The organism is Stenotrophomonas sp. KH_052, assembly GCF_057838755.1.
On the sequence record NZ_CM174475.1, the window covers coordinates 1 to 355,000 of the forward strand.

At 66.7% G+C, this 355,000-nt stretch carries 304 protein-coding genes, 1 tRNA gene, 2 pseudogenes and 2 riboswitches (1 of these 309 cut by a window edge); of the genes and pseudogenes, 174 read left to right on the forward strand and 133 right to left on the reverse strand.

Features of this window, described 5'->3' with window-relative positions; all coding sequences use genetic code 11:
- The 15 genes from dnaA to AC3ITW_RS00075 all read left to right on the forward strand — a co-directional run bounded on the left by dnaA (nucleotide 1) and on the right by AC3ITW_RS00075 (nucleotide 16,965).
- On the forward strand, nucleotides 1-1,332 hold the full coding sequence (gene dnaA / locus AC3ITW_RS00005; protein ID WP_006404567.1) for a chromosomal replication initiator protein DnaA: 1,332 nt from the start codon (nucleotides 1-3) through the stop codon (nucleotides 1,330-1,332).
- A gap of 276 nt (nucleotides 1,333-1,608) precedes the next feature.
- Complete coding sequence (gene dnaN / locus AC3ITW_RS00010) at nucleotides 1,609-2,709, forward strand: DNA polymerase III subunit beta (protein ID WP_006404569.1); 1,101 nt, start codon at nucleotides 1,609-1,611, stop codon at nucleotides 2,707-2,709.
- 997 nt (nucleotides 2,710-3,706) lie between these two features.
- The gene (gene recF / locus AC3ITW_RS00015) at nucleotides 3,707-4,801 is read left to right on the forward strand and encodes a DNA replication/repair protein RecF (protein WP_100467675.1); all 1,095 of its coding nucleotides are present in this window, start codon (nucleotides 3,707-3,709) and stop codon (nucleotides 4,799-4,801) included.
- 112 nt (nucleotides 4,802-4,913) lie between these two features.
- Nucleotides 4,914-7,373: a DNA topoisomerase (ATP-hydrolyzing) subunit B gene (gene gyrB, locus AC3ITW_RS00020; protein ID WP_489389938.1), complete on the forward strand. Its 2,460-nt coding sequence runs from the start codon at nucleotides 4,914-4,916 to the stop codon at nucleotides 7,371-7,373.
- Nucleotides 7,374-7,440: 67 nt separating this feature from the next.
- The gene (locus AC3ITW_RS00025; RefSeq protein WP_489389939.1) at nucleotides 7,441-8,286 is read left to right on the forward strand and encodes a CPBP family intramembrane glutamic endopeptidase; all 846 of its coding nucleotides are present in this window, start codon (nucleotides 7,441-7,443) and stop codon (nucleotides 8,284-8,286) included.
- Between the two features lie 71 nt (nucleotides 8,287-8,357).
- Entirely contained in the window at nucleotides 8,358-9,164 is an 807-nt protein-coding gene (locus AC3ITW_RS00030) for a M48 family metallopeptidase (RefSeq protein ID WP_006404768.1), read from the forward strand.
- 132 nt (nucleotides 9,165-9,296) lie between these two features.
- Entirely contained in the window at nucleotides 9,297-10,484 is a 1,188-nt protein-coding gene (locus AC3ITW_RS00035) for a tetratricopeptide repeat protein (RefSeq protein ID WP_006404770.1), read from the forward strand.
- A gap of 143 nt (nucleotides 10,485-10,627) precedes the next feature.
- Nucleotides 10,628-11,296, forward strand: a complete 669-nt coding sequence (locus AC3ITW_RS00040; RefSeq protein ID WP_012509602.1) for an energy transducer TonB — start codon at nucleotides 10,628-10,630, stop codon at nucleotides 11,294-11,296.
- A gap of 95 nt (nucleotides 11,297-11,391) precedes the next feature.
- Nucleotides 11,392-12,153, forward strand: a complete 762-nt coding sequence (gene exbB, locus AC3ITW_RS00045; protein WP_004132614.1) for a TonB-system energizer ExbB — start codon at nucleotides 11,392-11,394, stop codon at nucleotides 12,151-12,153.
- A gap of 60 nt (nucleotides 12,154-12,213) precedes the next feature.
- A complete protein-coding gene (locus AC3ITW_RS00050) occupies nucleotides 12,214-12,639 on the forward strand; it encodes an ExbD/TolR family protein (protein WP_012509603.1) in 426 nt (141 codons plus the stop codon).
- 3 nt (nucleotides 12,640-12,642) lie between these two features.
- Entirely contained in the window at nucleotides 12,643-13,056 is a 414-nt protein-coding gene (locus tag AC3ITW_RS00055; RefSeq protein WP_004132666.1) for an ExbD/TolR family protein, read from the forward strand.
- 150 nt (nucleotides 13,057-13,206) lie between these two features.
- Entirely contained in the window at nucleotides 13,207-14,667 is a 1,461-nt protein-coding gene (cls, locus tag AC3ITW_RS00060; protein WP_489389940.1) for a cardiolipin synthase, read from the forward strand.
- A 40-nt stretch (nucleotides 14,668-14,707) separates the two neighbouring features.
- Nucleotides 14,708-14,977, forward strand: a complete 270-nt coding sequence (locus tag AC3ITW_RS00065) for a hypothetical protein (RefSeq protein ID WP_004132720.1) — start codon at nucleotides 14,708-14,710, stop codon at nucleotides 14,975-14,977.
- Nucleotides 14,978-14,986: 9 nt separating this feature from the next.
- Nucleotides 14,987-15,730: a pyridoxine 5'-phosphate synthase gene (locus tag AC3ITW_RS00070; protein ID WP_004132724.1), complete on the forward strand. Its 744-nt coding sequence runs from the start codon at nucleotides 14,987-14,989 to the stop codon at nucleotides 15,728-15,730.
- Between the two features lie 143 nt (nucleotides 15,731-15,873).
- Nucleotides 15,874-16,965: a PA0069 family radical SAM protein gene (locus AC3ITW_RS00075; RefSeq protein WP_012509604.1), complete on the forward strand. Its 1,092-nt coding sequence runs from the start codon at nucleotides 15,874-15,876 to the stop codon at nucleotides 16,963-16,965.
- A gap of 56 nt (nucleotides 16,966-17,021) precedes the next feature.
- Here the strand turns inward: AC3ITW_RS00075 and AC3ITW_RS00080 are convergent, their stop codons facing one another.
- From AC3ITW_RS00080 to AC3ITW_RS00090, 3 genes are all read right to left on the reverse strand, one after another.
- The gene (locus AC3ITW_RS00080; RefSeq protein WP_065724008.1) at nucleotides 17,022-17,729 is read right to left on the reverse strand and encodes a 2OG-Fe(II) oxygenase; all 708 of its coding nucleotides are present in this window, start codon (nucleotides 17,727-17,729) and stop codon (nucleotides 17,022-17,024) included.
- 107 nt (nucleotides 17,730-17,836) lie between these two features.
- Entirely contained in the window at nucleotides 17,837-18,853 is a 1,017-nt protein-coding gene (locus AC3ITW_RS00085) for a class 1 fructose-bisphosphatase (RefSeq protein ID WP_014035428.1), read from the reverse strand.
- Between the two features lie 332 nt (nucleotides 18,854-19,185).
- Nucleotides 19,186-20,388, reverse strand: coding sequence for an amino acid aminotransferase (locus tag AC3ITW_RS00090; RefSeq protein WP_065724218.1), 1,203 nt, complete (start codon nucleotides 20,386-20,388; stop codon nucleotides 19,186-19,188).
- A 171-nt stretch (nucleotides 20,389-20,559) separates the two neighbouring features.
- Here AC3ITW_RS00090 and AC3ITW_RS00095 point away from each other — a divergent pair, with 171 nt between their 5' ends.
- Nucleotides 20,560-22,653, forward strand: a complete 2,094-nt coding sequence (locus AC3ITW_RS00095) for a TonB-dependent receptor family protein (protein ID WP_489389941.1) — start codon at nucleotides 20,560-20,562, stop codon at nucleotides 22,651-22,653.
- 85 nt (nucleotides 22,654-22,738) lie between these two features.
- On the opposite strand, the gene AC3ITW_RS00100 is transcribed toward AC3ITW_RS00095, so the two are convergent.
- Nucleotides 22,739-23,083 (reverse strand): hypothetical protein, encoded by a 345-nt coding sequence (locus AC3ITW_RS00100; RefSeq protein ID WP_012509612.1) that lies wholly within the window; start codon nucleotides 23,081-23,083, stop codon nucleotides 22,739-22,741.
- Nucleotides 23,084-23,230: 147 nt separating this feature from the next.
- Here AC3ITW_RS00100 and AC3ITW_RS00105 point away from each other — a divergent pair, with 147 nt between their 5' ends.
- The 3 genes from AC3ITW_RS00105 to ligD all read left to right on the forward strand — a co-directional run bounded on the left by AC3ITW_RS00105 (nucleotide 23,231) and on the right by ligD (nucleotide 27,191).
- Entirely contained in the window at nucleotides 23,231-23,629 is a 399-nt protein-coding gene (locus tag AC3ITW_RS00105; RefSeq protein ID WP_004132921.1) for a hypothetical protein, read from the forward strand.
- A gap of 154 nt (nucleotides 23,630-23,783) precedes the next feature.
- Nucleotides 23,784-24,689, forward strand: coding sequence for a non-homologous end joining protein Ku (ku, locus tag AC3ITW_RS00110; protein WP_004132923.1), 906 nt, complete (start codon nucleotides 23,784-23,786; stop codon nucleotides 24,687-24,689).
- A gap of 3 nt (nucleotides 24,690-24,692) precedes the next feature.
- Nucleotides 24,693-27,191 (forward strand): DNA ligase D, encoded by a 2,499-nt coding sequence (gene ligD, locus AC3ITW_RS00115; protein ID WP_489389942.1) that lies wholly within the window; start codon nucleotides 24,693-24,695, stop codon nucleotides 27,189-27,191.
- A gap of 71 nt (nucleotides 27,192-27,262) precedes the next feature.
- Here ligD and AC3ITW_RS00120 read toward each other — a convergent pair whose 3' ends face one another.
- The 4 genes from AC3ITW_RS00120 to AC3ITW_RS00135 all read right to left on the reverse strand — a co-directional run bounded on the left by AC3ITW_RS00120 (nucleotide 27,263) and on the right by AC3ITW_RS00135 (nucleotide 30,281).
- Nucleotides 27,263-27,655 (reverse strand): hypothetical protein, encoded by a 393-nt coding sequence (locus AC3ITW_RS00120; RefSeq protein WP_004132929.1) that lies wholly within the window; start codon nucleotides 27,653-27,655, stop codon nucleotides 27,263-27,265.
- Nucleotides 27,656-27,812: 157 nt separating this feature from the next.
- Nucleotides 27,813-28,841 (reverse strand): alcohol dehydrogenase AdhP, encoded by a 1,029-nt coding sequence (adhP, locus tag AC3ITW_RS00125; protein WP_100435637.1) that lies wholly within the window; start codon nucleotides 28,839-28,841, stop codon nucleotides 27,813-27,815.
- Nucleotides 28,842-28,936: 95 nt separating this feature from the next.
- The gene (gene eda, locus AC3ITW_RS00130) at nucleotides 28,937-29,575 is read right to left on the reverse strand and encodes a bifunctional 4-hydroxy-2-oxoglutarate aldolase/2-dehydro-3-deoxy-phosphogluconate aldolase (protein ID WP_004132971.1); all 639 of its coding nucleotides are present in this window, start codon (nucleotides 29,573-29,575) and stop codon (nucleotides 28,937-28,939) included.
- A gap of 115 nt (nucleotides 29,576-29,690) precedes the next feature.
- Entirely contained in the window at nucleotides 29,691-30,281 is a 591-nt protein-coding gene (locus AC3ITW_RS00135; RefSeq protein WP_050767025.1) for a cysteine dioxygenase family protein, read from the reverse strand.
- A 239-nt stretch (nucleotides 30,282-30,520) separates the two neighbouring features.
- On the opposite strand from AC3ITW_RS00135, the gene AC3ITW_RS00140 reads away from it, so the two are divergent.
- Nucleotides 30,521-31,576: a LacI family DNA-binding transcriptional regulator gene (locus tag AC3ITW_RS00140; RefSeq protein WP_004133012.1), complete on the forward strand. Its 1,056-nt coding sequence runs from the start codon at nucleotides 30,521-30,523 to the stop codon at nucleotides 31,574-31,576.
- 98 nt (nucleotides 31,577-31,674) lie between these two features.
- On the opposite strand, the gene phhA is transcribed toward AC3ITW_RS00140, so the two are convergent.
- The gene (phhA, locus tag AC3ITW_RS00145; protein WP_100435636.1) at nucleotides 31,675-32,568 is read right to left on the reverse strand and encodes a phenylalanine 4-monooxygenase; all 894 of its coding nucleotides are present in this window, start codon (nucleotides 32,566-32,568) and stop codon (nucleotides 31,675-31,677) included.
- 125 nt (nucleotides 32,569-32,693) lie between these two features.
- On the opposite strand from phhA, the gene AC3ITW_RS00150 reads away from it, so the two are divergent.
- Together AC3ITW_RS00150 and AC3ITW_RS00155 are read left to right on the forward strand one after the other, a co-directional pair.
- Entirely contained in the window at nucleotides 32,694-33,179 is a 486-nt protein-coding gene (locus AC3ITW_RS00150; RefSeq protein ID WP_100435635.1) for an Lrp/AsnC family transcriptional regulator, read from the forward strand.
- Between the two features lie 147 nt (nucleotides 33,180-33,326).
- On the forward strand, nucleotides 33,327-34,070 hold the full coding sequence (locus tag AC3ITW_RS00155; RefSeq protein ID WP_100435634.1) for a hypothetical protein: 744 nt from the start codon (nucleotides 33,327-33,329) through the stop codon (nucleotides 34,068-34,070).
- Nucleotides 34,071-34,116: 46 nt separating this feature from the next.
- Here AC3ITW_RS00155 and AC3ITW_RS00160 read toward each other — a convergent pair whose 3' ends face one another.
- Together AC3ITW_RS00160 and AC3ITW_RS00165 are read right to left on the reverse strand one after the other, a co-directional pair.
- Entirely contained in the window at nucleotides 34,117-35,109 is a 993-nt protein-coding gene (locus AC3ITW_RS00160; RefSeq protein WP_012509619.1) for a patatin-like phospholipase family protein, read from the reverse strand.
- A gap of 140 nt (nucleotides 35,110-35,249) precedes the next feature.
- Entirely contained in the window at nucleotides 35,250-36,266 is a 1,017-nt protein-coding gene (locus AC3ITW_RS00165) for a TIGR00266 family protein (RefSeq protein ID WP_065724014.1), read from the reverse strand.
- A 159-nt stretch (nucleotides 36,267-36,425) separates the two neighbouring features.
- Here AC3ITW_RS00165 and AC3ITW_RS00170 point away from each other — a divergent pair, with 159 nt between their 5' ends.
- A complete protein-coding gene (locus AC3ITW_RS00170) occupies nucleotides 36,426-38,699 on the forward strand; it encodes a TonB-dependent receptor (protein ID WP_012509621.1) in 2,274 nt (757 codons plus the stop codon).
- Nucleotides 38,700-38,811: 112 nt separating this feature from the next.
- On the opposite strand, the gene AC3ITW_RS00175 is transcribed toward AC3ITW_RS00170, so the two are convergent.
- Nucleotides 38,812-39,651, reverse strand: a complete 840-nt coding sequence (locus AC3ITW_RS00175) for an acid phosphatase (protein ID WP_489389943.1) — start codon at nucleotides 39,649-39,651, stop codon at nucleotides 38,812-38,814.
- 262 nt (nucleotides 39,652-39,913) lie between these two features.
- On the opposite strand from AC3ITW_RS00175, the gene AC3ITW_RS00180 reads away from it, so the two are divergent.
- Nucleotides 39,914-40,792: a hypothetical protein gene (locus tag AC3ITW_RS00180; protein ID WP_489389944.1), complete on the forward strand. Its 879-nt coding sequence runs from the start codon at nucleotides 39,914-39,916 to the stop codon at nucleotides 40,790-40,792.
- Nucleotides 40,793-40,803: 11 nt separating this feature from the next.
- Nucleotides 40,804-42,006, forward strand: a complete 1,203-nt coding sequence (locus AC3ITW_RS00185; protein WP_489389945.1) for a DUF4785 domain-containing protein — start codon at nucleotides 40,804-40,806, stop codon at nucleotides 42,004-42,006.
- Between the two features lie 301 nt (nucleotides 42,007-42,307).
- Here AC3ITW_RS00185 and AC3ITW_RS00190 read toward each other — a convergent pair whose 3' ends face one another.
- Nucleotides 42,308-43,159 carry an ABC transporter ATP-binding protein gene (locus AC3ITW_RS00190; RefSeq protein ID WP_012509624.1) on the reverse strand — a complete coding sequence of 284 codons (852 nt, stop codon included), beginning with the start codon at nucleotides 43,157-43,159 and terminating at the stop codon, nucleotides 42,308-42,310.
- A gap of 121 nt (nucleotides 43,160-43,280) precedes the next feature.
- On the opposite strand from AC3ITW_RS00190, the gene AC3ITW_RS00195 reads away from it, so the two are divergent.
- From AC3ITW_RS00195 to AC3ITW_RS00215, 5 genes are all read left to right on the forward strand, one after another.
- A complete protein-coding gene (locus AC3ITW_RS00195) occupies nucleotides 43,281-44,483 on the forward strand; it encodes a DesA family fatty acid desaturase (protein WP_485617576.1) in 1,203 nt (400 codons plus the stop codon).
- Complete coding sequence (locus AC3ITW_RS00200; protein WP_004133313.1) at nucleotides 44,480-44,812, forward strand: EF-hand domain-containing protein; 333 nt, start codon at nucleotides 44,480-44,482, stop codon at nucleotides 44,810-44,812. Before AC3ITW_RS00195 ends, AC3ITW_RS00200 begins: the two co-directional genes overlap by 4 nt.
- A 230-nt stretch (nucleotides 44,813-45,042) precedes the next feature.
- The gene (locus AC3ITW_RS00205) at nucleotides 45,043-45,825 is read left to right on the forward strand and encodes a hypothetical protein (protein ID WP_004133314.1); all 783 of its coding nucleotides are present in this window, start codon (nucleotides 45,043-45,045) and stop codon (nucleotides 45,823-45,825) included.
- 70 nt (nucleotides 45,826-45,895) lie between these two features.
- Nucleotides 45,896-46,708 carry a bifunctional DNA-formamidopyrimidine glycosylase/DNA-(apurinic or apyrimidinic site) lyase gene (mutM, locus tag AC3ITW_RS00210; protein WP_012509626.1) on the forward strand — a complete coding sequence of 271 codons (813 nt, stop codon included), beginning with the start codon at nucleotides 45,896-45,898 and terminating at the stop codon, nucleotides 46,706-46,708.
- A 105-nt stretch (nucleotides 46,709-46,813) separates the two neighbouring features.
- Nucleotides 46,814-48,418, forward strand: a complete 1,605-nt coding sequence (locus AC3ITW_RS00215; protein WP_012509627.1) for an OpgD/OpgG family glucan biosynthesis protein — start codon at nucleotides 46,814-46,816, stop codon at nucleotides 48,416-48,418.
- A 530-nt stretch (nucleotides 48,419-48,948) separates the two neighbouring features.
- On the opposite strand, the gene AC3ITW_RS00220 is transcribed toward AC3ITW_RS00215, so the two are convergent.
- The 3 genes from AC3ITW_RS00220 to AC3ITW_RS00230 are packed head-to-tail and all read right to left on the reverse strand — an operon-like array spanning nucleotide 48,949 to nucleotide 51,071.
- Nucleotides 48,949-49,569 carry a thymidine kinase gene (locus AC3ITW_RS00220; RefSeq protein ID WP_065724022.1) on the reverse strand — a complete coding sequence of 207 codons (621 nt, stop codon included), beginning with the start codon at nucleotides 49,567-49,569 and terminating at the stop codon, nucleotides 48,949-48,951.
- A gap of 9 nt (nucleotides 49,570-49,578) precedes the next feature.
- Complete coding sequence (locus AC3ITW_RS00225; protein WP_153674886.1) at nucleotides 49,579-50,307, reverse strand: SEL1-like repeat protein; 729 nt, start codon at nucleotides 50,305-50,307, stop codon at nucleotides 49,579-49,581.
- A 35-nt stretch (nucleotides 50,308-50,342) separates the two neighbouring features.
- Entirely contained in the window at nucleotides 50,343-51,071 is a 729-nt protein-coding gene (locus AC3ITW_RS00230; RefSeq protein WP_012509629.1) for an SEL1-like repeat protein, read from the reverse strand.
- Between the two features lie 99 nt (nucleotides 51,072-51,170).
- On the opposite strand from AC3ITW_RS00230, the gene AC3ITW_RS00235 reads away from it, so the two are divergent.
- Both AC3ITW_RS00235 and AC3ITW_RS00240 read left to right on the forward strand, forming a co-directional pair.
- Nucleotides 51,171-53,147: a UvrD-helicase domain-containing protein gene (locus tag AC3ITW_RS00235; protein ID WP_012509630.1), complete on the forward strand. Its 1,977-nt coding sequence runs from the start codon at nucleotides 51,171-51,173 to the stop codon at nucleotides 53,145-53,147.
- Nucleotides 53,148-53,488: 341 nt separating this feature from the next.
- Nucleotides 53,489-54,016 (forward strand): GNAT family N-acetyltransferase, encoded by a 528-nt coding sequence (locus tag AC3ITW_RS00240; RefSeq protein WP_012509631.1) that lies wholly within the window; start codon nucleotides 53,489-53,491, stop codon nucleotides 54,014-54,016.
- Nucleotides 54,017-54,114: 98 nt separating this feature from the next.
- On the opposite strand, the gene AC3ITW_RS00245 is transcribed toward AC3ITW_RS00240, so the two are convergent.
- The gene (locus AC3ITW_RS00245; protein ID WP_100435629.1) at nucleotides 54,115-54,765 is read right to left on the reverse strand and encodes a YceH family protein; all 651 of its coding nucleotides are present in this window, start codon (nucleotides 54,763-54,765) and stop codon (nucleotides 54,115-54,117) included.
- A gap of 102 nt (nucleotides 54,766-54,867) precedes the next feature.
- Between AC3ITW_RS00245 and AC3ITW_RS00250 the strand changes: the two genes are divergently transcribed.
- The 4 genes from AC3ITW_RS00250 to plsB all read left to right on the forward strand — a co-directional run bounded on the left by AC3ITW_RS00250 (nucleotide 54,868) and on the right by plsB (nucleotide 60,501).
- On the forward strand, nucleotides 54,868-55,791 hold the full coding sequence (locus tag AC3ITW_RS00250; RefSeq protein ID WP_065724026.1) for a 5'-nucleotidase, lipoprotein e(P4) family: 924 nt from the start codon (nucleotides 54,868-54,870) through the stop codon (nucleotides 55,789-55,791).
- Nucleotides 55,788-56,513 (forward strand): orotidine-5'-phosphate decarboxylase, encoded by a 726-nt coding sequence (gene pyrF / locus AC3ITW_RS00255; protein ID WP_100435628.1) that lies wholly within the window; start codon nucleotides 55,788-55,790, stop codon nucleotides 56,511-56,513. Before AC3ITW_RS00250 ends, pyrF begins: the two co-directional genes overlap by 4 nt.
- A 398-nt stretch (nucleotides 56,514-56,911) precedes the next feature.
- Nucleotides 56,912-57,865, forward strand: coding sequence for a hypothetical protein (locus AC3ITW_RS00260; protein ID WP_012509635.1), 954 nt, complete (start codon nucleotides 56,912-56,914; stop codon nucleotides 57,863-57,865).
- Nucleotides 57,865-60,501, forward strand: coding sequence for a glycerol-3-phosphate 1-O-acyltransferase PlsB (gene plsB / locus AC3ITW_RS00265; RefSeq protein WP_012509636.1), 2,637 nt, complete (start codon nucleotides 57,865-57,867; stop codon nucleotides 60,499-60,501). The genes AC3ITW_RS00260 and plsB overlap by 1 nt, the downstream gene beginning before the upstream one ends.
- Before the next feature lie 158 nt (nucleotides 60,502-60,659).
- Here plsB and AC3ITW_RS00270 read toward each other — a convergent pair whose 3' ends face one another.
- Complete coding sequence (locus AC3ITW_RS00270; protein ID WP_012509637.1) at nucleotides 60,660-60,863, reverse strand: YdcH family protein; 204 nt, start codon at nucleotides 60,861-60,863, stop codon at nucleotides 60,660-60,662.
- 90 nt (nucleotides 60,864-60,953) lie between these two features.
- Here AC3ITW_RS00270 and ttcA point away from each other — a divergent pair, with 90 nt between their 5' ends.
- Genes ttcA through AC3ITW_RS00285 form a run of 3 tightly spaced genes read left to right on the forward strand, consistent with a single transcriptional unit; the run spans nucleotide 60,954 to nucleotide 63,631 of the window.
- Nucleotides 60,954-61,850, forward strand: a complete 897-nt coding sequence (gene ttcA / locus AC3ITW_RS00275) for a tRNA 2-thiocytidine(32) synthetase TtcA (RefSeq protein WP_100435627.1) — start codon at nucleotides 60,954-60,956, stop codon at nucleotides 61,848-61,850.
- Between the two features lie 36 nt (nucleotides 61,851-61,886).
- Complete coding sequence (locus AC3ITW_RS00280) at nucleotides 61,887-62,792, forward strand: recombination-associated protein RdgC (RefSeq protein WP_005411825.1); 906 nt, start codon at nucleotides 61,887-61,889, stop codon at nucleotides 62,790-62,792.
- Nucleotides 62,793-62,851: 59 nt separating this feature from the next.
- Nucleotides 62,852-63,631, forward strand: a complete 780-nt coding sequence (locus tag AC3ITW_RS00285; protein ID WP_153674887.1) for a M48 family metallopeptidase — start codon at nucleotides 62,852-62,854, stop codon at nucleotides 63,629-63,631.
- 292 nt (nucleotides 63,632-63,923) lie between these two features.
- Here the strand turns inward: AC3ITW_RS00285 and AC3ITW_RS00290 are convergent, their stop codons facing one another.
- Nucleotides 63,924-64,790, reverse strand: a complete 867-nt coding sequence (locus tag AC3ITW_RS00290; protein WP_012509640.1) for a methylglyoxal synthase — start codon at nucleotides 64,788-64,790, stop codon at nucleotides 63,924-63,926.
- 167 nt (nucleotides 64,791-64,957) lie between these two features.
- On the opposite strand from AC3ITW_RS00290, the gene AC3ITW_RS00295 reads away from it, so the two are divergent.
- Nucleotides 64,958-67,366, forward strand: a complete 2,409-nt coding sequence (locus tag AC3ITW_RS00295; RefSeq protein WP_041864452.1) for an ATP-binding protein — start codon at nucleotides 64,958-64,960, stop codon at nucleotides 67,364-67,366.
- On the opposite strand, the gene AC3ITW_RS00300 is transcribed toward AC3ITW_RS00295, so the two are convergent.
- From AC3ITW_RS00300 to AC3ITW_RS00310, 3 genes are all read right to left on the reverse strand, one after another.
- Entirely contained in the window at nucleotides 67,352-68,797 is a 1,446-nt protein-coding gene (locus AC3ITW_RS00300) for an FAD-dependent oxidoreductase (RefSeq protein WP_012509642.1), read from the reverse strand. The genes AC3ITW_RS00295 and AC3ITW_RS00300 overlap by 15 nt on opposite strands.
- Nucleotides 68,798-68,882: 85 nt before the next feature.
- Nucleotides 68,883-73,337 carry a glutamate synthase large subunit gene (gene gltB / locus AC3ITW_RS00305; RefSeq protein WP_489389946.1) on the reverse strand — a complete coding sequence of 1,485 codons (4,455 nt, stop codon included), beginning with the start codon at nucleotides 73,335-73,337 and terminating at the stop codon, nucleotides 68,883-68,885.
- Nucleotides 73,338-73,511: 174 nt separating this feature from the next.
- The gene (locus AC3ITW_RS00310) at nucleotides 73,512-73,901 is read right to left on the reverse strand and encodes an I78 family peptidase inhibitor (protein ID WP_012509644.1); all 390 of its coding nucleotides are present in this window, start codon (nucleotides 73,899-73,901) and stop codon (nucleotides 73,512-73,514) included.
- A gap of 111 nt (nucleotides 73,902-74,012) precedes the next feature.
- Between AC3ITW_RS00310 and AC3ITW_RS00315 the strand changes: the two genes are divergently transcribed.
- Nucleotides 74,013-75,068, forward strand: a complete 1,056-nt coding sequence (locus AC3ITW_RS00315) for a DNA topoisomerase IB (RefSeq protein ID WP_489389947.1) — start codon at nucleotides 74,013-74,015, stop codon at nucleotides 75,066-75,068.
- Here AC3ITW_RS00315 and AC3ITW_RS00320 read toward each other — a convergent pair.
- Entirely contained in the window at nucleotides 75,046-75,354 is a 309-nt protein-coding gene (locus AC3ITW_RS00320) for a hypothetical protein (RefSeq protein WP_004133804.1), read from the reverse strand. The two genes, AC3ITW_RS00315 and AC3ITW_RS00320, sit on opposite strands and share 23 nt — an antisense overlap.
- Before the next feature lie 196 nt (nucleotides 75,355-75,550).
- Here AC3ITW_RS00320 and AC3ITW_RS00325 point away from each other — a divergent pair, with 196 nt between their 5' ends.
- From AC3ITW_RS00325 to AC3ITW_RS00335, 3 genes are all read left to right on the forward strand, one after another.
- A complete protein-coding gene (locus AC3ITW_RS00325; protein ID WP_489389948.1) occupies nucleotides 75,551-76,657 on the forward strand; it encodes an SDR family oxidoreductase in 1,107 nt (368 codons plus the stop codon).
- Nucleotides 76,658-76,776: 119 nt separating this feature from the next.
- Complete coding sequence (locus tag AC3ITW_RS00330; RefSeq protein ID WP_004133832.1) at nucleotides 76,777-78,192, forward strand: XVIPCD domain-containing protein; 1,416 nt, start codon at nucleotides 76,777-76,779, stop codon at nucleotides 78,190-78,192.
- Nucleotides 78,193-78,195: 3 nt separating this feature from the next.
- Nucleotides 78,196-79,008, forward strand: coding sequence for a hypothetical protein (locus AC3ITW_RS00335; RefSeq protein WP_004133835.1), 813 nt, complete (start codon nucleotides 78,196-78,198; stop codon nucleotides 79,006-79,008).
- Here AC3ITW_RS00335 and AC3ITW_RS00340 read toward each other — a convergent pair.
- Nucleotides 78,943-80,064 carry a serine hydrolase domain-containing protein gene (locus tag AC3ITW_RS00340; RefSeq protein WP_100467690.1) on the reverse strand — a complete coding sequence of 374 codons (1,122 nt, stop codon included), beginning with the start codon at nucleotides 80,062-80,064 and terminating at the stop codon, nucleotides 78,943-78,945. The two genes, AC3ITW_RS00335 and AC3ITW_RS00340, sit on opposite strands and share 66 nt — an antisense overlap.
- A 219-nt stretch (nucleotides 80,065-80,283) precedes the next feature.
- Nucleotides 80,284-81,348 carry a DUF5694 domain-containing protein gene (locus AC3ITW_RS00345; RefSeq protein WP_004133920.1) on the reverse strand — a complete coding sequence of 355 codons (1,065 nt, stop codon included), beginning with the start codon at nucleotides 81,346-81,348 and terminating at the stop codon, nucleotides 80,284-80,286.
- Between the two features lie 539 nt (nucleotides 81,349-81,887).
- On the opposite strand from AC3ITW_RS00345, the gene AC3ITW_RS00350 reads away from it, so the two are divergent.
- Both AC3ITW_RS00350 and AC3ITW_RS00355 read left to right on the forward strand, forming a co-directional pair.
- Nucleotides 81,888-82,274 (forward strand): BlaI/MecI/CopY family transcriptional regulator, encoded by a 387-nt coding sequence (locus tag AC3ITW_RS00350; RefSeq protein ID WP_004133922.1) that lies wholly within the window; start codon nucleotides 81,888-81,890, stop codon nucleotides 82,272-82,274.
- A 3-nt stretch (nucleotides 82,275-82,277) separates the two neighbouring features.
- Complete coding sequence (locus tag AC3ITW_RS00355) at nucleotides 82,278-84,272, forward strand: M56 family metallopeptidase (RefSeq protein WP_489389949.1); 1,995 nt, start codon at nucleotides 82,278-82,280, stop codon at nucleotides 84,270-84,272.
- 93 nt (nucleotides 84,273-84,365) lie between these two features.
- Here AC3ITW_RS00355 and AC3ITW_RS00360 read toward each other — a convergent pair whose 3' ends face one another.
- The 3 genes from AC3ITW_RS00360 to AC3ITW_RS00370 all read right to left on the reverse strand — a co-directional run bounded on the left by AC3ITW_RS00360 (nucleotide 84,366) and on the right by AC3ITW_RS00370 (nucleotide 88,249).
- Nucleotides 84,366-84,680 carry an I78 family peptidase inhibitor gene (locus AC3ITW_RS00360; protein ID WP_032968013.1) on the reverse strand — a complete coding sequence of 105 codons (315 nt, stop codon included), beginning with the start codon at nucleotides 84,678-84,680 and terminating at the stop codon, nucleotides 84,366-84,368.
- A 66-nt stretch (nucleotides 84,681-84,746) separates the two neighbouring features.
- Nucleotides 84,747-85,763, reverse strand: a complete 1,017-nt coding sequence (locus AC3ITW_RS00365; protein ID WP_154354571.1) for a ribonuclease H-like domain-containing protein — start codon at nucleotides 85,761-85,763, stop codon at nucleotides 84,747-84,749.
- Nucleotides 85,760-88,249, reverse strand: coding sequence for a DEAD/DEAH box helicase (locus AC3ITW_RS00370; RefSeq protein WP_153674893.1), 2,490 nt, complete (start codon nucleotides 88,247-88,249; stop codon nucleotides 85,760-85,762). The genes AC3ITW_RS00365 and AC3ITW_RS00370 overlap by 4 nt, the downstream gene beginning before the upstream one ends.
- 212 nt (nucleotides 88,250-88,461) lie before the next feature.
- Between AC3ITW_RS00370 and AC3ITW_RS00375 the strand changes: the two genes are divergently transcribed.
- Nucleotides 88,462-88,980, forward strand: a complete 519-nt coding sequence (locus AC3ITW_RS00375; RefSeq protein WP_065724044.1) for a hypothetical protein — start codon at nucleotides 88,462-88,464, stop codon at nucleotides 88,978-88,980.
- Nucleotides 88,981-89,020: 40 nt separating this feature from the next.
- Nucleotides 89,021-89,695, forward strand: coding sequence for a hypothetical protein (locus AC3ITW_RS00380; RefSeq protein ID WP_153674894.1), 675 nt, complete (start codon nucleotides 89,021-89,023; stop codon nucleotides 89,693-89,695).
- 99 nt (nucleotides 89,696-89,794) lie between these two features.
- Here the strand turns inward: AC3ITW_RS00380 and AC3ITW_RS00385 are convergent, their stop codons facing one another.
- The 9 genes from AC3ITW_RS00385 to AC3ITW_RS00425 are packed head-to-tail and all read right to left on the reverse strand — an operon-like array spanning nucleotide 89,795 to nucleotide 102,152.
- Complete coding sequence (locus AC3ITW_RS00385) at nucleotides 89,795-91,603, reverse strand: hypothetical protein (RefSeq protein ID WP_153674895.1); 1,809 nt, start codon at nucleotides 91,601-91,603, stop codon at nucleotides 89,795-89,797.
- Nucleotides 91,600-93,774, reverse strand: a complete 2,175-nt coding sequence (locus AC3ITW_RS00390) for a hypothetical protein (protein WP_489389950.1) — start codon at nucleotides 93,772-93,774, stop codon at nucleotides 91,600-91,602. The genes AC3ITW_RS00385 and AC3ITW_RS00390 overlap by 4 nt, the downstream gene beginning before the upstream one ends.
- Nucleotides 93,771-94,892, reverse strand: a complete 1,122-nt coding sequence (locus tag AC3ITW_RS00395; protein ID WP_153674897.1) for a BatA domain-containing protein — start codon at nucleotides 94,890-94,892, stop codon at nucleotides 93,771-93,773. Before AC3ITW_RS00395 ends, AC3ITW_RS00390 begins: the two co-directional genes overlap by 4 nt.
- Nucleotides 94,889-95,785 carry a DUF58 domain-containing protein gene (locus tag AC3ITW_RS00400; RefSeq protein ID WP_153674898.1) on the reverse strand — a complete coding sequence of 299 codons (897 nt, stop codon included), beginning with the start codon at nucleotides 95,783-95,785 and terminating at the stop codon, nucleotides 94,889-94,891. Before AC3ITW_RS00400 ends, AC3ITW_RS00395 begins: the two co-directional genes overlap by 4 nt.
- A 7-nt stretch (nucleotides 95,786-95,792) precedes the next feature.
- The gene (locus tag AC3ITW_RS00405; RefSeq protein ID WP_004134018.1) at nucleotides 95,793-96,776 is read right to left on the reverse strand and encodes an AAA family ATPase; all 984 of its coding nucleotides are present in this window, start codon (nucleotides 96,774-96,776) and stop codon (nucleotides 95,793-95,795) included.
- Between the two features lie 16 nt (nucleotides 96,777-96,792).
- Nucleotides 96,793-97,500 carry a DUF4159 domain-containing protein gene (locus AC3ITW_RS00410; protein WP_012509667.1) on the reverse strand — a complete coding sequence of 236 codons (708 nt, stop codon included), beginning with the start codon at nucleotides 97,498-97,500 and terminating at the stop codon, nucleotides 96,793-96,795.
- On the reverse strand, nucleotides 97,500-98,834 hold the full coding sequence (locus AC3ITW_RS00415) for a TldD/PmbA family protein (RefSeq protein WP_489389951.1): 1,335 nt from the start codon (nucleotides 98,832-98,834) through the stop codon (nucleotides 97,500-97,502). Before AC3ITW_RS00415 ends, AC3ITW_RS00410 begins: the two co-directional genes overlap by 1 nt.
- 21 nt (nucleotides 98,835-98,855) lie before the next feature.
- Nucleotides 98,856-100,490 (reverse strand): TldD/PmbA family protein, encoded by a 1,635-nt coding sequence (locus tag AC3ITW_RS00420; protein WP_046984783.1) that lies wholly within the window; start codon nucleotides 100,488-100,490, stop codon nucleotides 98,856-98,858.
- Between the two features lie 30 nt (nucleotides 100,491-100,520).
- On the reverse strand, nucleotides 100,521-102,152 hold the full coding sequence (locus tag AC3ITW_RS00425; RefSeq protein ID WP_065724052.1) for a TldD/PmbA family protein: 1,632 nt from the start codon (nucleotides 102,150-102,152) through the stop codon (nucleotides 100,521-100,523).
- 692 nt (nucleotides 102,153-102,844) lie between these two features.
- Here AC3ITW_RS00425 and AC3ITW_RS00430 point away from each other — a divergent pair.
- The gene (locus AC3ITW_RS00430) at nucleotides 102,845-103,459 is read left to right on the forward strand and encodes a DUF938 domain-containing protein (protein WP_065724053.1); all 615 of its coding nucleotides are present in this window, start codon (nucleotides 102,845-102,847) and stop codon (nucleotides 103,457-103,459) included.
- Here AC3ITW_RS00430 and AC3ITW_RS00435 read toward each other — a convergent pair whose 3' ends face one another.
- The 3 genes from AC3ITW_RS00435 to AC3ITW_RS00445 all read right to left on the reverse strand — a co-directional run bounded on the left by AC3ITW_RS00435 (nucleotide 103,460) and on the right by AC3ITW_RS00445 (nucleotide 108,887).
- Nucleotides 103,460-104,782, reverse strand: coding sequence for a type II toxin-antitoxin system HipA family toxin (locus AC3ITW_RS00435; RefSeq protein WP_012509672.1), 1,323 nt, complete (start codon nucleotides 104,780-104,782; stop codon nucleotides 103,460-103,462). It abuts the gene before it with no gap.
- A 3-nt stretch (nucleotides 104,783-104,785) separates the two neighbouring features.
- Nucleotides 104,786-105,043, reverse strand: coding sequence for a helix-turn-helix domain-containing protein (locus AC3ITW_RS00440; RefSeq protein ID WP_004134030.1), 258 nt, complete (start codon nucleotides 105,041-105,043; stop codon nucleotides 104,786-104,788).
- A gap of 157 nt (nucleotides 105,044-105,200) precedes the next feature.
- Complete coding sequence (locus AC3ITW_RS00445) at nucleotides 105,201-108,887, reverse strand: indolepyruvate ferredoxin oxidoreductase family protein (RefSeq protein ID WP_197585121.1); 3,687 nt, start codon at nucleotides 108,885-108,887, stop codon at nucleotides 105,201-105,203.
- Between the two features lie 170 nt (nucleotides 108,888-109,057).
- Here AC3ITW_RS00445 and AC3ITW_RS00450 point away from each other — a divergent pair, with 170 nt between their 5' ends.
- Nucleotides 109,058-109,693: a tetratricopeptide repeat protein gene (locus tag AC3ITW_RS00450; RefSeq protein ID WP_489389952.1), complete on the forward strand. Its 636-nt coding sequence runs from the start codon at nucleotides 109,058-109,060 to the stop codon at nucleotides 109,691-109,693.
- A 592-nt stretch (nucleotides 109,694-110,285) separates the two neighbouring features.
- On the opposite strand, the gene AC3ITW_RS00455 is transcribed toward AC3ITW_RS00450, so the two are convergent.
- Nucleotides 110,286-111,716 (reverse strand): AAA family ATPase, encoded by a 1,431-nt coding sequence (locus tag AC3ITW_RS00455; protein ID WP_489389953.1) that lies wholly within the window; start codon nucleotides 111,714-111,716, stop codon nucleotides 110,286-110,288.
- Nucleotides 111,717-111,839: 123 nt separating this feature from the next.
- Here AC3ITW_RS00455 and AC3ITW_RS00460 point away from each other — a divergent pair, with 123 nt between their 5' ends.
- The 10 genes and pseudogenes from AC3ITW_RS00460 to AC3ITW_RS00505 form a co-directional block, all read left to right on the forward strand.
- Complete coding sequence (locus tag AC3ITW_RS00460; RefSeq protein WP_012509676.1) at nucleotides 111,840-112,469, forward strand: ParA family protein; 630 nt, start codon at nucleotides 111,840-111,842, stop codon at nucleotides 112,467-112,469.
- A 37-nt stretch (nucleotides 112,470-112,506) separates the two neighbouring features.
- The gene (locus AC3ITW_RS00465) at nucleotides 112,507-112,983 is read left to right on the forward strand and encodes a SixA phosphatase family protein (protein WP_004134282.1); all 477 of its coding nucleotides are present in this window, start codon (nucleotides 112,507-112,509) and stop codon (nucleotides 112,981-112,983) included.
- Nucleotides 112,984-112,987: 4 nt separating this feature from the next.
- On the forward strand, nucleotides 112,988-113,605 hold the full coding sequence (locus AC3ITW_RS00470; protein ID WP_004134285.1) for a YceI family protein: 618 nt from the start codon (nucleotides 112,988-112,990) through the stop codon (nucleotides 113,603-113,605).
- On the forward strand, nucleotides 113,602-115,653 hold the full coding sequence (locus tag AC3ITW_RS00475; RefSeq protein ID WP_004134289.1) for a phospholipase D family protein: 2,052 nt from the start codon (nucleotides 113,602-113,604) through the stop codon (nucleotides 115,651-115,653). The genes AC3ITW_RS00470 and AC3ITW_RS00475 overlap by 4 nt, the downstream gene beginning before the upstream one ends.
- Nucleotides 115,654-115,662: 9 nt before the next feature.
- Nucleotides 115,663-116,097: a hotdog fold thioesterase gene (locus AC3ITW_RS00480; RefSeq protein WP_004134292.1), complete on the forward strand. Its 435-nt coding sequence runs from the start codon at nucleotides 115,663-115,665 to the stop codon at nucleotides 116,095-116,097.
- A 120-nt stretch (nucleotides 116,098-116,217) separates the two neighbouring features.
- Nucleotides 116,218-117,009 (forward strand): lysophospholipid acyltransferase family protein, encoded by a 792-nt coding sequence (locus AC3ITW_RS00485; RefSeq protein ID WP_004134294.1) that lies wholly within the window; start codon nucleotides 116,218-116,220, stop codon nucleotides 117,007-117,009.
- A 52-nt stretch (nucleotides 117,010-117,061) separates the two neighbouring features.
- On the forward strand, nucleotides 117,062-118,051 hold the full coding sequence (locus AC3ITW_RS00490) for a YheT family hydrolase (protein WP_050559843.1): 990 nt from the start codon (nucleotides 117,062-117,064) through the stop codon (nucleotides 118,049-118,051).
- 56 nt (nucleotides 118,052-118,107) lie between these two features.
- Nucleotides 118,108-120,177: a tetratricopeptide repeat protein gene (locus tag AC3ITW_RS00495; protein ID WP_012509679.1), complete on the forward strand. Its 2,070-nt coding sequence runs from the start codon at nucleotides 118,108-118,110 to the stop codon at nucleotides 120,175-120,177.
- A gap of 10 nt (nucleotides 120,178-120,187) precedes the next feature.
- The gene (locus AC3ITW_RS00500) at nucleotides 120,188-120,799 is read left to right on the forward strand and encodes a YbhB/YbcL family Raf kinase inhibitor-like protein (protein ID WP_012509680.1); all 612 of its coding nucleotides are present in this window, start codon (nucleotides 120,188-120,190) and stop codon (nucleotides 120,797-120,799) included.
- A gap of 59 nt (nucleotides 120,800-120,858) precedes the next feature.
- A pseudogene (locus tag AC3ITW_RS00505) lies at nucleotides 120,859-121,023 on the forward strand (YbhB/YbcL family Raf kinase inhibitor-like protein); the annotation flags it as partial.
- 132 nt (nucleotides 121,024-121,155) lie between these two features.
- On the opposite strand, the gene AC3ITW_RS00510 reads toward AC3ITW_RS00505, so the two are convergent.
- Together AC3ITW_RS00510 and AC3ITW_RS00515 are read right to left on the reverse strand one after the other, a co-directional pair.
- Nucleotides 121,156-121,983, reverse strand: coding sequence for an META and DUF4377 domain-containing protein (locus AC3ITW_RS00510; RefSeq protein WP_153674904.1), 828 nt, complete (start codon nucleotides 121,981-121,983; stop codon nucleotides 121,156-121,158).
- Nucleotides 121,984-122,056: 73 nt separating this feature from the next.
- Complete coding sequence (locus AC3ITW_RS00515; RefSeq protein WP_032968051.1) at nucleotides 122,057-122,851, reverse strand: undecaprenyl-diphosphate phosphatase; 795 nt, start codon at nucleotides 122,849-122,851, stop codon at nucleotides 122,057-122,059.
- Between the two features lie 219 nt (nucleotides 122,852-123,070).
- Between AC3ITW_RS00515 and glnA the strand changes: the two genes are divergently transcribed.
- The 7 genes from glnA (at nucleotide 123,071) to AC3ITW_RS00550 (ending at nucleotide 144,794) form a co-directional block, all read left to right on the forward strand.
- Complete coding sequence (glnA, locus tag AC3ITW_RS00520) at nucleotides 123,071-124,480, forward strand: type I glutamate--ammonia ligase (RefSeq protein ID WP_004134320.1); 1,410 nt, start codon at nucleotides 123,071-123,073, stop codon at nucleotides 124,478-124,480.
- A 269-nt stretch (nucleotides 124,481-124,749) separates the two neighbouring features.
- Complete coding sequence (locus AC3ITW_RS00525; RefSeq protein ID WP_004134334.1) at nucleotides 124,750-125,088, forward strand: P-II family nitrogen regulator; 339 nt, start codon at nucleotides 124,750-124,752, stop codon at nucleotides 125,086-125,088.
- 21 nt (nucleotides 125,089-125,109) lie between these two features.
- A complete protein-coding gene (locus AC3ITW_RS00530) occupies nucleotides 125,110-126,540 on the forward strand; it encodes an ammonium transporter (RefSeq protein ID WP_153674905.1) in 1,431 nt (476 codons plus the stop codon).
- A gap of 295 nt (nucleotides 126,541-126,835) precedes the next feature.
- Nucleotides 126,836-128,560: a ShlB/FhaC/HecB family hemolysin secretion/activation protein gene (locus tag AC3ITW_RS00535; protein ID WP_004134386.1), complete on the forward strand. Its 1,725-nt coding sequence runs from the start codon at nucleotides 126,836-126,838 to the stop codon at nucleotides 128,558-128,560.
- 106 nt (nucleotides 128,561-128,666) lie between these two features.
- Nucleotides 128,667-143,567 carry a hemagglutinin repeat-containing protein gene (locus AC3ITW_RS00540; protein ID WP_489389954.1) on the forward strand — a complete coding sequence of 4,967 codons (14,901 nt, stop codon included), beginning with the start codon at nucleotides 128,667-128,669 and terminating at the stop codon, nucleotides 143,565-143,567.
- 38 nt (nucleotides 143,568-143,605) lie between these two features.
- Entirely contained in the window at nucleotides 143,606-143,911 is a 306-nt protein-coding gene (locus AC3ITW_RS00545) for a hypothetical protein (RefSeq protein ID WP_229298236.1), read from the forward strand.
- A gap of 142 nt (nucleotides 143,912-144,053) precedes the next feature.
- Entirely contained in the window at nucleotides 144,054-144,794 is a 741-nt protein-coding gene (locus tag AC3ITW_RS00550) for an N-acetylmuramoyl-L-alanine amidase (RefSeq protein WP_238378296.1), read from the forward strand.
- 130 nt (nucleotides 144,795-144,924) lie between these two features.
- On the opposite strand, the gene AC3ITW_RS00555 is transcribed toward AC3ITW_RS00550, so the two are convergent.
- Together AC3ITW_RS00555 and AC3ITW_RS00560 are read right to left on the reverse strand one after the other, a co-directional pair.
- Nucleotides 144,925-145,626 (reverse strand): LytR/AlgR family response regulator transcription factor, encoded by a 702-nt coding sequence (locus AC3ITW_RS00555; RefSeq protein WP_012509685.1) that lies wholly within the window; start codon nucleotides 145,624-145,626, stop codon nucleotides 144,925-144,927.
- On the reverse strand, nucleotides 145,614-147,323 hold the full coding sequence (locus AC3ITW_RS00560) for a histidine kinase (protein ID WP_100470172.1): 1,710 nt from the start codon (nucleotides 147,321-147,323) through the stop codon (nucleotides 145,614-145,616). The genes AC3ITW_RS00555 and AC3ITW_RS00560 overlap by 13 nt, the downstream gene beginning before the upstream one ends.
- A 127-nt stretch (nucleotides 147,324-147,450) precedes the next feature.
- On the opposite strand from AC3ITW_RS00560, the gene AC3ITW_RS00565 reads away from it, so the two are divergent.
- The 8 genes from AC3ITW_RS00565 (at nucleotide 147,451) to AC3ITW_RS00600 (ending at nucleotide 156,651) form a co-directional block, all read left to right on the forward strand.
- Nucleotides 147,451-148,962: an alpha/beta hydrolase gene (locus tag AC3ITW_RS00565; RefSeq protein WP_489389955.1), complete on the forward strand. Its 1,512-nt coding sequence runs from the start codon at nucleotides 147,451-147,453 to the stop codon at nucleotides 148,960-148,962.
- A 65-nt stretch (nucleotides 148,963-149,027) separates the two neighbouring features.
- On the forward strand, nucleotides 149,028-150,188 hold the full coding sequence (gene mltA / locus AC3ITW_RS00570) for a murein transglycosylase A (RefSeq protein ID WP_489389956.1): 1,161 nt from the start codon (nucleotides 149,028-149,030) through the stop codon (nucleotides 150,186-150,188).
- A gap of 108 nt (nucleotides 150,189-150,296) precedes the next feature.
- On the forward strand, nucleotides 150,297-150,599 hold the full coding sequence (locus tag AC3ITW_RS00575; RefSeq protein ID WP_012509687.1) for a hypothetical protein: 303 nt from the start codon (nucleotides 150,297-150,299) through the stop codon (nucleotides 150,597-150,599).
- A gap of 79 nt (nucleotides 150,600-150,678) precedes the next feature.
- On the forward strand, nucleotides 150,679-152,724 hold the full coding sequence (locus AC3ITW_RS00580; RefSeq protein ID WP_100435600.1) for a TonB-dependent receptor: 2,046 nt from the start codon (nucleotides 150,679-150,681) through the stop codon (nucleotides 152,722-152,724).
- A 115-nt stretch (nucleotides 152,725-152,839) separates the two neighbouring features.
- The gene (locus tag AC3ITW_RS00585) at nucleotides 152,840-153,901 is read left to right on the forward strand and encodes a two-component system sensor histidine kinase NtrB (RefSeq protein ID WP_100435682.1); all 1,062 of its coding nucleotides are present in this window, start codon (nucleotides 152,840-152,842) and stop codon (nucleotides 153,899-153,901) included.
- A complete protein-coding gene (gene ntrC / locus AC3ITW_RS00590; RefSeq protein WP_100435584.1) occupies nucleotides 153,894-155,342 on the forward strand; it encodes a nitrogen regulation protein NR(I) in 1,449 nt (482 codons plus the stop codon). The genes AC3ITW_RS00585 and ntrC overlap by 8 nt, the downstream gene beginning before the upstream one ends.
- 93 nt (nucleotides 155,343-155,435) lie before the next feature.
- On the forward strand, nucleotides 155,436-156,005 hold the full coding sequence (locus AC3ITW_RS00595; protein ID WP_100435583.1) for a superoxide dismutase family protein: 570 nt from the start codon (nucleotides 155,436-155,438) through the stop codon (nucleotides 156,003-156,005).
- A 31-nt stretch (nucleotides 156,006-156,036) separates the two neighbouring features.
- Nucleotides 156,037-156,651, forward strand: coding sequence for a superoxide dismutase family protein (locus AC3ITW_RS00600; protein WP_100435582.1), 615 nt, complete (start codon nucleotides 156,037-156,039; stop codon nucleotides 156,649-156,651).
- Between the two features lie 135 nt (nucleotides 156,652-156,786).
- Here AC3ITW_RS00600 and AC3ITW_RS00605 read toward each other — a convergent pair whose 3' ends face one another.
- Nucleotides 156,787-157,674 (reverse strand): hypothetical protein, encoded by an 888-nt coding sequence (locus tag AC3ITW_RS00605; RefSeq protein WP_012509694.1) that lies wholly within the window; start codon nucleotides 157,672-157,674, stop codon nucleotides 156,787-156,789.
- 93 nt (nucleotides 157,675-157,767) lie between these two features.
- Here AC3ITW_RS00605 and AC3ITW_RS00610 point away from each other — a divergent pair, with 93 nt between their 5' ends.
- Nucleotides 157,768-159,063, forward strand: a complete 1,296-nt coding sequence (locus AC3ITW_RS00610) for an acetyl-CoA C-acetyltransferase (protein WP_012509695.1) — start codon at nucleotides 157,768-157,770, stop codon at nucleotides 159,061-159,063.
- Nucleotides 159,064-159,191: 128 nt separating this feature from the next.
- On the opposite strand, the gene AC3ITW_RS00615 is transcribed toward AC3ITW_RS00610, so the two are convergent.
- The 3 genes from AC3ITW_RS00615 to AC3ITW_RS00625 form a co-directional block, all read right to left on the reverse strand.
- Nucleotides 159,192-160,487, reverse strand: coding sequence for a heme biosynthesis protein HemY (locus AC3ITW_RS00615; protein WP_012509696.1), 1,296 nt, complete (start codon nucleotides 160,485-160,487; stop codon nucleotides 159,192-159,194).
- A gap of 6 nt (nucleotides 160,488-160,493) precedes the next feature.
- Nucleotides 160,494-161,468, reverse strand: a complete 975-nt coding sequence (locus AC3ITW_RS00620; protein WP_012509697.1) for a uroporphyrinogen-III C-methyltransferase — start codon at nucleotides 161,466-161,468, stop codon at nucleotides 160,494-160,496.
- A 103-nt stretch (nucleotides 161,469-161,571) separates the two neighbouring features.
- On the reverse strand, nucleotides 161,572-162,381 hold the full coding sequence (locus AC3ITW_RS00625; RefSeq protein WP_012509698.1) for a uroporphyrinogen-III synthase: 810 nt from the start codon (nucleotides 162,379-162,381) through the stop codon (nucleotides 161,572-161,574).
- Between the two features lie 35 nt (nucleotides 162,382-162,416).
- On the opposite strand from AC3ITW_RS00625, the gene AC3ITW_RS00630 reads away from it, so the two are divergent.
- The 5 genes from AC3ITW_RS00630 (at nucleotide 162,417) to AC3ITW_RS00650 (ending at nucleotide 165,502) form a co-directional block, all read left to right on the forward strand.
- Nucleotides 162,417-162,884, forward strand: a complete 468-nt coding sequence (locus AC3ITW_RS00630; protein ID WP_004134669.1) for a YiiD C-terminal domain-containing protein — start codon at nucleotides 162,417-162,419, stop codon at nucleotides 162,882-162,884.
- Nucleotides 162,885-162,916: 32 nt separating this feature from the next.
- Nucleotides 162,917-163,342, forward strand: a complete 426-nt coding sequence (locus AC3ITW_RS00635) for a hypothetical protein (protein WP_004134670.1) — start codon at nucleotides 162,917-162,919, stop codon at nucleotides 163,340-163,342.
- A gap of 57 nt (nucleotides 163,343-163,399) precedes the next feature.
- Nucleotides 163,400-163,837, forward strand: coding sequence for a rhodanese-like domain-containing protein (locus AC3ITW_RS00640; RefSeq protein WP_004134671.1), 438 nt, complete (start codon nucleotides 163,400-163,402; stop codon nucleotides 163,835-163,837).
- A 100-nt stretch (nucleotides 163,838-163,937) separates the two neighbouring features.
- Complete coding sequence (gene secB / locus AC3ITW_RS00645; RefSeq protein WP_004134674.1) at nucleotides 163,938-164,456, forward strand: protein-export chaperone SecB; 519 nt, start codon at nucleotides 163,938-163,940, stop codon at nucleotides 164,454-164,456.
- 20 nt (nucleotides 164,457-164,476) lie between these two features.
- Nucleotides 164,477-165,502, forward strand: coding sequence for an NAD(P)H-dependent glycerol-3-phosphate dehydrogenase (locus AC3ITW_RS00650; protein WP_004134677.1), 1,026 nt, complete (start codon nucleotides 164,477-164,479; stop codon nucleotides 165,500-165,502).
- Nucleotides 165,503-165,641: 139 nt separating this feature from the next.
- On the opposite strand, the gene AC3ITW_RS00655 is transcribed toward AC3ITW_RS00650, so the two are convergent.
- Entirely contained in the window at nucleotides 165,642-166,118 is a 477-nt protein-coding gene (locus AC3ITW_RS00655) for a YybH family protein (protein WP_012509699.1), read from the reverse strand.
- Between the two features lie 116 nt (nucleotides 166,119-166,234).
- Here AC3ITW_RS00655 and AC3ITW_RS00660 point away from each other — a divergent pair, with 116 nt between their 5' ends.
- Entirely contained in the window at nucleotides 166,235-166,900 is a 666-nt protein-coding gene (locus tag AC3ITW_RS00660) for an Ivy family c-type lysozyme inhibitor (protein ID WP_100435580.1), read from the forward strand.
- A 36-nt stretch (nucleotides 166,901-166,936) separates the two neighbouring features.
- On the opposite strand, the gene AC3ITW_RS00665 is transcribed toward AC3ITW_RS00660, so the two are convergent.
- From AC3ITW_RS00665 to AC3ITW_RS00685, 5 genes are all read right to left on the reverse strand, one after another.
- Nucleotides 166,937-168,319 carry a HipA domain-containing protein gene (locus AC3ITW_RS00665; RefSeq protein WP_180889894.1) on the reverse strand — a complete coding sequence of 461 codons (1,383 nt, stop codon included), beginning with the start codon at nucleotides 168,317-168,319 and terminating at the stop codon, nucleotides 166,937-166,939.
- The gene (locus tag AC3ITW_RS00670) at nucleotides 168,316-168,579 is read right to left on the reverse strand and encodes a helix-turn-helix domain-containing protein (RefSeq protein ID WP_049398603.1); all 264 of its coding nucleotides are present in this window, start codon (nucleotides 168,577-168,579) and stop codon (nucleotides 168,316-168,318) included. The genes AC3ITW_RS00665 and AC3ITW_RS00670 overlap by 4 nt, the downstream gene beginning before the upstream one ends.
- A gap of 430 nt (nucleotides 168,580-169,009) precedes the next feature.
- Nucleotides 169,010-169,696, reverse strand: a complete 687-nt coding sequence (locus AC3ITW_RS00675; protein WP_485617219.1) for a L,D-transpeptidase family protein — start codon at nucleotides 169,694-169,696, stop codon at nucleotides 169,010-169,012.
- A gap of 156 nt (nucleotides 169,697-169,852) precedes the next feature.
- Nucleotides 169,853-170,125 carry a hypothetical protein gene (locus AC3ITW_RS00680; RefSeq protein ID WP_012509703.1) on the reverse strand — a complete coding sequence of 91 codons (273 nt, stop codon included), beginning with the start codon at nucleotides 170,123-170,125 and terminating at the stop codon, nucleotides 169,853-169,855.
- A gap of 212 nt (nucleotides 170,126-170,337) precedes the next feature.
- Nucleotides 170,338-171,288: a DUF2268 domain-containing putative Zn-dependent protease gene (locus tag AC3ITW_RS00685; RefSeq protein WP_174238292.1), complete on the reverse strand. Its 951-nt coding sequence runs from the start codon at nucleotides 171,286-171,288 to the stop codon at nucleotides 170,338-170,340.
- Nucleotides 171,289-171,494: 206 nt separating this feature from the next.
- On the opposite strand from AC3ITW_RS00685, the gene AC3ITW_RS00690 reads away from it, so the two are divergent.
- The 5 genes from AC3ITW_RS00690 (at nucleotide 171,495) to AC3ITW_RS00710 (ending at nucleotide 174,998) form a co-directional block, all read left to right on the forward strand.
- On the forward strand, nucleotides 171,495-172,070 hold the full coding sequence (locus tag AC3ITW_RS00690) for an OmpO family porin (RefSeq protein ID WP_004134798.1): 576 nt from the start codon (nucleotides 171,495-171,497) through the stop codon (nucleotides 172,068-172,070).
- Nucleotides 172,071-172,193: 123 nt separating this feature from the next.
- On the forward strand, nucleotides 172,194-172,961 hold the full coding sequence (locus AC3ITW_RS00695; RefSeq protein ID WP_489389957.1) for a helix-turn-helix transcriptional regulator: 768 nt from the start codon (nucleotides 172,194-172,196) through the stop codon (nucleotides 172,959-172,961).
- A gap of 68 nt (nucleotides 172,962-173,029) precedes the next feature.
- The gene (locus AC3ITW_RS00700) at nucleotides 173,030-173,398 is read left to right on the forward strand and encodes a VOC family protein (RefSeq protein ID WP_100435572.1); all 369 of its coding nucleotides are present in this window, start codon (nucleotides 173,030-173,032) and stop codon (nucleotides 173,396-173,398) included.
- Between the two features lie 123 nt (nucleotides 173,399-173,521).
- A complete protein-coding gene (locus tag AC3ITW_RS00705) occupies nucleotides 173,522-174,496 on the forward strand; it encodes a Dyp-type peroxidase (RefSeq protein ID WP_100470143.1) in 975 nt (324 codons plus the stop codon).
- Between the two features lie 85 nt (nucleotides 174,497-174,581).
- The gene (locus tag AC3ITW_RS00710; protein WP_180889893.1) at nucleotides 174,582-174,998 is read left to right on the forward strand and encodes a hypothetical protein; all 417 of its coding nucleotides are present in this window, start codon (nucleotides 174,582-174,584) and stop codon (nucleotides 174,996-174,998) included.
- Nucleotides 174,999-175,106: 108 nt separating this feature from the next.
- Here the strand turns inward: AC3ITW_RS00710 and pnuC are convergent, their stop codons facing one another.
- The 7 genes from pnuC to AC3ITW_RS00745 all read right to left on the reverse strand — a co-directional run bounded on the left by pnuC (nucleotide 175,107) and on the right by AC3ITW_RS00745 (nucleotide 183,946).
- Nucleotides 175,107-175,676, reverse strand: coding sequence for a nicotinamide riboside transporter PnuC (pnuC, locus tag AC3ITW_RS00715; RefSeq protein ID WP_065724093.1), 570 nt, complete (start codon nucleotides 175,674-175,676; stop codon nucleotides 175,107-175,109).
- A gap of 8 nt (nucleotides 175,677-175,684) precedes the next feature.
- Nucleotides 175,685-177,874 (reverse strand): TonB-dependent siderophore receptor, encoded by a 2,190-nt coding sequence (locus tag AC3ITW_RS00720; protein WP_489389958.1) that lies wholly within the window; start codon nucleotides 177,872-177,874, stop codon nucleotides 175,685-175,687.
- A gap of 70 nt (nucleotides 177,875-177,944) precedes the next feature.
- Nucleotides 177,945-178,040: riboswitch (TPP riboswitch) on the reverse strand.
- A 109-nt stretch (nucleotides 178,041-178,149) separates the two neighbouring features.
- A complete protein-coding gene (locus AC3ITW_RS00725) occupies nucleotides 178,150-179,274 on the reverse strand; it encodes a phosphotransferase enzyme family protein (RefSeq protein ID WP_489389959.1) in 1,125 nt (374 codons plus the stop codon).
- Nucleotides 179,275-179,399: 125 nt separating this feature from the next.
- Complete coding sequence (locus AC3ITW_RS00730) at nucleotides 179,400-179,807, reverse strand: glycine zipper 2TM domain-containing protein (protein ID WP_005411889.1); 408 nt, start codon at nucleotides 179,805-179,807, stop codon at nucleotides 179,400-179,402.
- Nucleotides 179,808-180,054: 247 nt separating this feature from the next.
- Nucleotides 180,055-182,046, reverse strand: a complete 1,992-nt coding sequence (locus AC3ITW_RS00735) for an XVIPCD domain-containing protein (protein ID WP_489389960.1) — start codon at nucleotides 182,044-182,046, stop codon at nucleotides 180,055-180,057.
- Nucleotides 182,047-182,157: 111 nt separating this feature from the next.
- Nucleotides 182,158-182,928 carry a hypothetical protein gene (locus AC3ITW_RS00740; RefSeq protein ID WP_041864454.1) on the reverse strand — a complete coding sequence of 257 codons (771 nt, stop codon included), beginning with the start codon at nucleotides 182,926-182,928 and terminating at the stop codon, nucleotides 182,158-182,160.
- A 379-nt stretch (nucleotides 182,929-183,307) separates the two neighbouring features.
- Nucleotides 183,308-183,946 (reverse strand): response regulator, encoded by a 639-nt coding sequence (locus tag AC3ITW_RS00745; RefSeq protein ID WP_004135047.1) that lies wholly within the window; start codon nucleotides 183,944-183,946, stop codon nucleotides 183,308-183,310.
- A 75-nt stretch (nucleotides 183,947-184,021) separates the two neighbouring features.
- Here AC3ITW_RS00745 and AC3ITW_RS00750 point away from each other — a divergent pair, with 75 nt between their 5' ends.
- On the forward strand, nucleotides 184,022-187,621 hold the full coding sequence (locus tag AC3ITW_RS00750; RefSeq protein WP_489389961.1) for an ATP-binding protein: 3,600 nt from the start codon (nucleotides 184,022-184,024) through the stop codon (nucleotides 187,619-187,621).
- Here AC3ITW_RS00750 and AC3ITW_RS00755 read toward each other — a convergent pair.
- Together AC3ITW_RS00755 and AC3ITW_RS00760 are read right to left on the reverse strand one after the other, a co-directional pair.
- Nucleotides 187,615-188,016 (reverse strand): c-type cytochrome, encoded by a 402-nt coding sequence (locus tag AC3ITW_RS00755; protein WP_100435565.1) that lies wholly within the window; start codon nucleotides 188,014-188,016, stop codon nucleotides 187,615-187,617. The genes AC3ITW_RS00750 and AC3ITW_RS00755 overlap by 7 nt on opposite strands.
- Before the next feature lie 65 nt (nucleotides 188,017-188,081).
- Nucleotides 188,082-189,758: an electron transfer flavoprotein-ubiquinone oxidoreductase gene (locus AC3ITW_RS00760; RefSeq protein WP_100435564.1), complete on the reverse strand. Its 1,677-nt coding sequence runs from the start codon at nucleotides 189,756-189,758 to the stop codon at nucleotides 188,082-188,084.
- A 316-nt stretch (nucleotides 189,759-190,074) separates the two neighbouring features.
- Between AC3ITW_RS00760 and AC3ITW_RS00765 the strand changes: the two genes are divergently transcribed.
- A complete protein-coding gene (locus AC3ITW_RS00765; protein ID WP_041864455.1) occupies nucleotides 190,075-191,238 on the forward strand; it encodes an acyl-CoA dehydrogenase family protein in 1,164 nt (387 codons plus the stop codon).
- Between the two features lie 151 nt (nucleotides 191,239-191,389).
- Here AC3ITW_RS00765 and AC3ITW_RS00770 read toward each other — a convergent pair whose 3' ends face one another.
- Nucleotides 191,390-192,265, reverse strand: a complete 876-nt coding sequence (locus tag AC3ITW_RS00770) for a LysR substrate-binding domain-containing protein (RefSeq protein ID WP_004135208.1) — start codon at nucleotides 192,263-192,265, stop codon at nucleotides 191,390-191,392.
- A gap of 103 nt (nucleotides 192,266-192,368) precedes the next feature.
- Between AC3ITW_RS00770 and AC3ITW_RS00775 the strand changes: the two genes are divergently transcribed.
- A complete protein-coding gene (locus AC3ITW_RS00775) occupies nucleotides 192,369-192,686 on the forward strand; it encodes a carboxymuconolactone decarboxylase family protein (RefSeq protein WP_004135210.1) in 318 nt (105 codons plus the stop codon).
- Nucleotides 192,687-192,697: 11 nt separating this feature from the next.
- A complete protein-coding gene (locus AC3ITW_RS00780) occupies nucleotides 192,698-193,090 on the forward strand; it encodes a tautomerase family protein (RefSeq protein WP_012509718.1) in 393 nt (130 codons plus the stop codon).
- 46 nt (nucleotides 193,091-193,136) lie between these two features.
- Here AC3ITW_RS00780 and AC3ITW_RS00785 read toward each other — a convergent pair whose 3' ends face one another.
- The gene (locus tag AC3ITW_RS00785) at nucleotides 193,137-193,616 is read right to left on the reverse strand and encodes a tRNA (cytidine(34)-2'-O)-methyltransferase (RefSeq protein WP_012509719.1); all 480 of its coding nucleotides are present in this window, start codon (nucleotides 193,614-193,616) and stop codon (nucleotides 193,137-193,139) included.
- Between the two features lie 69 nt (nucleotides 193,617-193,685).
- Nucleotides 193,686-194,162, reverse strand: coding sequence for an XAC0231 family protein (locus AC3ITW_RS00790; protein ID WP_004135276.1), 477 nt, complete (start codon nucleotides 194,160-194,162; stop codon nucleotides 193,686-193,688).
- A 415-nt stretch (nucleotides 194,163-194,577) separates the two neighbouring features.
- Between AC3ITW_RS00790 and AC3ITW_RS00795 the strand changes: the two genes are divergently transcribed.
- From AC3ITW_RS00795 to AC3ITW_RS00810, 4 genes are all read left to right on the forward strand, one after another.
- Nucleotides 194,578-197,427: a M16 family metallopeptidase gene (locus AC3ITW_RS00795; RefSeq protein ID WP_100435563.1), complete on the forward strand. Its 2,850-nt coding sequence runs from the start codon at nucleotides 194,578-194,580 to the stop codon at nucleotides 197,425-197,427.
- A gap of 204 nt (nucleotides 197,428-197,631) precedes the next feature.
- Nucleotides 197,632-197,949 (forward strand): DUF4156 domain-containing protein, encoded by a 318-nt coding sequence (locus AC3ITW_RS00800; protein ID WP_005407628.1) that lies wholly within the window; start codon nucleotides 197,632-197,634, stop codon nucleotides 197,947-197,949.
- A 103-nt stretch (nucleotides 197,950-198,052) separates the two neighbouring features.
- Nucleotides 198,053-199,069 (forward strand): 3-oxoacyl-ACP synthase III, encoded by a 1,017-nt coding sequence (locus tag AC3ITW_RS00805; protein ID WP_004135358.1) that lies wholly within the window; start codon nucleotides 198,053-198,055, stop codon nucleotides 199,067-199,069.
- Nucleotides 199,070-199,185: 116 nt separating this feature from the next.
- Entirely contained in the window at nucleotides 199,186-200,076 is an 891-nt protein-coding gene (locus AC3ITW_RS00810) for an alpha/beta fold hydrolase (RefSeq protein WP_033835519.1), read from the forward strand.
- 115 nt (nucleotides 200,077-200,191) lie between these two features.
- Here AC3ITW_RS00810 and AC3ITW_RS00815 read toward each other — a convergent pair whose 3' ends face one another.
- Nucleotides 200,192-200,617 carry a YkgJ family cysteine cluster protein gene (locus AC3ITW_RS00815; protein WP_004135417.1) on the reverse strand — a complete coding sequence of 142 codons (426 nt, stop codon included), beginning with the start codon at nucleotides 200,615-200,617 and terminating at the stop codon, nucleotides 200,192-200,194.
- Nucleotides 200,618-200,721: 104 nt separating this feature from the next.
- Here AC3ITW_RS00815 and oleC point away from each other — a divergent pair, with 104 nt between their 5' ends.
- From oleC to AC3ITW_RS00830, 3 genes are all read left to right on the forward strand, one after another.
- Nucleotides 200,722-202,380: an olefin beta-lactone synthetase gene (gene oleC / locus AC3ITW_RS00820; protein ID WP_489389962.1), complete on the forward strand. Its 1,659-nt coding sequence runs from the start codon at nucleotides 200,722-200,724 to the stop codon at nucleotides 202,378-202,380.
- The gene (oleD, locus tag AC3ITW_RS00825; RefSeq protein WP_485617225.1) at nucleotides 202,377-203,369 is read left to right on the forward strand and encodes a 2-alkyl-3-oxoalkanoate reductase; all 993 of its coding nucleotides are present in this window, start codon (nucleotides 202,377-202,379) and stop codon (nucleotides 203,367-203,369) included. Before oleC ends, oleD begins: the two co-directional genes overlap by 4 nt.
- A gap of 82 nt (nucleotides 203,370-203,451) precedes the next feature.
- Complete coding sequence (locus tag AC3ITW_RS00830; RefSeq protein WP_004153593.1) at nucleotides 203,452-203,607, forward strand: DUF1328 domain-containing protein; 156 nt, start codon at nucleotides 203,452-203,454, stop codon at nucleotides 203,605-203,607.
- A gap of 186 nt (nucleotides 203,608-203,793) precedes the next feature.
- Here AC3ITW_RS00830 and ddlA read toward each other — a convergent pair whose 3' ends face one another.
- Nucleotides 203,794-204,888 carry a D-alanine--D-alanine ligase gene (gene ddlA / locus AC3ITW_RS00835; RefSeq protein ID WP_489389963.1) on the reverse strand — a complete coding sequence of 365 codons (1,095 nt, stop codon included), beginning with the start codon at nucleotides 204,886-204,888 and terminating at the stop codon, nucleotides 203,794-203,796.
- 551 nt (nucleotides 204,889-205,439) lie between these two features.
- Between ddlA and AC3ITW_RS00840 the strand changes: the two genes are divergently transcribed.
- The 4 genes from AC3ITW_RS00840 to AC3ITW_RS00855 are packed head-to-tail and all read left to right on the forward strand — an operon-like array spanning nucleotide 205,440 to nucleotide 209,156.
- Entirely contained in the window at nucleotides 205,440-206,075 is a 636-nt protein-coding gene (locus AC3ITW_RS00840) for a ubiquinone biosynthesis accessory factor UbiJ (RefSeq protein ID WP_004135577.1), read from the forward strand.
- Nucleotides 206,072-207,727, forward strand: coding sequence for a ubiquinone biosynthesis regulatory protein kinase UbiB (gene ubiB, locus AC3ITW_RS00845; RefSeq protein ID WP_004135578.1), 1,656 nt, complete (start codon nucleotides 206,072-206,074; stop codon nucleotides 207,725-207,727). The genes AC3ITW_RS00840 and ubiB overlap by 4 nt, the downstream gene beginning before the upstream one ends.
- Nucleotides 207,728-207,732: 5 nt before the next feature.
- Nucleotides 207,733-208,311: an O-methyltransferase gene (locus AC3ITW_RS00850; protein ID WP_012509729.1), complete on the forward strand. Its 579-nt coding sequence runs from the start codon at nucleotides 207,733-207,735 to the stop codon at nucleotides 208,309-208,311.
- On the forward strand, nucleotides 208,308-209,156 hold the full coding sequence (locus tag AC3ITW_RS00855) for a pseudouridine synthase (RefSeq protein ID WP_489390345.1): 849 nt from the start codon (nucleotides 208,308-208,310) through the stop codon (nucleotides 209,154-209,156). Before AC3ITW_RS00850 ends, AC3ITW_RS00855 begins: the two co-directional genes overlap by 4 nt.
- Nucleotides 209,157-209,240: 84 nt before the next feature.
- On the opposite strand, the gene AC3ITW_RS00860 is transcribed toward AC3ITW_RS00855, so the two are convergent.
- Entirely contained in the window at nucleotides 209,241-209,768 is a 528-nt protein-coding gene (locus AC3ITW_RS00860) for a DUF2059 domain-containing protein (RefSeq protein WP_004135613.1), read from the reverse strand.
- Nucleotides 209,769-209,902: 134 nt separating this feature from the next.
- On the opposite strand from AC3ITW_RS00860, the gene arfB reads away from it, so the two are divergent.
- The 3 genes from arfB to dcp all read left to right on the forward strand — a co-directional run bounded on the left by arfB (nucleotide 209,903) and on the right by dcp (nucleotide 213,209).
- The gene (gene arfB, locus AC3ITW_RS00865; protein ID WP_004135621.1) at nucleotides 209,903-210,334 is read left to right on the forward strand and encodes an alternative ribosome rescue aminoacyl-tRNA hydrolase ArfB; all 432 of its coding nucleotides are present in this window, start codon (nucleotides 209,903-209,905) and stop codon (nucleotides 210,332-210,334) included.
- A 4-nt stretch (nucleotides 210,335-210,338) separates the two neighbouring features.
- The gene (locus AC3ITW_RS00870) at nucleotides 210,339-210,941 is read left to right on the forward strand and encodes a lysophospholipid acyltransferase family protein (protein ID WP_012509731.1); all 603 of its coding nucleotides are present in this window, start codon (nucleotides 210,339-210,341) and stop codon (nucleotides 210,939-210,941) included.
- 111 nt (nucleotides 210,942-211,052) lie between these two features.
- Nucleotides 211,053-213,209, forward strand: coding sequence for a peptidyl-dipeptidase Dcp (gene dcp, locus AC3ITW_RS00875; protein ID WP_489389964.1), 2,157 nt, complete (start codon nucleotides 211,053-211,055; stop codon nucleotides 213,207-213,209).
- A 117-nt stretch (nucleotides 213,210-213,326) separates the two neighbouring features.
- Here dcp and AC3ITW_RS00880 read toward each other — a convergent pair whose 3' ends face one another.
- A complete protein-coding gene (locus AC3ITW_RS00880) occupies nucleotides 213,327-214,589 on the reverse strand; it encodes a hypothetical protein (protein WP_489389965.1) in 1,263 nt (420 codons plus the stop codon).
- A 258-nt stretch (nucleotides 214,590-214,847) separates the two neighbouring features.
- Here AC3ITW_RS00880 and AC3ITW_RS00885 point away from each other — a divergent pair, with 258 nt between their 5' ends.
- From AC3ITW_RS00885 to AC3ITW_RS00900, 4 genes are all read left to right on the forward strand, one after another.
- Nucleotides 214,848-215,243: a hypothetical protein gene (locus AC3ITW_RS00885; protein WP_489389966.1), complete on the forward strand. Its 396-nt coding sequence runs from the start codon at nucleotides 214,848-214,850 to the stop codon at nucleotides 215,241-215,243.
- A gap of 3 nt (nucleotides 215,244-215,246) precedes the next feature.
- Nucleotides 215,247-215,693: a 3-dehydroquinate dehydratase gene (locus AC3ITW_RS00890; RefSeq protein WP_132808792.1), complete on the forward strand. Its 447-nt coding sequence runs from the start codon at nucleotides 215,247-215,249 to the stop codon at nucleotides 215,691-215,693.
- Between the two features lie 142 nt (nucleotides 215,694-215,835).
- Nucleotides 215,836-216,462: a signal peptidase I gene (gene lepB, locus AC3ITW_RS00895; RefSeq protein ID WP_004135671.1), complete on the forward strand. Its 627-nt coding sequence runs from the start codon at nucleotides 215,836-215,838 to the stop codon at nucleotides 216,460-216,462.
- A 123-nt stretch (nucleotides 216,463-216,585) separates the two neighbouring features.
- A complete protein-coding gene (locus tag AC3ITW_RS00900) occupies nucleotides 216,586-217,842 on the forward strand; it encodes an MFS transporter (RefSeq protein ID WP_485617226.1) in 1,257 nt (418 codons plus the stop codon).
- 83 nt (nucleotides 217,843-217,925) lie between these two features.
- On the opposite strand, the gene AC3ITW_RS00905 is transcribed toward AC3ITW_RS00900, so the two are convergent.
- A complete protein-coding gene (locus tag AC3ITW_RS00905) occupies nucleotides 217,926-218,834 on the reverse strand; it encodes a LysR family transcriptional regulator (RefSeq protein WP_485617227.1) in 909 nt (302 codons plus the stop codon).
- A 276-nt stretch (nucleotides 218,835-219,110) separates the two neighbouring features.
- Nucleotides 219,111-220,079, reverse strand: coding sequence for a LysR family transcriptional regulator (locus AC3ITW_RS00910; RefSeq protein ID WP_100470131.1), 969 nt, complete (start codon nucleotides 220,077-220,079; stop codon nucleotides 219,111-219,113).
- Between the two features lie 110 nt (nucleotides 220,080-220,189).
- On the opposite strand from AC3ITW_RS00910, the gene aceB reads away from it, so the two are divergent.
- From aceB to AC3ITW_RS00930, 4 genes are all read left to right on the forward strand, one after another.
- Complete coding sequence (gene aceB / locus AC3ITW_RS00915) at nucleotides 220,190-221,827, forward strand: malate synthase A (protein ID WP_485617228.1); 1,638 nt, start codon at nucleotides 220,190-220,192, stop codon at nucleotides 221,825-221,827.
- 64 nt (nucleotides 221,828-221,891) lie between these two features.
- Nucleotides 221,892-223,193: an isocitrate lyase gene (gene aceA, locus AC3ITW_RS00920; protein WP_004135729.1), complete on the forward strand. Its 1,302-nt coding sequence runs from the start codon at nucleotides 221,892-221,894 to the stop codon at nucleotides 223,191-223,193.
- Nucleotides 223,194-223,612: 419 nt separating this feature from the next.
- A complete protein-coding gene (locus tag AC3ITW_RS00925; RefSeq protein WP_012509739.1) occupies nucleotides 223,613-224,653 on the forward strand; it encodes a GGDEF domain-containing protein in 1,041 nt (346 codons plus the stop codon).
- A gap of 16 nt (nucleotides 224,654-224,669) precedes the next feature.
- Nucleotides 224,670-227,174, forward strand: coding sequence for a putative peptide modification system cyclase (locus tag AC3ITW_RS00930; protein WP_100435553.1), 2,505 nt, complete (start codon nucleotides 224,670-224,672; stop codon nucleotides 227,172-227,174).
- Between the two features lie 16 nt (nucleotides 227,175-227,190).
- Here AC3ITW_RS00930 and AC3ITW_RS00935 read toward each other — a convergent pair whose 3' ends face one another.
- The gene (locus tag AC3ITW_RS00935) at nucleotides 227,191-227,481 is read right to left on the reverse strand and encodes an NHLP-related RiPP peptide (RefSeq protein ID WP_012509741.1); all 291 of its coding nucleotides are present in this window, start codon (nucleotides 227,479-227,481) and stop codon (nucleotides 227,191-227,193) included.
- Between the two features lie 164 nt (nucleotides 227,482-227,645).
- Between AC3ITW_RS00935 and AC3ITW_RS00940 the strand changes: the two genes are divergently transcribed.
- Nucleotides 227,646-228,824 carry a putative peptide maturation dehydrogenase gene (locus AC3ITW_RS00940; RefSeq protein WP_012509742.1) on the forward strand — a complete coding sequence of 393 codons (1,179 nt, stop codon included), beginning with the start codon at nucleotides 227,646-227,648 and terminating at the stop codon, nucleotides 228,822-228,824.
- 48 nt (nucleotides 228,825-228,872) lie between these two features.
- Here the strand turns inward: AC3ITW_RS00940 and AC3ITW_RS00945 are convergent, their stop codons facing one another.
- Nucleotides 228,873-229,214: an NHLP-related RiPP peptide gene (locus AC3ITW_RS00945; protein ID WP_012509743.1), complete on the reverse strand. Its 342-nt coding sequence runs from the start codon at nucleotides 229,212-229,214 to the stop codon at nucleotides 228,873-228,875.
- A gap of 32 nt (nucleotides 229,215-229,246) precedes the next feature.
- Nucleotides 229,247-229,561: an NHLP-related RiPP peptide gene (locus tag AC3ITW_RS00950; protein ID WP_489389967.1), complete on the reverse strand. Its 315-nt coding sequence runs from the start codon at nucleotides 229,559-229,561 to the stop codon at nucleotides 229,247-229,249.
- Between the two features lie 238 nt (nucleotides 229,562-229,799).
- Between AC3ITW_RS00950 and AC3ITW_RS00955 the strand changes: the two are divergent.
- Nucleotides 229,800-229,940, forward strand: a pseudogene (locus AC3ITW_RS00955) (putative peptide maturation dehydrogenase); the annotation flags it as partial.
- 21 nt (nucleotides 229,941-229,961) lie between these two features.
- Here AC3ITW_RS00955 and AC3ITW_RS00960 read toward each other — a convergent pair.
- The 3 genes from AC3ITW_RS00960 to AC3ITW_RS00970 are packed head-to-tail and all read right to left on the reverse strand — an operon-like array spanning nucleotide 229,962 to nucleotide 234,770.
- Entirely contained in the window at nucleotides 229,962-231,977 is a 2,016-nt protein-coding gene (locus AC3ITW_RS00960; RefSeq protein ID WP_489389968.1) for an acetyl/propionyl/methylcrotonyl-CoA carboxylase subunit alpha, read from the reverse strand.
- Nucleotides 231,978-231,985: 8 nt separating this feature from the next.
- Nucleotides 231,986-233,596 (reverse strand): carboxyl transferase domain-containing protein, encoded by a 1,611-nt coding sequence (locus AC3ITW_RS00965; RefSeq protein WP_153674916.1) that lies wholly within the window; start codon nucleotides 233,594-233,596, stop codon nucleotides 231,986-231,988.
- A gap of 10 nt (nucleotides 233,597-233,606) precedes the next feature.
- A complete protein-coding gene (locus AC3ITW_RS00970) occupies nucleotides 233,607-234,770 on the reverse strand; it encodes an isovaleryl-CoA dehydrogenase (RefSeq protein WP_004135891.1) in 1,164 nt (387 codons plus the stop codon).
- A 160-nt stretch (nucleotides 234,771-234,930) separates the two neighbouring features.
- On the opposite strand from AC3ITW_RS00970, the gene AC3ITW_RS00975 reads away from it, so the two are divergent.
- From AC3ITW_RS00975 to AC3ITW_RS00985, 3 genes are all read left to right on the forward strand, one after another.
- The gene (locus AC3ITW_RS00975; protein WP_012509748.1) at nucleotides 234,931-235,539 is read left to right on the forward strand and encodes a TetR/AcrR family transcriptional regulator; all 609 of its coding nucleotides are present in this window, start codon (nucleotides 234,931-234,933) and stop codon (nucleotides 235,537-235,539) included.
- Nucleotides 235,540-235,744: 205 nt separating this feature from the next.
- Nucleotides 235,745-236,263, forward strand: a complete 519-nt coding sequence (locus AC3ITW_RS00980; protein ID WP_012509749.1) for a c-type cytochrome — start codon at nucleotides 235,745-235,747, stop codon at nucleotides 236,261-236,263.
- A 183-nt stretch (nucleotides 236,264-236,446) separates the two neighbouring features.
- Entirely contained in the window at nucleotides 236,447-237,892 is a 1,446-nt protein-coding gene (locus AC3ITW_RS00985; RefSeq protein ID WP_004136070.1) for an ExeM/NucH family extracellular endonuclease, read from the forward strand.
- 147 nt (nucleotides 237,893-238,039) lie between these two features.
- Here AC3ITW_RS00985 and AC3ITW_RS00990 read toward each other — a convergent pair whose 3' ends face one another.
- Nucleotides 238,040-238,897: an EamA family transporter gene (locus tag AC3ITW_RS00990; protein ID WP_004136071.1), complete on the reverse strand. Its 858-nt coding sequence runs from the start codon at nucleotides 238,895-238,897 to the stop codon at nucleotides 238,040-238,042.
- Nucleotides 238,898-238,940: 43 nt separating this feature from the next.
- Between AC3ITW_RS00990 and AC3ITW_RS00995 the strand changes: the two genes are divergently transcribed.
- The gene (locus AC3ITW_RS00995; protein ID WP_489389969.1) at nucleotides 238,941-239,612 is read left to right on the forward strand and encodes an alpha/beta hydrolase; all 672 of its coding nucleotides are present in this window, start codon (nucleotides 238,941-238,943) and stop codon (nucleotides 239,610-239,612) included.
- Complete coding sequence (zapE, locus tag AC3ITW_RS01000) at nucleotides 239,609-240,709, forward strand: cell division protein ZapE (RefSeq protein WP_489389970.1); 1,101 nt, start codon at nucleotides 239,609-239,611, stop codon at nucleotides 240,707-240,709. Before AC3ITW_RS00995 ends, zapE begins: the two co-directional genes overlap by 4 nt.
- 75 nt (nucleotides 240,710-240,784) lie before the next feature.
- Here the strand turns inward: zapE and AC3ITW_RS01005 are convergent, their stop codons facing one another.
- The gene (locus AC3ITW_RS01005; protein WP_489389971.1) at nucleotides 240,785-241,621 is read right to left on the reverse strand and encodes a DUF2884 family protein; all 837 of its coding nucleotides are present in this window, start codon (nucleotides 241,619-241,621) and stop codon (nucleotides 240,785-240,787) included.
- A gap of 575 nt (nucleotides 241,622-242,196) precedes the next feature.
- Here AC3ITW_RS01005 and AC3ITW_RS01010 point away from each other — a divergent pair.
- Both AC3ITW_RS01010 and AC3ITW_RS01015 read left to right on the forward strand, forming a co-directional pair.
- Nucleotides 242,197-244,608, forward strand: a complete 2,412-nt coding sequence (locus AC3ITW_RS01010) for a ribonucleoside-diphosphate reductase subunit alpha (RefSeq protein WP_004136104.1) — start codon at nucleotides 242,197-242,199, stop codon at nucleotides 244,606-244,608.
- Between the two features lie 166 nt (nucleotides 244,609-244,774).
- Entirely contained in the window at nucleotides 244,775-245,794 is a 1,020-nt protein-coding gene (locus AC3ITW_RS01015) for a ribonucleotide-diphosphate reductase subunit beta (RefSeq protein ID WP_012509755.1), read from the forward strand.
- A 157-nt stretch (nucleotides 245,795-245,951) separates the two neighbouring features.
- On the opposite strand, the gene AC3ITW_RS01020 is transcribed toward AC3ITW_RS01015, so the two are convergent.
- The gene (locus AC3ITW_RS01020) at nucleotides 245,952-246,587 is read right to left on the reverse strand and encodes a LysE family translocator (protein WP_065724126.1); all 636 of its coding nucleotides are present in this window, start codon (nucleotides 246,585-246,587) and stop codon (nucleotides 245,952-245,954) included.
- Nucleotides 246,588-246,739: 152 nt separating this feature from the next.
- On the opposite strand from AC3ITW_RS01020, the gene AC3ITW_RS01025 reads away from it, so the two are divergent.
- The 3 genes from AC3ITW_RS01025 (at nucleotide 246,740) to AC3ITW_RS01035 (ending at nucleotide 249,258) form a co-directional block, all read left to right on the forward strand.
- On the forward strand, nucleotides 246,740-247,141 hold the full coding sequence (locus AC3ITW_RS01025; RefSeq protein ID WP_004136204.1) for an acyl-CoA thioesterase: 402 nt from the start codon (nucleotides 246,740-246,742) through the stop codon (nucleotides 247,139-247,141).
- 55 nt (nucleotides 247,142-247,196) lie between these two features.
- Nucleotides 247,197-248,003 carry an NAD-dependent protein deacetylase gene (locus tag AC3ITW_RS01030; protein WP_012509757.1) on the forward strand — a complete coding sequence of 269 codons (807 nt, stop codon included), beginning with the start codon at nucleotides 247,197-247,199 and terminating at the stop codon, nucleotides 248,001-248,003.
- A 154-nt stretch (nucleotides 248,004-248,157) separates the two neighbouring features.
- A complete protein-coding gene (locus AC3ITW_RS01035; RefSeq protein ID WP_485617231.1) occupies nucleotides 248,158-249,258 on the forward strand; it encodes an NADH:flavin oxidoreductase/NADH oxidase in 1,101 nt (366 codons plus the stop codon).
- A gap of 3 nt (nucleotides 249,259-249,261) precedes the next feature.
- Here the strand turns inward: AC3ITW_RS01035 and AC3ITW_RS01040 are convergent, their stop codons facing one another.
- A complete protein-coding gene (locus AC3ITW_RS01040; protein ID WP_485617232.1) occupies nucleotides 249,262-250,173 on the reverse strand; it encodes a LysR family transcriptional regulator in 912 nt (303 codons plus the stop codon).
- A 114-nt stretch (nucleotides 250,174-250,287) separates the two neighbouring features.
- Between AC3ITW_RS01040 and purU the strand changes: the two genes are divergently transcribed.
- Nucleotides 250,288-251,139: a formyltetrahydrofolate deformylase gene (gene purU, locus AC3ITW_RS01045; protein ID WP_012509760.1), complete on the forward strand. Its 852-nt coding sequence runs from the start codon at nucleotides 250,288-250,290 to the stop codon at nucleotides 251,137-251,139.
- Between the two features lie 112 nt (nucleotides 251,140-251,251).
- On the opposite strand, the gene pncA is transcribed toward purU, so the two are convergent.
- Nucleotides 251,252-251,878 carry a bifunctional nicotinamidase/pyrazinamidase gene (pncA, locus tag AC3ITW_RS01050; RefSeq protein ID WP_489389972.1) on the reverse strand — a complete coding sequence of 209 codons (627 nt, stop codon included), beginning with the start codon at nucleotides 251,876-251,878 and terminating at the stop codon, nucleotides 251,252-251,254.
- 55 nt (nucleotides 251,879-251,933) lie between these two features.
- Nucleotides 251,934-252,620: an epoxyqueuosine reductase QueH gene (locus tag AC3ITW_RS01055; protein WP_428993292.1), complete on the reverse strand. Its 687-nt coding sequence runs from the start codon at nucleotides 252,618-252,620 to the stop codon at nucleotides 251,934-251,936.
- A gap of 161 nt (nucleotides 252,621-252,781) precedes the next feature.
- Nucleotides 252,782-252,996: riboswitch (cobalamin riboswitch) on the reverse strand.
- Nucleotides 252,997-253,150: 154 nt separating this feature from the next.
- On the opposite strand from AC3ITW_RS01055, the gene AC3ITW_RS01060 reads away from it, so the two are divergent.
- Nucleotides 253,151-254,998, forward strand: a complete 1,848-nt coding sequence (locus tag AC3ITW_RS01060; protein WP_174238293.1) for a patatin-like phospholipase family protein — start codon at nucleotides 253,151-253,153, stop codon at nucleotides 254,996-254,998.
- A 59-nt stretch (nucleotides 254,999-255,057) separates the two neighbouring features.
- Here the strand turns inward: AC3ITW_RS01060 and AC3ITW_RS01065 are convergent, their stop codons facing one another.
- Together AC3ITW_RS01065 and AC3ITW_RS01070 are read right to left on the reverse strand one after the other, a co-directional pair.
- Nucleotides 255,058-256,011 (reverse strand): DUF1028 domain-containing protein, encoded by a 954-nt coding sequence (locus AC3ITW_RS01065; protein WP_100435543.1) that lies wholly within the window; start codon nucleotides 256,009-256,011, stop codon nucleotides 255,058-255,060.
- Nucleotides 256,012-256,399: 388 nt separating this feature from the next.
- A complete protein-coding gene (locus AC3ITW_RS01070) occupies nucleotides 256,400-257,767 on the reverse strand; it encodes a helix-turn-helix domain-containing protein (RefSeq protein WP_012509765.1) in 1,368 nt (455 codons plus the stop codon).
- A 115-nt stretch (nucleotides 257,768-257,882) separates the two neighbouring features.
- Here AC3ITW_RS01070 and AC3ITW_RS01075 point away from each other — a divergent pair, with 115 nt between their 5' ends.
- Genes AC3ITW_RS01075 through mmsB form a run of 5 tightly spaced genes read left to right on the forward strand, consistent with a single transcriptional unit; the run spans nucleotide 257,883 to nucleotide 263,422 of the window.
- Entirely contained in the window at nucleotides 257,883-259,388 is a 1,506-nt protein-coding gene (locus AC3ITW_RS01075) for a CoA-acylating methylmalonate-semialdehyde dehydrogenase (protein WP_004136619.1), read from the forward strand.
- Nucleotides 259,389-259,402: 14 nt separating this feature from the next.
- Nucleotides 259,403-260,569 (forward strand): acyl-CoA dehydrogenase family protein, encoded by a 1,167-nt coding sequence (locus AC3ITW_RS01080; RefSeq protein ID WP_004136621.1) that lies wholly within the window; start codon nucleotides 259,403-259,405, stop codon nucleotides 260,567-260,569.
- On the forward strand, nucleotides 260,566-261,363 hold the full coding sequence (locus AC3ITW_RS01085) for an enoyl-CoA hydratase (RefSeq protein WP_100435540.1): 798 nt from the start codon (nucleotides 260,566-260,568) through the stop codon (nucleotides 261,361-261,363). Before AC3ITW_RS01080 ends, AC3ITW_RS01085 begins: the two co-directional genes overlap by 4 nt.
- Entirely contained in the window at nucleotides 261,360-262,535 is a 1,176-nt protein-coding gene (locus AC3ITW_RS01090; RefSeq protein WP_065724135.1) for an enoyl-CoA hydratase/isomerase family protein, read from the forward strand. Before AC3ITW_RS01085 ends, AC3ITW_RS01090 begins: the two co-directional genes overlap by 4 nt.
- Nucleotides 262,532-263,422 carry a 3-hydroxyisobutyrate dehydrogenase gene (gene mmsB, locus AC3ITW_RS01095; RefSeq protein ID WP_057500038.1) on the forward strand — a complete coding sequence of 297 codons (891 nt, stop codon included), beginning with the start codon at nucleotides 262,532-262,534 and terminating at the stop codon, nucleotides 263,420-263,422. Before AC3ITW_RS01090 ends, mmsB begins: the two co-directional genes overlap by 4 nt.
- Nucleotides 263,423-263,557: 135 nt before the next feature.
- Here mmsB and AC3ITW_RS01100 read toward each other — a convergent pair whose 3' ends face one another.
- Both AC3ITW_RS01100 and AC3ITW_RS01105 read right to left on the reverse strand, forming a co-directional pair.
- On the reverse strand, nucleotides 263,558-263,983 hold the full coding sequence (locus AC3ITW_RS01100; RefSeq protein ID WP_004136651.1) for an organic hydroperoxide resistance protein: 426 nt from the start codon (nucleotides 263,981-263,983) through the stop codon (nucleotides 263,558-263,560).
- Nucleotides 263,984-264,094: 111 nt separating this feature from the next.
- Entirely contained in the window at nucleotides 264,095-265,051 is a 957-nt protein-coding gene (locus tag AC3ITW_RS01105; RefSeq protein ID WP_100435539.1) for a cation diffusion facilitator family transporter, read from the reverse strand.
- Nucleotides 265,052-265,292: 241 nt separating this feature from the next.
- On the opposite strand from AC3ITW_RS01105, the gene AC3ITW_RS01110 reads away from it, so the two are divergent.
- The 6 genes from AC3ITW_RS01110 (at nucleotide 265,293) to AC3ITW_RS01135 (ending at nucleotide 271,319) form a co-directional block, all read left to right on the forward strand.
- A complete protein-coding gene (locus AC3ITW_RS01110) occupies nucleotides 265,293-266,747 on the forward strand; it encodes a SulP family inorganic anion transporter (RefSeq protein WP_100435538.1) in 1,455 nt (484 codons plus the stop codon).
- Between the two features lie 146 nt (nucleotides 266,748-266,893).
- Nucleotides 266,894-267,331 carry a hypothetical protein gene (locus AC3ITW_RS01115; protein WP_153674918.1) on the forward strand — a complete coding sequence of 146 codons (438 nt, stop codon included), beginning with the start codon at nucleotides 266,894-266,896 and terminating at the stop codon, nucleotides 267,329-267,331.
- Between the two features lie 162 nt (nucleotides 267,332-267,493).
- The gene (gene dusA, locus AC3ITW_RS01120) at nucleotides 267,494-268,525 is read left to right on the forward strand and encodes a tRNA dihydrouridine(20/20a) synthase DusA (RefSeq protein ID WP_161994209.1); all 1,032 of its coding nucleotides are present in this window, start codon (nucleotides 267,494-267,496) and stop codon (nucleotides 268,523-268,525) included.
- Nucleotides 268,526-268,737: 212 nt separating this feature from the next.
- Nucleotides 268,738-269,112: a hypothetical protein gene (locus AC3ITW_RS01125; RefSeq protein ID WP_032128191.1), complete on the forward strand. Its 375-nt coding sequence runs from the start codon at nucleotides 268,738-268,740 to the stop codon at nucleotides 269,110-269,112.
- Nucleotides 269,113-269,185: 73 nt separating this feature from the next.
- Nucleotides 269,186-269,869: a response regulator transcription factor gene (locus tag AC3ITW_RS01130; protein ID WP_004136763.1), complete on the forward strand. Its 684-nt coding sequence runs from the start codon at nucleotides 269,186-269,188 to the stop codon at nucleotides 269,867-269,869.
- Nucleotides 269,870-269,894: 25 nt separating this feature from the next.
- Nucleotides 269,895-271,319, forward strand: coding sequence for an ATP-binding protein (locus AC3ITW_RS01135; RefSeq protein ID WP_100435537.1), 1,425 nt, complete (start codon nucleotides 269,895-269,897; stop codon nucleotides 271,317-271,319).
- Nucleotides 271,320-271,412: 93 nt separating this feature from the next.
- Here the strand turns inward: AC3ITW_RS01135 and AC3ITW_RS01140 are convergent, their stop codons facing one another.
- Nucleotides 271,413-272,201, reverse strand: coding sequence for a M90 family metallopeptidase (locus tag AC3ITW_RS01140; protein ID WP_489389973.1), 789 nt, complete (start codon nucleotides 272,199-272,201; stop codon nucleotides 271,413-271,415).
- A complete protein-coding gene (locus AC3ITW_RS01145; protein ID WP_480982296.1) occupies nucleotides 272,168-272,452 on the reverse strand; it encodes a hypothetical protein in 285 nt (94 codons plus the stop codon). The genes AC3ITW_RS01140 and AC3ITW_RS01145 overlap by 34 nt, the downstream gene beginning before the upstream one ends.
- Nucleotides 272,453-272,596: 144 nt before the next feature.
- On the opposite strand from AC3ITW_RS01145, the gene birA reads away from it, so the two are divergent.
- The 4 genes from birA to AC3ITW_RS01165 all read left to right on the forward strand — a co-directional run bounded on the left by birA (nucleotide 272,597) and on the right by AC3ITW_RS01165 (nucleotide 275,267).
- Nucleotides 272,597-273,565 carry a bifunctional biotin--[acetyl-CoA-carboxylase] ligase/biotin operon repressor BirA gene (gene birA, locus AC3ITW_RS01150; RefSeq protein WP_180889655.1) on the forward strand — a complete coding sequence of 323 codons (969 nt, stop codon included), beginning with the start codon at nucleotides 272,597-272,599 and terminating at the stop codon, nucleotides 273,563-273,565.
- Nucleotides 273,562-274,293 (forward strand): type III pantothenate kinase, encoded by a 732-nt coding sequence (locus AC3ITW_RS01155; RefSeq protein WP_012509777.1) that lies wholly within the window; start codon nucleotides 273,562-273,564, stop codon nucleotides 274,291-274,293. The genes birA and AC3ITW_RS01155 overlap by 4 nt, the downstream gene beginning before the upstream one ends.
- 9 nt (nucleotides 274,294-274,302) lie before the next feature.
- Nucleotides 274,303-275,151: an SPOR domain-containing protein gene (locus AC3ITW_RS01160; RefSeq protein WP_012509778.1), complete on the forward strand. Its 849-nt coding sequence runs from the start codon at nucleotides 274,303-274,305 to the stop codon at nucleotides 275,149-275,151.
- Between the two features lie 40 nt (nucleotides 275,152-275,191).
- Nucleotides 275,192-275,267: transfer RNA gene (locus AC3ITW_RS01165), tRNA-Thr, on the forward strand.
- Nucleotides 275,268-275,638: 371 nt separating this feature from the next.
- On the opposite strand, the gene AC3ITW_RS01170 is transcribed toward AC3ITW_RS01165, so the two are convergent.
- Nucleotides 275,639-276,922 (reverse strand): DUF5623 domain-containing protein, encoded by a 1,284-nt coding sequence (locus AC3ITW_RS01170; protein WP_100435530.1) that lies wholly within the window; start codon nucleotides 276,920-276,922, stop codon nucleotides 275,639-275,641.
- Nucleotides 276,923-277,334: 412 nt separating this feature from the next.
- On the opposite strand from AC3ITW_RS01170, the gene AC3ITW_RS01175 reads away from it, so the two are divergent.
- From AC3ITW_RS01175 to AC3ITW_RS01190, 4 genes are all read left to right on the forward strand, one after another.
- On the forward strand, nucleotides 277,335-277,652 hold the full coding sequence (locus AC3ITW_RS01175) for a helix-turn-helix domain-containing protein (RefSeq protein WP_075076390.1): 318 nt from the start codon (nucleotides 277,335-277,337) through the stop codon (nucleotides 277,650-277,652).
- Between the two features lie 22 nt (nucleotides 277,653-277,674).
- Nucleotides 277,675-278,676: an AAA family ATPase gene (locus AC3ITW_RS01180; protein ID WP_232053992.1), complete on the forward strand. Its 1,002-nt coding sequence runs from the start codon at nucleotides 277,675-277,677 to the stop codon at nucleotides 278,674-278,676.
- Nucleotides 278,654-281,167, forward strand: coding sequence for a S8 family peptidase (locus AC3ITW_RS01185; RefSeq protein WP_100435529.1), 2,514 nt, complete (start codon nucleotides 278,654-278,656; stop codon nucleotides 281,165-281,167). Before AC3ITW_RS01180 ends, AC3ITW_RS01185 begins: the two co-directional genes overlap by 23 nt.
- Before the next feature lie 438 nt (nucleotides 281,168-281,605).
- The gene (locus AC3ITW_RS01190; protein ID WP_489389974.1) at nucleotides 281,606-281,854 is read left to right on the forward strand and encodes a hypothetical protein; all 249 of its coding nucleotides are present in this window, start codon (nucleotides 281,606-281,608) and stop codon (nucleotides 281,852-281,854) included.
- 121 nt (nucleotides 281,855-281,975) lie between these two features.
- Here AC3ITW_RS01190 and AC3ITW_RS01195 read toward each other — a convergent pair whose 3' ends face one another.
- The 4 genes from AC3ITW_RS01195 to AC3ITW_RS01210 all read right to left on the reverse strand — a co-directional run bounded on the left by AC3ITW_RS01195 (nucleotide 281,976) and on the right by AC3ITW_RS01210 (nucleotide 285,521).
- Nucleotides 281,976-283,289 (reverse strand): hypothetical protein, encoded by a 1,314-nt coding sequence (locus AC3ITW_RS01195; RefSeq protein WP_157806638.1) that lies wholly within the window; start codon nucleotides 283,287-283,289, stop codon nucleotides 281,976-281,978.
- Nucleotides 283,290-283,479: 190 nt separating this feature from the next.
- Complete coding sequence (locus AC3ITW_RS01200) at nucleotides 283,480-284,091, reverse strand: imm11 family protein (RefSeq protein ID WP_100435527.1); 612 nt, start codon at nucleotides 284,089-284,091, stop codon at nucleotides 283,480-283,482.
- 133 nt (nucleotides 284,092-284,224) lie between these two features.
- On the reverse strand, nucleotides 284,225-284,848 hold the full coding sequence (locus tag AC3ITW_RS01205; protein ID WP_100435526.1) for a hypothetical protein: 624 nt from the start codon (nucleotides 284,846-284,848) through the stop codon (nucleotides 284,225-284,227).
- Nucleotides 284,849-285,113: 265 nt separating this feature from the next.
- The gene (locus AC3ITW_RS01210) at nucleotides 285,114-285,521 is read right to left on the reverse strand and encodes a hypothetical protein (protein ID WP_100435524.1); all 408 of its coding nucleotides are present in this window, start codon (nucleotides 285,519-285,521) and stop codon (nucleotides 285,114-285,116) included.
- 583 nt (nucleotides 285,522-286,104) lie between these two features.
- Here AC3ITW_RS01210 and AC3ITW_RS01215 point away from each other — a divergent pair.
- The gene (locus tag AC3ITW_RS01215; protein WP_100435523.1) at nucleotides 286,105-287,049 is read left to right on the forward strand and encodes an ankyrin repeat domain-containing protein; all 945 of its coding nucleotides are present in this window, start codon (nucleotides 286,105-286,107) and stop codon (nucleotides 287,047-287,049) included.
- A 16-nt stretch (nucleotides 287,050-287,065) separates the two neighbouring features.
- Here the strand turns inward: AC3ITW_RS01215 and AC3ITW_RS01220 are convergent, their stop codons facing one another.
- Entirely contained in the window at nucleotides 287,066-287,413 is a 348-nt protein-coding gene (locus tag AC3ITW_RS01220; RefSeq protein WP_100470096.1) for a hypothetical protein, read from the reverse strand.
- A 132-nt stretch (nucleotides 287,414-287,545) separates the two neighbouring features.
- Here AC3ITW_RS01220 and rocF point away from each other — a divergent pair, with 132 nt between their 5' ends.
- The 3 genes from rocF to AC3ITW_RS01235 all read left to right on the forward strand — a co-directional run bounded on the left by rocF (nucleotide 287,546) and on the right by AC3ITW_RS01235 (nucleotide 289,191).
- Nucleotides 287,546-288,466 (forward strand): arginase, encoded by a 921-nt coding sequence (rocF, locus tag AC3ITW_RS01225; protein ID WP_094001609.1) that lies wholly within the window; start codon nucleotides 287,546-287,548, stop codon nucleotides 288,464-288,466.
- A gap of 162 nt (nucleotides 288,467-288,628) precedes the next feature.
- A complete protein-coding gene (locus tag AC3ITW_RS01230) occupies nucleotides 288,629-288,766 on the forward strand; it encodes an entericidin A/B family lipoprotein (RefSeq protein ID WP_008266021.1) in 138 nt (45 codons plus the stop codon).
- 203 nt (nucleotides 288,767-288,969) lie between these two features.
- The gene (locus tag AC3ITW_RS01235) at nucleotides 288,970-289,191 is read left to right on the forward strand and encodes a CsbD family protein (protein WP_004153772.1); all 222 of its coding nucleotides are present in this window, start codon (nucleotides 288,970-288,972) and stop codon (nucleotides 289,189-289,191) included.
- 73 nt (nucleotides 289,192-289,264) lie between these two features.
- Here the strand turns inward: AC3ITW_RS01235 and AC3ITW_RS01240 are convergent, their stop codons facing one another.
- Nucleotides 289,265-290,065, reverse strand: coding sequence for a hypothetical protein (locus tag AC3ITW_RS01240; RefSeq protein WP_448122461.1), 801 nt, complete (start codon nucleotides 290,063-290,065; stop codon nucleotides 289,265-289,267).
- Between the two features lie 108 nt (nucleotides 290,066-290,173).
- Here AC3ITW_RS01240 and AC3ITW_RS01245 point away from each other — a divergent pair, with 108 nt between their 5' ends.
- From AC3ITW_RS01245 to AC3ITW_RS01260, 4 genes are all read left to right on the forward strand, one after another.
- Nucleotides 290,174-291,466 (forward strand): tryptophan--tRNA ligase, encoded by a 1,293-nt coding sequence (locus tag AC3ITW_RS01245; protein ID WP_100470093.1) that lies wholly within the window; start codon nucleotides 290,174-290,176, stop codon nucleotides 291,464-291,466.
- A gap of 138 nt (nucleotides 291,467-291,604) precedes the next feature.
- Nucleotides 291,605-291,901 (forward strand): hypothetical protein, encoded by a 297-nt coding sequence (locus AC3ITW_RS01250; protein ID WP_100435676.1) that lies wholly within the window; start codon nucleotides 291,605-291,607, stop codon nucleotides 291,899-291,901.
- A 240-nt stretch (nucleotides 291,902-292,141) separates the two neighbouring features.
- On the forward strand, nucleotides 292,142-293,074 hold the full coding sequence (locus AC3ITW_RS01255) for an MBL fold metallo-hydrolase (RefSeq protein ID WP_100435520.1): 933 nt from the start codon (nucleotides 292,142-292,144) through the stop codon (nucleotides 293,072-293,074).
- 105 nt (nucleotides 293,075-293,179) lie between these two features.
- Nucleotides 293,180-294,832 (forward strand): M28 family metallopeptidase, encoded by a 1,653-nt coding sequence (locus AC3ITW_RS01260; RefSeq protein WP_100435519.1) that lies wholly within the window; start codon nucleotides 293,180-293,182, stop codon nucleotides 294,830-294,832.
- A 126-nt stretch (nucleotides 294,833-294,958) separates the two neighbouring features.
- Here the strand turns inward: AC3ITW_RS01260 and AC3ITW_RS01265 are convergent, their stop codons facing one another.
- Both AC3ITW_RS01265 and AC3ITW_RS01270 read right to left on the reverse strand, forming a co-directional pair.
- A complete protein-coding gene (locus AC3ITW_RS01265) occupies nucleotides 294,959-295,312 on the reverse strand; it encodes a hypothetical protein (protein WP_489389975.1) in 354 nt (117 codons plus the stop codon).
- Between the two features lie 10 nt (nucleotides 295,313-295,322).
- Nucleotides 295,323-296,657 (reverse strand): MFS transporter, encoded by a 1,335-nt coding sequence (locus tag AC3ITW_RS01270; protein WP_004137399.1) that lies wholly within the window; start codon nucleotides 296,655-296,657, stop codon nucleotides 295,323-295,325.
- A 312-nt stretch (nucleotides 296,658-296,969) separates the two neighbouring features.
- Between AC3ITW_RS01270 and yedA the strand changes: the two genes are divergently transcribed.
- On the forward strand, nucleotides 296,970-297,875 hold the full coding sequence (gene yedA / locus AC3ITW_RS01275) for a drug/metabolite exporter YedA (RefSeq protein WP_012509785.1): 906 nt from the start codon (nucleotides 296,970-296,972) through the stop codon (nucleotides 297,873-297,875).
- Nucleotides 297,872-298,768, forward strand: coding sequence for an EamA family transporter RarD (rarD, locus tag AC3ITW_RS01280; protein WP_012509786.1), 897 nt, complete (start codon nucleotides 297,872-297,874; stop codon nucleotides 298,766-298,768). Before yedA ends, rarD begins: the two co-directional genes overlap by 4 nt.
- Before the next feature lie 235 nt (nucleotides 298,769-299,003).
- On the opposite strand, the gene AC3ITW_RS01285 is transcribed toward rarD, so the two are convergent.
- The 5 genes from AC3ITW_RS01285 to AC3ITW_RS01305 all read right to left on the reverse strand — a co-directional run bounded on the left by AC3ITW_RS01285 (nucleotide 299,004) and on the right by AC3ITW_RS01305 (nucleotide 306,787).
- A complete protein-coding gene (locus AC3ITW_RS01285; RefSeq protein WP_153674924.1) occupies nucleotides 299,004-301,862 on the reverse strand; it encodes a TonB-dependent receptor plug domain-containing protein in 2,859 nt (952 codons plus the stop codon).
- A 371-nt stretch (nucleotides 301,863-302,233) separates the two neighbouring features.
- The gene (locus tag AC3ITW_RS01290) at nucleotides 302,234-303,556 is read right to left on the reverse strand and encodes an ABC transporter permease (RefSeq protein ID WP_004137563.1); all 1,323 of its coding nucleotides are present in this window, start codon (nucleotides 303,554-303,556) and stop codon (nucleotides 302,234-302,236) included.
- A 13-nt stretch (nucleotides 303,557-303,569) separates the two neighbouring features.
- Nucleotides 303,570-304,727 carry an ABC transporter permease gene (locus tag AC3ITW_RS01295; protein WP_180889848.1) on the reverse strand — a complete coding sequence of 386 codons (1,158 nt, stop codon included), beginning with the start codon at nucleotides 304,725-304,727 and terminating at the stop codon, nucleotides 303,570-303,572.
- Nucleotides 304,728-304,741: 14 nt separating this feature from the next.
- The gene (locus AC3ITW_RS01300; RefSeq protein WP_004137569.1) at nucleotides 304,742-305,431 is read right to left on the reverse strand and encodes an ABC transporter ATP-binding protein; all 690 of its coding nucleotides are present in this window, start codon (nucleotides 305,429-305,431) and stop codon (nucleotides 304,742-304,744) included.
- Between the two features lie 102 nt (nucleotides 305,432-305,533).
- Nucleotides 305,534-306,787, reverse strand: a complete 1,254-nt coding sequence (locus AC3ITW_RS01305) for an efflux RND transporter periplasmic adaptor subunit (protein ID WP_100435514.1) — start codon at nucleotides 306,785-306,787, stop codon at nucleotides 305,534-305,536.
- Between the two features lie 202 nt (nucleotides 306,788-306,989).
- Here AC3ITW_RS01305 and AC3ITW_RS01310 point away from each other — a divergent pair, with 202 nt between their 5' ends.
- From AC3ITW_RS01310 to AC3ITW_RS01325, 4 genes are read left to right on the forward strand one after another with little or no spacing between them, the layout of a single operon-like run.
- Nucleotides 306,990-307,886 carry an ABC transporter ATP-binding protein gene (locus tag AC3ITW_RS01310; protein ID WP_153674926.1) on the forward strand — a complete coding sequence of 299 codons (897 nt, stop codon included), beginning with the start codon at nucleotides 306,990-306,992 and terminating at the stop codon, nucleotides 307,884-307,886.
- Nucleotides 307,883-308,659 (forward strand): ABC transporter permease, encoded by a 777-nt coding sequence (locus tag AC3ITW_RS01315; RefSeq protein WP_012509793.1) that lies wholly within the window; start codon nucleotides 307,883-307,885, stop codon nucleotides 308,657-308,659. The genes AC3ITW_RS01310 and AC3ITW_RS01315 overlap by 4 nt, the downstream gene beginning before the upstream one ends.
- 6 nt (nucleotides 308,660-308,665) lie before the next feature.
- Nucleotides 308,666-309,880: a sensor histidine kinase gene (locus AC3ITW_RS01320; protein ID WP_012509794.1), complete on the forward strand. Its 1,215-nt coding sequence runs from the start codon at nucleotides 308,666-308,668 to the stop codon at nucleotides 309,878-309,880.
- The gene (locus AC3ITW_RS01325; protein WP_489389976.1) at nucleotides 309,877-310,479 is read left to right on the forward strand and encodes a response regulator transcription factor; all 603 of its coding nucleotides are present in this window, start codon (nucleotides 309,877-309,879) and stop codon (nucleotides 310,477-310,479) included. Before AC3ITW_RS01320 ends, AC3ITW_RS01325 begins: the two co-directional genes overlap by 4 nt.
- A gap of 715 nt (nucleotides 310,480-311,194) precedes the next feature.
- Here the strand turns inward: AC3ITW_RS01325 and AC3ITW_RS01330 are convergent.
- The 9 genes from AC3ITW_RS01330 to AC3ITW_RS01370 all read right to left on the reverse strand — a co-directional run bounded on the left by AC3ITW_RS01330 (nucleotide 311,195) and on the right by AC3ITW_RS01370 (nucleotide 319,109).
- Nucleotides 311,195-311,731 carry a cytochrome b gene (locus tag AC3ITW_RS01330; RefSeq protein WP_012509795.1) on the reverse strand — a complete coding sequence of 179 codons (537 nt, stop codon included), beginning with the start codon at nucleotides 311,729-311,731 and terminating at the stop codon, nucleotides 311,195-311,197.
- Entirely contained in the window at nucleotides 311,728-312,831 is a 1,104-nt protein-coding gene (locus AC3ITW_RS01335) for a catalase family peroxidase (RefSeq protein WP_100470075.1), read from the reverse strand. Before AC3ITW_RS01335 ends, AC3ITW_RS01330 begins: the two co-directional genes overlap by 4 nt.
- A gap of 135 nt (nucleotides 312,832-312,966) precedes the next feature.
- Nucleotides 312,967-314,334, reverse strand: coding sequence for a leucyl aminopeptidase family protein (locus tag AC3ITW_RS01340; protein ID WP_004137823.1), 1,368 nt, complete (start codon nucleotides 314,332-314,334; stop codon nucleotides 312,967-312,969).
- A gap of 3 nt (nucleotides 314,335-314,337) precedes the next feature.
- Nucleotides 314,338-315,057, reverse strand: coding sequence for an HAD family hydrolase (locus AC3ITW_RS01345; protein ID WP_004137824.1), 720 nt, complete (start codon nucleotides 315,055-315,057; stop codon nucleotides 314,338-314,340).
- A gap of 31 nt (nucleotides 315,058-315,088) precedes the next feature.
- Nucleotides 315,089-316,198: an AI-2E family transporter gene (locus AC3ITW_RS01350; RefSeq protein ID WP_012509798.1), complete on the reverse strand. Its 1,110-nt coding sequence runs from the start codon at nucleotides 316,196-316,198 to the stop codon at nucleotides 315,089-315,091.
- Nucleotides 316,199-316,265: 67 nt separating this feature from the next.
- Complete coding sequence (locus AC3ITW_RS01355) at nucleotides 316,266-316,733, reverse strand: hypothetical protein (RefSeq protein WP_012509799.1); 468 nt, start codon at nucleotides 316,731-316,733, stop codon at nucleotides 316,266-316,268.
- The gene (locus tag AC3ITW_RS01360; protein ID WP_004137827.1) at nucleotides 316,730-317,200 is read right to left on the reverse strand and encodes a phage holin family protein; all 471 of its coding nucleotides are present in this window, start codon (nucleotides 317,198-317,200) and stop codon (nucleotides 316,730-316,732) included. The genes AC3ITW_RS01355 and AC3ITW_RS01360 overlap by 4 nt, the downstream gene beginning before the upstream one ends.
- A gap of 8 nt (nucleotides 317,201-317,208) precedes the next feature.
- On the reverse strand, nucleotides 317,209-317,574 hold the full coding sequence (locus AC3ITW_RS01365; protein ID WP_004137828.1) for a hypothetical protein: 366 nt from the start codon (nucleotides 317,572-317,574) through the stop codon (nucleotides 317,209-317,211).
- 101 nt (nucleotides 317,575-317,675) lie between these two features.
- Nucleotides 317,676-319,109 carry a Do family serine endopeptidase gene (locus AC3ITW_RS01370; RefSeq protein ID WP_012509800.1) on the reverse strand — a complete coding sequence of 478 codons (1,434 nt, stop codon included), beginning with the start codon at nucleotides 319,107-319,109 and terminating at the stop codon, nucleotides 317,676-317,678.
- 491 nt (nucleotides 319,110-319,600) lie between these two features.
- On the opposite strand from AC3ITW_RS01370, the gene AC3ITW_RS01375 reads away from it, so the two are divergent.
- Nucleotides 319,601-320,524 carry a histone gene (locus AC3ITW_RS01375; RefSeq protein ID WP_489389977.1) on the forward strand — a complete coding sequence of 308 codons (924 nt, stop codon included), beginning with the start codon at nucleotides 319,601-319,603 and terminating at the stop codon, nucleotides 320,522-320,524.
- 107 nt (nucleotides 320,525-320,631) lie between these two features.
- A complete protein-coding gene (locus AC3ITW_RS01380) occupies nucleotides 320,632-321,321 on the forward strand; it encodes a hypothetical protein (protein WP_012509802.1) in 690 nt (229 codons plus the stop codon).
- 15 nt (nucleotides 321,322-321,336) lie between these two features.
- Here the strand turns inward: AC3ITW_RS01380 and AC3ITW_RS01385 are convergent, their stop codons facing one another.
- Both AC3ITW_RS01385 and AC3ITW_RS01390 read right to left on the reverse strand, forming a co-directional pair.
- Entirely contained in the window at nucleotides 321,337-321,696 is a 360-nt protein-coding gene (locus tag AC3ITW_RS01385; protein ID WP_489389978.1) for a DUF1428 domain-containing protein, read from the reverse strand.
- 91 nt (nucleotides 321,697-321,787) lie between these two features.
- Entirely contained in the window at nucleotides 321,788-324,190 is a 2,403-nt protein-coding gene (locus AC3ITW_RS01390) for a S9 family peptidase (protein ID WP_489389979.1), read from the reverse strand.
- A gap of 210 nt (nucleotides 324,191-324,400) precedes the next feature.
- On the opposite strand from AC3ITW_RS01390, the gene AC3ITW_RS01395 reads away from it, so the two are divergent.
- Both AC3ITW_RS01395 and AC3ITW_RS01400 read left to right on the forward strand, forming a co-directional pair.
- Nucleotides 324,401-324,973, forward strand: coding sequence for an OmpO family porin (locus AC3ITW_RS01395; RefSeq protein ID WP_012509803.1), 573 nt, complete (start codon nucleotides 324,401-324,403; stop codon nucleotides 324,971-324,973).
- A gap of 190 nt (nucleotides 324,974-325,163) precedes the next feature.
- Entirely contained in the window at nucleotides 325,164-325,898 is a 735-nt protein-coding gene (locus tag AC3ITW_RS01400; RefSeq protein WP_004137916.1) for a response regulator transcription factor, read from the forward strand.
- On the opposite strand, the gene AC3ITW_RS01405 is transcribed toward AC3ITW_RS01400, so the two are convergent.
- On the reverse strand, nucleotides 325,843-326,232 hold the full coding sequence (locus tag AC3ITW_RS01405) for a DUF6165 family protein (RefSeq protein WP_012509804.1): 390 nt from the start codon (nucleotides 326,230-326,232) through the stop codon (nucleotides 325,843-325,845). The genes AC3ITW_RS01400 and AC3ITW_RS01405 overlap by 56 nt on opposite strands.
- Nucleotides 326,233-326,410: 178 nt before the next feature.
- Between AC3ITW_RS01405 and AC3ITW_RS01410 the strand changes: the two genes are divergently transcribed.
- Entirely contained in the window at nucleotides 326,411-327,109 is a 699-nt protein-coding gene (locus AC3ITW_RS01410; protein WP_012509805.1) for a TorF family putative porin, read from the forward strand.
- Here AC3ITW_RS01410 and AC3ITW_RS01415 read toward each other — a convergent pair.
- On the reverse strand, nucleotides 327,106-328,254 hold the full coding sequence (locus AC3ITW_RS01415; protein ID WP_332250438.1) for an MFS transporter: 1,149 nt from the start codon (nucleotides 328,252-328,254) through the stop codon (nucleotides 327,106-327,108). The two genes, AC3ITW_RS01410 and AC3ITW_RS01415, sit on opposite strands and share 4 nt — an antisense overlap.
- 143 nt (nucleotides 328,255-328,397) lie before the next feature.
- Here AC3ITW_RS01415 and AC3ITW_RS01420 point away from each other — a divergent pair, with 143 nt between their 5' ends.
- Nucleotides 328,398-329,285 carry a LysR family transcriptional regulator gene (locus AC3ITW_RS01420; protein ID WP_065724201.1) on the forward strand — a complete coding sequence of 296 codons (888 nt, stop codon included), beginning with the start codon at nucleotides 328,398-328,400 and terminating at the stop codon, nucleotides 329,283-329,285.
- On the opposite strand, the gene AC3ITW_RS01425 is transcribed toward AC3ITW_RS01420, so the two are convergent.
- Nucleotides 329,254-329,721: a YehS family protein gene (locus tag AC3ITW_RS01425; protein WP_012509808.1), complete on the reverse strand. Its 468-nt coding sequence runs from the start codon at nucleotides 329,719-329,721 to the stop codon at nucleotides 329,254-329,256. The genes AC3ITW_RS01420 and AC3ITW_RS01425 overlap by 32 nt on opposite strands.
- A gap of 162 nt (nucleotides 329,722-329,883) precedes the next feature.
- Between AC3ITW_RS01425 and AC3ITW_RS01430 the strand changes: the two genes are divergently transcribed.
- Nucleotides 329,884-330,636 carry an SDR family NAD(P)-dependent oxidoreductase gene (locus tag AC3ITW_RS01430; protein ID WP_012509809.1) on the forward strand — a complete coding sequence of 251 codons (753 nt, stop codon included), beginning with the start codon at nucleotides 329,884-329,886 and terminating at the stop codon, nucleotides 330,634-330,636.
- Nucleotides 330,637-330,795: 159 nt separating this feature from the next.
- Here AC3ITW_RS01430 and AC3ITW_RS01435 read toward each other — a convergent pair whose 3' ends face one another.
- The 3 genes from AC3ITW_RS01435 to radC form a co-directional block, all read right to left on the reverse strand.
- Nucleotides 330,796-331,707, reverse strand: coding sequence for an SPOR domain-containing protein (locus AC3ITW_RS01435; RefSeq protein ID WP_489389980.1), 912 nt, complete (start codon nucleotides 331,705-331,707; stop codon nucleotides 330,796-330,798).
- Nucleotides 331,708-331,728: 21 nt separating this feature from the next.
- Nucleotides 331,729-333,417 carry an arginine--tRNA ligase gene (argS, locus tag AC3ITW_RS01440; RefSeq protein WP_489389981.1) on the reverse strand — a complete coding sequence of 563 codons (1,689 nt, stop codon included), beginning with the start codon at nucleotides 333,415-333,417 and terminating at the stop codon, nucleotides 331,729-331,731.
- 114 nt (nucleotides 333,418-333,531) lie between these two features.
- Complete coding sequence (gene radC, locus AC3ITW_RS01445; protein WP_012509812.1) at nucleotides 333,532-334,236, reverse strand: RadC family protein; 705 nt, start codon at nucleotides 334,234-334,236, stop codon at nucleotides 333,532-333,534.
- 151 nt (nucleotides 334,237-334,387) lie between these two features.
- Here radC and AC3ITW_RS01450 point away from each other — a divergent pair, with 151 nt between their 5' ends.
- Complete coding sequence (locus AC3ITW_RS01450; RefSeq protein ID WP_489389982.1) at nucleotides 334,388-335,443, forward strand: hypothetical protein; 1,056 nt, start codon at nucleotides 334,388-334,390, stop codon at nucleotides 335,441-335,443.
- Nucleotides 335,444-335,454: 11 nt separating this feature from the next.
- On the opposite strand, the gene AC3ITW_RS01455 is transcribed toward AC3ITW_RS01450, so the two are convergent.
- The gene (locus AC3ITW_RS01455; RefSeq protein ID WP_006387709.1) at nucleotides 335,455-336,081 is read right to left on the reverse strand and encodes a response regulator; all 627 of its coding nucleotides are present in this window, start codon (nucleotides 336,079-336,081) and stop codon (nucleotides 335,455-335,457) included.
- 228 nt (nucleotides 336,082-336,309) lie between these two features.
- On the opposite strand from AC3ITW_RS01455, the gene coaBC reads away from it, so the two are divergent.
- The 3 genes from coaBC to AC3ITW_RS01470 are packed head-to-tail and all read left to right on the forward strand — an operon-like array spanning nucleotide 336,310 to nucleotide 340,400.
- Entirely contained in the window at nucleotides 336,310-337,572 is a 1,263-nt protein-coding gene (gene coaBC, locus AC3ITW_RS01460) for a bifunctional phosphopantothenoylcysteine decarboxylase/phosphopantothenate--cysteine ligase CoaBC (protein ID WP_012509815.1), read from the forward strand.
- A complete protein-coding gene (gene dut / locus AC3ITW_RS01465) occupies nucleotides 337,569-338,042 on the forward strand; it encodes a dUTP diphosphatase (RefSeq protein ID WP_065724207.1) in 474 nt (157 codons plus the stop codon). Before coaBC ends, dut begins: the two co-directional genes overlap by 4 nt.
- A gap of 12 nt (nucleotides 338,043-338,054) precedes the next feature.
- Nucleotides 338,055-340,400 (forward strand): phosphomannomutase/phosphoglucomutase, encoded by a 2,346-nt coding sequence (locus AC3ITW_RS01470; RefSeq protein ID WP_489389983.1) that lies wholly within the window; start codon nucleotides 338,055-338,057, stop codon nucleotides 340,398-340,400.
- 95 nt (nucleotides 340,401-340,495) lie between these two features.
- Here AC3ITW_RS01470 and AC3ITW_RS01475 read toward each other — a convergent pair whose 3' ends face one another.
- The 8 genes from AC3ITW_RS01475 to pyrE form a co-directional block, all read right to left on the reverse strand.
- Nucleotides 340,496-341,209, reverse strand: coding sequence for a response regulator transcription factor (locus AC3ITW_RS01475; protein WP_006387966.1), 714 nt, complete (start codon nucleotides 341,207-341,209; stop codon nucleotides 340,496-340,498).
- Complete coding sequence (locus AC3ITW_RS01480; protein ID WP_489389984.1) at nucleotides 341,190-343,850, reverse strand: ATP-binding protein; 2,661 nt, start codon at nucleotides 343,848-343,850, stop codon at nucleotides 341,190-341,192. Before AC3ITW_RS01480 ends, AC3ITW_RS01475 begins: the two co-directional genes overlap by 20 nt.
- Before the next feature lie 51 nt (nucleotides 343,851-343,901).
- Nucleotides 343,902-344,552 carry a potassium-transporting ATPase subunit KdpC gene (kdpC, locus tag AC3ITW_RS01485; RefSeq protein WP_065724210.1) on the reverse strand — a complete coding sequence of 217 codons (651 nt, stop codon included), beginning with the start codon at nucleotides 344,550-344,552 and terminating at the stop codon, nucleotides 343,902-343,904.
- Nucleotides 344,549-346,606 (reverse strand): potassium-transporting ATPase subunit KdpB, encoded by a 2,058-nt coding sequence (gene kdpB, locus AC3ITW_RS01490; RefSeq protein ID WP_180889943.1) that lies wholly within the window; start codon nucleotides 346,604-346,606, stop codon nucleotides 344,549-344,551. Before kdpB ends, kdpC begins: the two co-directional genes overlap by 4 nt.
- Before the next feature lie 10 nt (nucleotides 346,607-346,616).
- Entirely contained in the window at nucleotides 346,617-348,326 is a 1,710-nt protein-coding gene (gene kdpA, locus AC3ITW_RS01495) for a potassium-transporting ATPase subunit KdpA (RefSeq protein ID WP_489389985.1), read from the reverse strand.
- 12 nt (nucleotides 348,327-348,338) lie between these two features.
- A complete protein-coding gene (locus AC3ITW_RS01500; protein WP_012509821.1) occupies nucleotides 348,339-348,431 on the reverse strand; it encodes a potassium-transporting ATPase subunit F in 93 nt (30 codons plus the stop codon).
- A 219-nt stretch (nucleotides 348,432-348,650) separates the two neighbouring features.
- Entirely contained in the window at nucleotides 348,651-349,313 is a 663-nt protein-coding gene (locus AC3ITW_RS01505) for a hypothetical protein (protein ID WP_489389986.1), read from the reverse strand.
- Between the two features lie 19 nt (nucleotides 349,314-349,332).
- Complete coding sequence (gene pyrE / locus AC3ITW_RS01510; RefSeq protein WP_032972564.1) at nucleotides 349,333-349,992, reverse strand: orotate phosphoribosyltransferase; 660 nt, start codon at nucleotides 349,990-349,992, stop codon at nucleotides 349,333-349,335.
- A 162-nt stretch (nucleotides 349,993-350,154) separates the two neighbouring features.
- Here pyrE and AC3ITW_RS01515 point away from each other — a divergent pair, with 162 nt between their 5' ends.
- From AC3ITW_RS01515 to AC3ITW_RS01525, 3 genes are all read left to right on the forward strand, one after another.
- Nucleotides 350,155-350,955, forward strand: coding sequence for an exodeoxyribonuclease III (locus AC3ITW_RS01515; RefSeq protein WP_006388246.1), 801 nt, complete (start codon nucleotides 350,155-350,157; stop codon nucleotides 350,953-350,955).
- Nucleotides 350,952-352,256: an AmpG family muropeptide MFS transporter gene (locus tag AC3ITW_RS01520; protein ID WP_006388247.1), complete on the forward strand. Its 1,305-nt coding sequence runs from the start codon at nucleotides 350,952-350,954 to the stop codon at nucleotides 352,254-352,256. Before AC3ITW_RS01515 ends, AC3ITW_RS01520 begins: the two co-directional genes overlap by 4 nt.
- 78 nt (nucleotides 352,257-352,334) lie before the next feature.
- Nucleotides 352,335-352,565, forward strand: coding sequence for a hypothetical protein (locus AC3ITW_RS01525; RefSeq protein WP_032972567.1), 231 nt, complete (start codon nucleotides 352,335-352,337; stop codon nucleotides 352,563-352,565).
- A gap of 106 nt (nucleotides 352,566-352,671) precedes the next feature.
- On the opposite strand, the gene AC3ITW_RS01530 is transcribed toward AC3ITW_RS01525, so the two are convergent.
- Together AC3ITW_RS01530 and AC3ITW_RS01535 are read right to left on the reverse strand one after the other, a co-directional pair.
- Complete coding sequence (locus AC3ITW_RS01530) at nucleotides 352,672-353,799, reverse strand: anhydro-N-acetylmuramic acid kinase (protein WP_100435673.1); 1,128 nt, start codon at nucleotides 353,797-353,799, stop codon at nucleotides 352,672-352,674.
- Nucleotides 353,800-353,863: 64 nt separating this feature from the next.
- Nucleotides 353,864-355,000 carry the 3' portion of a M23 family metallopeptidase gene (locus AC3ITW_RS01535; protein WP_006388279.1) on the reverse strand. Its footprint extends 336 nt past the window's final position, so only the last 1,137 of its 1,473 coding nucleotides appear in the window; its start codon lies beyond the right edge, outside the window; its stop codon occupies nucleotides 353,864-353,866.

Sequence of the window (355,000 nt, forward strand, 5' to 3'; positions counted from 1 at the left end):
ATGGATGCCTGGTCCCGTAGTCTCGAGCGCCTCGAAGCGGAGTTCCCGCCGGAAGACGTTCACACCTGGTTGAAGCCACTGCAGGCCGATCTGCGCGTGGACAGCCTGGTGCTGTATGCACCGAATGCCTTCATCGTCGACCAGGTACGCGAACTGTACCTGGCCCGGATCCGCGAACTGCTGGCCCACTTCGCCGGTTTCAGCGACGTTTTTCTTGAAATCGGCTCGCGCCCGCGGCCCGTGGAGGCGCAGAACGCGCCGGTTTCCACGCCGTCGGCACATGTTTCCAGCGAACCGCAGGTACCGTTCGCCGGCAACCTGGACAATCACTACACCTTCGCCAACTTCGTCGAAGGCCGCAGCAACCAGCTGGGCCTGGCCGCTGCCTTCCAGGCGGCGCAGAAGCCGGGCGACCGTGCGCACAATCCGCTGCTGCTGTACGGAGGCACCGGCCTGGGCAAGACCCACCTGATGTTCGCCGCCGGCAACGCCATGCGCCAGGCCAACCCGGGGGCGAAGGTGCTGTACCTGCGCTCGGAACAGTTCTTCAGCGCGATGATCCGGGCCTTGCAGGAAAAGACCATGGATCAGTTCAAGCGCCAGTTCCAGCAGGTGGACGCGCTGCTGATCGATGACATCCAGTTCTTCGCCGGCAAGGACCGCACCCAGGAAGAGTTCTTCCACACCTTCAACGCGTTGTTCGATGGCAAGCAGCAGATCATCCTGACCTGCGACCGCTATCCGCGCGAAGTTGAAGGCCTGGAAGCGCGCCTGAAGTCGCGGCTTGCCTGGGGCCTGTCGGTCGCGATCGAACCGCCGGACTTCGAGACCCGTGCGGCGATCGTGCTGGCCAAGGCCCGCGAGCGCGGTGCCGAGATTCCCGATGATGTTGCGTTCCTGATCGCCAAGAAGATGCGCTCCAACGTGCGCGACCTCGAGGGCGCGCTGAATACCCTGACCGCTCGTGCCAATTTCACCGGCCGTGCGATCACCACTGAATTCGCCCAGGAAACTCTGCGCGATCTGCTGCGCGCCCAGCAGCAGGCGATCAGCATTCCCAACATCCAGAAAACGGTTGCCGACTACTACGGCCTGCAGATCAAGGATCTGCTGTCCAAGCGCCGGACCCGTTCGCTGGCTCGTCCGCGCCAGGTCGCCATGGCCCTGACCAAGGAGCTGACCGAGCACAGCCTGCCTGAGATCGGCGACGCCTTCGCCGGTCGCGACCACACCACGGTGCTGCATGCCTGCCGTCAGATCCGCACCCTGATGGAGGCCGACGGCAAGCTCCGCGAGGACTGGGACAAGCTGATCCGGAAGCTGAGCGAATGATGCACGTCCGCCGATAAGGCGTCATCGCATAAAACGGTGCAAAATCCGGTAGCAAGCGCGGGACAGGGTGTGGATAAAAAAGCCGTTCGATTTCGCGGTAAATTTATCCACAGCTTTCCCCACCCCTTGGGGGCTGGTAGTGCAGAGGGTTTCGAGGCCTGAAACTTCTTTTATTACAAAGACTTAGCTGTGTTTTCCAGCGATTCTGGCTCTACCATCACCACCAAGCTTTTGATTTATTCCACATCTTTTTAAAGCATAGGGGCACGGAACCACATGCGTTTCACACTGCAGCGCGAAGCCTTTCTCAAGCCGTTGGCACAGGTCGTCAACGTGGTCGAACGCCGCCAGACCCTTCCGGTTCTGGCCAATTTCCTGGTCCAGGTGCAGAACGGCCAGCTGTCGCTGACCGGTACCGATCTGGAAGTGGAAATGGTGTCGCGGATCGCGGTTGAAGATGCGCAGGACGGCGAAACCACGATCCCCGCCCGCAAGCTGTTTGAGATCATCCGCGCCCTGCCCGATGGCAGCCGGATCACCGTCTCGCAGACCGGTGACAAGATCACCGTGCAGGCAGGCCGCAGCCGCTTCACCCTGGCAACCCTGCCCTCCAACGACTTCCCGTCGGTGGACGAAGTGGAAGCCACCGAGCGCGTTGCGATCGGCGAAGCGACCCTGAAGGAGCTGATCGAACGCACTGCGTTCGCGATGGCCCAGCAGGACGTGCGCTACTACCTCAACGGCCTGCTGTTCGACCTGCGTGGTGATGCGCTGCGTACGGTCGCCACTGACGGTCATCGTCTGGCCCTGTGCGAAACCGATCTGGCCAAGCCCAGCGGTTCCAAGCGCCAGATCATCGTGCCGCGCAAGGGCGTGACCGAGTTGCAGCGCCTGCTGGAAAGCGGCGACCGCGAGATCGAGCTGGAAGTCGGCCGTAGCCACGTGCGCGTCAAGCGCGACGATGTCACCTTCACCTCGAAGTTGATCGATGGCCGCTTCCCGGACTACGAAGCAGTGATCCCGATCGGCGCCGATCGCGAGGTCAAGGTGAACCGTGAGTCGCTGCGTGCGTCGTTGCAGCGTGCGGCGATCCTGTCCAACGAGAAGTACCGCGGTATCCGCGTGGAAGTCTCGCCGGGCAACCTCAAGATCAGCGCGCACAACCCGGAGCAGGAAGAGGCCCAGGAAGAGATCGAGGCGGACACCACCGTCAGCGACCTGGCCATCGGCTTCAACGTGAACTACCTGCTGGATGCCCTGTCCGCCCTGCGCGACGAGGAAGTCATCATCCAGCTGCGCGATTCCAACTCCTCGGCGCTGGTGCGTGAATCCAGCAGCGAGAAGTCGCGCCACGTGGTGATGCCGCTGCGTCTCTGACATCTGCGCTGTTCCACGTGGAACCGAACAACGCCCGGGATCTTCCCGGGCGTTTTTTTTGTTCCACGTGGAGCATCGTCATCGAGGGATTTGCGGAACTGAGTCCTGCCTGCCGGTTCTTTCGGATGCTCCGCTTATCTTCGATCACTTGTGGCATGAAGTGCTGCCTCCGTTGACGAAGAGCGCCCCCAATTCGATGGCTGCTTCCAACGTCATCGCGACGTTGCCGAGAACGAGTTGTGCCGGTGAATCCGCAGAGCGAGGGAGTGCTTCCAGGAAAGCTGAAGTTGAGACGATTTGCGGGGGCTCAGCGATCGATCTGCAGCGCCTGCTGACGCCACTGTCCACAGGGCTGGTGGCGGATGATTCGGGTCCTGCAAAGCTTTTAAATCTGGGTATAAATCTAAAGCATGGTGGTGATGGTAGGGCCAGATTTCGTGGAAAAATAGCTTATCTATATGATTTAAAAGAGATTTGTTGGTCTGAAACCCCCTGTATAGCGGGCCCTGGGGCTGGGGGGGAACCTGTGGATAGTTTCAGACGGAGCGCTGAACGCCTTTTTTATCCACAGATTGCCCATACCTTGTGTATAAGTCATACAGTCCTGCTGTGGATAGCGTGAAACGGCAGTGCGAATTTCTTTGAAATCTGTGGAACCTCGCGGGCTGGGGCTTCCCGGATTTCAAGGAATCTGCAGGTGTAGATCCGGTGGCGGCTGGTGCTCGCTGCTGAAGATCCTGGAAGTGGCACTGAAATCGTTGAAATCTGCGGGTCAGCCCCCTGCCAGGGCGCACAGATTTGAAGGATTTTGCGCCGAGTGCGGGCCCTGGCATCGCCATTGCGGCAACCGTTGTCCACGTGGAACCCAGCATCAGGTCAGCGCCGGCGGTGTCGTGCGTGGCAAGGACCCCGCTGCACCCGCCGGGCTTGACCGATGCAGTAAGCTGATGGATTCCCCGCTCATCTACCGCCCTGTGCGGATGGTCCTTCGCGCCCCATGCAGATCCGCCGCCTTGCCTTGCACCAACTGCGTCGCTTCAATGCGGTGGAGCTCTCTCCGCAGCCGGGCTTGAACCTGCTGACCGGAGACAACGGCGCCGGCAAGACCAGCATTCTTGAGGCCCTGCACCTGATGGCCTATGGGCGCAGCTTCCGCGGCCGGGTACGTGATGGTCTGGTCCGTCAGGGCCAGGAAGCGTTGGAGATCTTCGTGGAATGGGATGAACAGCGCGCCAGCCACCCTCCTCATCGGCGAAAGGCCGGTCTGCGCCACAGTGGCCAGGACTGGAAGGGACGATTGGATGGCGAAGACGTTGCCCAGCTCGGCAACCTCTGTGCTGCCTTGGCGGTGGTGACCTTTGAACCAGGCAGCCACGCACTGGTCAGCGGGGGCGGCGAACCCCGCCGCCGATTCCTCGATTGGGGCTTGTTCCACGTGGAACCGGATTTTCTATCCTTGTGGCGCCGCTACTCCCGGGCGCTCAAGCAACGCAATGCACTGCTCAAGCAGGGCGGGCCTTCGCGGATGCTGGATACCTGGGACCACGAGCTGGCCGAGGCAGGCGAACCGCTGACCAGCCGCCGCCAGCACTATCTGGAACGGCTGCAGCAACGAACCGTAGCCCTGGCGGCAGAACTGGCTCCCCAGCTGGGTATCCAGGCCATGGAACTGAGTCCGGGGTGGCGTCGCCACGAGCTGCCGCTGGCTGATGCCCTGCTGCTGGCCCGCGATCGCGACCGGCAAGCGGGCTACACCTCCGTCGGGCCGCACCGGGCGGACTGGAGTGTGGACTTCCACAACATTCCTGGCCGCGATGCGCTGTCCCGTGGCCAAGCCAAGCTGACAGCCCTGGCCTGCCTGCTGGCCCAGGCCGAAGACTATGCGGAACAGCGCGGGGAATGGCCGGTCATCGCCCTGGATGACCTGGCCTCGGAGCTGGATCGTACCCACCAGGCACGGGTACTGGAGCGCCTGCTCGGCGGGCCGGCCCAGATATTCGTCACCGCCACCGAAACCCCGGCGGCGCTGCAGGAGCTGACCCATATCGCCCGGTTCCACGTGGAACATGCACAGATCGTGGCTGTGCCATAGTGGGCACAACAGGGCCGCTCGACCCCGGCTGGTATAATTCGGGTTGGAATCCTTTCATTCTCGGCGCATCGCCCCAAGCGGTGCCCGACCTGCGGAGCCTACGGCAAGCGCAATGAGCGACGAACAGAACACCCCGGCAAACAACGGCAACTACGACGCCAACAGCATTACGGCCCTGGAAGGCCTGGAGGCTGTCCGCAAGCGCCCAGGCATGTACATCGGTGACGTCCATGACGGCACCGGCCTGCACCACATGGTGTTCGAGGTGGTCGACAACTCCATCGACGAAGCCCTCGCCGGCCATGCTGACTACGTGGCGGTGACGATCCACGCCGACGGCTCGGTTTCGGTGTCCGACAACGGTCGCGGCATTCCGACGGGCAAGCACGAGCAGATGAGCGCCAAGCTCGGCCGCGAAGTGTCCGCTGCCGAAGTGGTGATGACCGTCCTGCACGCAGGCGGCAAGTTCGACGACAACAGCTACAAGGTTTCCGGTGGCCTGCATGGCGTCGGCGTCAGCGTGGTCAACGCGCTCTCGCAGAAGCTGCTGGTGGACGTGTTCCAGGGTGGTTTCCACTACCAGCAGGAATTCAGCAACGGCGCCGCGGTCACCCCGCTGGCAAAGCTGGAGAGCACCACCAAGCGCGGTACCACGGTGCGCTTCTGGCCGTCGACCGTGGCGTTCCACGACAACGTGGAATACCACTACGACATCCTGGCCCGTCGCCTGCGTGAGCTGTCGTTCCTGAATTCCGGCGTCAAGATCGTGCTGGCCGACGAGCGTGGTGATGGCCGCCGCGATGACTTCCACTACGAAGGCGGTATTCGCAGCTTCGTCGAGCATCTGGCCCAGCTGAAGACCCCGCTGCACCCGAACGTCATCTCGGTCACCGGCGAGCACAACAACATCGTGGTGGATGTGGCGCTGCAGTGGACCGACTCCTATCAGGAGACGATGTACTGCTTCACCAACAACATCCCGCAGAAGGACGGTGGTACCCACCTCGCCGGCTTCCGCGGCGCGCTGACCCGCGTGCTCAACAACTACATCGAGCAGAACGGCATCGCCAAGCAGGCCAAGATCAACCTGACCGGCGACGACATGCGTGAAGGCATGATCGCGGTGCTGTCGGTGAAGGTGCCCGATCCCAGTTTCTCCAGCCAGACCAAGGAAAAGCTGGTCAGCTCCGACGTGCGCCCCGCCGTGGAAAACGCCTTCGGTGCGCGGCTGGAAGAGTTCCTGCAGGAAAACCCGAACGAAGCCAAGGCGATCGCCGGCAAGATCGTCGACGCCGCGCGTGCCCGTGAAGCCGCGCGCAAGGCCCGCGACCTGACCCGCCGCAAGGGTGCGCTGGACATCGCCGGCCTGCCGGGCAAGCTGGCCGACTGCCAGGAAAAGGATCCGGCGCTGTCCGAACTGTTCATCGTCGAGGGTGACTCGGCAGGTGGCTCGGCCAAGCAGGGCCGCAACCGCAAGAACCAGGCGGTGCTGCCGCTGCGCGGCAAGATCCTCAACGTGGAACGCGCGCGCTTCGACCGCATGCTGGCCTCCGACCAGGTCGGTACGCTGATCACCGCGCTGGGCACCGGCATTGGCCGCGACGAGTACAACCCGGACAAGCTGCGCTACCACAAGATCATCATCATGACCGACGCCGACGTCGACGGCGCCCACATCCGCACGCTGCTGCTGACGTTCTTCTACCGTCAGATGCCGGAGCTGATCGAGCGCGGTTACGTCTACATCGGCCTGCCGCCGCTGTACAAGATCAAGCAGGGCAAGCAGGAGCTGTACCTGAAGGACGACCCGGCGCTGGACAGCTACCTGGCCAGCAGTGCGGTGGAAAACGCTGCGCTGGTGCCGGCCACCGGTGAACCGGGCATCGAAGGCCTGGCGCTGGAAAAGCTGCTGCTGACCTACGCCGCCGCGCAGGATTCGATCGAGCGCAACGCACACCGCTACGACCGCAACGTGCTCGAAGCGCTGGTCGACTTCGTGCCGATGGACATGGACAGCCTGCGCAATGCCGGCGAAGGCGAAGGCCTGGATGCATTGGCCAAGCGCCTCAACCAGGGCAGCCTGGGCAGCCCGCGCTTCACCCTGGAGCTGCAGGAAGCCAACGAGCAGCGCCCGGCAGCCGTGCTGGTGACCCGCCGCCACATGGGCGAAGAGCTGATCCAGGTGCTGCCGCTGTCGGCCTTCGAAAGCGGTGAACTGCGTGCGATCCGCCAGGCGTCCTCGCTGCTGCATGGCTTGGTCCGCGAAGGCGCGATCATTTCACGTGGCGCCAAGTCGATCGAAGTGGACACGTTCGCCAAGGCGCAGAACTGGCTGCTCGAGGAGGCCAAGCGCGGCCGCCAGATCCAGCGATTCAAGGGTCTGGGTGAAATGAATCCGGAGCAGTTGTGGGACACCACGGTGAACCCGGAGACCCGCCGACTGCTGCAGGTGCGTATCGAAGATGCCGTCGCAGCTGACCAGATCTTCAGCACCTTGATGGGTGATGTCGTCGAACCGCGTCGCGATTTCATCGAAGACAACGCGCTGAAGGTCGCAAACCTGGATATCTGACACAATCGGATCATGGCCGGTGCGCGGGGAGGCGCACCGGCTTTCGACCCTTGAACGCAGGTACCTGATGTCCGCTTCCGCCCCGGTTTCCGCCCCGCCTCCGGTTCCGCCGGCGTCCACCGCGCCGCGTGCGGGTTCCCCGTTGGCAGGCTTCTTCATCGACCTGGGCATTGCTGCCGTCACCCTGTTCGGCCTGAGCATGGTCACCGGCCTGCTCTGGGGCTTCTATCGCGCCATCGTGGTTGGCTACGCCAATGCACAGGCCAACGGCGGCGCCCTGTCGCCGGCAGAAACAACGGCGGCCGTCGGCCAGCCGGGGGCCCTGGCGCAGATCCTGATGGCCCTGATCGCCACCGGTGGAGCCGCCCTGCTGCTGTACTTCTGGCGGCGCCCGGCCAATGCGGCCGAACGCCTGGCTTCACGACAGGCGCTGCGGCAGCCCTCGACCTGGGGCTGGACCGTGCTGGTGGCCTTGCTGATCGTGCTGGGCAGCAACGGCATCGCCTTCCTGGCCAAACAGTTCGGCATCACGCCGGTGCCCACCAACGTGGAACTGATGCAGAACGCGATCGCGCGTTTCCCGCTGTTCCTGGTGCTGTTCGCGGTCGTGCTGGCGCCTGCCTATGAGGAGCTGCTGTTCCGCCGCGTGCTGTTCGGCCGCCTGTGGCAGGCTGGCCGTCCCTGGTTGGGGGTGATCCTCAGCAGCCTGGCCTTCGCGCTGGTCCACGAAGTACCGGGGGTGAGCAGGAATTCACTGTTGGGCATGGCCCAGCTGTGGCTGGTCTACGGTGGCATGGGCGCCGCGTTCTGCTGGTTGTACCAGCGCACCGGCACGCTGTGGGCGGCGATTACAGCCCATGCACTGAACAACGCTGTCGCACTTGCCGCGATGGTGTTCCTGGGATCAACGTAACGCCGTGTCCGCTTGACGAAAGATTAAGCCGTTACGCTACACACTGCGCATATGAACACGGGGGTGCACCCATGAAACACCTGCTGTTGGCCCTTGTCATCACCACGTTGGTCAGCGCCTGTGCGACCACAACCTCACCCACCGGCCGTCGGCAGATGGTCGGTGGCGTGTCGCAGGCGCAGCTGGACCAGCTCGGTGCGCAGGCGTTCGCCGAGACCAAGCAGAAGGAAAAGATCAGCACCGATGGCCGCCAGAACGGCTATGTACAGTGCGTGGTCAACGCCCTGGTCGCGCAGCTCCCGCCTCAATACCGTGGCGTACGGTGGGAGACGGCGGTGTTCGTCGACAAGGAGCCCAACGCATTCGCCCTGCCCGGGGGCAAGGTCGGTGTGAACACCGGCATCTTCACCGTGGCCAAGAACCAGGACCAGTTGGCTGCCGTAATCGGCCATGAAATCGGCCACGTCATCGCCCGCCATCACGAAGAACGCATCACCCGCCAGATGGGCGCACAGACCGGCCTCGCCGTGCTCGGTGCGCTGGCCGGTGCCGCCTATGGAGAAGGCGCCGCCAGTACCGTCAATCAGCTCGGCGGCATGGGCGCGCAGACCGCTTTCCTGCTGCCGGGTTCGCGCACCCAGGAAAGCGAAGCCGACGTAATCGGCCAACGGCTGATGGCGCAGGCAGGGTTCAACCCCGCGCAGGCCGTCGATCTGTGGCAGAACATGATGGCCGCCAGCGGCGGTCGTAGCCCACAATGGCTCTCCACCCACCCTGATCCGGCCAACCGGATCCAGGAACTGCGACGCGATGCGCCGGGCCTGACCCCGGTCTATCAGCAGGCGCAGGCGGCTGGGCTGCGGCCAAAGTGCGGATGAGTGCGCAGTTTCATGCTGTATTGCAGCACATAAAACGATTTCTCACGCCATCTGTTTCTGATACGTTTGGCGGCTCAGATTTTTCTGACAGTCCGACTTTGCCGCTAACCGGCGGTTCGATCGAGGTGAACGATGATTTTCCGTAACCACAAAGCTGTGCTTTCCGTCCTCGTCGCGACCGCCCTGACCGGCGCCGTGGTCACCGATGCCTTCGCGCAGTCCTCGCGCTCCTCCGAGCGTGGCAACCGCGGCGGCAAGCAGGCCAAGGCCGAGGCGCTGTACCCGAACGCGACCCGCCAGGAGCCGACGGTCAAGGCCTCTGCCAAGATGGGCAGCAAGCTGCAGAAAATGATCGACAGCTACAACAAGGAAAAGTTCCCGGAGACCCGTACCCAGGCCGACGCGATCCTGGCTGACAGCGCCGCGAACGAGTACGACAAGTCGCTGGCCGCGCAGCTGGCTTCGCAGGCTGCCTACCAGACCGAGGACACCCCGGCGGCCGTGGCCTACCTGAAGCAGGTCCTGCAGTTCAACGGCCTGGACAACAACGGCCACTTCCAGTCGATGCTGATGCTGGGCCAGCTGGAGCTGCAGGAAGACAAGACCGCCGAAGGCCTGGCGACCCTGGACAAGTACTTCGCCGAGAGCAAGTCGACCAAGCCGGAAGAACTGATCGCCAAGGGCCAGGCGCTGTACCAGCTGGAGCGCTACCAGGAAGCGATCCCGGTGCTGAAGCAGGCCATCGCCGGCTCCGCCGAACCGAAGGACAACTGGAACCAGCTGCTGATGGCGGCCCTGTCCGAAGCCGGCCAGTCCGGTGAAGCGGTCAAGGAAGCCGAGGCGCTGGCCGCCAAGAACCCCAGCGACAAGAAGGCCCAGCTGAACCTGGCCAGCATGTACATGCAGGCCGACCAGATGGACAAGGCTGCCACGGTGATGGACAAGCTGCGCAGCAGCGGCCAGCTCACCGAAGAGCGCGAGTACAAGCAGCTGTACTCGATCTATGCCAATACCGAGCACAAGGAAAAGGACGTCATCGCGGTCATCAACGAAGGGTTGCAGAAGGGCATCCTGAAGCCGGACTACCAGGTCTACCTGGCGCTGGCCCAGTCCTACTACTACTCCGACCAGGTGCCGCAGGCGATCGATGCGTGGCAGAAGGCCGCCCCGCTTTCCAAGGACGGTGAGACCTACCTGAACCTGGCACGCGTCCTGCATGCCGAAGGTCGCGTCCCCGAGGCCAAGCAGGCCGCCCAGCAGGCGCTGGCGAAGGGCGTGAAGAACCAGGCTGATGCCAAGAAAATCATCAACCTGAAGTAAGTAGGAATAACGCCTGAATGCCTGCTCAGTTGATGCGCAGGCGCTCAGGATTGGTATAAGCTTGGAGGTTCCTGCGGTGTCATGCACCGCTGATCAGGGATTCCGCCCCCGGCATCCCGGCCCCACTATTGAGCTCTTGGCGCATGACGGAACAACTAGTCGTTCACCGGTACGAACAACCCGATGACAAGGGGCTGAGCTGGCCTCGCATCGTCGGCATCGCGTTTGTAATTGCCCTGCATCTGGCCGCCTTCATGATGCTCCTCATCCCCGCCGTGGCTCCCAAGGCCGTGGCTGAGAAGGAGCGCAACGTCATGGTGACCATCGTAGACGCGCCGCCGCCGCCACCCCCGCCGCCGCCGCCGCCGCCGCCGACGGATACTCCGCCGCCGCCGGTGAAGAATCTGTCGCCGCCGAAGCCGTCGCCGGTTCCGCCGCCGCCGCAGGCGCCGGTCGTGGACGTGCCGGAGCCGCGCCCGAGCGACATCGTCACCCCGCCGTCGCCGCCGTCGCCGCCGGCCCCGCCGACCTCGATCGAGGCCAGCGTGGACATCTCGTCGAAGGCCATGAATCCGCCGCGCTACCCGCCGGCAGCCTTCCGCGCTGGTATCCAGGGCGAAGTGATCCTGATCATTGATGTCGATGCCAGTGGCAACGTCACCAATGTCACGGTGGAAAAGTCCAGCCGTAACCGCGACCTGGACCGTGCTGCGATGGAAGCTGCCCGGAAGTGGCGTTTCAACGCCGCCGAAGCTGGCGGTAAGAAGGCTGCTGGCCGCGTCCGCGTCCCGGTCAACTTTGCACTGAACTGATTCGGCCCGGGTGGCCTCCTGGCCACCCTCGCCCGCAGTTCGATTGTTTAGCTTAGCTACACCCTTTATCACCACACACAACAAAGGTAAGCGTCATGCTGCAGGAAATTTTCATCGCCGCTGCTGCCGGGGGCAATCCGTCCAACGCCCTGTCGCAGATGGGCTTCGAGCATCTGATCCACGAAATGACCACCAAGCCGGGTGATTTCGCGGTCTCCTGGGTCGTGCTGCTGACCCTGGTCGTGATGTCGGCCATGTCCTGGTACTGGACCGTCATCAACATCTTCCGTGCTACCCGCCTGAAGAGCGCCGCTGATCGCGTCGTCAGCCTGTTCTGGGACACCCCGAACGCGCAGGACGCCATCCGTGCGATGGAAGAGCAGCCGGCTTCGGAGCCGTTCTCGAAGATCGCTCTGGACGCTGCCCAGGCAGCTGCCCACCACCAGCGCGCTGAAGGCGGCGCCACCGGTGGCGTGGGTGAGAACCTGAGCCGTTCGGAGTTCGTCGACCGCGCTCTGCGCCAGGCCGTGACCCGCGAAAGCAACAAGCTGCAGTCGGGCATGACCCTGCTGGCCACCGTCGGCGCGACCGCTCCGTTCGTCGGTCTGCTGGGTACCGTGTGGGGCATCTACGGCGCGCTGATCAAGATCGGTGCCACCGGCTCCGCTTCGATCGACGCCGTTGCCGGCCCGGTGGGTGAAGCGCTGATCATGACCGCGATCGGTCTGTTCGTCGCGATCCCGGCCGTGTTCGCCTTCAACTTCTTCAGCAAGATCAACAGCGCGACCATCAGCAAGTTCGATACCTTCGCGCACGACCTGCACGACTTCTTCGCCACCGGTTCGCGCGTCCGCTGATTGCGACGCGCTGTACCTGCGACGAAGTAAGTAGTCACCAAGATCTAGACGGAGCCCGTTATGGCTTTCAGTAGTGGTAACAGCGGCGGCCCCATGGCCGACATCAACGTTACGCCCCTCGTGGACGTGATGCTGGTGCTGCTGATCATCTTCATCATCACGGCGCCCCTGATGTCCCACAAGGTCAAGGTGGATCTGCCGGAGGCCAACCTGGTCCAGAAGCCGGACGACACCAACGATCGCAAGGGTCCCATCACCCTGGCAGTCAAGGAAGATGGCTCGATCTACTGGAACGACGAAGAAATCAACAAGCAGACTCTCGAGTCGCGCTTGGCGACCGCCGCCCAGCAGACCCCGCAGCCGCCGTTGAACCTGCGTGGTGACCGCACCACCAAGATGCGCGTCATCAACGAGATGACCAAGATCGCGCAGGAACAGGGCATGCTGGACGTCGGCTTCGTTGCGACCAAAGAAAAGGGGCAATAAGCCATGGCATTCAGTAGTGGTGGTGGCAAGGGCCCCATGGCCGACATCAACGTCACGCCCCTCGTGGACGTGATGCTGGTGCTGCTGATCATCTTCATCGTGACCGCGCCGATCATGACGTACCCGATCGCCGTGGACCTGCCGCAGCGCGTGCTCAACCCACCGCCGCAGCTGGTCGAACCGCCGCCGCCGATCGAGTTGAAGATCGACGCCAGCAACCAGGTCTCGTGGAACAACAGCCCGATCAATGCGAGCGAGCTGCAGCAGCGGATGGAGCAGGAGGTCCAGCGTGACCCGACCAACCAGCCGGAACTGCGCATCGACGCCAGCCCGGATTCCGAGTACGACGTGATGGCCAAGGTCCTGGCCGCCGCGAAGAACGCTCAGATGAAGAAGATCGGTTTTGTGCAGCAGTAAACGTAATACCGCAATACAACAGTCATGACGCGACTGCAGACGCCCCTGGAAACAGGGGCGTCTTTTTTCTGCCTGTCGTGGTCAGATCCCTTTTTTACAGGAAGAGGGATCTGACCCCATCAGGCTGCACGCGCCCGTTATGATCGGCGGATGCTCGCCCTCTTCGACTCCCTGCGCCACTGGCTGGATGGCATCGCCCACCTCGGCACGATCCTGGCGGTGGCCTATCTGCTGTACCTGTTCGCGCTGGCGGGCTGGATCATGCTGCAGAAGCGCGAGCCGGTCGCCACCCTGAGCTGGATCCTGTCGCTGGCGCTGCTGCCCTATCTCGGCCTCTTCATCTATTACCTGCTGGGCCCGCAGAAGGTGAAGCGGCAGCGCCTGCGTCGTGGGCGTGCGCGCTCGGGCATGGAGCACTACAGCGACGTGTGCCCGCCCGATGCCGACTGCACCGAGCTGGCCAAGATCGCGCAGGCCACCACCGGGCTGGCACCGAGCAGTGCCACCGAAGTGACCTGGCTGGTGGATGGTGCAGCCACCTACGCCGCGCTGCTTGAAGCTGTCGCGCAGGCACGCGATCACGTGCATCTGGAGTACTACATCTTCAACCCGGACCATGCCGGCACCGCCCTGCGCGACGCGCTGGTGGAACGTGCGCGGGCCGGCGTGCAGGTGCGCCTGCTGCTCGATGCGGTGGGCTCATCCGCCCTGCCGCGGCGCTTCCTGCAACCTCTGCTCGATGCCGGTGGCGAAGCGATCTGGTTCCACCCACGGCAGCTGTTGAAGCCGTTCAAGCGCCCATGGTTGAACCTGCGTACCCATCGCAAGCTGGTGATTGTCGATGGTCGCCTGGCCTTCACCGGTGGCATCAACATCACCGACGACGAGGACGAAAGCCGCAGGACCGACGCCTACCGTGATCTGCACATGCGCATCCGTGGTCACGTGGTGCGAAGCCTGCAGCTGGTGTTCGCCGAGGACTGGCTGTACGCCAGTGGACAGGACCCCTCGCGGATGAATATCGCGCGTCTGTGGCCAGCCGACATGCCCCTGCGGGGCGATGGCCCGATCAATGCCCAGGTACTGGTGTCCGGCCCGGATTCGGGCTGGGAGACCATCCATCGCCTGCACGTAGCAGCGATCCAGGAAGCGCACGAGCGGGTCTGGCTGGTCACGCCCTACTTCGTCCCGGGCGAAGCGGCGCGGATGGCACTGACCTCGGCCGCGCTGGGCGGGTTGGACGTCCGCCTGCTGGTGCCGAAGATGAGCGATTCCTGGTTCGTCACCCAGGCCGCCCGCTCCTACTTTGACGAGCTGCTGCATGCCGGGGTGAAGATCTACGAGTACGGCCCTCGCATGCTGCATACCAAGGCCTTCATCGCCGATGACGACGTCTGCATCGTCGGCAGCGCCAACTTCGACCACCGCAGCTTCCGGCTGAACTTCGAACTATCGATGATGATCAGCGATCGAGGTCGTGTTGCCGCCCTGGCCGAACTGCTGGAGGGCGAGTTTGAAAGGGCCACCCGGGTGAATGACCAGGCCGGCCGTTCGCTGTGGCTGCACCGCCTGCCCGAGGCCTTCGCACGGCTGGCCTCGCCGCTGCTCTGACGCAGCGCTACACTGCGGCGATCATCCGGGGAGCCCGACTATGTACTGGTTGTACCTGCTGTTGGCGCTGGGCTGTTTCGCCTTCGCCCTGAAGACGCCCAATGCCGGGTTGATGACCCTGTGCCTGCTGGCCGCCCTCGCCTTCCTGCTGGCCTGGGTACGCGGCCGCTACGTGGCACGCTTCGGCGACCTGCAGCGCGATCCCGCTACCCTGGTCGACGCCGAGGAACTGCGCCGCCTGCGCGAACAGGCCCAGGCCCGTCGTAGTGCCGCCCCCGACGAACACGATCCGTCCCCTCTTTCCAAGTAGTTCCGTTCCATGACCCAGCTCAGCGTCAACGTCAACAAGATCGCCGTCCTGCGCAACTCGCGCGGCGGTGCCGAACCGGACGTGGTGCGTGCGGCCCAGGCCTGCCTGGATGCCGGCGCGCATGGCATCACCGTGCACCCGCGGCCGGACCGCCGCCACATCACCGCCGAGGACGTGCTGGCCCTGTCCACGCTGACCCGTGCGCGTGGGGTGGAGTTCAACATCGAAGGCAATCCGTTCGCACCACCGCGCGAGGGTTATCCGGGGCTGCTGCCGCTGTGTGCACAGACCCGTCCGGCGCAGGCTACCCTGGTGCCGGACAGCGACGGCCAGATCACCTCCGATCATGGCTTCGACTTCGAGCGCGATGCCGAGCGCCTGCGCCCGCTGATCGCCGAACTGAAGGCGATGGGTTGCCGGGTCAGTCTGTTCGTCGACGCCGGCAACCCGTTGCTGGAGCAGGCGGCCGAGGTCGGTGCCGACCGCATCGAGCTGTACACCGGCCCCTACGCCGAAGCGCATGCGGCGGGCGATGCCGGCGCGATGCTGACGCTCTTTGCCACTGCTGCCCGTCGAGCGCAGGCCGTCGGACTGGGCGTCAACGCCGGACACGACCTGTCGCAGGACAACCTGCGCGATTTCCTGGCCAACGTGCCGGACGTGCTGGAGGTGTCGATCGGCCACGCGCTGATCGGTGAGGCCCTGTACGACGGGCTGGATGCCACGGTGCGCGGGTACCTGGCGCTGCTCTGACCCCTTCCCTGTAGCGTCGCGCCATGCTCGACTTCAGTCTTGGCCACCCTGCGGGAGTCGAGCATGGCGCGACTCTACAAGAGGGCTGAACCCTTCAGGCGCCCGTCGCAGCCGCTGAGACGACTGCGACGTAATCTGCCGCCATGGGTATTGCGATCAAGGGCCGAGGTTCCACGTCCCACCTTGCCGGGCGCTTTGAAAGCACCGTCAGCGAGGCGGTGGACGATGGCTGGGCGGTCGACGAGAGCGAGGAGTTCCTTGCCCCTCGCCTGCGCACCGAAGTGCGCGCCGAAACCGCGCGCAGCATCATCACCCGCAACAACTCGCCCGACGTCGGCTTCAGTCAATCGGTGAATCCCTACCGCGGTTGCGAGCACGGCTGCTCCTACTGCTTCGCGCGCCCCTCGCATGCCTATCTGAACCTGTCGCCAGGCTTGGACTTCGAGACCAAGCTGTTCGCCAAGACCAATGCGCCCCAGCTGCTGCGCAAGGAACTGTCGAAACCGGGCTACGTGCCGCAACCGATCGCGCTGGGCATCAACACCGATGCGTACCAACCGATCGAGCGCAAGTTCAAACTGACCCGCCAGCTGATTGAAGTGATGCTGGAGACCAAGCATCCCTTCTCGCTGATCACCAAGAACGCGCTGGTCGAGCGCGATATCGATCTGCTTGCGCCGCTGGCCGCGGAGAACCTGGTCAGCGTGCATTTCTCGGTGACCTCGCTGGACCCGCATCTCTCCGCGAAGCTGGAACCGCGCGCGTCGGCGCCACACGCACGGCTGCGCGCGATGAAGCGTCTGCATGAGGTCGGCATTCCGGTGGGCGTGATGGTGGCGCCGGTGATTCCGTGGATCAACGACAGCGAACTGGAAGCGGTGTTGGAGGCCGCACACGACGCAGGTGCGAGCACCGCCGGTTATGTGCTGCTGCGCCTGCCGCTTGAAGTGGCGCCGCTGTTCCGCGAGTGGCTGGACACCCATCATCCAGATCGCGCCGCACATGTGATGAGTACCATCCAGCAGCTGCGCGGCGGCAAGGACTACGACAGCCAGTTCGGCACGCGCATGCGGGGCCAAGGCGTGTATGCCGATCTGTTGAACAACCGCTTCAAGCTGGCGCGCAAACGTCTGGGCTTCAATGCGCAGAACAGCCATTGGCCGAAGCTGGATTGCAGCCGGTTCCAGAAACCGTTGCCGCCGAGGAAGGATTCGCCGCAGGGGTCGTTGTTCTGAGTCCATCAGTCGAGCATGGCTCGACTCTACATCCGAAGCCGACGAGCAGCTCGGCGTCACCCCCCAAACAACTTCTGCGCACTCTGGAACAGAATCCAGCTGGTCGCGATGAACTTGTCCCCGCCCTGCGGCCTGTTGCCACGATGGGTGTGGGTGAACGCAGTCGGCGCGATCAGCAGGCTGCCGGTACGAGGTGCGATCTTCCGCCCCTGGAACAGGAACTCGGTTTCGCCCTCTTCGAAGTCGTCGTTGAGGTACAGCGTCCACAGCACATGCCGGTGCAGGGTCTCGGCCTGCGCATCCTTCGGGTACAGCTCGCAGTGCCAGTACGGGTAGCCGCCCTCGCCCGCCGCATACCACTGCAGGTTGATCGCGCCCGGGCGCAGGCAGGTGCGGGCCAGATCGGCCAGCTGCTGCTGCGGCATGTCGGGGAAGTCCTCGGCAGACAGGCGTCGCGGTTGGCCGTTGCTGTCCTGGATCTGCAACATCAGCGGCGCAATCAACGCCTGTGGATAACGGCGTAGATAAGTCAGCAGGCCATTGAACACCGCGATCTGCAGCTGCTGATCGACATCCTGCCAGCCGTCCAGGCCGCTGATGCGCAGATCCTTGCTGTGCTTGAGTTCCGGGAACACGCCACTGCCTACGGCACCGGGTTGCAGGCCACGCGTGGCGCGCAGGCGCTCAACGATCGCCGCGCAGACCTCGCTGGGGACGGCGTTGTGGATGACTTCGATGAAATCGACCGGGCCCTGCTCGTGCATGCGTGCATTCCTTAGGCGGCAATGGCTTGATGGTGCCGTTTGCCGACCTCGGTGTCACCCTACGGTCATGTCATCGTTCTGCCATGACCGTTGTCGGGAGACTTGCATCAGCCCTGCGCGTCGTCGTGCGCGTGGTGGTAGCGCACGGCCTCGGCCACTTCCTCGCGCGAGCCGAGGAACACCGGCACGCGCTGGTGCAGCTGGTCGGGCTGGATGTCGAGGATGCGCTCGCGACCGGTCCAGGCAGCGCCACCGGCCTGCTCGACCAGCAGGCCCATCGGGTTGGCTTCGTACATCAGGCGCAGCTTGCCGGCCTTGGACGGATCCTTTTTGTCCCACGGGTAGATGAAGATGCCGCCGCGGGTCAGGATGCGATGCACGTCGGCGACCATGCTGGCGATCCAGCGCATGTTGAAGTTCTTGCCGCGCGCGCCTTCCTTGCCCGCCAGCAGATCGCCGACGTACGCCTGCATCGGCGCTTCCCAGTGACGCTGGTTGGACATGTTGATGGCGAATTCCTGGGTGGCCGCCGGAATCTGCATGTTCTCGGTGGTCAGCACGAACTCACCCTTCTCGCGATCCAGGGTGAAGGCGTGGGTACCGTGGCCGACGGTCAGCACCAGCTGCGTGCTGGGCCCGTAGATGCAGTAGCCGGCGGCGATCTGCTTGCTGCCCGGCTGCAGGAAGGCGTCATCGCCCGGCAGTTCGACATTGGTCGGGCAGCGCAGCACCGAGAAGATGGTGCCGACGGAGACGTTGACGTCGATGTTGGAGCTGCCATCGAGGGGATCGAACAGCAGCAGGAAGTCACCACGCGGATAGATGTCCGGCACCGGCTGGCTGTGGTCCATTTCTTCCGAAGCACAAGCGGCGAGATGGCCGCCCCAGGCGTTGGCTTCGAGCAGGATCTCGTTGCTGATCACATCCAGCTTCTTCTGCGCTTCGCCCTGCACGTTGCCGGTACCGGCGTCGCCGAGCACGCCACCGAGGGCGCCCTTGCTGACGGCAATGGAGATGCTGGTGCAGGCGCGGGCGACGACCGCGATCAGCTGGCGCAGGTCGGCATTGATGCGGCCGGCGTGCTGTTCCTGGATCAGGAAGCGGGTCAACGAAGTACGGGACATGAGCGGGCAGGTCTCGGCAGCGGGAAAACGCCTATTGTCGCCCGTATGGCGGGGCCGTGCGTGAGCGCGGGAAGGCGTAATCGTTTCCAGATGCGTTGCGCTCGTGGCGCCTTCCTTTTGTCGAGGCTCACGGGAGGGGGAGGCGATGCAGGACACGCTGCAAGTACGTCCATGTAAGCTCGATGGCGCCATCCATGGCGCCAACGGTCCTGCATCGCCTCCCCCTCCCGCGCGCTTCAGGGTTCGCCGCGAGCGCGGTGGGATGGCAAGAGCAAGAGCAAAAACAAAGGCGCCTTTCGGCGCCTTTGTCTTCAAGCTACTGGAGCGTTGTTTCAGCTCTTGGCGACGGTGGCCACGGCCTTGGCGACGTATTCCAGGTTGTTCTGGTTCAGCGCGGCCACGCAGATGCGGCCGGTGCCGACGGCGTAGATGCCGAACTCGTCGCGCAGGCGCTCGACCTGCTCACGGCTCAGGCCGGAGTAGGAGAACATGCCGGCCTGTTCGTTGATGAAGGCGAACTGCGGGGCACCGGCAGCGGCCAGCTTCTCGACCAGGCCCTGGCGCAGTGCGTGGATGCGCTCGCGCATCTCGGTCAGCTCCTGCTCCCACATCGCGCGCAGTTCCGGGTTGGTCAGCACGCCTGCCACCAGCGCGGCACCATGGGTGGACGGGCTGGAGTAGATGGTGCGGATCACGCGCTTGACCTGCGACTGCACGGCCTTGGCGTCAGCAGCGGTCGGCGCCACCATCGACAGCGCACCCACGCGCTCGCCGTACAGCGAGAACGACTTGGAGTACGAGTTGGCGACGATGAAGCTGTCGATGCCGGCTTCGGCGATGATGCGCACGGCGGCGCCGTCCTGCTCGATGCCCTTGTCGAAGCCCTGGTAGGCCATGTCGATGAAGGGGAACAGTTGCTTGTCCTTCAGCAGCTGCGCGACCTGCTTCCACTGCGTGACCGTGAGGTCGGCGCCGGTGGGGTTGTGGCAGCAGGCGTGCAGCAGCACCACGGTGCCGGCTTCCAGCTTGCCGAGGTCGGCCAGCAGGCCATCGAAGTTGACGCCATGGGTGGTCGGGTCGAAGTAGGTGTAATCCACCACCTCGAAGCCGGCGGCGCTGAACACCGCTCGGTGGTTTTCCCAGCTCGGGTTGCTCAGTGCAACGGTGGCGTGCGGCAGCAGCTTCTTCAGCACATCGGCGCCGACACGCAGCGCACCGCTGCCACCGACGGTCTGTGCGGTGGTGACGCGGCCGGCGGCCAGCAGCGGCGAGTCCTTGCCGAACACCAGCTCACGCGTTGCCTGCGTGTACGCCGGCAGGCCATCGATCGGCAGGTAGCCGCGCGGTTTGGCCTCGTTGGCGAGCTGCTGCTCGATCTGCTTGACGGCGCGCAACAGCGGAATGCGGCCGCTCTCGTCGTAGTAGATGCCCACACCCAGGTTGACCTTGGTCGGGCGGCTGTCGGCGTTGTACGCCTCGGTCAGGCCCAGGATCGGGTCGCCTGGGACCAGTTCCACGTTTGCAAAGAAGGACACGGCGGTACTCGTTCGGTAGACGGAAAGGGGGAGGAATTGCGCCACGCGGTCTGCGGCTTTTCGGCCGGAAACAGCCCATCGTAACAAAGCCTGCCGGGGCTGGCCGCCGCCATCGTCATCCGCAGCCCCGTACCATGGCGTGCGTTGCCGCCCGATCCATCAACCTGAATCATGAATCCCGCCGCACGACGCCACTGCCTGCCGTTGTCCGCCCTGCTGCTGTCGCCACTGGCGGCCATGGCCGAGCCTGCGCCCATCGCCCTGCCCGCCGTGCAGGTGCAGGCGGCGCGGGTGCCGGGCATCGACCCGTTCGCGCTGCCGGCCAGCCAGGACACGGTCTGGATCGACGCCGGCCGGGCCGGCAACAGCGTGCAGTTGTCCGAGGCACTGGCCGGGGTGCCGGGACTGCTGGCGCGCGATCGGCAGAACTTCGCCCAGGACACGCAGCTGTCGGTCCGTGGCTTTGGCGCGCGCTCGACCTTCGGTGTGCGCGGCGTGCGGGTGTTGATCGACGGGGTGCCCGCGACCATGCCCGATGGCCAGGGCCAGCTGTCGCATGCCAGCCTGCTGGGTGCCGAACGCATCGAGGTGCTGCGCGGGCCGTTCTCGGCGCTGTACGGCAACTCCTCCGGCGGCGTGCTGCAGGTGTGGAGCGCGCAGGGCCAGGCCGGCGACCCGTGGCGGTTGCGCCTCAACGCAGGTGCCGACAACACGCTCAGCGTCGGCGCGCAGCTGAAGGGAGCCAGCCACGGGCTGGACTACAACATCGCCGCCAATCACTTCCGCACCGATGGCTGGCGCGAACACAGCCGCGCGCGCCGCGAATCGCTCACTGCGCGCATCGGCGGCGATCTGGGCGGTGGGCGACTGGAGCTGCTACTCAACGCGCTGGATGCGCCGGACGCACAGGATCCACTGGGCCTGACCCGCGCGCAGGTCGCTGCGGATCCACGCCAGGCCACGGCGGTGGCGCACCAGTACAACACCCGCAAATCGGTGCGCCAGCAGCAGGCGGGTCTGCGCTGGACCCGCGAAACTGACACCCAGCGCTGGCAACTGATGGGCTATGCCGGCCAGCGCGCGGTGCGCCAGTACCTGCCGATTCCGCCGGCAGCCCAGACCAACAGCCCGCTGCATGCCGGCGGGGTGATCGATCTGGAGGGCGGCTACGGCGGACTGGACGCGCGCTGGGGCTGGCACGGCGACCTCGCCGGTCGACCGCTGGATCTGGTGGCCGGGCTCAGCGCCGACCGCCAGCGTCAGCACCGTACTGGCTACGAGAACTTCATCGGCAGCACCCTGGGCGCGCGTGGGCGCCTGCGCCGAGACCAGATCGACACCGTGCAGAACGTCGACCAGTTCGCCCAGGCCTGGTGGCAGTGGAGCCCGCGCTGGTCGCTGCTGGCCGGCCTGCGCCACAGCGCAGTGCGTTTCGAGTCCGATGACCGCTACATCACCGGGCGCAATCCGGACGACAGCGGCCGCCGCCACTACCAGGCAACCACGCCGGTGGCAGGCGTCAGCTTCGAAGCCAGCCCGCAGTGGCGGCTGCACGCCGCCGTGGGCCGGGGCTTCGAGACGCCTACCTTCAATGAGCTGGGTTATCGCGCCGACGCCCAGGCGGGATTGGCGCTGGATCTGGCGGCTGCGCGCAGCCGCAATCTGGAGCTCGGCAGCAAGTGGCACGCACAGGATGGAACCCAGCTCGATGTCAGCCTGTTCCGTGCAGATACCGACGATGAGCTGGCCGTTGCCAGCAATATCGGAGGACGCAGCACCTATCGCAACATCGGCCGCACCCGTCGCCAGGGCGTGGAGCTGCAGTACCGACAGCCGTTGGCCGAACAGCTGGAACTGCAGCTGGCCTGGACCTGGCTGCAGGCGCAGGTGCGCTCGCCGTACCTGACCTCGAACAACGTGGTCGCCGCCGGCAGCCGTCTGCCTGGTGTGCCACGCCAGCAGGCCTTCGCCCGCCTGCAGTGGAGCCCCGCCGACTGGCAGTGGGCGCTGGAGGCGTCCGCCAGCAGCGATACCGTGGTCAATGACGTGGCTACGGCGCGCGCGCCCGGTTTCGCTCTGCTGCACCTGGAGGGTGGACGCCGCTGGACCCTGCCGGGCGGCGAGCTGCGTGCCTTCGCGCGGTTGGAGAACGTGCTGGACCAGGCCTACATTGGCTCGGTGATCGTCAATGACGGCAATGGCCGCTTCTACGAGCCGGGACCGGGACGACGGGCCAGCCTCGGGCTGCAGTGGTCGTGGCGCTGACGCCGTTCCCACGGTAGCGCCGGGCCATGCCCGGTGGATCCCGCGCTGCGCTATGCGCTCGCCGGGCATGGCCCGGCGCTACCCGTCAGTCGGGGGCCTTGGCCGGTACGAACGGCGAGGTCGGGTCGCTGGCCGGGAAGGTCTCCTCCAGCGCCTCGTCCTGGTTGTCGCTGGCATGCTGCTTGCGCTCGCGGCGTTTCAGCGGGCTTTCCTGGCCCCCACGATGGCGGTCGCCGCCATCCTTGCGGTCCAGCGCGGCCTGTTCAGACTCGTGCTTCACCGGCAGATGCTCGCCACCATGCTCGGCGTCAAAGAACGGTGCGCCGGTGCCGCGGTAGTCGGCGTTGTCGGCATCGCGCTTACCGCGCTGCTCGCCGGGAATGGGCGGGTGGTTTTCCCGCAGCGGGTCACGGGAGGTCTCTCGGCTCATGGTCTGGCTACCTGCGCTCGGGGGCTCCCACTACACCGCTCGCAAGGTAAAGCCGCCGCGAACCTGGCGTCATGAACATCTCGCTCACCCCCCGGTAACGGGACCGCGCGTATTCCTGCCCACCCGCCCCCGCTGCAGGAGCCGGCCATGCCCCGTCTTGAACGACCCGCACCGTCCGTGTTCAACGCCCTGCTCGATCCGCTCGGCCAGCGCACAGCTCAGCGCCGCACGCGTCGCCACGAGGACCCGCAGGCGGTGGCGCAGGACTACCTGCAGTACATGCTGAGCGATTACGAAGAGCGCCGTGGCCAGAGCCATCGCAATTGGCGTGACCTCTGCCCGGTCTACGCCTTTGCGCTGACCACGCATGCCGCCGACTGGCCGCGCGGTGACGCCGCCGATACCTGCGAGGAGCTGGCCGAGCACTGGGAACAGATGCGTGGGCACTCGCGCTTGAGCTGGTCGCAGGCGCGGCCGGTGGTGGAAGATGCGTGGCGCGCACTGGACCATATCCCGGCGGCAGCGGTGAGGCCGTTGCTGCAGTAGCGCTGGGGTTCTGCGTACAGGCTCAGGTGTGCTGTGGTTGCCGGCCAGCGGCCGGCACTACCGTGTTCCGTAGAACCCACGTGCACGGCACGGACACGGCTGGTTTACGCCCTCCGGCCCACTCTGGGCACCCTGCCCCGCCAAAGGTGCACCCATGGCTCGCCCGATCTGGACCGGCACGCTGTCGTTTGGCCTGCTCAACGTGCCGGTGTCTCTGATGTCCGGCGAACGCAAAGTCGATCTGCAGTTCCGCATGCTCGACTCCCGTGACCGCAAGCCGATCCGCTTCGAGCGGGTCAACGCCGATACCGGCGAGGAGGTGCCGTGGAAGGACATCGTCAAAGCCTACGAGTACGACAAGGGCAGCTACGTCGTGCTGGAGGAAGGCGATATCCGTTCGGCCGCGCCGGAAAGCCACGAAGCGGTGGAAGTGGAATCGTTCGTGGACGCGGCGCAGATCGACCCGCGTTACTACGAGAAACCGTATCTGCTGGTACCCGGAAAGAAGGCCGAAAAGGGCTACGTGCTGCTGCGCGAGACATTGCGCAGTACCGGCAAGGTGGGCATCGCGCGGGTGGTGGTGCGCACGCGCGAATACCTGTGCGCGGTGATGCCGCATGAGGACGCGCTGGTGCTGATGATCCTGCGCTATCCGCAGGAGCTGGTGGATCCCGAGGACTACAAGCTGCCCACCGGAAAACTGTCCGACTACCGCATCACCAGCAAGGAAACAGCGATGGCCGAACAGCTGATCGAGTCAATGGCCGGTGACTGGGATCCTTCGCAGTATCACGATGAGTTCCGCGAGCGTCTGCAGCTGGTATTGAACAAGCGCATCAAATCCAAGGGCGGCACTACCCGGGTGGAAGACGAGCCCTCACCGCGTGAAGATGCCACCACCAATGTGGTGGATTTCATGGCGTTGCTGCAGAAGAGCCTGGACGCCAATAAGCGCACGCCCGCGAAGAAGACGGCAACGCGCAAGGCACCGGCGAAGAAGGCTGCGAAGAAGGCCGCCAAAAAGGCCGTAAAGAAGACCACCCGGCGCAAGGCAGGTTGAGCCATGTCGCTGCACCAGTACCGGCGCAAGCGCAGACTGGGTGGTGGCGCCGGACAGACGCCGGAGCCTGACGACACGCCCGCACGCGGCGATCCGAAGCGGCGGCCGACCTTCGTCATCCAGCTGCATCACGCAAGCTCGCGTCACTATGACTTCCGCCTGGAAATGGACGGCGTACTGAAGAGCTGGGCCGTGCCCAAGGGACCTTCGCTGCGCGTCGGTGAGAAGCGGCTGGCCGTGGAGGTGGAAGATCACCCGTTGTCCTACGCCGGTTTCGAAGGAGACATTCCTGAAGGCCACTATGGCGCTGGCCACGTGGATGTCTTCGATCACGGCACCTGGGCCTGTGAAGGTGATCCACTGCAGGCGCTGGCGGCTGGAAAGATCGACTTCGTGCTGCACGGGCAACGCCTGGCCGGTGGCTGGAAGCTGGTGCGTACGGCAATGAAAGGGCGTCAGGTGCAGTGGCTGCTGATCAAGCGCGACGATGGCGAAGCGCGCGACGCCGAGGCGGATGACCTGCTGACGGCACCGATGCCGAAACGAGCGCCTGCGGCGAAGAAGCGTTCCGTAGAGAAGGCGACGCGTGCTGCAGCTGCCGCACGCACGACCACACGCACGACCACACGCAAGGCTGATGCGCGCTGGCATGCGCGCGCGCTGAAACTGGACGGTGCACGCGATACGCCCTATCCACGCGCGTTCAAACCGCAGTTGACCGATCATCGCGACAGCGCGCCGGACGGCGCGCGCTGGCTGCACGAGATCAAGTGGGATGGTTATCGCCTGCTGGCCGATCTGCACGATGGCGAGGTGAAGCTCCGCTCCCGCAACGGCCTGGATTGGACTGATGATTTTCCCGAGCTGGTACAGGCCGTGCTGGCACTGCCGGTGCGTGATGCGCGGCTTGACGGCGAACTGGTGGTGCTGGATCCGGATGGACGCAGCGACTTCGCAGCGCTGCAGCGGGTGATCGACGGTAGTTCGAAGCAACCGCTGCGCTACATCGTGTTCGATCTTCCGGGGGTGGCCGGCGTGGACATCAGTCGTGTGCCGTTGCTGGAACGCAAGGCGCTGCTGAAGGATCTGATCGGGCCGGCGCCCGGCACTCTGGCCTTCAGCGAACACGTGATCGACCATGGACCGCAGGTGTTCGACGCCAGCGGTGGGGCCGGCTTCGAAGGCATCGTCAGCAAGCAGGTGGATGCGCCGTATGTGAACACCCGCGCGCGCAGCTGGGTCAAAGTGAAGCACGAAGACACCGACGAGTTCGTGATTGTCGGCCACACGGCACCCAAGGGTTCCCGGGTGGGATTTGGTTCGCTGCTTCTGGCCACGCCGGACAAGGCTGGCCTGCGCTATGTGGGCCGCGTTGGCACCGGCTTCGACGACGATAGCCTGCGCGCGCTGCTCAAGGCACTGCAGCCGTTGGCAGTGAATGCACCGGTGCTGCAGCTGCCAGCGCATGTGCCGTTCCGTGCCGCCAGCGTGCGCTGGGTGAAACCGGTGACGGTGGCGGAGGTGGCATTCCGTGGCTGGGGCAAGGAAGGCCTGCTGCGCCAGGCCAGTTTCAAGCGCCTGCGCAGCGACAAGCAGAAAGAGGATCTGGGTATGAGCACAGCCGATACCGAAGCCGGAGGCGAGGTCCAGATCACTCATCCAGAGCGGGTGGTGTTTCCAAAGGAGAAGCTGAGCAAGGGCGACGTGGCCGACTACTACCAGCGCGTGGCGCGTTGGATCCTGCCCGAACTTGCCGGACGTCCGCTGTCACTGCTCCGGTGCCCGGACGGCGTGGGCAGGGCCTGCTTCTTCCAGAAGCACCACGGTCCCGGCCTGGGCGATGCCGTGCACGCGGTTCCGCTGCAACAGAAGAGCGGCCGCGAGGATTATGTCTATATCGACGATGCACGGGGCCTGTTGCAGCTGGTGCAGATGAACACCCTGGAGCTGCATCCTTGGGGCGCGACCGTGATCGATCCAGAGCATCCGGATCGCCTGGTGTTCGATCTCGATCCCGGCGAAGGCGTCAGCTGGGCACAGGTGAAAGCCGGTGCACGCGATGTGCGTGACCGCCTGCAGCAGGTGGGCCTGAAGAGCTTCGTACGCCTGTCCGGTGGCAAGGGCGTGCACGTGGTGGTGCCGATGCAGCCCAAGGCAGGCTGGGACGAGGCGAAGGCGTTCTGCGAGGCGTTCGCGCAGGCAATGGCGCTGGAGCAGCCTGATCGCTACGTGGCGACGATGAGCAAGGCAAAGCGCAATGGCGTCATCTTCATCGACTGGCTGCGCAATACGCGGGGGGCCACCAGCGTCTGTTCGTGGTCGCTGCGCGCGCGCGATGGTGCGGGCGTGGCGGTGCCGCTGCGCTGGGAAGAGCTGGCCCGGGTGAGCGCGGCTGACGCGTTTCCGATGGCCAAGGCGCTGGCGCGTGCCAAGCGGCTGAAGGGTGACCCATGGCAGGGCATTGAACGGTTGAAGCAGACGCTGCCGTCGCTGAAGCGGTAGTGCCGGCCGCTGGCCGGCACCTGTAGCATGGCCGAGGTTGCCGGCCAGCGGCCGGCACTACCTGGATGCGCTCAGCGCGGATCGCGCGACGCGCGGCGACCGAACCACCAGCCGGCCAGCAGCTGCAGCGGCAGTGACGCCAGCAGCGAAATGACGAACCACAACGGGAAATCCGCACCGGCCGTCCACACTGCGTAACCACAGCCCAGCGCGATCAGTGACCAGATCGAAAAACCATGCGAACGCGGCCAGCACGGTGCGTAGTAGGTGGCGAAGGAAATGCCGGCGACGCCGCCGAGCACGCTGAAGGCCAGGTCCCACCCCAGTTGCACGCTGTTATCGCCCGGCGACAGGCCCACCAGCGGGGGCAGCCAGCTGGCGACGCTGCTGACCAGCGCAAGCGACAGCACGCCGCCGATCAGGGCGACGATGGACAGGAACAGGGTTTTGAGCAGGCCGGGCATGCGCGCATTGTACGGCTGCGCGAAGCAGTCAGGCCGTCGGGTTGCAACAGGTCAGAGCCCATCCGTCAGGGACGGATGGGATCCGACCCGATGGATAGGCATGGCCGCCGCGTCCGTGGGAGAGGGGGACGGAGCGACGACGGCCATGCACAGACGGTCAGGCGGCGAAGTCGAGCACTACGCGGCCTTCGATGGTGCCCGCGTGCATGCGCGCGAACACGTCGTTGATGTTCTCCAGGCGGTCGGTGCTGACCGTGGCCGCGACCTTGCCTTCGGCGGCGAACTGCAGCGATTCCTGCAGGTCCAGCCGGGTGCCGACGATCGAGCCACGCACGGTGATGCCGTTGAGCACCATGCCGAAGATGTCCAGTGGGAAATTGCCGGGTGGCAGGCCATTGAGCGAGACGGTGCCGCCACGGCGGACCATGCCCAGTGCCTGCTCGAACGCCTTCGGCGAAACCGCGGTGACCAGCGCACCGTGCGCGCCACCGATTTCCTTCTTCAGGAAGGCGGCGGGGTCGGTGGTGAGCGCGTTGACAGTGATCTGCGCGCCGAGCTGCCGGGCCAATGCCAGCTTGCCGTCGTCCACATCCACCGCAGCCACGTTCAGGCCCATCGCGCGGGCGTACTGCACCGCCATGTGGCCGAGGCCGCCGATGCCGGAAATCACCACCCAGTCCCCGGGCTTGGTATCGGTGACTTTCAGGCCCTTGTAGACGGTCACGCCGGCGCACAGCACCGGCGCGATCTCGACGAAGCCCACGTCCTTCGGAAGCAGGCCGACATAGTTGGCATCGGCCAGTGCGTACTCGGCGAAGCCGCCGTTGACCGAGTAACCGGTGTTGCGCTGTGTCTCGCACAGCGTTTCCCAGCCACCCAGGCAGTGTTCGCAATGGCCACACGCCGAGTACAACCAGGGGATGCCGACCCTGTCGCCTTCCTTGACGTGCCCTACCCCGCCTCCCACGGCCACGACGTGCCCCACGCCCTCGTGGCCGGGGATGAACGGCGGGTTCGGTTTCACCGGCCAGTCGCCCTCGGCGGCGTGCAGGTCGGTGTGGCAGACGCCACAGGCCTCGATCTTGACCAGTACCTCGCCCGCCCCCGGGCGCGGTACCGAGACTTCCTCGATCACCAGTGGCTTGCCGAACTCACGCACGACGGCGGCCTTCATGGTCGAATTCATGTTCGGATCTCCGTAGTGCGCTTGCCCACAGAATGACGCCGGCTCGAGGCCGGCGCTTTGATCACGATCAAACCTTTGACGATTCGTGCAGCGGTTCAGCCGGCCAGTACCGAGGCCTCGCGGGCCAGACGCTCGATCGCATCCCAGTCGCGGGTCTGCAGCAGCGCCGGGGTGGTCAGCCACGAGCCGCCCACGCACAGCACGTTGGGCAGGTGCAGGAACTGCGGCGCGGTCTGCGTGCTGATGCCGCCGGTCGGGCAGAAGCGCACATCGGCGAACGGACCGTGCCAGGCCGCCAGCAGTGCGGCGCCACCGGCCTGCACCGCCGGGAAGAACTTGAAGGTGTCCTGGCCGTGCTCCAGGCCCAGGATCAGGTCCGAGGCGGTGGCGGCACCGGGCAGGTACGGCAGGTCGGCATCGCGCGCGGCCGCATACAGCGCCGGCGTGGCACCGGGGGAAACGGCAAAACGCGCACCGGCCTGCTTTGCCGCCTGCATTTGTGCGGCGTTGAGCACGGTGCCGGCGCCGATCACGGCATCGGGCACGGCCTCGACCATGGCCTTGATCGCATCCAGTGCCTGCGGCGTGCGCAGCGTTACTTCGATCACCGGCAGGCCGCCGCGGAACAGCGCCTGGGCCACTTCGACCGCTTCATTCACGTCTTCGGGGGTGTACACCGGAATCACCGGTGCCAGCTTCAACAGCGCGCGCAGGCGCGGATCAGCGCTGGACATCGTCTTGCTCCTTGCCCGACCGGGCATCGCGGATCGCTGCCGGGCCCGGCAGCGCAGCGGCGCATGATGCCACGTGGACCACCAGGACGCTGGCGGTGCCCTGCCCCGGCGTGACTCAGGCCGGGTCGGCCTGCAATGCCTGGATGCGTCGCTGGTACCAGTCACCGCCCAGCGGATCGAACACCGCGGCGCGCTCCATCGGTGCCTCATACACATGCACCGAGATCGCCAGGGCCGCGTCGCTGGCGTTGCGCAGGGTATGGTACTCGTGCGGCGGAATCAGGCTGCCGGCACTGCCGCAGCCCCCGCGCAGCGCGGCATGGCGACGGAAGCGGCAGCGCTCACCGTTGCGCTCCAGCAGTTCATAGCGGGTGATCTCCAGTTCGCCCAACCACACTCCCTCCACACACCACATGGCATCGTGGTCGTGCAGCGGCGTGCCCTGCCCTGGGCCCCAGCTCATGGCAATCACGCTGTAGCCGTGTTCGCGGCTGTGGTAGAGCGGGCGTCGCGCGTAATGATCACCGACCGGACGGTGCACGCACTCGGGAAGTTCGATGCGGCTGTCTGCGATGGCGTCCTGCAGTGCCAACTGCAGGTCGGCGGTGATGCGCCCGGCATCACCGGAGGTCATCGCCGCGTCGACGGCGGCGATCAACCGATCGCGACCACGGAACGGCGGAAACGGAGAAGTCTGCAGGTCCATGCCCCGACTGTAGCGGAGCATGGTTAAAGGAATGTTGGCGTTCGCGCGCGTCGCGCCCGCATTCATGGTGAACACGCGCGGAAGAACGGTTCAGATGCGAACGAAGTAGAGCGATCACAATGGAACCCCGCGCAGCGGAGCGTGTCGAATGCGACTCACTCCGAGCGAACTGCGACATTCCGCAACTTCGCGCCCCACGGGCGCAAGGCTAGAATTCTCCGACTTACCTGGTTCTATACATGTCAGTGCGAATTATTAGCGATGCCGCGTTGCCGGCATCGAAGGGCAAGGCTGCCACGATCAACGACATCGCACGACTGTCGGGAGTTTCCAAGAAAACGGTTTCAAGAATCATCAACAACTCGCCGCTGGTGCGCAAAGACACCCGCGACAAGGTCGAGGCGTTGATGCGCGAGGTCGGTTACGTGCCCGACCCGCTGGCGCGCGGGCTCGCGTTCCGCCGCTCCTTCCTGATCGGCCTGGTGTATGACGACCCGGGCGCCCAATGCATCGTCGACCTGCAGCAGGGCGCACTGGAAGCGCTGCGCGGCACCGGCTATGAGCTGGTGGTGCATCCCTGCGACAGCCAGTCCGCGGACTGCGCGCAGGGCGTGCGGCGCTTCGTGCAGCAGCAGAAACTGCATGGCGTGATCCTTGGCCCGCGCGCCTCCGAGTCGGTGGCGCTGACTGGAATGCTCGACGAGATCGAATGCCGCTACATCCGCATCAACGCGCATGCCTCGGACGACGAAGCACAGGCGGTGGTCACCCACGATCGCGACGGTGCAGCCGCGGCTGCGGGCTACCTGCTCTCGCTCGGCCACCGCGACATCGCGGTGATTACCGGTCCGGGCGACCGCCGTACCGCACGCGAGCGCACCCATGGCTTCCTCGACCGGTTGGCCCAGGTGGGCCTGACCCTGCCGGGTGAGCGCGTGCTGGAAGCAGGCGATACGTTCGAGTCGGGCGTGCATGCCGCCGAGCGCCTGCTGATGGGCGAAGGACGGCCCAGTGCGATCTTCGCCGGCAACGATGAAATGGCGGCCGGCGTGTACCAGGTGGCGTTGCGTGCGGGCATCGCTGTGCCGCAGCAGTTGTCGATCGTCAGCTACGACGACAGCCCGCTGGCGTCGCGGTTGTGGCCGCCGCTGACCTCGGTGCGCCGCCACGTCTCCGACATCGGCCGCATGGCCGCCGCGATGCTGGTGCAGACCGACGTACCGGAGGCGCCGACTGCGGCCAGCGTGCATCCGCAGCTGATGGTGCGTGGTTCCTGCCGGGCTGTGGAAGGCTGACTGCCCTGCCTTCGCCTGCACCGCTGCGGCAGTGCAGGCAGGCTTCAACGAAAACGGCGCACCGGAGTGCGCCGTTTTCATTGGCAGATTGCGCGTGCTTACACGTCGCCGCCGTCGGCCCAGCCTTCGCCGGTGCCGGCCTGGAACACGCGGTCATCGCCCTGCACATCGCCCGCCGGCAGATGCGACTGATCGGCCAGCGCCGCGTAGATCGGGGTGAAGTCCGGCGAGGTCGCCTGCATCAGCTGTTCGAAACTGTCGATGACGAAGTAGGTCTTCTGGAAGGTGTCGATGCGGTACTTGGTACGCATGATCCGCTGCAGGTCGAAGCCGATGCGGTTGGGCGCGGCCGATTCTAGCGAGTACAGCGATTCGCCCTTCGACGACACGATGCCGGCGCCGTAGATGCGCAGGCCGTCGGGCGTATCGATCAGGCCGAACTCCACCGTGTACCAGTACAGGCGGGTCAGGTTCTGCAGCGCGTCCGGGCCGATCGCGTGTGCTTTGACGCCGCCACGGCCGTACGCCTCCATGTAATTGGCGAACACCGGATTCATCAGCAGCGGCACGTGGCCGAACAGGTCGTGGAACAGGTCCGGTTCGGCGATGTAGTCGATCTGGTCCGGACGACGGATCCACCAGGTCACCGGGAAACGACGGTTGGCCAGGTGGTCGAAGAAATCCAGTTCCGGCAACAGGCCTTCGACACCCACCAGCGTCCAGCCGGTGGCGGCACCGAGCACTTCATTGAGTTGATCGAAGCGCGGAATCATGTGCGCGCTCATGCCCATCTCGTCCTGCGCATCCAGGAATTCCTGGCAGGCACGGCCGACCAGCAGCTCGCGCTGGCGCTGGTACAGCGTGCTCCAGGTGGCGTGGTCGTCGGCGGTATAGGTGTCCCACGGCTGCTCGACGAGCGCGGTGGTATACACCGGCACGTAGCCCTTGTCGGTCTGCTGGTGTTCGACGCGGCGGGGCTGGGCGAGGTCCATGGGGCACTCCTTGACGGGATACCCACGATGCTAGGGCAGGGCGCGCGCAACAGGGTTGCAAAAGTTGCGCCGATTGGCCTTGTTGGCGCAATATCCTTGCGTACTCACCATGTTGCGGGGCAACAATGGCCGGAGAAGTCCAGTTCGATCGCACGGATATACGTCTGCTGGCTGAAATCCAGCGGGATGGACGCGCCACCAACGCCGAGCTGGCAACACGGGTGAACCTCTCGCCCTCGGCCTGCCTGCGGCGCCTGCAGCGGCTGGAAAGCGAGGGCGTGATCGTCGGCTATGGCGCGCGGCTGGAGCCACGGCAGCTGCGGCTGGGCCTGCAGGCCTTCGTGCGCGTGCAGCTGGAAAAGCACGACCAGGCCGCGATCGGCCACTTCGTCGACAGCGTGCAGGCCTGGGATGAAGTAGTGGCCTGCCATGCACTGACCGGCGACATGGACTACCTGCTGCACGTCTACGTGCGCGACCTGGAGCACTTCTCGCGCTTCCTGCTGGACCGGCTGCTCAATGCCGGCGGCGTTGCCGATGCCAATTCCAGCTTCGTGCTGCGCACGGTAAAGGGTTTCCAGGCGTTGCCGTTGTCGCAGCTGGAGTCGTGATCATCTGGCGGATGTGGGAGAGCGTGACTTGCTTTGCATCCTGGATGACACGAGGCATTTTCCTACGATGAGACGGATTAACCTCTGACAGAGTGACGCAATCGGCCTTCCTAGAATCACTGGACAACCCTGTCCGGAGAGATCGACATGAAAGTCTGCCTTGCTCCTGTCATTGCCCTGCTTGCTGCTGCCCTGATGCCGGCCGCTGCAGGAGCTTCCCCCCAGACCGCCGACGCCCAACCTTTGGCGTTGAGTTGCGGCGCCACCGAATTCGTCGGCATGACCAGCAACTCGTCAACGCTGGCCAAGCGCCAATGCAACGGTGGCTATGTCTATGGGATCGGTGTTTCAGTCAACGAAGCCGTGGAGAATCTCAACGGCTTCATGGCAGTGCTGCAGGCCGGCGTGAGCTGCAGTGCGAATGCCAGCAGCATCGTCAGTGGTGCTTACGGCAAAGGTGTTTTCGCCCAGTTCGTCTGCAACGGCTGGCCGATAGCCGGTGTAGGCAACTCACCCACCACTGCGGCGCGCAACTCGCTGGCCATCGCTACGGAAATGGCGGCCACGGGTACCCATTGCGCCGCGCCACTGAATGGTTCGTACTATCCAGAAGCCTGGGGATTCCGTTTCCGCTACGACTGCGGCAACACACAGACCCTGAAGAGCTGGTCCATCGCTGGGCTCGGCGCCAGCGTCGATGACGCCAACGTCATCGCCATGCGCCTGATGCGCTATACGACAGCTGCGGGCCAGAGCTGCGACTTCGAGAGGGCTGAAATCAATGGCGTCATTCTGAAGGCCACGCTGGTCTGCAATGGCTCATACATCCAGGGCTACGGCAGTTCGGTCACCGCCGCGGCCAACGATGCACTGGCCCAGATCGGTGCCTGATCTGTTGTGAGGCCATCGAGGGCGACCCGCTTCGTGCGGGTCGCCTTCAGCACTTGTCCTTGCGGCCCATCAGCTTGCCCAGGCGCGAGGCTTCCTCGCACTTCGGCGCGGCCACCGGTGCCGGTGCGGCCGCCGCGGCGCGTGCGCGCTGCAGCTGCTGGATCTTCGCGCGGATCTGCGGCATGGCTGCCATCGCGGCCTTTTCGCCTTCCAGGATCGCGGTGCCACGCTGGCTGAAATCGGCGGCACCGATGTCCAGTACCTTCGGGCGGATGACGATGTCGGCGCGCGCCAGTTCCTGCTCGCCCAGCCGCTGGCCCATGATCGAGATGGACTGGTTGACGATGCCCAGCATGTCCGTCGGCGCCTTGCCGCTGGCTTTGCTGGAGATGTCCACGGCAATCACGAAGTCGGCGCCTAGCTGGCGCGCGGCGTCCACCGGCACCGGACTGACCACGCCGCCATCGATGTAGTTGCGGCCACCGATCTTCACCGGTTCGAACACACCGGGGATGCTGCTCGACGCGCGTACCGCCTGGCCGACGTTGCCGCGCACGAAGATCGCGCGCTCACCGGTTTCCAGCTGGGTGGCGACGGCGGCGAACGGCTTCTTCAGGCGCTCGGCCGAACGGTTGGCCACCTGTTCGTTGACGTAGTCCTGCAGCTTCTGGCCCTGCACCAGACCACCGGAGAACAGGCGCACGTCGCGGATGCTGGCTTCGTCCAGCGCCACCGCCTTGCTCTGCATCTGGAACGCGTCCATGCCGCTGGCGTACAGCGCGCCAACCACGCTGCCGGCGCTGGTGCCGGACACCACGGCCGGTTCGAAGCCGTTGGCCTCCAGCATCTTGATCACGCCGATGTGGGCAAAGCCCTTGGCTGCGCCACCACCGAGCGCGATACCGATCTTCACCGGCTTGGCCTGCGGCACCACGGTTGGTGCCGGCGGCGGTGTGGGGCGGACCGGATCGCCACCGCAGCCGGCCAGCAGGCCGACCAGGGCGACGGACAGCAGCATGCGGGGGCGGAACAGGCTCATCGGCAGTGCGCTCGCGGCGCCGGATTCAGGAAAGGGCGCCAGCATACCGAAGCCGTGGCGGGCCGGGCAGGGTGGGGGAATTCCCTATTCATAGAACACCACGGGTAGCGCCGGGCCATGCCCGGCGAGCGCAGCGGTGGTCAGAACCGGTTGTCGCCGTCCAGCATCCGGCCCAGGCCGCCCAGCACCGAGCCTTCGCCGCGGTTCTGGCCACCGCCCTGCGGCGCGGCCATCCACATGCGGCCGGCCAGACGCGAGAACGGCAGCGACTGCAGCCAGACCTTGCCCGGACCGGTCAGCGTGGCCAGGAACACGCCTTCGCCGCCGAACAGCATGCTCTTGATGCCGGCCACCCGGCGCACGTCCATGTCCACGGTCGGGTGGTAGGCCACCACGCAGCCGGTATCCACATCCAGGCGCTCGCCGGCTGCCAGCTCGCGCTCGACCACGCAGCCACCGGCGTGGATGAACACCCAGCCGTCGCCCTCGAGCTTCTGCATGATGAAGCCCTCGCCGCCGAACAGGCCGGTCATGATCTTGCGCTGGAACTGCACGCCGATCTGCACGCCGCGTGCGCCGGCCAGGAAGCTGTCCTTCTGGCAGATCAGGCGGCCGCCATGCTGGTCCAGCTTCATTGCCAGCACGGTGCCGGGGTAGGGCGCGGCGAAGGCGACCTTGCCCTTGCCGTGGCCGCTCTGGGTGTAGACGGTGGCGAACAGGCTCTCGCCGGTCAGCACGCGCTTGCCGGCGGCCATCACCTTGCCCATCAAGCCGCCGCCCTGGTCGCCGGTGGCGGCACCGAATACGGTGTCCATCTGCACCGTTGCGTCCTTGAACATCAGTGCGCCGGCCTCGGCAATGGCGCTCTCGCCGGGATCAAGCTCGATCTCCACGAACTGCATTTCATGGCCGACGATGCGGAACTCGATGTCGTCGGCGCGGCCGCTGGCCGTGGCGGGGACCGGCGGAGGGGTGTTCGGCATGCCCGGGGCCGCGGACTGCAGTTCGGGCACCTCGGCAATCGAGGTCCACCCGCTCATGCCCTGGCACCAGGCCAGGGCGCGCGGGTTGGCCTGCGCATAACGGCGCGCGGCCTCGTCATCAAGCGGGCCGATACGCTCGGCCTGGGCGGAGGCATGGAAGTACCACTGGGTCATCGCGGCGGCTCTGCAGGGCTGGAAAACCCCGAGTCTAGCGAGGGCGCGGGGGCCGGGGCGACGCGGCCATGAACGGCCGGCATTTGCGGGGCAGGTGCTGTATTGCAACAATTATCTGGTAGCGCCGTTTTACCACCCCTCCAAACACAGCCTACCGCCATGTCTCCGACCCGCACTTCCCGTGGCCGCCTTCCGGTCGCGCGCCCCCTCGTTGCCGCTCTTTCCGCCCTGTTGCCGCTGGTAGCAGCCGCCCAGGAAACTCCCGCCGCCAAGGATCCGGTTGCCCTCGACGCCCTGCAGGTGACCGCGCAGCGCCGTGTCGAGAACGCCAAGGACGTGCCGGTTGCGATCAGCGCGATCCAGGGCGAGAAGCTCGATGTGCTGGGTTCGGCGGGCGACGACATCCGCTTCCTGGCCGCGCGCGTGCCCAGCCTCAACATCGAGTCGTCCTACGGCCGTGCCTTCCCGCGCTTCTACATCCGTGGCCTTGGCAACACCGATTTCGACCTCAATGCGTCGCAGCCGGTGTCGCTGGTGTACGACGACGTGGTGCAGGAAAGCCCGCTGCTGAAGGGCTTCCCGCTGTTCGACCTGGCCAATGTGGAAGTGCTGCGCGGCCCGCAGGGCACGCTGTTCGGCCGCAACACTCCGGCCGGCGTGGTCAAGTTCGATTCGGCGCGCCCGTCGCAGGATGCCGACGGCTACGTGCGCGTGGGCTATGGCAGCTACAACAGCTGGAACGTTCAGGGCGCCTACGGCGGCCCATTGACCGATCGCTGGTCGGCGCGCGTGTCGGCCATCTACCAGCGCCGTGACGACTGGGTCGACAACACCCGTGCCGGCGCGCCCAACAGCGGTTTCGAAGGCTATGACGAAGCCGCCGGCCGCGTGCAGTTCCTGTACGAAGGCGACGACTTCGAAGCGCTGTTCAACCTGCACAAGCGCAAGCTCAACGGCACCGCTCGCCTGTTCCGCGCCAACATCATCGAAAAGGGTGGCAATTCGCTGGTCGAGAACTTCGACCGCGACAAGGTCGCCAACGACGGCGTCAACTTCTCCGACCTGAAGACCTGGGGCGGCAGCGCACGCCTGCAGTGGAACCTCGGTTCGGTGACCCTGCATTCGATCACCGGTTATGAAACCGCCGAATCGCTCAATCGTGGTGACATCGACGGTGGCTACGGCGACGCATCGCTGGGCGCTGGCAACTATGGGCCGGGCTTCATCCCGTTCTCATCGGAGTCGGCCGACGGCCTGCCGCACCATCGCCAGTGGACCCAGGAGTTCCGCGTCGAATCCAACGAATGGGGCCGCTTCGACTGGCAGGCCGGCGTCTTCTATTTCGACGAAGACGTGACCATCAACAACTTCAACTACAACTCGCTGAAGCCGGGCAACCCGCAGACCGGCCACGTGGTGCAGAACCAGCGCAACAAGGCCTGGGCGGTGTTTGCCTCGGGTGACTTCGATGTCACCGACCGTTTCAAGCTGCGTGCCGGCGTGCGCTACACCCAGGACAAGAAGGACTTCAACGCCAGCGTGCTGCAGGCCGTCCTTCCGTTCGGCACCCCGGTCAGTGGCCCGTACCTGGCCAACACCGACGTCAACGACGTCAGCTGGGATGTCAGCGGCGTGTACAAGCTGACCGACAACGTGAATGCCTACGCCCGCGTGGCCAAGGGCTTCCGCGCGCCGTCGATCCAGGGCCGCCTGGCCTTCGCGCCGGGCCTGTCGCAGGCCGATTCGGAGAAGGTGATCTCGTATGAGGCCGGCATCAAGGCCGACCTGTTCGAGCGCCGCGCGCGCCTGGGCCTGAGCGTCTTCCGCTACAACGTTGACGGCCAGCAGTTGATCGCCGTGGGCGGCACCAACAACACCGCCACCCTGCTCAACGCCGACAAGACCATCGGCCAGGGCGTGGAGCTGGACCTGGAAGCCTATCTGGCCGACAACGTGCTGCTGACCTTCGGCAGCAGCTACAACGACACCGAGATCAAGGACAAGGATCTGGCGGTAGCGATCTGCGGCGGTGGCTGCACCATCAACGACCCGACCACCGTCATCAACGGTGGCACCTACGCACTGGTCAACGGCAACCCGCTGCCGCAGGCGCCGAAGTGGATCCACAACGCGACCCTGCGCGTCGGCTTCCCGCTCAGCGATGGCAGCGAGCTGTATGCCTACACCGATTGGGCCTACCGCAGCGCGGTGAACTTCTTCATCTACGAGTCGCCGGAATTCCGCGGCCGTAGTTCGCTGGAAGGCGGCCTGCGCCTGGGCTACAACTGGGATTACGGTCAGTACGATGTGGCGGTGTTCGGCCGCAACCTGACCAACCAGACCCGCGTGGTCGGCGCGATCGACTTCAACAACCTGACCGGCTTCCTCAACGAGCCGCGTACCTGGGGCGTGGAGTTCACCGCGAAGTTCTGACGCGGTTGATGGCGTGATGCAATGAAGAAGGGCCGGCGCAATGCCGGCCCTTCTGTTTCACACCCACCGGTAGTGCCGGCCGCTGGCCGGCAACAATTGAACCGCCAGGCGCTTACAGCGCGCTCTGCGGGCGCACCTTCAGCACCGCGTTCTCGGTGGCGCAGTTGTGGCTGGAATGCAGGCCGGCCTTGCGCGCGGCAGCAATCTCCTTGCGTGCGGCCAGCAGGTCCTTGTTGAACGCGGCGTTGTCGTGCAGGCGGGCCACGGCGGCGGCACCCATGAAGCGGCCTTCGAGGATGTCGCTCTGCCAGTGCACGTTGCACACCAGGCGGCTCTCGCCGTAGTTGCGGCCGCGCGCCTGGATGGCATCGGCGCGGTCCGGTGCGATCTCCGACAGAATCAGGGCCCAGGCCCAGCCGATCGAGGTGTGGCCGGACGGGTACGAGCCGTTCTTGCGCAGGCCTTCTTCGTCCTTCGGCGCGCAGGTCGGTTCACCGTTGACCATGAACGGGCGCGGGCGCTGGTAGTGGTTCTTGGCGGCCTTGGTGGCGGCGCTGGCGTCGATCCGGCTGCGCTCCAGCAGGCGGTACAGCGCCGGGGTCTTCACCGCATCGACGTCGATGTCGGCGGCGCAGGAGAAGTGGTTGGCGCCTTCCGGGAAGCCGAGTTCCGCATCGACACCGGCCTGGGCGAAGCGCGGGCTGCCACGCAGCGCGCGGGCTTCACGGCTGACCTGTTCGTCGAGGGCGAGGGCGGCCGAACCGGCCACCGGCGGCGCCGGCACCAGGTCGAGGCTGCCCGGTACCGCGCTCTTGTCCAGATAGCCCACCGCCTTGGTGGTGATGTTGGCTTCGACGGCAGTCGGCTTGGCGGCGGTGGCGGCACAACCAGCCAGGGCCGCAACGACGGCGAGGCCGAGCAGCGGGCGGGCAGGGTGGGAAATCAGCGACATGGATGGGCTCCGGAGAAAAAACATCGCGCCATGATCGCAGCCCGTATACGACACCGCAGTGGCCATCGGTCATACGGCCAGACCCGGCATGGTCATCCCGGCGATATGAAAAGCGTCATCGAGTGACGTCAGTCTCCTGAATCCGGGCGCAGCGCACGGACTTTCACGCGGCCGCGCCGCGAGCATCGGCACAACGGCAAGCATCAGGGGCCGTCCAGTTCCAGCCGGGTCGGGGGGATCCGTTGACAGAGGGAGAGAAGCGATGCGTAGCACCGCAACAGGAAGTACCGTCCTGGCCCTGCTCCTCGGGCTGGCAGCCGCGCCGGCACAGGCTGCCGACGTGGTCGGCGTGGCCTTCGTGCATGGCACCGGCGCACAGACCAACGCCACCCAGGACTACTGGCAGCCGGCGATCATCGACACCGTGCGCCAGGGCCTGCCGAACAGCAGCAACTACGTCGTCATCAACTGCGACTTCACCCAGTACATGTGGAAGCCGGAAGCCGCCGGCTGCCTGGCCAACCAGCTGACCGGCTTCATCGACAGCCGTGGCATCACCCAGCTGGTGGTGATCACCCACTCCAACGGCGGCAACGTGATGCGCTGGATCCTGTCCAACCCGACCTATGACAGCCGCTATCCGAAGATCATCCGCACGGTGCGCAAGGTCAACGCGCTGGCGCCGTCTTCGGCCGGCACGCCGCTGGCCGATGCGGTGCTCAACGGCAACACCTTCGAAACCTCGCTCGGCTGGTTGCTGGGCTACAAGAACGACGCGGTGCGCCAGCAGCAGGTGGCGAGCATGGCCACCTACAACGCGCTGAACCTGTACGGCACCGCCGGCCGTCCCGCCCTGCCCAAGCCGTTCCGCGCGGTGGTCGGCAGCGACGTGGAGTCGGCGGTGTGGGACAGCAACAGCTACTGCGGTGGCTATGCCGCCAACGTCGGCCTGGAGTTCACCCAGAACTGGCTGTCCTCCTGCTCCGATGGCTTCCTGGAGTGCAGCAGCCAGAAGGCTGCCGGCACTACCTGGTTCACCGACAAGGCGCGTACCCAGGGGGCAGAGCCGCTCAGCCACAACCAGAGCCGCCGCGAGTGCTTCGGCCTCGGCACCCTGCTGCGCAACGACCTGACCCAGTGAGGGAGACGACCATGACGATCCATTCCACCTTGCTGGCCAGCGCTGTGCTGGCAGTGCTGTCCCTGTCCACAGCGCACGCCGCGCAGCCGCTGCAGGCCGCCCGTGCGGGCGATCAGGTGCCCGTCGCCCTAGTGGCCGCGCCGCTTCCCGCCGATGAGAGCGAACACGCGCCACTGGCCTTTGCCTGGGCGCTGGACCCGGCACAGCCGCTGCAGGCGGCCACGCCGTATGCCTCTGTCAGTCGCAGCTACTGGCAGCAGGTTGATGGCACGCAGCTGCAACGCGGCCTGGACCTGCCACTGACGGCGCCCGATGCGGTGATCCAGCTGAGCCCGGCCGCAGGTGCCCGCGCGCTGCCGGCCAACACTTTGCAGGTGCGCGACCCGGCCGGCCGCAGCAGCGTGGCGCGCAGTGTCGATGCGCGCGCGCTGCAGGATGCCGGCATGCCGGTGAGCGATGGCAGCAGCATGCTGCGTACCGGCGCGACCAGTGCAGTCGGTGCGTACACGCTGCAGAGCGCGCAGGCCCAAGGCCGCTACGTGGTGCAGGTGCTGGAGCCGAACAGCCCGCTGCGCCTGGAGGTGCAGGCCAACCAGGCGCAGGTGCTGGCCGGCGGCAACGTGCAGCTGCAGGCACGCCTGCTGGAAGACGGCGCCACCACCGCGCAGCTGGCATCGCGTCGTGGTGGGCTGGGCGGTGAAGCCCTGCTGGTCGCACCGGATGGCCGCAGCTGGCCGCAGCGGTTGCTGCGCACCACCGATGGTGCGCTGCGCGCGCAGGTAAGTATCCCGGCCGATGTCGGAACCGTGCAGGGGCTGTGGGAATTGCAGGTGTTCGCCCAGGCCGACGGTGTGCTGCGCGATGGCAAGGTGGCCTTTGCGGTGGCACGGGCGACTGCCCGTTTCAGTGGCCAAGCCGCACCGGATCCGGCCAGCCGCCAGGTGGCGCTGCCGCTGCAGGTGGCCGCCGCCGGCCGCTATGAGGCGCGAGGCACGCTGTACGCCACGGCCCGCGATGGCCAGCTGAAGCCGGTGGCACAGGCACATGCGGCCGCGTGGTTCGATGGCCCGGGCGCAGGCCAGCTGGTGCTGCCGTTCGACCAGGCGGCGTTGCCGGCCGGATTCGGTGCGCCGTATGAACTGCGCGACCTGCAGCTGCAGGACCAGAGCCGGATGGCACCGATCGAGTCGCGCGCGCTGGCATTGCGGTTCTGAGCAAAGCGGTGGCGGGCCGGAACATCCGGCCCGCTGCACCGGCATGGCGACGGCATGGCATCACGACGGGAATGACACCACGACGGGGTAGAGTCGACTGTTAGTCGACTGCCTTTCGCCTGGCTCGCAAAGATCCCGCGCTGCGCGCGATAGTCGACTAACAGTCGACTCTACCGCCGTCGGTCTCCCAGGCCTGTCGGTCTCCCAGGCCTGTCGGTCTCCCAGACCTGTCGGTTTCCGAGGCCGCAGGTTTGCGAGCCCGCCGGTTTCCAAGCCCCTTGTTTCCCCCGAGGGCTCCGCCTCACCCCGCGTACGCGGTCAGCCGGCCTTCCTGCTCGACCACCGTAATCGCGCCGCCGAACACTGCCGACAACGGTTCGTTGCGCAGCAATTCGGCGCGGGTGCCATCGGCCAGTACGCGGCCATCGCGCAGCAGCACCACCCGCTCGATCTCGGGAATGATCTCTTCGATGTGGTGGGTCACCAGCACCAGGGTGATGCCCTGCTGCGCCAGTACCCGCATGGTGGCCACCAGCTGCTCGCGGGCGACCAGATCCAGGCCGGTGGAGGGTTCGTCCAGCAGCAGTGCCTGCGGCCGGTTGACCAGCGCGCGGGCGATCAGCACGCGGCGGGTCTCGCCGGCGGACAGCTCGGCGTAGGCACGCTCACGCAGCGACAGCGCGCCGGTCATTGCCAGCGTCTCGCCAACGCGCGCGCGCATGTCGGCGGTCACTTCGCGGAAGGCCGGCACCACGTAACTGGCGAAGAAGCCGGACAGCACCGCCTGTTCCACGGTCAGCCCGGGCATGTCGGACAGGTTGCTGCTGAGGTCGCCGGTGACGATGCCCAGCTGTGAGCGCAGCCGATCTACCTGCCAGCGGTTCTGGCCCAGCACCTTCACCGCCACCGTGCCGTCGCCCTGGGCCAGCGGGTACAGCTCGCGGGTGATCAGCTTGATGAAGGTGGACTTGCCGCAGCCATTGGGGCCGAGCAGGGCGGTGTGCTGGCCCTGTGCGATGCGCAGGCTGAGCCCGTGCAGCACCTTCACCTGGCCGCGCACCACGGTGGCGCGGTCCAGTTCGATCAACGGCGGCAGTTCCCCGGCGGACGGGGCAACGGTAACGGCGCAGGCGCGCGGATCAAGGCTCGACAACTCAGCTCCCCAACTGTGAACGGTGCCACGGAAGGCAGTGGAAATCGCCGCCGCAGGGATGCAGTTTGCAACGCAAGCGCCCATGATGTCTGCCATCGCCGCGTCGATCCGGAGAGCCGTCATGCCAGATGCCCTGATGTCACTGTTGACCGGTGGTGTGCTCGGCCTGGGCTGGTGGGCCATGCTGGCGGTGCTGCTGGTCTTCACCCAGATCACCATCTTCTCGGTGACCTTGTACCTGCACCGCAGCCAGGCTCATCGCGGGGTCGATTTCCACCCGGCGCTGGCCCATGTGTTCCGCTTCTGGCTGTGGCTGACCACCTCGATGATTACCCGCGAGTGGGTGGCCATCCACCGCAAGCACCATGCGAAGGTGGAAACCGAGGACGACCCGCACAGCCCGGTCACCCGTGGCATCGGCACGGTGTTCTGGCACGGCGTGGAGCTGTACCGCGAAGCCCGCGGCCAGCGCGCGGACATCGAGCAGTACGGGCGCGGCACCCCGGATGATGCGATCGAGCGCCGTCTGTATACCCCGCATGCCACGTTGGGGCCGGTGCTGCTGTTCGCGATCAACACGGTGTTGTTTGGCCTGCCGGGCGTGGCCCTGTGGGCGATCCAGATGGCGTGGATCCCGTTCTGGGCGGCCGGCGTGGTCAATGGCCTGGGCCACTGGTGGGGCTACCGCAACTACGAGTCGGCCGATACCTCCACCAACCTCACGCCGTGGGGGTTCTGGATCGGTGGCGAGGAGCTGCACAACAATCACCACGCCTTCCCCAGCTCGGCGCGCTTCGCGATGCGGCGCTGGGAGTTCGATATCGGCTGGAGTGCGATCCGCCTGCTGCAGGCGCTGCGCCTGGCCAAGGTGCTGCGGGTGGCGCCGGCCATGGACGTGCGCCCGAACATCGCGGTGCCCGATGCCGAAACCCTGAAGGCGCTGCTGTCGCACCGCTTCCAGGCGATGACCGATTACCAGCGCAATGTGTTCATGCCGGCTCTGCGCGAGGAAGCCGTGCAGGCTGGGGCCAAGCTGCGCCGCCTGCTGCCGCGCCGGCTGCGCCGTGGCCTGGTCAACGATGGCCGCTGGCTGAAGCCGGACAGTCGTGCCCAGCTCAGCGAATGGGTGGCGCAGCGCCCGCGCATCCGCACACTGGTCGAGTACCGCGGGCGCCTGGCCGCATTGCTGGAAGCCCGCGGCCACGATGCGGCCGAGCGGCTGCACCAGCTGCAGGCGTGGTGCCGCGAGGCCGAGGAAAGCGGTATCGCCGCGCTGCAGGCGTATGCCGCGCGATTGAAGGGCTACAGCCTGGTGGGCGCGTGAGGGCAGGGTACGGGGTTCTGCTTGCGGTGCTGCTGCCGGGCGTGGCGCTGGCCCAGGTCACCGACACAACCAGCTACCTGCAGCGGATGGACAGCGATGGCGACGGCCGGGTCAGCGAGTCCGAGTACGTGCAGTGGATGCTGTATGCCTTCGATCGCATGGACCGCAATGGCGATGGCGTGCTGAGCGCCGACGAACTGCCCGGCGGCAAGGGCAGGGTGATCACCCGTGAGCAGCAGCGGCAGGTGATCGTGCAGCGCTTCCACAAGCAGGATGCCAACGGTGATGGCTTCCTGGATGCGCGCGAGCTGTCGGCACCGCCGCGCTGAAGCGCGGGCGGCCGCGCTTCAGCCAAGGCTAAAGTTCCTGCCCGCGCGGCCGATGCTGTGCACGACCCGATCCCGACGCGCCGGTCGATCAGCAGAGACAGTGCGGGCTTGGCATGTCGACCGTGAGGGAGCGCGGTCGTGGGGACATGGAGGTTGAGGCAGTGCCGTTGCGATGATCGATGCCTGTTGGGGTCGCCCGTGCTGGCCTGACCGATATCCAAGGATCCCCCGTGAAAGCAAACCCTGTCCTTCTCACCGCCACCCTGCTTGGTGGCCTCGCGTTCGGTGCACCGGTACTGGCCGACGAACCGCCCGCCGCATCCGAGCCGCAGCAGGATGCGGACGCCGCCGCAGTGGCACCGGCGCCCGCCTGGGAACATCGGGTTCCGACCAGCACCAAGCTGGAGACCAATGCCGACGGCCAGCCGATCGGTGACCGCGCGCTGCGCCTGGTGCAACGCTCCACCACGGGCAAGGTCGTGGCGGCACAGGCGGCCGTATCGCTGTTTGCCGGCGTCATCGGTGGCCGCGGCTTCAGCAAGGATCAGTTGAAGGGTACCCGCGTGGATACCGTGCCGAACCCGGCGTTCAGTTCGATGGAACAGCAGGCACGCGCGGCCCTGGCGACGTACTTCAGCGCCCATCCCGGCGCCATCCCCGAGCAGTCGCGGCCGGTGCAGGTCACCGTGGGTGACTTCACCCTGATCTACAAGGAACTGGGCAATGCCGAGACCGAGTACGAACTGCGCCAGAACGTGGATCTGGGCTTCCCGTACCGGCGCAAGCTGCCGACCATGCGCCTGACCGGTGGCGAAGGTGCACATTGCCGCATTGCCGAGCCGGTGTCGGCGTCGCTGGAAGCGTGGCAGGCCGATGACTACGCCCTGGTCAGGCAGACCGCTGAGCGCTACGCCGAGGCCTGCGTGGCCAGCTTCGTGCAGACGCTCCCCACGCTGTTTCCCGACACTGCTCCGGTAGCCATCCAGGCACCGGTTGAAGGCCAGGAGGTCTGATACCCCCGTCACCGCGGCCAGGTCGGCTGCGGTGACGTCTGCGTCTGCGGCGGAGCGCTAGAATCACCGCATGCCCGAGCTGCCCGAAGTCGAAACCACCCGCCGCGGCCTGGCGCCGCATCTGCAGGGCCGCCGCGTGCACGGGGTGATCCTGCGCCGCGCCGACCTGCGCTGGCCCATCCCGCCGGAGGTGGCCGGGCAGTTGCCGGGCCAGCGCATCGACGCGGTGCGTCGCCGTGCCAAGTACCTGTTGCTGGATACCGCCGCAGGCAGTGCCGTGCTGCACCTGGGCATGTCCGGCAGCTTGCGCGTGCTGCCGGGTGACACGCCGTTGCGCGCGCACGACCATGTGGACATCAGCCTGGACAACGGCCGCCTGCTGCGCTTCAACGACCCGCGCCGCTTTGGCAGCCTGCTCTGGCAGCCGGCCGGCGAGGTGCACCCTCTGCTGCAGGGGCTGGGACCGGAACCGCTGGACGACGCCTTCGACGGCAACTACCTGTTCGCCCGCAGCCGTGGCCGCAGCGCGCCGGTGAAGACCTTCCTGATGGACCAGGCGGTGGTGGTGGGCGTGGGCAACATCTACGCCGCCGAGAGCCTGTTCAAGGCCGGCATCAGTCCGCTGCGCGAGGCAGGAAAGATCTCGCGCGAACGCTACCAGCGGCTGGCCGACGCGGTGAAGGAAATCCTCGGCTACGCCATCACCCGTGGCGGCACCACCCTGCGCGATTTCATCAGCCCTGACGGCGCACCGGGCTACTTCGAGCAGGAACTGCTGGTGTACGGCCGCGACGGGCTGCCCTGCCCGAACTGTGGCCGCGCGCTGAAGCACGCCACCATCGGCCAGCGCGCCAGCGTCTGGTGCAGCCACTGCCAGCGCTGAGGCGGGCGGCCAGCGGCAGCTGAACGGGCAGGGCACGTCTCCGCTGCCCGTTAACGTTTGTCTGCCTATGATGGCCGACCTTCCCTCTGTGCCTGACGCGCCTGCATGCAACGACGCGACTTCATCCGCAATGCCTCCCTCGCCCTGGCTGCATTCGGCCTGCCGTCCCTGCCCGCGTGCGCGGCCAGCAAGAGCGGCCAGATGGGCCTGCGCCGCCTCGGCCAGCCGCAGCCGTTCGACTTCGCCACCCTGAAGGGCCAGGCGCGCGCGCTGGCACAGGCACCCTACAAGAGCCACAAGCGGGTGCTGCCGGGCCGCCTGGAAGGCCTGGACTGGGACCAGTACCAGTCGATCGGCTACCGCCAGGACCATGCGCTGTGGGCTGACCAGCCTGGCAAGTTCCAGGCCAAGTTCTTCCACCTGGGCCTGTACTTCCACTCGCCGGTGCGCATGTTCGACGTGGTCGACGGCAAGGCGCAGGAGCTGGCCTATGACGGCGCGGCGTTCAACTACGGCAAGAGCGGCATCAAGGACGGCGAGCTGCCGGCCGATCTGGGCTTCGCCGGCTTCCGCCTGAACACCCGCAAGGACACCGACCGCGACTTCGCCGCCTTCCTCGGCGCCAGCTACTTCCGCGCGGTCGGCAAGGAAGGCCAGTACGGCCAGTCCGCGCGCGGCCTGGCGATCGACACCGGCATGGGCAAGCCGGAGGAATTCCCGGACTTCATCGCCTACTACCTGGAGCAGCCATCGGCCGATTCGGAGACGATCGTGGTCTACGGCCTGCTGGATTCGCCCAGCGTGGCCGGTGCCTACCGCTTCGCCATCACCAATGGTGATGTGCTGCTGATGGACATCGACAGCGCGCTGTACCCGCGCAAGGCGATCGAGCGGCTGGGCATCGCCCCGTGCACCAGCATGTACCAGGTGGGCGAGAACGACCGCCGCATGGCATGGGACTGGCGCCCGGAGATCCACGACACCGATGGCCTGTCGCTGTGGACCGGTGCCGGCGAATGGATCTGGCGACCGCTGCTGAATCCGCGCAACCTGCGCTTCAACATGTTCGTCGACCGCAACCCGCGTGGTTTCGGCCTGCTGCAGCGCGACCGCAACTTCGACCACTACCAGGACGACGGCGTGTTCTACGAGAAGCGCCCCTGCCTGTGGGTGGAGCCGAAGGGCGAATGGGGCGAGGGCTCGGTGCAGCTGGTGGAGATTCCCACCGTGGACGAGACCTTCGACAACATCGTGGCGTTCTGGAACCCGAAGGAAAAGCCGCAGCCGGGCCAGGAGCTGCTGGTCGGCTACCGCCTGTACTGGGGCGCCGAACCGCCGGCACGGCCGCCGCTGGCGCACTGCGTGGCCAGCCGCACCGGCCTGGGCGGCGTGGTCGGCAAGAAGCGCGAGTATTTCAGCTGGCGCTTCGCGGTGGACTTCGAAGGCGGCGAACTGGCGAGGCTGATCGACAAGGGCGAGGTCGAGGCCGTGGTGGAAGCCAGCCGCGGCCGGGTCGAGATCGTGTCGGCGCGCCCGCTGCGCGAGATCAACGGCTACCGCGCGATGTTCGACCTGGTGCCGCCGGAGGGCAGCACCGAGCAGATCGACATCCGCCTGTTCCTGCGCAGTGGCGGCAAGACCCTTACCGAGACCTGGCTGTACCAGTACACCCCGCCGCCGGCGGGTGCGCCGGAGCGCACGCTTTACTAAGAGGGGTGGTGGGTTTGCAGGGCTTGCAGCCCTGCACCTGCCGAGGCCAGAGCCGAAGCAACGGCAGAAGCAGGTTTCCTGTAGGGAGGCGGGGTGGGTCCGGTTGAGGGGGACGGCGTAAATACGTCCATGTAGCCTCGGTCGCGCCATCCATGGCGCTCACGCCCCCTCAACCGGACCCACCCCGCCTTCGACAGATTTCCGCGATCTGTCGGAATTGCTCTTGGGGTCAGATCCGTCTTCCGATGGAAAACGGGTCTGACCCAGAGTTTCATTCGATGCCTGACAGATGTGTCGACCAAGGTCGACACCTACCAACAGCCGTGGGGATCTTTCAGAGGTGGGGCGGTGTGGGTGGGCAGGACCGTTGGCGCCATGGATGGCGCCATCGAGCCCCCATGGACGGGTTTACGGCGTGTCCTGACCACCCACACCGCCCCACCATCCCACGGATTGCCCGCTTTTGCCGTTGCCCTGGATCTGGCTCCGGCCTCGGCAGGTGCAGGGCGCAGCCCTGCAAAAGAACCCCTTTACAGCGGCAGGGGCGCCTGCGCCGGATCGATCCGGCCTTCGCCGCGGGTGATCTTCTTGAACTCCGCACGGCTGACCGACACGTAGCGGTCGTTGCCGCCGATCTCCACCTGCGGGCCGTCCTGCACGGCGTGGCCATGCTCGTCCACGCGCACCGTCATCGTCGCCTTCTTTCCGCTGTGGCAGATGGTCTTGATCTCTTGCATCTCGTCGGCCCAGGCCAGCAGGTACTGGCTGCCTTCGAACAGCTCACCGCGGAAGTCGGTGCGCAGGCCGTAGCACAGCACCGGAATGCGCAGCTGATCCACGATTTCGCTGAGCTGCCAGACCTGGGCACGGGTGAGGAACTGCGCCTCGTCCACCAGCACGCAGCCCATCGGTCCGTTCGTCGCCAGATCCTGCTCCACCCAGCGTTGCAGGTCGGTATCGCGGTCGAAGGCCATTCCATCGGCACGCAGGCCGATCCGCGAAGCGACCACGCCGGCGCCGGCACGATCATCCAGGCGCGGGGTCAGGATCGCCACCCGCATGCCGCGCTCGCGGTAGTTGTGGGCGCTCTGCAGCAGGGTCGTGGTCTTGCCGGCGTTCATCGCCGAGTAGTAGAAGTAGAGCTTGGCCATCAGCCAATTCTAGTCGCCCACCGCCTTGTCGTCGCGGACCGTGTCCGGCCGTCCTATCTCGACGCTGGGCGTCAGCGCGGGGCGCCAGTAGTTGTCCTGCAGGCACCAGTAGTCGGCCGCTCGCCAGTAATCGTTGTCGTAGACGATGCTGCCCGGGGTCGCGATGCCCTGCTCGTTGCCGCGGCGCTGGACGACGATCAGTCCGGAGCTCACGTACCCAAGGCGGCTGCCGGTGATCTGCTGGCGACCGTCCCTGAGGGCGCGCTCCATGCGAGGCTTGGCCACGCGGTCGCCGTAGTCGGCATACACCTGCTGGCCGCGCTCGATCGCCTGTGCCTGCTGGAGTGCGTCCAAGCGTGCCCAATAGTGCTCCCGCAGCACCAGGAAGTCGTGATACATGCGCTCGGCGGCCAGGTCCATCCAGATGTAGGCCATCACCGGATCGGCCCGGGTGCCGATGCCCTCCTGATACAGCCGCGCCACCATGGCCTGGGAAAACTTGTCGGCGTAGCGCGCCGAACGCTTGTAGTAGTCCAGCGCCCTGGTGGGCTGTTTGTCCCGTTCGGCCCGCTGGGCCATGCTGCGCCAGAACAGGTCCGGATGGGCATCGAAGAAGCCTCCGGTCAGGACGGTTGGCGGGATCTGCCGCGGGGCCTCCACCGGACATTCCCTGGCGGTCACGGCAGCGGCCATCGACAGGCCCAGCAGCAGGCAGAGTGGAGCGTGCTTCGCTTTCATATGATCGCCCTCCTGGCAATGGCCAAATACGAACGTCAGCGCCCCGCGCCTTCAACGGGGCTGAGCGGGCCGACCTCTACGTTCCCGCTGCGATGCTCCTGCTGCCAGATCTGGTCCTGCATGCACCAGTACGCGGTGGGTTCCCAGTACGCCTCGCGGTAATAGTCGTCACCGCTGATCGGCCAACCGGCCTCGGGACCGCTGGACAGTTCCACATGCAGCATCGAACTGACCCAGCCGGTACGGCTGCCGGTCATGCGGCTGCGCTCCAACCGCATGGCGGTCTCCATTCGTGGCTTGGCCACCACATCTCCATACTTCGCGTACAGCGCCGGTCCCTCGGCAAGCACCCGCTGGCGCTGCCCGGCGTCGAGGCGGTTCCAGTAACGCTCGCGCTCGAGCAGTAGCTCGCGATATCCGCGTTCGGCCGCCAGATCCATCCAGATGTAAGCCATAACTGGATCGGCGTCGGTACCTACCCCCTCCTGGTACATGCGTGCGACCAGCGACTGTGAAACCTTGTCGGCGTGGGCTGCCGCCCGCTTGAAGCGCACCAGTGCGTGGTCGGACCTGCCCTGGCGCCAGGACTGCAGGCCCAGTTCGCGCCAATGCAGGTCCGGATGCGCCTGAAGGAAGCCCTGGGTCATCACTGCTGGCAGGATCGACGTGCCCGAGCCGGGTGCGCAGCCTGCGCCGCGGGCGGACAGGGGGACCACCAGCAGCAGGACGCTGCCCAGGAGGGCGGAAGAGACAATCGGGGACATGCACCCTGCTCCAGGGCTCCGGTGCCGAATCAATAGCTTAGGAACGGGGCACGTGCAAGTCAGGTCCGCCCGTCGTCGCCCCGCTACAATCCCCATCCAATGCACGGTCTCAATCCCCCCCAAGCCGCCGCCGTCCTGCACATCGAAGGTCCGTTGCTGGTACTCGCCGGCGCTGGCAGCGGCAAGACGCGCGTGATCGTGGAAAAGATCGCCCACCTGATCGGCTGCGGCCGTTATCCGGCCCGGCGCATCGCGGCGATCACCTTCACCAACAAGTCGGCCAAGGAAATGCGCGAGCGCGTGGCCAAGCGACTGCGCGAGCAGGACGCCGACGAGGTGACCATCTGCACCTTCCACGCACTGGGGTTGAAGTTCCTGCAGATCGAGCACGCGGCGGTGGGCCTGAAGCGCGGTTTCTCGATCTTCGATGCCGACGATGCCGCTGCACAGATCAAGGACCTGATGTACGGGGCCAAGCCCGACGACATCGAGGACATGAAGAACCTGGTGTCACGCGCGAAGAATGCCGGGCTGTCGCCCGAACAGGCGATGGCGGCCGCTCGCAGCAACCGCGAGAAGGAAGCGGCCAGCGTCTACGAGCGCTACCAGCTGCGCCTGACGGCGTTCAACGCGGTCGACTTCGACGACCTGATCCGGCTGCCGGTGCAGGTGCTGGAAGAGAACCCGGACATCGCCGTGGCCTGGCGCGAGCGCATCGGCTACCTGCTGGTGGACGAATGCCAGGACACCAACGATGCACAGTACCGACTGCTGAAGCAGCTGGCTGGCGACAAGGGCAACTTCACCTGCGTGGGCGACGACGACCAGTCGATTTACGCCTGGCGAGGTGCCAATCCGGAAAACCTGCAGCAGATGGGGCGCGATTACCCGGCGCTGGAAATCATCAAGCTGGAACAGAACTACCGCTGTTCCAACCGCGTGCTGCGCGCGGCCAACGCGCTGATCGCCAACAACCCGCATGAGCACCTGAAGAAGCTGTGGAGCGACCAGGCTGACGGCGAGCGCATCCGCGTATGGGAATGCCGCAACAGCGAACACGAAGCGGAAAAGGTCGCCGCCGAGATCGCCTTCGTGGCGCAGTCGCGCAAGGTGCCGTGGAGCGATTTCTGCATCCTGTTCCGCGGCAACTTCCAGTCACGTCCGTTGGAAAAGGCGATGCAGCTGCTGCGCATCCCGTATCACCTGACCGGCGGCACCATGTTCCTGGAACGCCAGGAAGTGAAGGACACGCTGGCCTGGCTGCGGTTGCTGGTAAACCCGGACGACGACACCGCGTTCATGCGTGCGGTGCAGTCGCCCAAGCGCGATGTGGGCGCTGGCACGTTGGCCAAGCTGGCCGAGCTGGCGCAGGAAAAGGACATGCCGATGGCGCAGGCTGCAGAGGCGATCGGTGCCCTGCAGCAGCTGCCGCCGCGCGCAGCCAACAGCCTGGCGCGCTTCACCGACATCCTGCGTGACCTGCGTGCGCAGACCCGCCAGATCAGCTCCGGCGACATGATCCGCAAGGTGGCCAAGGAGTCGGGCCTGCTCAGCGAGCTGCGCCAGCAGGCCAAGGAAGAGGCCAGCTACCAGCGCCGTGCCAACAACATCGAGGAACTGGCGCAGTGGTTCGAGGGCGGCCCGCGCGGTGCCACCGCCGCCGACCTTGCCGGCCAGCTGGCGCTGCTGTCGCGCAGTGACAAGGACGAGGGCGGCAACCAGGTCCGGATGATGACCATGCACGCCTCCAAGGGCCTGGAGTTCCCGTATGTGTTCATCGTCGGCTGCGAGGACGGCGTGCTGCCGCACCAGGTGAGCCTGGACGAGGGCAACCTGCAGGAAGAGCGTCGCCTGCTGTACGTGGGCATCACCCGCGCCAAGATCCAGCTGTGGATGAGTTACAGCAAGCTGACCCGCAAATTCGGCGAGCACGTGCGGCTGAAGCCGAGCCGGTTCTTCGAGGAGATTCCGGCCGAGGAGATCCAGCGTGATGGCGCTGACCCGGTGGCGGATGCGGCGCGTAAGAAGGAGCGGGCGAGTGCCGGGTTGGCGGCGATCGAGGCGCTGTTCGATTGATCGGCGAACGGCGCAGCCCCTCGTGGCTGGCGTCGTTCGCAGCGCATTCGTGGTGGGCCGGGCGGGTGGGCTGGTCGGGACACGCCGTAAACCCGTCCATGGGGGCTCGGCCGCGGCTTGCTCGTGTGCGCTGTCCTGCGCACACGGCAAGACCGGGGTTGGGCGTCCTGCCCAACCCGCCCGAGGCATGCCTCGGGCCCATGCCGCGGACGGTCCCGCCCAGCCCACCCGCCCGGCCTCTGACAGGTTCCGTGCGCGCCAGCCACGGAAAAGAAAAAAGAAAATCAAAAGCAACAGCCGGGCGTTGAGGCAGAATCGGGGTTTCGGTTGGAGGTCTGCGCATGCATCCCATTGAAAGCGAACGCCTGCGCCTGCGTGCGATAGAACCCGACCGCGATGCGGCGCCGATGCTGGCGCTGTTGAATGATCCGGGCTTCGTGCGCTTCATCGGTGACCGCAACGTGCGCAGTGAAGAACAGGCACGTGAGTACATCGCGCTGCGGGTGCTGCACAGCTACGCGTTGAATGGGTTCGGCATGTATGCGATCGAGCGCTTGTCCGATGGGGCGTGGCTGGGCAATGCCGGTCTGGTGCGGCGCGATGGCCTGCCAGCGCCGGACATCGGTTACGCCGTGCTGTCGGACTTCGCCGGGCAGGGCTACGCCGGTGAGGCGGCGCGGGCGGTGTTCAACCATGCGCGCACCGTGCTGGGCGTGCAGGACCTGTATGGCATTACCGATCTGGACAACGTGGTGTCCGGAAAGATCCTGCTTGGGTTGGGCATGCAGGAACGCGGGGTCATCCAGTTGCCGGGCATCGATACGCCCAGTCGGCTGTACGCCACCTTGGGTGCGGCTGACGTCGGGTAGTGCCGGCCGCTGGCCGGCGCAGTAGCAGCTGACGGTGGGTGCCGACCGTTGGTCGGCACGATTCAGATGCAGTGCCGACCAACGGTCGGCACCCACCATCAACCGCGCAGTTCGGCCAGCTGCGCCTGCAGCTCGGCCACGGCTGCTTCCAGCTGCGCCACGCGCTCGGCCAGGCCGGGATCGGCTGCTTCGCTGCCACCGCCGCTGCTGGCGTACTTCGCAGCCAATGCAGCGCCGTCCACTTCACCGCACAGCAGGTGCATGTAGCGGTCTTCGCGCTGGCCGCTGGCGCGCGGCAGCACTACCAGCAGGGCGCGCTGCTGCAGGCGCTCGATGGCGTGGCGGGCTTCGTCGGCGTCGGCGAAGCGGTGCAGGCGTTCGCTGCGGGTGACCAGCTCGCCCAGGGTCTGCGGCCCGCGCAGCAGCAGCTGCGCCAGCAGCACGGTCTGCTGCCGGGTCAGGTCCAGCGCGGCCTGCAGGCGGTGCTCGTAGCGGTCGGCGCGCGAGGAGAAGTGCTGGCGAGCCAGCCCCAGCGTCTCCAGCTGGCGCAGTGCGTGCTGCACGCCGCCAGCGTCGATGTTCATCACCGGCTCGCGGGCGGTCTTCTGGTTGGCGGCTGATTGGGCGGCATTGACCGTCAGCGGATAGGTGTCCGGGGTGGTCGCTTCCTTCTCTACCAGGCAACCCAGCAGGCGGGCCTGCACGGCGTCGAGCAGGGGGACGTCGGGGGTCTGGGTGGAATCGGTCATGGCGGCCTCCGGAAGGGCAACGGGTCAACCGCCAAGCATAGCCGTCCCGGGACCGGCTTTGCCGGTAAAATGCGCTGGTATATCTGATTGCCGGTGATCTTCATGCGTCGTCCCGTTTCCCTGTCCCTGACCCTGCTCGCCACCGCGGCGCTGGGCCTGTCCGCCTGCAAGCGCGTGGACGCGCCTGCCGCCGACGCCGCTGCGCCGGAGGCTCCGGCTGCCGCTGCCAAGGCTGAAGGCACGCCCGATGTGACCGCCAACGACAACCTCAACGCAGTGCTGTGGATGCAGCGCGCGCAGGAGTACAAGGCGATCACCGAGCAGACCTACCGTGCTGCCGCCGACCACCTCGATGTGGCGCTGAAGGAAGCCCATTGGGATGCGCTGGTGCCGGAAGAACGCGGCAACGAGGCCAAGGGTCTGAAGCCAGCGGTGGTGCTGGACGTGGACGAGACCGTGCTGGACAACTCGCCCTACCAGGCGCGCCTGGTGCGCGACGGCAAGGAATACGACGAACTGAGCTGGGACCAGTGGGTGGCCGAAAAGAAGGCCAAGGCGATCCCGGGCGTGGTTGATTTCGCCAAGGCCGCCAACGCCAAGGGCGTGACCCTGCTGTACATCTCCAACCGCGCCGTGCACCTGAAGGACGCGACCCTGGCCAACCTGCGCGAGCAGGGCCTGCCGGTGGCCGACGACAGCGTGTTCCTCGGCCTGGGCACCGTGGTTGAAGGCTGCGAGCAGGCCGGCAGCGAGAAGAACTGCCGCCGCCGCCTGGCCGGGCAGAAGTACCGCGTGCTGATGCAGTTCGGCGACCAGCTGGGTGACTTCGTCGAAGTGACCGCCAACACCAACGACGGCCGCGACGCCCTGCTGCAGCAGTACCACGACTGGTTCGGCGAGCGCTGGTGGATGCTGCCGAACCCGACCTACGGCGGCTTCGAGCCGGCGCAGTTCAACAACGACTACAGCCAGTCGCGCCAGGCCCGCCATGATGCCAAGCGCGCCGCGCTGGACTACGCACCGTGAGCCGCGCGCCGCTGCCGCTGCGCGATGACGAGCGCCTGATCTTCGCGCTGGACGTGCCTGACCGCGTGCAGGCACTCGAGTGGGTCGAGCGCCTCGGCGACAGCGTGGCGTTCTACAAGATCGGCATGGAACTGCTGGCCTCCGGCGAGTACTTCCAGGTGCTCGATGAACTGGCCCGGCGCGACAAGCGCGTGTTCGTCGACCTGAAGTTCTTCGACATTCCTGCAACGGCTGCGGCGGTGATCAAGCGGCTGTCGCAGTGGCCGGTCAGCTACGCCACCATCCATGGCTGGCACCCGGCGATGATGGAAGCCTGCGCGGCCGCCAACAGCAGCGACATGCGTTTGCTGGCGGTGACCGTGCTGACCTCGATGGGGCGCCCGGACCTGGCGCAGATGGGTATCGACCGCGAGCCGGTGGACGTCGTTGTCGAACGCGCGCTGGCCGCCCAGGCCGCCGGTATTGATGGCGTCATCGCCTCGGGCCAGGAGGCTGGCCCGATCCGCGCCGCCACCGGCGCCGGGTTCTCGATCGTCTGCCCGGGCATTCGTCCCGGTGGCCCGGTCGGTGATGACCAGAAGCGCACGGTAGGCGTAGCCCAGGCCTTCGCCGATGGCGCCGACGCCATCGTGGTCGGCCGCCCGATCCGTCTGGCTGCTGATCCGCAGGCCGCGGCGCGGGCGATCCAGCAGGAAATCGCGTCGGCACTGGCTGCGCGCTGAGGCTGTCGCCGATCTTGCTCCACGCAGGTGTTGTGCCCGAATCGGCAGGAATCACGCCGGAGAATTCCTCTGGCCTCACTTGTGACTTTCGATTTTGAACAAAATCAATAAGTTGAACGGCATTACATCATGTGTTGCCTTAACTTGCGGGGCAGCGTAGGATCGCCGCCATCCGGTCCTCGGACCGGACATGTGCCACAACACTGTCCACCGGCCTCGTGCCGGCTTGAAGAGCCTGTGATCCTCGTGATCCGGGCTCTTTTTTTTCGCGCGGGGCCAGAGCCCCCTGCCGCTGGCGGCGGGATCCGACCCCTCTGTTGACGGAACCGTGACCGGGCGGCTTGCCGCTGTCACGTCGCAGGCCGCAAGATGCGGACCGGTCCGGGGAGTCCGATTGCATGAGCGTGGCGGTGCGAGGAAGGTCTGCGCGTGGATGGGGGCTGGCAGCCATGCTGCTGCTGGCCGTGGCCGCGTGCCGTGAATCGGCCGACGATCCGGCCAAGCCGGCGGCCGAACCGGTGGCGGCGGTGCAGGCGATGGCCCTGCGCCTGGCCGAGGACGATCTGGTCGGCTACGCGAAGCTGTCGGTTCCACCCAGCCAGTACCAGCGCCTGCAGCAGGCCTGGACCGACGGCTACAGCCAATGGCCGCTGACCGAGCTGCCGTTGGGCGACCAGCTGCTGCCGATGCTGGCCGCACTGCGCAAGCCCAACGCCAGTGCCGAACTGCAGCGCAGTTTCGACCGCCAGCTGGCAGGCCAGGCCAGCGCGGTACGCCAGGCGGCGCAGTCGATGGGTAACTTCGGCGTGCAGTACCTGCGCCACCAGAAGGGCTACACGCCTGGCCAGCAGGCCCATTACGTCGCCCTGGTGCAAACCCTCGCCGAGTGGGCGCAGGGAGCACCGATCAGCGACCGCGCCCGTGCGCGCAACACCATCGCCGCGCTGGTCGGCGCGGCGGGCAAGGTCGGTTTCGACGATGAGGCCGGCCTGCAGGCCGCGGGCATGGAAGGCAGCCTGCAGCAGCTGGCACCGTTCATCCACACGCTCAAGGCCGTGCTCGGCAGTTACGGGCTGGGCGTGGACGAAGCGCTGCGCAGTGTGCGTGGCGAACTGCTGTCGGTGGAGGGTGACAACGCGCTGGTGCGCCTGCGCTACGACCTGGCCGGCCGCGAGATGACCCTGCAGCTGCCGCTGAGCCGGCGCGAAGGTCACTGGTACCTGACGCGCACCCTGGCTGATACCGATGCCCTGCTGCGCCAGGCCGATGCCGCCCGGGCGGCGGTGGCTCCGGCACCTGTGGAAGCCCCCACCGAGGGTGGGGAAGCGGCAACGCCGCCGCCTAAGCCATAATGGCGCCGATGTCGAAACAGAACCCGCTGCCGTTCCCCGGCGAAGAATCCCAGTCGACGCCCGCCGATACGGCGCCGGCGTCCCCCTCGACCGGTACCGGCCCGAATCCGGTACCGCCGCCGGCGCATGCGCGGCCGGCCGGCCGTCGGCCGCTGTGGGCGCGCCTGCTCGGCCGCCTGGTCGAGCCGTGGCTGTCGCTGAAGATCGAGCCGGAGGATCCGGGCCAGTACAACGATGGCCGCCCGGTGATGTACGTGCTGGAAGACTACGGCCTGTCCAATGCGCTGATCCTGGACAAGGCCTGCCGCCAGGCCGGACTGCCGTCGCCGCTCGTGCCGCTGGCCGGTGACCCGACCGGGCGCAAGCGCGCCTATCTGGCGCTGTCGCGGCGCAGTTCCAGCAATTCGCTGATCCCCGAGCAGCGCGGCGCCAAGACCCATTCCGATTCGCTGGCCAAGGTCCTGCAGGCGCATCGCGTGCGCGATGACCTGGACGTGCACCTGGTGCCGGTGTCGATCTTCGTCGGCCGCGCGCCGGACAAGCAGAGCGGCTGGTTCGCCGTGCTGTTCTCGGAAAACTGGGCGCTGGTGGGTCGCTTCCGCCGCCTGCTGGCGGTGCTGCTCAACGGCCGCAGCACCATCGTCCGCTTCGCCCCGCCGATCTCGCTGCGCAGCACCGTGGACGAAGGCCTGGAGCCGGAGCGTACGGTGCGCAAGCTGCAGCGCGTGCTGCGTACCCATTTCCGCCGCATCCGTGAATCGGTGATCGGCCCCGACCTGTCTACCCGGCGCCTGCTGGTCGATCAGGTACTGGCCGCCGAACCGGTGCGCGAAGCGATCGCCGCGCAGGCCAAGCGCGACAATTCGAAGCCGGCCGATGCCTGGAAGAAGGCGCATGCCTACGCCTGGGAAATCGCCGCGGACTATTCCAGCCCGGTAGTGCGCTCGGCCAGCTTCATGCTCAGCCATGTGTGGAACCGCATCTATGCGGGCGTGCTGGTGCACCACCTGGACAAGTTCAAGGCCGCCGCGCCGGGCCACGAAGTGGTCTACGTGCCCAGCCACCGCAGCCACATGGACTACCTGCTGCTGTCCTACCTGCTGTACGACCGTGGCATCGTGCCGCCGCACATCGTGGCCGGCATCAACCTGAACCTGCCGGTGGTCGGCACCCTGCTGCGCAAGGGCGGCGCGTTCTTCATCCGTCGCTCGATCCGTGGCAACGCACTATACTCGGCGGTGCTCAGCGAGTACGTCGCGCAGCTGGTGGCCGGCGGCTACTCGCTGGAGTACTTCGTCGAGGGCGGCCGTTCGCGTACCGGCCGCCTGCTGCAGCCCAAGGGCGGCATGATCTCGATGACGCTGCGCGCGTTCCTGCGCCAGCCACGCAAGCCGGTGCTGTTCCAGCCCATCTACATCGGCTATGAGAAGCTGATGGAAGGCGGCAGCTACCTGGATGAACTGTCCGGGCGGCCGAAGGAAAAGGAATCGATCTGGTCGCTGCTGTGGGGCATCCCCAAGGTGCTCAAGCAGAACTACGGCCAGGTGGTGGTGAACTTCGGTGAGCCGATCGCGCTGAACGACGTGCTGGCCGAGAAGGCCCCGGAGTGGGGCGGCGAAGCGGTGTCCGAGGATGAGAAGCCGTCCTGGCTGTCGACCACCGTCGATACGCTGGCCGAGCGCATCCAGGTACGCATCAATGGTGCCGCCGACGTCAATCCGATCAACCTGCTGGCGCTGGCTCTGCTGTCCACGCCGAAGCACGCGATGGGCGAGGCCGACCTGATCGCACAGATCGAGCTGTGCAAGACCCTGCTGGTGGAAATGCCGTACTCGGGCCGGGTGACGGTGACCCCGCATTCGCCGGAGCGGATCATCGCCCACGCTGAGGAAATCAACGTCCTCACCCGCATCAAGCACCCGCTGGGCGACGTGCTCAGCGTCAGTGGCGACACCGCGGTGCTGCTCAGCTACTTCCGCAACAACGTGGTGCACCTGTTCACCGCATCGTCGTGGGTGGCCTGCTGCTTCCAGAACAACCGCCGCATGAGCCGCACCGGCCTGGTCCAGCTGGGCCGCACGGTGTACCCGTTCCTGCAGGCCGAACTGTTCCTGCCATGGACCGAGGACGAGTTCGCCCAGCGCATCGACCAGACCATCGACGTGTTCGTGCGCGAAGGGTTGCTGCAGAACGTCAACGAAGACGACGGCGGCATCCTTGCCCGCAACACCGGGCAGACCGATGAAGTGTTCCGCCTGCGGGCCATCGGCCACTCGCTGCAGCAGGCCTTCGAGCGCTATTACATCGCCATCTCGGTGCTGGTGAAGAACGGCCCCGGCGTGCTGGGTGCGGCCGAACTGGAAAGCCTGTGCCAGCAGGCCGCGCAGCGGCTCAGCCTGCTCTACGCACCGGCGGCGCCGGAGTTCTTCGACAAGTCGCTGTTCCGCGGCTTCATCCAGAAGCTGCGCGAGCTGCGCCTGGTATGGCCGGACGAGAACAGCAAGCTGCTGTTCGACGAACGCCTGGATGCCTGGGCCAAGGATGCCAAGTTCATCCTCGGCCGCGAGCTGCGCCACACCATCGAACGGGTCAGCCCGGAAGCGGCACGCCCGGACGAGCCTGCGCCGCAGGATTGAGGGTAGCGCTGGGCCATGCGGTGGGTGTGGACCTTGGTCCACACACCTTCCAGCCGTGCCAACCAAGGTTGGCACCTACCAGAGCAGGAGGCCAACCAAGGTTGGCAGCTACCGCAAGCAAAGGTACCAACCAGGGTTGGCACCCATCAGGGCCGTCTTTAGGCCGGTTCGTCGGGAATCTGCAGGCTTTCCAGCTTGGCGATGCAGTCCTTCAGCTGCAGCTTCCGCCGCTTCAGGCGCTTGGACTCCAGCTCGTCTTCACCGTTGGCGGCCATGCGGGTGATCTGTTCATCCAGCAGGCGGTGCTCGGCGCGCAGGGCGGCGAGGTGTTCGACGATCTCGGCGGGGCTGTAGGTGTCCACAGCCTCCGAGCATACACAGCGATGATGACTGCCGGGAGAGGGGAATCCCGACACGGGGTCCAGGCTGCCGCAAGCCGTTAGAATGGGCCGATGACCGCCGTGATTTCCCTTCCCGATCCCCCGCAGCGCGCTTCGCGCGATCCGCGCGTGGCCGGGCCCGGGGCGGACAAGCTGGGCAAGCGCCTGCGCCGCCAGGTCGGCCAGGCCATCGCCGACTTCGGCATGATCGAAGCGGGCGACAAGGTCATGGTCTGCCTGTCCGGTGGCAAGGACAGCTACACCCTGCTGGACCTGCTGCTGCAGCTGCAGAAGAGGGCGCCGGTGCCGTTCGAACTGGTCGCGGTGAACCTTGACCAGAAGCAGCCCGGCTTCCCCGAGCATGTCCTGCCGGAGTACCTGGCCGCGCTGGGCGTGCCGTACCAGATCATCGAGCAGGACACCTACTCGGTGGTCAGCCGGGTCATCCCGGAAGGCCGGACGATGTGTTCGCTGTGCTCGCGCCTGCGCCGCGGCGCGCTGTACAACCACGCCAAGGCGCACGGTTTCACCCGGATCGCGCTGGGCCATCATTGCGACGACATGGTGGCTACGTTGTTCATGAACCTGTTCCACCATGCCAAGCTGGCGGCCATGCCACCGAAGCTGCTCAGCGACGATGGCCAGCACGTGGTGATCCGCCCGTTGGCCTACGTGCGCGAGCACGACATCGCCGAGTATGCGCAGGCCCGCCGTTTCCCGATCATTCCCTGCACCCTGTGTGGCAGCCAGGAAAACCTGCAGCGTCGGCAGGTCGGCCTGATGCTCAAGCAGTGGGACCAGGACCATCCGGGCCGTATCGAACAGATCGCACGCGCCATGGCCGATGTACGGCCAGCACAACTGGCCGATGCCACCCTGTTCGATTTCAGGGCCCTGGGCCACAGCGGGCATGCCGCGCATGCCGATGCCTGGCTGGCCGACGCAGTCCCCGAGACGCCTGCCGACTAAGGTCGGGCGCCCTTCTCCTTCAGACACCGGAATTCCATGTTCTTTCGCAACCTGACGTTCTTCCGCTTCCCGACCACCACCGATTTTTCCGAAGTCGACACGCTGCTGCCGCACGCCCTGCTGAAGCCGGTCGGCGCACTGGAAATGAATTCGCGCGGCTTCATCTCGCCGTTCGGCCGCGAGGAGAAGGAACTGCTCTCCCACCGCATCGCCGAGCACCTGTGGCTGACCGTGGGCGGCGAGGACAAGATCCTGCCGGCAGCGGTGGTCAACGACCTGCTCGAGCGCAAGCTGGAGGAGATCGAGGAGAAGGAAGGCCGCCGCCCCGGTGGCCGCGAGCGCAAGCGCATGAAGGACGACCTGCTGCATGAACTGCTGCCGCGCGCCTTCGTGAAGTCCTCGCGCAACGACGCCTTCATCGACCTGCAGCACGGCTACGTCGCGGTGGATACCTCCAGCCGCAAGACCGGCGAGTACTTCATGTCCGACATCCGTGGCCTGCTCGGCAGCTTCCCGGCGATGCCGCTGAACGCCGAAGTCGCGCCGCGCTCGATCCTGACCGGCTGGATCGCCGGCGAGCCGCTGCCGACCGGGCTGAGCCTGGGCGAAGAGTGCGAGATGAAGGACCCGGTGGAGGGTGGCGCGGTGGTCAAGTGCCAGCACCAGGAACTGCGCTGCGACGAGATCGACAAGCACCTGGACGCCGGCAAGCAGGTGACCAAGCTGGCGCTGATCTTCGAAGACAACCTGTCCTTCGTCATCGGCGACGACCTGATCGTGCGCAAGCTGAAGTTCCTCGACGGCGCGCTGGACCAGCTGGAGCATGCCGACGAAGATGGCCGCCGCGCCGAGTTCGATGCCCGCTTCGCCCTGCAGAGTGCCGAGATCCGCCGCCTGTTCCTGTTGCTGGAAGAAGCCTTCAAGCTCAGCAAGGCTGACTGAACAGGCAGCCCGACGGCCGCCGGTCATCCGGCGGCCCGAAGCGGCGCTATGCTGGGTACATGAGCCGTCTGCTGCGCCGCCTGATCAGCCCGACCCCGCCCGCCACCGTGCAGCGCGACACCGTTCGCCTGCGCCTGGAGGATGCCGAGATCGAGGTGCTGCGCGTGCGTGATCCGCGTGCGCGCCGGATCAAGCTGAGCGTGGACGAGCGTGGCGCGCGGTTGACCTTGCCGCCGCGGGCAAGCCTGGTGATGGGCGAACGCTTCCTGGAACAACACCGCGACTGGTTGGCGCTGCAGCTGCGCCAGTACCAGGGCCAGGAACTGCCAGCACCCCTGCAGCCGGGCGAAGCCGGCGTGCTGCCGCTGCGCGGTGAACTGCTGCCGCTGCGCTGGCAGGAAGGCCGTTATGCACGGTTGGAGCTCGACGACCACGGTGCCTGCGTGCAATGGCCGACCCGTGCCGGCGACGCCACTCTGCGCCGCCTGCTGCGTGAGTTCTACGAAGCACAGACCCGCGCCGACGTTGGCCGCTGGCTGCCGAAGTACCTGCCGGACCTGCCGCGCGCACCCAGCCGTCTGCGCCTGAAGGTGATGTCTTCGCAGTGGGGTTCACTGGCACCTGATGGCAGCATGGCGCTGGACCTGGCGCTGGTGCTGGGCCGGCCGGAAGCCTTCGAGTACGTGCTGGTGCATGAACTCTGCCACCTGATCCAGGCCAACCACTCGCCCGCGTTCTGGCACGAAGTGGAACAACGCTTCCCCGCCTGGCGCGAACAGCGCGACTACTTCCAGCTGGAAGGGCGCCGCTTGAAAGCCATGCTTCGCCAGCTTCTGTAACTGTAGAGCCGAGCCCACGCTCGGCTGCCGTTGAATGCAACCGAGCATGGGCCAGGAGCGTGCGCAGCGCGCGACCCGCTCCTGCTCTTCTTTCTTTCTTCCGTGGTGGGCACACCGGAAACTGTCGAAGGACGGGATGGGTGGGATTGCGGGGGTGTCCGCGGCATGGATGCCGCGGCCAAGCCCCCATGGATGGGTTCACGGCGTCCCCCGCAATTCCACCCATCCCGGCCAACCTCATGACCGCGCAGGCCCCACCCACCACGAGGGGCTCAGCCGTTGGCCGAAACCCTCAACCCGCCCGCAACGCCGCCGCCGTCGCCCAACGCGCCGCCACCCGTGGCGCCGTAATGCACACCGCCTGGTCGGTCACCGTCGTCACCGCACGCTCCAGCAGCTGGATATCCGCCTCGTGCTGGCGCGCCACATGCGGATCCTCGAAGAAGATCGCGCGTTGGCAGCGGCCTTCCAGCACCCGGTCAGCAATCTGCGCATCCCCGCCCATCGGGCCACTCTGGTAGCGCGTCACCCACGGCGTATCGCTGGGCCAACCGCGGCTCCAGGCCAGCTCGTTCAAGCGCTGGCCGGTGGTGCCGGTTGCCACGCGCTCGCCAAAGCGCGCCAGTACCTCGAAGTGCTCATCGGCGAAGGCCAGCATCGCCGGCTTCATCGCATCGTGCGCGATCAGCGCCAGCGTCTGGTCTTCGAACGCATGCAGATCGTCGGCGCCGGCATCGGCCGCCAGCCCAGCGTGGATGCGTTCGACCTCGACCCAGTCGCGCGCCGTCGCCACCGTTGAAATGAACGGCTTGCCGTGGATCACGCACTGTCGCTTCAGCGCGGTCGCTTCCGGGAACACCGAGGATGGATCGACCGGGTCGATCAGATAGATCGCGCCATCCAGCGTCCGATCCGGACCCATGCCGACCACCTCGGCGACCAGCTTCATCAACCCGCCTTCGCGGCCATAGGGATAACGGTGCAGGCCGCCGTATCCGGCCAGGAAGCCGTGCCGTTCGATCGCGTCATGGGTGCGCCCGACCGCGTGCAGCGACACACCGAGTTCGCGCAGGCCAGCCTCACTGGCACGCAGCCAACGAAACAGGGCGGCGCGCACGTCGTGGTGGTGGAGACGGTTGGCAGCCAGGCCGATACGCATCAAGAGCTCCGCAGGTACGGGTGAAGGCGGCAGTGTATGTCGCCATTTGCACTTCTGGATGCTTTTGCAACTTTCTTCATTGCCGCCCGCCCGCACGTCGATAGCGTGTCAGGCAGCGGTACCGCTGCGCGGCCGTTTCTTCCGCCTGCGAGATGAGGACGTCCACCGTGAATGCCGCCGGCCTCCCTGCAGCTGTTGCTGTCATGGCCTGCCTGATGCTGCCCGCAACCGCGTCCGCCGCTGGCTGCGAGACACCGCTGCGCATTGCCTGGCCTTCCGATCGGGCGCCATTGTCGTCCGCGATCGAGGGGCAGGCCGAAGGGGTCAGCGCGGCCTACCTGAACCTGCTGGGCGAACAACGGCCGCTGCAGGCGCAACCGCTGCCGGCCACGGCGGTCGTCGAAGGCCTGTTGCCGCCCGCCACCCAGGCGTTGCTGGGCTGGCCGCGCTCGCAGCTGCCTTCCGGCTGGGTGGCCAGTGCACCGTACCTGCAGCTGCCGCAGGTGATCGTGCGCCGCGCCGATGCGCGGCCGGTGCTGGGCCTGGAAGACCTGCGCGAGCGCGCGGTGGCCAGTCCCGACCGGCTGCCGTTGGCCGCGCTGCTGGCCGAGCAGGCTCCGGGTGCACAGCTGCTGCCGCCGGCGCCGTTGGATGATGCGCTGTCGCTGCTGGGCACCGGTCTGGTCGACGCGGTGATCGCCAACCTCGGCGAGGTCGAGGCCGGGCTGCGCCGGTACCAGGGCGATCGGCTGGTGATTGCCGCGCCAGCCGGGTTCGACGATGCGCTTGTGCTGGCCACCGTACCGGCCTGTGCCGGCGTCATTCCCGGCTTCGAGCAGGCCGTGTCGCAGCTGACCGACACGCAGCGCGACGTGATCCGCACGGGATGGCTGCCGGACCAGCCACGCAACCCGCCGTCCTCATCGCCCCTGCGTTGGCTGGTACCGGCCTCGCTGATCCTGCTGGCGCTGGCGCTGGTCTACGCCTTCGGCTATTGGCGCGTGCACCGCGAAAGCGCAAGGCGTCGCGTGGCCGCGCAGCGCCTGCAGGAAGTGACCGCGAACCTGCCGGCGGTGGTCTACCAGGCGCGCCGCACCGCTACCGGGGACTACAGCTTTCCGCAGATTGCCGGCGATGTGCAGGCGCTGTTCGGGGTGAGCGTGGAGACCGCGCGGATCGACCACCCGCGGCTGCTGGCCGCGGTCCATCCCGATGACCGGACTCTGGTGATGGACTGTGTCGAAGCGGCCGCATTGGCCCGTGGACCGATCGACGTCACCTTCCGTACGCGCTCGCCACAGGGCTGGCGCTGGGTGCATTCGCAGGGCCGCACGCTGGCGTGCGATGACAGCAACGTTGAGTGGAGCGGCTACTGGATGGATGTCAGCGAGGTACACACACGTACCCAGGCGCTTGCAGATGCAAGGCGCGAGGCCGAGCAGGCCGCGCTGGCCAAGACCCACTTCCTGGCGACGATGAGTCACGAGATCCGCACGCCGATGAGCACGCTGCTGGGCATGCTCGAACGATTGGCCGCCAGCGATCTGGACCACCGCCAGCAACAGGTGCTGGCCACCATCGGCGACGCCGCGCAGATGCTGCGGCAGATCCTTGACGATGTGCTGCACAGCCAGCGCCTGCAGCCTGCGCCACTGCAGCGGCAGCCTACCGACCTGGCCGCGCTGCTGCGGGCAGTGCAGCAGCTGCTGCTGCCGGTGGCTGCCAGCCGTGGCCTGTACCTGCAGATCCATCTCGATCCTGCACTGCAGGCCGGGTCGCTGGCCGACAGCCTGCGGCTGCGCCAGATCCTGTTCAACCTGGTCGGCAATGCGCTCAAGTTCACCCTGCATGGCGGGGTGGAACTACGGGTGCAGGTGCTGCAGCAGCACGCACAGGGGCAGCGGTTGCGCCTGCAGGTAAGCGATAGCGGTGTGGGCATCAGTGCGGAACGGCAGCAGGCGGTGTTTGGCGCCTACACCCAGGCCGAGGCTTCGACCACGCGCCGCTTCGGCGGCAGTGGACTGGGCCTGGCAATCTGCCGTGAGCTGGCCGTGTCGATGGGGGGAGACCTGCAGCTGCACAGTGCGACCGGCGAGGGCACCACGGTGTGGCTGGAGCTGGACCTGAGTGCCTGCGAGTTGCCTGCTGGCGCGCCGTCACCTGCGATCGCCGAGGAACAGCCACTGCCACCGGCACGGGTGCTGGTGGCCGAAGACCATCCCACCAACCTGCAGCTGTTGGAGCAGCGCCTGCACGACCTGGGGCTGCAGGTGCATGCCTGCGCCGATGGAGCGCAGGCCCTGCAGGCCTGGCAGTCGCAGCCATTTGAACTGGTGATCACCGACTGCCACATGCCGGGCATGAATGGCTTCGCGCTGGCACGGGCGATCCGTGCAGACACCTGCCAGCACCGCGCGCGGGTACCGATCATCGCGCTCACCGCCAGCGTGCTGGAACGCACCCGCGAGGCTTGCCGCGACGCCGGCATCGATCACTTCCTGGCCAAGCCGGTGGAGCCGCGCGAACTGCGTGCATTGCTGGCGGTGCTGCTGGCGCCGGATTCAGTGCGCCAGTAGCCGGACGATACTGGCGGCGGCGTCGCGGCCTTCAGCCACGGCGGTCACCACCAGGTCGGCCCCACGTACCGCATCACCGCCGGCGAACAGGCGCGGATGCGCGGTCTGGAACGGCAGTCTGTCCTTGCCACCAGCCACGATGCGGCCGTTGGTCTGGCCCTCCACGCCGTGCTCGGCCAGCCACGCCGGAACGGTGGGCGAGAAACCGAACGCGATGATCACCACGTCCGCTTCCAGGAGCGATTCGCTGCCCTCGATCGGCACCGCGTTCTGGCGGCCATTGGCATCGGGCTCGCCGAGGCGGGTCTCGACCACGGTCACGCCGATCACTTCGTCATCGGCACCGGCTTCAATCGACAGCGGCTGGCGGTTGAACAGGAAACGCACGCCCTCCTCGCGCGCGTTGGCCACTTCGCGCGCGCTGCCGGGCATGTTCGCCTCGTCGCGGCGGTAGGCGCAGGTCACCTTGGCCGCGCCCAGGCGCACCGCGCTGCGCACGCAGTCCATGCCGGTGTCGCCGCCGCCGAGCACCACCACGCGCTTGCCGTTGAGGTCGGGCAGGGCGATGGTGTCTTCCCAGCCGGCAATCGGCCGGCCGTGCGGATCATCGCCACCGACGATGCGGCTGTTCTGCACCAGGAACGGCAACGCCGGCAGCACGCCCTTCAGGTCCTGGCCGTCGAGGCCGCCATCGGTGTAGCGGTAGGCGCCGGTGCCCAGGAACACCGCGTCATGCGTGTCCAGCAACTGCTGCAGGCTGACGTCACGGCCGACCTCCACGCCCAGGCGGAACTGCACGCCCATGCCTTCGAGCACCTCGCGGCGGCGACGGATCACGTCCTTGTCCAGCTTGAAGCTGGGAATGCCAAACTGCAGCAGGCCACCAACCTGCTCGTAGCGGTCGTAGACCACGGCAGTGATGCCGGCATGCGCGAGGCGGTCGGCACAGGCCAGGCCGGCCGGGCCGGCACCGATCACCGCCACCGTGTGGCCGGTGGCCTGCACGGCGGCCATGTCCGGCCGCCAGCCGGTGGCCAGCGCGGTATCGACGATGTACTTCTCTACCGCGCCGATGGTCACTGCGCCGAACTCCTCCAGCGTGCAGCTGCCTTCGCACAGCCGGTCCTGCGGGCAGACCCGGCCGCACACTTCCGGCAACGGGTTGGTGCTGTGGCACAGGGTGGCCGCTTCATGGATGCGGTTTTCCTGCACCAGCTGCAGCCACTGCGGAATGGCGTTGTGCACCGGGCACTTCCAGCTGCAGTACGGGTTGCCGCAATCCAGGCAGCGGCCGGCCTGGTACTGGGCGTCTTCCTTGCCGAACTTGCCGTACAGCTCACCCCAGTCGCCGGAGGTGCGCAGTTCGACCGGGATGCGCTGCGGCATGGTGCGGGGCAGGTCGAGGAACTGGAAGGCGTGCTTGCGGCTCATGGCGGGCTCTTTGATGTTTTCCGGTTGCCGGCCAGCGGCCGGCACTACGTGATCCTGGGTTGCCGGCCAGCGGCCGGCACTGCCGTTAGGCGGCGCGTCGCAGGGTTTCGGTCAGGGATTCGATGCTGGCGGCCTTGGGTTTGACCAGCCAGAACTTGCCGATGTAATCGCGGAACTCGTCCAGGATCTGCTGCGCCCAGATGCTGCCGGTCAGCTCGCGGTGGCGGCCGATCAGGCGGTGCAGGTGCTGGCGGTAGTTCTCGAACCCTTCGGCCGACACGCGATGGATGTCGATCAGCTCGTGGTTGTAGCGGTCGACAAAATCGCGGTCGACATCCAGCACGTAGGCCAGGCCACCGGTGAAGCCGGCACCGAAGTTCAGGCCGACCTTGCCCAGCACCAGCACCACACCGTCGGTCATGTACTCGCAGCAGTGGTCACCGGCGCCTTCCACCACCGCCAGCGCGCCGGAATTGCGCACCGCAAAACGTTCGCCAGCGCGACCGGCAGCGAACAACTCGCCACCGGTGGCGCCGTACAGGCAGGTGTTGCCAATGATCGCGGTGCTACGTGCCTCGAAGCGCGCGCCGCGCGGCGGACGCACCACCAGGCGGCCGCCGGCCATGCCCTTGCCGACGTAGTCGTTGGCTTCGCCTTCCACTTCCAGATGCAGGCCGCCGACGTTGAACGCGCCGAAGCTCTGCCCGGCACTGCCGCGGAAGCGCAGTTCCAGCGGTGATTCGGCCATGCCCTGGTTGCCATGCGCGCGTGCCACCGCACCGGCCAGGCGGGTGCCGATGCTGCGGTCGGTGTTGTGGATCAGGAAGCGATGTTCGCCGCCGCGCTTGTGCTCGATGGCATCGGCCAGCAGGCCATCCATCTGCGTGGCCAGGCTGTCTGGCGATTCGTACAGGCGCTGCGCGGCACAGTGGCTGCCTTCGTAGCGGCTGTCGGCCAGCAGGCGCGACAGGTCCACGCGCACGCCGTCGCGCGGCGCCGCCTCGATCTGCCGCAGCAGGTCGGTGCGGCCGACGATCTCTTCCAGCGAACGCGCGCCCAGGTAGGACAGCCAGCCGCGCACTTCCTCGGCCAGCAGGCGGAAGAAGTTCTCCACGCGCTCAGGCTGGCCGGTGAAGTGGTTCTCGCGCAGGCGCTCATCCTGGGTGGCCACGCCGGTGGCGCAGTTGTTGAGGTGGCAGATGCGCAGGTACTTGCAGCCCAGCACGATCATCGGCGCGGTGCCGAAGCCGAAGCTGTCCGCGCCCAGCAGCGCGGCCTTGACCACGTCCAGGCCGGTCTTCAGGCCGCCATCGGTCTGCAGCAACGTGCGCCCGCGCAGGTCGTTGGCCAGCAGCGCCTGGTGTGCTTCGGCAATGCCCAACTCCCACGGCACGCCGGCATAACGGATCGAGCTGACCGGCGACGCACCGGTACCACCATCGTGACCGGAGATGGTGATCAGGTCCGCACCGGCCTTGACCACGCCGGCGGCGATCGTGCCCACACCGGCATGGCTGACCAGCTTCACCGACACCAGCGCGGTCGGGTTGACCTGCTTGAGGTCGTAGATCAGCTGCGCGAGGTCTTCGATCGAATAGATGTCATGATGCGGCGGCGGCGAGATCAGGCCGATGCCCGGCCTGGCATAGCGCAGCCGCGCAATCAGTTCGTTGACCTTGTGGCCAGGCAGCTGGCCGCCTTCTCCGGGCTTGGCGCCCTGCGCGACCTTGATCTGCAGCACTTCGGCGTTGACCAGGTATTCGGCAGTGACGCCGAAGCGGCCCGAGGCCACCTGCTTGATCTTGCTGCGCTTGGCGGTGCCATAGCGTGCGGGATCTTCGCCGCCTTCGCCGGAATTGCTGCGGCCGCCCAGGCGATTCATGGCGATGGCCAGCGCTTCATGCGCTTCCGGAGAGAGGGCGCCGAGACTGATGGCGGCGGTATCGAAGCGCGGGAACAGTTCGCTGGCCGGAGCCACGTCATCCAGCGCTGTCGGCGCAGCGGCCGGCACCAGTTCCAGCAGGTCGCGCAGTGCCGACGGCGGCCGTGCATGCACCGCATCGCAGTACTGCTGCCAGGCACGCGGGTCACCGCTGCGCGCGGCGCGCTGCAGGGTGGTCACCACGTCCGGGTTGTACATGTGGTATTCGCCGCCGTGCACGTACTTCAGCAGGCCGCCGACATCCACGCCCTGCTGTGCATCCCAGGCCTGTACGCACAGTTCGCGTGCATCGGCATCCAGCCGCGCAAAGCCGGCGCCACCGATGCGCGAGGCGGTATCGGGGAAGCACAGGTCCACGACTTCCGGTTCCAGGCCGATGATCTCGAACAGCTGCGCGCCGCGGTAGCTGGCCACGGTACAGATGCCCATCTTCGAGATGATCTTCGACAGGCCCTTGTAGACGCCCTTGCGGTAGCGACGGCCGATCTGCGACTGCTCACCGCCCTTGCTGAGCTTGAGGATGCCGCGGCGGCCGAGGTCGAACAGGGTCTGGTAGGCCAGGTACGGATACACCGCGGTGGCGCCGAAGCCGAGCAGGCAGGCCATGTGGTGCGGGTCGCGCGCGGTGCCGGTCTCGACGATGAGATTCACGTCGCAGCGCAGGCCCAGCCGCGACAGGTGGTGGTGGATGGCGCTGGTGGCGAGCAGGGCATGCACCATCGGACGCCCGGCCACCGGGTAGCGGTCGGACAACAGCAGCATCACCATGCCATCGCGCGCGGCCTGCTCGGCCTCGGCACAGATGCGCTCGATGCCGGCACGCAGGCCCTCGTCTTCGCTGTAGGACAGGTCCAGCAGGCGGTTGGCCTGCACGTACTGGTCCATCTTCAGCAGCTGGCGAAGCTTGCGCTGGCTGAGCACCGGCGAGTTGAGGATGACGTGGTTCACCGTCTCCGGGCCGGCGTGGAAGATGTTGGTCTCCTTGCCGAGCTGGGTGGACAGCGACATCGCGCAGTCTTCGCGCAGCGGGTCGATCGGCGGGTTGGTGACCTGCGCGAAGGCCTGGCGGAAATAGTCGTACAGCGGACGACTGCGCTGGCTCAGCACCGCCATCGGCGTGTCGTCGCCCATCGAGCCGGTGGCTTCCTGCTCGGTCTCGGCCAAGGGCCGCAGCACCTGCTCCACTTCCTCGCTGCTGAGCTGGTACAGCTTGTGGTAGCTGCGCAGGGTGCCTTCGTCGAAGGGCTCTTCCACCAGCGAGGGGTCGATCAGTTCGGTCTGCAGGTAGGTCACGCCCTGCTGCAGCCATTGCTTGTACGGCGCACGACCGCGGTTGATGCGGTCCACCGCATCGGAATCGAGCAGGTCGCCGCGCTTGAGGTCGATGGCGATCATCTCGCCCGGGCCGAGCTTGCCCTTGCGCACCACGCGCTCGGTCGGCACTTCCCATACGCCCGCTTCGGAGGCGACCAGGAAATGGCGGTCGGCAGTCAGCATCCAGCGCGCCGGGCGCAGGCCGTTGCGGTCGAGGGTACATACGGCGTAGCGGCTGTCACAGGCAACGATGCCGGCCGGGCCGTCCCACGGCTCGCTGTTGAGGCCGTGGAATTCGTAGAACGCGGCCAGGTCCGGGTCCTTGAATTCCAGCGACTGCGTAGCCGGCGGCACCAGGATGCGCAGGGCCTGGATCAGCTCCATGCCACCGGCGACCATCAGTTCCAGCATGTTGTCCAGGCTCTGCGAATCGGAGCCATGCATGGAGATGACCGGGTCGAATTCACCGATATCGAAGCGTGGTGTCTTCCACACCTTGCTGCGCGCCTGCGCCCAGCGCCGGTTGCCTTCGATGGTGTTGATCTCGCCGTTGTGGGCGAGCATGCGGAACGGGTGCGCCAGCGGCCAGCGCGGCAGCGTGTTGGTGGAGAAGCGCTGGTGGAACACGATCGCGCTGGAGGCCAGCTCGCGGCGCTGCAGGTCCGGGAAGAAGCGGCTGAGCTTGTCCGGCAGCACCATGCCCTTGTAGCTGATCGCATCCGGGGTGAGGGTGGTGACGTAGAAGTCGGCGTGTGCGCGCAGCTGCTGTTCGCTGCGGCGACGGGCCAGGAACAGCGCCAGTGCGAAACCGGCATCATCCTGGCCGACGCCGGCATCGACGAACACCTGCTCGATGCGCGGCAGCGTGTCGCGCGCCAATTGGCCGCAGACGCTGTCATCGGTGGGCACCTCGCGCCAGCCGGCGACCTTGCAGCCCACCGCTTCCAGCTGCGCCTGCAGCTGCGTGCGGCACGCCTGCGCGGCATCGGCATCGTGTGGCAGGAACACCAGGCCGGCGGCGAAGCGTGCGGAGACCGCGATGCCGGCTTCGCTGGCCAGCAGTTTCAGGAACGCATCGGGGCGGCGCAGCAGCAGGCCGCAGCCATCGCCGGTCAGGCCATCGGCGGCGACACCGCCACGGTGGGTCATGCGCGAAAGCGCGGCGATGGCGGTATCAACCAACAGGCGCGATGGTTGATCGTCGAGCTGGGCGACCATGCCAAATCCACAGGCATCGCGCTCGGAGCGCGGGTCGTAAAGCCCTTGGCGGTTGCGGGGGGCCATCTCTACCTCGATGCGTATAGGGTTGGCGGCGACACTCGTCCCCGCCCAATCCCTGGAGCGCATCGTGAGGCCACCGGATGCCTCGACTAGATCACAGGTTGCTGCAGCGCCGCAATACACGGTTGCAGGTGCAACAGAACGCGCCGGCAACCCAGTGCCGGCGCGGGGCCCGACTCAGCCGCAGCGCGCGCCGCTGACTGCGCCCTTGTCGTCCACTTCGATGTTCAGGCGGTCGCCGAGGAACTCCATCGTGGCCACGTCGTTGGGCTTGAGCACGCGCACCTGGCTGGCGCCGGCGTCTTCCTGCGCCTGCTTGCCGAGCGCGTCGGTGTAGGCCTGGCCGACCAGGCTCTGCACCTGGCTGGCGTCGCAGGTGCCGACCGGCGGGGCCTCGGTGGCCTTGCCGGCGTCGTCGGCCGGTGCCTTGGCGGCTTCTGCGGCCTGCTGGGCATGGGCGGTGGCCGAATCCTGTTCGTCCAGCGCCGGTGCCTGGCAGGCGGTCAGGGCCAGCACGGCCGGCAGCAACAGGGCGGAGAGCGAACGGGCGCGAATCGGAAACGACATCATGACTCCGGAAGGGGTTGTGAAGACCCGAGCATAGCGGCGAACCGGCCCTCACGTGTTTGTCTTGTGTTATCGACAGGATCGGGGCATCGCGACGGCGACACTGCGGGCATGTCAGCCCCCTCAACCCCTGAACGCCAAGCCGCGCGCGCTGCCGGCCTGCGCTATGTCGATGACACCCAGCCGGGCATCAGCCGGCGCCGCGCCGGCAAGGGCTTCAGCTACCGCGATGCTGATGGCCACGCGCTGCGTGATGCCACCACCCTGCAGCGCATCCGTGCGCTGGCGATTCCGCCGGCCTACACCGCGGTGTGGATCTGTGCCCACGCCAATGGCCACCTGCAGGCCACCGGCCGTGATGCGCGCGGGCGCAAGCAGTACCGCTACCACGCCGACTGGGCCAGGGAGCGCGACGCCGGCAAGTTCGACCGCATCATCGCCTTTGGCGAGGCCTTGCCTACGCTGCGGCGGCGGTTGTCGCGGGATCTCAAGCGACCTGGGTTTCCGCAGGAAAAGGTGCTGGCCATGGTGGTGGCGCTGTTGGCGGACACCCTGGTGCGGGTCGGCAATGAAACCTATGCACAACAGAACCGTTCGTTCGGACTGACCACACTGCGCAACCGCCATCTGGAACTGCTGCGCGGCGGCCGGGTGCGCATGCGCTTCCGCGGCAAGTCCGGGCAGCTGCAGGAGGTGACCGTGGGCGACCGCAAGCTGGGGCTGCTGGTGCGGCGCCTACAGCAGTTGCCCGGGCAGGCGCTGTTCCAGTACCGCGATGACGACGGTGCGCTGCAGCCGGCGGATTCCGGCGCGGTGAACGACTACCTGCGCGAGGTGATGGGCGAGGACTTCACTGCCAAGGATTTCCGCACCTGGGGTGGCACGGTGGCGGCGGTGCAGGCGTTTGCCGCCACCGAACTGCCGGAACCGGCCAGTCAGCGCGCGCTGGCGCAGGCGCAGCGCGCGGTGGTGTGCGAAGTGGCATCGCTGCTGGGCAACACTCCGGCGGTGTGCCGCAAGGCCTACATCGACCCGTGCGTGTTCGCCGGCTGGGAGCGCGGTGAACTGGCGAAGCTGGCCGGCCTGCGTGGGCCGCGCCAGTGGGAACAGGCCACCCTGCGCGTGCTGCGCAGGGCGCGCAGGCTCAGCCGCAGTAGATCGCGGTGATGTTGTTGGTGCGGCCCTTTTCGATGGTCAGGCGGTCGCCGCCTTCGCTGGCCGGCGGTACCCGCGGACCGTCATGGCGCAGCACCCGCACATGCAGGCTGTCGCTGTCCACGCGTGCGCGGGCCACGGTGGCATCCGAAGCGGCCAAGCCCAGTGCGCCGCGCACCATGTCGCTGTGGCACTGGCCGGAAATCACGCCGTCGATCGGCTGCACCTGGGCCATCGGCGTGCTGCTGCAGGCGGCGAGGGCAAGACAGACGGCGGCGGTGGCGATGGCATGTTTCATGGAAGGATTCCTTGGTGTGGTTGGGTGCAGCGTGCGACGCCGCACGTGGTGGCGGAATGAATACCGTGCACATCGTGGACACGGCGCGCTCACCGCCGCCGACAGCCTGGGTGGAGACACTGCAGGCGCGGCGGATGCCGCCCCGGGTAGTGCCGGCCGCTGGCCGGCAACCCCCTTCCCTCCCGAGGAGACCTGCATGGCCACCACCAAGAAGACCCCGACCCGCCGCAAAGCCTCGCCCAAGGTGCGCAAAGGCAGCACCGCGACGAAGACTGCTGCCGACCCCGATCGCCCGCGCGTGGTGAAGACCGCAACCCGCAAGGCGGCCGCCAGCGATCCACGGGCGGCGCGCGTCGCGGCCCGACAGCGACGCCTGCAGGACCAGGAAAAGGCCAAGGACGTGCGCGCGGCAAAGAAAGCCACGAAGAAGACCGCAACCCAGGCCGGCACACGCCGACAACCGGAGGCGATGCCGGCGCAGCAGCTGGCCAAGCCAGGGCACGAACACGAACTGGAGCTGGCGCCGCGTTTCCTTGCACCGGACTACATCGGCAGCGGCAAGCTGCAGGGGATGCGTGCGATCGTCACCGGTGGCGATTCCGGCATTGGCCGTGCAGTGGCGGTGCTGTTCGCACGCGAAGGCGCCGATGTGGCGGTACTGCACCTGGACGAGGCTGCAGACGCCGACATCACCCGCCAGCACGTGGAGCGCGAAGGCGGCCGCTGCGTGGTGATCGCCGGCGACGTGCGCGATCCGCGCTTCTGCAACAAGGCGGTCAAGCAGGTGGCCAAGGCGTTCGGCGGCATCGACATCCTGGTCAACAATGCCGCGTTCCAGCTGCATTGCGCGCGGCTGGAAGACCTGGAAGACGCGCATCTGCAGGAAACCCTGCAGACCAACATCGGCGGTTACATACAGATGGCGCGCGCGGTACTGCCGCATCTGGGCGAGGGCGCCAGCATCATCAACACCGGTTCGGAAACGGGAATCTTCGGCAGCAAGGCGCTGATCGATTACTCGGCCACCAAGGGCGCGATCCATGCGTTCACCAAATCGCTGGCGAGCCAATTGCTACCACGTGGCATCCGGGTCAACTGCGTGGCGCCGGGACCGGTGTGGACGCCACTGAACCCGGCCGACAAGGCGGCAGAGGACGTTGCCGAATTCGGCAAGGACAGTGACATGGGCCGGCCCGCACAGCCCGAAGAACTGTCGCCCGCCTATGTGTTCCTGGCTTCGCCGGTCTGTGCCAGTTACATCAGCGGAGTGATCCTGCCGGTGATGGGCGGGCCGCGGGGGTGAGGCCGGGCGCGGCATGTGCCGCCTGAATGGGGCAGGTGCTGGGGTGTGCGCTGTGTCAAAAGCTCCGTCGGGCAGCTGGGGTAGGCTGACTCCCAACCGATCACGTTCAAGGACCGACCATGCCCGAGATGGATATCAATGCGGCGGCCAACGAAGTCGTCGCCCTGTTGCGGCAGAACGACGTGCGCGGTGCCGCCGCCCGCCTGGAGGCCCTGCACGACGGCCAGAGTGTTGTGGTGCAGGAATCGCTGGATCGCTACATCTCGGCGCGTGCCGCCACCGAGCTTGAGGCGTTGCGCCGGAATGGTGGTGTTGCCGCAGCGGATGCGGCCACAGTGAACCCGATGCTGGATCGCCTGGGTGAGGCGACGCGCCCACCGAGGATGCCCGAGGCGGCAGAGACCGCGGGCTTGAGCCAGGCCCAGCAGTACGACGTCTACGGCAGCATCGTGGCCCAGCGCGGCAACACGGCAGCGAACGAAGCAATGGCGACGCAGGACCGCGTGGTGCTGGGGCTGCGCGACGAGAACCGCACCACGGAGGCGCGCGGGCGTGGTGTCTACGACGACCGCATCGTGGTGCTGTGGAAGGATGCGCAGGGCCAAGGCCATGTGCGCGAGTTCAACCAGGCCACGACCGAGCCGACCGCGCAGTACGACGGCCATGCCAAGACCACGCCGCGTAGCCCGGGCTTCGGCAACGTGGCACCGCGTACCAAGACCGAGGGCGAGGACGTCAATGGCGACCGGGTCAAGGATCTGGGGCGACTGGGCGAAGGCACCACCGAAATGCGCGCGACCACCCACCCGCGCCACGGCCACGCCGATGAGTTCGCGCTGCGTCCCTCGCAGGACGCGGTAACCGCCGGTGCCGGCCGGGTGGAGCGGGACAGCAATGGCGATGGCTGGTTCGACGCGCGCGATACCCAGGGCGTGCAGGACCTCAACGACACCTTCAAGATCCACCGCGGCAGCCGGGCAAACACCGATTCGGCAGGTTGCCAGACCATCGGTGGCGGCGAGTACGACGACTTCGTGGCGACGGTGCGCGGCACGCCCGGGCAGAACCGCTGGCAGTACGTGCTGACCTCGGTCGCACCGGGGCAGGCGCGTGAGCTGGGGCAGGACGCCCCGCTTGCTGCCAATGACGACCCCCGCCAGCCCCAGCATCGCGACCATGCCCTGCAGCAGCAGATCAGTACGCGCCTGCAGGCGTTGGGCGGACGCTACGCCGAGCATGCCGATGCCTACAGCCTGGTGATGCTGCGCGAAGCGAAGGCCGCAGGCATCACCCAGGTCGACCAGATCGTGGCCAGCAACCCCAGCGCGGGTCGTGCAGCCGGTGAGACGCTGTTTCTGGTGCAGGGCAGTCCGGGCGATCCTGCGGCGCTGCGCGCAGGGGTCAATGCAGCCGAGGCGCGCGAAACTTCGGTGGAATCCAGCCTGCGCCAGCTGCAGCAGCAATCGCGCGAACAGGCGGCACCCACACCCGGGCCTGCACACCTGCAGGAAGCGCCGGCGATGGGAGGGCGTTGAGCGATGATCCGATCACACCTGATGCCGAGCGTTTCGTTGATGCTGTTGCTGGTCTGCAGCGCCTGCGCGCCCGCTGGAGAGCGCGTCGCGCCGGTAGCACCCACCGCCAGCTCGTCGGCGAAACCGGAGACCTTGCCTGCGCAGACCCTGCCCACTGATCGAGGATTGCCCGCACTGCCGGATGCCTCCGGCAGCGCCCATCCCGGCGGTCGCTACGCTGCGCTGCCCGAACCTGCCAGGCAGGTGCTGGCGCAGTTGAAGTGCAACGTGGAGGGCGCCAGCAAGGTGCAGGTGCTTTCCACTCCCGCGCAGGATGGCCAGCAGGATTTCATGGTCACCGATCGCAGCGGGCCGCGTTTCCGCTACTGGATGCGGTCGTTCTCCGGCCGTGGCGGTACCACCGGGTATCTGGTGCAGCTGCAGGACTGCCCGGCAACCACCACGGGCATGCGCGCCTACATCGCACAGGGAGCCGCACCGCTGCAGGATGTCACCGCGTCGTTGCTGGCGCAGGCCGAGCTGCCCGACGCGGCGACCATGACGGCTTACCAGGACAAGGGCGCGGGTGATCTGTTCGCCTTCATCGGGGCGCTGGACAAGGTGCCGGTGCTGCGCTGGGTGGCCGAAGCAGACCCCGAACAGCCACTGGCCGTCGATGCGCGCAGCTTCGACCATGGCAATGCCATCCACGGCGGTTTCCTGCGCTGGAACCAGGATCACTTCGAAGTGGCCAGGACCGTACCCGCCGCGCTATGGCCCTGCGATGACAGCCCGTTGCTGCCGTGCAAGGGCGACCCGTTCGTGAGCGGGCGTTGAGGCCGCGCGCGCATAGAAATCGGCGATGCGCGGGATGAACTGCTGGGGGTTGGCGCCGACCAGGTTGGTCAGCACCACCACCGCCACGCCGCGCTCGGGATACACCACGAAGGCCGAGCGTGCCCCGCCGATGCCGGCCACCTGCAGATCGGGGCTGGCCTGCAGCACCGGCCAGCCGCCCGCCCATGGGCCGGCACGGCCATCGGTGAGGCGCTCTGCGGTCCACATCCTCTTCCGAGGTGCATCCTGAAGCAGGCGCCCGTCGGTCAACGCGACCAGCCAGCGTGCGGTGTCATCGGCGGTGGTGAGGATGCCACCACCGGGCCACAGTGAAGGCGGAATGTCGTAGAACCAGTGCGACAGGCGCGGCGGTGCATCGGCTGCGTCGGTGGCACGCGGGGCCAGGCTGTACATCGTCGCCACATCCGGGATCAGGTCGTAGCTGTCACCGAAGGTGGTGCGCGCCATGCGCGCGCTGCTGAACTGGCGGGTCGCAAGGAAACGTTCGTAGGGCATGCCCGATTGCTGCGCGATGATCCGCGCCAGCAGCACATAGTTGGTCTGGTTGTAGGCGAAGCGCTGCCCGGAGGCCGCCTCCATCGGCAGCGCGGTGACCGCCGCCCACGCTTGGGCTTCGGTACCACCGCCCAGCAGCCCGCTCGCATCGAGGATGTCGGGCAGTCCCGAGGTATGTGCCAGCAGCTGGCGCACACGCACGTCCTGCCAGGTGGCCGGAAGATCATCCAGATAGCGCGATGCTGGGGCATCCAGATCCAATCGCCCCTGCTGTGCCAACTGCGCGATGGCCACGCCGGTGAACGCCTTGGTGGCCGAATTGAGCGGAAAGCGGGTGTCGCGCGAGGCAAGCACACCGTTCTCGACATTGGCCAGGCCGTAGGCCTCGGACAACACGATCTGCCCGTCCTTGACCACCGCAATCTGCAATCCCGGAATGCGCTGTTCCAGCATGATCTGGCGGATCAGCCGGCGGGTCTGGTCGTTGGCCTGATCCTGGCTGGCAGAGATGGCGGCGAAGGGCAGGGCGCTGATGAGCATGAGCACGACTCGAAGCGTTGGGCGGAACATGCGGGATTCCGGCGGGGCGTCGAGGATCGGATGCAGGGAACGTGGAGAAGGTTTAAGTAGAACTCGCGTTGCTAGATCCACGCATCGAGCCGGCAGGTTGCGCACGCACAATTCGGGGCGGCAACGGCGAGGTTCAGCTTAGGCAACTCATCCAACGAAATTTTGGCGTTTCTTGCTGCATCCCGTTGGTCAACGGAGAATTTCCTCAACATTTTCTATATTTATGAGGAGTCCGCTTCTCATGAACATATCTAGCCAAGACTTGTGTGAAGCGCCTACCACCACCAGTACTCTGGCATCCGGCTTGTCAACGAATGATGCCCGAATATTTCCCGCCATTCTAAGGTTTCGAGCTTCCCAACCTGCAATATAGACCGCGCCAAACCCAGCGGCAGATTTGTTCCTGAGCACGGCGCCCATGTCTGCATCGACCAATTCATGTTGAACTAGGTCGTTGTTGACATATCGGTACAAGGAAACAAATTCACGTTGCTGCGCCAGTGCCTTTTGCTTACCTAGCAGGCTGTCGATGCGAGGTCGATCTTGCTCCCAAGCCCTGCGAACGGCATCTGCGTACTCATCCGACCGGGCGATTGCACTGCTGTCTCCGGTGTGGTCGTCAATTGAGTGAACCATGACCAACCCCAGGGCCGCAGCTAAGCGCGCACCAACTTGGTAGCGTTCGTCAGGCGACACGGAGGCCTTTTCCAGCCACCCCATCAGTTCCTTGGTCAATACGCCATCTGCTTGCCGTTCCTTGGGCGGCAACTGGAGCCATTGCGCGACCGCTGAGACGGGTTCACCAACTGCGAGAAAATGAACGATCAACTCGCGGCGTTGCGTTGCAGCCTTAAACCCAGTCCAGTCATGCATTAGTACCTGCAATCGAGCTTTCGCTCTCTGATAGTCAAGTCCCAATGCATGCAAAGCGGCTGTGTTGTCATAGCAGAACCGCTTGATGTCATTAGAGTTAAAGATGTCTGGAGCCAATCGCATGCTGGTGCATTCTTCACCCGATATCGACTCAACCGCAATGACATCAGGTGAGAATTTTCTCAGGGCGATCAGGAGTGGGTCCATCGCGGAAAGAGAAAATCCAGCGGCAATGCCAAGTTGATCCAAGTGCGGGCTTCCTAACACCAAGACAGATGCCCGGCTGTTTATTGGCGGCACGTTTGGATCGGCAACGAATTGCTCTGCCCATGCAGGGAAAGTCACCCAAAAAATAATCAAGATAAAGTGTTTTGTTTTCATATACTAAATCAACAGTCAATCTCTGCTGGTGCCTGCAGGCGAGATGCATCGCCGAGGCGAGCGGAACTTTCCACGTCCTCGCAGCTTAGCTTAAGCCGACTGCCCATCTACTTCATGCTTCCATTGCACGGGCGGCTGAAAACGATTCATTGAAATTTTTAGTAAATTTTAAAGCAGCAAGGTTCGGCATCAGATCCCGAGATCAATGATCTACCTGGAATGAATCTAGCGAGCCTAGACATCCAACTTTTTGCTGCCTATGAGGATATTTTCAAATTTGAAAAATCGGGAAGCTTCAAAGTTCTGGATCCATAGTCAACGTGAGTAGCGAGCGCTTCACTTGCGAAGCATTTCGACCCGCAATTCGGGGCTTGTCTATTGCGATACAGCCGCACTCAGTCGCTGCCGTGAAGACCCTTCACGTGCATCTGCCAGTGGTAGACACCGCCCACCGTTCGTCGGCCCATGACTTCCGGGGGGTTGACTACAGTTGTCGTCGCGCAGAAAGTGGCGACACGTGTAGTCAAGGGAGTGGTGTCATGCGTGGCAAGACGATCGGGGACCAGGAACTGGCCCTGCTGCAGTACATCGATGAACATGCGCCGGCCAGCGTCGGCGAGGTCGCCAGTGGCTACGGCGAGGCCCGTGGCCTGGCCCGGTCCACCGTGCTGACGATGATGGAGCGGCTGCGGGCGAAGGGGTATCTTCGTCGCCAGCAGCAGGACGGCGTCTACCGCTACCAGGCCACGCGTGGCCCGGAAAGCGTGCTGCAGGGTGCAGTGGCCCAGTTTGTCGACAACACCCTGCAGGGCTCGGTGTCGCCGTTCGTGGCCTACCTGTCGCAGCGCCAGCAGGTCAGCGACAACGAGCTGGCCGAGCTGGAAGCGCTGGTCGCCGAACTCCAATCGCGCCGCCACGAGGGCTGAGCCATGGACACCACGATGCTGATTCCGATGCTGGAACGGTTGGGCTGGACCAGCCTGCAGACCGTGCTGCTGGTGGCGCTGGTGTACGGCCTGTGCCGCGCGCTGCCGTCGCTGTCGGCGGCGACCCGCTGCCGCCTGTGGTGGCTGGTCTCGCTGCAGGCCGTGCTCGGCCTGTTCTGGAGCCAGCCGCTGCAGCTGGCCTGGTTGCCCGCACCGCAGGCGGTGGCGATGACCGCCACCGACGTTGCCGCAGATCTGGTCTACCCGCTGGCACCGGAAGCCTCGGCACAGCTGCTGGCGGCGATGCCGGTGCCTGCAGCGGACGTGCCGGCAGTGGCGTGGTGGGCCGTTGCATTGGCTGCGCTGTGGGCATCCGGCGTGCTGCTGATGGCGCTGCGTACCTTTGGTGAATGGCGCCGCTGCCGCGCGCTGCTGGCCGCCGCCTATCCCTGCGAGGACGAAGCGCTGGTGCAGGCCCTGCAACTGGCCTCCGATGCGCACGGCGTGCGTCCTGCGCCGCGGTTGTGGATGAGCACGCAGGTGGATGCACCGCAGCTGGTCGGGCCGTTCCGCCCGGTGCTGCTGCTGCCGGCCGGCGACAATGCCCTGCAGGGTGACGCGCTGGATCTGGCACTGACGCATGAACTGCAGCACCTGCAGCGGCGTGACCTGCAGTGGGGCCTGCTGCCCGCACTGGCCCAGCACCTGTTCTTCTTCCACCCGCTGTTGCGCCTGTCGGTGCGCGAATACGCACAGGCCCGCGAAGAAGCGGTGGATGCGGCCGTGGTTGGCCAGCACGGCGCCAGCCGCCAGGCCTACGGTCGCCTGCTGTTGCAGCTTGGCGTGGCACCGCAGCCACACCTGGGCGTGGCCAGCGCCGCGCCGAACACCACCAGCCTCAAGCGTCGCCTGCTCTCGCTGCAGCCGCGCCGGGCCTGCCCGCGCATCCTGGCGATGGCGTTGACCGCTGTCGTCGTTGTGGTGGGCGTGGCACCGATGCGGCTGGTGGCGGCGCCAGTGCCGCCGGCCCCGCCCGCGCCTCCTACGGCGCCGAAGGCCGTGGTGCCGCCGCCGCCGAAGGCTCCGAACGCGCCGCCCGCACCTCCGTCGTCCGCGCGCGTTCCGGCCGTGCCGGTGGCGCCCGCGCCGCCTGCCGAGCCGGCCGATGTCGAGGCGCTGTCAGGCCCGGACGATGCCGATGTGGCGGTCGACGTGGATGTCGATGTGGATACCGACATGCACAGTGAGCATTCGACTTCCCACACCACCTCCATCACCACCTACGGGCGCCTGGATCTCGGCAAGTCGCCGTTGCAGGCCTACGTGCTGGTCGATGGTGATTCGACCTTCGCCAATGGCGGCATCGACGATGTAACGGTGGCCCGCAGGCAGCTCGGCAAGGGGCCGGCGCTGTGGTTCCGCCAGGGCGACAAGCGCTATGTGGTGCGCGACCCGATGCTGATCCAGACCCTGCAGCGCGCCTACAGCGGCGCCGCAGACCTGGGTCGCCAGCAGAGCGAACTGGGCCGCCAGCAGAGTGCGCTGGGTCGCGAGCAGGGCGAACTCGGCAGGCAGATGGGTGAGATGGGCCGCCTGCAGGGTGAGGAGTCACGCCGCCTTGCGCTGGCCGCCGCTGAGGTAGCGCGCAGCGCGATGGCTGCCCACGACATCAACCGTGAGGCCGCCGCAGAAGCCGCGAAGGCGGCGCGTGGTGCGACCAGCGATATGGCCGTTGCACGTGAGGCTGCACGCGAGGCCGCCGTTGAGGCACGTCGTGCAATGCAGGAAGCCCGCAGCGAGGCCGCGCAATCCGGCCGCACCCGTGACATGCAGCGCCTGGCCAGCCAGCAGTCTGAACTGGCCAGCCGACAGGCGGCACTGGGCAGCCAACAGGCCGCGTTGGGCGAGCGTCAGGCGCGCGTACATGCGCAGGCATCGCAGCAGGCGCAGCAGGTGATCGCGCGCGTACTGGCCAGCGGCAAAGCCGAGCGCCTCTGAAACGGCGGTAGCGCCGGGCCATGCCCGGCGAGCGCAGCGGCACGCCTGGAGAGGGAAGGCGCCGGGCATGGCCCGGCGCTACCCACCGGGCGATCAACCGCAGCTGGCGCGTTCGATCCGGTTCTGCGCATCCACCTGCACGGTCACGCGGTCCTGGCGGAAGTCCATGGTCACCGCCATGCCGGGTTTGACTACCCGTGCACCGCGCGCGCCGCTGTCAGCCACCAGTTTCTTGATCGTGGCTTCGTCGGCGGTCTTGCCGGTGAAGGCATCCAGCGCCTCCGGCCTGCATTCGTGCGCGGCATCGGCCACGGGCGCTGGCGCGGGATCGTGGGTGGTGGTGCTGCCGGCGTGACTGCAGGCGGCCAACGGCAGGATGGCGAGCAGGACCAGGGGATTGAGGCGCATCGTCGGGCTCCAGGCATGGATGGTGGCGGCAGTGTCACCGCTGCCACCGTCAGGCTGCGTCAACGCCTACTGCCCGACCAGCGCCAGGGTTTCGCGCTCACGTTGTTCTTCCCGTACCAGCCGCTGCAGCAGCAGGGCCAGGGTCACCACGTCCTGGTGGTTGTGGTCGGCCACCCGGCGCAGGTTCACCGCGTCGCCGCCGCGCAGGAAGCGCAGCCATGCGCCCGGCGCTTCAGAACCGGGCAGGTCGTCCTCGCGCACCACGCGCAGCAGCTGGCGTTCGATGGTGGACAGCTTGCAGTTCTCCCACGTGCCGCGATAGCGGCGGCGGGTGGGATAGAGCAGGTCGACGTGATCCAGCGCGCTGATCGGGCAGCGCTGGCGGGCCAGCCGGTAGCGCGCCTTCAGCAGCGGCGCATCGTAGCTGCGGCCGTTGTAGCTGCAGAACACGGTGGACGGCTGCAGCCAGCGGGCGAAGGTGGCCAGCATCGCATCCTCGGCGGCCATCGTCGCCATCAGCAGCTGGCGGATGCGCAGGCCTTCGCCGCGTTGCGGGCACACATGCCAGTCGGCGGCACCGATCATGAAGGCACGCGTGCCGGTGCCGCCGGCCAGGCCGGTGGTCTCGGTATCGAAGAACAGCAGATCGCGTGGGGCCACGTGTTCGCCTTCGCGACGGGCGAAATCCAGTGACAGCGGCTGCGACGGAATGGGCTGCGGCTGCAGCGATTCGATCAGGAACAGGCCCGGTGCGATTTCCTCACCGGGCAGCTGGCGATCCTGCGCACTGGCGCGTGCCGGTGCGGCTCCACCACGTGAGCGCAGGCCGAGCAGGCGGTGCAGGCTGCCCACTTCCGGCCGACGCAGCGGTGTGGCGGCCGTCACGGGCGCGGCAGCGCCGGTCGGCTTGTGGCGGATCTCCTGCTCGACCCAGGCGAACACCGAACGCTCGGCCGGCGGCTGCTGTGCATCGTTGGCGGCTACCGGGACCGTCGCTGGCGGCTCGGGCGCCACCGGCGTGACTGCTTTCGGGTCACCGGCCTGCTTCCGCAGCAGGCGCAGCTTGTCCAGGCTCAGGCTCACGGGGCCAGCAGCTCCATCGGATCGCGCGTGGTCATCACCACGTCGGGCACGTGCTGGCAGGCCTCGCCATCGAACAGGTCCAGCACACGCAGCGCCAGCGCGCGCGGCGAGGTGTCATCCTCTTCCTGCGCGGCCAGTACCGGGCCCACGCAGGCCGGGCAGCCGGCCTTGCAGTCGCAGCGCTGCACCAGTTCGCGCGCGCGCTGCACCAGCTCGGCCTGGCGCTGCCACAGCGGTTCGCTGAGACCGACGCCGCCGGGAAAGTTGTCGTATAGGTATACGGTGGGCACGAACTCCTGCAGCAGTTCCACCACACCAGGATCACCTTCGCTGCCGCGCAGTTGACCACGGCCGCTCTGGTCGGCGATCGCGAACCAGGAACCATCGCCGTTGCCGACCGACTTCTGCAGGTCGCGCGCATCGGCCATCACCGCCACGGTGGCGACGATGTGCAGCGCATACGCGGCGCCGAGGAAGCCATCCAGCGCATCCTGCTTGCTGGCGAACGCGCGCAGCAGCAGCGCCTGCGGCAGCTGCCACCACACCGCAGTGGTGTGCAGTTCCTGGTCGGGCAGGTTCACCGGGCCGTAGCCGATGTTCTCGTGGGTGTAGTAGCGGATCTTCTTGTAGCCGGCCACGCGGCGCACCACGTGCACTTCGCCATGATGCGAATCGCCACGCCCGGCCACGCCGCCGTCGAAGCGGTCCAGCACCTTGAGCTTGGTGAAGTCGATGCTGTCGGTGTAGTAATCCACATGCGTGCGGGTGACGTAGGCCTTGCGGCCGTCCCAGTCGAGCGTCTCCACCTGGTAGGGCGTGGACTGCACCATGTGGATGGCGCCTTCGTACAGGGTGAGTGCGGCAGCGGAATAATCGACCTCGGCGATGATCTGCTGGCGGCCATCGCTGCGGTCGACCACCACGAAGTTGCCGTCGGCCACCGCGCGCAGGCTGACCGCGTTGGCCGGATAGCTGTCGGCGATCCACTCCCAGCGTTCGCCTTCGCGGTGAATCACCTCGGTTTCGGCCAGTGCTTCCAGGAACACTTCCGGGTCGATCGGGCCGAAGCCATCGCCGACCCGGAACGGCAGCTCGAACGCCGCGCAGCGGATGTGGTCGAACAGGATCAGCGGCTGGTCCGGCGCGATGCGCGCGTGCTCGGGCGAGGCCTCGGCGAAGAAGTCCGGATGCCGCACCACGTACTGGTCCAGCGGCTGCGAACTGGCCACCATCACCCCAAGCGCCGGTTGCTGGCGGCGGCCGGCACGGCCGAAGCGCTGCCAGGTGGCGGCCACGCTGCCGGGGTAGCCGTTGAGGATGACCACGTCCAGGCTGCCGATATCCACGCCCAGCTCCAGTGCCGAGGTGCTGACGATGCCGTCGATGTTGCCCGCGCGCATCGCACGCTCGGTCTCGCGGCGTTCGGTGGGCAGGTAGCCGCCACGGTAGGCGCGGATGCGCGGCGGCTTGCGCGGGTCGTGGTCGAAGATGTCCTTCAGGTACTTGGTCAGCACCTCGACCATCAAGCGGGTCTGCGCGAACACCAGGGTCTTCAGCCCGGACTTGATCGCGATGCGCGCGATGCGGTTGCTCTGCGAGCGTGCCGAGGCGCGCAGGCCCAGGTCCGGATTGATCACCGGCGGGTTCCACAGCAGCACCTGCTTGGGCCCGCTGGGCGCGCCGGATTCGGTGATGGCGGTGACCGGTGCCTCGATCAGCGCCTCGGCATGCGCCTGCGGGTTGCCGATGGTGGCCGAGCACAGGATGAACTGCGGTTGCACGCCGTAGAACGCGCAGATGCGCTTGAGCCGGCGCAGTACGTTGGTGACGTGGCTGCCGAACACGCCGCGGTAGGTGTGTACCTCGTCGATGACGATGTAGCGCAGGTTCTCGAAGAACTGCGCCCACTTGGTGTGATGCGGCAGGATCGCCTGGTGCAGCATGTCCGGGTTGGACACCACGATGTCGCCATGCAGGCGGATGGCCTGCCGCGCATCGCCGGGGGTGTCGCCGTCAAAGGTGAAGGCCTTTACGCCCAGATCGCCGGCACGGTTGAGTTCCAGCAGCTCGGCCACCTGGTCCTGAGCCAGCGCCTTGGTCGGAAACAGGTACAGCGCCTTGGCCTTGTCCTGCATTGCCGCGCTGACCACCGGCAGGGTGTAGCACAGCGACTTGCCGCTGGCAGTGGGGGTGACGATGGCCACATGCTCGCTGCGCTGGCTGGCCTCCCAGGCTTCGGACTGGTGGCTGTAGAGCTGTTCGATGCCTCGCGCTTTAAGGGCGGCGGCCAGGGCCGGCGGTACCGAATCGGGAATGGGCGCATAGCGGCCTTCGCGGCCGGGAATGGCGAAGCTGCCGGTGATGCGGTCCTGGTAGCGGCGCTGCAGGCGCGCACTGAGCAGGGCGCCGTCGCGGGCCGGCAGGCCATCACGGGTGGCGAGCTTCTGCTCGGCATCGGCGGTGCGCTTGGCGAGTTCGTAAGCCATGGAAGATGGAGCCGGGACGTTTTTCGAGGGGTCACATGGCACCACATTCACGTCTCAGGATGTGAGACATCGCACGCGAAGGGCGTGAACCGTTCAGTGCTCGCGTCCCGTGGTGTCGCCGCATCTCCCCTGGCTGAACAGCTGCCAGTGCAGCAACGAAATCTGAAGCCCGTATCCGTATCCTTGGGTGCTGGACGCAACCAACAGGGTGGATGGCTGTGGCACGACGTGGAACGCAGGGAGCACTCCTGGCCAGCATGCTGCTGGCCGGTATCGCGCAGGCGCAGCAGGCCACGCCGGTAGCGGTGCCCAACCCAGCGCCCGAACCTCCTGCAGATGCGCTGGCGGCAACCACCGCGCCGATCTCCACCACCCTGCCGCAGGACAACGTCACCACCCTTGGCGAAGTGCGTGCGCTCAAGCCCGAAGACGAGCCGCTGGATCTGTACCGTTTCAAGAATCCGGTGAAGTTCGGCGACAACCGCTTCAGTCGCGACTGGAGCGAGCCGCCGTCGCCGGAGCAGGTCAGCATGGGCGGTGGCTACATCATGATGGGCGTGGTCAAGGGCGTGCTGGCGGCTGGCAGGGGCTTGAACAAGCTCACCGGAGGGCCGGACCAGATCCAGGCCGCGACCGCACGGCCACCGCCGGAACTCAGTGCCGAACAGCGGCAGCGTGCGCTGCGGTTCTCCCAGGAGCACGATGCCGGTGATGCATCGCCGGTGAAGTAGGCCGGTATATCCTGCCGGCTCCCCCACCAGTAGTGCTGCCATGTTCCTGCGTTCGATCTGCCTGATGGCGGCATTGCTGCCGGCGTCCGCCTTCGCGGATGGCATCGCCGGTGATGGCGCCTGCCGCAATGGCGCGTTTCCCTCTGAACAGAGCCGGTTCGCCCTGGCGCGGGTGGTCGATGCGCCCCGTCTGTACCTGCTTGGCGACATGGACGGCTGCCCGGCGAAGGGCGAACCGGCCTGCCGACAGCGCAGCTATGTGGTCAATGGCGATACCGTGGTGACCGGGCGTGATCTTGGCCGCTACCGCTGCGCGTTCTTCCCGAACAAGGTGGGTGGCAGTGCTGGCTGGGTGGACCGCAGCAAGCTGCAGGCGTTGCCGGTGGTCGTGCCGTCGCTGCAGGATTGGGCGGGCAACTGGAAGGACGGCGACAACGGCCTGCGCATCACCGTGCAGGGCGGGCAACTGCATGTGGAGGGTGATGCCTACTGGCCCTCCGCCAACCCCACGCCGGAGCAGCGTCCCTACGGGCCGAACATGGGCCAGATGGAAGCGCGCGCGGCGCCGCATGGTGCCGATGTCGAGTTTGTAGAGGACACCTGCAAGGTGCGCGTGCATTCGCTGAGGGAGGTGCTGATCGTGGCCGACAACAGCGAATGCGGTGGCATGAACGTGCGCTTCAATGGCGTGTACCGGCGCGCGGGCACGCGTTGACCTCGCGGAAAGGCGCCAACCAAGGTTGGCATCTACCAGGGCAACCGGCCAGTAGATCCACGCCATGCGTGGATGCTGTACGCGATCCAATCGATGGGCTCAGCGCCGCCGTTCCAGCCACCACAGCAGCGATGCGCACAACACGAACGCCAGCCACCACGGCCAGCGTGGGCCTGCCACGGGTTGCATCACTGACGCGTTTGCCGGCGTGCTGGCCGCCAGTGCACGCGTGGTCGCATCGATCATCGCCTGCCGATGCAGCGTCGGTGCATCCTTCGGATCGAACACATAGCGCCAGACGGTGCTGTCGCCATGCTGCAGGCGCTGCCAGCCTGCCTCACGGGGCCACCAGCCGACGCAGCGCAGCGCCGACGTCGCGCCATCGACGATCAGGGGTACATCGTCGCCACGCTTGTTGAAGACCTGCAGCGGCGCCTGCACGCCGCACAGCGCCTGTCGTTCGCCTGCCCAGCCGATCGGTTGCGGTGACCACAGCGCATCAGCGCTGCCCTGTGCACGTGCCAGCGTGGCCACCACGCCGCTCCACAGTTCGCCGTGGCGGTCGTCGCGCCCGGCCAGTACCCAGCGCCAGCTGTCGGTGATTGGCAGCAGGCCGATGCGGCCCTTGCCGGCAGCGCGCCAGCCACCGACAGCCTTGCCCGTGCCATCCTGCAGCAGGGCGGTGCTGCCCGGTGCCTGCAGCGCGAGTGCTTCCAGCACAGGCAGGGGAGCATTGTGCGAGCTGCGGTCAGCCTCTTCGCCGTAGCCGGTCGGCAGCGTACCCGCGGCGAGCGGGCCACGCCGTGCGGCGAGGACCGCGCTGTCGCCGTCGCCGGGAAGTTCGAGGGCGTGGTTGCTGCCATCGCCTTGCACCGGCAGGCCCAGATCGCGGAGGCGCTGGCGCGCGCTGGCCGAAGGTGCGCCCGCACTGCGTACCAGCACGCCCAGTCCCTCGCGCAACGCCTGCCGCACGGCAGCCAGCTGGCCGGCACTCAATGCGGCCAGGCTGCGCTCGTCCAGCAACAGCAGATCGCTGCGCGCGAGTGACGCCGCATCCAGCGCGACCGCGCCATCTCCCACGCTGACACCCGCCCCGGTATCGGCCTGCACCTGCACGCGGATGCCGGCATCGGCCGCCCAACGCCGCAGGTACTTCAGCTCTGGACCCGGCGCACTGGCGCGCACCAGCAGGCGCAGCGGTGCGGCCGGCAGGGTCTGCTGCGGTACCGGTACGCTGTCCACCACATGGCCGTCGGCATCGAGCAGGCGCAGCTGGAACACGCTGCGGCCCTCGGCGCGGGCGATGCCGCTGAGCTTCACGCGCCCGTCCTCGGCAACGTCCGTGCGATCAACCACGCTGTCGGCGGGGTCAAGCAGCTCTGCTTTCGCTTTGGCCGCGCCACGCGCCTGTGCCTGGACGTCAAAACGAGCACCGGGAGCGACATCGGCCGGTGGTTGCAGTGCGATCCAGCCGCGCGGCTCCGGTGCGGCCTGCCAACGTACATCCGGTGGCAGCAGCGCGTCACGGTCACGTGCGGCCAGGCCCGCACCGACCAGTGTCAGTGTGGACGCCGGATGCTGGCGCAGCGCGGTGGCCAGGTCGGGAACGCGCTGTGCGCCGGGAATATCGGCAGCTTCCGGCAACAGCAACAGCGGGCCTTCGCTGGCCGGGAGCGCGCTGGCCTTGTCGGCATCGGTTCCGAGCACCACCAGCCCGCCTGCGGGTTGCTGGCGGGTGGGCGGCACCAGGCAGAAATACAGCAGCGCGGCGACGATGATCTGCAGTGCGATCACGATCCACCGGCGGCCGGGGTGCGCGGTGTTTCCACGCAGCTGGCGCACGCTGGCGATGACCACGATCAGGGCGAGTGCCAGTGCAATCCACAGGTTCACAGCGGAGGCGTTCATGGCTGCGCCTCCAGCGCATCAAGGTACCGCTGGCCCATCGCATCGGCGGCACTGCGCCGCATCGCCTGCGGCAGCGGACGCTGCAGCGCCCGCCACAACTGTGCACGCAGGCGCTGGCGACAGTCGTGGCAACCGGGCTCGATGCGCAGCTGCTCGATGGCCGCAGCCAGATCGAGTGCATCGGGCAGGTAGGCCGCGTTGCGCTGCTGCCAGGTCGCGAGCGCATCCAGATCCGGCGCGCCGGTGTCGTCGCCGAGACGCTGCCAGGCTTCTACGATGGCCGGATCGGGCGGGGTGCGGGCGGCCAGCGGCAGTTCACGACTGGCCAGCCCGGCACGGTCACCGCCGAGGCGGCGGCCTTCATCGATCGGTGGCAGCTCCGGTCCGACACGGGCCAGATAGATGCGCTCGGCCTGCTGCACCTGCTTGATGAAGCCCAATGCCTTGTAGGCGAAGGGCAATGCCTGCTCCGGTCGGCCCTGGCGCAGCTCGCCTTCGGCCGACCACATCTGGTCCAGCGCGGCCTTCAGCGTGGCGCGGGTCTGTGGGTCGAGCAGGGTCGCAGCTTCGGCGTGGTCATGGGTGTGGCCGTATTCGGAGAGCACATCGGTGGCGCTGCCGAACACCGGCGGCGTATCGGCGTTGGCTGGCTTGCCGCCGTGATCGTGGCCATGCGCGTCGTGCGCGCCAGCCTCGGCGTCATGGTCGTGATCGTGATCGTCGTCGTGATCGTGGTCGTCTGCGGCGGGCGTATCGCTGGTGGGCAGGTCGCTGGTCGGCGGTGGCTTCGGCGCACCTTCGCTTTCCTCACCCAGGAACTGGCCGTAGCGCAGGCGCAGGATGCGCTGGTCGACACCGATCGCATCGCTGCGCTTCACGAAGTCCTCGGCGGCAAGAGTGCGGCGCTGTCGGATCAGCGCTTCGGCATCGATGATGATCTGCCGCTGGCTGCGGAAGTAGGCAGGCAGGGTCTTCTTGATGCGGCCTTCCAGCTCTGCACCGAGTGCGACTTCGGCGCTGGGCAGGCGCAGGATCACGCTGCTGCTGCGTCCGGTCTGCGGCGTGGGCGCATGGTTGTCGCGCACTTCCAGCTGGGCGATGACATCGTTGTCGGGCTGTGCGCCCAGCGCAGCAAGATCAAGGATATGGGCGAAACGCCGCGCGGTGGCTTCGCCGCTGCCGGCAAGCGTGACGCTGCGCTTCACGAAGGTGATGTTCTCGCCGCTGCCCTGGGTGGTGGTGATCGACAGCGTTGCCTGCGCCGCGACACCGTAATCGTCGCTGGCCTCGAAGCGCAGCGCCCACTGGCGTTGCCCCGGCGTGCCCAGCACCAGGCTGGCGGCCGGCTCCAGCACGCGCACGCTGGGCGCGCGGTCGGCCACAACATCCAGCCGGTACAGGCGGGTTTCGGCCAGCGCCGGTTCGCTCACCACGCGGTACAGCACCGGCGTGCGCGCCACATCCTGTGCCTGCCACTGCCCATCGCGCTCGCTCAGCGGCAGCCGTCGACCATCGTGGAACTGCAGCCATGCCTTGGCCGGTGCGTGGTCGAAGCGCAACGACCACGACAGCTGGCTGTCGGCGGCGACCTTTGCATCCAGCGTGCTCTGCGTCAGCGTGGCTTGCCCGGTGTAAGCCGGTGCGTCGATGCGCAGGCGACTGGACTGCAGTTGCAGCGGGCCTGCGGACGCCGTGCTGCCTGGCGCCGACGTGCGAGCAGGCGCGGAACCGGGATTCGAACGCGGCCAGCCGAGTGCCAGCGCAACGATGGCCAGGCCTGCGATCCAGCACAGCGCCAATGCCCCACGCGGCCAGCGCGGACGCAGTTCCGGCATCGCGCGTTCCAGCGTGGCCAGCACGCGCGCGCGCTGGCGCTGCTGCAGCGGATTGAGGGTGAGCGTATCGGCGAACAGCAGATCGGCACTGTCCTCGCTGGCACCACTGCCATCGAGTTGGCGCTGCAGCCACTGCGGGTCCAGCTGGCGGGAACGTGCCGTGGCGAGCGCTGCGCAGGCGAGCAGGCTGACCGTGGCGACCACGCAGGCGATATCGAAACCGGACAGCCGCAGTGCGAGCGCCGTCGCAGCCAGCGCCCACGGCAGGCCCAGCAGCAGGGTGATGGCGGCGCGGCGACGACGCGCACGTTGCCAGGCATGCTGCAGCGTCTTCATGCGATCGCCCTGCGCCGCGCGCTGCTGGCCATCCAGCGTTCCAGTGCGAACAGCAGCACGATTGCCAGCAGAAGCCACGCCGTGGGCTCACGCACCGGCGACGCTGCGGCGGGCAGTGCAATCTGGCGCGGCGCCTGGTCCTGTGCATCGCCCACGCGTGGCGACGGCGGCGGCTGCAGGGCCAGCAGCAGGGAACGCGGCAGCTGTGGATCGCGCAGCGCGGTGTTGCTGGCGGCATCCCAATCACCCGGTAGTGACAGCAGGCGGCCAAGGCCGACACGTTGCTGCCACAACAGCGGCACGCCTTCGGCGCTGCGCAGCAGGACCTGGGCTTCCGTGGCGGGCTTGGCGGCGATCAGCACACGACCGCCGTCGCGCAGCCACGCCTGCCAGTTCGCCGGCAGTGCATCGTTGCGGCTCCATACGCCGATCTCGCCGCGTTCGGGCAGGGTATCCGCCACCAGAGGAGCGAGCGGCGCCTGCACACCCCACGCGCGCTGCAGTGCATTCAACCAGTGCTGGGCAGCGGCCGAAGCATCGCTGTGCACGCGCAGGCGCGGCGACGTTGCGGCACGCGGTTGCGCAGTGACCGGCATCGGCTGCGGGCGCCACTGCACCTCGCGCGACAGCTGCAGGCGTGCGCCGTCCAGGCCGGGCAGGGGATCGGGAACGTGCACGGTCAATGCGGTGCCAACGGGCAGCTGCGCGTCCAGTTCGCGCAGCAGGCTGGGCAGGGATGCACTGGCTGCAGGTGGCGCCTGATCAATGGCCGGGAAGCCGGGCGCCAGCCAGTGCCAGTTGCGATCCGCAGCGGTACCGCGCAGTGCGGCGGCATCCAGTCCCGGGGCCACCACCGTCCATGCACTGGAGGCCGGCACGGGCCCGGTCAACGCAGGCCGTGCCAGCAGCAAAGCCAGCGCGGCAAGCAACAGCAGGCGCACCAGCAGCAATGGCCAGTCATCGAAGCGGATGCGCTGGCGTGGCCGGATCTGTGCGCGCAGCCAGCGCAGCGCGGCGAAATCCAGCGGTGTGTACGGATGGCGGCGGGCGAGGTGGATCAACAACGGCAACAGCCCTGCGGCGAGCGCGGCCAGGCCCAACGGGAACAGCAGGATCATGCACCGCCCCCACGCCCGAACAGCGCCTGCAGTGGTTGATCCAGCGGCTGGTCGAGCCAGCCGGTGGCACTGGCGATGCCACTGGCCTGCAGGCGCGACTGCAATGCGTTGCGTGCGCCAGCGAAGCGCTGCAGGTAGTCGCTGCGGATCGCCGCGCCATCGCCCAGCAGTTCCTCGCCGGTCTCCGGATCGCGGAAGCGATGGCCGGCGTCGAACGGGAAGTCGCGTTCGTCGGCAGTCAGGATCTGCAGCAGGGCCACTTCGCGGCGCGCGCTGGCCAGTTGTTCCAGCAGCACGATGCCGGCCTCGTCGAAGCCATCACCGATCGCCAGCAGCAGGTCGCCCGGACGCACGCGCTCCCACAGCGGGCGCAGGCGATCGGCCGCAGGCCAGCCGCCGCGTGCCTGCAGGGCATGCAGTTGCAGATGCACGCGGTCACGCTGGCGTGCGCCGTTCGCTGCGGGTACCAGCTGCAGGCCATCGCCATTGATCGCCAGCAGGCCGAAACGGTCGCCCTGCTGCAGGGCCAGCTCCACCACGCACGCGGCCACGCCGCGCATGTGGTCCAAGCGCGTGCGTTCCGGCGCCGCGCGGTCGGCCTGACCGGCCGAAGCGGTGGCATCGAGCAGCAGCCAGACCGTGATCGGGCTTTCGCGTTCGGATTCGCGCACGAAGAAGCGGTCCGAGCGCGCATACAGCTTCCAGTCGATCTGGCGCAGTTCGTCGCCCGGCTCGTAGGCCCGGTACTGGGCGAACTCCAGGCCGGCACCACGGCTGCGGCTGGCGTGCTGGCCAATGCCGCTCGCACCGCTGGCCAGGCGCGGCCGCAACCGCAGCAGGCGCAGGCGCGCGCGCAGTTCGGGTGGCAGGGTCAACGACGTACCAGCGTTCACGCGTGGCTCAACCCGGGAACGGCACGGCCTGCAGCAGGGCGGCGACCACGTCGTCGGCACGCTTCTGCTCGGCCTCGGCGGCGAACGACAACAGCAGGCGATGACGCATCACCGGCGCGGCCAAGGCCTGCACATCCTCACGGGTGGCGGCGAAGCGGCCCTGCAGCAATGCGCGTGCTTTCGCCGCCAGCACCAGCGATTGCCCGGCGCGTGGGCCAGCGCCCCATTTCACCCATTGGTTGATTGCCGCCGGTGCGCCTTCGCCGGGACGGCTGGCGCGCACCAGGCGGGTGATCCAGGCCAGCACATCGGGGCTGACATGCACCTGGCGCACCGCGGCCTGCAGGGCAATCACCGCTTCGGCATCCATCACCTTCGGCACCGCGTCGGTGGCACCGCCGGTGGTCTGTTCCAGGATCTGCCGCTCTTCGTCCTCGCTCGGGTAATCCACCAGCACGTGCAGCAGGAAACGATCCAGCTGTGCTTCCGGCAGCGGGTAGGTGCCGGCCTGCTCGATCGGGTTCTGCGTGGCCAGCACGAAGAACGGTGCAGGCAGTGCATACGTGGTGCCTGCGTAGCTGACGGTACGCTCCTGCATCGCTTCCAGCAGCGCGGCCTGGGTCTTGGGCGGGGTACGGTTGAGTTCGTCGGCCAGCAGCAGGTTGGTGAAGATCGGGCCCTGCTGGAAGCGGAAATGGCGATGGCCGGTGCCGTGATCTTCCTCCAGCAACTCGGTACCGAGGATGTCGCTGGGCATCAGGTCGGGGGTGAACTGCACGCGCCGGAACTGCAGCTCCAGCGCCTGCCCGAGCGAGCGCACCAGCAGGGTCTTGCCCAGCCCCGGGGCGCCTTCCAGCAGGCAGTGGCCGCCGGCCAGCAGGCCGATCAGCAGCTGTTCGACCACGGTGTTCTGGCCCACCACCGCGCGTGCGAGCGCAGCGCGCAGATCGTGCAGGCGCGGCAGCAGGGAGTCGAGGTCAGCGGTGGTCATGGGCGTGCAGGTCCTATCAATTGTTCAACGCGTACATCACGATGTTGACGCCGAAGCGGGTGTTGTCTTCGGCCAGGAAGCGCTTGTTGCGCCAGTCGTAGTCCCACTCGCAGCCGTAGTCCTTGTTGCTGTAGAGCAGGCCCAGGCGGCCGTCGACCTCGATGCCTTTCAGGTAGTCGTGTACCAGGTCATCGCCCCAGCCATTGAGCTCGAAACTGGTGGCCGGTGGCCCGTCGGGGAAGCGGAAGAAGCTGCGGTACAGCGCGTGGCTGTTGGGCAGCTTCTGCAATGCCTTCGGTCCAAACAGGCGACCCATCTGCGCCTCGAACGAGGTGGCGAACAGGCCGTCGATATCATGGTTGCAGTCGTCGACGAAGACGAAGCCGCCATTGCGCACGTAGCGCACGAAGTTCTGCCGCTCGGCGGCATTGAACTCCACCAGTGTGTGGCCGGCCAGGTAGCAGAACGGCGCTTCCAGCATGCGCGGGTCGGCCAGCGCCACCACGTGCTCCTGCGGATCCACGCGCAGCGAGGTGTAGTCGATCAGCGAGGTGATCAGGTTGGACGGCATGCGCGCGTCCACGTCCCAGTCGCCGGAGTCGTACTGCAGGCGGGTGAACCAGAAGTCGTAGCGGGAACTGCGCGGGCCTGCCTGCGCGAAAGCCGGCAGCGCCGCCGCCGAAGCGGCAGCGGCCAACCAGCGCAGGCAGGCCCGGCGATCCATCAGACGGCGTCGGACAGCGAGGTGAAGGTGAAATCGCGCAGCTTCATCGGCGGGATCATCATCACGTAGCTGGATTCATCGCCGGCCACGCGCACCGGCTTGCCCAGCTCTTCGATGTTGTTGAGCATGATCACCGGCGACTCGTTGAAGCGGAAGTTCTTCACCGGGTGCTTGATCTGGCCGTTCTCGATGTAGAAGGTGCCGTCGCGGGTCAGGCCGGTCAGCAGCACGGTCTGCGGATCAACCATGCGGATGTACCAGGTACGGGTGACCAGGATGCCCTTCTGGGTGCCGCGCACCAGCTCGGCGGTGCTCTTGTCGCCACCGCTCATCAGCAGGTTGCCCGGCGAGGCCTTGGCGGTCTTGCCCTGCTTCTGGGCCCAGAAGCGCGAGTAGTCCAGGTTGGCGATCCTGCCGTTTTCGATGATGGCGATGCGCTCGCGTGGCATGCCCTCGTTGTCCCACGGCAGCACCGGTGCGTCCGGGTGCCACGGGTCGGCGAACATGGTCACGCGCGGATCGTAGACCTGCTCGCCCAGTTTGTTGCCGCCGCCCTTCTTCGACAGGAAGCTGCGGCCTTCATCGGCCGAGCGTGCGCTGAAGAAGTTCATCATGAAGCTGATCAGGCCCGCGGCTGCGGCCGGTTCCAGGATCACCGTGTACTTGCCCGGCTCCAGCGCCTTGGCTTCGGCCGACTCGGTGGCCTTGCGCATGGCGATGCGGATGTCCTGGTCGGCCTTGAAGTCCGCTGCGTCCTTCAGGTTGCGGCCGACCCAGCCCGAACCGCGGCCGTCTTCGGTACGCACGGTGCAGGTGTAGTCGAAGTTGGTGGTGCGCTGGTAGGCGAAGTTGCCGTTGCTGTTGGCGGTGGCCTGGAAGCCCTGGCCGTCTTCGAGGAAGCCGGCGGCGATCAGGCCGTGGCCACGGCACGGGGCGATCGAATCGGCGGCGACCTTGGCGCGGAAGGCCGGATCGATCGCTGCAGTGGATTCGCTGAAGGTCGGGCTGGCGCGATAGCTCTGCTTGCCGATGGCCGGCATGAACTCCGGGTTCTCCGGCGCCAGGCGCGCCAGGTCTTCGGCGCGGCGTACCACGCGTTCCAGCGCGGCATCGTCGAACTCGTTGATCGAGGCGGTGCCGACGCGCTTGCCGAAGGCGACGGTCACCGCCAGTTCGGTGTTGTCGACGATGCCGCTGGTGGAGACATTGTTCAGCGCGAAACGGATGTTGCCGTTGATCGCACCGGCCAGTACGGCGGTGCACTCATCGGCCTTGGACAGGGCGATGACCTTGTCGAGGATGGCCTTGGCCTGGGCTTCGGTGAAGATACTCATGGTGTAAGGGCTCCTGACCGATCAGCCGAGGCTGCGTGCGGTGTTGATGACATTGATGCCGTTGAAGCGTGCGGTCGACGAACCGTGCGAGACCGCCGAGACCTGGCCCGGCTGGCCCTTGCCGTCGAAGAACGAACCGCCCAGGCGGTAGTCGCGCTCGTCGGCCACGGCGGTGCAGGCGTTCCAGAACTCCGGTGTGCGGATCTGGTAGGCCACGTCTTCCAGCATGCGGGTGATCTGGCCGTTCTTGATCTCGTAGAACAGCTGGCCACCGAACTGCGCGTTGTAGCGCTGCTGGTCGATCGAGAACGAGCCGTCACCGATGATGTAGATGCCGTTCTCCACGTCCTTGATCAGGTCGGGCACGCTCAGCGGCTTCTTGCCCGGCGCCATCGACACGTTGGCCATGCGCTGGAACTGCACGCTGGACCACGAGTCGGCATAGCAGCAGCCATCGGACTCGGTCTTGCCGAGGATGTGGGCCTGGTCGCGGATGGTCTGGTAGTCCACCAGCTTGCCGTTGCTGATCAGGTCCCAGCGCTTGCACTTCACGCCTTCGTCGTCGTACGCCACCGCACCGAGGCTGCCCTGCTGGGTCTTGTCGGCGAAGATGTTGACCAGCTCGCTGCCGTACTGGAAATGCTGTTCGCGCTTGTCCAGGGTGGCGAAGCTGGTACCGGCGTAGTTGGCTTCGTAACCGAGCACGCGGTCCAGTTCCAGCGGGTGGCCGATCGATTCGTGGATGGTCAGCCAGGTGTGCGACGGGTCGAGCACCAGATCGTACTTGCCCGGCTTCACCGACGGTGCCTTCAGCTTCTCCTGCGCCTGCTTGGCGGCCGCGATGGCGTCTTCCTTCATGTCGTAGGAGGAGCTGTAGTTGACCACGCCATTGGGGCTGACCACCTTGCCGGCGGCGGCACCGTCCAGGTACTCGTAGCCCAGGCCCATCGGCGAGGACAGGCCCGAACGGGTGCGGAACTTGCCGCTGGTCTTGTCGATGGCGGTGACCGTCATCGGCGCCCAGATGCGGTGTACGTCCTGGTCGATGTAGGAGCCATCGGTGGAGGCGAAGTATTTCTGTTCGTTGACCAGGAACAGCATCGAATTGACGAAGCTGGCACCAGCGCCCATCGCCGCAGCGTTGACGTCCAGCAGCAGGCCGACCTTGTCCTTGATCGGCACTTCCATCGCATTCTTGCGGATCGGCGTGCGCCAGCTCACCTCACCCACGCCCGGCGCCTTGGCCAGCTGTACCGGAGCAGTCTGCACGCCGGCATTGGCCTTGGCGATCGCCGCGGCCTGCTGCGCGGCCCTGGCCACGTCGGCGGTGCCCAGCGCATTGGTGGCGGCGAAGCCCCAGGCCCCGTTGACGATCACGCGGATGCCCACACCGGTGGACTCGGTGTTCACTACGTTCTGCACCTTGTCCTCGCGGGTGATCACGAACTGCCGCAGGTAGCGGCCGATGCGCACGTCGCAGTAGGTGGCGCCGGCGCTGCGCGCAGCCTGCAGTGCGGCGTCGGCCAGGCGCTTCTTCAACGCCGGGTCGAGGCTGGACTGCAGCTGTTCGGCGGCGATCACCTTGCCGAAGAAGGAGGGCACGATCAGCCCGCCCGCGGTAAGCCCGGTCAGGGCCAGGAAGTCACGTCTTTGCAAGGCTGCTCTCCATGTCGAACGATGGGTGGCTCAAGCGCCGAGACTGCGCGCGGTGTTGATGATGTTGATGCCGTTGAAGCGGGTGGTGGACGAACCGTGCGAGACCGCCGAGACCTGGCCGGGCTGGCCCTTGCCGTCGAAGAACGAACCGCCGAGGCGGAAATCGCGCTCGTCGCAGATCGCGGCGCAGGCATTCCAGAATTCCGGCGTACGGATCTGGTAGGCCGCATCCTCGACCATGCCGGTGATCTTTCCGTCCTTGATCTGGTAGTACAGCTGGCCGCCGAACTGCGCGTTGTAGCGCTGCTGATCGATCGAATACGACCCGCGGCCGTGGATGTAGATGCCGTTCTCCACGTCCTTGATCATGTCCTCGACGCTGAGCGGCTTCCTGCCCGGCGCCAGCGAGACGTTGGCCATGCGCTGGAACTGCACGCTGGACCAGGAGTCGGCATAGCTGCAGCCGTGCGAGGCATTGCGGCCGAGGATATGGGCCTCATCGCGCGTGGCCTGGTAGTCGACCAGGATGCCGTCGCGCACCAGATCCCAGCGCTGGGTCTTCACGCCTTCGTCGTCGTAGCCGACCGCGCCAAGGCTGCCCGGCTGGGTCTTGTCGGCGAAGAAGGAGACGATGTCACTGCCCCAGCGGAAGCCTGCATCGCGCTTGTCCAGCGTGGCGAAGCTGGTGCCGGCGTAGTTGGCTTCGTAGCCGAGCACGCGGTCCAGTTCCAGCGGGTGGCCGACGTTCTCGTGGATGGTCAGGAACAGGTTGGATGGGTCCAGCACCAGGTCGTACTTGCCGGGCTTCACCGACGGCGCCTTCAGTTTCTCGCGCGCGTGGCGGGCGGCCGCAATGGCGTCCTCGACCGGGTCATAGGAATCGCGGTAGGCGGTGATGCCGCCGGGCAGCTGCACCTTGCCGCGCGCATCGCCATCGAGGAACTCGTAGCCCATGCCCATCGGCGAGGACAGGCCTGCGCGGGTGCGGAACTTGCCGCTGGCCTTGTCGATGGCGGTGGCGGTGAACGGCAGCCAGATGCGGTGGATGTCCTGGTCGATGAACGAGCCATCGCTGGAAGCGAAGTACTTCTGTTCGTTGACCAGGAACAACGTGGAATTGATGTAGTCGGCGCCCGCATTCAGCGCGGCGGCGTTGAGCGCCAGCAGCAGCTCGACCTTGTCCTGGATCGGTACTTCCATGGCATTACGGCGGATCGGCGTCTGCCAGCGCACGTCACCCACCGACGGCGTTGGTGCCAGTTGCACCGGCCGGGTCTGGATGCTGGCATTGGCACGGGCGATGGCCGTGGCCTGCTCGACCGCAGCGCGTACGGCGGCCTCGGTCTGCTGATGGGTAGCGGCAAAGCCCCAGGCACCGTTGACGATCACCCGCACGCCCACGCCGGACGATTCGCGGTTGGTCACGTTGCCGACCTGGTGCTCGCGGGTGATGACCGACTGGTTGAGGTAGCGGCCGATGCGGACGTCGCAATAGCTGGCCTTGGCCGCGCGCGCGGCTGCGAGGGCGACCTCGGCCAGGCGCCTGCGCAGCGCGGTGTCGACCGGGGCGAGCAGCTGCTCGGCGGCGATGGCACGGGAATGCGGCAGCAGCAGGCCCGCCAGGCCCAGACCGGAAAAAGCCAGGAACTCACGTCGTTGCACAGCGTTTCTCTCTCTCGCTTGCGTGCAGCCGGCAACAGGCCGAGCCGATCACGTCAACTCCTCGACTTTCGCCAGCGCGGCGCCTCCGGGCAAGTGACTGCAGTCATGGTTGGGGAGGGTTTCGGCAGGGCTGCGCCCTGCACCCGCAGAGGCTACAAGCCAAGGCAACGTCAAGGTCAACGTCAAAAGCTGGCTATCCGTGGGTTGGCGGGGTGGGTCCGGTTGCGGGGGACGCCGTAAATCCGTCCATGGAGGCTCGGTCGCGCCATCCATGGCGCTCACGCCCCCGCAACCGGACCCACCCCGCCTTCGACGGTTTCCTGCGAGCTGTTGGAACCTGCTGCTGTTGGTGGGTGCCGACCGTTGGTCGGCACGCGGTCGGATCACGTCTTAAAAATTGATATCTGACAGATGTGTCGACCAACGGTCGACACCTACCAACAGCACACGAAATCTGTCAGAGGCGGGGCGGTGTGGGTGGGCAGGACCGTTGGCGCCATGGATGGCGCCATCGAGCCCCCATGGATGGGTTTACGGCGTGTCCTGACCACCCACACCGCCCCGCCATCCCACGGAATGCCCGCTTCTGACGTTGACGTTGTCCTGGCCTGAAGCAGGTGCAGGGCTGCAAGCCCTGCCGAGCAACACCCCCTCGTGCACAATGGGGACGACCCCGCCTGGACACCGTCCTGATGTCGAGCAAGCCGTATTCAGAAGCCTGCGAGCGCAACCGCGAACCCATCGCCACTGCACTCGACCCGTGGATGGGCGACCGTCATCGGGTGCTGGAGATCGGCAGTGGCACCGGCCAGCACGCGGCCTTCTTCGCCGAACGCTGGCCGTGGCTGCGCTGGCAGCCCAGCGATCATCCGGACCATCTGCCCGGCATCGAGGCCTGGCGTGCGGAGGCCGCGCTGCTCAATCTGCTGCCGCCGGTGGCGCTGCAGGTGGAACTGCCCCCGGCGCCGGGCCTGTCGTTGCCCGAGGGCAGCACGTTCGATGCCGCATTCAGCGCCAACACGTTGCACATCATGAGCTGGGAGCACGTGCAGGCGCTGTTCGCCGCGCTGCCATCGGTGATGCGCCACGGCGCGCTGCTGGCGGTGTACGGCCCGTTCAACTACGGCGGTCGCTACACCAGCGACAGCAACGCGCAGTTCGATGCGTGGCTGAGGACGCGCGATCCTCGTAGCGGCATCCGCGATAGCGAAGCGGTGCAGGCGCTGGCGGCCGACAATGGCTTCACCCGCCTGGGTGACGTGGCGATGCCGGCCAACAACCGCCTGCTGCTGTGGCGGCTGGGCTGATCAGGCGTCCGGCGACATGCTGGAAAGGCGTGCCGCTGCAGCGCGCAGCCCGTTGAAAATGGGTTCGGACACGTTTACGGGGAAATCACTTGGGAGCTGACGCGTGACCTGCTCGATGGCGGGTTCGACGGCTGCGATCAGCGCTTCGATCCACGGCTCTGCACCATCAGCGACACCACAGGCGCGTGCGGTTTCGTTCCAGTGGCGTCGTCGCACAAGGTGCAGCTTCCGGTGGTGGTTCTTGCCCTGGACGGACATGGCGAGCTGTGCATTCCGCGGGTCGAGCTGGTTTGGCCCCCTGCCCAGGATGGGATGCACCGACAATACGTCGTAGACGGGCGTCAGGCGGAAGCGTCCATCGGCTTCGAGGTAGACACTGAAGTTCTTGGCATGTCCATCGGTTGCAGCCAACATCCAGAAAAGAATCTGCGTCTTGAAGAAGGTCTCGCGATCCTTGAAATGCTCGGATTGTCGAAGCAGATCCATGATGGTCACGATGCCTGGGCCGCCATCGGATTCATACTTCCTGGCGGCGGGCAGACCGAAGACCTGGCACATGTCTTCCTGCGGCAGCCGCAGCCACCACCGGCGATCCGCAGAAAGGCGGCGGTCGAATCGCTCCACAATGAGCGCGCGTTCGTCCTTGAAGCGTCCCATCTGCGTATTCGCAACGGGGATTCCAAAGGCGGAAAGCAGCTGCATGCACAGCCATTCGTTCTCGACGGATTGGTGCATGTCCGCCCGCATGTTGCCCACAATGCCAAGCGGCAGCTTGAAGATATGGGTGGATGGGGTACTGCCGGTAGGAATGCACCACTGGCCAGCATGCAGCAGAAGTCCCGTCTTCTCCTGCGCACCGGCGATGGATATGCGGAACGCATCATCACTGGTGGGTGCGCCAGGCAGGTTCCCTGTCGTCACCTGACGCAGGATCGCAGCGACGCCTGATTCGTCCAACGCTTCGCACGTAATCTGCTGGATGTCCCCCGGTGTATGCGAAAGCGGCAGCAGTTGCGCTGCGCCGACGCAATCCCGGCCAATGGCTTCGAGAAGATCGAATGTGTCGCTGCTGCGCGTGGAGAACCTGTCGCGGATCCGGTTGCGGATGACACCGTTGTCGGGAAGAAGGTTGTCGAAGTAGTTGTTGACGACATTGCCCCGATGGCTCTCGCCCTCCGGGAGCAGGGGCAGTGAGAGTGACAACGGCCGGGACTGGGCGGAGCTGATCCACGAGTCGACGTACGAAAGCCGGGAAGAGCCGCTCCGGACATCATCCCAGAGCGCGACCTCGACACCATTCATCCAGACCCGCAGCGTACCCATGGCTCACCACTCCAACGTTGACGTTGTCTCCGGGGGACTTCGCTGCTGCAATCTGACTTCCAGACCCAGCACTGCCCAGACCCGCATCAGCCGTTCGAAGCTTGCCGATGCCGGGTCGCGCTCCAATGCGCCTACTGCCTGGCGGCTTATGCCGAGCTGTGCCGCCAACTGCGCTTGGCTCAGGCCCGCCTGGCGCCTGAACGCACGCATCAGCGGTGCCAGTTGTTGAGGTGTCCTCACCGTGTGCAGCGGCCTGTCCATATCGGCAGTCCCCGAGAAAGTGACCGTACGCGAGCGTGTACGCAAAGGATAGGTTGCATTACGACAAGCAACCTATCTCTTTCCTTCGCTGGAGGCAACCTATCGATTGCTATTTCAGTATGCAATCAATAGGTTGCTTTTGCGCCGTCAGCGGCGCTCAAGCCACCTGCACGATATGCAGCGCCTTCGGGTTTCGCCACTGCGCCAGCAGGGCGGCTTCGCGCGCCTTGGCCTGCTCGAAATGCGCTTCCTTGACGTGGCCGAAGCCTCGGATGTGCTCGGGCACGCTGGCGATTTCCACCGCCAGTGCCAGGCGGCCGTCTTCCAGGCCGTCCAGCAGCAGCTGCACGGTGGCCTCGTAGTCACCGATCAGCTTGCGCTCCATGCGGCGTTCCTCGGTGCGGCCGAACACATCAAGTCGGCCGCCACGCAGGAACTTCAGCTTGGCCAGCAGGCCGAAGGCCTTGAACATCCAAGGGCCATATTCCTTCTTCAGCAACCGGCCCTGCTCGTCCTTCTTGGCGAACAGCGGCGGTGCCAGGTGGAAGCGCAGCTGGTAATCGCCCTCGAACTGCTGCTGCAGGCGGCGCTGGAAGTCACCGCTGGTGTACAGGCGGGCCACTTCGTACTCGTCCTTGTAGGCCATCAGCTTGAACAGGTAGCGGGCCACGGTCTCGGTCAGTGCAGTGGAACCGCCGATGCGGTCGGCTTCGGCGGCGCGCACGCGCTCGACCAGGCTGCGATAGCGGTTGGCGTAGGCGTCGTCCTGGTACTCGACCAGGAAGGCCGCGCGGCGCTCGATCATTTCGTCCAGCGAGCGCGACAGGCGGGCGTCGTCCAGCGGCAGGAACGCCACGTCGCCACCGTGCGAGGGCAGGCCACGCAGTTCGCGCTCGTCGCCGGTATTGCGCGGTGCCGCGGTGGCACCCCATTCGTTGCCTTCCCACTCACCCGGCGGCAGCGGATGCAGCGGCCCTGGGGTGGTTTCGGTATCGGTGTGGCGGTTGCGCACCAGGCCAGCAGCCTGCTGCACGGCCTGCGGATCGACCACGGCCAGGCGGCCCCAGGCGAAGGCCTGCTGGTTCATCGCTACGGCCGCGCCGTTGAGTTCGATGGCGCGCATCAGCGACTCGAACGACAGCGGCACCAGGCCCTGCTGCCACGCATAGCCGAGGATGAACAGGTTGGCGGCGATCGCATCGCCGAGCAGCGCGGTGGCCAGCTGGGTGGCATCCAGCAGCAGCGGTTCCTCGCCACCCAGCGCCACGCGCACACCGGCCACGATGTCGGCGGCGGGGAACTGCATGTCCGGGCGGGTGGTGAAGGTGCCGGGCATCGCTTCGTAGGTATTGAGCACCACCTGCGAACGGCCGGCGCGCACCTTCGACAGCGCCCAGTAATCGTTCACCACCACCATGTCACAGCCCACCACCAGGTCGGCTTCGCCGGCGGCGATGCGCACGGCGTGGATGTCTTCGGGACGACGGGCGATGCGGATGTGGGTGGTCACCGCGCCGCCCTTCTGTGCCAGGCCGGTCTGGTCGAGCACGGTCGCACCCTTGCCTTCCAGGTGGCCGGCCATGCCCAACAGCGCGCCGATGGTCACCACGCCGGTACCGCCGACGCCGGTGATCAGGATGTTCCAGGGTTGTTCCAGTGTGCTGCGGATGGTCGGTGCCGGCAGGTTGTCCAGCAGGGTGGAGGCATCGCGCTTGCTGCCCTTGCGCGGCTGGCCACCGTGCACGGTGACGAAGCTCGGGCAGAAACCATTCACGCAGGAATAGTCCTTGTTGCAGTTGGACTGATCGATCTCGCGCTTGCGCCCGAACTCGGTTTCCTTCGGCAGCACCGACACGCAGAAGCTCTTCTTGCCGCAGTCACCGCAGCCTTCGCAGACCAGCGAATTGATCAGCACGCGCTTCTGCGGATCTTCCAGCTTGCCGCGCTTGCGGCGACGGCGCTTTTCGGTGGCACAGGTCTGTTCGTAGATCAGGATCGAAACGCCCTTCACTTCGCGCAGGCGTTTCTGCACCGCATCCAGTTCGCTGCGATCATGGAACTCGACGTCGCTGGGGAAGTGCTCGCGCTGGCCGGTCCACTTGCCGATGTTGTCCGACAGCACCACGATGGTGTGGATGCCCTCGGCACGCATCTGCTTTGCGATGTCCGGCACGCTCAGCGGGCCGTCCACCGGCTGCCCGCCGGTCATCGCCACCGCATCGTTGTAGAGGATCTTGTAGGTGATGTTGACGCCGGCCGCGACCGCCTGGCGGATCGCCAGCGAGCCGCTGTGGAAATAGGTGCCGTCGCCCAGGTTCTGGAACACGTGGGGCGTATCGGTGAACGGCGCCTGCCCGGCCCAGGTCACACCTTCGCCGCCCATGTGGGTGAAGGTATCGGTGCTGCGGTCCATCCAGGTCACCATGTAATGGCAACCGATGCCGGCCAGCGCCCGCGAGCCTTCCGGCACCTGGGTGGAGGTGTTGTGCGGGCAGCCCGAGCAGTAGTGCGGTACGCGTGGGAAGCTGGCGCGAGGCAGCGCAAGCTCGGCTTCCTTTTCCTGCATCCACTGCAGGCGCTGCTCGATCGACTCGTTGTTGAAGAACTTCTGGATGCGGCGGCCGATCACGCCGGCGATGGTGGCCGGCGTCAGCTCACCGGTGGACGGCAGGATCCACTCACCGCTCTCGTCGTACTTGCCGACAATGGACGGGCGCTGGCCCCAGCTGGCCGGCCAGTTGAAGAACTGCTCCTTCATCTGGCGCTCGATGAAGGCACGCTTCTCCTCCACCACGATGATGTCTTCCAGGCCCTGCGCGAAGCGCGCGATGCCCTCCGGCTCCAGCGGCCAGGTCATGCCGACCTTGTACACGCGGATGCCGATGTCGGCGCAGGCGGCTTCATCCAGGCCCAGGTACTCCAGCGCCTGCAGCACGTCCAGGTAGCTCTTGCCGGTGGTGACGATGCCCAGCCGCGCGCGCGGCGCGTCCATCACCACCTTGTCGATGCCGTTGGCACGGGCGAACGCTTGTGCAGCCTTCACCGCATAGCGGTGCAGGCGCATCTCCTGGTCCAGCGGCGGGTCCGGCCAGCGGATGTTGAGGCCAGCCGACGGCATCTCGAAATCTTCCGGCAGCACGATGCGGCGCGCCATCGGATCGACCTCCACCGAGGCCGACGATTCCACCGTCTCGGCGATCGTCTTGAAGCCGACCCAGCGCCCGGTATAGCGGCTCATTGCCCAGCCGAGCAGGCCCATGTCGAGGATGTCCTGCACGCCGGCCGGGTTCAGCACCGGCATCATCGCGCTGACGAACTCGTCTTCGCTGCCGTGCGGCAGGGTCGAGCTGCGGCAGGCATGGTCGTCGGCCGCCAGTGCCAGCACGCCACCATAACGCGAGGTGCCGGCTGCATTGGCGTGCTTGAACACGTCGCCGCAACGGTCCACACCCGGGCCCTTGCCGTACCACATGCCGAACACGCCCTGCACGTTGGCACCGGGGAACAGGTTGGTCTGCTGCGTGCCCCACACCATGGTCGCGCCCAGGTCCTCGTTGAGGCCGGGGGTGAACTTCACCTTGGCTGCGTCCAGATGCTTGCGCGCGCGCCACAGTTCCAGGTCGAAACCACCCAGTGGGCTGCCGCGGTAGCCGCTGACGAAACCGGCGCTGTCGATGCCTTCGGCGGCGTCGCGCAGGCGCTGCATCAACGGCAGCCGTACCAGCGCCTGCACGCCACTCAGGTAGATCCGCCCCTCGTTGCGTGTGTACTTGTGGTCGAGCGTGTAATCACGGTCGAGCAGGTCGGCGGAAGAGGGCGAAGTGAGTTGCGCGGTACTGGTCATGGCTGGCCCGGTGAGGATCGGCTGGCACCGGCCGCGTGCAGGCACGCGGCGGGAAAGGCGCGAATTGTAGCAGCGGGGCCGCGAGACCCCGGCACTCGCGCCAGTGGCGGCGCCGGGGTTAGGATCGGGGGGGAGAGAGGGAGGCTGCGCTTGCGGCCTGGGGAGAAGGGATGTCAGTTTCAGGAAAGATCCTGGCCAGCGTGCTGCTGGCTTCGGGAGCGGCCACTGCGTGGGCCGCGCCGGCCCTGCCGGCACCACAGGAGTTCTACTTCGACAGCGACCTGGCCGCCACGCCGATGGTGGCGATACAGGGCGAGGGCGATGAGCTGGTCACCCAGCTGGTCAAGCTGCGTGAACGCGGCCGGCGCGCGGTTGAGGCGACGGTGCAGCTGGCGTCAGTGGCTGGCGCCCAGGGCCGCGGCGAGCTGGCCGAGCAGCTGTATGGCGAAGCCTTGAAGGAGGCATCGGCACAGAGCAGCAGTGGCCGCAGCGTGCGCTGGAACTACGGATGGGGTCTGTTGCGCCAGGGCAGGGTGGAGGCGGCGCTGGAACAGTGGCTTTCATCGGCCGGCAACGCCCGTACCAAGCCCAGCTGGGTGCCACCGACCTACGCGCTGGCGCTGTGGCGGCTGGGGCAGAAGCAGGAGGCAGTGCAGTGGTACGCCGCTGCGGTGCGTACCGAGCCGTCGCAGTGGAATACCACGGCCAACTATGGGCAGCTGCTGCCGCAGTGGCGTGAGGATGAGCGCGCGACGCTGGCTGAGGTGCAGCAGGCCTGGGCGGCCGCACCACCTGTCTGGCCCTGAGGGAAGGGGTTCGGCCGGGTTGCACCCGGCACCCGCAGAGGCAAGGGCTGAAGCAACAGCAACAGCCGAAGCAACAGCGGGCTTCCTGCGGGATGGCGGGGCACTGTGGGTTTGCGGGGCCGCCGTGAACCCGTCCATGGGGGCTTGGTCGCCGCATCCATGCGGCTCACACCCCGCAAACCCACAGTGCCCCGCCTTCGACAGATTCCGGCAGCTGTTGGTAGGTGCCGACCTTGGTCGACACGGTAGATCCACGCCATGCGTGGATGAATCTGTATCGGAATCGATTTTTCGATATCTGATCGAAGAGCAGCCGAGCGTGGGCTCGGCTCTACAGAAGGCGGCCAACCAACTGGCTTTTGCTTTTGATTCTGCTTTTCTTTTTTCTTTTCCGTGGCGGACGCACTCGGAAATTGTCAGAGGCCGGGCGGGGTGGGTTCACGGCGTCCCCCGCGAATCCATCCCGCCCGGCCAAGCGCGGCTTTTGATGTTCACAGTCAACCAGCCGCCACGAGGGGCTGCGCCGTTCGCTGGAAACTCAGTCGTCCGCGGAAACCGTCCGCCCCGACGCCCACGCCCGCAGTGCTTCCACCTACTCGGCCATCAGCACCGACAGCGGGCGCGTGGCGCGGATCTCGTTCATCAGCAGCTCGGTGTCCAGCGGCCGGCCCTCGGCATGTGCCGCATACAGGCCGGCCACGATCGCCTGCTCGATCTCGGCGCCGGAAAAACCATTGGCGGCCGCCGCCAGCGCGGGCAGTGCGAAATCATCGGCGTTGAGCTGGCGCCGGCCCAGGTGCAGCCGCAGCAGTTCCACGCGGACCTCCGGCGAGGGCAGGTCGACGAAGAAGATCTCGTCGAAGCGCCCCTTGCGCAGCAGCTCGGCCGGCAGTTCGTGTACCTGGTTGGCGGTGGCGACGATGAACACCGGCGCTTTGCGTTCGGCCATCCAGGTCAGCAGGTAACCGAGCACGCGGCGTGACACGCCGCCGTCCTCGCCTCCGCTGGCCAGGCCCTTTTCGATCTCGTCCATCCACAGCACGCAGGGCGCCAGCTGCTCGGCCGAGGCCAGTGCCTGACGCAGGTTGGCTTCGGTCTCGCCGTGGTACTTGTTGTACAGCGCGCCTACGTCCAGGCGCAGCAGCGGCACGCCGAAGCCGGCGGCGGTTGCCTTGGCCAGCATCGACTTGCCGCAGCCCTGCACGCCCAGCAACAGCATGCCGCGCGGCGGGTCCAGCCCGGCCGGCGCCGAGCCGGCGATGAATGCGACCCGGCGCTGGTTGATCCAGCGCTTGAGCCGGTTCGCTCCGGCCACGTCGCCGAAGCGCGCGCTGTCATGTTCGAAGAACAGGTGGCCGCTGCGGTTGAGCAGCTCGAACTTCAGCCGCGCCAGCTGCGGCAGGTCGTCGTCGCGCAGTGCGCCGTCGGCGTAGATCAGCTGGCGCGCGATGCGCCGGGCATCGACCAGGCTCAGGCCCTGCAGGTTCTTCAGGATCTTTTTGACCGCTTCGCTGTCGACTTCAACCCGCCGACCGCCATGCTCGCGTGCATAGGCATCGGCCTCCTCGCGCAGCATCTTCAACAGGGCGTTGGCATCGGGCAGGCGCGGGTTGAAGCGCACCGCCAGCGCTTCCAGCTCGGCCGGCAGTTCGACCTTGGCACCGATCAGCACCAGCACGTGCGGCTCGCTGTGGCGGCGCTGGATCAGGTCGCGCAGGGCGCGCTGGTGGCTGGCATAGCCCAGGTAGGGGTGGAAATCGAGCAGCAGGTAGACCCCGCGCTGGTCGGCCTGGCGGATCATCTGCAGGGCCGCGCTGGCATCGGGCGGCCCGATCGCCGGGTCCTCGCTGTCCAGGTCGATGCGGCGCAGGCCCTCGGTGATCGACCAGCGGTGCAGGGCCCGCCAGACGTGCATCAGCGTCTGCCGGAACAGTTCGACGATGCGACCCTCATCCTGGGTCTCGATCACGATCAGGGGGGTATTGGCGCGGATCAGTGCGCTCAGGTCCTGCAGTTCGCTCATGCCGGTTCGATCCTTCGGGGGCGCCACGATAGCAAAGGCGATGGCCGCAGGTTCAGCGCGGTGCTACCTCCCGTCACCACCGCCGGTGTACGCTCGGGGCACGTACCCGGAAGCGAGGCTGGCATGAAGACGATCCTGGTGGCCGGTTCCAAGGGCGGGGTGGGCAAGACCACCGTCGCCACCCACCTGGCCGCGTACGCGGCATTGCAGGGCAAGGCCACGGTGATCGCCGATGCCGACCCGCAGGGCTCCAGCACCCGCTGGGCGCAACGGCGTGCCGGGCTGGAAAGCGCGGTGCTCCCCATCGACGTGTATCGGAAGAAGCAGTGGGCGCAGAAACTGCCCGACGGCACCGAAACCGTCATCATCGATGCCCCGGCCGGGGCGTTGGCCGACGATATCCCCCATTTCCTTGACGCTGCCGACGCGGTGGTGGTGCCGGTGCTGCCCTCGGCGCTGGACATCGAAGCCATCGTCGGCTTCCTCAACAGCCTGGCCCAGAACCCGCGCGTGCACAGCCGCAAGCTGCCGGTGGGGCTGGTGCTGAACCGCACCAAGCCCTGGACCCAGACCTCGCAGCAGGCGCTGCAGATGCTGTCCGAATGGCCGTACCCGGTGGTCGCGCAGCTGCGCGACAGCCAGAGCTACGTGGTCATGACCGGCCTGGGCCGCAGTCTGTTCGATTACCGCTCCGCCCAGGTGCGCGAGCACCAGGCCGACTGGGAACCCCTGTTGTCCTGGTTGAAGCTGTAAGAGTCGTAGGTACCCACCCCTTTATTGGAATCCCGCAATGCGCGAACTGATCCTGCTCCGTCACGCCCATGCCGAACCGGCCGTTTCCGGCCAGGCTGATCTCGACCGGCCGTTGTCGCCGGTGGGGCTCGCCGAAGCCGAAGCCGCCGGCAAGTGGCTGAAGGAGAACAAGCTGCTGCCGGACTGCGTGCTGTGTTCCCCTTCGCGACGGACCCGCGAGACCCTGGAAGCGGTGATGGCGGCCATCGGCTATGTCGAAAAGCGCCTGGAAGACCGTATCTACGAAGCGACCCCGGGCACCCTGGCCGCGCTGGTGGATGAGCGGCGTGACCTGGACAGGGTGCTGATCGTCGGCCACAACCCGGGCCTGGAGCAGCTGGTGGCGCTGATGACCGACGGCACCAGCAGTGACTACCGTGGCATGCCGCCGGGTGGCGTGGCTGTGCTCGGTTTCCCACGCGAGGCCTCGATCGAGCCGGGCGTGGCCAGCCTGAATGCGTTCTGGTGGCCGTGATCCGATGAGCCTGGCGCGGCGCAGCCGCTTCCTGCTGCCCGTGCTGCTGGTATCCGGCCCGGCCTGGGCTGCCGCACCACCGCCCACGACATTGCCACCGGTGGTCGCCGAGGCGCACCGCGTGTTGCGCCTGGATACGCAGCGTTCGCAGATCGGTTTCGAGGTGCGCACCCGCTTCGGGCAGCGCATCGAGGGCGTGTTTCCGCACTTCGAGGGACGCATCGAGATCCTCTCCGACGGCCGCCACCAGGTGCACCTGAAGATGTTCACGCGCTCGGTCGAGATTCCCGGCAAGCCGCGCTACACCGGTTGGATGCGCGGTGAGGAGTTCTTCGATGCCGGCCGCCATCCGGTGGTCGAGTTCGACTCCCTGCCGTACTGGCCGGAGACCGTGGAGGACGGGGGCGACATCAACGGCAGGTTGACCCTGCGTGGGATCAGCCACCCGGAGTCGCTCAAGGTCGAGAAGGCGGACTGCGCCCGACCCGGCTATGATTGCGACGTCGTCAGCCGCGGTACCGTGCAACGAGGCCGGTATGGCATGGAAAGCTGGCAGCTTGCCTTGAGTGACCGAGTGACTTTCGTATTGCGTGCGCGCCTGAGCGAGGCGCCTAAACCGTGAACCACCTGCTGCGTGTACTGGCGCTGGCAACCGTGTTGCTGGGCAGTGGTTGTGCATCGCTGTCGCATGCCGAGCGCGACCGGGCCGAGGCCATCGCCGTGCAGGCGCGCTCGACCCAGGTCGATTGCCAGCGTGCCGACCGTTGTGCGCTGGATTCGCCACTGCGGGCCCTGGCCGGCCGGGCGTTCACCGAATCCACCCCGGAACGGCCGCAGCATTACGCCACCCTGCTGGATGAGGGCGAGGGCGCCCTGGTCGCGCGGCTCAACCTGCTGCGCAGCGCCACCCGCAGCATCGACCTGCAGACCTACATCTTCGACAAGGACGACAGCGCCCGCCTGGTCATCGACGAGCTGCTGGCCGCATCCCGGCGCGGGGTCAAGGTGCGGGTGCTGATCGACCAGCTCTCGGCGATCTCCGACCTGGAGATCCTCGGCGCGCTGTCCGGTGCCCACCAGAATTTCCAGCTGAGGGTCTACAACCCGACCTTCGGCAAGGCGCGCCTGAACTATTTCGACTACGCCGGCAGCGTGCTGTGCTGCTTCCGTCGCTTCAACCAGCGCATGCACAACAAGCTGCTGGTGATCGACGATGCGATCGGCGTGGTCGGTGGCCGCAACTACCAGGACGACTATTACGACTGGGACCGCGAGTACAACTTCCGCGACCGCGATGTGCTGATCGCCGGGCCGGAAGCGCGGGCGATGGCGGCCAACTTCGATGCGTTCTGGCGCGCGCAGCGCAGCGTGCCGGCCGAACGCCTGAACGACGTGGGCCGTACCCTGCTGCGCCAGGGGGTGCCCACATTGCCCCCGGCCACCTTCCGCCGTCCCGAGCGGGTGCAGCGGGTCAGCGCCGAAGCCAATGACATGGACTTCGTCACCCGTTCCTTCGTGGATACCGCGCTGCCGGTGGCCTCGGTGCGCTACGTCGCCGACCTGCCGCGCAAGCACCGCCGGGAGAAGGCCGATGCCCCGCTGGCGGGCCAGCACGTGACCGAGCCGCAGCTGGACGCACTCATTGCCGGTGCGCAGAAGGAAGTGATCCTGCAGACGCCGTACCTGGTGCTGTCCAAGCCGGCGCAGAAGCTGTTCCGCGAGCTGCGCAAGCGCCCGCAGCCGCCGCGCGTGGTGGTGTCCAGCAACAGCCTGGCCGCCACTGACAATCCGATCGTTTATGCGCTGTCGTACAAGTACAAGCGGCGCAACATGCGCGAACTGGGCTTCAACATCTTCGAATACAAGCCGTTCCCGCTGGACGCACCGGTCGACTACCGCAATCTGCTGCCCGACCCGATCGCCGCGCCTGATGGCGTGGATGACAGTGGTCGCAATCCGTTGATCGGTGGCAGCGCGGCGGGCAGCAATGCGGGTGGTGGCCGCGATGGCGGCTCCAGCGGGACCGGCAAGCAGGGTCCGGTGAACCACCGCCACAGCGACGGTGCCTATGACAACGCGCGCGCGCGCCGCCGTGCCGCGGGCAGCGAGGTCGAAACGCGGCTGTTGCGCACCGAGACCCGGCCGTCGTTCCTTGGCAGCAAGGCAGTCAACAAGCCACTGCCGGTCACCCGCAAGGGCGCGCGCATGGGGTTGCACGCCAAGTCGCTGGTGGTCGATCGCCGCATCGGCGTGGTCGGCACCCACAACTTCGATCCGCGCAGCGAGAACTACAACACCGAAGGCGCGGTGATCATCGACGACCCGGCCTTTGCCGAGGAACTCGCCCAGAGCATCCTGCGCGACATCCACCCGCAGAACTCGTGGACGGTGGCGCCGCGGGCGAAGCCGCCAGTGCTGTCGGGGCTGAACTACAGCGTCGGCAAGGCCTCCGAAGCGCTGCCGATCCTCGACTTCTGGCCGTGGCGCTACGCCACCGACTATGAATTCAAGCCCGGCCCGGACTGCCCACGGCCGCTGCCGAGGCAGGACCCGGATTTCCATCGCTGCTACAGCGCCGTCGGTGACTTCCCCGAAGTCAACGTGGGGCCGAAGTGGCTGCTGGTGCGCATGCTGACCGCATTCGGTGCCGGCCTCGTTCCCATTCTTTGAAGGTGCCGCATGACCCAGGTATTCCGCGAAGCCGTTTCCATCGAGCAGCTCAACGCGCTCAGTCGCAACACGGCCATTGAATCGCTGGGCATCATCTTCAGTGCGGTCGGCGACGACTGGCTGCAGGCCACCATGCCGGTGGACGAGCGCACCCGCCAGCCCTACGGCATCCTGCATGGCGGTGCCTCGGTGGTGCTGGCCGAAACCCTGGGCAGCAGCGCCGGCAACCTGTGCGTGGATACCGCAAAGCAGATCTGCGTGGGCCTGGAGATCAATGCCAACCACGTGCGTGCCGTGCGTTCGGGTACGGTCACCGGCACCGCCCGCGCGCTGCACGTGGGCCGCAGCACCCAGCTGTGGGAGATCCGCATCGAGGATGAGCAGGGGCGGCTGGTGTGCATCTCGCGGTTGACCCTGGCAGTGGTGGCCGCCGGTCACGGTTGAGCCCCCGGAGGGCGCGTTGACGGCAGCGGAACCCAGCGTTCCCCGCCGATTGCCCCGGTCAATGGCGGTTATGGCCTAAATCGGCTGGCAGCTGCTGCGGCGCTCCGGTATCGTGCGCGGATGACTTCCCCCACTCCGGCCCCCCGTGGCGGCGTGGCGCGTGTGTGCCGTTACCTGTACCGCGTACCGCTGCTGTTGGTCCACATCACCGTGTTCCTGCCGCTGATCCTGATCGGCATGCTGCCGCCGTGGGGCGAGCTACGCGTGGGCGAGGATACGTTCGGGGCCAAAGTGGTGAACTGGTGGCAGGGCGGGTTGATGTGGATCTTCGGCTTCCGCCTGTCGCAGGTCGGCAGGCCGCTGCCGGGCGCGGTGCTGTTCGTCGCCAACCACGTCAGCTGGGTCGACATCTCCATCCTGCACAGCCAGCGCATGATGGGCTTCGTTGCCAAGCGCGAGATCGCCAGCTGGCCGCTGGTCGGTTGGCTGGCCGCGCGCGGGCAGACCATCTTCCACCAGCGGGGCAACACCGAATCGCTCGGTGGGGTGATGCAGGTGATGGCCGACCGGTTGCGTGCCGGCAAGGCGGTGGGCGTGTTCCCGGAAGGGCGCACCCGTGGCGGCCACGAAGTGGGTCCGTTCCATGCCCGCATCTTCCAGGCCGCGGTTGAAACCGGCGTGCCGGTGCAGCCGGTTGCGCTGGTGTACGGGGCGAAGGGCGACGCACAGACCATCGTCGCGTTTGGTCCAGGCGAGAGTTTCGCCGCCAATTTCCTGCGCCTGCTCGGTGAGCCGGCGCGGCATACCGAAGTGCATTTCCTGGAGCCGATCGGTACCCAGGACCTGGAAGGCCGTCGGCGCATCGCGGAAACCTCGCGCGCGCGCATCGTGGCGGCCATGAGCACGCAGTGAGGATGCGGTGGCCCTGATCCCGCCACCCGTCCTGGACGCCGGTACGCCGACGCTGCATGCGTCCGACTACCAGCCGCCACGCTGGCTGCGCAATCCGCACCTGCAGTCGATGCTCAGCTCCAGCCGCATGCGCCTGCAGCGCGGCCTGCTGCTGCTGGCGGCCACCGGCGCGGTCAGCGAAGAGCTGATCCTGGATGGCGGCGACGGCGTGCGCCTGCAGGGCTGGCACAGCCATGTCGAAGGTCGCGAGCCCAAGGGCATCGCCCTGCTGCTGCACGGCTGGGAGGGCAGTGCCGAATCCAGCTACATGCGCATGGCGGCCGCGCGCATGATCGAACAGGGCTTCGATGTGGTGCGCCTGAACTTCCGCGACCACGGCAACACCCATCATCTGAACCCCGGCATCTTCCACTCCAACCTGATCGACGAAGTGGTACATGCCGCGGGTGACATCGCCCAGCGCTGGCCGCAGCTGCCGCTGGTGGCCGCCGGGTACTCGCTGGGTGGCAACTTCGTGCTGCGCCTGGCCCTGCGTGCGCCGGCGGCCGGCGTGCCGCTGCTGCGCGTGGCCTCGGTGTGCCCGGTGCTGGACCCGGCGCTGACCATGGACAGCATCGAGAACGGCCCGGCAATGTACGACTGGTACTTCCGGCGCAAATGGGCCGGTTCGCTGCGGCGCAAGCGTGACCTGTTCCCCGAGCTGAGCGACTGCGACGACCGCGTGCTGAAGCTGGACATCCGCGCGCTGACCGCATGGCTGGTCGAACGGCACACCAGCTTCGGCTCGCTGCAGGCCTACTTCGACGGCTACTCGATTGCCGGTGACCGCTTGTCCACCCTGCAGGTGCCGGCCGACATCCTGATGGCCCAGGATGACCCGGTGATCCCGTATGTGACCTTCAGCGACTGGCAGCTGCCGCGCCAGGCACACCTGGAAACGGCCTGCTGGGGAGGCCACTGCGGCTTCCTCGAAAACTGGCGGGGTGATGGCTTCTCCGAGCGCTGGGTGGCACAGCGCCTGCAGCGGGTGCTGCAGGGCTGAACCGGCACCGGCGTGCGGGCCGCTACAATGCGGGTTTGCACTTGAAGCGGACTGCCATGCAAGACCAGATCATCCAAGCGCTGCGCCAGAACCAGGCCGACCAGGCCGTGCAGCTGGCCCAGGCGTGGACCCGTGATGAACCCGGCCTGGCCGAAGCCCACCGCTGGCTGGCGCTTGCGCTGCAGCAGCAGGGCAACGCCGAGCACGCGATGGACGCCCTGCAGGAGGCGCTGCGCCTGGCCCCGGACGATGCCCAGCTGCACCTGCAGCAGGCCGGCCTGCTGCTGGCCCTGCGCCAGTTCGAAGGTGCTGACGAGGCGTTGGCGCGCACCACCGGCCTCGATCCGAATTCCTTCTCCGCCTACCTGATGCAGGCGCACCTGGCGATCGGCCGCAACGACTTCGACGAAGCGGCGCGCGTGTCGACGTTGGCGTCGCGCGTCGAGCCGGATCACCCGGAGCTGCTGACCATCGACGGCATGGTTGCCCTGCGCCGCGGCGATGCGGATCGCGCGCTGTCGCTGCTGTCGGCCGCCAGCAAGGCGTTGCCGGACGATCCCCGCGTGTTGTATGCACTGGGTTTTGCCTATCTGGGCAAGGACATGCTGGCGTTCGCCGAGCAGTCGTTCCGTCGCGTGCTGGAACTGAACCCGTCGCTTTCCTCGTTGCACGGCCTGGTGGTGCAGCTGGCGCTGCGCCAGGGCAATGTGCCGGCTGCGGCCGAAGCGATGCAGGTGGCCCTGCAGCAGCCGCAGATGGACGTGCCGGCGATGCGTCGCCTGGCCGGCGAGCTGTCGCTGCGCAGCGGCCAGCCGCTGCAGGCGCTGGAGTACCTGCTGCCGCTGCTGGAAACGCAGCCGGATGACCGCCAGATGCTGCAGCTGCTGCTGATGTCATGGCAGCGCCTGGGGCGTGAGGATGAAGCACGTGCTCGACTGGACGCGGTGCTGGAAAACAATGACCAGCTGCACGACGTGTGGCTGGCGCGGCTGGCGATCGAGCAGGTGGGCAGCGAAAGTGCGGTGACCGCTGTCGAGCGCTGGATGGCAGCGATGCCCGAGCATCTGCCGGCACTTGAGGCACGCCTGCGCCTGCACGACATGGCCGGTGAACATGCGCAGGCCGAAGCGATTGCCGAGCGTATCGTCAGCCAGGAGCCGGGTCGTGTCAGTGGCGAAACCCGCCTGGTTGAAGGCCTGCTGCAACGGGATCCGGCCGCTGCCGTGGCTCGCGTGCAGGCACTGATCGACCTGGCGCCGGAAGGCCATCGCGCCGATCTGCGGACGTGGATGGGCGAGATCCAGGACCGTGCCGCGCAGCCGCAGGAAGCGCTGCGTACGTGGATGGCGCTGCAGGCCGACCAGGCGCCGCAGCGCCTGCCGCTGCCGCCGCAGGCCAAGGCCCCGCCGAGCTGGCCGGACAAGGGCGATATCGACGGTGATGCCACCTCCGCGCCGATCTTCCTGTGGGGCGCACCGGGTTCGGGCGTGGAGCGCGTGGCGACCGGCCTGGCCGCCGCCAGCCCGGTGCTGCGCAGTGACCGCTACACCAACACGCCGCCCGATGATGCGTTCCAGAACTACCACACGCTGCAGGATCTGGCCTCGGGCGTGCTGACCCCGGAGCGGCTGGTGGAACGCTGGCGCGAACAGCTGCCGGCACGTGGCCTGCAGAACGACACCGTGATCGACTGGTTGCTGTGGTGGGACAACGCCCTGCTGTGGGCGCTGCGCCCGCAGCTGCCGCAGGGCCGCCTGCTGCTGGTGCTGCGTGACCCGCGCGACATGCTGCTGGACTGGGTGGCCTACGGCGCCGCCGCGCCGCTGGCGATGACCTCGCTGGCCGAAGCCGGTGAGTGGCTGGCGCGTGCGTTGACCCAGGTCGCCACGTTGCATGAGGAAGACCTGTACCCACATGTACTGCTGCGCATCGACCATATCGGCAACGATCCGCAGGCAATGGCTGAACTGCTCGGCCGCCTGTTCGAGCGGCCGATGCCGCCGGCGGCGCAGCTGGGTGCACCGCGCCTGCCGCCTGGCCATTGGCGCAACTACCGCGACGTGATGAGCGCCGCTTTCGCCCTGCTCACCCCGATTGCGGTGCGCCTGGGTTACCCGGAAGAGTGAGGAGCGTCCGATGCAATTGAGCAGTCACAGCCTGACCAACGGTGCACCGATCGACCGCGAGTTCGCCGCCGGCGATGCCGCCGGCTTCGCCCCGGACCGCAATCCGCACCTGGCCTGGAACGGCGCGCCGGAAGGCACGCGTTCGTTCCTGCTGGTGTGCGTGGACCCGGACGTGCCGACCGTGCCTGAAACGGTCGGCCGTACGGACATGACCGTGCCGCGCGATCAGCCGCGCTGCGATTTCGTGCATTGGGTGATGGCTGATATCCCGGCCTCGGTGCAGGAGATCGCAGCAGGCAGCTGCAGCGACGGCTTCGTGGTCAAGGGCAGGACCGCACCGGCTGGCCCGGCGGGCAGCCGCCAGGGCCTGAACGACTTCACCGGCTGGTTCGCCGGCAACCCGGACATGGCCGGCGATTACCTGGGCTATGACGGCCCGTATCCGCCGTTCAACGACGAACGCGTGCACCGCTATTTCTTCCGCGTATTTGCGCTGGACGTGGCCTCGCTCGATCTGCCGGCGCGCTTCACCGCCGCCGATGCCTACCGCGCCATGCATGGCCACGTGCTGGCCGAAGCCGCACTGCATGGCACCTACACGTTGAACCCGGCGCTGGGCTGAGGCTGTATATCGGGTAGTGCCGGCCGCTGGCCGGCATGTCCCATGTCCGCCGGAGGTGCCTGCGCGTGCACCGCTATTTCTTCCGCGTATTTGCGCTGGACGTGGCCTCGCTCGATCTGCCGGCGCGCTTCACCGCCGCCGATGCCTACCGCGCCATGCATGGCCACGTGCTGGCCGAAGCCGCACTGCATGGCACCTACACGTTGAACCCGGCGCTGGGCTGAGGCTGTATATCGGGTAGTGCCGGCCGCTGGCCGGCATGTCCCATGTCCGCCGGAGGTGCCTGTGGCAGCCGGCCAGCGGCCGGCTCTACCGCCAACGAAGAAGGGCGGCCTTGCGGCCGCCATTCCATCGTTTTACTTCTTCTCGATGGCCGACTCGACCACCATGTCCAGCACGTACGCCTGCGACGGCGCATCGGCCGGCGGGTTCTTCACTTCGTAGCGCTTCACGCGCACCACGTTGCGCACGCCGTCTTCGTGGGTGTAGCCCTCGATGCTGCCGTAGAAGTTCTCGAACTTGCCCGGCTCGCCCTGCTTCAGGCCCTTGTCGTCGAACTTGACCTCACGCACCTGCAGGCACTGGTAGTCCGGGATCAGCGGGTGCGAGCACTTCTGGGTCTTGGCGGCCACTTCCAGGAACACGGTTTCGCCGGCGCCGCCGTAGCGGGTTTCAGCGGTCGGCTCCGGGTTGAACACCAGCACATCGCCCTTGGCGGTGGTCAGGGTCAGCTTGCCGTCGGCGTCCTGTTCGGCCTTCAGCTCGCCCTGCAGGCGGCTCGACACGGCCTCGTCCAGCGCCATCAGCGCCTTGTCGGTGCAGGCCATCAGGGTCGAGGCCATCGCGCTGACGCTCAGCTTGCCGTCGGCCAGGGTGTAGCCGCCACCCATGTGGTTGCAGGCGTTGCTGACCGACAGGCGGCCATCAGCGAAGTCCAGGGTGACCGGCTTGTCTTCGCGTGCGAACAGCGCGTCGATGCGCTTGCCGTCGGCTGCGGTGGCCTGCTGCAGCAGCCAGTGCTGGCTCTGCAGGCGCTGCGCGTCCAGGTGCGCCAGCGTCTGCTGGTCTGCTGCCTTGGCGGCGGCCGGGGCAACGTCGTCGCCGCCGGTGCCGGCCGGGGCCGGGGTCTGGCTGCAGGCGGCCAGCAGGGCCAGCGGGAGGAGCAGGGTGAGCTTGCGGTTCATGGTGATTCTCCTTGGGGAACCGTGGGGGAAACGGGGTGGGGTCGGCAACGGGGTTACCGCGCCCCGGCGCTGTTCAGCTGCCGGAGGGCAACCACAGCAGCAGCGCGGCGCCCAGCGCGATGCGGTAGAGCGCGAACGCGGTGAACGTGTGCGACTTGATGTAACCCATCAGCCACTTCACTACGACGAAGCCGGTGATGGCCGCGGCAACGAAGGCCACACCCACCTCGGTCCAGTTCTCGCTGGCCAGGTTTCCTTCCTTGGCCAGTTCCAGGAAGGTGTACGCACTGGCGGCGAACATGGTGGGAATGCCGACCAGGAACACGAACTCGGCAGCCGCCGCGCGGCGGCTCAGGCCCAGCAGCATGGCCAGGAAGATGGCCGAGGCCGAACGCGAAGTGCCGGGAAACACACCGGCCACCACCTGTGCCAGGCCAACACCAATGGCCACCGTCCAGGTCACCTGGTCGCGGTCGGGCAGGCGTGCGGTGTAGGCCTCCACCAGCAGCATCCAGATGCCGCCGATGATCAGCGCCCAGGCCACCGGGCTGACCGTTTCCGGCAGCGACCAGCCGGCCTTGCGCACCACCAGGCCGACCACCGCGGTTACCAGGAAGGCGGCACCGAGCTTGAACACGTAGTCGCGGTTCTCACGCTGCCCGAAGCCCGTGGCCAGCTGCAGCAGGCGCTGGCGGAACACCAGCACCACCGCCAGGATCGCGCCGGCCTGGATGATGATGTTGAAGAAGTCCGATCGCGCGCCCAGCCAGTGCTGGGCGATCAGCAGGTGGCCCGTGCTGGAGATCGGCAGGAATTCGGTCAAGCCTTCGAGGATGCCCAGCAGCAGGGCAGAGAGCAGATCGGACATGGACAGGGCGGGTGCGGGCGGCGATAGAAGGTCGAAAGAATAGACGATCCATGCCGCACCAAACGGGTGCGTCTGGTCCTTGGTGCACCCGTTTGGTGCGCGCTGTTCTGCACCGATCCGGGGCGGCCTTTTTGAAATCAATGACTTGCAGGTGACCAAAAGTTGGCACGGTCGTTGCTGTACCTCAGCAGGCATTCATCCCCATCCGAGGTCGTACCGATGTCCGTGGAAAACGTAGAAAAGCTGATCAAGGACAACCAGATCGAGTTCGTCGACCTGCGTTTTGTCGACATGCGCGGTGTCGAGCAGCACGTGACCTTCCCGGTCAGCATCGTCGAGCCGTCGCTGTTTGAAGAAGGCAAGATGTTCGATGGCAGCTCGATCGCCGGCTGGAAGGGCATCGCCGAATCGGACATGGTGCTGCTGCCGGATACCGCCAGCGCCTACGTCGACCCGTTCTACGCCGATCCGACCATCGTGATCAGCTGCGACATCCTCGATCCGGCCACCATGCAGCCGTATGGCCGTTGCCCGCGCGGCATCGCCAAGCGCGCAGAGTCGTACCTGAAGTCCTCGGGCATCGCCGAAACCGCGTTCTTCGGCCCGGAGCCGGAATTCTTCATCTTCGATTCGGTCCGCTTCGCCAATGAAATGGGCCACACCTTCTTCCAGGTCGATTCGGAAGAAGCGGCATGGAACAGCGGCGCCAAGTACGACGGCGCCAACAGCGGTTACCGTCCGGGCGTGAAGGGCGGCTACTTCCCCGTTCCGCCGACCGACACCCTGCACGACCTTCGCGCTGAAATGTGCAAGACCCTGGAACAGGTCGGCATCGAAGTGGAAGTGCAGCACCACGAAGTGGCCACCGCCGGCCAGTGCGAGATCGGCACCAAGTTCAGCACCCTGGTGCAGAAGGCCGACGAACTGCTGCGCATGAAGTACGTCATCAAGAACGTGGCGCACCGCAACGGCAAGACCGTCACCTTCATGCCCAAGCCGATCGTCGGCGACAACGGCAGCGGCATGCACGTGCACCAGTCGCTGTCCAAGGGCGGCACCAACCTGTTCTCCGGTGACGGCTACGGCGGCCTGAGCCAGATGGCGCTGTGGTACATCGGCGGCATCTTCAAGCACGCCAAGGCCATCAACGCCTTCGCCAACTCGGGCACCAACAGCTACAAGCGCCTGGTGCCGGGCTACGAAGCACCGGTGATGCTGGCCTACTCGGCCCGCAACCGTTCGGCTTCGTGCCGCATCCCGTGGGTGTCCAACCCGAAGGCACGCCGCATCGAAATGCGCTTCCCGGATCCGATCCAGTCCGGCTACCTGACCTTCACCGCGCTGATGATGGCCGGCCTGGACGGCATCAAGAACCAGATCGACCCGGGCGCACCGAGCGACAAGGACCTGTACGACCTGCCGCCGGAAGAAGAGAAGCTGATTCCGCAGGTCTGCTCCTCGCTGGACCAGGCGCTGGAAGCGCTGGACAAGGACCGCGAGTTCCTGAAGGCCGGCGGCGTGATGAGCGATGACTTCATCGACGGCTACATCGCGCTGAAGATGCAGGAAGTGACCAAGTTCCGCGCGGCCACCCACCCGCTGGAATACCAGCTGTACTACGCCAGCTGATCGGGCGGCTGGGGAGCCGTCGTTGCACGGGGTCGGATCCTTTTCGCACCGCGAAAGGGTTCTGACCCCAACCCAGGGGCAAGAGAGAGACCGGATACGCGACCAGGGCCGCCCTCCCTCCCGCGTCGGTCGTGCAAGGAGAGAGGCACGGCCGTCCCGGCCCAGTACGTGTCCGGTGCAACAGCCACGGCCATCGCCACGATGGCCCGTGGTTGCCTGATGCCATCGCGCGCTGGCGCGCTGGCCCCATCCACCATCGGGACATGCGCATGAAACTGATCTCCGCCATCATCCGACCGTTCAAGCTCGACGAGGTCCGCGAGGCCTTGTCCGATGCCGGCGTGTCGGGCATCACCGTGACCGAAGTGAAAGGCTTCGGTCGCCAGAAGGGCCACACCGAGCTGTATCGCGGTGCCGAGTACGTGGTCGATTTCCTGCCCAAGATCAAGATCGAAACCGTGGTCACCGACGAGCGTGCCGATGCGGTGATCGAAGCGATCCAGTCGTCGGCAGGCACCGGCAAGATCGGTGACGGCAAGATCTTCGTCACCGCCGTCGAACAGGTCATCCGCATCCGCACCGGCGAAATCGGTGCCGACGCGCTGTAACCCCCTTCCGGAGACTCCCCCATGAAGATGCGCCTTCTCACCGGGTGGCAAGCCCGGTTCCATCTGGTGTGCCTGTTGATGCTGCTCAGTGCGCTGGCTGCCGGCGCCTGGCCGGGAACTGCCCATGCGCAGGCCCAGGTGTCGCCGCTGCCCAGCGAAACCGTAGCGGTCGAACCGCTGCAGGATCCGGTCGCCGCGGCGGCCGCACCTGCCGTCGCCGAAGCCGCCGCTGCCTACGACCATGGCGACGTGGCCTGGATGCTGACCTCTACCCTGCTGGTACTGCTGATGGTGGTGCCGGGCCTGGCGTTGTTCTATGGCGGCCTGGTGCGTTCGAAGAACGTGCTGTCGGTGCTCAGCCAGATCCTGGTGGTGTTCTCGCTGGTACTGCTGCTGTGGGTGGCCTATGGCTACAGCGCGGTGTTCAGCGCCGGCAATCCGTTCTTCGGCTCGTTCACCGAATTCGCCTTCCTCAAGGGCTTCACCCCCGACTCGGTCGGCAACACGCCGATCAAGGGCCTGCCGGACTACCTGTTCGTCGCCTTCCAGTCGACCTTCGCCGGCATCACCACCGCGCTGATCGTCGGCGCCTTTGCCGAACGCATCAAGTTCCGCGCGGTGCTGCTGTTCTCGGCGCTGTGGTTCACCCTCAGCTACATCCCGATGGCGCACATCGTGTGGGGTGGCGGTTACCTCGGTGAAATGGGCGCGATCGACTTCGCCGGCGGCACCGTGGTCCACATCAATGCCGGTGTTGCCGGCCTGGTCGCCGCGTGGTTCGTCGGCAAGCGGCTGGGCTACGGGCAGACCGCGCTGAAGCCGCACAACGTGCCGTTCACCTACATCGGCGCGATGCTGCTGTGGGTCGGCTGGTTCGGCTTCAATGCCGGCTCCGCTGCTGCGGCCGATACCGTCGCCTCGCTGGCGTTCCTCAACACCGTGCTGGCCACCGCCGCTGCGGTGCTTGGCTGGACGCTGGTGGAAGCGATCAGCAAGGGCAAGCCGTCGGCACTGGGCGCCGCCTCGGGTGCGGTGGCCGGTCTGGTCGGCATCACCCCGGCCTGCGGCACCGTCGGCCCGCTCGGCGCGATCATCATCGGCTTCGTCGCCGGCGTGGTCTGCGTGTGGGGCGTGACCGGTTTGAAGCGCCTGCTGAAGGTGGACGACACCGCCGACGTGTTCGGTGTGCATGGTGTCGGCGGCATCGTCGGCGCGATTCTCACCGGCGTGTTCAGTGCACAGTCGCTGGGCGGCACCAAGGCCGATCTGGATATCGCGCATCAGGTGTGGGTGCAGGTGGTCAGTGTTGGCCTGACGGTGGTCTGGTCGGCAGTGGTGACCACGCTGATCCTGCTGGTGGTGCGCAGCGTGGTCGGCCTGCGCGTGACCGAGGAAGCCGAGCGCACCGGCCTGGATGTGACTTCGCACGGCGAGTCGGCCTACGAGGCCTGATCGGGTTCACGGTTTCGCGGACGTCCCGCCACTGCTGCGCCGCACGCAGTGGCGGGCGGCCACCACCGGCGGCCCCAGTGCTGCCAGCGTTGGCCGGCACGCTGGCAGACCCGGGACAGATTCCGGGCGCTGCCAGCCAGCGGAAGGCTCTCCGTCGGACATCACACTTTGCCTGGGAAGCCCGGGCCCGCGCGGCGTGCCGGCCCTGTCGCCTGCCCTGCGATTCCCTTAAAGTGCTGCCTCTTCCAGCCGAATATTGGTCGGACTGGCAGCCATCCGCAGGGAAGAAAGCATCGTGGAACAGGGACGTAATGTACGCAGCCGCGCGTTGCAGTGGCGGTTGTCCGTGGCTGTGGCACTGGCCATGACCGGTTTCCAGGCACCGGCCTGGGCGCAGGTGGTGTCACCGGAGCAGGAGTTGCTGCGGCAGCAGGAGCGCGAGCGCGCGCTGCGGGAACAACAGGAATCCACGCCGGATGTCCGGCTGCAGCCGGCCACCGAAGACCTCGGCCATCTGCCGGCTGACGAATCACCCTGCTTCACCATCAACAGCATCGTGCTGCAGGGCGATCTGGCCGAACGCTTCCGTTGGGCACTGGCGGCAGCCGATCCGCGCAGCGACCCCGCAACCGGGCGCTGTCTGGGTACTGCCGGCGTGGACATCGTGATGAAGCGCGTGCAGAACGCGATCATCGAACGCGGTTACGTCACCACGCGCATTCTCGCCGCGCCGCAGGACCTGAAGACCGGCATCCTGACGCTCACGGTCGTGCCGGGACGCGTCAATGCCATCCGTTTCGCCGACGGCGAAGGCCGTACCCCCGCCCTCTGGAACGCGGTGCGGGTGGCACGCGGCGAAGTACTGAACCTGCGTGACATCGAGCAGGCGCTGGAAAACCTGCAGCGCGTGCCGACCGCGACAGTGGACATCCAGATCGCGCCCCCGGCCGACGGCGCGGCGGCCAAGCCGGGCGAGAGCGACCTGGTGATCAGCTGGCAGCAGGCGCGCCTGGTACGGGTCAACCTGACACTGGACGATGCCGGGAGCCAGTCCACCGGCAAGATGCAGGCGGGTACCACAGTGTCGGTGGACAACGCGGCCGGTCTCAGCGATCTGTTCTACATCAACGTGGGCAAATCGGTACTCAACGGCAGTGAGCGTGGCACCGACAGCTGGGCGGTGCATTACAGCGTGCCGCTGGGCGGATGGTTGCTGGGCGCCAACGCCAGCAACTTCGACTATGAGCAGACCGTTGCCGGCGCATTCGAGAACTACGTCTACAGTGGCTCCAGCCGCAACGCCGAGCTGCGCCTGACGCGCATGTTGTTCCGCAACGCGCGCGCCAAAACCAGCATGTACGCGCGCGGCTGGTACCGCGAATCGGACAACTTCATCAACGATACCGAGATCGAAGTGCAGCGCCGCCGCATGGCGGGCTGGGAGCTGGGCCTGGGCCACCGTCACTTCATCGGCAAGGCGACCCTGGATGTGAACCTGGCGTACCGCAAGGGTACCGGCGCCTTCAACGCGCTGCGTGCGCCGGAAGAGGCCTTTGGCGAAGGTACGGCGCATGGCCGCATCTATACCGCGGATGCACAGTTGGTGCTGCCCTTGCAGTGGGGCAAGCAGAGCCTGCGCTACGTCGGCAGCTGGCGCGCGCAGTGGAACCGCTCTCCGCTGGTGCCGCAGGATCGGTTCTCGATTGGTGGCCGCTACACCGTGCGGGGCTTTGATGGCGAAATGTCGCTGACCGGTGAACGTGGCTGGTTGCTGCGCAATGAAGTGGGCGTGCCCCTGGGCAGTGGCGTGGAAGCCTACGTCGCCGTTGATCACGGGCGTGTCGCCGGCCCGTCCACGGCCCGGCTGCTGGGTGACCGGCTTACTGGTACCGCACTCGGACTTCGCGGCGGCACCCGCCATGTCAACTGGGACGCCTTTGTCGGCAGCCCGTTGTCCAGGCCGCGCGGTTTCCAGACCGCCTACACCACGTTTGGAATGAACCTGGGCATCTCGTTCTGACGCCTGCATACAGCTGGCCCGCGCTGTTCCCGGCGCGGCCAGCACGATGCGGTAACGCGCAGACCGCTGCGCGCACAACCCAACAGCACCGAAAGGAATCAGCGCCGTGAACAAAGTCTACCGTCTGGTCTTCAACCGTACGCTCGGGGTCATGCAGGTGGCGTCCGAGCTGGTCAACGCCGCCCGCGGTGGTGCCGACAGTCGAGAGGGCCATGCGGTCGGCACCCTGCGTCCGATCAGTTTCGCGCTGTGGCTGGTGCTGGGATGGGTGGGGCTGGTGCAGCCGTTGTCGGCGCAGCAGGCGCCGGCCGACCCGGGCCGTATTGCCGCCGATCCCGGCGCACCGGCAAACCAGCGCCCGACGGTGATCACCTCGGCCAATGGCACGCCGCAGGTGAATATCACCACGCCCAGCGCTGGCGGCGTGTCGCGCAATTCCTACCAGCAGTTCGATGTCGGCCAGCAGGGCGTCATCCTCAACAACTCGCGCGGCGACGTGCAGACCCAGCTGGGCGGCTGGGTACAGGGCAATCCGTGGCTGGCCACCGGCACCGCCCGCGTCATCCTCAACGAGGTCAACAGCAGCAATCCCAGCCATCTCAATGGCTACGTGGAAGTTGCCGGTACCCGCGCGCAGGTGGTCATCGCCAACCCGGCCGGGATCCAGGTCAATGGCGCGGGCTTCCTCAACGCCAGCCGGGTGACCCTGACCACCGGCACGCCGATCGTCAGCAATGGCGTGCTGGAAGGCTATCGCGTGGAAGGCGGCAGCATCGGCGTCGGTGGCACGGGCCTGGATACCAGCCGCGCCGACTACACCGACATCATCACCCGCTCGCTGCAGGTCAATGCCGGCATCTGGGCCAACCAGCTGCAGGCCAGCCTGGGCAGCAACGTGGTCAGTGCCGACCACAGCAGCGTGCAGCAGCAGAAGCCCACGTCCGCCGCGCCCACCTTCGCGCTGGATGTGGGCGCGCTGGGCGGCATGTATGCCAACCGCATCTGGCTGGTCGGCAACGAACATGGCGTGGGCGTAAGCAATGCCGGCAAGATCGGTGCCCAGGCCGGCGAGCTGGTGGTCACCGCCGACGGCCGGCTGCAGAACACCGGCGCGATGCATGCGCAGCAGGACCTGCGTATCGACGCCAGCGCGGGCATCGCCAATGCCGGCACGCTCAGTGCCGAGCGCGAGCTGCGCGTGCAGACCCCGGCAGATGTCGACAATAGTGGCGGCACGCTCAATGCGCGACGCATCGAAGTGAATGCCGATGCGCTGCGCAACCGCGGCGGCAGCATCGAACAGCTTGGAACGCAAGCGCTGCAGCTGCAGGCCGCCGACCTCAGCAACCTGCAGGGCCGTATCGGCACCGTGTCCAGTGTTTCGCCAGGCACCGGCACCGGCGGCACCGGCACCCCGCCGGGTACGGGTACGCCAGGCACGGGTACGCCAGGTACCGGCAATCCGGGCACGGGTACCCCGGGCACTGGCACTCCCGGCACCGGCGGCGGCACCCTGCCGGTCACACCACTTCCGCCGCTGGCGGCCGGCGTGCTCAACATCGCAGGAACGCTGGGCAACGATGGCGGCCGCATCGAAGCCAGTGGCGACCTGCAGCTCAGCGCCCGCAACAGCCTGGACAACAGCGACGGCACGCTGGGGGTAAGCACCCTGCTGGTGCAGGGACAGGCGCTGCGCAACATGCGCGGCACCTTGCAGGTCCAGGGCGCGGCCAGCGCACAGGTGCAGCAGCTGGACAACAGTGGCGGCCGCATGACCTTCGCCCGTGGCTTCGAGCTGCAGGCGCAATCGGCAATCAATCGTGGCGGCAGCCTCGCCCACGGTGGCAGTGCCGGCACGATCTGGACGATCGGCCAGCTCGACAACAGCGAGGGCAGCATCTCCAGCAATGCCACGCGGCTCGGCCTCGACATCGGCACCCTGGTCAACACCCGGGGCAGCATCAACCACGCCGGCAGCGAGGGCCTGCTGCTGCGTGCGGAGGTACTGGATGGCGTGCAGGGCAGCATTGCCACCGCCGGCGCGGCAGACCTGCTGCTGGGCCGCGCCGACCACCGCGGTGCGCAGCTGATCGCCCGCCAGCTCGGCCTGAGCGCACAGGACTTCGACAACCGCGGCGGCCGCGTGCTGTCCACGGGGCTGCAGGCCAGCACGCTCAACGTCCGCAATCACCTGGACAACAGCGACGGTGGCCTGCTGGCCAGCAATGCCGACCTGCAGATCGATGCAGCGTCCTTCGGCAATGCCGGCGGCACCGTGCAGCAGGCGGGCACCGGCAACCTGCGCGTCACCACCGCCAACCTGCAGGGCCAGGGCGGCACCGTTCTCAGCAACGGCACGCTGCAGCTGCACGGCGACACCCTGAATCTGCGCAATGGCACCACCGCCGCGCAGCGCATCGATGTGCGCGCCGGAGACCTGACCACCGCCGGCGGCACGCTGACCTCGACCGGCGGCGATGCGCTGCAGCTGCAGGTATCGCGCACCCTGGACAACAGCGGCGGCACCGTGGGCGCCAATGGTGCGCTGGACATCAACAGCGGCATCCTCATCAACGACGGCGGCAAGCTGATCGCCGCAGGCACCGGCACCAGCCGCATCCACGCCAGCCAGCGGCTGCAGAACCAGCGCGGCCTGCTGTCCGGCAATGGCGATCTGGATATCAAGACCGATGGCCTGCTGAACGAGAGCGGCAGCATCGACCATGCCGGCACCGGCACGCTGCAGATCGACGCGACCACCGTGCAGGGAGCTGCTGGCAGCATCGCCAGCAATGGCCTGCTGCAGTTGAGCGGGCAGCAGCTGGACCTGCAGAAGGGCACCACCCGCGCCCGCGAGGTGCAGATCACGGCCACCGGCCTGGACACCAGCGGCGGCAGCCTGTTGTCACTGGGCAACAACGCGATGCAGCTGCAGGTGCAGGGCCTGCTGCGCAACGACGGCGGCAGCATCAGCGCCAATGGCGCGCAGCAGATCCAGGCGGGTGCGCTGTCCAACCGCGGCGGTGCGCTCAATTCGGCGGGAACGGCGGCTTCGCAGATCCGGGTCGACGGCACGCTCGACAACAGTGGCGGCAGCATCGCCAGCAATGCCGCCCACCTGCAGCTGAAGAGCGGCGCGCTGGTCAATGCCGGCGGTACGCTCAGCCATGCGGGCAGCGACGGCCTGATCATCGACAGCGGGCGTCTGGACGGAGCAAAGGGGCAGATCGCCACTGCCGGCGCCCTGCAGCTCACTGCGGCCGAGGTCGATCACCAGGGAGCGTCGCTGGCTGCCGCGCAGCTGGACATCACGGCGACCGGGTTCGACAACCGCGGCGGGCGCATCATCGCCACCGGTACCGGCGGCAATACGCTGCGCGTGCAGGGCACGCTGGACAACGGCAATGGCGGCACCCTCGCCAGCAATGGCAACCTGGATATCCACGCGCGTACCTTCGGCAATGCCGGCGGAACCGTGCAGCAGGCCGGGTCCGGCAGCCTGGTCATCACCACGCAGGACCTGACCGGCGCCGGTGGAACCCTGCTCAGCAACGGTTCGCTGGAGCTGCAGGGCGACACCCTCGATCTGCGCAACGGCACCACCACCGCGCAGCGCATCAGCATCGACGGCGACACCGTGATCACCGCCGGTGGCCAGCTGAGTGCGCTTGGCACCCAGGCGCTCCAGCTGCAGGCCCGCAGCCTGCTCGACAATACCGGCGGAACGCTGGGCAGCAATGGGGCCATCGATGTGCACGCAGGCCGCTTCGTCAACGACCATGGCAAGTTGATTGCCGCCGGTGATGCTGCATCCGCAATCCGCGCCGCGCAGCTGGAGAACCGCAGCGGCTCGATCTCCGCCAACGGCAACCTGCGCATCGAGGCGCAAACGCTGTCGGGCCAGGGCGGCAGCATCGGTGCCGCCCGCGCGCTGTCACTGCAGGGCGGGTCATTGGATCTCCGCGGCGGCAGCGTGGCGGCCGAGCAGCTCGATATCGTGGCCGACAGCCTGGACAACAGCGCAGGCGCGCTGCGCGCAACCGGCAGCGGGACGCTGGCACTGCAGGTGAGCGGCCGCTTGGCCAATGACGCGGGCACCATCGCCAGCAACGGTGCGCAGCGCATCGAAGCCGGCGAACTCTCCAACCGTGGTGGCACGCTCAGTTCGGCGGGCAGCGCCACGACCGAGCTGCACGTAGCGGGCCTGTTCGACAACAGCAACGGCGTGCTCGCCAGCAACGGCACCGCGCTGAAGATCGATGCCGGTCACATGGCCAACGTGAAGGGCACGCTCAGCCACGCCGGCACCCAGGGCCTGCTGCTGCGCACCGGGCAACTGGACGGCCAGGGCGGCAGCATCGCCAGCGCAGGCGGCATCACCCTGCAGGCGGGCAGCGTGGACCATCGCGGTGCCACCCTGCAGGCCGAGCGCATCGCGCTGGACGCACAGTCCTTCGACAACCGCGCCGGCAAGGTCATCGCGACCGGTGCCGAGGGCAGCACGATCAACGTGGTCGGCACGCTGGACAACGGCGAGGGCGGCCTGCTGGCCAGCAATGGCGACCTCAGCATCCAGGCGGCGGTGTTCGGCAATGCCGGCGGCACCGTGCAGCACGCCGGTGAAGGCGTGCTGTCGATCGACGCCGGAACGCTCAACGGCACCGGCGGCACGCTGGTCAGCAATGGCAGCCTGTTGCTCAAGGGCACCACCACCGACCTGCGCGCGGGTATCACCTCCGCCAAGCGGATCGAGATAGACACCGGCTCCCTGATCACCGCCGGCGGCACGCTCACCGCCACCGGCAATGACATGCTGCGGCTGAGCGCGCGCGAACGGATCGACAACAGTGGCGGTACCGTGTCCAGCAATGGCGCGCTGGACCTGCGCAGTGCCGCGCTGGTCAACGCGGGCGGCACGCTGCAGTCGGCGGGTACAGCGGCGAGCCAGCTGATCATCGGCCAGGACATCAACAACCGCGGCGGCCGCATCCTGGCCAACGGCGGGCTTGGCATCAGCTCCGGCAGCATCGACAACCAGGGCGGCACGCTGCACAGCGCTGCCCGGCTGGTGGTCAAGGCCGATGGCCTGCTCGACAACAGCAACAAGGGCGTCATCGCCAGCGGCGCGGGCATGCAGGTGGCGGCAACTTCGCTGGACAACCGCAGCGGCAGCATCGAGCAGGCCGGTGACGGCCTGCTGCAGATCGATGCCACCACGCTGCAGGGCCACGCCGGTCGCATCGTCAGCAACGGCGAGCTGCAGCTGAAGGGCGAGACCCTGGATCTCAGCGCAGGCACCACTGCCGCGCAGCAGGTCAGCATCGAGGCCGGCCAGCTGGACAACACGGCCGGTACGCTGAACGCCACCGGCAGCCAGGCGATGTCGCTGCAGGTGCGTGGTGCGCTCGGCAATGACGGCGGCACCATCGCCGCCAACGGCGCACAGCAGATCAACGCCGGTTCGCTGTCGAACGCAGGCGGCACCTTGAGTTCGGCAGGGACCTCCGACAGCCGGATCACGGTCACGGGCCGCTTCAACAACGGCGGTGGCACCCTCGCCAGCAATGCCGGCAACCTGCGCCTGGACGCCGGGCAGCTGGTCAATGCCGCAGGCAGCATCGTCCATGCCGGGAAGGGCATGCTGACCGTGAAGGCCACCCAGCTGGACGGGGCCGGCGGCAGCATCGCCACGGCAGGCGCACTGCAGCTGGATGCGGTGAGCGTGGACCACCGCGGTGCCACGCTCAATGCCGATCACTTCACCGTCAACGCCGACCGCTTCGACAATCAGAACGGCAAGCTGCTGGCGACGGGCACGCAGGCCAGCACCGTGCAGGCCACCACCTCGCTGGACAACGGCGGCAACGGCCTGATCGCCAGCAATGGCGACCTGACCCTGACCAGCGCATTGTTCGGCAATGCCGGCGGTACCGTGCAGCAGGCCGGTACCGGCACGCTGGCGATCAACGCGCACACCTTGAATGGCCAGGGCGGCAAGCTGCTCAGCAATGGCGCCCTGCAGTTGACCGGTGAAACCACCGACCTGCGTGATGGCACGCTGTCCGCTGCCCGCATCGCTGTGGATACCGGCACGCTGCTCAACGCGGGCGGTTCGATCATCGCCTCCGGCACTGATGCGTTGAAGGTGTCTGCGCGCGACCGGCTGGACAACAGCGGTGGCACGCTTGCCGGCAATGGCGCGCTGGATCTGCGCAGCGCGCAACTGCTCAACAACCTGGGTACGATCCAGGCCGCCGGCAGCGGCAGCAGCACCTTGGCGATCACCCATGCGCTGGAGAATCGCGGTGGTCGCATCCTGACCACGGGCGATGCAGGCATCAGCGCGGGCACGCTCGACAATCGCGGCGGCACCGTGCACAGCGATGGCAACAGCGCGCTGACCGTGCGCGTTGACGGCCTGCTCGACAACAGCGACAAGGGCACCCTGTCTGCGGGGGGCGCGTTGCTGGCCGAGGCACAGGCCATCAACAACAGCAGCGGTACCGTGGCGGCAGGGCAGAACCTGCAGCTGACCAGTGCCGATCTGCTGCGCAACGAAGGCGGCCTGGTCCAGGCCGGCAAGCACCTGCAGGTCTCGGCCAGCGGCGTGAACAACAACAGTGGCCGGATCATCGCCAACGACCTGCAGCTGGATACCCGCGGCCAGGCGCTGGACAACCGCAGCGGCATCATTGCCAGCCTTTCCGGAAATGCAGCGCTGCGCAGTGGTGCGCTGGACAACACCGGTGGCCTGCTGCAGTCGGCGGCAGCGCTCAGCATCGACACCTCCGGACAGCGGCTGACCAATGCCGCTTCCAATGGCAACGGCATCGTCAGCAGTGGCACGCTGCAGATCCGCAGTGGCGATCTGGACAATCGAGGCGGCTCGGTGTTCGCCAAGGCCGGCGTCGACGTGCAGGCCGTCAACATCGACAACAGTGGCGGCGGCTCGCTGGTGAGTGCAGCCGACCTGCTGCTGCGCGCGCAGCAGCTGGCCAACAGCGGTGGCAGCGTGACCGCCGGTGGCAATGCCGACATCGGTTTGCAGGGCGCCCTGCTCAACAGTGGCGGGCTGGTGGCGGCGACCGGCCGCCTCGACCTGCAGGCCGGTTACATCGACAACCGCAATACGCTCAGCCAGGCCAATGGCCCTGCGCTGGGCTTGCAGGGCAAGAACCTGCAGGTGACCACCGGCAACCTGGACAACCAGAACGGCCAGGTGATTGCCGACAACCTGCTGCTGCAGGTGAACCAGCGCCTGGACAACAGCGGTGGCCAGGTGTCGGCGGCGCTGACCTCCGATGTCCGCGCCGATACCTTGGTCAACAGCGGCGGCACCCTGGTGGCCGGCAGGCAGCAGACCCTCCGCACCCGCGAAATCATCGGTGATGGCCGGCTGATGTCGCAGGGTGACATGACCCTGGAGCTGGGCCAGAGCCACACCAACCGTGGCGAGATGGTGGCCAACGGCACGCTGAGCCTGTCCATCCACGGCAACCTGGACAACAGCGGCAAGCTGGCGGGTGCCAACGTCAACATCAATGCCGGCAACATCACCAACGCCTCCACCGGCGAGATCAGCAGCATCGGCCTGACCCGCCTGGCAGCGGGCGGCGCACTGGTCAACTACGGCCTGCTGGACGGCAACGTCACCCACATCACCGCCGCGAGCGTCGACAACATCGGCAGCGGCCGCATCTACGGTGACCGTGTCGCCATCCAGGCGGGCTCGCTCAACAACCTCGCCGCCAACATCGGCGGCGTGGACCGTGCAGGCACCATCGCCGCGCGCCAGCGTCTGGACCTGGGCGTCGGCACGCTGACCAACAGCGGCAAGAGCCTGATCTTCAGTGATGGCGACGCCGCGATCGGCGGCGCCCTGAACGGCCTGGGCGCGGTAGGCAGTGCCCAGAAGGTGGACAACATCGGTTCCACCATCGAGGTCAGCGGCAATCTGGACCTGTCCGCGCTGGCGGTGAACAACATCCGCGAGAACGTGGTCGTGGAGAAGGTCACCACCGTGCATGCACCGGTCCGGCTGGAGCAGCCCGGCTGGTTCAAGAACGCCACCAACAACAACCGTGATTTCCGCGCGACGTCGAACTACCAGCCGTACGAGATCTACTACCTCGATCCGTCGGACATCCTTGAAGACACCCCCTATGTCACCCCGGATGGCCAGCAGATCCGCAAGGCGGTTATCCGGCTGACCAGCAACACCAGTGCCTACGCCTTCGCCCGCGGTGGCGCGTACGGTGCGCGCGCGTCGCGCGAGCGCCTGAACGTGCAGGACGGCACCGTCACGGTCTACTACGTCGGCCGTGCAGACAACCGCAGCAACCCCGATCAGCTCGGCGCTGGTGCGGAAGATCCCTTCCGCGACCTGTCCACCCGCGGTCCCGGTTCGCCGCCGATCGAGTACGTGACCGATACCCTCAGGTACAACAACGCCTACGGTACCTGCACCACCACCTGCGTGCAGATCATCACCTATCCGGACTATGACAATCCGGAATCGATGCTGATCAACATGCAGCGTCATACCCAGGACACCAGCGGCAACGAGAAGACCCGCGTTGCCACCCGCACCACCGTGGAAGATGTGGTGGTTTCGGCAGGCAACAACGCGGTGATCAATGCAGGCGGCAACATGCGGATCAGCACCGATCGGCTGGAGAACCGGTTCGCCAACATCGCCGCGGGTCGCGACCTGGCCATTGTCGGCCTGAACCGTGACCAGTCCGAGGTGATCAACGCAGCCGAGCAGCTGACCCGCACCAGCACGTTCGACAACGTGTCCATCACCTACGGTGGCTCCTCCAGCCGCTGGAAGGCGGCCCCCATCACCGAGAAGACCGGTGCGCTGGGTTCGTCGATAACGGCGGGCGGCAAGCTCACCATTGATGTCGGCAACCTGCGCAACGACAACACCGGTGGCAGCAACCCCAACGCCGGTGGTGGCAAGGGCACGGCACAGCTGGATACCGGCGGCCGCGGTGCGGGTGCGGTCGGTCCGGGCGCGGGCAGCGTGCAGGGGCCTGGCCAGAGCACCGGCCAGGGTGCGGGCAGCGTGGACGCGCAGGGGCCGGGCACGGCCGGCGCGGCGCAGGGCGCCAATGGCGGCCACCAGCAGGCGGTAGCCCAGGCCGACGGTGTCCGCGCGGATGCAGCCGGTGCACAGGGCCCCGGCCAGGCCGGCAATGCCGGCAGCGGTGCCGGCACGGCGCAGGACATCAGTGCGGCACAGGCCGGGCAGGCCAATGCCAATGGCCCGGCGGCGGTCCGCGCCGGGGAGCATGCCGGCAGTGGTGGCAACACCGCCGTGGAGGGCAAGCAGGCTACAACGACAACCGGGACCGACCCGCGCGTGGTGGTGACCACCAGCCCGAATGCCAGTGCACCCACCGCCAGCCTGTTCAACGTGGACGCCAACCGTGGCAATCACATCGTGGAAACCGATCCGCGCTTTGCCAGCTACCGTGATTGGCTCAGCTCGGATTACCTGCTGCAGCGCGCAGGCTTTGATCCCGCGCAGACGCAGAAGCGCCTGGGTGACGGCTTTTATGAGCAGAAGCTGGTACGCGAGCAGATCGGCGAGCTCACCGGCCGCCGCTTCCTTACCGGCCACGGCAGCGACGAAGAGCAGTACCGCGCGTTGCTGGAGGCAGGTGCCACTGTCGCGAGCGAATGGGGCCTGCGACCCGGCGTGGCGCTCACGGCCGAGCAGATGGCACGCCTGACCAGCGACATCGTCTGGCTGGTGGAGAAGGACGTCACCCTGGCTGATGGCTCGGTGGTCCGCGCGCTGGTCCCGCAGGTCTACCTGCGGGTGATGCCGGGCGACCTTGGCAACGACGGCGCACTGCTGGCCGGTGCCGAAGTGGACATCAAGCTGCGCGGCGACCTGGTCAACAGCGGCACGATTGCCGGCCGCCAGCTGGTCAGCATCGATGCCGGCAACATCCGCAACCTGTCCGGTGGCCAGATCAGCGGTGCCCAGGTGGGCCTGTCGGCGCGGCAGGACATCGACATCATCGGCAGTACCGTCAAGGCCACCGATGCCCTCGCATTGAAGGCCGGCGGCAACATCACCGTGGCCTCGACCACTACGGAATGGAAGGACCAGGGCGATCGCCTGTCGCAGCAGAAGACCACGCTCGATCGGGTGGCTGGCCTGTATGTCACCAATCCCGGTGGCGATGGCGTGCTGTCGGTGGTGGCTGGCGGCGACATCGGCCTCAAGGCAGCGGAGATCCGCAATGCCGGCACCCATGGCATCACCCAGCTGGCTGCCGGTGGCAATCTGGACCTGGGCGCGCAGACGCTGGGCCAGAGCAGCGCGCTGAACCACGACAGCCGCAACTACACCAGCAACAGCCAGACCACGCACGCGGTGTCTTCGATTGAAGGCGCTGGCGATGTGCTGCTGGTCGCAGGCAAGGACATCAACCTGGCCGCAACCCGTATCAAGACCGGCGGTGGCATGGCTCTGCAGGCTGGCGGCGACATCAACAGCCAGGTACTGGTGGACAGCAGCAGCAGCGATTTCAATGCCGGTGGCAAGCGCAGTTCACTGCAGATCAGCCAGAGTGATGAGATCGTACGTGGCAGCCAGTTGTCTGCTGGTGACAATGTTGTGCTGAAAGCGACTCGCGATATCAATCTGACCGCGACCCAGGTCGCCAGTTCGGATGGCACGCTGAGCGTGGTGGCCGGTCGCGACGTCAACCTGCTCTCGGCCAGCGAGACGCATGACTTCAGCCTGGACAGCTACGACAAGAAAAAGAAGACCCTGTCGAGTACCACCACCACCCGCCACGCCGAGAGCAGCGACAGCTACGCCATTGGCACCGCTTTGCAGGGCAAGGCGGTCAATGTCAACGCGGGCCATGACCTGACCGCAGTCGGCACGGTGATCGACGCCACCGGCAACGTCACCCTGGGTGCTGGCAACAACGTGCTGATCGCCTCCGCGGAAGACCATCACAGCAGCGAGTCCAGCCAGAGCAAGAAGAAGTCCGGCTTCACCGGTGGCTTCGCCAATGGCACTGCATCGATCGGCTATGGCAGCTCGAAGAACAGCAGCAGCACCGCCGAACAGTCGACCACCCAGGTTGGTTCGGCCATCGCCTCGCGCGAAGGCAACGTGCTGATCAATGCGGGCAACCAGCTGACGATCGCGGCGTCCGACGTGGCCGCCGGCAGGGACCTGACTCTGGTTGGCAGGGACATCAACCTGATTGCCCGCCAGGACACGGTGGATACCCAGGCCAGCCAGTCGAGCAAGTCCAGCGGGTTCTCGGTGGGCGTCACCTACGACCCGGCCAAGGCGTACCGCACCGCACGCGACAACGCTACCGAAGGCATGGCCGACAGCGGCACGATGATGGGCCGGATTACGCGTACCGCCGAAGGCGTGGCGGCCGGCGTGTCGGCGGCCGTGCTACCGGCGATCACGGCCGGCAGCCAGAGGTCCAACAGCAACCAGAGCCACTCCAGCAGTGATGCACGGGTCAGTAACCTCAACGCGGGAGGCAATCTCACATTGATCGCCAATGGCGGCTCGATCACCAGCCAGGGCGCGCAGATGTCGGCCGAGGGTGATGCCGCGCTGCTGGCCACCAAGGACATCGTGTTCGACGTGGCGCACAACACGGAGCGCAGCAGCAGTGACAGCCGTGGCAAGGGCTGGGGTATTTCCACCAACTCGGCCGGCCTGCCATTTGGCACCAACAACTCGCGCAGCGATGGTGCCGGACAGAGCGACACCATCACCGGTACCCAGCTGTCGGTGGGCGGTGGCGTGCGCATGGCCACCACCGAGGGTGATATCCGCCTGACCGCCGCCAACATCGCGGCCGAGAAGGACGTCAACATCCGTGCCGCAGGCGATCTCACGATCCGTAGTGGCCAGGATACGGTCGGCAATGCCAACCGTTCGGATAGCAAGGCGATCGGCACTGTCCAGATTTCCGACACCGAGAAATTCTCCGGTTGGCATCGCGAGCAGCACCGTGACGACAGCGCGCAAGTCTCGCAGGTGGCCAGCACCGTCGGCAGCCTCGGCGGCAGCGTCAACCTTACCGCGGGCGGAAAATACACGCAGACAGCGAGCAATGTGGTCGCGGCCCAGGACGTGAACATCACCGCCGCCCAGATCGAACTGCTGACCGCCGATGAAAGCGGGCACTACTCGCAGAGCGACAAGGACCTGAAGATCGGTGCGTTCGCACGAGTGAAATCGCCGTTGATCGATCTGCTCAACAACGTCGATGCCGCACGCAAATCCGACGGTCGCCTGCAGGCGATGCAGGGCCTGGCGGCTAGCGCAAACGCCTACCAGTCGGCGAGTGCGATCGCAGACATGGCCAAGGGCGCTGGCGGCGGCTCCCTGCTCAGTGCGGAAGCGGGAGTGGGCTTCAAGACCTCAAGCCGCAGCGCTGATGGCAGCAGCCAGGTCTCGCGCGGTTCGACCATCCAGGGCGGCGGCAACGTCAACCTGACCAGCACCCAAGGCGACATCCACGTGGTGCAGGGCAGCCTGAGCGCGGGCAGTACGCTGGCGCTGGACTCGGCGCGCGACATCCTTCTTGAAGCGGGGCAGGCCAACCTGCAGAGCAAGAGCAAAGGCAGCAACGCCGGGGCCGAAGTGGGTGTCGGCGTGTCGGTCGGCGCGCAGACCGGCGTCTATGTCTACGCCGAGGCCAGCGTGGGCAGCAGCAAGTCGAATGCGGAAAGCAGCACCTGGCAGAACACCACGCTGGCCGGTAGCACCATCTCGCTGAAGGCGGAAGGAGATACCACCCTGCGTGGTGCCACCGCCACCGCGGACCGCATCGACGTCAAGACCGGTGGCACGCTGACCATCGAATCGCTGCAGGACATCGCCGAAAGCATGTCCAAGGACAACCAGGTAGGGGGCCGCGTGCAGGTATCTTTCGGCACTGCCTGGAACGTGAACGGCTATGCCAGTGCCGGCAAAGCCAACGGCAGCTACCAGGGCGTCGGTCAGCAGAGTGGCCTGTTTGCCGGTGATGGTGGCTACCACGTGGATGCCGGCCATGTGAATCTGATTGGCGGCGCCATTGCCAGCACCCAGACGGGCAACAGTGAGTTGACTGCACAGACGTTGACTTTCACCGATCTGAAGAACGAGATGGATTACCGCGCAAGTTCGGTTGGCATCAGCGGAGGTTTCGGGTCGACCGGCAAGGTGGCCACCGATGCGGACGGCAATCCGATAGCGGCACCGAATGCCGCAGGCCAGTTGAAGGACATCGGCAACACCATCACCACCGGCGGGTACGGCAAAGCCAACACGACGACCTTCAGCCCGGGCATCCCGATGACCGAGAGCGGCCATGACAGTTCCACCACTTACGCCACCCTGACCGGCGGCAACATCACCATCGGTGGCAAGAAGGTCGATGCGGCCGATCTTGGGATCAACACCGACGCCAGTACCGCACACAAAGCGCTCGATACGCTGCCGGACCTGCAGCAGATGCTGCAGCAGCAGCGCGCGATGGCTCAGGCGACCGGCACCGTGGTGAGTGTAGGGATGCAGATCCGCTCCGATATCAATGCGTCGATCGACGCAGCAACGGACCGCCGGGAAGCCGTCAAGGCCATTCTGAACGACCCGGAACAGCGCGCCGCATTGACGCCGGAACGCGAGGCCCAGCTAATTGCAGTTGGCGTGGCGGCCAGCGGTGAGATTGATCGCCTGCAGAGGGCCGGTGTGCTGGTTGGGGCGATCACCGGGGGTCTCGCGGCTTCGTCGGGCAGTGCGGGAAGCATTGTGGCGGGCACGTTGGCACCTGCGATTTCCTATCAGATCGGTCAGTACTTCAAAGAGAACGCCGACAGGAACATGGCTGATGGAGGAAGCCGCAGTGAAGAGGGAAGCGCCACGCATCTGCTGGCCCACGCCTTGCTCGGTGCTGCGGTGGCGTCAGCCGGCGGAGACAATGCGCTGATAGGTGCGTTGGCGGCCGGGAGTGCCGAAGCGGCAGCCCCTTCCATCGCCAGGTTCATGTTCGGCAAGGACAGCAAGGACCTGACCGCCAGCGAGAAAGAAGCGGTCAGCACCGTTGCCGGAATCGGCGGGGCAATGCTTGGCACGTTCCAGGACGGCATGCTGGGCGCTGCTGCCGGCAACAACGCCGCAAAGAACGCGGTCGAAAACAACTGGGGAGAGGTGGGGCACTACTCCACAACGGCGACGATTCTTTACCTGAGTGGTTTCACGGAAAGCGACGCAAAGGGCATTGCGGCTGCAACGTGGGCGCCTGACACGGATCGACGAAACGCCATCACGCCTTTCAACGTTGCCTGGGCAAAATTCAAGGGCACGCCACAGCAACACAACCATGCCTTGGGTGGCGAAATGGACCCGGAAGCAGTCAGGGCCATCCAGGCGGAACTGGGGGAAAAGGTTGCTGTGATCCTGGCCGATATCAAGAGGAACGAGAACAATCCCGAGGCCAAGAGGGCCATTCTCGACAATGTTGAGACGCAACGGGTGTTGCACCTCTTTGGCGATTCGTTTGCCCACGTTCAACGCGATGGCACGCAGTTCAAGCCGGTCCTGGGGCATGCCAAAGCATCGACACAGGATGAAGGCATCAACGATCCGGACAACCCGTACACGCATCGGGATGCCTATCTGGCCTATAGTCTCGCCCTTTACAAGGCAGCGACGGGAGCGTCCAAGGGCAAGGCGCTGGGCGATGCCAACTACATCGCCGACCTGGCTTCCCGGGTTTCTGCAGTCAATGGGGAGGCGGCGCAGAAGGGTGTGCTGGATGCTGCGGCGTCGTTCTTCATGCCAACCAGGACATCAGGGTTGGTCGATGCTCCGATGTCAGATTGCGGGTGGTACTGCACATACGTGCCTGCAGGGTGGATGGCGAGGCCAGAGCTTGAAAAAATCTATCGAAAGCCAGTCGAGGTTCCGCAGACTCCGGTGATCGACTGGACGAAGTTCTCCCAAGGGCGATGGTGAGCGTGATGATGAGAACATGGGGGAGCCGATTGTTGCGTGTGGTCGCCAAGGCCGGCGACTGGCTGCACCTGCTTCTGTGGGCCGCTTCAATCACCTATCTAATGCTTTCGTTCCTGAGTTGGACGGTGTTCCACGACTACACTTTTATGGGGCTGACCGCCAACAGCTTCTATGTACGCTATCGCGATTTCATCTTCTGGTATTCGTATGCTGCGGTGCCTGTGCTCACCGCTGTGGTGATAGCCCTGATCTGGATCAGGCGCCGGGTGGCCCCAGCGGAGATGCTGATAGCCTTCGTTGGCTGGGGCCTGCTACTTTTCCATCTGTCTCTCGTACGCTCCTAGCGGACGGCGGCTGAAGGCCGCTGCGTTGACCTGCAGGTGTGCCTTCAGGCCCTGATGAAGGCGGGACAGCAGTCCACAGGCTGGACGTGCCTGTAGCCTGGTGCCTGAAGCAGGCGAGTGCGGAATGGCGCACAATCACCGCATGGGCCCATTTCGCATTCCGCTCCTGCTGCTTGCCGCCGTCCTGTTTGCCGGCTGCGCGAGCACCGATGTGCACAACCCGCTCGCCACTTGGGTGCCGTCACCCAACCAGAACGCGCGCACGCCGGTCATCATCGTCATCCACCACACCGAGCAGAAGTCGGTGCAGCAGAGCCTGCATACGCTGCGCACCGCCAACAGCGGTGGACCGGTCAGCGCGCACTACCTGATCGGCGCCGATGGCCATCGCTACCAGCTGGTGGCCGATGAGCGCCGTGCCTGGCATGCCGGTGCCGGACGCTGGGGCACCATCACCGATCTCAACTCGGCCTCGATCGGCATCGAGCTCGACAACGACGGCCGCAGCCCCTTCAGCCCGGTGCAGATCGAGTCATTGATCGTGCTGCTGCGCGATCTCACTGAACGCCTGAACATCCCGCCGCGTCAGGTGATCGGCCATGCCGACCTCGCGCCGACGCGTAAGCAGGATCCGAGCCGCTTCTTCCCCTGGCAGCAGCTGGCCGAGGCCGGTTTCGGCGTCTGGCCGCGCGCGGCCGACGGTGCTGCACCAGAAGGCTTCGACGCGTGGAATGCGCTGGCGCGCTTCGGCTATCCGCTGGACAACCGCGAAGCCACCATCGCCGCCTTCCACCGCCGCTTCCGTGGCCGCGACGACCTGCCGAAGACGCTGGATGCCGAAGACGCCCGTATCCTGCATTCTTTGCTGCTGCAGACCCCGTAGACGCTCGCGTGGGGCTGAAGACCCCACCGAAGCGGGTAGCGCCGGGCCATGCCCGGCGAGCGTGCAGCGCGGCCACCCCGCGTGGTTCCCGCCCCCAGCAGTGCCAGGTCATGCCGGGTAACCCCGGCAATCACCCCGATCCCAGCGCATCGCGCAGTGCCGCCACATGCGCGCGGCCCACGGCCAGCTCGCTGCCATCGCTTAACACCAGCCAGTAACGGCTGCCCGATCCTGCATGCAGCATGCGCACATGCTGCAGATTGACCAGATAGGAACGATGGCAGCGCACGAAGTCGCCAGGCAGTACGCTGCCCAACCCGGCCAGGGACTTGTCGTGCAGCTCGCTACGGCCATCGCGCATGCGCACCTGGCTGTAGTCGCCGTCGGCGCGGATCCAGAGCACGTCAGCAAGTTCTACGGTCGCCGTGCCCTGCGCCCGCCAGACACCCAGATAACGCGCGCGGCCAGGGCGGGAACCGCTGGTGTCGAGCAGGCGTTCCAGTGCCTGGCCAAGGCGCTCACGCGAGAACGGCTTGGGTACGAAGTCGAGCACGCCATGCTCGAATGCCTGCAGCGCGCGGTCGCGATGGGCCGACACCACCACGCACTGGTAGCGGCCAGCTACCGCACGCCGAAGCAGCTCGAAACCATCGTCGCCGCCCAGGTTGAGGTCCAGCAGCAGGCCATCGTAGACGCTGCATTGCAGTCGATCTCCGGCCGACTCCAGATCAGCAACGGCGTCGAAGCGCGCGCGCGTGCCTGCCTGTTCACTGCACAGGCGCAGCAAGCGCTGGCGTACCAGCGGCTCGTCTTCGACGATCAGGATGCGCATGTCAGTTCGATCCGGCTGCGCCAGTGGTCGCCTTCGGCGCCCTGCACGAAGGTCCATCCGCCAGGACAGGCGGCGGCCAGGCTGGCCTCGATATAGCGCGTGCCGGTGCCGCGACCACGGTGTGGGGCGGAACCCCGTGCACTGCGCAGCTCCAGAATCCAGCGCGCGTTGGTGCGTTGCACGCGCAGGTGGAACGGATGCTTTGCGCAGGCCAGCGCACCTGCGTGGGTCAATGCATTCTCCACCTGGGCATGCAGGATGCCGGGTGGCAACGACAGCATCGCGTCTTCGCCATCGACCTCCAGCCGCATGCGCTGGTCCAGTGCCATGCCAACGATATCCAGATGGCTGCGACAGAGCGCCAGTTCGTCCTGCAGGGAAACGCTGCGCCGGTCGCTGCTGTCGCGCAGGCGATCGAACTGGTCGGCCAGTGATTCCACCAGGCGGCTGGCACGCGCTGGTGCCTGTTCGATCAGTTCCTGCAGGCAGGTCAGGGTATTCATCAGCCAATGTGGCTGGATGCCTCGCTGCAGCAGCTGCAGCGAAAGCCGCGCGCGTTCTTCGCTCAGCCAGGCGTTGTGCCGGTCCAATGCCTGCAACTGGGCAGCGTGGCGCAGCAGCAGGAACACCATCAGCACCGCCAGCAGCAGGAAATAGGGCCCATCGAGGAAGGCGCCGCCTGCGACCAGCAGCGCCAGCAGCCCGGCCAACAGCAAGGCCAGGATCGGCCAGCGGTCCTCGGACTCGCAATGCGCGCGTAACAGTGCCCCCGCCGAGGCGAGCAGGCTCGACAGCAGCACTGCCGCTGATCGTGTATCGAAGCCGGGCAGCGCGACAGCGGCGGCAATGATCACGGCCAGATAGCCAAGGTAAACGGCCCGCGGCATCGCTACCGCGAAGCGGCGCGCAAGATAGGCCGGCAGCAACGCCGCTGCCGCCACATGCAGGCACAACAGTGCCACCAGGCGTGGGCCATGCCATGGATAGGGATACCCAAGCAGGGAGCGCCACGCCTCGACCACCGGCAGTGCCAGCCCCACTGCGCCCAGTGCCAGCAGCAGGCGGGCCCCGGGTGCCTGCGTCTGGCCGCGCAGTACGGTGAGGAAGTACAGGCAGGCCGCCGCCAGTGCACCGGTGGCGAAGGCGGCGATCAACCACGGCAGGATGATCTGGCCGTACAGCACGGTCGCGGGTGCGATCAGCACCATCGCATCGGCACCATGCAGATGGAAGTGCTGCCGCTGGCTCGACGCAAGCACGATCAGTTCGTCGCTGCGGTTGCCCGAAGCAGGAGGCAGCACACGCACAAGGTCGATGCGTCCTGGACGCTCTTCTGCAGCGCTGCGGCCGACCACGCCATTGCTGACCCACGGGTTGCCGTTCCAGTACAGCTGGCTGGCGGCACGCAGCGACAGCCGCATCGTGCGGCCATGCACGTCCGCGGTGGTCGGCGCCGGCACCTGCCAGCGCAGCCAGTAGGGGCCGCGCCAAGCTGCCAGCTCGCGCTGGTCCAGTGGCTGCCAGTCCAGATCCTGCGGCGGTCGCGCGGGCACGGCGCCGGCGGCCCCGATATTCGCAAGCGCCATCTGCGCGCCCGGCACCTGCACCAGCCCGGGTGGTGGCGTCGACACGAGCAGCCAGACGGCCACCGCCGCAAGCAGCACAGCAAGAACAGCCAGGGTACGTGGGATCTGCATGGCGGCCATCGTATCGGTTGCGTGGAGCCATTGGACCGCCTTTTGGAGACGTTCGGCAGGCGCGCACGCCCCGTGAGCTGCGGAAGGGCAGACGCTGGTGGCGCACGTCCTTCCATCGGAGCCCGACATGACCCGCAGCGCCCGCACGCTTTCCTGCAGTTCCCATCGTTGCCGCACCACCATCGCCACCGCGCTGGCTGCAATCGGTCTGGCGCTGGCCGTGGCCGCCCCCGCACAGGCCAGCCCGGCCGCACTGGCGTTCGAGCCCTACACGCTGCAGACCAAAGCACATGGCAGCATCCCTGCCGAAATCGCCGTGCTTGCGGTGCCACGCCGGCACAGCGAGCCGGATGGGCCACGGATGCAGTTGAAAGTGGTACGCCTGCGTGCAACCGGCGGTAATGGCCGCAGCGCTCCCGTGGTCTACCTGGCCGGTGGCCCGGGTGGCTCCGGCATCGACACCGCGCGCGGCCCACGCTGGCCGGTGTTCGACCAGGTCCGCCGCGAGGCGGATGTGCTGCTGCTCGACCAGCGTGGCGCCGGCCTGTCCGAACCACCACCGGAATGCCCGCACCAGACCCGATTCGATGATGCGCAGCCACTGCAGCGCGATACGGCGCTGGTCGCGCTGCAGGCAACGGCAGCGAAGTGCGTGGCGTTCTGGCGGCAGGCTGGCGTCGACCTGGGCGCCTACACCACGGCCGAGAGCGCTGCCGATCTCGATGACCTGCGCCGCGCGCTGGGCGTGCCGAAGATCAGCCTGTGGGGCATGAGCTACGGCACGCATCTGGCCCTGGCTGCGGTGCGCCTGCACGGTGAAGGTCTCGAGCGCGTGGTGTTGATGGGCACCGAAGGTCCGGATGACACACTGAAGCTGCCATTGAGCAGCGATGCCGTGCTGCAGGCGCTGGCACAACTGGCGCGCAAGGATGGCTTTGACGATCTCGCAGGATCGGCCACCCGCGTGCTGCAGGCGCTGCGCGAGCAGCCCCGGCAGGGCCGCAGCGGCATGCATGAGAGCCGCCAGGTGACCATCGGCCTGTACGACGCACAGATCGTCATCGCCAACATGCTGGGGCAACGCATCACCCAGCAATGGCTGCCGCTGGTGCTGCGCGAGGCCGAGCGCGGCAACTACGATCCGCTGGCCGACCTGGTGCTGATCGGGCGGGCCCGGTTCGCGCAGTTCCCGGCGATGGGGCTGGCAATGGACATCGCCTCAGGACAGAGCCCGCAGCGCCGGGTGCTGGCCGAAGCACAGGCGCGCGAGAGTCTGTTCGGTGATGGATTGAACTTCCCGTTCCCCGCCATCGGCAACGGCCTGGGCCTGGCCGATCTGGGCGACTCCTTCCGTGGCCCGTTGCGCAGCGAGGTGCCTGTGCTGTTCATCAGCGGCACGCTGGATGGACGCACGCCACCAGCCAACGCCGATGCACTTCGTCCAGGCTTCCGCAACGGCCGCTCGCTGCTGGTACGCAACGCCAGCCATCACCACGAGCTGTGGACCGGCAATCCTGCCATCGCCCGCAGCATCGTCGCGTTCCTGGCCGGTCGCACCGTGAGCGATGCCGTGCTGGACGTGCCGCCGCCGGTGTTCGCCACCACCAACAGTGACCTGCTGGGTAGCGGCGGACGCTGAAGGGAGAGCGCGGCGCCGGGCACCCGACGGGTCCGGTGCCGTGCTATTTCCTCTACATTGGGGCAATGAAAGACATCATCGCCCCCCTGAGCCGCACGAGCTTGAGCCTTCTTGCGCTGGCCGTGCTCGCTGGCTGCAGCACCACCGGCACCCGTCCCGAAGCACCGCCAGCAGCAATCAAGCCTGCCGCTACCTACGCCAAGGTTGAATGGAGTGCGCTGCCGCCGGTTTCCGATACCGATCTACAGGCCGGCTTCGTTGCCTGGCGCAGCAGCTGCACCCGCCTGAAGAACGACGCGGTCTGGGCCAAGCCGTGCACCACGGCTGCAGCAGTGAACGACAAGGACCCTGCCGCGATCCGCCAGTTCCTGCAGCGCGACCTCGATGTCTACGCGCTGCGTGCCGGGGGGCACCAGGCCGATGGGCTGATCACCGGCTACTACGAGCCGATCTACCCCGGCAGCCTGACCCGAACCGACAAGGCCGCCGTGCCGGTGTACGGCACGCCGGACGACCTGATCGTGGTGCAGCTGGACAGCGTCTACCCGGAACTGAAGGGCAAGCGCCTGCGCGGGCGCGTCGAAGGCAAGGTGCTCAAGCCCTATGACGACGCCGGTACCATCGCGGCCAAGGGCGCCAAGGCCCCGGTGCTGGCCTGGCTGACCGATCCGATGGACCTGCAGTTGCTGCAGATCCAGGGCTCGGGCCGGGTGCGCCTGGCCGATGGCAAGCAGGTGCGGCTGGCCTATGCCGAACAGAACGGCCATCCCTATCGCGCGATCGGCCGTTGGCTGGTGGACCAGGGCCAGCTGAAGAAGGAAGACGTGACCATGGATGCGATCCGCGCATGGGCCAGGGCCAACCCTTCCCGCGTGCCGGAACTGCTGCGCAGCAATCCCAGCTACGTGTTCTTCGTGCGCAACCCGGACAGCCCGGAAGGCCCCCGCGGTTCACTGAACGTGCCGCTCACCGCCGGCTACAGCGTGGCGGTGGACCGTACCGTGGTGCCGCTGGGCAGCCTGTTGTGGCTGTCCACCACGCGTCCGGATGGCAGCCCGGTGGTACGCCCGGTGGCCGCGCAGGACACCGGCGGTGCCATTGCCGGCGAAGTGCGCGCGGACCTGTACTGGGGCAGCGGCGACGCCGCCGGCAAGCTGGCCGGTGACATGAAGCAGAAGGGCAACATCTGGATGCTGTGGCCGAAGGGCTCCCCCTTGCCGAAGTAGGTTGGCAGGGGTCAGACCCCTTCCCGCAGGAAAGGGATCTGACCCCGAATGCCTGATAATGGCGCCATTCCGAACTTTCCGGTCGCATCTGCGGCCAGGACCAATGCAATGAAATACGCAAAACCCAACGCAAAGACCAACAGCAAAAAGTACTACAAGCACTGGGCCGAATCGAGCCTGGGCAAGGGCAACGTGCTGATGGAAGCCCGTGGTGAAAAGATCGTGCGCCAGGTGGAGATCTACGGGGCCAAGGTGGTCTGGGCCGATGAAACCGGGCAGAGCGATGACCGCTTCGTGCTGGCGGACCAGCCGGTGTCGTTCATGGATTTTGATGAAGACGACGAAATCAGCGCGCGCGAATTCGAAAGCGCCTGGAAGAAGGCCCGCGAGGCGACCGGCTACCCGGTGTAACGAAGGGCGGGTCCCGCTGGATGGTTGGCAGATTTGAAATGTTATAAAGTTTCATTTTCTGCCTCCTGCCGTCCTCCCCATGAAGACCTCCACGCTGGTGGCCGCCCTCGCGGCCGCGCCGTTCGCCCCTGAAGCACTCGCACAGTCGGCGGATGCCGCGCTCACCTTGGGCAAGGTCGATGTGCACCAGCACGGCGAAGGCCAGCTGAGCGCGCACCAGGTACTGACTTCGGTGGACGTGCTGGGCGCAGACCAGATCGAAGACCGCAACGTCTCCCACAGCTGGGAGCTGCTGGGGCAGATGCCGGGCATCCAGCTGACCGAAACCCGGCAGGGTGCCGAATCGGGCAAGGTCAGCTTCCGGGCTTTCAACGGCGAGGGCTACCTCAATGCCATCAAGACGCTGATCGATGGCATCCCCAGCAACGTCAACAGCGGCAACCAGCGCTACATCGACATGCTGTTCCCGCTGGAAATCAGCTACATCGAAGTGGTACGTGGTACCAACGACCCGCGCTACGGCCTGCACAACATCGGCGGCAACGTGAACTTCGGTACGCGCCAGGGTGGCAACTACACCGATGCACGGCTGGCCTACGGCAGCTACAACACCCGTGATGCGCAGCTGGCGGTGGGCCGCGAAGCCAATGGCGTCGCGCAGAACTACTTCGTTGGTACCCAGGCCAGCGATGGCTATCGCGACCATGACACCTCCAGGAAGTACTCGCTGGGCGGCAAATGGTTCCTCGGCACGCTGGACGATGGGCTGCGCGTGGGCCTGACCGCGCGCGCCTACCACCACGAAGCCGACGAGCCCGGCTTCATGACCGTCGAGGAAATGCGTACGCATCGACGTGGCAGCGACCTGCGCAACGGCAACGATGGTGATGACCGCGACATGCGCCAGATTGCCGCGCACCTGGATATGAAACTGTCCGAGAGGCTCACCTTCGGCACGCGGCTCTATTACAACCGCTACGAAGACGACCGCCGCGTGACCTTCAGCGACCTGCCCACCGGCAACCTGCCGCGCCAGCGCCGCGTGTGGGATGAGCGGCAGAATGGCCTGCTCAGCACGCTCACCTGGCAGGCCAGCCCCGCGCTTACTGTCGAGGGCGGCCTGAACTACGAGCAGCAGGACAACAGCTACATCCGCGAGCGCTACGCCTACGCCGAACCCACCGACTTCAGCCGTGCCCCGGCACGGGTGCAGAACAACGACCGCCACAGCTTCGACAATTGGGGCGCCTACGTGCAGGCCATCTACCAGCCCGTCGAGGCGTGGAAGGTCGTGCCGGCCTACCGTGTGGACCGCTTCAGTGGCCGTACCCACCTGATGAACGGCCTCAGCGCTCGGCTGCAGGATTACGGCAGCATCGGCCAGCCCAAACTGAGCGTCATCCACAGCCTGGGCGAGAACACCCACGTATACGCAAACTGGGGCCGCACTTTCCAGGTGCTCACTGGATCCACCGCGCCGGCTTACCTCGCCCCGGGCCAGGCGCGGATGCGTCCGTCCACCAACACCGGCATGGAGCTGGGCCTGAAGTTCCAGCCGTTCGCGGGCAGCCAGGCGCGCCTGGCGGTGTGGCAGCAGGACGCGGAAAACGAGGTATCCAACATGCCGGCCACCGGTACGACGGTCACCTTGGGCAAGACCCGTCGACGCGGCGTGGATGCGCAGTTGAGCCTGAAGCTGGGCGACGACTGGACGGTCTGGGCGTCGCACGCCTACCAGGAAGCGAAGATCACCCGCGACGACCGCGATGCCAGCATGTCCCTGCGGGGCCGCGAAGTGGCCGCCACCCCGCGCCACATCAGCAACCTGGGTGTGGACTACCACGCCAGCGATGCCTTGCGCCTGGGCCTGCAGGCGCGTGCACAGGGCGATTACTACCTGGAAGAGCGCAACGTGGCCGGCAAGTTCGGTGGTTTCGCCGTGCTCGACCTGAGCGCCGCCTACCAGATCACCCCGCGCTGGAGCGTGGACCTGCAGCTGAAGAACGTTACCGGACGCCAGTACGCCTACGCCTGGTACGACAGCTTCTTCTGGGACAGCGCCCGCCCGATGTTTTCGCCGGCCCCGGGCCGTAGCGTGTTCGTCGGCCTCAACATGAAGCTGTGACCCGCCCACGTATCCGGTAGTGGGCGAACTTGCTCGCCCTGCGGCAGGGGTCAGGCCCCTTTCCTGATAGAAAGAGCCGCGACCCCAAACCCGCGTTTTGCACTACATTGGTGCAATGTCCGACCCCGCACCGCCGCCATCCCTCGACGCCCTGGGCACGCCGCTGGCCTGGGCCGGGGCTGATGGCCGCATCATCGGCTGCAACCCGGCCTTCGCGCGTTGGCTGGGTGTCAGCATCCGCCGCCTGCTTGGCCAGCCGCTGGCCGCGCTGGAAGTGCAGGGCGAGGCGCTGGCCCATTTCCTGGCCCGCGATGAGCGCGACAGTCTGCGCCTGAACCGGCTGGCCCTGGCGGTGCCGGGCGAGGCACCACGCTTCGCCGAAGGCTGGATGAGCCGCCGCGACGATGGTGGCTGGTTGCTGGAGGCGCACCCGGTCGATGAGTTCCCCGGGCTGGACCCGACCCAGGCCCTGCCCAGCGCGCTCAGCGCGGCGCTGAAGGGACTGGCCCATGAACTGCGCAATCCGTTGGCTGGCTTGAAGGGCGCGGCCCAGCTGCTGGCCCGCCGCGCGGCCCAGCGCGACGCCAGCGAACGCGAGCTGATCGAGCTGATCGGTTCGGAGATCGAGCGCCTCAACGGCCTGCTCGACCAGCTGCTGTCACCGGCCCCGGCCGCGCCGCACGCCGAACTGAACATCCACGCCGCGCTGGAACGCGTGCTGCGCCTGGCCGAGAACGAGGCCGGCTGGGCGGTACGCCTGCAGCGCGACTACGACCCCAGTATTCCCGAATTCCATGGCGACGCCGACCGCCTCACCCAGGCAGTGTGGAACCTGGTGCGCAACGCGATCCAGGCCGGCGCCGGCAACATCACCCTGCGTACCCGCGTAGAACACGGCGTACGCATCGCCGAGCAGTTGCATACGCTGGCGCTTCGCCTCGAAATCGCCGACGACGGCCGTGGTGTGCCAGAGGAACTGGCCGAGCATCTGTTTCTGCCGCTGGTCAGTGGTCGCGCCGAAGGTACTGGCCTGGGCCTGGCGCTGGCGCAGCAGGTCGCGCGCGAACATCGCGGCACACTGACCTACCGCTCGCGCCCGGGCCATACCGTGTTCACCCTGCTGCTGCCGATCGGCAACGGTGCCGCCCCGGCCGAGGAGGCCTCGCGCGATGTCTGAATCTTCAATCCCCCCGCAGCGCATCTGGGTGGTCGATGACGATCGGGCCGTGCGCTTCGTGCTGTGCACCGCGCTGCGCGAAGCCGGCTACCAGGTCGTCGATTTCGACAGCGCCGCACCCGCCCTGCAGGCGTTGAGCGAAGGCCCGCCGCCGGCCCTGCTGTTCACCGATGTGCGCATGCCTGGTGACGATGGCCTGGTGCTGTTGGACAAGCTCAAGGCCGTGCTGCCGCAGCTGCCGGTGGTGGTGATGTCGGCCTATACCGATGTCGCCAGTACCGCCGGTGCGTTCCGCGGCGGCGCGCATGAATTCCTGTCCAAACCGTTTGATCTGGACGATGCGGTGGCACTGGCACAGCGCGTGCTGCCGGCGGTGGCACCGGCCATGGCCGCAGCGGCGCCGACCACCGCAACCTCCAGCGACCAGCCGCCGCAACTGGTGGGTGATACACCGCCGATGCGCGCGCTGTTCCGCGCCATCGGCCGCCTGGCGCAGGCACCACTGGCGGTGCTGATCACCGGCGAGACCGGCACCGGCAAGGAGCTGGTGGCGCATGCCCTGCACCGCGAATCGCCGCGCGCACAGGCGCCCTTCGTCGCGCTCAATACCGCCGCCATCCCGGCCGAGCTGCTGGAGAGCGAACTGTTCGGCCACGAAGCCGGCGCATTCACCGGTGCGCAGCGCCGCCATATCGGTCGCTTCGAGCAGGCCAACGGCGGCACCCTGTTCCTGGATGAGATCGGCGACATGCCGTTGCCGCTGCAGACCCGGCTGCTGCGCGTGCTGGCACAAGGTGAGTTCTTCCGTGTCGGGGGACGCGAGTTGATCCGCGTCGATGTGCGTGTGGTGGCCGCCACCCACCAGGATCTGGAAGGCCTGGTCGCGCAGGGGAAGTTCCGCGCCGATCTGCTGCACCGGCTGGACGTGGTGCGCCTGCAGCTGCCGCCGCTGCGCGAGCGTCGCGAGGACATCGCACAACTGGCCAACACCTTCCTGGCCGCCGCCGCACGCAAGCTGGACACGCCACCGAAGCGCCTCACCGCCGCGGCGCTGCAGGCGCTGCGCGAGCACGACTGGCCGGGCAACGTGCGCGAGCTGGAGAACGTGTGCTGGCGGATGGCGGCGCTGGCCGCTGCCGACACCATCGGTGTAGCCGACGTCGATACCGCGCTCAACCGTACGCGGGGCCGTCGCGGCAGCGTCAGCGGTGCCGATCCAGGCCAGTGGGAAGCGCTGCTGGCCGAATGGGCGCGCCGTCAGCTGGCCGAAGGCGTGGAAGGGCTGCACGCGCAGGTGCGCGAGCGGGTCGACCATGCCCTGTTGGAGGCCGCGCTGCAGATCACCCATGGCCGCCGTGCCGAAGCCGCGGCCCGCCTGGGCCTTGGCCGCAATACCCTTACCCGCAAGCTGGGCGCCGGGCGCCGCCGCGGGGGCCATTGAACGGTTCCTGCACGCGATCCTCGCGCCCGCTTGCCGAACCGTTGATCGTTCATGGACGATGCCGTCCGTAGTGTCACCTGCAAGGAGTCTTCGATGCGTCTGTCCTTTGCCATCCTGCCGTTGTCCGCCGCCGTGCTGCTGTCTGCCTGTGGCAGTGCGCCGAAGAAGCCGCAGCCCACACCGCCGCCGCCGACCGTAGTCAGCACCGCCAAACAGGCCGAGGCCAATCTCTCGCCGGCCTCGGCCAGCATCGTCAGTGGCCGCATCGCGCTGATGGTGGAGCCCGGTGGCATCCACATCACCGGGCTGATCGGTGGCCTGCAGCCGATGCAGCAGGCCGGCTTCCACATCCACGAGCGCGGCGACTGCAGCGCGGTGGATGCCAGCAGTGCCGGCAACCATTTCAACCCCGGTGGCACCGCGCATGGCCGCGCAGGCACCGGCAAGCACCACCTGGGCGACATGGACAATCTGCGTGCCGACACCCAGGGCCGCGCCAACGTCGATATCCACCTCAAGGGCGTTACCCTTGGCGGAGGCGCCGCCACCGATATCGCCGGACGTGCACTGGTCGTGCATGCCAACGCCGACGACTATCGCAGCCAGCCCGCCGGCAATGCCGGCGTCCGCATCGCCTGTGGCGTGATCCGGGTTGTCCGCTGATCACTGCAGGCATCATCCAGGGAGAGATTCCATGCGTTTGATCCACACTTCGCTGTTCGTGGCCATTGCTGCACTGGGCCTGGCGGCCTGCAACCAGCAGCCCGCCGCGCCGCAGACTGAAACCGCGCCGGCCGCTCCGGCCGACGGCGCCACCGCCGAACCGGCCGCCGCACCTGCACCGGCTGCCGATGCCTCGGCCACGGCCGAGCTGGCTCCGACCCAGGGCAACGAGACCAAGGGCAGCGTCACCTTCAAGGTGGTCGACGGCAAGGTCCACGTGACCGGCCAGATCAGCGGCCTGAAGCCGGGCAGCGAGCACGGCTTCCACATCCACGAGAAGGGCGACTGCAGCGCCCCGGACGGCATGAGCGCCGGTGGCCACTTCAACCCGGGCAAGCAGGATCACGGCAGCGTGTCCGCCGATCCGCACCACGGCGGCGACATGCCCAACATCAAGGCCGACGACAAGGGCGTGGCCACCATCGACGGCCCGGTGTCGAGCAACGTCAACATCGGCAAGGGTGATGACTTCGACATCATTGGACGTGGCCTGATCGTCCATGCCGATGCGGATGACTACAAGACCCAGCCGACCGGCAATGCCGGCGCGCGCCTGGCCTGTGCGGTGATCCAGAAGGCCCCGTAAGGACGGCCCTGCCGGGAATGGAAAACGCCGGCGAAAGCCGGCGTTTTTCTTGATCGGTAGTGCCGGCCGCTGGCCGGCAATCGCAGATCCGGAGGTTGCCGGCCGGCGGCCGGCACTACCAACAGGCCACCCGAGTCAGCGCGCCAGCAGCTCGCGCGCATCCTGCCCGGCTTCGCAGTGCACGAACAGCACCGGCACGCCGTGCGCTTCCAGCACCGCCGCCATCTGCCGCTGGCGCATCAGGAACTGCTCGTAGATGCCCTTCAGGCGGTCGCAGTCGTTGTTGCCGTGGTCGTAATGCGCACACCAGCCGGCCGGATCGAACAGCGCCATGCGTGCCTCGCCATGGGTGTAGCGCAGCAGCGGCTCGGGTGCGGCGTTGAGCCACTCGTCTTCGCCGGGCGCCATGATCGCGGTCTCGATCAGCGGCCACAGTGCGGCCAGGCCCTGGTTGTCGTACTGCATCGACATCATCGCGGCCAGGTCGTTCACGGTGAAGTAGCGCGCGTGCTCGATGCGCGCACCAAAAGTGTTCTGCGCCATCAGCGCGGTGTCGGCATGGGCCATGCCATTGGCCAGCAGCGTGTCTTCCAGCGCTTCGGCCACCGCATTGGTGGTGGCCACGTCGCTGCCGGTCAGCAGGAACGGCACCACGCGCAGGCCACCGCCCACCAGGCTGGCATCGGCCTGGAACGGCAGCGGCACATCACCAGTGGCGTCGGTACCGAAGGCCAGCAGGCGCGGCCCCTGGTTGCGGCCCGGTGCGCGCATCTGCAGTTCTTCCAGGCGGCGGTGGATCGGCCAGCCCGGGCGCAGCACTTCGGCCGGGTCGAAATGGGCGGCGGCGAACACCAGGTCCAGCTCGGCCACCTGCGGCACTTGCTTGGCCAGGTCACGGCCGACGCGTTCGGCCAGTTCACCGGCCTGTTCGGCGCTGAGCACCGCCTGGCGGGGGATTTCGCCGCCGGCCAGTTCCAGGGCCAGCACGCCAAGGGCATTCATCGCGGGGTCGGGTTTGCTCATGGTTCCACGGTTGGCCCATCACAGGGCGGCAGCTACACTTGGCTCCATTATGCCTGCTCCGTCGTGCAGGCCATGTTGCAGACACCCTCATCCATGCCAGGTATCTCCATGCCCAACGCTCGTCCCGTCGCCATCCTCGGTGGCGTCCGCATTCCGTTCTGCCGCCAGAACACCGCGTATTCGGATGTCGGCAACCTCGGCATGTCGGTCCGTACGCTGGGCGCGCTGGTCGAACGTTTCGGCCTGCATGGCCAGCAGCTGGGCGAAGTGGCGATGGGTGCGGTGATCAAGCACTCCAGCGACTGGAACCTCGGCCGCGAAGCCACGCTTTCCTCCGGCCTGTCGCCCTTGACCCCCGGCATCACCCTGCAGCGTGCCTGCGGCACCTCGCTGGACAGCATCATCACGGTCGCCAACAAGATCGCGCTGGGCCAGATCGAATCGGGCATCGGCGGCGGCTCGGACACCACCTCCGACGTGCCGATCGTGTACGGCAAGAAGCTGCGCGCGCGCCTGCTGGCTGCCAACCGTGCCAAGAGCACCGGCGACAAGATCCGCGCGCTCACCGCCGGCTTCAAGTTCTCCGAGCTCAAGCCCGAGTTCCCGGGCGTGGCCGAGCCACGCACCGGCAAGAGCATGGGCGACCACTGCGAGGACATGGCCAAGGAATGGAACATCTCGCGTGACTCGCAGGACGAGTGGGCGGTGTCGTCGCACAAGAAGCTGGCCGCGGCCTATGAGCGCGGTTTCTTCAGCGACCTGATCGCACCGTTCCGCGGCGTCGAGCGCGACAACATCCTGCGCGCCGACACCTCGCTGGAAAAGCTGGCGACGTTGAAGCCAGCCTTCGACAAGGTCTCCGGCCGTGGCACGCTGACCGCCGCCAATTCCACTCCGCTCACCGATGGTGCCGCCGCGGTGCTGCTGGCCAGCGAGGAATGGGCCCGCGCCCACGGCCACGAACCGCAGGCCTACCTGCGTGATGCCCACGTGTCGGCGGTGGATTTCGTGCACGGCGAAGGCCTGCTGATGGCACCGACCGTGGCCGTGCCGGAGATGCTCAAGCGCAACGGCCTGACCCTGCAGGACTTCGACATCTACGAGATCCACGAGGCCTTCGCTGCACAGGTGCTGTGCACCCTGCGTGCGTGGGAGAGCGAGGATTACTGCCGCAACCGCCTGGGCCTGGATGCACCGATGGGCCGCATCGACCCGGACAAGATCAACCTGCTGGGCTCGTCGCTGGCCACCGGCCACCCGTTCGCCGCTACCGGCGCACGCGTGATCGCCACGGCCGCCAAGCAGCTGGCCGAACGCGGCGGTGGCCGCGCGCTGGTGTCGATCTGCACCGCCGGCGGCATGGGCGTGGTCGCGATCGTCGAGCGCTGATTGCTGCGACCGCGCGCCAACCAAGGTTGGCGACTACCGGGTTCCACAGATGAAAACGCCGCCCGATGGGCGGCGTTTTCTCTTGCTCCGGTGGGTGCCGACCGTTGGTCGGCACACTTCAGCAGGGATCACGGCAACCGCGGGTTGCCGAATTCGTCGCGCTCTTCGTTGGCGTCATACACCGGCGGCTGCACCGTAACCGGCTGCTCCTCCACCGTGGCACGCAGCGGCGCCTCGGTGCCGCGCACCAGTTCCACGCTGTCTTCGCCACGCTGCAGGCGCAGCGCATTGGCCAGGCACTGCGCGGCCAGCGCGTGGTCGCCACGCTGTGCGAACAGTTCACCCAGTGCTTCCCAGGCCGGGGCACCGGCACCGGCGGCGATCGCCTCGTGCAGGAACGCATCAGCGGCATCCCACTGCTGCTGGCCCAGCGCCACGCGACCCTGCGCCAGGCGCAGCGCGGCCGAGCTGTCATGCACGTTGCGCCAGCGCGCCAGATTGGCCTGGCGGGTGGCCAGGCGCTCGGCCGGCAGGCGGCCGTACAGCGCCACCAGCTCATCGTCCCAGCGCTGGTCCAGGGCGTGTTCCAACGCCAGCAGCGCCGGTTCGTCCCAGCTCAACGCAACCGCACGGCTGGCATACGCTCCGACCACGTCCGGGGTCGGTCGCAGGGCCTTCGGCGTGGCTTCCCACTGCGCGGCCAATGCATTGACGTCGGCCGCTTCCAGCAGCGCTTGTGCGGCCAGGCGTGCTTCCAGTTCGCTGTTCGCGTCGGCCGGCAGCACCTTGCTCTGGCGCAGTGCACCCAGCTGGCCATATGCCTCGTGCGCGCGACCGGCCTGTGCCAGCGCTTCGGTACGCAGCCACAGACCACGCGGCGGCAGCGGCTGGATCGCCGCCACATCCAACGCGTTGATCGCATCCACCGGCAGGTCGCGCGCCAGCAGCTGCTCGGCGCGCAGCAGCGCCTGCAGGGTGGCATCGCTTTCGCCCAGGCGCTGCAGCAGCGCTTCACCGGCAGCACCATCGGCACGCGCCTGCGCACTGCGCACGGCATTGGCCAGCGCCACCGCGCTCACTTCCGGATCCTTCGCCGCGCCATCCAGCAGCTTCTCCGCGCGCTGCCACTGGCCATGCTCATAGGCCTGCAGGCCGTCGATCAGGCGCACCCGGCCCTGCTTGCGGCGGTAGCGGCCCCAGGCACGGAACGGTGCGGCGATCAGGCTCCACAGCAGCCACAGCACCAGCACGGCGACCACGGACAGCAGGGCCACCTTCGGCAGGTTGCTGTGATAGTCGTAGCCGCCATAGCGCAGGGTCACTTCGCCGAAGCGGTTGAGGTCATCGGCGCCGAGCCATTGCGCGGCGACCACGCCGATGGCCACGGCCAGCAACAGCACGACCAGGGATTGCAGGGGTTTCATGCGGGATTACCTCCGGTCGGTCTGGGTGCGCAGTTGCTGCAGGGTGCTGCCAAGAACGGTGTTGCTGGCCTGCAGCGGAAGCTCGCGCAAGGCCTTCAGTTCAGCACGTTGCGCGCGCAGGGCCGGTGAATCCGGCCAACGCCGCTGTGCCCAGTGCTCCACGCGCTGCAGCGCGGTATCGCGTCCGCTGCGGTCGCCACGTTCAATGGCTGCACGCGCCAGGGTCAGTTCCAGCTGCAGCGCATCGTCGGCGTTGTGGCGCTCGGCGGCGGTCAGGGGGCCGTTCTGGCGGCTCGGGGTGATATCCACGAACGGCGCCAGCGTGGCCTGCCACCAGGGCCTGGCGTTAGCGGTGGCGCTGCCCGTCACCTGCGAAGGCAGGCCCTGCAATGCCTTGGCCAATGCATCCAGGCGCTGCAGCGACTGCACGCGCGGGCCAGCACCGAGCGCGTCCAGCGCCTCGCGCTCCTGCACCAGTGCCTGGCGCAGGTTCAGGCCATCACTGTCGGGCAGATCGGCCAGCGCGGTGGCAGCCTGCGCGTACAGACGACGCGCACCTTCCACATCGTCAGAGTAGTTCAGGCGCTGCGCAGCCTGGGTCAGCAGCAGCTCGGCCTCGTCGCGCTGCACTGCCTGCCGGCCCTGGTTGGCGCTGTCGGCCAGCTTGGCCAGGTTTTCTTCCAGCAGCGCACTACGCTGCGAAAGGCCCAGCATCTCGTCGCGCAGCACGCGGTTGGTGGCGGCGGCATCCTGCAGGCGTTGGCTGGTCGCGCGCTGGTCGCGGCGCAGGGCATCCAGTGTGGCTTCCAGGCCCTGCAGCTGCACGGCGGTGGTCTGTGCCTGTGCGTCCTGTGCGTCCTGTTGCTCATGCCAGAAGCGCCAGCCGGCATAGCCACCCACGCCAAGCACGACCACGCCGGCCAGCGGCAGCAGCCAGCGCACCGGTCGGCGGGGCGGGGAAACGGGCGGGGTCTCGTTCATCGGGCTTCCTTGTCGGCAAGTCGCCGGTGGGGTTCCGGCAGGCCGCGTTGTGCACAGCATCACTGTTGCCGACGACAGCGGCAAGCGTGACCCACGTCCCTGTTCAGGTCGCTGCCGGGACGGTGAGCGTGGCGTGTGCAGCGCTCACCAGCTGTGCACCGGCAGGGCCGGCGCTACGGCTGATGCGCTGCAGGCCCAGTGCCTGCGCCTGCTCGCGAAGCCGATCACTGGCGACCACCACGCTGGCATGCGCCTGCAGGCGTTGTTGCAAGGCATGTGGAAGCTGGCGCCAGAAATGCTGCAGCGCTTCGCCACTGCTGACTGCCAGCACCCACGGATACGCTGAATGCGCCAATCGAGCCAGCGTGCGTGGCGACAGGCGCAGCGGGCGACGCTGGTAGACGTCGGCACGTTCGATGCTGGCGCCGGCCGCCTGCAACTGCGCAGCGATCAGGCCGCGCCCGCCGGGGGCCGTCACCAGCCCGATGCGCCGGCCGCGTACGTCCGCCAGCACCGGCAGTGCCAGCAGGCCCTCGCTGTCCATCCGCTGCGGCGCATGTACCTCGTGGACCCCCTGCGCCCGCAGCGCGCGCGCGGTGCCTTCGCCCACGGTCAGCCACGGGCTGCGCTGCGCGTCGGCCAGCGGCAGCAGGGACGCGGCCGCTGCTACAGCGGCCGGGCTGGTGAACACCACCCGATCGCAGTTCAGCGCGCGTTGCAGCTGGCGCACCACTGGCGTGCCATGCAGGCGCTGCAGCCGCCAGGGCGACAGCGCCAGCAGATGCCCGTCCAGCCCAGCAACGGCGCGGCGCAGCGCCGCATGCTGGCCCTGCGGCCGCAGCGAAATGAAGGTCCAGTCCGCGTCGGAACCGGCGGCGCCAGTGGGTATCGTATGGTCGGCCATTGCCTGCATTATGCGGGCCCTTCGTTGTCGTGGTCTCTGCTCCGATGTCCGTTGATGCTCTGACTTCCTCGTTGGCTGCCCTGCAGGACGTGCTGGACTGCATGCCGGCGGTCCGCGCCATGCAGATCCAGCTCGACGGCTATGCCGATGGCGTGCTGCGCATCACCGCACCGCTGGCCGCCAACGTCAACGACAAGGGCAATGCCTTCGGCGGCAGCCTGGCCTCGGTGCTGACCCTGTCCGGCTGGGCGCTGGTCAGCTTGCGCCTGCGCCTGGCCGGCCACGACGCCGAGGTCTACGTGGCCGACAGCAACCTGCGCTACCTGGCGCCGGTCTACGAAGACCTGCACGCCCATGCCGAAGCGGCCGAGGCCACCGGCTGGGACGCCTTCCTGAACACCTTCCGCCAGCGCCGCAAGGCCCGTATCAGCATCGTCGCCACCCAGCCCGGTGCTGATGGCAAGCCCGCCGCCGAGTTCAGCGGCCGCTTCGTGGCCTTCGCCAAAGGGTAGGATGGCAGGCTGACGTTCTGGGGAAACCACCGATGCGCCGCCTCATCCAGTTCCTGATGTTCTCCCTGCTGCTGGTCAGCGCCGTGGCCTCGGCCGATGACCTGACCCGCAAGCAGCGCAAGCTGCTGGAAGAGACCCAGATCGCCTACGGTGCGACCATCCGCTGGGGCAGCATGGACGATGCCATCGGCTATCTGGACCCCAAGCTGCGCAAGGAAAAGCCGCCCACCGAGTTCGAGCTCAACCGCTACGCGCAGCTGCGCGTGTCGTCCTACCGCGAGCGCAGCAGCGCCGCGCTGGAAGGGGGCCTGGTCGAGCGCCGGGTCGAAATCGGGGTGATCAACCAGAACACCCAGGCCGAGCGCACCGTGGTGGTGGTCGAACGCTGGCGCTGGGACGCCGAGGCCAAGCGCTGGTGGCAGACCGCCGGCCTGCCGGACCTGTGGAAGGGGCAGTGACGGGCCGCGTCCGGCTTGTGCGACAATCGGCGCCCGCTTAATCGACCCGTGACCTGAGTGAATTACGAAGAGTTGCTGGCCTTTGCAGGCCGAAACCCGATGCTGTCCGCGGCCCTGGTCGGCCTGACCGTGGCCATCATCGTCACCGAGATCCGCCGCCTGTTCCGGGGCTTCAAGGGCATCAAGCCCGCCGAACTGACCCAGCTGATCAATGCAGGTGGCACGGTGGTGGTCGACCTGTCGGCCAGCGGTGACTTCGAGAAGGGCCACATCGCCGGCAGTCGCAATGCCCAGGCCAGTGCCTTCGGCCCGGACAACAAGCTGGTGGCCAACGCCAAGCAGTCGCCGGTGGTGCTGGTGTGCCGCAGTGGCAACGCCTCGGAAACCGCCGCCAAGGCGCTGAAGAAGGCCGGCTTCGAGAAGGTCTACGTGCTCGACGGCGGCATTCCTGCCTGGCAGCAGGCCGAGCTGCCGCTGGTCAAGGGCCGCAACTGATTGTCGCAGGCGGCGGATCCGGCCTTGTATGGGCCTGGAACCGCCCCCATCGCAGTAGTTCGACCATCGTTTTCATTGCATTCACCTGGAGTTACTGGAAATGTCCGAAGAGACCACCAACGGCGCGGTTGCGCCGGCCGATGCCGCCACCGGCCCCGCTTTCACCGTCGAGAAGATCTACGTCAAGGACGTTTCCTTCGAGTCGCCGAATGCTCCGACCATCTTCAATGACCAGGTGCAGCCGGAACTGCAGCTCAACCTGAACCAGCAGGTGCAGCGCCTGGGCGAGAACGCCTTCGAAGTGGTGCTGGCCGTGACCCTGACCTGCCAGGCCGGTGAGCGCACCGCCTACGTGGCTGAAGTGAAGCAGGCCGGCGTGTTCGGCCTGGTCGGCTTGGACCCGCAGTCGATCGACGTGCTGCTCGGGACCCAGTGCCCGAACATCCTGTTCCCGTACGTGCGCCAGCTGATCAGCGACCTGATCCAGGCCGGTGGCTTCCCGCCGTTCTTCCTGCAGCCGATCAACTTCGAAGGCCTGTACGCAGAAACCCTGCGCCAGCGCCAGGAGCAGGGCGACGCACCGTCGCTGGCTGACTCCGAGCCGGCTGGCAACGCCTGATTCCTGCCGCGACGTCACGGATGAGCACTACCGCTGACAAGATCGCCGTGCTGGGCGCCGGTTCCTGGGGAACCGCGCTGGCCAGCCTGCTCGCACGGCACGGTCACCCGACCGTGCTGTGGGGGCGCGACGCTGCCATGGTCGAGGCCATCGACCAGCGCCACGAGAACCCGCGCTACCTGCCGGGCATCCCGCTGCCGGACAGTCTGCGTGCCACCACCGACCTGGCGTCGGCGGTGGAAGGCGCGGCCTGGATCCTGGTGGTGACCCCTTCGCACGCGTTCGGCGAAACCGTGCGTGCGCTGGCGCCGCTGCGTCCGGCCGGTGCCGGCGTGGCCTGGGCCACCAAGGGCTTCGAACCCGGTTCGGGCCGCTTCCTGCATGAAGTGGCGCGCGAAGTGCTGGGCGAGGACGTGCCGCTGGCCGTCGTCACCGGCCCGTCGTTCGCCAAGGAAGTGACCCAGGGCCTGCCGACTGCGATCACCGTGCATGGCGACGTGCCCGAGTTTGCGCAGACGGTGGCTGAGGCGATGCACGGCCCTGCGTTCCGCGCTTACACCGGCGACGACATGGTCGGTGCCGAGCTGGGTGGCGCGATGAAGAACGTACTGGCCGTGGCCACCGGCGTGGCCGATGGCATGCAGCTGGGCCTCAACGCCCGTGCCGGCCTGATCACGCGCGGCCTCAACGAGATGCTGCGCTTGGCCGCTGCGATCGGCGCCAAGCCGGAAACGCTGATGGGCCTGGCCGGCCTCGGCGATCTGGTGCTGACCTGCACCGGCGACCTGTCGCGCAACCGTCGCCTGGGCCTGGCCCTGGGCCGTGGCCAGACGCTGCAGGATGCCGTGCGCGAAATCGGCCAGGTGGTCGAGTCGGTGCAGACCGCCGACGAAGTGATGCGACAGGCACGCCGTCATGGCATCGACCTGCCGATCTCCGACCGCGTGCGTGCCGTGCTGCACGGCGAGCAGACGCCTGAGGAAGGCCTGCGCGCGCTGCTGGCGCGGGAACAGAAACCGGAATATCCGGACACGCTGTTCAAGTGAATCGAAAAATCCCGGCCACGCGCCGGGTTTTTTTTTCGCGCCGTCCAGGCATGGCGTAGATCTACTCCGGAACCCGCTTCCGGTAGCCGCCAACCTTGGTTGGCGCCCGGTAGCGCCGGGCCATGCCCGGCGGAATCCATCACCGCGCCCGTGGCGGCGCGTTGCCGTTGTCCATGTCCGAGAAGATCAACCACGGTCCATCGCCCACGCGCTTCAGCGTCAGCGTGAATTTGCCGGTGTCCCCCATGTTGTTGCCGTAGCGGTAGGCACCAATGATGTAGCCCGTGTTCCCGTCCACCGAGTACGCCAACGCACGCAGCCGCAACGGGCTGCCACCCTGGCCGGAATACGCGGCTTCGATTGCACTGCGCCCACGCACGGGTAGCTGGCTGCTCTGCAGCACAAAGCCATCCTCGGCGAACAGCGCAGCCAGTGCCTTGGCATCACCGCTGCGCCAGGCCTGCTCGTAGTCGCGCAGTACGCGATCCAGTGTCGCGGGCAAGGCCGCATCGGGAAGCGGCTGTGCCGCCTTCGTGCTTTCGGCATCGTGGGCGATTGCCGGAATTGCCAGCAGCAGGGCACTGCAGAAAATCACGGCGAGTCGTGTGCGGCGCATGCGTCCAGGCCCTTGGGATGACAGGAAGTCGACGAACGCATCCTAGCGCGCTGCTGGTTAGAATCACGCAGGCGCCCGCGCGGCGGCATGCACCGCAGATCAGACAAGGACAAGGAATGAAGATTCGAATCACAGGGATGGCACTGACGGTCGCACTGCTGGCCGCCTGCGGACAGGCACCAGCGCCGGATGCAGCACCGACCGCACCGGCACCGGCCACCGAAGCACCGGCCGCCACGGCAACGGTGGTCGAGAAGGAACCGTCCATCGAAGACGGCGTGGACCCCTCGGTGTGGGACAACGAAGGCGAACCGGAAGACCCGGGTGCTGGCGGCGAACTCACCTGCGCGGACAATCCGCTGGCGACCCACTTCTTCACCCTGGTCGGCGGCAACACCGTGGACGACTGCGGCCGCAAGGACCCGAAGGTGCTGGCCGCGTTCAACGCCCTGATGAAGAACACGGCGGCGGCCGAATCCGCCGACAAGGACATCCCATCCCTGCGCGAACGCCTGCTGAGCGGGCCCAGCGGGCCCGGCGAGCTGGTGGTGCTGCAGGGCGAGCCATGGTGGTTCTACACCGCCTGCCAGGCCCACGACTGCCCCGGCACCGCATTGGCGATGCTGTACTCGCCCGATCAGTCGAAGATGGTCGGCCGCCTTACCGCGCGCTGCAGAATCTGGTGGCTGGGTGAACCCAGCGACGAGCAGCGCGCGCTGATCGAGCGCGAGCAGCCGGTGGACAAAGCGATGCTGAAGGAAGAAGGCGAGTCCTGCGAGTAATCGGTGGTGACGCCGGATGATGTTCCGGCGGCCGCATCATGCCGGTGAAAGCTGCCTCACCATGTCGGCGATGATCACGTGGACCAGTGTTCTCAGGAAATGCACTTCGCCTTCCAGGCTTGGGCCGATGTCGAAACGGGTCGACCATTGCTGGTTTTCCTGCAGCACCAGCGCGTAAAGCGCCTGGGCTTCGCTCGTGATGCGGTCGATCTGATGGCGCAGCTGCCGGGTGGCAGCCGGCCTTCCCAGGCCCAGCGCTTCACCGGCAGAAACCAGATGCTCGAAACGAAGGTCGTGGAAGCGCGCGACACCGAGAATGGGCCACGACAGTTCCGAGCGTTCTGGCCAACGTGCGCCCTCGTCGGCATACGCGCGGGTCTCGTAACATGCGGTGGACAGCAGGTCGTAGTGGGGGGCCAGTTCGATGCCCCTGCTGTCGACCAGGAAGCTCAGGTTCTTCAGGTGCGCATCGTTGTTGCCGGTGAGTACATTGAAGATCAACCAGTCGAACAGGCGGACGCGCGTCTTGAGCTTGCTTCTGCATTGCTCGACGATGACCTTCAGGGTGTCGATGCTGCCGAGCGTGTACTTGAACTGCCGGTCGAGGTTGAGCAGCTGGCAGGCGTCGATGGCATGACGGCGATGGATGGCATCGGCGGTGATTTCGCGATCAAAGCGCTCGATGATGAAGACCGGCTCCGGTACGTAGCGGCGCTCGATCTTCGGCACCTGCAGCCCCATGCGCTGTGCAAGGCGCATCACGAACCACTCGTTGGCCACGCTGTGGGGATAACTGCTGCTGGTGCTGTCAGGCTTGAGGATGTGGGTCGAGGGCTCGGCGCCCAGAGGTTGGTAGAGTTCTCCCCCTGTCTCGATGATTGCCAGCTTGTGCTGGGCACCTGCCAGTGACATGCGCTTGGCGGCACCCGCCGCAAGCGACGTGCGTGGCAGGCCTTGGATACGCGTGGAGAGTTCCGCATCGGGCAGTGGTTTTCTGCCGCCGGGTGGCAGGCGCTGGCCTGGAGGCAGCAGCGTCAACGAGCCTGCCGATTCCGCGCCATAGGCGGCCAGCAATGCGAATGCGTCCGCGCCATCCACCCTGGCATCGGTTGCCATCAGCGTGCGTTGCTGCTCTTCCGGCAGCAGATTGTCGAAGTACCACTGCACGGGGCGTTGGCTGGAGCCATCGAGGATGGCGGTGTCTTGCAGTGGCAACGCAGGCGCCAGTGGAAACCGATGTGCGCTGCCGAGCCACTCCGGCGCATAGGTGAAGCGCCACAGGTTCGCTGCTTCGGTCAGGCGGCCCACCGGCGCTTCGTCGATGCTGACCTGCAGTTCGCGTGGTGGAAGCGGATAGTGCAGTCCAGACAGGACGGTCGTTGTAATGACGTCCTTGAGATCGATACGGGGGGCGCTCATGGCACCTTCCCGTTGGCACGTTTGGCCAGCAGGGCCATCGCTTCGTCCGGCACGTCGATTTCGACATGCAGCCCCAGCTCGTCAAGCACGGTGAACAACTTGCCCCATTGCACCGTGGTACCGCCGCGTTCGACCTTGGCCAGGAAATTTTCGCTGACCCCGATGCCTTCGGCGGTTGCATCCTGGCGCAGTCCCTGATGCTTGCGGGCGGCTCTCACCAGTGGTCCCAAGGCCTCAGCCTTCTCAAGCCTGATCTTCAATGGGAACTCCCCCAGCAGAGCCTGACGCTCTGGATTCGACCCATCGTCTATACCATATAATCCTCACTGCAGTGAGGATTATTCGCGCAAAACCCAGGATTCCTTAGAATCCTTTCGATTTTGAGGATTTCTTGGCAAAAGAGCTGGATGCAAGAAAATCCTCATTGAAATAAGGATTTATTTGCAAAGGTGTCCAGCCCCCCCCAAAATCCTCATGAACTCAAGGATTCTTTGACGTCGTGGGAGCGCGATGCCTCATCCGGTCCATATGGGCAGCGCCACGGGGGGGGGACGTCCGCGATGAGTGGGGTCCAGGTGGGGCCTGCCAGGAGCGTGCCCGGGAACCTCTGCCTGCAGCGCAGGCTCGCAACCTCAACAGGCCTGGCCGCACCCCGGCCACAACCAGCGATGGCCGCAGGCAAAGCGTCTGTTACTTGCTCGCGCGCCGCGCGCCCTTCTCGTCTTCGTCCTTTGCATCGCCCCGGCTGTGCGCGAACTCCGGGAACGTCTTCGCGATCGAATCCTTGTCCGGAAGGATGTAGAACACACCGCCCTTCTCGAACGTGGATTGCACGATCTGCTCGTAGAACGCAGGCGTGACGTTGATGCAGCCGTGCGTAACGCGGTTGTCGTCCGGCGAAGGTGATGCCAGCCGTTGGGCGCGCTTCTCTTTCGGGGTGCCTGGCGGCAGCGGGTGCATCGAAACGGCGGAATCGTAGTCCACCCACAGCACGCGACCGGCATCGTCGGAGGGGCCATAGCCACCAATGAAACGGCCCGCCGGGGTAGTGCGGTCATGGCCTGGAATCGCACTCAGCGCGAGCTTGGCAACGCCGGGTGCGGAGTGATCGCCGATGGCCGAACCGAACAGCGCCGGTGCGGCACCGCGCAGCTTGCCGTCGCCGCTGAAGACCAGCACCTGCGCCGCGGCCTTGTCCATGATCGCGAACGGATAGCCCTGGTTGTCCTTGCTGGCGACCACCCAGCCGGCCAGTTCGATCACCGTCTCGGAGACGCTCTGGTCAGCGGGAAGTTCATCGACTGTGGCCACCGGGGGTGCAGGTGCGTCCTTGTCCCTGGCGTTGGCTACGCCGCTGCACGCAACGGCCAGTGCCATGGCCAATGCGGCATGGAGGGCGCGGCGTGCAGGGGAGGAGGAGGTACGAATGGGACGGCTCCTTGCAATGAAATCTTGGTGGAAGGATGCCAGTGGCCGGCGAAGGCCACTGGTTCCCAATACAGAGGTGGATCAATTCAAACGGTGAGGGAGCGATCAGCCGCGCGGCTTGCGGCCGGCAGGTGCCCTTTCAAGCTGCTGCACGCGACCTTCGATCTGGTCCAGACGCTGGTTGGCCTGCTGCGCCGACTGGTTGGCGGACTCGGCACTCTGGGCGGCGCCCTGCACCTTTACATCGAGCTGGTCGAGACGCGAGTTGATCGTTGCAAACTCGTTCTTGTAAGAGGCGCAAGCGCCAAGGCTCACGGTGGCGATGAGCGCCACGCTGAGTGCACGGGCCATCTTCATGTGTTGCGAGGTCAGTTTCATTCCACTCCCTCCTTCGTCTGGGGAAGCTGGAATATAGCGGCGTTTGTTCCCGGCGCTACCAAGCGCTTTCAGCTGGAATTTGAGTACGTGGATGGGCTGTGAAGGCCTGTAAATCAACGAACCTTAACAAGCGGGATCAAGCGAGCTGATCTGCACCGGCGTATCGCCTTGTGCCTGTTCAATATCACCCATTCACCTGCATGAAGCCTGCATCACGGCATGTGCGTCTGCGTGCTTTCGCCTGCTCCGCACGCAGGTTGCCATCCACTTGCTTCCAGCAGCGCTGCAGCGTTTCCAGGCTGGACAGCCAGCAGTTCGGCGATGGCGTTGGGCGTGTCGGGCGCGCGCGCAACATAGGCATGGGCGATGCGGTAGCCGATCCAGTAGCCCAGATCTCCGCGGCGCGTATCGTCGCCGGGGCCGTTGTACAGCCACCTCGAAAGATCGGTACCCATGCTGTCCTGCAGGAACGCGCGCTCCAGCGCACACTCGCGACCCTGCGCCCAATGCTGCAGATGCGCGTTGGCCGGTTGCCCGGAGATCCGTTCGGCCACGTATTCGGCGCCGCCTTCCAGCAGCGTCTGATAGAGCAGGGTGGGCTGCTCGACATCAACGCGCGCGCCGGGCTGTTGCACGTGCACGTACTCATGGGCGATCAGGTGCACGAAGCGATCGCTTGCATCGGCCTGCATCCAGTCAGCGTTGCACAGCGCTTCCAGTCCAATGACCACACCTGCTTCGGTGGTAACGCCACCACTGTTGCCGCGGCCCACCAGTACGGTGACCGGGGGAAAGCGCGCAGATGGCAACAAGGCGCCGAGCTGATCGACGGCAGCGGCGACGCGCGTGCGGATCGATGGCAATGCGGTCGCGCAGGCTCTCGCTTTCGCAAACAATGCCGGCTTGTCCTGGATGGCCCTGGCCAGCCGCTCCATCGAGCCGATACGGCTGTCGGTGAAGCTGCGCAGGGCATCCGTACCCGCATCCAGATAGCCGTGCTGCAGATCATCGGCGCTTGGGCGCCCATGGTTGGCGTCCAGCACCTTGAAGAAGCGCGTGACATCGTCTGTCTGTACGACGATGTGCCCGGCAGGACCGACATGCTCAGCCGCCTGTGCCTGCAGCAGCGCGATCGGTGAGGCGATCAGGATCAGTGCCCGCATCAAGCATCGAGCGTGATGCGCGTAAGAAGCCGACAGCAATGCCATGCGGAGTTCCCTGAACGCCAGCCTTATTTATACACCAGTCAGTTCAATATTCAGGGTTGATTAGACCCCCTAACGGATAATTCACACCTGTCGACCGCCTCCTCTCTCTCCCCCTCCCGGGAGGCGGTCGACGAAACCAAAATAATTAAAGGTGTGTCCCGATGAACAAGAATTCGCTGCTTGCCCTGGGTCTTCTGGCTGCTCTGCCGTTCGCTGCATCGGCAACCGATGGCCTGTCGTACAACTACGTTGAAGGCGGCTACGTGAACACCGATGCCAAGGGCGGCGACGCCGATGGCTGGAAGGTGAAGGGTTCCGTTGCGGTGCACCCGAACTTCCACGTCTTTGGCGACTACAGCGCCCAGGAGACCGACAAGTTCAAGAATGACGTCGACCAGTGGCGCCTGGGTGTCGGCTACAACTACGGCATCGCACCGAACACCGACCTGGTGGCTCGCGTTGCCTACCAGAAGTACGACGAGAAGCGCGGCCTGGACTTCAACGGCTACTCCACCGAAGTGGGCGTGCGCACCGCGTTCAACCCGTACGTGGAAGGCTACGTGATGGCCGGCTACGAAGATTTCAGCAAGAAGCACGGCTACAACCCGGACGGCGAGTTCTACGGCCGCGTCGGCGCCACCGCCAAGTTCAACCAGAACTGGGGCCTGAGTGGCGAAGTGAAGCTGGCCAAGGCCGGCGACCGCGAGTGGTTCGTGGGCCCGCGCTTCACCTGGTAACAAACGCCTGTCGTTAGTGCGTGTTGTGCTGGCGTGTGACTCTCTCTCTCTCCCACACGCCAACCGAAGCCCGGCCTCGCGCTGGGCTTCACTTTTATGGGCCCTGTGGCGCCACAATGCGGCATGGGCGACCCTTCCTCCCTCGAAGGTACTGGCACGGCCTACCAGGAGCATCTGGCGCCTGCGCCGCTGCGTGGCCACTTCGGCCAGCTGTGGCAGAGCCAGCTTCCTGCCGGTGCCGATCGGCACATCACCGTATTGCCCGATGGCTGCGTGGACATTCTCTGGCGCGACGGCGCGCTGTTCGTGGTCGGCCCGGATCGGGTGGCTGCACATCCGGCACTGGCACCCGGTGCACAGGTACTGGGGGCACGCTTCCGACCTGGCCAGGCATTGGCCGCGCTTGGCCTGCCCTTGGCCGAGATCATCGGCCAGGCGGTGCCACTGGTCGATCTGAAGGGCGCGTGGGCGAAGAAGGCTGCAGCCTCCATCGGCGATACCGCGCCAGCGCAGCGCCTGCAGCGGATGGCGTACTGCCTGCAGCGGCATATGGGCGCTGCCGCACTCGACACCCCGGCGCAGCGTGCACATGTCCTGTTCCAGACGCTCGCCGCGGGTCACGCCACGCTGGATACGCTGGCGGCGCACTTGAGTCTGAGCCCGCGCAGCCTGCGGCGTTTCAGCCAGTCGCAGTTCGGCTACGGCGCCAAGACGCTGGAGCGGATCCTGCGCCTGCAACGCTTTCTTCGCCATAGCCGCGCGCTGCCGCAGCACTCGTTGGCGATGCTGGCCGCTGATGCCGGCTATGCCGACCAGGCCCACCTAAGCCGCGAGGCGCGCGAGCTTGCCAGCATGACCGCACGGCAGCTGCGCCTGGAATGGGGCCGATGATGGCCGTTTTCTTCAAGACCGCCGTGCCGCGCTGACCGAAGCTGGGGCTCCCACCCAGGAGTCACGCCATGAGCCACGCCGCCCCCCCCGATGCCGAACGCCGCATCGACAACATCGAATTCAACGTCGCCGACATCGCCCGCAGCAAACGCTTCTACGGCGAGGTGTTCGGCTGGAATTTCACGGACTACGGCCCGGCCTACACCGAGTTCGACGACGGCCGCCTGAAAGGCGGCTTGGTGTCCGACACACCGGTACGTGCGCAGGGCGGCCCACTGGTGATTCTCTACTGCGCGGACCTTGCAGACGCCCAGCAGCGCGTGATCGCCGCCGGTGGCGAGGTGGTGCAGGCGGTGTTCGCCTTCCCCGGTGGCCGTCGCTTCCACTTCCGCGATCTGGATGGCTACGAGCTGGCGGTCTGGAGTGATGTGGATTGAGGTCTTCGTGCCTTCGCCAGTGGACGGAACGAGAACCGCTCCGTCCCCGGTCAGGCGGTTCCGCTATGATCGCCCGCACATCGCTACATGCGATGCGCCCGCCTCAAGCCAGCAGGAACCGCCGTGAACTCCCAGCCCGCACCGATCACCGCCCTCAACCACACGCTCGAAAACGAGCCGCAGCAGATCACCGCGCCGCTCACCCATTCGGCGGCGTTCCTGGTGCTGAAGGTGAAGGGTGACGAGGCGTCGATCGCCAAGGCACGCGAGGTGCTGGCCAGCACCGATGACCTGATCAAGAACACCGCCATCCGCGAGATCGAGCGCACCTTCACCTGCAACGTGGCCATTGGTCACCGCGTGTGGCAGCCGCTGGTGGGCACCACGCCGCCGCGTGAGCTGCAGCCGTTCCGCGAGATCAAAGGCGCTACCCACACGGCAGTGTCCACACCCGGAGACCTGCTGTATCACATCCGCGCACGCACCATGGATCTGATCGTGGCGTTCGAGCGCAACCTGTTGATGGCGTTCGGCGATGCGGTGGAAACGGTCGATGACGTGGCGGGCTTCCGCTACTTCGATGGCCGTGATCTGCTCGACTTCGTCGACGGCACCGCCAATCCGGAAGGGCTGTCGCTTCCGGAAGCCACCATCGTGGGCGATGAAGACCCGGAGCATGCCGGTGGCAGCTACGTGGTGGTGCAGAAGTACCTGCACAATCTTGATGCCTGGCGCGCGCAGAAGACCGAGGCGCAGGAAGCGATCATCGGCCGCACCAAGCACGACAACATCGAACTGGACGATGCGCCGGCCGATGCACAGAAATCGCACAAGACGCTGTGCACCATCGAAGACGCCGACGGCGAGCACGAGATCCTGCGCGACAACATGCCGTTCGCCAACCCGGGCCGTGGCGAGTACGGCACCTACTTCATCGGCTACACGCGCCGCCTGTGGGTGATCGAGAAGATGCTCGAGCGCATGTTCATCGGCAATCCCGCGCCGCTGCACGACCGCATCCTCGACTTCTCCACCGCCACCACCGGCGTGACCTTCTTCGCGCCCTCGCGCAAGGTGCTGGCCGACCTGGGCGACTGATCGCGCCGGGCAGTGCCGCCCGCCATCTGCCTGTCATCTACCGCGCCGACCATCAGACGTTGGATGGAAGTGCAGGAGGCTGGCGATGGCCATGGCAGGAAACAGGACCGGCGTACGCCGCTGGTGGCGGCCATTGGCCGCGTTGTTCGGTGCGCTCGCACTTGGAAGTGCCAGCGTTTCCGCGCAGGAGGCTCCCGCACACTGGATGGCCTATGCCGCCGCCGTGGGCGGCCAGTTGCAGCAGCGCCTGCAGCAGGAGCAGAACCCGCAGGCGCAGCGCGTGCTGGAATGGATGCAGGCACATCCGGACGCACCGACGCCGCTGCCGGTGAGCGTGTGGATCGCGGCGGATGGCCGCATCTCGAAACTCGAATTCGATAGCCTGGGTGACGCCCAGGTCGACGCCGACCTGCGCGCGACCCTGCAGGCCGCGCCCTTGCAGGCAGCCCCACCGGCCGATATGCGCCAGCCGCTGCGGCTGGGCCTGCTGCTTACCCAGTAGATTCAGGCCCTGCGTGGATGTGTTGGGTAGATGCCGACCTTGGTCGGCAGGTGTGCGCCAACCAAGGTTGGCGACTACCGGTAGGCCCCGGCCACGCATGGCGTGGCTCTACTGGGTTGCCACCTGCGGTTCACGCGCGGCCGCGCTCCATGCGCGCAGCCCGAACACGGCCAGGCCGAGGAAGAACACGTACAGCGCGGCGGTCACGTGCAGCGACTTGAACAGGTACGCGCCCACGTAGACCACGTCCACCGCGATCCATATCCACCAGCAGGCCACGTGGCGGCGTGCCTGCCACCACTGGCCGACCAGGCTCAGCGCGGTCAGCATCGCGTCCAGCCACGGCAGGGCGGCATCGGTGAAGCTGTGCATGGCCGCACCCAGTGCCACGCCGCCACAGAGGCCGATGGCCAGGTCGCGCAGCAGCTTGCCGCGCGCCAGTGGCACGATGCGGACGCTGCCCTCGTCGGCGGCGTGCTGCCGCCAGTTGAGCCAGCCATAGACCAGGAAACCACCGAAGGCGACCTGCAGCAGCGTGTCCGAATACAGCTTGGCCTCGGCGAAGACCAGCCCGTACAGCGTCACCGACAGCAGGCCCACCGGCCAAGCCACCAGCCGGCGCTTGGCCATCAGCCATACACCAAGGATGCTGCACAGCGCGGCGGTCCACTCGAGCATGACGCCGCTCACAGTGCGAACGTCACCGACAGGCGGGCCTGTCGCGGTGCGCCGGGGAACAGGTAGTAGTCACCACCACTGCTGCCGGTATCGCGCCAGTAGAAGCGGTTGAACACGTTATCCACCGACAGGTTCCAGGTCACCGCACGTTCGTGCAGGCGGTGCTGGAAGCGCAGGCCGGCATCGAACACCGAGTAGTCCGGTGCGCGTACACCACCGTCGGCGCGTGCCACGTTGGCACCGGCATAGCGCCAGCCGCCGGTCACATCCAGGCCCTGCACGAACGGGAGCGCATAGGCCACGTGCACGCTGGCGCGCACCTTTGGCACATTCACCAACTGATGGCCTTCATAGGCCGGGGTGCCGGTGTCGCGCGCGCGCGCCTGCAGCACGCTGGCGCTGGCCACGATCTGCAGCGCGTCTGTCAGCTGCCCGTTGGCAGTCAGCTCCAGGCCGGTGTGGGTCTGCGTGCCTTCCTCGACGAAGGTGTAGCCGACGTCGCTGCTGTCCGGCTTGGCGTACTGGTACGGCTGCGAGATGCGGAACACGGCTGCGCCCAGCGTCAGCGCCTCGACCGGCACGTACTTCACGCCCACTTCCAGCTGGCGCGACTGCACCGATGGCAGGAAGGTGTCGGCATTGCTGGTCCAGAACGGCGCTTCCTGGCCCAGCGAGATGCCGCGCACATAGCTGGCATAGGCATTGAGCTGATCGGTGGCCTTCCACACCACGGCGGTCTGCGGCAGGAAACGCGACAGGCGGCTGTGCCGCTGCGGGGTACCACGCTTGTCGTAGGCACGCTCGTCCAGGCGCACGAAGCGGCCGCCGGCCAGCCACTGCCAGTCATCACCGAAGCTCATCCGGTCCAGCGCGAAGAACGCGGTCTGGCGGCTGTCCAGGCGTCGTGCGGAGGGGCCGGGCATCTTCGGCGACGGTTCGAACACCGGCACCTGCGCATCGTGGATGTTGCTGGTGCCGACGTACTCGTTGACGCTCGGGCGCTTGTCCACGGTGCGGCGGAAGTAATCGGCACCGAGGGTCAGCTGGTGGCCGACGCTGCCGGTCTCGAAGCGGCCACGCAGCTCGGCACGGGCCTGCTGGTTGCGGCGGGTGTCGTCCGGGCTGCGGTAGTCGTAGACGTCGTAGTCGCCATTGGGCGCGAAGTAGTTGCCCGGCACGCTGCCATCGGCGCACTGCGTGGCGTAGTAGCAGCCATAGGCGAAGGCGACGTTGTCATCGATCACCGAGCGGCTGTGGCCGACCGAGACGCGCGACTGCCAGGCATCGTTGAAGTCGTAGGTGTGCAACGCGGTGATGTTGGTGCTGGCGATATCCACCGGGCGCTGCCACGGCTGGTAGCCGAGCAGGAATTCGCGATCCACGCCGTGCGGCAGCTCGCGCGCGCCCAGCAGCTGGTAGCCCGACACCGAGCGCTGCGAACTGGTCTGGTAGTTGGCATCCACTTCCAGCTTGCCGCGTTCGCCGATCAGCCAGTCGGCGGCCAGCGAATAGAAGTTGCGACGGCCATCGGCGTGCTCGACATAGGAATTGCTGGCATCCCATGCGGCATTCAGGCGCAGGCCGAAACGCGGGGTGATCCAGTGGCCGACATCGACGGCGGCGTAGCGCGAGCCTTCCGAATCGGTGCCGAGGGTGACCGTGCGCACTTCGGCCGGTCGCTTGCCGATGTAGTTGATGATGCCGCCGGGTGCCATCACGCCTGCAGCCAGGCCAGCTTCACCCTTGAGGATCTCAACCGACTGCACGTTCTCCAGCGCCAGGCGCTGTTCGCCGGCGATGGACAGGCCGTTGAAGCGGTAGCCGGTGGCGGCGTCCAGTGCGAAGCCGCGGATGGCGATGTTCTGGTAGTAGCCGACCGGCGCGTACGCATCGCCCAGCGAGGCATCGTTGCTGGCCAGCTCGGACAGCGAACGCAGCTGGCGGCGGTCGAGGTAGTCGCGCTCAAGCACGTTCACCGACGCCGGCATCTCCTTCCAGGAACCACCACCGAAGGCGTTCACGCGCGAGGTATCGGCCTTCGGCTTGCCGGCCTGCACGCGCACTGCCGCCAGTTCGGTCGGCGAGCGTTCGGCACCAGTGGCAGCCGCATCGGGAGATGCATCGGCCTCGCTGGCATGCAGCGGCAGCGCGGCGCAGAGGGCGAGGGAGAGCAGGGTGGGGCGCAGGCAGCGGTTCATTCGGTTCGTCTTCGGACAACAAGGGAGACGAAGCGACGGCGCGCAGGTGCACCGGCCCATGACGGGGGTGTGGCTGCGGCTCAAAGCTCCCTACGCCGGTGCAAACCGGATCAGGTTCCAAGGGACTCTCTCAGCCTGGCAGATCCAGGCACCCCCGCTTCAGGTGACCATTTCACTACAAATGGTACGGATTTGCGAGTGGGTGCTCTTCAGGCTGCGGGGTCAGATCCCTTTCCGCAGGAAAGGGATCTGACCCGGACGGTGCGCCACCCGGGTCACGCCGCTGCGCGCAACGCCTGCAGCAGTGCCTGTCCCGGCGCGCTGTGGAACCACGCCGGGTGCCCCAGCATGAACGGCTGCCAGGCCACATCCGCGTTTGCGGTGGAGCCGGTGATGCCTTCGAAATACTCCACTTCGGATAGTGCGAAGTCGAAATGCACCATCGGCAGCAGGTCGGCCAGCAGCTGCACGCGTGCTGCCGACAATGGCAGCACCTTGCGGTAGCCGTCGATCAGGGCCAGCGCGACATCGATGCGCACCGCCTCCATGCCGCGCTCCAGTTCCAGCCACGCCACTGCGTTGCGCTCGATCGCGGTGGCGAGGTCGAACAGGGCGCTGGTGGGCGAGGCCAGGCCGAAATCCAGCACGGTGCTGACCTGTCCGTTGCGCCACAGCAGGTTGGAGACATGCCAGTCGTTGTGCGCCCATAGTCGCGGTTCGTCGCGCAGGCGTTCGGCCAGGCCGGTGTGCCACGGCAGCACGTCGCGCTGCAGCTGCGCTTCCCAGGGAATGCGCGCGAGATAGCGGGCCAGCCCGGGGCGCTCGTGCAGCCCCGCCTTGATGGCCGCGATCGGATCGTTGGCGCGGATGAGGTCGTCGCGTGCAACCAGCAGATGGGTACTGCGCTGTGGCGCGTGATAGCTGGCGGCGGCACGGTGCAGCTCGGCCAGCATGCGGCCGGCTTCGCGGGCCTGCGCGACATCGGTCAGCAACGACCACGACGCGGCATCGCGGTACAGGTCCTCGCCCACGCCCACGGCATGCAGCTCGAAGGTCCATTCGCCGTGCTCGACCGCGGTGTGGCCATCGGTTGCCGCCAGCACCTGCACAACCGGTACGCCGGCGGCAGCGAGATGGGCGATGAAGTGGTGTTCTTCTTCCAGGCAGGCGGCGCTGCGCACGCTGTGGTGGTGGCGCTTGATGAACACCGGTCCGCGCGTGCCATTGACGATGGCAGCGGCCGACAGTGGCCGAGGACTGTGCCAGTGCGGGTGGCTGTCCGCATCCAGCTGCGGAAAGCGCTGGCGCAGCCACGCGAGGTCTGCGGCGCTGATCGGCGGCCAGTCGGCAGCAACCTCGTCGTTGTTGAGGCCCTGCACGCGGTGGGAGGAAGAAGTCATGCCGCAGCCCCAGTGGGGAAAGTCACATCCAAGGCTGCGCATTCAACGCCATGGCCGCCCGCAACGCAAACGGGCGGATCATCGACCCGCCCGTCCGTGCATCGGCATGGGGGATGCCGCGCTGCTTACCAGCCGCGATGGCGACCGCGGTCGTGGTAGTAGCGGTTGTCGTAGTAGCGCTCGCGCTGCCAGCGACGGTCGTCGCCACGGTCGTAGTAGCCGCTGCGGTAGTAACCACGGTCGTAACGGCGATCGTAGCGGTCGTCGTAACGGCGATTGTCGTAGTAGCGACGGTCGCGGCGGTCGGAGGTGGTCAGGTTGCCGATCGCGCCGCCGGCCACGGCACCGCCGACAGTGGCAGCGGGATCACCGTTGGAGAGCAGGTTGCCGGCCACGCCACCGACCACGGCGCCGACCAGGGTGCGCTTGTCCTTCCTCGACATCGCGCTGGCATCGCTGACCACGGCGACACCGGCCACCAGTGCCAGGGCCATCGCCAGACCACGGAAGCTGAGTGCGGAAGTACTGAGCATGTTCGTTCTCCTGTGAGGTGCATGCCACGCTGGGCAGGGAGAGCGCGGGGCGCCCCGGCTGCCGTGATGTCCACGCTGGCGTTCCAACATTGCCGGAACATTGCCTGGTCCACCGTGCGGCTTGCGCATTCATCTAGCGGCAGGCGGCATGAAGCAAGGCTGAAAGCGGCCCCGGCCGCTCAGCTGGCAGATAAGGAAAGGGCCACGCATGGCGTGGCCCTTTCCCGGTCTGCAAGGCGCTGCGGGCCTAGACGCCCATCGCTTTCTGCGCCTGCCGGGCCTGCTCCTGCTGCGTCTCCTGCTGCTGGTGCAGCACGTTCGGCGCGCCCTGCACGGCACCGCTGCTGAGAGCCAGGCTCTGCTCGCTGGCAGCACGGGTCTCCACCGCCACGCGGTTGGCGGCGGGGTCGCCGATGGTGCCCTGCACGGCGAACAGGCGCTCACCGTTCGGGCTGGGCACCACCGAGTCGATGCGCTGCAGGCCGGCGGCATGCGCCTCCTTGGTCAGTGCCGCGGCGGCGCTTTCCAGCGCGTGGCGGTCCTTGAAGGTGCCGGCCGGCATCAGCTCCAAGCCCTTGCTGGCCTGGATGAACAGCGGATTGCGCGGGTGCCGTTCGTCGTTCAGCAGCGGTCGCTCGCGGGCGTCCCTGATCGCGTCCAGCGTCTTTGCCCCGACAATGCCGTCGGCGACCAGGCCGTTGTCCTTCTGCAGCTGGCGCACCGCCGCGTCGGTGTTGCGGCCGAAGCGGCCATCCTCGACCAGCGGCTTGCCGTCGGCACCGACGTAGCCGAGATGGCCCAGCTGCTCCTGCACCTTGCGCACGCCCTCGCTGTGCGCGCCCTGCTTGTACAGTTCGGCGTGCGGCGTGGCAGCGGCCTTGTGCTCGGCCGCAGGCTTGCCCTGGGTCTGCTCGTGCGACGGGGTGCGGTTTTCCAGCAGGTCGCGCGCCTTGGACAGCGGGTCGGAGGCGTACAGCTTCCAGTTCGGGTGGTCCTTCACCTGCTTGAGGTAGTCCTCGACCGGCATGGTGTGCACACCCTTGCTGCCGGTGGACTGGCTGATCAGCAGCTTGTCGGTGTTGGGATCGCGCACGACCATCACGATGTGGTCGATGCCGTTCCAGTGCTCATGGCGGGTCTTGGCCGTATCCAGGCCGATGATCATGCCTTCCTTCAACGCATCGGGCTTGAGGATCGCGTCGCGGTCAAGCAGCACGCCGGACTGGTCGAACGCCTTGCGCACGATGCCGCCGGAACCGAGGTTGCCCAGGTCGATGCGATCAGCTTTGCCGAACACCGCGTGCCCGGCCTTCTGGTTGATCTCGTCCATGGTCCGGTTCTGCAGGGTGCCGACCCAGCCGGAACAGTCGATGTAACCCTGCTCGACGTTCTTGCCGGTCTTGCCCGGTACGTACAGCGCGTGGCCCGGAATGTTGATGGCGTACTTGACGTCGTCGTACTTCACGCCGGCCTCGTAGGCGGCCTGCAGTTCAATGCCCGGCTTCGGCGTGGCAGCCGCCGTTGCGGTTGCCGCCAGCGTGGCTGCACCCGCCGCCACGGCTGCGCTGGCCTGTGCAGGCGCTGCCGGGGTCTGGCCCTGGCCCTGCGCCACCGCCTGCGGTTCGATGTTCTTTTCCGGAATGCTGATCGCCGCGTACTTGTGGATGTAGTAGCTGGAGAACGTCCGCGCCAGGTCGCCATCGTTCATGCCGCGCATCTCGGCCAGCGTGTGGCCGGTCAGCGCCTTCGCGTCGGAGCCGATCTGGTTGAGTACGTTGCGGCGCATGTTGATTTCTTCGCCGTGGCTGTTGCGGACCACGCCGAAGGTGCCGGTGGCAATCGCGGTCTGTACCGAGCCATAGCCGGCGCTGCCCTGCTGGTGGGCCAGGTACAGGTCCAGGCCGGTCGGGGCCTCACCGCCGGACAGGTAGGGATTACCGGTGCGCTCGTTGCGGCGTGCCATCGAGTCCAGGTTGTCCTGGTACATCTGTGCGGCCGCTTCGGTGTTGCGGGTCGGATCGAACTCGTGGCCGGTCAGGTGGTACTGGCGCGCGGAGCCGGGCACGAACTGGAACAGGCCCTTGGCGCCGGATGAGGTGTTATGGGCGCGCTCGTTGAAGGTGCCACCGGTCTCGATGTGCGCGAAGCGCATGAAGTCATCCACGGGGATGCCCTTCTGCCTGGCGACCTGCTCGACGATGTCCAGGACTTCCTTTCTGCTGTAGTCATGCTGTGCCATGACGTTTTCCTCGGGGTTGATGGAGCGGCGGATGCCGCGAATCGCCAACCGGACTCATCCGTGAGTCAAGAACATGTCGGTCAACAGGTAACCCGCGTGTGCGGGTGGGAATCAGCGCGCCAGGTACTGCTGGGTCGCGCTGTCGAAGCGGTAGTGCACGGCGTCGCCGGCACCCAGTGCGCGGGTCTTGCCCGGGCTTTCGATGGTGGTGCCCTTGAAGCTCACGGTCAGCTGCGGCAGGCCGTTGCCGTCGGCAATGAAGGCCAGGTCGCCATCGCTGTCGGTGCACGGCATCACGTTGCCGTCGTCGCAGGCGGCGCTGTTGTCTTCGCCGGTGCGCACCGAACCCACATAGCGCCAGACCTTGCTGTCCACGTCGTCTTCGCTGCGCTTCGGGTTGAACAGCAGCAGGGCGTAGCCGCTGCCGCTGATGCCGCGGTCGAAGCTGCTGGTCGGCACTGCCAGCAGCAGGCGGCCATCGGCCGTGCGATGTTCGAGCGGCTTGCGCCGGGTATCGATGTCGTCGGCCTTGTCGTAGGCGCCGAGCGCGCCGATGGTCCATTCCTGGCCACGGAACTTCCACGGCTTCTTCGCATCGCCGCCGGCCAGCACGAAGGTGGCCTCGGCGAGGTTGGCGCGGTCATCCGGGCCGGCCGGCTGCTGCTCGCCGGGCTTGCCGTAGTGCTCGCGGGTATCCCAGGAGAACCCGGTGTAGTAGGTGGTGCCGTCGAGCGTGAACTGATGGCCGAACCAGAAGGTCGCCACGCTGCCGTTCTGGACCTCATAGGAGGTCGCGCCATCGCCGTCCTGCTGGTAGGTGAAATACATCACGGTCGGCGCGTCGGGCGGGGTGACGGCGGTATCGGGGGAAGTGTTCTGCATCGGGGCAACATCCTGTCGGGGCGCATTGGCAGCCTGCGCGTGCGCGCCGGGCTGGGAGGACGAGGGAGCCGGGTCGGCGGCGCTGCAGGCGGCAGCGGAAAGAGAGACGAGCAGGCACGCCGCGAATGCGCGCAGGGGCGGCAACGGCAGGGTCCAACGTAGTTTTGGGGGGTGATGCATGCGCCTCTCCATGGTCAGCGTTGCCGGGCCAGACGGCCGGCAGGAAACCGCACCCCATCCACCGGGGGACAGGAGCGAGGACATGAGCCGGTCGATTCCTTCGACCTCGCATTGAGAACTCATGCCAGACCATCTTGGCACAGATCGGCGGCCGGTCAAAGAGGGCGGTGGCAGATGCCCTTCTTGTGCGATCTGGCTCTCAGATCTTGCCGTCGCGCAGGTAGTCGAACAGCTCGGCGTCGCCCTTCAGGCCCAGTTTGAGCATGGCGTCACCCTTCTGCCGGCTGATGGTGCTGACGCTCTTGTGCAGCTGCAGCGAGATCTCCTTCACCGTCATGCCAGTGCCCAGCAGCCGCAGCACCTCCACCTCGCGCGGCGACAGTGGCTTGCCGTCGCCCTCGCGCATGCGCCAGCTGCCGGCGGCCTCGACCCGTTCGCGCAGGCTGCGGCTGATATAGGGCTGGCCGCGATAGACCGCCTGGATGGCCTGCGGCAGTTCGTCCATCGACGAGCTCTTGTCGACCAGGCCGAGCACGCCGCTGTCGAGCACCATGCGCAGGATCGCCAGGTTGTTGGAGACGCTGAGCATGAGTACCGGCAGGTCGGGATGGCGGCGGCGGATCATGCCGATCATGGCGAAGCCGTCGGCCTGGGGACTGCCCGGCATCGAGTAGTCGGTGACCAGCAGGTCGCAGGGTTGGCTGCCGAGCAGGGTCATCAGCGCCTGCGCGCTGTCGGCTTCGCCGACCACGCGGCCCACCCCGCTCGATTCGATGACGGCACGGGTACCGATACGGACCACCGGGTGGTCGTCTGCGATGATGATGCGCAAGCTCATGCTCTAGTATGGCCACCGGGCACGCCGGACCGCGACCATCGCGGTTCCTGGCAGGATTCTAGGAGATCGACGCCGATGCGTAGCTGGGCTGTTCGCGGGCTGGTCCTGCTGCTGGCCGTGCTGGTGCTGCCTGCCGCACCGGTACAGGCCGTGCCAGGACTGCTGCCGCTCACTCCCCTGCAGCGCGAGTACCTGGCCGCGCATCCAAGCATCGTCGTGGGCCAGTATGACAGCGGCTGGCCGCCGTTCGAGTCCCTCCGTGATGGCCAGCAGGTCGGCCTGGGGCCGGATTATCTGTCGCTTCTCGCCCGTCAGCTGGGCGTGAAGGTCGAGGCACGGCGCTATCCAGACTGGACATCCGTGCTGGATGCGGCATGTCGTGGCGAGATCGATGTAGTGATGAATGTCGGTCTCAGTGCCGACCGCACCCGCTGCATGGTCTACACCGCCGCCTATGGCGAGGCACCGCTGGCCCTGGTGGGACGCCCGGATGACCTGCGTGCCTCCGACATCCCCGACCTGGATGGGCTGCGGGTGGTGATCGAGCAGGACTTCCTGACCGGCCCGCAGGTGCGGGCGCGCTTTCCCCGGGCACGACAGCTTGTCGCAAACAGCTCGCTTACGGCGCTGCAGATGGTCAGAGACGACAAAGCTGACGTTTACATCGGCAATGCCTATGTCGCCACCGAGCTGATCGCCAGCCAGCGCCTGCAGGGCGTGGTGCTGCTGCGCCCCAGTGACCTGCCGCCCGAGCAACTGCACTTCGGCATACCCAACAGCAAGCAGCCACTGGCCGAAGCACTGGATCTGGCTCTGGCTGCGACCAGCCAGGCGCAGCGTGATGCGCTGGTGCAACGCTGGCTGCCGTTGCCACAGTGGTCGGCATCGGCACGGCTGGCGCTGAGTCAGGCCGAGAAGCGGGTGCTGGAGCAGCCGCTGAAGATCGGCTTCGCGCCGAACGCGGCGCCGTTGTCGTTCGCCGACAAGGAAGGCAAGCCCAGTGGCCTGGCCAGCGAGTATCTGCGACGGCTGCTGCAGGCCGGTGCCAATCTTCAGCCGGAGAACAGCCACGACTGGTATGAGGTGCGCGAGAAGGCGCGCCGCGGCGAGCTGCAGGCGGTGATGGGCATTCCTGCCGATTCGCGCTATCTGGGGCCGGACTGGGTGTTCAGCCAGCCCTTCATCAGCGTGCCGAACGTGATCGTCAGCCGCGTCGACAGCCCGGCGCTGCTGGGCCTGTCGGACCTGCAGGGCAAGCGCGTGCTGCTGTCCGATCCCGAGCGCATACGCGGCTACGTGCTGCAGCAGGCCCCCAGCGCACGGATCATCGCCGCGCGCAGTGCCGAGCAGGCGCTGCAGCGTCTTGCCGCTGGTGAAGCCGATGCCTACGTGGGCAACCTGGCACTGGTCGATCACCTGCTGCGCAGCAGCTTCCCGGGGCGCCTGCAGGTGGCCGCCCCGGCCGGCTTCAACGACCAGCTGGTGCTGGCCGTGGAACGCCGCCATGCGGCCCTGGCCACCACCTTCGACCGCCTGCTGCTGCAGATGACGCCGCGCAAGCGTGAAGCGTTGCGTGGCGACTGGCTGGCGGTGGAGTACCGCAATGGCATCGACTGGAGGCACGCGCTGCGCTGGGGCCTGCCACTACTGCTGGTATTGCTGACTGCCCTGCTGGTGCACGGCATCGGGTACTGGCGCCTGCGTCGCGAGGTGGCCGGGCGGCGTCATCTGGAGCAGCGCCTGGCCGAGGTCACCGACAACCTTCCCGCCGTGGTCTACCAGGCACGGCGCGATGCCGATGGCACTCTCGGTTTTCCGTTCATTGCCGGCGACCTGCAGGCGCTGTTCGGCATCACCCGGCAGCAGGCCGAGCAGGACGCGAAACTGCTGCTGGAACGCATCGAGGAGGAGGATCGCGAACGCATCCTGCAGGCGGTCGAGCAGGCCGCACGCCAGTTCGCGCCGCTGATCCTCGAGTTCCGACTGCGTGCCGATGCGGGCGGTGCGCGCTGGGTGCGCAGCCAGGCCCAACCCTATGCGGCAGAGGCAGGGGCGGTGACCTGGAGTGGCTACTGGGTGGACGTCAGCGAGGCACGTGCGCAGGCCGAGGCCCTGACCGCGGCCAAAGCCGAGGCCGAGCAGGCGGCGGAAGCGAAGTCACGCTTCCTGGCCACGATGAGCCATGAGATCCGTACACCGATGAGTGGAGTGCTGGGCATGCTGGAAGTACTGGCGCATTCGCCGCTGGATGCCGAGCAGCAGCGCATCCTCGGCGTGATCGAGGATTCGGCGCAGATGCTGCGGCAGATCCTGGATGACATTCTTGATTACTCGCGGTTGGAGGCCGGTGCGCTGCGCCTGGAGCCGGTACCGCAACCGCTGCGGCCGCTGCTGGAAAGCGTATGCCGGTTGTTGTCGGCGCAGGCCAGTGCACGCGGGCTGGCGTTGCTGGTGGAGATCGATCCACAGCTGGCACCGGCACACGAAGTGGATGGCGTGCGCCTGCGCCAGATCGTGTTCAACCTGCTCAGCAACGCCATCAAGTTCACGGCGCGCGGCGAAGTGCGGCTGCAGCTGGAGGTGCTGGGGCCTACCGCCGAGGATGGCAGCCAGCCGCTGTGCCTGAGCGTGACCGACACCGGCATGGGCATCGCACCGGAGCAGCTGCAGCATCTGTTCGCGCCGTTCACCCAGGCCGGTGCCTACATCCAGCGCGACCATGGTGGCACCGGCCTTGGCCTGAGCATCAGCCAGCGCCTGGTGCAGATGATGGACGGCGAACTGGCCCTGCACAGCACGCTGGGCGAAGGCACCCGCGCCGAAGTGCGGTTGTCGCTGGTGGAGGCCGGCAGCGGTGATGTTGAAGCGCTGGTGGCCGAGCAGGAACAGGCCTCGCTGCTGCCCCCGGCGCTGCGCCAGGCGCGGGTGCTGGTGATCGAGGACCACCCGACCAACCAGGCGATGATGGCCTGGCGCCTGCAGCAGCTGGGCGTGCCGCACGTGATGGTCGGTGATGGCCAGCAGGGGCTGGATCGGCTGTTGTCGGAAAGCTTCGACCTGGTGATCACCGATTGCCGGATGCCGGTGCTCGATGGCTTCGGCTTCACCCGGCTGCTGCGCGAGCGCGAGGGCCGCAATGGCCAGCCGCGCCTGACCGTGCTGGCGCTGACCGCCAGCGTGCTGGACGACGATGCGCGCCGTTGCCGCGAGGCCGGCATGGACGAGGTACTGGCCAAGCCGCTGTCACTGGCCACGTTGCGCGCGGCGCTGCTGCGTTGGTTGCCGCAGGCACAGGGCCAGTCGTTCGCCGAACCGGTGACGGAGGTGGTTGCCGACGACGGCATGGCGCTGCCGGATCTGTCCACGTTGCAGCAGCGCTTCGGCTCACGCGCGGTGGCGATCCAGCTGCGCGACAGCCTGCTGCAGGCCAGCGAAGGCGATCTTGCCGCCGTGCAGCGCGCGCTGCAGGCCGGAGATCGAGAGGCGGCCGCGCTGCACCTGCACCGGCAGGCCGGTGGCCTGGGCGCAATAGGTGCGACGGTGCTGGCCGGGCAGGCCAATACGCTGGTGGAGCGCCTGCAGGATGCGGCCGAGACCGATCCGGCGGCGGTGTTCGCAAGCGTGGCCGAATTCGTGGCGCGGCTGCAGCAGCAACTGCAGCGCCTGGCTCACTGAGTCGACTGCTGCTGCAGGTAGGCGATCACCAGCGCACGGCGTTCGGCACTGGGGAAGGCGTTGTACATGCGCGTACCCGGCACCACGTGGGTGGGCGACTGCAGGAAGGCATCCAGGGTCTGCGCGCTCCAGGTGATGTCGGCGCGGCGCATGCCGTCGGAGTAGCCGTAATCGGGCAGGCTGCCGGCACGGCGACCGAGCACTCCATGCAGGTTCGGCCCGAAGCGATGGATGCCGCCGGGTTGTACGGTGTGGCAGCCCGCACAAAGTTCAAACGCGCGCTGCATGGCCTGCTGGCGCGCCTGTTCGGGCGTGGCGGGGGCTGACGGCGGGCGCTGACAGGCCGTGGCCGCAAGGGCCACGACGACGGCGATGAGCAGGCAGGCAGCACGCATGGGCGGGCAGGATAGCGATGCAACGGGGCAGGTGGGCTGCGACACGCAGTCGCAGCCCGTGGCGATCACATGCCCGAGTAGTTCGGGCCGCCACCGCCCTGCGGGGTCACCCAGACGATGTTCTGGGTGGGGTCCTTGATGTCGCAGGTCTTGCAGTGCACGCAGTTCTGCGCATTGATCTGCAGCCGCGCGTCGTTGCCTTCACCGACGAATTCGTACACGCCGGCCGGGCAGTAGCGCGCTTCCGGGCCGGCATACTCGGTCAGGTTCACCTTCACCGGAATGCTGGCGTCCTTCAGCGTCAGGTGACTGGGCTGGTCTTCGGCATGGTTGGTGCTGCTCAGGAACACCGAGCTGAGGCGATCGAAGGTCAGCACGCCATCGGGCTTGGGGTAGGCGATGCGGGTGTGCTTGGATGCCGGCTCCAGGCAGGCGTGGTCCGGGATGCTGTGGCGCAGCGTCCACGGCGGGTTGCGCACGCCCAGCTTCGGCAGCAGCCACTGCTCGATGCCGGTCATCAGCGTGGCCACGGTCTGGCCCTTCTTGAACCACTGCTTGAAGTTCTTCGACAGCTTCAGCTCGTCATGCAGCCAGCTGGTTTCAAAGGCAGCCGGATAGGCGCTCAGTTCATCGTGCTGGCGATCGGCGGCCAGCGCGTCGAAGGCGGCATCGGCGCACAGCATGCCGGTCTTGATCGCGGCGTGGCTGCCCTTGATGCGGCTGACGTTGAGGAAGCCCGCCTCGCAGCCGACCAGCGCGCCACCCGGGAACACCGTCTTCGGCAGCGACATCAGGCCGCCGGCGGTGATCGCGCGCGCGCCGTAACCGATGCGAGTGCCGCCTTCCAGATGCTTGCGGATGGACGGGTGGGTCTTGAAGCGCTGGAACTCTTCGAACGGGCTCAGCCACGGGTTCTTGTAGTCCAGGCCGACCACGTAGCCGATGGCGACCTTGCCGCCGTCGGCGTGGTACAGGAAGGCACCGCCGTAGGTGTCGCTGTCCAGCGGCCAGCCAGCGGCGTGCACGACCAGGCCCGGCTCATGCTTGGCCGGATCGATCTGCCACAGTTCCTTGATGCCGATGCCGTAGGCCTGCGGGTCCTTGCCGTCATCCAGCTTGAAACGGCCGATCAGCTGGCGGCCGAGATGACCGCGCGCGCCTTCGGCGAACACGGTGTACTTTGCCTGCAGGGCCATGCCGCGTTCGAACGCGGGGCCGCGCGTGCCGTCCTTCTCGATGCCCATGTCGCCGGTGGCCACGCCGATGACAGCGCCGTCGTCGCCGTACAGCACCTCGGCGGCGGCGAAGCCGGGGAAGATCGCCACTTCCAGCGCCTCGGCCTGCTGGGCCAGCCAGCGGGTGACCTCACCCAGGCTGATGATGTAGTTGCCTTCGTTGTGGAAGCACTCGGGCAGCAGCGCGTTGGGCGTGCTGCGTGCGCCGGTTTCGCTGAGGAACAGGAATTCGTCGCGGGTGACCTTCTGCTTCAGCGGTGCGCCGCGCTCGGCCCAGTCCGGGAACAGTTCGGTCAGCGCGCGCGGGTCCATCACCGCACCGGACAGCACGTGCGCGCCCGGCTCGGAGCCTTTCTCCAGCACGCACACCGACAGCTCGCGACCGGCTTCGATCGCGCGCTGGCGCAGGCGGATCGCGGTGGCCAGGCCGGCGGGGCCGGCGCCGACGATCACCACGTCGAATTCCATTACTTCACGCGGGGGCAGGGCGTTGGCTTCAGCGCTCATCGATTGCATGACTCGTGGGTAGTGCCGGCATCGGGGCCACCGGCGGTTGCCTGGGAATCGCGCGTGCGGCCACGGCGAAACGGTTGTTTGAATGTTGTCAGGGTACCGGGCTGCGCCGGATCCAGCTAGATCGCCGATGTTCACGCCATGATTGTTGCAGTGCAGCGTAATGCGCGTGTCCGGGTAGGTGCCAACCTTGGTTGGCACAGTGTTTCACCGCCCGGACCCGCTTCCGTGTGGACCAAGGTCCACACCTGCCAGACGTGATGCTTGCGGATGACCGACAATGTCCGGGTCCCGACTGCGTGTGAGTGCCATGGCTTTGGATCCGTACGACCTGTTCGATGTCCGTTCCCTGCTCAGCGAGGAAGAGCGCGCGGTGCAGGAGAGCGTGGCCCGCTTCACCGACGAGCGCGTGCTGCCGATCATCGGCGATGCCTTCGACCAGGCGCGCTTCCCGTCGGAACTGGTGCCTGAGATCGCCTCCTTGGGCCTGCTCGGTGCGACCCTGCCCGGCGAATACGGCGGTGGCGACCTCGGCGCGGTCAGTTACGGCCTGATCTGCCAGGAGCTGGAACGCGGCGACTCAGGCCTGCGTAGTTTCGTGTCGGTGCAGAGCTCACTGTGCATGTACCCGATCTACGCCTACGGCAGTGAAGAACAGCGCCGGCAGTGGCTGCCGGCGATGGCGCGCGGTGAGCTGATCGGCTGCTTCGGCCTGACCGAGGCGCATGGCGGTTCCGATCCGGCCAGCATGAAGACCCGCGCGGTGCGCGATGGCGACGACTGGCGCATCAACGGCAGCAAGATGTGGATCACCAGCGGCCCGGTGGCCGACCTGGCCATCGTCTGGGCGCAGACCGAGGACGGCATCCAGGGCTTCGTGCTGGAAAAGGGCATGCCGGGGTTCACCACGCAGGAGATCAAGCACAAGATGAGCCTGCGTGCGTCGCTGACCGGTGCGCTGTTCTTCGACGACGTGCGCGTGCCCGACAGCCATCGCCTGCCCAACGTGAAGGGCCTGAAGGGACCGCTGGGTTGCCTGACCCAGGCGCGTTTCGGCATCAGCTGGGGGCCGATCGGTTCGGCCATTGCCTGCCTGGACGAAGCGCTGGGCTATGCCAAGGAGCGCGTGTTGTTCGGCCGCCCGCTGGCCGCCACGCAGAGCGCACAGATCAAGCTGGCCGAGATGGCACGCCGCATCACCATGGCGCAGCTGCTGGCGTTGCAGCTCGGACGCCTGAAGGAAGCCGGCCAGCTGCAGCCACAGCAGGTGAGCCTGGCCAAGTGGAACAACTGCCGCATGGCGATCGACATCGCCCGCGAATGTCGCGATCTGCTGGGCGGCGCCGGCATCACCACCGAGCATGTAGCGATCCGGCATGCGCTGAACCTGGAATCGGTGATCACCTATGAAGGCACCGAGACCGTGCACCAGCTGGTGATCGGCCGCGAGCTGACCGGCATCAACGCGTTCTGACAGCTATCCACGCATGGCGTGGACCTGCCGGCATGGCGGTAGTCGCCACCCCTGGTTGGCGCTCCCGTGCCGACCACGGTCGGCATCTGCCAGGCGATCATCGACGCGTGGCGTGGATCCACGGGCACAGGGTGCGTAGATCCACCTGTGGTCAGGCGGATCGAGCCATCCCCGGCACCGAGGTGTGCACGGCGTTTTCGATGATCGCGGCCAGCTGCTGCACGGCGGTGCCGGGGCGTGCCTGGTTCCAGCACAGCAACAGATTGATCGCCGGCAATGTCGGCAGGTCATGGCGGATCCGCAGGTGGTCCGGCATTCCGGCAGCGGTGCGTACCGTGACCCCAAGCCCGGCAGCCACCGCTGCCCAGATCGCCGCCAGGCTGCTGCTCGAGAAGCTTTCCCGCCATTCCAGACCGGCATGGTCGAGGGCGTCGCAGGCGCGTTGGCGCATCAGGCACGGGGCTTCAAGCGTGGCCAGGCACACCGGCCCGCCAGCGGGGGCCGGGTCGGCGCTGCCGATCCAGTGCAGCGGCAGGCGGCACAGATGCTGGGAATAGGGCCAGTCATGGTCATCGCCCCAGACCAGTGCCAGATCCAGCGTGTCGCGGGCCAATGCCTCCATCAAGGTCGCCGTGCGACAGACCCTCGCATCGATGCGCAGCTGCGGGTGCGCCTGTGCGAAGCGCGACAGGATGCCGGGCAGCAGCGATGCTCCGAAATCCTCGGCGAGTCCGACCCGGATGGCGCCCTGCAACGGAGCGCCGCGTACGGCCTGGATGGCTTCGTCGTTCAATTCCAGCAGTCGACGCGCATAGCTGAGCAGGGCTTCGCCCTGCGCGGTGGGCGTCAGGCCGCGGCCGGTTTTCTCCAGCAGTGGCGTGCCGATCTGCGCCTGCAATCGCTTGAGCTGGGCGCTGATGGCCGACGTGGAGAGATGCAACTGCTGTGCGGCCAGAGCGAAGCTGCCCAGCTCCACGCCGGTCACGAAGCTGCGCAGGACTTCCAGATCCAGATGTAATCGCGACATGCCGGGAATGTCCACATATATGGGATCGACACTCAATAATATTCCAATTTATTGGAATGATAGCGGCTGCTAGGGTGGCCCTTCCTCTTCTTCGGCCGGCCCCATGCAAGACACACCCACTACGCTCCGGTCCCTGTCCGGCGTGGTTCCCAAGCTGGTCGATCTGACCGAACAGGTGCTGTTTGCCGACGTCTGGCAACGACCGGGCCTGTCCCCGCGCGAACGCAGCCTGGTGACCGTCGCTGCACTGGTGGCGCTGTACCGCCCCGAACAGCTGCCGGGGCATCTGCAGCGTGCCGTTGGCAATGGACTCGACCGCGACGCTCTGGCCGAGGTCATCACCCATCTCGCGTTCTATGTGGGCTGGCCGGCGGCATTCTCGGCCGCGACCGTGCTCGCCGCGCTCGACCCTTCCCCCTGAGGAGCACCTCAATGCCGTACGCACGCATCAGCCTGCACAAGGGCCGTTCCCGTGATTGGCTGGCCGCGTTCTCGCGCAGCCTGCAGCAGTCCCTGGAAGAGGCATTCGATGTTCCGCCGCACGATTGCTTCCAGGTGTTCCATCAATGCGATCCAGGCGAACTGGTGTTCGACCCTGATTACGCGGGCGGACCGCGCAGCGAGGGATTCGTGCTGATCCACCTCACCGCCGGGCGCGTCCGCAGTGCGGCGCGCAAGCAGTCGTTCTACGCACGGCTGGTGCAGCGATTGGCAGCCAGTCCCGGCATACGCCCGGAGGACGTGATGATCGTCATCGGAACCACCAGCGAGGAGGACTGGTCGTTCTCGCAGGGGCGCGCGCAGCTGCTGGAGGCGGTGGACTGAGCGGCTTCGACGCTGCGCGCGAAGAACATCCGCGCGGGGCGTGGATCTACTGGCCGCCGGCAAACCCATGCTGCCGCCAGGCCTCGTACATCACCACTGCAACGGTGTTGGAAAGATTGAGGCTGCGGTTGTCCGGCCGCATCGGCAGGCGCAGGCGGTGGCCATCCGGCAATGCATCGAGCACGTCCTGCGGCAGGCCGCGGCTTTCCGGGCCGAACAGGAACGCATCTCCGTCATCGAAGGCCACGCTGTCATAGCGGACGCTGGCCCGGGTACTGAGTGCGAACAATCGTTTGGGTGCGATACGCGCCAGCGCCGTGTCCAGGTCAGGATGCACCTGCAGGCGTGAGTACTCGTGGTAGTCCAGGCCGGCGCGCTTGAGCTGCTTGTCTTCCAGTGCGAAGCCGAGTGGCTCGACCAGGTGCAGCTGCGCGCCGGTGTTGGCGCAGAGCCGGATCACATTGCCCGTGTTGGGCGGGATTTCCGGTTGGAACAGGATCACATGGAACTGGGGCGCGGCATTCATCGGCGCAGTGTACCTGCGACGACCGCCGCCTTTACGGCGCACGCCCTGCACGGGGCAGGGCGGCACCGGTTACGGGCGCAGCAGGACCTGGGCGGTTTCGGTGGCCAGGGCCTGCAGGTCGGCGGCGCTCGGGCGAACCTGCATTGCCGGCAGGTTGGTGATGACCTGGTTGGCGACGCTGGTGGCAGCAGCAGCCAGGGTGGCGGCATAGCGCTGGGCTTCCTGCTCGGCGACCAGGGCGACACGCTGCTCCAGGCTCGGGCGAACTTCCACCGAGGCCAGGGTGGTGATCGGCATCGCGGCAGCAACCGGGGCGGCGACGTAGCCGTTGCGCTCGGCCAGCTGGTCGCTGCTCGGGCGAACTTCCACCGTGGCCAGGGTCGGGATGCCGCTGGCCTGTTCCCAGGCCTGCTGGGCCAGCTGGTCGGCGGCCGGGCGAACCTGCACGGTGGACAGGGTCTTGATGGATTCGGAGGCCTGCACCGACGAAACAACCGCGGTGCCGGCGATCAGGGCGATGGCGATGGCAATGGTCTTGGCGTTCATGACGGGGCCTGTTTGGTGTTGGTGAGCAGTGGTGTGGTAGTAAGGTAGTACACCGATTCTGGGCTTGCAAGGAAAATTTTCGCTTTCCTTCTTTTGTTCAGTCTTCAGTCAGCTTTCGTCTGAAGCCCTTCCTGGCGCAGGGAATGCCAAGCAATCCCCGTGCCAACTTTTAATCATTGATTTGAAAGGGTTTTTGCCGGTCAGAAAGTGTCCGCTGGGCGGACACCTGTCCATTCGACGCGCTGCGGACACTGTCCGGACGATGGCTGCCGGTGCATGTGACCGCCCAGGACACGGCCGTGAGGGGCCGCGGATGGCGCACAGGGGCAAACACCCCCAGTGACTGGCGACCGATTCCTGCCGCTGCGTGCGCAGGCTAGGATCGGGGTTCACCTATGTGACCAAGGATCTGGATATGTCTCTCGCCCTTCGCCCGCGCGCTGCACTGCTGGCCGTCGCCCTCAGCACCGCCCTGGGCACGCTTGCGCCCACCTCCGCGCTTGCCGCCAAGCCGGCGGCACCGGCCAAGGTCGATATCCCGTTTGAGCAGTTCACCCTGCCCAATGGCCTGCGCGTGATCGTGCATACCGATCGCAAGGCGCCGATCGTCGCGGTCAACGTCTGGTACCACGTCGGCAGCAAGGACGAGCCGGCCGGCCGCACCGGCTTCGCGCACCTGTTCGAACATTTGATGTTCCAGAGCAGCGAAAACCACGACGGCGAGTACTTCGAGCCCTTCAAGCAGGTGGGTGCCACCGGCCAGAACGGCACCACCAACACCGACCGCACCAACTACTTCGAGAACGTGCCGACCACCGCGCTGGACATGGCGCTGTGGATGGAGTCGGACCGCATGGGCCACCTGGTCGGTGCGATCGACCAGGCCGCGCTGGACGAGCAGCGTGGCGTGGTGCAGAACGAGAAGCGCCAGGGCGAGAACCAGCCCTATGGCCAGGCCTGGGATCAGCTCAACAAGGCGCTGTACCCGGTCGGCCATCCGTACCACCACGGTGTGATCGGTTCGATGAACGATCTCAACGCCGCTTCGCTGGACGACGTGAAGACCTGGTTCCGCACCTGGTACGGCCCGAACAACGCGGTGCTGGTGCTGGCCGGTGACATCGACCTGGCCACCGCCAAGGAAAAGGCCGCCAGGTACTTCGGCAGCATCCCGGCCGGCCCGAGCATGGCGCAGCCGGCGGTGAACGTGGCCAAGCGCAGCGCCGATACCCGCGAGACGATGACCGACAAGGTGCCGCAGGCGCGCATCTACCGTGCCTGGAACGTGCCGCAGGTCGGCACCACCGACATCGATCAGCTGCAGCTGTTCGCCGAAGTGCTGGGCGGTGCCAAGTCCTCGCGCCTGAGCCAGCGCCTGCAGCACCAGGACAAGCTGGTGGACAGCATCGGCTCGGGCCTGTCGGCCTCGCAGCTGGGCTCCAACTTCGTGATCGTGGCGACCGTGAAGCAGGGCCAGGACCCGGCCAAGGTCGAGAAGATCATCGACGAGGAACTGGATCGCCTGATCAAGCAGGGCCCGACCGCGGCCGAGCTGGAGCGCGCCAAGACCGGTGCCCGCGCCGGCTTCATCCGTGGCATCGAGCGCATTGGTGGCTTCGGCGGCAAGGCCGATGCGCTGGCCGAGTGCGCGGTGTTCACCGGCGACCCGGGCTGCTTCCGTACCTCGCTGGCCAACATCGACAAGGCCAGTGCCGCCGACCTCAGCCGCCTGGGCGCACAGTGGCTGGACAAGGGCAGCCACACCCTGGTGATCGCACCGGGTGAGCGCGTGGCGCTGAAGGAAGATCCCAGCCAGGCACCGAAGCCGTTCAACGTACCGGCGGTGGACCCGAAGTACAGCACCCTGCCCGAACAGGTGGACCGCAAGGCCGGTGTGCCGCAGACCCGCGAATTCCCGCAGCTGAAGTTCCCGGCGTTGCAGCGCGCCACGCTGAAGAATGGCACCCAGGTGATCCTGGCCGAACGCCATGAGATTCCGGTGGTGCAGTTCAGCTACCAGTTCCCGGGCGGCTTCAGCGCCGACCAGGGCCGCAAGCCGGGTACCGCCAACTTCACCATGAGCCTGATGACCGAAGGTGCCGGCAAGCTCGGCTCGCTGGCCTTCGCCGATGCTGCCGATGCGCTGGGCGCCAGCCTGGATGCCTCGGCCGGCCTGGACTCGATGAGCGTGGACCTGTCGGCACTGAAGGAAAACCTGGCACCGTCGCTGGCGCTGTACCGCGACCTGCTGCGTGAGCCGCGCTTCGAGCAGGGCGAGATCGACCGGGTCAAGGCGACCTGGATCGCCGGCATCCAGCAGGAGAAGGTCAACCCGGGTGCGGTGGCGATGCGCGTGCTGCCGCCGCTGCTGTACGGCAAGGGCCACCCGTATGCCATTCCGTTTACCGGCAGCGGTGACGAGGCGGCGATCAATGGCCTGACCCGCGAAGACCTGGTCGACTTCCACCAGGATTGGCTGCGCCCGCAGAACGGCACCCTGATCGTGGTCGGTGACACCACCCTGGCCGAGATCGTGCCGCTGCTGGACAAGCAGCTGGCCGACTGGAAGGCGACCGGCGAAGCGCCGCAGGTGAAGGCGGCCACGGATGTGGCGCTGCCGAAGGGCCCGCGCGTGTTCCTGATCGACCAGCCGGGTGCAGTGCAGGCCAATCTGTTCGCCGGCCAAGTGGTGCCGCCGTCCAGCGCCGCCAGCTCGACCCGCTTCGATATCGCCAACGGCGTGATCGGTGGCGACTTCACCTCGCGCCTGAACATGAACCTGCGCGAGGACAAGCACTGGTCATACGGTGCGCGCAGCAGTGCGAGCAACTCGGTGGGCCAGCGGCCGTGGATGGCCAGCGCACCGGTGCAGATCGACAAGACCGGCCCGGCGCTGGCGGAAATGCGCAAGGAAATCGCCGCGTTCGCCGATGGCAGCAAGCCGGCCACCGCCGGCGAGGTCAACCGCATCCGCAACATCCAGACCCTGAGCCTGCCTGGTGCCTACGAGACCGCCAGCGCGGTGGCCGCAAGCATCGGCTCGATCGTGCAGTTCAAGCGTCCGGATGACTACGTGCTGCGTCGCAAGGCCGAGATCGAGGCAATGACTCCGGCGCAGGTGCAGCAGGCCGCCGCCGAGATCAAGCCGCAGGCACTGACCTGGGTGGTGGTGGGTGACCTCAAGCAGACTGAAGCGGCGGTGCGTGCGCTGAATCTGGGTGAGGTGACGGTGATCGACGCCGAAGGCAACCCGGTCAAGAAATAAGGGATGCGCCTGCCCGCCTCGGCGGGCAGGCCTCCGGTGATAGCGCCGGGCCATGCCCGGCGGTTTTTTTGGCGGCCAGCAATGCCGCGCTGCGCGCTCGCCGGGCATGGCCCGGCGCTACCGGGGGATCTGACCCCACCCACCGGCTACCCCCGATTCAGACGGTTCAGGCAGAATCCCCCCATACCCTTCCAGGATCTGCCCATGCGCGTTCTGCTGCTTTCCTCCCTGCTGCTCACCGTCACCGCCTGTACCTGGGTGCCGATCGAACCGGCCGGCAAGGCGACCCGCGTGCTGCCGGCAGGCCCGGTTCCCGCTGGCTGCATCGCCAAGGGCGAGGTGGTGGTCACGGTGAAGAGCAAGGTTGGTTTCTACAACCGCAACCCGCTGCGCGTGCAGGAAGAGCTGGAAACCCTGGCCCGCAACGAGGCCCCAAGCGCCGGTGCCAATGCCGTGCAGGCCGCTGCCGCACCGGCCGATGGCAGCCAGCGCTTTGCCGCATTCCAGTGCCCGCCGCGCTGAATGCTTCACCATACGGCCAAGCCTGAATTCGTAAAGATGCGGTGAAGGCCCCGGGAGTTATAGAATAGCGCCCCCTTTTGCCTGAGCCTTGGCGCTAACCTCGATGCTCTTCAAGAATGTCTCGATCGCCGGCCTGGCACACGTTGATGCGCCGCATACGCTGACGACCAAGGAAATCAACGAGCGGCTGCAGCCGACGCTCGATCGCCTTGGTATCCGCACCGACGTGCTCGGCGATATCGCCGGCATCCATGCCCGCCGCCTGTGGGACAACGGCGTGCTGGCCTCCGACGCCGCCACCATGGCCGGCCGCAAGGCGCTGGAAGACGCAGGCATCAATGCGACGCAGGTCGGCCTGCTGGTCAACACCTCGGTCAGCCGCGACTACCTGGAGCCGTCCACCGCGTCGATCGTCTCCGGCAACCTCGGCGTCAGCGACGAGTGCATGACCTTCGACGTCGCCAATGCCTGCCTGGCCTTCATCAACGGCATGGATATCGCGGCGCGCATGATCGAGCGCGGTGACATCGACTACGCGCTGGTGGTGGACGGCGAGACCGCCAACCTGGTGTACGAGAAGACCCTGGAGCGGATGACCGCGCCGGACGTCACCGCCGACGACTTCCGCAACGAACTGGCGGCGCTGACCACCGGTTCGGGTGCCGCTGCCATGGTCATGGCGCGCTCGGAGCTGGTGCCGGACGCCCCGCGCTACAAGGGCGGCGTGACCCGCTCGGCCACCGAGTGGAACCAGCTGTGCCTGGGCAACCTGGACCGCATGGTCACCGACACCCGCCTGCTGCTGATCGAAGGCATCAAGCTGGCGCAGAAGACCTTCACTGCCGCCAAGATCGCACTCGGCTGGGCCGTGGAAGAGCTGGACCAGTTCGTGATCCACCAGGTCAGCCAGCCGCACACCGCTGCGTTCATCAAGAACTTCGGCATCGACCCGAAGAAGGTCATGACCATCTTCGGCGAGCACGGCAACATCGGCCCGGCCTCGGTGCCGATCGTGCTGAGCAAGCTCAAGCAGCTGGGCAAGCTGAAGAAGGGCGATCGCATCGCGCTTCTGGGCATCGGCTCGGGCCTGAACTGCTCGATGGCTGAAGTGGTCTGGTAAAAAAGTCACCGCTGACCTGCTGCGCGATTGCCTCGCCAATCGCTCGCGACGGACAGCGATGATCTTCCAAGTGTCCAAGGGCCGGTTCTACCGGCCCTTTCTACAGGTGCGATCCGATGTCCCAGCTTCCCGGTTACCCCGCCCACCCGCAGCGCTTCGAGGTCCGCCCCGGCCTGTCGATGAACTATCTCGACGAAGGCCCGCGCGATGGCGAGGTGGTGGTGATGGTGCACGGCAACCCGTCGTGGAGCTATTACTGGCGCACGCTGGTGGCCGGCCTGTCGGACACGTACCGCTGCATCGTGCCGGACCACATCGGCATGGGCCTGTCGGACAAACCCGATGACAGCCGCTACGAATACACGCTGCAGTCGCGCGTGGACGATCTCGACGCGCTGCTGAAGCACCTGGGCATCACCGGTCCAGTGACCCTGGCCGTGCATGACTGGGGCGGCATGATCGGTTTCGGCTGGGCGCTGTCGCACCACGACCAGGTGAAGCGCCTGGTGGTGCTCAACACCGCTGCGTTCCCGATGCCGGCGGCGAAGAAGATGCCGTGGCAGATCGCGCTGGGCCGCCACTGGAAGATCGGCGAGTGGATCATCCGCACCTTCAACGCCTTCTCGTCCGGTGCCTCGTGGCTGGGCGTGGAGCGGAAGATGCCGGCCGACGTGCGCCGCGCCTACGTGTCGCCGTACAACAGCTACGCCAACCGCATCAGCACCATCCGCTTCATGCAGGACATTCCGCTGTCGCCGGCCGACAAGGCCTGGTCGCTGCTGGAGCGTGCCGGCAAGGCGCTGCCGTCGTTCGCCGACCGCCCGGCCTTCCTCGGCTGGGGCCTGCGCGACTTCGTCTTCGACCATCACTTCCTGAAGGGTTTCCAGGCCGCGCTGCCGCAGGCCCAGGTGCATGCCTTCGAGGACGCCGGGCATTACGTGCTGGAAGACAAGCACGAAGTGCTGGTGCCGGAAATCCGCGCGTTCCTGGACAAGAACCCGATCTGAGAGGTGTGCCGACCAACGGTCGGCACCCACCGGAAGAGGAAATGGGTAGGTGCCGACCGTTGGTCGGCACACCCGAAGGGTTCATGAGGTTGCCGGCCAGCGGCCGGCACTATCACTACGCCGCGATCGGCGCCTGCGGTGACGGGCTGTTGCCGTTGTCGTCCGGGTGGTCGTCGTCGTTGCCCGCTTCGTCGCGCCAGCGCCAGTCGGCCAGGGTCAACGGATCCAGGCCATAGGCGATGCGCGCCTTGTCGCACTGCGGGCTGGCCTTGCCGTACTCCCACGATGCATCCACTTCGCGGCACACGCTGGGCCGGTTGGGGTGGATGGTGCAGCGTGAATACACGCCGATCTGCGCATCCAGCGCCACGCAGCGCACCGGCTTGGAGTGGGTGCCGCGCATGCACAGGCGATGCGGATCGAGCACCTCGGTCAGCTGGTGGGGGACGCCGCCGGGCGTGACCTCGTCCGATTCCATCCAGTGGAAGGCCACGCGGTATTGAGTGCAGCAGGCGCCGCAGGTCATGCAGGGATGTTGCATGGGCAAGCCGCCTCGGGCGGCAGTCGGAATCAGGAACGAGGGTGCGGATTTTCCACGAAGTGGGCCGCCGCGCAAGAAATTCCGTAAGCGGCGACAATGAACGGATGAACCGACCCTGCAATATTGCGGCCCGTTTGCCTGAACTGGCGCGTGAACGGCCCGACCAGATCGCCATCCGCTGCCCGGGCCGCCGTGGTGCCGGCAACGGCATGGCCGCCTACGACGTGACCCTGGATTACCGCCAGCTGGACGCCCGCAGCGACGCCATGGCGGCTGGCCTGGCCGGCTACGGGATCGGCCGCGGGGTGCGCACGGTGGTGATGGTGCGGCCGTCGCCGGAGTTCTTCCTGTTGATGTTTGCCCTGTTCAAACTGGGCGCGGTGCCGGTGCTGGTCGACCCGGGCATCGACAAGCGCGCGCTGAAGCAGTGCCTGGACGAGGCGCAGCCGGAAGCCTTCATCGGCATTCCGCTGGCCCATGTGGCGCGGCTGGTGCTGCGCTGGGCACCGTCGGCAACCCGTCTGGTCACCGTCGGTCGGCGCCTGGGCTGGGGCGGAACCACTCTGGCCGCGCTGGAACGCGCTGGCGCCAACGGGGGGCCGATGCTGGCCGCTACCGATGGCGAGGACATGGCCGCGATCCTGTTCACCAGCGGCTCCACCGGCGTGCCCAAGGGCGTGGTTTACCGCCACCGCCACTTTGTCGGCCAGATCCAGCTGCTGGGCAGCGCCTTCGGCATGGAAGCGGGCGGCGTGGACCTGCCGACCTTCCCGCCGTTCGCGCTGTTCGACCCGGCACTGGGCCTGACCTCGGTGATTCCGGACATGGACCCGACCCGGCCGGCACAGGCCGACCCGGCACGCCTGCATGACGCCATCCAGCGCTTCGGCGTGACCCAGCTGTTTGGCTCGCCTGCGTTGATGCGGGTGCTGGCCCGCCACGGCCGGCCGTTGCCGACGGTCACCCGGGTGACCTCGGCCGGCGCCCCCGTGCCGCCGGATGTGGTCGCCACCATCCGCAGCCTGCTGCCCGCCGACGCGCAGTTCTGGACCCCGTACGGCGCCACCGAGTGCCTGCCGGTGGCGGTGGTGGAAGGCCGCGAGCTGGAGCGCACCCGCGCGGCCACCGAGGCCGGTGCCGGTACCTGCGTGGGCAGCGTGGTTGAACCGAATGAGGTGCGCATCATCGCCATCGATGACGCACCGTTGGCCGACTGGTCGCAGGCGCGCGTGCTGGCCACCGGCGAGGTGGGCGAGATCACCGTGGCCGGACCGACCGCTACCGACAGTTACTTCAACCGCCCGCAGGCCACCGCGGCGGCGAAGATCCGCGAGACGCTGGCCGATGGCAGCACGCGCGTGGTGCACCGCATGGGTGACGTGGGCTACTTCGATGCGCAGGGCCGCCTGTGGTTCTGCGGCCGCAAGACCCATCGCGTGGAAACCGCACAGGGGCCGCTGTACACCGAACAGGTGGAGCCGGTGTTCAATACCGTGCCCGGGGTTGCGCGCACGGCGCTGGTCGGTGTTGGTCCGGCCGGTGCGCAGGTGCCGGTGCTGTGCGTGGAGCTGCAACGTGGTCAGTCAGACAGCCCGGCGCTGCAGGAAGCGCTGCGTGCGCACGCAGCAGCCCGCGCGCCAGAAGCCGGCCTGCAGCACTTCCTGGTGCATCCGGCGTTCCCCGTTGATATCCGTCACAACGCCAAGATCGGCCGCGAGAAGCTCGCCGTCTGGGCCAGCGCCGAACTGGAGAAGCGCGCATGAAGATCCTGGTCACCGGTGGTGGTGGTTTCCTTGGCCAGGCGCTGTGCCGCGGTCTGGTCGAACGTGGTCACCAGGTGCTGGCGTTCAACCGCAGCCACTACCCGGAACTGCAGGCCATGGGCGTGGGCCAGATCCGCGGCGATCTGGCCGATGCGCAGGCGGTGCTGCATGCAGTGGCCGGCGTCGATGCGGTATTCCACAATGGCGCCAAGGCCGGCGCCTGGGGCAGCTATGACAGCTACCACCAGGCCAACGTAGTCGGCACCGACAACGTCATCGCGGCCTGTCGTGCACATGACATCAGCCGCTTGGTCTACACCTCCACGCCCAGCGTGACCCACCGCGCCACCCATCCGGTGGAAGGCCTTGGTGCCGACGACGTGCCATACGGCGAGGACTTCCAGGCGCCGTATGCGGCGACCAAGGCGATCGCCGAACAGCGCGTGCTGGCCGCCAACGATGCAACGCTGGCCACGGTGGCGCTGCGCCCGCGCCTGATCTGGGGCCCGGGCGACCAGCAGCTGGTGCCCCGCCTGGCCGAACGCGCACGGCAGGGCCGCCTGCGCCTGGTCGGCGATGGCAACAACAAGGTGGATACCACTTACATCGACAACGCCGCGCTCGCGCACTTCCTCGCTTTCGAGGCATTGGCGCCGGGTGCCGCGTGTGCGGGCAAGGCCTACTTCATTTCCAACGGCGAACCGCTGCCGATGCGCGAGCTGGTCAACAAGCTGCTGGCCGCTGTGGGTGCGCCGACGGTGGACAAGGCGATCAGCTTCAAGACCGCTTATCGCATTGGTGCGGTCTGCGAACGGCTGTGGCCGCTGTTGCGCCTGCGCGGCGAGCCGCCGTTGACCCGCTTCCTGGCCGAGCAGCTGTGCACGCCGCACTGGTACAGCATGGAGCCGGCACGCCGGGACTTCGGTTACGTGCCGCAGGTCAGCATTGAAGAAGGGCTGCGCAGGCTGAAGGCTTCATCTGCCGCATAGATCGCCGTCACTGGCTGCACACCGCCAGATCGGGAGTATGGACCCACGCCATCCAACGGCCCGGACATCTGCGAGGAGCGCCATGCTGCATTACGCCGTCATCTTTTTCGTCATCGCCATCATCGCCGCCGTGCTCGGCTTCTCCGGCATCGCCGGTGCTGCCAGCAACATTGCCTGGATCCTGTTCGTTGTGTTCCTGGTACTGGCAGTGATTTCGATGTTCCGCAAGCGCGGCTAGAAGACCGCAAGGTAGTGCCGGCCGCTGGCCGGCACTGCTCTTTCCGGTGGGTGCCGACCGTTGGTCGGCACGCCATCGTCTGGTAGGTGCCCACCTTGGTCGGCACGCCATTTGTAGAGTCGAGCCCTGCTCGACTGCTCTTCATGAGTCGAACATGGCTCGACTCTACAGAGACACAGAGCGCCCCTACACGGCGCTGTGCAATCCGCGATCGGCTTCATGGCGCTCCAGCGCCAGTTCGATCAGGCGCGTAATCAGCGTGGTGTAGTCCACACCGCTGGCGCCCCACAGCTTCGGGTACATGCTGATGCGGGTGAAGCCCGGCAGCGTGTTGACCTCGTTGATGACGATCTCACCGTCTGCGGTGAGGAACACGTCCACACGCGCCATGCCTGCACACTCCAGCGCCTGGTAGGCCTGCAGCGCGATCTGCTGGATGCGTGCCTGGGTTGCGGCATCGATATCCGCCGGCACCACCACTTCGGCGCCATCCTCGTTGATGTACTTGGTGTCGTAGGCGTAGAACTCGTCGTGCACCACCACCTCGCCGCACAGGCTGGCCTGCGGCTGTTCGTTGCCCAGCACCGCGCACTCGATCTCGCGACCGACCACCGCCGATTCGACCAGCACCTTGTGGTCGTAGCGCAGCGCCAGTTCCAGTGCCCCGGCGAAACCCGCCGCGTCCTTCACCTTGCTCACGCCCACCGACGAACCCTGGTTGGCCGGCTTCACGAACAACGGCAGGCCCAGCTGTGCAACCACCGCATCGACATCGACCGCCGCCGCCTGATGGCGACGGATGCACAGCCACGGCGCTACCTGCAGCCCGGCGTCGCGCAGCAGGCGCTTGGTCACGTCCTTGTCCATCGCCACCGCCGAGCCCAGCACCGGCGAACCGACGAAGGGCAGGTTGGCCATGCGCAGCAGGCCCTGCAGTGCACCGTCCTCGCCCAGCGGCCCGTGCACGATCGGCAGCACCACATCGATCTGTCCCAGCGCGCTGGCCGCATCGGACGGCTGCAGCTGTGCCTGCTCAGCACCCGGGCGTACCGCCAGCGACGTGCCGGACCGATGCAGCGCGATGCGCGACGGATCATCGGCATTGATCAGGAAGGTATCCGGCTGGCTCAGATGCCACTGGCCCTGCTTGTCGATGCCGACCAGCACCGGCTCGAAGCGCTCGCGATCAAGCGCATCGAGGATGTTCTTCGCCGACTGCAGCGAAACTTCGTGCTCGGAGGATTTGCCCCCGAAGATGATGCCGACCCGGGTCCGTGCCATGGGAAATGCGATGTCCTGTGCGTTGCGTGGCCGTACAGCATGAACCTTCCATTGCCGCTCAGGTGAGGCACAGATAAATCGCCTGGCGGCCGGCTCGAGTAGCGGCCAACTTTGGTTGGCACCCCCGGAAATCCAGCGCCGACCAAGGTCGGCATCTACCAACGCGAGATGCCATCAGCATTGGGGTCAGAGCCCGTTGCGCAGCAACGGGATCCGACCCCGGATAGTCCGACAGATCGCAGGAACCTGTCGAAGGCGGGGTGGGTCCGGTTGCGGGGGTGTCCGCGGCATGGGCCCGAGGCATGCCTCGGGCGGGTTGGGCAGGACGCCCAACCCCGGTCTTGCCGTGTGCGCAGGACAGCGCACATGAGCAAGCCGCGGCCAAGCCCCCAGGGACGGGTTTACGGCGTCCCCCGTAACCGGACCCACCCCGCCATCCCACGGAATGCACGCTGTTGCTTCGGCTGTTGCTGTTGCCGTTGCCGTTGCCTCTGCGGGTGCCGGGCGGCAGCCCGGCCCAAGCCCCCCACCCACGCAGGTAGAATGCGCACATGGCTCTCTCCCTGCTCAAGTCCCTCAAGCCGGTCGCCGGCCGCGCCCTGCAGATCGCCCTGAACCGCGCGCTGGCGCTGGATCCGGATACCCGCCACGCGCTGGCCAGTCTGGATGGTCGGCATATCGACCTGACCCTGGAAGCGCCGTCGCTGGCGATGCGCATCAGCGTCGATGGCGACCAGCTGCGGGTTGGCCCGGTGGACGCACAGGAAGCCGACCTGGCCGTGCGCAGCAGCCTGGCCGGCGTGCTCGCGCAGCTGCCGTTGCTGGCCAACGCAGGGCGCGCCGACAACAACGGCAAGGGTCGCGTGCGCGTGGCCGGCGACGCCGAGCTGGCGCGCCGCCTGCAGCAGCTGGCCAAGGGCTTCGATCCGGACTGGCAGCAGCCCTTCGTCAGCGTGTTCGGCGAGGTGCTGGGCGTGCAGGTTGCCAACACCCTGCGCAGCGCTCTGCAGCACGCGCGCCAGGGCGCGATCGACCTGGCCCACAGCGCCGCCGAATTCATCACCGAGGAATCGCGCGACGTGGTGCCGCGCGCCGAGCTCGATGCCTTCCACGATGACGTGGACGTGTTGCGCGACGATGTCGAGCGCCTCGGTGCACGCGTGCAGCGTCTGCGGGGTGCCGCATGAAGGCCGTGCTGCGTGCCAGCCGCATCGGCCGGGTGATCCTGCGCTACCGCCTCGACGACCTGCTGCAGGGCACGCCGGCAGAGCGCTGGCTGCGCCTGGCCAAGCCGTTCGTGCCGCGCGCCTCGGCCGACATCGCCGCACAGTCGCGCGGTGCGCGCCTGCGCTTGGCGCTGCAGGATCTGGGCCCGATCTTCGTCAAGTTCGGCCAGATCCTGTCCACCCGCCGCGACCTGGTGCCGCCGGATGTGGCCAATGAACTGACCTTGCTGCAGGACCGGGTCAAGCCGTTCGATGGCGAGACCGCGCGTCGCATCGTCGAGGAAGCGCTGGGCCTGCCGGTCAGCGAAGCCTTCGCCAGCTTCGACACCGAACCGCTGGCCTCGGCGTCGATCGCACAGGTGCACGCGGCCACGCTGGCCGATGGCCGCCAGGTCGTGGTCAAAGTGTTGCGTCCGGGCATCGAGAAGCAGATCGACGCGGATATCGCCCTGCTCAATTCGCTGGCTGCCCTGGTCGAGCGCACCCACCCGCGCGCCGACAAGATCCGCCCGCGCGAAGTGGTGGCCGAGGTCGAAAACACCCTGGCCGCCGAGCTGGACCTGCAGCGCGAAGGCGCCAATGCCAGCGTGTTGCGCCGCTTCTGGGAAAACAGCGACGACCTGTACGTGCCGGAAGTGATCTGGAGCCACACCGCCGAGCGCGCGCTGACCCTGGAGCGTGTATGGGGCATCCCGTCCGATGACATCGCCGCGCTGGACGAGGCCGGCATCGACCGCAAGGCGCTGGCCGCCAAGGGCGTGCGGGTGTTCTACACCCAGGTGTTCCGCGACAACTTCTTCCATGCCGATGCGCACGCCGGCAACATCTGGGTCGACACCGATCCGGCGCGCCGCGCCAACCCGCGCTTCATCGCGCTGGACTTCGGCATCATGGGCCAGCTTTCGCAGGAAGATCAGTACTACCTGGCCGAGAATTTCATGGCCATCTTCAACCGCGATTACCGCCGCATCGCCGAACTGCACGTGCAGGCGCGCTGGATGCCCGACAACGTGCGCATCGATGATCTCGAGGCCGCCGTGCGTTCGGTGTGCGAGCCGTACTTCACCCGGCCGCTGTCGCAGATCTCGCTGGCCGAAGTGCTGATGAAGCTGTTCCGCGTGGCCCAGCGTTACCAGCTGACCCTGCAGCCGCAGCTGATCCTGCTGCAGAAGACCCTACTGAACATCGAAGGTGTCGGCCGCCAGCTTGACCCGCAGATCGACATCTGGGCGGTGGCCAAGCCGGTGCTGGCGAAGATCCTGCGCGAACGCTACAGCCCGCGCAGGGTGGTACGCGAGATCGGCAAGCGGCTGCCGGAAATCATGACCCATGCGCCGGACATGCCGCGCCTGGTGCACGCTTGGCTGACCCAGCAGGTGGAAGGCCGGCATGAGCTGGCGATGCGTTCGCGCGACCTGGCCGCACTGGATGCCAGCGTGCAGCGCCTGCAGAAGCATGCGGTCGGCGCGATCACCGGTGTCGGCCTGCTGGCCATCGCCGCACTGATGTATGTGCTGCAGCCGCCAGGCTGGTACTGGGGCGACGTGCCGGCGTGGAGCTGGCTGTCCGGTGCGGTCGGCGTAGTGGCGCTGCTGCGTGCTTGGTGGAAGTAGGCCCCATGCTGCAGGCACTCAAGGACGAACTGGTCCGCTTCGGCGCGGACAACGACGCACGCGAAAGCGAGCGCGGCCGGCGCATGCTCAACATCACGCCCGACACCGGCGAATTCCTGTCGGTGCTGGTACGTTTCGGCACTGCGCGCCGGGTACTGGAAATCGGCACCTCCAATGGCTATTCCACGCTGTGGCTGGCCGAAGCGGCAGCCGCCATCGACGGCCACGTGACCACGCTGGAGTACGCCGAGGACAAGGTGGCGATGGCGCGTGACACCTTCGCGCGCAGTGGCCTGGCCGATCGCATCACGCTGGTCCATGGCGATGCCGGGCTCTGGCTGGCGCAGGCTGCCGATGCCTGCATCGACCTGCTGTTCCTCGATTCGGACCGCGGGCAGTACGCCGGCTGGTGGCCGCAGCTGCGCCGCGTGCTGCGTCCCGGTGGCCTGCTGGTGGTGGACAACGCCACTTCGCATGCAGGACAGATGGAGCCGCTGCGTGCGCTGCTGGACGCTGACGAAGACTTCAGCACCAGCCTGGTGCCGGTGGGCAATGGCGAGTTGCTGGCCGTGCGCAACGCCTGACTGCTCTACAGATAGGTGCCAACCTTGGTTGGCACGCTGTTGCCGGTCGCACAGCGCAGCCGAGCATGGGCTCGGCTCTACAGAAGGCAGGCCCTTATAATCCCGCGGTGAGCACCGAACCCGATACCCTCGCCGCGGTCGAGACCGACACCGCGCCCCTGCAGCTGCTGCACCTGGACGAGCGCCTGGCCGTGGTCAACAAGCCTGCCGGGCTGATGGTCCACGACAGCAAGCTGGCCCGCGGCGAAGACGATTTCCTGGCCGACCGCCTTCGCGAGCAGCTGGGTCGCCCGATCTTCCTCGTGCATCGCCTGGACCGGGCCACCAGTGGCTGCCTGCTGCTGGCTTTCGACCGTGACACCGCCAGCCTGCTGGGCAAGGCGCTGATGGGCGGCGAAGTGCTGAAGGACTACCTGACGGTCTGCCGTGGCTGGCCGGCCGAGTTGTCCTGGCGGGTCGACCACGACCTGGACGGTGGCCCGGGCAAGCCGGTGAAGAAGCCGGCAGTGACCGACTTCCAGCGCCTGGCCACCGGCGAGCTGTCAGTGCCGATTGGTGAGTTCACCAGTTCGCGCTATGCGTTGCTGCGCTGCCAGCCGCAGACTGGGCGTTTCCGGCAGATCCGCCGGCACCTCAAGCACCTGTCGCACCACATGATCGGCGACACCAGCCACGGTGATGGCCGGCACAACCGCATCTTCCGCATGCAGGGCGTACACCGCATGCTGCTGCACGCCGAGCGCCTGCGCTTTCCGCATCCGGAGGGCGGCACCGTGGACGTGCGCGCGCCGTTGGACGGCGGGTTCCAGAAGGCGCTGGACCTGTTCGGTTGGCAGGTGGACTGAAGGTGGCGCCGGACCATGTCCGGCGGCTTCTGCGATGCAACGACCGCGCTTTGCGCTCGCCGGGCATGGCCCGGCGCTACCGCCTCATTTCTTTTCCGGCTCGTTGACGATCGCTTCCAGGTCCTTCTGCAGGTCCGCGAACAGCGGCTGCATGCGGGCCTGGATCGCCACCATCACGTTCTGCATCAGCGCCGGGGTCTTGTCCAGCAGGCTCTGGCCGGCGGCGCTCTCGTAGAACTCGGCCATCGCCAGCACGTCTTCCTTGCTGAACGTCTTCTTGTACAGGTCCACGTACATCGGGCGCAGCTGCTGCCACGACAGGGCCTGGCGCAGGGTCTGGCTGGTCCGCGCCTGGATCCGCTTCAGCTGCTCCTGCTGCTGGGCGTTGAGCTGGCGCTGCGCGGCCACCTGCTGGAACTGCTGCTGCTGCATCGCCTCGATCTGCGGCAGCATGGTGTCGATCATGCTCTGCGCGCGCGAGGCTGACAGCAGGCGGTTGATGTCGCCATCGGTCGGCGGGGCGGCCAGCGCGGGGGTGCTGGCCACGGCCAGTGCCAGCAGCAGCGCCAGGCGGCGCAGCAGGGACGGCAGGGCGGGTGCGGTGCGGGTCATGCGGGGCTTCCTGCAGTACATGGGACGGCCAGCATACCGGCAGCCAAGGCGAAGGCGGCGTGTTCGGTACCTGATCGGCGGCATACGGTGCGCAATGACGTACTCCATCGCGTGGCTGCCGCTACAATGCGCGGATGGGCAGTGGACCGGTCACCATCAGCGCGCAGCTTGAAATCCCCGACGGCGAGATCGTCGAGCGGTTCGTGCGTGCCAGTGGTGCCGGTGGCCAGAACGTCAACAAGGTCTCCACCGCGGTGGAACTGCGTTTCGATGTGGCCGGCTCGCCCTCGTTGCCCGAACCGTTGCGCGAACGCCTGCTGGCGCGGCGCGACCGGCGCATGACCGGCGAAGGCGTGCTGGTCATCGACGCGCAACGATTCCGTACCCAGGATCGCAATCGCGAGGATGCGCGCGATCGGCTGGCGGCCTTCATCCAGGCCGGGCTGCACGTGCCCAAGCCACGCAAGGCCACCAAGCCGACCCTCGGGTCGAAACTGCGTCGTCTGGACGCCAAACGCGGGCGCGCGCAGGTCAAGCGCGGGCGCTCATCACGTGACTGGGAGTGATTGCTTGAACAACCCGACGCCGTTGCTGCCGGCCATTCCGCCGAACATGCCGCAGGTCAAACCCAACCGCTTCCTGCGCTGGCTGGCGCGCTGCACGCTGCGCATGGGCGGCTGGAAAGTGACCGGCACCCTGCCGGACATCCCGAAGCTGGTCTTCATCATCGCCCCGCATTCGTCCAACTGGGACGGCCTGTGGGGCATGGCGGCCAAGATCGCGCTGGGCATGAAAGTGAAGGTGCTGGGCAAGGCCTCGCTGTTCTGGTGGCCACTGGGCCCCCTGCTGCACAAGCTCGGCGTGATCCCGCTGGACCGCAGTTCGCCGCAGGGCACGGTGGGTCAGGCCGTGGACCTGCTGCGCAACAACGAGAAGATGTGGTTCGCCATCACCCCGGAAGGCACGCGCAAGGCGGTGAAGGACTGGAAGGCCGGTTTCCTGAAGATCGCGCGGATGGCTGACGTGCCGGTTCTGGCCGCGTATTTCCATTACCCGGAAAAGATCATCGGCATCGGCCCGGTGTTCCATCCCAGCGGTGACGACGCGGCCGACATGGCGGCGATCCGCGAGTTCTACCGGCCCTGGATCGGCAAGACCCGCGGCACGGTCTGAGCCGGCCGCGCGCCGCTGCCTAGACGCCACGTCCGGCACATGCCGGGCGTGCGCGACAGGAGTAGGGTGGACGGCTGGTGTCCCATACCGTCTGCCCAAGGAGCGTTTTACATGTCGCGTACCGTAGTCCTGGCCGCCGCCATCAGCCTGGCGCTGGCGGCCTGTTCCGGCAAGGAGTCCACCCCCGTGTCCGATGCCCAGAAAGCCCCTGCCCAGCAGCCGGCCGAAGCCTCCACCAACCCGCTGCTGAGCGCCAGCACGCTGCCGTTCCAGGCGCCGCAGTTCGACAAGATCAAGGACAGCGACTACCTGCCGGCCTTCGAAGAAGGGATGCGCCAGCACCTGGCTGATGTCCGCAAGATCGCCGACAACCCTGAGCCGGCCACCTTCGACAACACGCTGGTGGCGATGGAGCGCAGCGGCGAGACCCTGAACCGCGTGTCGCGCATCTTCTTCGGCCTGGTCCAGGCCGACGGCACCGAAGCGCGCCAGAAGATCCAGGAAGACATCGCACCGAAGCTGGCCGCGCACCAGGACGAGATCAACCTCGACCCGAAGCTGTTCGCGCGTGTGAAGTCGCTGTACGACCAGCGTGACACGCTGGAACTGGACCCGGTGCAGAAGCGCCTGGTCGAGCATTACTACGACGGCCTGGTGCGCGCCGGTGCCCAGCTGTCCGACGCCGACAAGGCGAGCCTGCGCAAGCTCAACGTGGAAGAGACCACCCTCTCCACCCAGTTCCACACCCGCCTGGTGGCCGCTACCGCCGCTGCCGCCGTGGTCGTCGACGACAAGGCCAAGCTGGCCGGCCTGGACGACAATGCGATCAACAACGCTGCGTCTGCCGCCAAGGACCGCAAGCTGGATGGCAAGTTCCTGCTGCCGCTGCAGAACACCACCCAGCAGCCGGTGCTCGGCTCGCTGAGCGACCGCGACCAGCGTGCCGCCGTGCTGAAGGCTTCGGAAACCCGCGCCGAGCGTGGCGATGCCAACGACACCCGGCAGACCGTGCAGCGCCTGGCCCAGCTGCGTGCGCAGAAGGCCAAGCTGCTCGGCTTTGACACCTTCGCCGACTACCAGCTGGGCGACCAGATGGCCAAGACCCCGGCCGCCGCGCTCAAGCTGCTGACCGACACCGCGCCGGCCGCCACCGCCAAGGCGCGCGCCGAGGCCGGCGAGATCCAGAAGGTGATCGACGCGCAGAAGGGTGGTTTCCAGGTCGCTGCCTCGGACTGGGACTTCTACGCTGAGCAGGTGCGCAAGGCCAAGTACGATCTGGACGAGTCGCAGATCAAGCCGTACTTCGAACTGGACAACGTGCTGCAGAACGGCGTCTTCTACGCCGCTACCCAGCTGTACGGCATCACCTTCAAGCCGCGTACCGACATTCCGACCTACAACCCGGACATGAAGGTGTACGAAGTGTTCGACAAGGATGGCACCTCGCTGGCCCTGTTCTACACCGACTACTTCAAGCGTGACACCAAGTCCGGCGGCGCGTGGATGGATGTGTTCGTCGAACAGGACGGTCTGACCGGTGCCAAGCCGGTGGTCTACAACGTCTGCAACTTCACCAAGCCGGCCGACGGCCAGCCTGCGCTGATCAGCTTCGACGACGTGACCACGATGTTCCATGAGTTCGGCCATGCGCTGCATGGCATGTTCTCGAACGTGAAGTACCCGTCGATCGCCGGTACCGCCACCTCGCGTGATTTCGTCGAGTTCCCGTCGCAGTTCAACGAGCACTGGGCGTTGGATCCGAAGGTGTTCGCCAACTACGCCAAGCACTACAAGACCGGCGAGGCGATGCCGCAGGAACTGGTCGACAAGATCCTCAAGGCACGCAGCTTCAACCAGGGCTATGCGACCACCGAGTACCTGTCGGCCGCACTGCTCGACCTGGCCTGGCACACGCAGAAGGCTGACGCCCCGCTACAGGATGTCGGCGCCTTTGAAGCCAGCGCGCTGAAGAAGTTCAAGGTCGACCTGCCGCAGGTGCCGCCGCGTTACCGCACCACCTACTTCGATCACATCTGGGGTGGCGGTTACTCGGCCGGTTACTACGCCTACTTCTGGGCCGAAGTGCTGGACCATGACGCCTACCAGTGGTTCACCGAACACGGTGGCCTGACCGCGGCCAACGGCCAGGAGTTCCGCGACAAGATCCTCTCGCGCGGCAACAGCGTGGAGCTGTCGACCCTGTACCGCGATTTCCGCGGCAAGGACCCGTCGGTGGAACCGCTGCTGAAGTTCCGCGGGCTGAAATAAGAAACAGAAAACGGCGGGGGCAACCCCGCCGTTTTTCTTTGTGTAGCGTCGAGCTTGCTCGACTCCTTTCTCGGTGCCCGATACGCGTCCTCAGCATCTTTGGCGGTGGGAATGCAATCAAATAGCGTGTTTAAGAATTTCTTCAGCTGCAACCAGGACATACCCCGGACGGGTCTTGATCTCTTTCGAATGATTTGAATCTGGCGCGGGCATGCTATGGATGAGGCCCAGAGTCCCAAGGAGTCCGCCGAGTGCCGTGGTGGGGCCTTCCGTTGCGAGGCATACGGCTGAGACACAGAGTCCAAGGATTCCGGTTGCACTGCGTTTCAGTGACGCAGAACGAGAAGTAGCGATCTCCAACTCCGCGCGTGCTGTTGCAGCTTGCTCACGCAGTTCGGCGACGGTGTCCACCCAGGCTAACGGGTTCAATGAGGATGGCGTGCTTGTCAGTCGTCTTGCGAGAAATTCTCGCAATGAAGGTAGTGCAGCGCTTGCAGCAGACCTCAGCTCCAACGTCTGTTTTATGGAAAGGCCAGAAACCCAAGGAAGATTGGCGGCTCTTTCAGCAGAAAATGCTTGCAGATTCCAAGATTCTTCAGATCGTCTGTCATCTGATATGAGGGCCGATATGCCCGCCGGCGAATTTGAGAACACGCTTCCTCCGATGCTGCTAGCGCTTTGCGCATCGAAGAATGTCGTCCTAATGCAATCTTTTAGTGATTCTCTAATAATTTGTTCATCGGGAACTCCATTTATCCTATGGGCATCTAAGTGTATGAGTACGCCGGGGCTATAGACTTGAGTGAAATCAAGTGTTGCTGTTTCTCCGCTTCTATCGATCTTGAGCGATGAAGAAATTTCGCGTAGGACTTGATCGGTGAGGATGTCGATGCGCTCTTCAAATGGCTTCGCGCAACTCAAACAGAATTGATGGAGAGGGGTTGAGAATTTTAGAATTCCAGCCTCGATCAATGGCTGAATCTTCTTAAGGACCATCACGTCCACTAAGAGTGGAAAAATGTCGTTGTTCGTCGGTCTTGATTTTAGGGAATTTATTTCGTCGAAGAACGAGTCGCCCACAATGACTTCGTCTGCCATTAGGGCAATGCTACGAGCTATTTGAGAAGCGTAGCCAATCCTGCACGGTGGTGCTTGGCAGGCGCCCATGCCGCCAAAGAGGTCGAGGCCTCCACTGAGCACTGCCTTGAATCCGTCAGAAGTACTGACTTTCGATGCCACTGGCGTGGACGTTGATTGATCCTTGAGCTCTCGAGTCATGCCCTTGAGCTTCCGCATTGCTGCCCGACTATCAGAGAAGTCGAATTTCTCGTTCAAGAGGACGGCGATGTGGGCAGGAAGTCCATCTGAAGCATCTATCATTCCTTTGCTCCCAACCTTGTTGTTGATTCCAATCTTGCCAAAATACTGATCTTCATTCCGCTACGAATTCGTACCCCGTTGCATCGCCAACCTGACGTTGTCGAGATAGGCAGCGCCAAAGGCACTCGGGTTGCACGACTCGGCGAAAGGCGTTACGCACCTTTTACGCCCCGCGCCATCGCCCACCATCGCACCTTTACGGCTTGCACGCGCATCGTGTGCCTACCGCGCCGCAGGGCGCTTTGTGCAAGGTGGTGTATGATCCTCCTGGTGATCCGGCACGCGCCGTCGTCGGCGCCGCGCCCGCAGCTTCCGCTAGAACTGTGTGGCCACCGCGTGCTGTGCAACGACTGCGCCAGCCTGTCCGATGTGCGCCAGTGCCTGTGCCAGGCCCAGGCCGATGACTGGGTGCTGCTGGACGTGGGCGTGGCCGACGATGCGCAGTGGCAGGCCGAGGGCGGTGCGCTGCAGGCAGCGCTGGAGCGCATGCCTGCAGCGTACATCGAACTGCAGGCCCCGCACGAACCCGGCCTGGAAGCGCGTCTGCGCCTGCAGCACGGCCCGGCCGCCGTGGTAGTCGACCAGCGCAGCCAGCAGACCGGGTACCCGCTGTCGCTGGCCATCGTCGGCCGTCGCCTGGCGCAGGGGGGCTGAGCCATGTCGATCTTCATCATCCGCGGCCCGGAAGCGGCCGGCACGCTCATCCGCACGGCCATGCCGCTGCCTGCGCCGGTACTGAAATCGCTGGTGCACCGCGCGATCGACGCCGGCACCAGCGTGGCCATCCGCGCCTGTGGTTCGGAACAGGAGCTGCTGGATGCCCTGCGCGTGGCCGACCACAGCCGCGGCGAAGTGACCCTGCTCGACCCCGGTGCCTGTGCGGGCAGCCTGCGCCTGCAGCGTCTGCTGCCGTACCTGCACAACGCCTACGTGGAAGTGCACGACGACGGCGCTGTCGCCGAACCCTGCCTGCCGGCCGGCGTCGGCCAGCGCCTGGGCATCGCCGCCGGGTACGGCGCGCAGAGCTACGTGCTGGCGCTGGACATCGCCCTGGACCACCTTGGCCTGGGCGAGCACGCCAACCGCGTGCACGTCGGCACCTGAACGCGATCGGTAGCGGCGGGCCATGCCCGGCGGATTGCCGGAACCACCGCGCTGCGCGCTCGCCGGGCATGCCCCGGCGCTACCGGGAACCTCCTGCGCCTGCATGTGGTCTGATACCGCTACCACCTACCCGGAGCCTGTCATGGATGCTGTTGCCCGACCTCCCTTTTCCGAACGCGCGCTGGTCTGGCTGAAGAAGGAAGCATTGCCGCTGCTGGTGATGCTTGGCCTGCTCGCCGCCGCCCGCGATACCCTCGCCAACCACTACGTGGTGCCCAGCGGCTCGATGCAGCCGACCCTGCAGCCCGGCGACCGGGTGGTGGTGGACATGCGCGCCTATGGCCTGCGCCTGCCGTTTACCGGCAAGGAACTGATGGCGACCGGCACCCCGCAGCGCGGCGAAGTGGCGGTATTCGACTCGCCGGCCGACGGCACCCGCCTGATCAAGCGCGTGGCTGCAGTGGCCGGTGATCATGTGCAGCTGCGCGAAGGCCATCTGAGCATCAACGGCCAGCCGCTGCAGATCGCCGACCTGCAGGACGTGGAAGCCTTTGGCGACCGCCATGCCAGCCTCGACCTGGACATGGGCGGCGGCCCGGACATCGCTGACCTGGTGGTGCCGGACGGCAAGGTACTGGTGCTGGGTGACCACCGTGGCAACAGCTTCGACGGCCGCTTCTTCGGTTTCGTCGACGCCGACAAGGTCTATGGCCGTGCGGTGGCGGTGTACTACCGCCGTGGCGATGGCTTCGAATGGCAGCGCCTGTAAGCTGAATTGATACTTTTGGTGTATCAATCCTGACCTATCAGGTTATGGATCGACTGGATGGACGGGCCTAGTCTGAGGCCCGTTCCCTCCCACGCCCGGCCGCCCCACCGGCCCATCGATCCCATGACTGGCGAAACCGTGGTGGCCGTCGAAGGCCGCCCCTCCACCGTCGATTCCATCGCCGAGACCCGCATCCAGCAGGGCACACCGGCCTTCCGCCGCACCGCGCTCGCGTTGTTCCTGGCCGGTTTCTCCACCTTCGGCCTGCTCTACACGGTGCAGCCGCTGCTGCCGGAGTTCAGCCGTCATTTCGGCGTGTCCGCCGCCGGCAGCGCGATGTCGCTGTCGTTGACCACCGGCACGCTGGCAGTGGCGATGCTGCTGGCCGGCCTGCTCTCCGATGCGGTCGGCCGCCGCCCGATGATGATCGTCGCGCTGCTGGCCTCGGCCACGCTGTCGCTGTGCACGGCACTGGTGGATGACTGGACCACGCTGCTGGTACTGCGCACCCTGCTCGGCCTGGCGTTGAGCGGCGTGCCGGCAGTGGCGATGACCTACCTGGTCGAGGAAATGGACAGCCGCGCGCTGGGCCTGGCGATGGGCCTGTACATCGGCGGCAATGCCATTGGTGGCATGAGCGGGCGCCTGCTGGCCGGCATCATCGCCGACCACTGGGGCTGGCGCTGGGGCATCGGCGTCGTCTCGATCATCGCCATCGCCAGTACCGTCCTGCTCTGGCTGCAGCTGCCACCGTCGCGGCATTTCCATGCACGTCGCGGCGGCCTGCACCAATTGCCATCACGCTGGCGCACGCTGTTCGCCGACCCGGGCCTGCCGTGGCTGTTCGCCACCTCGTTCGTGCTGATGGGCGTGTTCGTCACCCTCTACAACTACCTGGGCTACCACCTGCTGGCGCCGCCGTACCACCTCAGCCAGACCGTGGTCGGGCTGATCTTCAGCGTGTATCTCGTGGGTACCTTCAGTTCGGCGTGGATGGGCCAGCAGGCCACGCGCTACGGTCGCGGCCGCATCCTGTCGATCTCGTTCGCGTTGATCGGCGCCGGCATCGTGCTGCTGGCGATGCCGTGGCTGAGCACGATGGCACTCGGTATCGCACTGGTGACCTTCGGCTTCTTCGGCGGCCACTCGGTGGCCAGCAGCTGGGTCGGCAGCCGCGCAGGTGCAATGCGCGCGGAAGCCTCGGCGCTGTATCTGTTTGCCTACTATCTGGGTTCCAGCGTGCTCGGTGCTGTCGGCGGCCTGGCCTATGCAGCGTGGGACTGGCTGGGCGTGTGCGTGTTCGCTGCCGTGTTGACCCTGATCGGCGGAGGCATTGTGTGGGCGCTGCAGCAGCGCGCCCAGCAGCCGCTGACGGCGTGATCCTGCTCTGGTAGATGCCGACCTTGGTCGGCGCTGTGGCCGTGGGCCAACCAAGGTTGGCCACTACCGGGTGGGTTGCACCCTCACCCCTCCGCGAACGCCTCACGCAGCAGCCCGGCGAAGTTGCGGATCAGCGGTGTCACCCCTTCGCGTTGCCATGCCAGCTGCACTTCCGAATGCGCACCGGCATCGGCCAGTGCCACGAAGCGCGCGCCTTCCACGCGGATGTGGTCGCACGACGACGGCAGGATCGCTGCGCCCAGGCCTGCGGCGGCCAGACTGATCAGCGTCGACGCCTCACCGGCCTCCTGCACGATGCGCGGGGTGAAGCCCGCCGCCGCGCACAACGCGATCATGTGGTCGTGGATGCCCGCACCGGCACTGCGGCGGAATGCCACGAACGGCTCCTGGGCGAAGTCGCGCAGCGACAGCGTGCCCTGTTTCGACAGCCTGCGCAGAGCAGGGTGATCGGCATGCACGATCAACGCCAGCGGATCGACGAACAGGCTGTGCGCCACCAGTTCCGGCGGCAACGCACGCTTGCGGATGATGCCCACGTCCAGGCTGCCATCGAGCAGCGCATCGATCTGCTGCAGCGTGTTCATCTCGCTCAGCTGCAGCCGCACCTGCGGATAACGCTGGCGGTACTGCAGGATTGAACGCGGAATCTGCGGTGACAGCGGCGTGGCGCGGGTCAGCCCGATACGCAGCTCACCCTGCTCGCCGCGCTGAGCACGCTGCACCTCGTCCACCGCAGCCTCGACCTGCTGCACGATGGCGCGTGCACGTTCCTGCAGTAGTTCACCGGCAGGCGTCAGCTGCACACGACGATGGCTGCGCACGAACAGGCGCGCACCGATCAGATCTTCCAGCTGGCGGATCTGCTGGCTGAGCGGCGGCTGCGACATGCCCAACCGCTCCGCCGCCTGGCCGAAGTGCAGCGTATCGGCGACGGCAAGGAAGTAACGCAGATGGCGGAGTTCGATGGACATGGGGCCAGTTTATTCATCGCCAGCCAGAAATGGGGTCAGAGCCCGTTGCGCAGCAACGGGATCCGACCCCGACAGATTGCGGGGATCTGTCAGAGGCGGGGCGGTGTGGGTGGGCAGGACCGTTGGCGCCATGGATGGCGCCATCGAGCTCCCATGGACGGGTTTACAGCGTGTCCTGCCCACCCACACCGCCCCGCCATCTACGGAATGCCCGCTTTTGACGTTGCCGTTGCCGTTGATTCGGCAGGTGCAGGGCGCAGCCCTGCCGAACACCCCTCATCGTTCCGAATGCCCGCTCTGGTCGTAATCGCGCGGACTGAACAACTCCGGCTGGATCAGCTCGATGAACGCCCGCGCCTGCGCCGACAACGCCTTGCCACGCCGCACGATCACCCCGTAGCTGCGCTCGGGGAACCAGCGCTTCATCGACCGCGCCGCCAACCGCTCGCGGTCAGCCTCGTTCAGGCACAGCGCCGGCACGATGGAAATGCCCATGCCCATCGCCACGTACTGCTTGATCACCTCCCAGCCGCCCACCTCCAGCGCCACGGTGTAGGCGATGCGGTGGCGCTGGAACACCTGGTCGACCAGCCGGTAGGTGATCTGCCGCTTCGGCGGCAGCACCAGCGGATAGCGTGCGATGTCGGCCAGCTCCAGCTCGCCGCCACTGGCCAGCGGATGGTCGTGCGGGGCGATCAGTACCTGCTCGAAGCGGTAGGCGGGGGCATAGCTGAGGTCGGCAGGCACATCAGTCATCGAACCGATCGCCAGGTCAGCGGCGTCCTCGCGCAGCAGGTCGGTGCCGTCGGCGCTGATTGCGTTGTGCAGGGTCAGCCGCACATCCGGATGGTGCAGGCGGAAGCGTTCGACGATCTTCGGCAGCAGGTACAGGATGGTCGAGCTGTTGGCGGCGATGTTCAGCTCGCCCGCGTCCAGGCCGCGCACCTTGTCGCGGAAGCGCGCCTCCAGCCCGTCCAGGCTCTCTACCAGTGGCTGCGCCATTTCGTACAGCAGCTGGCCCTCGCGGCTGGGCACCAGGCGCCGCCCGCTGCGCTCGAACAACGGCACCCCCAGCTCCCGTTCCAGCGCCTGCAGCTGCAGGCTGATCGCAGGCTGGCTGACGAAAAGTGCCTCAGCGGCCCGTGAGACAGAGCCCAGGCGCACGGTCTGGCAGAACGCACGCAGCGGCTTCAGCCGGTCGGATTTGTAGGAAAAACGGGGACTTGGCGGGGGGCGTGTGGTCATCGTGTCATAAGTATTAGCACAATTTATGTAGAATATTGCAAAAACTGTTTTGCCAAATACTCGGCCCCGACGGCACCGTGGAGACGTTCCCCCACCGCTGGAGTCGCCTCATGTCCGCCGTCGCTTCCGCTGTTCCCACCCCCGCCGCCAAGGCCACTCCCGGTATCGCCCTGGCGACCCGCGTGGCCGGCCAGGACACCCTGCTGCCGGCGCCGCTGCTGGCCCTGCTGGTGTCGCTGCACCGCGCGGTGGAACCGGGCCGGCAGGCACGGCTGCAGGCGCGCCGCGTGCGCCAGGCGTTCTTCGACCAGGGCGGCCTGCCGGACTTCCGCGAAGACACCACCGCGATCCGCAGCGGCGACTGGCGTGTTGCCCCGCTGCCGGCCGCGCTGCAGGACCGCCGCGTCGAGATCACCGGCCCGACCGACCCGAAGATGGTCATCAACGCGCTGAACTCCGGCGCCAAGGTGTTCATGGCCGACTTCGAGGATTCGACCTCGCCGACCTGGCGCAACCTGCTGGCCGGGCAGCAGTCGCTGGCCGCCGCGGTGCGTGGCGATCTCGAGTACACCGCACCGGCATCCAACGGGAAGGCCGGCAAGCACTACACCTTGCGCCCGTTCGACGAACAGGCGGTGCTGATCGTACGCCCGCGCGGCTGGCACCTGGACGAGAAGCACGTGCGCATCGATGGCCAGTTCATCGCTGGTGGCCTGTTCGACGCGGCGGTGTTCGCCTTCCACAACGCCCGCACCCTGCAGGCCAAGGATCGCGGCCCGTACTTCTACCTGCCCAAGCTGCAGAGCATGGAAGAGGCGGCGCTGTGGGAGACCGCGCTGTCGCACATCGAAGGCATGCTCGGCCTGCCGCACGGCCAGATCAAGGTGACCGTGCTGATCGAAACGCTGCCGGCGGTGTTCGAGATGGACGAGATCCTGCACGCGCTGCGTGACCGCATCGTCGGCCTGAACTGCGGGCGCTGGGACTACATTTTTTCGTACCTGAAGACCTTCCGCCGCCATGCCGACCGCGTGCTGCCCGAACGCGGCCAGGTGACCATGACCCAGCCGTTCCTGAAGGCGTATTCGGAGCTGTTGATCCAGACCTGCCATCGCCGCGGTGCGCATGCGATGGGCGGCATGGCTGCGCAGATTCCCATCAACAACGATGCCGCTGCCAACGAGCAGGCGATGGCCCGCGTGCGTGCTGACAAGCTGCGCGAGGTCACTGCCGGCCACGACGGTACCTGGGTGGCGCACCCGGCGCTGATTCCGGTGGCGATGGCGATCTTCGACGAACACATGCCCGGTGCAAACCAGCACAGCGTGCTGCGCCAGGATGTGCGCGTCGGCCGCGACGAACTGATCGCGCGGCCGCCGGGCACCATCACCCGTGCCGGCTTTGAGGGCAACGTGGAAGTCTGTGTGCGCTACCTGGCGGCGTGGCTGGATGGCAACGGCTGCGTGCCGATCCATCACCTGATGGAGGACGCGGCCACCGCCGAGATCAGCCGCAGCCAGCTGTGGCAGTGGCTGCATACGCCGGGCCAGCAGCTGGACGATGGCACTGCGATCGATCTGGCGCTGCTGGATTCCACCCTGTCGCAGCTGCCGGCACGGCTGGGCGATACCGCCGCGCTGCCCGGTGGCACACACATCGGCGAGGCCATCGCGCTGCTCGGCGAACTGAGCCGCAGCGACGAACTGACCGATTTCCTGACCCTGCCGGCCTACGCGCGCATCGACTGACCGACCGCCCGCAATTCTGCCGTTTCCCTCCCCGCTGCACGCACGAACCGAACTGGAGAAAGACATGAGCAAGCTGCCCACTGCCGAACAGATCCAGCACGACTGGGACACCAACCCGCGTTGGGAAGGCATCCAGCGCAACTACAGCGCCGCCGACGTGGTGCGCCTGCGCGGCACCGTCCACATCGAGCATTCGCTGGCCCGCCTGGGTGCGGAGAAGCTGTGGGCGTCGCTGCATGAGCGCGAGTTCGTCAACGCGCTGGGTGCACTGACCGGCAACCAGGCGATGCAGCAGGTCAAGGCCGGGCTGAAGGCGATCTACCTGTCCGGTTGGCAGGTGGCGGCCGACGCCAACCTGGCCGGGCAGATGTACCCGGACCAGTCGCTGTACCCGGCTGATTCGGTGCCGGCGGTGGTCAAGCGCATCAACAACACGCTGCTGCGCGCCGACCAGCTGCACCACGCCGAAGGCAAGGACGACATCGATTTCCTGCAGCCGATCGTGGCCGATGCCGAAGCCGGCTTCGGCGGCGTGCTCAACGCGTTCGAGCTGATGAAGGCAATGATCGAGGCCGGTGCCGCTGGCGTGCACTTCGAAGACCAGCTGGCGTCGGTGAAGAAGTGCGGCCACATGGGCGGCAAGGTGCTGGTGCCGACCCGCGAGGCGATCGAGAAGCTCAACGCTGCGCGCCTGGCCGCCGACGTGCTGGGCGTGCCGACCCTGCTGGTGGCGCGTACCGATGCCGAAGCCGCGGATCTGCTGACCAGCGACATCGATGGCAACGACAAGCCGTTCGCCACCGGTGAGCGCACCGTGGAAGGCTTCTACAAGACCCGCAATGGCCTGGACCAGGCGATCAGCCGCGGCCTGGCCTATGCGCCCTATGCCGACCTGGTGTGGTGCGAGACCGGCAAGCCGGACCTGGAATTCGCACGCAAGTTCGCCGAGGCGATCCATGCGAAGTTCCCCGGCAAGCTGCTGGCCTATAACTGCTCGCCCAGCTTCAACTGGAAGAAGAACCTGGACGACGCCACCATCGCCAAGTTCCAGAAGGAGCTGGGCAGCTACGGCTACAAGTTCCAGTTCATCACCCTGGCCGGCTTCCATGCGCTGAACTACGGCATGTTCAATCTGGCCCACGGCTATGCACGTCGACAGATGAGCGCGTTCGTGGAACTGCAGGAAGCCGAGTTTGAAGCGGCCGAGCGCGGCTTCACTGCGGTCAAGCATCAGCGTGAGGTTGGCACCGGCTACTTCGATGCGGTGACCCAGGCGATCCAGCAGGGCCAGTCGTCGACCACCGCATTGACCGGTTCGACCGAGGAAGAGCAGTTCCACGGCGGGCGCAGCGAACGCGCGGCGTGATGCGGTAGTGCCGGCCGCTGGCCGGCAACCACGCGATCCTTCGGGCACCACAGGGAAGCCGGCCAGCGGCCGGCTCTACCGAAGCCTCGAAATCCGATCAGGGTGGCCAGGGAAGGGCCAGACAACGCCGGCCGGTCGGGGGACCTGCCGGCGTTGTTGTATCGATCAAACGGTCGCCAATCCTGCCAGCGTCAATCAGGCGCACCCTGGGGCCGGAGAACTTGGCCGAATCCCTGTGAAGATGCCCAGCAGATTGATCCAGCAGGGCTTTTGTGCGGACACTCATGACCAGAACGGGCCATGCTGAATCTTCACATCGGATCGGTTCGCCGGAAGACTCAAAATGAGATAGGGCGCACACTTTAAAGCGGTGCTATGCTCCGCGGCTCACCAGGGGACGCTGGCGGCAGGTGCAGGGAATGACCGGCAGGGGTGCGGCCGAGAACAGTGATGTGACGTCAGGTATCGCCCGGGTGGCGATGGCCGAGATCGTGCATGCACTGTTGTCCGATGCCGAGGTTGCATTGTTCGCCAGATTCGCCCGCGCATGCAAGCTTCATGCCGGACAGTGGCTGTTCCAGCGTGGCCATCGCGGCGAGCGGATGTACGTGATCCTCGAAGGCCGGATCGAACTCGACTTCGGCGAGGACCTGGTGATCAAGACCCTTGGCCAGCATGAGTTCTTCGGAGAGCTCGGCCTGCTGGTCGGCGACCACCCGCGCAGCGCCAGTGCCCGCGCGCTGGTCGACTGTGAAGTGCTGGAGCTGGGGCCTACTGATTTCCATCGCCTGGTCGAATCCGATCCGGGCCTGGTCGCTTACTTCCTGCGCCGCACGATCATGCGCGTGCTGACCAACGAGCAGGCCCTGATCAGCCAGCTGCGCCGGCGCAACCACGATCTGGAAACCGCGCTGGACAACCTGTACATCACCACCCATCAGCTGACCCACACCCGTGAGCTGGTGCGTACCGATGAACTGACCGGGCTGCACAACCGCCGTGGCCTGACCCTGTACCTGCAGGAATGCCGAGCCGAGGCCGAGGGATTGCCGCAGGCGCTGCTGCTGATCGACTGTGACCGCTTCAAGCAGATCAACGACCGCCACGGCCACCAGGCCGGTGACCGCGTGCTGCAGAGCATGGGCAACATCCTGCGTTCGATGGCCGGTGAGCAGGATCTGGCCTGCCGCCTGGGTGGCGACGAGTTCTGCCTGATCCTGCGCCGAGGCAACCACGAGATCGTGCAGCACGCCGCCGAGTTCATTCTCAGTGCGGTACACGGCCTGCTCGAGCGCAGCAATGGCACTCCGCATGTCAGCCTGGTCAGCATCGGCGCCAGCCTGCTGCCGACGGAATCGGGCTGGAGCGAGTGGTACGCCAACGCCGACCGCGCGCTGTACCAGGCCAAGCGCGATGGTGGCAACTGCCTGCGCTGGGCGGATGCAGCGGACATACCTTGATCGGGAGAGACCGGCGATGAATGGCGACAACGGAACGTCGACGCCGCACAACCAGCAACTGCGTGCGCTGCTGTTCACCGATCTGTGTGATTCGCTGCTGCTGGTCGAACGCATCGGCGATGTGGCTGCCGCCGAGCTGTTCCAGGAACACGACCGCTTGGTGCTGGCGCTGCAGCAGCGCTGGCACGGCCAGCTGATCGACCGCTCCGACGGATTGTTCATGCTGTTCGAGCGCCCGATTGATGCGCTCGGATTCGCCCTGGATTACCAGCGTGGCCTGCAGCCGCTGGGGCAGGCGCGTGATCTCCGACTGCAGGCGCGGGCCGGGTTGCACGTGGGTGAGGTCATCCTGTGGAACAACAGCTCGGAATCGATCGCGCTTGGAGCCAAGGCTGTGGAGGTGGAGGGCCTGGCCAAGCCGATGGCAGCGCGCCTGATGCAGTTGGCTCCCCCCGGACAACTGCTGATGTCGGCGGCTGCTGAATCGGTGGTGCGCCGTGCAGCGACGGAGCTGGGTGAACTGGGCGGTCGCCTGCAGTGGAGGTCATTCGGTCGCTGGCGCTTTCGCGGTGTGGCGCAACCGATGGAAGTGCTGGGCGTGGCGGTGGCGGGGAAGGGCATGCTTTCCCGGCCGCGTGCCAGCGACAAGGCACGCCCTGATGTTCCGGTCTGGCGGCGTCCGCTGGCGATGGCCGCGCAGGCGGCCCTGATTGTCTCTGTCGGGCTGGGCCTGTGGCTGCTGGCCCGGCCACAGCCGGCGATTGCCTTCGCCGAACGCGACTGGGTGGTGATGGCCGATGCGCGCAACCTGACCGATAACCCGGTCCTGGACGACGCCCTGAACCAGGCGTTGCGCATCGGGCTTGAGCAGTCGCGTTACGTAAACGTGATCAGCGACGTGAAGGCGCGCGACACCATGGCGCGCATGTTGATGCCAGAAAACACCGAGATCGATCGTACCGCCGCTGTCCAGATCGCAATGCGCGATGGCGCGCGCGCGGTACTGGATCCCTCGATCCGTGAGGTACACGGCCAGCTGCGTGTGGCCGTCGATGTCGTCAATCCTGCCACTGGCGAGACCGTCTACTCGGTTTATTCCGATGGCAAAGGCCTGCCTTCCGCGCTGACCTCCAGTGACCAAGTGGTGGTGCAATTGCGATCGCGGTTGGGCGAAGCGATGGCGCAGATCGGCAAGACATCGGCACCGTTGCCGCAGGTGGCAACAGCCAACCTCGACGCACTGCATGCCTACGCACGCGGACAGCTTGCCTATGGCCGCGGACAGACCGAGTCGTCATTGAAATTTTTCCAGATCGCAACGCGCATCGATCCCGACTTCGCCATGGCCTATGTCGGGCAGATGCGATCGATGTTCAGCCAGGGCCAGCTGGAGGACGCGCGCGGTTTGCTGACCAAGGTCAGGACGCTGCGTCATCGGCTGAGCACGCGTGAGGGCCTGTATCTGGATGCATGGCAGGTGGAGCTGGAGTCCGGTTCTGAATCCGCCGCTGGCGAGGCCTGGAAGGTACTGGCCGATCTGTATCCGGATCATCACGGGGCCAGCGTCAACCATGGTCTGGCCGAGTTCGTGCTGGGCCACTACGAAAAGGCGGAGCAGGCCGTTGCCCATGCCAACGTGGAGCAGAACCCGTTGCGCAGCGTGACGCTGGAGCTGCTCGGGCGCATCCAGTTGGCACGGGGAAAGGTCGATGAGGCGGTAGCAACGCTGCATCGTGCCATGCAGCTCGCCGAAGGTCGCCCGAACCGGCAGCTGGTTGCGGCGCTGGCCGTGTCCGGGCGAAATGCAGAGGCCAGTGCAGTGCTGGCGCGGTTGCCGGAGAACGGGCCGGGACGGTGGCTGGAAGGGACTTCACTGGCCATTGATGAGGGGCGATTCGAGGAGGCGTTGGCAGCCTCGGTCGCGTCCGCAGGCCGGTGCAATGGCGGTCCCTTCGTATGTGATCTGCTGGGCACGGTCAATTTGGCTGTTCACGCCGCGGCGGCTCGATGCGTAGCGCCACGCGACTTCGCAACGCAGGCCAGCGCGCTGCTGCGGAATGCGGCACGCCCCGACAACGGTGAACGCGGACAGTATCTGTATTTCGCTGCGGCCAGCTTGTATGCGGCACAGCGCTTGGGCCTGCAATCCTCGATCGGCCGGCAGGTGGCCGAGCTTGACGTATTGGCGGCCGACGCCGTCGACCCACGTGCGCGCCAGTTGGCGGCGGTGGTCAAGGCCAATGCGTTGCATCTGTCCGGTGACAGCGCGCAGGCAATCAAGATGCTGCAGGCGATGGTTGATGGCAGCGAGCTGTTCCAGGTCCACAGCGTGCTGGCAGCGGCCTACGCCGCACAGGGCGCGATACAGGAGCAGCAGTCGCAGCTGGACTGGATGCGTCGGCACCGCGGGCGCGCCTATACCGAATTCGCAGGCTCGTCCGTGTTGCAGGCATTGAATGTAGGCGACAGCCAGCGTGGGCCATCACGCCCGGGATGCGCCCTCTCACCGGACGCATCCTGAGCGATCGGCACCAAGGTCAGGGCGTCGGTGCCTGCGAACCGTCGATGAAGCAATGCGGATGGCTGAACACCGCGCGCTCGGTCAGCTGCTGCACCAGATTGTCGCGTGCAGCGGCCAGATCTTCATTGGAGGCCAGGTCGGCGGACAGCATGCAGCCCTGCGCGGCGGCACCCGCCTCGACACTGATCTGCTGCAGGGCTGTTGCCGGGTCCTGCTTGAATGCTGTGCGGAAGTCTGCGTCGGTGGTGAGCAGATCAAGCAGCGTGGTGGCGTCAGCGAGGGACAGTGGGGATTTGCGGTTGGTCATGAGCGTGGGATCCAAGGAGACAGGGAAGGTCGAACAAGTGGCGCGTGCCTTTGACCGTAGTCATAGCGGCGCGGATCGATGGGTCTTGAACGCGGTACTGGGCCATACTTACCCAGCTCCACCGGCAGCACATTGCCGGAATCCCATTTGCCACAGGAACGTCGATGACCTCTTCGCGGTACCGCCGATGCCACGCGCTGGCTGTTGTTCCCGATGAACAACCATCGTTCTCCCTGAACAGCCTGCTGGCTGGTGGAACCGGTGTGGAGTTCGTGCAGCAGTTGCAGGTGCGTGCTGCCCATCTCGATCAGCCTGTGACGCTCGATGCCGACGCTTGTGCGTTGCTGTTGCAGACCAGCGCGGAGCGCTGGCAGGTCTTGCCGGATGACCTGCAGAACCGCGCCCGAGTCGCATCGCTGCTGGAGGCGGGGTTGCTCATCGCCGAGGAGGGCGCGCCCGAGGCGGCGCGACAGGCCGACCAGCGTGTTCGCGACGGGCACTGGTGGGCCTTGTCAGCCATCCATCATCGCCATTCCCGCTGGGCGGGCGTAGACAGTGCCGGCGATATGGAGAAGCACCGGATGGTGACCGCACAGGACCTGGTGCAGCAGCTCGGCAAGCCACCGACCGAAGCCCCGGAGCGGCAGCCGGGTGCCATCGCTCTGCCGGTCGCGGCACCCGATGCCGTGGCGCAGCTGTTGGCTGCACGTACCACCTGCCGCAACTACGCCGAGGACAAGCCTCTATCGCTGGAGATGCTGGCCGGCATGATGCAGCACGTGCTGATGGCGCAGGCACAGGTGGAAACCGAACCCGGCGTGCGCTTCCTGAAGAAGAACGTACCGTCCGCGGGTAGCCTGCATCCGCTGGAAGCGTACGTGATTGCGCGCAAGGTCGATGGCCTGCAGCCTGGGTTGTATCACTACCATGCCGTGGCTCACGAGCTGGCACGGCAACAGGCGCAGCCCGCCCAGCTGGACGATTTCTGCCTGCGCCTGTTGTCGGGCCAGCACTGGTTCGCTTCGGCCCACGCCATGGTGGTGCTGGTCTGCCGTTTCGGTCGCAACTTCTGGAAGTACCGCAACCACGCCAAGGCCTATCGCGCCGTGAGCCTGGATGTCGGCCATGTGTCGCAGGCACTGTATACAGCGGCCACGGCCAATGGCTTGGGCGGCTTCGTCACCGCGGCGATCAATGAGACGGAGATCGAGTCGCTGCTGGGGTTCGACCCGATGGTCGACGGCGCAATGGCGGTGTGCGGATTCGGTTGGCGTGCGCAGAGCATGACCACGGCGGAGCTGGACCCTGCGGGGCATGTCTGGAAGCGCGAGGCCCGCGATTGAACAAGCCCGGCAGGGCGCTGGAGTACCCAGCGCCCCTTGTCGGGTGCATTACTGGATGATGCGGTGGACGTGACCGGCTTCGAAGGTGAAGACCACGGTCATGGCTGCGCGGTGGCTGGAGAGATAGTTCACCAGGGCATCGCGGGCCTGGCTCAGCTCTTCCTTGCTGGCCAGCTTGCCGGTGCTCAGGCAAGGCGGCACCTGCGCCATTGAGTCGAATGCCAGGCCGATCTGTCGGCAGGCCGGCAGCGGATTCCTGCTGAACTGCGCACGGAACACGTCGTCGCTGCACAGGCGATCGAGCAGGGCAATGGCGGTTTGCGGCTCAAAGCGCGGCGACTCGGTGGTGGTGTGTTCGCTGGAGAACGGGGCACGAGTGAACGGCAGCATCGGATTTACCTCTGAAGTGGATTGAGGGGCGTTCAAGCGGCCTGCGGTACGGCGGAGTGGTGCACGCTTCCCTGCAGATGCCCGGATTCGAACATGAAGGGGACATTGAATGCGGCGCGCTGGGCCAGGAGCGCGGCGATCTGCTGGCGCACCTGTTGGAACTCTTCCTTGCTGGCCAGGACGTTGTGGATGGCGCAGGGGCTTGTGCCGGACTGTGCCTGCAGCCCATGCCGCACCATCGCAGCGCCGGCATCGGCTGTGAACTCTGCGCGGAAGGCGTCGTCAGAACACAGCAGGTCGAGCAGCCGACCGGCATTGACAGTGGTCATCGGGGACTTTGCGGACATCGGAAACACTCCATGTGGGTCAATGTCCGCCGATTAAACCACGTGTGACTACCGCGAGCGTGCCGCAGCGCAGCGTCAAGCAAGGCGCGCCGAGCCGGTACAGGCCAGTGGTCCTGCTGGGCATGGCACCGTGGTTCCAGAAACGTTGGAAGAGCGCACCGGAGAGGCCAGCTTGACGTTCCTGCGACACAGTTTCAGGGCGGTGTCCAGGTCGGAGGCGTCGTCGGCGACCTGGCCCATCGAGCACGAATTTGGCCTAGATCCGCGTTCCGAGGGCGTCCTCGCCGTATGCGGTTTTGGCTGGCGCGCCCCGACCATAACCACGACCGAACTGGACCCGGCAGGTGTGATCTGGAATCCCGAGGACCGCGCGGTCTGAACCCGCGCGGCCCCCGCCACATCACGCCGCTTCGAAGTCCACCAGCACGGCACCATCACCCACCTGGTCGCCAGCCTTGGCGCGGTAGCCCTTCACCGTGCCATCGGCCGGTGCCTGCAGGGTGTGCTCCATCTTCATCGCCTCCAGCACCACCAGCGGCGTACCGCGCTTGACCTCGGTACCGGCGGCGACCAGCGTGGCCACGATCTTGCCCGGCATCGGCGCCAGCAGGCTGCCAGCGTCGGCCACGGCAGTGTCCGATTCGCCCACCGGATCATGCAGGGTGAAGCGGTGCTGGCCATCGGCGCCGAACAGGTACAGCTGGTCGCCCTCGCGCAGCAGCTGCAACGACCAGCGACGCTCGCCCAGCTGTACCGTCAGGCCCTGCGCATTGGCCGTACCGATTACCTGCACCGGCGCTGCGTCATCGCTTTGCACACGCCAGCCATCGGCCTGCACCCACACCTTCAGCGTGTGCGTGCGTTCGCCCTGCTGCAACGGCAGCGCGCGCGGTGTGGAGGCACCAAGGCGCCAGCCATCCTGCGCCTGCCACGGCGAATGCGGGTCGCGCGCGTCGATGCCGGCGTCTGCGGTGCTGGCAACAGCAGCCACCGCCGCCAGCTGCCACAGTGCGTCGTCGCTGTCGCCTGCCGCGCTCAATGCCGCCTGTTCGCGCTCGATCAGCGCAGTATCCAGCTTCGCGTGCGCAAACGAATCGGTGTTCACCAGCCGGCGCAGGAAGCCGGCATTGGTGGTCACGCCCACCACCTGGCAGTCGGCCAGGGCCTGGCTCATGCGGCGCAGCGCAGCGTCGCGGTCCACGTCCCAGACGATCAGCTTGGCAATCATGGGATCGTAGTACGGGCTGATGCTGTCGCCTTCCTCCACGCCGGTATCCACGCGCACATTCGCCGATGGCATCGGCAGGCGCAGGCGGCGCAGGGTGCCGGTGGAGGGCAGGAAGCCACGGTCGGCGTCCTCGGCGTACAGCCGCGCCTCGATCGCATGGCCATGGATGGCCAGCTGTTCCTGGCGAAGCGGCAGCGGCTGGCCCGAGGCCACGCGCAGCTGCCACTCGACCAGATCGGTGCCGGTGATGTATTCGGTGACCGGGTGCTCGACCTGCAGGCGGGTGTTCATTTCCATGAAATAGAAATCGCCGTCCGGGCCGGCAATGAACTCCACCGTGCCCGCGCCGACGTACCCCACCGCGCGCGCGGCATCGACCGCGGCCTTGCCCATCGCGGCGCGACGTTCGGCGCTCATGCCCGGCGCCGGTGCTTCTTCCAGCACCTTCTGGTGGCGGCGCTGCACCGAGCAGTCGCGCTCGAACAGGTAGACCGCCTCACCGTGGCTGTCGCCGAACACCTGGATCTCGATATGGCGCGGGCGCTCCACGTACTTTTCCACCAGCACGTGGTCGTTGCCGAACGCCGAGGCGGCCTCGCGCTGGCAGCTGGCCAGTGCATCGACGAAGTCCTCGCTGCGCTCGACCTTGCGCATGCCCTTGCCACCGCCACCGGCGCTGGCCTTGATCAGCACCGGGTAGCCGATGCCGTCGGCCTGCGCGCGCAGGAAGTCCGGTGCCTGCTGGTCACCGTGGTAGCCCGGGGTCAGCGGTACACCGGCCTTGGCCATCAGTGCCTTGGCCGCGCTCTTGTCACCCATCGCACGGATCGCACTGGCCGGCGGGCCGATGAAGGTGATGCCGGCGGCGGCGCAGGCATCGGCGAAGTCGGCGTTCTCGGACAGGAAGCCGTAGCCGGGATGGATCGCCTGCGCACCGCTGCGGCGCGCGGCGTCCAGCAGCACGTCGCCGCGCAGGTAGCTTTCGCGCGCGCCGGCCGGGCCGATGTGGATGGCTTCGTCGGCCAGGCGCACATGGCGCGCGTTGCGGTCGGCATCGGAATACACCGCCACCGTGGCGATGCCGAGGCGGCGGCAGGTCGTGATGACGCGGCAGGCGATTTCGCCACGATTGGCGATCAGGACTTTGGTGAACATGGCAACGTGCTTCATAGGAGCTTGCTCGGTCATGGCACGGGTTACATGCGGAACACGCCGAAGCGCGTCTGCTGCGGGGCGGCGTTGAGGCTGGCCGACAGCGCCAGGGCGAGCACGCGGCGGGTGTCGACCGGATCGATCACACCGTCGTCCCACAGGCGCGCGCTGGCGTAGTACGGATGACCCTGCTGCTCGAACTGGTCGCGGATCGGCGCCTTGAACGCATCTTCTTCCGCCGCCGGCCACTGGCCGCCCTTGGCTTCGATGCCATCGCGCTTGACGGTTGCCAGCACACTGGCGGCCTGCTCGCCGCCCATCACGCCGATGCGCGCGTTCGGCCACATCCACAGGAAGTTCGGCGAGTACGCACGGCCGCACATGCCGTAGTTGCCGGCACCGAACGAGCCACCGATCACCACGGTGAACTTGGGCACCTTGGCACAGGCCACGGCCATCACCAGCTTGGCGCCGTCCTTGGCGATACCGCCCTGTTCGTACTTGCGGCCGACCATGAAACCGGTGATGTTCTGCAGGAACACCAGCGGGATGTTGCGCTGGGTGCACAGTTCGATGAAGTGCGCCCCCTTCAGTGCCGACTCCGAGAACAGGATGCCGTTGTTGGCGATGATGCCGATCGGGTAACCGTTCAGATGCGCAAAGCCAGTGACCAGCGTGGCGCCGTAGCGTGGCTTGAACTCATCGAAGCGCGAGCCATCGACCAGGCGCGCGATGACCTCGCGCACGTCGTAGGGCTTGCGCGTGTCGGCCGGGATCACCCCGTACAGATCGTGTGCCGGCAACAGTGGTTCCTCGTTGGCCTGCACCGCCATCGCCGGCTCCGGCTTGCGCCAGTTCAACTGCGCGATGATCGCGCGCACCCGTGCCAGCGCCTGCAGATCGTTGTCGGCCATGTGGTCGGCCACGCCGGAAATTCGCGTGTGCACGTCGGCGCCGCCCAGTTCCTCGGCCGTCACCACTTCACCGGTGGCGGCCTTCACCAGCGGCGGGCCGCCGAGGAAGATGGTGCCCTGTTCGCGCACGATCACCGTCTCGTCGCTCATCGCCGGCACATAGGCACCACCAGCGGTGCAGCTGCCCATCACGCAGGCGATCTGAGGGATGCCCTGCGCCGACAGGTTGGCCTGGTTGTAGAAGATGCGGCCGAAATGATCGCGGTCCGGGAACACCTCATCCTGCAGCGGCAGGAAGGCGCCACCGGAATCGACCAGGTAGATGCACGGCAGGTGGTTCTGCTCGGCAATCTCCTGCGCGCGCAGGTGCTTCTTCACCGTCATCGGGTAGTAGGTACCGCCCTTGACCGTGGCATCGTTGGCCACGATCACGCATTCCACGCCGCTCACGCGACCGATGCCGGCCACCACGCCTGCAGCGGGCACGGCATCGTCGTACATGCCATGCGCGGCCAGCGGCGCGATCTCCAGGAAGGCGCTGCCCGGATCGAGCAGCGCGTCGATGCGGTCGCGCACCAGCAGCTTGCCGCGTGCGGTGTGCTTGGCGCGCGCCGCTTCGCTGCCGCCCAGCGCGGTGCGGGCGAGGGTGGCGTGCAGGTCATCAACCACGGCCTGCATGGCGGCGCGGTTGCTTTCAAACGTTTCGCTGCCCGGTTGCAGCTGGCTGTTGAGGACGGTCATCGCGGTGGCCTTACAGAGTGCGCTGGAACAGTTCGCGGCCGATCAGCATGCGGCGGATCTCCGAAGTGCCGGCGCCGATTTCATACAGTTTGGCGTCGCGCCACAAGCGGCCGGTCGGATATTCGTTGATGTAGCCGTTGCCGCCCAGGATCTGGATTGCCTGGCCGGTCAGCCAGGTGGCCTTCTCGGCGGCGTACAGAATGGCACCGGCGGCATCCTGGCGGGTGGTGCGGCCCTGGTCGCAGGCGCGCGCCACGGCATAGACGTAGGCGCGGCACGCACCCAGGCCCACGTACATGTCGGCGATCTTGGCCTGGATCAGCTGGAAGCTGCCGATCGCTTCACCGAACTGGTGGCGCTCGTGCACGTAGGGCATGACCACGTCCATGGCCGCGGCCATCAGGCCCAGCGGGCCACCGGACAGCACCACGCGCTCGTAGTCCAGGCCGGACATCAGCACGCGCACGCCGCCACCGACCTGGCCCAGCACATTCTCTTCCGGTACTTCGCAATCCTGGAACACCAGCTCGCAGGTGGGCGAGGAACGCATGCCCAGCTTGTCCAGCTTCTGCGCGGTGGAGAAGCCCTTCATGCCCTTCTCGACCAGGAACGCGGTGATGCCCTTGGCGCCGGCGGCCATGTCGGTCTTGGCGTAGACCACCAGCACGTCGGCGTCCGGGCCGTTGGTGATCCACATCTTGTTGCCGTTGAGCACGTAGCGGTCACCGCGCTTGTCGGCGCGCAGCTTCATCGACACCACGTCCGAGCCGGCACCCGGTTCGCTCATCGCGAGTGCGCCCACCAGGCTGCCGTTGCACAGGCCGGGCAGGAAGCGCTGCTTCTGCTCCTCGTTGCCGTTCTTGCGCAGCTGGTTCACGCACAGATTGGAGTGCGCACCGTAGGACAGGCCGATGCCACCGGAGGCGCGCGAGATCTCTTCCATCGCCACCACGTGGGCCAGGTAACCCATGCCGGTGCCGCCGTATTCTTCTTCCACGGTGAGCCCGAGTAGGCCCTGTTCGCCCAGCTTCGGCCACAGTGCCAGCGGGAACTGATTGGTGGCGTCGGCTTCGGCGGCCAGCGGTGCGACCTCGGCGGCGGCAAAATGGGCCACGCTCTGGCGCAGCAGGTCGATGTCTTCGCCAAGGTCGAAGTTCAGGGATGGCACGTGCATTGTGGTGGCTCCACGACGGGATTGCAGGGAATGGACGCACCCGGCGGGGAGCGGGCGGCGGTTTCAGGGACCGCCACCCGCACGGGCGATTGGGCCCCAGCGTAGCGGGGTTCGGGAAAGAAGTGAATACAAATTCAACAATTGAATCTAGAATCAAAACATGGCCTACAAACGCTCCGCACTGATGGAAGAACGCCTGGCCGGGGTCCGCGAACGGATCCTGCTGGCGACCCGTGAACGGGTCGCCGCCGGCGGATGGCGCAACGCCCCGGTGACCGCTGTGGCAACCCAGGCGGGGGTGTCCACCGGCCTGATCTACCGGCACTTCCCGTCCAAGGCCGAGCTGTTCGTGGAGGTGCTCAACGCCGCGGTGGCCCACGAGGTGGCGATCATGGAGCGCATCGCCAGCGGCCCGGAGGTGGCCAGCGAGCGCCTGCGGCTGGCGATCACCGCCTTCGTCCGCCGTGCCCTGGCCGGACCGGGGCTGGCGCACGCCTTCATCGTTGAACCGGTCGATCCGGAGGTGGAAGCCGAGCGCATGCGCGGTCGCCGCGCCTTCGGCGACGTCTTCCTGCGGCTGGTGGAGGAGGGCGTGGCGGCCGGTGAGCTGCCGGCGCAGGACGCGCACGTGGCCGCCGCCTGCCTGGTCGGCGCCTTCACCGAAGCGATGGTCGGCCCCACCGCGCCCAGCCGGGAAGCACACCGCGACGAAGACGCGCTGGTGGACGCGATCTGCAGCTTCTGCCTGCGCGCGATCGGCGCTCGGTAATTCGGTAGAGCCGGCCGCTGGCCGGCTTCTGCACGATCTATCCGGCGGGATGGCGAAGCCGGCCAGCGGCCGGCACTACCGGGTCCGCATGCTGCGCCGCACCAGCAGTGACGCCTGTTGTCGCACGCAAAGCGCGTTCTATACTCGGTCCATCACGCAGTCGCTCAGCCGTGGTCCAACGACTATCAGCCAGGGGTAACGAAGAGTGCGGAATTACGATCTGGAGTTCCTGAAACGCTTCTCAATGGTGATCGCGCTGCTGGCGACCATCACCCTCGGCCTCATCCTCCTTGCCGCCTACATCCACACCCGGATTCCACCCGAGGTGTCGCCCACCGCGGTCAAACGCACCGAACAGCGCATCTCGCCCACCGGCGCGGTCTATGCCGGCAGCACCGGCGCCGCCGCGCAGGCTGCGGCAGCCGCAGCGGCACTGGCCAAGGCTGCGTCGCAGGTGGCGTACGGCGGCACCAAGGACGGCAAGGTGATCTTCGACAACCTGTGCACCGCCTGCCACACCACCGGCGTGGGCATGGCGCCGACGCTGGACCACTCGCACTGGGACAAGCGCATCGCACAGGGCAAGGACACCCTCTACAAGCACGCCATCGAGGGTTACACCGGCCCCGATGGCGGAATCATGCCGCCCAAGGGCGGCAACCCGGCGCTGACCGAGGAACAGATCCACGCCACCGTGGACTGGATGCTGGGCAACCTGAAATAACCGGTAGTGCCGGCCGCTGGCCGGCAACCACGCATTGCACGAAGGTCATGAGGTTGCCGGCCAGCGGCCGGCACTACCAGGCTTTGCCCACCAAGGCCTGATCGCCCATATACCCCCGCTGCGCAGGCGGGGTTTCGCATTTCAGGGTTAGTCTGTGCGCCTCTTCCATGGAGTCGCCCGTCGATGCGCCGCCGTTCCCTCGTTCTTGCCCTGTCCCTGCTGCTGCCGGCCGGCGCCTTCGCCCAGGCCCAGCCGCAGGTCGCACCGGTCGCGTCACCCGCCGCCGCGCGCAACAGCGCCACCGTGGTGCTGACCGCCGCGCCGGCCGACTGGCGTGCACTGGATGGCCAGCACGTGCGCATCGCCGCGCCACTGACCCTGGCCGGCACCGATGGCCTGGAGCGCTTTGGGCAGCTCACCGTGGCCTTCGATGGCCGCCTCTGGCAGCCGACCGAAGTGGCCGCGCCGGGTACCGCGGGCTACGAGCAGGTGATGGCCGACAACCAGCGCCGCCGCCTGGTGCTGGACGACGGCAGTGATGCCCGCGACCCGGCCAGCGTGGCCTACCTGCCGGGTAACCCGGTACTGCGCACCGGCATGCAGCTGCGCAATGTGGAAGGCGTGGTGCACGTGGATGCACAGGGTCGGCCGCGCCTGCAGGTCGAAGGCGTGCTGAAGTTGCCGGAGCTGAAGCGTCCGGCGGTGCCGACGGTGCCGGGCAGCCTGCATGTGGCCGCCTTCAACCTGGAGAATTTCTTCAATGGCGACGGCCAGGGCGGCGGCTTCCCGACCCTGCGCGGTGCGCGCACGCCGGATGAGCACAAAGCGCAGGTGGCCAAGCTGGTGACCACGGTCAACGCGCTGGGCGCCGATGTCGCTGCACTGATGGAGCTGGAGAACGACGGCTACGGCCCGCAGTCGGCCATCGCCGAACTGGTCGATGCGCTCAACCGCGATCGCGGCGCGCAGGGTGACTGGCGCTTCGTCGACGCCGGCAGCGGCCCCGGTGACAATCCGATCCGGGTCGGCATCATCTACCGCAGCACGCGCCTGCAGCCGGTTGGCAAGCCGGCCACGCTGACCGGCGGCCCGTTCGTCGAGCACAGCCGCGTGCCGTTGGCGCAGGCCTTCCAGGGCAAGCAGGGCGCACCGTTCGTGGTGGTCGCCAACCACTTCAAGTCGAAGGGCTGCCGCGATGCGAGCGGCGCCGACGCCGACCGCAACGACAACCAGGGCTGCTGGAACGCCACCCGCGTGACCTCAGCGCAGCAGCTGCACGCCTGGCTGCAGACCGACCCGACCGGTACCGGTGCCAAGGACGCGGTGCTGCTGGGTGACTTCAATGCCTACGCGATGGAAGACCCGATCCGCACCCTGCATGACCTCGGCTGGCAGGACGCATTCAAGGTCGCCAAGGTCGAGCATCCCTACAGCTACGTCTACAACGGCTATACCGGCCGCCTCGACCACGCCCTGCTGAATCCGGGCATGGTCAAGCGCCTGCGCGGTGCCGCCGAGTGGCACAGCAATGCCGACGAACAGGACGCCAGCGGCTACCAGGGCCGCAACGTGCAGGGCCCGTGGCGCAGTTCCGACCACGATCCGCTGCTGCTGGGTTTCGACAAATAACGCACCGCCGGGGTCGGATCCCATTCCCATGGAATGGGCTCTGACCCCGCGTGCGGCCCGCGCGTTCGTAGCCCGACATGCATTGGGGTCCGGTGCATTGGGGTCAGAGCCCATTCCGTGGGAATGGGATCCGACCCCGGGAATCGCTCACCCCCAGGCGATCAACCCGATCGCCAGCACCGCCAGCGCCAGGCCGGCGCGGTTCCACTTCGTGGTCGCTTCGCCGAAGGCGAACACACCCACCAGCGCGCCCAGTACCACCACGCCGATGTTCATCCCGGCGAACACGGTGGCCGGGCTGTCCGGCATCGACTGATGCGCATGTACATAGAAGAGAATGTTGCCGCCGTTGAGCAGGCCCAGCAGCGCGCCGGCGCCGAGGTTGCGCCAGGCCAGTCGGCTGCGGCCACTGGCGTGCCGCCACAGCTGCAGTGCCAGCATCAGCACGAAGGCCACGCTGAAGCTGGCCAGCACCGCCGCCATCGACGGCGTGCCGGACAGCGCCACCTGCTTGAGCAGCACGTCCACCACCGCGAACCCGGCCCATACGCCCAGCAGCCAGCCCCAGCCACCCGGTGAGGGCGCCACCGCCGGTCCGCGCGGGCGCAGGCTGATCGCCACCATCGCCAGCAGGCCCAGGGCGAGACCCGCCAGCTTCCATGGCGTCGCGGTCTGGCCGAAGAACAGGAACGCAGCAGCCAATGACAACAGCAGCGACAGCCGCTGCGCCACGTCACTGCGGACGATGCCGGCCACCGCCACCGCGCGGCCCAGCACCAGGAAAATCGACGGCAGTACCACCGCCAGCGCCAGCAGCGACAGCCACGGGGCATGCGGCGCGCGCAACGCATCCAGCGGCGGCTGCAGCACCACGGCGGTGAGCGTTGCCGCCACCAGATAGTTCCAGGTGACCATCTGCGAAACATCCAGCTGGCGGCGGCTGGCCAGCTTCAACAACACCGAAACCAGCACGCTGCAGATCACGGCCAAAGACAGGTAGAGCATGGGGCGGGCACAGGGCAGGGGCAGGGGACGCTATCATGGTGCCATGCACAAGCCTTCGTTCCCCGTCGCCCCCGGCGAAACCGCCTGCCTCGAACTGGACGGCCCGGCCGGCCCGCTGGAAGTGGTCGTCGACCTGCCCAAGGCCGATGTGCCGGCGCAGCCGATCGTGGCGATCATCTGCCATCCGCTGTCCACCGAAGGCGGCACCCTGCACAACAAGGTGGTCACCATGACCGCCACCACCCTGCGCGAGCTGGGCATCGCCACGGTGCGCTTCAACTTCCGCAGCGTCGGTGGTTCGGCCGGTGAGTTCGATCACGGCGTGGGCGAGCAGGACGACCTGAAGGCGGTCGCCGCCTGGGTGCGCAGCCAGCGTCCGGATGACCGCCTGTGGCTGGCCGGTTTCAGCTTCGGCTCGTTCGTTTCTTTGAAGGCCGCTGCCGCGCTGCAGCCGGAAGCGCTGGTCTCGATCGCGCCGCCGGCGGGCCGTTGGGACTTCGACGGCATCGCACCGCCGGCGCGCTGGCTGGTGATCCAGGGCGAGCAGGACGAGATCGTCGATCCGCAGGCCGTCTACCAGTGGCTGGACACGCTGGACTTCCCGCATGAGCTGGTGCGCATGCCCGAGACCAGCCACTTCTTCCACCGCAAGCTGATCGATCTGCGCGGCGCGTTGACCCACGGCGTCAAGCACTGGCTGGGCGCGGCGGCATGAGTGCAACCGAGTTGACCCCGTCGCAGCGGTACGCGGAAGGGGTTGCCCGTGGCGATTGGCAGAACGACCCGGCCCAGCACGCGGCGCTGGCCGAGCTGGACCGCATCCACCTGGGCCTGCTGGACAGTGCCGAGGACGGTTGGCTGGATCGCCTGTCCTCGTTCTGGAAGAAGCCCGAGCCGGTCAAGGGCCTGTACTTCTGGGGCGGCGTCGGTCGCGGCAAGACGTTCCTGGTCGACCTGTTCTACGACGGCCTGCCGATCAAGCAGAAGTACCGCACCCACTTCCATCGCTTCATGCGCAGCGTCCACGAGCGCTTGCGTGAACACCAGGGGCAGAGCGATCCACTGGCGAAGATCGCCCAGGAGTGGCGCAGCAACCTGCGCGTGCTGGTGCTGGACGAATTCTTCGTCACCGACATCGGCGATGCCATGCTGCTGGCGCGGCTGCTGGAGCGGATGTTCGCCGAGGGCGTGACCCTGGTCACCACCTCCAACACGGCGGTGGAAAACCTGTATCTCAACGGCCTGCAGCGTGAGAGTTTCATGCCGGCCATCGACCTGCTGCAGCGCTTCTGCGTCGAGCTGTACGCCGAGGGCACCGAGGACTACCGCATGCGCGCGCTGACCCGCTCGCCGGTGTACCGCGCACCGTTGGCCGCCGACAGCGATGAATGGCTGGCCACGCGCTGGAACGAACTGAGTGGCGGCCAACCGGCCAAGACCGGCAACATCGAGATCGAGGGCCGCAAGATCCCGGTCCGCGGCCGTGGCAAGAGCATCGCCTGGTTCGATTTCGCTGCGTTGTGCGAGGGCCCGCGTGGCCCGTCGGACTACATCGAGATCGCGCACGAGTTCAACACCGTGCTGCTGGGCGGCATCCCTGCGTTCGACCGCCTGAACGAAGATGCCGCGCGCCGCTTCGTCAATCTGATCGACGAACTGTACGACCGCCACGTCAACCTGGTCTGTACCGCCAGCACTTCGCCGGTCGAGCTGTATTCCGGCACCCGCCTGCAGGGCGCGTTCGAGCGCACCGCCTCGCGCCTGATTGAAATGCAGAGCGCCGAATACCTGGGTACCCCGCACCGGGCGTGAGGGCGCCACCCAGGTAAATGCGTTGCCGGCCAGGGTTCCGGTAGTGCCGGCCGCTGGCCGGCATCCGCCGCGCAGTTATCGGGAAGGTGCCACGGCGTTGTCACGCGGCCGCTCATCCGGCCCGGCCGACACATGCAGGCCCGAGCCATCGCCGTGCTCCACCCGCACACTCTCGCCGCGCTCCAGCAGCCGTAGCGGCTGGCCCTGGTAGCGCACCTCCAGCGCGTCGTGGGCCGCTGCCAGCGACTGCACCAACGGGCACAGCGCCATCGCCTTGGCCTCCAGCTGCTGGCTGCGCGCTTCCATGCGGCGGTCGACTTCGGCATCGAGGCGGTCGGCGCGGCGCTCCATGGCGCCGGCGCGGCCCGTGAACACCTGCCACAACACGCTGCGGGTCATCGACCCGACCATCGTCTCGGCCATCTGCTCGATATGCGCGTCGAAGCCGTCGCCGAAGGCTTCCTGTTCCCAGTAGCCGCGGCCCAGGCTGGCGTCGATCCAGTCCTGCATCTCGCCGCGCATGGCACGCATCTGGCGGTTGCGGGACTTGCCGGTGATGGCCTCGAAGGCGGCATCCAGTGCGTCGAAGGTGACCCCGGAGACTTCGTGGGCCAGCGCCGTGGCCGCCGGCATCAGCTGGCGGGCACCGGCCTCTATCTGCCGCAGGCGGGCGGCGTCGGCGGTGCTGACCGTCACCATCCTGCCGTCCAGGCTCAGCTCGCCGTCGTGGAACACCACTTCATGCGGCGCCTGTGGGCCGTGCCGCAGCCAGATGCCGCCGCTGTCCACCAGCACGTCGTAGTCGGTATGGATGCCGCACTGGTCCGAACGCAGGTCCGGTCCTTCGGCGGCCAGTGCCGGGGCAATGAACAGGGCGGGCAGCAGGGCCAGGGCGGGCAGTGACAGGCGCATCGGAACATCCTTCTCCGGAACCGAAGGTCCCCAGCATCCGCTGTCTGGGCGAGGCCGTCACCGGCCGGAAGTCACCCGTCCACCGGATTCCCACCGGCTGCCCACCACCTATCCACAGGGTTGTCCCTAGCCAGTTTCATCACTGTCATGTGAAGCTGTCATCGTTCCGCTGGTGGGGCGCTGATTGCTACCGCCGTGACGTTTTTCGGGCTTGACTGCGCAGCCCGTTCCAGCAGGTTCAAAGCGTCCAAACCAGGCGCCGACGGCCCGATCCTTGCGGCGCAAGGGATTGCCGAATTTCACTACATTTGGCGTTGACGGACCCCCTGACCCCCACTATCTTGTGGCTGACGGCGTTGGGAACCCCAAGCCGCCGGGTCCATGGAATGGATCGCCGGACCCTCCGGTGATGCGCCCTCCACGCCCGAAGCGGCACCGGTCAGCACTACCAGCAGCAGCCACAGGCGCAGGTCTCAATTCCTGCGACGCCGGTCTGCAATGCTGGGGTGTCATGTCCCGGGCCGCGTCATCCGATGCACCGAGCCACCATCCATCACGCCAAGAGGACTCACGCCGTGACCACCGAATCCAGCGCCACCATCGAGAAGGAAAGCGAATTCCTGTTGACGTCGCCGCCGACGGCCAACGCGATGAGTGTGACCAAGCGCAATGGCACGACCGAGCTGGTGGATCTGAACAAGATCGTGCGCGCGGTGCAGCGTTCCTCCGAAGGCCTGCACGCCGTCGATCCGATGCGCGTGGCAACCCGCACCATTTCCGGCCTGTACAACGGCGCCACCACCCGCGAGCTGGACGAACTGTCCATCCGCACCGCCGCCCTGCTGATCGGTGAAGAGCCCGAGTACGGCCGCCTGGCCGCACGCCTGCTGGCCAACTACATCGCCAAGGAAGTCTCGGGCCAGGAAATCTACGCCTTCTCGCAGTCGGTTGGTCGTGGCCACGAAGTGGGCCTGATCAACGACCGCCTGCTGAACTTCGTGCAGACCAACGCACGCAAGCTCAACGATGCGATCGACATGTCGCTGGACCTGAACTTCGATTACTTCGGCCTGCGCACCCTGTACGACCGCTACCTGCTGCGCCATCCGCACACCCGCAAGGTGATCGAGACCCCGCAGCAGTTCTTCCTGCGTATCGCCAGCGCGCTGAGCGAGGACGTGCCGGAGGCCCTGGCGCTGTACAAGCGCATGGGCAACCTGGACTACCTGCCGTCCAGCCCGACCCTGTTCAACTCCGGCACCACCCACGAGCAGCTGTCCTCGTGCTTCCTGCTGGATTCGCCGCAGGATTCGCTGGAGTCGATCTACTCCAAGTACGGCGATATCGCCCAGCTGTCGAAGTTCTCCGGCGGCATCGGCGTCAGCTACACCCGCGTGCGTTCGCGCGGTTCGCTGATCAAGTCCACCAACGGCCATTCCAACGGCATCGTGCCGTGGCTGAAGACCATGGATTCGTCGGTGGCTGCAGTGAACCAGGGCGGCAAGCGCAAGGGCGCGGCCTGCGTGTACCTGGAAACCTGGCACGCCGACGTCGAGGACTTCCTTGAACTGCGTGACAACACCGGCGACGAATCGCGCCGTGCGCACAACCTGAACCTGGCCAACTGGATCCCGGACCTGTTCATGAAGCGCGTCGAGGCCGACCAGGAATGGTCGCTGTTCGATCCGCGCGTGGTGCCGGAGTTCACCGACCTGTTCGGTGAAGCCTTCGAAGCCGCCTACCTGCAGGCCGAGGCACAGGGCAAGGCCAACCGCACCATCTCCGCGCGCAAGCTGTACTCGCGGATGATGCGCACCCTGGCCGAGACCGGCAACGGCTGGATGACCTTCAAGGACAAGTGCAACCGCGCCAGCAACCAGACCCTGCGCGCCGGCAACGTGATCCACCTGTCCAACCTGTGCACCGAAATCCTGGAAGTCACCTCGGCCGAAGAGACCGCGGTGTGCAACCTGGGTTCGATCAACCTGGGCAACCACTTCGACGGCAACGGCGAGTTCGATTTCGACAAGCTGGCCGACACCGTGCGTCTGGCCGTGCGCCAGCTCGACCGCGTGATCGACCTGAACTTCTACCCGATCGAATCGGCGCGCCGTGGCAATCTGCGCTGGCGCCCGGTCGGCCTGGGCTGCATGGGCCTGCAGGACGTGTTCTTCCGCAAGCGCCTGCCGTTCGACGGCGCCGAAGCCCGCGCGCTGTCGAAGAAGATCGCTGAGACCATCTACTTCCACGCGCTGGAAACCTCGGTCGAACTGGCCCAGGAACGCGGCAAGCACCCGTCCTTCGCCGACACCCGTGCGGCCAGCGGCGAGCTGCAGTTCGATGCCTGGAACGTGGTGCCCGAAGACGCCGAGCGTTGGGATAGCCTGCGCGAGCGCATCAAGGAACATGGCCTGCGCAACTCGCTGATGATCGCCATCGCACCGACCGCGACCATCGCCTCGATTGCCGGCTGCTACGAGTGCGTTGAGCCGCAGGTGTCCAACCTGTTCAAGCGCGAAACCCTGTCCGGTGACTTCCTGCAGGTCAACCGCTACCTGGTGAACGAGCTGAAGAAGCTGGGCCACTGGACCCCGGAAATGCGCGACGCGATCAAGCTGGCCGAAGGCTCGATCCAGGGCATCACGCAGATTCCGGAAACGCTGCGCCACGTCTACCGCACCGCGTGGGAACTGCCGATGCGTTCGCTGATCGACATGGCCGCCGACCGTGGCGCCTTCATCGACCAGTCCGCCTCGCTCAACCTGTTCATGGAAAGCCCGAACATCGGCGCGATGTCCTCCATGTACATGTACGCCTGGAAGCAGGGCATCAAGACCACCTACTACCTGCGTTCGCGTCCGGCCACCAAGATCGCCAAGACCACGGTCAGCCACGCCGCAGGCGCGGCCCCGGAGAAGGTGTTCAGCCCGGAAGAGGCCATCGCCTGCTCGCTGGAAAACCCGGAAGCCTGCGAAGCCTGCCAATAAGAGCGGCCGTGCCGGCCTATGGCCGGCACCCCTCGCTGTAGAGTCGAGCCATGCTCGACTACATAAATGACACGTCCGTAGAGCCGAGCCATGCTCGGCTGCTGAAATGACAAGGTAGCGCCGGGCCACGCCCGGCGTTTTGACCCGAGAAGACAAGGAAACACCCATGGCCGACAAGCCCAAGCAGATGCTGCTCGATCCCGGTTTTGAACTGACCCTGCGCCCTATGCGCTACCCGCAGTTCTATGACATGTACCGGAATGCGATCAAGAACACCTGGACGGTGGAAGAGATCAACTTCCAGATCGACATCAGCGACCTGCACAGCAAGATGTCGCCGGGCGAGCGTCACCTGATCCACCGCCTGGTGGCGTTCTTCGCCACCGGCGATTCGATCGTGTCCAACAACCTGGTGCTGAACCTGTACCAGCACTTGAACGCACCCGAAGCGCGCATGTACCTGTCGCGCCAGCTGTACGAAGAAGCGCTGCACGTGCAGTTCTACCTGACCCTGCTCGACAACTACCTGCCGGATCCGGACGAGCGCGTCAAAGCCTTCGCCGCGGTGGAGAACATCGACTCGATCAAGAAGAAGGCCGATTTCTGCTTCAAGTGGATCGACTCGATCCAGAACCTGAAGCGCATCGAGACCCGCGAAGAGCGTCGCCAGTTCCTGCTCAACCAGATCTGCTTCGCCGCATGCATCGAAGGCCTGTTCTTCTTCGCCGCGTTCGCCTACGTGTACTACTTCCGTTCGCGCGGCCTGCTCAACGGCCTGGCCTCGGGCACCAACTGGGTGTTCCGCGACGAAAGTGCGCACATGGACTTCGCCTTCGAGTGCGTGGACGTGATCCGCGAGGAAGAGCCGGACCTGTTCGACGACAAGATGAAGCAGGATGTCTATGACATGCTGGCCGAAGCGATCGAGTGCGAAGTGCAGTTCGCCGAGGACGTGCTGTCCGGTGGCGTGGCGGGCATCTCCACCCGTGACATGCGCCAGTACCTGCAGCACTGCGCCGACAACCATTTCCATCGCCTGGGCATGGAGCGCAAGTACAACGTGCGCAACCCGCTGAGCTTCATGGAACTGCAGGACGTGCAGGAACTGACCAACTTCTTCGAACGCCGCGCCTCGGCCTACCAGGTGGGCGTGCAGGGCGAAGTCGCCTTCGACATGAACTTCTGATCGAACCAGTCAGGCCTGTCGCAACGAGAAACCCCGGCCAACGCCGGGGTTTTTTGTTGGTAGCGCCGGGCCATGCCCGGCGGAAACCGTCCGGCACGACGGACAACGTCGGCCGCGCTGCGCGCTCGCCGGGCATGGCCCGGCGCTGCCGTATGTCTTACCGCCGCCCTTCCACCGCCATCCGCACCGCCAGCCCGGCCAGCACCGTGCCCATCAGCCAGCGTTGCACCACCTGCCAGGTCGGGCGCGCGGCGAGGAAGCCGGCGATGCTGCCCGCGGTCAGCGCGATGATGCCGTTCACGGTCACACTCACCGCGATCTGGGTGGAGCCCAGCACCACCGATTGCAGCAGCACGCTGCCTTCGCTGTCCGGGTGCAGGAACTGCGGCAGCAGCGACAGGTACATCACCGCCACTTTCGGGTTCAACAGATTGGTCAGGAAGCCCATCGTGAACAGCTTGCGCTGGCTGTCCTGCGGAAGCTCGCGTACCGCGAACGGCGAGCGGCCGCCGGGCTTGAGCGCCTGCCAGGCCAGGTACAGCAGGTACAGCGCGCCACCAATGCGCAGCGCGTCGTAGGCGAACGGTACGGTCATCAGCAGGGCGGTGATGCCCAGCGCCGCGCACAGCATGTAGAACACGAAGCCCAGCGCCACCCCGCCCAGTGAGATCAGGCCTGCCACCGGCCCCTGGCAGATCGAACGCGAGATCACGTAGATCATGTTCGGCCCGGGCGTGAGCACCATGGCCAGCGAAACCAGCGCAAAGGCCAGCAGGTCGGAAGTGGCGGGCATGGGCAGTCCTGGCAGTGGGCGTGGCGCAGTGTAACGCCTGCCACAGGCGCGGCCTGCGCAGGCACCGCTGCCGGGTGACCGTTGCACGTGCATTTCGATGGCCATCACGCCGGTCGCTTAGAATCCGCAGCACCCCACACTGAAGCACCCCCATGACCCCGATCCACGAGACCGTGCCGCCCACCGAAGTGCGCATGGCCGAAATCGTCTTCCCCAACCACACCAACCACCTTGGCACCCTGTTCGGTGGCCAGGCGCTGGCGTGGATGGACAAGGCCGCCTTCCTGGCCGCCGCACGCTATTCGCGCCGCACCGTGGTGACCGCGCGCAGCGACCAGGTCGACTTCAAGCTGCCGATCCGGATCGGCCAGATGGTGGAAACCATTGGCCGCATCGTCGAAGTCGGCCGCAGCTCGATGAAGGTGGAGGTGGAACTGGTCGCCGAAGACCTGCACAGCGGCGAGCGCAAGCTGTGCACCCGCGGCCACTTCGTGATGATCGCGCTGGACGAGGAAGGCCACCCGATCGCGGTGCCGCCGCTGCCGACAGCCTGATCCGCCGGCTGAACCTGCGCTTGCGGGGGCGGCGCCGCGCCCCCATCTGGCAGCCATGACCCCGCCACTGACCGACTTCATCGACCGCGCCCAGCGCCTGTTCGTACTGACCGGCGCCGGCTGCAGCACCGCCTCGGGCATTCCCGATTACCGCGATGCCGACGGCCAGTGGAAACGCACGCCGCCGGTGACTTACCAGGCCTTCATGGGCGAGGCGGCCACCCGCCAGCGCTACTGGGCGCGCAGCCTGCTGGGTTGGCCGCGCTTCGGCCTGGCCCAGCCCAACGGCACCCACCAGGCCCTGGCGGCCCTGGAAAGCCGCGGCACGCTACAGGTGCTGCTGACCCAGAATGTGGACGGCCTGCACCAGCGTGCCGGCAGCCACAACGTGATCGACCTGCACGGCCGTCTGGATCTGGTGCGCTGCATGGGCTGCGAGCGTCGCAGTGATCGTGAGGACTTCCAGCAGCGCCTGTTGGACGCCAATCCCGGCTGGGACGCGCTGGAGGCCGGCATCGCGCCCGATGGTGATGCCGATCTGGAGACCGATTTCTCTGCGTTCGTGGTGCCCGAGTGCCCGCACTGCGGCAGCGTGCTGAAGCCGGACGTGGTGTTCTTCGGCGAGAACGTGCCGCGTGAACGCGTGGCGGCGGTGCACGATCACCTGCAGCAGGCTGACGCCGTACTCGTAGTGGGTTCGTCGCTGATGGTCTATTCCGGTTTCCGCTTCGTGCAGGCCGCAGCCAAGGCGGGGCTGCCGGTAGCCGCGCTGAACCGTGGCCGCACCCGCGCCGACGACCTGCTGTTGTTCAAGGACGAGCGGGATTGCGCGGAAGCACTGGCTGGGTTCGTCCTCGGGTAGCGCCGGGCCATGCCCGGCGGAAACGGGGTGCCGCGCTGCGCGCCGGCGCTACCCACATCGCGCCCCCACGAAACAGCGATCCATCCAGACGGTTGATTCGCAGGCCGTGCGGCGGTGCAATACGCCCCCCCATCCGCTTCTCCCCCGCCTCGCCGTGACCCAGCTGTTTTCGCCGATCTCGTTCGGCCCCCTGACCCTGTCCAACCGCATCGTCATCGCGCCGATGTGCCAGTACTCCGCCGAAGACGGTCGCGCCAGCGATTGGCACGCCATGCACCTGGGCAACCTGGCGCAGTCCGGTGCCGGCCTGCTGATCCTGGAAGCCACCGCGGTCGAACCGCGCGGCCGCATCAGCTGGGCCGACCTGGGCCTGTGGGACGACGGCACCGAGGCCGCGCTGGCACAGGTGCTGACCAGCGTGCGCCGCTGGTCGCCGATGCCGCTGGGCATCCAGCTGGGCCATGCCGGCCGCAAGGCCTCGGTGAGGCGTCCGTGGGACGGTGGTGGTCAGTTGCCGGCCGACGATGCGCGTGGCTGGGCCACCGTGGCGCCGTCGCCGCTGCCGTTCCATGCCGCCGATCCGGCACCGCAGGAACTGGACGAGGCCGGCATCGCCGAGGTCATCGCCGCCTTCGCCGCCAGTGCGGTTCGCGCCGAGCGCCTGGGCTTCGAGCTGATCGAGCTGCATGCCGCGCACGGTTATCTGCTGCACCAGTTCCTGTCGCCGCTGAGCAACCGCCGCGCCGATGGCTACGGTGGCTCGCTGCCGAACCGCCTGCGCCTGCTGGTGGAGGTGTTTGATGCCGTGCGTGCGGCGGTGTCCGACAAGGTCGCGGTGGGCGTGCGTATTTCCGCCAGCGACTGGGTCGATGGTGGATGGGACCTGGTGCAGAGCGAAGCGCTGGCACAGGTGATGGACGCGCGCGGCTGCAACTTCCTGCATGTCTCCAGCGGCGGCCTGGACGAGCGCCAGAAGATCACCGTCGGCCCGGGTTACCAGGTGCCGTTCGCGGCGGCGATCAAGGCCAAGGTGCGCATGCCGGTTATCGCGGTGGGCATGATCACCGAACCGGAGCAGGCCGAGTCGATCCTGCGCCATCGCCACGCCGATGCGGTAGCGCTGGCGCGCGGCATCCTCTACGACCCGCGCTGGCCGTGGCATGCCGCCGCCGCGCTGCGTGACAGTGTGGACGCGGCGCTGCAGTACCTGCGCTGCGAGCCGCGTGATGCGCGCGGCGTGTTCAAGACGCGCTGAGGCTCACACCCGCCAGGCCGGCGCCATGCCGGCCTGCAGGTGCTCGAACAGCGCGCGGATCTTGGCGGTGAAGTCGCGGCGGTCGCTGACGCAGAAATAGACCTCCATCGGCGCCGGGCGCCATTCGCTGTCGGCACCGAACACCGCCTGCAGGCGGCCATCGCGCAGGTAGGGCTCGGCCACGAATGCAGCCAACCGCGTGATGCCGGCACCGGCCACCGCCAGCGTCGCCAGCGCATCGATGTCATCGCAGACCATGCTCGGTGGCAGTGCCGCGTCCACGCGCTGGCCATCCTTCAGCAGTCCCCAGCGCAGCGGCCGGCCGTCGGTGGGAAAGCGGTGCAGCAGCCCGCGATGGCCGCTCAGCTCGGAGGGTTGCTGCGGGGTGCCGTGTGCCTTCAGGTAGGCCGGCGAGGCGCAGAACACGAACGGCACGCGCGCCAGCTGCCGTGCGACGACCCCGTCCTCCAGCTGTGCACCGATGCGGATGCTGGCATCCACCGCTTCCGGGCCGTGCTGCACGGCGCGATCGGTCAGCCGCAGCTCCAGCTGCAGTTGCGGGTAGCGCTGCTGCAGCGAAGGCAGCAACGGCGCAAGCACGTGGCGACCGAACGCGCTGCTGCTGGCGATGCGCAGCGGTCCTGCCGGTTCGATGTCACCGGAGGTGATCATCGCCTGCGCGCGCGCCAGGTCGGCTTCGATGTGGCGCACTTGCGCCAGGTACAACGCGCCGGCCTCGCTGAGGGCCAGCTGGCGCGTACTTCGGTTCAGCAACCGTACGCCCAGATGCGCCTCCAGCCGGTTGATGTTCTGGCCGACTGCGGTGGCGCTGATGCCAAGGATGCGGGCCGCAGCGGCAATGCTGCCGGTCTCTGCGGTGCGGGTGAAGCTGCGGATCAATTGCAACAGGTTCATGACCGACCAGCTTGCCATGGAGAAACCCAAGTATCGCTTGGGACTGAACCAAGCAGGTCGGTTGCATCGGTGACCATCGATCCGCCGGGCCGGGCGCTGCCCTACACTCGGGCGATGCGCCCCGATTCCATCCTGACCCTGTCCTGCCCCGACCGTACCGGTATCGTCTACCGCGTGTCCGGCCTGCTGTTCGACCACGGCTGCAACATCCTCGACGCCCAGCAGTTCGGCGACGAGGAAAGCGGCCGCTTCTTCCTGCGCGTGCATTTCGACCGCGATGCTGGTCTGCCGCTGGAGACCGTGCATGCGGCCATGGCTACGCTCGCCGCCGGCTTCGGCATGGACTGGCAGCTGCACGATGGCCGCCGCCGCGCGCGCCTGCTGGTGCTGGTCAGCAAGCAAGGACACTGCCTCAATGACCTGCTGTTCCGCGCCCACAGCGGCCAGCTGAAGGTCGACATCGCGGCGGTGGCGTCCAACCACGCCGATTTCGCAGCGCTGGCCGCGTCCTACCAGGTGCCGTTCCACCACCTGCCGGTGACCGCCGATACGCGTGCGGTGCAGGAACAGCAGATCATCGACCTGGTCGAACGCGAACGCATCGACCTGGTGGTACTGGCGCGCTACATGCAGATCCTGTCACCCACGTTGTGCCGCGCCCTGGCCGGCCGTGCGATCAACATCCACCACAGCTTCCTGCCCAGCTTCAAGGGCGCGCAGCCGTATCATCAGGCGCACGCACGCGGGGTCAAGATCATTGGTGCCACCGCGCACTACGTCACCGAGGATCTGGACGAAGGTCCGATCATCGAACAGGACGTGGCCCGCGTGGACCACGCGATGGTTCCGCGCGAACTGGTGCGGCTGGGCAGCGATACCGAATCGCTGGTGCTGGCACGCGCCGTGCGCCGCCATGTGGAACACCGCATCCTGCTCAACGGGCACCGTACGGTCGTGTTCCGGTAGTGCCGGCCGCTGGCCGGCAACAGCAGAGATCCCGGGGTTGCCGGCCAGCGGCCGGCACTACCGTTTCGGGTCGGATTACCGGTAGCGCCGGGCCGTGCCCGGCGGTGGTGGGTCAGGCGATCGCGATCCCCGCCTTGCCAAGCGCCTCGCGCACCATCCCGTCGTTGGCGTCGGTTACCGGCTTGGTCAGCTCCCACAGGAATCTCACCCGGAAGCCGGACTTCACCGCGTCCTGCGCGCTCCACAGCACGCAGTAGTCGCGGGCCAGGCCGCACACGTGCACCTCGCGGATGCCACGCTCGTGCAGCCAACCGGCCAGGCCGGTGGCGGGGCGGGTACCGTCGGGGCCATGGTTCTCGCGGAAGGCACTGTATGAATCCACTTGCTGGCGGGTGCCCTTGCGCAGGATCAAGTCGGCCACGGTCCAGTCCACGCCGGGATGCAGGGCGGCACCGGCGCTGCCCTGCACGCAGTGGTCCGGCCACAGGGTCTGCGGCTGCGCGTGCAGCAGGATGGTCTCGAAGGGCCGTCGGCCGGGGTGCTGGCTGGCGAACGAGGCATGGTCGGCCGGGTGCCAGTCCTGGGTCGCCACCACGGTGCGGTAGCGGCGCTGCGCCAGCAGTTCGGCAATCGGTGCTACCAACGCATCGCCCTGGTCGCAGGCCAGTGTGCCACCGGGCATGAAGTCCGGCTGCAGGTCGATCACCAGCAGGGCGACATCGGCGGGCAGGGCGGTCATGGCAGATCCGGTACAACGAAAGGGGCGACCAGCGTGGCCGCCCCATGCGCACACGTCAATCGCCCTGCGGCGTCTCAGCGTCCTGCCCGTAGTACAGCAGGCCGATCTTGATCCGTTCGCGGCCGTTCTCGCGGCGGTGGCGGTTGGCATCGCGCAGCGAGTACACGCAGCCGCAGTATTCCTGCTGGTAGAACTGCTCGCGCTTGCTGATCTCGACCATGCGGCTGGCGCCACCGCCCTTGCGCCAGTTGTAATCCCAGTACTGCAGGCCTTCATAGCGGGATGCAGCGCGGATGCCACAGTCGTTGATCTGCGCCATGTTCTTCCAGCGCGAAATGCCCAGCGACGAACTGATGGTGTCGTAGCCATGCTCGTGCGCATACAAGGCGGTGCGCTCGAAACGCATGTCGAAGCACATCGTGCAGCGGATACCACGCTCTGGCTCGTTCTCCATGCCGCGTGCACGGCTGAACCAGTTGTCGGTGTCGTAGTCGCAGTCGATGAAAGGAATGCCGTGCTGCTCGGCGAAGCGGATGTTCTCCTGCTTGCGCAGCTCGTACTCCTTCACCGGATGAATGTTGGGGTTGTAGAAGAAGATCGCGTAGTCGATCCCGGAGGCGGTGATCGCCTCCATCACTTCGCCGGAGCAGGGTGCGCAGCACGAGTGCAGCAGCAGGCGCTGGCCGTTTTCGGGCAGGGACAGGGTGGGGCGTTGGAGCTCGGTCATCGTCAGGTACCGCATGGACCGCCGGCAACGGCGGTGGCCCATGCATCAGCGCGTGGGTGAACAGGTCTGGCCGGAAACCGTGAACAGGACGCACGCGGCCGCACCGCCTGCAGGCGCAGGACAACGACGGCCCCGGCAACCTCCCCGCGGAGATTCCAGGTCGAGTCAGGGGACGGTCGTGTCCCCCGGCCGGGGCCGGTATTCGGGCTGATGGACACGGGCCGCAGCCCACCTACTACCCGCCGCTTCCCAGGCGTGAGCCCAGTGCTGTTGGCAGGATTCGTTTCCATTCACCGCTGCGGGGCAGCTCCGGAATGGGCGCGCGAGGCGCCTTCACCGGATTCCCGTTTAAATTCCTGCCGCCATCAACGCCACGGCAGGGATACCTTCGGCGTGCCCACGGTGGACGCGTCGAGGGCAATGGTCAAGGGCCAATGAAAGCGCAGGGCTGTGGCTCGTTTCTCAGGCTGTGAGAGCGCCTCTTGCGATACTGGGCACCGACAGACGGGAGGTGGCTCGTGGCGGCGAAGTACTGCGATCTGGTCATGAAAGGCGGCATCACCAGCGGCATCGTGTATCCCAATGCGGTACTGGCGCTGGCCCGCGAATATCGTTTCAAGAGCATCGGCGGCACCTCGGCCGGCGCCATCGCCGCGGCGGTGGCGGCCGCGGCGGCGTGCGGTGATCGTCGCCAGCAGGCGGGTGAACACCTGCCCGGCGATGCAGGCTATGGCGGGCTGTCGGCGGTGTCGGCGCAGCTGTCGCGTCGCGGGTTCATCTACAGCCTGTTCCAGCCGGCGCGAGGCGCGCGCGCCGCCTACCGGCTGCTGGTGGTGCTGACCGGCAATGCCCGCCTGCCGCACAAACTGCTGTGCCTGGCCGTCGCGGTATTCGAGATCGCGCCGCTGGAAGTGCTGGTGTCGCTGGCGCTGCTGCTCGGCCTGGGCTGGTGGGGCGGCGGTTGGAGCGGCGTGGCCGCCACGCTGCTGCCGTCGCTGCTGTGCGCCTATGGTGCCGGCGTGGCCGGTGCCGCGCTGCGCGTGGCCCGGGTGGCGCGGCGCAACCTGTTGGGCCTGTGCAGCGGCCTTGGCCGTGATGCGCGCAGACCGGCATTGACCGAATGGTTGCATGAAAGCCTGCAGCAGCTGTCCGGCAAGCCGCTGGATGCACCGTTGACCTTCGCCGACCTGCACGATGCGCCGCGCTATGCCGGCGAGCCGGACAGCCCGCATGCGATCAGCCTGCAGATGATCACCACCTGTGTGTCGCACAACGAGCCGCGCACCTTGCCGCTGGGTGGTGCGCAGTTCTGGTTCCTGCGCGAGGAGTTCGAGCAGCTGTTCCCGGCCAGCGTGGTGCAGTGGCTGGTGACGCAGGCCGGCCCGCCGCTGGAGGTGGAGGGGCGCCGGTACTACCACCTGCCGCAGGGCCCGAAGCTGCCGGTGCTGGTGGCCACGCGCATGAGCCTGAGCTTCCCGCTGCTGATCAGCGCGGTGCCGTTGCATGAGCCCTCGCGCCGCGAGCGTCGCTGCGAACCGACCGCACCTGCGGCCGACCAGGAGCACAACGTGGCCGACAGCATGGAAGGGCTGACCAGTGCCGGGCAGACCTGCGGACCGGTGATCACCGCGTTCCGCATCTGCTGGTTCTCCGATGGTGGCATCAGCAGCAACTTCCCGATCCATCTGTTCGATGCCGCGTTGCCGCGCTGGCCAACCTTCGCCATCAATCTGGTCTACCCGCAGCATGCCGAAGACGTGAGCCACGGCAGCAGTGGCCGCCAGGCGCTGGAACACGCCGTGTTCCTGCCCACCGAGAACCGCCACGGTTGGCAGCGTACCTACCAGTCGATCGCTACGCCGCTGGCGGCCGCAGAACTGGGCCGTTTCCTGTTCGCGGTGGTGGCGACCATGCAGAACTGGCGCGACCTGCTGCAGGCGCGCGCACCGGGCTACCGCGACCGCATCGTGCACGTCAGCCTGCAGGGCGACGAAGGCGGCATGAACCTGGACATGCCACAGGAGGTGCTGACCCGCATTGCCGATAAGGGCAGCCTGGCCGGTGCACGCTTCTGTTCGTTCTCGTTCGAGAACCATTACTGGATCCGCTGGCGCAACCTGGCCTCGGCCTACCAGCGCTACACGCTGGAAGTGGCGCGTACCGATGACCCGGCACAGCAGGTGCTGGCCTACCGCGCAGCTTATTCGATGGTTGCCAGTGGCCAGCCGACGCCGCCGTCGTACAAGCTGGGCTCGGAAGACAAGCGGTTGGCCTCGCAGCAGTTGTGGGGGCTGATGGTCGAGCAGGGGCGCAGCTGGGACGACCTGGGCCCGGACCTCACCGACGGCGCACCGCGCCCGCTGCCGCAGATGAAGGTGACGCCGATCTATTGATCGATGCCCGGCGGCTTTTTCCATCGCTGCGCTCGCCGGGCATGGCCCGGCGCTACCGTCTATCGCCACGGCGCCACCACCGCATCACCCTGCAACGGCGCATACAACGGCAATGCCAGTTCCTGCTTCACCCAGCCCGGATTGAGCGCACGCAGGCCGGCCAGATATTCGCGGGCCAGCGCTGTATCGCCCTGTCGCATCGCCAATCGTGCGGCGCGCGCCCAGGTGCGGTCCCAGCCGTGTGCCAGCGACAACGAGGTTGCCAGCGCCGCGCGCGCACCTGCCACATCACCCTTCTCCCAACGCTCCTCGGCGTGGATGATCGCTTCGTTCGACAGGCGCATGTCGTACAGCTCGCGCAGCCTCGCCACCGCACGCGGGTCGGCGTCCACGCGCAGGTCGGTGTCCTGCCAGTCGCCACCGGGCGTACGCACCAGCAGCGCCGCCGACCACTGCCCGCTGCGTTGACCACCCGCTGCCTGACCGGCTTCCAGCGCCGCAAGCAGGCGTGCGGCCAGCGGCCCACGTGAGGCGGCGAAGACGCGTTGCATCGCCGCCAGCACCTCGGGCCCGGCCAGGCCATTGCCTTGCAAACTCAGCATGCCCTCGCCCTGCGCACCGGCCCAATCCGCCTGCTGCGCAGTAGCGCCGGTGTACTGCGCATTGCCGCCGCGTGCGCTGACCAGTCCCACTTGGCGCTCGGCAAGCGTGGTGCCATCGAAGTTGCCGTCTTCATCCAACAGCTGCTTCAGCACCTGCGAAGGCGTGCGGCCTTTGGCCAACAGCTCAAGGCCTTTGGAGCCATAGGTCGGGTTGGTCTCGAACTGGCTGGCGACCGCGCCCACCTTCGCCTGTGCCCACGGCACACCCACGCCGCCGACCGCCAGGTTGTGCGTAGCCACCGCCACACCGCAGTCGCCGGCCTCATTGCAGGCCGCAATGGAAAAGGTCGCCCACGCCGGCGCAGCAAAGGCAGCGAGCAGCAGGGCCAGACAAGAGCGCAGTAATGACATGGGGTGTCTCCAGGGCGGGCATTGCAATGGGATGCAGCCTACGCACGAAAGGTTTAGTAGATCCACGCCATGCGTGGATCTACCGTGTCGACCAAGGTCGACACCCACCAAGAGCAGCGTGCCGACCAACGGTCAGCACCCACCAACGGTCAGCACCCACCAACAGTCAGCACCCACCAACAGCAGCAGGAAACTGTCGAAGGCGGGGTGGTGTCGGATTGCGGGGTGTCCGCGGCATGGATGCCGCGGCCAAGCCCCCAGGGACGGGTTCACGGCGTCCCCGCAATCCGACATCACCCCGCCATCCCACGGAATGCCAGCTTTTGCCGTTGCTGTTGCCGTTGCTTCGGCCTCTGCAGGTGCAGGGCGCAGCCCTGCCGAACCACCCCTACCTCCCCGGCAACTGCGCGAACGCGCGCTGCATGCAGTCCTCGCGCGGGCACACCCGGCACCCCGGTCCGATCGACACCGAATTACCCGGGCTCTGCACATCCAGCCCCAGTGAATACACCAGCCGCTCGGCGTGCTGCAGATCGCAGCCCAGCGCCACCGCGAACGTCTTGCGCGGCTGGCCATGGCCCACCGGCCCGCTGCTGACCTGCCGCGCCAGCCAGAAATGGCGGCGGCCATCGGGCATGCGCGCGGTCTGCGTCAGGATGCGCCCCGGCTGGTTGAACGCCTCGTAGACGATCCACAGCGGGCACGAGCCACCCACCTGCGAGAAGTGGAAATCGGTGGCGGAGTGGCGCTTGGATACGTTGCCGGCGCGGTCCACCCGGATGAAGAAAAACGGCAGGCCGGGTGCGCTGCGCCGTGCCAGCGTGCTCAGCCGGTGGCAGACCGCTTCGAAGCCGACGCCGAACTGATGCGCCAGCAGTTCGATGTCGTAGCTGCTGGCTTCGGCCGCACGCAGGAAGCGCATGTACGGCATCACCAGCGCGCCGGCGAAATAGTTGGAAAGACCGATCCGTGCCTGCGCGATGCGCGCGTCATCGGTGAAGCCGGCACGCGCCACCACCGCATCGATCTGCGGCAGGTAGCCGTGCAGTGCCAGCTCGGCGGCCATCTGGAATGCCTGCTGGCCAGGCTCCAGATAATCGGGCAGCCACAGCCGCCGCGCACCGGCGTCGTACTGGCGCTTTTCGCGCCCGGCCTGCAGTGCGGCCACCTCCACCAGCACGCCATGGCGGTCGGCCAGCAGCTGGCGCAGCCGTGGTGCCACATGCCCCGGTGACAGCCCCCACTCGGCGAACAGCTGCTCGGCCAACTCATCCAGCTCGGGGATGTGGTTGTGCATGCGGTTGAAGAACTCGCGTACCTGGTCGCCAGCGGGCAAGGTGCTGCCGGCGCCGGGCTCACCCAGCTGGAACTCCAGTGCGGCGGCATGCTCGCGCAGCGCCAGGTGGCGGCGGTGCAGGTCCAGCAGCGCGCGGCTGACCTGCGGCAGGTTGCCGGCCAGCGCGCGCAGCTCCGTGGCGCTGACCTCGGCCAGGCCCAGGTCGCGCAGGGTCTCGCCCAGCGCTTCCTGCAGCGCGGCGGGCTCATCGTCGTCGAACAGGGCGGAAACATCGCCCAACACCTCGCCCAGCTTCTTCTGCACGGCCGGCGTGAGTGGACGCTTGTTGCGCTCGATCTGGTTCAGGTAGCTGGCCGACAGCCCCAGCGCCTGCGCCAGGGCCGCCTGGCTGTAGCCGCGCTGTTCGCGCAGCCGCAGCAGGCGAAGGCCGAGTTGCCGCTGGGTGGCTGAATAATTCACAGAATTAACATGAATCGTCTGGCGTGTTGGCCAGATTAAGCGGATTCAGCCCGGAAATCGAGGTGGTTGCTGTGAATAATGCCAAGCATCTTTCGCACCCCGTGGGATTGTCGTCATGACTGTTGCAGCGCCCCGTATCCGCATGCTGATCGATGGCCAGTTCGTTGAATCGGCTACTTCCCACTGGCAGGACGTGATCAATCCGGCCACCCAGGACGTGCTGGCCAAGGTGCCGTTCGCCACCACCGGCGAAGTGGACGCCGCCGTCGCCGCCGCCAAGGAAGCCTTCAAGACCTGGCGCAAGACCCCGATCGGTACCCGTGCGCGCATCTTCCTGAAGTACCAGCAGCTGATCCGCGAGAACATGAGCGAGCTGGCGCACATCCTCACCGCCGAACAGGGCAAGACCCTGCCCGACGCCGAAGGCGATGTGTTCCGCGGCCTGGAAGTGGTCGAGCACGCCGCCGCCATCGGCAACCTGCAGCTGGGCGAGCTGGCCAACAACGTGGCCACCGGCGTCGACACCTACTCGATCATGCAGCCGCTGGGCGTGTGCGCCGGCATCACCCCGTTCAATTTCCCGGCGATGATCCCGCTGTGGATGTTCCCGATGGCCATTGCCACCGGCAACACCTTCATCCTCAAGCCGTCCGAGCAGGACCCGATGGTCACCATGCGCCTGGTCGAGCTTGCTCTGGAAGCAGGCATCCCGAAGGGCGTGCTGAACGTCGTCCACGGCGGCGAGGAAGTGGTCAACGCGATCTGCGACCACCCGGACATCAAGGCCGTGTCGTTCGTCGGTTCCACCCGCGTCGGCACCCACGTCTACAACCGTGCCTCGCTGGCCGGCAAGCGCGTGCAGTGCATGATGGGCGCCAAGAACCACGCCGTGGTGCTGCCGGACGCCAACAAGGAACAGACCCTCAACGCGATGGTCGGCGCCGCCTTCGGTGCCGCGGGCCAGCGCTGCATGGCCGCCTCCACCCTGGTGCTGGTCGGTGAAGCACGCAACTGGGTGCAGGACCTGGTCACCAAGGCCAAGACACTGAAGGTCAGCGGCGGCACCGTCGCCGGCACCGACGTCGGTCCGGTCATTTCCTGCAGCGCCCGCGAGCGCGTGGAAGGCCTGATCGCCTCGGGCGTGGAGCAGGGTGCCAAGCTGGTGCTGGACGGTCGCAAGCCGCAGGTCGATGGTTTCGAGAAGGGCAACTTCGTCGGCCCGACCATCTTTGCCGGTGTCACCACCGACATGCGCATCTACCAGGAAGAAATCTTCGGGCCGGTGCTGGTCATCCTCGAAGCGGAAACGCTGGAAGAGGCCATCGCGATGGTCAACAGCAACCCGAACGGCAACGGCACCGCACTGTTCACCCAGTCCGGCGCCGCCGCGCGCAAGTTCCAGGAAGACATCGACGTCGGCCAGGTCGGCATCAACGTGCCGATTCCGGTGCCGGTGCCGCTGTTCTCGTTCACCGGTTCGCGCGCGTCCAAGCTGGGCGACCTGGGCCCGTACGGCAAGCAGGTGGTGCTGTTCTACACCCAGACCAAGACGGTCACCGCGCGCTGGTTCGATGACGAGACGCTCAGCCATGGCGTCAACACCACGATCAGCCTGAAGTAACGGCAGGAGCAGCCATGAGCCACTCGATGACGACGGAACTGGAAGAAGCGCAGCAGGCGTACCGCGAGGCGGCGCGCGACTTCGCACAGGCCGAACTGGCGCCGCACGCCGCGCGATGGGATGCGGAGGGCATCTTTCCGCGCGAGGCGATCGCCAAGGCCGGTGAACTGGGCTTCTGCGGTCTGTACATGGACCCGGAAGTGGGCGGTAGCGGCCTGAGCCGACTGGACGCCGCCGTCGTCATCGAGGAGCTCGCCAACGTCGATCCGTCGACCGCGGCGTACATCAGCATCCACAACATGGCGTCGTGGATGGTGTCCAAGTGGGGCCAGCCGGCGCTGCGCGATGCGTGGGGAACCGATCTGTCCTCGGGCAGCAAGTTGGCCTCGTACTGCCTGACCGAACCGGGTGCCGGTTCCGATGCGGCCTCGCTGAAGACCACCGCCGTGCGCGACGGTGACTTCTATGTGCTGAACGGTTCCAAGGCCTTCATTTCCGGCGCCGGTGCCACCGAACTGCTGGTGGTGATGGCGCGTACCGGTGGTGCCGGTGCCGGTGGTGTCAGCGCCATTGCGGTGCCGGCCGACCTGCCGGGCATCAGCTTCGGCCGCAAGGAAGAGAAGATGGGCTGGAACAGCCAGCCCACCCGCGGCATCACCTTCGAGAACGTCCGCGTGCCGGTCAGCCACCTTCTGGGAGAGGAAGGCGGCGGCTTCAAGCTGGCGATGAAGGGGCTCGATGGCGGCCGCATCAACATCGCCGCCTGCTCGCTGGGCGCTGCGCAGGGCGCGCTGGATGCCGCACGCCGCTACATGGGCGAGCGCCGTCAGTTTGGCAAGACCCTGTCCGAATTCCAGGCGCTGCAGTTCAAGCTGGCCGACATGGCCATCGAACTGGTGGCCGCACGGCAGATGGTGCACACCGCCGCGCGCAAGCTCGATGCCGGCGCCAGCGATGCCAACGTGTGGTGCGCGATGGCCAAGCGCTTCGCCACCGATGCTGGCTTCAACATCTGCAACGAAGCACTGCAGATCCACGGTGGCTACGGCTACATCCGCGAATACCCGATCGAACGCCTGCTGCGCGATTCGCGCGTGCACCAGATCCTGGAAGGCACCAACGAGATCATGCGGGTGATCGTTGCCCGTCACCTGCTCAACACCGAAGAGGAACTGCGATGAAGGATTGGCGTACCCAGGAACACGTGGGCCTGAAGGTCGAGGCCGATGGCCACACCGCGGTCATCACCCTGCACAACCCGCCGGCGCATACCTGGACCGTGCACAGCCTGTCGGCGCTGCGCGACCTGGTGGGCGCGCTCAACGCAGACCGCGACATCTACGCGCTGGTGATCACTGGCGACGGCGAGAAGTTCTTCTCCGCCGGTGCCGACCTCAACCAGTTCGCCTCGGGCGACAAGGCCGCCGCACGCGAAGCCGCACGCCGTTTCGGCGAAGCCTTCGAAGCGCTGTCCGCCTTCCGTGGCGTGTCGATCGCTGCGATCAACGGCTACGCCATGGGCGGTGGCCTGGAATGCGCGCTGGCCTGCGACCTGCGCATCATCGAAGAGCACGCCCAGGTGGCGCTGCCGGAGGCCACCGTTGGCCTGCTACCGTGCGCCGGTGGCACCCAGAACCTGCCGCGCCTGGTGGGCGAGGGCTGGGCCAAGCGCATGATCCTGCTGGGCGAGCGCATCAACGCCGAGACCGCACTGCGGATTGGCCTGGCCGAAGAAAAGGTCGGCAAGGGCGAAGCCAAGGCACTGGCGCTGGAATGGGCGGCCAAGGCCGGCAAGCAGAGCCCGACCAGCATCGCCGCCTGCAAGACCCTGGTGCAGTCCACCCGCACCGGCACCCACGCCTCGGCGCTGGTGGCCGAGCGCGAAGCCTTCGTCGACCTGTTCGACACCGCCGACCAGGTCGAGGGTGTGAGCGCCTTCCTGGAAAAGCGCGCCGCGCAGTGGAAGAACGCATGAGCACCGACACTGCTGCCGATGACGCACCGGTGCTGTTCGAAGAGCGCGCAGCCGGCAACGGCACGCGCATCGGCATCGCCACGCTCAACGCGCCGCGTACGCTCAACGGCTTCTCGCTGCCGATGGCGCACCTGCTGCTGAAGCAGTTGAATGCCTGGGCCGACGACGATGGCATCGCCATGGTGGTGCTGCAGGGCGCTGGCGAAAAGGCGTTCTGCGCCGGCGGTGACCTGCACAGTCTGTACAAGAGCATGGTCGCCTTCCGCGAGGCCGGCCGCAGCGACATCCGCGAGAACGACTACGCCGCCGAGTTCTTCGACGTCGAATACCGCGTCGATTATCTGATCCACACCTATACCAAGCCGATCCTGTGCTGGGGTCACGGCATCGTGATGGGCGGTGGCATCGGCCTGATGTCCGGCGCCAGCCACCGCGTGGTCAGCGAGCGCTCCAAGCTGGCCTTCCCGGAAATCACCGTCGGCCTTTTCCCGGATGTGGGTGGCAGCTGGCTGTTGCCGCGCGTGCCGGGCAAGGGCGGCCTGTTCCTGGCCCTGACCGGCGCGCTGCTGAACCCGGGCGACGCCATCTACGCCGGCCTGGCCGACGTGCACGTGGCCGAAGAACGCCGCAGCGCGGTGTTCGATGCGCTGCTGCAGGTCGCGTGGTCCAGCAACGCCGCACACAACCACGAACGCCTCAGCCATCTGCTGCAGTCGCATGCAAGCGACGCCGCCACCGGCCCGCTGCTGGCCAATGCGGCGCAGGTCGAGGCGCTGTGCGAAGGCGATGAGCTGCAGGCCATCGTCGCGCGCATTGCTGGTCTGCAGACCGACGATGCCTGGCTGCAGGCCGCACAGAAGACCCTCGCCGCCGGTGCACCCGGCTCGGCAAGGCTGTCGTACGAACTGCAGCGCCGCAGTGCCGGCCAGGACCTGGCCGAAATCTACCGCCTGGAGTACATCGTCGCCCTGCATTGCGCCGCCCACGGTGATTTCGCCGAAGGCATCCGCGCGCTGCTGATCGACAAGGACCGCAATCCGCAGTGGAACCCGGCCACCCTGGCCGAGGCCACCGGCGCGTGGGCCGACACCTTCTTCGCTTCCCCCTGGGCCGATGCCGCGCATCCGCTGGCCGACCTGGGCACTCCCCTTGTTGAAAGGAGCCTTGCATGAGCCGCATTGCATTCATCGGGTTGGGCAACATGGGTGGCCCGATGGCCGCCAATCTGGTCAAGAACGGCCATACCGTGCGCGTGTTCGATCTGGTCCCGGCCGCGGTGCAGGCCGCCGTCGATGCCGGCGCCAGCGCGGCCGCATCGGCGCGTGAAACCCTGGCCGATGCCGAGGTGGTGATCTCGATGCTGCCGGCCAGCCGCCACGTCGAAGGCGTGTACCTGGGCGAGGACGGCATTCTTGCCGCGATTCCGGCCGGCGCACTGGTCATCGACTGCAGCACGATCGCACCGGCCAGCGCCCGCAAGGTCTCTGAAGCCGCTGCCGCACGTGGCCTGCAGATGATCGACGCACCGGTGTCCGGCGGTACCGCCGGTGCCCAGGCCGGCACCCTGACCTTCATCGTCGGTGGTGAGGAGGACGCGCTGGAACGCGCGCGCCCGGTGCTGCAGGCGATGGGCAAGAACATCTTCCATGTCGGCGCCAGTGGTGCCGGCCAGGTGGCCAAGCTGTGCAACAACATGGCGCTGGGCGTGATCATGGCCGTCACCGGTGAAGCCATCGCCCTCGGCGTGGCGCACGGGCTGGACCCGAAGGTGCTGTCGCAGATGATGGCGGTCAGCACCGGCCGCAGCTGGGCCACCGAAGTGTGCAACCCGTGGCCGGGCGTGCTGGAAAACGCCCCGGCCTCGCGCGGCTACAGCGGCGGCTTCGGCAGCGATCTGATGCTGAAGGACATGGGCCTGGCGGTGGAAGCGGCGATGAGTGTCGGCGCCTCGATCCCGCTGGGCGAAGTGGCGCGCAACCTGTATTCGATGAACCACCAGGCCGGCCGCGGCAAGCTGGATTTCTCCAGCGTCGTGCAGCTCATTACGAGCGAGAAGTAAGCGAATGCGTCCCCGGCCACGTGCCGGGGCCCACCCGGGGTGGGATGGGCGGATGCATGGTTTCGACCGGCATCCGCCCATTTTTTTGGGGTCGGATCCCTTTCGCAAGGCGAAAGGGCTCTGACCCCGGCCGCATCAGGCAACGATCAGCGTCACGTCGATGTTGCCGCGGGTGGCGTTGGAGTACGGGCACACGATGTGCGCCTTCTGCACCAGGTCTTCCACCTGCTCGCGCGGCACGCCCGGCACGTTGATGGTCAGCTCGGCTTCGATGCCGAAACCGGTCGGGATCTGGCCGATGCCGACCTTGCCGGTGACGGTGGTCTCTGCCGGCAGCGCGACCTTGGCCTGGCCGGCGACGAACTTCAGCGCGCCCAGGAAGCAGGCCGAGTAGCCGGCCGCGAACAGCTGTTCCGGGTTGGTGCCCGGGCCGCCGGCGCCGCCCAGCTCGCGCGGGGTCGACAGCTGGATATCCAGCACGTTGTCGGAGGAGACGGAACGGCCTTCACGGCCGCCGGTGGAGGTGGCCTGGGCGGTGTACAGAACCTTTTCGATGGACATCGGGATGCTCCTGGTCGGTGGGTGGGTGTTGCGATGGAGCCTACTTTGCCCGGTTTCCGCGTACGTTGGGTTGCAATGCGTACGAAAAATTTGATCGATCGTCCTGCCAGCCTAGATCGTCCATTCGCGGTCGGTGGTGAACATGATGGTCAGCCAGCGGTCCGGCGAGGCCTCGCCCAGTGCATCGCCGATCTCGTCGCGCAGCTGGTCCCATTCCACCAAGGGCCGCGGCGGGTCGTTTTCCGGCACCACGAAGAACAGCTCGATCTGCTCGCCACGCCCCACCTGGGCCACGTAGCTGCGGTGCTCGACGAAGCCGTGCTTGGCCACGATCCCGCGTGCCACTGCATCCACATGGGCCTGCAGTTCCGGCGGGGTGACCAGCAGGATGCCGGCCAGCGCCCGGCGCACCGTGCCGATCGGGGCGATCATCACCAGCACGCAGACGAAGGCGAGGATGGCCGGGTCGATGTACGGCCCGACCCACGCCAGCGACGTGCCCTGCACCAGTACGCCGCCGAGAAACGCCAGCAGGTAGCAGGCCGACATGCTGGCCGCGATCACCCAGTTCTTCGCGTCCAATGCGATGAACTCCGAGCCGATGCGACGGTTGGCGCGCAGGATGAACCAGGCCAGTGCGCCTTCGCCCACGATCGACAGCCCGGCGAAGGCAATGGCCGGGCCGAGGGCGATGTGGCGGCCCCCGGACATCAACGCGTCCACCGCATTGACCAGCGCATACAGCGCCGCACCGATCATCAGTGTGCCGCTGACCCCCAGCACGATCGGCTCCAGGTGCCAGAAGCCCATGGTGAAGCGCTGGTTGAGCCGCGATTGCAGCGCATCGGTCTGCGTGGACAGCGCGATCAACCGCGCCACCAGCAGTGACAGCCAGGTCATCACCACGTCGATCAGGCCGTAGATGCCGTCGAAGATGATCAGCGAGGAATTGGCCAGCAGGCCGAACACCACCGCCGCCGCGGCCAACAGCAGAGAGGCGGCGATCGACAGGCGCAGCACGCCCTGTTCGGTGGCGGGGTCGAAGAACTGCGGGCGGTTGGCGGCCATGGTTCAATTGTAGAGCGGAGCCAGGCTCCGCTGCCTTTCGCTGCCTCGCCGGCCATCCGCGCTACCCCCGTGGGGCCGCTTCCCGTAGACTGCGTCCCTCCCACGTACCGACGCCCGCCTGCAGTGATCACGCCACCCTGACCCTTGCCGCACATCGGCAGCCGGCCTGCCCGGCTCAGGAACCCGTGTCTTTCCACTGCAGCGCCATGCGGCCACGCCCGCCTGCGCGCGGAGCTTTCCCATGCAAACGTCCTACCCCCTGCGCCAGCAATGGCTCGGCAACATCCGTGGCGACCTGCTGTCCGGCATCGTCGTCGCCCTGGCCCTGATTCCCGAGGCCATCGCGTTCTCGCTCATCGCCGGCGTCGACCCCAAGGTCGGCCTGTACGCCGCGTTCTCGATTGCCGTCATCACCGCCATCGCTGGCGGCCGCCCCGGCATGATCTCCGCAGCCACCGGTGCGATGGCGCTGGTGATGGTCGACCTGGTCAAGGACCACGGCCTGCAGTACCTGTTCGCCGCCAGCATCCTGGCCGGCCTGCTGCAGGTGCTGGCCGGTGTGTTCAAGCTCGGCTCGTTGATGCGCTTCGTCTCGCGCTCGGTCATCACCGGTTTCGTCAACGCGCTGGCGATCCTGATCTTCCTGGCACAGATGCCCGAGCTGATCGGTCGCGGCCCTACGGTCTACGTGCTGTGCGCCGCCGCGCTGGCGATCATCTACCTGCTGCCGCGCATTACCCGCGCGGTGCCGTCGCCACTGGTGGCCATTGTGGTGCTGACCGCCGTGGTGATCGGCTTCGGCGTAGACGTACGCAGCGTCGGCGACATGGGCCAGCTGCCCGACAGCCTGCCGCATTTCCTGCTGCCCGATGTGCCGCTCACCTGGGAGACGCTGCGCATTCTGCTGCCGGTGTCGGCCACACTGGCCGTGGTCGGCCTGCTTGAATCGATGATGACCTTGCAGATCGTCGAGGACATCACCGAAACGCCCAGCGAGCGCAACCGCGAATGCGTCGGCCAGGGCGTGGCGAATACGGTCACCGGCTTCCTCGGCGGCATGGCCGGCTGCGCGATGATCGGCCAGTCGGTGATCAACGTGACCTCCGGTGGCCGCGGCCGCCTGTCCTGCCTGGTGGCCGGCGTGTTCCTGCTGATACTGGTGGTGTACGGCAGCGAACTGGTGCGGCAGATCCCGATGGCGGCGCTGGTGGCGGTGATGATCATGGTCAGCATTGGCACCTTCAGCTGGCGCTCGCTGCGCGACCTGCGCACGCATCCGCGCAGTTCGTCAGCAGTGATGCTGCTGACCGTGGTGGTCACCGTGGCCACCCACGACCTGGCCAAGGGCGTGCTCAGCGGTGTGCTGCTATCGGCCCTGTTCTTCGCGCGAAAGGTTGGTCGCATGCTGGATGTGCAGCGCGACGATGCCGGTGACACGCAGGTCTATCGCGTGCGCGGGCAGGTGTTCTTCGCCTCGGCAGGGCAGCTGGGTGCAGCGTTCGATTACCAGCACGTGGCGCCGAAGGTGCAGATTGATCTGCGCGATGCGCACCTGTGGGACCTGACTGCCGTTGCCGCGCTGGAGCGGGCGCAGGAAAAGTTGGCCACGCATGGTGCGGAGGTGACGGTGGTGGGGCTCAATGCGGCCAGCCAGACGTTGATCGAGCAGGTGGGCGGCGCGCGCGCGGGGCATTGATCGCGTAGGGCATGCTGGTAGCGCCGGGCCATGCCCGGCGAGCGCGGCATGGTGGGACAAATTGCAACTCTTCTCATTGCTAAAGCCTCGAGAGCCAAGCAGGTTGAAGGCGCGCGATTCTGCGTTCTTCAGGGGAAGATGCATCGATGAAGTCGAAGCCCTCGCTGTCATTCAAGTGCCTGCTGGCCTTTGCGTTGGCGCTCGGTTCGACGACGTGGCCTGGATTGGCAGCGTTGGATCGCCTCTCTGCCGCTGTGGAACGAACCATGCTGTATCGCGTGGGGAGTGCTGAGGCGATCGCAGTTGCCCAATGGCTGGATTCACGCGAAAACGCCCATCGAAGAACTCTGGCGCTAGGGATGCTGACCGTTCGACATCGTTGCGATCGGCGGAAGGATCCACATCTGTCGGCGAACGTCCACCCCCTCGTGCTGCCCCACAGTGGTGCGCCCGGCGAGAAGATCGCCATCACCAACGATCTTCCCGGACGCGGGAGCGAGACATGGACGTTCGCATGGGCCGGAGATGGTCAGGACGCACACTGGCAGCAGACCGACTATGGATGGCACCTGCGGAGCACCTAGGCAGTGCTCTGGGCAGAACAGACGCCTGCCCTCAGAGATACTGCGAGCCGCCGCCGCCCAGCCCGCCCCGGCCGCCAGCCGGAGCCGGGCCCAACCGGCGCTCGCAGCGCGGCTGACCGGGCGCATTCAGCCACGCGGTGTAAACTATTGATCTCACTGGCAATGCCAGTCTCCACGATCAACACCCCGATGACGTCCGCCACCGCCCGTTACGCCGATTCCCTGCGCCTGTCCGTTGCCCCGATGATGGACTGGACGGACCGCCATTGCCGCGTGTTCCATCGAGTGCTGGCGCCGGGCGCACGCCTGTACACGGAGATGGTGCACGCCAACGCGGTCATCCACGGCGATCGCGAGCGCCTGCTCGGCTTCGACCGCAGCGAACAGCCGCTGGCCGTGCAATTGGGTGGCAGTGATCCTGCCCTGCTGGCGCAGGCCGCCCGCATCGCCGCCGAATGGGGTTATGACGAGGTCAACCTCAACTGCGGCTGCCCGTCTGATCGCGTGCAGGCCGGGCGTTTTGGCGCGTGCCTGATGCGCGAGCCGGCGCTGGTGGCCGAGTGCGTTGCGGCCATGGTCGATGCGGTTGATATCCCGGTGACGGTGAAGTGCCGCCTGGGCGTGGACGAGGACAACGACTACGACGTGTTCGCCGCCTTCGTCGACCGTCAGGTCGCCGCCGGTGCGGCGATGGTGGTGGTGCACGCGCGCAACGCGTGGCTGAAGGGCCTGTCGCCGAAGGAGAACCGCGAGGTTCCCCCGCTCAAATACGACTGGGCCTACCGCTTGAAGCAGGAGCGCCCGGCACTGCCGGTGGTGCTCAATGGCGGCCTGGCCAGCCTCGAGGCGGTGCAGGCGCAGGCCGTGCACGTCGATGGCGTGATGCTGGGCCGCGCGGCCTACCACGATCCCTATCTGCTGCATCAGCTGGAGGCGTTGCATACCGGCGCCCCGCTGCAGGCCCGTGGCGACCTGCTGCGCGCGCTGCGGCCCTATGTGGAAGCGCGGCTGGGCGAAGGCCTGGCGCTGAAGCACATCACCCGCCACGTGCTTGGCCTGTTCCACGGCCAGGCCGGCGGCCGCGCATTCCGCCAGGTGCTGAGCGAGGGCGCACACCGCCCGGGCGCCGATTGGCGCCTGATCGAGCAGGCGCTGGCGGTCACCGAACGTGCATCTGATCGCGCCGTAGCGTGACCGCAGTCACATCCCTGACTTGACAAGGGGCGGCGATTCGTCCCGAATGTTCACTTAGCTGAACGACTTGGAGTTGAAGCCGGAAAAGTTCAGACCGGATTCACCGCTGTAAACCAAGAATTTGCAAAAGATTTGTAAAACGCTGGGTTTCGAACCCGGCGCCGGATTTACGACTTTTGAACGAATCGCCGTGCTCGGCTAGGATCGCATCGATGTCTTCCGCTCCCTTCCATCGCCGCATTGCCCTGGCCACCTGCGTGGTCCTGTCGGCTGTGCCGCTGTCTTCGGCGCTGGCGCAACAGCCGCCGCGCGGCGACCAGGGGCGGGCGGAGATGATGGAGCGGGGCGAGCGCGGTGGCCGTGGCGACGAGCGGTCGCTGTCCGATGCCGTGCGCCGCGTGCAGCGCACCACCGGTGGCCACATCCTCGGCGCCGAGCGCGTGCCGTTCGATGGTCGTGATATCAACCGGGTGAAGTACATGGACGATCGGGGCCGGGTCCGCTACATGGACGACCCCGCCCCGTCGCGTTCACAGCCGCGCACGCCGCGGTCGGATATGTCATCACTACGCGGCGATAACCCCTGAACAGGGATAGTCGTCGCTATCAACCCGTACCCCACAGGCCTCCGGGCCACACCCAGGACACTAGGGAGAGTTCATGCGTATCCTTCTGGTCGAAGACGAAGCCCCGCTGCGTGAGACCCTGGCAGCCCGGCTCAAGCGCGAAGGCTTTGCCGTCGATGCTGCGCAGGACGGCGAGGAAGGCCTCTACATGGGGCGCGAAGTTCCGTTCGATGTCGGCATCATCGACCTCGGCCTGCCCAAGATGTCGGGCATGGAGCTGATCAAGGCCCTGCGTGACGAAGGCAAGAAATTCCCGGTGCTGATCCTGACCGCGCGTTCGAGCTGGCAGGACAAGGTCGAAGGCCTGAAGCAAGGCGCCGATGACTACCTGGTCAAGCCGTTCCACGTCGAAGAACTGCTGGCCCGTGTCAACGCGCTGCTGCGCCGCGCCGCTGGCTGGAGCAAGCCGACGCTGGAATGCGGCCCGGTCGCCCTGGATCTGGCTGCCCAGACCGTTAGCGTGGCCGGCAGCAATGTCGACCTCACCAGCTACGAGTACAAGGTGCTGGAGTACCTGATGATGCACGCCGGTGAACTGGTCTCCAAGGCCGACCTCACCGAGCACATCTACCAGCAGGACTTCGACCGCGACTCGAACGTGCTGGAAGTCTTCATCGGCCGCCTGCGCAAGAAGCTGGACCCGGATGGCGAGCTGAAGCCGATCGAGACCGTGCGCGGTCGCGGCTACCGTTTCGCGATTCCGCGCAACGAGGGCTGAGCCGGCTCACCCTGGCGATAACACGATGTCCGGCCGTCTGTGGTTCTTCCGACGCTGGCGGCCGCGCTCACTGCAGGCGCGCCAGATGTTCGCCGCGTCCGTGGGTCTGGTCGCGTTCCTGGCGCTGGCCGGTTACGCGCTCGACGCCGCCTTCGCCGATACGGCGAAGGCGAACCTGCGCGAGCGCCTGAAGAACTACGCCACCGCCTATGCGGCCGGCATCGACTTCACCCGCGACCGCTCGCTGTACATCCGCGAGCAGCCGCCGGATTCGCGCTTCGACGTGCCGGGCAGCGGCCTGTACCTGCAGGTGGTGATGCCGCACGGCAAGGGCAATTCGATGTCCGCCGAAGGCCCGATGCTGCCCACCGTCGGCGGCGGCCTGCTGGCGCCGCGCCAGGAAGTGTTCGAAGGCCCGCTGCCGATGATCCAGATCGACGGCAGCCAGGGCTCGGTGTACCGCTATGGCCTGGGCCTGGTGTGGGATGCCGACGCCGATCCCGCCACCGAATTCCCGTACACCATCTACGTGATGGAAGACTCGCGTGCGCTGGGTGCGCAGCTGCGGGTGTTCCGCAGCCGGGTCTGGTTCTACCTGGGCGGTATCGGCCTGATCCTGCTGCTGCTGCAGACCGTTATCCTGCAGTGGAGCCTGCGGCCCCTGCGCCGCGTGATCACCGAGCTGACCAAGGTGCAGCGTGGCGAGACCGCGCGCATGAGCGAGCGCCACCCGCGCGAGCTGGAACCGCTGACCGACAGCATCAACGCCTTCATTGAAAGCGAGCGCGAAAATCTCGAGCGCCAGCGCAACACCCTGGCCGACCTGGCGCACAGCCTGAAGACACCGATCGCAGTGCTGCGCACGCAGATGGATAGTGGTGCCGGTGACAGCGCGCTGCGCGAGGAACTGGACGTGCAGCTGCAGCGCATGAACAACCTGGTCTCCTACCAGCTGGCACGTGCGGCGTCGTCGGGTCACAAGCTGTTCTCCGCGCCGCTGCCGATTGAATCCAACGCCGAGGAAATCGTGCGTGGCCTGGAGAAGGTCTACGCCTCGAAGGGCGTGCTGTGCGAATTCGATATCGACCCGGCCGCACGCTTCCACGGCGAACCGGGTGACCTGCAGGAACTGCTGGGCAACCTGCTGGAGAATGCCTTCAAGTGGGCCAACCGCCGCGTGCTGCTGACCGCGCAGCCGCTGCCGGCACCGAACGCGCGCCGCGCCGGCCTGCTGCTGGCGGTGGACGACGATGGCCCGGGCATCGCCCCGGACGACATCGGCAAGGTGCTGCAGCGTGGCGTGCGTGGCGACGAGCGCGTGCAGGGCCACGGCATCGGCCTGTCGATCGTGCAGGACCTGATCAAGGACTACCGCGGCGAGCTGACCGTGGGCCGTTCCAGTGAACTCGGCGGCGCCCGCTTCGAAGTCCAGCTGCCGCCGGGGCCGTAAGCCTCCTGCAACCTGATCCGCCGGGCATGGCCCGGCGCTACCGGTCGACGTGCACCCAAGGTAGCGCCGGGCCATGCCCGGCGAACGAATGAATCAATCCACCATCTTCGGCGGCTCGCCATAGAACCGCCGCAGCTGTGCGGCCACCTCCGGCAACGCCTGCTGCAGCAGATCCGGCGCGGAGAAGTGGTACTCGCTGGCCACCGCGAAGAACTCTTCCGGTGCCTCGGCTGCATATGGATCAATCAGCGTTTCCTCGCCCGCATCCACCTGCGCGCAGAACGCGTCGTACGCCTGCTGGAACGTGGCCGCCCACTCGCGCTGCCATTCGCGTGGCAGCGGTGGCGTACCGTCCATCGCGCCATCCAGCGCATCCAGCTTGTGCACCATCTCGTGCACTGCCAGGCAGTAACCCTCGTGCGGCGTGGCCAGGTCGGCCTGCACATCGGCCCAGGACAGGATCAACGGACCGCTGTCCCACGATTCGCCAATCAGTTCGTCATCCCACTCATGCAGCACGCCGGCCGCATCCATGTGGCTGCGGTGCACGCGGAACGCATCCGGGTAGACGATCAGCTGCGACCAGCCTTCCAGTCCCACTTCGCCGAATTCCAGCAGCGGCAGGCAGCACAGCGCGGCCAGCAGCACGCCATCGCCGGCCTGCAATTGCAGTTCACCAATCGGGGTAATGGTCTTCTCATGCAGGAAGCGCGTGGTCAGCACACGCAGGCGCGCGCGGCGTTCGTCGTCCAGTCCGTGCAGCCAGGCCGCGCGGCGGCAGGCGTCATCCCAAAGTGCATTGTCGATCGGCCGCGGCGCAGGCCGCAGCCACTGCAGCAACGACTTGATCAGCGGAACATTCCCGGCAGGTAGCTGTGCCACTTCGGTGCGCGGATGCGCTGCAGCACGTCGTCGTCGCTGCCACCGCCGCCGGTGCTGGTGGCGCTGCTGGCGGCCGGGCGTACCGGTGCCGGCTTGGTGGTGGCTGCCGAGGCGGTCGCGGTCGGTGCGCGCTGCGAGGCGGCATCACCGTTGGAGGACACGCAGGCGCCGCGGCTGTCGTCCAGCGCTGCTGTCGCAGACGCCGCGAAGGGCATCAGCAGCAGGATCAGGCAATGGGCATAACGGCGCATTGACGACATCCACGTTAAGGGAGGGTGAGTTCCCGATTCTAGCCCGAACCCGACGTCCAGTTGGAAGCCCCCGCGGAACCCAGCGTGGCGGGCGTCGCTGGCGGCTTTCCCGCATAATTCCTTCCTGACTTCGTGGAAGCTGCCGTGGACGATCGCCAATTGCTGGCCAAACTCGCTGCCGGTCGCCTGTCCGGCGACGCCCTGGCCCGTGAGCTGGGCCAGACCCGGGCGGCCATTTGGAAGCGTATTCAAGGACTTAGGGCCGCCGGTGTGGACGTCGAGGGCCGCGCCGGCGAAGGCTATGGCCTGACCCGCCCGGTCGACCTGCTGGACCCGGACGCGATCCGTGCCGGTCTGCCGGCCGGGGTTCTGCCGCTGCTGCACGACCTGCAGGTGGCCTGGACGGTGGACTCGACCAACGCCGAATTGCTGCGTTGCAGCGCGCCCCAGCGCGGGGTCAGCGTCCTGCTGGCCGAACGCCAGACCGGTGGCCGTGGCCGTCGTGGGCGTGCCTGGGCCTCGCCGCTGGCCGCGCACATCTACCTGTCGGTGCTGCGCCTGTACTCCGGTGGCCTCGGCCGCCTCGCCGGGCTGAGCCTGGTGGCGGGCATCGCCGTGGCCGAAGCGCTGCACGATCTGGGCTACACCCAGGCCCAGCTGAAGTGGCCGAATGACCTGATCGTCGACGGCAAGCGCAAGCTGGTCGGCCTGCTCGCAGAAGGCGGTGGCGAGTACGCCGGCCCGGCGCGCGCGGTGATCGGCATCGGCATCAACACGCATATGCCACCGTCGTTCGCCGAGCAGATCACCCAGCCGTGGGTGGACCTGGACACGCTGGCCGGCAAGCCGGTGGACCGCAACGTAGTGGTCGCCGCGGTGCTGACGCGCCTGCTGCCGGCGCTGGAAGAATTCGATCGCGAAGGCCTCGCTCCGTTCCTGCCGCGCTACGCCGCGTTCGACATGCTGGCCGGCCGCGAAGTGCGCGTGGAACTGGACGGGCAGTGGCAGCACGGCACCGCACTTGGCCTGGCTGACGACGGCGCGCTGCGCGTGCGCATCGATGGCCAGGAACGCCTGCTGCACGCCGGCGAAGTCAGCGTGAGGGCGGCATGAGCGATTGGTTGTTCGACCTGGGCAACTCGCGCTTCAAGTTCGCGCCGTTGCAGGGTGACCGCGCCGGCGACGTGCAGGCCTGGGCGCACGGCGCCGAAGGCATGGCCGGACAGCCGCCGCACAGCCTGCCCAGCGGCACCACCGCGTTCGTGGCCAGCGTGGCCGCACCCTCGCTGACCAGCGCCATGCTGGACCAGCTGCAGCGCCGCTTCGAGCACGTGCATGTCGTGCGCACCAGCGCCGAATGCGCGGGCGTGCGCATTGCCTATGCCAAGCCGGAAAAGTTCGGTGTCGATCGCTTCCTGGCCCTGCTGGCTGCGGCCAAGGCGCAGCGCCCGGTGCTGGTGGTCGGCGTGGGCACCGCACTGACGATTGATCTGCTCGACGCCAATGGCCAGCATCACGGCGGGCGCATTTCCGCATCGCCCACCACCATGCGCGAAGCGCTGCACGCCCGTGCCGTGCAGCTGCCCGCTACCGGTGGTGACTACAGCGAGTTCGCCAACGACACTGCCGACGCGCTGGCCTCCGGCTGCGACGGCGCGGCCGTGGCGCTGATCGAACGCAGTGCACAGCAGGCGCACGCGCTGCTGGGCGTGGCACCGTCGCTGCTGGTGCACGGTGGTGGCGCACCGGCGCTGATGCCGTTGCTGCCCGGCGCCGATTACCACCCGTCGCTGGTGCTGGATGGCCTCGCCCGCTGGGCGGTGCACCAGCCCGCAGGCTAGTATCCGCGCATGCTGACCCGTGCCCTGATCGTCGTACTGGCCATCCTCAATCTTGGCGTCGCCTGCTGGTGGCTGCTGCGCGATGCACCGCAACCGCCCGCGCCGCCGCCGCAACCGGCTGGCGTGGCCGAGTTGCGCTGGGTGCCGGGAGGTGTGGATGCGACTGCCGCTGCCGAAGCCAGTGCTGCCGCCCCGACCGCGCCGTTGATGGAGCGCGAACCGGCGGCGAAGACGGCTGTGGCTGCCACGCCTGCACCAGCTACGCCGGCCCAGCCGGAGGTCGCCAAGCCGCAGGTGGCTGAGGCTACGCCGGTTGCTGCCGCTGCCAAGCCGGGAACACCGCCTGCACCGGCCCCAGCGCCGGAAAAACCCGTAACCCCGCCCGTGGCTGCCGAGCCGCCGCGCTGCATCGCGCTGGGCCCGTTCGCCGACCGCGCCGCCGCGACCAGTGCGCAAGGCAAGGCCAGTACTGTGCTCAGCCAGGTGCGCCTGCGCGAACAGCCTGCTGCCAGCGGCAGCGCACGTTTCCGGGTGATGCTGCCGGCCGCCGCCAATCGCGAAGAAGCCCAGGCCACGGTGAAGCGCATCGTCGCCGCCGGCCTGAGCGACTACTACATCATCAGCCAGGGCGAGGACATCAACGCCGTGGCGCTGGGCCAGTACCGCAACCGCGAAGGCGCCGAGCGCCGCATGGCAGCGGTGCAGGCCGCGGGCTTCCAGCCGCGCCTGGTCGCCAGCGGCGACGCCGGCCAGTGGTGGCTGGAAGGGCAGCTGGCGGCGGGCACGCAGCCGGCTCAGGCCCAGCAGCGCAGCGGGGCGGCACAGAGCCGGTCGCTGGAATGCACGCGGTTGCGCTAGAATCCCCGGACCGCGGCGCTGCCGCCGGTGATCCACCCATGCCGCTTTAGCTCAGTTGGTAGAGCAACTGTCTTGTAAACAGTAGGTCATCCGTTCGATTCGGATAAGCGGCACCACACAGCAGTTTCAAGCGGTGGCAGGAAAACCAAAAAACACTAAGAAGCCCCGCGAAATGCGGGGTTTTTTGTGCAAGCTGTTTCAGGGCGTCCCATGGAAGCCGAGCGCATTTGGGGGAACATCTGGGGGAACCAACGAACCTTCTGGGGGAACATTTGGGGGAATCGGCCGATCCCCTTGGGGGAACCTGAGTCCTCGGAGACCTTCACCATGCCGGTGCCCACTGACCGGGCAACGGCCCAAGTGCTGATGCGCGTTCTGGGTACCTAGAATGTCCTCGCCCGGCGGTGCAAGGCTATCACCGCTGGGCGAGCTTTCTCGGGAGCGGCGAAGGCCCCGGGCAGGCATCCGGCCCGACGATTGCGGCGGGTCAGGCCGTCTGACGCCTTCTCAGTTCCGTGATAGCCAGATCTAGGGTCGCGAGTAGCTCGCGTCGTGGTTTGCAGTCGTCGTAGCCCTGCTCGACGATCCTGCGGGCCTTCGCGAGTGCCTCGAGACCTTCGGCCGTTGTCTCGCAGATCGACGCACTGGGTCCGCCAAAGTAGAGGTCGTAGACACCCTCCTCCTGCCGATGTTCGATGAGCGACCAGTCCTCCAGCTGCGATCGTGCAATGTCCAGCTTCTGGCCCACGCGCCATGAAAAGTCATGGCACAGCGTCTTCAGCAAGGTGCCCAGCTGCTGATGCAGCTCGAGCGGCATCGGTTTGGTCGGACGCCAGCGGGAAGGGATGCCTGCGGCGCCACCGTAGGGCGTCGCCCCCTTGTGTTGCCGCCAGGAGGGGCCGGGCCGCGGCCGGCGGGGTTTCTCATCCGCCTGACGCTTCGGGCTGACGAAGTCGTCGCCGCAACGGCCGGTCTCGTGAGGCCACTCCGTCGGCTCCGGGACAGACTCGACCTTGGCCAACGCGTCGGCGACGCTCTGTAGCAGCGCGGTATCGGGGCCAATCAGGCGGGGCAGGCATTGACCGGGATAGTAGATGCCCTCCCAATCCGGAGCGACCATGTGCAGAGCATTGCGTTCGAGCCAGCGCTGGCGCTCCGCTGCGGCTCTCTCCAGCGCGGACGCATAGGCTTCATCGAGAAAAACGTAGCCCTCGGTCGCAGGATCGAACCACAGGGACTGATGATCGCGACCGGGCAACTTCTCCAATGGCCGCAGGAGGTTTCGGTACTTCTGGGTTGAGACGGGCTGTAGCCCGGTCGCCTCCATGAACCGCAGGCCGCGTGTCGCCGTCAACAGTGCCTTGCGAGCAGCCTCTTGCCCTATCAGATTCGTGCGGTGCTCCAAGTGGTCTTCGTATTCCATGCGGAATCCGGAGATGCCGCGGCCGTACGTGACGCGGTGCTTGGCGATGATCTCAGGCAAGGGCTGGCTTAGATCGACGCGCAGGACCTCACGACCGGCGCGCAGTCCCGCGGCATCGCCGTTGCGCTCGAGCGGGGTCTGCCAGTGAGCCGAGAGATAGACGGAGAAGCGGCGCGAGGCACCGGCCCCGACCAGCTGGCGCCTTGCATGCACGAAGTTCTCGTAGCCCGCTTGGCGGCTGGCGTCTTCGAGGGCTTGCGTATGGGGGATGTTGTGCTCGCGGCGAATCTTCTTAGCAAGCTGCTTGATGCCGTCCACGGTGGACGGACGAATGCTGGAGATAACCATGCGCTTCAATCCTCATGGCCTAGTTCGCAGCGTCACCGTCGCCACTACTGTAGGCCGGGATGAAGGCATCGGCCAAAAGGTTACAAGCACTGCTCTAGGAGCTTCGAAAGACGGTGTCATGCGCATGCCAGCGCCCAACTAGGCTAGTTGCCCCTTGCGTGGCAGTCAACCGCGGGGACGTGTGCGAGCTGATGTGAGGATCTTGATGACCCTATTCCTCACCGGGTAGCGGTCCAGCTGAATGCGGGCAGGAAGGTCCATTCATAACGACTGGTCACCACTGCCCTGCGGAGGCCGCATCCCCCACCCAGGGCATCCACCTCCATTGCTTGACTTGGAGAAATGGCATTCACTGGTGGTAAAATTTCGATGAGACTCGCGCTCATCGCGAACCTTTGGGAATGCAGGCAACATGAACGTAGGTCAAGCCATTCGACTATGTCGGACGCAAAGGGGAGCTTCCCAGGGGGCTATTGCTCAACGGGCCAACTGCTCCGTTTCGTACCTGTCGATGCTTGAGAACAACAAGCGCGATCCGACGCTCTCAACGGTCACAAAGATTGCTGAGGCGCTGCATATTCCTGTCGGCTTGCTGTTCGTTTTGGCAGCCGATCAGGATGACTTGGGGGAAATCGACGAGAGCATTACGGCTCAGCTGATGCAATCTGCGCTGGCATCACTGGAAACGACGGCCAACATGACCACGCGGGCGGGTAATCACTATGGCTAATGCAGATCAACTCAAAGCGCTAGTGAAATCCCACATCGAACGGGATGATCAGCATTTCTACTCGGTAGCGATGCAGGTTGCAGCCCGGGAGGCGAGAGTCGGTCACGGCAAGCTCGCCGAAGAGCTGCGCGAGATGATTGACGCGGCGAAGGCTCGAGCCTCGTCGGAAGGCACGTCGGGCAAGCTGGTGCCATTGGCTCGACCACGTGGTGAACTGGCAAACCTGCTGACGGTTTCCTATCCGAAGAATCGTCTATCTGACATGGTGCTCGATGCGGAAATGGCTGAGCAGCTTGGTCGCATCATGAAGGAGCAGAAGCACCATTCGCGTATCCGCGAGCATGGGCTGTCACCTCGGCGGAAACTGTTGCTGGTCGGCCCACCGGGCACCGGCAAGACGATGACGGCCTCCGTGCTGGCTGGCGAACTCGGTATTCCGCTGTTCTCCGTTCGACTGGATGCCCTGATCACCAAGTACATGGGGGAGACGGCGGCGAAGTTGCGCCAGATCTTTGATGCCATCAACGATGTACGTGGCGTCTATTTCTTCGATGAATTCGACGCCATCGGCTCGCAGAGAGGCATGGACAATGATGTGGGGGAGATCCGCCGCGTCTTGAACAGCTTTCTGCAAATGATCGAGCATGACCAATCGCATAGTTTGATCATCGCAGCAACCAATCACGTAGAGATTCTTGACTACGCGCTTTTCCGTCGATTTGACGATGTGATCGAATATCGGCTTCCGACGACGCCACAGGCAACAAAGTTGATCCAATCGCGGCTTGGGAAGTTTGCGCCCAAGCCTTTTCCACTCAAGGCACTCACAACCAGGACGGAAGGCTTGAGCTATGCAGAGATCAAGCGAGCTGTAGACGAATCGATCAAGGAAGCGGTGATGCACGACGAAGAGCGAGTGAAGGCCGATGTTCTGGCGCGCGCTTTCGATGAACGCCGCAAATTCAGCCTCAGGATGAACAAGAAGAAGGCCGTGTCCAGTCATGCCGGATCAACCCCAACCTAAGCGCCCGCATTTCATTCTCCGCGGTACATCGAAGGCCGTCGAATTCAAAGCACACTCTGCTGGCGGACGATCTACAGACGACGTTCCCGCGCTCCCCCGGGCGCAGCATAGTGCGTCCCTTCGTGCCCAGATCGAGAATCTGAAACCCGCAGCAGAAAAAGCTGTTGAGGGACAAAGAGACTTGCAGCTGGAAAGCGGGTTAGGCCTGCAGATCCAGTTCTCCAGTCAACCCGATGTCAAGTTGGCATTCGACAGCTTGGCGAACGAGCCGAAGAAGATTGAGCTCCTCAGTGTTCGTCATGAAGGCAACCAGACATTTGCCAATGTCTTTGTCCCCGATGGTGGACTGGCGCACTTCGAGAAATACATCACCGACTACTTGGCGGAGAAGAAGGACAGTCTGGGACGTCCACGTGATCATCAGAAGTTGCTGGATGCCATCGACTCTATCCGAGTAGCCGAAGTCCGGGCTTTGTGGACTGATGACCCTGATCTCCTCCCTGCAGACCTAGGGCTTGCCTTCTGGTGGGAGGTGTGGCTTCCGGTGCGAGGCCCGGGTCAGCGGCAGGCTGTGGTGGAAGACTTCAAGAAGCTTGCGCGCCTGGCGGAATGTGTCGTCAGTGACAAGCAGGTCAATTTCCCCGAGCGCACGGTTCTGGTGATGTATGGCTCGCAGCAGCAGCTTTCGCGATCGGTCATGACGCTGAACTGTGTTGCTGAACTCCGCTACGCCAAGGAGACTGCGGAGTTCTTCGATGGCATGGAAGTACGCGAGCAAAGGGAATGGAGCGATGATTTGCTGCGTCGACTCAAAGCGCTGCCATCGGACGACGCGGCCCCGCGCGTCTGCCTATTGGATTCCGGGGTGAATCGCGGACATCCGCTCCTAGAGCCACTGATGGATGCCGGCGACCTGCACACGGTGGAACCCGCATGGGGCGTGGACGATGGGGCCAATCATGGCACTGGCTTGGCCGGCCTTGCCGCTTATGGCGATCTCACCGATGCCCTGTCATCCGCTGACGCCATCAACATCCCTCATCGCCTGGAGTCGGTCAAGCTGATACCCGCGGAAGGTGCAAACGAAGGCGATGCGCGCCACCACGCCTACCTCTTCATGGAAGGCGTCGCGCGTCCCGAAATCTCAGCCCCTCGCCGTGCTCGCGTTTTCACGTCGGCCGTAACCGCCTCGGACTACCGGGACCGTGGGCGCCCATCCTCATGGTCTGCCGCCGTCGATGGCCTTGCAGCCGATACGGACGGCGCTGGCGAGAATCCACGCCTGTTCGTCCTCTCTGCGGGCAACACAAGCGATCCCAATGCCTGGGCCGGGTATCCCACTAGCCTATCCACTAATCTCGTGCACGACCCTGGCCAAGCGTGGAACGCTATCACCGTCGGGGCGTATACGAATAAGGTCGATACGGAAGGTCATCCGACCTTGAACCCCATCGCCCAAGCGGGTGGCCTCAGCCCCTTCACTACCACCACCAGAACGTGGGAGCGTGTGTGGCCTTTGAAACCGGAAGTGGTGCTGGAAGGAGGAAATGCGGCCAAGGACGACGTTGGCCCCGTCGGAATGGCGAGCCTGAACCTTCTTACCACCCACAACCAGCCGATTGATCGGCTGTTTACGACCAGCAATGCCACCAGTGCCGCGTCGGCCCTTTGCGCCGGAATGGCAGCCCAGATTCTGGCGGCCTATCCGCATCTCCGCCCGGAGACCGTACGTGCCCTACTGGTGCATTCAGCACAATGGAGCGAGGGTATGCGCGGGATGTTCCTTCCCGCTCTGCCGAACAAGGAGGACTACGTCAACTTGATTCGCCACTGTGGTTGGGGCACGCCGGACCTGAATCGAGCGCTTTGGAGTGCAGGGGATTCGCTGACCTTGCTGGTGGAGGATGAGGTGCATCCTTACAAGAAGGTTCAAGGTCAGGGTGTCGAGACACGCGACATGAACTTGCATTCCTTGCCTTGGCCGAAGGAAGAGCTGGAAGCATTGCAGGACACGCCCGTCGAAATGCGCATCACGCTCTCCTATTTCATCGAGCCCAATCCGTCTGCGCGTGGCGTCGCCTCGAAGTATCACTATCCTTCGCATCGCCTGCGATTTGACGTGCAGCGTCCGCTGGATGGATCCACCGAGCACTTCGTGGCACGAGTGAACGCTGCGGCGCAACGCGAGGATGACGGAGATCCTGTGAATCCCTCCGACCCCAATTGGCTGCTTGGCGAGAGGCAACGACACCGTGGCTCGCTCCATCAGGATGTCTGGAAGGGGACGGCGGCTGAACTGGCCAGCCGTGGGTTCATTGCAGTCTATCCTTCGGCAGGGTGGTGGCGGACCCGGCCTGCTTTGGAGCGCTACGATCTGCCCGCCCGATATAGTCTCGTGGTGTCCATACAGACGCCACAAACAGACGTCGATCTTTACGCCGCTGTCGCTCAGAAAATCCCGGTTGCCAACGCTGTTGTCGTGGGGACATGAGCAATTTCCTCCCCTGCTTGTCGGCTCACGTCCTTGGTGGGCGACGATGACGCAGGGTAATGTACGCTTGTCGTCGAAGGCACGGGCTGCACAGTGAGCAGCCCGTCGTCTTCATAGATTTCCCGCCGATAGCGAATAAAGCGATCAAGGTACCAAGGCCGGCACGCTAGGTCCGCCAGTTCCTCGAACCTACTCATTCACCGTCTACTTCGAGACTGCCTTCATGGTGGCCGCTTTCTTGCCGGTGACCTTCTTGCTGGCCGTTGTAGCGCTGCCCGTCGATGTACCGGCCGTCATCTTTCCAGGGCTACCTCCGGGACGCGGGCTTGAGCGGGACACGACGGCCCCCGACTCGACGTGGAGTGACACTCCGCTGTCACGGCAAAAGCACTCCAGATGCACCAACGAACGTGCCCCGCAGGCCTTGTCCGGCTTCACTTGGATGCGCGAAAGATCTTCAAGACCAAGAAGGTTCTTGCCGCCAGCGTGTCTCAGGGCAAGCGCTACGCCGAGCGCTGGTGCGCCGCCAGGCTGTATCCCGACCTGCCATTGCGCAAGGCCGTTGCCCGGCTGACTGACACCACGCCGATCCAGCCGGCACCGCCACCTCCTGACCTGCCGCCAACCCGCGAGCAGCAGCAACAGGCCCGGCGCCTGGCCGAGGCCGGTACGGTGGAACTGGCGTGAATCAAGGAGGCGCTGGAACCACGCCGACCGCTGAAGGAGACCAAGCCCAGGGCGAGGGATCCCATGAAGGCGTGGGTGATAGCAGGACGCCCGCATCTTGGTGCCGTGCTCCGTTGAAGCTCTATCGTTTTCCGTGGAAGTGGCTAAAGCGGTTTGGGTGCCACGGTGCGCTTACGCTTGTGTGAAGCGACTGGACTGATTGCGAAGGCAAGTTTTGTGGGCCTGTTCCAGCGCCTGGGGGTTCCGGTGACTGTGCCGATTTCAGGAATGCTCTCGTCAGCACCGGATCCACTTCGTCCGCACATCGAAGCGCGGATTCTCGCCATGCAGCCATCTCTTCCGGGTGCACAGGCGACTCACTTCCAGCGTTCGCTTCGGCGACCGCTTCGACGTAGCTGCGAATGTCCTGCGCGAGCCGATAGGCTGTGGCATCCGCCAAGAGCTTGTGAAGGCGTGCCTCGCGATCCGCCTCTTCGGCAGCTTCGCGATCGCGTATTGCTTGGAGCCTCTTCTCCTCCTGTCTACGTATCGCGCCGTTGTGCATGTCAATAGCCAATTGATATGACTGGGCTACTCCCTGGCGATGCATCGCCTCCACCGCCAAAGCCAAGGTGGCCGCAATCTCGCTCGCAGAGTCTTCAATCTGGGAGGCCTTGCCGTCCTGCCATTCGCGACGGAAAGGTGCGGCCGAGCGAAAGTACCAGGAGATTTCTAATTTCAAAGGGTCTGACGCTGGGCGGTCGGCCTTCGACGTCGCGAAGTAGCTGCTCCGCGAATCCGTCTTCTTGGGGTGATCTAGTCGAAAGGTCACGCTGGATCCCTCGTTGGCAAATACCGTGAACTCGTTAGCATCTTTCCCTTTGGCCTGACAGCTAAGTCCTGTCTTCGATATCCCCCTGAATATTGCGCTCAGCAAACGGAGGCGCCTCTTCTCGAAGGGCGAAACGTAATAGGGTTGGTCGTAGCTCCAGGGATAGTCGGATTGAGAAATTTTCTCTATCCGCTTCGCGTCTATGGCTAGCATCCTTGCCACAGCGGGGTGGGGCGCAGATAGAGACTTAGGGATGGTCACCGTCCCAATCTCAGTTTTTAGCCGAGTGAGCAGGTCATCGAGTGATTCGTCGTAGACCTTGAGTGGACTAGGCATTGGCGGGATTTCGGGGTCTGGCCGGCCGCTGCTTCCCGGGCTATGTTCATCCTCTCGGCCTACCCTGACCACCTCTGACTCTCCGAGTCCCCTTGGCGGAAGCCTTCTCTTCAGAGCGTGCTTGCCGGCTGCGACCTTGGCCCAGTAGCCCCGTTCCGGCGCCGGAATTCCATATCGCTTAGCCGCTTTTCCGAGGGCGACGTCTGAAATGCCTAGATCCTTTGCGATCTTACTGACCGGCGCTGACCAAAGCAGGTCATAGAATTCCGTTCTCGAGAAAAGCGGCATGGGTGGCTCCTCGTTGGCAGCCTGATCATGCCGCAATGAGGTGACCAATTGCCGCACCTACCTCAGATACGGCACACGAAAGGCACACAGCACCCCGGCAGCCCTTGTTCCGCAAGGGGTTTTGGTTCCGATAAGCGCACCATCCTCGGATGTTTTTTACCGGGACACTGTCATCTGGTCGGGATCTGATTCACGCATGGCCACGGTAGGGCATGAAACGCCGTTCGGCGCGGAAGAACCCCAACCCCGTGTCGCCCCTGAAGCCTGAGTCGATCATCAGATCGGCCAGGCCTGCCGAAATCAATAGATCCCCGGACTGTGCCTCCCGGGCGATCCGGCCCATACTCGGGGGCGCATCGAGAAACCAGGTCTGGTTGAAGTAGATGATGTTGCCGTCATCGTCCCGCTCGGCTTCAGAGCGGGCGTGGTCGATGGCTTCGACGCTCCTGGAGGCGTTGACGATATAGAACCGTTGATCGACATCCCGCTGGTCGGCCACCAGATGCCGGGGTTCGATGAGCTCGATATCAGTCGGCGCCTGGGCGTTGAGAAAGTCCGCCAGACGCTCCGATATCAAGGGAATGCCGCCCAGCAGCCACAGGCAGTCATACTTCAGCAGCTTCTGTGCGCTGCACTGGAAAAACACGGGTGGCCTGTCCATCCCTCGCGGATATGGCTGCCCGTCCAGCAGGGCGAGGTAGTCGAAGTTGGAGCAGGACGCCTCATAGGAGCCGATGCGGGCGTCATAGGCGCCAATCAGCTTCTCGTTGTAGTGGATCGGGGTCTTCCAGCTCAGGATCATCTGTTTGTCCCACTTCCGACGGGCGCTCGTTCGGGCGGCTGCCCTTGGGCGAGCGTACTAGGAAGACAACGGCGTCGCTGTCTTTGCGGCAATGCCATGCGCTGCCCACATTCAGGTGGTGGGTCCGCCCGCTTCACTCCAGCTCCGCCATCAACCTCCTGTTGAACGAATCCTTCTGTTCCCGATGGTTGGTGTAGCCGAGGGTCTTCTCGCTCAGGATCCTTGCAACAGTGTCGACATCGGGTCTGATGCCATTGCTGCGCAAGGCGGAATGGATGATTGGAACCGGATAGGCGTAGCGCTCGGGCCTGGCAAGCACATCGTTCACCAGTCCGGGGCTGAGGTCGAAGAGGTTGGAGATGATCGGCAAGTCGGTCTCCAGGAGCCTCTGGAGTAATCCGCGACAGACACGTTCAACGCCTTGCTCCGTGACAGGCAGTAGAGGACAGGCCTCGCGCTCGCTGACGGTTGACATGCAATAGACCAGTTTCGCGTTTGCCAGGTTGGATGGGTAAGGCGGATCCATGCGTTCGAGTTCCATCTGCAGGATCGGATGCTCGGCGAGGACGATGGTTTCATAGCTCCTGGTGTTGGCCAGATACTCGAAATGCAGGGTTGCAACAGCTCCCGACCGATGCTTGATTGCGACCTTGTTCTTGCTGACCACCAGCCCGGGATGGCCTGCCAGCTCGAGTTTGAGATGAGCTTTGAGCGCATTCTCAAATGTGTTGCGCAGTTCCTTCAAAGAGCGTTCCATCGTTCCTGTTCCTGGGGGTGATTGATGTTCTGCGGTGGAAGTATTGAACGAAACGTACTTCGACGCGCGCACCGTAGGGCGCGCGCGGTGGACGCGATCATCCTGGAAACACCACCGCCGCGCGAATCAGTTTCGTGCAGTTGCAGCTCAACGAGAACAGGTTTCAGGTTTGGATTGGGTGTGCTCATCCTAGCAGCGGCCTGTTTGATTTGAGGGCCGGGGAAGGGACGTTGGGAACCTGCATACCGGATCCCGGTATTCCGCTTTACGGAACCCCACCCACCTGCAACGCCACATACTCCGCCAGCCCCCGACAGGCCAATATCAGCCCTTCGCGGGTGCCATCGCCGATATCGTCTTTCTCTTCCCCATCTACGCGCACGCGCTCTGCGGCGTGATACAGCTCCAGCAGCGACACCAGGCCCACTGCGGCGCGGTCCCTGCGTGCAGCAGCCACGACGTCGCCAGGTGTGCCTGCCGGTCCCGGCCACGGCTGTCCATCGGCGGCGTCACCGGCCTGGATGCGCTGCAGGCACACGGGCAGGTTGATCGGCGCGGGCGCCTCGTTGGCGGCGGCGAAAGCGGCTTCCAATGGCTGCGCCAGTTCGGGCGGCAGGCGCAGGGCGGCCTCGCCCAGGGTGGCGGTCAGGTACGGGTGGTGGGTCTTGGGCATGCGGGCGTCCTCGTCGGGAACAGAGGTGCCACCCGAAGAGGGTGGCGGGCGATGCGCGGCTTCCAAGACCGGTAATCGATGAGCCGGCGGGCACGGGGCCCCCACGCACCGCCCGCCGTCGATCGGCGAACGGATTGCCAGCCGGCGCCGCTCTTGGGAAGACGGCGCCAGCTGGCAAGCGTATACAGCATCGATTACGCGGGCTTGGAAGACCCGGCCACCTTTGCAGGTGGCGATTCATCATGCGCACGCGAAATCCCCGCCCGCCAGTCGTTTGTTTCGATGGCATCGGGTGATCTGAAAGGAAAAATGAACTATCGCGTTTGGCCTGTTTTGCGCGTTTACATGGCAAAAGCGACAGATCGCGCAGCGCTGGAACGTGCGGGCAAATGGCCCATCGCCGCGCAGCCACCTGTACGCAGGGCGAAGCGGCGCGTAAAGCCAACTTAACCGCCCGTGCAGCTCACCCACCCATGCATCATAAGCGGCCAATGGCATCGGTGCTGCACGCCGGTACAAAGTGGCCCCGGCGTTGCGATGGCACTAAGCTGCCGGGCCTGTGCCAACCCTATGGAAGCCCCCCATGTCCCACCTCCTGGCCAAGGCGGCCGAACAACAGGATCTCGACCGTATCGATGCGCTGCTGGATGCCGGCGCGGACATCGAGTGGCGGCACAAAGGCACCGGCCGAACGCCGCTGTTGTCTGCGGTGATCGCCGGAAAGTCTGACGCGGTGGCGCGGCTGCTGGACCGCGGTGCCAACATCGAGCATGCCTGCGCTGCACTGGGTTACACCGCGTTGGGTTGGGCTGCCAACGCAGGCGATACCAAAGTGGGACACATGCTGATCACACGCGGCGCATTGCTGGATGTCGCTTCGCCGGAATCGAGGTACACGCCGATGATGTTGGCGTCTTCGGGTGGGCATCTGGCGATGGTTGAGCTGTTGCTGGACAGCGGCGCCGCCGTCGCACCGTTGAATTTCGAGGGGCGAAACGCACTCGCGATTGCCGATGCCCGCAAGCACGAAGACGTCGTGGCGCGTTTGGAGTTGGCGGGAGCGCAGTTGCCGCCGGTGTTGGTAGAGGCGCCGGCGCTTGAGTGGCCCGAGCCAGACTCCGAAGGTGAACCCGCGTCAGTGGTGCGCGGCTACTTGTTGGCGTATCACGAGTGGGAAACGCGTGGCTACAAGGATTCCCGATCAGGCGGCGGCCTTCTGCGCAGCGCAGACTTCGGACAGGAGAAGGCGGATATCCTTGCGGCCTGGTGCACCGACCGCAAACGGGTGTACTCGACTGGCGTTTCGGTCGGGAACCCCCGGCGGTACGTGCCGGGGGATCTACTGGTGGCAGTTACGAAGCCCGGAACGTCGAAGGCGGAAGTGCTGGTAAGCGACGACCCTCAGAAGTCGCGTTCCGTGCGTTATGAGCACTTGTTTGTACTCAAACGTGTGGGAGGACAGTGGCGTATTGACGTGCTGAAGAAGCGCCCGTTCCGAGTTGAAAAGTGGTCTTCGGCTATTCTTTAGATTGCGACTTTCAATGTCAGCCGCCGCTCCTCTGCAGCAGCACCCACGCCAGCATCAGGACGAGCGTTCCGACTGACGTGAGGCCAAACCACAGCGCCGCCACCTTCACGTTGCCGATCAACGCTGCCAGCATCCGCTGCGGCTCGCTTTTCAGGATCGGATATTCGGCGTGTGCCTTGCGCAGACGCTGCCAGCCAAGCCCAAGGAACACCAGGATGGAGAACGGGGCCAGCAGGAGCGACGTCTGGATCAGCCAGCCGTGTTGTGGCGCATCGACCGTGCTGTTCAACAGAACCGCAAAAAGGGCAAAGGGCAGCGCCCCGAAGAAAAAGCGCGGCCAGGCAGTATTGATGAAGGGCGACATCGCAATCTTCCATGAAGGACGGTCGGGTCCGCGCGGCATCATGCCATGCCAATGCCCTGCTGCACCGCCGCGAGTGGTGTCACACAGCTCTGGCTAGACTGTGCTTCTTTTTCCCCACCGCAGGAGGCACCCATGGCCCATCCCATTTCCGTATCCCTGATTGGCGTTCCCACCGATGTCGGTGCGGGCCATCGCGGTGCACGGCTGGGGCCGGAAGCGCTGCGCGTGGCGGGCCTGCCGGAGGCGCTGGAGGCGCGCGGCGTGGACGTGCGCGACCTGGGCAACCTGGATGGCCCGCGCAACCCGTGGACCGCCCCGGTCGAGGGTTACCGCCACCTGGATGAAGTGGTGGCGTGGAACCATGCACTGATGGAAGCCAGCTACGCCGAACTGCAGGCTGGCCGCATGCCGATCATGCTCGGCGGCGACCATTGCCTGGGCATCGGTTCGATCACCGCCGTGGCGCGCTGGTGCCGCGAACAGGGCAAGACCCTGCGCGTGCTGTGGCTGGATGCCCATTCGGATTTCAACACCAGCGACGTGACCCCGTCGGGCAACATCCACGGCATGCCGGTGGCCTGCCTGTGCGGCCTCGGCCCGGATGCGTTGACCCGCCTCGGCGGCACCGTGCCGGCGATCACCCCGGCGCAGATGCACCAGATCGGCATCCGTTCGGTGGACCCGGACGAGAAGCGCCTGATCAAGACCCACAAGGTGGATGTCTATGACATGCGCTACATCGACGAGAACGGCATGAAGCGCACCGTAGAAGCAGCGCTGGCAGGCATCGACGAGAACACCCATCTGCATGTCAGCTTCGATGTGGACTTCCTCGACCCCAGCATCGCGCCGGGCGTGGGCACCACTGTGCCGGGCGGGGTGAACTACCGCGAGGCGCAGCTGGTGATGGAGATGATCGCCGACACCGGGCGCATGGGTTCGCTGGACATCGTCGAGCTCAACCCCTTGCTGGACAAGCAGAATGCCACCGCCGAACTGGCCGTGGACCTGGTCGAAAGCCTGTTCGGCAAGTCCACCCTGATGCGTGACTGACGGCGCCGCCTGAACGGATCTGTGATCCGTTCACGCCCGCTCCACGCCACTGCCGCCAGATTGCACTTCACGCGGCGGTGGTGGGCATTGGCCTTCTCCCGCCGAGCGAAACAATCCCATCCGCGAATGAAGCGGTGTAGCGGCAAACCCAAGGAGAAGCCCATGAAGCGCGTAGTTGCCCTGATGCTGTTGTCGATGTTCTCGGTGGCCCTGCTGGCCGGCTGCAACACCATTGCCGGTGCCGGCAAGGACGTGCAGAAGGCGGGCGAGAAGGTCGAGGACACCGCGAAGGGCCGTTGAGCCCTGCACGGAACGGAAAGAGAAAAGGCCGGGGATTTCCCCGGCCTTTTTTTGCGCGTGCTTTTCGCTGCGTGCTGTCGAAGCGGAGTGAACCATTCAAGCAGGTGAGCATCTATTTCATTGCCGGTTGACCGGTATTCAACAGCCGCTGCGCGAAGCTGGAGCCACGGTAAGAACGCCGTTGCAACCAAGGACTCCCAGCAATGAACAAAGACATCATTTCCGGCAAGTGGTCGCAGCTGAAGGGCAAGGCCCAGGCCAAGTGGGGCGATCTGACCAACGACGACTTCGATGTGGCCGAAGGCAATGCCGAGTATCTGGCCGGTCGCCTGCAGGAACGTTATGGCTGGGCCAAGGACCGCGCGGAGAAGGAAGTGCGTGAGTTCCAGGACGCCGTGAGCAAGGACTACCCGGACTACAAGTAAGCACTTCGGTTTCCCCCACGGCACAACGCCCGCACCGAGAGGTTGCGGGCGTTGTGTTGTCTGGGCGGGACGATCAGCGCGCCGGCGGGTCCGGCACGTAGCGGTTCGGGAACGCCTGTGGTTCGCGCGGCAGGCGCGAGGGCGAATCCACCAGGATGCCGCGTGCGCGCAGGTTGCGGGCGCTGTCGTAACGCAGCTGCAGTACCTGTGCCGGGCTGCGGCTGGCGCGTTCGAAGTCGGTATCGCGCACCGAAGACTGCTCGCGAGCACCGTGGCCGGTGCCCAGCGCTGGCGCCTGCGACTTGCTGGAATAGCCCTCGATGCGGCTGCTGCTCGCACTGGCATCGGCCGACGCTTCCGCCGCCGGGGCTGGCAGCGGCAGGCCACGGCGCAGGATCGGATCCGGACGCCAGCGGCGCGCTTCCTCGAACACCGCCACGCCCACCACGCCGATGTTGTCCGGGCGGCCGGTGCGGCTGGCGTAGCTGCCGCTGGGGCTGCTGAACACGAACTGCGCCACTTCGTCCTGGCTCTTGCGCCAGCCGGTGATGTCGGCGCGCTGGCCGGGGTTGAGCACGTAGCCGGTCTGCGAGGGATCGGCATCTTCGCCGGAGATGACGTTGACGCCGTCCACCGACAGCACCACCAGCACCCGGCGCGGGCTGTCGTTGTACAGGCGCACGGCGTAGCGGTGGCCGCGCTCGCCGGCCACCCAGCGCTGGCCCTCGGCGGGGTAGCTGCGCAGTTCGGTGCCGCGGTCGCGGTCGACCAGGGCCATGCGCACGGGGCCGCCCTCGTACACCGGCGGCGGCATCGGGGCCGGGCGGAAGCCGGCCAGGGGCAGGATCAGCAGCAGGGGCAGCAGGCGTTTCATCGGGCGTCTCCAGCGGGGTTGGGTGAATGAACGCGCCGCAGGCCCTGACGGGGTTGACCCTCGGCACGGTAAACTGGCCCCGTTCATTGAAGGTTTCCCCACGCAGTCATGACGACCCGAGTCCTTACCGGTATTACCCCCTCCGGCACGCCCCACCTGGGCAACTACGTTGGCGCCATCCGTCCGGCCATCGCGGCCAGCCGCGCGCCGGGGATCGAGAGCTTCTTCTTCCTGGCCGATCTGCACAGCCTGATCAAGTCGCAGGACCCGCAGCGCACCCAGCGCGCGACCCTGGAGATCGCGGCCAGCTGGCTGGCCTGCGGCCTGGACCCGGAACACGTGTGGTTCTACCGCCAGAGCGACATCCGCGAGACCACCGAGCTGATGTGGTTCCTGACCGCCATCGCCAGCAAGGGCATCCTCAACCGCGCGCACGCCTACAAGGCGGCAGTGGACAAGAACCGTGAGGAAGGCGTGGACGAAGATGCGGGCGTCAGCGCCGGCCTGTTCATGTACCCGGTGCTGATGGCCGCCGACATCCTGATCTTCAAGGCCAACCAGGTGCCGGTGGGCCGTGACCAGATCCAGCACATCGAGATGGCGCGCGACTTCGCGCAGCGCTTCAACCACGTGTACGGCAAGGAGTACTTCCCGCTGCCGGACGTGGTGATCGACGAGCAGGTGGCGACGCTGGCGGGCCTGGATGGCCGCAAGATGAGCAAGAGCTACCACAACACCATTCCGCTGTTCGTGCCGCGCGAAGAGCTGAAGAAGCTGGTGTTCTCGATCCTGACCGACTCGCGCGCACCGGGCGAGCCGAAGGACACCGAGGGCTCGGCGCTGTTCCAGATGTACCAGGCGTTCGCCACCCCGGAACAGACCGCGGAATTCGCCAAGGCGTTCGCTGCCGGCATCAGCTGGGGCGATGCCAAGCAGCAGCTGTTCGAGCGCATCGACAGCGAGCTGTCGCCGCTGCGCGAGCGCTACAACGCGCTGATGGCCGAGCCGGAGAAGATTGAAGCGCTGCTCAAGCGACGTGGCCAGCAGCTGCGCGAGCAGCTGGCGGCCCCGCTGCTGGACGAGCTTCGCCATGCGGTGGGTCTGCGTGACCTGTCCAGCGCGGGCGACATCGCCAGCGAGGACGCCGGCGTGGCCCGCGTGGCACCGCCGCTGTTCAAGCAGTACCGCGAAAAGGACGGCCGTTTCTACTTCAAGCTGACCGCCGGTGACGGCACGCTGCTGATCCAGAGCGAAGGCTTCGATTCGCCGCGCGATGCCGGCCAGCTGATCGCCGTATTGAAGCAGGCTGAGCAGGGCGACCAGCTGCAGAGCGATCTGTTCAAGCTGGACGCCGAGGTCGATGCCGTGCTGGCCGCCCTGGCCGTGCTGCGCGAAGCGTAAGGGGTAGTGCCGGCCGCTGGCCGGCAACTGCACGTTCCCCAGGTACCCGGAAATGCCGGCCAGCGGCCGGCGCTACCCGTGAACGAAGGTCATGGCATGATGTCCGCGCGCCGCCGGCGCGATGACATGGAGTCTGCGATGGCCTGGTTGTCGCTGCTGCTGTTCCTGCCCTGGTTCCTGCTGCTGGGCAGCCTGTACTGGCTGTTCCCGCGCCAGCCGCGCACCGCGCGACGGCGCCTGTTCGATGGTGCTGCCCTGGCATTGGCATTGCTGCTGAGCATCCTGGCGATGCTCTGGGGCCACCACATCGGCCTGGTGCAGCCCGGCGCCGGCCCGATCTGGCCGCAGGTGCTGGCGGTGCTGTATGCCTACGGCGCGTTCCTGGCGGTGCTGGTGCTGGCCCTGTTGCTGCGGCCGCGGTTCGCATTGCGCTGAACCTGGCGGTGATGATGGCCGCCGCTGAACGTGCTCCTGGTAGAGTCGACTGTTAGTCGACTGCTTTCCCGTCAGACGTGGAGAAATACCCGCGCTGCGCGCGCAAGTCGACTAACAGTCGACTCTACCAGGCCACCATCCGGCCAAAGCCATGCGCCCTCCGACCAAAGCCGCATCGAACCTGGGCTGCCTGCGCGCCTACCATGGGTGTCTGTTCCCGATCCTGCCAGGTGCGTGCCAATGACCGCCGACCCCAGCATCCACACCATCGATACCGGTTTCCAGCGCCCGGATTTCGACGCGGCGTATCTGATCGTTGAAAACGGCCGCGCCGCGTTCGTCGACTGCGGCACCGGCCTGTCGGTACCGGCGATGTTGCAGGCGCTGGCGGACGCCGGTCTGGGTGTGGAAGCGGTGGACTGGCTGCTGCTCACCCACGTGCATCTGGATCATGCAGGCGGTGCAGGCCTGCTGATGCAGCAGCTGCCGAACGCGAAGGCGGTGCTGCATCCGCGCGGCGCGCCGCACATGATCGATCCGACCCGGCTGATTGCCGGCGCCACCGCGGTGTACGGCGCCGAAGAGATCGCGCGCAGCTATGGTCGCATCGAGGCGATTCCGGAGCACCGTGTGGTGGTGGCCGAAGACGGCCGCCGCATCGATCTGGCCGGCCGCGAGCTGGTGCTGCTGCATACGCCGGGCCATGCACTGCACCACTACTGCGTGTGGGATGCGCGCAGCCGCAGCTGGTTCACCGGCGATACGTTCGGTATCTCCTACCGCGAGCTGGATAGTGCGCAGGGTGCTTTCATCTTCCCCACCTCATCGCCGGTGCAGTTCGATCCGGAGGCGATGAAGGCCTCGATCCGGCGCATGCTGGGCTACGGCCCGCAAGCGATGTACCTGACCCACTACGGTCGTGTGGAACAGGTGGAGAAACTGGCCGACGACCTGTTCGAGCAGATCGATGCGATGGCCGCCATCGGCCGCCAGTGCGATGGCCGACCGGATCGCCACCGCTGCCTGCTGGCCGCACTGCAGGCGCTGTACCTGGAACGTGCACAGCTGCATGGCTGCGCGCTGGACGATGCCGCGGTGACCGCTGTTCTGGCGATGGACATCGAACTCAACGCCCAAGGCCTGGCCTGCTGGCTGGATCGCATCAGCAGGTAGATCCACGCCATGCGTGGATGACGTTGGCCCAGACTGCGCCGCGATGTCACGACCACGTTACACTCTGGTGACTTCCAAGCTAGCCGTGGTACTGCCGTGAATCCGATGCGCGTGTTGCTGCTGTCGTCCTGCCTGTTCGTGGGTGGCCTGGCCCATGCGGCCAACGACCTGCCGGGCGGCGGCATCGATCCGCAGGCACTGTCGCGCCATGTGCGCGTGCTGGCGTCGGATGAGTTCGAGGGCCGCGCGCCGGCCACCGAGGGTGAAGAGCGCACGGTGCAGTACCTGATCGAGCAGTTCCGCAGCTATGGCCTGCAGCCGGGCGGCGTGGACGGCAGCTGGGTACAGCCGGTGCCGCTGGTGCGCGCACAGCTGGATGGCGCGGCCAAGGCCAGCCTGTCGCTGAAGCAGGGCAAGCGCGCGCTGGCCAACGGCGTGGACGTGACCCTGCAGAGCCTGCAGCCGCGCAAGCGCGTGCAGATCAAGGACGCGCCGCTGGTATTCGTCGGCTACGGCATCGACGCGCCGGAACGCCAGTGGAACGACTACAAGGACGTGGACCTGCACGGCAAGATCGCGGTGGTGCTGATCAACGACGCCGATTTCGAAGCCGATGCGCCGGGTGCATTTGATGGCAAGGCGGTGACCTACTACGGCCGTTGGACCTACAAGTTCGAGGAAGCCGCACGCCGTGGTGCCGAGGGCGTGCTGATCGTGCACGAGACTGCACCGGCTGCGTATGGCTGGGCCACGGTGAAGAGCTCGGGCACCTCGCCGCTGTTCGACATCGAACGCGGCCAGGCCGAGGCGATGGCCCAGCACACGCCGCTGCGCGGCTGGATGCAGCGCGAGCTGGCCGAGGCGATCTTCGCCGACGCCGGCCTCGACTTCGATGCCGAGAAGCGCAAGGCGACGCGTGCCGATTTCCGACCCGTGGCACTGGACAACGCGAAGCTGAGCGTGGATTTCGCACTCAAGCGCGAGCAGGTGGTGACCCGCAACGTGGTGGCCAAGCTGCCCGGTGGTGAGCATGCCGACGAGGCGGTGATCTTCTCTGCGCACTGGGATGCCTTCGGTATCGGCCAGGCCGATGCCAAGGGCGACCGCATCCGCCGCGGCGCGATCGACAACGCCACCGGCGTGGCCACGGTGCTGGAACTGGGTCGCGTGTTCGCCGCCGGCCCGCAGCCGCAGCGCACGCTGTACTTCGTGGCACTGACCGCTGAAGAGAAGGGCCTGCTGGGCGCCAGCTACTACGCCGCACACCCGCTGGCGCCGCTGGACAAGACCGCCGCAGTGCTGAACATCGAGATGTTCAGCCCGGATGGTGCGACCCGTGACATCGCTTCGTGGGGCAAGGGCCGGGTCTCGCTGGAAGGCGACCTGGAACGCGTGGCCAAGGCCCGTGGCCGCGGCTACAGCCCGGACCCGAACCTGGAAGCCGGCTTCTTCTACCGTGCCGACCACTTCGCCTTCGCCCGCCTGGGTGTGCCGGCGATCACCATCGGCCCGGGCCTGGACAAGCTGGACGGTGGCGTTGAAGCCGGCCGCGCGCTGCGCGAGAAGTACTTCGCCGACTGCTACCACCAGGCCTGCGATGCGTGGACGCCGAGCTGGGACCCGAGTGGCCACGCCGCCGACACCTTGCTGGTCTACGACCTGGGCGCCGAGCTGGCCAACAGTCGCCGTTGGCCGACGTGGGAAAAGGAATCGGAATTCCGCGGCGCGCGCGACAAGAGCGAAGCGGCCCGCCGTTGAGGTAGTGTCGGCCGCTGGCCGGCAACCTCATGAACCTTCGGAAAGAATGTGGAGTTGCCGGCCAGCGGCCGGCACTACCGAAAGAGGTGGCGTTGCCGGCCAGCGGCCGGCACGCCCGGGTATTCGTCAGCGCCGGCGCAGCAGCTTCCACGCACCCCAGCCACTGGCGACGAGTGCTGCCAGATAGCACGCCACCATCGTGCGCAGTCCAACCGGCGACCCTGGAGAGATGCCGCGATGCAGGCGCATCTGCAGCGAGCTGTGGCCGCTGCCCAGGTCCACCGCCAGCTGCAGCGCCAGCGCGGCGCAGAACACCAGCAGGGCGATCCCGAAACCGATGCGCGGCCACGCGGCCTGCGCGTTGGGGCGGCGCAGCAGCCAGGCCAGTGCCGTGGCTGCGGCCAGCGTCGCCGCGAGCCACATCAGCGGCGAGGCCGGAGACACAGCGGCCACCGGCAGTGCACCGGTGGCCGCGATCATGACGACGCGCTTACTTGCGGGTGCCGTCGAGCCAGTTCGGGCCCTTGTTGGTGAGGAAGAACACATAGACCACCAACGATACCGCGATCGTCGCGGTGACGTAGATGGCGAACCAGTCCACGTGGCCGGTCTTCAGCGCGCCCTGGTACAGCAGCGGGGCGGTGCCGCCGAACAGCGAGTTGGCCAGTGCATAGCCCAGGCCCACGCCCAGTGCACGCACGTGGGTGGGGAACAGTTCGGCCTTCACCACCGCGTTGATCGAGGTGTAGCCGGTGAGGATGACGAAGCCCAGCGCGAGGGTCAGGAATGCCAGGGTGGCGTCATGCTGGTGCGGCAGCTGGGTGATCAGGTACCAGCTGTACAGCACGCCGCCGACGCCGAAGAACACCAGCAGGGTCTTGCGGCCGATGATGTCCGACAGCCAGCCACCGACCGGCTGCAGCACCATCAGGAAGGCCAGCACGCCCAGGTTGATCAGGGTGCCGGTCATCGGATCATTGGCGGCGAAGGCACTCTGGATCATCTTCGGGCCGTTCACCGAGTAGGTGTAGAAGGCCACGGTGCCACCGGCGGTGATCAGGAAGCACAGCAGCAGCGGCCGCCACTGGTGCACGAACAGCTCGTACATCGAGCCGGACTTCTGTGCCTTGCCCTCGCGTGCGGCCTCGATGGACGACTCCGACAGCGACTCGTCCATGCCACGACGCAGCCAGAACACCACCACTGCCGCGATGCCACCGATGCCGAAGGCGATGCGCCAGCCCCACTCGGAGATTTCCGGCTTGCCCCAGAAGGTCAGCATCAGTAGTAGCGTCAGCTGCGCCAGTACATGGCCACCGACCAGGGTGACGTAGTGGAAGGACGACAGGAAGCCGCGACGGCCGGGGATGGCGGCCTCGGACATGTAGGTGGCACTGGCACCGTACTCGCCGCCGGTGGCGAAGCCCTGCAGCAGCCGTGCGAACAGCAGGATCACCGCTGCCCAGATACCGATGCTGGCGGCGGTGGGGGTGATGGCGATGAGGAACGAGCAGGCCGCCATCAGCGTGACCGACACGGTCAGGGCCTGGCGACGGCCATGGCGGTCGGCGAAGCGGCCGAAGAACCAGGCGCCGATCGGGCGCATCAGGAAGGTTGCCGCGAAGATCGCCCACACGTACATCGTGGAGTTCTTGTCATCCGGCGAGAAGAACTGCGATTCGAAGTACACGGCGAATACCGAGTACACGTAGACGTCGTACCACTCCACCAGGTTGCCGGCGGAGCCTTTGAGGGTATTGGAGATGGAACGCCGCAGCGCGGCGCCGTCGGTGCTGGGGACAGCGGAATGGGACGTGGTGCTCATCCGGGTGGGAATCCTCGATGCGGCGCTTCCGTGCGGGAAAGATCGGTGCCAGCCGCGCGCGGGGCGCTTGCGGCCAGCCTCCTAGGTAATGCATCCCACGTCAACGCCGGGTGCCGAACGAGCGGGCGGGGAATGGGACCGGACAGGGTGACAGCGGGCGCCAGACGGGCCTATAGCTAAATCGTCGTACGCCGTTTCGCGTCCGGCACCGGGGAAGATCGCCCATCCGAGTTGCAGTGTGTTGAAAACCGGGGTTATTTCAGCCGGCCGAACGTCCTAGAATCCGCGTTCCCCCGGCCCCTCTGGTGCGTCATGTCGGCTCCCCCTGTTCCGTCTGCGGCTGCCCCCCGGGGTGGCCTTGTCGCGTTGGCGCTGCTGCTGGTCTACGTGGTCTGGGGGTCGACCTACCTGGGCATCGCCAAGGCCCTGCACGGCGGCGCGCTGCCGCTGACGATGGTCTCCGGCAGCCGCTTCATCATTGCCGGTGGCCTGATGTTCCTGGCCCTGCGCCTGTTCTGGAAGATGCCGAACCCGACCCTGCGGCAGTGGCGCAACCTGGTCATCATGGGCGTGACCATGCTGGTGCTGGGCAACGGCATGGTGGTGCTGGCCGAGCGTGAGGTGTCCTCGGGCTTGGCGGCCACCGCGGTGGCTTCGGTGCCGCTGTGGATGGCACTGTTCTCGGCGCTGCGCGGCCAGCATGCCAGCAAGGGCGAATGGCTGGGTATCGCCGTCGGCTTCGTCGGCGTGGTCTGGCTCAATGCCGGCAGCAGCCTGACCGCCTCGCCGACCGGGCTGGTGCTGCTGCTGATCGCGCCGATCGGCTGGGCCTTCGGTTCGGTGTGGGCACGCGGGCTGGATCTGCCGGGCCCGTTCATGACCGCCGCCGGTCAGATGCTCTGCGGCGGCGTGCTGCTGGTGCTGATCGGCCTGGCCGTTGGCGAGCGGCCGACCACGCTGCCCGATACCGGCGGTCTGCTGGCGATGGCCTACCTGTGCGTGTTCGGGTCCATCGTGGCGTTCACCGCCTATGTGTGGCTGCTGCAGAACGTACGCCCGGCGCTGGCCGGCAGCTATGCATACGTCAATCCCGTGATCGCGGTGCTGCTGGGCGCCGCATTGAATGGTGAACGCTTTGGATGGCGGGACTTCCTCGCCATGGCGGTGATTCTTCTGGGTGTGGTGGTGTTGACGATGGCGAGGACGCGAAAGAAATGAGCATGGACGAGAAAGAACAACGCCGCGGCCTGCTGGTCACCGCCTCCACCTTCGTGATCTGGGGGCTGGTGCCGGTGTACTGGCACCTGCTCAACGAGGTGCCCTCGTTCCAGATCATCGCCCACCGCATCATCTGGAGCACGGTGATGGTGCTGGGCTGGCTGCTGCTCAGTTCGAAGCTGGGCTGGTGGCAGAAGATCGCCGCGCAGCCGCGCGCGCTGTCGATCCTGCTGGTTTCGAGCCTGACCATCGCCTTCAACTGGGGCCTTTACATCTGGGCCATCAACGCCGGCCACGTCATCGAGACCAGCCTGGGCTACTTCATCAATCCGCTGGTGAACGTGCTGCTGGGCGTGCTGGTGCTGAAGGAGCGCCTGCGCCGGCTGCAGTGGGTGGCGGTGGCGATGGCGGCCATCGGCGTGGCCTGGCTGACCATCGATGCCGGGACGCCGCCGTGGATCGCGCTGGGCCTGGCCTGCTCGTTCGGCCTGTATGGCCTGCTGCGCAAACTGGTCTCGGTCGACCCGGTGGCCGGCCTGGGCGTGGAAAGCCTGTACCTGTTCCTGCCGGCGCTGGCGTTTGCGATCTGGGCCGAGAACGGCCACGGCGGGGCGTTCTTCCATGGCTGGGGCTGGCGCAACGACCTGCTGCTGATCTTTGGTGGTGCGATCACCGCAGTACCGCTGATCGGCTTCGCCTACGGCGTCAAGCGCATTCCGCTGTCGCTGGTCGGCATCCTGCAGTACATCGCGCCGAGCCTGCAGCTGCTGCTGGGTGTGTTCTTCTTCCACGAAGCGTTCGACACCGCCAAGGCGATCGGCTTTGCCGCGATCTGGGCTGGCCTGATCCTGTTTGTCGGCGACAACATCCGCACGATGCGCGCCAAGCGGTAGCGCCGGGCCATGTCCGGCGAAGCTGCGGGGTCGGATCCCTCCGCAACGTGGAGGGCTCCGACCCGCAGGCTTCGGATGGAATGGGGTCAGAGCCCTTCGCGGGCGAAGGGATCCGACCCCCGCTTCTCCGACCCCGCTTCCCACAAAAAAAAAAGAACGGCGCCCCGAGGGGCGCCGTTCTGCTTCCATCCACGGCCAGGAGAGAGTTGGCCGTGGCGGGAACGCGGTTGCAGGCTTAGAAGCGCTGCTGGTACTTCATGTACATGAAACGACCGATATCGAAGCCACCGTAGTAGGTGAAGCTGCTGTTCGGCTGGCTGTACATGATCGGACCCTGGTGGTCGAAGACGTTGTTCACGCCCAGCGACACGGTGCCGTCCCACGGCAGGCTGTAACGCACCTGCAGGTCGTGGAAGGTGTTGGAGCCCACCTTGCGGCTCGGCTGCGCATCGGTGTACGGCGAGACGAAGCCGGCCATGTTGCAGTCCGGGCCACCGCCCAGGTCATACGAGCAGGCTTCCTTCATGCCCGAGTAGTAGCGGGCGGTCCAGCCAATGCCCAGGTCGCCGTACTGCCAATCCAGGTTGAAGGTCGAACGCACGCGGAAGTTGCCCTGCCAGCCGGTCTTCTGCTCCACCGGCGTGGTGGCGGCGCTGTCGTTGCGCTGCTCCAGGTAGTCGGTGTAGGTGGTGTTCCAGGTGGCGGCGAAGCGGCCGAACGAGGTTTCCGGCAGGCGGTAGCGCAGGCTGAAATCGTAGCCAGCGGTTTCGCGGTAGCCCGCATTGACCAGCGAGCGGTCCAGCGCCGTCACCTGGCCCAGCGTCTTGGCGCTGGTGGAACGGGTGAAGCGGCCGCAGGCCGAATCCACACCCTGCACGTAGCACTGGTTGAGGATGTCGGTGGCCGACTCACCCACGATCGCGTTGTCGATGCGGATCTTCCACCAGTCCAGGCTGACGTCCAGGCCCGGCACGAATTCGGGGCTGTACACCAGGCCCACGGTCCAGGTCTTGGCGGTTTCCGGCTTCAGGTTCGCATTGGAACCGGAGTCGAAATCGGCGATGCCCTGCTGGCCCGGACGGTTGGCGACGTTGCCTTCCGACGCGGTCTGCTGGCGGAAGTTCGCCGGCACCTTCAGCGCCTGGCAGCGTGCGGCCACGGTCGCGCTGCTGGCAGCGATGCCGAACGAGGTATCGCACGGATCGGTGAACGAATCACGGCTCTTCGCGCCACCGCTGTACAGGTCGTCCACGGTCGGCGCACGGAAGCCGGTGCCATAGGTAGCGCGCACCAGCAGGCTGTCGATCGGCTTCCACTTCAGGCCGAACTTGCTGTTGGTGGTCGAACCGAAGGTGTTGTAGTCGGTGTAGCGGCCGGCCAGGTCCAGCGACAGCTCACGCGCGAACGGCATGTCGGCCAGCAGCGGTACCTGCAGTTCCAGGTAGACCTCGTTGAGCGAGTAGTCGCCACGGGTCGGCTGGCCGGTGGTGCCGGCGATCTGGCCCTTCTGCACCATCAGGTCCGGGGTGTAGCTGGCTTCTTCGCTGCGGTGCTCGAAGCCCATCGCGGCCATCACGTCGCCGGCCGGCAGGGTGAACACCGAACCGGAGATGTTGGCGCTGGCCACCTTGGTGGTGCTCTTCATCTTGTCGACGAAGCGGGTGAACAGGTAGTCCTGCACGTCCTGGTTGCTCAGCGAGCCCGGGCCCGCATAACCCATCGGCGCGGCCGGGTTCCACGGCACGCAGCCGGCGATCACTGCACCCGGGCTGCCGCAGCGTGCCACGGTGCCATCCATGAAGGACGGGCCCACCGCCAGGTCGACATGCGGCTGGTACATGCTGCCGGTACCGATGCGCTCGCCTTCATTGCGGTTGTACATGTAGCTGACGTTCCAGTCCCAGTACCGCGAACCGGTTTCGAAGCTGCCTTCCAGGCCGATGCTGGCGCGCTTGGTGTCCAGGTTGTTCTCGGTCGCACGCGGCATTTCTTCGGTGCGGTGCGAGAACAGCACGTCCTGGCCCCAGTGGTTGAACGCGCTGTCCTTGGACAGGGCAGCACGGGAACCGTTGCGGGCCTGTGCGGTGGATACCGAGTAGGGGTAGCCGGCCAGGTGCTTGGTCGACTCGCGCTTGCTGTACAGCGCGTCGGCCACGATGCGCAGGTCATCGGTGATCGAGAAGCCACCGTTGGCGAACACCGAAGTGCGCTCCATGCCGCTCAGCAGGCTCATGTTAGTCTTGGTGTTGGCACCATCGGCCGGATCGGGCGTGTGGAAATTGCCCTTCTGGCTCGGGTCGCCGCCCGGGCCCACGGTCAGCGACTTGCCGTCGACGGTGACGCTGCCCCACTGCGTGGTCTGGTTCAGTGCCTTGACGTCGTCGGGATGGCGCGGGCCCCCCGGGTAACGGCTGAACTCACGCTCGCTGCCGAGAATCTCGTCTTCCTTGGTGCGCTCGGCGCCGACGCTGAACCAGCCGCGGTCGAAGGTCTTGCCGAAGGTGGCGCTGTAGGAGCGCTTCTGGCCGTCGCCTTCACCGTACTGGCCGACGTAGACGCTGGCTTCGCCACCGTCGAAGTTCTTGCGGGTGATGATGTTGACCACACCGGCGATGGCGTCCGAGCCATACAGCGCGGATGCGCCGTCGGTCAGCACTTCCACGCGCTCGACAATCGCCGAGGGAATCGAAGCCAGGTCGGAGTAGCCACCGGCGCTGACGCCCATGCGGCGGCCGTCGATCAGCACCAGGCTGCGTTCAGGGCCGAGGTTGCGCAGGCTGACGTACGTGCCGCCGAAGTCGCGCGAAGAACTCAGCGACGACGAGCGGCTCAGGCTCGGTGCGCCGGCGGCGGTGACGTCCTGCAGGATGTCGGCGACGTTGATGTAACCCTTCTTCTCGATCTCGGCGCGGCTGAGCGCGACGACCGGCTGTGCGGTCTCGACACTGGCCTGGCGGATGCGCGAGCCGGTGATTTCGATGCGGTCGAGGTTGGTCGGGGTGTCGCCGGCGCTCTGTGCGAAGGCGGGGGTGGTGCAGCTGGCGGCCAGCGCGATGACGATCGCGTTGCGCAGCGGATTGGTTTTCAGGGACATCCGTGAAATCTCGTGTTTCAGAAAAAACATGCGCCCGTTCTGTGGGCGCGTGGGGTGCTGCAAACCAACGTGGGGGGCGCGATTCTAGATTGTTTCCATTCGTAACTGTTTGTCCCTGCGCGCTGGGAAGTGCGCGAAAATGAATCGCAACCAACAATCCACAGATGCACTGTGCGCAGCGTCACGTGCGTTGCGTTTGCGACGGGCAGAGGCATCGGTAGCGGCGGTATCTACGCAATCTGTAGCGACGACCACCCAGATCGGGGTCAGATCCCTTCGCGTAGCGAAGGGATCTGACCCCACCAAAGAAAAAGGGACGGAGCCTTCGCTCCGTCCCTCTGCAGGATGCGCAGTCTATCGCTGCGTGATGCTCAGGTTTCGCGCAGCGCCGTGGTGATGGGCAACCGTGCCGCGCGCAGCGCCGGGAACAGGCCGCCGACGAGGCCGATGCCCAGTGCCCATTTCAGGCCGGTCCACAGCAGTTCCGGCGATACGTGGAACTTGAACACCACTGCGCTGAAGTTGCTGCCGATGGTGGACACGCTGTAGCCATTGAACAGCAGCCATGCCACTGCGCAACCGAGCAGGCCGCCGAGGAGGGCCAGCAGCATCGTCTCCAGCATCACCGCCGTCACCACCGGCAGGCCGCGGAAGCCGATCGCGCGCATGGTGGCGATCTCGCGCGCGCGCGTGGCCACTGCTGCATACATGGTGTTGAGCGCACCGAACACCGCACCCACCGCCATGATGGTGCCGATCACCTTGCCGAGGATGTCGATCAGCTTGGTCAGGCCACCGCCCTGCTTGCTGTAGTAGACGCGGGTGGTTTCCACGTCCAGTTTCAGGCGCGGGTCGGCAGCGACGGCGGCCTTGAACTGCTCGAAGCCGGGCTTGCCATCGGTGCGCACGCTGATCGACTGCCACGCACTGCGCTGGTAGGTGGTGGCCAGCGTATCGGCATCGGTCCACAGTTCCGAGTCATGCGCATCGCCGGTGGCGAACACACCGACCACGGTCCAGGTCTGGTTGCCCAGCGTCAGCGTCTTGCCCACATCCAGATCGCGGAACTGGCCCTTGGCGCCCTGGCCGACCACGATCTCGCGCAGGCCGGTGGCGAACGTGCGGCCTTCGACAATCTTGACCTTGTCATGCACCGCCCACGCCTGCGGGCCGACGCCGCGGAACTGCGCGTTGACGTCGGTGCCATCGGACTTCGACACCAGGTTGACCACCTGCGACAACTCCGGTGACAGCAGCGGCCGGCCTTCGGCATCGCGGCTGATGCCGGGCAGGGTGGACAACGTCGGCACCTGCTCGCGGGTGATGACCGAGTTGGTTTCGGCCTGCGAGCCGCCGCGCAGCACGATGGCGGTGGTGTCATCGCCGGTGTTGTTGAGCGTGGCCTGGAAGCCTTCGCCCATCGCCAGCATCGCCACCAGCACGCCGACCACGCCGGCGATGCCGACCACGATCACCGAGGACGCGCCCCAGCGCTGCGGCAGACTGGCTACGCCGATGCGGGTGGCGGCCAGCGCCAGTCGCCCACCGCGGGTCAGCAGCAGCCACAGTGCCACCAGCACGGCGACCGCCAACACGCCGATCCACGGCAGGCCGATCCACAGCACCAGGCCGATCACCAGCAGCAGCGCGGTCAGCGCATTGCCCAGCCACTTCTTGAGTTTGCTCTTGAACATGTCGGTGTCCTCCTCAGCGGCCGGCCAGTGCGTCGACGATCTTCAGGCGCTTGGCACGCAGCGCCGGCAGCAGGCCGACGATGATGCCGATCACCACGATCAGGCCCAGCCCCATCAGCCAGGTCGGGGTCGGCACGTGCGGCGGCAGCATGCCCATGCTCTTTGGCCCGATCGCCGGCAGGATCAGTGCAGCCAGGCCCATGCCGATCAGGCCACCGAGGCCGATCAGCAGCACCGACTCCACCATTACCAGCATCAGCACGGTGCTGTCCTTGAAGCCCAGCGTCTTCAGCGTGGCCAGTTCGGGCACGCGCTCGCGCACCGCCTGCGCCATGGTGTTGCCGGTCAACAGCAGCAGGGTGAAGAACACCGCACCCATGATCGAGGTGACGATCATGCCGATGTCGGCGAACTGCTTGACGAAGGCCTGCTGGAACGCCGATTCGGTCTGGGTCTTGGTTTCGTGGTCGGAGTTGGCCGAGATCGCGTCGATCGCCTGCGCCACCCGCGAAGAGTGGTCCGGGTTGTCCAGCGTCACCGTGTACCAGCTCACCTGGTTCTTGATGTAGTCGTTGGACTCATCGAAGTACTTCCAGTTCATCATCAACTGGCGTTCTTCGTTGGAGGCCTGTGCCGGATCCCTGGAACGGTAGATGCCCTTCAACTCCAGCGGCCAGTCGTTGCTGCCGCCGCGCGGGAAGATTGTCGCCTGCAGCGGAATGGTGTCGCCGATCTTCCAGCCGAACTGCTTGGCCAGGGTCTCGCCGACGATGGCGCCGGTGCGGGTGTTCTTCCAGTCTTCCAGCTGCGCCGGGTCGATCTGCAGTTCGCGGTAGACATCGAAGTAGTTGGGTGACACCGAGAAGTTCGGGAAGAAATTCTTCGGGTCCTGGTAGATGCCGCCGAACCACATGCCATAGGCCACGTCGCGTACACCGGCGACCTGGCGGATCTGCGTTTCCAGGCGGATCGGCAGCGACTGGGTGATCGACAGGCGCGAGGCAGTGACCAGCCGGTTGGCACCTTCCACGCTACCACCGGAGGTGAACGCCACGCGCACCGAATCGAGCATGCCGAACAGCAGGAACGCGGCCACCACCGACAGCAATGTCAGCAGGGTGCGGGTGCGGCTGCGGAACAGCTGCGCCCAGACCAACGAGAAGTATTTCATCGCTGTGGCCTCCGTCAGTGGGCCAGCGGCGCGTCGGCCAGCTCGCCCTTGTCCAGGTGCACCGTGTGCGTGGCGTACTCGGCGGCCTTCGGGTCATGGGTGACCATGATGATGGTCTTGCCGTGCTCGCGGTTGAGCTGCTGCAGCAGGCCGAGGATCTCCTCGGCAGACTGGCGGTCGAGGTCGCCGGTGGGTTCGTCGCAGATCAGGAAAGTCGGGTCGGAGACGATTGCCCGCGCGATCGCCACGCGCTGCTGCTGGCCGCCGGACAGTTCATTCGGGCGATGGCTGCGGCGGTCGGCCAGGCCGACCAGGGTCAGTGCGATCTCCGCATTGCGGCGGCGCTGCGCGGCATTGAGGTGGGTCAGCAACAGCGGCAGCTCCACATTCTTCTGCGCGGTCAGCATCGGCATCAGGTTGTAGAACTGGAACACGAAGCCGACATGGTGGCTGCGCCAGGTCGACAGCTGGCCGCCGCTCATCTGGTCGATACGCTCGCCTTCGATGCTGATCTCGCCGCCGCTGGGGTTGTCCAGGCCGCCGATCAGGTTGAGCAGGGTGGTCTTGCCCGAGCCGGACGGGCCCATCAGCGCGACGAAGTCGCCGCTGGCGATGTCCAGGTCGATGCCGTGCAGCACCTGCACCTTTTCGGGGCCACGCTGGTAGGTCTTGGTGATGTTGCGCAATGAAACCAGGGTCGACATGGGTGGTTCTCCACGGAAGGCGGGAAACGGGGAAGCGCACCTGCGGTGGCCGCAGGCGTGCGTCGAGCGGTGTTGCCGGCGGCGCCCGCAGGCGCCAGGCCGTTACTGCGCTTGTTTCTGTTGCACCTTGGCGCCGTCGTGCAGGGTGTCCGGCGGGTTGACCACCACCGATTCACCCGCGCTCACGCCCTTGAGGATCTGGCGATCCTTGCCCATCGCCTGGCCAGCCTCGACCGTGCGCTGCTGCACGCGGTTCTCGTCACCCAGCACGAAGGCCACCGATGCGCCCTCGCGCTGGACCACGGCGCCACCTGGCACGCGCACGCCTTGCGGCTTGGCGGCCGCCTGCGGCTGTGCCTGTTCCAGGAAGCTGACCCGCACGCCCATCTCCGGCACGATGCGCGGGTCCTTCACCTTCAGCGCCACGCGTACCTTCACCGTGGCCTTGCCGCGGTCGGCGGTGGGGATGATGGCGATCACCTCACCCGGAATCTTCCATTCCGGGTAGGCGTTGAGCGTGGCTTCCACCGGCATCTTCGGCTGCACGCGGCCGATGAAAGCTTCGCCGACCTCGACTTCGATCTCCAGCGATTCCATGTCGACGATGGTGCCGATGCCGGTACGGGTGAAGCCACCACCGGCCGACAGCGGCGAGACGATTTCGCCGGGCTGCGCAGCCTTGGCGGTGACCACGCCGGAGAACGGCGCGCGCACGATGTTGTTGTCCACGCCCAGGTCGGCGATGGCCAGCTGGTCGTTGGCCACCTTGACGTTGCGCTGTGCGGTGTCCAGCTGTGCACGCAGGCTGTCGCGCTGGGCCACCGCCTGGTCGTACTGCGAGCGCGACACCAGCTGCTGGCCGACCAGTGCCTGCAGGCGGCTGGCCTCGGCGGCGGCCTGCTTCTGCTGTGCTTCCAGCCCGGCCACCTGGCTGCGTGCGGCCTGTAGCTGCGAGGCATACAGGCTGCGCTGCGCGTCGGCATCGATCGGGTCCAGCGTGGCCATGATCTGGCCCTGCTCCACGCGCATGCCTTCCTCGATCATCACCTCGCGAACCTTGCCGGTGATCTTGGCCGAGACGGTGGCCATGCGCCGCGCAACGACATAGCCGCTGGCGTCGAGCACCGAACTGCTGGCGTTGCCCTGCTGGATGGCCACCGCCGGCGCGGTTTCCACGTCCACCGCCGGGGTACGCCCGAACAGGGCGAAGGCAGCAGCGGCCAGCAGCAACACGATCACGATGATCGCGATCCACAGCCAGCGGCGGCCACCACCACTGCCACTCCCTCCTGAGGCGGGCGGCGGGGACTTGCGGTCGATACGGAGTTCCTTCAACAGCTCGGCAGAAGCGTTCATTCGTTCCATCACAGGCGTTCGGGCGGGTGTGACCGGAAGGGCGGACGGCGGCGGTTCCGGCGGTGGAGCGTGCGGCACAGCATGAAGGCAGGCACAGCGATGACGGCAGTGACAGCTGTCACCCGATGACACTGACGGCGGCAACTGCGAAATGTGACCACGGCGGCACAGGATGGCAACGTCCCCGCTACCGGTACCGCCCATGGATCCGATCGCCCCGTCGCTGGCCCGCCTGCAGCAGGTGCAGGTGCGTTACCGCGACCATACCGCCCTGCATGGCATCGACCTGCAGGTCCGCGCTGGCCAGGTGCTGGCGCTGCTGGGCCGCAACGGTGCCGGCAAGAGTACCGCGATCAGCGTGTTGTTGGGCCTGCGCCGCGCCGATGGCGGGCAGGTCGAACTGCTCGGCGGCGACCCGCAGCAGCGGACCAGCCGTCTCGGCCTGGGCGTGATGCTGCAGAGCACCAGCCTGCCGCCGATGCTGCAGGTGGACGAACTGGTGGCGCAGGCAAGCGCCTGCTACCCCGACCCGATGCCGCTGCAGGAGGTACTGCAGCGCGCCGGCCTGCAGGCGCTCGCGCGCCGCCGCTACGGCCAGCTGTCCGGTGGCCAGCAGCGCGCCGTGCAGTTCGCCATCGCGCTGTGTGGGCGGCCACGCGTACTGTTCCTGGACGAGCCCACCACCGGTCTGGACATCCAGGCACGGCAGGTGATGTGGCAGGCGATCCGGCAGCTGGTGGCCGAAGGCTGTGGCGTGCTGCTGACCACCCATTACCTGGAGGAAGCCGAAGCGCTGGCGCAGCAGGTGGTGGTGCTGGAGCAGGGTCGGGTACTGGCCGACGCGCCGCTGAGCGAGCTGCGCCTGGCCGATCGGCCGCGCCGCATCCGCTGCCGCAGCGGGTTGCCCATGGAGGACGTGCAGCAGTGGCCGGGCGTGCAGGAGGTGCAGCGCGACGGCGAGCACCTGCAGCTGCTGGCGAGCCCGGCCGAGCCGGTGGTGGCGCGCCTGCTGGCCGCCGACGCGCAGCTGCGCGAGCTGGAAGTACAGGGCGCGGCGCTGGCCGACGCCTTCCTCGACATGACCCGGGAGGCCGCATGAACACCCTGATCCGTACCGCCAGGTTGCCGCTGCCTGCATGGCGCCAGGCGCTGCGCCCGTATCGCGCTGAACTGCTGGCCGAACTGCGCCGGGCCTGGCGTACGCCGGCGTTCGCGGTGCCCTCGCTGCTGTTCCCGGTGCTGTTCTATCTGCTGTTCGGTGTGCTGCTGGGGCGTGGTCACGCGCCGCTGTATCTGTTGGCCACCTACTGCGTGTTTGGCGCGATGGCCCCGGCCCTGTTCGGCTTCGGCGTGCAGTTGGCGCTGGACCGCGAAGGCGGCCTGCTGACCCTCAAGCGCGCGCTGCCGATGCCGGCGGCGGCACCGCTGCTGGCACGGCTGGCGATGGCGGTGATGTTCGCGCTGCTGGTGGCGTTACTGCTGATCGGCGTCGCGCGCGTGTTCGGTGGTGTGCAGCTGCAGGCGTTGCAGATGGTGCAGCTGCTGGCGGTGGCGGGCCTGGCGGCGCTGCCGCTGGGGGCGATCGGCCTGCTGATCGGCAGCCATGTCAGTGCCAGCGCGGCGCCGGCGATGGTCAATCTGGTTTATCTGCCGCTGGCCCTGCTGTCCGGCCTGTGGCTGCCGCTGTCGGCGCTGCCGAAGTTTTTCTCGACGATGGCCCCACTGTGGCCGACCTGGCATCTGGCGCAGCTGGCGCTGCCGGTGGTCGGGCTGCCGTCGGTGGGCAGCCTCGCCGGCCACCTGCTGGTGCTGCTGGCGGTGACCGTGGTCGCGTTGCTGCTGGCGCGCCGTCGCCTGCGCCGGATCGGCTGAACTGGCATGATCGGCAGCGATCGTCCCCGCCTGGATTCTCCTGTGTCGTCGAGCTGGCTTGCGTCCCTGCTGCGCCCCGCACCGGATTCGGCGGTGGCCGAGCTGCTGCGGCGTGGCAAATCGCCCTGGAGCGGTGCGATCCACCTGCTGTGGTCGGTCTGGATCTTCCTCACCCCGGTGCTGGGGAACGGCTTCACCCTGCGCTGGCTGTTGCTGACTCTGGTCAGCTATCCGCTGTTCCTGCTGTTCTACGCCAAGGTGATGCTGGCGCCACGGCACCATGCATGGCGCTACGCGCTGGGCATGATCGTGATGGCCCTGGTACTGCTTCCGTGGTACCCCTCGGGACTGAGCTATTTCGTGTTCGGCTGCGTGATGATCCGCATGAGCAGCCGGGGCGGCTGGTGGCAGTACCTGCTGCAGCTCACCGGGCTGAACCTTCTGTTCTGCAGCACCGCGCTGTACTTCGGTTATCCGTGGCAGGCCATGGTGTGGATGCCGGCAGTGTCGTTCATCGTCGGCCTGGTGGTGAACGTGGAGGCCTTGAGCCAGCAGCGCGACGTGGCCCTGCAGCTGTCCCAGGACGAGGTGCGACGGCTTGCGACCACCGCCGAGCGCGAGCGTATCGGCCGCGACCTGCACGATCTGCTGGGGCACACGCTGTCGCTGATCACGCTGAAACTGGAGCTGGCGCGCAAGCTGTACGATCGCGATGACGAGCGTGCACGGCAGGAAATCGGTGAAGCCGAGGCCATCGCCCGCGAAGCACTGGCACAGGTGCGCAGTGCGGTGACCGGCATCCGCGCCAGTGATCTGGCGGGCGAACTGGCGTCGGCGCGTCTGCTGCTGGAATGCCAGCAGGTGCACCTGCAGTACACGGCGCCGCCAGCGATGCCGGTGGAGGTGGAACGCGGGCTGGCGCTGGTGTTGCGCGAGGCCGCCACCAACATCGTGCGCCATGCGCAGGCGACCCGGGTGCAGGTGGATTTCATGCTTGAGGACCGACAGTTGGCGATGCAGATACGCGATGACGGCCGCGGCGGCGTGCAGGCCGAGGGCAATGGATTGAGTGGCATGCGCGAACGGGCGGCGGCGCTCGGGGGACAGCTGACCCTGCAGTCGCCGCGCGGCGAAGGCACGCTGCTGACCGTGCGCGTGCCCCTGATGGCCGCCACCACGCCGTTGTCGCCGGCATCGTTGGCACAGGGGGGCGCGGCATGATCCGCATCCTGCTGGCCGAAGACCAGGCGATGGTGCGCGGCGCACTGTCGGCGCTGCTGGGCCTGGAACCGGACATCGAAGTGCTGGGCAGTGCGGCCGACGGCGAGGCCGCCTGGCGCATGCTGCAGCAGCTGCAGCCGGACATCCTGGTCACCGACATCGAGATGCCGGGCCTGAGCGGGCTGGAGCTGGCGCAACGCATCGCCCGCCACGAACTGCCGATCAAGGTGGTGATCGTGACCACCTTCGCCCGCGCCGGTTTCCTGCGCCGCGCGCTGGAAGCTGGCGTGCTGGGCTACCTGCTGAAGGACGCACCGGCCGAGAACCTGGCCGATGCACTGCGCAAGGTGAAGCAGGGCATCCGCGCGATCGACCCGCAGTTGGCGCTGGACGCCTGGTCACAGGCCGACCCGCTGACCGACCGCGAACGCCGCGTGCTGCGGCTGGCGGGCGAGGGCCGTACCGCCAGCGAGATCGCAGAGCAGCTGGGGCTGTCGCACGGCACGGTGCGCAATTACCTGTCCGAGTGCATCGGCAAGCTGGGCGTGGCCAATCGGATCGAGTCGTACCGGCTGGCGCGGCAGAAGGGGTGGTTGTAGGGGCGTGCGCCAACGCATCGGTAGCGCCGGGCCATGCCCGGCGGATCATTTCCGCGACCGCGGGGGGGTGTCACTTTCTTTGCTCGTGCACCACGCTGCAGGAGCAGCGTGGAACGGCATAGCCGGCCCGCAGGGTGGCGCACATGGATGTGCGCCATCAAGAAAGTAACCAAAGAAACACGCCGCCAGAGCGCGAGCCGTCGCTGCGCGCCGGTTCCCTGCGCTTCTCGGTGAATCAGGGGACGGCGCCGAACTCGCTGCGCTCAGACATCGGCGCCTCTACGCCCCTGATTCCCCTGCGATGCTCGGCTCGCTAAAAGGCGGGCCCAACGTCAAAGGCAAAAGCTGCACCCAGTAAATCCACGCGGAGCGTGGATGCTCTTGTTGTTGATCTTGACCTTCAAGTCCGCCTTGAGCGAGCCGAGCACCGCAGGTCCGGCGAGGGCGAAGAGGCGCGGGTGTCTGAGCGCAGCGAGTTCCCGCGACGTCCCTCGACGGACCGAGGAGCGCAGGGCACCGGCGTGCAAAGCACGCCGGCTCGCGGCCGGCGGAGCGTTTCTTTGGTTACTTTCTTGATGGCACACATCCATGTGCGCCACCCTGCGGGCCGGCTACGCCGTTCCACGCTGCTCCTGCAGCGTGGTGCACGAGCAAAGAAAGTGACACCCCTCCGCGGTCGCGGAAAGGATCCGCCAGGAACACCCGGCGAACCCGATCAATCCTTCCCGCGCGCCATCGCCTGGAACACGCCATCCCGCCGCACCCACAGGTGGAACAGCGCCGCACCCACATGCATCAGCACCGTGGCGAACAACACATAGGCCAGCAGGCTGTGCGCATTACGCAACGCGGCATACAGCGCCGGGGTATGCGGCACGATCGGCGGCAGGTGCAGGCCGCCCCACAGCACGATCGGGTAACCACCGGCCGACAGCATCGCCCAGCCGATCAGCGGCATCGCCAGCATCAGTGCATACAGCATCCAGTGCGAGGCCTTGGCCGCCATCACCTGCCATACGGGAAGATCCGCCGGCAGCGGCGGCGGGCGATGGCGCAGCCGGTTGTACAGGCGCAGCAGCACCAGTACGCCGATGGCGATGCCCAACGGGCGGTGCAGGTCGATCAGCATAGGCCGCAGGTGCAGCGAGGCGACCATGGTCACGCCGATGAACAGCATGGCGATGATCATCAGTGCCATGGACCAGTGCAGCACCCGTGCCAGCAGGTTGAAGTGGCCGTTACCGGTGCTCATCGTGCGGCCTCCTTCGGTTGCTCCACGTTGCCGCTGGCGCGCTCGCGTTCGCGTCGGTTGAAGGATTGCGAGTACACGGCCGAGCGGGCGGCCAGGATCGGATCGTCACTGCCACGCACGCCACTGGGCAGGATCAGCGGATCGAAGTTGATCTGGCCGCAGGCGCCCTGTTCCTGCGACTGCAGGCGGTCCAGGCTGAGCACGCCGGCCACCACCTGTTCACGCGATTCGGGCCACGGCACTGAAGGATCATCGATGGCATCGCCGGGTTCGGCGGTGGTGACGACCAGGTTCCAGCGCACCGGGCCACTGGCCAGGCGCTGCTGCAGTTCCTGGCTGAGGAAATCGACACTGGCCTTCTTGCGCGTGTCCGCGTCCATCTCCACCACCGGCGCCTGCGGCTGCCAGCGCCAGCGCACCGCGCGCTTCTGGCCCTGCACATTGGTGAACCAGAAGCTGTTGACGCTGTTGAAGGTGGTGTCGGCCCAGCTGCTGGTCCACGGCGCTGTCTTGGCCCATTGCTGGAACGCCTGCGCACTCGGGTACTTCGCCAGCACCGCGGCCATCTTCTGCGGGTCGGGCTTGCCGGTGGCCGGGTCGGGAATGGAGGCGCGCGTCTGCTCGTAGAACGCCTCGGCGTTGGGGACAGCGAAGAACGGGAAGCTGTTCATCGCCATCCGCCATTCCTGGCCGTCGTCGCTGACCATCTGCACAGCGAGGCTGCGCACGCGCGCGGTGTTGTCGGCGCCGTAGGGGTCGCCACCGCCGATCGACAGGCGGCCCATCACGGGCACCTTCTGCTGTGAAAACACCCGTGCACTGGACAGCGTCGGCGCCTGCGAACTGGGTTCGAACCAGCCGCTCACGCAGATGCCCTTGCTGTGCGCACGGCGGAAGCCGGGATGGGCAGGGCCGGTGGCTTCGATGGTGTCGGTGAAGCGCTGCGCGGTCAGGCGGCCGCCAATCCAGCCGGCCAACCAGGCGAAGGCCAGCGCCACCGCACCCAGAATGAGTGCGATCAGTGCGATCCAGAGCAGGGGGGAATGCTTGCGCGGTGCGCCCGGCGTCTGGCCAGCGCGGGTGTAGCGGAAGAGCGACATGGTCGGAGTCCTGCCTTCACGGAGCGTGTGGGTGGTCGACCCACACATCCTCGCAGAACCCTTCCAGGCCCGGTATTCAATTTTTCGTCAAGTTTTCCGGGGACGGCGTGCCGACCAAGGTCGGCACCCACCCGATCAGCTGTAACGCGCTTTCAGCATCGCCCACGCCGAACGCAGCGCCAGTGCTTCACCACCGGCCGGACGGCCCGGGCGTTCGCCGTCGTTCCAGGCATACACGTCCAGATGCGCCCAGCGCTGGCCGTCTTCCAGGAAGCGTTCCAGGTACAGCGCGGCGGTGACCGAGCCGGCCATGCGCGAACCGGCGTTGGCCAGGTCGGCGATGCCGCTGCTCAGGTAGCGCAGGTACGGGCGCCACAACGGCATGCGCCAGACCGGGTCGCGGGTCGCGTCACCGGCCTGCAGCCATTGCTGGGCGACCGCGTCGTCATTGCTGAACAGTGCCGGCAGGTCGGGACCGAGCGCGATGCGCGCAGCGCCGGTAAGGGTGGCGAAATCCAGCACCAGGTCCGGCTTCTGTTCGCTGGCGAAGGTCAACGCGTCGCACAGGATCACGCGGCCTTCGGCGTCGGTGTTGTCGATCTCCACGCTCAGGCCCTTGCGGGTGGCGATCACTTCGCCCGGGCGGAACGCATCCGGGCCGATCGCATTCTCCACCGCCGGCACCAGCAGTGTCAGGCGCACCGGAAGCCCGCGAGCCATGACCAGGCCGGCCAGGGCCAGTGCGTGTGCAGCACCGCCCATGTCCTTCTTCATGTTGCGCATGCCGTCGGCCGGCTTGATGTCCAGGCCGCCGGTATCGAAGCACACGCCCTTGCCGACCAGCACCAGTGCAGGATCGGTTTCCTTGCCCCAGCGCAGCACCACCATGCGCGGTGCGCGGTGCGAGGCGCGGCCGACGGCATGGATGGCCGGGAAGTTCTGCTTCAGCAGTTCATCGCCGGTGATCGCCTCGACCTGCGCGCCATGTGCCTGAGCCAGGGCGCGCGCTGCGTCTTCCAGCTGCTGCGGGCCCATGTCCTCGGTCGGGGTGTTGACCCAGTCACGCACGCGCAGGCTGGCGGCGATCAGATCGGCCACTTCACCGGACGGTGCAGCCACCAGTTGCGCCGGAGCGCGGTTGCGCTTGCGGTAGCGGTCGAAGCGATAGCTGCCCAGGCCCCAGCCCAGCTGCAGCAGCGCCTGCTCTTCGGCCGGCAGCTCAGTTGCCAGCTGCCACACGCTGCCTTCCGGCAGGGCATGCGGGGCATGCGCATAGCTGTAGGCGTCGGCGCGATCACCAACACCGATCACCGCACCGGCCAGGCCGTCGGCGCCCGGCAGCAGGGCCACGCTGTGTGCGCCGGCATTGAAGCCCTGCGATGCCAGCCAGGCCTGGGTGGCGGCCGGCTGGCCGTCCTTCCAGGCCGCGAACTGCTCGCGGCCCAGCACATGCAGCGGCAGTGCTGCGGCGGTGTCGGCAGTGAAACCAGTGATCTCGCTCATGCGTCAGGTACTCCGGGGTGCGGCGGCATCGAGGTTGTCATCCAACCAGTCGGCCAGGCCGGTGAGGGTGTCGAACTGCAGGTCCGGCTGCAATTGCGGATGGGTCCAGGTCGCGGCTTCGCGGTTGATCCAGCAGCCGCGCAGGCCGGCGGCGATCGCCCCGGCCACGTCCATCTCGGCGTGGTCGCCGACATGCAGCACCTGTGCCGGCGCCACACCCAGGCGGGTGCAGGCGGCGTGGAAGATGCTTGCCTCGGGCTTGGCCGCGCCGTGTTCGCGCGCACCCAGCTGGAAGGCGAAATGATGGGCCAGGCCGATCCGCTCCAGATCGGCATTGCCGTTGCTCAGCGCTGCCACCGGGACCCGCGCGGCAATCCGCGCCAGCGCATCGATCGCGTCGGGATAGCACTCGACCTGGTTGCGCGCGGCGTAGAACGCCTCGTAGGCCGGTTCGAGCAATTCCAGGCTGGCGCCGCTGTTCTGCAGGGCCTCCTGCAGCGTCAGCCGGCGCAGCGCGCTCAGGTCATGGTGAAGGTGTGGATTGTCTCGGAACGAGCGCTCGCGCAGTTCGCGCATCGCCGCCAGCGGATACATCGCGGCAGTGGCAGGGCTGTGTTCACGCATCCACTCGTGCAGGACCAGGTCGATGCGGGCGCCGATCGGGGCGAACGGCCAGAGCGTGTCGTCGAGGTCGAGGGTGATGGCAAGGACGGGGAATTTCACCCCGCCATTCTACCCCTGCCCGCGCGGGCTTTCATTCCAGCAGGCGCGCCCATCCCTGCATGCCGTCCAGCCGTGCCAGCACCAGCTTGATGCAGACCAGCAGCGGTACTGCCAGCAGCAGGCCGATCATGCCCCAGGCCCAGCCGAACAGCATCAGCGCCAGGATCAGCACCAGCGGCGACAGCTTCATGCGCCGCCCCAGTACGATCGGGGTCACCATCTGTCCCTCCAGGGTGTGCAGGCCCAGGTAGGCCGCGGCCGGCAACAGGGCCTGCAGCGGGTCGCGGAACTCGACGAAGCCCATCAACAGCATCAGCGCCACGCCGATCAACGGGCCCACGTAAGGTGCGAAATTCAGCAGCGCGGCCACCGTGCCCCACAGCAGGGCTTCCTGCAGGCTGATGCCCAGCAGCATCAGTACCCCGGCGAACACCAGTCCGACCAGGGTGTTGATCACGCTGATGGTCAGCACGTAGCGCGACACCTCGCGCTCGATCGACCGCAGGATGTCGCTGGTGAAGCGTTGCTGCTGGCGGTTCGGGAACAACGCGATCGCCGCGCGCTGCAGGCTCTGCCCGTAGATCATGAAGAACAGGGTCAGCAGCACCACCGCCAGCACCGAAGCGGCCAGCCGTGGCGCGCGGGTCAGCATGCGGTAGGGGTCGTCCAGCTGGGTGCGGATCACCTGCACCTTGCGGTTGCTGTCACCGCCGGCGACGCGGGCGAAGTTCTCCGCGGCCTGGTTGGCCTGCTGCACCGGCTTGGTCAGGTCCTGCACCTGCCGGGCCACCTTGCGCAGCTGCTGTGGTGCTTCCTGCGCCCATTCCATCGCCGGGCCGATCAGCTGCACGGCCAGCGAACCGGTCACGCCCAGGCCGGCACCGAGGATCAGCAACGCGCCCAGTGCACGTGGGATCCACAGCTTCTGCAGCAGGCGCAGGATCGGGTTGCCGACCAGTGCGAAGAACATCGCCAGCAACACCGGCAGGATGATGTCCTGTGCGGCCCACAGCGTGTAGCCCACCGCCAGCGCGGCCAGCACCACCAGCGACATCGGCCCGCGCGGGCGCGATGGTGGCGGCAGTGGCGCCTCGGGCGCTTCCGGGCCAGCCGGTGATGGGGACAGGAGGGACTCGCTCATCGACGCATCAACCGGAATGGGGAGCGCATTATCCGCCGGCCGCGATCGGCGCGGCGGATTCCATGGATCAACGTTCGGACAGTTCGGTGGCCGCTTCGGCCGGACGGGGTCCGCGCGGGTCTGGTTCCGGTACTGGCTCCGGCACGGAGCGTGGTGCCGGTGCCGGACGTGCCTCGGCAGCGGAGGCCGCCGCCTGTGCATGTTCGCTGGCATCGTCGGCTTCTTCAGCCGCATCGTCGGCGGTGGCCGCGGCCTGCGCTGCCATCGCGGTAGCGAATGCTGCCTGCGCGCTGGCGAACAGGTTCGACACCGACCCCACCATCTGCAGCCAGCGTGCGCCGTTGACCCTGCCTGGCACTTCCAGCTTGCCGGCGATGAAGCCACCGGCCAGGCCCACCACGATGATGCGCAGCGGCGACCAGCCCTGGCGCCAGACCTGGCTGAGCGTGCCCCAGTGGTCCTGGGTCTCACCCATGCGCACGGTCACCACCTGTTCGCAGCGCTTTACCCGCCGCTGCAGCGCGCCGAACTTCATGGCTTGCCCTCCGGCAGCTGCACCCCGGCATCAGGGTCATCCTCGCTGGGCTCATCGAACAGGCCCAGGCGCGACAGCTGGCGCCGGGTGGCGTGCATGCCGGTGTGGTGGAAGAAGTAGGACACCCGCCAGATCGCATAGCCGGTAACGGCCAAGCTCAGCAGCGAGGTGATCAACAGGGCCTGCAGCCAGCTCAGGCCCCAGCTCTGCAGCAGGGCGATCAGCGTGGCGGCCATCAGCAGCCAGGCCGAGGCTCCAAACACGATCGCCACGCCGGCCCAGGCCAGCGCGCGACCGAATGCACTACGCGCCAGCGCGAAGTCGGCCGAAGCCAGCCGGCGCAGGGAGCGTACCGTGTGCTTGGCAGAATCGGCGGCGGCACGACCGGCCGCGCCGACCTGGCGGATGCTCTCATCCAGCGGCGGGGTCGCCGCCGGATCAGGCGCTTGCGCGTTCTCTTCGCTCACGCTGCGGCTTACTTGTCGCTGCTGCCGCGGGCCAGCTTGGCAATGATCCAGCCAGCTGCGAAGGCGACGCCGAACGAAGCCAGCGGACGTTCGCGGATCAGTTCAGCGGCGCTGTCGATCAGGTCCTTGCCCTTGTCCATCAGTGCGTCGACCTGTTCCTTGGCCGCAGCTCCACCGAATTCGGCGGCGGCCAGGCCGGACAGCGCGCTGTCGGACAACTCCGCCTTGACGTTGGCCTTGCCGATGCGCAGTTCGTCGGTTGCTGCACCGGTTGCGCCCTTGATCGCACCGCCGGCAGCGCTGGCGGCCTGCTTCAGGTGGGAACCGGCTTCACCCAGGTGGTCCTTCAGGTTCTCGGTATTGGTGGGGCTCATCGAATCACTCCTGTTGCGATGGGGGAACGGGGGACGGCGGTGCCGACCTGGACTGACAGCAATAGCATTGCCCGGGTATAGGGGGTGTTACGGCTGGGCGATCAGCGCATCACGAGCTGGCCCTGCTGCTGGCCATTGTTACGCAGCACGCGCAGCACCAGGGTGGGTGGGCGCTGCTGGAAATTGGCGCGCCAGCTGGCCAGGTCAGCGAATTCACCTACTGTTGCATCAGTGATGATGTCGCCCTGCTGCAGCCCGTTGCTGGCGGCGCGGCTGCCGCGCTTGACCTCGCTGACCAGGACGCCGCCAGCGCCGGACTGGCGCAGCGATTCGGGCAGATCGACGAAGGTGGCACCGCCCAGGCGCGGGTCCAGGCTGTCGCCGGTGACCGCGCGTGCCTGTTCCTTCAATATCGCCTTGATCTGCAGCGGCTTGCCTTCGCGACGCACGTCCAGCGTCAGCGGGCTGCCCACTGTGGCCAGGCCTTCCACGTTGTGCAGCGCTTCGGCGCTGTCCACGCGCTGGCCGTTGGCCGACACCACCACATCGCCCGGTTTCAGGCCCGCAGCGGCCGCAGCCGATCCGGCCAGCACGCGGGTGACCAGTGCGCCGCGGGTTTCGCCCAGGCCCAGGCCCTGCGCGATCTGTGCGGTCAGGTTCTGGCTCTCCACGCCCAGCGTGCCGCGCACCACCACGCCGTGCTTGACAAGCTGGTCGACCACGCTGCGCGCCAGGTTGGAGGGGATCGCCAGGCCCAGGCCGATGTTGCCGGCCATGCTGCCCTGCGGGTTGAAACTGGCGGTGTTGATGCCAACCAGCTGGCCCTGCAGGTCGACCAGTGCGCCACCGGAATTGCCCGGGTTGATCGACGCATCGGTCTGGATGAAGTTCTGGTAGCCCAGCCCGCGGATGCCGCTGCGGCCCACCGCCGAGACGATGCCGGAGGTGACCGTCTGGCTGAAACCGAACGGGTTGCCGATGGCCACCACGAAGTCGCCCACGCGCAGCTGGTCGCTGTTGCCAAGCTTGATGTCGGTCAGGTTCTGCGCCGGAATGCGGATCAACGCGATGTCCGTATCGCGGTCCGAGCCGAGGAACTCGGCCTTGACCGTGCGCCCGTCGGCCAGTGTCACCTGCACGTCATCGGCATTGTCGATGACATGGTGGTTGGTCAGTACCAGGCCTTCCTTGGCATCGATGATCACGCCCGAGCCGAGCGATTCGTTGATGCGCTCCTGCGGGATGTCCGGGAACAGGCGGCGGAAGAACGGGTCGTTGAAGAAGGGGTTGCGCACCCGCACCACCTGCTTGGTGTTGACGCTGACCACTGCCGGCATCGCCTTCTCCAGCATCGGCGCCAGTGACGGCACCGCCTGCCCGGCTACCGAAGCTGGCAACGCGGCGGCGGTGGGCAGCACCGCCGGCAGCGGCGCGGCATCGGCACGGTTGTCCAGGTGCGCATTGAGGCCGGTGGCAACAAAGCCACCGAAGGCGGCGGCGATTGCGAGCGTGAGCAGGGTGGGAAGCGGTCGCATGGGAGTCGGTTCGCTGGCGTGGGTGGGGGCGGTTCGGCCCTACGGTAAAACAAGCTGAATGAGTGTGTCGCGATCTGGATAAATGCGCCATGAAAACGGGGCGCCGGAAAGCGGGGTCACTGTCGCCCGCTTCGGGCTGGTGGCGTCATCCGCGGAGGTGCTGCGTACACGTTCGTTCTCCGTCGGATGCGCTGCGGATACAGGCCGATACTTGCGCAGTTCCGCGCAACCGGGTGCCGCGATGCGCCATGACGCACACCTTCGCCTGCATTCGAGCAGGCACGTGCAGCGAACGTCCGCCGCAGCCTCGCCAGCGCGGCGCAGTCCTGAAAAGAAGGGGTTTCCTGCACACATGCATCGCCGCCAAGGGTGGTGGGCTACACCATCGGCGTCGCAGCAGATGCGATTGCTGGCGCATGCCCCGTTCCACGATCGTCAATGTCGGTATAGCATCGCCCCGTTTTGATACTTAAGGCCCCCAGGAGGGCAACATGAGCAACGGTAATGGTGTGTCGGTCGTGACCGACGCCGTCGAGAACGTCAAAGAAACCGCCACCAACGTCGGCGAGACCATCGCCCACGCCGCCGAAGACGCCGTGAAGTCGGTCAAGAAGACCGTCAAGCGCGCCACCAAGGCTGCCGGTACCCGCGTTGCCAAGGCCAAGAAGGCTGTGGCCAAGGTCGAGAAGACCGTTGCCAAGAAGGCCGAGAAGGCTGCCAAGTCGGTCGGCAAGACCGTTGCCAACGCCAAGAAGAAGCTGGAAGCCGCCAAGAAGAACGCCAAGGCCGAAGCCGCTGCCCTGAAGAAGGAAGTGGCCAAGAAGAAGGCGGCTGCAGGCAAGGCTGTGACCAAGAAGGCCGCCGCTGCCAAGAAGACCACCAAGGCTGCCACCAAGGCTGCTGGCAAGAAGGTCGCCACCGTGAAGAAGGCTGCCACCAAGAAGGCCGCCGTCGCGAAGAAGACCGTTGCCAAGAAGGCCGCAGCCGCCAAGAAGGTTGTCGGCAAGAAGGTTGTCGGCAAGAAGGTCGCTACCGCCAAGAAGGCTGTGGCCAAGAAGACCGTCGCCGCCAAGAAGGTCGCCGGCAAGAAGGTCGTGGCTGCCAAGAAGGTTGTCGGCAAGAAGGCTGCTGTCGCCAAGAAGGTCGCCACCAAGAAGACTGCTGCTGCCAAGAAGGTCGTCGGCAAGAAGGCCGCTGTCGCCAAGAAGGTCGTCGGCAAGAAGACCGCCGTTGCCAAGAAGGCCGTCGGCAAGAAGGCTGCCGTCGCCAAGAAGGCGGTTGGCAAGAAGGTTGCCGCCACCCGCAAGACTGTTGCCAAGAAGGCTGCGCCGCTGAAGAAGGTCGCTGCCAAGAAGGCTCCGGCGAAGAAGGCTCCGGCCAAGAAGGCCGTGCGCAAGGTCGCCAAGCGCAAGTAATCGCGCGGGTACCGAAGGCCCTGCCACCCACCGGGTGGTGGGGCCTTTCGCGTTTCTGGGACACGGTATGGGGCAAGATGCAGGTTCTTCCCGCCGGAGCCCCGGGCATGCGCGGTATCGACTTCAGTTCCTGGCAGGGCGTGCTGTCCACGTTGGCCGGCCTGGTCCTGATCACCCTGCTGGGCGTGGGCATCCGCCTGCTGGTGATGCAGACCCTGCAGCAGCGCCGCGAGCGCGAGAACCGGCAGATCAATGAGCGGCTGCGCACGCTGATGGCGGCCTACAAGACCCTGGGCGGGTCGTTCACTGGCGAACTGGGTGTGGATCCCAGCCATCGCCGCGACCTGCGCCAACGCCAAGATGCCGAAGGCATCGCCGAACCCCGCTCGGATCGCGCGCGCCGCATCCGCGACGCCGTTGAAGCGGCGCTGTCGGACATCCTGTTGCTGGGCACCGACGAACAGGTACGGCTGGCCGCGCGTGCGGCCAACGAACTGGCGCAGGGACGACCGGTGCACACCCACGATCTGGTGGTTTCACTGCGCGATTTCGTGCGCGAAGCGCTGGACCTGGCGCCGATCCCGGCCGATCTGCAGATTCCACCGCAGGGCCCGACCCGCCCGGGCGGTGCCAGTGGCAAGGGCCGCGCCGAGGGTGACGCCAAGGGGGGCCGCACTGGAGGCGGCGGTGGTGGCGGGGGCGGGATGGGCGCCGGCATGGGGGGCGTGGGTCTTGGCGCCGGCGCCGCACTGGGCGCCGGCCATGCCTCTGCCAGCGATGAAGTGGACGCGCGCTGAGCACGCGCTCCGGATTCAGCGCGTAAGTTCGTAGATCGGTACGAAGCCGCCGTAGATCATCCGCGCACCGTCGAACGGCATCGGGTTCTTCGCCGGATCCATCCGCGGGTCCTCCATCATCTTCTTCATGCCGGCGTCGCGGGTCGGCTTGTCCGGCCATTCGATCCAGGAAAACACGACCGTCTCATCTGGCGTGGCTTTCACCGCGCCGAAGAAGTCGGTGGTTTTGCCGTGCGGTACGTCGTCACCCCAGCACTCGACCACGCGCAGCGCGCCGTACTCGATGAAAACGGGATCCCCTGTGCGTGCATGGGCGAGGAACTTCTCTTTGTTGGCGGTGGGCACCGCCAGGACGAAACCATCGATGTAGCTCATTGCCTGCCTCCGGATGGACCGTGCCGCATGCACGGCCTTCAAGTACCCGACGAACCAGGGCGCCGTGGATCGACATCCTGTGTGCGCCTGTTCAGCCCGGCCCACCGGGCAGCGGCGCCAGCACCGTCTCCGGTGGCTGCTGGCCGGCCAGGTGGCGCACGAAGTAGTCCCACATGCGGTGCGTGTAGGTGGCGTCGTTGCGGAACAGTTCGTGGTCCTGCCGGGCCAGGTACAGCAGGTCGTAGCTGCGCTGGGCCTTGTTCAGGGCGGCGGCCAGCTGCAGGGTCAGCGCCGGCGGCGCGTTCTCGTCCAGTTCGCCATAGACCAGCATCAGATGCCCACGCAGGTTGCCGGCCAACGCTGCATTGTCGAGTCCGGCAAAGGGCGCCGGCACGCCATCGGCCAGGGGTGTTGGTGGCAGCACGCCACCGAACAGCCGGTCCATGCCGTGCAATGCACCGCCGTACATGCCCTGGAAATTGTGGCTGCCGGCCGAGGCCACGCCCACCTTGTAGAACGCCGGATAGCGCAGCAGGGCGCGCGCTGCACTGTAACCACCGAACGAATGCCCGTAGATGCCGACCCGCTGCAGGTCGATGCCCCGGTAGCGTTCGCCCAGCTGGCGCAGCGCAGCCACATGGTCATCCAGCTGCACATCTGCCCCGTGCAGGAAGCTGCTGTCATGGAACGCCTTGTCGCGGCCACCGGTGCCGCGCGCGTCGATGCTGACCACCACGAAGCCCAGTTCGGCCAGGCTGGCGCGTGACACCGGATTCAAGGCGGACACCGCCTCGGCGTAGGTCACCGGCGCATTGCTGACGAAGGAGCCACCGTACATCGCGTCGATCACCGGAAAGCGGCCGTCGTCGCGATAGTCGCGGGGCAGGTAGACGGTGGCGAAGATCGGCGTTCGCCCATCGGCGGCCAGCAGCCGTTCGCGCCGTGGGGGGCGCCAACCGGCAGCAATGATCGCACCGTCATCCGCTGTTTCCAGCACCATCACTTCACGGCCGTCATCGCTGGCCCGCAGCACGGTGCGTGGTGGCTGGTCGAGACGGGAAACGGTATCCACCAGATAGCCACCGCCAGGCGACAGCGCCTGGGGGGCGCGCCCGCCGAACAACGCGCCGGTGCCGGCATCGGCCAGATGGTCGTTGCCATCGGCGGCCAGGCGCTGGACCGGTCCCCTCTGCAGCGATACCCGGTACAGGCCGCGCACGTAGGGGTCGCCACCGTGGACGCCGCCGGCGCTGAAGTACGCCCAGCCACCTGCCGCATCTACGCCCAGCAGGTCACGCACCGCCCATTGGCCGCCGGTGAGCTGGCGCAGCACTTTGCCGTCGGACAGGCGCACCCGGTACAGGTGGCCCCAGCCATCGCGCTGCGAGAACCATACAGCCGCGTCCTGGCCGGGCAGGATGGCCACCGCTGGCCGGTTGTAGGAATACACGTTGAGCTGCAGGCGGGTGTCGCTGGCCTCTTCCAGAACCGTGCGCAACGCGCCGCTGTTGGCATCGATCTCCACCAGGCGCAGCCTGCGCGGTGCGCCGAAGTGCGCGATCACGGCATACAACCGGTCGCCGTCCCAGCCGAGTACGCCGGCTTCGCTGAGGGTGTTCCAGCCTTCCGGCAAGGCGATGTCATGCTGCTGGCCGTTGCGGGTGTCGACCACATACAGGCTGTCGCGCACCTGCCGGGTGTCACCCAGCAGCCCCAGCTTCACCGTATGCACGCGCGGCCGCGCGCTGTTGGCCGGGCTGCTTTCCAGATAGGGGTAGTCCTGCAGCGCGCGTTCGTCGTAGCGGATGCCGGCCACGTAGCGGCCATCCGGTGACCAGCCGACCGCGAACGGCCGCGTCGGCATCCGGCCCTGGCGGCGTGGAATGCCGCGCAGGGTGAAGTCCGGCAGCACGCCAAAGCCATGATTGGGTTCACCGCCGCTGGTCAGCGCTCGTGCTGCCATTCCGGGCGACTGCAGCCACAGGTTGTGATCGCGTACCTGCAGCCAGGCATCACCGCCGGGCGATGGCAGTGCATCGGTCGCTGGCGCTGCATCCTGCGAACGCACGCACTGCAGGCGTGGCCATTGACAGCTGATCGCCGCCTCGCCGTTGAACTGCAGGCGCAGGCCTTCATCCAGTACCTGCACGCTGCTCAAGCGCAGGCGTGGTCCTCTGGCACCGAGAGGTGCAACCGCAGCGTCCAGCGCATCGGGTTCGAACAGGATCTGGCGTGTGGCCTGGACTGGATCGACCAGTACCGCCTGGCGCCGGCCCTGCGTGGTTTCGCGTTCGTACCAGAAGCGCCCATCGGCCAGCCAGTGGGGCAGCACCGAAGCATTGCGCAGCGCACCGCGAAGGTGACTGTCATGCACGCGTTCGGCGCGCTGGTAGTCAGCGGCCTGCAGTGCGTGCGCAGCGTGGGTCGGAAACAGGGCAGCGCATGCCAGGAGCGCGGCGCGAACAGGCACCAGCGGCGGATCGGAAACGTACAAGGCAACCTCCTGTTGCAATCGACGACGCATCACAAATGCACGCGCGCCGCGCGCGTATGCCAGAGACAGCCTGAATCAAGGCAAAAAATTCAGCAATGCGAAGACCGCTGTTTTCAGGGAGCGTTGTGGCGAATAACGGAGAATTTACATTCCCGATGCGATGGCGCCCTGGCGCTGCTGCACACCATAAGAAAGTAAAGGTGTACCCCCATGAAGAATTCGCTGATTGCTCTGGCCCTGGCCGCTGCCCTGCCGTTCACCGCCTCGGCTGCTGAGAACCTGTCGTACAACTACGCCGAAGCCGACTACGCCAAGACCGACATCGACGCGTTCAAGGCCGACGGCTGGGGCGTGAAGGGTTCGTACGGCTTCCTGCCGAACTTCCACGCCTTCGGTGATTACAGCCGCCAGGAAATCGACAACACCAACATCAAGCTGGACCAGTGGAAGATCGGTGCCGGCTACAACGTTGAAATCGCTCCGACCACCGACTTCGTTGCCCGCGTTGCCTACCAGAAGCGCGACCAGAAGCACGGCCTGGACTTCAACGGCTACAGCGCCGAAGCCGGCATCCGCACCGCCTTCGGTGCCCATGCCGAGGTCTACGGCATGGTCGGTTACGAAGATTTCTCGAAGAAGCACGGCATCAATCCGGAAGGCCAGTGGTACGGCCGCCTGGGTGGTCAGGTCAAGCTGAACCAGAACTGGGGCCTGAACGGCGAGCTGAAGATGAACCGCGACGGCGACAAGGAATACACCGTCGGCCCGCGCTTCAGCTGGTAATTGCTTCCTCGGCGCGCCTGCGCGCCGAAGATGCCTCGACAGGCCCGGCCCATGCCGGGCCTGTTGCGTTTCCGGCCGGGCAAACGCTACCTGACCGTGTCGCGGCGGAAGGGCAGCATTGCAACGAATTGGATTCCGCAGGCGTCGGCTGCGCCCTAGGGTGAGTGGCCTGTTCTGCAGGAATGCAACCATGCCCACGTTTCCGTCGCCCCGCGATTCTCCCTATCGCCTGTTGCTGCTGGATCCGCACCCGCTGTTGCGGCATGGCGTGCAGGAAGTCCTGGCCCGGCAGGCGGGCCTGCAGGTCGATGGAAGCTACGGCCGCAGCGGTGATCTGCTGCAGCGCCTGCAGCAGCAGGCGGCCGCGATCGATCTGCTGCTGGTCGACGCCTTGCCGATGGGTGACAGCGGGGAAGGTCTGGAACTGCTGCGGCACCTATCACGCCATTGGCCGGCAGTGCCGATTCTGGTGTTGTCCGCGCACTGCAACGCGGGTGTCGTGTCCTTGGCCCTGCAGGCCGGTGCGCGCGGATTCCTGTCCAAGGCCTGCGCGCCGCAGATGCTGCTGCGGGCAGTGAGCGTGGTTGCCCGTGGCGGGCGCTTCGTGCCGCCGGAACTGCGTGCACAGTGGAACCAGTCCCGCCGGCAACGCCAGCAGCCCGTGCGTCCACCACGGTTGAGTACGCGCGAGCGCACCGTCCTGCAATGGGTGCTGCGCGGCTGCAGCACCGGCGAGATGGCACACCGCAGTGGGCGTACAGCCAGCACCATCAGCACGCAGAAGCGAGCGGCTTACCGCAAGCTGGGCATCCGCAACGATGGCGAGCTGTTCCGCTTCCGCCATCTGATCGACGCTGATCGAGGCGGCGTTACTCGCCCTGGTACTGCTTCTCTTCCACCAGCGCTGAACCGGCCACGCGGTTGATCTCGTTCTTCACCTGCACGCGCTCGCCATTGGTGCCATAGACACCACGCGCCAACTGGATGAAGGCATCGTCGAACACCTGGGCCGCTTCCTTGTCGCGCAGCTGGTCCTGGATGTCCCACATGCGCTCGTTGATCGCCTTCAGCTGCTGCTTCAGCATGGCCAGCGCCGGCTGAGCCTGCAGCTGCAGCTGCAGCAACGGAAGCAGGCCGTCCAGCTCGGTGCGCACGTTGCTCAGCTTGGCGGCATCGTCGATGCGCTCGGCCTTGATCTCGAGAATGGTGATCTTGTCGATCAGCTCGCCGATCGATACCGGAGTCAGGATGGCGTCCACGCGGTTGGTTCCTGGAAACAGGGCGCCATGATACCGCGCTGCTGGCATGTGGCCCCGGTCCGCGGGATTTACGCCGAATTTGCGCCACGGGCCCGGCAGCACCCTCGATCCGTTACGGCCACCGCCTCGACACTGCGTTCCCGGCGGCGTGACCGCCTTCGACGAGGAACACAGTGCAGTGAACAGCAAGGGGATGATGGCGGCGATGGTGGCCGCGCTGGCAGGAATGCTGGGTATCGGCAGCGCGCAGGCGCAGGTGCAGGTCAGTGGCAGTGCGGCATTGACCAGCGACTACGTGTGGCGCGGCAGCTCGCAGAGCGACGGCGACCCGGCGGTGCAGGCGGGCGCGAAAGTGGCGCTCGCATCCGGTTGGTACGCCAGCGCGTGGGGCTCCAACGTATCGTTCAAGCCGGACAACGGCGCGCGCAGCGAGTTCGACCTGGTAGCCGGTTGGAGTGGTGCACTGGCACCGGACTGGACGCTGGATGCCAACCTGACCCGCTACGTGTACCCGGGCACCGGCCGCGCGCTGGACTGGACCGAACTCAATACCACGTTGAACTGGAAGCAGCGCGCCTGGCTGCAGGTCGCGCATTCCAGTGACGCGCTGGCCGGAGGTCATCGCGGCACCTATGCGCAGTTCGGCGTGCGTGTGCCGCTGCACGAGCGCGTCCGCCTGGAGGCGGTGGTGGGCCAGTATTGGTTGGCCACCGCACAGGGGCCGGACTACCTGCATGGCCAGCTCAGTGCCATTGCCACGCTGACCCCGGCGTGGGAGCTGCGGGCCACCGTGCACGACACCGACAACGCGGCCAAGCGCCTGTTCCCGGGCAACGCCGGGGGGCGTTGGGAGCTGGCGCTGCAGGGCAGCTTCTAGTTGGCAGCCGTGGTCTGGCGCGCACGCAGCGCGCCGGGCAACCACAGCAGCAGGGCCAGTGCGGCAACAGCGGCGCCGGCCACGCAGACGCCGGTCCAGCCGAAGCGCTGGTAGACCTGCGCCGACAGCAGTGAACCCAGCGAGCCGCCGATGAAGTAGCCGGTCATGTAGCCGGCATTGAGGCGGTTTCGCGCCGCCGGTTGCAGCGCATAGATCAGGTTCTGGTTGCTGACGTGCAGCAGCTGCGCGGCCAGGTCCAGCACCACCACGCCGACCAGCAGTGCCAGCAGCGAGTGTGCCGACAGTCCCAGTGGCAGCCACGACAGCAGCAACAGTACCAGCGCGATGGCCGTGGCACGGCCGGTCTGGCCACGGTCGGACATGCGGCCGGCCAGGCCCGCGGCCAGCGTGCCGGCGGCACCGACCAGTCCGAACAGGCCGATGGTGGCGTCGCTGTAGGCGTACGGTGGCTGTGCGAGCAGGAACGCCAGTGGCGTCCAGAAGATCGCGAACATGGCGAAGCTGCACGCACCCAGCAGCGTGCGATGGCGCAGCACCGGCTCCTGCACGAACAGGGAACCGATCGAGCGCAGCAGGGCGAAGTAGCCGAGGCCGGCGCTGTGGTGGAAGCGTGGCAGGCCACGTTGCAGCGCCAGTGCGGTCAGCACCAGGGTGCCGGCGGCGATCGCATAGACCAGGCGCCAGTCGCCAAGGCTCGACAGCAGCCCGGCCACGGTGCGCGCCAGCAGGATGCCCAGCAGCAGGCCGCTCATCAGCGTGCCGACCACGCGGCCGCGATGTTCGGGCGAAGCCAGCGTCGCCGCGAACGGCACCAGCACCTGCGCCACCACCGAGAACAGGCCAGTGATCGCGGTGCCCACCAGCAGCCAGGCCAGCGACGGTGCACAGGCACTGATCACCAGGCCAGTGGCCGACAGCAGGCTCATCACCACGATCAGCCGGCGGCGCTCGAACAGGTCACCCAGCGGCACCAGCAGGATCAGCCCGGCGGCATAGCTCAGCTGCGCCACGGTAACCACCATGCCGACCTGGCCGAACGGCACGCCGAAGGCATCGGCGATGGTGTGCAGCAGCGGCTGCGCATAGTAGTTGCTGGCCACGGCCACGCCAGTGGCGACCGACATCAGCAGCACCTGCCAGCGGTGCAGAGGGGGGAGGGACGGGCTCACGCGGTGTTCCAGAATGCGGGGTGCACAGTGTCCGCCCGCTGCAGTCATGATGGAAATGAATCATCATCATCCCTGTCATCTGGAAATGAGATGGTTGTGTGAATCTCAAGCAGCTTGAATTCGCCGTCGCCCTGGCCGAGGAGGGCAACTTCACCCGTGCCGCCGAGCGCTGCCATGTGGTGCAGTCGGCGCTCAGCCATCAGATTGCCAATCTGGAACAGGAGCTGGGCACGCCCCTGTTCGAACGCCTGCCGCGCCAGGTACGTGCCACCGCCGCCGGCGAAGTGCTGCTGGTTCACGCGCGGCAGGTGCTGGCCAGCCTGCGCCACCTGCGCGCCGACGTGGCCGCCGTCACTGGCGAGGTGCGTGGCCTGCTGGCGATCGGGCAGATCTCCTCGCTGACCGATATCGATGTGGTGGCGATGCTGGCAGCCTTCCAGCAGGCGCACCCGCAGGTTGAATTCCAGCTGCGGGTGGACAAGAGCGAGGACCTGATCGCGCAGGTGCAGTCGCGCGAACTGGATGTCGCCCTGGTCGGGTTGGCGCCCTCGGCGGGGCTGGATGGCGTCTGCCACCAGATGCTGCAGGAGGAAGACCTGGTGGCGGTGCTGGCGCCGTCGCACCGGTTGGCCGGGCACACGCGGCTGCCATTGGCCGCGCTGCAGGATGAAGCGCTGGTCGACTTTCCGCGTGGCACCGGCGCGCGCCGGCAGACCGATGATGCCTTCGCCGCCGCTGGCCTGCCGCATACGGTGCGCTTCGAGGTCAATCTGATGGAACTGATCGAGCGCTTCGTCCGCCATGGGCTGGCGGTTGGCATCGTGCCAGCGTTGATCGCCGACGGGTTCCAGGGGGTGGTACAGATTCCGCTGCAGCCGACCCCGACCCGCCGCGTGCACCTGGTCTGGCAGCGGTTGCCGACGCCGGCGGCACGGGCGTTCGTCGCGGCCGTGCTCAGCCGCGCAGGCGCAGGCTCAGGCCCTTGAGGAAGTTGCGCAGCATCTGGTCCAGGCAGCGCCGGTAGTTGGTGTGGCCGGGCTGGCGGAACAGCGCACCGATTTCCGACTTGGAGACGTTGAAACCGGCGCTGGCGAAGATTTCCATCAGGTCCACGTCACGCAGCTGGAAGGCCACGCGCAGCTTCTTCAGCACCAGGTTGTTGTCGATGCGGGTTTCCACCGCGCGTTGCGGCTGGCTCTCGTCGCGACCGCGCAGGTGCACGATCAGGCCATCGAGGAAGTGCGCCAGCGCGCTGTCGTTCATCGCCTCGAAGCCGGCTTCGTCATCGCGGCGCAGCCAGGCCTTCACCTGCTCGGTATCCACCGCGAAGGCCGGATCGGCCAGCTGGCACAGGGTCACCACGTGGTGGTCACCCAGGTCCAGGGAGTAGCGCACGCTGCGCAGGACATCGTTGTTGATCATGGCCCAATTGTACCGGTCACCCCGGCAGGTGGGGTCAGATCCCTTTGCTGGAGGCAAAGGGATCTGACCCGGGTTCTGCTCCAGGTTCTGGCCGATCTGGCAACACGGGGATCGGTCGACGGTGCCAGAATGGGGGTCTGGTTTTCCCCCTGGAGTTGCCTGATGACCCGCACTGTCCTGATTACCGGCGCCACCTCCGGCTTCGGCGCCGCTGCCGTCCACCGCTTCGCCCAGGCGGGCTGGAAGGTGATCGCCACCGGCCGCCGCGGCGAACGCCTGCAGCCGCTGGTCGAACGCTATGGCAAGGACGTGGTGCATGCCGCGGTCTTCGACATCCGCGACCCGGTGGCGATGGAAGCGGCGCTGCTGGCGCTGCCGCCGGCGTTCGGTGAGATCGACCTGCTGGTCAACAACGCTGGCCTGGCACAGGGCACCGCGCCGGCACAGAGCGCAAAGCTGTCCGACTGGACCACGATGATCGACACCAACATCACCGCGCTGGTGACCCTGACCCACCGGCTGCTGCCGCAACTGGTCGAGCGCAAGGGCGCGATCATCAACATTTCCTCGGTGGCCGGCGTCTACCCCTACCCGGGCGGCAACGCCTACGGTGGCACCAAGGCCTTCGTCAGCCAGTTCTCGCTGGGCCTGCGCTCGGATCTGCACGGTACCGGCGTGCGCGTGACCACGATCGAGCCGGGCATGGCCGAAACCGAGTTCACCGTGGTGCGAACCCATGGCGACCAGGCTGCGTCGGACAAGCTCTATACCGGCGCCAACCCGATGACCGCCGAAGACATCGCCGAACAGATCTTCTGGGTGGCCACGCTGCCGCCGCACCTCAACATCAACCGCCTGGAGCTGATGCCGGTCAGCCAGTCGTTCGCAGGTTTCCAGGTCGCCCGCGAAGGCTGACGGCCATTTGTAACGTCGAGCCATGCTCGACTGCTCTTCGCCCTTTGTAGAGTCGAGCCATGCTCGACTGCTTTCAACAGAAGCCGAGCATAGGCTCGGCTCTACACAGACAAAAAAAAAGCCGGGCAATGCCCGGCTTTTTCATTCACATCGGCAGGCTTACTGCGCCTTGATCGCCATCGCCTGCAGGCCGGTACCATCCAGCTTCTGCTTGGCTTCGGACAGCTCGCCGGCACTGCCATACGGCCCCATGCGCACGCGGTACACGGTCTTGCCGTTGATCTGTGCCGACTCCACGCGTGCCGCCAACCCCATCATCGCCAGCTTGGCCTTGGTCGCCTCGGCATCGCCGGAGGCACCGAAAGCGCCTGCCTGCAGGATGTAGCGGGCGTTGTCGGCAGCAGCGGGTGCGGCAGTGGCCGCCGTGCTGGTCGCAGCCGGTGCAGCTTCCGCACGCGGCGCCGCGGTGGCCGCAGCCGTGTTGTTCGAGGCCGCAGTGGTGTTGGCCGCCGGCGTTGCCGCCGCCGGACGCTCACTCAGCGGCGCCGGCAACGGACGGCTGGTGGCGGTGACCGGTGCAGTGCTGGCCACGCTGGCGGTTGCCGTCGGTGCCGGTGCAGTGGCCGTGGCCGTGGCCGGCGGAACCGGCTTGCCTTCCAGTGCCGCCTGCGCGCGCTGCGCTTCGGCCTTGGCCCGGCGCTGGTCCTCGGCACGCGCGCTGGCGGCCAGTTCGGCGTCGGACATCTCGACTTCCTTGCCCGGCAGCAGGGTGTAGAAGTCGTACTGGGTAGCGGCCGGCTTTTCCGCTTCGGCCGGCTTCGGCGTGGCCGGCTGTGCGGCCGGCTGGGTGCCGACATCGCTGTCTGCATCAGCGACCGGGGCTGGCTGTGCGTTCGGGTTCGGCTGCGGACCGGCGCGCAGGAAGCCATCGCCTTCGCCCTTGAACAGGTTCGGCGCCGCCAGGAACACCACGGCCGCAATCGCCACGCCAGCGACCAGCCACACCCATCCGGGTGTGCCCTGGCTGCTGCTGTTGCGTCGTGCCTGGTTTTTGCCGCGTCGTGCTGCCATGTGTACTGCGTCTCCTGATGCTTACATTTTTTCCGGGGCGCTGACGCCCAGGAGTTCGAGGCCGTTGGCCAGCACCTGGCGCGCGGCGCAGGCCAGGGTCAGCTTGGCGTTGCGGTCGGCGCTGTCATCCACCAGCACCGGCGTCCCGTGATACCACGTGTGGAACGCGTGCGCCAATTCACGCAGGTACTGCGCCACCAGGTGCGGTTCCAGCGCCACGCCGGCCGCTTCCACCACTTCCGGGTACCGCGAGATCTCGTTCATCAGCAGCAGCGAGGCGTCGTCGGACAGGCGGCCGAGGTTGGCCAGGCCGTTGCCCTGTTCGTACACCAGGCCCTTCTCCTGTGCCTGGCGCAGCAGGCTGCAGACACGCGCATGCGCGTACTGCACGTAGAACACCGGGTTGTCGTTGCTCTGCTGGCGGGCCAGGTCGATGTCGAAGGTCAGCTGCGAATCCGGCTTGCGCGCGATCAGGAACCAGCGGGTGGCATCGCGGCCGGCTTCTTCGATCAGGTCGCGCAGGGTGAAGTAGCTGCCGGCACGCTTGGACAGCTTCACTTCCTCGCCGCCGCGCATGACGGTGACCATCTGGTGCAGCACGTATTCCGGCCAGCCCTGCGGGATGCCCACTTCCATCGCCTGCAGGCCGGCGCGCACGCGTGCCAGTGAACCGTGGTGGTCGGCGCCGAGCTCGGTGATCGCGCGCTCGTAGCCGCGCTGCCACTTGGACAGGTGGTAGGCCACGTCCGGCACGAAGTAGGTGAAGGTGCCGTCGGACTTGCGCATCACGCGGTCCTTGTCGTCACCGAAGTCGGTGCTGCGCAGCCACAGCGCGCCGCCTTCCTCGTAGGTGTGGCCCGAGGCCTGCAGCTTGGCGACCGCTTCGGCGACCTTGCCATCGGCGTACAGCGAGCTTTCCAGGAAGTAGATGTCGAAGTCGACGCCGAATGCAGCCAGGTCCAGGTTCTGCTCGTTGCGCAGGTAGGCCACGGCGAAGCGACGGATCGCCTGCATGTCCTCTGCGTCCTTGGCACCGACCACCAGGGTGCCTTCCAGATCGACACTGGCACCGGCCATGTAGGCGCGGGCGACGTCGGCGATGTACTCACCGCGGTAGCCGCCTTCCGGCCAGCCGTCCTGGTCCGGGGCAATGCCCTTCACGCGGGCCTGCACCGACAGCGACAGGTTCTCGATCTGCACGCCGGCGTCGTTGTAGTAGAACTCGCGCTTGGCGTTCCAGCCGTTGGCGTCGAGCACGCGCGCCACGCAGTCGCCGATCGCCGCGGCGCGGCCGTGGCCGACATGCAGCGGGCCGGTCGGGTTGGCCGACACGTACTCCACGCCCACCGTGCGGCCATTGCCGGACAGGTTGCGGCCGTAGTCGTGACTTTCCTTGATGACCGACGCGGCTTCACGCTGGTACGCGGCCGGTGCCAGGTAGAAATTGATGAAGCCGGGGCCAGCGATCTCGACCTTGCTGACGTCCTCGCTGCGCGGCAGCGCCTCGACCAGCGCCTGTGCCAGTGCGCGCGGATTGCTGCGCGCGGCCTTGGCCAGCAGCATCGCGGCGTTGGTGGCGAAGTCGCCATGGTCGCGGGTCTTCGGGCGCTCGACCACGAAGTCCGGCGGCAGGGAGTCGGCGGGCAGGGTGCCATTGGCGCGCAAGGCTTCGATGCCTTGGCTGATCAGGGCGCGGAGGAGATTTTTCACGAGGCCTGCTGTGAGAATGAGCGGCGGAATCGCCCATTTTAGCGCAGATACCAGCGGCCACGCTGACCGGAACCTGCCTGTGGGGGCGACCGATGGCGCCCGGAGGGCGGGCGCTCAGCCGAACAGCCGGGGCTGGGGCGGCGACAGCAGGCCTCGTTCAGCAAACGAAACGGGGCGGCCCTCACCGACCACGAAGTGGTCCAGCAGGCGCACGTCCACCATCGCCAGTGCCTGCTGCAGTTCGTCGGTGATGCGGGTATCGGCGCTGGAGGGTTCCGGGTCGCCGGAAGGGTGGTTGTGGCTGAGGATCACCGCCGCCGCGTTGTGCAGCAGGGCGCGCCGCACCACTTCGCGGGGGTAGACCGGCGCGGCGTTGATGGTGCCGTGGAACAACTCCTCGCAGGCGATCAGCCGGTGGCGGTTGTCCAGGAACAGGGCCATGAAGATCTCCCGGGCCTGGCCGCGCAGGCGGTGCTGCAGGTAGCGGCCGACCGCGGCCGGGTTGTTGCCGACCGCTTCGCCATGTTCCAGCTCGGCAGCCAGGTAGCGGTGGGCCAGTTCCAGCCCGGCAGCCAGCGTACAGCTGCGCGCCGGGCCGAGCCCGGGCAGGCGGGCCAGTTCACGCGCGGGGCGGTCCAGCAGCACCCGCAACGGGCCGTGCGCCTGCAGCAGGTCGCGCGCGGTCTGTACGGCATCGCGGCCGCCGAAACCGGAGCCCAGGAACAGCGCCAGCAGTTCGGCATCGGAAAGCGCCGTGGGCCCGCGTGCCATCAGCTTTTCGCGGGGACGTTCCTGTTCGGGCCAGTCGTGGATGGGCATGGCCCCAAGCTTGGACGATTGGCCCCACCACCGAAATCAGGAAACCGGGATGAGAGGGGTCAGTCGATGCCTACCGGGCAGATTTTCAACAAATTTCAGTGTATCCACTGATCGCCTTTTCTAGACTTCAATGGTGTGCTTAGGAGACCTGATGAAGCGACTTTCCCTGATCCTGATCCTTTCAACGTCGATGCTGCCTGGTCCGGCGGGGGCAGGGGGCGCTGCCGCGACCTACGAGGAACTGTCCTCGTTGGCCAACAGCGGAGTAGCGGTCGTGGCGGCAAGCTTCGATGGTGCTGTACTGGCGGGGACTGGCCGTCGCGGGTGCTGCTTCTCGCAGGCATTCCGATGGTCCCGTCAGGATGGTGTCCATTGGCTGTCACCGCGGAACGAAGCAGAAGACAGTTCCGCTCGGGCAATCAGCAGGGACGGTCAGATCATCCTGGTGGAGACCCGAATCTCGACCGCGATGCAGGTTCTCCGCTGGTTGCCTGATGGCGAACGGGTTGCGGTTACCCCGGTCAGCCAATCCCACCGAGGCTTGGCGATGAACGCTGATGGGACAGTCGTCGGGGGGGCGGAGTACCTCTACCACTCACCGGATAGCGAGCAGCCGTACCTGTGGAGCGAGGCAGAGGGCTATCGCATTCTTCCGGCACCAGGAGGAGCCGACGGTACGCGTCCCACCCATTTCGACCCGGATCCGGCTGTTGTCCATGGCATTTTCTTTGTCGACGGGCCTGAACCAGGCGATCCCGCGAGGCCCATGCGGATCCGGTGGCGAAACGATGAAATCGATCCCGCCTCGCTTGCACCCATGCCGGATGACACCCTCCAGATCGGTCAGATCGCCATGGAGCAGTCGCTTCAGGTCGCAGGGATCGATCGCTACGAGCCAATGTCGATCGTGTGGATGGATCTGCAGGGCGGAATCCTGCTGGGAAGCGAGCCATTTTCCAACCAGGCACTGATCTGGACGCGCAGCAACGGCGTGTGTCGTCTGGAAGACTGGCTGCGGGCACTTCCTGTGGAGCTCCCCGAAGAGACCCGTTGGGAAGGCTCTCTGGTCAGCCCGGACGGACGCGTGCTGGTTGGCGTTGGGCACCGCAAGGAAGGCGAGGAGCAGGTTCCCTGGCGGGTATCGTCGGAGGTGCCTTTGGCAGACATTGTCCTTTCTGCTCCTGGTTGCGCCGCTTCAGCCAGCTGAGCCCCAATGCCTCAATCGCGCCGGGTCTGCAGGTAGTCGAACAGTTCCTGGTTGTTCTGCAGGCCCAGCTTGCGCTTGGCTTCGGCCTTCTGCCGGCTGATGGTCTTCGGACTGCGCCCGCAGCGCTCGGCGACAGCGTTCACGCTGAGCCCGGCCGCCAGCAGATCCAGCACCTCCTGCTCGCGTGCCGACAGCGGTGCCGGTTCGCGCGGGAACAGCAGGTCGCGGGCCTGCAGGTGGTGGCGCAGCTGCTGGGAAACGAACACCTGGCCGGCCAGTGCCGCGCTCAAGGCCTGCGGCAGTTCGGTGAAATCGGCGCACTTGTCGACCAGGCCGCTGATGCCTTCGCGCAGCAGGCCGTCAAGCAGCCCGGGATGGCGCGCACCGGTCAACACCACCACCGGCAGCCCCGGATGACGTGCGCGCAGCGCGTCGATCAGTTCCGGGCCGTCCGGGCCGTCCCCCGGCATCGACAGATCGGTCAGCACCGCATCGCAGTCATGGTGCTCCAGCAGCTGCAGCAGCTCCGCGCCGTCACTGGCGCTGCCGACGATCTCCATCAGGTGGGTCTGCAGCACGACGCGGATGCCGTGCAGGACCACAGGATGGTCGTCGGCGATGATGATGCGTGGGTGCACGCGCTTCCTCGGAGATCGAACGGACCGCTGCACACAGCGGCCAACGCCTGATTCTGCAAAAGGGCGGGGTCGTAACGGTATAGGAAAGGTCCGAAACCGATGCCCGGCGTCTGCCAGGTCAATACGGGCGGACTCCATCTGCTGATAGCCGCCCGCTATGTATGCCGTGTACCGGGACATTACCGACCATCGGGTAAGCTACCGCCCTCGTTTGCACAGGAATTCCAGGTGGCTGACTCCCCCAATGCTTCTCCCGCGCCGGCCCGCGCGCTGGAAGGTCAGAAACTGCTGTTGTGCGTCGGAGGCGGGATCGCGGCCTACAAGGCTTTGGAGCTGGTGCGGCGCCTGCGCGACGCCGGTGCCCAGGTGCAGGTGGCGATGACCGCCGGTGCCCAGCAGTTCGTCACTCCGCTCAGTTTCCAGGCCCTGTCCGGGCAGCCTACCCGCACCACGCTGTGGGACAGTGCCGCCGAACAGGCCATGGGCCACATCGAGCTGGCCCGCTGGGCCGACCGCATCGTGGTCGCCCCCGGCACCGCCGATCTGCTGGCGCGGCTGGCCCAGGGCCATGCCGATGACCTGGTCAGCACCCTGTGCCTGGCCAGCACCGCGCCGCTGACGATCTGCCCGGCGATGAACCATCGCATGTGGCTGCACCCGGCCACCCAGGCCAATATCGCCCTGCTGCGCCAACGTGGCGCGCAGGTAATCGGCCCGGTTGACGGTCCGCTGGCCGAAGGCGAATCCGGTCCTGGCCGTCTGGCCGAACCGGGTGACATCGTCGCCGCGCTGGCCGCCAACGGCAGTGCCGAGGCACCGGCTGCCGCGCCGGAAACCCGCGCGCTGCAGGGCCTGCGCCTGCTGATCAGCGCCGGCCCCACCTATGAAGACATTGACCCGGTGCGTTACGTCGGCAACCGCAGCAGCGGCAAGATGGGCTTTGCCCTGGCCGCTGCGGCGGCCGCACTCGGCGCCCAGGTGGTACTGGTCAGTGGCCCGGTGCAGCTGCCGACGCCGCAGGGCGTGCAGCGCATCGACGTGCGCTCGGCCGCGCAGATGCGCGATGCCGTGCTGAAGTCGCTGCCGGCCGACATCTACATCGGTGCGGCGGCCGTTTCCGACTACACGCCGCGCCAGGTCGCGCCGCAGAAGCTGAAGAAGACCGCCGACAGCCAGTCACTGGTGATCGAGCTGGTGCGCACGCCGGACATCCTTGCCGAGGTGGCCGCACAGACGCAGTCGCTGAAGCTGGTGGTCGGCTTTGCCGCCGAGACCCACGACGTGGAGAAATATGCACGGGGCAAGCTGGTCGACAAGCGCCTGGACCTGGTGATCGCCAATCAGGTCGGCATCAGCGGCGGCGGTTTCGAGAGCGACAACAATGCCGCCACTGCCTTCTGGCAGGACGGTGAACAGGTATTCCCGGCCACCTCCAAGCGCGAGCTGGCCGAACAACTGCTGGCGCTGATCGCGCGGAGACTTCAGGCATGACCCAGGCATCCACTTCCCAACCGCTGCAGGTCAAGCTGCTCGATCCGCGCTTCGGCGACAGCTGGCCGCTGCCGGCCTACGCCACCGAAGCCAGCGCCGGCATGGACCTGCGCGCGGCGCTGGATACCGCGCTGACCCTGCAGCCGGGCGACACCGCGCTGGTGCCCAGCGGCCTGGCCATCCACATCGCCGATCCGCACCTGTGCGCGGTGATCCTGCCGCGTTCGGGGCTGGGCCACCGCCATGGCATCGTGCTGGGCAACGGTACCGGCCTGATCGACGCCGATTACCAGGGCCCGCTGCTGATCAGCGTCTGGAACCGTGGCCGTGAGGCCTTCACCATCGAGCCGGGCGATCGAATCGCGCAGCTGGTGGTCGTGCCGATTGCCCGCGTCAACCTGCAGGTGGTGGATACTTTCACCGACAGCGTGCGGGGAACGGGTGGATTCGGCCATACCGGGGTGCGTTGACGGGGGACATCGATGAGCGGCATCGGGGAAGGACAGCGGGGACGGTCGTTGGGTCGCAGTGCACCACTACTGGGGGTGCTGCTGATCCTGCTGGCCGGCTGGTTCGGATGGAGCGCGGTGCAGCAATGGCGGCAGGAAGCCAATGGGCAGGCGCTGGAAGAAGCGCGTGACCAGGCCGTGCAGGGCCTGCAGGACGCTGCAGCCGGCCAGCTGAAGCAGCTGCAGCAGCAGCTGAAGAACGAGCGCGTGCAGCAGGCGCTGCAGGCCGGCGATGCCGCGGCAGCGGCACTGGCCGTGCGCGAGAGCTGGACCGGCGTGGAACAGGCGGAAGTGCTGAGCGCCGATCTGGCCAGCGCCTACGCCGACCCGGCCACCTTCGGCTATGCCCGGCTGGCGCTGCTGGAAGCGGCATTGGCCGAAGGCAAGCCCAGCCTGCGCGTGGTCCGCGATGGCGGTGGCAATCGCCTGGGCCTGGCAGCGCCGGTTCAACTGGGCAGTCTCGGCCCGGCGGTGCTCTACGTGCGCCAGCCATTGCTGCGGCTGACCTCGCCGCTGGACCAGGTGAGTGCGCCATCGGCCGGTTTCCTTGGCCTGCGCCAGGGCGCGCATGACCTCGTCGCCCAGGGCGATGCCGGCCTGGCCGAAAGCGCCGAAGCATTGGCCCGGCCGATTCCGGGGACGCCGTTGCGGCTGGTGGCCGCGGTACCCAATGTCGAACCTGGTCCGCTGGGCCTGGGTTCGCTGGCCAGCGCCATCGTTGCGCTGCTGCTGGCGTTCATCGCCGTGCTGCTGGCGGTGGGGCGCGGCCGCCTGCCGAAGTCGCTGCCGCTGCCGCGTCGGGCGACCGTGGCGGAAGCCGATCATGGCCCGACCCTGAGCGAGAGCCTGCAGATGGCGCCGCCGCCGGTGGCCGAGGCCAGCACAACTGAAAGTGCACCGCCGCCCCCGCCACCGGTTCCGGCCGAGGAACTGGCGGCCGGTATCTTCCGCGCCTACGACATCCGCGGCGTGGTTGGCAGTGAACTGACGCCGAAAACGGCGGCGCTGATCGGCCAGGCCATCGGCACCGTGGCCCTGGAGCAGGGCCTGCGCGAGGTGGTGATCGGCCGCGACGGCCGCCTGTCCGGCCCGGAACTGGCCGCAGGGTTGGCCGAGGGCCTGAGGCGCGCCGGTTGCGCGGTGATCGACATCGGCCTGGCACCGACCCCGGTCGTGTACTACGCCGCCTTCCATCTGCGTACCGGCACCTGCGTGGCGGTCACCGGCAGCCATAACCCGCCCGAGTACAACGGTTTCAAGGTGGTCATCGGCGGCGAGACGTTGTCCGGTGATGCCATCACCGATCTGTACCAGCGCATCGTCGAAGGCCGCCTGGTACAGGCCGCCGAGCCGGGCGATTACCAGCAGCGCGATGTCAGTGCCGACTACATCCAGCGCATCGCCGACGACGTGCAGCTGGACCGCCCGTTGAAGGTCGTGGCCGATGCCGGCAACGGCGTGGCCGGCGCGCTCGCGCCGCAGCTGCTGGAAGCGATCGGTGCGGAAGTCATCCCGCTGTACTGCGATGTCGACGGTACCTTCCCCAACCATCATCCCGACCCCAGCGAGCCGGCCAACCTGGAAGACCTGGTGCAGACGGTGAAGCGCTTCGGTGCCGATCTCGGCGTCGCCTTCGATGGCGACGGTGACCGCCTGGGCGTGGTCACCGGCGAAGGAAAGATCATCTATGCCGACCGCCTGCTGATGCTGTTCGCCGCCGACGTGCTGATGCGCAATCCGGGCGCGATGGTGATCTACGACGTGAAGTGCACCGGCAAGCTGTCCGACCACGTGCTGCGCAATGGTGGCAGCCCGCTGATGTGGAAGACCGGGCATTCGCTGATGAAGGCGAAGATGCGCGAGACCGATGCTGAGCTGGCTGGCGAGATGAGCGGCCACTTCTTCTTCAAGGAGCGCTGGTTCGGTTTCGACGATGGCCTGTATGCGGCTGCGCGCCTGCTGGAGATCCTGGCCCAGCGCGAGGAGACTCCGGACGAGGTACTGGCAGAGCTGCCGGAGATGGTGGCCACGCCGGAACTGAAGGTGCCGGTGGCCGACGGTACGCCGCACGCGCTGGTGGCGATGCTGGTGGCGGCGGCGCAGTCGCCGGACAACCCGTATGTGGGCGGTCGGTTGTCGACCATCGATGGCCTGCGCGTGGACTTCCCCGATGGCTGGGGCCTGGTGCGCGCCTCCAACACCACGCCGGTGCTGGTGCTGCGTTTCGAAGGCAACGACGAGGCGGCACTGGAACGCATCCAGGCGCTGTTCCGCAGCCAGCTGCAACCGGTGCTGGGCGACACCCCACTGGGGTTCTGATTGATCGGGATTGGATCGATCGGGTAGTGCCGGCCGCTGGCCGGCAACCACAGGATGGTTCTGGGATTCAGGAGGTTGCCGGCCAGCGGCCGGCACTACCCCTTGAACCGCAAACCCACGCCCGGCTCCGTGAACAGGTAGCGCGAATCCAGCGCTGAATCGCCCAGCTTGTGCCGCAGCTTGCCGACCAGGATGCGCAGGTAATGAGTGTCGTGCTGGTGGGTCGGTCCCCAGATCTCCTGCAGGATCTGCGGCTGGGTCACCACTCGCCCGGCATTGCGCAGCAGCAGTGAGAGCAACGCGTATTCCTTGCGGGTAAGCGCCACCGGCTCGCCATCCAGCGCCACTTCACGACGCACCAGGTCCACATGCAGGTGGCCATCGTCGAATACCGGCGGCGTGCCATCACTGGGCACGCTGCGCGTGCGCAGCAGCGCCCGCACCCGCGCCATCAGCTCCTGCGTGCCGAACGGCTTGGTCACGTAGTCGTTCGCGCCTGTATCCAGCGCGCGCACCTTCTCGGTTTCGCCGGCACGCACGGTCAGCATGATCACCGGCACCTGGCTCCACTGCCGAAGCTGTTCCAGTACCTCGTGGCCTTCCATGTCCGGCAGGCCGATATCCAGGATCACCAGATCCATGTCCTCGCTGGCGGCCAGCTGCAGGCCTTCCTGGCCGGTGGCGGCCTGTCGTACCTGGTAGCCCTGCGCGCGCAGGCTGATGTCCAGGAACCGGCGGATCTGGGTTTCATCATCGATCACCAGCACGCGCGCGGCCGGGACGCTGGCATCAATCGGGGTCGGACTCATCGTGGGAGGCTGGCTTGAGCAGGGGCAGGGTGATGCGGATCAGGGTACCGCGACCATCGCGTCCGGGCAGCGCCTGCACGCTGCCGCCATGCGCGCCGATCATGCCCTGGCAGATGGTCAGGCCCAGGCCGGTGCCATGGCGGCCACGGTCACCGCGTTCGACGCTGTAGAACATGTCGAAGATGCGCGCACGCTCGTCGTCGGGAATGCCGGGGCCGGCATCGATCACGTCGATGCGCAGCTGGCCGTCCAGCTCGCGCGCCTGTACCTGCACGGCGGCATCGGGCGGCGAGAACTTGGCCGCGTTCTCCATCACGTTGAACACCGCCTGTTCGACCAGCGCCGGATGCACCCAGATCGGCGCCAGCGTGGAAGGAATGTCGAGCTCCAGCCGCACCTTCGGCTGATAGCGCTGCAGGCGTCGCGCTGCCGAGCCGATCAGTTCGTCCACGCCGATCCAGTCGCGGTTGATCTTCAACCCTTCGTGGCCAAGCCGGGTCATGTCCAGCAGGTTCTGGATATAGCGGTCCAGGCGTTCGCCTTCGACCAGGATGGTATCGAGCAGGGCACGGCGATCGGTCGTGTCCATTGCCGCGCCGTAGCTGGCCAGGCTGTCGGCCGAACCGATCATCGCCGCCAGTGGCGAGCGCAGGTCGTGCGACACCGAAGAGAGCAGGGCCGAGCGCAACCGCTCGGTCTCGTTGCTGACGTGCGCCTGTTCCAGTTCGGCCACCAGCCGTGTGCGAAGCGCGGCCTGGGCGATGTCATCGACCATTGCCTCGGCCAGCTGCCGTTGCTCCGGCAGCAGGCGCGCCTGCGCGCCGGGCAGGTACAGGCCGGCCACGCCAATGGCGCGGTCCTCGCCATCCAGCAGTGGCAGGAACCACCACTGCGCACCGGCCAGGGTATCGGTGAAGCGGCCGCTGGGCTGGCCATGGCGCAGCGCCCAGTCGGCGGCGGCCAGATCGGTGTCCCCCGGCTGGCTGCGACCACCGGCCGCGGTGTCTGTTCCAATGCGCAGCCATGCCGGAACGTCCATCGCCTGCTCCAGCGCCAGCCTGCCGGCCTGCGCGACCTCGCCATTGCCGGCCGCACTGGCGAGCTGACGGCCCAGCTGCTGGCGCGCACGCGCATGGCGGTTGGCTGCACGCAGCGCGATCACCTGCATGCGCAGGCGCGAGGCCAGCCGTCCGGCCACCAAGGCGGCGGCCAGGAACAGGAACACGGTGATCACGCCCTGGCGCGCACCAATGGCGAAGGTGAAGCGCGGCGCGATGAACAGGAAGTTGTAGGCGAGGAAACACAGGATCGCCGCCATCACCGCCACGCTGGCGCGCGTATGCGCGGCCACCACCACCACCGCCACGATGAACACCATCGACAGGTCGGCCATGCCGACCCAGCGCTCGGCCAGCCACGCCACTGCGCAGGCCAGTGCGGTGGCGATCAGCGCCTGCGCTGGCTCATGGCTGATACCGCGCACCGGTGGCAGCAGGCCCTCGCGGCGGGAACGCGCGCGCGCCTGCGGCGTGCTGATGATGGTGATCTCGTAATGCGCGCCGCGCTGGATCAGCTGCTGGGTCAGGGTGCGGTTGAACATCCGCGCCAGCGGCCGTTCACGGGTGCGGCCCAGGACCAGGGTCGATACGCCGTTGTGTGCGGCATGGTCGAGCAGGGCATCGGCAATGCTCGAACCATGCAGCAGCTCGGCGTCGCCGCCCAGTCGTCGTGCCAGCGCGAACGCGGCATCGATCTCGCGCCGGGTCGCCTCGTCCTGGCGCCGGCCCTGCACGGTCACCACCGTCCACGGCGCGTCGCGGCGTTCGGCGATGCGTCGCGCCACCCGCACCAGGTATTCGCTCTGGCCGCCGCCATCAATGGCCACCAGCACGCCGCGACGCAGCGGCAGGTTGCTCTCGCCGCGTGCAGCGCGTGCCTCACGCAGGCTGCTGTCGACGCGGTCGGCCGCTTCCTGCATTGCCAGTTCGCGCAGCGCGGTCAGGTTGGCTGGCGAGAAGAATGCCTGCAGCGCCTGCGCAGCCTGTTCGGGCACATAGACCTTGCCCTGCTGCAGGCGCGCGATCAGTTCGCGCGGCGGCAGGTCGACCAGCACGATGTCGTGCAGGCGGTCGAGCACGCCGTCCGGCACGGTCTCGCCCACGCGCACGCCGGTGATCCGCATCACCACATCGTTGAGGCTTTCCAGATGCTGGATGTTGACCGTGGTCCAGACGTCGATGCCGGCGTCCAGCAGCTCCATCACATCCTGCCAGCGCCGCTCGTGGCGGCTGCCCGGCGCATTGCGGTGGGCCAGTTCGTCCACCAGCACCAGCGCCGGATGCCGTGCGAGCACGGCATCCAGATCCATCTCCTGCAGCGAGTGGCCGTGGTAGGCCACTTCCTTCAGCGGCAACTGCGGCAGGCCTTCCAGCAGTGCCTGGGTATCGGCACGGCCATGGGTTTCCACCAGGCCCACAACCAGGTCGACACCGCGGCGCAGCTGTTCCTGCGCGCGGGTCAGCATCGTGTAGGTCTTGCCCACGCCCGGCGCCGCACCGAGGAACACGGTCAGCTTGCCGCCGGCTTCGCGTTGCAGGCCTTCGACCAGGGCATCGGCCTGGCGGGTACGCGCATCAGTCATGGGTGCCGCTGTCATGGCCGCCATTGTGCGCGCAGCCGGTGCAGGCCGGCATCACGGCGCCTTGGCCGCGTGGTCCAGCGCGAAGTTCAGCGTCACCACGTTCACCCGCGGCTGGCCGAACAGGCCCCACTGGCGTCCCTCGGTATGCGCCTGCACCAGGGCCTGCACGCGCTCCACCGGCAGGCCACGGGCACGCGCCACGCGCGCCACCTGCAGCTGTGCTGCCGCCGGCGACAGCTGCGGGTCCAGGCCACCGGCAGACTGGGTGACCAGGTCCGCCGGCACCTGCGCCGGGGCGACGCCTTCGCGCGCGGCGACCGCGGCAGTGCTGGCGGCAACGCGCTCGGCCAATGCCGGATTGCTGCGGGCCATGTTGGAACCGGCGGCGGCCATCGGGTCATAGTTGGCCGCCGACGGACGCGCCTGGAAATAGCCGTCACCCGTGAAAGGCTGCGACAGCCACGCCGAGCCGCGAACCTGGCCGTTGCCATCGCGCAGCAGGCTGCCTTCGGCCTGGGTCGGGTACGCCAGGCCGGCAAAACCGGTTGCGATACCGGCGTAGACCGCGCCAGCCAGCAGCAGTGTGGCCAGGCCCAGGCCGATCGCCGGGCGCCAGCTGGCGCCATCCTGCAGGCTGGCCACGCGGGCCTCGGCCTTCTGTTCGCGCGGAAGGGAGGATGAAGTGGAAGCAGTACGGTTCATGCGCCGAATACCAGGACAAGAAGAAGGTCGATCGCCTTGATCGCTGCGAACGGCAGCAGCACGCCGCCGAGGCCGTACACCAGCATGTTCCGGCGCAGCAGCGCGGTTGCAGTGGCCGGGCGGAAGCGCACGCCACGCAGGGCGAGCGGGATCAGGGCGGGAATCACCAGGGCGTTGAAGATCAACGCCGCCAGCACCGCATTGCGCGGGCTCGACAGCTGCATCACGTTCAATGCGGCCATGGTCGGCACGGCGGCGGCGAACAGCGCCGGCAGGATCGCGAAGTACTTGGAGACGTCGTTGGCCAGCGAGAAGGTGGTCAGCGCACCGCGGGTGATCAGCTGTTGCTTGCCCACTTCCACCACTGCCAGCAGCTTGGCCGGATCCGAATCGAGGTCGACCATGTTGCCGGCTTCCTTTGCCGCCTGCGTGCCGGAGTTCATTGCCAGGCCGATGTCGGCCTGGGCGAGCGCCGGTGCGTCGTTGGTGCCATCGCCGACCATCGCCACCAGGCGGCCACCGGCCTGTTCCTGGCGGATGCGTGCCAGCTTGTCCTCCGGGCGAGCCTCGGCGATGTAGTCGTCGACGCCGGCTTCGGCGGCGATGGCGGCGGCGGTCAGCGGATTGTCGCCGGTGATCATCACCGTGCGGATGCCCATCGCCCGCAGCTGCGCGAACTTCTCGCGCATGCCGTGCTTGACCACGTCCGACAGCTCGATCACGCCCAGCACGTGGCGACCTTCGGCCACCACCAGCGGGGTGGCACCGTTACGCGCCACCTGCTCCACGCGTCCGGCAAGTTCAGCCGGCACGCTGCCGCCCAGCGCCTGCACGTGGGCACGGATCGCATCGGCGGCGCCCTTGCGGATCTGCCGCCCATGTTCCAGGTCCACGCCGGACATGCGGGTCTGTGCACTGAAGGCCAGGTAGTCGGCATGGTCCGGCTCGGCGGTGGCGCAGCCCTGTTCGCGCGCCAGGCGCACGATCGACTTGCCTTCCGGGGTCGGGTCGGCCAGCGAAGAGAGCAGTGCTGCTTCGCGCAGCTGGCTGGCGTCGATGCCGGCCAGCGGATGGAAATGGCTGGCCTGGCGGTCGCCGTAGGTGATGGTGCCGGTCTTGTCCAGCAGCAGCACGTCGACGTCGCCGGCCACTTCCACCGCCTTGCCCGACTTGGCCAGCACGTTGGCGGCCAGCGCACGGTTCATGCCAGCGATGCCGATGGCCGGCAGCAGGCCGCCGATGGTGGTCGGGATCAGGCACACCAGCAACGCGATCAGCAACAGCGGGTCGACCTTGACGCCCACGGAGGCACCAATGGCCGGCAGCGTTGCCACCACCACCAGGAAGGTCAGCGTCATCGCCGCCAGCAGCAGGGTCAGCGCGATCTCGTTCGGGGTCTTCTGGCGGTTGGCGCCTTCCACCAGCGCGATCATCCGGTCCAGGAAGCTGTGGCCCGGTTCGGCGGTCACCCGCACGATGATCTGGTCGGACAGCACCTTGGTGCCGCCGATCACGCCGGAGCGGTCGGTACCGGCCTCGCGCAGCACCGGCGCCGATTCGCCGGTCACCGCGGCTTCGTTGATGGTGGCCAGGCCCTGCACGATCTCGCCATCGGCCGGCACCAGCTCACCGGCGCTGACGATCACGTGGTCGCCCGGGCGCAGTTCGGCGGCCGGCACCTGGGTTTCGGCGGCACCCGGCTGCGGCGTGGCCAGCCGGCGTGCCACCAGGTCCTGGCGGGCACGCCGCAGCGACGCGGCCTGGCCACGGCCACGTGCTTCGGCCACGGCTTCGGCGAAGTTGCCGAACAGCACGGTCACCAGCAGGATCGCGGTCACTGCCAGGCCGAAGCCGAGTGGCGCGTTGCCGGTCAGGGTGACGATCGCGGCGACGATCGTGCCGGCCATCACCACCGCCATCACCGGGCTGCGCACCAGATGCATCGGCGACAGCTTGAGAACCGCTTCGACCAGCGCACGGCGCAGGCCGGCGCCATCGAGCAGGGCAGGGCGCGGCGCATGGGTACTACGGGTTGAACTTGCTTGGGTACTCATCAGGGTGTCCTTAGTGCAGTCCCAGGCTCAGGTGGTCGGCGATCGGGCCGAGTACCAGCGCCGGCATGAACTGCAGCACGGTCAGGATGACGATCACCGAGACCAGGGTCAGGGCGAAGGTCGGGGTTTCGATCTGCAGGCTGCCGGCAGACTCCGGCGCCTGGCGCTTGGCGGCCAGCTGTGCGGCCACCACCAGCGGAATGATCAGCAGCGGGAAGCGGCCCAGCAGCAGCACCAGCGAGCAGCTCAGGTTCCACCACGGCGTGGCGTCGCCCAGTCCTTCGAAGCCCGAGCCGTTGTTGGCGTAGGCCGAGACATACTCGTAGAAGACCTGGCTGATGCCATGGAAACCGGGGTTGGAGGTGCCGGCCAGGCCGGGCACGGCCAGGGTGATTGCGGTGAACACCAGCAGGGTGATCGGCTGCAGCAGCACCAGCAGGGCCAGCAGGCGTACCTGTGGCGTCTCCAGCTTGCGGCCGAACAGTTCCGGCGTACGCCCGGTCATCAACCCGGCCAGGAACACGCCCAGCAGCAGGTACACGATGAACTGCTGCAGGCCGCAGCCGATACCGCCCCAGATCGCGCTGACCAGCATGTTGACCATCGCCAGGCCGCCACTCAGCGGGCTCAGCGAGTCGTGCATGCCGTTCACCGAACCGTTGGAGACCTGGGTGGTCACCGCCGCCCACAGCGCGGTGCCATCGGCGCCGAAGCGTACCTCCTTGCCTTCCATCAGCAGCGGCGTGGCGGCGCTGGGGCTGTGGCCCTCGCTCCACACCATGGCGCCGGTGGACAGCAGCGACATGCCGAGCATGCAGCTGAACACCAGGACGCCGAAGCGGCGTCGGCCGGTGAATGCGCCGATCATGAAGATCACTGACATCGGCACCAGCAGGATGCCAAGGATTTCCAACGCATTCGAAACCGGCGTCGGGTTCTCCAGCGGGAAGCTGCTGTTCGGGCCGTACCAGCCACCGCCGTTGGCACCGAGCTGCTTGGCTGCGACCATCGCCGCCACCGGGCCCAGCGGCAGTTTCTGTTCGGCCATGCCGGCACTGGCGTCGATCGGCGTGGCCTGCGGGCCACCGGCCATCGTCGACGGCACGCCCTGGCTGGTCAGCAGCAACGTCCACACCAGGCACAGCGGCAACAGGAAGCGCACGCACAGGCGCACCACGTCCACGTAGTAGTTGCCCACCGCCACCTGGCGGTCATCACCGGCACCGCTGGCCGCTGCGGCCTGCGGCGAACGCGCGAACAACGCACGCAGTGTGGCCACCGCCAGCGCCAGGCCCATCATCGGCGTCACCACCTGCAGGCCGGTGATGCCGGTCATCTGCGAGAGGTAGGACAGCTGCGCCTGGCCCGAATAGTGCTGCTGGTTGGTGTTGGTCAGGAACGAGATCATCGTGTGCAGCGCGGTGTCCCAGCGCATGTTCGGGATCTGGTCCGGATTCAGCGGCAGCCAGGCCTGGGTCATGAACACCGCCTGGGTCAGCACCGCCACCACCACGTTGCTCAGCACGAAGGCCAGCACGTAGCCGCGCCAGGACATCGAGCGCGACGGGTCGACGCCGAACACCCTGTACAGCGGTTTCTCGATCCAGTGGAACAACACGTCGACCTTCATCGGCGCGCCATGCATCACGCGCGCCAGATACAGACCCAACGGCCAGGCCAGCAGCAGGCTGGCGGCAAGAATGACAATAATCTCAGTCATGGCAGTCTCCGCTCAGAACGACTCGGGCCGCAGCACGACATAAAGAAGATAGGCGGCGGCGACCAGCACCACGACGCCACACAACAACGACAGCCAGGGGGACATTGCATTAGCGTCCTGGTGGAACCCCTCCACCTCAGGCCGTCATCGTCGTCCTGCCCCCCATAAACGCACTACGCGCCGGACCGGGCCGACGCGTAAAGAGTGCATAAATTCCGTGGGCCAATCCGTAACCAGCCCCACCTGCTGTAAAGCCGAGCCCATGCTCGGCTGCTCTTTCCCGAGGTCACGCGGAGCCGAGCGTGGGCTCGGCTCTACCGGGAATCAGAGGGCCTGATCTGCCGGCACCAGCCCCTTCAGCTCGCGATAGCGCTGCAGGCTGCTGTCGATCTCGGCTTTCAATGCCTGCTGCTGCTGCAGGAATCCTGCCTGCAGGCGCTGCTGCGCCTGCAACTGCACATGCCGTTGGCGGATCGCCTCGGCCTGCTTGTCGGCCACCTTGCCGCCGGCCAGCTCACGGTCACCGGCGGCCGACAGAAGCGCCACCAGCGACTCGCGCAGGCTGGTGACGTTGTACTCGGCGGTCTTCAGGTTGTTGTCCAGCACTTCCTGGCGCTCGGTGAACACCCGGCGCAGGTCGTCCTCGCTGCCATAGGTGGACAGCATCGCCTGCTCGGTACGCTGGCGGGTCTGCGAGGCCATCAGGTCCAGCTGTTGCTGCTGCGCCACGGTGCTGGCGGCGGCGCGCTCTTCGTCGGTCAACGCGCGCTGGACCTGCGCGTTGCGCAGGCCACTCTTCGCGTTGAACTCCTCGCGGGCATGGTTGACCGCATCGGCCGGCAGCGAATCACTGCAGATCCGATCCTTGCCCTCGTTCCAGCAGTACAGCTTCTTTTCCGCCTTGCCGCTGTCGCGCGACTGCGCCGGCACGGTGAACGGCAGGGCCAGCAGCAGGCCGGCGAAGAGAACAGCAGGAACTCGGGACATGACCTTTCCCCTGGGTCGGTCAGCGGATCGAACGGACGCCGTACTGGGCCCGGTAGGCCTCCAGCGGCTGCCGGTAACCGACAAGTTCCGGGTTGCCGGAGGCGAAATCAAGCAGGTCGGCCAGCGTCGCCACGGCGATCACCGGAATGCCGGCCTCTTCGGCCACCGCCTGTGCGGCGGAGCGATGGTCGGTGTCCGAGGCGATCTCCTGGCGGTCCAGCGCGACCACGATGCCGGCCGGGATGCCACCGGCGTCGCGGATGATGCCCAGCGCTTCGCGGATCGCAGTGCCAGCGGTGATCACGTCATCGACGATCAGCACGCGCTTGCCATTCATGTCGGCGCCGATCAGCTGGCCGCCTTCGCCATGGGCCTTGGCTTCCTTGCGGTTGAACGACAGCGGCAGGTCGCGGCCACGCTGGGCCAGCTCGCAGGCCATCGCGGTGGCCAGCGGAATGCCCTTGTAGGCCGGGCCGAACACCACGTCGTACTTGATCCCAGTGGCGTCGATGGCGTCGGAATAGCACGCGCCCAGCTGCGACAGCAGGGAGCCGGAGTCGAAGCGACCGGCGTTGAAGAAATAGGGGCTCAGCCGGCCGGACTTGAGGGTGAACTGGCCGAAGCGGAGGGCATCGGCGGTCAGGGCCAGCTGCAGGAAACGGTGACGGTGGTCGCTCATCAAAACTCGATTCATCTTCATTTGGAGCACAAATCCTAATCCAGCTGGGCGTTTCGCGCTCGTCCAGCACCTTGTGAAGGGTGCCCGGGCGGTGCCTGGCGGACTGCGCAGCCCGGCAGGCAACCGGTATGCTTGCCCGGTTTCCCGCCGCAGGTCCCCCGCATGCGCATCATCAGTTTCAACGCCAATGGCATCCGTTCCGCCGCGACCAAGGGCTTCCTCGACTGGTTCCGTGCCCAGGACGCCGACGTCCTTTGCATCCAGGAGACCAAGGCCCAGGAAGACCAGCTGACCGACCCGATGTTCCGCCCGGACGGCCACCACTGCTTCTACCGCGACGCGATCACCAAGAAGGGCTACAGCGGCGTGGCGATCTACAGCAAGCGCGAGCCGGACCAGGTCATCACCTCGCTGGGCTGGGCCCCGTTCGACGACGAAGGCCGCTACATCGAGGCGCGCTACGGCAATCTCAGCGTGGTCTCCTTCTATATCCCGTCCGGCAGCTCGGGCGACCTGCGCCAGGGCTTCAAGTTCGAAGTGATGGAATGGCTGCGGCCGATCCTCGAAGAGTGGGCGCGCAGCGGCCGCGACTACGTGCTGTGCGGCGACTGGAACATCGTGCGTTCGGCGCTGGACATCAAGAACTGGAAGTCCAACCAGAAGAACTCCGGCTGCCTGCCGGAAGAGCGTGACTGGCTCAACGCGCTGTGCGCCGACCATGGCCAGGCCACCGATGTCGCCACCGGCCGCGGCTGGGCCGACGCCTACCGCCTGCTCAATCCCACCGGCGAGGATTACACCTGGTGGAGCAACCGTGGCGCCGCCCGTGCCAACAATGTCGGTTGGCGCATCGACTACCAGTTCATCACCCCGGGCCTGCGTGACCGCCTGCGCAGCTGCTCGATCTATCGCGATGAGCGCTTCTCCGACCACGCGCCGTTCATCGTGGACTACGACCTGTGACCGAGGCTGCCAAGCCGGTCAGCTACAAGGGTTGGGCAGGAATCAAGCGCGCCTTCGGCACACCGTCGGCGCTGACCATGGCCATGCTGGGCTTCGGCAGTGGCCTGCCGTTCCTGCTGATCGCCTCGCAGACCCTGTCCACGCGCCTGCGTGACGTTGGCCTGGATCTGGGCAGCATTGGCCTGATCAGCCTGGCCAGTTTCTTCTACCTGCTCAAGTTCCTGTGGGCGCCGCTGCTGGACCGCTACGCCTTCCCGTTGCTGGGCGGGCTTGGCCGCCGCCGCTCATGGTTGCTGGTATCGCAGGTGATGGTGCTGGTCGGTCTGGTCGCGCTGGCCTTCGTACGGCCCGAGCAGGGGGTCTGGCCGCTGGTGATGTGGGTGCTGGTGGCGTCATTTGCTGGTGCCACCCAGGACTCGGCAGTTGATGCCTACCGCATCGAGATCGCGCCACAGGCGGCCCAGGCGGCGCTTGCGGCCACCTACACGCTGGGCTATCGAATCGGCCTGATCCTGGCAGGGGCAGGCGCGTTGTACCTGGCCCAGTTCGAAGGCTGGATCATCGCCTATCTGGCCATGGCGGCGCTGATGCTGCTGCCGATCATCACCACCCTGCTGTGTGCCGAACCAGAGCGTCCGGCCACGGCCGTGCAGCGTCGCATCGACGTTGCCGAGGCTTTCGTCCAGCCGATCAGCAGCTTCTTCACCCGCAACGGCGTGGCGTTGGCGTTTGCGTTGCTGGCCTTTGTCGGCTTCTTCAAGTTCCCCGACCAGGTCATTGGTGTGATGGCGGGGCCGTTCTACCTCGACTCCGGATTCGACAAGGCGGACATCGCCACGGTTTCCAAGCTGTTCGGCGTGTGGATGGGCATTGCCGGCGCCTTCCTGGGTGGCATCGCGGTGGCGGCGTTCGGCTTCCGTCGCATGTTGCTGGTGGCGGCGCTGGGGGTGGCCTTGTCCAACCTGGCCTTCCTGCTGATGGCGCACAATCCAGGCAAGCTGTGGGCGTTCTATGCCGCGCTCAGTGCCGACAATCTGTTCCAGGGCTTTGCCGGCACCGTGCTGGTGGCCTTCATGTCGTCGCTGACCGACCGCAATTTCACTGCCACCCAGTACGCGCTGCTGGTCTCGCTGGCCAACCTGCCGGGCAAGTTCGTCGGCGGCGTGTCCGGCTACATTGTCGAGGCCACGTCCTACAGCACGTTCTTCATCCTCAGCTCGGTAACGGTGGTGCCGACCCTGCTGCTGCTGGTCTGGCTGTGGCCGCGCATCGCCGACCGCGGGCCGCCACCGGTCGCCTGATTGCCTGACCGCCCGGTCTGCGGGATCATCGCCCCCGACGCGCCGAGGGGGCGGTGCCTTGCGAACGGGGAAGTGAGCATGGCCGACGTTGTGCTGCGGGACCTGGACCCGCTGTTGCTGGAACGCATCCGACGGGTCGCGGTCGCTCGCGGCTGGACCCACGAACAGACCTGCGAGGCCTTGCTGGAGCAGGGCTTGTTCAGCAGTGAACTGGAAGTCCGTTCCGGCTTCGGTGATCCCGAAGTGGATGCGCTCTCCGATGCCATCGCCGCCCTGCAGGCCCTGCCCGCAGGGCAGGGCTTCGACTGACCTGACACCTGGTCGCGGCGATACCTGCCCGCCGGGCATGGTCCGTCGCTACCGGGATGCTGCCGACGGGGTAGCGCCGGGCCATGCCCGGCGGATGTAGCCCCGCTCAGGCCAGGTGGATCGCGCCCAGGATCCGCGGGCCCTTCGCCCCGGTCACGCTCGGCAGGTTGCCGGCCAGCCCGTCCATCGTCCGCTGTGCCAGCCACGCAAAGCCCATCGCCTCCACGTACTCCGGGTCCAACCCGTGCACCGCACTGGACTCCACCTGCACCCCCGGCAGCCGCGCCGCAAGTCGCCGCATCAGCTGGGTATTGCGCACGCCGCCGCCACATACCAGCAGTCGCCGTGTCTGTGGCTGCTGCGCCAGCAGTGCATCGACCACCGTCGCCACGGTCAGCTCCAGCAGGGTGGCCTGCACATCGGCGGCGGCGTACTGGCCTTCGCCCATGTGCGCCTCGGCCCAGGCCAGGTGGAACTGCTCGCGGCCGGTGCTCTTCGGCGGCGGCAGCGCGAACCACGGATCCGAGCGCCAACCCGCCAGCAGGCCCTCGTCCACCGCGCCACTGGCCGCATACGCGCCATCGGCGTCGAAGGTGCGGCCGGTGTGGCGCTGGCACCAGGCATCCATCAGCGCGTTGGCCGGGCCGGTATCGAAGCCACGTACCGCGCCCTCGCGCGGGATCAGGGTCAGGTTGGCGATGCCGCCCAGGTTCAGCACGGCGCGGTCTTCATCGGCAGTGCCCAGCATGCCCAGATGGAATGCCGGCATCAGCGGCGCACCATGGCCTCCGGCTGCCACGTCGCGGCGGCGGAAATCACACACCGTGGTGATCCCGGTCAGCTCGGCGATGCGGTTGCCGTCGCCCAGCTGCACGGTGAACGCCGGGTCGGCCAGTGGCCGGTGGCGCACGGTCTGCCCATGCGAGCCGATCGCGCGCACCTGGCTGCGGTCCACGCCAGCCTCGGCCAGCAGCTGGTTGGCCGCCTCGGCAAAACGGATCGCAATCCGCGCGTCCAGTTCGCCGAGCTCTTCCAACGAATCCAGCGGCCCGCCTTCGCCCAGCGCCACCAGCCGCGCGCGCAGCACCGGCTCCCAGCGGGCGGTCAGCCCATGCACGAAGCGGCAGCCACCACTGGCGGGGAACTGCACCAGTGCGGCATCGATGCCGTCGGCGCTGGTGCCCGACATCAGGCCAAGGTACAGGGGGGCGTCGCTGTCGGCAGTCGTGTTCATGGCAGGCATAAAAAAAGGACGCGGCAAGCTTGGGCTGCCGCGTCCTCCTTCGTCAACGCAGGGCTCAGCCGCGCTTGCGGCCGTTGCCCGGCTTGTCCTTGGCACTGGCCACTTCAGGCGCGGCCTCGTCGCGGCTGGTCGGCGCCGGGCTGGCGTCGGCGTAGATCAGCTTCTCCATGCCCTGGATGCGGGCCATCGCCGGCGCGGTCTGCGCACGGAAGGCGACCAGCTCGGCACCCTTCAGCGGCTCCGGCGGCGGCATGGTCACGGTCAGCGGGTTGCGATGCTCGCCGTTGACGCGGAATTCGTAGTGCAGGTGCGGGCCGGTCGCCAGGCCGGTCGAGCCGACATAGCCGATCACCGTGCCCTGCGCCACGCGCTGGCCGGTGCGGATGCTCGCAAAGCGCGACATGTGGCCGTACAGGGTGGTGTGGCCGCGGCCGTGGTCGAGGATCACCACGTTGCCGTAACCACGCTGCACGCCGGCGAACTGCACACGGGCATCGCCGGCGGCCATGATCGGAGTACCGGTGCGCGCGGCGTAGTCCACGCCCTTGTGCATGCGCATCTTGCCCAGCACCGGGTGCTTGCGCGCACCGAAGGTGGAGCTCAGCCGCGCGAACGGGATCGGCATGCGGATGAAGCTCTTCTTCAGCGAACGGCCGTTGATGTCGTAGTACTCGGCCTTGCCGTTGCGGTCGAAGCGGAAGCCGGAATAGGTCTTGCCGCCGGTGGTGAAGGTCGCCGCCAGGATCTTGCTGGTGTCCACCTTCTCGCCTTCGCGCCAGGTTTCATCCATCACCACGCTGAAGCGGTCGCCCGGCTGCAGGTCCTTCGAGAAGTCGATGTCGTACTTGAAGATGTCGTCGGTCATCGTCGCGATCGCCGACGGAGACAGCCCGGCGCGGCGGGCCGCGGCGTACAGCGAGCTGGTGATCTCGCCGCTGGTGACCACGGTGCGCGTGGAGGTCTCGCGTTTGGTCACCTTTTCCTTGATGTCGTCGCCGGACAGGCTCAGTTCCACCCGGTTGTCGGCATCGCGGTCGAAGCGGATGCTGCGCAGGTCACCGGACAGCGGCATGTCGAAGGCGATCTCGGCACCCGGGCGCAGCTTGGTCAGCGCCTCGCGCGCACCCGGATGGTCCAGCACCCGGTGCAGGGTAGTAGCCGGGATGCCGGCCTTGTCGAACAGGTCGCTCAG

What these genes read in the sequence shown, in the direction of transcription:
- dnaA (WP_006404567.1), top strand. Translation starts at nt 1, where the DNA reads ATGGATGCCTGGTCCCGTAGTCTCGAGCGCCTCGAAGCGGAGTTCCCG.
- dnaN (WP_006404569.1), top strand. Translation starts at nt 1,609, where the DNA reads ATGCGTTTCACACTGCAGCGCGAAGCCTTTCTCAAGCCGTTGGCACAG.
- recF (WP_100467675.1), top strand. Translation starts at nt 3,707, where the DNA reads ATGCAGATCCGCCGCCTTGCCTTGCACCAACTGCGTCGCTTCAATGCG.
- gyrB (WP_489389938.1), top strand. Translation starts at nt 4,914, where the DNA reads ATGAGCGACGAACAGAACACCCCGGCAAACAACGGCAACTACGACGCC.
- AC3ITW_RS00025 (WP_489389939.1), top strand. Translation starts at nt 7,441, where the DNA reads ATGTCCGCTTCCGCCCCGGTTTCCGCCCCGCCTCCGGTTCCGCCGGCG.
- AC3ITW_RS00030 (WP_006404768.1), top strand. Translation starts at nt 8,358, where the DNA reads ATGAAACACCTGCTGTTGGCCCTTGTCATCACCACGTTGGTCAGCGCC.
- AC3ITW_RS00035 (WP_006404770.1), top strand. Translation starts at nt 9,297, where the DNA reads ATGATTTTCCGTAACCACAAAGCTGTGCTTTCCGTCCTCGTCGCGACC.
- AC3ITW_RS00040 (WP_012509602.1), top strand. Translation starts at nt 10,628, where the DNA reads ATGACGGAACAACTAGTCGTTCACCGGTACGAACAACCCGATGACAAG.
- exbB (WP_004132614.1), top strand. Translation starts at nt 11,392, where the DNA reads ATGCTGCAGGAAATTTTCATCGCCGCTGCTGCCGGGGGCAATCCGTCC.
- AC3ITW_RS00050 (WP_012509603.1), top strand. Translation starts at nt 12,214, where the DNA reads ATGGCTTTCAGTAGTGGTAACAGCGGCGGCCCCATGGCCGACATCAAC.
- AC3ITW_RS00055 (WP_004132666.1), top strand. Translation starts at nt 12,643, where the DNA reads ATGGCATTCAGTAGTGGTGGTGGCAAGGGCCCCATGGCCGACATCAAC.
- cls (WP_489389940.1), top strand. Translation starts at nt 13,207, where the DNA reads ATGCTCGCCCTCTTCGACTCCCTGCGCCACTGGCTGGATGGCATCGCC.
- AC3ITW_RS00065 (WP_004132720.1), top strand. Translation starts at nt 14,708, where the DNA reads ATGTACTGGTTGTACCTGCTGTTGGCGCTGGGCTGTTTCGCCTTCGCC.
- AC3ITW_RS00070 (WP_004132724.1), top strand. Translation starts at nt 14,987, where the DNA reads ATGACCCAGCTCAGCGTCAACGTCAACAAGATCGCCGTCCTGCGCAAC.
- AC3ITW_RS00075 (WP_012509604.1), top strand. Translation starts at nt 15,874, where the DNA reads ATGGGTATTGCGATCAAGGGCCGAGGTTCCACGTCCCACCTTGCCGGG.
- AC3ITW_RS00080 (WP_065724008.1), bottom strand. Translation starts at nt 17,729, where the DNA reads ATGCACGAGCAGGGCCCGGTCGATTTCATCGAAGTCATCCACAACGCC.
- AC3ITW_RS00085 (WP_014035428.1), bottom strand. Translation starts at nt 18,853, where the DNA reads ATGTCCCGTACTTCGTTGACCCGCTTCCTGATCCAGGAACAGCACGCC.
- AC3ITW_RS00095 (WP_489389941.1), top strand. Translation starts at nt 20,560, where the DNA reads ATGAATCCCGCCGCACGACGCCACTGCCTGCCGTTGTCCGCCCTGCTG.
- AC3ITW_RS00100 (WP_012509612.1), bottom strand. Translation starts at nt 23,083, where the DNA reads ATGAGCCGAGAGACCTCCCGTGACCCGCTGCGGGAAAACCACCCGCCC.
- AC3ITW_RS00105 (WP_004132921.1), top strand. Translation starts at nt 23,231, where the DNA reads ATGCCCCGTCTTGAACGACCCGCACCGTCCGTGTTCAACGCCCTGCTC.
- ku (WP_004132923.1), top strand. Translation starts at nt 23,784, where the DNA reads ATGGCTCGCCCGATCTGGACCGGCACGCTGTCGTTTGGCCTGCTCAAC.
- ligD (WP_489389942.1), top strand. Translation starts at nt 24,693, where the DNA reads ATGTCGCTGCACCAGTACCGGCGCAAGCGCAGACTGGGTGGTGGCGCC.
- AC3ITW_RS00120 (WP_004132929.1), bottom strand. Translation starts at nt 27,655, where the DNA reads ATGCCCGGCCTGCTCAAAACCCTGTTCCTGTCCATCGTCGCCCTGATC.
- adhP (WP_100435637.1), bottom strand. Translation starts at nt 28,841, where the DNA reads ATGAATTCGACCATGAAGGCCGCCGTCGTGCGTGAGTTCGGCAAGCCA.
- eda (WP_004132971.1), bottom strand. Translation starts at nt 29,575, where the DNA reads ATGTCCAGCGCTGATCCGCGCCTGCGCGCGCTGTTGAAGCTGGCACCG.
- AC3ITW_RS00135 (WP_050767025.1), bottom strand. Translation starts at nt 30,281, where the DNA reads ATGGACCTGCAGACTTCTCCGTTTCCGCCGTTCCGTGGTCGCGATCGG.
- AC3ITW_RS00140 (WP_004133012.1), top strand. Translation starts at nt 30,521, where the DNA reads ATGTCAGTGCGAATTATTAGCGATGCCGCGTTGCCGGCATCGAAGGGC.
- phhA (WP_100435636.1), bottom strand. Translation starts at nt 32,568, where the DNA reads ATGGACCTCGCCCAGCCCCGCCGCGTCGAACACCAGCAGACCGACAAG.
- AC3ITW_RS00150 (WP_100435635.1), top strand. Translation starts at nt 32,694, where the DNA reads ATGGCCGGAGAAGTCCAGTTCGATCGCACGGATATACGTCTGCTGGCT.
- AC3ITW_RS00155 (WP_100435634.1), top strand. Translation starts at nt 33,327, where the DNA reads ATGAAAGTCTGCCTTGCTCCTGTCATTGCCCTGCTTGCTGCTGCCCTG.
- AC3ITW_RS00160 (WP_012509619.1), bottom strand. Translation starts at nt 35,109, where the DNA reads ATGAGCCTGTTCCGCCCCCGCATGCTGCTGTCCGTCGCCCTGGTCGGC.
- AC3ITW_RS00165 (WP_065724014.1), bottom strand. Translation starts at nt 36,266, where the DNA reads ATGACCCAGTGGTACTTCCATGCCTCCGCCCAGGCCGAGCGTATCGGC.
- AC3ITW_RS00170 (WP_012509621.1), top strand. Translation starts at nt 36,426, where the DNA reads ATGTCTCCGACCCGCACTTCCCGTGGCCGCCTTCCGGTCGCGCGCCCC.
- AC3ITW_RS00175 (WP_489389943.1), bottom strand. Translation starts at nt 39,651, where the DNA reads ATGTCGCTGATTTCCCACCCTGCCCGCCCGCTGCTCGGCCTCGCCGTC.
- AC3ITW_RS00180 (WP_489389944.1), top strand. Translation starts at nt 39,914, where the DNA reads ATGCGTAGCACCGCAACAGGAAGTACCGTCCTGGCCCTGCTCCTCGGG.
- AC3ITW_RS00185 (WP_489389945.1), top strand. Translation starts at nt 40,804, where the DNA reads ATGACGATCCATTCCACCTTGCTGGCCAGCGCTGTGCTGGCAGTGCTG.
- AC3ITW_RS00195 (WP_485617576.1), top strand. Translation starts at nt 43,281, where the DNA reads ATGCCAGATGCCCTGATGTCACTGTTGACCGGTGGTGTGCTCGGCCTG.
- mutM (WP_012509626.1), top strand. Translation starts at nt 45,896, where the DNA reads ATGCCCGAGCTGCCCGAAGTCGAAACCACCCGCCGCGGCCTGGCGCCG.
- AC3ITW_RS00215 (WP_012509627.1), top strand. Translation starts at nt 46,814, where the DNA reads ATGCAACGACGCGACTTCATCCGCAATGCCTCCCTCGCCCTGGCTGCA.
- AC3ITW_RS00220 (WP_065724022.1), bottom strand. Translation starts at nt 49,569, where the DNA reads ATGGCCAAGCTCTACTTCTACTACTCGGCGATGAACGCCGGCAAGACC.
- AC3ITW_RS00225 (WP_153674886.1), bottom strand. Translation starts at nt 50,307, where the DNA reads ATGAAAGCGAAGCACGCTCCACTCTGCCTGCTGCTGGGCCTGTCGATG.
- AC3ITW_RS00230 (WP_012509629.1), bottom strand. Translation starts at nt 51,071, where the DNA reads ATGTCCCCGATTGTCTCTTCCGCCCTCCTGGGCAGCGTCCTGCTGCTG.
- AC3ITW_RS00235 (WP_012509630.1), top strand. Translation starts at nt 51,171, where the DNA reads ATGCACGGTCTCAATCCCCCCCAAGCCGCCGCCGTCCTGCACATCGAA.
- AC3ITW_RS00240 (WP_012509631.1), top strand. Translation starts at nt 53,489, where the DNA reads ATGCATCCCATTGAAAGCGAACGCCTGCGCCTGCGTGCGATAGAACCC.
- AC3ITW_RS00245 (WP_100435629.1), bottom strand. Translation starts at nt 54,765, where the DNA reads ATGACCGATTCCACCCAGACCCCCGACGTCCCCCTGCTCGACGCCGTG.
- AC3ITW_RS00250 (WP_065724026.1), top strand. Translation starts at nt 54,868, where the DNA reads ATGCGTCGTCCCGTTTCCCTGTCCCTGACCCTGCTCGCCACCGCGGCG.
- AC3ITW_RS00260 (WP_012509635.1), top strand. Translation starts at nt 56,912, where the DNA reads ATGAGCGTGGCGGTGCGAGGAAGGTCTGCGCGTGGATGGGGGCTGGCA.
- plsB (WP_012509636.1), top strand. Translation starts at nt 57,865, where the DNA reads ATGGCGCCGATGTCGAAACAGAACCCGCTGCCGTTCCCCGGCGAAGAA.
- ttcA (WP_100435627.1), top strand. Translation starts at nt 60,954, where the DNA reads ATGACCGCCGTGATTTCCCTTCCCGATCCCCCGCAGCGCGCTTCGCGC.
- AC3ITW_RS00280 (WP_005411825.1), top strand. Translation starts at nt 61,887, where the DNA reads ATGTTCTTTCGCAACCTGACGTTCTTCCGCTTCCCGACCACCACCGAT.
- AC3ITW_RS00285 (WP_153674887.1), top strand. Translation starts at nt 62,852, where the DNA reads ATGAGCCGTCTGCTGCGCCGCCTGATCAGCCCGACCCCGCCCGCCACC.
- AC3ITW_RS00290 (WP_012509640.1), bottom strand. Translation starts at nt 64,790, where the DNA reads ATGCGTATCGGCCTGGCTGCCAACCGTCTCCACCACCACGACGTGCGC.
- AC3ITW_RS00300 (WP_012509642.1), bottom strand. Translation starts at nt 68,797, where the DNA reads ATGAGCCGCAAGCACGCCTTCCAGTTCCTCGACCTGCCCCGCACCATG.
- gltB (WP_489389946.1), bottom strand. Translation starts at nt 73,337, where the DNA reads ATGGCCCCCCGCAACCGCCAAGGGCTTTACGACCCGCGCTCCGAGCGC.
- AC3ITW_RS00310 (WP_012509644.1), bottom strand. Translation starts at nt 73,901, where the DNA reads ATGTCGTTTCCGATTCGCGCCCGTTCGCTCTCCGCCCTGTTGCTGCCG.
- AC3ITW_RS00315 (WP_489389947.1), top strand. Translation starts at nt 74,013, where the DNA reads ATGTCAGCCCCCTCAACCCCTGAACGCCAAGCCGCGCGCGCTGCCGGC.
- AC3ITW_RS00320 (WP_004133804.1), bottom strand. Translation starts at nt 75,354, where the DNA reads ATGAAACATGCCATCGCCACCGCCGCCGTCTGTCTTGCCCTCGCCGCC.
- AC3ITW_RS00325 (WP_489389948.1), top strand. Translation starts at nt 75,551, where the DNA reads ATGGCCACCACCAAGAAGACCCCGACCCGCCGCAAAGCCTCGCCCAAG.
- AC3ITW_RS00330 (WP_004133832.1), top strand. Translation starts at nt 76,777, where the DNA reads ATGCCCGAGATGGATATCAATGCGGCGGCCAACGAAGTCGTCGCCCTG.
- AC3ITW_RS00335 (WP_004133835.1), top strand. Translation starts at nt 78,196, where the DNA reads ATGATCCGATCACACCTGATGCCGAGCGTTTCGTTGATGCTGTTGCTG.
- AC3ITW_RS00340 (WP_100467690.1), bottom strand. Translation starts at nt 80,064, where the DNA reads ATGCTCATCAGCGCCCTGCCCTTCGCCGCCATCTCTGCCAGCCAGGAT.
- AC3ITW_RS00345 (WP_004133920.1), bottom strand. Translation starts at nt 81,348, where the DNA reads ATGAAAACAAAACACTTTATCTTGATTATTTTTTGGGTGACTTTCCCT.
- AC3ITW_RS00350 (WP_004133922.1), top strand. Translation starts at nt 81,888, where the DNA reads ATGCGTGGCAAGACGATCGGGGACCAGGAACTGGCCCTGCTGCAGTAC.
- AC3ITW_RS00355 (WP_489389949.1), top strand. Translation starts at nt 82,278, where the DNA reads ATGGACACCACGATGCTGATTCCGATGCTGGAACGGTTGGGCTGGACC.
- AC3ITW_RS00360 (WP_032968013.1), bottom strand. Translation starts at nt 84,680, where the DNA reads ATGCGCCTCAATCCCCTGGTCCTGCTCGCCATCCTGCCGTTGGCCGCC.
- AC3ITW_RS00370 (WP_153674893.1), bottom strand. Translation starts at nt 88,249, where the DNA reads ATGGCTTACGAACTCGCCAAGCGCACCGCCGATGCCGAGCAGAAGCTC.
- AC3ITW_RS00375 (WP_065724044.1), top strand. Translation starts at nt 88,462, where the DNA reads ATGGCTGTGGCACGACGTGGAACGCAGGGAGCACTCCTGGCCAGCATG.
- AC3ITW_RS00380 (WP_153674894.1), top strand. Translation starts at nt 89,021, where the DNA reads ATGTTCCTGCGTTCGATCTGCCTGATGGCGGCATTGCTGCCGGCGTCC.
- AC3ITW_RS00385 (WP_153674895.1), bottom strand. Translation starts at nt 91,603, where the DNA reads ATGAACGCCTCCGCTGTGAACCTGTGGATTGCACTGGCACTCGCCCTG.
- AC3ITW_RS00390 (WP_489389950.1), bottom strand. Translation starts at nt 93,774, where the DNA reads ATGAAGACGCTGCAGCATGCCTGGCAACGTGCGCGTCGTCGCCGCGCC.
- AC3ITW_RS00395 (WP_153674897.1), bottom strand. Translation starts at nt 94,892, where the DNA reads ATGATCCTGCTGTTCCCGTTGGGCCTGGCCGCGCTCGCCGCAGGGCTG.
- AC3ITW_RS00405 (WP_004134018.1), bottom strand. Translation starts at nt 96,776, where the DNA reads ATGACCACCGCTGACCTCGACTCCCTGCTGCCGCGCCTGCACGATCTG.
- AC3ITW_RS00410 (WP_012509667.1), bottom strand. Translation starts at nt 97,500, where the DNA reads ATGGATCGCCGGGCCTGCCTGCGCTGGTTGGCCGCTGCCGCTTCGGCG.
- AC3ITW_RS00415 (WP_489389951.1), bottom strand. Translation starts at nt 98,834, where the DNA reads ATGAGTATCTTCACCGAAGCCCAGGCCAAGGCCATCCTCGACAAGGTC.
- AC3ITW_RS00430 (WP_065724053.1), top strand. Translation starts at nt 102,845, where the DNA reads ATGTCGAGCAAGCCGTATTCAGAAGCCTGCGAGCGCAACCGCGAACCC.
- AC3ITW_RS00435 (WP_012509672.1), bottom strand. Translation starts at nt 104,782, where the DNA reads ATGGGTACGCTGCGGGTCTGGATGAATGGTGTCGAGGTCGCGCTCTGG.
- AC3ITW_RS00440 (WP_004134030.1), bottom strand. Translation starts at nt 105,043, where the DNA reads ATGGACAGGCCGCTGCACACGGTGAGGACACCTCAACAACTGGCACCG.
- AC3ITW_RS00445 (WP_197585121.1), bottom strand. Translation starts at nt 108,887, where the DNA reads ATGACCAGTACCGCGCAACTCACTTCGCCCTCTTCCGCCGACCTGCTC.
- AC3ITW_RS00450 (WP_489389952.1), top strand. Translation starts at nt 109,058, where the DNA reads ATGTCAGTTTCAGGAAAGATCCTGGCCAGCGTGCTGCTGGCTTCGGGA.
- AC3ITW_RS00455 (WP_489389953.1), bottom strand. Translation starts at nt 111,716, where the DNA reads ATGAGCGAACTGCAGGACCTGAGCGCACTGATCCGCGCCAATACCCCC.
- AC3ITW_RS00460 (WP_012509676.1), top strand. Translation starts at nt 111,840, where the DNA reads ATGAAGACGATCCTGGTGGCCGGTTCCAAGGGCGGGGTGGGCAAGACC.
- AC3ITW_RS00465 (WP_004134282.1), top strand. Translation starts at nt 112,507, where the DNA reads ATGCGCGAACTGATCCTGCTCCGTCACGCCCATGCCGAACCGGCCGTT.
- AC3ITW_RS00470 (WP_004134285.1), top strand. Translation starts at nt 112,988, where the DNA reads ATGAGCCTGGCGCGGCGCAGCCGCTTCCTGCTGCCCGTGCTGCTGGTA.
- AC3ITW_RS00480 (WP_004134292.1), top strand. Translation starts at nt 115,663, where the DNA reads ATGACCCAGGTATTCCGCGAAGCCGTTTCCATCGAGCAGCTCAACGCG.
- AC3ITW_RS00485 (WP_004134294.1), top strand. Translation starts at nt 116,218, where the DNA reads ATGACTTCCCCCACTCCGGCCCCCCGTGGCGGCGTGGCGCGTGTGTGC.
- AC3ITW_RS00495 (WP_012509679.1), top strand. Translation starts at nt 118,108, where the DNA reads ATGCAAGACCAGATCATCCAAGCGCTGCGCCAGAACCAGGCCGACCAG.
- AC3ITW_RS00500 (WP_012509680.1), top strand. Translation starts at nt 120,188, where the DNA reads ATGCAATTGAGCAGTCACAGCCTGACCAACGGTGCACCGATCGACCGC.
- AC3ITW_RS00510 (WP_153674904.1), bottom strand. Translation starts at nt 121,983, where the DNA reads ATGAACCGCAAGCTCACCCTGCTCCTCCCGCTGGCCCTGCTGGCCGCC.
- AC3ITW_RS00515 (WP_032968051.1), bottom strand. Translation starts at nt 122,851, where the DNA reads ATGTCCGATCTGCTCTCTGCCCTGCTGCTGGGCATCCTCGAAGGCTTG.
- glnA (WP_004134320.1), top strand. Translation starts at nt 123,071, where the DNA reads ATGTCCGTGGAAAACGTAGAAAAGCTGATCAAGGACAACCAGATCGAG.
- AC3ITW_RS00525 (WP_004134334.1), top strand. Translation starts at nt 124,750, where the DNA reads ATGAAACTGATCTCCGCCATCATCCGACCGTTCAAGCTCGACGAGGTC.
- AC3ITW_RS00530 (WP_153674905.1), top strand. Translation starts at nt 125,110, where the DNA reads ATGAAGATGCGCCTTCTCACCGGGTGGCAAGCCCGGTTCCATCTGGTG.
- AC3ITW_RS00550 (WP_238378296.1), top strand. Translation starts at nt 144,054, where the DNA reads ATGGGCCCATTTCGCATTCCGCTCCTGCTGCTTGCCGCCGTCCTGTTT.
- AC3ITW_RS00555 (WP_012509685.1), bottom strand. Translation starts at nt 145,626, where the DNA reads ATGCGCATCCTGATCGTCGAAGACGAGCCGCTGGTACGCCAGCGCTTG.
- AC3ITW_RS00560 (WP_100470172.1), bottom strand. Translation starts at nt 147,323, where the DNA reads ATGCAGATCCCACGTACCCTGGCTGTTCTTGCTGTGCTGCTTGCGGCG.
- AC3ITW_RS00565 (WP_489389955.1), top strand. Translation starts at nt 147,451, where the DNA reads ATGACCCGCAGCGCCCGCACGCTTTCCTGCAGTTCCCATCGTTGCCGC.
- mltA (WP_489389956.1), top strand. Translation starts at nt 149,028, where the DNA reads ATGAAAGACATCATCGCCCCCCTGAGCCGCACGAGCTTGAGCCTTCTT.
- AC3ITW_RS00575 (WP_012509687.1), top strand. Translation starts at nt 150,297, where the DNA reads ATGAAATACGCAAAACCCAACGCAAAGACCAACAGCAAAAAGTACTAC.
- AC3ITW_RS00580 (WP_100435600.1), top strand. Translation starts at nt 150,679, where the DNA reads ATGAAGACCTCCACGCTGGTGGCCGCCCTCGCGGCCGCGCCGTTCGCC.
- AC3ITW_RS00585 (WP_100435682.1), top strand. Translation starts at nt 152,840, where the DNA reads ATGTCCGACCCCGCACCGCCGCCATCCCTCGACGCCCTGGGCACGCCG.
- ntrC (WP_100435584.1), top strand. Translation starts at nt 153,894, where the DNA reads ATGTCTGAATCTTCAATCCCCCCGCAGCGCATCTGGGTGGTCGATGAC.
- AC3ITW_RS00595 (WP_100435583.1), top strand. Translation starts at nt 155,436, where the DNA reads ATGCGTCTGTCCTTTGCCATCCTGCCGTTGTCCGCCGCCGTGCTGCTG.
- AC3ITW_RS00600 (WP_100435582.1), top strand. Translation starts at nt 156,037, where the DNA reads ATGCGTTTGATCCACACTTCGCTGTTCGTGGCCATTGCTGCACTGGGC.
- AC3ITW_RS00605 (WP_012509694.1), bottom strand. Translation starts at nt 157,674, where the DNA reads ATGAGCAAACCCGACCCCGCGATGAATGCCCTTGGCGTGCTGGCCCTG.
- AC3ITW_RS00610 (WP_012509695.1), top strand. Translation starts at nt 157,768, where the DNA reads ATGCCAGGTATCTCCATGCCCAACGCTCGTCCCGTCGCCATCCTCGGT.
- AC3ITW_RS00615 (WP_012509696.1), bottom strand. Translation starts at nt 160,487, where the DNA reads ATGAAACCCCTGCAATCCCTGGTCGTGCTGTTGCTGGCCGTGGCCATC.
- AC3ITW_RS00620 (WP_012509697.1), bottom strand. Translation starts at nt 161,468, where the DNA reads ATGAACGAGACCCCGCCCGTTTCCCCGCCCCGCCGACCGGTGCGCTGG.
- AC3ITW_RS00625 (WP_012509698.1), bottom strand. Translation starts at nt 162,381, where the DNA reads ATGCAGGCAATGGCCGACCATACGATACCCACTGGCGCCGCCGGTTCC.
- AC3ITW_RS00630 (WP_004134669.1), top strand. Translation starts at nt 162,417, where the DNA reads ATGTCCGTTGATGCTCTGACTTCCTCGTTGGCTGCCCTGCAGGACGTG.
- AC3ITW_RS00635 (WP_004134670.1), top strand. Translation starts at nt 162,917, where the DNA reads ATGCGCCGCCTCATCCAGTTCCTGATGTTCTCCCTGCTGCTGGTCAGC.
- secB (WP_004134674.1), top strand. Translation starts at nt 163,938, where the DNA reads ATGTCCGAAGAGACCACCAACGGCGCGGTTGCGCCGGCCGATGCCGCC.
- AC3ITW_RS00650 (WP_004134677.1), top strand. Translation starts at nt 164,477, where the DNA reads ATGAGCACTACCGCTGACAAGATCGCCGTGCTGGGCGCCGGTTCCTGG.
- AC3ITW_RS00655 (WP_012509699.1), bottom strand. Translation starts at nt 166,118, where the DNA reads ATGCGCCGCACACGACTCGCCGTGATTTTCTGCAGTGCCCTGCTGCTG.
- AC3ITW_RS00660 (WP_100435580.1), top strand. Translation starts at nt 166,235, where the DNA reads ATGAAGATTCGAATCACAGGGATGGCACTGACGGTCGCACTGCTGGCC.
- AC3ITW_RS00665 (WP_180889894.1), bottom strand. Translation starts at nt 168,319, where the DNA reads ATGAGCGCCCCCCGTATCGATCTCAAGGACGTCATTACAACGACCGTC.
- AC3ITW_RS00675 (WP_485617219.1), bottom strand. Translation starts at nt 169,696, where the DNA reads ATGGCACTGGCCGTTGCGTGCAGCGGCGTAGCCAACGCCAGGGACAAG.
- AC3ITW_RS00680 (WP_012509703.1), bottom strand. Translation starts at nt 170,125, where the DNA reads ATGAAACTGACCTCGCAACACATGAAGATGGCCCGTGCACTCAGCGTG.
- AC3ITW_RS00685 (WP_174238292.1), bottom strand. Translation starts at nt 171,288, where the DNA reads ATGCGGGCACTGATCCTGATCGCCTCACCGATCGCGCTGCTGCAGGCA.
- AC3ITW_RS00690 (WP_004134798.1), top strand. Translation starts at nt 171,495, where the DNA reads ATGAACAAGAATTCGCTGCTTGCCCTGGGTCTTCTGGCTGCTCTGCCG.
- AC3ITW_RS00695 (WP_489389957.1), top strand. Translation starts at nt 172,194, where the DNA reads ATGGGCGACCCTTCCTCCCTCGAAGGTACTGGCACGGCCTACCAGGAG.
- AC3ITW_RS00700 (WP_100435572.1), top strand. Translation starts at nt 173,030, where the DNA reads ATGAGCCACGCCGCCCCCCCCGATGCCGAACGCCGCATCGACAACATC.
- AC3ITW_RS00710 (WP_180889893.1), top strand. Translation starts at nt 174,582, where the DNA reads ATGGCCATGGCAGGAAACAGGACCGGCGTACGCCGCTGGTGGCGGCCA.
- pnuC (WP_065724093.1), bottom strand. Translation starts at nt 175,676, where the DNA reads ATGCTCGAGTGGACCGCCGCGCTGTGCAGCATCCTTGGTGTATGGCTG.
- AC3ITW_RS00720 (WP_489389958.1), bottom strand. Translation starts at nt 177,874, where the DNA reads ATGAACCGCTGCCTGCGCCCCACCCTGCTCTCCCTCGCCCTCTGCGCC.
- AC3ITW_RS00725 (WP_489389959.1), bottom strand. Translation starts at nt 179,274, where the DNA reads ATGACTTCTTCCTCCCACCGCGTGCAGGGCCTCAACAACGACGAGGTT.
- AC3ITW_RS00730 (WP_005411889.1), bottom strand. Translation starts at nt 179,807, where the DNA reads ATGCTCAGTACTTCCGCACTCAGCTTCCGTGGTCTGGCGATGGCCCTG.
- AC3ITW_RS00735 (WP_489389960.1), bottom strand. Translation starts at nt 182,046, where the DNA reads ATGGCACAGCATGACTACAGCAGAAAGGAAGTCCTGGACATCGTCGAG.
- AC3ITW_RS00740 (WP_041864454.1), bottom strand. Translation starts at nt 182,928, where the DNA reads ATGCAGAACACTTCCCCCGATACCGCCGTCACCCCGCCCGACGCGCCG.
- AC3ITW_RS00745 (WP_004135047.1), bottom strand. Translation starts at nt 183,946, where the DNA reads ATGAGCTTGCGCATCATCATCGCAGACGACCACCCGGTGGTCCGTATC.
- AC3ITW_RS00750 (WP_489389961.1), top strand. Translation starts at nt 184,022, where the DNA reads ATGCGTAGCTGGGCTGTTCGCGGGCTGGTCCTGCTGCTGGCCGTGCTG.
- AC3ITW_RS00755 (WP_100435565.1), bottom strand. Translation starts at nt 188,016, where the DNA reads ATGCGTGCTGCCTGCCTGCTCATCGCCGTCGTCGTGGCCCTTGCGGCC.
- AC3ITW_RS00760 (WP_100435564.1), bottom strand. Translation starts at nt 189,758, where the DNA reads ATGAGCGCTGAAGCCAACGCCCTGCCCCCGCGTGAAGTAATGGAATTC.
- AC3ITW_RS00765 (WP_041864455.1), top strand. Translation starts at nt 190,075, where the DNA reads ATGGCTTTGGATCCGTACGACCTGTTCGATGTCCGTTCCCTGCTCAGC.
- AC3ITW_RS00770 (WP_004135208.1), bottom strand. Translation starts at nt 192,265, where the DNA reads ATGTCGCGATTACATCTGGATCTGGAAGTCCTGCGCAGCTTCGTGACC.
- AC3ITW_RS00775 (WP_004135210.1), top strand. Translation starts at nt 192,369, where the DNA reads ATGCAAGACACACCCACTACGCTCCGGTCCCTGTCCGGCGTGGTTCCC.
- AC3ITW_RS00780 (WP_012509718.1), top strand. Translation starts at nt 192,698, where the DNA reads ATGCCGTACGCACGCATCAGCCTGCACAAGGGCCGTTCCCGTGATTGG.
- AC3ITW_RS00785 (WP_012509719.1), bottom strand. Translation starts at nt 193,616, where the DNA reads ATGAATGCCGCGCCCCAGTTCCATGTGATCCTGTTCCAACCGGAAATC.
- AC3ITW_RS00790 (WP_004135276.1), bottom strand. Translation starts at nt 194,162, where the DNA reads ATGAACGCCAAGACCATTGCCATCGCCATCGCCCTGATCGCCGGCACC.
- AC3ITW_RS00795 (WP_100435563.1), top strand. Translation starts at nt 194,578, where the DNA reads ATGTCTCTCGCCCTTCGCCCGCGCGCTGCACTGCTGGCCGTCGCCCTC.
- AC3ITW_RS00800 (WP_005407628.1), top strand. Translation starts at nt 197,632, where the DNA reads ATGCGCGTTCTGCTGCTTTCCTCCCTGCTGCTCACCGTCACCGCCTGT.
- AC3ITW_RS00805 (WP_004135358.1), top strand. Translation starts at nt 198,053, where the DNA reads ATGCTCTTCAAGAATGTCTCGATCGCCGGCCTGGCACACGTTGATGCG.
- AC3ITW_RS00810 (WP_033835519.1), top strand. Translation starts at nt 199,186, where the DNA reads ATGTCCCAGCTTCCCGGTTACCCCGCCCACCCGCAGCGCTTCGAGGTC.
- AC3ITW_RS00815 (WP_004135417.1), bottom strand. Translation starts at nt 200,617, where the DNA reads ATGCAACATCCCTGCATGACCTGCGGCGCCTGCTGCACTCAATACCGC.
- oleC (WP_489389962.1), top strand. Translation starts at nt 200,722, where the DNA reads ATGAACCGACCCTGCAATATTGCGGCCCGTTTGCCTGAACTGGCGCGT.
- oleD (WP_485617225.1), top strand. Translation starts at nt 202,377, where the DNA reads ATGAAGATCCTGGTCACCGGTGGTGGTGGTTTCCTTGGCCAGGCGCTG.
- AC3ITW_RS00830 (WP_004153593.1), top strand. Translation starts at nt 203,452, where the DNA reads ATGCTGCATTACGCCGTCATCTTTTTCGTCATCGCCATCATCGCCGCC.
- ddlA (WP_489389963.1), bottom strand. Translation starts at nt 204,888, where the DNA reads ATGGCACGGACCCGGGTCGGCATCATCTTCGGGGGCAAATCCTCCGAG.
- AC3ITW_RS00840 (WP_004135577.1), top strand. Translation starts at nt 205,440, where the DNA reads ATGGCTCTCTCCCTGCTCAAGTCCCTCAAGCCGGTCGCCGGCCGCGCC.
- ubiB (WP_004135578.1), top strand. Translation starts at nt 206,072, where the DNA reads ATGAAGGCCGTGCTGCGTGCCAGCCGCATCGGCCGGGTGATCCTGCGC.
- AC3ITW_RS00850 (WP_012509729.1), top strand. Translation starts at nt 207,733, where the DNA reads ATGCTGCAGGCACTCAAGGACGAACTGGTCCGCTTCGGCGCGGACAAC.
- AC3ITW_RS00860 (WP_004135613.1), bottom strand. Translation starts at nt 209,768, where the DNA reads ATGACCCGCACCGCACCCGCCCTGCCGTCCCTGCTGCGCCGCCTGGCG.
- arfB (WP_004135621.1), top strand. Translation starts at nt 209,903, where the DNA reads ATGGGCAGTGGACCGGTCACCATCAGCGCGCAGCTTGAAATCCCCGAC.
- dcp (WP_489389964.1), top strand. Translation starts at nt 211,053, where the DNA reads ATGTCGCGTACCGTAGTCCTGGCCGCCGCCATCAGCCTGGCGCTGGCG.
- AC3ITW_RS00880 (WP_489389965.1), bottom strand. Translation starts at nt 214,589, where the DNA reads ATGATAGATGCTTCAGATGGACTTCCTGCCCACATCGCCGTCCTCTTG.
- AC3ITW_RS00885 (WP_489389966.1), top strand. Translation starts at nt 214,848, where the DNA reads ATGATCCTCCTGGTGATCCGGCACGCGCCGTCGTCGGCGCCGCGCCCG.
- AC3ITW_RS00890 (WP_132808792.1), top strand. Translation starts at nt 215,247, where the DNA reads ATGTCGATCTTCATCATCCGCGGCCCGGAAGCGGCCGGCACGCTCATC.
- lepB (WP_004135671.1), top strand. Translation starts at nt 215,836, where the DNA reads ATGGATGCTGTTGCCCGACCTCCCTTTTCCGAACGCGCGCTGGTCTGG.
- AC3ITW_RS00900 (WP_485617226.1), top strand. Translation starts at nt 216,586, where the DNA reads ATGACTGGCGAAACCGTGGTGGCCGTCGAAGGCCGCCCCTCCACCGTC.
- AC3ITW_RS00905 (WP_485617227.1), bottom strand. Translation starts at nt 218,834, where the DNA reads ATGTCCATCGAACTCCGCCATCTGCGTTACTTCCTTGCCGTCGCCGAT.
- AC3ITW_RS00910 (WP_100470131.1), bottom strand. Translation starts at nt 220,079, where the DNA reads ATGACCACACGCCCCCCGCCAAGTCCCCGTTTTTCCTACAAATCCGAC.
- aceB (WP_485617228.1), top strand. Translation starts at nt 220,190, where the DNA reads ATGTCCGCCGTCGCTTCCGCTGTTCCCACCCCCGCCGCCAAGGCCACT.
- aceA (WP_004135729.1), top strand. Translation starts at nt 221,892, where the DNA reads ATGAGCAAGCTGCCCACTGCCGAACAGATCCAGCACGACTGGGACACC.
- AC3ITW_RS00925 (WP_012509739.1), top strand. Translation starts at nt 223,613, where the DNA reads ATGACCGGCAGGGGTGCGGCCGAGAACAGTGATGTGACGTCAGGTATC.
- AC3ITW_RS00930 (WP_100435553.1), top strand. Translation starts at nt 224,670, where the DNA reads ATGAATGGCGACAACGGAACGTCGACGCCGCACAACCAGCAACTGCGT.
- AC3ITW_RS00935 (WP_012509741.1), bottom strand. Translation starts at nt 227,481, where the DNA reads ATGACCAACCGCAAATCCCCACTGTCCCTCGCTGACGCCACCACGCTG.
- AC3ITW_RS00940 (WP_012509742.1), top strand. Translation starts at nt 227,646, where the DNA reads ATGACCTCTTCGCGGTACCGCCGATGCCACGCGCTGGCTGTTGTTCCC.
- AC3ITW_RS00945 (WP_012509743.1), bottom strand. Translation starts at nt 229,214, where the DNA reads ATGCTGCCGTTCACTCGTGCCCCGTTCTCCAGCGAACACACCACCACC.
- AC3ITW_RS00950 (WP_489389967.1), bottom strand. Translation starts at nt 229,561, where the DNA reads ATGTCCGCAAAGTCCCCGATGACCACTGTCAATGCCGGTCGGCTGCTC.
- AC3ITW_RS00960 (WP_489389968.1), bottom strand. Translation starts at nt 231,977, where the DNA reads ATGACCGAGCAAGCTCCTATGAAGCACGTTGCCATGTTCACCAAAGTC.
- AC3ITW_RS00965 (WP_153674916.1), bottom strand. Translation starts at nt 233,596, where the DNA reads ATGACCGTCCTCAACAGCCAGCTGCAACCGGGCAGCGAAACGTTTGAA.
- AC3ITW_RS00970 (WP_004135891.1), bottom strand. Translation starts at nt 234,770, where the DNA reads ATGCACGTGCCATCCCTGAACTTCGACCTTGGCGAAGACATCGACCTG.
- AC3ITW_RS00975 (WP_012509748.1), top strand. Translation starts at nt 234,931, where the DNA reads ATGGCCTACAAACGCTCCGCACTGATGGAAGAACGCCTGGCCGGGGTC.
- AC3ITW_RS00985 (WP_004136070.1), top strand. Translation starts at nt 236,447, where the DNA reads ATGCGCCGCCGTTCCCTCGTTCTTGCCCTGTCCCTGCTGCTGCCGGCC.
- AC3ITW_RS00990 (WP_004136071.1), bottom strand. Translation starts at nt 238,897, where the DNA reads ATGCTCTACCTGTCTTTGGCCGTGATCTGCAGCGTGCTGGTTTCGGTG.
- AC3ITW_RS00995 (WP_489389969.1), top strand. Translation starts at nt 238,941, where the DNA reads ATGCACAAGCCTTCGTTCCCCGTCGCCCCCGGCGAAACCGCCTGCCTC.
- zapE (WP_489389970.1), top strand. Translation starts at nt 239,609, where the DNA reads ATGAGTGCAACCGAGTTGACCCCGTCGCAGCGGTACGCGGAAGGGGTT.
- AC3ITW_RS01005 (WP_489389971.1), bottom strand. Translation starts at nt 241,621, where the DNA reads ATGCGCCTGTCACTGCCCGCCCTGGCCCTGCTGCCCGCCCTGTTCATT.
- AC3ITW_RS01015 (WP_012509755.1), top strand. Translation starts at nt 244,775, where the DNA reads ATGGCCGACAAGCCCAAGCAGATGCTGCTCGATCCCGGTTTTGAACTG.
- AC3ITW_RS01020 (WP_065724126.1), bottom strand. Translation starts at nt 246,587, where the DNA reads ATGCCCGCCACTTCCGACCTGCTGGCCTTTGCGCTGGTTTCGCTGGCC.
- AC3ITW_RS01025 (WP_004136204.1), top strand. Translation starts at nt 246,740, where the DNA reads ATGACCCCGATCCACGAGACCGTGCCGCCCACCGAAGTGCGCATGGCC.
- AC3ITW_RS01030 (WP_012509757.1), top strand. Translation starts at nt 247,197, where the DNA reads ATGACCCCGCCACTGACCGACTTCATCGACCGCGCCCAGCGCCTGTTC.
- AC3ITW_RS01040 (WP_485617232.1), bottom strand. Translation starts at nt 250,173, where the DNA reads ATGAACCTGTTGCAATTGATCCGCAGCTTCACCCGCACCGCAGAGACC.
- purU (WP_012509760.1), top strand. Translation starts at nt 250,288, where the DNA reads ATGCGCCCCGATTCCATCCTGACCCTGTCCTGCCCCGACCGTACCGGT.
- pncA (WP_489389972.1), bottom strand. Translation starts at nt 251,878, where the DNA reads ATGACCGCCCTGCCCGCCGATGTCGCCCTGCTGGTGATCGACCTGCAG.
- AC3ITW_RS01055 (WP_428993292.1), bottom strand. Translation starts at nt 252,620, where the DNA reads ATGCGGTACCTGACGATGACCGAGCTCCAACGCCCCACCCTGTCCCTG.
- AC3ITW_RS01060 (WP_174238293.1), top strand. Translation starts at nt 253,151, where the DNA reads ATGAAAGGCGGCATCACCAGCGGCATCGTGTATCCCAATGCGGTACTG.
- AC3ITW_RS01065 (WP_100435543.1), bottom strand. Translation starts at nt 256,011, where the DNA reads ATGTCATTACTGCGCTCTTGTCTGGCCCTGCTGCTCGCTGCCTTTGCT.
- AC3ITW_RS01075 (WP_004136619.1), top strand. Translation starts at nt 257,883, where the DNA reads ATGACTGTTGCAGCGCCCCGTATCCGCATGCTGATCGATGGCCAGTTC.
- AC3ITW_RS01080 (WP_004136621.1), top strand. Translation starts at nt 259,403, where the DNA reads ATGAGCCACTCGATGACGACGGAACTGGAAGAAGCGCAGCAGGCGTAC.
- AC3ITW_RS01085 (WP_100435540.1), top strand. Translation starts at nt 260,566, where the DNA reads ATGAAGGATTGGCGTACCCAGGAACACGTGGGCCTGAAGGTCGAGGCC.
- AC3ITW_RS01090 (WP_065724135.1), top strand. Translation starts at nt 261,360, where the DNA reads ATGAGCACCGACACTGCTGCCGATGACGCACCGGTGCTGTTCGAAGAG.
- mmsB (WP_057500038.1), top strand. Translation starts at nt 262,532, where the DNA reads ATGAGCCGCATTGCATTCATCGGGTTGGGCAACATGGGTGGCCCGATG.
- AC3ITW_RS01100 (WP_004136651.1), bottom strand. Translation starts at nt 263,983, where the DNA reads ATGTCCATCGAAAAGGTTCTGTACACCGCCCAGGCCACCTCCACCGGC.
- AC3ITW_RS01105 (WP_100435539.1), bottom strand. Translation starts at nt 265,051, where the DNA reads ATGGCCGCCAACCGCCCGCAGTTCTTCGACCCCGCCACCGAACAGGGC.
- AC3ITW_RS01110 (WP_100435538.1), top strand. Translation starts at nt 265,293, where the DNA reads ATGCAAACGTCCTACCCCCTGCGCCAGCAATGGCTCGGCAACATCCGT.
- AC3ITW_RS01115 (WP_153674918.1), top strand. Translation starts at nt 266,894, where the DNA reads ATGAAGTCGAAGCCCTCGCTGTCATTCAAGTGCCTGCTGGCCTTTGCG.
- dusA (WP_161994209.1), top strand. Translation starts at nt 267,494, where the DNA reads ATGCCAGTCTCCACGATCAACACCCCGATGACGTCCGCCACCGCCCGT.
- AC3ITW_RS01125 (WP_032128191.1), top strand. Translation starts at nt 268,738, where the DNA reads ATGTCTTCCGCTCCCTTCCATCGCCGCATTGCCCTGGCCACCTGCGTG.
- AC3ITW_RS01130 (WP_004136763.1), top strand. Translation starts at nt 269,186, where the DNA reads ATGCGTATCCTTCTGGTCGAAGACGAAGCCCCGCTGCGTGAGACCCTG.
- AC3ITW_RS01135 (WP_100435537.1), top strand. Translation starts at nt 269,895, where the DNA reads ATGTCCGGCCGTCTGTGGTTCTTCCGACGCTGGCGGCCGCGCTCACTG.
- AC3ITW_RS01145 (WP_480982296.1), bottom strand. Translation starts at nt 272,452, where the DNA reads ATGCGCCGTTATGCCCATTGCCTGATCCTGCTGCTGATGCCCTTCGCG.
- AC3ITW_RS01155 (WP_012509777.1), top strand. Translation starts at nt 273,562, where the DNA reads ATGAGCGATTGGTTGTTCGACCTGGGCAACTCGCGCTTCAAGTTCGCG.
- AC3ITW_RS01160 (WP_012509778.1), top strand. Translation starts at nt 274,303, where the DNA reads ATGCTGACCCGTGCCCTGATCGTCGTACTGGCCATCCTCAATCTTGGC.
- AC3ITW_RS01170 (WP_100435530.1), bottom strand. Translation starts at nt 276,922, where the DNA reads ATGGTTATCTCCAGCATTCGTCCGTCCACCGTGGACGGCATCAAGCAG.
- AC3ITW_RS01175 (WP_075076390.1), top strand. Translation starts at nt 277,335, where the DNA reads ATGAACGTAGGTCAAGCCATTCGACTATGTCGGACGCAAAGGGGAGCT.
- AC3ITW_RS01185 (WP_100435529.1), top strand. Translation starts at nt 278,654, where the DNA reads ATGCCGGATCAACCCCAACCTAAGCGCCCGCATTTCATTCTCCGCGGT.
- AC3ITW_RS01195 (WP_157806638.1), bottom strand. Translation starts at nt 283,289, where the DNA reads ATGCCGCTTTTCTCGAGAACGGAATTCTATGACCTGCTTTGGTCAGCG.
- AC3ITW_RS01200 (WP_100435527.1), bottom strand. Translation starts at nt 284,091, where the DNA reads ATGATCCTGAGCTGGAAGACCCCGATCCACTACAACGAGAAGCTGATT.
- AC3ITW_RS01205 (WP_100435526.1), bottom strand. Translation starts at nt 284,848, where the DNA reads ATGGAACGCTCTTTGAAGGAACTGCGCAACACATTTGAGAATGCGCTC.
- AC3ITW_RS01210 (WP_100435524.1), bottom strand. Translation starts at nt 285,521, where the DNA reads ATGCCCAAGACCCACCACCCGTACCTGACCGCCACCCTGGGCGAGGCC.
- AC3ITW_RS01215 (WP_100435523.1), top strand. Translation starts at nt 286,105, where the DNA reads ATGTCCCACCTCCTGGCCAAGGCGGCCGAACAACAGGATCTCGACCGT.
- AC3ITW_RS01220 (WP_100470096.1), bottom strand. Translation starts at nt 287,413, where the DNA reads ATGTCGCCCTTCATCAATACTGCCTGGCCGCGCTTTTTCTTCGGGGCG.
- rocF (WP_094001609.1), top strand. Translation starts at nt 287,546, where the DNA reads ATGGCCCATCCCATTTCCGTATCCCTGATTGGCGTTCCCACCGATGTC.
- AC3ITW_RS01230 (WP_008266021.1), top strand. Translation starts at nt 288,629, where the DNA reads ATGAAGCGCGTAGTTGCCCTGATGCTGTTGTCGATGTTCTCGGTGGCC.
- AC3ITW_RS01235 (WP_004153772.1), top strand. Translation starts at nt 288,970, where the DNA reads ATGAACAAAGACATCATTTCCGGCAAGTGGTCGCAGCTGAAGGGCAAG.
- AC3ITW_RS01240 (WP_448122461.1), bottom strand. Translation starts at nt 290,065, where the DNA reads ATGAAACGCCTGCTGCCCCTGCTGCTGATCCTGCCCCTGGCCGGCTTC.
- AC3ITW_RS01245 (WP_100470093.1), top strand. Translation starts at nt 290,174, where the DNA reads ATGACGACCCGAGTCCTTACCGGTATTACCCCCTCCGGCACGCCCCAC.
- AC3ITW_RS01250 (WP_100435676.1), top strand. Translation starts at nt 291,605, where the DNA reads ATGGCCTGGTTGTCGCTGCTGCTGTTCCTGCCCTGGTTCCTGCTGCTG.
- AC3ITW_RS01255 (WP_100435520.1), top strand. Translation starts at nt 292,142, where the DNA reads ATGACCGCCGACCCCAGCATCCACACCATCGATACCGGTTTCCAGCGC.
- AC3ITW_RS01260 (WP_100435519.1), top strand. Translation starts at nt 293,180, where the DNA reads ATGCGCGTGTTGCTGCTGTCGTCCTGCCTGTTCGTGGGTGGCCTGGCC.
- AC3ITW_RS01265 (WP_489389975.1), bottom strand. Translation starts at nt 295,312, where the DNA reads ATGATCGCGGCCACCGGTGCACTGCCGGTGGCCGCTGTGTCTCCGGCC.
- AC3ITW_RS01270 (WP_004137399.1), bottom strand. Translation starts at nt 296,657, where the DNA reads ATGAGCACCACGTCCCATTCCGCTGTCCCCAGCACCGACGGCGCCGCG.
- yedA (WP_012509785.1), top strand. Translation starts at nt 296,970, where the DNA reads ATGTCGGCTCCCCCTGTTCCGTCTGCGGCTGCCCCCCGGGGTGGCCTT.
- rarD (WP_012509786.1), top strand. Translation starts at nt 297,872, where the DNA reads ATGAGCATGGACGAGAAAGAACAACGCCGCGGCCTGCTGGTCACCGCC.
- AC3ITW_RS01285 (WP_153674924.1), bottom strand. Translation starts at nt 301,862, where the DNA reads ATGTCCCTGAAAACCAATCCGCTGCGCAACGCGATCGTCATCGCGCTG.
- AC3ITW_RS01290 (WP_004137563.1), bottom strand. Translation starts at nt 303,556, where the DNA reads ATGTTCAAGAGCAAACTCAAGAAGTGGCTGGGCAATGCGCTGACCGCG.
- AC3ITW_RS01295 (WP_180889848.1), bottom strand. Translation starts at nt 304,727, where the DNA reads ATGAAATACTTCTCGTTGGTCTGGGCGCAGCTGTTCCGCAGCCGCACC.
- AC3ITW_RS01300 (WP_004137569.1), bottom strand. Translation starts at nt 305,431, where the DNA reads ATGTCGACCCTGGTTTCATTGCGCAACATCACCAAGACCTACCAGCGT.
- AC3ITW_RS01305 (WP_100435514.1), bottom strand. Translation starts at nt 306,787, where the DNA reads ATGAACGCTTCTGCCGAGCTGTTGAAGGAACTCCGTATCGACCGCAAG.
- AC3ITW_RS01310 (WP_153674926.1), top strand. Translation starts at nt 306,990, where the DNA reads ATGGATCCGATCGCCCCGTCGCTGGCCCGCCTGCAGCAGGTGCAGGTG.
- AC3ITW_RS01315 (WP_012509793.1), top strand. Translation starts at nt 307,883, where the DNA reads ATGAACACCCTGATCCGTACCGCCAGGTTGCCGCTGCCTGCATGGCGC.
- AC3ITW_RS01320 (WP_012509794.1), top strand. Translation starts at nt 308,666, where the DNA reads ATGATCGGCAGCGATCGTCCCCGCCTGGATTCTCCTGTGTCGTCGAGC.
- AC3ITW_RS01325 (WP_489389976.1), top strand. Translation starts at nt 309,877, where the DNA reads ATGATCCGCATCCTGCTGGCCGAAGACCAGGCGATGGTGCGCGGCGCA.
- AC3ITW_RS01330 (WP_012509795.1), bottom strand. Translation starts at nt 311,731, where the DNA reads ATGAGCACCGGTAACGGCCACTTCAACCTGCTGGCACGGGTGCTGCAC.
- AC3ITW_RS01335 (WP_100470075.1), bottom strand. Translation starts at nt 312,831, where the DNA reads ATGTCGCTCTTCCGCTACACCCGCGCTGGCCAGACGCCGGGCGCACCG.
- AC3ITW_RS01340 (WP_004137823.1), bottom strand. Translation starts at nt 314,334, where the DNA reads ATGAGCGAGATCACTGGTTTCACTGCCGACACCGCCGCAGCACTGCCG.
- AC3ITW_RS01350 (WP_012509798.1), bottom strand. Translation starts at nt 316,198, where the DNA reads ATGAGCGAGTCCCTCCTGTCCCCATCACCGGCTGGCCCGGAAGCGCCC.
- AC3ITW_RS01355 (WP_012509799.1), bottom strand. Translation starts at nt 316,733, where the DNA reads ATGAAGTTCGGCGCGCTGCAGCGGCGGGTAAAGCGCTGCGAACAGGTG.
- AC3ITW_RS01365 (WP_004137828.1), bottom strand. Translation starts at nt 317,574, where the DNA reads ATGAGCCCCACCAATACCGAGAACCTGAAGGACCACCTGGGTGAAGCC.
- AC3ITW_RS01370 (WP_012509800.1), bottom strand. Translation starts at nt 319,109, where the DNA reads ATGCGACCGCTTCCCACCCTGCTCACGCTCGCAATCGCCGCCGCCTTC.
- AC3ITW_RS01375 (WP_489389977.1), top strand. Translation starts at nt 319,601, where the DNA reads ATGAGCAACGGTAATGGTGTGTCGGTCGTGACCGACGCCGTCGAGAAC.
- AC3ITW_RS01380 (WP_012509802.1), top strand. Translation starts at nt 320,632, where the DNA reads ATGCGCGGTATCGACTTCAGTTCCTGGCAGGGCGTGCTGTCCACGTTG.
- AC3ITW_RS01385 (WP_489389978.1), bottom strand. Translation starts at nt 321,696, where the DNA reads ATGAGCTACATCGATGGTTTCGTCCTGGCGGTGCCCACCGCCAACAAA.
- AC3ITW_RS01395 (WP_012509803.1), top strand. Translation starts at nt 324,401, where the DNA reads ATGAAGAATTCGCTGATTGCTCTGGCCCTGGCCGCTGCCCTGCCGTTC.
- AC3ITW_RS01400 (WP_004137916.1), top strand. Translation starts at nt 325,164, where the DNA reads ATGCCCACGTTTCCGTCGCCCCGCGATTCTCCCTATCGCCTGTTGCTG.
- AC3ITW_RS01415 (WP_332250438.1), bottom strand. Translation starts at nt 328,254, where the DNA reads ATGTCGGTCGCCACTGGCGTGGCCGTGGCCAGCAACTACTATGCGCAG.
- AC3ITW_RS01425 (WP_012509808.1), bottom strand. Translation starts at nt 329,721, where the DNA reads ATGATCAACAACGATGTCCTGCGCAGCGTGCGCTACTCCCTGGACCTG.
- AC3ITW_RS01430 (WP_012509809.1), top strand. Translation starts at nt 329,884, where the DNA reads ATGACCCGCACTGTCCTGATTACCGGCGCCACCTCCGGCTTCGGCGCC.
- AC3ITW_RS01435 (WP_489389980.1), bottom strand. Translation starts at nt 331,707, where the DNA reads ATGGCAGCACGACGCGGCAAAAACCAGGCACGACGCAACAGCAGCAGC.
- radC (WP_012509812.1), bottom strand. Translation starts at nt 334,236, where the DNA reads ATGCCCATCCACGACTGGCCCGAACAGGAACGTCCCCGCGAAAAGCTG.
- AC3ITW_RS01450 (WP_489389982.1), top strand. Translation starts at nt 334,388, where the DNA reads ATGAAGCGACTTTCCCTGATCCTGATCCTTTCAACGTCGATGCTGCCT.
- dut (WP_065724207.1), top strand. Translation starts at nt 337,569, where the DNA reads ATGACCCAGGCATCCACTTCCCAACCGCTGCAGGTCAAGCTGCTCGAT.
- AC3ITW_RS01470 (WP_489389983.1), top strand. Translation starts at nt 338,055, where the DNA reads ATGAGCGGCATCGGGGAAGGACAGCGGGGACGGTCGTTGGGTCGCAGT.
- AC3ITW_RS01475 (WP_006387966.1), bottom strand. Translation starts at nt 341,209, where the DNA reads ATGAGTCCGACCCCGATTGATGCCAGCGTCCCGGCCGCGCGCGTGCTG.
- AC3ITW_RS01480 (WP_489389984.1), bottom strand. Translation starts at nt 343,850, where the DNA reads ATGACTGATGCGCGTACCCGCCAGGCCGATGCCCTGGTCGAAGGCCTG.
- kdpC (WP_065724210.1), bottom strand. Translation starts at nt 344,552, where the DNA reads ATGAACCGTACTGCTTCCACTTCATCCTCCCTTCCGCGCGAACAGAAG.
- kdpB (WP_180889943.1), bottom strand. Translation starts at nt 346,606, where the DNA reads ATGAGTACCCAAGCAAGTTCAACCCGTAGTACCCATGCGCCGCGCCCT.
- kdpA (WP_489389985.1), bottom strand. Translation starts at nt 348,326, where the DNA reads ATGACTGAGATTATTGTCATTCTTGCCGCCAGCCTGCTGCTGGCCTGG.
- AC3ITW_RS01500 (WP_012509821.1), bottom strand. Translation starts at nt 348,431, where the DNA reads ATGTCCCCCTGGCTGTCGTTGTTGTGTGGCGTCGTGGTGCTGGTCGCC.
- AC3ITW_RS01505 (WP_489389986.1), bottom strand. Translation starts at nt 349,313, where the DNA reads ATGTCCCGAGTTCCTGCTGTTCTCTTCGCCGGCCTGCTGCTGGCCCTG.
- pyrE (WP_032972564.1), bottom strand. Translation starts at nt 349,992, where the DNA reads ATGAGCGACCACCGTCACCGTTTCCTGCAGCTGGCCCTGACCGCCGAT.
- AC3ITW_RS01515 (WP_006388246.1), top strand. Translation starts at nt 350,155, where the DNA reads ATGCGCATCATCAGTTTCAACGCCAATGGCATCCGTTCCGCCGCGACC.
- AC3ITW_RS01525 (WP_032972567.1), top strand. Translation starts at nt 352,335, where the DNA reads ATGGCCGACGTTGTGCTGCGGGACCTGGACCCGCTGTTGCTGGAACGC.
- AC3ITW_RS01530 (WP_100435673.1), bottom strand. Translation starts at nt 353,799, where the DNA reads ATGAACACGACTGCCGACAGCGACGCCCCCCTGTACCTTGGCCTGATG.